Source organism: Shewanella sp. SM23 (assembly GCF_025654295.1).
GTDB lineage: Bacteria > Pseudomonadota > Gammaproteobacteria > Enterobacterales > Shewanellaceae > Shewanella > Shewanella oncorhynchi.
This window is the reverse complement of the sequence record NZ_JAKKRM010000004.1, coordinates 1-360,911: the sequence shown is the minus strand read 5'-3', so window position 1 is coordinate 360,911 and position 360,911 is coordinate 1. Positions and strand designations below refer to the sequence as shown.

The following is a 360,911-nucleotide window of genomic DNA, read 5'->3' as shown; positions in this document are numbered from 1 at the left end:
CATTGGCACATCGAGAACCTGCAACACTGGGTGCTTGACGTCACTTTTAGGGAAGACTGTTCAAGGATTGGTGACCGTGAAAACGCGAAGAAGATGGCGCTATTTCGTCGTATCGTGCTGAACCTTTTAGAGCAACATCCGCTAAAAGCCAGCAAACCAACCAAGATGAGAAAGGCTGCATGGAATGGCGATTTTAGGAGCGAGATTTTCTTTGGTTAAGAGATTTAACAAAGCTTAATCCCGCCCTGGGTTAAGGGACTAGCTGTTGTAAATATAGGCTCATATTAGTGAGTTCGCTGAATAGTTGCACGGATTATGCTCGTTAGAAAGCGCTTAAGCTAAAAATGCACACCATTGTCATCCTGAATCCTTGGCAATGGTGGTGTAATATCATCAGTATACGATTAATGATATTAAATATAATGTGTTTAAAAACAATGCATTGATGCTTTGCGTAGTCATTTTATTATGGGGTTTTATTGGCAACGGTTTAGTCGGCATTGCATTATCTGGGCGAGTTTATTAAGTCTATGTCGTAGGAGATTGTTTGCAGATTTCGACTTCTTTTATCAGTATCACTGCTATGATTTTGATTCAGTAACCTCGTCAAGTTGCGGGATGAGTGCCAATGCAAAAGTGGCTTAGGGTATTAACACGTTTCTACAGTTGGTTATTTTTTACTGCACGTCTGTTTCGTTTAGGGCTTTTTCTAACGCTAAGTTTATTAGCTTTACCTTTATTTGCTGCTCAAACATCTCCCGGATTAACCCAAGTATTAACGCCCACTACGGATTGGAAAAACTCCGCTTATATCACCCAAGCATTTAGTGAAGTCGCCCTAAAAAATGAGTATGACCTTGCTAAACATAGCGTGCGTAAGTGGCGCATACCGGTACGAGTGTTTATTGAGCATCAAGTGGGTGATAAGGCGCTGCACACTCAATTAGTGTTGATGCACTTAACACACTTAGGCCAGATCACCGGCCTCGATATTCAACGGGTGGATACGCTCTCTGAGGCGAATCTGCACTTAGTGTTTACCCGTCAATCCCTATGGGCAGGTGAGGTGATGCGCTTAATGGGACCGAGCTCGGCGAAAAATGTCCATGGCTCTGTGTGTATGGCAAAGTTTGCTCTCAATTCACGGCAAGAGATTGAACGTGCTTGGATTATTATTCCTGTAGATCAAGCCAAAATGCACGGTAAGTTAGTGGCTTGCGTAGTGGAAGAGATTACTCAAGTGCTTGGTTTACCCAATGATTCAGAGAAAGTATTTCCCTCCATCTTTAACGACAAAACCCCGCAGGACTTACTTACCGGACTCGATTTCATTTTGCTTAAATTACTCTATAGCCCAAGTATTAGCGCTGGAATGACGGCCGCAGAGGTCAAGCAGCCTTTGCAGATCTTGCTCGAACAATGGCTGCGCGATGGCACTATTGCTAACGCTGGCAAAACGGTACGTCAAGGTCAGTTGTACCCATTGTTAGGTTATTGATGACTAAGCATTACAGCTAAAGTTGACATTGCTCGCACGTGACTAATTAATCCTTTTTGTTTTAGGAATAAGGGCATAGTCTATCTTTATATGAGATAAACACCTTGGAGGGACACCATGCGAATGACATTGCAGTTTTTAGGGGCGACAGAGGAAGTGACGGGTTCGTGTCATTTGCTCTCGGTTGATCATGAACACTTATTGCTCGACTGTGGTTTGATCCAAGGCGGTAAATCTGATGAGTTGCGTAATCATGATCCCTTCGCATTTGATCCTGAGTCTATTTCTGCTGTCGTGCTTAGCCATGCCCATATCGATCACTCTGGGCGTTTACCACTTTTAGTCAAAGCGGGTTTTGATGGGCCTATCTACACCCATAAAGCCACGGCAGAGCTGTGCGCCATCATGCTCAAAGATGCGGCTATGCTGCAGACCCGCGATACCGAAAGAGTCAATAAAAAGCGTGCTAAACATGATCTTGAACCCCTAGAACCGCTATTCACCGTTGAAGATGCTGAACTCGCGATAACCCAATTTGTACCATTGGAATATGGTCAAGTGACTCGCGTTATTCCCCATGTGGATATTTGCCTCTCAGATGCAGGGCATATTTTAGGTTCCGCCTTAGTCGAGTTGTGGTTAGGTGAGGGCAAATCCCAGAAGAAAATAGTCTTCAGTGGCGATCTTGGCCGTGCAGGTATGCCGATTTTACGTAATCCTACCTTAGTGGATTCGGCAGATTTAGTCTTAATGGAAAGCACCTATGGCAATCGTTTTCACCGCAGTTGGACGGATACCTTAGCCGAATTGAAAGCCATTTTTGCTAAGACAGTCAACGAGAGCCAAGGCAATATATTGCTGCCCGCTTTTTCGGTTGGACGAGCACAGGAGTTATTATATCTATTTCATTTATATGCTAAAGAATGGGATCTCGGCCGTTGGAAAATCTGCCTAGACAGTCCGATGGCAATTGAGGCGACCCGCGTTTACGTTAATAATTATCCGCTGATGGATGAGGACTTTAAACGCTTTACCCGCCAACATCCTGGGCAGCATCCGCTGTTGTCAAATGTCGAATTTATCCAAACGACCGAAGAGTCGATAGCGCTGAACGACGTGCATAAAGGATTGATCATTATTGCGGGGAGTGGCATGTGTAACGGTGGTCGTATTCGTAGCCACTTAGAGCATAATCTATGGCGTCCAGAATGTGATGTGATTATTTGTGGTTATCAAGCGCTTGGAACACCAGGGCGCGCCCTCGTCGATGGCGCTGAAGAACTGTCTATTCATGGTAACAGCATTAAAGTCGCGGCTAAGTTACACACAGTGGGTGGACTTTCAGCCCATGCGGATCAAGCAGAGTTATTACGTTGGTATCACCATTTTGAAGGCCAGCCGCCGTTAATTTTAGTCCATGGAGAACCCGAGGCGCAGCATGGATTAGTCGATGTGATTAACCAAGATCCTCAGACTCAACCAAAGGCTATAGCAATCGCGACTCAGGGTGACCGATTGGATTTAAATGCGCTGCCGCAGTTAGTGTGGAAGCCTTAAAAGATTTGAAAGTGCAAGTTCAAAAGTTGGGTGGAAATGCCATTATCTTCTACACGTGTGGCAAAGCGAGCTCGCGATGAGTTGTATTTTGAATGTAATGGTGAAGGTTTTTCTATCGAAGATTAGCGTTTAGTTTTATAAAAAAGCTCACATAGTTGTGAGCTTTTTTATTTTAAATCAAGCAGGTTACTGTATTAGTCAGAGTTGTTGTCAAATTCAGTATCATCGAGTAACTCAAAGGTCGGGACGACATTCGGTACGTCTTTAAATAAGCGAGTGAAATGGCGCTGTACACCTTTCAAATCGATTCCTGCTAAACCTGATGCAAAACCAAACCAAGCATAAAGGCCACTAAAGTTATCAAACATAGGCGGTAGATATTTAGGCGTAGTCAGAATGCCCTCTTGGCAAGCTTGGTATAACACGGGGATATCTTCGATCGCCAATTTACCGAGGAATAGCATAGGGATGAGTTCAGGAAGGCCTGAGGTGATGGCGCTGCGGATAAAGTTAATGTTTTCCACATAACCACGCACATAGGAAATATCCTTAGTGAAGAAACTGCCGCCTTCCACCATGCCCCCACGGAAAACCCTTTGAGTGACACGGTAACTGTCTGTCGCACTTAGATTCAATCCTCTGAAATAATTGAATACCTCTATAAAGTCAGCACCATTTTCAGCCATATCGACCGCGGCAACACGGTCACTAATTCGCCGAGCCCGTCCTGGATTTGAGCTTAGCGTCAGCATTTCCAGTAAAACGGCTAGACCTTCTTGGGTTGCTGCTACGCGCGGAGAACCGACACTGAGCCAAGTGGCGTGGGGTTGAGCTCGGCCGTTTAGCGTTGTGCCGACATGCACCCAACCTTCGTGAACTTCATATACATTAAGATCCGATTCGCTGAACATTGCTTTGCTATTGAGCTTAACAGTGTCGCCACCGACTGCAGCGTCAGAGACGATACCGTCACTAAGGCGTACACGCATATCATCGCTATGAAAGTACTTTTCTAAACGTTGGCTGAGCACGTTAACCGCTTCTGGCGCGCTAATAATTTTAGGGTGGTGTTTATTCATGTGCCTCGCCGCGGGCAGCGAGAAAATGTAGCTGAGTTTATCGCCTAACTGGCGCAAGGTATGGCGATCGCCATGCAGTTTATGGCTAGCACTGCCGTACAATTCTTGGCTGAGCTTACCAAAGGTTGGCGTGCCTCTGTTCCCCAACATATCGATGACAAGGCGATACTGATCGACGTTTGCCACTAATATTTTGCCGAGTTTGTCTCGTTTACCCAAACGTCTATGGATGTCCTGCTTTAGGGAGGCTAGCTCAGCTTGGGTTTTAACAGGATCAAAAGGTAAAGCAATGTTTTGATAGAACTCTTGCTTGATAGCCGGAAGTACCGTGCCCTTATTGGATAGAAAACGCTCTTCCATTTCCCGCGGCCATTTAATGGCATCTAAGATTTTTATTGGCGTTTGAATGCGAATTAATTCATCGGAAAAACGGCGTAGATCTTGTTGATATTGGGCTAACGACTCAGACATTCCCGTATATCCTGCAGGTAATTTCAGCGAGAGAGATGTGGCTAATCATAGCCTTAAACCTCATTTATTCATATTGATTCGCAGGCTAGCTGAGAAATATACCGATTAAATAAATTAGCTGTTATCGATTTTGTGAATCATTTTGGTGCACTTGTTACAATTCTAGCGCTATGTCTATGGGACATAAATAAGTAACCATCTGTTTAATAATATTTTATTGATATGACATTAAAGCTGCTTTGTTCTTGATATAGAAATAGATTGATTGGAGCAAAGCATGACAGCGATGAGTTATTTGAGTGTGTTAAGGCTGAATGCTTGTTAATCAAAACTCAAGCCGACAAGAGTGGTAAAAATGACTGTGATGACGCGATTTTAAATCTGGAGGTTAGTGAGCTAAAGCAGAGTCACACCCAGCATTATTGGCTGGGTGAGATATTCGATTTTAGTGGGCCAAAACTCAGTGAGTTCGAAACAAATGATCACCGACTGAGATCATCATCCCATCATTTTGACCACTAGATAGCGAGATAGAATTGGCTAGAAAAAATCGTCATCTCCTAATGCACGTTTTAACTCCGCCCGCTCGAGGTAGTCTTCTAAACGCTTTTTGACTTCGCGTCTATGCTGCATTGCCTCGGCGGCTTTGCTGTTTCTTGGTGTGGTCATTGCCTCAAGTTCAGTATCGTTGGGCACGACTTCAGTAATATGAGCCATAACGAATTCCTCTTGTTGTTCCTAACGACTTTCTAACTAAAAAGAGTATGGTAGAAAAGCAAATAATTTTGTGAGTTAGGGTGAAAAATTCTTCCCGTGAGTCGGATGATTCAGCTTACCGCTGTTTTGCGTAGGCACTAGACTGCAATTGAATATTTGATTAATTTAGTTTTTGCTTATTTTGTGATTAAGAGCACGGTATCGTCATAGATATATTCGCGTTAATTCCGAGTTAAATAGTAGGATAAACTTGAATTTAGTCATAATTACAACAACACTTGTACCTGTGTTTGTTGTTAATCGTTTGCTAGGGAATTGGCTTACATGGACAAGGATCAGTTTTCTAAATCACTCCCCCCATCTAATAATATCTACTTTAGCGTGCTGAGCTCTAGCTGGCTGATGATAGTGGCTGCCTTACTTTTCATGGGGATCTCTTGGTATGTGCTTGAGCAATATCTTAGGGATAGAGGTGAAGAGCGTTTCGAAAATAGCGTTCAAGAATTAACAGAAGCCGTGAATCGCAGAATGCTTGCCTATGAGCAAGTCTTACGTGGTGGCGTTGGCTTATTATTATCCTCGAGTAATGTGACACGTCAGGAATGGCAAACTTATGTCATCAATGCTCATTTATCTGAGTATTACCCAGGTTTTCAAGGTTTTGGCTATGCTCAGTTACTTCAACCTGAAGCATTAAGTGCGCACATCCAACAAGTTCAAGCTGAAGGTTTTAAAGACTATAAAGTTTACCCAGAAGGAACGCGTGATCAGTATTGCGTGATTGTGTACTTAGAACCCTTTGATTGGCGTAATCAAAGAGCCTTGGGTTATGACATGTGCTCCGAGTCTAATCGATATAAAGCCATCACTCGCGCTATTACCACTGGACTGCCGACAGTTTCTGGCAAAGTCGTATTAGTTCAAGATACTTCTGATGATGCGAAAGCGGGCTTTTTAATGTATTTACCGCTTTATCAAGGCACCACAACAACAGAGGCTGAGCGTAAACAGCACGTGTTTGGACTTGTGTATGCAGCGTTTAGGATGGATGACCTCATGCAAGGGATTATGGGGGAGCGATTCTCAGGCTTGAAACTTGCCATTTATGAAAGTCCGCAGGCAAGCGCTGACAGTCTAATGTTTACCAGCAGCAAAGTGGCCCCGAATGAGCAGGATGTGTTTTATCACTCACAGACTGACTTAGTTGGAGGGCAGTTGTGGCGCTTAGACATTTCATCACAATCGCGTTTTATCTCGAGAGCGGAACAGACCCAAGGTATGTGGCTCCAATTTATCGGTTGTGGTTTTATTTTGGCATTGTTTTACTCAGTGTTAATTATGGCGCGTAATCGATATAAGGAGTCTTTACTGACTTCAGAGTTAATTGCTAACGAAAAACGCTTTAGATTAGTAATTGAAGCCTCTCCAAGTGCGCTATTTATGGTGGATAAATCTGGATTTATTACTTTAGTGAATACCCATGCTGAACGTTTGTTCGGCTATACCAGAGACGAGTTACTCGGTCGTTCCATCAATATGTTATTGCCCGAAACCCTAAGGGATGCTCATCAGCAGCACATGAGTAACTATTTAGTGCAGCCTATTGCGAAAAATATGTCGATGCGGGATGACCTGTTTGGCTGTTGCAAAGATGGTAGTCGACTCGCAATTGAAGTGGGGTTAACGCCTATTCATTTTAGTAATGGCATTTCTATTCTCGCGACAATTAACAATGTCTCTGAACGTAAACGCATTGAAGTTCAGCGTGCAGAACATATGCTTGAGCTTGAGCGTATCAATCAAGAATTAGACAGGTTCGCCTATATTGCTTCCCATGATTTGAAATCCCCCTTACGTGGTATCGAGCAGCTAACCTCTTGGTTATCAGAGGATTTAGTCGATAACACCAATGAAAATGTACAGAAATACCTAGGGCTTATCCAAAGTCGTATTCATCGAATGGTGTTATTACTCGATGGACTATTGATGTTTTCTCGGATTGGTCGTGTCGATACCGAAACTACTGAAGTGAAAAGTCGGCAACTGGTTGAAGACATGTTTGCGCTCGTCGCGCCGCCACAGGGATTTGAATTAGTCCTAAAAGGTGAATTTCCAAATTTTTATACCGTAAGGCCATTGTTGGAATTAGTTATACGAAATTTAATCAGTAACGCCATAAAACACCATGACTTAGGTACAGGTGTGATTACGGTTTCATGTGAGGCGGTTGATCAGCAGTATCGATTCAGTGTGATAGATGATGGTCCGGGGATATCAAGCTCATATCATGAAAAAGTCTTCGAGATGTTTCAAACACTTAAACCAAGGGATGAAGTTGAAGGCAGTGGTTTAGGCTTATCACTTGTGAGGAAAACGGTTGAAAGTTTAGGTGGAGAGATTCAGCTTAAATCGCAGGGCCGAGGTTGTTGTTTTTGCTTTAGTTGGCCTAAGCAAATAGTGAAAAAGGAGCTTCTATGAGCGCAGCAAATCACTATCAACAGGTCACCATTTTATTGGTTGATGACGATGACGTGGATTACATGGCCGTGCAGCGGGCGATGAGACAATTGAGGTTACTCAATCCCTTAGTGCGTGCTCGAGATGGGATCGAAGCATTAACTATTCTAACGAGTTTAGACACGATCAAAGGTCCGTATCTTATTTTGCTCGATCTTAATATGCCAAGAATGAATGGGTTTGAGTTCCTTGAGCGAATACGTTCAGATCCTTCTCTTTCTTCGTCTGTCGTTTTTATGCTCACCACGTCGAGTACCGATGAAGATAGGATGAAAGCCTATAGCCATCATGTGGCTGGTTACATGGTTAAAACTGATATGAAAGACGGTTTTAACAATATTTTTAATATGCTTGAAGGTTATTGGCGAATAGTGGAGCTCCCATCCGCATAAGGTGAGTATATGGATTTACTACTGATCGATGATGATGAAGTTGATAGAACTGCGATCATCCGAGCACTCAGACAGTCAAAGTTGACTTTTAATGTGGTCGAAGCAAATTGTGCATTTGATGGTTTAAATCTCGCATTAGAACGTCATTTTGACGGTATTCTATTGGATTATTTATTACCCGATGCTAATGGCTTAGAAGTGTTGATCAAGCTCAATGCCATGACGCAAGACCAGACTGTAGTCGTTATGCTGAGTCGCTATGAAGATGAGAAACTGGCTCAGCGCTGTATTGAACTAGGCGCGCAGGACTTCTTGCTTAAAGATGAGGTCAACTCGCGGATACTAACCCGTGCAATTCGTTATGCGAAACAAAGATCTTCAATGGCGTTGGCGTTACGTAATAGTCACCAAAAACTAAAAGAGCTAGCTGAACACGATTCGTTGACTAAGCTGGTTAATCGCTATGGTTTTGAACTTTGTCTTAATCGAGCGATAGCAAGGGCCAAACGTTGTCACGACTATTTAGCCGTTATCTTACTCGATTTAGATGATTTTAAAGCGATCAATGACACTCTAGGCCATCAGACGGGGGATATTCTTTTAGTTAAAGTAGCCGCTCGATTAAGTGAAGTACTACGAGATGGCGACATTATTGCCCGTTTAGGTGGGGACGAATTTGTCGTGCTAGTCACTGATAATGATTATAAATATTTCCCTATGATTGTGGCTAATCGATTGTTAAAAGTGTTTGAGGACGTGTTTTGTCTCGGTGATAACGATGTGCTTATTGGTGCCAGTATCGGCGTGGCTTTTTATAATGAAGCGGCTTCGAATAGTTCTGAGCTGATGAAATGTGTCGATATCGCTATGTATCGCGCTAAAAAAATGGGCCGAAACCAGATTCAGTTTTACTCAGAAGCTTTAGATAAAGAGGTGCGTTACCGTAATCATATCGAGTCGAGTTTGCGTACTGCCTTAAAAAGAAATGAATTTAAGGTTCATTATCAAGCGCAAGTGAATGCGAAAACCCATCAGCTGGTGGGGATGGAAGCCCTTATCCGATGGCAGCATCCTGTAGACGGCATTATCACCCCAGATCAATTTTTACCCATAGCCGAAGAGATCGGATTAATGGAGGACATTGATGACTGGGTACTTGAGCAAGCCTGTACACAGGCATTGAGTTGGCTAACCCAATTACAGCCAACAGGGAAAGAATTCACCATTGCCGTTAACCTGTCTGCATCGCAAATTGGAAATGAGAACCTGTTTGATAAAATAGCGAATACGCTGACTAAGACAGGACTTCCTGCTGTAGCATTAGAGCTTGAAATTACTGAGAATTGCCTTATTGAAGATCCCCATGAACATGCCAAAATGCTCGATAGAATCGCAGAGTTAGGGGTGCGTTTTGCCCTTGATGATTTTGGGACGGGTTTTTCGTCCTTAGAACATATCAAATTGTTTCCCATTAGCGTGCTGAAAATCGATAAAAGCTTTGTCGCTTCCTATGATAAGGATGATAAAGACACTCGTTTGCTCGCTGCATTACTTAACTTCGCCCATGGGTTTAATGTCATATCAGTAGCTGAGGGCGTTGAAACGATTGAGCAGGCTGAGTTTTGCACTTCTCGCCATTGTACTGTATTACAAGGTTATTTGTTTTCTCGTCCCTTAGATGCAACGGAGTTTGAGGCTAAGTATATTCTGCCGCTGTTAACTTAAACCGAGTTCCGAGTGTGATAGGTCTTGAAGTATTTCATTAGCATAATGATTTCGTCTGGTGAGGAATATTTTCTTGCTTTACACTGAGCAATAGACAAATATCAGCCCCTTTTTCTGTCGCTGTGCTTTTGGTGCCGCAGAACGGTTTATTCACTCATGCTTAAGTTGGTCACTCAGCAATGAAAATAGGTATTTTATCCCAATTCCCCCAGTTGTATTCAACACAACGCTTAGTCGCGGCTTGCCAAAGTCGTGGACATGAAGCGGTCGTGATCAATACGCTGAATTGCTACATGAATATTAATTCTATTAAACCTAGCATTCATTATGAAGGTACTGAATTAGTTGGGTTTGATGCCATCATTCCGCGTATTCATGCTAGCGTGACTTTTTATGGTTGTGCCGTTGTACGTCAGTTTGAAATGATGGGTGTATATGCCGCGAATGATTCAATCTCCATTGCGCGTTCGCGGGACAAATTGCGGGCACTGCAACTACTTTCCCGCAAAGGGATTGGCATGCCAGTGACGGGTTTTGCCAATAAGCCAAATGATATCCCAGATCTCATCAATATGGTGGGCGGCGCTCCGTTAGTCATTAAATTACTCGAAGGCACTCAAGGGATTGGTGTCGTACTCGCTGAAACTAAAACGGCTGCTGAGAGCGTGATTGAAGCATTCTTGGGGCTCAAAGCGAATATCTTAGTACAGGAATACATTAAAGAATCCAATGGTAGTGATATTCGTTGTTTTGTTGTCGGTGACAAGGTTGTTGCTTCGATGAAGCGTCAAGGTCCCGAGGGCGATTTCCGCTCTAATCTGCATTTAGGTGGTTGTGGTGAGGTGGTAAAAATCACCTCTGTTGAGCGTAAAATGGCTATTGCCGCTGTGAAGGCGATGGGATTGGTTGTCGCGGGAGTCGATATTTTACGTTCTAACCGTGGCCCACTGATCCTTGAGGTTAATTCGGCGCCAGGCATTGAAGGGATTGAGCAAACAACAGGGATTTCAGTGACTGAGCCCATTGTTGAGTATATCGAGAAAATGGTTGCGGCCCGTAAAACAAACCGGTCAATTATTGCCTAATTGGTGATAGTGATAAAATGACGCCACTTTTTAAGGTGGCGTTTTGTTATGCTTAGAGCCTATAGATCAAAACTGTAGGAATATCCGAGTACTAGTTTGGCATCATCATCGGTGAGATCGGTATCTGAGACCATAAATGACACTGTGCCTATGCTGGTATCTGCACTGAGAGTCACGTTATAGTCGGCATAATTATCTTCGCCAAACCAAGATTGGACGACATCACCGTTTGAGTAACCATAGTGCACTGATAAACTCAGCTTTTCAGTGAGAGGAACGGATACCGTCGCGGCAAGATAACTGAGATCTTTATTATCTAAAGGATCGGCGGCCAGATCGTCACCGGCATTGATGACTTGGGAGTAAGCAAGTTCGAGCCATTTCCACGTGACAGCAGCATGGAGCTCACCAAAATCAATACTGCCTGGTGCGTCTGGATAGGCGTAGTAGAGATAGCCAAAGTCGTAGCTGATGTCTTCGGTAATACTGCCGCCATAACCCGCATATAGATCAAGCTCGTAGCTAGTATCATCACCAAAATCCACATTCGATGCCCAAGTTCCCGCATAAAATCCAGAATCGTGGCTGTAGTCAAGGCCACCTTGGATTGCGACTGCATCTTTAGTTTGGGTCGCACCGCGCCATAGGTAATTAGAGGTACCGCCAATGTTGCCTGATACGGCTGCAAAGGCGTTGCCTGCCAGTAACATTCCCGTCGATAAGGCCAAAACGCTGTACAGTGATTTCTTCATGCTCATCCCCTCGATTGACTTATTTATCGATTCACCATTGGCACACTCAAAGTCAGCTGTGTTCATTAGTGCATCTTGGTTTTTTCTAAGGAAGGATTTGCTAATCACATGCCACTATTACAATGCCATGTAAAACAAGGTATTAGAACTCGCAATGTTAATTAAATGTTTTTATTTGCCAGTTTGTGGGGCAGAGGCGCACTTTTGTTGTGCAAAAAATATTCAGTGCTTCACTGGGATTGGGCAAAAAAAACGCCTCACAATGGAGGCGTTGTATTGAATTTTATAACTTAGTTTACGCTGTCACGTAGGGTTTTACCCGCTTTAAACTTAGGCACTGTCGCTTCAGCAATTTGAATTTCTTTACCCGTTTGTGGGTTACGGCCAGTGCGAGCGGCACGAGTCGCTGTTTCAAAAGAACCGAAACCTACGATGGAGATTTTGTCACCATTTTTCATTGATTCGGTAATAGCTGCTTCAAAAGACTTCAATGCGCGTGCTGCTTCTACTTTCGTTAGATCGGCATTTTCTGCAATTTTGGCGATTAGTTCAGTTTTGTTCATTTTTATTGTCTCTTCTTTCCGTAGATTTATTTGAAATAAGCGTGCCTAACATGCCATAAGGTTTAACACTTGGAAAGCCTTTTGCGTCTAGCGTGCAGCAAGATGTTCAGTAAAGCGCAGAATATTTACTCAGTTCGTGACTTAAGTTTTATTCTGGTTTTATTCTTCTAACAGTTGATAGAGTAATTTTTTAACAAGTTTGGGTTCAAAGGGTTTGTCACATAAGGCATTTACACCCGCTTGGGATACATTGCTGAGGTGGGTATCGTTGGCTTCGGAAGACACCATCAAGATGGGAATGTGTGATTGTTGGCTTTCATTGCGGATAAATTGTGTCAAAGCTAGCCCATCTACACTCGGCATATTGTAATCAGTGATCACTAAGTCGAACATATTGTGTTTCATTAACGCTATGGCTTGCGCGCCATCCTCGGCCTCGGTAATTAGCTTCATCCCTAAGTTACCAATCGTACGTTTAATGACGTTTCTTGCCATACGGCTATCATCGACCACTAATACACGCACATCTTGTACATCGAAATTACTCAGGTCGAGTTCATCGTGGCTGAGTAAATCAATCGTGGCATTCAATGCTGTACCTAAATGGTCGGCACTGAAGGGTTTAGGTAGAATCGCTACTACACCCGATTGGCGGAATATTTCAAGTTGCTCACGGCGGCACTCACTCGAGACCAGCATAAATTGGATATCTTTGCAGTCAGCGTTGGCCCTTAAGTAGCCCAAGAGATCGATGGCAGTGCCATCATCGAAATGCATGGCGCTCGCAATAAGGTCAGGTTTATGGCGAGCAATAATATCTTTAGCCGCTTCTATGTTTTCTGCGGTTTGAATGCTGAGAATGCCTTCTTGTTGTAAGCGCTGAATAATAATTCGACGCTGTGTCTCTGAAGGTTCTACCAAAAGAATGGAAAGTTCGCTGGGCGATAAATGGCTCATAGTCTACTTCAAGTTAAAAGTCGTAAGTATTTTACTGGGTCGCTAAGCTACGCTGTTGATAACAGCTTAGCAACAAAGTCCATTACTGAGTTTGGCGGGTCAAATAGTGTCTCGTGACCTTAGAAAATGCGATCCAATACTGCACGAGTAAAATAACAATAATGCTCACTGTGAGTGGCAACATAGGAATGTTGTGGCCAGAAACAACTACTTTTACATCCTCAGGGGTAATGCGATAGGCAATAATTGCTGTAATCCCCAGTGCCGAGAATCCTAAGGTTTGCATGCCAATATAAATCTTCAACACTAAGCTAGACCACGGCGCCCGTATGAGTATGCCAACGAGCACGGGGAGGACACCTAGGGTGAATACATCAAGGGATTGAGTCATCACAGTACGCCAAAGTGCAGCAATGCTGAAGAGGCAATATAACGTGATCAGTAGTATAAGACGTTTAGGCATAGATTGAAGTGCACACCAGTAGCAAAGAAGATGAGCAAGTGTAGGAAATGCCCTAATCCGAGTCCAGTATAACCGTAATATCGTGTAGAATATGCCTTTTTACTAGAGGCTCTAAATAGGTGACGTTTATGACAGAAGTTGAGTTTTGGGGTTTAGTCACGCGAACGGAAGCGGCGCAATCACAGGAGTCTTTGACTCAAGCACTGAAGCAGAAACTTGCCGAATTGAGTAATGAAGAGTTAAAAGCTTTCGATAAAATCTTTGGTCAGCAGATGCGCCGTAGTTATTTGTGGTCTGTTTGGGGGGCGGCCTACATTATTACGGGCTGTGATTCTGAATATGCTTTTGCCGAGTTTAGGTGTTTTTTGATTTCACTTGGTAAAGAAATTTTCGAAGGTGTGGTTAATCAGCCTGACGCCCTAGCACGTTTAGTCGCTTGGCCAGAGCGAGATGCCTATGCTTACCCTTTTGTAGATGAATACGACCTTATCGCAGGGCAATTATACGAAGATAGAACCGGTGAGGAACTGCCCTTTATGCCATCGGGCAAGGCGACGCCCGTGGGTAAAAAATTTAGCACTAAGCCCAAGGATTTAAAGCTGCAATACCCTGAACTGAGTGCCCGTTTTCCATTTTAATCTTGGCAATACCTTACGAGCGTAAGCAAGCGTTGGTAGTGACATCGAAGGTCATGCCATATTTAGGGCAGATGTCGCTCATAAACTCATGTTCTTGCGTGGTTAATTGTTGACTAAAATCTTGCTTAAGCTGCTCTGTCATTTGATGTTCAGCCGCATTTTGCGCCTGAGCCAATTTACTCAAATGAACAGTAACAGCTTGTTGCTGGCTGATGGTCAATGGTGCAGCTTGGCTTGAAAGGCTGATACTCGTTCCAATTGTCAGCAGTGCCAATAAAGCGAGTTTTCGTGAATATGGATTGAATAGATAAGCCGTTTTTAGGTTCATAGGTAAGCTCCAAGTTAAAAATTACGTTTAACACGTTAGTTCTAAATCGTGCATCCTTAGACGGTAAAGAAAACGAGTTGTACTGTGAGGAGCTGAGTTTATTGTATAAATATTGAACCTATGCTGAATGGTTAGTTAGTGCTCATTCTTCATTTCTTCGCATTGAAATCCTTGCTTACGAGTATCGAACTGGCACATAGATCCACATTCCCAAGGCACATTGTCGTAGAAGGCAGATTGTTCGCGTGCAAAATCGCGGCAGGTATTATAGCTGTCAAAGTTATCGGTTTTTTTATATTTTCCTGAATCATAGCCATGGTTGTAGATAAAGGCTGACCAAGTTTTAGGGCCAGTATTTTTGTCACTCGGGGAGATAAACCAAATCGCACTTACGACGCAGGTAAACAGGATAAGAATGAACACAGGTACAACAGGGAATTTCATTTTTTATTAAGTGGGCAATGTAAACAATAGCGGAAGGATAACGCTTTTTTTGTCGTTATGCGCGTGAAATGTTCACAAATTGATAACCATGCACTTACTTGGTGCAATTCCGATACAAAAAGATACGTATTGGTTGTGGTGGTTAAATAATATTTACTTAATTATACAAAAGCTTACGGAACATTTGCTGTACTTATATCCGTTTTGCGTTAAGCTCTAGTTCAGGTTAGATTTTGTACTGTGGTTCTCAGAAAGTTATCTAGGCCTTGGAGGCAAACATGAAAATTCAGTCCCTTTTACTCGCAGGTGTATTAAGTTGCAGTGCGGCTTGGGCGGCCGATGAAGCGCCTGTGGATCCCGTCACCGAAGATGGTGTGGTTAAAATTGTTTGGCAAAGTCCTAAAGATTATCGCGATATAAAATCATCAGGGGAGCTCCAATCCCGTTATGAGAAGCGCTTATTTGAGACCTTAACTGAAAACATCAATAAAGAAGCCGCGAAGATTTTAAAACCAAATCAAAAGCTTGAAATGACCATTACCGATGTTGATCTTGCGGGTGATATGCGTCCAACATTTGGTGCGACCGCCAATGATTTACGCATTATCAAGGACATTTATCCGCCGCGTATGACTTTTTCTTATCAAGTCATGGAAAACGATAAAGTGATTATCGCGGGTGATGAAAAACTGTCGAATATGGGGTTCATGGATGGGATCCAATCTTTAAATGATAAGCCTTTTATGTATGAAACCAAAATGTTAACCGAGTGGTTAAAGAAGACGATTGCACCACAACTTTAATGACTCATATCGGTCGCTAATGCTGAGGATTTAAGCTGTTTAGCTATGCCGTTAGTGCCTGAGTGTCAATAATTAGATGATTTTCTAACAGGTAAAATCCGTTATTTGCGGATTTTGCCTGTTTTTTTGCCCTAGCACTTAAGGTCGATAGACTATGTTCATGGGCGTTAAAGGTGAGTGCTGGTGGTAAAATGCCTACACACAGACTGATCAATTGATGGTAACAGGCTTCACCTTTTCTATCGTCGGCGAGCATTTCTTGGGCCAGCCAGTGCTCGGCGCTATAAAACAAATGCTTATGGGTTTCAAAATCCGCTAGAATTCGCTGGCAACGGCTGATCATATGCTCACAGGTGCTGATAATGACAAAGTCATCGCCGCCGACATGGCCAACAAAGCAATTGTCGCTTTTATACTTCAGTAACAGATTCGCCACTTCACAAATCACTTCATCGCCACGGCAAAATCCATAAATATCGTTATAGGGCTTAAAGTTACACAGATCAAAATAGGCTAGATAAAAATGTTTCTTTTGGATCTTAAGGCGTTTTAATTCCTCTTGAATGGGCACATTACCCGGCAAGTCTGTAAGAGGATTCGCATGGCGCGCCATCTTAATTCTGTGCTCTGTGATCCTTTGTAGCAAATCCTTGGTATGGCCTATGCCGAGTAGTTTACCACGGCGAAGGATAATGAACTGTTGTGCTACCGTATTAGCACTCTCTGAGGTCAGTAATTGACTTACGGTGGATAACGGTTCGTTGGCCTCAATCTGGATAACTTGCGGGTCCATCACTTCACTCACAGCATGATTTTCATGTAAGGCGCGACCATAGGGTGTGCTGAAGAGTTCAAGTAAGGTCGCGCGGCTGATAATACCGAGTGGCAACAGGTTATCTACCACTACAACCGCCTGTAATGCAGGTTGCGAGATAAAGGTGTCACTTAAAAATTTGAGTTTAAGCGTGGGCGCTACGGTAATGGCGCTCGTGCACAGGCTCTCGGCCGATTCGCTGTATCTAGGTTGAATTTGAGTATTGCTCGGCACTAAGGTTGCTTTCATCGCGCGGCAGGGGAGTACTTCTGGACGACCGAGTAAGTAGCCTTGGCAATAGACGATACCCAGTTGTTTGAGTACGGCTAATTCCTCTTGCGTTTCAATTCCTTCGGCTATCACTTTGCAGGTTAAGCTTTGGCATAACTCCACAATCGAGCGGACAAATTCCTGTTTGACGGGAGTCGAATCAATCTGATGGATAAAGTGACGGTCGATTTTGACATAGTCGGGTGACAATTCTGACCAGAGTCTCAGACCCGAATAACCTGCACCTAAGTCATCGATCGCCGTTAAAAAACCTTGGCTACGATAGTGATTCAAGCAGGATTTGAGTAAATCGATATCATCGGCGGGATATTGCTCTGACAGTTCAATCACAACCTGTGATGGCGCTATGCCAAGTTGTTGCAACAGTTGTAAGGTCATGCCCTTGGGGTGGGCGGGATCTAATAATGCCTTGGGCGAGATATTGATAAACAGCTTGCCTTGAAACTGACGCAACTTAAATTGCTCGAGTGAAATACGGCGACAAAGGGTTTCTAGCTCGCTTAATTTACCTTGATGTTCGGCGGTCTGAAATAGCGGGACTGGGGAGTATAACGGGCTGTGTTCAGGGCCACGGCTTAACGCCTCAAAACCATGAATTTTATGTTCTAATATATTGAAAATTGGCTGAAATAAGGGACTGATTGCCGCTTTAGAGATTATTTTATCGAGCTCTTTAGCCAGATCTAAACTTGTCATTACGTCAGCCCCTTCGTCTATGTGAGCGGAGTCTATGACTTAGAAATGACAAAATGATGACAGTTTTGGGGAAGCTTAGTGCTATCTATCCGTGTTGGTGGGCTTGATTAGATATACCATGGAAAGAGCTGAAATCTAAGGTGAGTTTCAGCTCCTAATCTCGGTTTAGCTTTGCTTCTTAAAGGCCTGCAATGTTTGCAGTAATGCGCCTAACTGACGCACATAGGTTTCGAGTTCTTTAGGATCGAGCGTTTGATGTTCTTCCATGCGAGTTAAGTCATCGACCAACTCTTGCACATAGGGCAGAAAGCGATTACTCGAAGCGATAAAACCTTGTTCTGCCGTGAATATGCTGGTGAAGTTTCCATGGCCAGCTTTCTTTAGCTCATCTAACTTAGCGTCGGCGTCTATGGCTTGGCGATAGGCGATTTGAAGATTTTCTTTCAGTTGCTCTATAACCTTGGTATGTGGCATAACAGCGTCTCATTGCAAAATTTGCAGGAATTATAAGGGGCAAAGGATATGGCAACAAGCCAATGGCGACTAATTGCATCAATCAGTTTTCTGGCGTTAGCGGGTTTGAGCACAAAAGTGGTGGGTGCAGAAACCGATAAACCACCATTTTATGAAGTGCAATGGCAAGGCAAGAGCGCGTATTTACTGGGTTCGATTCATATTGGACGTGCCGACTTTTATCCTTTACCCACCCAAATTGAAACCGCGTTGGGTAAAGCTAAGGGCTTAGTCGTAGAAGTCGATATCAATAAAGTCGATAGCACAGCCTTACTGCAACAATACGGCCGCGCCGATAAAACTAAAGGTTTAGATTGGCAGAGCCGAGATAAGCAAACGGTCGAGAGCATGACGCCCTATTGCGCGGCCACGGCAAATGTTTGTCAGTCGATACAATCTTTTGCACCTTGGCTGCAGGCTACTCAAGTTAACTTATTGCGTTATAACGACTTAGGTTACAGCACGGATTATGGCGTTGATATGCAGTTGATGGCTCGATATGCGACTTTGCCTGTGTATCCGTTGGAAACCGCCGAGTCACAATTTCAATTGTTAGCGTCTTTTAATAGCCAAGAGCAGTGGTCTATGGTGCGTGAGGCGATTAGCGCATCGGATGCGGAGCTTTTATCGTTAATAACGGCTTGGCGTTCAGGTAATGAAACTGAGCTTGATGCCATAATGCAGGAGCAAATGGGCGGCGAGGGCGACACTAAAATGCTAGAGAAAATCCTCTGGCAGCGAAACCATGTGATGGCCGATGGCATTATAAAATTAATGGGCTCGACTGACGTGACTTCACCTTTGTTTGTGGTGGTTGGTGCTGGCCATGTGGTGGGGGATAAAAGCGTGGTGCAATTGCTAGAGCAAGCAGGCGCCAAAGTGAGCGCCTGCTGGAAACAGACTTGTCAGTAATCGTTTAGGCAGCGCGTTTGTAACGACGCGCGTTCACACTGCAAAGCTTTGCCCTAAAAAGTGCACATATCGGCCGAGGGAAATATAGGGTTCGCGTTGCGAGTACTCCAGCTCCATTTGTAGCAGCTTGTGATAGTCGAAATCCGCGGGCTGACTCTTTTTCAAATAGTCGTGGATTACACGCACGCCAGACTGGCTGATGAGCGACATTCGCCACTCGCTAAACCAATCTTTAACTTCTTGAATATAAAGCGGATGAGTGGGAGTTAGTCGCACTTTCTTCTTCACTTTTAAATCAGCGGCGACGTAATCGAAATTGCCCGACACTAAAGCATGAAAGCGCATGGCTTCTTTGTTGTAAAACATCAAAGAGAATAATCCGCCGGGTTTTAGCATAGTAAGTAAATCCGCTACAGTTGGCTTAGCATCCGTTAACCATTCGACGACTGCATGACACAGTATGATATCGAAATAGCCATGGTTATCGACCGATAATGCTTGGATAGGCGCATGGATAAGCTGGATAGCTAATGGTTCAGGTGAGGCATCAATTTGTTCTTTGGCTTGAGCCAGCATCTCAGCAGAGATATCGCAGAGTACAACTTCGTGGCCGAGGCGCGCTAATCTTTGGCTAAAGTAACCAAAACCACCGCCCGCATCTAATACTCTGAGTTTTTTATCCCCCAGTTTTGCCAGCGCGGGGACGAGGTCGCGCCATAGCACAGCGGCACGAATTTCGCCCTTGGGCGTACCATAGATGTTTTTCGCAAATTTTTGCGCGAGCTTATCAAAATTCTTATCTTGCACGTGATAACTAGGTTAAAGAGAGTGGAACGATAGTGTGGCACAGTCGTAAATTTTTCGCACTCTGGAGATGTTATTGCCGAGTTGAGATGGATAAATTTGCATCGTTAATTTTTAATCTATTGATTTTATTAGTAGTAATTATTCCTACTAAACTTAGGGATACACAGAACTCAGTGCTCTGGGTTATAATCACGCCGTTTTCGCCAAACCTGACTCTATATACCCAAGCGACCTGAAGATACGAGTTTCAGAGCGCCTAGGGTGCTTCAATTCAAGGCGCATCAATGACAGAATGTCGGCCACCTTTTGAATTGATGCAACACGGAAGTGAAGTGCCCTAGGCGCTCCGTCCCGGCGGGTTTTAACGCACTTTATGCTGTGTTGGTTATTTTGAACTTAGTCCACTAGGTCCGCAAATAACCGCAATCGCCATGGATGGCGTGAATGCCATTTATGCAGGAGCAATAAAGGGCCTTGCCTAAAGTGCGTTAAATTCCCGCTGAATCCTGCATTTTCAGGTTGTTTGGGTATAGTTGTCCATTCGGAGAGTCAGCATCAGCCCTTATTAAGACGCAGCACTGCCTGTTTTACACTCGTTATCAGCTTGATGGATCAGACGTTACTCGTCTGTGCGGGGTAATTTATGGCAATGTATTTTTGTGCCAAGGGATAGTTAATTAAAAGGTACTCAGACTTGAATAATGCATATTGTGTTGAATTGAACGCGATGCCGTCGCTGTTTTCTCTTTATCGCAAGATCTTCTTTGGCCGTAAGCCTGGTTGGGATCAACAGCCGTTGCCCCAAATCAAGGTGACCGCGCCGCATGTGACTGTGTCTGAAGCTAAAGTAAGCCAATATGCGCAGGTGTGTGGTTTTCAATTTGACGGTAAAGTTTTACCGCCAACCTATCTCTACGTGATGGCGTTTCGCCTGCATGCGGTGATCTTTACCCACGATGGGATCACTTTCCCACTGCTTGGGATGATCCACCTTAAGAACCGCATTCAAGTGTATCGGCCTGTGACGGTGGACGAGACTTTCTCCCTCGAGTGCGCCTTGACCACGAGCCGCGAGACGGATTCTGGCTTAGAGTTTGAATTTGTGTCTAAGGCGTTTGTCGGTGAAGAACTCGTCTGGGAATCGTTATCCACCTATTTATATCGTATCGATGTTGCTGGGCGTCGCGTTCGCCCACCTAAAGCCATTGATATGGCATGGGAAACACCACAAAGCTGGAGTTTGAGTGAAGATTTAGGTCGTCGTTATGCTAAGGCGTCTGGCGACTATAACTTGATCCATCTGCATCCCGTGCTTTCAAAGCGTTTTGGCTTTGATCGAGTGCTCGCCCATGGCATGTGGTCTAAGGCCCGTTGTTTAGCCGAACTGATGCCAAGTATTGGCGATCGTCCATTCACAGTGGACGTGACCTTTAAGCTGCCACTCTTGATGCCTGCCGATGTTGGATTTGGCTATGAGCAGAATGCTAATAATATAGTATTTGAATTACGTGACAGCAAAGGCCGTCGACCTCATTTAAGTGGCGATGTGCAGTTTTAAGCCGCACTCAATAATACATACAACAACGGCGCCTTCTGGCGCCGTTGTTGTTTATGGTTGTTGCTTTTGAGAAACAAAAATCAAGGTACGCTGTGACCCATAGATGCCTGCCAGATACTGAACCATTGCTGGCGATCGAGCTGGATCTCATTTGAGGCAACGGCACTCTTTATCCGCTCGGACGCAGGACAGATTATTTGATGCAGATTAAGGAATTGCTCATTAACCCTTTCGACGGCTATATATCTTAAAGCCAATCACCTAATATCCGCCCTATTCAATGAGTGTTGTTAGTTGAACTCTCATACTAAACCAGAGTGTATCTGAAAGGGAGAAACCGACGCATGCTGACAGATATGGATATTTCGAATCGCGCTAGCCTAAAAGACATTAATGAACTGGGCGTCGACTTAGGTCTATTACCCGAAGAGATGATGCAATTTGGTCACACTAAAGCCAAGGTCGAGCTCAGTGTGTTGCAGCGTTTGGCTGGGCAGCGCAAAGGCAAATTGATTATCGTCACCGCAGTCACGCCTACGCCCCACGGTGAAGGTAAAACAGTGACGAGCATTGGCTTAACGCAATCGTTAAATGCCATAGGCAAAAAGGCCTGTGCCTGTATTCGCCAGCCCAGCATGGGGCCTGTATTTGGGGTAAAAGGTGGCGCTGCGGGTGGCGGTTATGCGCAAGTGGTACCCATGCAGGAGATGAATTTGCATCTCACGGGTGATATTCATGCTGTGAGCAGTGCCCACAATTTAGGGGCTGCGGCGATTGCGGCGCGGCTATTTCATGAAGCGCGCTTAGGTAAGGCGGAATTTGAGGCGCAATCTGGGCAAGCGTTTTTAGATATCGATCCCAATGAGATTCGTTGGCACCGAGTGGTCGATCACAACGATCGCTGTCTTAGGCAAATCCAGGTGGGCTTAGGCGATAATAATGGCCCAGAGTACGCCTCCAGTTTTGATATCACCGCCGCCTCAGAGTTAATGGCGATTTTAGCCTTAAGTCATAATTTGGCGGATATGCGGGCGCGGATCGGTCGTTTAGTGCTGGCGTTAAATACCCAAGGGCAAGTGATTACCGCCGAAGACTTCGGTGTCGCTGGTGCGATGACGGCCATCATGGCGGATGCGATAAAGCCGACGTTAATGCAGACTTTAAATGGTTCACCTTGCCTGATCCATGCGGGACCCTTTGCCAATATTGCCCACGGTAATTCATCCATTATTGCAGATGATATTGCCCTCAGACTGGCGGATTTTGTGGTGACTGAAGCTGGTTTTGGATCAGATATGGGCTTTGAAAAGTTCTGTAATATCAAAGTGCGTCAATCGGGTCAGGTGCCCGCTGCCGCTGTGCTTGTCACTACTTTAAAAGCGCTGAAGGCCAATAGTGGTTTGGTGTCTGAGTCAGATATCAATACCCCAGATCAGGCTCGACTCGCAGCGGGCTTTGCAAATTTAAACTGGCATATCAACAATGTGGCTCGCTATGGCATTCCGGTGGTGGTTGCCATTAACCGTTTCGCCACTGACACTGATGCCGAGTTGCAATGGCTAACTGCGGCTGTTAACGCGAGCAGCGCCTTTGGCTGTGAGGTCAGCGATGCTTTTAGCCAAGGGGAGGCGGGCGCTGTCGCCTTAGCGCAGACTGTGGTTCGCGCCGCTGAAACCGAGAGTCAGTTCAAGCTGTTATATTCAGATGAAGCCTCATTGGAGGCTAAGTTATCCACCTTAGCCGAAGTGGGGTATGGCGCAGCGGGCGTTAGCCTTTCTATCGAGGCCAAACAACAGGCGCAGCAGCTGACCGTATTAGGTTATGAATATTTGCCCCTGTGTATGGCCAAAACGCCGTTATCAATTAGTCACGATCCTAGCTTAAAGGGCGTTCCTCAGGACTTTGAGATCCCAGTGCGGGGTTTAGTCTTGCATGCTGGTGCGGGGTTTATTACCGTCTTGGTGGGGAATGTGATGACTATGCCAGGACTTGGGCTAAAACCGGGTTACTTAAAAATTGATATTGATGCGCAAGGTGAGATAGTCGGCTTAGGCTAACACTTGATGCAGAGATTTATAGGCCAGAAATAAAAATAAGGGCGAGCTCATTGCAACGCCCTTCTTCTCTCGTTTAACGCTGGTTTAAAGCGGTGATTTCGTAGTTTGATAGATATGCACATCACGCTGTGGGAAGGGAATACTGATCCCTTCGGCGTCAAAGCGCATTTTCACTTCGCGGGTAATGTCCCAATACACTTCCCAGTAATCTTCCGGTTTTGCCCAAGGGCGAACGATAAAGTCGACCGAAGATTCGCTCAATAGATGTAGTTTAATCGTCGGTTCTGGCAATGGTTGTACCTTAGGATGCGCTTCGACGATAGACTTGAGAATCGCTTCAGCCTGTTCGATGCTGTCGCTATAACTGATCCCAAAGGTCATATCGACTCGACGTTGATGCTCAGCTGTGATGTTGTTAATTGTGTCACCCCAAATCTTATTATTAGGAATAATAAGACGTTGGTTATCCATGGTTTTAATCGTGGTGGAGACAAGGCTCATGTGACTGACGCGTCCGGTGACGCCTGCGGCGTTGATCAAATCGCCCACATCATAGGGACGGTAAATTAAGATCATCATGCCTGAGGCGAAATTCGACAGGGTATCTTGCAGGGCAAAACCAATAATAACACCCGCGATACCAAAGCCTGCGAGCAGGGGACCAAGTTCGATCCCAAGCTGTGAAAGGGCGATTAACAGCCCGATAGTAAAGACGGCTTTACCTGATAGCGAGGTGAAGAAGTCTTGTAATAACTTACTTAAATTCAACTTAGAATTGCTAACGGTATTTTTCACTATCTGTTTGGCTAACTTGCCAGCGAGACCCGCAATAAACAAGATCAAACAGAAAACAAATAACTTAAACACGACGGTTGGGCCGTGATTAATCGCTTGTTCTTGTGCCGTATTTAGCCACTGCTCAACGAGACTTGATGCCACATCAAAGTTCAACACATCTTGAGTGATATCACCTGAAACACTAAAGAGTGTCTTTTTCAGCGCGGCGGTATCATGGCCTAAGGCGTCGAGTAGGCTGATGTCGATATTTAAGCTCTGACTATTTTGTGCTAAGCGTTCCTTTAGCATCATTACGTGGCTGGTTTGCGCCGAAGTGACATCTTTACCTGCATTGGTTGCGGTATCGATTGCTGCTTGTAGTTGCTGCTGGGTATAAGTCACTAAACTTTCTAGCGTATCGGCACGAGCTACTAAAATTTGCATCAGTGATTTTTGTGCTTCGCTAATATCTTGGCCAACTTGTTCGAGCCAAGTGAGCGTCTCGAGTTGTTGCTTGTAATAGGTGTCTTTTTCTAATTCGCGCTTTGATATTTCCAGCAGAGTCGCATCATCTGTGCTCGAACCTAATTGCTGTTCCAATTTACTAATGTTGTCATCGATATAAGCATCAATTTGTTGGATGTAGTTAAGTTGTCCTTGGATTAATGGTTGCAGAAAAGCGTTGTCGATTGGTGTTGCTTCGAGCAGATCTTTAATCTTATTACGTAACTGTAAGGTTTTGTTTTGAATTCGATATTCAACAATTGTCTTCAATTCGCCTTTGGCATTTTTTAGTTTACGTATATCCGTATCGATAGCCTGTTGCAGCATTGCCAGTTCTGTCTTGAGCGTTACAGGAGTGCTGGATGGGCTTTCGGTTGCAGCGACAGGTTCAGTTTGCGCTTGGGATGAAAGGCTCAGTAGTGGTATTAGCAGGGCAAACACGAGAGCGAGGTAGCGGTGCATAGGAGTGATCTTAAGTAGAAATATGTCTGAGTATGATAGATGTTGCCGGATTTACTGTAAAATATCTGCGAGTGAAATAGCCCTTGGAATTAAACTTTTTGGGAAGGGTTGATTTGAGCTTAACCTTGAGTGCGGTGCTTTATCTGCTTTTTCCGACATTTTGGGTATTTACAGGCCGAACTCTAGTCGGTATCTGGTAAACTTGCGCATCGTTATTTAGGAATCGTGTTTTCATGTTGTGTTCCCATTGTAATCAGTACATCAAGGTCAGTGACATTAGCCAGCAAAGAGGCAAAGGTTTCGACGCTCAAGTGCGTTGCCCCCATTGTGCGGCTTGGTTAGGCCGCAGCCCAACATTGGCTAAACTCAAGTTATTAGGATTTTATTTGAGTGTGTTTACGGCGGGATACAGTTACTTTGATGCCTCTGTGCGGTATTTTGCGATCCCTGTAATGATTTTTTCGTTGATGTTGTTGTTTGTGAGCCATTTTATGGATCAAGTCATTACCATTGAAGCGCCCGAGCAAGTCGATGATAGCGATCAAAGACAGAAGTATCGTTAGGCTAATAAGTGGATTCGTTATGGATAGGAAAATCGGCGGTATAATTTTCCAGAGACGAACATCATTTGAGCGCCTTTAGTCGGCGCTCAAAATGCAACTAAGAGGGTTTAAGGGGTGAACTTCAGCCGCGCTTAATGAGTCTTTGTTTACTGCACGACTTGTTCTTGGCTCGTTAAGGAGTGCTCAACGTAATAAATACCACCAAATATCACCGCGCTGAAGATGACTATCCCTAAGATAAGCCCTAAGTTTTCACGAAAAAATGCTAGCATAATAGTTGCCTTTAGGTGGATAAAACGGAGCCATATCGAGCTTGATTTCGTCATTGTGCTCGCAGACATAAAAACTAAATACACTATAGTTACACTCACTTAAGCTAATCTTAAATGCGTTTTTTTACCTGTGTCCTGGCAAGATCCTACCGCCATTGAAACAAGACGTTATTGGTAAGACTGGGTACCTCAAATATCTTGTAACCTTTTGCAAAGCGATTACCTTATTGCAACTTGCTATGGCACTGACATAGACTTATGCAACTTTTTAACTATGGGGACGACTGAGTGAGACTTAAAAGTCACATTAGACGCACAATTTCGATATGGCTTGCTGCCGTACTGATATTGCTGTCTCTTGCTGCCTCAGCCCATAGTGTGACCCATCTTGATGATGGCGCTAAGACTCACTGTACCCTGTGCTTCCATCAGCACCAACTCAACAAGATTTTATTGACCCATCCGCTGACGCTGAATTTAGCTATACAGCATTTCGATGTGGTCGAATTTATTTTACCTTCCTCTATTTTTGAACACGTCAGTGTTTATCGCAGTCGTGCGCCTCCCTTCGCTCTCTAAATCAACTTAAAATTTTAACTTATTGTATTTCTTGATGACTTAACATCGGTCGTCGAGTGCTAGTTGTATTTTGGAGATATCATGACTGTTTTAAATACCCGAATTTCTTTGGTGGCTTTGGCGTGTGCGCTCGTTTCGCCTAGCTTATTTGCAGAAGACTCGAGCTTGACCAACCCTAATATCAGTGGTGTGCTAAATGGATATTATCAGACGGGAGAACGCCCATTAGCCGAGAGTCCAGATGGCTTTGGTTTAGGTGAAACTGAACTGGCGATGAGTGCCAATATCGATGATATGTTTTACGGTAAAATCACCGCAGTAGTTGAAATGCATGACGGTGAGACGGAACTGAATCTGGAAGAAGCCTTTATTCAAACCATGGCGATGCCAGCGGGGTTTTCTATCCGTGGTGGCCGTTTCTTATCGGACATTGGTTACCTCAATAACCAACACTTACATACTGATTCCTTCACCGACCGTCCTGTGGTTTACCGTGCATTCTTAGGGGGACATTATTTTGATGACGGTATACGTTTTAACTACGTAGCGCCGACGGACTTGTATTGGACAATGGGCGTTGAAGCCTTTAAGGGCGATAGTTTACATGCTGCCGATGAGCATGGTGAGCGTGAGTTTAAGAAGGTCGGCGTTTATACCTTGTACTCAAAAATTGGTGGCGACATAGGCGATAACAGCTCATGGCAAGCGGGGTTGAGTTACTTGCGCAACGAAAATGGCCAAGTGACTGCCCATGAAGAAGGGGAACATGAAGATGAGCATGCCCATGGTGATGAGCACGAAGGTCATAGCCATGCCGCATCTTACACAGGTAAAAATACCTATGGTGCTGATTTTGTTTATAAGTGGGCGCCTAACGGTAACTACAAATATCAAAATCTCACTGTGAGCGGTGAGTACTATCGCGTGAGCGATTTTACACCTATCGATTTACATCCTGAGGATGCTCCGAGCCAAGATTACCATCAGGGTTGGTATTTGAGCAGTGTGTATCAATTCACGCCTAGCTGGTCAGCGGGAGTGCGTTACGGTGAAGCTGATACGCAAGAGCTCCATGGCGATCATTTTCATGGGCAAAAGTTGAAGGAATCTGAGGTGAGTTTGGCTTGGCATTCTAGCCATTTTTCAACGGTTCGTTTCCAGTATACCAATCAAAAGGGTACTAACTTCGATGGAATAGAAGACGATAACATCTTCACTATTCAATACATTATGTCTCTGGGGGCTCACGGTGCGCATCAATTCTAATTTAGCTAAATTGGCCGCAGTGGCCTTATCTGTCACTTATACTGGTTTGGCCCATGCCGAGCTGAATGTGTTTGCCTGTGAACCTGAATACGCGGCATTGACCAAGGAGCTTGCTCCAACGGCTAGCATCTATTCGGCAACGACGGCATTACAAGACCCTCACCAAGTGCAGGCGCGTCCGAGTTTGATCGCTAAAATGCGTCAGGCGGATCTTGTGGTGTGCGCAGGTGCCGATCTTGAAGTAGGTTGGTTGCCTATGCTGCAGATGAAGTCGGCAAACGCAAAAGTGCGCTCGACCGAGCAAGGCTTATTTTTCGCTGCCGATCAAATCGAGACCTTAGATAAACTGGCCAGTGTCGATCGCAGCATGGGGGATGTGCATGCTCAAGGCAATCCACATATTCATTTTGACCCGACGCGACTGTTAAAAGTCGCCACGGCATTGAGTGCGAAGCTGGTTCAGTTAGATCCTGCTGGCGCGGCAGATTATCAACAGTCACTGGCAGATTTTACTACTCGCTGGCAAGCCGCAGTCCCGCGTTGGGAAGCGCAAGCTAAGGGATTACAAGGTAAAAAAGTGATCGCTTACCACTCAAGCTTCAGATACTTATTCAACTGGATTGGTATCGAGCAAGTGGCAGATTTAGAGCCAAAACCGGGTTTAGCCCCCACTAGCGGCCACTTAGCGAGTCTGCTGACGCGCGCCGAGCAGGGGGATATTCTGGCCGTAGTTGTGGCCTCTTATCAGGATGAGCGCGGTGCAAAATGGCTGGGTGAAAAAGCGAACTTGCCCGTGGTAATGCTGCCTATGTCTGTGGGGGGGAATGATAAGAGCCAAGATTTATTTAGCCTGTATGACAGCGTGATTTCCCTCTTAAATGGAGTGAAATAAACCTATGTTTGATCTTGAGCTAATGTCGATTCTGTTACCTGCATTGGCAGCGGGGATCTTAGTGTTGTCGACGCATATTGTACTTGGGAGACAAGTGCTTAAGCGTGGCATCATCTTTATAGATTTAGCGATAGCGCAAGTAGCAGCCTTAGGTGCCATCGTCGCTCACATGGACCACAGATTAGAAGACATGCCGTTTGCTAATGTGTGGATGCCAGCGCTGTTTGCCCTTGCGGGTGCAGGGTTTATCGCTTGGTTAGCTAAGCGTATGGCGGGTGAGTTGGAGGCTATGATTGGCTGCTTTTACGTCTTGTCTGCGGTGGCCGCAATGCTGTTGCTGGCAAACGACCCACATGGCGCCGAGTTGTTAAAGCAATTGATGTCAGGTCAGATCCTGTGGGTGAGTTGGTCACAACTGATTTTGCCGGCCGTAGTGTATTCACTGGTGTTATTAGCGATATTCCTGCGCCCCCAGATGTTGGACGGGGCAGGATTTTATCTGCTATTTGCGCTAGTGATTACCTTATCGGTTGAATTAGTAGGCGTTTATCTGGTGTTCAGTACCTTGATATTGCCAGCTTTAGCGTTGAACAAGTACCGTGGTAAAGGTCGGCTATTTTACGCTTACCTCGTCGGTTTACTGGGCTATGTTTTGGGCTTAGTTCTGTCGGCGACCTTAGATCTCCCTAGTGGTGCGGCAATTGTCGCGACTTTGGCCGTGAGTGCCTTAGTTATCCGCTTTGTGTTAAGTAAAGTCTCACCTCAGGCAACTGAGCCTGAAATCTTACCCAAGCACCACGCTTAGTTCGATATTAATCTTAAAGCCCATCGATACACTGGAGGTTCAGTATATCGATGGGCTTTTTTTGCTTGCTTGTTAGCAAGTCAGCTTACAGATGTAAACAATATATTGAGTCCCAAAGCCATGGTGGCTATACTGTCGCCACTTTTACAGTCGGAGTAAATCGTGCTTTTAATCGTCAGATCAATGTTGTTGGCGGTATCCTTGTTGCTTGCCTTTATTTTTGGTGGCTTAGTGTGTTTATTAAGGCCTCGCCATCGCGACAATGTACATATGTTCGCCAAGATCTTCTCATCGGTTGCGCCAATCCTTGGGATTAAAGTGATTGTTCGCCGGCACGAAGATGTGCAGGATGGCCCGTATATTTTCTTAGCAAATCATCAGAATAACTTTGATCTCTTTACTCATACGACAGCAGTTCCTAAAGGTACAGTGAGTTTAGGCAAGAAGAGTTTGGCGTGGATGCCGCTATTCGGTCAAATCTATTGGTTGTCAGGTAATATTCTTATCGACCGTAAAAACCGTCACAGTGCCTTTGATACTATGGCTAAAACGGTTGAAAAAATTAAGCAGAAGAATCTATCCGTATGGATTTTTCCTGAAGGTACACGTTCGCGTGGTCGTGGTCTGTTACCTTTTAAAGCGGGAGCTTTCCATACTGCAATCGCGGCGGGAGTGCCAGTGGTGCCAGTGGTTGCTTCGTGTCAGAGCCATATTAAGTTAAATCGCTGGAATAACGGTGTCGTCATCATCGATATGATGGCACCTGTGCCGACCGCAGGTTTAGATAAAGCCGATGTGAAAAACTTCTCTGCGCAAATCCATGCCAGCATGTCGGTGAGATTTGCTGAGATAAATCAAGAAGCGGCAGCACTTATGGGTAAAACTCTCGCGAGTGATGACGTATAATGCCAATTTGAGCCAGATTTACCTTAACGGAGACAAATCCATGTCTATTGAAAGTCAGTTAAAAGCCCAACTTGCAGAGAATCGTGACATAGTGCAAGCCCTGCTTGACGATGGCTCAGAGCCTGATGCGGAATATGTTATTGAGCATCACTTTTCATCGACCAATTTTGACCGTCTTGAAAAAGCGGCTGTGGATGCCTTCAAATTAGGTTTTGAGGTGAATGATGCCGAAGAAATGGAACTGGAGGATGGTTCGATTATCTTCTGTTTCGATGCTGTCGCACACCACAAACTGGATGTTGAACTACTGGACAAAGCGGCCGAGCAATTGCTGCAATTAGCGGTAAAGCAGAAAGTGGAATATGACGGTTGGGGCACCTATTTCGTCGGCGATGAAATGGATGACGAAGAAGATGAAGACGAAGAAGATGATGGTTTCCCTCATTAATTCGTTGGTGGATCTCGAGTTTAGTCTCCACTCGTTTTAAATAAAAATGCCCATCATTGATGGGCATTTTTATTGGGTATACTTAGGATTTACTTGTTTTACTCGTATGTAAAACACTGCAGTTACGGCCTTTTTGTTTCGCTTCGTACAGGGCTTTATCGGAGCAGGAGATCCAGCTAGAACTGCTGGTAATATGGGAGCCAATTTCACATACGCCTAAACTTACCGTCACAGTAATCTTAAGGCTTTCATACACTATGACGGATGCGGCGATTTTCTCCCTGAGTCGCTCGGTAAAGTTCATCGCATCTGCGCCGCTGGTTTTAGGCAATACAACCGCAAATTCTTCGCCGCCATAACGCCCTGCACAGTCAGTATCACGTAAGGATTGGCTGAGTAAGTGGGCGATATGCTGAATGACTTTATCACCCGCCACATGACCATAGCTGTCGTTGATATGTTTAAAGTTATCGATATCTATCATGACTAAACTTGCTATACCTGAGTAGCGGGCATACAAGTCGTACTCGTGGTCTAAACACTCTTGCCAATGACGACGGTTGTGCAACTGAGTTAGACCATCGGTTTGGCTAAGGCGTTCGAGTTGTTCGTTGGCAGCTTTAAGTTGCAATTTGTTGATGGCGATATCTGTCACGTCATAAATAATCACACTGATATGGGTCACTTGTCCCGTGAGCGATGCCAGCGGCAGCAGGGTCACGTTCTGGTACATATAGTCTGCACGGCCTGTAATCGGGCGATAGTTTTTAAATTGGAAAACGTACGGACGTTGTTCCCAGCTGATAAAAGCACGGTTTTTAAGCATGAAAACCGATTCCATTTTCTGCTTTAACCAAGTGGCAGGCAGATCGGGGAAGCGGGTAAATAGGTTTTGACCTTTGATTGAATTAGGGGAAACACCGCTGTGATTCTCCATAAAACCGTTCCACAGCTGGATATTGTAATGGCGATCTAATACCACTAATCCCACCTCTATGGTTTGTACCATATCGATGAGCCAGTGTAGTTCGTTCATTGCGCTTTGGTCATTTGACATAGGATAAAATCCAACTGGTTAATCGAGTAAATAGCCGAGTTTATAGCTAAGTGTGGGGATAGAATCCTCGGTGAAGAGCAGTAGCAAATCGCATTGAATATTATGATCTTCAATCCGATAGTTGATCTCCATTGCCAAAGTTCGGTGCCATTTCTCTGAATTATCATGGATCAGATCGTTAACCGTGCAGTGCCGTCCCAGCACGACAGGGTGAGCCTGACTAAATTTCATATCGAGCTGTTCAGAAATGCCGTTAAGGAAAGCGCCTATCAGTACGTTTCCAGTATCAATTAGGACTTCTATCTCAGTATTTTTGTCTTCTGGATTAGCTAATCCCATCAACTTGGCCATGTCTTTAAAGCTGGAATCATGGAACAAAAGCAGGGCTTCTCCCGCAATACCCGCACCGATAAAACCTTGGCAGAGCGCGGATACCGTTGAGCTTTCTTCCGTGGCTTTGAGCGCCATGGTTAACTCACTGACTTCAAGCACGTTCACATTAGGAATAGGTAGTAACACGAATACATCGAGTAACTTAGCTAACAGATCGGCGGCGCGTCCCATGGCAACGTTGGCTATTTCTTGGCAAGCGTCGCGCATGTCGACTTTGATCATCGGGACTTCGTCGGTGAGATCTTTCTGCGTCAGTGTTAAGATGCCGTAATCTTGTAAAATGTTGCTGATGGCATCGGCGCTCACCGGTTTTTGAATAAAATCTAACGCACCCAAGGCTTTAACCCGCTCGTGAGCTTTGATTTGAATATCGCCGGATACCACAATAATCAGCGCGGGTAAGTCCTGTTGCTGCACGGTTTGCAGTACTTCATAACCGTCCATGACAGGCATGTTGAGATCGAGAAACACCACTTCGCCTTTTCCAGCGCGGATGGCATCAAGGCCTTCGGCACCATTGGTCGCATAAGTTATTTCCACATCCCACTCTTTGGGGAGTGTGCGGGCCATTTGCTTACGTGCCATGGCGGAATCGTCACAGATGAGTACAGATATTGACATGCTGACTAGTGATCCTTATTTGCCCATTTATTGAAGATAACACTTATTTTTTAGGTCTGACTGATGAATTGCGTTCTTCGGGCAAGTCTGATTAATATCTTTTATATGTAACTTATAGATCTCATTGATAAATTTATATTTTCTGATGGCATTAAAATTTGAATCATTGTTGAATCAAATCATGCAGAATCTTAAATCGAACTGGCTAATGTTTAGTAAATAACAAGGATATAGTGACTAAAAAAGGACTATAGAATCCATATATTGCTGCCCAATCATCCTTCGCAGTAGGTAGCATTGCGATACTGGTGTCGATTATTAGCAGTTAAATAGCTAGCAGTTAAATAGCTAGCGGTTAAATACGCTTAATTATTGAGCTTGCTAAGGCTATCTAATCGAAAAATACATTAGGATTACTGCACGTAGTGATGACAGCCTAACATAAGTTGCCTTCAATCCATGATGGAATTGGCAATATTTTGACTTAAGTCAAAAAACAGGCTTATGTTATATCTTTTAGTGAATCATGCCAAACGTGTTAACATTTATTCTGGACTGACCAGTAACGGAATATTTCATGAGTGGCCAAAGTGTACAAGTTAAAATCGATGATGGCATCGCCTACGTGTTGCTTAATCGTCCTGAAAAAATGAATGCTATTAACTATTTAATGTTTAGTGAGCTTGACTGTGCGATTAAAAGTATTAAATCCAATCGTGCGGTGCGAGCCGTGATCCTCTCGGGAGCGGGTGGGCATTTTAGCTCTGGGCTCGATGTTAAAAGCGTCATGTCGGCACCGATGCAGGCAGTTAAGTTACTGTTTAAGGGCTTACCGGGGAATGCGAATTTGGCACAGCGGGTGTCACTAGGTTGGCAAACCTTGCCTGTGCCAGTGATTGCCGTGCTTGAGGGCTGTTGCTATGGCGGCGGTATGCAGATCGCTTTAGGCGCAGATGTGCGTATTGCTAGCCACGACAGTAAGTTATCTATCATGGAAGCGAAATGGGGACTCGTGCCAGATATGGCGGGTTTAGTCGCATTAAGGCAAATTATGCCTAAGGATCAAGCCATGTTACTTAGCCTGACGGCAAAAGTGCTTGAGAGTCATGAAGCGCTGGCCTTAGGACTCGTGACACAAGTGAGTGAGACGCCCATGGAAGCCGCTGAGCAATTGGCGCGGCAACTGATGCAAACCTCACCGGATGCAGCTGCGGCCATCAAACTTAGCATTAATCGCAGTTGGACTGCTTCTATCCGTAGCCTGCTGTGCCGCGAGTCTATTAGTCAGATTCGGTTATTGTTAGGCAAAAATAGCAAGATAGCGGCGACGCGTCAGCTGAAAGATCCGCAGAAACCCTATCGGGATCGCCAATCGGGTTGGTAATGCTATTTTGTCTGAATTAGCTTGAATCGCCGTTTTTACTGCGCGCCGCTCATTCGGGCAGAAAAGCCTTTAATCGCATTTAAGCAATTCTGCCATGCGCTCTCGTTATCTAAATTGAGCGCTAGGGTAGTTTGGCGATAGTTAGGGCTTTCTAAGGTCACCGCGAGTTTTTTGCGATTGTCGGCCGTCTCCAATGAGGCTGGGTGACCGTCTGGCGATTGAATATCTAAAATGGGCAGCGTAAGTTTTGCCAGTTGCTCCGCGAGTGCTTGATTACGCTGTTCGTCTTCTCGATAGGGATTGATGACAATCAGCACATCAGGGTCTGCAATCTTCTTCTGGCTTAATAGGCTAATCAATAATCCTGCACTTTGGTCGGCGGTGATCAAAATACGTTTTCCCGCATAATCTGCACCGACGGCATCTAACTGTGACATGCTTTTGACGAGAAAATCTTCCTGCTCTTGCTGGTGCTTGCTGTTATCTTCGGGCTTGATTTTAGGGCTTGGTTTGTTGGACGGTGAGCTTAATTGCGCGGCGCCAGGCGAGGTCACTTCAGTGGCGGCGGTAGCAAAGTTAGCTGCGGGCATTTCAGTTGGCGGAGTTAAACTTAAGCTGGCCCAACCGGCAGGATTGATATTGCGGCGTACAAACGCCATCAATCCAGGCGCGTCTGCGGTACCATTGGTGGCGGGCAGGATTATCGCCGCACCGAGTTTCTTTTTACCTTCCCATGGTCGCACTAACAAATCGTAGGGCTGATTATCAATCGTGATTTGTTTAATTTCATTTGTGGGTAGATAGCTGTTATTCGACTTTTTGGCACTGATTTCGGCTGGCGCAGATGTTGGCGGAGTTGTTGTCGTGTCTGCCGCGTAAGTAGCGATGGTTGTGATGCCGAGAATGAGGCAAAAGAGGAGTGAAAGAATGCGCGGCATAGAATTGATAACCACCTGTGTAGTCTCATAAATTCATCAGTGTTTGAGTATAACCTGAACAATTACCAAAAAGTGAATTTTCCTCGCCAAAGAATTGCACCTGTCATTTAGTATAAAAAGTCACTTGTAATAAAAGGCCACTTTGAATCGAAAGCCACAGGGCATAAAAAAGCCCAACGCTGAGGCTGGGCTAATTGATGGAAACCTGCTGTTCCGCTTGGGTCTATACGTGGCTAACGAGGACCATACGGATCGCATCGAGTTGTAACTGGCTGGCATCCAGATAAGTGTTTAACTCTTGCATCTGATTACGCAGGTATTCCAATTCTTCCTCACGGATATTGGGGTTCACAGCCTTGAGTGACTCTAAACGATCAAGCTCTGTGCTCAGTTGCTGAGTCATTTTCTCTCTGGCTTGGGCGACCATTTCATCCACAACCACTTGAGCATATTCTTCACCTTTGGCAAATAGCGGATGCAAAATAGGCTGAGATGCAGTGACTAACTTGCCGCCGATGTGGCGATTCACCGCGCTCAGTTGTTTATCGAAACTGGCGTAGTCGACCTTAGATGACAAGTCATTACCGTTTTTATCCAGTAACACGCGGATCGGTGTGGGCGGTAAATAACGGTACAACTGGCTCGACTTAGGTGCTGAAGCATCGGCCATGTAGATGAGTTCTAAGAATAAGGTACCTGCTGGCAGGGCTTTATTCTTCAGAATCGCGACGCTGGTGGTGCCAGTTTCAGAACCAGTGATCAGATCGAGTCCCGTTTGCACCAGCGGATGCTCTTGGGTGATCAGCGCAATATCATCGCGTGATAACGCTGTGTCACGATCAAAGGTCACTGTTACGCCATCTTCTGGCAAGCCAGGGTAAGTTGGGAACATCATGTGCTCACTCGGGCGCAGAATAATCGAGTTTTCACCCTTATCTTCTTGATCAACACCGATAATATCCCACAGACGGATCACTGAGCCGATTAAATGAGTATCACCGTCACTTTGGGCAAGGCGGTTGACGATTGCCAGTGCCTTCTCGCCGCCGTGTGAGTTGATTTCCAGCAGCTTATCGCGGCCTTGCTCCATGGCGTGCTTGAGTTCTTTATAACGGCTCTGGGTGTGATTGAGCAGGTTTGTCAGCTCATCGCTGTCATCACCCACAAGCACGTTTAATAGATCCTCGGCAAATTCACTGTAAAGCACATGACCACTCGGACAAGTGAGTTCAAAGGCGTTCAGCCCTTGGTGATACCACTGCATCAAACGTTCTTGGGCAGTATCTTCAAGGTATGGCAAGTGAATTTGAATATCATTTTTCTGGCCGATACGGTCTAAACGACCGATTCGCTGTTCCAATAGATCGGGGTTTAGTGGTAGATCGAACAGCACTAAGTGGCTGGCAAACTGGAAGTTACGGCCTTCAGAGCCAATTTCAGAACAGATCAGCGCCTGTGCGCCGCCTTCCTCTTGGGCAAAGTAAGCGCCGGCTTTATCGCGCTCGATAATCGACATACCTTCGTGGAATACCGTTGCTTGAATCCCTTCGCGGGTACGCAGGGCTTCTTCTAAGCTCAGGGCGGTTTCCGCTTGGCTGGCGATGATCAGCACTTTTTTGCTACGGTGGGATTTTAAGAACTCGATTAACCAATCCACACGGGGATCGAACTTCCACCAACTGGCGCTGTTATCTTCAAATTCTTGATACAGTTTTTCAGGGCTTAGGGCTTGCGCCGCTTTCGCCTCTAATGACTTGTGTCCGCCCATCATGCCGCTGACACGTGCGGCAGTTTGATATTGATCTGGCATGGCATGGGGATAAGCGTTAAAGAAACGCTTTGGAAAGCCTTTTACCGAGGCGCGGCTGTTGCGGTATAAGACGCGGCCAGTACCGTGACGGTCGAGTAATTCTTGCAGTAATTCGCTGCGAGCAGTTTGCTGTACTTCGGCATCAATACCGTCTGCTTGGATTAAACGAATACTTGGGCTGATGTCTTTCTCGCCCAGTAATTCGGTCAAGCTGTTGATGGCGGCATCGGGTAATTTAGCGTTACCAGCCAAGGCTTCGGCGGCAATGGCGACGTCTTTATAGCTGTCTTCTTCGGCTAGGAAGGCATCGTAATCGTAGAAACGATCCGGATCGAGCAGACGCAAACGGGCGAAGTGACTCTCATGGCCGAGTTGATCCGGCGTTGCGGTTAACAGTAAAACGCCTGGGATGACTTCGCTTAATGCTTCAACCACTTGATAGGCGCGGCTTGGCGCTTCTTCGGTCCATTCTAAGTGGTGCGCTTCGTCAACCACTAACAGATCCCAATCGGCATCTAGGGCTTGATCAAGACGTTTTTTCTTACGCAGTAATTCGAGTGAACAAATCACTAACTGTTCTGTGTAGAAAGGATTGTCGTGATCGGCATAGGCTTCTACACAACGGTCTTCATCGAATACCGAAAAGCGCAGATTAAAGCGGCGCAGCATTTCCACTAACCACTGATGGCGCAGAGTATCGGGCACGATAATCAGAATGCGTTCGGCGCGGCCGGTCAGCAGTTGTTGGTGAATAATCAGACCTGCTTCAATGGTTTTACCTAAACCCACTTCATCGGCTAACAGTACACGCGGTGCATAGCGACGGCCGACTTCATGGGCAATCCACATTTGATGCGGAATAAGTCCAACGCGTGGACCTTGCAGACCCAGCAAATCCGATGAGGCCAGTTTGTGGCGCAACATTTGGCATTGATAACGCACACCAAAACGGTCGAGGCGATCGATTTGGCCAGCAAATAAACGGTCTTGGGGTTTGTTGAAACGAATATTGTGGTTCAGCAGGGTTTCACGCAGTGTAGCTTGCTCGCCTGTCTCACTGTGAATGCCGTGATAGATCACTATCCCGTCTTTCTCGGTCAATTCACTGACCGCAAGGCTCCAGCCTTCATGGCTTTCAACCGAATCGCCGGGATTGTATATAACGCGTGTCAGAGGGGCTTCTGCTCGGGAGAACATACGGTTCTCACCCGTGGCAGGGAATAATACAGTGACCATACGGCCTTCTACTTGAACCACAGTTCCTAAACCAAGCTCTGACTCGGTATCACTTATCCAACGTTGACCTAAGGCGAACGGCATCTTAAATTCTCATTTCTAGGCGGACTCTAACAAAGGGCGCGTATGTTATACCAATACTCGTGATATTTAAATCGCCCTCTCACCCGTTAGAGCCTAATTCCCAGAGTGCTAGATTACAAATTGTACAAGCGACAAAATTGTCATGCCAGTACATGAAACTGTCACGCTAATGTCACATCCGCGGTTATACACTGCTTCGAGTCTGTAAGGTAAACAATGGTTGCTGTATTGTTATCTCGTGAGTTTGGTGCCAATATCAACTTAAGGTTTAAGTGCGAGTAAAGTGCTATCAACTTGAACCTTATGATCATTCTTTGCCATAAGCTTTGCCAGTAATAGGAGCCGTGTAACTTTTATTGAGACTCAAAAGTGTGTTTAAACTTTAATGAAGCACTCTGGAGGCGCCATGGAACAAGACGACAGAAAGTTGTTTGTACTGGATACCAATGTGTTACTACATGAACCTTTGGCGATCTATTCGTTTAAAGAGCACGATGTGGTCATTCCGATGACAGTGCTAGAAGAGTTGGACCAGATTAAAGATCGAAAGAGTGATGTGAGTCGTGATGCTCGGGTTGCTATCAGGGCATTGGAAGATACCCTAGGCGGTGAAACTACCCCTGAGCAGATTATCAATGGCGTCCCTTTACCCAGCCGAGAGGGTCATGCCGATGCCGTCGGTTCGCTCTCAATTTTCCCTGATCACCTTGTCGATTTTACCTTAGGCGCACTGCCAGGAGATGGAAACGACAATCGCATTATCAATACCGCGCTACATCTACAAAACCTACATCATCCCCGTACCGTTGTCTTAGTCACCAAAGATATCAATATGCGCCTTAAAGCCAAAGGTGCGGGTATTCAATTGGTTGAGGATTATCGAACTGACCAGTTGATTGATGATATCCGCTTCCTCAGTAAAGGCTTTTACCAGTTTGAAGGTAATTTTTGGGAGCACTTGAACAAGGTCTCCACCGAGCGCCACGGTAGACATACAGTGCATGAAGTACCGCTCAAAGACCTCGAAAATGATAATTTTTATATCAACCAATATCTTATCGACACAGAGTCTGATTTTTGCGGTCGTGTTATCGAGCGCACAGACACCCATTTACATATTTTAGATTTAGGCCGTGAGCGGGTGAAAAACCTCGAGGCATGGGGTGTTAAACCTAAAAACGTCTATCAAGGCATGGCATTGCAGGCGCTGCTCGATCCCGATATCGATCTGGTGATCTTAACCGGTCCAGCGGGTTGCGGTAAAACTTTGCTCGCCATGGCTGCGGCGTTGGAACTGGTGGTCGAGCGTAATCGCTACGACAAAGTGATTGTCACCCGTAACACCCCAGAAATAGCCGAATCTATCGGCTTCTTGCCCGGCACGGAAGAGGAGAAGATGATGCCGTGGCTGGCCGCCATTACTGATACGCTCGAAGTACTGCATAAGAATGATGTGAATCCCACGGGCAGCATGAATTACATCATGGAGAAGGCTAACATTCAGTTTAAGTCGATAAACTTTATGCGCGGGCGGTCGATCCAAAACTCCATAGTGCTATTAGATGAATGCCAAAACCTCACTGCCTCGCAGATCAAAACTATGATCACCCGTATGGGCGAAGGCACAAAACTGATTTGTTGCGGTAACTTAGCGCAAATCGACTCTAACTACTTAACTGCTGTTACCTCAGGTTTAACCTATATTGTCGAACGTTTTAAAGACTTTGAAGGCAGTGCCAACGTGTATCTGAATGGCGTGGTGCGTTCACGCTTAGCGGAATACGCTGAAGAGCATCTGTAAAGCAGGTCGGTTTAATTTTGGGTAATGACTAAGGCCTCTGATATAGAGGCCTTAATTTTATGGAGTAGTAGATTTTTAATCGACTTATCAGTGGTATGAGTAGGCTTTATCTGACAATTATTTTATGTGATTGGCAGTTCCTTCCTGCTACTATATGGAGCTCATAGTTTTTGCCGCCGTAGGCTGAAATTAAGCGCTGCAATCAAGGGTAGTGGATGAAATCGAGTGAGCCGGATCTCCAACTAAAATCGCCGATCCAGAAGAACTACAACCGTGCCGTTTTTTATACGTACATCGGCGTTATCGTCATGTCTTTGTTGACCGCATGGATGTTTTTCGACCGCCAAAAAGCACAGCAGATGGAGCAGCGTGAAGAGCAGGTTCAGCGCCATGTATTGCAAATCGATCTGCTACTTGAGTCGAGCATTAGAGCGGTAAAAAGCTTACGCAACGTTGCTGTGGATCATTTACGTTTGGGCGAACTCGTGCGTAAAGAACGCTTACCCCAATACGGTAAATTCAACGAAAGCGGCCAGTATTTTACCTTAGAACCTAGCTACGCCCAGAGCGGTGAGCCCTTTACCAACATGGGTAGGATTACTGGTGCGGGTTCTCTCGACGGCCGCGATGACAAGTTCTATCAAGAGCTTGAGATGTTGTTTGAGCTGTCACTGTCATTCCCCGTCGCCAAAGAAGCCGCCCCGAAAGCCTCGGCGATTTATTACCTGTCGAAACGTAGGATCATGTCCTATTTCCCTTGGTCGAATGACGATCAACGTTTTAGGGACGAATTACTCAACAAGAAACAGTTCCAATACGCCACCCCAGCAATGAACCCGCAGCGCAGTGTATTTTGGAGTGAAGCCTATGTTGACTCCACGGGCAAAGGCTTATTGACCACTTTAGGCGTGCCCGTTTATTTGGATGATGAGTTCATTGGCTCAATCAACTTAGACATGACGCTTGCCTCGTTAGCGCGGCAAATTCGGGTTTACTTTAAGATGCCGGGCACAGTGATTTTGCTCGACCAACAGAACAATATTTTATCCCACAGCGATTTTGATAGCTCAGATATCAATCGGGTCTATCACATCAGCCAACGTATTCCCTCTGAGCTGCATTCTTTACCTGAGTCGGAATTGTTCGATGCCCACGACGGTATCATACGTAACGGCTATTACATCCATTCGGTTGCCCTGCATAACGCGCCTTGGCGTTTACTGTATTTGCAGGATGAAGACGACCTATTCCAAGACTCGTGGGAAAAACTGCAGCTGACCTTTATTTTAGTGGTTATCGCCCTGTCAGTGTTAGTGACCATAGTGCATTGGCAAACGCGTCGATCTTTTGTGAGTCCAGCCTCGCGACTACTGTCGCACCTTGAGGGCTGCTCCCAAGAGCCGCGTAAGCCACCGGAGAAAATCACCCGCGGCTGGGAACCTTGGTTCTTGCTGGTGAGTCGGATTTTTGAGGAAAACAAACAATATACCCACCATTTAGCGGAGCAGAATAAGCGGCTCGATAAGCTAGTGGCGCGGCGTACTGAACGCTTAAAAGACACCACAGAGCGGCGTGAGCGCGAATATGCGCTACTGCGATCCCTGCTTGACTCGATTCCTGAAGCGATTGTCTTTAAAGATAAAGAAGGCAACTATTTAGGTTGTAACAAGGCGGCTGAACGCATGCTGGGTTACACAGAGAGCGAGATGATAGGTTTATCATCTGAGGATTTGACCTCGCCTGAAATGGGCATACGTATCCGCGCCGAAGACGAACAAGTCTTAAAAGATCGCACGCCGCTGCGTTACCAAGAAAAGGTCGAGCTTGCGGGTAAACCTGTGCTGCTCGATACCCTCAAACTGCCTTTCTACAATCGCCGCGGCGAACTGCAGGGATTGATTGCCGTGTGGCGTGATGTGACGCGGGAATACGAATCCGCCGAACAATTACGCCTGTCCGAAGAGCGTTATCACTTAGCTATGGATGCGGTGGAAGATGGCCTGTGGGACTGGTATTTAGACTCTGAACAGATCATTTGTAACCCAGCCTATTATTCTATGTTGGGTTATAAAACCAATGAATTCCCAGCTTTAGTATCGACAATTGATGAATTATCCCACCCCGACGATCGTATTCGCGTCGAGGAATACCGTGCTCAGTATCTTGCTGATCCCGTCGGTGCTTTCGAAATTGAATTCCGTATGTTAGGTAAAAATGGCGGCTATCACTGGGTGTTATCCCGTGGCCGTGTGGTGGAGTTCACCGCCGAAGGTCAGCCTAAGCGTATGCTCGGTACCCATAAGGATATTACCCGCCATAAGAGTAACGAAGTGGCGTTGCTTGAAGCCAAGCAAGACGCCGAACTCGCTAACCTCTACAAGAGTGAATTCTTGGCCAACATGAGCCATGAGATCCGCACGCCGATGAACGCCATTATCGGTATGTTGCAGTTGGCACAGCGCACTTCGTTAACGGCGCAGCAGAAAGATTACCTCGAAAAAGCCGGTTTCTCGGCGCAATCGCTGCTGAGGATCATCAACGATATTCTCGACTTCTCTAAAATTGAGGCGGGTAAGTTGGAGCTTGAGCGGGTGCCGTTCCCGCTGGATAAAGTGCTCGAGCACGCTCTGGATCTCAATGCGCTTAAGGCACAGGAACAAGGCGTCGAGTTACTCTTATATGCACCAGTGACGGCGGGACTCATTCTTAAGGGCGATCCGCTACGTTTAGGCCAAGTGCTGATTAACCTGTTATCGAATGCGGTGAAATTTACCCAATCTGGCGAGATTGAGCTCGGCTGTGAAGATGTCGGCGAGCGGGATCATCGGATTACCTTGAAGTTCTGGGTGCGCGATACGGGGATCGGCATAGGTAAAGATCAACAGGATAAGTTGTTTGATGCCTTCGCCCAAGCCGACGGTTCGACCACCCGTAAATACGGTGGCACGGGCTTAGGTTTGTCGATCAGTAAGCATCTGGTGTCTATGATGGGCGGCAAGATGCAAGTGCAGAGTGAGCTTGGGGTCGGTAGTACCTTTAGCTTCACCATCAGTTTTGAAATTGCCGAAGCCGCTAAGATTGAACCTTTGGTCGTGCCGGAAAAACTCAATAGTCTACGTACCTTAGTCGTTGACGATAACCCGACGGCACTGCAAATTTATTCGACCTTGATGCGAGATTTCCACTTCGACGTTGATACTGCCGCCAGCGGCGCCGAAGCGCTTTACAAACTGTCGCGGGCACCAATCGATCTGTTATTGCTCGACTGGATGATGCCAGAAATGGACGGTAGCGATGTGGTCAGTGCCATAGATACTATGGTCGCCGAAGGCCGCTTAGCGAAACGGCCGGTGATTATTATGATGACGGCCTATGCGGCAGAGCCCTTGCAGCATGAAGTCGATAGTGCCAATGTGTTTGCCGTACTACAAAAACCGTTTAAGGCATCGAGTCTGTTCGATGAGATCATTGCCGCCTTTGCCGATGAACCGAGATTGAATGTGGTTCAGCCTATGGTTGAAGTTCAAGTTGAGGAAGGGGAGCACACAGGTTTAGTGCTGCTGGTGGAGGATAACTTTATCAACCAGCAAGTGGCCACTGAACTTCTTAAGAGCGCTGGCTACGAAGTGGTGCTGGCCGACAATGGTCAAGTGGCGCTGGATACTATCGACTCGCGGCCGTTTGATGCTGTGTTGATGGATATTCAAATGCCAGTGATGGACGGGTTAACGGCCGCAAGGGCATTGCGTGAGCGTTTTAGTGCCGATGAACTGCCTATCATTGCCATGACAGCCCATGCCATGTCGGGCGACAGGGAAAAGAGTTTAGCGGCGGGGATGAATGCCCACATCACTAAACCCATAGTGCTTAACGAATTATTTGAAACATTAAATCACTGGATCAAACACAAGAACCAGCATCAGAATCGTTAATTTATTTGCTCGGGGCCAGTGATGGCCTCGCATTATTTACTTTAAATCAATCGTTTGAGATAAGCAGTCATCAAAGATGCATATGACATAAATGACTTAATAAGGTAAATAACGCAGCCAGCCGAATCAGGAGGAAAGATGAAACCCCAAAGTGTAGCCTTAGCCTTATTTATAGCGCTGTTAGGATTTCCCACCGTTACGGTCGCGGCAGCCGCGCCTAGCGCCAAGATCATTAAGCAGGGCCAAGAGGCGAAAGGGTTTCTTAATCTCTATTACGAGGAGTCTGAGGGAGAGTTATATCTTGAGGTCAATCGTTTAAATCAACCTTTTATCTTAGTTACTAGCCTGCCACAGGGCGTAGGATCAAACGACATTGGTCTCGATCGCGGCCAACTGGGTCAGACCCGTATGGTGCAGTTTGAGCGCCAAGGTACCTATGTTTTACTCAAGCAACTCAATACTCAATATCGTGCGAATACCTCTGATGCCGCCGAGCAAAGAGCGGTTGAAGAAGCCTTTGCCGATTCTGTGTTATGGCAAGGCAAAGTGATTGAGGGCAAGCCAGATTTGGTAGCGATTAACGATCTGGTGCTCAATGATTTACACGGCGTGTCTTCCGTATTGCAACAAACAGAGCAGGGCAATTATCAGCTCGATTTGAGCCGTTCTGTCATCTTACCCAAAGGGATTAAATCCTTTGAGAAAAACGCCGATGTGGATGTGCAACTGACGTTCAAAGGCGATGTTGCTGGCGCGCAGGTCGCACAGGTAACACCCGATGGCACCTTAATGTCGGTGCGGATGCGTTATTCCTTTGTTGAGCTGCCTGATACCGACTATCAGCCGCGGGCTTATCATCCTATGAGCGGTTATTTGTCCGATGAGTATCGCGATTATGCCACGCCCTTTAACCAACCTTTAGTGCAGCGTTTTATCCTGCGCCACCGTTTACAGAAAGTGCATCCAGGCCCAGCGCCAAGCGAAGTCGTTAAACCTATTACTTATTATCTCGATCCTGGCGTGCCAGAACCTATACGGTCGGCGTTGCTCGATGGCGCGCGCTGGTGGGAGACGGCTTTTACTCGGGCGGGATTTATCAACGGCTTTAAAGTTGAGTTATTACCTGTAGATGCCGATCCGCAGGATATTCGCTACAACATGATCCAATGGGTGCACAGGGCGACGCGGGGTTGGTCCTATGGCGCCGCACTGACCGATCCTCGCACCGGTGAAATCATCAAGGGTCAAGTCACGCTCGGCAGTTTGCGTGTGCGTCAGGATTACTTGATTGCTAAAGGCTTAACCGCAGGCTGGCAGGATAGAGTGGCGGCCGAGAAAGCGGCGACTGCCTTGTCGCTCGCACGTATTCGCCAACTGGCTGCCCATGAAGTTGGCCATACGTTAGGGCTCGATCATAACTTTGCCGCTTCGACTAATCAGGATGCCTCTGTGATGGATTATCCCCATCCGAAAATCCAGCTAAAGGGCAATGATATTGATATTTCAGCACCTTACACTACAGGTGTTGGACCTTGGGATGATTTTACTATCGCCTATGGTTATAGCGATCAAGGCGATGCCCGTACCCAACAAGCGCTGCAAGTCGACTTACTGGCCGATGTAGCCAAACGTGGCTTACGTTATATCGGTGAGGCCGATTCTCGCCAAAAGGATGCGAGTCAGGCCTATGCCAGTTTGTGGGATAGTGGTGACGATCCGATCGATCAGCTGGGTAAGTTAAATAAAATTCGCACTAAGGCGATTGCGGATTTCTCCAGTGCGGCCTTGTTACCCAATGAGCCACTGGGCGAGCTAGCCGATGCCTTTGCGCCAATTTATTTGCTGACGCGTTATCAAATCGATGCGGTCGCTAAGTTTATTGGCGGCACTGACTATAACTATCAATCTATCGGCGAAGGCAGCCGCTGGAGCTATATTGCGCCGCAGTTGCAGTTAACAGGCTTAGACGCGTTACTTAACACGCTCGATGCGGCGAGTTTAACTGTGCCGCAAACCTTGCTCGACAGTTTAGTGCCAAAGGCGGGGAATTATCATGTTACGCGGGAATCCTTCGATTCAGGTCTAGGTGCAATTAACGACCCTCTCGGTATGGCTGAAGTGTTTAGCCGTCATACTGTGAGCTTGCTATTGATGCCTAAACGCTTGAATCGTGTCAGCCAAGCATCCATGGCAGATAGTGAGCAGTTATCGGTGACGACATTATTGGATAAGTTATTTGCGGCGACCTTGTATCAAGAGGATAAGCTCGCGCTGGTCGAAGGCGTATGGATGCGAGTGAACGCTGTGGTGATTGATGAAGTGCTGGCAACGCTGCACGATCCTCAAACCTCACCAGAAGTGAGGGCTGCGATCAACGATCGCGCTCAGTTTGTGATTAAGCAATTGAAAGCGAAGTCGAATCGAGCGAATGTGAGTCTTGCGGCGCACTATACTTGGTTGCAACAGGGTCTTGCTGCAGGTTTGACCGATGCTAAGGTTAAGCTTATTCCTAAGCCGTTAACCTTACCGCCGGGATCACCGATTTAACCCGATGAACATAGGTGCCATTAGGCGCCTATTTCTTTTGGATTTTTCGGATAAAAGTGATCAGCTTTACGCTCTAGATGAGTAAAGCGGCGGGTGTTTTTGTAGGGCAGTTTCATAAAGCCCGATACGCCGTGACCTTGGATTTTTCCGACATGATGCAAGATGCGATCGAGACTTGCGCGAAACGCCGCTTGCTTACGCGGATTGAGCAGCTTCAAGTAACTGTGAATTTTTAAGTGATTCGGCAGCGCCTCAAAAATGATGCAGCCTGTGTGGTGAATTTGGTTGATGCGGGCTAATTCCTCCATGATCTCCACCGGCAATTCGAGGTTCTCATCGGGATCTTTACCGTCTTCAAAATAAGAATGTAACCGCGACTTATCTTCTAAGGTGGGTACGTCACCGACTTCGAAGGGCAACTGCAGTGCGGCACTGGCGACAAAAGGCTCGCTGGTGTCAGCTCGTTCGATATGCAGTGTGTCTTTGGCGTTAAAGAAACAGGCTTTAAATACCCCTATACGTTTAATTCCCCGCGCGAGATCCACCATATTGTTGACTGCAATGATTAACGCACTTTTTTGTTTTGCATCGTAAATCGCAAGATTGGAGTCGATAAACACGCCGGTTTCCTGCCAATGAATAGCCAGACCACCCACGATCGGATATTGCGCTAAACGACCCACTGCGGCGATAAAGCCTTTTTCGGTATCGCCCATGCCAGCGAGGAAGTTACGATAATATTTTTCGAGCTGAATATCATCCATCTTAGCGATGGGATCTTGGGCGTTGTGCTCCTTTAAAAAGGATTTACGCGAACTGTAGCTGACGGTTTCAACATCTTTGTCGCGGGATTGTACCCATACAGGAATTTCCCCCTGTAAATCAGCTTTGGGCAGTTCAGGTAAATGTAGTCTGTGGCTGTGGCGCATACTTTTTAAAAAGTAATCGCCGGCAATGTTGCGCTGCTGCGGATCAGTGCTGAGCATGCCTTCTAAGGTACGGGCTAATTCTATCGGTAAGCCAATGCTGGTGGGCGAGATCACCTGTGCACCGAAGCGGCTTGCTTGCCCAGAGGCGAGGGCATACAGAGTCGCGGCAACTCCTTGCTCGTCAAAGCGCGGGCTGGAGAGTGCTCCATTGAGTTGCTCTTCGCCGATAAAGTACACATCACCCATGCGGGCGTTGGTATGTTGTTGATCGCTAGACATTAACGCCATCACATTGTCTTCGACGGGTTTGTTATGTTCATCCCGCTGCGCAAATACCGCTGAGCCCCAATCGATTAACGATAAGTGTTGTTGTTCAATATCGTAAACCAGATTAGAAGGTTTGATATCGCCGTGCACTAAAGGCTTGCCCGTGCGCAGGTAATACAAGATATCGGCGAGTTGGCGGGCGATGCTCATGACCATAGCGGTAGGTAAGGCGCCCATGCGGCGGCAAAGTTGGTCGAGATCTTCCCCTTTTGCCCGTTCCATCACGAGTATTCCCTGCTTACCTACTCGCTCAAATTTGATCGCCCCCGGCACATTAGGGTGCTTGAGTAAGGAGAGCATAAAGGCTTCTTCTTCGAGCCGATCTTGAATGTGTTGTGGCAGATTAATCCGTGAAAACTTAAACACATGGGCATCGCCAGCTTGATTGATACCCGCAAACACGAAACCGTAGGCGCCTTTGCCGACCAATTCGATATCGGTATAACCTAATTTGCTCAGCTGTTGTTTACAGAGGCGGATCCACGCCTTGTGTTTACGGGCATCATTGGCTTTGAGCAAGTAAATGGATTGCTCTTCAGAAATATAAAAATGCTGCAGCTGAGGTGTTTGCAAATTGTGCTCCTTGTTTTGTTCATTTAACCAGTAAGCGGGGGAGATAATCAAATAGCGGGTGGCTTTATTTTAGTATTTTGAATGGCATTGATGTTCAGCGTCAGGCGCGGCTTACCTATACGATCATTTCGTCACTGACTTTGACTTACATCAAATTAAATCCTCGCGACTATAGGTAATCTTTGGGACATTAGATGGAATCAATTTTTGTTAATTAACCCACAGACAAAGTGCAGCTAAGGAGGGCGTATGCCCACCCAATATAAGGCCTTGTTGATCGAACTTTTGGAATATCCGCGTAAGCGTATTTTACAGTCAATGGAAGTGACCCATTGCCCGCATGCGGTATTTTTTAATGATAGAGACGAGCAATGTTTAACGTGTCATCAGGGCATGGAATGTATCTGGATGAACCAGAATGACGAGTTGGTGGCCGTGAACGAAAAATCGATTGCCGAGTTAAAACAGCAGTTGTTGATCGCCGTGGACTTTATCGACTCATCTTTAAGCCCACATCATTTATCACGCCGTCAATGCCAATGCGATAACTGTGTTTGGCTGCGTAAAGTGCAAGCCACGTTAGATCAGTAAGTGAGTCTTTACATTGCTGAGTTTGCCGAATGGCAGGAGGCTTTGCATCCACTTTAAAATGTCATTAGAGTAAGGACAACATTAGCGAATAGAGATAAACCCATGGAACCCGGTTTTTGGCATGAAAAGTGGCAGCAGCAACAGATAGGTTTTCATCAGCAAGACATCAATCCTTTCCTCGTTAAGTATTGGCAGCAGCTTGCATTACCCGCAGATACCAAGGTTTTTGTGCCCTTATGTGGTAAGTCGCTAGACATGTGTTTCCTCGCAGAACAGGGGCATCAGGTCATAGGGTGTGAGTTGAATGAATCGGCTGTACAGCAATTTTTTAGCGATAACCAACTCGAGATGACGCAAACGGCCGTGGGTGAACACCAGCATTATCAAACCGAACAGATCAGCTTGTATCAGGGTGATATTTTCACCCTACCTAAGGCTATCACTCAAGACGTGACGGCATTTTATGATCGCGCGGCTTTGATCGCATGGCCAGAAAGTATGCGTGCACAATATGCCAAGCAGTTAGCGAGCTTATTACCTAGCGGCAGTGTCGGTTTATTAGTGACTTTAGATTATCCGCAAGAATCCCTTATCGGCCCGCCTTTTGCGGTATCCTCTACTTGGGTAGAGCAGCATCTAAGTGAGGATTTTGATATTGAAGTATTAGCGTCGCAAGATGTGTTGGCCGACAATCCACGTTTTATTAAGAAAGCAGTGCCTTGGCTTAATGAAGCGGCCTATTTGTTGAAACGTAAGTAGGCTTGACTCGGAAGTTGGATCTGTAACCCCATTGAATTATTCGCGGCTTTCGAGCTTGGAGTTCAGTGGGCTTGTCATTAAAACATCATATCTAAAGTCTAAACTGGCAAGATTATTTAAGACGAAGTGGCGGATAGAAGGCTTTGTTGTCGCGGGACTTTTTTGGATTGAGTTTGCTTGAGCTGGATTAAGTTTGCTTGAGTCAGCGTGTATTTAACTTGTCGGAAGTTTGTTGGTGAGTGACTTACCCTTTACCACGCTATTCGCGATGAACTCTATGCGACTTCGTAATAATTAGGCTCAAGCTCTAGTTGGTTTTGAATGATCTGCACTGCCATTCTGGCGCATTTACCACATTGATCGGCAACACCTAAGCGCTTTTTTACGTCAGCAAGCGAGCTATCGCCCTGGCTTACTGCGTTTTTAATTTGCGTATCAGTGATCGCATGGCAAAGACAAACGTACATATATTAGTCTCCAATCGAATTGTGCTAATTCTAAATGAAAACGCTTATCAAATGCAATCATGTTTTTTGGGTGATTTTCATACTTTAATGCTTTTGTTACATGGCGCACATTTTATCGTCTATGCTAGGTGTGTTTTAGCACTAAAAAGCTAGGCAGTTTTAGAAGTAGGTTTAGGAATACAGAGTCAGGGTGATGATGCCTCACGGATGGATAACTCATGGATGAATAACGAAGAATTAATCAAAGATCCATAAGGTTTCATGAGAACAAATCTACCAGTTACACAGCGAGAATATGATTATCCAGCGGATTGGATTTTATTGTCGACTACGGATACTCAAAGTCATATCACTTACGCCAATCAATCTTTCTGTACCGTTGCCGGTTACGACCTCGATGCCATGCTAGGCAAGCCCCACAACATGGTGCGTCATCCAGATATGCCTCCGCAAGCGTTTGAAGATCTGTGGCGATGTATCAAAAAAGGCGAGCCTTGGAAAGGGATAGTGAAAAACCGCTGCGCCAATGGCGATCACTATTGGGTCGATGCCTATGTCTCACCGATTTCAGTTAATGGTAAAGTCGTCGAGTTTCAATCTGTACGCACTAAACCCACACGCGATCAGGTTAAGCGTGCAGAAATAGCCTATGCAGAGTTGAACAAAAAGGGCAGCGTCAGCGCGTTAAAACGTACCTTGGATATGCCAGTCAAATTGCTGTTACTCGCATTGGTTGCCATGCTACCTATGCTTTACCTTGCTCTGTAAATTGGCTTAATGGGCTTTATTGCCCTAGCGATAAGTGTCCTAGTATTGCTGGTGGGCGGTAATCTGGTGCTGAGTCGTTACTATGCTTTAGTGACTAAGGCGAAGCATATCTACGATAACCCCTTGATGGCGCATATTTATAGTGGAAGCAGTGATGATCTTGGCGCGATTGATTTAGCACTGCAAATGCAGAATTCAGAGCTTAAGTCGATTCTTGGGCGTGCATCGGATTCCTGTTATAACGTGTCAGAACAGGCCAAAATATCTGCCGCCAAGGGCAAACAAATCCAGAGTACCAGTCAGGCTCAACTATCTGAAATAGAACAAGTTGCTACAGCGATGCAGGAAATGACCGCCACATTAGGCGATATGTCCTCCAATTGTGCTGATGCAGCCAGTGCCTCGCAAATGGCATCCGCTGAAACTATCAATGGCGATAAAACGGTGTCGAGTACTATTCGCTCGATTCAAGCTATGGCGGAGCAACTGCAACAAACGTCAAAAGTTATTACTGAGTTAGAAGCCCACAGTAAAGATATTGGCACAGTGCTCGATGTGATTCAGAGTATTGCGGGGCAGACGAATTTGCTGGCATTGAATGCAGCAATTGAAGCGGCTCGAGCGGGTGAGCAAGGTCGTGGCTTCGCTGTCGTTGCCGATGAAGTACGGGCGCTGGCACAACGTACTCACGATGCCACAAAAGAAATCCACAGTATGATTAATCTGTTGCAGCAGGGGACGAATAAAGCTGTTATCAGTATGCAGCAAGGAGTGGTTGCCGCTTCCGAATGTATTTCAACGGCGGATTTAGCGGGTACGGCATTACGTACGATTCGTGAGGCCATTTCGACCATTACCGATATGACGCACCATATTGCCAGCGCGGTTGAAGAGCAATCGAGTGTGGCAAATGAGATGAATCGCAGCGTGGTGAATGTGTCGCAATTTACCCATTCTAGTCATCAACTCGGCAGTGAAATGGTCGGCTTGAATGACGAAGTGACCCGCGAGATGGATTCTCACTCGGTATTGGTCGATCAATTCTTAAAGCGCAGCTTTAGGGTTTAACTGCCTAAAATTTAAGATAAAAAGGCAATAGTCTGACTATTGCCTTTTCTTTTACTGATTTCTAACTCAATTTCTTATCTCTGATCTAATAACCTTTACTAAAGTCGACTCGATTCTGCAGTGGCTCACCCATGATGTAGCGGCGATAGTTTTGGCTAAAGATATCGACGATTTGTGCAGGATGGCTTGGCGCCGAAATATGCGGCGTTATCACGGCATTTTCCCGTTCCCAAATAGGATGGCTATTGGGCAAAGGTTCCTGAGCAAATACATCGAGGATCGCTTGCTGACTAGGATTAGCGATAAGCTGGGTATTTAGCACATCGAGATCGAGTGCATCACCGCGGCCAACATTAAACAGCACTGCATCAGCTTTTAACATAGCTAACATGTCAGCATTGAGAAGATTGTACGTTGCAGGAGTGCTTGGCAGTAGATTTGCAACCACATCGGCCTGTGTCAACACTTGGCCTAAATTGGACATAGCTTCTATGGCATCAAAACCTTCTACGGTATTACCACTTCGATTGATCCCTGTGACATGCATGCCAAAGTGCTTTGCCGTCTTCGCGAGATGCTGGGCAATTGAGCCAGTACCGAGTAAGAGTAATCGCATTCCCTGTAGGCTTGAATGGCGCTGCAGGGGTTGAATCAGCCACTGTTTTTGTCCTTGTTGCTGGCGATAAAAACGATGGCCGCGGATATGCGCGAGTAAATAGCCGAATAGATACTCGCTCATCAGCGGGCCGAAAATGCCTTTAATATTGGTGAGTTGATAGTCTTTTCTGCCCCTTGGACTCATCAGAGCATCTATACCAGCAAAGCTTGATTGTAACCATTGCAGATTTTTAGCATGGGGTAATAGGGGCGCGGCGAGTTTAGGTTCGGCTAACCAAATATCTGCATCAATTATGCTCGCTGGATTATCATCGAGTAACGTTAAATCTGGGAGACTCTGCGCCTCAATCAAGTCGCGGTACTGTTGATTTGCCTTTGTTAGCAAGAGTAACTTGTGCCCCATGGCGTCTCCCTTTATGCTTGGTTATTGTTATTTTTCAATACGCTGTCGCGGCCACTCAGATGGATTGCGCTGCATCTTTTTAGGTTAAGTCTATGTTTGATCAATTAGTCGCCATTATTGCCCAGTTAGGCAATATGCTTCGCCCTTGGGCCTTCGATATTGCTACCGCTATGGTGGTGTGTCTTATTTTGGTTTTTTCAGCGGATGTAAATCGTATCTTAAGGCGTCATTTGTTGGGGCATTCTTTTGTGCTGCGAACATTTGTTTTTATTATTGTGAATGCCTTTGGCTATGGACTATTGATCGTGAAAGCCACGCCTTGGGTGGCAAGACATATAGTGGCTATGCCATCCCATTGGATGTTTCTGTTAATTGTGGCCATGTTTATTTTTATCGGTTATTGGGCTCAGCGAAATAGCCAAGCTTAATAGCGTTATTATTTTTGCCGTTACTCAAAGTAGCCAGAGTAATCGGCCATTGCCTTTTGAGTTAAGGCTTGCATGGCGCGATCGGGGTAATTGCTGAACACGCCATCGACGCCTATCTGCTTAAGCGCATGAATATCATCAATATGATCGACAGTATAAACATAAACCTTGGCACCTCGGTTATGGGCGTCATCTACTAGCGCTTGGCTGATAAAACTCACATCTAAATGCAATGAATAGGCATTCAGTTCGCTTACCACGCCAGCCCCATCGAGTGGAATACTGGCAAGCAATGGTGCGACTAACACATCCGGCAACGCCTGTTTAAGTTCATGCAGATAGGGGTGGTTAAAGGAGGAAATCAGTAACTGCTCCTTGGTAAACCCAAGCTGACTCATAGCCTTTGGGTATAAGTCGATTAATGGCGTGACGGTATTAATGCCTTTTAACTCTATATTGACTATGCAGCGCCCCGCAATCAGCTCAAGTACTTGCCATAGCGTCGGAATGGATTCACCTTTCACATTGATGCTTGCTAGGTAGTCCTTGCTCACTAAGTGAATGACGCCCGTGCCCGAGCTTTTATTATCGAGTCGTCTGTCGTGAAACACGACTAACTCACCTTCGACATTATGTACATCGAGTTCGACGGCTTGTGCATCCAATTCTAACGCTTTAGCCATGGCGGCTAAGGTATTTTCGGCCTGATAACCGCTGGCGCCGCGGTGAGCAAAAATAAGCATGGTCTGCGATCCTATTAGCTTCTAATTATGCCTTGTTGCTCGCGATTTTGACCATTCTTAATATGGATTTCCATCTGCGGGTAGGCGAGTTCGAGATTGTTTTCTTTGAGTTTTTTAGTCACTCGTTTATGTAAATCATGGCGCAGTGGCCAGCGTGCCGACATATCTTTTGCATAGGCGCGCACTTCATAATCTTGGGTATGTTTACCAAAGCCGGCAAACCAGACCTCAGGTTCTGGGCTGGCAAGTGCATCTTCACACTCTTGCACCGCTTGATACAGGGTCGCTTCAACTTTGGCAGGGTCTGAATCCCGCGCCACCGACACATAAACAATGACCCGAGTAATAGGATCTGACAAGGACCAGTTGATCAGCTGCTCTGTGATAAAGGCCTTGTTCGGGATGATAATTTCCTTTCTATCCCAGTCAATAATGGTGGTCGCCCGAATTTGGATTTTACTGACTGTCCCTGTTAAATCACGAATTGTCACTGTGTCGCCAATCCGCACGGGTTTCTCAAACAAAATGATCAAACCTGAGATAAAGTTGGCGAAAATTTCTTGCAAACCAAAACCTAAACCGAGCGACAGTGCGGCAATCAGCCATTGTAACTTAGACCACTCCATCCCGAGATTAGAGAAGCCGATTAATAGTCCGAGGAAAACCACCAGATAACGACTGACGGTTGTGATCGCAAAACCCGTTCCAGGCGAGAGATCAAGCCTTTGCAGGATCATTAGCTCAAGTAGGCCGGGCAAATTGGTGGCAATCATTAACGAGAAACCCACCACTATCAGCCCAAACATCAGTGATTTCATGGTAATGGGCAATTGTTGCTCTAAGCCATTCACACTGGTATTGGTTGTCCACAGCGTAATGCCATCGAGGAAAGAAAACAGCGCCGTATGGGTTTGAGTCCACAGACCAATCAAGCTGGCTAAAAAGGCCAATAACAAGAGTGAACGCACTAGGCCAAGGGATTGGCTCGAAATGGTTTCCAGATCGACCACGGGTTCTTCGTAGGTATCGAGTCCATCGACGGAAGGGTGATGTGTTTCGCCTTTTTCCCTTTGTGCTAAGCGCTCTGCACGTTTTGCCTTAGCGCGATCGAAGGCGATACGGCGGCGTTCGATTAACATCCACCGTTTGATCAATTGGTATAAGAGCAAGAAACCCAGACCCAGCACGATCGATAATTGCAGTTGTAACAGCATTTGGAAAGCGGTGAAGTAGTAACCCCTAAAAGCTAACACTGCGCTTAAAAGCGGCACAGAAATCAGCAAGGTCCAGAGCATTTTCTGAATGAGTTTTTTGTTTTTACCGTCTTTTTTTGCATCTGAGTTTTTACGGCTCAGGATTAAAATATCTTTGTATAACAAGAATAAAACGATACAGAAAATAATGAATGCGCCGCGGCCTATGCTATTACGCACCAGTGATGTGTCGAGTACTTCGGTAAAGCCCATCAGACCCAATAATGGGCTAGCAATCAGCACAAAGTGTCTGAGCCGTGATTGTCCCGCTTGGATGAGTTTTGAGGGGCGTTTGAAATGGCCCACGAGTACGCCTTTGTCGAGCGTCAGAATAAAGATGAAGCGATATAAGAGATACACTAAACCAATCGCCAGTATGCCCATACCCACTGCTTGCACAAAATTGCGATCGGAATGATAGAAAATCAATCCCGCCATGATCACTGGGAAAGGTTTTATCAACGCATAGCAGATACTGCAGGCGAGCGCTTTGAGAGTGTAAATGAATTTATCTTGGGTCACATTGCCCACATAAGTGGTGTAATGATTTAGCAAGCGATTGAATTTAGGAGTGATCAAGTCTTGTACGACTAAACACAGTACCAGCAATATGATCCACCAAGACCAATAATCGTTTTGTTCATCCCAGGCTTTTCCCAGTTCATCCCACTGTGCTTGTTGCACAAGCCAAACCGTGCTGCGCTCAAGATCCGTAAGCCATAACTTACTGATACTTGCAGCGTTAGGCACCCAGAATAAATGTTCGTTAAGGGTATTTTTGAGGGTGAGATTCTGTTGGCTCAGTTGTTGGTAATTGACCTTCAGCTTGCCTAATTCACTTAAGTATTGGTCATAGCTTTGCATCAACTGCGAGATCAAACTCTGTTGCGAGTGTAAGAGCTTAATCTGCTGCTCATTGTATAAGCCGGGTTGTTCTAATTCTTGCTCATTGAGGGCTTGTTGCTGCTCTAAATGGTATCTGTCTAAGCGCGCATCGGCGATCAGCGTTTGCAGTTTTTCGTGATTCGGTGGTTTAGGCAGTGATTGCAACATCTGCAAAAAGCGCTCACCAAAGGCGGAGTTCATTTTGACCCAAGTGATCTGCTCTTGGATGTTTGCCAGTTGTTTGGCTTGGGATTGATATTGGGTTTCAGCCTGTTCCTGCTGTTCGACCACATTATTGATCTGCAAAGTTAACGTTTGCAGCTTTTGGCCGTAAATCTGGTTAGTGTCGGCAATATTACGGGTGATAGGATCGATGACTTTTTCGGTATTAACTAAGTTTTTGGCTAGGGTGGCATCCGTTTGTTGCTGACGTTGTTTATTGATTGCCTTGTTGATGGTTTCGATCAAGGCTTCTTGCTGCACCAGTTGTTGGCGGACTAGCTGTAATTGTAATTGCGTCAGTTCAATGCGTTTTTGGCTGCTGGCAAGTTCTGCTTCATCGGTGGCAAGGCTTTGTTCAAAGAAGAGTCGTTGAGTTTGCTGTAACTCTCCCGTAGGGGTATCTAGCGGGGCGAGTTCTGCTTTTTTGTTTTGGGCGACAGTTTGCCTCGCGCTGGCGATAACGGTAGGTAAGTCATTGTGACGTAGCAATAAATCGTTAACTTGCCGGCCAAGGGTGGATTCGCTTTCTTTAAGTTCAGACAAGCGAATATAGGCCATGGAAGCCTGCTGGCTGAGGTCAGTACCTTTTTCTAGTGATAAAGGCTTATAGGCGTCTTTCAGCGCTTGATTAGTGCGCTTCTTATGTTGCTCAAAATCAATCTGCGCTTGTTGGAAACTGGCTGCGTTGGCGGCGAGTTTTTCTATGTTAATTTTTAGTTCGTTAATTTGTTCGTCAATGCTGAGATTTTGTTGCTGATCTTGCTTGTTCATGCCAAGACGTTTGTCCAACTGCAAAGGCGAATTGGCAAGTGCGGAAAATGTGAAAAAAGCAATAATGAACAATAAAATACGTGGCATATAGGCTAAAGACATTTAGGGGCGAAAGACGCTCCATATTAGCCAAATTGCGTTGAGATTGGTATGTTTCAGGCGTTCTTTTTTCGCCGCTGTGATTGGTGCGATTGATGGGTTTCGAAGATGGCGGTAGCGACTATGATAGTGCCACCAATTAAGGTGTTGAGATTGAGCTCTTCACCTAAAATGATCAGCGCTAACATGGCGCCATAAAAGGGTTGTAAGCAAGAGACTAGCCCAACCGTTTTGGCGCTGAGTTGCCTCAGCGCAGAAGTAAATAGCGCATGTGGCGCTGCGGTAAAGACGACGCCGAGTAAAATAATTAATCCCCACACTTCTAATGAGATACTGCCCAGTTCCGTTTGGTGCCACGGCATCAAGAACACCACGGCGACCAAGGTTTGATAGAACATGGCATGGGGGCCGCTGTACTGGGAAAAGTAGCGTTTGTGCAATAAGTTACGGGTGGTGAACAAGATGGCGGACACTATGCCGATGGCAATGCCCAGCGTAGTGTCGTTACCTAAATTGGCCTCAGGGATCAGTAATATCACCCCAATCAGCACTAATACACCGCTGATCATATCGTGTAATTTTATCTTATTACCTGTCAGCAACGGCTCGGCAATCACTGTCATCACCGGATAGGTGAAAAACGCAATCATGCCAATGGCGACCGACGATAATTGCATGGCCGCAAAATAAGTCACCCAATGCAGGCTGACGATAACCCCAAGCCCGATTGCGACTAGATAATCTTGTTTGCTTGCCAGCGTTAAACGTTTGCGGCTGAATTTGACTAGCAAACCTAACACTGTGGCTGCGACGATACAGCGTAGAAAGGTGATGTCGAGGGCACTGAGCGGGATTAATTTAGAAAACAAAGCTGTGCCGCCAAATAGCAGCACAGCCAGATGCAATTCAATTAATCCCGAAGGTTTAGCAGAACTCAAGAAAGCTTAATCCGCTTGCTTAACGTCTTTCAGGTTAGCGAAGGCTTGTCCCATACGAGTCACTGCTTCGGCTTCAACACCTTCAGCAAATGTCGCGATAGCATTTTTAGCAAACAACATCACCACAGTACTGCCTAACTTGAAGCGACCCATTTCCTCACCTTTGTCTAAGGTGATGGCATCTGGGCCTTGGGTTGGATATTCCCAAGTGAAGACTTGCTTACCTGTCGGCGGCGTGACTGTGCCAGCCCAGACGGTTTCAATACTGGCAACAATCGTTGCGCCAACCAATACCATGGCCAATGGACCTAATTCGGTTTCAAAAATCGCCACAACGCGTTCGTTTCGGGCAAACAGACCGGGTACGTGTCTCGCCGTTAACGGATTCACCGAAAACAGTTCGCCAGGTACATAGGTCATTTTTGATAACGTGCCTTTAATCGGCATGTGGATACGGTGATAGTCTTTAGGCGCCAGATAGATAGTCGCAAAATCACCGCCTTCGAAGCGTTTAGCATCTTCGGCTTGATCGCCAAGTAAGGTTAACGAGGAATAGTGATGACCCTTAGCTTGGAAGATGCGACCGTTTTTGATGGGGCCTAACTGACTTACCGCACCATCGACGGGATGCACCATGATATCGGCGTCCATATCTAACGGACGAATACCGGGTTTAAGGGCGCGGGTAAAAAAGGCATTAAAGCTTTTATAGGCTTCAGGCTCACTCTGCGCCGCTTCGCTCATGTCGATTTTATATTGTTTGATAAACCACTTGATAGCGGCAGTGGTCAAGGCGCCAGCTTCGGCTGCAGCGAGTTTACCCACTAAACGAGATAACAAGTGTTTTGGCAGCATGTACTGCAGCGCTATTTTGACTTTATCCAATTTCAATTCCTTTTCTTACTGCTCAATCTTTGCTGAGACTGTTGTTATTTATCAATAAGTCGTTATTCGTCAGTGGCCGCGCGGAAATGGCGGGCATGACGTTGTTCATCTAAGCTGGCGATAATTTTATGGTAATTATTAAAGCGATCTGCGCTGATCTTACCTTGGCTCAGGGCTTCTTGAAGTGCACAGCCGGGATCGTCACCGTGTTTACAATCGCGGAATTTACATGCGCCAAGATACTCGCGAAACTCGATAAAGCACCAGCCGACACGTTGTGCAGGAAGATGCCATAGGGCAAACTCGCGCACGCCTGGGGAGTCAATCAAATCGCCGCCACTAGGCAAGTGCAACAGTTTGGCTGTGGTGGTGGTGTGTTGACCTAAACCTGAGTTATCGGAAACATCACCGATAATAAGCTCTGCATCGGGTAGTAATGCATTGATTATTGATGATTTACCCACACCAGATTGGCCAGCAAACACGCTGACTTTATCTTTGAGTATACCTTTGATGGTATCGATACCATCACCGAGCTTGCTGCTGACCTTATAAACCGGATAGCCAATGTCTTTGTAGCGCTGTAGCGCTTCATCGATTGCCTGCGCTTCATCGGGATTGAGCAAGTCAATTTTATTCAAAATGATGATAGGCGGAATATCGGTATCTTCGGCAGCCACTAAATAACGGTCGATGATCTGGGTGGTAAAGCTGGGTAATACCGAGGAGACAATCAAAATCTGGTCGATATTCGAGGCGATGATTTTCACGCCATCGTATAAATCTGGGCGTGTAAGTGATGAGCGACGTGGATGAACGGCTTCAACAATACCTGCGATGCCGCTATTGGCTTGGCTCTCAATGGCTAAGCGTACGATCACTTTATCGCCAGTCACTAAACTTGTGACGGCACGGCGAATATTACAGCGCACAATTTGGCCGCTTTCAGTTTCTATGTCGGCATGTTGGCCAAAACGTGAAATCACAGTACCGGGCTGTTCTTGCCCCAATGAACTATCCTGTAACTCTGGCGTATTTTTATCGCCACTATCACGATTGAGTCGCTTCTCGTGATTAGCGCGCATACGGCGTAATTGACCTTGGCTTAGGGGTTTCTTTTTACTCACTGATTCGTCTTCGTCAATTAGGTGATTTTTTGTGTTGGAAAAAAGCAGTATGATACACGCTCTTGAATAAAAAAGCCTGAATTTAGGCTAACTGACACGATAAGGCTGATTTATGACGGCAGATGTAAATAATCTCATTTGGATCGATTTGGAAATGACAGGGTTAGAGCCCGACGTCGACAGGATCATTGAAATTGCCACTTTAGTGACAGATCAAGAACTCAATATTATCGGTCAAGGTCCGGTTATCGCGATTCATCAGTCAGATGATGTGCTGGCCGCCATGGACGATTGGAATCAAAAGCATCATGGTGAGTCTGGGTTGATTGATCGCGTTCGTGCTAGCCAAGAAACCGAAGCGCAAGCCGTGGCTAAGACTATTGCCTTCTTAGAACAGTATGTTCCTAAGGGTGCTTCTCCAATGTGTGGTAACAGTATTGGGCAAGATAGACGCTTCTTAAATCGTTATATGCGCGAGTTGGAAGATTATTTCCACTACCGCAACGTGGATGTCAGTACGATTAAGGAGCTAGTGAAGCGTTGGAGTCCAGAAACGATGGATGGTTTTAAGAAGCAAAATACCCACCAAGCCCTGCAGGATATCCAAGAGTCGATCGCTGAATTACAGTATTATCGCAGCAAAGTATTTAAAATTTGACCGATCAGTAGATAAATATGCAAGAAGGGGTTGCAGCCGCATGAATTTTTCATATAATGCGGCCTCAACTTTTTGATGCGAACAGAGATGTACGGTCATTTAGATTGAATGCGACATTAGCTCAGTTGATAAAGGTTAAAGGCGATACCTTTGTTAATGTTGAAGGCAAATGTAGCAGCGATGCAAAAAGCGACATTAGCTCAGTTGGTAGAGCGATACCTTGCCAAGGTATAGGTCATCGGTTCGAACCCGATATGTCGCTCCAAATTAAAAYTTAGTGATTTRCCAAATCATTARTACAGATTATGCGACATTAGCTCAGTTGGTAGAGCGATACCTTGCCAAGGTATAGGTCATCGGTTCGAACCCGATATGTCGCTCCAAATTAAAACTTAGTGATTTACCAAATCATTAGTACAGATTATGCGACATTAGCTCAGTTGGTAGAGCGATACCTTGCCAAGGTATAGGTCATCGGTTCGAACCCGATATGTCGCTCCAATTTCCTAAATATTCCACTATCAGATTACTCAATTGACATTAGATCAGTTGCGGACTTGATATGGCGATACCTTCTTTTTTTGCCAAGGTATAGGTCATCGGTTAGAACCGTTCTTGATCAAAATCATGTCGCTCCAATTTCGTTCTATTTCCTCATTATTGCTTTAACTTTCAATTAGTTCAGTTCCTAATATCGCTATAACTTTCTTAATGCTTAAACAGTTAGCTAGAACATAGGCTCAAATTGTTGTGATTAAAATCATTTCGCTGTACTTCCGTTAACCCCCCCCCCCCAACAGCGACTTTTTCGTGTCATTCCCTCAATTGGCTCATCTATATTTGTCTTGATTCACTGCCATCTACTTCAAGCACTCTATCTCAGATTCACCATGCACAACCAAAGACTTACTAATACCCTTTGGGAAAAGTGCGTTGAGATCTCTTTTGGCTTTTCTCTTTTATACAAAACAGTGTGATAGGATTTAGATGCGTGATCTATAGCGTGTTTCTTCAAGTTTTCCTAAATTAGATAGCTGCGTGAAAGTTAAATTATGACCTTGTTCAAATATTCGTAACGCTTTTACTCACATAATGGAATTAGACAAAATTAATAGCGCCAAGTAGTTGGCCTGACAATGGAGTGCATTATATGCGTATTCAACAATTACGTGATCTACTCGAGTATGTGGCAAATTGCCGCTTAGATATGGCGCAACTCTATGGCCGACTCAACAATCAAGCTGACTCGGCTCGTGTGAAAATGATGTTGGAGTATTTTGAATCACACCAAAAAACCATGGCAGAAAAACTGCGTGATTATATGGATGAAGCACCACATCGTATTCTTGATACTTGGTATAAAGACTTCACTTTTGAAGACTTTACTAAGCGTTGCCAAGATACTATGTTGCCCGCAAACATGAATGAAGATGATGTGCTCAACTTACATTTAGACCTAGAGAATCGTCTGATTGGTTTGTTAGAAAAAACAGTTAACTCGACCACGGCGGAAGATGCGCGCAATGCGTTAGCCAATTTGATCCGAGTAGAGAAAACTCAGCAGCAACGTTTAGTCCATAGTACGATTCGGATGGATGATATCTAAACCGTCCTTTCTTATCGATTCTCAAAGCCAGCCCAGTGCTGGCTTTGGTTTTTATGTCGACTTTGTATCGGCAACTTTTACTCTACTTTGCTCCATTTGGGCGGGTTTCTGCGCCTGAACTGATTTACGTCATAATTTCTCGCTGCTTTTTTTGCTACTTTCTTGATCTATTGGCTGATTTTTATTGGCCTTGCTCAATTCTGCCAAGACTTCTATGGTGAGATTACTCATTGTGAAATGGAGTCATTGGTGTCTAAGGAGATCCTTCATGGCACAAGATCTATCGCAATTTCCCAAAGCTCTATACACCCAAACACAAGTTCGCGAAGCGGAACTGAGTGCAGTGTCTCAGGGAGTATCTAGTCTCTATGAATTGGTCGAGCGTGCTGGCGCGGCGGCTTTTGAGTGTTTAGCGAAACATAGCTCCAAAGTCTTACCTGTGTTAATCCTTGCTGGCAGCGGTAACAATGGTGCCGATGCTTTAGTGTGCGCCCGTCTAGCCCGTGCCAGTGGTATGGACGTTTCTGTGATGATGACGTCAGCGGCAGGCACGCCTGAGTGTCAGCAAGCATTGACCCATTATCTTGCTGAAGGTGGAAAATTACTGCCGTTAGAGGTTGAACCTATTCTCGCAGCGAAAATCATAGTCGATGGTCTGTTAGGTACGGGGGTACGTGATGCTGTACGCGACGATATGGCTAAATATATCCGTGCCATTAATGACAATTCGGCTTGGGTATTGAGTCTTGATTTACCCTCTGGAGTCATTGCCGATACAGGCGCTGTAACAGGTGTTGCTGTGATGGCGGATATCACCTTATGTTTTGGTGGTGTAAAGCAAGGTGTGTTAACGGGTAAGGCGCGGCATTACAGTGGCGAGCTTGAATTTGCAGATTTAGGATTAACGCCTTTCTTTGCTGAAGCGAGCGCACAAAGAGTAGGAAGAGAGACTCTTAAGGACTATTTTGCCGCCCGAGCACGGGATAGCCATAAAGGCCAATCGGGGAAAGTCACTGTCATCGGCGGTGATATGGGCATGGCTGGGGCTGTGAGACTGGCAAGTGAAGCTTGCCTACGTGCAGGCGCGGGATTAGTCACTGTGATCAGTCGACCTGAGCATCAACTGACGGTGAATGTCTCCCGTCCTGAATTGATGTTTTGGGGTTGTGATTTAGTCGATATGGAAGTGTATCTGCGCCTTGGTTGGGCGCAGGTTATCGTGCTTGGCCCTGGTTTAGGTAAGCATGACTGGGGGTATAATTTGTTTAAAGCCGTGGGCTTGAGCGATAAGCCTTGTGTTTTAGATGCCGATGCATTGAATCTGCTCAGTAACGAACCAAGGCGCCAAACGAATTGGGTATTAACACCACATCCGGGTGAGGCGGCGCGTTTACTTGGTTGTACCGTGGTCGATATTGAACAGGACAGATTTGCCGCTGTTCGCGCTATACAGCAAAAGTACGGCGGTGTTGTATTACTAAAGGGCGCAGGAACGGTCATTTTTGATGGTCAGCAAATGGTAGTGGCACCAGTCGGTAACCCTGGGCTTGCCAGTGGTGGGTGTGGCGATGTGTTATCTGGTATTATAGGCGCGCTCATGGCTCAGGGAATGGATAATATGCAGGCAACTGTGCTTGGCGTAGTCGTACATGGTTGCGCTGCCGATCTTGCGGCAATACAGGGAGAACGTGGCATGTTAGCGAGCGATTTAATGCCTTTTATTCGCCAATTAGTGAATAGTGATTTACTCTAGGCGGAATGTGAGACTCAAGCGGGGCTGGACTTTGTTATGTGCCCTGTGCCTTTTTAGGATTGAGTCGCTTCTCCATCAATAATAGCAGTGATATAAGCGGATATGACAGAGTTAACTTTTTTCTTAGACAACGAAGACGACACTATTGCGGTTGGGCAAAAATTAGCCCGCCATGTCCAAGCGCCTTTGACTCTGTATCTTACGGGTGATTTAGGAGCCGGTAAAACGACGCTGAGTCGTGGCTTAATTCAGGGATTGGGCCATAAAGGTGCCGTTAAAAGCCCGACTTACACTTTAGTTGAACCTTATGAGTTAGAAGGTGTCGAAGTTTATCATTTTGATTTGTATCGTTTAAACGATCCAGAAGAACTCGAGTTTATGGGGATCCGTGATTACTTTACGGATAAAAGTCTGTGCATTGTTGAATGGCCAGATAAGGGAGAGGGTTTATTGCCCGCTGCCGATGTCCATATGCATTTAAGTTATCAAAATAGTGGGCGAGAAATACGCATAGAGGCCTTGTCTGAGCCAGGTGAAAAGTTATTAAAAGCGATAAAATAAAAACTAAAATGATAAAAAATAACCCGTATTTTCAAATTATTATTCTTTCTTTATGTTCTTTTTTTTCTGTGGTGGCCCATGCTGCTAATCAGTTAGAAAGCGTACGTATTTGGGCCGCGCCTGAGTCAACTCGAATCGTGTTTGACTTGAGTGGAGTGCCTGATTACACCTATTTCTCTTTAGATGGCCCTAATCGTTTAGTGGTGGATTTAAAAAAGACTACTGCTAAAGTTGTGCTTAAAAATCTTGAAAACAACAGTAAGTTAGTTAAGGGCGTGCGGATCAGTAAGTCACCCACTAAAGGTGATTTGCGCTTAGTGATCGATCTCGTAAAGCCACTGAATGCAAGCTTGTTTTCTTTGCCTGTTACTGCGCCCTATGGCAATCGTCTAGTGGTTGATTTAGAAGATAAAACGTTAACTACTGCAACGGCTATCGTGTCATCTACACCCGTTAAAACTGTCACCCAAGCGGCGCAATCATCCCGCGATATTGTCATTGCTATTGATGCGGGTCATGGTGGCGACGATCCTGGCTCCATTGGTCCTTCTGGTGTTTATGAAAAAAAGGTCGCCCTAGAAATCGCCAGACGTGTTTCCAGCAAAATCAATGACACGCCAGGCATGCGTGCTGTGATGATCCGTACTGGTGATTATTTTGTGAATTTAAATAAACGCTCTGAACTGGCGCGCAACAGTAAGGCTGATCTGCTGATTTCTATCCATGCGGATGCCTTTACCTCGCCCAATCCACGTGGCGCCTCCGTATGGGTGCTATCAATGCGTCGTGCTAATAGTGAAATTGGACGTTGGTTAGAGCAAAAAGAGAAGCATTCTGAGTTACTGGGCGGCGCGGGTGAGATTATCCAAAACACGGATAATGAACAGTATTTGGCTATGACGCTGCTCGATATGTCAATGAACAGTTCGATGGCAATTGGCCATTCTGTAGCGGGGGATATTTTAAAAGATTTAGGTGGCGTGACTCAATTGCATAAAAGTCGCCCTGAGTCCGCGAGTTTAGCCGTGCTGAAGTCACCGGATATTCCTTCAATCTTGGTTGAAACGGGCTTTATTTCAAACCCTAAAGAAGAGCGTTTACTGTCGAGTAGTCGCCATCAAGAGAGCATTGCCAATGCTATTTATAAGGGGGTGAGCCGTTACTATCATAACAATCCGCCAGCGGATACTTTGCTTGCCCAAAGAAGGGGAGGAAGTTCTAGCAGTGCTAAGCCGGCCAAAACCACAGCAAAAGCATCAGCAGAAAGAACGTCAACTGAAAGAACGCCTACAGCCTATGTTGGTGATGCGGTATCGACAAAGGTTAAACATAAGGTCCGTCGTGGAGAATCTTTATCTGCAATCGCGCAACGTTACAGTGTGCCTATGTCCAGCATCAAACAAGCGAATGGAATGAAATCCGATGTGGTGCAGTTAGGGCAAACGCTAGTCATACCCCAGAGTTAAATAGGAAAGCATGATGGGCATTCAGATCCTGCCTCCGCAATTAGCCAACCAAATTGCGGCGGGGGAAGTGGTTGAGAGACCCGCTTCCGTAGTCAAAGAATTGGTCGAGAATAGCCTCGACGCAGGCGCGAGCCGAGTCGATATTGAAATCGATAAAGGCGGCAGCAAGCTGATTAAAATTCGCGATAACGGCTCTGGCATACCTAAAGATGAACTCGCGCTGGCCTTATCGCGTCATGCGACCTCAAAGCTGCACACTTTAGACGATCTTGAAGCGATCCTTAGTTTTGGTTTCCGTGGTGAAGCGCTAGCCAGTATCAGCTCAGTCTCACGTTTAACTTTAACGTCACGCACGGCTGAGCAAACTGAAGCGTGGCAAGCCCATGCTGAAGGTGCCGACATGGCAGTTAAAGTGATGCCCGCCGCGCATCCAGTAGGTTCGACGATTGAAGTGGTGGATTTATTCTTTAATACACCGGCTCGCAGACGCTTTTTAAAGAGTGACAAAACCGAATTTACCCATATAGATGAATGGTTAAAGCGCATTGCATTAGTGCGTGGCGATATTCATTTCACGTTGACGTATAACGGCAAGACAGTACGTAATTATCGTCCCGCCATGAATGAAGCCCAGTATTTGCAACGTTTGACGCAAGTGTGTGGCCGTCCATTTGCCGAGCAAGCGCTTAAGATTGAATGTCAACACGCTGACTTGCGTCTCAGTGGTTATTTGCAGTCACCTTGGTCACCGGTTATCAGCGATACCCATTACTTTTATGTCAATGGACGCCTTATCCGTGATCGCTTAGTCAATCATGCAGTGCGTCAAGCCTTTGCCCAAAAAGCAGAACTTGAGCAACCCAGCTACGTGCTGATGTTGGATATCGATCCCCATCAAGTGGATGTTAACGTGCATCCTGCTAAGCATGAGGTGCGATTCCATCAGAGTCGCTATGTGCATGATTATATTCTGCAAGCATTGCAATCGGCGCTGGAAGAAGCAGGAGAGCTCAACTTTGTTCACTCTAGCTCTTTGGATGAGGTTGAAGATGTGTTTGTGGATGCCCCGATAAGCGCTGAAATCTCAGCCCCTTTTGTACTTGGCGCTTATTCAGCTCTAGTTAATGCGCAAACTGATACACTTGAGTCTGCTCAAGATACAGTTGCCCCTGCCGTTCAAATAAAGTCTCTAGGCGCAGGACGAGAAGGCGCCAGTTTTGGCACTCAAACCAATGCTTTTGGCAGCATGACAACGCCAAGGGACAGCAGCCGTGGCAGTTATTCTGCAGGTGAATCTCGACAACGTACTGAATTACCGTCAAAGGCGGCAATAGCAAGTTATGGTGCTTTACTGCAAACCCCTTCTTACAGTGTAAAAGATCAAGATTATCAGTCTGTGTTACCTATGCCATCGATATTAGATGGGCAATATTGGGTGATGACGTCGGAAGATAAACTCAGTCTATTATCAATAAAATCAGTAGCATTGGCGACGCGATGCCAAGAGATTGAAGCTAAGCTAGCGACGGGGTTAATTGGTCAGCCTTTATTGATGCCAGTGTCTGTCGCGGCTGATGCTGATTGGCAGGCTGTGCTCACTGAACATGACACGCTGATCCGCCAATTAGGTTTAGAACTAACAATTCGTTACCAGCAGTTGATTATTAAAAAAGTGCCCCCATATATCAGAGAGAGCCAGTTAGCCAAAGTGATCCCTGAATGGCTACAATCGCTACGTTTTGAAACACCTGCGCCGAGCGCATTGGCGTTTTGGTTGGCAAAACACAGTTTAACGGGATTCGTTTCGGCACCAGAAGTCTGGGCAGCATTTTCGCAGTTAGCTGAAGAGAAAAAACAGCTTATTGCCAACAAAGCGATATTCTTACCTTGGCAATCGTGGCTAGAAGAGCAAGCAAGTGAATAAAGAATTACAGCCTAAAGTGTTATTTTTGATGGGGCCAACGGCCTCAGGTAAGACAGCTTTAGCATTAGAATTGGCCGAAAAGCATAACTGTGAAATTATTTCGGTCGATTCGGCATTAATTTATCGTGGTATGGACATTGGCAGTGCCAAACCTTCAACAGACGAACTGGCTCGCGGGCCGCACAGATTAATTGATATTCGTGATCCCAGTGAAAGTTATTCGGCAGCCGACTTTAGAGCCGATGCAATAGCCCAGATAGAAGAGATTGTCAGCATGGGGAAAACGCCAGTATTAGTTGGCGGAACCATGATGTATTTCAAAGCGTTACTCGAAGGTTTGTCACCTTTGCCGAGTGCGAATGAGGCCATTAGAGCCGAGATCCAAGCGGAGGCGGATGAAAAGGGATGGGAAGCACTGCATGACCAATTAAGGGAGATAGATCCCGTGTCGGCAGAAAGAATTCATCCTAATGATCCACAAAGACTTTCAAGAGCGCTGGAAGTCTATAGAATAAGCGGCAAGAGCATGACTGAGTTGACTCAGACCAAGTCAGCTCCCTTGCCTTATGACGTAGTGCAGTTTGCTATTGCACCGCGCGAACGCAAAGTGTTACATGACTTAATAGCGCAACGTTTTGCGATTATGCTCAAACAGGGCTTTATTGAGGAAGTCACAGAGCTAAAAGCCCGTGGAGACTTGCATTTAGACTTGCCTTCAATGCGTTGTGTCGGTTATCGACAGTGCTGGCAATACCTAGATGGTGAGTTTGACTATGATACTATGGTCGAAAAAGCGGTTGCTGCTACTAGGCAATTGGCTAAGCGTCAATTAACATGGTTGCGGAGTTGGCCAGAGTTGAATTGGCTTGAAAGTGGTGCTGAGGGGAATTTAGTTATACTTATGCGTCAATGCCGCTAGCTTATTAGCCCTTGCTGTATAATACTAAAACTAAACAAAAAACTATCACTGATATCGATTTATTTTATATAAATTAAAAAGGAAATAATAAAATGGCTAAGGGGCAATCTTTACAAGACCCATTTTTGAACGCATTGCGTCGCGAGCGCGTTCCTGTATCAATTTACTTGGTTAACGGCATTAAACTCCAAGGACAGGTAGAGTCGTTTGATCAATTTGTCATTCTGTTGAAAAATACAGTGAGCCAAATGGTTTATAAACACGCTATTTCTACTGTCGTGCCAGCACGCCCATTCAACGTTACTGGTCACCAAAATGCCCAAGGCGGATATGGTGCTCAAGATGATGCGCCTAGTGGCGAATAAGTATTATCTGAGGAGTTTGCTTCTTGTTTGATCGTTATGAGGCGGGAGAAACTGCGGTTCTTGTCCATATCGACTTTTCCGATGAGGAACGCCGAGAAGATTTAGTCGAGCTGCAGCTATTAGTAGAATCAGCTGGGGCAAGATCAGTCGGGGTGATTACTGGAAGTCGACGTTCACCGGATCGCAAATTTTTTGTGGGTTCTGGTAAAGCCGAAGAGTTAGCTGCATTAGTGGCGGCGACTGAAGCCAATGTGGTGATTTTTAATCATGCATTGAGTCCAGCCCAAGAGCGTAATCTTGAGCAAGTGTGTCAGTGTCGAGTGCTCGACCGTACGACACTTATTCTCGATATTTTTGCCCAAAGAGCGCGAACTCACGAAGGTAAGTTACAGGTGGAGCTAGCGCAATTGCGCCATATGTCGACTCGCCTGATCCGTGGTTGGACGCATCTTGAAAGGCAAAAGGGCGGTATTGGTTTACGTGGTCCAGGGGAAACCCAGCTCGAAACCGATAGACGTTTGCTCAGAGGACGGATTAAAAATATCAACAAACGCTTAGAGCGAGTTGATAAGCAACGTGAACAGAGTCGACGTGCACGTAAGCGTAGTGATTTGTCGACAGTTTCATTAGTCGGCTACACAAACGCGGGTAAATCAACGCTGTTTAATGCCCTAACATCATCTGATGTTTATGCTGCAGATCAGCTATTTGCCACACTCGATCCTACGCTAAGAAAGTTAGATTTACCTGATGGTGCCGTGATATTAGCGGATACTGTCGGGTTCATTCGTCATTTGCCCCATGATCTCGTTGCTGCATTTAAGGCAACCTTACAAGAGACAAGGCAAGCTGAGTTATTACTACACATAGTTGATTGTGCAGATGAAAACATGGCGGATAATTTTGATCAGGTTCAATCTGTACTGAAAGACATCCAAGCCGATGAAGTCATGCAACTCGTGGTCTGTAACAAAATCGATTTACTCGAAGATGTGACGCCAAGAATTGAATATAACGACATAGGCAAACCCGTTCGAGTTTGGGTTTCAGCACAGAAGCGTTTAGGATTTGATTTGCTATTGAAAGCCATCACTGAGCTTATTGGTGAGGTGATTAAAGAGCTAACACTTAGAATTCCGGCAACTGCTGGACATTATCTTGGCCAGTTTTATCGACTGGATGCGATACAGCAGAAAGAGTACGACGATCTGGGGAACTGTATTTTGTCTGTTCGTTTATCGGACGCCGATTGGCGCCGATTAACAAAACAGAGTCAGGGTGAGTTAGAAACCTTCGTCTTCGAAGATTCGATAGATGAAGCTGTTTGTTAATAATCTAATTTATTTCATCCACTTATGGAGTGCTAAATGGCTTGGAACGAGCCCGGTAACAAGGGTAATGATCCTTGGGGAAATAAAGGTGGTAACGACAAAGGACCACCGGACCTTGACGAGGTTTTTCGTAATCTTTCAAAGCGCTTTGGCGGCAAAGGAAATGGCTCAGGCCAGTCTTTTAGTTCGTTTAGCCTAATCATCATTCTTGCTGTTGCTGTAGTTGTTTGGGGACTTTCGGGTTTTTATACAATTAAAGAAGCTGAGCGTGGTGTGGCACTGCGATTTGGTAAACACGCTGGCGAAATTGGCCCTGGACTTCATTGGAAAGCCACATTTATCGACCAAATTTATCCCGTCGACATTCAATCGGTTCGCTCTATTCCTGCGTCTGGTAGCATGCTGACATCCGATGAAAACGTCGTGAAAGTTGAGCTTGATGTTCAGTATCGTATTTTAGATGCTTACTCATATCTATTTAGTGCCGTCGATGCGAACGCCAGTTTGCGTGAAGCGACTGACAGTGCACTGCGTTATGTCATTGGACATAACAAGATGGATGATATTCTGACTACGGGCCGTGATGCTATTCGTCGCGATACGTGGAAAGAGTTAGAGCGCATTCTTGAACCGTACAAATTGGGTCTTGCTGTTGTTGACGTTAACTTCTTACCGGCACGTCCGCCAGAAGAAGTGAAAGACGCCTTCGATGATGCGATTTCTGCCCAAGAAGATGAACAACGTTTTATTCGTGAAGCTGAAGCTTATGCCCGTGAAATTGAACCAAAAGCTCGTGGTGAAGTTGAACGTATGGCGCAACAAGCGAATGCTTATAAAGAGCGTGAAGTCTTAGAAGCTCGCGGTAAAGTGGCTCGTTTTGAGTTGTTATTACCAGAGTATCAAGCTGCGCCTGAAGTGACTCGTAAGCGTTTGTATCTTGATACAATGCAGCAAGTGATGACAGATACGAATAAAGTGCTGATTGATGCTAAGAACAACGGCAACTTAATGTACCTACCGCTAGATAAGTTAATTCAGCAGAAGCCTGCGACAAATGAGCTGGAAGCTAAGCCACAGCAAAATGTTAATTCTTCATCTGTATCAACGACTCGCGCGAATGAGCCTTTGAGTGGACGTCCATCCCGCGATGATCGTACTCGCCAAGGGAGGGAGTAATCCATGGGTAGATTAAGCGTTATTCTTATCGCCGTGCTCTTAGGTATTGGTTTGTCATCTTTAATGGTGGTGAATGAAGGCGAGCGCGCTATTGTGGCGCGTTTCGGTGAAATTTTAAAAGACGACGTTGACGGTAAGCAAGTCACCCGCGTCTACGGCCCAGGCCTGCACATGAAAGTGCCTGTGATCGATAAAGTAAAATTACTCGATGCCCGTATTCAGACACTCGATGGTGCAGCTGATCGTTTTGTGACTTCAGAGAAGAAAGACCTTATGGTCGATTCCTATGTGAAGTGGCGCATTATGGATTTCGAAAAATATTACCTGTCTACAAACGGTGGTATTAAGTCGAATGCAGAATCGCTATTACAACGTAAGATCAACAACGATTTACGCACAGAGTTTGGTCGTCGCACTATCAGAGAGATTGTTTCTGGTAAGCGTGATGAACTGCAAAATGATGCGTTATCCAATGCCTCAGAAAGTGCAAAAGACTTAGGTATTGAAGTTGTTGATGTGCGTGTAAAGCAAATCAATCTACCGGCTAACGTCAGTAACAGTATTTACCAGCGTATGCGTGCAGAGCGTCAAGCTGTTGCAAAAGAGCATAGAGCGCAAGGTAAAGAACAGTCTGAAATTATTCGTGCAACGATAGATGCCAATGTGACGGTGAAGATTGCCGAAGCTGAACGTAAAGCCTTAACCATTCGAGGTGAAGGAGATGCGTTAGCAGCGAAGATATATTCTGATGCTTACAACAAAGATGCTGAGTTCTTCGGTTTTGTTCGTAGCTTAGAGGCTTATCGAGCCAGCTTCTCAGGCAAGTCCGATATTATGGTGTTAGAGCCTGATAGCGAGTTCTTCAAGTATATGAAGAACACTGCACCTAAGAAGTAATACATTAAAAGTATTCATTTAATAGGTCCTGTTACTCAGGGCCTATTTTTTTATCTGACGATTGTTAACTTAGTTTGAAAAGTCTGGGCTAATTTATATTAGCGATGCATGCTTTATGCCGATATCACAGACAAGAAGCTTAAAATATGATCCAAATGAATTAAAATGGGTTAATAGTTGGGTCTTTTTTAGGCTTTTTTTAAAAAACACGCAATCTCCCTAACTTACTTGCGTGTTTTCACTATGATCTGCTTCTAATTTTTAGCTATAATGAGCCCCGCTTCAAACTTCGATTTTTGACCCTAGTGATGACTAAGGGCTGAAAGTCTTTGAAATATAAAAATTCCAACACCCTCTGGGAGATAAGTGGATGAGCAATGCGCCAGTCGATACCGGACGTCGCAGATTCCTGACAGCCGCAACCGCCGTAGTAGGTGGTGCTGGTGCCGTCGCTGTAGCGGTTCCTTTCATCAAGTCATGGAATCCGAGTGCCAAAGCGAAAGCTGCAGGTGCACCGGTCGAAGTAAATATCAGTAAAGTAGAGCCAGGTCAGCTGATCCGTGTTGAGTGGCGTGGAAAACCTGTATGGGTTGTCCGTCGCACAGATGCTGTGATCAATGAACTGCCAACACATGATGATAAGTTAAGAGATCCTGCTTCTGCTGAGATGCAGCAGCCTGATTATGCAACAAATCCTTTGCGCTCAATTAAGCCAGAGTATTTTATTGCTGTCGGTATTTGTACCCACCTCGGATGTTCACCTACTTATTTGCCAGATTCATTTGGTGAGCAAGTTGAAGGTGTCACTTCTGGTTTCTTCTGTCCATGTCATGGCTCTAAGTTCGATATGGCTGGTCGCGTTTTCCAAGGCGTACCAGCTCCATTGAACCTAGTTATCCCTCCACATCAATACGTTGATGATGGCACCGTGATTATCGGTGTAGATAAAGGAGTGGCGTAATGGTTAAGAATTTAATTAATTGGATTGATGCGCGTATCCCAATGACGGCGACTTATAACCGTCACGTGGGCCAATACGCTACGCCAACTAACTTTAACTTTTGGTATTTTTTCGGTTCGCTAGCGATGTTGGTATTGGTTAACCAATTACTGACAGGTATCTGGTTGACGATGAACTATGTACCAACAGCAGAAGGCGCATTTGCCTCTGTTGAATACATAATGCGTGATGTTGAATACGGTTGGTTGCTGCGTTATATGCACTCAACGGGTGCATCAGCCTTCTTCGTTGTGATCTATCTGCACATGTTCCGTGGTTTAATTTACGGTTCATATCAGAAGCCTAGAGAACTACTGTGGCTGTTCGGTATGTTAATTTTCCTCGTGTTGATGGCCGAAGCCTTTATGGGTTATTTGCTGCCATGGGGTCAAATGTCATATTGGGGTGCGCAGGTAATTATCTCTCTGTTCGGTGCGATTCCAGTTATTGGTGACGACTTAACCCTGTGGATCCGTGGTGACTACGTGATCTCTGGCGCAACGCTGAACCGTTTCTTTGCGCTGCACGTTATTGCTCTGCCGCTAGTATTAGTCGTACTCGTGTTTTTACACTTAATTGCGCTGCATGAAGTGGGTTCTAACAACCCTGACGGTATCGAAATCAAGAAGAACAAAGACGAAAATGGCTGGCCAGTTGACGGTATTCCATTCCACCCATATTACACTGTAAAAGACATTATGGGCGTCGCGGGCTTCCTGATAGTGTTCTGCTATGTGTTGTTCTTTATTCCTGAAGGTGGTGGTTACTTCCTTGAAAAGCCAAACTTTGAAGCGGCTAACTCGATGAAGACTCCTGAACACATTGCACCCGTTTGGTACTTCACTCCTTTTTACGCCATTTTACGTGCTGTGCCTGATAAATTGGGTGGCGTGATAATGATGGGTCTGTCGATTGCAGTACTGTTCGTATTGCCTTGGTTAGATCGCTGTAAAGTGAAGTCAGTTCGCTACCGTAGTACGCTACATAAGCTGAATATTGCTCAATTTGCTATATCTTTCATAGTATTGGGTTATTTAGGGGTAGTGCCTGCCACGCCGACGCTGACGATAGTTGCACAGGTGTTTACTTTCACTTACTTTGGTTTCTTTGTGGCGCTGTGGGTATACAGCAAGAATGAAAAAACTAAACCTGTTCCAGCGAGGTTGACACACTAATGAAAAAATTATTGATTGCATTAGTTACCTTGTTGCCGACGTTGGCTATGGCCGCGAGCGGACATAAAATTCATTTAGAAGATGCCAATGTTGATCTGCATGATAAAGCTTCTTTAGAGCGTGGTGTGGACCTGTTCCAACATTACTGTTCTGGTTGCCACAGCACTCAGTATCAACGTTATGAACGTGTAGCGACCGATATCGGTATCTCTGCGGATGATATGCGTAATAAGTATATGTTCACCGATGCTAAAATTGGTGAATTGATGCAAAACGCTATTCCACCTAAAGATGCTGCTAAATGGTTTGGTGCTACACCGCCAGACTTAACTTTAGTTGCTCGCGTGCGTGGTGAAGATTGGGTTTATTCCTATCTGAAAGGCTTCTATAAAGATCCAAGTCGCCCATTTGGTGTGAATAACACAGTATTCCCATCTGTTGGCATGCCACATGTACTCGAAGAGTTACAAGGCACACCAGTTAAACAAGAAGATGGCACTATTGTGGTGACTGGCGGTAAATTGAATGCGGAAGAATACGACCAAGCAGTACGTGATATCACTGGCTTCTTAGTTTATTCGGCTGAACCTGTTAAGCTAGAGCGTCAAGCTATGGGCTGGTGGGTACTCGGATTCCTATTTATATTCTTTATTGTGGCCTACCTCTTGAAGAAAGAGTATTGGAAAGATGTACACTAGGCACCAATAACGGGTAAAATGTAATATCCGCATAGTGTAAACGGGGGGCTTTGCCCCTCGTTTACTTTTGTTTTATTTCGATTCTGGAGGGTATCAATGGCTGTTGCTGCCAACAAACGCTCTATCATGACACTGTTTTCAGGTGCTGATGATCTGTATAGCCATCAAGTACGTATCGTGTTAGCTGAGAAAGGGGTTACTGTTGATGTTTTACAGGTCGACCCTAACGAAATGCCTGAGGATTTGCTCGAAGTAAATCCATATAACTCAGTGCCAACTTTGGTGGACCGTGAACTCGTTTTATACGAATCACGCATTATCATGGAATATTTGGATGAGCGTTTTCCTCATCCGCCTTTGATGCCAGTTTATCCAGTGTCTCGCGGCCAAAGCCGTTTGATGATGCATCGCATCGATACTGACTGGTATTCGCTCGTTGACCGTATCCGTAAAGGTGATCGTGTTGAAGCGGCTCGTAAAGAGTTGACTGAAAGCCTGATCGCAATTGCGCCTATCTTCGGTGAAGTGCCTTACTTCATGAGCGAAGAATTTGGTCTAGCGGATTGCTACCTTGGCCCATTGTTGTGGCGTTTACCTGTATTAGGTATTGAGCTAGATAGCCGTGTAGCTAAAGATATCAAAGCGTATATGACACGTATTTTTGAGCGTGAATCGTTTAAAGCTTCTTTAACTGAAGCCGAACGCGAAATGCGCATGGGTATGTAATGAAACCTTTGACTCCAAATCGTCCTTATTTACTAAGGGCTTACTATGATTGGTTGATGGACAACCAATTGACTCCTCACGTTGTGGTTGATGCCTTTGTTGAAGGCACTCAAGTACCGCAGCAATACGTGAAGGATGGCCAGATAGTGTTGAATATTGCTGCTGGCGCAGTGGGCAATTTGCAAATTAGCAATGAGTGTGTGGAGTTCAATGCGCGTTTTGGTGGTGTTCCTCAGCAGGTGATGTTGCCAATGGCGTCGATTGTTGCTATTTATGCCCGTGAAAACGGTGCTGGCACAGTCTTCGATATCGAAGATGCTTATCTGATGGACGATGAAGTCGATTCATCTTTATCCGTTGTTGAAACAACAGATAAAGCGTTTGAACCGACAGATGAGCCCCCTAAGCGCCGCAGTCATTTAACTGTGGTTAAATAACTGTGGTGAAATGCCCAAGTCGTTAAAAAACTAAGCCAGTCTAATGACTGGCTTTTTTGTCGCTGTATTTTATCGCCGTAATTGGTTAAACCTTAAGTACAAGGTGTGATAGCATTTGCGCCCGCATTCATCCGTTAGATATGCGTTACCTTTACCCATTTAGACCAATGGATCTTGTATGTTGCTAATGATCGATAATTACGACTCTTTCACCTTTAACTTAGTGCAGTATTTTCAGCAGCTAGGGCAAGAGATAGTGGTTAAGCGTAATGACGAAATTAGCCTAGCCGACATCGAGGCGCTTGCGCCTAGTCATCTGGTGATTTCGCCCGGACCTTGCACACCTAATGAGGCGGGGATCTCCCTCGCGGCGATTGAACATTTTGCTGCGCGCATGCCAATCTTAGGTGTCTGTTTAGGGCATCAGGCGATGGCACAGGTTTTTGGCGCCAATGTCGTGCGTGCCGAACGGGTAATGCATGGCAAGGTCAGTGCCATTACGCACACTGGACAGCGGTTATTTAAGGGATTAAATCAGCCTTTAACCGTGACACGTTATCACTCGTTACTGGTTGATGCTGTGCCTGAAGGTTTTGTACTCGATGCTTGGTTTGACGATGCAATTCACGGCCGAGAAATCATGGCCATGAGCCATCAAGACTTACCGCTTTATGGGGTGCAATTTCATCCCGAATCAATTCTCACCGAGCAAGGTCTCGAACTGTTAGCCAATTTTTTAGCGCAACCGGCTGTGCCCGTATAATTTCCTCGCCTTAAAAACTCTCCACACTATCAATTTCTGTTACAAGATTTATCCTTCTTTTAAGCAAGTTTAGCGATTAACTATGCTATAACTGCCGCAAAACTACGCGAATAGGCGAAACCAGCAGATAAGTAGACTGAGTCATTTAGCCATTGCGATAACAATAAAAGGAAGGATAAATGAGAAGCGTAATGCGAAATTTGGGTTTTAGTGCGTTAGCGGTTGCCGTATTGGCAGGGTGCGCAGCGACATCGACTGAAACTGCAACTCCCGTAATAGCTCCGCCAGCATTCCAAGTTCCCTTAGCCCAACCGCCACAAGTTTCACAGGCGCTTACGCTTAATCAAATTATGGCAAATCCTGATTGGATGGGGATCTTTGCCAAAGAGGCTTACTGGAGCGACGATAGCCAAAGCGTGCTGTTTGCCCGCCAAGCGAGTGCTTCACCTCTGCGTAGCTATTATCAGCAAGGCATCAATGACAGTCGCGCCGTAGAGCTAGCTCTCGATAAGTTACATGCCGCAGATCAGCATTTTGGTGTGTTTGATCGCACTAAGTCCCACAAGGCTTACCTATATCAAGGCAACATTTTTGTTAAGCAATTAAGCACGGGTAAAATCAGCCAACTGACTCGCCAGCGCACCGCCATCGATGGTGTGCGTTATCTCAATAATGGCGATATTGCCTATTGGCAGGGCGACAATGTTTTCCAAATTCATCAAGATTCAGGCTTAGTCGAGCAACTTGCTGAAATTAAAATGGCGAAAGCACCAGAAGCGGTAAAAGAGTCGACGTCTTATATTGCGAAACAACAGCACAGATTGATTCAGTATGTAGCGCTGCAGCAAGAAAATGCTAAAGCTAAAGCGCAGTACCAAGATGAATTACAAAAAAACGATCCAACGCTCGCCGCCAGCACTTGGTATTTAGGCGATAGCGAAGTGGTGTCAGAGCTGAGTTTATCACCTGATGGCCGCTATATTTTAGTCGCGCTTACAGATAAAAATTACACAGGTAGCAGCGAACACGACATCATGCCTAATTACTTAGGTAGTGAAGGTTATATCGACCCAGTGCCAGTGCGCGCGCGCGTGGCTGAAGATACGCCACCAGGGCAACGTTTTGTTGTGCTTGATTTAAACCAACATAAAAAAGTCGATATCACAATCGAGGGCCTTACTGGTTTTGATGAAGATGTGCTAGCCAAAGTGAAAGCTGAAAATGCTAAAGCGAAAGGCGAAACTTATCAAAGCACTAAATCGCCACGTAAAATTCAGTTGATGCAGGATTGGGGCTGGACTCAGAGTGCGATTCAATGGCATGAGTCGGAAAATAAATTAGCCCTGATGCTAGAAGCAACTGATAACAAAGATCGCTGGATCGCTAGTGTCGATCTTGCTAAGGGTAAATTTATTACCGAACATCGTTTACATGATGATGCATGGGTGAATTACGACTACAACCAATTCGGTTGGTTACCGGATACGGATACCTTGTATTACTTGTCAGAAGAGTCCGGTTATTCGCAGCTTTATATTAAAGCTCAAGGCGAAAAGCCGAGTGCGTTAACCCAAGGCAAGTTTGTGGTGAGTGATATTACGCTGTCACCGGATGCCAATTACATCTATTACAAAGCGAATCAGAGTCACCCCGGCATTTATAATGTTCACCGCGTGAATCTTGCCACAGGCAAAAATGAGCAATTAACTCAGTTGGATGGCAACTTAGATTACAGCTTAAGCCCCGATGGCACTCAGCTATTACTCAATGCCTCACGCCGCACACAGCCTAATGAACTTTATGTTCAACCCATTGGCGGCGAGTTAAAGCAGCTGACGTCTTATACCAGTGATGCCTTCAAAAATTACCCATGGCAAGCGCCAGAAGTGGTAGCTGTACCTTCAAATCATGGTGCTGGCAATGTGTACGCTCGAGTTTATCTGCCGCAAGGCTATGATAAGTCCCGCGCTGAGAAATATCCTGCGGTTATTTTCAATCACGGCGCAGGTTATCTGCAGAATGCCGATTATGGTTTTAGCGGTTATTTTCGCGAGTTTATGTTCCACAACCTGCTGACTCAACAAGGTTATGTTGTGATGGACATGGATTACCGTGGCTCTAAAGGTTACGGCCGAGATTGGCGCACCGCTATTTATCGCAATATGGGTCATCCAGAAGTGGAAGACTTAAAGGATGGCGTAACGTGGATGGCGACTCATACCCATGTCGATACTAAGCGTGTCGGTACTTATGGTGGCTCTTACGGTGGATTCTTAACGTTTATGTCTTTGTTTACCGCGCCGGACTTGTTCCAAGCTGGAGCTGCATTGCGTCCTGTGGCGGACTGGGCACATTATAATGCGCCTTATACCTCTAATATCTTAAATACGCCTGATGTCGATCCTATCGCCTATGAGCGCAGCTCTCCTATTGAGCATGCTCAAGGATTAACTAAACCACTGCTTATCATGAGTGGCGTAATGGATGACAACGTTTTCTTCCAAGACAGTGTGCGTATGGTACAGCGCCTCATTGAACTGGAAAAACCAACCTTTGAAATGGCGATTTATCCTGTTGAGCCCCATGGTTTCCGTCAACCTTCTAGCTGGTTAGATGAATACCGCCGCATCTATAAGTTATTTGAACAAGAACTCAAATAATTCAGTTCGATTTCTTTTAAAGGTCTCCTAGTCGAGGCCTTTTTATTGGGTAACTGATTAGGAAATATCCGATATAACTCTTTGTTTGCGTTCTGCGACTTTGCATTATTGCTAAGATTAAGTGTATGTGCTGAAATTGTAATGATTTTGAGAGTTTGATTGTGTTGACGTCACTCGGGCATTAGCGATATAGGAAAGATTTATAGTGGCGATTTCGGTTGCGGGCGGTGTAAGACCCGGCAAAATTATAGAGATAGAACATAGACTCTATCAACAATTGATCCTCGGAAAGCAAAAAGCGAGCCCGACTCTTTTGGATGAACTCGACCTTGAATTAGAGGCCGATGCAAATAAGTTAGATGTTGAACGCGAAGCCATTTTGGTGCGTTTGATGAAACAAATTAAAGCTAAAGAAGTGTTTGAAGCCGTATCGAGCCAGTTGCATGAAACTGTCATTAACGCCATCGAGCATCAACTCGCGTCCCCTGAATCTGTTCTGGCTAAGTCAGATATCAATGAGTCGCAAATCCTCTTGCTGGAATTATTGCTGGCAAAAAATCTCGATGCAACGCGATTAAGGCCACTGATCAGTAACTTAAGTTGGTTGTGCCGCGACTTAACCAACATGGTCAACAGCCCATCTTTTCGCGCTCGCCGGTCTCAGAGCTCAGATGTGCGGGTCACTGATATCAAATTAGTGATGAATTACATCGGTATCGAAAACCTTCGCACTATTATCCCTTACTTTTGTTTGCGAAATTGGCTTCCTAGTGGCAATGCTAAGTTGTTATGGACTACCCGTAAATTATGGCGCTACAGCATAGTCAGTGGCATAGCGGCAAATGCTTTAGCTCAGCTTCATAATACTGACTCAGCCTTGGTTTATAGTAGTGCCTTACTTAATCAGTTAGGCACATCCGTTGTATTGAGTTTAAGTGCCCGTTTATTCGACCAAACATGGGGATCTTGGATAAGAGAAGCCAGTAGCAGCCGTGATAAGGAAGTGTATGATGCGGTGATTGCCACTGAGTTTCCTGCTAAGGCCGTATTTGAACAAGTGCTAAGCCATGGTCTTAAACTTAATTGGCAATTATTAGAGTTACTTAAGTTTGAAGCGAGTCCCTTAACTCGGTTGTTAAAGGAGTTAGACCAAACCTTAAGCTATCGAGAATTGTCGCCTCAGTCGGCATTAGTCGCGCGGGCAAACTGTTATGCTAAGGTGGTATTGCTCGAAGAAATGCGTCAAATCGATCCCCAAGAAAAGCGCTTAATGTTTGATTATTATGAGTTAAATGAGCAAGAAGTACTGCGCTTAAAAGCACAAAATTATAGGAAGTTAGATCTGCTGTAATCCTCGGTCTGCTACGTAGCGCCATGATTGCGGCGTTTAAGTAGAGGAAGGGATATGCCAAGCTGGCAAGCATCTGTACTAAATACCATTTTATCCTATGTCGCTAGGCCATCCATCAGTCGTGGACAGGCCAAAATGCCCTTAGCGCAAGTGCGTGAAAAGTTGCTTGAGCTTGATAGACGTTGGCTCCCTTGGCCGGATAAGTTAGTCAGCGCTACCATCCCCTTACAACACTCAAACTTGTTACATTATGTGCTTCTCAACGAACCTTCTCGCCTTGGAAGTCTGTTTTATATCCGTGGCGGAGGCTTCTGTTTTAAAACGCCCCATGCCCATGCAAGATTGGTCGCAGATATCTGCCAGCGTTGTCAATTAGATGCTTATATTCCTGATTATCGTCTCTCTCCTGAGCATCCTTTCCCCGCGCCATTTGATGATGTGCTTGAAGCCTATAGGCGGTTAATTGAGCTGAAAGGCACGGGGAATTTGATCCTCATGGGTGACTCGGCGGGCGGCAATTTAGCCCTGAGCTTGTTGCTGGAATTAAAGCGTTTAGCCCTGCCTTTACCGACCGCCTGTATCTTGCTATCGCCCGCGTTAGACTTAGCACTTACGGGGGATACTGAGTTGATACTCGCAGCCGACGATCCCTTCTTTACCATAGAGGCATTGCTGCGCTTACGTGGCGCTTATCTTGCGGGGGCCGATCCTATGTCGGCAAAAGTGTCCCCCTTACAGGGAAACTTGGCAGACCTGCCGCCTATCTTAGTGATTGCGGGTACGCGGGAGTTATTATTACAGGATTCTGAACGTTTAGTCGCCCAAATAAAAGCCTGTGGTGGTGAGATAACGGGCTGCTTTTACCCTAACATGCCCCATGTGTTTCCTCTGTTCAATTTATTACCCGAAGCCCTTGAAGTGAGGTCGAAAATTGGCCATTTTGTGCTTTCACACTTGATTCGTTAAAATGGTGTAGTTATTCACATTCAGTGAATAGCTAGCAAAATGAGGGGTAAATAACTTTTTTCTGACTAATTATGCTGCAAGCCACGGGCTTAACCGCTTGTATAGTTCTTAAACTGCAATCTTTATGCACTTTGGGTGGAAGTGCGTGGATTGATGTTTGTGAAAAACTGGTATTTTGATCACATTTTCGCTAATAATGGTTATTAATAGACACAAGCAATCCCAGTATCACTAACTCTAGATAAAGATACCTATGGGACTCTGACGGTGCAAGGCGCCGTTACACAAACACAAAGGACGAAGAAGAATGAGCGTTGATATGAAGTTGGACCGTGCCCAGTTTGACGCAGTGATGGTGCCTAATTATGCGCCTGCTGCCGTGATCCCTGTTCGTGGCGAAGGAAGCCGAGTTTGGGACCAAGAGGGCAACGAGTTTATCGATTTTGCTGGCGGTATTGCGGTAAATTGCTTAGGTCACTGTCATCCAGCCCTTGTGAATGCCCTTAAGACACAAGGTGAAAAATTATGGCATCTGTCAAACGTAATGACGAATGAGCCAGCCTTAGCATTAGCGACTAAATTAGTTAATAGCACGTTTGCCGACAAAGTGTATTTTGCCAACTCTGGCGCCGAAGCCAACGAAGCCGCATTAAAACTTGCCCGTCGTTATGCCTTAGAAAAACATGGCGTTGAGAAAGATGAAATCATAGCGTTCGATAAAGCTTTCCACGGCCGTACATTCTTCACCGTCAGTGTCGGTGGACAAGCTGCCTATTCTGATGGTTTTGGTCCTAAGCCGCAGAGCATTACTCACCTGCCATTTAACGATGTTGCCGCCTTAGAAGCCGCAGTGACGGACAAAACCTGCGCCATCATGCTTGAGCCGCTGCAAGGCGAGGGCGGTATTATTGATGCCGATCCTGCATTCTTGAAAGCTGTGCGTGAACTGGCTAACAAGCACAATGCGCTAGTGATTTTTGATGAAGTGCAAACGGGTGTGGGCCGTACTGGTGAACTTTACGCTTACATGGGTACTGAAATCGTGCCTGACATTTTAACCACAGCTAAAGCACTCGGCGGTGGTTTCCCTATCGCAGCTATGCTGACAACCGCTGAGATTGCTGAACATCTAAAAGTGGGCACTCACGGTTCTACCTACGGTGGTAACCCATTAGCCTGCGCTATCGGTAATGCTGTGTTAGACGTAGTGAACACGCCTGAAGTGTTAGACGGCGTTAAACATCGCGAGCAGTTATTGCGCGATGGTTTGAACAAAATCAATGAAAAATATCATGTATTTTCAGAAGTCCGCGGTAAAGGTTTGCTCTTAGGTGCCGTTCTTAATGAACAATACCAAGGCCGTTCACGCGACTTCTTGGTGGCCTCTGTCGCTGAAGGCTTAATGAGCCTGATGGCGGGTGCTAATGTGGTACGTTTTGCTCCTTCTCTGGTGATCCCTGAGGCAGATATTGCTGAAGGTCTAGCTCGTTTTGAACGTGCTGTGGCGAGCATAGCTGCCGCCTAAATGACCAAAGGAGTGCTGAATTTATTCGCACTCCTTTTTTGTCAGGGAATACTTACGTGCATCACTGCCTGTCTTTTTGAAGAGAGGTGCCTTGATGCACGGTAAGCCAAAGTGAGGAGACACTAAGATGTTAATCATACGTCCTATTCAGGCTGGTGATTTTGAGGCCTTATATCAAATTGCCGAAGAGTCTGGTCATGGCTTTACGTCATTACCTGTGAATGCGGATCTGCTCAGACATAAAATTGCTCGAGCAGAAGCCTCATTCGTCAAAGCCGTAGAGACTCCCTTCGATGAAGGTTATCTAATGGTGTTGGAAGATACCGATACCCGTGAAGTGGTGGGAACGTGCGCCATCGAAGCGGCGGTGGGAATGGAAGATGCGTTCTACCATTATCGACTCGGTACCGAAGTCTATCATTCTGAACAAATTGATGTGCGTAACGAGGTCGAAACACTCACCCTTTGCCATGATTACACTGGCGCCGCCGAAATGTGCACCCTGTTTTTGCGTGAAGCGTATCGCAAGGGCAACAATGGCCGCATGTTATCCCGCAGTCGCTTTCTGTTTTTGGCGCAACATGCAAAGCGTTTTGGCGAAACTGTGATTGCCGAAATGCGCGGTGTAAGCGACGCCGAGGGGCATTCACCTTTTTATGGTTGGTTGCAAAAACACTTTTTGGGCATAGATTTTATTCAGGCGGATTATCTTTCTGGCTTAGGTAAAAAGGCATTTATGGCCGAAATGATGCCACGAAATCCTGTCTATGTTTGTCTGTTGCCGGAAGAAGCGCAGAAAGTGATTGGCGAAGTGCATACCAATACCCGTCCGGCATTAAGTCTGCTGCAGGCCGAAGGTTTTAGATGCCGCGGTTACGTGGATATTTTTGATGGTGGTCCAACGGTAGAGTGTCGTTTATCGGACATTCGCGGCGTGCGTGAAAGTCGTTTATTGACCGTCGATATTGGTGACATGGTCGAAGCCGACACTCAATTTATTATCTCAAATACCCAATTAGCCAATTACCGAGCGACGTCTGCTGCACTGGCCGTGGACGACAAATCCGAACACATCATTATCAGCCCTGAGCTGGCAGCGGGTTTGTTACTCGCAAAAGGCGATCAAATCCGTATTTTGGCAATGTAGGAATAACAAATGACACATTATATTCAAGGTCAGTGGCATGCTGGCAAAGGTCATGACGTGACCTCAATTAACCCTGCCAATGCACAATCTATTTGGACTGGTAAAACGGCCACTGCAGAACAAGTTAATGCCGCCGTTGATGCTGCGCGCGCCGCACAGTTTGATTGGTTTATGTTAGGTTTTGATGCGCGTTTAGCCATAGTTGAAGCGTATCGCAGCCAACTCGAAGCCAATAAAGCGGAACTAGCAGAAACGATTGCCCAAGAAACTGGTAAACCTCAGTGGGAAACCGCGACTGAAGTCGGTGCCATGATAGGCAAAATTGCTTTATCGGCTGCGGCTTACAATAAACGTACGGGCACAGAAGCCAACGATACGCCAGCAGGACGTGCGGTTATCCGCCATAAGCCCCACGGTGTTGTGGCGGTGTTCGGTCCTTACAACTTCCCTGGTCATTTGCCGAACGGCCACATAGTCCCTGCGCTGCTGGCGGGGAATACCGTGATTTTCAAACCTTCAGAGCTCACGCCTAAAGTCGCTGAGCTGATGGTTAGCCTATGGGATAAAGCGGGTCTGCCTGCTGGCGTGCTTAACTTAGTTCAAGGTGAGGTGGATACGGGTAAGGCACTGGCTTCTCACCCGCAGCTCGATGGTCTGTTCTTTACTGGCAGCTCACGCACAGGTCATTTTTTACATCAACAATATGCCGGTCATCCGGGCAAGATTTTAGCACTTGAGATGGGGGGTAATAACCCACTGATCATCAAAGGTGTGCAGGATATTAAGGCCGCAGTGCACGATATTTTGCAGTCGGCTTATATTTCATCTGGCCAACGTTGCACTTGTGCGCGCCGTTTATACGTCGAGCAAGGCGAGCAGGGCGATGCGCTGATTGCCATGTTAGTCGATGCGGTTAAACAGATTAAAGTCGGTCCTTGGAATGCGCAGCCACAACCTTTTATGGGCTCAATGATTTCTGAAACTGCCGCTAAGGGTATGGTTGCGGCGCAGGCGAATCTGTTGAACTTAGGCGGCGTGTCTTTGGTCGAGTTGACCCATCTAGAAGCGGGTACAGGCTTAGTGTCTCCTGGCCTTATCGATGTGACAGCGATCGATGCATTGCCGGATGAAGAATACTTCGGACCTCTACTGCAGCTGGTGCGTTACAGTGATTTTGATCAAGCGATCAAATTGGCTAACCAAACGCGTTACGGCTTGTCTGCGGGATTACTTGCCGATAGCCGTGAAGATTATGATTATTTCCTCGCGCGTATTCGTGCTGGCATTGTTAACTGGAACAAACAAATCACTGGCGCATCGGGCGCGGCACCTTTTGGTGGTGTTGGGGCTTCGGGTAACCACAGAGCGAGTGCTTTCTATGCCGCCGATTACTGTGCTTATCCGGTCGCTTCGGTCGAGGCTGATGCCGTGAGTTTACCCGCGACATTAAGCCCAGGTTTGAGCTTGTAAGCGGGTAGGGATTTGACTTTTATGCGGTAAAGAATATGTGGGAAAGAGGAGGAAGGACTAATGTTCTTCCTTTTTAATAACAAGCAGTGACGTTACTTAAGTTTCTACTGTGGGTATGTGTGACGCTGCAACAGTGGCATTTAGGTCGTTACATTTAGTGTTTGCGGCAAAATAACAGCAATAACCGCAGCACAATAAAAGGAGTTTTTATGCATACCGACATCAACGCGTTATTTGCCGCTCTGTGGCAAGACTATATTCAAATGACCCCTTCAGCGGCAAAAGTGCACGCTTTGTTGGGTCATGGTAAGCCGATCATCAACGACCATATTGCCCTGCGTACTTTCAATATCGCTAAGGTGAATTTGGACGTACTGGCTAAGCATTTCACTTCATTAGGTTATGTACCTTGCGGTGATTATAAGTTTGAACAGAAAAAACTGATCGCTAAGCATTTTGAACATCCAGACTCGACTCAGCCTAAAGTGTTTATCTCTGAGCTGTTAGTTGAAGAATTTAGCCCTGCGCTGCAAGACACCATTCGAGGCTTAATCGCCCAAGTGGATGCTGCAGCGACGACCGCTGACAACTTTATTTACTCAGGCCGTCATTGGTCTTTAGATGCTAAAACCTATCAGGACTTATTAACTGAGAGTGAATATGCAGCTTGGGTAGCGGCTTTTGGTTATCGCGCTAACCATTTCACTGTGTCTATCAATCACCTCGACGGTTTTGAGACTTTAGAGTCAGTGAATGATGCTCTGAAGCAAGCGGGCTTTGTGCTCAATAGTTCAGGTGGCGAGATCAAAGGTTCGCCAGAAGTCTTGTTAGAACAATCGTCGACTATGGCCGATAAGATTGGTGTTGAATTTACTGACGCGACAGTGGAAATCCCAAGCTGTTTCTATGAGTTTGCGCTACGTTATCCTATGGCTAATGGCGAGCTCTACACCGGCTTTGTGGCGGCGTCTGCCGACAAGATTTTTGAAAGCACCAATGTGAATAAAGTCTAACGTCCTCAAATTGCTTTCTGCATAAAAAAACGCCATCAATTCGATGGCGTTTTTTATGGATATTTCAAACAAGGCATTTAATACGATTGGCATAACCCGGGGCTAGCTAAAGGTCAGCTCGATCCTCAATCCACCTAAGCGAGTGCTGTGATTAAACTGCAGTTCAATCTCGTATTGCTCGGCAATTTCTTTTACTATTGATAATCCTAAACCGTGACCCATCACAGACTCATCAAGCCTTGTTCCTCTTTGTGTGAGCTTATCTAGCTCATCATCAGCAACCCCTGGACCATCATCATCAATACAAAGGCAGAGACGCTCTTGTTGACGCGATAGCTGAATGCTGACTCGGCTCTGGGCCCATTTAAAGGCGTTGTCTAGCAGGTTGCCTAATAGCTCCATGCCATCTTCCCTGTGAATCGGCAGTCTGAGAATGTTGGGATCGAGTTCGAAATCGCATTCAATGGATTTGTTGCGGTGAACCTTATTTAGCGTGTTGGCTAGGCTATGTAAATCCCTAGGGATCACCAATTGCGCAGCGGGGAGCATGTCGCCAGTGATCCTCGCGGCAGCCAGTTTACGCTCGACCATCTTGTGAATCGAATCAAGTTGCTGCTGCAGGGCAATGGCAGTTTCAGGATCTTTGAGGCCAAGAGCTTCAACCTGTTGCTGCATCACGGCAAGTGGCGTTTTGAGCCCATGGCTCAAATTACCTAAGTTATTGCGGCTACGTTCAATTTGCTTGGCAGTGTACTCAAGTAGTTCATTATAGGTTTTTGCTAATGGTTGTACTTCAGGGGGAATATTATTGAGCTCCAGCGCGTTAATTTCCCCTTGTCTTAGCCGAGAAAGTGCGTGCTGTATGTGCTTAACTGGCTTAAAGGATTGACGTAGGATCAAGAATATCCCCGCGATCATAGCAACTAACATCGCCAGATTGACACCAAGCTTAGTGCCATAAACCTCGCTAAACACACGTCTACCGATACTCAAATCTTGCGCAACGGTTAAGGTGGCGCTGACATTGGCACTGCTGGAATTTAACCCTAATGATAACAACTGCATATCGTTATTTTTTGGCCCTTTAGCTTGCCAGACGCGGGTTTGATTTGGTGCCAGTGGCTCAATATCTAACTGCATATCCCACAGGGAGCGTGAGCGAATCACTTCATTTGGTAGGTTAAGCTGAAAATAACGGCCTGAATAGGCGGGCTTGTAGAAACTGGAAAGCTGGCTTTGATCTATGCTGATCTCCCCATCATGGATATGGGTTGCCAGCATGATATGTTCGAGATCTTCTTCTAAGCGATTGATAATAGAGTCGTGGAAGGCCTGACGTAGCATGGACTCAAACAGTATCAGTCCAATCACAGTACCTAACACGAGTAAGCCAGTTAACCATAAACTGAGCTTAGTGCGGATCGAGATCATTCAATAATGCCGTGGAAGATGTAACCTTGGCCGCGACGGGTTTCGATCGTGGTTTTACCCAGTTTCTTGCGTAGATGGGTGACATAAACCTCGACCACATTACTCTCTTTTTCATCGTCAAACTGATAGAGCTTATCGGTTAGCTGCGTCTTAGATAACAGCTTCTTAGGTGACATGAGGAAGATTTTTAACAGCCTAAATTCCATTGCTGTGAGTTCATACAGCTGCTCGGCCACTTTTACTGTTTGCTCTGCTTCATCTAAAACCACGCCACCATAACTCAATTGTTTACTTGAGGTGTTTAGACGACCATGTGCACGGTGGATTAAAGCTTGGATTCGGGCCAATAATTCCTGGGCGTGGAAAGGTTTACCTAAGTAATCGTCGGCGCCAGCATTAAAACCTTCTACTTTTTCATGCCATTGGCTGCGGGCCGTCAGCATGATGACTGGAGTGCTGATCCCTTGATTTCGCCAGCCTTCGAGCAGTTCGAGGCCGTTGCCATCGGGCAAACCTATGTCTAAGATTACGCAATCGTATTGGGTTTCTTTGATCAGATAATCGGCTTCAAGCGCTTTGTCTGTAATATCGGTTACATAGCCAGCGAGTTTGAGTTGTTTCTCCAGCTCGGTGACTAGCATTGGGTTATCTTCAACGAGTAACAGTTTCATGTTTTCGACATTCGCTCGGTAGTGCTATTGATTGATCGGCTTGACCATTAGTTGCATCAATACTGAGATTAACGATTTGGCCACGCTGAACTTTGATTTGCAAATCATAGCGCCATTTATGATCTTCTTGATAGAGATGAGCATCAATTAGTTCACCTTGGCAAAATTGGTTCACTACGGCGAGTGTACCGTTTAAGGACAATATTTGCCCAGAGTTAACTAACGCCTTGGCTTGATAATGTTCTAATTCAATAGGTTCGGCATGCAAGATTATTGGATGCACCAGCGTGAATAGGCTGAAAAAACAGATTAAAAACAGCCGTTTCATTTGAGCTCCCCAATAAAAAATGGCCTAGAATTTATTCTAGGCCACTTTAATAAGGCAGGCTTAAATCAAGCTGAAGACTAACTTAACGGGTACCGTATACCACGATTGTCTTACCATGAGCTTGGATCAAATTCTGTTCTTCTAACATCTTCAAGATACGACCCACAGTTTCCCGTGAACAGCCAACGATTTGGCCTATCTCTTGACGAGTGATCTTAATCTGCATGCCATCAGGGTGTGTCATAGCATCAGGTTGTTTAGCCAGATGTAATAGAGTTTGAGCAATACGGCCTGCAACGTCTAAGAATGCAAGGTTACCCACTTTCTGGCTGGTACTTTGTAGGCGATAGGCCATTTGCGCAGACAGCTTCATCAGAATTTCAGGGTTAACTTGAATTAACTGTCTGAATTTCTTATATGAAATCTCAGCGATTTCACAAGCTTGCTTAGCACGAACCCAAGCGGTACGTTCGGCTTGTTCTTCAAACAAACCTAGTTCACCGATAAAGTCACCTTGATTCAGATAAGAAAGGATCATCTCCTTACCTTCTTCATCTTTAATCAATACCGCTACAGAACCTTTTACTATGTAATAAAGGGTATCTGAGTCTTCACCAGCATGGATAAGAGTGCTCTTTGCAGGGTACTTATGAATGTGACAGTGTGATAAAAACCATTCCAAAGTTGGATCAGGTTTTGGCTTACCAATCAGAGCCATGTTGGTGTTCCTCGATTGATTAAAACGAAAGTAAGAGTATTCTAAATAAGCATTTTACGTCAATTAAACTCACAAAAACTTGATGGAAGTCTTAGTTTAGAATAAGTGAATAAATGCAATTAACCATCTAAAATTAGAGCTTATTTTGCTACTTTAGTGATTTAAGTCAACTAAATCGATATGAAACTCGCTGGATTCACTTAACTCTGTCGAGTTAATCACATCTTACCAGTCTATTTCAGCAGTTTTATTATAGATTATGAATAAAATATGCCACTAAATTACACAATAACATGTTTCACTTTTTAAATTTGACATTCCATTTGGCTTAACTTCCCCCATTATCCTGAGGTTTGTGTGTATTTAGGCTCGACTTATGGGGTTAATTCTGGCTAACTTTGAGGGCAGTTGTTTTTAAGAGAGGTAAGCAAGTGAAATACAGATTATGGGTTTTAGGTGCAGGTTTAAGCTTAACAATAGGGCTGAGCTCTGCGGCGCACGCATTTTCTATCCCGCAGCCAGCAGCTGAACTTGCGGCCAGTAAGTTTGTGCATATTCAGGTGACGGCAGAGCAAGGTGATGCCGATGCCCAATTTTTGCTGGGATTAATGTATCTCTCCGGACGTTTTGTGTCGCAAGAAGTGCCGACTGGATTGCACTGGATCTCACTTGCCGCCGAACAACAACATGAAAAAGCGCAGCAAACCTTAGCGGATCTGTCATTTGAAGGCCAATTGATCAAGCGTGACTTGTCAGTCGCTGAGCATTGGTATAAAGCGTTGAGTGAGCAGGGCAGTCGTTGGGCTCAATTCCGTTTAGGCTTTATTTATGCGTCTGGCGGTGACGGTGTGCAGCGCAACTGCGGTAAAGCGGTCGAGCAATTTTCCCAAGTGGGTGATGATATTGCCTTAGGTAATGTGGCGTGGATTTTAGCGACTTGCCCCGAAGCTGAGTATCGCGATGGTAATAAAGCGGTCGAGTTGTCCTTAAAATTACTCAAAGTGAATGAAAACGATCCTACAAATCTTGATAATTTAGCCGCGGCTTATGCGGAGTTAGGTGATTTTGGTGCTGCTATTTCGACGCAGCAGAAAGCGATCGAAGCGTTGAAAATGAATGCTGAAATGACTAAGACTGATGAGTTTATGCTGCGGTTACAAACCTACGAGCAAAAGCGTGCCTATCGCGAAACCTTACGTTTACTCGAATAGGTATTTCTTCATCATCGCTCTCTAGTTAACTGCTATTTTTATTTTAGTATTGATTAATGCATTGATTCATAAATTGAAAAATAAAGCCTGAGTGGATACTCGGGCTTTTTGTTTTTGATTAAGGTTAACCGAGTGTCCAAGAATCCAGAATGTGATATTCGACACCCGTGCTTGTGCTTTTTGAATGATATAAATGCAAATTATCGGGCGTTAACGTCAGCGTATTCATACCTTTGAGTTGCAATAAAGCCGACTCATCTAGTGTCCATTGTTTTGCTTTTCTAAATAAACTGATGTGCGGGCAAAAGCTGTGCTCACTCCGATGTAATTGCAGTAGGTCGGCAATTTCTTGCGTCTGTTTAGCTAATTGCGCTAACGGCGGCTCAATATCATCGCCTTTCAAGCAAGATACTTGCGCATTGGGCCATACATCGAGCTGGTTAAGCCGAACGCTAAATCTTGGTTTCACTAAGCGGTCAACCGCATCAAGGAGGGCGATTTTTTGCTCGTTGTTAGCTTGACCCATAAAGCAGAGTGTTAAATGCAGATTGCTGACACTCACCGCTTTCGCCTCTGGATTAAGGTGGCATATCAATTGCTGCTGCAATTCACTTAGATATACCCTTTGACTATCTGTGGGAGCGAAGCCGAGAAATAGCCTTTGTTGCATCGGTTTATCATCCTTTTGGAGCGCTTAATATGGATTATCTCAGCGAACACTTTGACGTTAAGCGCATTTGAGCGTTAATCTAGCTGTTGAATTTATCAGCTAATTTGTGACTCAAGCAGACGTTTAATTTACTGTGAGCCTATACTTAATGCACGTCGATAATACCTTAAATGGATTTTTAGGTAAGGAAGAGACTTTTCATGTCAGTAGGTTTAGCTAATCCACTCCAACAGGCTTTGGTCAGTATTTTTAGTGAATCCCCGCTAGAAACCTTAGAGCAGAATGTTGACAGAGCGCTTGAGACTATTACTTTGCAACTGCATTGTGACGGGGTATTTGTATTAACCGGAAGCCAGTCACTGGATCGTTTACGCACGCGTAATCTGTATTTAAAACCTCAATTTGCCCAAGGCCAACAAACCCGAGTCTGGCCCTTGGCACGAATGCCATTTTTTCGCTCTCTTGTCCGTACTCCGCGTCTATTAAATCTGGCTGATGTGAATACCTTACCTGCCGATGCTCAGGCTGAGCGGGCTTTATTAAGGGATTGGGACGTCAAGAGTCTATTAGTATTGCCGCCAGTCGTGTTTGGCGAAACTCGTATTGCCTTGGGGGCCGTTAATTGCTCCGAATGTTGTGAATGGAGCGAAGAGTTTATAAGTGAGTTTAATCACGCCGCTGTGATGATTGGCTCTGCGATGGAATTGACGCGTATTGCTTTAAGCATGCTTGCCAGTGAACATAAATACTGTGAAGTATTCAACCAGTTGCCCTTAGCCTGCGCCTTGTTAGATAAGCATGATCAATTGACTATGCTGAATAAAGTCGCTCTGCAAACCCTGCCAATTCAACATGGCTATGATTTATTCGACATGGTGCGTGAGGAAGAGCACGCCATGCTAACCGATACCTTACATGTGGTACGAGAAGGCGTGCTCGGCCAAGCTTGGTGTGAATTACCTTTAAAATCAATTCATCAATTAACTTGGTTGAAACTGAGTTTTAGCCAGATTAGCGGCGATAAAGATACTTTAGTCATGATTGCCGAAGATGTCAGTGAAAAGTACCGCTTAGCCGATGAGTTATCCTTCCATGCCAATTATGATGCACTTACGGGTTTACCTAATCGGCTACATTTCGAAGCCCTATTAGAAAACCTACTACATGCCCACGACGATATGCCTATTTGCGTGGCATTTCTCGATTTAGACCAATTCCAAGTCATTAACAATATCAGTGGCCATCAGGCGGGCGATAAGCTGCTTTGCCAAGTCGCATTACGTTTGAAACAGCTCGTACGTAAAGGCGATATTGTTGCCCGTTTAGGGGGCGATGAGTTTGGTATCCTGATGCATTACTGCAATGTGGACTCTGCGAAACAGATTGCTAAGCGGATTTGTACCCAGTTAGCAAATCATGAGTTTATTTGGGAAAGTCGTAGTCACAATGTCAGTGTTAGTATGGGGATTGCTAGGCTAGATAAAAAATCCGCCGATATTTATACCGTCATGAGTCAAGCTGACGCTGCTTGTCGATTAGCGAAGGATCAAGGCCGAAATGGCTGGCATTTATACAGTGCGAGCGATCCTAAAATGAACCGTCTCTACACCGAGATGATGGCCTCTGTTGATATCGTCGGCGCACTCGCGTTAAACCAATTCGAGCTTTATTTTCAAAGCATAGTGCCGTTAAACCGCGAGGAAACTGGCTTACATTTAGAGATCCTACTGCGTATGGTGCAGACTAACGGCACTATAGTGTCTCCAGCTATCTTCTTACCCGCCGCCGAGCGATACAACTTGGCTTCTAAGGTTGATCTTTGGGTGATCGATAATTTGCTCAAGTGGGGTGGTAGTCATTTAGATATTTGGCAGCAATTGGATCTTGTGTCTGTGAATCTGTCGGCAACCTCTTTGGGCGATCATGAGTTTATGAATTGGCTAGAAATGCGTTTGATGGCCGAACCTGAGCTGGTGGATAAGCTTTGCATCGAGATCACAGAAACCGCGGCTGTGAGTCAGCTCGATCAAGCCACAAAGTTACTCGAGATACTTCGTCCGCTCAATTGTAAATTAGCCCTCGATGACTTTGGTGCAGGCTTTTCTAGCTTTGCTTACCTTAAGCGCCTCAATGTGGATTTTGTAAAGGTTGATGGCCAATTTGTCGTCAATATTTGCGAAGACTCTGCGGATCAGGCGATCGTAAAATCCATCTGCCAACTTGGTCAAGATATGGGGTTTGATGTGGTTGCTGAATTTGTCGAATCCCAAGAAATAGGGTGGAAATTGCAAGCCTTAGGCGTCGACTATGCTCAAGGTTACGCCATCAATAAACCGATACGCTTAGCTGAACTACAGTCAGGGCTCAGTCAACCTTGGCTCGAAAAACGTGAGATTTTTGCTCCCTATCCACAGCTGTAATCTTGGGCATGGCAGCCTTGAGCGGTTACGTATGTCAGCACTGACTTGATAATGTTTGCTGCGAAATGGTACTCAAAGCCGATTGTTAGTACACTGACGCCCTGTGTTGGCCGCTGATGTCTTTTTCTTGAACTCTCTACCTATTCATAGCTTATTAGCACCGCTGCGCGCGGCTTTTTCTCGTCACGCTCAAGTGATCCTCGAGGCACCGACAGGTGCGGGTAAATCAACGGCGTTACCTTTGGCTATGTTGGATTGGTCAGAAATCAGCGGACGCATTTTAATGCTCGAACCGCGGCGTGTCGCGGCGCGTAGTGTGGCGCACTATATTGCCAGCTGTCGCCAGCAAAAGGTGGGACAAGAAGTCGGCTATCGCGTCCGCGGTGAAGCTAAAATCAGCGCCAATACCCGTTTAGAAATTGTCACCGAAGGCATACTGACGCGAATGATCCAACAAGATCCCGAGTTAACTGGGATTGGAATGATCATCTTCGATGAAATTCATGAACGTCACCTCACAACAGATTTAGGTCTTGCCCTAGCGCTCGAAGTGCAAGCTTCACTGCGGGATGATTTAAAGATATTAGCTATGTCAGCGACTCTATCTGGTCTTGCCTTAGCTGAACTCATGCCAGAAGCGGTGACCTTGCACAGCGAAGGCCGGAGTTTTCCTGTCGACATCGAATATCGCCCCGTGCCCACGCAGCAGCATTGGATCGATCATCTTGGCCGCTGCGTGCTCGAACTGGTCTCGGCCAGCAGCAGTGCCAGTGTTGATAAAACGGCTGCCAATAATGCCGTGCTCGTGTTTTTACCCGGTAAAGGGGAGATATTACGATTACAGCAGTTTTTGCGCGAGCGCTTAGCGGACGATGCTTTTTTGATTTGCCCTCTTTATGGTGAACTTTCAGGGGCCGAGCAAGATAGCGCGATCGCTGCAACTATAGATGGCCGGCGCAAAATCGTGCTAGCGACTAACGTGGCGGAATCGAGTTTAACTATTGAAGACATAGGGTTTGTCATCGACAGTGGCTATAAACGACAAGCGAGTTTTAACCCTAAAACCGGTGTCACCCGCTTAGGCTTGAAACGTATAAGCCAAGCCTCCGCAACTCAGCGTAGTGGTCGCGCCGGGCGTTTATCAGCGGGTGTGTGCGTTCGCCTGTGGAGCCAAGAAGAACATGGCCGCATGCTCAGGGCCGATGAACCCGAGATCAGCCAAGCGGATCTGGTGGCTATGGCCCACGATTGTGCTTACTGGGGCGCAAAATCCTTTAGCGACTTGATGTTGTTAACGCCGCCACCAAGTGTGCATGAGGCACTGGCGTGGAAACTGTTACAAGATTTAGGCATGGTCGATACTCAAAATAAACTCACTCCCCACGGTAAAGCGGCCTACGAGCTAGGGTGTCACCCAAGGCTTGCTCATATGTTATTGGGCGCAAAAAGTTTGGGCGCAAACAATGGGGGAGTCAATAATGCTAACGAACAAGCAACGCAATTGGGCAGTTTGGCCTGCTTGTTGTCGGGGGTTTTAGAGGCGCGCGGTTTGCCTAAAAAGGGCGCCGATATCATGAATTACCTGCACTTTGCCTGTCATGGACAAGCTGGGCAACAGGCAAAACAGTGGCAGAAAAAGCTAGGATTAGCGGCGGATTTGTCTAAGATAGCGACCCATGCACACCACAGCGATGTGGGGTTATTATTAGCACTTGCTTATCCGGATCGTATCGCTAAAGCCCGCGGTGTTGAGGGCTACCAATTAGCCAATGGTACTGGCGTCGTGCTCACAGCCGATGATGCATTGGCGCAAACGCCGTGGATGGTGGTGGCGGATTTTCAAGAAACTGAAGGCAGAAACGCTGGGCGGATTTACTTAGCGAGTCAGCTTCAGCCAAGCTTGTTCGACGGCGAGCTAAAAGGTTTGCTGGACATTCATGAGATTTGTGGCTGGGATGAAGCTAAAGGTCGAGTGATTGCGCAGCGCCAATACAAGGTCGGACAAATTTTAGTAAAAACCGAGACGATTGCTAAGCCTGAACGTAAGCAAATTGTCGCGGCCTTACTGGGCTATATTCGCCAGCAAGGATTACAAATCCTCAATTGGAACGCTAACTTAGAACAGTTTCAATACAGGCTCAAACTGGCAACTGAGTTTGACGTGGGCAGTGACTGGCCCAAGGTTGATGATGAAGCATTATTAGCGAGCCTAGAAACTTGGCTGGCGCCTTACCTCGAAAATGTGAATAATCTGCCGCAATTAGTTAAGCTCGATTGCTTTGGTTTTGTGGCAAACTGTTTGAGCTGGCAGCAGAAACAGCGACTTGACGAGTTATTGCCAACTTCCTGGCCGTTAGTCACCGGTACCTCTGCGCCAATAGCATACGACGAGTCTGGGCGTGCGCTACTGCGTGTACGTCTGCAAGAAACCTTTGGCATGGCGCAGAGTCCTATGTTGGCGCAGGGTAAACTAAAGGTGACGATGGAATTACTCTCTCCGGCCCAGCGCCCATTGGCTTTGACGGCGGATTTAGCCAGTTTTTGGCAGGGACCTTATGTGGAAGTGAAAAAGGAAATGCGCGGTCGATATCCAAAACATCTGTGGCCAGACGATCCTGTGAATACACTGCCGACAAAATTTACCAAGAAGAAAACCTTGGGTTTAGCTCAGCCCTAGCACCACGCCGATGGTTTTATAACATTTTGTTATGAAACACTTTGATTCGCACCACGTTAGCTTTGTGCCTATGGCTGATGTCTTTAAATGCATGAATGATGAAGTAGATATGACAACTAAGACGACAAAAAAATCACCCGCTTCCCGTCGGGCTAATCATGGCCGCGGTTTATTTCGACGAATTTGGTCTATCAGTTGGAAATTAGGCTTGGCTGGATTAGCTGTAGTGACTTTTTACAGTATTTATCTTGATCAAATTATTGCGCAAAAATTTGAAGGCCAAAAATGGCATTTGCCCGCGCAGGTGTTTAGCCGCTCTATGGCGCTGTACCCCGGTGCGGCAGTCAGCCATCCGCAAATGATGGCTGAGCTTAAGTTGCTCGGCTATCGCAAAGTCGCTAACCCACGCCAAGTGGGAGAGTTTTCGGCATCGAGCACTCGTATTGAATTGTGGCGTCGACCGTTTTTGCATCCTGAAGGCGATCAAGTCGAACAAAGAGTCATGATCAGTTTCGACAGCAATGGCATCAGTTCGGTCACTCGAGTCTCAGACAAGCGTCAACTCGCCGTATTCCACCTTGAGCCAGTATTGCTCGACCGTATTATTACTGGCGATGGTGAAGATAGGCTGTTTGTGCCGACCGAAGAAATGCCAAAGTCGATCGTGCAGGCGTTACTGCTGGTGGAAGATCGTAGTTTTTATGAACACCATGGTGTGAATCCATTCGCGATTGCGCGCGCGGCTTTTGTGAACATCAGCGCCGGTCGCACTGTGCAAGGGGGCTCGACGTTAACTCAGCAGTTAGCGAAAAACTTTTTCCTTTCGAGTGAGCGTTCCTTGCTGCGTAAGGTTCGCGAAGCCTTGATGGCAGTGATTATAGATTTCCGTTACAGCAAAGACGAAATCCTCGAAGCGTATCTTAACGAAGTGTACATGGGGCAGGATAAATCCCGCGCCGTCCATGGTATGGGTTTGGCCTCACGTTTCTATTTCGGCCGTCCTATCAGTGAGTTGACTATTTCCCAGCAGGCATTCTTAGTGGCTGCGATTAAGGGACCGTCTTACTACAATCCATGGAAATATCCGGATCGTATTCAAGAACGCCGTGATCTAGTATTGCGTTTGTTAATGGATGCGGGGGATTTAACCACGGCGGAGTACAAGGTGGCGGTAGAGTCACCCTTAGGGATCCGTAATCTCAATAAACCAGCACATCAAAAATTGCCTTCCTTCTTCGCCTTGGTAAAACAGGAAGTGAACGAGCGTTATGGCGATGCGCTATTGAAGCAATCTGGGGTGAAAATCTATACCACGCTCGATCCTATGGCCCAAGAAGCCGCCGAAATTGCGGTGACTCAAACCCTCAAGAGTTTAGATAAGAGCAATAAATCATTGCAGATTGGTATGGTCGTGACCGACAAATACACTGGCGGTATTGCGGCTATGGTCGGCGATAAAACCCCGGGATTTGATGGCTTTAACCGCGCGGTTGAAATTCGTCGTCCTATTGGTTCGTTAATTAAGCCTTTTGTGTATGCTACGGCTCTGGCACCTAATAGCCAATTTACCTTAGCGACACCTCTTAAAGATCAACCTATTACCTTAAAAAGCGAGCAAGGTAAGACATGGTCACCACAAAACTTTGATAAGAAGTTCAGTGGTCAGGTGCCTTTGTTAACGGCATTGAAAAAGTCGATGAACGTACCGACGGTAAACCTTGGGATTGCTGTGGGTGTGGATGCGGTTGCAACAACATTGGCTAAATCGGGTTGGCAGGAGCCGTTAAACGAGTATCCCTCCATGTTACTCGGCGCCGTCAATGGCTCGCCATTAATGGTAGCGCAAGTGTACCAAACCTTAGCTGATAGCGGTGTTTACCGTAAGTTAACCACAGTGACCGCTGTGCTAGATTCTGATAAGAACCCATTGCCAGTGACGCGATTGCCTAAAGAGCAAGCTATAGCACCTGAGACAGATTTCTTAATTCAATTTGCTATGCAGCAAGTGGTAAATACGGGAACGGCGACGCGTTTAGGTAATGCTTTCCCTGGCGTTGGACTTGCGGGTAAGACTGGCACCAGTAACGACAGCCGCGACTCTTGGTTTGCGGGCTTTGATGAGCGTAATGTCGCCGCCATTTGGGTTGGGCGTGACGATAACGGCAAAACCAGTTTGTATGGTAGCAGTGGCGCCATGGCCGTTTATCTTGCCTTCTTAAAGGAACGTCCACCTATTAGTCTGCGCTCAATCCCTGTGAACGGCGTAGTGAAGGGCTTTTTTGACCGAGATACAGGTGTGGCTAAGGAATCCACTTGCAGCAATGTCGATGCGCTTCCGGCATTAGCTGCGACCTATCGTCCAGTGAATAACTGCGGCGACCCTTTGCAGTGGTGGCAGAAAATTTTCTAGGTTAATAGGGTCGATAATGGGCCAATAACGCACTTATGCGTTGGATATAAAACCTTTTAGTCAGTAGAACCTGTGCCGATGGAAGTGGTGTGATCGAGGGCAAACTCGGGGCGCCAATCTTCCCTTTGCACGGGACGTTAATCCAAAGTGAGAAATGACATGTTTAAAACCGCTGCCGCTGTGCATATTTTAGTGAAACACAAAGAACAGGCTGAGGATATTGTTAAGCAGCTGAATAATGGTGCTAATTTTGCTGTGCTCGCTAAGCGTTTTTCCTCTTGCCCCTCGGCCAAAAAAGGCGGCGATTTAGGCGAGTTCAAAAAAGGCCAAATGGTGCCACAGTTCGATAAGGTTGCATTTTCAGGTGAATTACTGGTGCCACATATAGTGAAAACTAAGTTTGGCTGGCATGTGGTTAAAGTGTTGTATCGCACTTAATACCCCAGTAATAAGCGCATCTTCACCGAACGTTATTTTCGACTAATCAAATAGATTGGAATATTAAGGAGCGATGAGCATGACCTTTAGTTTTAATACCGAAGATGCGAGCCAAGTTTGCGTGGGGGCATTTGCGCTGGCGGTGCCCGTGGCATTTTCAGAGGAAGCTTGGCATCTCGGCGAAACCTTGCCTGTGCTCAATCTCGCCATGCTCTTTAGTTTATCGCTGTTATTTCTAGGGGTTTTTACTTACCACAGTGTGTTCCAGCAAAATATTAGTGCCAGAGTCCCTGTGTTTATTTTCCGCATCGTAGTGGCGTATTTGCTCACCGCGCTGGTGGTTTTCCTCGTCCTGCTGTGCCTCGATAAAGTGCCTTTTTTTGAAGATCCGCTGACCTCGATAAAACGGATTATCGTCATCACTATGCCAGCCTCTATGGGCGCCATTGTGGTGGATAGCTTCGATAAGGAATGATGCACCTTAGCCAAACCTCATGACTTTTGTCACTGGTGGATTAGGGTTATTTTGCGCATACTCATTCCCATACTCTGACTTTGATTGATGTCTAGAGTCGAAATAAGCCTGAGTTTTTAGCCTGATAACAATAACGCCACTAAATAAAGGAAATGACTATGAATACTGGAGCCCTCGCTTTACTTATCCCGATACTCGCCATTGTTGGCGGATATGTGGTCGCGATTATGAAAATCCGCGACAAGCAAGGTGTGTCGAGTCGTGAGCAAGAGGCCGAAAATCAAGCCTTGCGGGCCGAGTTAGCTACCTTGCGTCAGCGTGTCGAAGTGCTAGAGCAGCTAGTCACTGACGATAGTTTTCAATTGAAGCGTGAATTTAAACAAGTCTAACTATTTGTTCCTTGTTCAATGGAAGGCGCTAGCCTGTTAACCTAAGTTAATACCCTTGTAATTTGTTTGGCTTTACAAATGTGGGCAGGGTGTTACTTTGTACATCTTCCGTGGGATCAAGTCATCGGGTGAGTTAAATACCTAATTTAAGGTAGACTCGTGATAATTTTGTTATCCATCCCTGTATTGAGTTATTACAAATAGAGTTTATATGTTTCTAGCGCCTTATTTTTCCGAGCAAAATCAAGCCATTTCCGTTTCAGCACAACAAGCCAGCGACTTCGCGAAGAAAATTGCGCAGGACTTTAATCCCATACACAATGTGGGCGCAAAACGCTTTTGCGTGCCGGGAGATTTACTGTTTGCCCTAGTATTGACTCAATATGGCCTGAGTCAGAGCATGAAATTTAGCTTTGCGGGTATGGTGGGCGCGAGTGTCGAACTGCAATTCCCGGAACAAGTGAGCGAGAGTTTTTCAATTCGCGATGGCCGCGAAAAAACCTATCTTAATGTGAGCCGTCAAGGCGATGTAAGTTGTTGCGATGCGCAGACAGAATCCTTTATTCGTCAATATGTTGCTTTCTCTGGGCATAATTTTATCGATATCCTGATCCCTTTGATGAAACAACATCAAGTGATGATCAACCCAGACCGACCTTTAGTGATTTACGAAAGCATGTCGTTTGATTTAACCACCCTCGATTTTGTGCAAGTGACCTTATCACTCGTTGACCAAGATTTAAAAATCGATGGTAAACGTGGCGATGTGACACTGCACTTTGAATTACACAGTGGCGATACTTTAGTCGGCACAGGTATCAAAACCTTAGTCATGAGTGGCTTACGCCCTTACGACGAGGCGCTGGCGCAGCAAATGTGCGCCACCTATGAAGGTAGTAAAACTGATTATTGATTGACGGAACAATTGCATGGCGTTTTATCGATAGATAAAACGCCATGCAATCCTTGCGTGATGAAATGCGAGGGGATTAATGACCGTTGATTGAAAGTTGAGAGACGATTTGTGAGACGTTTTCTGCCCCGTTGCGTATTTCTCCCATCACCAAAGTTACCTCGGCTAACTGTTGTTTCCCTTCCTGTGCGATACCTTCAACTTCGTTCATCATGTCTGTTGCACTTGTGGTGAGCTGGGTATTTTTAGTGACTACGGCGGCAATTTCACTGGTTGATTTACTGGTTCTGGAAGCGAGCTGCCTCACTTCATCGGCGACAACCGCAAAACCTCGGCCTTGTTCACCCGCACGCGCGGCCTCAATTGCGGCATTTAATGCCAGCAAATTGGTTTGATCGGCAATCGAGCTAATGGTCGCGACTATGGCTTGAATACTTTGGGATTGCTCATTCAGTTGAGTAATCGCCTGAGTCGTTTTATGGGTTTGCTCAGCAATGGCATTGGAGGTATTCACGGTCGCATTAAGCAACTTAACGCCTTGTTCCGCTTGTTCAACGGTACGTTGCGATGTGGTGAGCGCAATATTTGCGGCTTCACGCACAGCGTGGCTTTGCTCGATCCGCTTGCTGATATCACTGGCGAACTTAACAACTTTAACGACCTTTCCATGTTCATCCATAATGGGATTGTAAGCCGCCTCCAGCCAAATTGAGTCGCCATAGGCATTTTTGCGCTCAAATAGCCCTTTGCTATAGCGACCTTGCTTAAGCTCGTCCCAAAAGTGTGGATTTTGTCGATAAAACTCATCAAAACAGAAAATACGATGGTGTTTACCAATAATCTGCTCTTTGCTAAAGCCCATTGTCTTTAAGAAGTTAGTATTGGCTTTCAAAATCGTGCCATCGGTAGTGAATTCAATAATGGCTTGCGAGCGATTCAAGGCATTAAAAATGGCCGCTTGGTCATCAAGTTGGTGCTTATCTTGGGTGATATCAACGGCTGTTTTCATTATTTTAACGACTTTACCTGCCTGTTTTATAGGGAAGTAAGTGGCTCTAAGCCAGATCTCTTGGCCATTTTTATTCACTCGTGCAAAATTGCCTTCCTGTGGATGACCTGCTTTTAGATTACTCCAAAATTGCTGGTAGGTAGCAGAATTACCATAAACCGCTGAGCAAAATAGTTTGTGATGTTGGCCTACAACTTCATTAAGTGAATAACCTACCGTTTTTAAAAACAACGCATTAGCATCGAGAATTATTCCATCAGGCGTAAATTCTACTGTGGCAATACTGTGCTTAATCGAGTCGATGATCGACTCCGCTTCTTGGCGCTTGTTTTCGCTCACTTCTAGGCCTTTACGTAATGAAGAATTGAACACTGAGATACTCCTGATGAGCTTAACTGACTCAAAAACCGCTGGTCTTTATTGAAAGCTCGATATAACGAGCTGGATACACAGATAAATATAGCTGTGATTTTAATGTGTGGTTTATTTCTATGAAACACGCGATCGGGATCTATATACCTAAATTGAGCAAAAGAAGATCACTTTTCTTTGGTTTTAGCTCGACTAGGCTTTGGTTTTAGCCCGACCAGACGTAGCGGATAACGAATTTTAGCATGCGATTAGACTTAATCAGATTGAATTAACGCTAAAGAAAAAGCTGCCAAAGGGCAGCTTCTTAAGTGTCATCTATGCTCGGCGGTTAGCTTAGTTTTTCAATCTTAGCTGGCAGCCCTTGTCTGGCCGAAGCGCCACTTGCCCAATCCACCAGCGGGTAGCGGCCGTGGCGACTCGGATCAAACAGATTCAAGTCGTTCATATTGATGCCGACTCGGATCAGCGGATTGGCGGCGATTTTAAGGTTGTCGATCACTACGTCCCGCGCGCCGAGTTCCTTATGACCATAACCGTGTTCGATAGCGATACAGTCAGGGTGCACTCCGGCAACACATTCCACTAAGGCGATTACACTGCCGTTGGGCGTGCTGATCTTGACCGTGTCACCTGTGCTGATCCCAAGGCGAGTGGCGGTTTTTTCGTTCAGGCGCACCGGATTATTAGGGTGTACTTGGCGTAAACGATCCGAGCCAATACTCATAGAACTCATGGTATGGGATTTGTAGCTGCTGATCAGCAATGGCCACTGTGACTTATCAAACGCCTTATCGAGCGGGGTACCATCGGCCAAGGCGGGTTGATATAAGCGTGGGCAGCCACTCATAAATTCCCCTGTGAGACTGTTACGGCGACTGCCCACTTCGGGATTCCACAGCATCATAGGTTTTGGCCAAACCTTGGTTGGATTCCCCACTTCATCCCGTGCACCGCTCATATTTTCAAAGCGGCCGCCGCGGGCAAATAAGTAGCTGACTTTTTTGACTTCATCTGGCTTGAGTCTGGCGTTGAGCTCACTTTGAATACGACTCACACCGCTAAGATACATGTCCTCAGCGTTAATATCGGCGACGGCTTTACCCAAATAGGCTACATTGGCGGCGCCATAGAGTGAGTAATCCGCTGCGCGCGTTAACGGATGTAAGCTGCCATCTGCTGCCTTAACGGCATTTTCGCCAAAGCCAGGTAGTTGCAGTTTTATCGCCACTTGGCTCAAGAAAGATTCCATGCACACCACATCGCCACTGGCCATTTTTGTGACCCTTGGTTCGACAATCGGCCAGCGACCTGTCGTTTCCTTCGTCAGAGTCCCATGCCAAGAAGGGCTCCAACCCCATGACTCGTAGGTTAAGGTGTCGGGCACGATATAATCCGATAGCGCCGAGGTTTCGTTAATAAAGCTGTCGATACTGATAAACAGTGGTAGCACTTTGGGATCTTTCAGTTGTTCACCAATGGCTTCACCTAGGCCCGCTTGACCATAAATCGGATTGCCCATGTGGTTAATCCATGCTTTGAGTCGATAGGGATAACCGTGCACCGCCGCGGTTAAATGTTCGCCCAATAAGGGCGATGAAATCGGGAACCAAGGCTCCTTAGCAGGATAAGGCGATTCGCCCGCTTCGACTTTACGGCGATACTCTGAGGTTTTCTCGTAGGGGAATTTAGATCGCGATAGGAATATGCCCTTAGGCTCGACCATGCCGTCAAACTCCTGCAGATTATACCTTGGGCCTTTACCAAAGGCGGGAAAGGAACCGCCGGAAGCTAATGCGCCACCTTTTAAATTGATGTTACCTATCATGGCGTTGAGCATCATGATTGCCCACGCGCTATAAAAACCATTGGCGCTCATTGTGCCGCCGTGGGAGATCACTGCGGCTTTAGTGCCATGGCTGGTAAATTTATCCGCAAGGGCGATAATTTGCGCCTCGCTGATATCGCACTCCTTGGCATAGTGTGTTATCTCGAAGCTCTGCGCCGCTTCACTTAACAGTTGGAAACTAGATTTAACCGCAATCATTCCCTTAGGTGTGTCGACGCTTTGGTCAACGTCGAGCTTAGCTTTCTGACTTTGGCTAGCCAAAACTATCTTGCCACTCGCGGCATCGACAACCAACTGCGAGTCTTGCTCGCCATAGGCTTTGCCGTCGAAAGGTAAGCCAAGATCGCTGGCAAAGAGATATTGGCCATATCTTGGATGGGTCGGTTCGCTGACGATCAAGAAACCTGCGTTACTAAAACCACGGTAACCTGATGCTTTTGCGGCATCGACATTGGGCGCACTCAAAAAATCGGCGGCATAGCGCTCGTTATCAATAATCCAGCGCAACATGCCCATGGCGAGGGCCGAGTCGGTGGCGGGGCGGATCGGCAGCCAAGTATTGTTACCCGCGCAAGGTTGATTCGAGGTATTGGGCAGCATGGGCGACACCACCACATAACTGAAATTGGTGTTATTCACCCGCGCGTTAGCCAATTGTCTTGCTTGGCGTTTAAAGGGATTGCCCGATTGTTGCGGTGAAGTGCCGATAAAGAGTAAAAATTCACTATGATCCCAATCGGGTTTTAAGTGGGCGTATTTTTTCAAATCATCCAATAAAGCGCCCGCTCCAGCACGGTAGGTAAATCCACAGTAAGCGCCGTGGTTGGCAAAGTTGCGCGTGCCAAAGCTGTTGAAGGTGAAGCGTTTGATAATGGCATCGCGGCCTTCATCTGATGCGTTTGAGACCAGTAACTGGTTGGCCTTAGGGCCGTATTCTGGATTATTGGTATCGAGCGGCGTGACGATATCACGAATCGCTCTTAAGCCTTCGACTTGGCCCTCACCAAATAAATTACCACCTTCGACGACTTCATTCAGCAATTGCTCAAAGCTAATGCTCTTCCATTGGCCACTGCCGCGCTTACCCACGCGTTTAAGGCATTGGGTAACGCGGTGTGGGCTATCTAATTGTTCTAGCATGGCATTACCGCGGGCGCAGGCGGTGGAACGTCCTTGCAGCCCTTGTTCTTGAAAGGCGCTAAGCCCAACAAAGGCGGTTTTGATAGGCGTATCGAAATCGATATGTTCCCGCGATGACAACGGATGATAAGGATTACCGCTGATACGGATGATTTTATCGGTTTTTTGATCGATACGAGCGCGCACGCCGCATTTGGTCCAGCAACCTAAGCACATAGTATTGGCTATGCGTTGATCGTCATTGCTGATTAACTGGCCTGACTGTAAATCGACTTTGTATTCAGGTGCTAAGGAATTGCCGTGCAGCGGATCTTGGGTTGGTTTTCCTGAGGTACCATTGACGACACCTTTACCTATTTGCGCTAATGTATGGCTATAACCCGCGGCAAATAATCCCACACCACCCGTTACAGCGGCCCCTTTGATAAAACGACGTTTACTCTTATCCATGATGGACTCCTTAATTCTGTAAACTATTTGGGTGCTCAGCGAGCAAGTTTTGCCGCAGGCGTTTGGCGAATAAGTTCGGAGACCAGCGCCATTAATGCTAACCAGAGGCCGAAGGTACCAGCTATTCCTAATAGCCCTTCAGGTCCCCAAGGCAGTTGATAGAGATAAGTCCCCGCGCCGTATTTAGGATCGGTTTGCGCTTGAATTAGCACTATCCAGCGAAATCCCCACGCAAGGTGAATGGCCGTGAGGCTGACGATTAGCATTGCCATATTGGGTAAGTGACGAATGGCGAGCATCAGTGCCAGCACGGCGAGTGTGACCAGTACCCAAATTGCTGCCAGTTGCCAGCTTGGGCTGGTTTCAAGCAATAATGCGGCTTCGGGGGCCGAGCCCTTATCGAATAACGCCCAGCCGATAAGGCATAGGGCGAATAGACCAAAACTCGCTCTTACCCAGAGTAATAGGCTGTCTTGGGTGCGCTGTTGGTAGCCCTTTAATAGTCGATTCAGTATCACCAAAGTGCCGCAGGCGGCGAGCAGGGCACTCATTGCCATCAAAGGTGGCAGCCAATAGGTATGCCATAGTGGCCGCGCCTCAATGGCCATGGTTTCCATGCCAGTGTAGAGGGCGATACTGCAGGCACTCAGGGCCGTGATCAGTGCGATCGGCTTGATGAATTTGTCACTGTTCCAATCACCGAATCTCAGTAATTGGCCTATTTTATTCACCCAATCTGAGTCTTGATTCGTGGTGTGCTTAGGCAGATATTGACGTAATAGCAGCCAAGCAAACACTGCGCTGGTGCCCGAGAATACGGGCAGTAAAAAGGCGCCATACCACATCCAAGAATCGGGGCGAACTTGCGCATAAAAATGCCAAGCCCGCAGCGGTTGGTGTAAATCGGCGAGTAAGGCGATAGGGGCGACTATGCCTGCGGTTAACATTAAACAGGCGCAGAGCTTCAGCAATCTGTCATCGGGTTTGGGTTGGCTAAACAAGTGTATTGTCGCTACCCATACACTGGCGTAGGCGAGCCCCATCATAAAAAAGTATTGCACTGCCCAAGGTAGCCAAGTAATGGCGATATCTGGGGTAAAGATTTCTTTAATGACCATGGTGGATCTCCTCGCCAGTATCGGTAAGTAAGGTTCTAACGGGGGCTTGGCCGCTAATCTTGTCCTCAAAAGCGCTGCTCATGCCGATGTAGAACACCCGTGGCGCAGTGTTGGCCGTCGGTTTGAGCACCTTGATATCGGTTTTGTTGGCGGCAAGCAGTTGGCTTATCTGGCTGTTGGGATTATTCAGATCGCCAATCACACGGGCTTCTCCTACGCAGGTTTCGACACAGGCAGGCAGTAATCCTGCATCTAACCTATGGGCGCAGAAGGTACATTTGTCGGCGGTATTGGTGTCGTGGTTGATAAAGCGTGCATCATAGGGGCAGGCTTGCACGCAATAGCCACAGCCAACACACCATTGATTGTTGACGACCACTATGCCGTCCTTGCGCTGGAAGGTCGCGCCCGTAGGACAAACTGGGATGCAGGGCGGGTTTTCGCAGTGATTACAAAGTCTTGGCAGCATTAAAAACGCAGGCGGAGTGGTATCTTCCTGCTGCGAGACTTCATACTGCTGCACTGTGGTGCGAAATTGCCCGAGGGGCGGTTGATTCTCGATAGTGCAAGCGACGGTACAGGCTTGGCAGCCCACACAGCGGCGCAAGTCAATTACCATACCGTAACGTTTACCCACTTGGCCTTCGCTGGCACTGTGCATTTGAGGGCTGCGCTTATCATCCTGTGCATATACTTGCACGACAGGGATGAGTGCGGCGCCAACACTGACGCAGGCCATTTTGCCGAGAAACTGACGTTTACTCTTGTCCATACAGATTTCCTTCACTACTTGCAGATGGCGAATAAACTGGCTCATAGACCTAGAGTTAAGGTTTATGGCGAGGTTTACAGGCATTCTGTAAAAGGGGAGGCGGCATAACTATAGTGGTTTTCCACATATCGGGTGTGGACTTGATCTAGCGCAACAAATATCCGTTAGAATAGCCTTCAAAATGCTAGGGTTTTATTTTTTGTTACTTGAGTTTGGCCTTTTCTTAGCTTGAGTTGGACTTGATTTTAGTGTGAGTGACTGGGGATAAAGGATTGCACTTCATGTTATTGAGGATGATGAAAACTGTGTTTCGCTTAGCTGTATCGGTCAAGTGGCCGTTATCGATTCTGAGCACTCCACATTCCGTGGCAATACCGAGAAAAAAGCCAAGGAACGCAGTGTTATTCCTATGCTTGCTGGCTTCGGTTAAGATGTTTGCTGCGGAGCCACTAAATCAAAGTGCGCATTTGGGATTAACTGACCCTGAGGTTGTTGCTCAAGTTGCTATCGAAGAGCCCAGTTATCAAGTGGTCGATGTTGGCGTGTTAGCCATCCGCGGTTATAAGGCAACCATCAACCGCTGGCAACCTTTGATGGGGTGGCTCGAAACCCAAATTCCCAACAGTTACTTTAGGTTACATCCTCTCACCCTCGATGAGCTAGCTAAGGGCGTTAAAACCCAAGGGCTCGATTTTGTGATCACAAACCCAGGGCAATCCGTGTTGCTGGCGCGGCAATATTCCCTTACTTGGTTGGCGACCCTGCGCAGTCCGTTAAATCATGGCGCGGCAATGCAAGTGGGTTCGGCGCTGGTGGTGCGCGCCGATTCGCCCTATCACACCTTAAGTGATCTCAAGGGGCGTCGGCTCGGGATCGTATCGAAAAATGCCTTTGGTGGTTACTTGACCTTAGTGTACGAAGCGCAGCTAAAGGGCATAGATTTGCCTCGCTTTGTGGGTGAGATTATTCCGCTGGGGTTCCCGCTAGATAATTTGTTGTATCAGTTAGATGATCAAAAAAGTGGTGATGATGCGGCGAAAGATAATCGACTGGATGCGGCTGTGGTGCCCGTGTGTCAGCTTGAGCAGATGCAAACGGAAGGTCTTATTAACATCGCCCATTATAGAGTGCTCGATAATCAAGCGCCTGCGGGATTTAATTGCCAAGTCTCGACTCACCTTTATCCCAACTGGTCTATGGCAAAGACTAATCGCGCCTCCCAGTCTCTGGCTAAAAGTGTGACTCAAGCTTTGCTAGCGCTGCCTGAAGATCATCTCGCCGCTAAGTCTGCTGATTCTGCGGGCTGGACCACGGCCGTGAGTCAGCTTGCGATCGATCAACTGCTTAAAGATCTCGATATGCATCCTTTGCAGGCACCATGGTGGCAAAGGGCGTGGCAGTGGATCAAGCTACATCAACAATGGGCTTGGCTTGTTTTGGGGATTTTGGTTTTACTCAATGTGTATCATTTTTGGCTTGAATACCGCTTTAGTCGCCGCGGCCGTGAGTTGATTAACACTCAGCGTCAGCTCAATGAAAACCGCGCGTTACTGGAACATGCCCAGCGTATTGCTATCGCGGGCGAGCTTGGCGCGAGTCTCTCCCATGAACTCAATCAACCTTTGGCGGCGATTGGCCATTATTGTCATGGCGCCGAAGTGCGATTACAGCGGGGGACTAGCCCTGAGGAGTTGCAATCTGTATTGGCGCTGATCCAGCAGGAAGTCACGCGCGCCGACAATATTATCAGTCGCTTACGTAATTTATTGAAGAAGCGACCTGTGTCGAAACAACCTTTGTATCTGCATGAGTTGGTCAATGATACTGTGCCGCTGCTCGCCTATGAGTTTGAGCAACATCAAATCAATCTTGCCGTGAATGTGAGCGGCGAGCCCTATTTACAGTCCCTCGATGAAGTTGGCATGCAGCAGTTGTTGCTTAACTTGCTGAAAAACGCCTTTGACGCCTGCGTTCAGCGGTTAGAGCTTGAATCCAGTGGCACCGAACAGAGCATCACGCAAAAGCCATACACACCCACGATCGATATCGATCTTCGCTATCAAGAATGTACGCTCTTGCTGACGGTCACAGATAATGGCACAGGGTTAACCGAAGAGACCAGTCTGCTGATGCAAGCATTTTATTCCACTAAATCAGAGGGGTTAGGTTTAGGCTTAGTGATTTGCCGTGATATTGCCGAGAGCCATGGTGGTACGTTTAGCCTAGAAAGCGCTATGGGTGGCGGTTGCCAAGCGCAGGTGGCTATACCGCGTAAACCTGAACCCAATGGAGCACAATAATGAGTCTTGATCTATCTGTGTATTTAATCGATGACGATGACTCAGTGCGTCGTTCTTTGCGTTTTATGCTTGAAAGTTATGGCCTTAAGATCACCGACTTTGATAGCGCCGAAGCCTTTTTTACCACAGTTGACTTAACACTACCGGGTTGTGCGCTGGTCGATGTGCGTATGCCGGGTTTGAGTGGTCAGCAGTTGCATCTTGAATTAGTGGCAAAAAATAGTCCGCTAGCGGTGATTTATCTCACGGGTCATGGCGATGTGCCAATGGCGGTAGATGCGCTTAAATTAGGTGCGGTGGATTTTTTCCAAAAGCCCGCCGATGGCGCTAAGTTAGCCGAGGCGGTCGTCAAAGCGTTGGAACATACCAAGGCGCATCATCAAGACAATCAGTATCTTGAGACTTATCAAGCGCTCACGCCAAGGGAGCGGGAAATACTCAACCTGATTGCCCAAGGCCTGAAGAACCAAGAGATCGCCGATAGTCTCTGTATTGCCATGCGCACGGTCGAGATCCACCGTGCCAATTTGATGAAAGGCATGCAAGTGGGATCGCTGGCGGAAATGATGCTGATCTACAGTCGGATCGCTGAACGCCTGCGTCTCGAATAAATCCGCTGGAATTTACCTTTTATCGCGCTAATTGCCGCTTTGTTAGCCGCCTATTTTGGTTAAGTTGTCGTATCATTGGCCGTTTGATTTGAGCCTAGCTATAGGGTTATGTTTTTGCTGAGCAATGGGCTGAGATGTGAGCTAAGGCATTAGTGCATCGCCGCTTAATTGCCAATACACTGTGATTGCCTTATTTTAGGGGCACTATTTTAGGCCACGATTTTTAACATCACTTTTTAGTCACTTTTTTAAAGTGTTTATTTACAGTGACGATTTTAATGTCAGTGGCCCTCTTGGATTGTTTTCTCTTATTTGTGTAGAAGCTTCTGCAGCTTAGATAAGACTCTCCTGTTTGCATAAGGAATGAAATGGCAAGCTTGATTCGTATTGTGCTGATTGATACGCACCTTCCGGGCGTGGTGGAACTCGCCCTTAATGGTCATACCAACATTTGTGGTACTAACGCCTCGGGTAAAACGACATTACAACGTCTAGTCCCTGTTTTTTATGGCGAATACCCAAGCCGAGTGGTGCCTTCGACCCGCGACAGTTTCGAGCGTTGGTATTTGCCACACGATTCAAGCTACATCATTTACGAATATCAAAAGGCCGATGGCTTACTGTATCAAGCCGTGTTGGCCTCGGCGGGCGATGGTAAGGGCGTTAACTATCGCTTTATCGCCAAAGGTTTTGAGCTAAGCGATTATATTAAATCGCAAAATGGCGACACTATTCTGTGCCACACCATGGCGGAATTAGGCCGTGATTTAAAACGTGCCGGCATCGCGACCACTAATTTGCTTAATACCCGTGAATATCGCGCCATTATTCAAAACGATCGCACCCTATTAAGCACGGGCAGCAACCGCAGCGAACTACGCGGTTATGCACGCCAATTTGCCCTGTGTGAGGGCGAGCATTCCCTGCGCCACATCGAAAAACTCGCTAAAGCGGTGCACTCCAAAGAAGGCAAGATGGAGACTGTCAAATCCATGATCGCCGCCATTTTAGAGGAGGACGGGGTTAATCCGCCCAGCTCACGTTTGAATCCGCAGCGCGTTGAAGCGTGGATCCGTGAGAGCCAACTTATCCAAGGCTTTGAAGTTATTCGTCCTGAGTTTGAAAAACTCGAACAAGAATTTAACCAACTGCTTAGCGCCGAACTGCGTTTATCGAGTTTATCCCGTGGTTATCGCAACGATGAAACCTTAGAAGCCGATCGCCAAGATATTCAGCAAACCTTATCTAAAGAACTGAATTTAAAGCTAAGATTGCTCGATGATGAATGGAAAGAGCAGCGCGATGAGCTCAATCTCGATTTATCGGCAGCTAAGGGCGATGTGGCAAAGTGCGAGTATGAGCTCGATGCCATTGAAGATCAGCATGCTGCCTTTTTAGATGCCAACATAGAGCAAGCCAAGGCCGATCTTGAGATACTGCCGAACTGGCGCACCGATGTTGAAAACCTAAGTGAACGCCATAAGCTGCAAACCGAGAAGCACCAAGACATTGAGGCGGCGTACAATGCTCGTCGCAGTAAGATTGGCGAGCAGTTAAACCGCGAGCTTGAAGGTTTGCATGCCGACCAAGACAAGCAGCGTGAAGCCCGCGATAAACAACGTGAAGTGGCGCGCACCGATATTGACGCCCTAGAGCTGCAATGGCGCAACCAAATGGATGCGGGCAAGGCTAGCTTTAGCGAGCAGGAATACCAATTCAAACTCACTGCCGCCGAGCTTAAATTGCGTGTTGATGGCGTGACTTACACCGAAGAAGAAAAGCTGAGTCTCGCGATTTTCGACGAACGTATTCACCGCGCCGACGAAGAACAAGAAAGCTGCAATGCCAAGGTTGAACGCTTAAGCAGCGATGAACGCAAGCTCAGAGCCAAACGTGACCAAGCCAACGAAGCCTTGCGTATTGCCACCTTAAGGGTGAATGAGCGTCAAACTGCGCTGGATGAACTGCACCACATGCTGTTCCCGCAATCCCACACCCTATTGGAGTTTCTGCGTAAAGAATCCCAAGGCTGGGAGCAAAGTTTAGGGAAAGTGATCGCGCCTGAACTACTGCATCGCACTGATTTACATCCAAGCTTAGTGACTGAATCGAGCGAAGCTTTCTTTGGCGTGCATTTAGATCTTAAAGCGATCGATGTGCCTGAATATGCCGCCTCCGAACAAGAGCTGCGTATTCGGTTAAGCAAAGCCGAAGAAGCCCACACTAGTGCCCAAGAAATGCAGGCCGAGGCCGAATCTCAGCTGGTGGCCATTAATGGCGAGTTGGATAATCTCAGCCGTGAACTGACCTTTGCCCGCACGGCGTACAAAAATAGCCGTGACGATCTGCGTCGCCTATTTGATGAAAAGCGCAGCGAGCAAGAGAAAATCAACAAAGCATTGAGCGAGCGCAAAGCCCATGCGGGACAAAGACTGACTCAACTCGATGGTGAGCTAAAACAACTTAAACATCAGCACGAACTCTGGCTCGAAGATCAAAAAGAGCAAGCGCTTGAAGCGCGCATGGAAAAGAATGCCTATTGGCAGGAAGTCATCGGCGCGCTCGACAACCAACTCGGCCAAATTAAAGCGACCATTGAAGGGCGCCGTGAAAGTGCCAAAATCGAGCAGAAAGCCTGCGAGACCTGGTACAAAAACGAGCTTAAATCCCGTGGTGTGGATGAGGATAATATCCTCAAACTCAAGCAACAAATTCGTGAGTTAGAAACCAAAATCAGCCGCGCCGAGCAGCGTCGCAGCGACGTACTGCGCTTCGACGATTGGTATCAGCACACTTGGCTTGCGCGCAAACCTAAACTGCAAACTCAGCTTAGCGATGTGAAGCGTGCGGTATCGGAAATCGATCAACAGCTTAAGGCGAAAACTCAGGATGTTAAGGCCCGTCGTCAACAACTTGAAACCGAGCGTAAAGTGTCCGATGCGGCGCAGGTTGAAGCTTCTGAAAACTTAACTAAGTTACGTGCCGTAATGCGTAAACTCGCCGAGCTTAAGTTACCGACCAATAACGAAGAAGCCCAAGGCAGCCTAGGCGAGCGTCTGCGCCAAGGTGAGGATTTGCTGCTAAAACGCGATTACCTGATGGGTTCGGTGAAGCAATATGTAGAGCATTTCGACTCAGTGATCGCCAGCAAGTCAGGTTCTGGCCTTGCGGAAACCTGGGAGCGTGCCCGCGAAGAATCGAGCTTTATCAACGACAAAGGCATTCGTCTGCTGGATTACCGTAAGTTAGTGCCACAGCTTGAGCAATTGCTGAACGTGATCGTGCCGCAATCGATTACTGCGCTGCGTGAGCAGGGGCGGATTTTCGGCGTCGACTTAACCGCTTTCTACGATGTGTTAGCCGATATCGACCGCCGCATCGCATCCCAAAGTGCGCGTATTACCCGCGAAGTGGGCGAAGAGTTATTCCTCGATGGCGTGTCTGAATCGGCGGTACGTATTCGCTCGCGCATCAGCGAGTTAGAGTTCTGGCCTGAGCTTGAACAGTTCGTCAAAGCCTTTAAACATTGGAAAGCCGATGGCTTTAATGGCTTGCCCGATGAGGATTACACCAACAGCATGCGCCGCGCCTTAGACATTATCGGCCGCGCCGCATTAACGGGGGGAATCTCTAAGTTACTGGAAATCGAGCTGCGCCTTAAAGAAGGTAACAGCGACTTAATTATCCGCACCGACAGACAGCTTAACGAATCCTCAAGTCACGGTATGGCGTATCTGATTTTGTGTAAGTTCTTGTTGGCATTCACGCGCTTGCTGCGTGGACGCGCCGATGTGACCATTCACTGGCCAATTGATGAGTTGGGCACTTTGCACCATACCAACGTGAAGAAGATTTTCGACGCCTGCGAAAACAATAATATTTGTGTGCTGGGCGCCTTCCCGAACCCTGAGTCTGAGGTGCTGAACTTGTTCGCCAACCGTTACATTATCAACAAACAAACTAAGAAGTTGCAGGTGGTGAAGCCTAAGGTCAACCCAATTGCCGACATGTTGAATAAGCGTTTGTCGAAGGAGGCCATCTAATGAGTGATGCAACCCAAACCGTATTAGTTGGCACTGGCGCTTTGATTGAGCTGTTACTCAAGGGCGAGTTTATTTGTCGCACCACCAATGAAGAAGGCTGGCGCGCCCTTAAAAATAGCAGCACCCGCGAGCGGGTTGAAGCCTACTTAAACCAGATCAACCGTACCGTGGCGTCTGCCGCCGAAGGTGATGTGTTCTTCTGCGGTTATTTGCAGCTCGGCGATAGCGAGCGCAAAGTGATTTCATCGCAGTTTAAAGATATCTGTCAGGCATTGATCCCGCTGGTGGAATGGTTGGTATTAGTGCAAGAAGCCAGTGGCCAAGATGCGCCGCTGAGCGAAGGTGCGCCCGTGCGTTTAACCGAGCTGCAAAGCCGTATCGAAGACACGCCTGCGTTCCGTGAGCAGTTAGCCAAACTCAGCCAATATCGTCTATTTGGCTCGACTAGTACCAACAGCGATGCGCAAATCAAATTAGTCTTCAAACGCTTAGTCGAACTCGGCTATTTAGTGCGCCCCAATGCGGAGAAGCAAATCTATATCGCCACGGGCAAGCTGGATTATTTGTATGAAGTCATTCGGTTTATCGACGAAACCGAAGGTTTAAGCCTAGAAGCGCAGGCGGAAACAGCGACCCAGCGGGACTTAATCTAATGTTGGCACTGTTAAACCTAGGTAAAAGCTGTGACCAAGGAGGCCATGATGAGCAGTAACTTACATCAGGCGGGTGTGAAACTGCTCAAGCAGTTAGGTCGCCATGCTGACATCATTATGGACACCTATTTGGCGGGCTCTCTTAATGAGGATGCGCACGATCCAAGCGTGGTCGAAAAGCTTAAACAGGCGGGGATTTTATGGCGGCCAGAGCCAGATCAGGAGCTGCGGCTTAAGCGTTCTGTGCGAGCCTTGCTCGAAGAAGGCTTAAGTGACGAGCGCAATCGCCAAATCGACTCTAATGTCGGCTCCGCCTTAGCGACCATTAAAACCTTGGCCGACCATTACAAAGAGGCGCGTCATAGCTCAGATTACAGCGCGGCCGAGGCCTATTTATCAGATTTAAGCGAGCATGTTTATAGTTTCGCCGACAGTCTGCGTTATTCAATCCGGGTGCTCTGGGGCCGCATTAATAACGAGTTCGGTTACGTTGGTACGATCAACGCTAAGATCCGCGAAAACGAATTAGCTCAAAGCCAAGTGTCTGAATTGCTTAATGGCTTAGAGATGTTCCAGTTTAGTGAGCTAGGCGAAATTGCTGGCGATATCCGTGAACTGCGCAAGCTCTTAGTGACGACTTTGCAGGAAACTATGAGCGACTGCGCCCAGGAACTGAGCGTAGTGCAGGGGCGTTTACTCGAACTCTTAGGCCGCTTCAGACAAATCCGTGGCCGTACCCGTTTACTCAAGGGCTGGTTGCTCTACACTGATTTGCATCCGGATTATCGGCCTGCAGACCATGTGTCCCACAAGGAAATCCCGAGTCTATTCAATCGCGCTGAAATCTTGCTCGCGCCTGCTGCGGTAGATGTGCATAACGCCAGCCAAGAACTGGAGTTGATGGGCATAGTCGCGCACATTAAAGCTATCAGCCGTCATCCCGTGATTGCGGCGGTTCGTGAGCATGATGTGTCCGTTTCTATCACCCAAAGTGAAGACTTTGATGTGCCGGATAATCCGCTCAAACAAGCGGTGGATGAGTATTTCGTCGATGTGATTGAGTCTGGCCTGCGCCAATCGGCGCTGGAATATCTGGCGGATAAAGCACTGCCTTGGGACGCTGAAAGCTGGATTTATCAAGTGATTGGTGGCTACGAAGGTCTGCCCGATGAACACAAAGCGTATTTTGAGCTTGAGCCATTGGGCGAACCGCATCCCATCTATAGCGGCAACTTTATCATTCGCGATGTTGAGTTATGGCTCGCCTAGGCCAACAACAATTACAACTGTTGGAGAACGCTTTTATTAAGCGTTCTCCCAAGGTTAAGCTCACGGCTAACTGGCGCGCTATTTACCGCGAGTTAGAAGTGGGTGAGTTAGACGGATCCGAAAAGTATCTGTGTTTTGCGCCCAAAGATTTTGAACTGCTAAGGCAAAGCGTGTTGGCGTTAATGGGGCTTGATTTAAGGCAGCTTGATTTTAATGTCGATCGCATGGCGATGTCCGCCAAAAGTCACGATGAAAAGCTCGCTAAGATCCGCCCCGAAGCCGAATACGTTTTGATGAAGTATCTAGGTTTCGAATCTTCACCAACTGGGATTTCAACTCGCACATCACTGCGTATTCCTTTGGATGAAGCACAAAAGCATTGCCATGAACTCAATGTCGCAGCCATCCTAGTGGTTGAAAATTTAGATGTATTTGATGTTATCCATCAAGCGCGTTTGCCACAGGATTTAACCCATGTGATGGTTATCTACCGTGGTAGCGGTCATCATTCCCCGATTGGCGTGCGGCATTTTTTGCAAGCGATGGCAAATAAATTACCGATCATTGCCTTTACCGACTTAGATCCCGCAGGGTTACAAATCGCCCATACCTTAATGGGCGTGACCCATTGCCTTGTGCCACAACTTGCGCTGACAGCACCTGCTGAGTTATTGGCAATAGCACAAATTAATTCTACTGATGATTTCGACAAGCAAGCGAAACAGGCTAAGTATTTGCAAAATGCCGAGTTAAAGCATTGGCAAAAATTAGCCGTTTGGCTAAATCAACACTGTATTAGTATCAAACAGCAGCACCTGCTGCATCATCGGCTTGAGCTAGTACTACTGGCATACAGTTAACCTTTATCCTTCTCCATATCTCTGTAAAATGCGATATAAGTGGTTTTAAATGCTAATTAAAGTATTTATTCAGTTTTTAAATCTAGAGTTATCCCAATAAAATCCGTTAATCGTGATTTTTTTGTTTTAATTCTGTTATTATTTTGATTTTAAAATAAAGTGGTCAACTGGTTGTTTATTATTCAGTTGTTTTTATTTTATTTAAAATCATATTGATATAAGTTTTTTGTGATGTGTTTTGCTTAATTTGAAATTAAATAAGTAAATTTATTCATTGAATTAACGGCTAGCATGTTTCACTATCCCCGCCTGAGCCAAAAATGGATTGGCAATTGTGCTCATCATGGAAGATGAATAACAAATAAATGACCTTTCTGGGGAAACCACAAGCATGATGAAATCACTTTCGACGCGGATCTTTATTGGTCTGTTTGCCGGCCTTATTTTCGGCACAATAGTGCAATACTTCTTAAACGATATCGGTTTTTTCTCGGGTAATTTAGTCGAGCTTGCCGGTGGCGTTGGCACTATGTTCGTCAATATGATCATGATGTTGGTTGTGCCACTCGTGTTCGTGAGTATCGTTTGCGGTGTCTGTGAGCTGCAAGATCTCAAAAGCTTTGGTCGTTTGGGCGGTAAGACCTTCGGTTTTTATATCATCAATACTGTCGTCGCAATCGCGACCGCATTATTAGTGGTGCTGCTACTCGAACCCGGTAAAGGTGTAGATATGAGCAGCACGGATGGCGTAGCGATTACAGCAACTGAATTGCCAAGCCTGATGGCGCTGGTGATCGACATAGTCCCGCGTAATCCTGTGACGGCTTTTATGTCGGGCAATATGCTGCAAGTGATCTTCATGGCTTTATTGCTGGGCGGCGTCATTAAGTCCCTTGGTGAGCATGTTGCGGGTGCTGTCCAAGGTTTTCAAACCGCCAATATAATCATGATGAAATTGATTTCTGTGGTGATGAGTCTTGCGCCCTATGGTGTATTTGCCTTGATGTTTAAACTCGGCGCGACCTTAGATGCCGGTGTGTTTATGAGTGTAGTTGAGTATATGGTGCTGATCCTCGCGCTGTTGCTACTGTGGATTTTTGTGGTTTATCCTATGGCAGTGGGGATATTTACCCCAATTTCAGCCAAAACCTTCCGCGAGAAGACCCAAGAGCAAGTGCTGTTTTCACTCTCGACCGCAAGCTCAAATGCGACGATTCCCGTGACCATGCGTACTTTAACGGACAAGTTAGGCGTGAACCGCGCTGTTGCTGGTTTTGGCGTACCGCTGGGGGCGACCATGAACATGGGCGGTGTGGCGATTTATATCACTATTGCGATTTTCTTTGTCGCCAACGCCTTTGGCATGCCCATTACCACTGAGCAATTGCCTTCGCTGTTATTTAGTGTCTTCCTATTATCTGTCGGTGCGGGCGGTGTTCCCGGTGGCGGCATGGTGATGATAGGCGTGTTAATCCATCAAATGGGATTACCGATTGAAGCCTTTGCCATAGTGGCAGCGCTGGATCGTATTATTGATATGGTGCTGACGTCCTGTAACGTGGTCGGTGATACTGCGGTGTTGACCATAGTGGATCAAACCGAGAAAGTGCATCAGCTTGAGTCGGTGAAGAGTTAATGTGCCACTAAGTCGTATTCTATAAAAACAAAAGCCATTGAAAACAGTGGCTTTTGTTTAATATTCTCTATGCTGGTATTGATGCGTTGCTAGGCTAGCATCAACTATGTTAGCTAATTACTTAGTGCGAGTAATTTTATCCAGATAGCCCATGGCAAAGGCTGATAATACAAAGGTGATGTGTATTAACAGATACCACATGATTTTGTCGTTATCGATATTCTTCACATCCATAAAGATTTTCAGTAGGTGAATAGACGAAATCGCCACAATCGACGCCGCCACTTTGTTTTTCAGTGAGCCAGAATCTAATTTACCCAGCCAACTTAGCTTCTCACTGTCTTCGCCCACATCCAGCTGCGAGACGAAATTCTCATAGCCAGAAAACATCACCATCACAATCAGGCCGCCGACGAGGGTGATATCAATCAAGGACAGGGTCACCAGCACTAAATCCACTTCAGTCATCTCAAAAATGATCGGCAGAATATGGAAGATCTCTTGGAAGAATTTAATGCCTAAGCCCAATAAAACAAAGCTGAGTCCCAAATAAATTGGCGCCATAATCCAGCGCGATGCATACATTAATTTTTCAAATATTTGTTCCATAATCCATTAAACCCTTTATCTAAAATGCGGTAAAAAATCGAGTCACTAATGACTAAAACAGTAACATAATGCACTTTATGCGTGCTATTACCCAATCACAAGGGCGTGAGTTACATGCTGTTATTGTGTTTTTTTGTAACCTCTGTGGTTATTTAACCCTATTTGGGTGTTAGTAGCACCACATCGTTTAATTTGCTCTGCCTTTGATATGTCTGATCGTCGCTTTTTTCAACCTAATACCAAGCAAATTCAGCCATGGATAATCATTTTTCTCGGCATTTTAGGGCTTTGATGAAGGAAGTGACATTTGTCATCCTAGATTGCTGACAACTCACACTGCCGTGATGGACATTTTACGCAGATACTTAAGTCATCTAAACAAGGAGGCTTAATCATGCAACATAAATCACTGGACCAACAATTAATCGAATACCGTCAACAACGTGCTTTAGCTATGCCCTTATCCGGCATGATTGTGTGGAGCTTATTGTTTGTATTGAGCTTTGTATTACCTCCTTCGCAGTTGGTGATGGCGGTCTTTATCGGTACTGGTTCTATTATCTACCTTGCCATGGGTATTTCGCGGCTGACAGGCGAGAATATCTCGTTTAAGAAAAGCGCTGAGCGTAATTGGTTTGAGACTGTGTTTCTCGCTGCGATGGGGATGAGTTTTTTAACCTTTAGCATCAGTATTCCCTTTTTTATGGAAAATTATCAGGCTTTGCCTTTCGCCCTTGCGGTGCAAACAGGTTTAATGTGGTTAGTCCACGGTGTTTTAGCTGCGCAAAAGGTGGCCATAGTGCATGCGATAGTGCGCACCTTAGCCTGTGTTGCAGCTTTCATGCTCTGGCCCGAGCTGAGCTTTCAAATTCAGCCTCTAATCGTGGTGTTTTGTTATGGTTTTTCAATTCCTGTGATGCAGCGCCGTTGGAAGATTCAGCAAAATCTGTGTGCTAGCAATTAGTGGGTTATCTTTGGGTTATTGTGTAGATTTTGGCTTTGCGGCCTAATGGCCGAGGTGAATCAAAGTCGTGGGGCTTCACCCCACACCCGACCAAGGAGGACTGCTCGTCCTATCCTCCTTGGATTCTCCAAGACGCTCCCAACGGAGTTGAAAGCCCCTTGGGCATTTAGCGTCCTTATGCTATCGCGTCAGACGCTCATCCCTGATTCGACTGACGCTATCTCGGCATCCATGCCTCGCTCACGCAACGAACGCAAATGCCCTGCGGCAACTCCGAGGGGAGGGTGAACTTCTGTGATCTCGGTGTTGGCCGTTAATCCCAAAAGAGTTATGTCCCATCTTTCGTTAGTATGTAAATATATTTACACTTGTTTACTTTAAAACCCTTATTTAAATATTTCTTTAATTTTTGCTAATGAACTGACTGTTTTATCTAAACCTTCATGTGCTGGAGTTTTATCACCGTGTTTCTTATCCAGAGTGTCAGAAGCATTTGAAGCAACTGCATCAATAGCTGCACTCAGTAGTTTATGAAGTAGTTCCTCTTTTCTCTCTTCACCTAAGCTATCGATTTGATTTTTGAAGCTTTGATAAGATTTTGCTAAGGCTTCTTTATGTGCATATTCTTGTTGAAGTCGTTGCGCTTCGCTTCTCCGTTTTGAAGCAAAAAGTGCAAGCCATAATACAGGTAAAATTATGGGTAATTTATGAGTGAAGTTACTCAATAAATTTCTAATGTCCGTAACATCAACAAATTTTATTACTTCGTTTGCAGTCCAGAGACTGTCAATTGTAGAAATAAAAGCTGTTATGGACAGAATTAAGATTGAAAGGTAAAACAATATAGAATATTGCTTTATTGGCTTTGCAAATGATTTCCTCATTGCTCGATATGCAGCCGCTAAGCCTGCACTGGTTGCGCCGGGGAGGAGTTCTTCAATTTGCTCATTGAGTGCTAAATATCTGTCTTCTTGTTTAGTTTTGAAATCGTCTAGGTCTTTCTGTCTTGATGTTATTTCACTTTTCAACCCTCCAATAGAATTGCCATCTTTATCTTTTCTTCCTATGACATCATTATAAAATGTACTTAAATATGAGAGCTGTTTTTCAGCATTATGGAGTAATTCATCAATTTCTTTAGCTTGCTTTTTAACATCTTCTTTTGCTAAAGATACTTGCGATATAATTGAATCGCTGCCGTTTTCCAATAGTTCTGAGTGATATTCAGTTATTTGTTGGTAGTATTTTTCTAGAGTTGATACCATCTCATTTATTTTAGTTTGAATTGCTTCTTCATATTCAGTGCCATCAAAGTATTCTTGCCTTAACTTTTCAATATCTTCATGTGTAGCTTTTAACTCTTTAAACTGATTTTCGAATTTATTTTTTTGTTCTATAAATTCATCTGAGACATCCTTAAATTCTCTATGGTATTCCAAAGCTTGATGCTTAAATGTTTTTAGCCCATCAGAAATGGATTTTTGATAACTACGAAATCCAGCATGAGCAGCTTGCGCTGCTTCTCCTGACTCTACAACATACGGTCTAACATAAGTTAGTAGATTATCTGCATTAGTATTAGCATTGACAATATGTTGAATATTTCTATTGTTATAGTAATTTGCCACTTCCATCACACAAGGTTGACATTGGTTGTAGAAGTTTGTCCATGTTGAAGTTGGTACAAGTTCTTGATCTATTACTTTAATTAATTGATCAAGGTAGTTTACAACCTTTTTTAATCGAGCCACCTCTTCCACATCCGTTGTAATGCTTTCATCGTCAACTTGTATGTCCTCGAGCTTTTCTTTTAATTCAAGCCAAAGTTTTTGAAATGGATGAATGTCAAATTGTTCTTGCCAACGACTCATTATTAAAACTCCTAATTGATTTTAGTTAAATCTTAGCAATTTTTAGCGTTGAAAAAGTTCTTTATTTATTGTCTCATTAATAATTTATCATTTCTAAATAATTCGCTGGTCATGATTGCAATCTTTACATGTTAGAGTGTAAATCTCATTGCGTTTTTTTATTTTGATATTTTTGCTTTGGCACTGTGGGCAGGCTTGTTTCATTGGCGTGTTTTTAGTGCATTGGTTGCATTTGATGTAGTAACCAAACTTACCGTACATTGGGGTGTAGTTTGTTGATTCTCCGCAATGTTTACAGCTAAGAATGCTGTGTGTAGTAGATTGCGTTATTGCTTGGGTTTGAGCTTCAACTGCTTTGTTAACTTCAAAGTGTGCGATAGGCTCTCTGACTTGTTGTGTCTGCGGGAGCGTTATTTCATTGGTTGATTTATGTGGTTCTATATGTCGATCGATTAAGAAATTGGTAATGGAATTGAGTTCTTGTTGATTAAAGTCGGGGCGGGTGTCGCTTACATTTATAATGCGCATGAACTTGCTTTTAAGATTCATGATTTTTTCAAGTTTATCGACTAAAAACTCTGTTTTAACTAACAACTCAGAAATGGCCGTTGGCATAGTATCTCTGTTGATTACCGCATCACTTGAGACCGCGCACACATGGTTCCAGCAACGCATACTAAAACTTTGTTGTCTTATACCAAGTAATTTTCCTAGAATTTCACTTCTATGCTGTTTTAGCATTTCTTTAAGCAGTGCTTGTTGTAGTTCAACTTGCTTGATAGGAGACGGCATACCAAACCATTTACTTCCGTGACTGCGAGTCCATTCACCCTGTTGGTTCACATCCACATGGCCTTTTATGCTTTTAGATTCAATTAAAACAAAGCCATAGGGGTAAATGATTAAGTGATCAATTTGCGCGGTTTCGTCATTAAAGGTGAATCGAAAATCATTGATAACCAACACTTCAGGATGATCTTTGAAGGCGCGGCGCAAATAGTAGGCAACATCCTGTTCTTGTTTTTGACCCGCAATCGTTTGTGGTGTTTGGGAATTTTGAAGTGTTTTAGTTTTTAGAATCATTTATCAACAGCATCCATTCATAACTTGATAATAATCAGCCTCATAATACCCACTTTGCCATTGAAAGATAAAGACAAAAATCGCTAAACGTTAACGTAGCTCAAAGATGGGAAAGTACAAATCTTTGGGGAGTTACAGCCAACACAGAAGTTACAGAAGTTCACCTTCCCCTGCGAAGTTGCTGAAGGGCGTTGAAGAAAATCGCGTGACCCAGACAGGACGTCTGCGTAGCTTTCGGGGGGAAGGGACGCCCCATCGGAAGCGTTAGCGATTTTCGAATAAGCACGAAGCCAGTATTCAATGCATGTAACTTCGCTAGGGGCGTCTTGGAGAATCCAAGGAGGATAGGACGAGCAGTCCTCCTTGGTCGGGTGTGGGTTGAAGAACCACGACTTTGATTCACCTCGGCCGTTAGGCCGTAATTATTAATCGCGATTCACAGCGATAACTTTGTTCGCGAGACACCAAACAAATCATCACAATTGATTGAGGGTGAAGCCCCATGACGTTAAACTTCTCGGCCGTAAGGCCGCAATTACTCCGGCGGTAAAGCCGTATAAAACCCAAATGTCGCATTCTGCGACAAAAAAGCCACTGTGGTCAGTGGCTTTCATCATAAAAATCAAAATCTAAGCGATTCGGCTTACTCTATATTTGGTTCTTCGCTGTAATCGATACCATGATAGCTCAGGCAAGCGTCGACTTCGTTGCTGCTGCCTAGGATGACAGCAACACGTTGGTGAATTTGTGTTGGTTGAATATCCAAAATGGTTTCATAACCCGTTGAGGCTTTACCGCCAGCTTGCTCGACTAAGAAAGCCATTGGATTGGCTTCGTACATCAAGCGCAGTTTGTACGGTTTTTTAGGATCTTTATTGTCGGTTGGGTAAGTGAAAATACCACCGCGAGATAGCACGCGGTGTACATCGCCGACCATGGCCGCAATCCAGCGCATGTTGAATGATTTTTCGCGTGGGCCAATTTTACCGAGCAGTAAATCGGCAATATAGGTCTGCATTGGCGCTTCCCAAAAACGCTGGTTCGACATGTTAATGGCAAATTCGGCTGTGTCTGGGCTAATGCTCATGGCGGCATTCGTCAGTAAAAACTCATTGGTTTCTGGGTGCAAAGTAAAGAGTTGCACGCCTTGGCCTGTGGTTAATGCCAGCATGGTCGATGGACCATAAAGTACATAACCTGCGGCTAATTGCGCACGGCCAGATTGTAAAAAGCTGGTTTCAGTCAGCTCGCCAGCAGGGGCGGGCAGGACGGAGAAAATGGTGCCGACTAATGAGTTAATATCGATATTAGATGAGCCATCAAGTGGATCGAAACACACCAGATATTGACCATTTTGGCTGACTTCAACCACATGATCTTCTTCTTCCGACGCCAAACCGCGCACTGTACCGTCAGCTTTTAAAGCATCTTTAAGCATATCGTTGGTGATGATATCCAGTTTTTTCTGGGTTTCACCTTGGACGTTTTCTTGCTCAGTCGCGCCTAACACGCCCGCAAGTGCACCGTGGCGAACGGCATGGCTAATGGCTTTTGAGGTGTCGGCTAAGGTTAAAATCAAGTGAGAGAGGGAGTCGTTCACTGCCTGTGAGGTCAGGTGCTGGGCCAGAGTCTGCATGTTATGTCCTTTAGAGGTTCAACAATGAGGTCAATTTCGTTATTTGCCGCGAATGATAACTCAGTTAGTCGACAATTTCAGTGATGTTGCTGATGCTTTTAGCGAATATTAGGGCTTTTTGGGATTATTTGGATTGGGCTTGGCGCAAGGGCCTAATTTGTATCGGCATATTGCATGCTATTTCTATTTAGGGTTTGCCTCTGGCACAATGTCGGCTTGTTTTTAATCGCTGACATCTTAGGCGATTATGCTCCCAAGGAATAATAATGATTAAAAATAGGTTAACTTGGTTCCCTGTGTGCTCACTTAAGGTGCGCGCCGTTCCCCTACTGATAGCGAGCCAAATGGCCATGATTTCGACAGCTATGTTTTCAATTACCCCAGCTTTTGCAATGGAAGGCGGCAAACTGCCACTGACGATTGAGCGAATGAATGCCTCGCCCGCATTAGCGGGCACCAGTCCTCGAGGTTTGAAATTGTCACCCGATGGTCAGCGCGTCACTTATCTTGCGGGCCGTAAAGACAATCAAAACTTTTATGATCTCTGGCAGATGGATGTAAAGACGGGCAAATCTAGCCTATTGCTCAATGCCGATAAGTTGGCAAGCAATGAATTATCCGATGAAGAAAAGGCCCGCCGCGAACGCCAACGTATTTATGGCGAAGGCATTATGGAGTACTTCTGGGCCGATGATAGCCAAGCGCTATTAATTCCGGCTGCTGGTAATCTGTATTATTTTTCATTAGTGGATAACAGAGTCAGCCAACTTCCCATTGGCGAAGGGTTTGCCACAGATGCGCGCCTATCACCCAAGGGACATTTTGTGTCTTTCGTGCGGGATCAAAATCTGTATGTGTTAGATCTGGCGACCAAAAAACTCCAAGCTATGACAACCGATGGCGGCGGGGCGATTAAGAATGCCATGGCCGAGTTTGTCGCTCAGGAGGAAATGGATCGCATGACGGGTTATTGGTGGGCGCCCGATGAATCGGCCATCGCATTTACTCGTATTGATGAGTCCGGTGTCGAGCAAGTAACCCGTAACGAAATCTATGCTGACGGTATTAAACTTACTGAGCAGCGCTATCCCTATGCCGGCAAAAACAATGTCGACATCGCCCTCGGTGTGGTCACGTTAAAAGATAAGGCTATCAATTGGGTGAAGTTGCGCGAAGATCATAGCGAAGAGAATAGTGCAGACAAGAGCAAAGATATTTACCTGCCGCGGGTCGATTGGTTGCCCGATAGCAAACATTTGTCGTTCCAGTGGCAGAGCCGCGATCAACATCAGCTAGATTTGCAACTGGTGGCGTTAGATTCACTGGCTAAGCCAAAAACCTTAGTGAAAGAACGCAGTAACGCTTGGGTGAACCTTAATAACGATCTGCACTTTTTAAAACAGCAATCGGCTTTTATTTGGGCATCTGAGCGTGACGGCTTTAATCATCTGTATCTTTTTGACTTAAAAGGCAAACTTAAAACGCAATTGACTCAGGGCGAGTGGGCTGTCGATGCGTTGGAATACATAGATGAAACCGCTGGTTGGGTATATTTCACTGGCCGCAAAGATACGCCAATCGAGAAACAACTTTATCGCGTGCCTTTAGCGGGTGGCAAGGTTGAGCGGGTAAGCAAGCAAGCGGGCATGCACGATCCTGTGTTTGCCGACAATCAAAGTGTGTATCTGGATTATTTCAATAGCTTATCTCAGCCACCGCAAATCAGTTTACACGGTGACAAGGGCCAGCAACTGGCTTGGGTTGAGCAAAATGAAGTCAAGCAAGGCCATCCTTTATATGACTATGCGGGTCTGTGGCAACTCCCTGAATTTGGTGAACTGAAAGCCGAAGATGGCCAAGTGTTACAAACCCGTTTATTCAAACCTGTGCCGTTTGATGCGAGCAAGAAATACCCCGTCGTTGTGCGGGTTTACGGTGGGCCGCACGCCCAGTTAGTGACCAACAGTTGGAGCGAGCAGGACTACTTTACCCAGTATCTTGTGCAACAAGGGTACGTAGTATTCCAATTAGATAACCGCGGCAGCGCCCACAGGGGCACAAAGTTTGAGCAAGTGATTTATCGTCACTTGGGCGAAGTTGAAGTCAAGGATCAAAAAGTGGGAGTGGACTATTTACGGAGTCTGCCATTTGTCGATGCCGATAATGTAGCAATTTACGGCCACAGCTACGGTGGTTACATGGCCTTGATGAGTCTATTTAAGGCGCCAGATTACTTTAAAGCCGCGATTTCTGGCGCACCTGTAACCGACTGGCGCTTGTATGACACCCATTATACTGAGCGTTACTTAGCCCATCCTGAGGGGAATGAAAAAGGTTATGAAGCCAGCAGTGTGTTCCCTTATGTGAAAAACTATCAAGCGGGTTTGTTGATGTATCACGGCATGGCCGATGATAACGTCTTGTTTGAAAACAGCACTCGGGTTTATAAGGCGTTGCAGGATGAGGGCAAACTGTTCCAGATGATCGATTATCCTGGATCTAAACATTCGATGCGTGGCGAGAAAGTGCGTAATCACTTATATCGCTCACTGGCCGATTTCCTCGATAGGCAGTTGAAAAACGCCAAATAGCAGGCATAAAAAAAACCAGATCCTAGGATCTGGTTTTTTGTGAATCGATTCTTATCAAACCAATTAATGCGGATGTCGCTTAGCGGGCGATTAGCCTTCTAAGTTACCGCAAAAACGATAGCCTTCACCGTGAATAGTCGCGATGATTTCTGGCGTATCTGGCAAGCTTTCGAAATGCTTACGGATACGACGGATAGTCACGTCTACAGTACGATCGTGTGGCTTAAGTTCACGGCCAGTCATTTTCATCAGTAGATCGGCACGAGTCAAAATTTTGCCTGGGTTTTCAACAAAGTGCAGCATAGCGCGGAACTCGCTACGTGGCAGTTTGTAAGATTCACCCTGTGGGCTCACTAATGAACGGCTGTTGATCTCTAAGCTCCAATCATTGAAGCGGTAGTATTCTACTGAGCTCTTTTCTTCGACTTCAGCGCCAGCGCTGTTGACACGAGTCAGAAGGTTACGAGCACGAATCGTTAATTCACGTGGGTTGAACGGCTTGGTAATATAATCGTCCGCGCCAATTTCAAGTCCAAGAATTTTGTCGACTTCGTTGTCACGACCTGTCAGGAAGATAAGACCGATGTTGTTGATTTCACGTAGTTCACGTGCCAACAATAGACCATTCTTACCTGGCAAGTTAATGTCCATAACGACCAAGTTAATTTTGTTTTCCTGCATAGCCTTATGCATTTCTGCGCCATCATTGGCCTCAGTTACCACATACCCTTCTGCCTCGAAAATACTTCTCAGCGTGTTACGGGTAACGGCTTCATCTTCAACGATCAGAATGTGCGGATTTTGCATATTATTTACCTAAATTTTAATCAGTTTATACTAACCAATAAGAGCAACTTACTTCGGGCTCTTATATTCATAAAAGCGTTGATACTTCCTTGAACTGCTTTGTGCTCAAAAGGAAAATCTTTACGGTGACATCTATATCTGGATGTAGATTAAGTGCACGTTTAAGTGTAATACGAGAAAACGTAATCAGTACCAACTTCGATAAGCAATAGTTAGAATAAGTTCCTTAACTATTGTTTTTTTAAATGTTTAAAAGACAAATCAAATGTAGAACAGATTTTAAACAGATGCCCGGTCAGTTCACGTTACTTTAAGCGATATATGTAACAAACTGTATTGAACGATAAGCATCTTGCTCAATCTGTTTCAACTCACCAGTACGTACATTGTACTCGTTTTAGTCATTTGTTAACAAATGAAATGTTAACAAATTTTAGGTGAGCAGGGGTTTTTACCATGATATTTACTTTAGCTATTGATTAGTATAACTAATGTATTTCTTATTCCTGTGAGCCAGTTCACGCCTCTTTGGATTTTACAATCACTCTGCTACACTAGCTTGGGTTCATTTTTCGACTAGACTACCAATGGACAATACGACTCAAAATTTGTGGCAATGTTACCAAGCGCCGTTGTTTTTGCTGACTCAAGCATTATCCTGTGATTTTTCCTTTGCTGTTATTACCGCTCATAATCCCGCTTCAAAGCTTCTCTCTCCTAGCCAAAACCGTTTACTCGATCGCCAACTTCTCCGTGAAATTGAATTACTCGGTAGCCCTTATCGTGCTTTAGTGGGCGCAGCACCGGATTTATCCCACATGGAAAAAAGTTGGGCCGTGTTTATCGATAGAACGATGGCATTGCAATTGGGTAAGAAATTTAATCAATATGCGATTTATGTTGTCGAACAAGGGGATGTGAGCTTAGTGCCTTGCACCTTGGATGGACATGATGAAGTGTGTTTAGGTAAATTTAGAGATTATGTGCAGCTGGTATACGAGCTACCCGATTTGAACACTTAGTTGTTTTCAAAAGATTTTATTTAAATTGTTCATTTGTTATGAAATTAGCATTGACTTCATTAGGGGTTTATTGCTACTTTTTTCGTCCCTTTCCTAGGAAAGGAACAGAAGAGGAGCGTTAACTAGGTAGTCGGTCAGAGGAGCACAAACTCCAGCGATGACTGATGAGGGAGATTAACGCCGAGGCATAGATATGGTTGCTGCATGTTTATGTCGGTCGCTCAGGCTGAATCCTGACGATTGTCACCTGTAATTGGTGGAGAGCTTCTGGTGACGATTGCTGTTTCCCTTCTTTTGGGGTGCGTTATCATTGAGCACCAGGCTCTTCGAACGAAGTCAGTTCGGAGTGTGATCATGTTAGTTATTCAATATCTTATTCAATCTGCATTTATTTGTTGCCCTACGTGTTTCACGGAGGTGCGCTAATGTCCCTCGTTGTTGCAAAATTTGGTGGCACCTCAGTCGCCGACTATAACGCTATGAATCGCTGTGCCGATATAGTGTTAGCTAATCCTCATTGTCGTTTAGTCGTGGTCAGCGCTTCGAGCGGCGTGACGAATCTACTAGTGGAATTGACCCAAGAATCGATCAACGACGATGGCCGATTACAGCGATTAAAACAAATTGCCCAAATTCAATATGCGATTTTAGATAAGCTCGGTCGTCCTAACGATGTGGCCGCCGCATTAGATAAATTATTGAGTCGTATGTCGGTATTGAGTGAAGCGCTTGCATCACAACGCAGCAAAGCGACCATGGATGAGTTGTTGTCCCTCGGTGAGCAATGTTCTTCAGCGTTGTTTTCGGCGGTGATCCGTGAGAAAGGTGTCAACTCAAGTGCCTTTGATGTGCGCCGAGTGTTACGTACTGACAGCCACTTTGGCCGCGCCGAACCTCAGGTCGAGCAGATTGCGACTCTAGCTCGTGATTATCTACAGCCACTGTTAGCGGAACAAGTGATTGTCACGCAAGGCTTTATCGGTGCCGATGACGCCGGTCAAACGACCACGTTAGGTCGCGGCGGTAGTGATTATTCTGCTGCGTTGTTAGCCGAAGCGCTACGCGCCTCAGCGGTCGAAATTTGGACCGATGTCGCTGGGATTTATACAACCGATCCGCGCCTTGCGCCCAATGCTTTTCCGATTGCCGAGATCAGTTTCAATGAAGCCGCCGAGATGGCGACCTTTGGTGCCAAGGTATTGCATCCTGCGACTATTCTTCCTGCCGTTCGTCAGCAAATTCAAGTGTTTGTGGGTTCAAGTAAAGAGCCTGAAAAAGGCGGGACTTGGATCCGTCATCAAGTGGAAGATGCGCCCGTATTCCGTGCTGTGGCTTTGCGCCGCGATCAAACCCTGTTAAATCTTCACAGCTTGCAAATGCTGCATGCGCAGGGCTTTTTAGCGGAAACCTTTGCGACATTAGCGCGACATAAGATCAGTGTGGATTTGATTACCACATCAGAAGTGAATGTGTCTCTAACCCTCGATAAAACCGGTTCAGATTCAAGTGGTCAAGGTCTGTTGAGTGAGGCATTGCTGCAAGAATTATCACAGCATTGTCGTGTGCGAGTTGAAGATGGATTGGCCTTAGTGGCGATTATCGGTAATCGTATTGCGACGACGCCGGGTATTTGTCGCCGTGTATTTGAAGTGTTAGAACCACACAATGTTCGGATGATTTGCCAAGGTGCCAGCCCACATAATCTGTGTGTGTTAGTGGCCGAATCGGAAGCGGCGCAAGTGGTTAAATCGCTGCATCAAAATCTGTTCGAAGGCGTTTAGTATGTTGCCGACAACATCGTCTCTGCAAATCGGGGAGCTTGCCGCAGGGCAAGCACTTACTTTGCCTATCTACCATTTCAAACCGAGTGACGATAAGGCGACTGGCCCCAAAGTGTATATTCAGGCCAATGTCCACGGTGCTGAAGTTCAAGGTAATGCGGTGATTTATCAGTTGATGAAGCAGCTTGAACACTGTGACATCCGCGGCGAAATCACCTTAGTGCCATTGGCCAATCCACTCGGGATCAACCAAAAAAGTGGTGAGTTTACCCTTGGCCGATTTGATCCTATTACAGGCGCGAACTGGAATCGTGAGTATTTGAATCATGCAATCGATTTGCCGACTTGGTATGGGGAACATGCCAAGCTGAGTGATAGCGAACTGATCCAAGCCTATCGCAGTACTTTGGTTGAAGCTTGTCAGCAAAAATTGCGTCATGAATGGGGCATTACTACTGGCCATCGGCTCGCGGTTAATCTGCAGATTATGGCCCACAGCGCGGATATAGTGCTCGATCTACATACAGGTCCTAAATCCTGTAAGCACTTGTATTGTCCTGAATATGACTTAGCTGCTGCGCAGTTTTTGTCGATCCCTTATACGCTCATTATCCCCAATGCCTTTGGTGGCGCCATGGATGAGGCGGCGTTTTGTCCTTGGTGGCAATTGAGTGATTTTGCAAAATCTCAAGGGCGCGATTTAGGGGTTGCAGTGTCAGCGTTAACCTTAGAATTGGCGAGTCAAGAGCGTGTCTGTCTTGAGGATGCGTTGGTTGATGCTCAAGGGATTTTGGCGTATTTAAGCCACCGAGGCGTAATAGCTGAAACCGTTGCGCCTGCTAAAATGTCGCGCTTTGGTTGTTACCTTAAAGACTATAAAAAGTATCACGCGCCAAGTTCTGGCTTAGTGGAATACCTTGCACCTGTGGGTGAGCCATTGGCTGCGGGGCAGCCCTTAGTGAATTTGCTGCGAATGGATTTATACGGTACGGCGGATGAGCTAAAAACGGTCAGTTTGCCGCAGGACTGCGTGCCGATTTTGCACTTTGCTTCGGCGTCAGTGCACCAAGGAACTGAGCTTTATAAAGTGATGACCAATGTGTTTGAGTTGCCAACGACATAATCGCCCGCTTAGAGCATAAGCATTAGCTCATAACATTCAGCTTATAAGAATGAACGAAAACAACGCCAATCCTAATTGATTGGCTTTGTTGTGTTAAGGTGGCTATAACCACTTAAATCGATAAAACAGCGCCATTTGCAGGGCGACGAGTGAGATTAATATGCCGCAGAAGGTGGCGAAGGCCCAAGTGTTGTCCGCGCCCGGTATCCCGCCAATATTGACCCCAAGTAAGCCTGTTAAAAAGCCCAACGGTAAGAAGATTGCTGACACTAAGGATAAGAAGTATAAGCGTTTGTTGAGTTGCTCCGACTGCTGACTGAGTAATTCTTCTTGAGTCACATTGGCTCTATCGCGCAGGGCATCGAGATCTTCAATGGTGCGGATAAGTTTATCGTTTGTTTCCCTTAGCTTGAGTCGCTCAGTATCTTTAAATAGGCTGAATTGCTCGGAAATCATTTTCGAGAATGCTTCGCGCTGTGGGGCTAAATAGCGGCGAATGGCTACAGTTTGACGGCGCAGTTCGGCGATATCGGTACGTAAATCTTTCACATTGCCTGAGACGACTAGTTCTTCTAAATCAGAGAGCTGTTCTTCCAATTTATCAATAAACTCGACTTTACGATTGGTCAGTCGCTCGCAGATTGCGACGATAAAGTCCCCCGTAGTTGTAGGCCCATTTCCCTCAAGGATCAACTCGGCGACATCTTTGACCGACTGTAACTCGCGATCGCAGGTGGAAATGATCCGCTGTTTATCGGCATAGATACGCACAGCCACCATGTCTTCGGGAGCAGAATTGGGGTTGAGGTTAACGCCGCGTAATGCGAGTAATATGCCTTCACCTGTAATCACAGCGCGGGGACGAGTGTCTTGGGCGAGTAGGGCATCACTTTCGACCTTAGGCAGACCGCTATTGAGTATCCAGTGGCGTGCCTTTTTATTGCGATAGCGAAGGTGTAACCAGAGTAGGCCATCCTGAGGATCCCATTTTTCGATCTGTTCTAGGCTCAAGGTGGAACCCGCTTGGGCGCCGCTGAGCACTAAACTGTAGATAAACCCTTCGTGCATATCGCATTCCATTTAACTTTCAAAATCATCCAAACAAACTAACTGATTTTGTCATGAAAATGAAGTCAGTACTTATGCTTAACGACATGAGAAAAACGTAAATTGACATAAATTTGATGTGCTGAGGGATGCAAGCAACTTAGCCAAGGATAGGTTAAAATTAGCATTAGTAGGCTTAGATCAAAGAGACAATAAAATGGAATACGAATTTCGGCGTAACAGTTTAACTGGCACTTTTTTGGCTAGCTTTAGCATGGATCATGAAGTGCTTGGGCAATGGTTTACGGAAGAATTAGGGACTGAGTTAGCTAAAATTCAGCAAGTGTTGGGTGTGATAAAAGAAATTCAAGCCGATAAACGAGGTTCATGGCGTCTTGTTGGTAATGATTTTACCTTAGAGTTAGAGCGTGAACAGGCCCGAGTCTTTGCCAATGCCTTAGGTTTTGAGCAAGAATATGAATTGGAAGAGGCTATGTCACTCTATGATGCTGAGTCAGAAGCTTATTGTGGCCTAGAGGATTTTGAGCTGGCGCTATTGAGTTGGCAGCAATTTATTGAGAAAGGTTTGTAATCATTTATTTAATCTCTATTTGATAAAAACATAAAGGCAATCATGGGATTGCCTTTATTGTTTTCGCGATACCAAGCTCATTTTCGTATCTTTAATTATTAAGGTAGCGCACCGCCATTTCGGTTCTCGATTTAGCATTGGCTTTACGCAGTAGGTTTTTCACGTGCACTTTAACTGTGCCCTCACTAATGTGTAAATGCTCTGAAATCATGCGATTACTTAAGCCTTCCGCCAGTTGCTGTAGAATTTGCAGCTCCCTTGGGGTTAGGCTCGAAATCCATTCTTGTTCATCGGTCGCATCTTTAAGTTCGTAAAGGTATTCTTCGACTTCATCGCTGATCACCCTGTGGCCAAGCATGGCATTTTTGAGTTTTTCGAGCAGCAAATCTGGCTCAGTATCTTTGAGCAAATAGCCGTCGGCTCCAGCACGAAGTAAACGGATAACATCCTGTTTTGCATCGGAAACGGTGAGAATTACTATGCGTGAGGTAACACCTTCTTGGCGCATGGCGTTGAGGGTATCTAGGCCTGTCATGCCTTTCATATTCAGATCGAGCAATATGATGTCGGGTTCATCGGTGACCACTGCGGTTAATGCGTCTAAACCACTACCGGCTTCGCCAAATAGGCTGAAGTCAGGATCTGAAGCGATGAGCTGGCAGATGCCTTTGCGCAAGAGGGGATGGTCATCGACCACCAGTACGGAATAAGGTTTACCCATTTGAAGGCTCCTGTTGAGATGGGAAAATAAGCGTCACTCTAGTGCCACTTGACCCTTTGCTGTGGTGCACAAGGTTTAATGGGCTGTTAGGTTTGAGTGCGTCGTCTTGTGCATTGCATCCTTGCTCAGTCGTGGTTGTCATAGCAGGTTTAAATTTCTTTAAATCATTGTCGCTGAACACGACTTTACCTGAAAGCTTACTGGCTCGTTCATGCATTATACCTATGCCAAAATGTTGATCTCGTTCTTTTAAATGTCCAATACCTATGCCGTTATCACAAACATCAATATTGACCATACCCTCGTCATCCTTATAGCAATGGATGTTAATGAGGCTGGCCTCAGCGTGTTTGATGGCGTTTAACGTCGCTTCTCGCGTGATCTGCAGTATGTGGATGTGTTGCTTTGCCTCTAGCCATTGTGGCGCAAGTTTATAGTCTAAGGTTATCTTTATATTCGTCTTTGTCCTGAGTTGCTCAAGCATAGCCTCTAAAGCACTTTTTAGATCGGGTTCTTTAATTGTGAGCCTAAAGGTGGATAGTAACTCCCTGAGCTGCACGTAGGCAGTGCTTACACCTTCGTTGATTTCGGTTAGCTGCGCCTCAACGATTGGACTGCGGCAACTGCAATCTAAGTTTTTGCGTAATAAGCTAATTTGGATTTTTAGGAAAGATAGCACTTGACCTAAAGAGTCGTGCAGCTCTCGGGCAATTACGCCACGTTCCTCCATTAGCGCCAGTTGCTGTCTTTGCTCTGTGGCATTGTGGATCACGATTGAGCGCGTCAGCATAATTGCGAAATTGTTAAACAAGGCGATATTGGGTGTTTGAGCGGCAATTAACTCTAAATAGCCTAAATTAGCCTGCTCAAATTGCAGTGGAAAACGGGTGCTCTCTTGAGTCATATCTGGCCAGCCGCCATCGGCCTCAATCACTTCAAGCTCTTGCTCGGGATACTGGATAATGAGTCTTAGGTAGTCGAGTGATTCATAGCCTTTTAACTGATTCAGCGCCGCCTTGAGCGCCTTATAATCGAGTTTATTCGCGTTTAATGTCAGTAGGTTATCATATAAGAATGCCAGCTCGTTGTTGGCCCTTGTCAGCGCTAAGGTTTTTTCTGCTACCTGCGATTCTAAGTTGCCATAAAGCGTCGCGAGTTCCTTCGCCGTTTTTTGTAGGGCATGGGTCAGCGCTGTAAGTTCAATGTATTCGGTCTCGGGCATTTCAATTTCAAAATTACCTTTAGAAATGGTATTCGCCGACTCCATCAGTTTTTGCAGTGGGATCACCACTTTCTTCTTTGTAAAACGCACGGCCACAAAAGCGATAATGAGCATGACGCCTAAGCCTAATATTTGGCTGGCGGCAAGGAGCCTGAGTTTAAAGGCGGCGTAGTGCTCCATCTCTAGCACCAGTAAATCTATGGTATCAACAAAGTCCTTCAGTGAGGCGACATAATCGCGGGAGTTTTCTTGTTCTATGTAGTGTTTCATCACCAGCCATTTATCGATGACAAGCTGATATTGAGCGGCAATTTCTGGCGGACTAAACCAACTTTCCGAGGGCTTTAACGTGTCGGAATAGAGCGTATTTTCGAATTCGGTGATTTTATCCTGCGCAGCATCGCTGCCTGAGTTGGCGTAAAACATTAACCGATAGCTTTGCATCCTCAGCGACCCTGAGGCATTAATCGCCTTGGCGTCGCCTAAGCTGTAGGACAAATTGATGATAGCAAAAGTCGATAAACTACTAGAGAGCAGAATAAGTACTAACATTAATCCTAAGATTTTTGAGGTTAGACTACCTCGTTTCATTAATCCGCTGTTCATTTTGATGGCCGCTGTTATGGCACTTTGCAGTGGTTTTTACATTAGAAAATAATGTAATACATTAACAAAAGTATAGAAATGTGAACAACAACACCTTTACATTTTGATCTAGCGCAAACTTCAACCTAGATACCCCCTAAGAGGTATATTTTTAGCAGGGTTAAATCACTAAGTTTGACCATGGAGATGTCGTGATTTACAACAATAATGCAACACGGAGATGAGATGATGAAGAAGATGACAGGTAAGTCCTTTGCACTGAGTGCACTGGTTGCCGCCAGCTTCATGGCTGCGGGCGCAATGGCGAGTGATAAAACAGAGCCTCGCAACGAAGTTTATAAAGATAAATTTAAGAATCAATACAGTAGCTGGCATGATACCGCTAAAAGTGAAGAACTAGTGGATGCACTTGCACAAGATCCTAATATGGTGATCTTATGGGCGGGTTATGGTTTTGCTAAAGATTATAATGCACCACGCGGCCACATGTATGCGGTAACTGACGTGCGCAACACGCTACGTACAGGTGCACCCGCTAATGCGGAAGATGGTCCTATGCCGATGGCATGTTGGAGCTGTAAGAGCCCTGACGTACCTCGCTTGATTGAAGAGCAAGGCGAAGATGGTTACTTCAAAGGTAAGTGGTCAAAGGGTGGCCCTGAAGTGACAAATACCATTGGTTGTGGTGATTGCCATGAAAAAAGCTCTCCAAAGTTACGTATTTCACGCCCTTATGCAGACCGTGCTTTTGAAGCTATAGGTACACCTTTTAGCAAAGCGTCTAAACAAGATAAAGAATCAATGGTATGTGCTCAGTGCCACGTTGAGTATTATTTTGAGAAAACTGACGACAAAAAGAATTTTGTTAAATTCCCTTGGGATATGGGTACAACAGTTGAAAAAATGGAAGTCTACTATGACTCAATCCAATTTTCTGATTGGACACACGCCCTTTCTAAGACACCAATGTTAAAAGCCCAGCATCCAGAGTATGAAACTTGGAAAATGGGTATTCACGGCATGAATAATGTAAGTTGCGTTGACTGTCACATGCCAAAAGTGACCAGTGCTGAAGGTAAGAAGTTTACTGATCATAAAGTGGGCAATCCATTCGACCGTTTTGAAGAAACCTGTGCAACTTGCCATAGCCAGACTAAAGAGTTTTTGGTTGGCGTGACTAATGAGCGTAAAGCCAAAGTTAAAGAAATGAAGTTGAAAGCGGAAGAGCAATTAGTCAAAGCACACTTTGAAGCAGAGGCTGCGTGGAAAGCTGGCGCCACTGAAGAAGAAATGAAACCCATACTGACAGATATCCGCCACTCACAATGGCGTTGGGATTTAGCGATTGCTTCCCATGGTGTTGCAGCTCACGCACCGGATGAAGCATTGCGTATTCTGGGAACTTCGGTAAGTAAAGCTGCTGATGCTCGTGTGAAGTTAGCGCAATTACTCGGTAAAAAAGGCATCACAGATCCTGTTGCGATTCCTGATATCTCTACCAAAGCTAAGGCACAAGCAGCATTAGGTATGGACATGGATAAAATGAATGCAGAGAAAGAAGCATTTAAGAAAGACATGTTACCTAAGTGGGATGAAGAAGCGAAAAAACGCGAAGCCACTTATAAGTAGGTTTTAATCAATCGTGGTTGAGTTTTCGATATGAGCTAACCCCTCATGCAAACAAAAGCCCTCGCTGACTCAGCGGGGGCTTTTTTATGGAAAAAATATCGAGTAATGTCAGGCGTTGATCATGCTGGCCGAGTGAATACCACGGGCTAAATCGCTATTTGATCAGTTTTAATAACGCCCTAAATCGCTCGCCTTGGGCTTGATGTTGTAATTCAAATAATAGCGATTCCACGTTAGTTAATAGGGCGCCCCTGGCCGTCATCATTTGGATCCCAAGTTGTTTATTCTCAGCACTGCGTGACGATACGCAATCGGCGACTAAATGCACCGAATATTGCTGCTCGATAAGGTCACAACAGGTTTGGTAAACACACACATGGGTTTCAATACCCGCGACTATGACGTGTTTGCGATTCGTCTTAGTTAATGCCTTTGCAAACGCGTCACAGTGCCAGCCGCTAAAATGCTGCTTAGCAATGGGTGAGCTGGTTTTCGCAAGTAAGGTTTGCAGCTCAGTGCTAGTTGCTCCGAGTTTATCGGGTAGTTGTTCTAACCACAGTATTGGAATTTCAAATAATTGTGCGCCTTGGATTAAGGTCTGTAGTTGTTGATGCAGCTTGTCACTGTTATCCATGATTTGTGCAAGTTTTCCTTGCACATCGACGATAACGAGAACACATTCTTCTGGTTTTAACATCGGGCCTTCCTTCTGCGCTTGATGATTGTCTTAGTGATGATCTTCGCTTTTGTCTAAGAGCTTGTGTTGTGATGCTCAGATTTCATCTCGATTTACGCTTCCCCCAGTAGACCCTAATTTAACCTTGTTACCAATAGGCCTAAGGTCGAATAGCTGTCGCACTTAAACTGCTCACTAAAAGAGTGCATCGCACCAGTCAGTGCTCGATTATGGTGCGTTTTTAACCTTAAAAAATAGTGTTAAACAATTTAAATCATTAATAATCAATAGATTAAATTGTTGGCCTAATGATTGAATTACATTTGATACAAGTTAATAACAATCGCGTTTTTTTGGAGGTCAGAATGAAACTAGTCAGCGCTATCATCAAGCCGTTTAAGTTGGATGATGTCCGTGAAGCTATCGCCGGAATTGGTATTGAGGGCATGACGGTGACCGAAGTGAAAGGTTTTGGCCGTCAGAAAGGGCATACAGAGTTGTATCGCGGCGCCGAGTATCAGGTGGATTTTTTGCCAAAAGTAAAACTAGAAATTGCCACTAAGGCTGAAAATCTCGACATGTTAATTGAGGCCATTACCACTGCGGCCCATACGGGGAAAATTGGTGACGGTAAGATCTTCGTCGTTGATTTAGAACATGCTATCCGTATCCGTACGGGTGAACTTGATACTGAAGCGCTATAAGGGGCTGACAATGGAAGAATTAACGAAATTAGGCGGCACAGTCACTGAACTACGCTTTGCACTCGATACCTTTTACTTTTTGATTTCTGGCGCTTTAGTCATGTGGATGGCGGCGGGATTCGCCATGTTAGAAGCGGGTTTAGTTCGCTCTAAAAATACCACTGAAATTTTAACTAAGAACGTTGTGCTGTACGCGATTGCCTGTGTGATGTATCTGTTGGTTGGCTATAACATCATGTATGTGGATAACACTGAAGGTGGCTGGTTACCGTCAATTGGCACCTTAATTGGTTCACAATCAGCAGATGCGAGCCATGCATTAGAATCTGACTTCTTCTTCCAAGTTGTATTTGTGGCAACGGCGATGTCAATTGTCTCTGGTGCTGTGGCGGAACGGATGAAGTTGTGGGCTTTCTTGTTCTTTTCTGTGGTGATGACAGCGGTTATCTATCCAGTAGAAGGTTATTGGACTTGGGGCCAAGGTTTTATCGCTAAACTGGGCTTTGTAGACTTTGCTGGTAGCGGTATTGTGCATATGACGGGGGCGACCGCGGCGATTGCTGGCGTAATATTGCTCGGTGCGCGTAAGGGGAAATACGGGCCTAATGGTCAAGTGAATCCTATTCCAGGCTCTAACTTGCCAATGGCAACCTTAGGTATGTTTATTCTGTGGATGGGCTGGTTTGGCTTTAACGGCGGATCGCAATTAATGGTGTCGGATGCGGCGAATGCAAGCTCAGTGGCGAAAGTGTTTGTGAATACCAATACTGCAGCGGCTTTTGGTGCTATCTCAGCTCTTATCGTGTGTAAGATGATTTGGGGTAAAGCGGATTTGACCATGATCCTTAACGGTATTTTGGCTGGACTAGTGGCGATTACGGCAGATCCTCTCTCGCCTTCATTGTTAATGGCGGGTGTGATTGGTTTAGTGGCGGGCGGCGTGGTGGTGTTCTCGATTGTGGGCTTAGATCGCATTAAGATCGACGATCCCGTCGGTGCGATTTCAGTACACGGTGTGGCTGGTTTCCTTGGCTTAATGTGTGTGCCATTATCCAATGCCAATGCAACTATTACCGGACAGTTGACGGGCGCAGCGATCATTTTCACTTGGGTGTTCTGCTCGTCATTTGCTGTCTGGTATGTGATTAAGATAACCATGGGGATCCGTGTGACTGAGGAAGAAGAATACAACGGTATGGATGCTTCTGACTGTGGTATTGATGCCTATCCTGAGTTTGTTACGGTCAAAAATGCGGGCTGATTAAACTTGCACATTAATGCGTGATTCACCTTGATGCTTAGCTTGGATCGAGGGATAGTGAAGCAGAGCCTAGGCTCTGCTTTTTTATGGGTAATCACTGTGATTGAAGTTTAAGTACAGGGTCATAAGCTTAATTACTGAGCAATTCTGTTTTCTTGCATAAATTAAGGAGTGTTCTATGAGATTGAATATAAAAACAATAGGTCAATTTTTGCGACTAAGTCTTATCGTCATTTCTGGCTGGATATCGGTTTCAGCCTTTGCAGGAGAAGTGATCGTTAATCGCTCAAGTGAGCCTGTCGATGCCTTTGCCGTGCGTGATCAAGTGCTCAAGGATTTTGAATGGCAGGAGTCGCTTCGTCGCCAGCAGCAAATCCAAATTCTGCAGGCTTTACCCTCAGGTTGCGTTACGGTCATGAAACCCTATCGACATTTTACCTGTGGAGAGCATAACTATCGGCCGTATGATTATCAGCAGCGTGAGTTATACATAGAAGTTGACCGACCTTCGCAATAGTTAATTCGTTAAATTATTTGCAATTATTTTCAATCGATCGCGATTATCATTTTTTGTAACCATTTTATGTCGTCTTTTTCGCCATTTGTAATAAGCTCAAATAGGAGCTAATGGTGTGGGAGGACGTATGTCGAAACTATTCCGAGCCGTATACTTGAGTACGATCTTGAGCGTTGTATTCAGTCAATTGTTTGCTTGTAGCTCGACGACCATTGAGCCTAATCCGTCGGATCTTGAGTCGTTACTTGCCGATTCACTGTTTACCCCTGTGGCCGATATTCCTTCTGTTGCGGATATTTTTTATCTGCCACCCGAGGTCGTGACAGACGTAAAACGTCGTTATGGGATATACACTTTATCACACAATAACAACATGTTAGCCAATGAATGGTTAGCTAGTTATATCAATGCGAGTCAAACCAATAGCACTAACATTGATTTTCGATATCAAGATAATCTGACCCAAATTGCCCGTGAAACCTACGCCCAAAAGGCGGGTAATTGCATGTCTTTAGTGGTCATGACTTCTGCGTTAGCGGACATATTGAATGTGAGTGCTGAGTATCAAGATATTGCGATAGAACCCGTATGGGATAAGCAAGGTGATTTTTATTTAATCAATGGGCATGTGAATTTACGCTTACTTCCACCTGAAAACGCACATTCAGTTTATGTGTCATCTACCGCAGTTTTAGTGGACTTTATGCCAGAGCGAGCTCTACGGGGATACGGTAAAACCCAAGTGGATCGGCAGACCTTAATCAGCATGTTTTACAACAATATGGCGGCAGAGTCTTTGGTGAACGGTGATTTAGACAGGGCCTATGCCTTGATTAAAGTGGGTTTAAAAGTCGGCCAGTTTGTTCCGTCACTCAACACGCTCGCCATTATTTACCGGCATAAAGGTGATGAAAAGCGGGCCGAACAGGTTTATCGCTATGCACTCAAGTTTGATGCGAAAAATCTGACAACGCTTTATAACTTAGCCTTGATTTTAGGGGAGCTGGGGCGGCTTGATGAATGGGCCGAAATTAATAAAGTGCTTGAATTAGCGCGAATACGTAATCCCTATTATTACTATGACATGGGGCAGCAAGCCTATGATGAGCATCAATACGACGAGGCCTTGGCTTGGTATCAAAGGGCGTTGGCAAAAGCGGATTATCGTCATGAGTTCTTCTTCGGTTTATCTAAAACCTACTGGGCGCTGGGGGACGAAAAGCGTGCCAAACTGAATATGGATAAAGCCTTGGCTTTGAGCCGAGATGAGTCAGAGCGTCAACGCTATCAGAGCAAGTTACAAGTCATGTTACAGCATTAGCATTTGTCCGCTTTTTTCTATTGAGAGTTGGCCATCAATTATGCTTATTACGGGTAAACATCTTTGCTTGCTAATATAGGGCACCTAAATACACTTGTAGTAAATATGTTTATTCCTTTTTTATCCGCTATATTCGATTTTGTTCATCAAGGCTGTGAGTTAGCTGGCATATTTGAATTTTGATTTTTTTAAAATATATTAAAACAATAAGTTATATTTGATTTTTTGAAATGGAGACAACTTGGTTGCATTGGCGCCTGAGACTCGATAAATTGAACTCAGTATTGCAGTTGAGATCCCTTATCGCAGCGATAGAAATAGCCTAAAACACCAGCGTTGGAGCAGTAAAATTATGTATTACCAAAATGATGACGTTCGCATTAAAGAAGTAAAAGAGTTACTTCCACCTATCGCGATTCTTGAACGATTTCCTGCTTCCGAAAAAGCCTCTGCGACTGTGTTTAATGCGCGTAATAGTATCCATAATATTCTGGCTAAGTCTGATGATCGTCTATTAGTGGTGATTGGGCCTTGTTCTATCCACGATCCCAAAGCTGCGTTGGAATATGGACAGCGTTTGGTCTCACTGCGTGAACGTTATAAAGATCAACTCGAAATTGTGATGCGAGTGTATTTTGAAAAACCAAGAACCACAGTGGGTTGGAAGGGGCTGATTAACGATCCTTACATGGATAACAGCTTTAAACTCAATGATGGTTTACGCACCGCCCGTAAATTATTAGTGGATTTGAACGACAGCGGTATGCCAACCGCGGGTGAGTTTCTTGACATGATCACCCCACAATATATGGCTGATTTAATGTGCTGGGGAGCCATTGGCGCCCGTACGACAGAATCTCAAGTACACAGAGAGTTAGCCTCGGGTCTTTCTTGTCCGGTCGGCTTTAAAAATGGTACTGATGGCACGATCAAAGTTGCTATTGATGCGATAGGTGCTGCCAATGCACCACACCATTTTTTATCTGTGACTAAGTTGGGCCATTCGGCGATCGTTTCGACTAAGGGCAATCCTGATTGCCACATTATTTTACGGGGTGGCCGCGAGCCCAATTATAGTGCGCCGCATGTCACTGATATTAGCCAGCAATTGTTAAAAGCCAAGCTTGCCGACAACATCATGATCGACTTTAGCCATGCGAATAGTAGTAAAGAGTATCAACGTCAGTTAGTGGTTGCTGAAGATGTCGCTGGTCAAGTGGCGGCGGGAAATACTGCTATTTTTGGTGTTATGGTAGAAAGCCATTTAGTGGAAGGTCGTCAAGATCTTATTGAAGGTCAAGAGTTATGCTATGGGCAGAGTATTACCGATGCGTGTATTGGTTGGGATGATACCGAGCGTCTGTTAGCCATTTTGAACCAAAGCATTATCGAACGCCGTCAGGTTTAATTGTCTGCTCGAGCGAACATAAACCGCAACTATACCTGAGTTAGCCGTTAACGATTGCGGGTTAAGTAAAAACAAAGGCGCTATCCTGGCGCCTTTGTTTTATCTATTTATTGCTTATTTCAACAATGTATTCATTTGCTTTGGCTAAGCTACCAAAGGCGGCAATAAGGTTGTTTCTACCTTTATCTTGTATCTCTGGATTGCCTGATTCGATCATCATCCACACCCAAGTTTGGATCAGTGGTAATGGCGGGTATTGAACTTTAGCGGAATCCAACATAAAGCTTCCTTTGATCTTAATTTAATTTGTTTGTCTTAATGTTCTCGCTAGAACTTGGGCGTATGAATCGCAAAATCTAGCGCGTAGAGGTTAACAAATTCTATTGATTTGTATAACCGCCTCCATGGCATTTTGGGCAAAACGGCAAAAATAATCAACAGCAGCAACTCTGTGCCAAGCCTTCTTCCATTGCACTCTTATCCTCCTACATACGGCTCTGAGGTTAAGTAAAACGGTACATGCCTGAACACAAATCAGTATAAATTCATTTATTGTGAATACGCCAGTACGATGTTTTGACTTTAAATGCAATCAAAATAGCAGCTGAGTATGTCGTGAATAAGTCTATTTGTCTGTCAGGAAAATCTGATTGATTTTATTCAGACTTTGCTAGTTTCGCTTAGCTTATGTCCGGTATGAACTGTTACAATTGGCATAACTCATTCAAGGTTATGTCCTATGCGCCCAACGTTATATTTTGAAGGTCCAGTTGATAAATTAAACTGGCACGTCATGAAACTGCTTTGGCCTTACTTATTGGAATACAAAGGCCGTATTGCGCTGGCGATGTCATGCCTCATCATCGCTAAGCTGACCAGCGTGGCTCTACCTTTTATTCTGAAGCATTTGGTCGACACCTTAGATGCCGATAAAACCGCGCAAGCCCTCAGTGTGCCCGTAGGATTAGTGTTGGCCTATGGCGCGGTACGTCTACTAACGGCGATTACGGGGGAGATCCGCGATACCTTGTTTGGCCGCGTAACAGAGCGGGCGATCCGCCGTTTAGGCTTAGCGGTATTCGACCATTTACACCGACTTGACCTCGATTTTCATCTAGAGCGCAAAACCGGTGGCCTATCCCGCGATATTGAACGCGGCACCAGCGGCGTGAGTTTCCTCATGCGTTTTATGGTGTTCAACATAGTGCCAACCTTGCTCGAAATTGTCATGGTGATTGGCATTTTCTTTTATAACTACGGCATTGCGTTTGCTGCAATCACTTTTGTTGCTGTGCTGGCTTATATTATTTTTTCTGTGGTCGCGACCGAATGGCGTACTGAGTATGTACGTGATGCGGCCAAGGCTGACTCGTTATCGAATACCCGCGCCATCGACAGCTTGCTGAACTATGAAACGGTAAAGTATTTTAATAATGAAAAGTATGAGTCGCAGCGCTATGACCAAGCGCTTGAACAGTGGGAGATCGCTAAGCGTAAGAATCGCTTATCTTTGTTTGCGCTAAATGGCGGACAAGCTGTGATTATCGCTTTGGCGATGACGGCTATGATGGCGCTGGCGGCATACAGAGTTACCTATGGCGATATGACCTTAGGTGATTTTGTGTTGATTAATGCGTTTATGATGCAGCTCTTTTTACCCCTTAACTTCTTAGGTTTTGTGTATCGCGAAATTCGCGGCGCGTTAGCCAATATTGAGCGCATGTTTAGCTTGCTCGATAAACATCCTATGATAGTCGACTTACCCCAAGCACTCGATTTTCAACCCACTAAGGGTGAGTTGATATTTGAAAATGTTAATTTTAGCTACGATGAGCGGCAAATTCTGCGGGACGTGAGTTTTAAGGTTGAAGCCGGTAAAAAGGTGGCTGTTGTAGGTGATAGTGGTGCAGGTAAATCGACCCTGATTAAACTGCTATTTCGATTTTACGATGTGGACCAAGGTGCGATTAAAATCGATGGACAAGATATCCGCCATCTCACGCAAGATGCGCTGCGGCGTGCCATCGCTATCGTGCCGCAGGATACTGTGCTATTTAACGATTCATTAGTCGAAAATATACGTTATGGTCGCCCAAGCGCGACGGATGAAGAGGTGCGTAACGCGATAAAACTGGCGCACTTAGAGCAATTTATTGCATCACTTGCCCTTGGTTGGGACACAAAGGTGGGTGAGCGCGGCTTAAAACTCTCTGGCGGAGAAAAACAGCGGGTCGCGATAGCAAGGGCCATTTTGAAGGGCTCGCCAGTGCTGGTGTTTGATGAGGCGACATCTTCACTCGATAGTCGCTCCGAGCAAGCTATTTTGTCGGCACTGCGGGAAGTCGCTAAGGGGCACACTAGCCTAGTGGTGGCTCATAGGTTATCGACCATAGTCGATGCCGATCAAATAGTCGTATTAAGCCAAGGAGAAATAGTTGAGCAAGGTAATCATCAGACTTTGCTGTTGGCAAATGGTCTCTATGCCAAATTATGGCGGATACAAAATGAGCAACAACATACTCCTCTGAGCAGTTAATAGCGCAATACAGTTCAGTCTTTATTCAGCTTCGGCTCTCTATACTCAATGCCAACACATCAATCGGAAGAGATCTGGCATGGAAAATATTACACTGAGAGCTAATATTGAAGGCAAAGAAGAAAAAGTCGCCACTGATTGGTATGCCATCATGGCGACATTGAAAAAACGTGGTGTTGATTATGATTCATTGCAACGCATTCATGCTGAGTTGAACGCGGGCCTGTTGGTTACAACTCGGCGACTTACCTTGGCTAAAGTCAATCCAGAAATGGTGCTGGCAGGTGTGATCCGCGATATGAACGCGCCGACAAGTGACTTTATGGGTATGCGTTAGGTGTGTTCGCTAGTGCTTTAGTACAGTTTGGGTGAGAACGTCCGAGAATAGAGGTGAGCCTCTATTCTTGATGCTCTAGAGAGACTCCAGAGATAAAATATGGCTGAATTAAGCTACGCCGTTCAGCTTCCCCGCTTTCCAACCTTCACATAAAAGATTCAATTTAGGTACTGACTCATCTATCAAAGTGAGTCGAATGATCTGCCCTTCGCGAAAACACACCAGTTCACCTTCGATCTCGGTCAGGCGATTACAGCTCTTACAGCTAGTGCTTACAGTTTTACTGGCGGGCAGTTGGCTTACGAAGCTAGATTTCAAAGTGTTTCCTTAAGTTCAATTGTGGGTAAGACATTTGAATAATGTCTCACGTCACGGATCTTACCTCTTTTGTGATACGCATTCAAATATACCTTATGTAAACCCTATATAGACGAAAGTTGTATTCGCCATTAACCGCGAGTGTTCGCGGCTACTTATCCATATGTGCATAGTATTTATCGAGTGAAATGGATAAACCGCTATCGAGCACAATTCGGACATGTGAAGGTTTGAGTTGTCTTGGTTCTGTCACTCCGCAAGAGTGCGCAATTAAGGCTAAGTCATGGTGTAAATTATGATTATAGTTAGCAACACGAGCCGATTTATCCCTAGGATCGAGTCCTTGTTGTAGCTTGGGATTGTGCGTTGTGATGCCCGTTGGGCAGGTATCTCTATTGCACTGTAAGGCTTGAATACAACCGAGGGCGAACATATTGCCACGGGCCGATGCGATGAAGTCGGCACCTAATGCCAAAGCCCAAGCGACTCTTGATGGCACAATAAGTTTACCCGAAGCGATGACTTTGATGCGTTTACGCAAGCCTCGTTGGATCAAGACATTAACTAGGATAGGTAAGCTTTCCTTCAGTGGTAATCCGACATAATCCATTAAAGGTTGTGGTGCAGCGCCTGTGCCGCCATCGGCACTGTCTAAGGTAAAGAAGTCGGGGGCAGAGTCTTCGCCACGACGTTCAATTTCATCACATAAATCTTCGAGCCACTGCACGTCACCGAGTACGGCCTTAATGCCCGTTGGTTTACCGGTAACTTCACGTACTCGTTCAACCATATCCAAAATATCGTTCACGGATTTGAATTCAATATGACCATTAGGGCTAATAGAGTCATAACCCTGAGGAATACCGCGAATATGGGCAATTTCAGCTGTGACTTTGATCCCTGGTAAAATGCCGCCTTTGCCCGGTTTAGCTCCTTGACTCATTTTAATTTCAAACATTTTGACTTCGGGATGAATGGCTATCGACTTGAGCTTTTCATCGTCTAAATGTCCGTGCTCATTACGTACACCGTATTTGGCCGTTCCAATTTGAAAGACGATATCGCAGCCACCTTTTAGATGATAAGGGCTCAAGCCGCCTTCACCTGTGTTAAGCCAGCAACCCGCCTGCGCTGCACCGTGGGAAAGGGCGGTAATTGCTGGGCGCGATAGAGCCCCAAAGCTCATGGCTGAAATATGACAAATGGCTTGAGTCGTATAGGGTTGGCGGCAATTGGTGCCAATTGTCAGTGGATGAATGGGTGTGATCTCTTCATCTTGGGTTGGGAAGGCGGTATTCATAAACATAACAGTACCGGCAGTATCCAAGGGGCGAGTCGAACCAAAGGCGATAGTTCTATCGACATTTTTAGCGGCGCGGTACACCCAGCTGCGTTCAGCACGGTTGAAGGGCAGTTCTTCTCTGTCTTGGGCGAAAAAGTATTGTCTGAAAAACTCACCTTGTTTTTCAAACAAATATCGAAAGCGACCAATCACGGGATAGTTATGTCTTACCGCTTGTTTGGTCTGCATTTTATCTGCGATATACATGTAAATAACCGCGAGTACTGCGAGTCCTATTACAATCAAAAACAGCCCTGAAAATAGATCGAGTCCCCACATAAACCAATTGAGTTCACTCATGTTATTTATCCTTATTCTTGTCCGTAACGGGTGGCGATCAAGCTCGCAGGTTGGTCATCATTAAGAGAGAGTAAAAACAGCTGGCTATAGTCATCTTCACTGATCGCTTGGATCTCAGGTCCACCAAGGGCTTTAATGATCTGTGGGACAGTATTTGAATGCCCAACGATGAGTGTATTGCCCTTTACAGCATGCACTTGTTCAACAATGTGTTGGATATGTCCTTCGATAGGTTTGGCAGCTTCTACTATCGTCACAGGTAAATGGCGATCCTCGGCGATGGGCGCGAGTGTTTGCTGGGTTCTTAGGTATTGAGTCGCAATAAGTTGCGACAGCGGCGTGCGGCTCAAGGCAGTGATCAGTGATGCTGCGCGTATTTCTCCCTTGGGTGATAACTGCGGGTTATTGGCTGGCGTGTCGGCTTTCTCGGCATGTCTGACTAAAATAATTAGTCTACTTTCAGCATGAGCTTGGCTAATGGGAGCAAAGCCGAGGCAAGTGAATATGACGAGGCTTGTTAGCAGGCTAAAGCGTTTTATATTGATACCCAGATTATGCTTAAAATAGTGCTTAAGGATTAGTGTAAACCCGTGAAAGCGGAAATGACTCAAACTGCGGCCTGCTGCCATGGTGTAACATCCTTTTCTATTGGCTTATGTCTAAGCTCAGCGATAGTAATGATCTGCATTGCGGTGGGTTGGCGCTTTATGCACCTTATTAAAGAATGAACCCACTTAATTTATGTGGGCCTTATCATGGCCTTGTGGTCAGATGGTACTTCAATTCTAAAAATTACTAAAGCTGGTTAAATTTTGGTCGATAATTAAGTCGACCCGAATTGAATGGATAGTCATCATGGAAATCAATAAACCCCCTCAAGTGCAAAGTACCCCTTTGCCACAGAAAAAATATGCTGAAAACGCGGCGTCTAAGGGCACCGAAGTGAGTGATTCGAAGGACGCGAAAGCCACAGAAGTAACCTCGAAGCAAACTGCGCAGCAAACGAGCAAGCAGCTGATGAATCAAGCGATTTTATCGGCACAGCAAGATGTGAATATCAAGTCAGGCGATCAGTCTATGGCCTTGCTTTATCGCGCAGCGATAGAGTCGATTAATAAAGAGTTAGCGCCCACTATGGGCGAGAACGCGATTCAGACGGCTTATGATAATGGCGTAGATACTTCTCCAGAAGCGACTGCAGATCGTATCGTGAGTTTTGCGACGCAGTTTTTTAGCATTCACCAACAACAAAATTCGGGTATGAGTCTAAGTGATCAACTCGATAGCTTTATGGGGATTATTGGCGGTGCCATTGACAATGGCTTTAAAGAGGCTAAAGATATTCTGTCCGGCCTTAAAGTATTGCAGGGTGATATTGCCGATGGTGTCGATAAAACCTACAGCTTAGTGCAAGAGGGGCTGCAAGCCTTTAGAGATAGCTTTAACAAGAAGACTGATGAGACAGTATCGAGTCCGAGTTAATACCTCAGTATTTTCAGTTCTATATTCAGCGTTATAGTCATAAGCCCCTTATATAAGGGGTTTTTGTTGTGCAGAAAAAAGTCTATGCTGGAAGCCTATTTAACGTTTCGCTTGAGGGCAAGTTATGTGGATTAGGGGACAAGTGATAGAACGTATTGATTGGAGTGATAAGTTATTCTCATTGCGCATTGCTGCCGAGTTAGCTCCATTTATTCCTGGTCAGTTTATCAAGTTAAGTCAAATGCAAGATGATAAGCGTGTGGCTAGAGCCTACTCCTTAGTAAATTCTCCCGATAAACCCTATGCCGAGGTGCTCGCCGTTGCAGTAGAGGATGGCCTGTTATCGCCTCAATTACACAACCTTGCAATAGGCGATGAAATTGAAATTACCTCAACCGCGACCGGTTTTATGACCTTAGCTGAAATTCCTAAGGGTGAACTCCAAGGGAAGCATTTGTGGTTTTTAGCCACAGGAACAGCAGTAGGGCCATTTTTGTCTATGCTCGACACCGATGAACCTTGGGAGCGTTTTGAAAAAGTCGTGCTTGTGTATGGCGTGCGCGAAGCACAGGATTTGGCATATCTTGATAAGCTGCGTAATTTAGAACGCAAATACCCTGAACAATTTACATTAGTCTTGAGTGTGACCCGTAAACCCTTTGCCGATGCTTTGCAGTGTCGCATTCCCGAGGGGATAGTCTCGGGTGAAATCGAAAAAAAGGCAGGATTAACCTTAAACGCAGCTGACTCTCAAGTTATGATCTGCGGCAATCCGGGTATGATTAATGGTGCGCAAGCCGCTTTACTCGATAAAGGGTTAGTGAAGAATTTACGCCGTGCTCCTGGGCAAATTACCGTTGAAAAATACTGGTAATCTCAATTTTACATAGAAGGCGAGAATAAACTTGTTGCCGTTCTTGCCCCTAAAAAGCCATAGCGTTTAATGCAAACAAAAGGAAATTTTTGATGAAGTTGTTAAGTTCTCAAGCTTCGCCCTATGCCCGTTGTGTAAGAGCTTTAATCCAGTATCTAGGGATTAACAATATTGAAGAGCAGTTAGTTAATCCCTTTGAAAACAGCGCAGAATTACTCGATGCTAACCCGTTAGGACAGATCCCATGTCTTATTACCAACGATGGTGTAGCACTATTCGATAGTGAAGTGATCATGCGTTACCTAGATGCAGAGCTTGGCGATCGTAAGATGTTTGGGATCTCAAATAATAACTGGGTGCTGGAGTGTCAGTATTCTTTAGTCAAAGGCTTAATCGATAGCGCGGTGAAATTACGCCAAGAGCAAATGCGTGAAGAAGAAGGCGTGAGGTCAGTATTTTGGACTGCACGTTTTGAACAAGCACTGCTGCGCGGCCTTATGCAGATTGAGCTTCAAACTGTGATCACCCAAACCACGATTCAAGCACCGCAATTAGCCTTGATTTGCTTACTCGATTATGTGGATTTTAGACATCCAGAGCTAGATTGGCGTAAGGTTGCACCTGCGACAGCACTTTGGTTCAGTGAAATGCGTGATTTACCTGCATTTATTCAAACTCGTCCCCAATAATCCGCAGAGGATGCTCAACCGTCGGTTGCGCGTCTTCCTTTTGGCCTATCACGGCGATTTTGTTCACCAAAAGCGCCGAATAACTCACGAGTAACCCCATATTCTACTCTGCGATCATTGCCTAGCTGTCGCCTGTCTTCATGGTGTTGATAGCGGCATTGGCAGTTTGCCTTAGTGCATTCTTCCATCGGAATTTCGGGCGCATCTTTCGATAAAAATCGTTTTCCAGAAAGCGCTTCAATTTGCTCACAGCAACTGCCGTTATTCACAATGCTCACACTGTGAAAACTGTGAAAACTGTGAAAACTGTGAGTCTTATTAATGCTGGGATCAGCAGCTTGAGAAGAGTGTTTATGTCTTTTGGGACGACTATTGAGTTTGAATAAGCCAAATAGCGCAATTGCGGCTACGCCTAGCAGCAAAACAGTTAACATAACGCCTCCTGAAAGCATTTTTATCAAATTAAGGTTCAGTTTAGTTTGATTTGAGATAATCTCAAATTTTCAGATTAATGCCATTAAAAACATAAAGTTAATTAGCTGCTTGCTCTCAAGTTCCGTATCTATTACTCTTGCGAAACTGATAAGCATTATCATTAATGCATTAGTGTTCTAATTTTGCAGAACACGTCATCACTTTGGGGAGAATTCGGTAATGAAATGGGTAACTTGCGCGGCTATTGTTGGGTTAATGTCGGTTGGGCATTCAGCGAATGCAGATGATAAATTAACCGTTTATTCTTATCGTCAAGCTTTCTTGGTGGAGCCTATCCTGACGCGTTTCACCGAAGAAACTGGCATAGGTGTGAATTTGGTATTTGCTAAAGACGGTATTGCCGAGCGTCTCGTCCGTGAAGGCCGTTTATCCCCAGCGGATCTTGTGCTGACGTCTGATTTTTCACGTTTAGTTGAATTAGTGGATAAAGATCTAACCTCTCCAGTCAAAAATCCCCTGCTAGAGAGCAATATTCCTGCGCAGTATCGCGATCCCGATGGCCAGTGGTATGCCCTGACTATGCGGGTGCGAAATCTCTATACAGCCAAGGATCGTTTAGGCCAGCAGCAATTGACCTATGAAGAATTAGCCGATCCCAAATATAAAGGAAAGATTTGTACTCGCAGTGGTAAACATCCATACAACATAGCGTTAGTCGCATCTATGATTGCTCATCACGGTGAAGCTGAGGCAAAAACTTGGTTACAAGGCGTGAAAACTAATTTAGCCCGCAAACCTCAGGGGAACGATAGGGGGCAAATTGCCGCAGTAAAAGAAGGTGTGTGTGAGATCGCCATTGGTAATAGCTACTATTACGGCAATATGTTGCAGGATCCTGAGCAAAAGGCGATCGCCGAAGCTGTGACGCTCAACTTCCCGAACCAAGCTGACCGCGGTGCCCATGTGAATGTGTCTGGCATGGTACTAACTCGCCATGCGCCTAATAAAGCCAATGCGATCAAATTGATGGAGTTCTTATCCGCCGATGTGGCTCAAAAGGCCTATGCCGATGTGAATATGGAATATCCAGTGAAAGCCGATGTGGCACCTTCATCTTTAGTGGCCTCATGGGGTAAGTTTAAGTCAGATCAGTTACCCATTTTTAAGTTGGCAGAATATCACCAAGCGGCGGTTAAGCTATTAGATGAAGTGCAGTTTGATCTCTAGCTCCAGTACTAGCGACAAAATGCAGATTTAGGTTATCAGCGCCAGTGATTGGCGCTGTGACGTTTTAAGGATTGACATGATTTTAGGATTAGCCAGAAGCTGGTCGCTTGCTGGTTATGCCGTGGCCGCCTTGCTGGTATTGCCACTATTTGCGTTGATATTTCAAGCTTTTCAGCCTGACGAAGCCGTGTTTGGGCACTTGATGGCAACGGTTCTGCCGACATATATCATTAATAGTTTATTGCTGATTTTCTGGGTGAGTCTGGGGGCGTTATTACTCGCGTTACCTTGCGCTTGGTTGATGGCTCGTTGTGACTTTGTCGGCAGGCGATATTTGCAATGGGCGCTATTATTGCCCCTCGCTATGCCTGCGTATATTGTTGCCTACGTCTATACCAATTTACTCGATTATGCGGGGCCAGTGCAGCGCGGTCTTCGTTCGATATTTGGCTGGGACTCACCGCAGGATTATTTCTTCCCCGATATTCGTACCTTAGGCGGCGCGGCGTGTATGTTGTCGCTGGTATTGTTTCCCTATATTTATCTCTTGGCGCGTACCGCTTTTATGGAGCAATCCTTAAGTTTGGCGCATGCTTCGCGCATTATGGGCTGTTCACCGTGGCAAAGTTTTTGGCGTTTATCTTTGCCTATGGCAAGGCCTGCGCTCGCCGTTGGGGTGGCTTTAGTGGCGATGGAGACGGCCGCTGATTTTGCAACGGTTAACTATTTTGCCGTGCCCACCTTAACGACAGCCGTGTATGACACTTGGTTGGGTTATGGCAATTTGACCGCCGCCGCTAAGTTATCGGCGATTATCTTGCTGGTGGTATTTAGTCTGATTGGATTTGAGCGTTTTGCCCGTCGTAAACAGCAGTTATTCCAAAAACAATCACGTATACAAGTCACTGACTTGTATCGACTCTCGATGACTCAAACCTTGGTCGCACTCAGCTTTTGCGGCATGCTATTGCTATTAGCCTTTCTGTTACCTTTCGGGATTTTATTATCCTATGCGATTGGTTACTTTGAACAAAGCTGGGATAAGAGTTTTTGGCAATTGAGTCTTAACAGCCTCAGTCTTGCGCTGATCACCAGTTTACTCTGTTGCTTAATCGCCTTACTGCTTATGTTCGTTCGCCGGATAAGCCCAAGACAGAGTGATGCTTTGCCCTCACGGTTAGCTTCGACGGGCTATGCCTTACCAGGCACTGTGCTGGCTATTGGGGTATTAGTGCCTTTAACTATGTTAGATTTTGCGATTAACGATCTGGCGGATCTTGTCGGCATAGCAGGCCCAGGCCTTATCCTAACAGGCAGTGTGATGGCATTGATTTTTGCTTTTTGTGTGCGTTTCGTGGCAATTGCGATTGGCAGTGTTGAAAGCAGTTATAAACGCATCTCGCCATCGCTGGATATGGTGAGCCTGACCATGGGGCAAACTCCTAGGCAACTTTTGCGGCGGGTGCATTTGCCTTTACTTGCTAAGGGATTGTTTGCGGGCGCTTTATTGGTGTTTATCGAAAGCATGAAGGAACTGCCCGCTGCGTTATTACTGCGGCCTATCGGTTTTGAGAATCTTGCAACTTATGTATTCCAGTTTGCGTCCGATGAAAAACTCGAGCACGGCGCATTAGCTGCTATTGTGATTGTACTGGTGGGTTTAGTGCCGCTTATTTATTTAAACCGTTCATTGGAGCATCACAGCTGATGACAAGTACGCTCAAGCTTAAGCAAATTCATAGCGATTATCAGGGCCAGCAAGTACTTAAAGGTTTGAGTTTAACGCTCGCCCAAGGGGAAATCCTGGCGTTGTTAGGCCCAAGCGGTTGTGGCAAGACGACCTTATTGCGTGCAGTTGCTGGATTACAGGCCATAAGCCAAGGTGAAATCCAGATTAATGGCCGCATAGTGAGTGGCGATAGCCAGTTTGTACCTAGCGAGCAGCGCGGCATCGGCATGATTTTTCAAGACTATGCGCTTTTCCCTCATTTGACTGTGGCGGAAAATATCCTCTTTGGGGTGGCTAGATTGTCGGGCGCAGAACGTCAGGCACGTTTGGATGAAATGCTAGCTTTGGTCAAACTTGAAGGGTTGGCACAGCGCTATCCCCATGAATTATCTGGCGGTCAGCAGCAGCGAGTTTCGATTGCGCGGGCACTTGCCTATGAGCCGCAGTTATTGCTGCTCGATGAGCCTTTTTCCAATATTGATGCCCAAGTGCGCTACGAGATGATGGCGGAAATTCGCAGCATCTTAAAACAGCGTAATGTCAGCGCGGTGTTTGTTACTCATAGCAAGGATGAAGCCTTTGTATTTGCAGATACTTTAGCCATCTTTAATCAAGGCATCATAGTGCAGCATGGTAGTGCCGAAGCTTTATATGCCGCCCCAAACAGCCGCTATGTGGCGGACTTTTTAGGTAGCGGTAATTACTTACCTGCAGCAGTGTTTGATGGGCACAGTGTTGTCACTCCCATAGGTCATTTAACCAGCCTCACGCCATTAAATTTGCCGAGCGAGTTCAGCGGAACAGTATTCTTGCGACCACAGCAATTGACGCTCAGCGCCGATGAACAGGGCGTTGGTACTATCACTGAGCGACGTTTCTTAGGCGCCTTTTGTCATTATTGGGTCAAAATTGAGGCCGCTTCCCATGCTTATTATGTGGAGGTGCGTAGCCAAATGATGCAGCTAAGTATTGGTCAAAAGGTTGGGGTAACGACTGAGCCGCATTCGCTCGTGTTGTTTGAATCTTCAGCATATTCAAACTGTGGGGACCCAATCTAAGCGATGAGTATTTATTCAATGCTGATATGACATAGCCAACTAAAGTACGACATTTTTGCTTACGTTAAACTTGGGTCTATGCGGTATTGGTTGGTGATATTTTCGACCATCCTTGCTACTTTTATCCTCCGGTTTTGGAGGAATTATGATAAAAACAATAAATTCAATTTGCACCCTCGTTATTGTAGCAACGGCAATATCGTCTTCAGGAGTGATGGCCATGGATAGGATCACAGGTAAAGCCTTCGCAACGCGATCAGAAGTGTATGCAACCCAAGGGATGGCGGCGACCAGTCAGCCTTTAGCCACGCAAGTCGCTATTGATATACTCAAACAGGGCGGCAGTGCGGTCGATGCAGCGATTGCCGCTAACGCTATGTTAGGATTAGTCGAGCCAACGGGCTCGGGTGTCGGCGGGGACTTATTTGCTATCGTTTGGAGCGCAAAAGATAAACGCCTCTATGGTCTAAATGCATCGGGGCGCAGTCCCAAATCCTTAAGTTTAGAAAAGCTTAAATCCCTCGGATTAGACTATTTACCGCCGCTTGGACCTTTGCCGGTTTCTGTACCGGGCACTGTGGACGGTTGGTATGAGCTGCATAATAAGTTTGGTAAATTAGCTATGGCTGATAACCTCGCGCCTGCCATTCATTACGCCCGTGATGGTTTCCCTGTGTCAGAGTTGATTGCCTATTACCTTGATGCTAGTGGTAAAAAACTGGCTAAATTTCCCGGTTTTAAAGAAACCTATATGCCTAATGGTAAGATGCCTGCCGTAGGGGAAATCTTTAAAAATCCCGCGCTTGCTAACACCTATGAGAAAATTGCCAAGGGCGGCCGCGATGCTTTCTATAAAGGTGATATTGCCAAAAGTATTGATAAGTACATGAAATCCCAAGGTGGTTATTTAAGTTATGATGACTTAGCGAGCCATACTAGCGACTGGATAGATCCCGTTTCGGTGAACTACCGTGGTTACGATGTGTGGGAACTGCCACCTAATGGTCAAGGCATTGCGGCGCTACAAATCTTAAAAACCATGGAACCCTTTAATGTGGCTGCCATGGGCTTTAATAGTCCTGAATATGTCCATTTATTTGTCGAAGCAAAGAAACTCGCCTTTGCTGACAGAGCTAAGTTTTATGCCGACATGGCCTTTAATAAAGTGCCCGTTACCGAGCTTATCTCACAGAAATATAACTATGATCGCGCTAAGTTGATTGACCCTACAAAAGCCGCCAAGAGTGTCGATGCGGGTAATCCAGCGTTGCAACATGGCGATACTGTGTACCTGACTACCGCCGACAAAGATGGCAACATGGTGTCACTCATTCAGAGTAATTACCGTGGTATGGGGTCAGGGATGACACCGCCGGATCTCGGCTTTGTGCTGCAAGACCGTGGGCAAATGTTTGATTTAACGGAAGGGCGTTTTAATACCTACGCACCGGGTAAGCGTCCATTCCATACCATTATTCCGGCTTTTGTGACCAAAGACGGTAAACCTTGGCTGAGCTTTGGGGTGATGGGCGGCGCGACTCAACCACAAATGCACGCGCAGATTGTAATGAATCTGATTGATTTTAAAATGAACTTGCAAGAAGCGGGCGATGCCCCCAGAATTTTGCATATGGGGTCAACCGAGCCCACAGGCGAAGTGATGAAGGATGGCGGCTACGTCAGTCTGGAATCAGGTTTTCCGGTAGAAACCCGTCGTGAGTTGATTAAGAAAGGCCATGTGCTGCGTGATGGACTTGGGGAGTTTGGTGGCTATCAAGCCATTGGATTTAATGCCGAAACCGGCGTATATCGTGCGGCCTCTGAGAGTCGCAAGGATGGTCACGCCGCAGGCTATTAACACTAAGATAAATGCTAAGGTAAGCTCAACACTGAGTGAACCTGACGTCATTGATTCGATTTAACTGATTGGCGAGACTTTAATGGTCTCGTCAATTTTTATGTTTAAGGGTCTGGGGTGGGATAATGCTCCGCTATTGGCATTATCATAAACAGATCAGAGCAAACTGTGCGTTAGTTAATGTCATTTTTAGGTAAAGTTGCGGATAATATTGCCGAAAATGAATTTAGAAAAAGGGTGATAACCAAATGGATATTCAAAATATGCCGCGTGAACAGTTGGGTGTGTGTGCAGAGGGGAACTTACACAGTGTCTATTTGATGTTTAATGCCAATGACAATGTCGAGTCGCAATTACGTCCCTGTCTTGCCAACGTTGCGCAGTATATTTATGAGCTGACAGATCAATATTCCGACAGTGCATTCAATGGTTTTGTTGGTATTGGTGCTAATTATTGGGATAGCCTCTATCCTACTGCTCGCCCAGAACTGCTTAAACCTTTCCCTGCGATGCAAGTGGGCAGTCGTGAAGCACCTGCAATTGAATATGATTTATTCGTGCATATTCGCAGTGATCGTTACGATATTCTGCATTTAGTGGCTAATGAAATCAGCCAAATGTTTGAAGATTTAGTGGAGTTAGTTGAAGAAGAGCGTGGCTTTAGATTTATGGATAGCCGTGATTTGACTGGTTTTGTCGATGGTACCGAAAACCCTAAGGGGCGTCACCGCCAGGAAGTGGCACTTGTGGGTGATGAGGATCCTGAGTTTAAGGGTGGCAGCTATATTCATGTGCAAAAGTATGCCCATAACTTGAGTAAGTGGCATAGATTACCAGTTAAAAAACAAGAGGATATTATCGGCCGTACTAAGCAAGATAATATCGAGTATGAATCTGAAGATAAGCCACTGACCAGCCATATCAAGCGCGTTAATCTTAAAGATGCCGATGGTAAGTCAATGGAGATCCTGCGTCAGAGTATGCCCTATGGTTCGCTGAAGGAGCAGGGATTAATGTTTATCTCTAACTGCCGCACGCCAGAACATTTTGAAAAGATGCTGCATAGCATGATGTTTGGTGATGGCGAAGGCAATCATGATCACTTGATGCATTTTACTAAGGCGATGACAGGTTCATCTTTCTTTGCCCCCGCACTGGATTTTATGCTGCAGTTCGACGAATAAGCTTTCTATAATCAAGCCGGATTAGCATCAATCGAGACGCACTTAAGCTAACGCCTAAGTGCGTTTTTTATGCTAATGCGCGGGAACCCATTTTTTGATATCGAGCTGCCATTGCAGGGCGGTGAAATCGATAAAAGCGCGCACTAGATTTTGCTGATAACTGCGGGACAAATATACCGCCCACAAGGTTTGGCCTGGTGTCGTAAATTCGGGTAGGACTTCTTTGAGTTGACCACTGGCAAGGTATTGGTTAGCTAAGTCACAGGGTAAACGCACTATGCCATGTCCACGTAGCGCCGCACTGACCAACACTCCCATATCGTTAGCCCTAAGATTCCCTGTAACTTTGACGTGCTCGGCTTGCAGTTCTTTTAGAAAAGGCCAGTTTTGTTGCGCTGAGTGTATGAGGCAGTTGTGGGCCAGCAGATCAATGGGTTCGAGGAGTGGCGTTGCGCTATCAAGATAGCTCGGCGCCGCGCAAAGTACTGCATCTATGGTCATCAAACGCCGAGCTATGAGATTCTCATCGGGCTGCTCGGTATAACGTAGCGCCACGTCGACTCTCTCATCTACCAATTGCGCAAAACTGTCCGACATCACCAGTTGAATGTTGACCTTAGGATGAATTTTAATAAAGCGATCGACGACATCAAACAGACTGTGCTGCCCAAGGCCAATAGGCGTAGCGATACGAATACTGCCTACCAGTTCACTGTTATGGCTGTGGGCACGGCTCTCCATGGCCGCAACTTCACTTAAGATCCGCTGGCAAAATTGTAGTGCTTCCTCACCCTGCAAAGTCAAGCTGGCGCTGCGCGTGGTGCGGTGTAATAAGCGTAAACTCAACCACTGCTCCACTTCTTGAATATGACGGGAAACCTGCAGGCGGCTGAGGTCTAAATGTTCGGCAGCTTTGGTAAAGCTGCCACAGTTTGCGACTTCGACGAAACTGCGTATTGCGGCAATTTTATCCACATTAGTATCCTATATTGAAACAATCATGCTCAATTATTGATGTTTATTAGGTGAAAAACTGCAAGTAAACTGGTTCCAATGTAAATCATCTGAGTGAGACAATGAAATGAAAATCGCAATTTTAGGTGCAACGGGTTGGATCGGTGGTGCAATTTTAAAAGAAGCACAGAGTCGTGGACATCAAGTGACAGCGTTAGTGCGTGATCCAAGCAAGTTATCCGTGGCTGATGTGGCAGTACGTGCCGTGGATTTAGAGCAGCCATTGGTCGCCGATACCTTTGCTGGCGTAGATGTCGTGATTGCCGCCGTTGGTGGCCGCGCCCAACAAAATCATGGTCTAGTGGCGAGTACGGTTCAGCATTTACTGGATGTGCTGCCTAACGCTAACGTGCCACGTTTATTGTGGGTCGGTGGTGCTGGGAGTTTAGAAGTGGCGCCGGGTGTGACGCTGGTCTCTAGTCCAGATTTCCCAGCAGCATATAAAGATGAGGCGTTAGCTCAGGGTGAAGCTTTGCAGGTATTCCGTGCGGCGCAAACGGCAATCAATTGGACCTTTGTGAGCCCAGCCGCTGAGATTTATCCCGGTGAGAGTGAAGGTCCATATCGCCTTGGTGGCGACAGCTTCTTTACCGATGCTAATGGTCAAAGCCGTATCTCTGTAACCGATTACGCAAAAGCCATGGTAGATGAAGCCGAAAAGGGCGCTCACCCAAACCAGCGCATCAGTGTGGCTTACTGATATCGTTATAGTTGAGTTAGATATTGTGAGTTAGATATTGTGCTGGAATGTGTAACGTAATCGGGACAATGGCCAAATAACCAGCGCTATATTGCACTTCAAAATGTACAGATAAAATAGAACAGGTCAGCTCACTGACCTGTTTTTTTATTCTGCGTAATTGAATAAAGATTTGATGGTTTCTAAGGTATCGGCGATATCTTGGATGCTCGATGGGCAAATAAAGATAGTGTCATCACCGGCAATCGTACCCAAAATGCCTTCTGGTTTACCGATAGAATCCAACAAGCGGGCAATCAGCTGCGCGGCACCTGGGCTAGTTCGCACGACGATCATAGCTTGGTTGTGATCGACGTCGAGTACCAAATTCTTCAGTGGGCTACCCGCGGTGGGTACGCCTAATTCGGCTGGTAAGCAATACACCATCTCTTGCTTAGCGTTGCGAGTCCGCACTGCGCCGAACTTGCTGAGCATGCGTGACACTTTCGATTGGTTAATATTACCAAAGCCTTCAGCTTGCAAGGCGGTGACGATTTCACTCTGAGAGCCAAAGCGCTCTTCTTTTAAAATCGACTTAAAAATTCTAACAAGGTCATCCTGATTCTTGGTCGTTTGCATAATATTATTATTCGTTATTCAAAAAAACAGGCCCATTTTGAATATTTTTAGAAAAATTGTCAACAAATAACCAGATTGGTTGAATAAAAATTCACTAAGCCCCAGTGGTTAAGCGTTTGTAGGGGGCGTAAAAATCCCAATTTGAGTAATTGTTCTACATTGCTTCTACGTTATTCCGGAATTCTTTTGTCCCACGACTAAGGGATAATTGAAATTGTTGTGACATTCCAGTAATGTGACGCCAACGCAAATTAGATCCATGTCACACATATCCGAGAAATAACGGAGATAACTATGAAAGTTGCTGTACTTGGTGCTGCTGGTGGTATCGGCCAGGCTCTTGCCCTACTGTTAAAAACTCAATTGCCTGCGGGTTCACAATTGTCTCTATATGATATCGCACCGGTAACTCCGGGTGTTGCGGTTGACTTGAGCCACATTCCAACTGCTGTTGAAATCAAAGGTTTTGCTGGTGAAGATCCAACGCCTGCCCTCGTGGGTGCTGACGTTGTTCTAATTTCTGCTGGTGTTGCGCGTAAGCCTGGTATGGATCGTTCTGATCTGTTCAATATCAATGCGGGTATCGTTCGCAACCTGATCGAAAAAGTAGCGGCAACTTGCCCTACGGCTTTGGTTGGCATTATCACTAACCCAGTCAACACGACCGTAGCTATCGCTGCAGAAGTGATGAAAAAAGCGGGTGTTTACGATAAGAACCGTCTGTTCGGTATCACGACATTAGACGTGATCCGCTCTGAAACTTTCATCGCCGAATTAAAAGGCCTGAACGTTGCTGACGTTAAAGTGAATGTGATCGGCGGCCACAGCGGCGTGACTATTCTGCCATTACTGTCTCAAGTTGAAGGCGCGACTTTCACTGACGAAGAAGTGGCAAGTTTGACGACTCGCATCCAAAACGCGGGTACAGAAGTGGTTGAAGCTAAAGCCGGTGGCGGAAGCGCGACTCTGTCTATGGGTCAAGCGGCTTGCCGTTTCGGTCTGTCTCTGGTTCGTGGTCTGCAAGGCGAAGCTAACATCGTTGAATGCGCCTATGTTGACGGCGGCAGCGAGCATGCTGAATTCTTCGCACAACCTGTGCTGTTAGGCAAAAACGGTATTGAAAAAGTACTGCCTTACGGTGAAGTGAGTGCATTCGAAGCTAACGCTCGTGATTCTATGTTAGATACGCTGAAAGGCGATATCAAACTAGGCGTTGATTTCGTTAAATAATCTTTCGGATAATCTTTTTAGATTATGACGAATTAAAAACGGAGCCATTGAGCTCCGTTTTTTTATGCCTGGGTTTTACATTTTACCAGGCGAATTCAGTCGATCAGCGGCGCTTAGTGGGAATTTGGCAGTTATCATCGCAGCGGGCTTTGCCCGTCAGTAAATAAGAGATGCGATATCTGTTTTTTGCGAATCTGAGATAGCACCAATCGGCCACAGTTTTAATCACGGGCAGGCGTAATAGTTGGATCCAAGCGCGTGTTCCTGTCAGTGCCCACGCTTTGCAAGTGACATCTAACCCGAGTAACACTTCGCCCGTTGCGGTTTCGCCATGGAGAATCGTATTAGCGTAGTCTCTATCGATATGGCTGAAGCGCTTACTAAAGTCTGGCGCATTTAAATCCTCAAGCGCAATCAAGTTCTTCGGATCGCGCGCTTTCAGTTGACGCATTTCGGCGCTACATAATGGACAATTTCCATCGTAAAAAATCCGCAGTTCCATCGGTATTACCTCTGATGACTTGATCACAATACTTGAAGTGAGTACTCAAGCTTGGTTTTCTTCTACCCTATACGCAGAATAAAGGGTTTTAGATCGCAGCTGATTAAAATCTAATGTGTGTCTCATTTGGCTTTTTATTAGGTTAAATTCAAACGAGTACAGTAACATCTTGGTTATTCATCAGTTTAACTTGATTACATATATTTCAGTGAACAAGGTAAAACCTGACCAATAACGACTCAAAAGGATAGGTATGACATCTCCCATCATAATCACAGGCGTGGGTAAACGCATAGGTTACGCCTTAGCCAAACATTTTCTCGCCCAAGGTCAGCAGGTGATTGGTACTTATCGCAGCCATTACGACAGTATCGATGAGCTTAACGCCTTAGGCGCAACTCTGTATCCCTGCGATTTTTATGACGATGCCCAAGTGCGCTCCTTAATTGATGAGTTAACTCAACAGCCTCAAGTTCGCGCCATTATTCACAATGCTTCGGACTGGCTGCCTGATCCTGTTCTTACAAAGAATGAGCCTTTAAAGAGTACCACTTTTGCGCCGAGCCAAGTGCTGCAGCGCATGATGCAAGTGCATGTGAGCGTACCCTATCAGTTGAACTTGGCCTTAGAGGCGCAGCTACGTGCGGCTGCTGGCGATGAAATCGGCGGCAGTGATGTGATTCATATTACTGACTATGTGGCAGAGAAGGGCAGTCAGAAGCATATCGCCTATGCCGCCAGTAAAGCCGCGCTGCACAATATGACGCTATCCTTTGCCGCCAAATTTGCGCCCGAGGTCAAAGTGAATTCGATTGCGCCTGCGATGATCCTATTTAATGCAGGAGATGATGTTGCCTATCAGCAAAAAACATTAGCCAAAGCGCTGTTGCCGAAAGAGGCGGGGAATGAGGAAATTATCGACTTAGTGGAATATCTGCTGAATAGCCGCTACGTCACTGGTCGTTGCCATAATGTCGATGGTGGCCGGCATTTAAGGTAGAGAAGGCTCTAGAACGCCACTGCATGGCTGTAGAATCTAGCTTCTAGATCCTTCTTTTTCAAAATGTCAGTACCCGACTTGGGGTGATGATGAACGGTAAAGGCACATCCCAATACTCGCAGGGTAAACTCGTCACTTGCTGACAGTCGTGGGCGTAACCCATAGGCAAAGGTTTACCTTTAAGCTGCCAGTTTGCCAGCGTCCTATCGTAATAGCCGCCGCCCATGCCCATACGATTTCCCATTAAATCAAAAGCCACTAAGGGCGTGATAACCACATCTAACTCTGTCACTGGGATAATGGCGCGCACATCTAATTTAGGTTCTAAGATGCCGAATTGATTCGCCTGCATGGGGGTATCTGCGGTGTAATGCAGGAATAATAATTGTCCGGCATTGAAGGGATGTAACCTAGGCAGATAGGTGTTTATGCCCATTTGCCATAGCACAGCGATCAGCGGTGGCGTGGCGAGTTCGCCATCGTGGGTGAGATATAACGCCACATGTTGCGCTTTGTTGGCCTGCAATGCATCGAGCATTCGCTGGCAGGCGTTTAAACTTGCTTGGGTTTGTTCTATTTCGGAGAGAGATTTACGGGCGGTGCGAATGGTTTTGCGTAACTGATTGCGGCTTTCTTTTGTATGGAGTGCGATATTTGCCGCATAGCTTGCAACATCTACGGCATCAGCGACTTCTACGGCAAGGTGCGCCGTGTCGCTTTTGGCATTCAAATGAGAAAGTTTGGAAGATGTAGACATAGAATTAAGATGCTCCCCAGAATGCCGCTACCGGTGTAGCCCTTGAACCGTAGGTTCAAGGCGGGTAAATGATTACCTCCTAAGGCTTCTCGGTACAAGCCGAGCATGCACAATGTCAGTAAAGCATTCACCCTAATTTCAAAATTATCGGCACAGGGACATTACCAGTTGGCATGCATCCCAGGGAGCAAAACGGTATTGAATCGCTAAAGCATTGGTTTATTTAAATAAGCCAGTTTAGCCATTCACTGTGCGTCAGTTGGTTTAACTCAATGAGTGTTAAATCACTAAGGTGCACAGTTTAAATCTATTTAGTTGAACGCTCAACTAAGGCACTTTCGAGGGTCGACTGCAGCAAGCTGATCCTGTCGTCCATCTGTTGCATGTAGTGCTTATTTTTTTGCTTTTCTTGGAACAACTCGTGTCCAATATTCAGCGCCGCCATGATCGCAATTTCTTCACGGCTTAGGCTATTGGTTCGGGTTTTTAACGCACTGAGTTGTTGTTCAACTCCCAACGCTACCGTACGTAAGGCATCCTCTTGACCTTTCGGGCAAGCGATAGAGTAGGTGCGCCCAAGTAGGGTAATTTCAACAGCACTGTTACTCATGTCGCGGGTGATCCTTTCGTTAGCCTCTTAGGGCGGACTATATAGGGCTGATCTTAAAAGTGCAAGGTAAGCCGCAAATGGATTGGTCTTTGACGGTTTTGTTTGCTGTTTGTGTGAGCAGTTGGATAGTTTTTTATCAGGGCGTGGCCGATTTCGCCATTATTGGGATTCAGTATTGGTTCAAGTCTTTATCTCTGCTAGCATTGCTGCTGGAAAAATCTTATTGGGATCTGATATGGCAACCCCTCCTTCGTTACGTATCGACAGCTTAAAACTCGCCTTAGATGCGGCTGAAATCGGCCAGCATCCGGTAGAAGTTCACGGTGCTTTAGTCGGTTTAATCTGCGGTGGTGTAGAGCAAACTGGCGACACTTGGATCAAGCCTTTATTCGACCTGATGAACGATGGTCAACCTTTGCCAGCGCAGTTGCACCAATTAGTGTGTGATTTGTTTAACGATTCAGTGACGCGTTTAGTGGATTTTGAATTTGGTTTCATGCCGCTGTTGCCCGAAGAAGAAGAGCCGCTCAGCCAACGTGTTGAAGCCTTGTCCCTGTGGACCCAGAGTTTTTTGACTGGCATGGCGATTATTCAGCCGAAACTGAATCAAGCCTCGGCAGAAGTACGTGAAGTGATCAAAGACTTGGCGGAAATTGCCCAAGTGGAATTTGATGTTGCCGACGATGAAGAATCCGAAGCCGCTTACACTGAATTACTCGAGTTTGTACGTATTGCAGCCATCATGTGTTACTCGGAGTTTGGTCCTGAGCTTCCCCATGGCGAGGCTGACGATACTGCGGTTGTGCATTAATTTACCGCAGTTGTTTAATGTTCAATAAGTTAACACAGTAGTGGCTTCATTAGATGTCAAAGGTGGGCAAACCTGCCTTTGAGTCCATAGCACTGGTGTTTTTGAGTGCATAGCATTGATGTTTACATCTTTTATGTTTACATGCCTTAGTGTTATGCCAAAGCTTGAATGAGATCCCCATGACGGCCACAAATCACATGGATACTTCAGTTCAACACGTCGACATCGCAATTGTAGGCGGTGCGATGGCGGGGGCGACCCTAGCGTTAGCTCTCGCGCGTCTTTCTTTATCCGCAGCTCGGCCACTTTCTATTGCCTTAATCGAAGCGCACCTTCCCGATAAGCAACATCCCGGATTCGATGCCCGCTCTATTGCTATCGCCCACGGTTCTATTTTCGAATTATCCCGTTTAGGTTTATGGCAAAAGCTCGCCCATTTGGGCACTGCGATTGAAAATATCCATGTGTCGGATCGCGGCCACTTTGGCATGACAGAACTCAATGCGGCGCAGTTTCATTTAGATGCCCTAGGCCAAGTGGTTGAGCTTGAACGGGTTGGCCAAGTGCTGTTTAACGAGTTGAATAAGAGTAATGTCAAACTCTATTGCCCCGCCAAGCTTGCCCAAGTAGAACCCGCCGTTGAAGGTCACACCTTAGTGCTCGATACGGGCGAGCGAATTCAAGCCAAACTTGTGGTCGCAGCCGATGGTTTGCAATCCAAAGTGCGCAGCAGTTTTAATTTGCCCGTGACCCAAGTGGTCTTTGAGCAAACGGCCATTATTGCCAATATTCAAACTGCCGATTTGCCAACCAATAGGCCTCACAAACATTGGGCCTATGAGCGCTTTACCCAAACAGGTCCCTTAGCGTTGTTGCCTATGGCCGATATTCAAGGTCAACCTCGCTTTTCTCTCGTGTGGGCGCTCGATGATGCGCGGGCTAAACAGATGCAAGACGCGCCTAAGGCTGAGTTTTTAGCGGCGCTGCAACAGGCCTTTGGTTATCGTGCAGGCACGTTTATCGATGTCAGCGCGCGCCATGCGTATCCGCTTAATTTGTCCTATATGCCAAGGCCAATTCATCACAGATGCGTGTTTATCGGCAATGCGGCGCAGACACTGCATCCGATTGCGGGGCAAGGGTTTAACTTAGGGTTGAGGGATGTGGTGAGTTTGCTCGAGGTGATCCAAACGGCGCTAGCACAGGGCGAAGATATCGGCTCCGCCGCTGTGACCCATGCGTACCTTAATGCCCGCGAGCACGACAGAAACAGCACTATCCGCAATATCGAATTTTTAGTCCGTGGCTTTTCAAACCAATATTGGCCTATGGCGCTGGGGCGTAACTTAGGATTACGGCTCTTGTCTTGGTTTCCGCCACTGAAAACCCCCGTCGCTCAAAAGGCAATGGGCTGGAAATAACTCCGCAATTTACTGGTATCGCAACGCGAAAAGGATGTACCCATGTTAAGTTCACAAGCCTATGACATCGCCATTGTGGGTGGCGGCATGGTGGGACTCGCCACCGCGATTGGATTGGCGCAGGCCGATCTGAATGTCGTCGTTATCGATGCGGGCCACACAGAGGCCGTGAGCGGCGAGCCACGTTTACGGGTGAGCGCCATCAATAAGGCGAGCCAGCGCTTGTTAGAAAACTTAGGGGCATGGAGTTATTTAGACACTTCCCGCGCCACGCCTTATCAAAAAATGTCGGTGTGGGATAAAGACGGTTTCGGTAAAATTGCCTTTGATGCCAACAGCATCAGCGAAACCAGTCTCGGCGCGATTATCGAAAACGATGCCATTAGCTTTGCCCTCGCCAAACGCGCCAGTGAGTTTGACAATATCACCCATATTCAAAACCAACGCTTAGAGCGCATTGCTTTTGGTGAGCGCGAAGCTTGGTTGACCCTTGCCAATGGCGTCGATTCTGAAATAGAAAGTGTCAGTGCTGCACTTGTGATAGCCGCCGATGGCGCCAACTCTTGGGTGCGCGAGCAGTGCAAGATCCCGCTGACCTTTTGGGATTACGGCCACCACGCAATCGTCGCAACTATTCGCACCGAAATGCCACACCTTGCCACCGCCCGCCAAGTGTTTTTGCAGGACGGCCCGCTAGCATTTTTACCTCTGTATGAAGACAATCTCTGCTCTATCGTCTGGTCGGTGCCGCCCGAGCGCGCCACTGAATTATTGGCAATGGATAAAGTGCAATTCGAGCGCAACTTAACCGCTGCTTTCGACGGTCGTTTAGGGATTTGCAAGCTGGAAAGCGAGCGCCAAGCCTTTCCATTACGGATGCGCTACGCCCGCCATTTTGCCCGCCACCGTTTAGTGTTAGCAGGTGATGCAGCCCATACTATTCATCCGCTGGCTGGCCAAGGGGTGAACCTCGGCTTTTTAGATGCGGCCAGCATTATCGAAGTGATCAGCGAATTACAGCAAGCGGATAAAGATATCGGCGATTATGCCCAGCTACGTGCGCTGGAACGTTGGCGTAAAGCCGATGCGATGGAGATGATCGCGGCGATGGAAGGCTTTAAACGCCTATTCGAAGGTTCAAACCCAGTCAAAAAGGTGATTCGCGATCTGGGATTAAATCTGGTTGATAATGTCGCTGGGCTGAAAACAGTGTTCATACAACAGGCCATGGGTAATAAGTCGGCACTGCCTAAGTTGTGCCGTTAGCCTAGGTTGCGCTAATGTGATCATAATTGCTGACAATATCAGCAATTTGACTGCAAGCTGCGCAAATCTGGCCTTCGCATGTAAAAAAATTACATGTTGAAGATGAGAAAATCTAATGACAATGGCTTCGGATTAGAAAAATCTCCTGTATACAAATTTGTGACGCAAGGTATAATTTCGCCGCATTTTAGACCCTAGTATCTACACCCTACACTAGGCAGAGACCTGAAAAAGGCCGCAAAAAGGGATAACAATGGCTAACAAAACTATTCTGTTTAACAAGCACTTAGAATCAAACGCTAAGATGGTCGACTTCCACGGTTGGGATATGCCCCTCAACTATGGTTCACAAATCGAAGAACACAACGCTGTGCGTCAAGACGCGGGTATGTTCGACGTATCCCACATGACTGTGGTTGATGTGATAGGTAGCGACGCTGGTGCATTTCTACGTAAGTTGCTGGCGAACGATGTGGCTAGACTTAAAGTGCCAGGTAAAGCCTTATACAGCGGCATGTTAGATGACAATGCCGGTATCATCGACGACCTCATCACTTACTACCTTACTGACACTAACTACCGCGTGGTAGTGAACTCAGCGACCCGCGAAAAAGATCTCGCTTGGATCGCCAAGCAATCCCAAGGTTTTGATGTCACTGTGACTGAGCGTCCTGAGCTGGCGATGATTGCCGTTCAAGGTCCTAACGCAAAAGCTAAAGCCGCTGCCGTGTTCAGTGCCGAGCAAAACGCCGCCATCGAAGGCATGAAACCTTTCTTCGGTAAGCAAGCAGGCTCACTGTTTATTGCGACTACGGGTTACACAGGCGAAGCGGGCTACGAAATTATCGTCCCAGAAGATGAAGCCCAAGCCTTGTGGCAAGCATTGTTAGATCAAGGGGTTAAACCTTGTGGTCTCGGTGCCCGTGACACACTGCGTCTCGAAGCCGGTATGAACCTTTACGGCTTAGACATGGACGAAACCATCAACCCATTGGCCGCCAACATGGGCTGGACTATTGCATGGGAACCAAACGACCGTGACTTCATCGGCCGTAAAGCCCTCGAAACACTTCGCGATGCCGGAACCAGCAAACTTGTTGGTCTAGTGATGGAAGAAAAGGGCGTGTTACGCCATGATATGCCAGTATTTTTCACCGACTCAGCCGGTGTAGAGCAACAAGGCGTGATCACCAGCGGGACTTTCTCGCCAACATTGGGCTATTCTATTGCGATGGCACGTGTTCCTAGCTCGATTGGGGATACTGCGGAAGTCGAAATGCGTAAAAAACGTGTGGCTGTTAGAGTAGTGGCGCCAAACTTTGTGCGCAACGGTAAACAAGCATTTTAAAAAAACGGAACAAGGAACAAGAACAATGAGCAATATTCCGACAGAACTGAAATACGCCTCTTCACACGAATGGATCCGCAAGGAAGAAGACGGTAGCTACACAGTAGGTATCACTGAGCACGCCCAAGAGCTGTTAGGTGACATGGTTTTCGTTGAACTCCCAGAAGTTGGCGACACTGTGACTGCGGGTGAAGACTGTGCTGTAGCTGAATCAGTAAAAGCGGCGTCTGACATTTATGCCCCCATTTCTGGCGAAGTGATTGCCGTGAACGAAGCGCTAGAAGATTCGCCAGAACTCGTTAACAGCAGTGCTTACGGCGAAGGCTGGTTCTTCCGCGTAATGCCTTCTGACGAATCAGAAGTCGACGCTCTGCTGGATGCTGAAGGCTACCAAGCTGTCATCGACGAAGAATAATCGTCGACGCTAACGAAGCCCTAAGGGGCTTCGTTTGTTTTAGCGCAAGATTGACATAACAACAGTCCGTTAATCAGTACCCTACAGTTCTGAATTTCGGCAAATCTGGAACAAGGTTTATCATGACCAAGCAAACCCTCACTCAGTTAGAACAGCACGATTTATTCCTACGTCGTCATATCGGCCCAGATAGCAGCCAACAGCAAGCCATGCTGAACTATGTTGGTGCTGAGTCTCTGGACGATCTGACCGCGCAAATCGTGCCTGAGTCGATCCGTTTAAGCCAAGATCTGAGCATTGGTGATTCCTGCGGCGAAGCCGAAGGCATTGCTTACATTCGTGGTTTAGCGAAACAAAACCAAGTATTTAAGAGCTATATCGGCATGGGTTACTACGGCACTCAAGTGCCAAACGTGATCCTGCGTAACGTATTTGAAAACCCAGGTTGGTACACGGCTTATACGCCATATCAGCCAGAAATCGCCCAAGGCCGTTTAGAAGCCATTCTAAACTTCCAACAAGTGTCGATGGACTTAACGGGTTTAGATTTGGCTTCTGCTTCTTTGTTAGATGAAGCAACTGCTGCTGCCGAAGCGATGGCGCTGGCAAAGCGCGTTTCTAAAGCGAAAAAAGCCAATATCTTCTTCGTTGCCGATGATGTGTTCCCGCAAACCTTAGACGTAGTGAAAACCCGCGCTGAGTGTTTTGGTTTTGAAGTGGTGGTTGGCCCTGCATCTGAGGCCGTTAACCATGAGCTGTTTGGTGCTTTGTTCCAATATACTAACCGTTTCGGTCAAATCACTGACTTCAGCGAATTATTCGCAACTCTGCGTGCGAAGAATGTGGTTGTGACTGTCGCCGCCGACATTATGTCCTTGGTATTACTGAAATCACCGGGCGCTATGGGCGCCGATGTGGTATTTGGTAGTGCGCAGCGTTTTGGCGTGCCAATGGGCTTTGGTGGCCCACACGCGGCCTTCTTCGTTGCCCGTGACGAGCACAAACGTTCTATGCCTGGCCGTATCATTGGTGTGTCAAAAGACGCCCGTGGTAACCGCGCACTGCGTATGGCAATGCAAACTCGTGAGCAACATATCCGCCGCGAAAAAGCCAACTCAAACATTTGTACTGCACAAATTCTGCTAGCGAATATGGCGTCTTTTTACGCCGTATTCCACGGCCCAGATGGCCTGAAAACTATCGCGTCACGCATTCACCGTTTCGCCGATATTTTAGCGGCAGGCTTAAAAGCGAAGGGCGTGAACTTAGTCAACAGCACTTGGTTTGATACTGTTAGCATCAAAGGCTTAGATGTTGCTGCCGTCAATGCACGCGCACTGGCTGCTGAAATGAATCTACGTTTCGATGCCGATGGTATTGTGGGCGTGAGCTTAGACGAAACCACATTACGCACAGATATCGAAGCCCTGTTCGATGTGATCTTAGGTGCCGGCCATGGTTTAGATGTTGCCGCGTTAGACGCGCAAATCGTGAGCCAAGGTAGCCAATCGATTCCGGCGGCACTTGTGCGCCAAGATGCGATTTTAAGCCACCCAACGTTCAATCGCTATCAAAGCGAAACCGAGATGATGCGTTATATCAAACGTCTCGAAAGCAAAGACTTAGCGCTTAACTACTCGATGATTTCACTGGGCTCATGCACCATGAAGTTAAACGCAGCGGTTGAAATGCTCCCTGTGAGCTGGCCTGAATTTGCCAACATGCACCCATTCAGCCCACTGGATCAAGCCAAAGGCTTTACTCAGTTGATTGAAGAGTTGTCGACTTGGTTAGTGAACATTACAGGCTACGACGCTGTGTGTATCCAACCTAACTCTGGCGCTCAAGGTGAATACGCTGGCTTGTTAGCCATCAAGAAATACCATGAGTCACGCGGCGATGCGCACAGAAACATCTGTTTGATCCCGCAATCTGCCCACGGTACTAACCCTGCATCGGCACAATTAGCCGGTATGCAAGTGGTGGTGACGGCGTGTGATAAGCAAGGTAACGTCGATTTAGAAGATCTGAAGACGAAAGCTGCCGAAGTGGCTGAAAACCTGTCTTGCATCATGATCACTTACCCATCGACCCACGGTGTGTATGAAGAATCTATCCGCGAAATCTGCAACATAGTGCATCAGCACGGCGGTCAAGTGTACTTAGACGGCGCTAACATGAACGCGCAGGTCGGCTTAACGTCTCCTGGCTTTATCGGTGCCGACGTATCACACCTTAACCTGCACAAAACCTTCGCGATTCCACACGGCGGTGGTGGTCCAGGTATGGGCCCAATCGGCGTGAAATCACACTTAGCTCCATTCGTTGCGGGTCACGTTGTGGTGAAACCGGGCCGCGTGAGCGACAACAACGGCGCCGTATCAGCCGCACCTTACGGTAGCGCAGGCATTCTGCCGATCAGCTGGATGTACATTAAGCTGCTTGGTTCAAAAGGCCTGAAAAAGTCTACCCAAACTGCACTGTTAAACGCAAATTATGTGATGAAGAAACTGTCTGAACACTACCCAGTATTGTTCCGTGGCCGTAATGATCGCGTGGCGCACGAATGTATTATCGACCTACGTCCACTGAAAGAAGCTTCAGGCGTGACCGAAATGGATATCGCTAAGCGTTTGAATGACTACGGTTTCCATGCGCCAACCATGAGCTTCCCTGTTGCGGGAACCCTGATGATTGAGCCGACGGAATCTGAGTCTAAGGTGGAACTCGATCGTTTCATCGATGCTATGGTGTCAATCCGCGCTGAAATCGCCAAAGTGGAATCGGGCGAATGGCCAGTGGACAACAACCCGCTGCACAACGCACCGCACACTATGGCCGATATCATGGACCCAGAGTTTGATACGCGTCCATACAGCCGTGAAGTGGCCGTGTTCCCAAGTGCAGCAGTACGCACTAACAAGTTCTGGCCAACCGTGAATCGTATCGATGATGTTTACGGCGACCGTAACCTAATGTGTTCGTGTGCACCATTATCAGACTACGAATAATTAATAATGGCTACTTAGGCTAGCTACTGCGGCGTTGAATGAGGCTTTCGCATAGCTCGAAATAGAGAGTTTGACAGGAGTCAACTCCGCGCGAAAGCTTTCAATCCGCCTTGCATTAGCTTCGCCAGCAACGCAATTATGGTGTAGTTGGCTTCAGCGAATTTGAAGCATAAAAAAGCGACCGAAAGGTCGCTTTTTTATTGCCTGCCGCAGGCTTCCGCATTCTTTTATATTCGCTACATCAGTGACTCACCGGCAATAATTTAAATATTAGTCGTCCCTGTAGGCTCTACTAAAAGACCCATGTTTTAAAAGGTCACTGGTGCAATAATGCCTGTTCTGGTGTAACGGTTGAGCACAGAGTTATGCTTGTTCTGATATATCCCAAATACGAGACGCTTGCTGATAAAACGGAGGTGTTACAGGCTTGCCAATAAGCTATTAACAAGCTCGAAACCATACACCTCCATTGAGGTATAGTTATTATACTCAGAGACAGGGATTCGTTTAATTTCTTCCTCTCCCTTATATAGTCCTCCTGCATAATTAAAGATCCTTAACTCGTCTTTATCTTCGGTCAGGTCTGCATGTCCAATTATCTCCCAAGAACCATTTTTTACATTTTGATTTCCAGTAAATATAACTTTCATCTCTTTCCCCATATCCATGATAGGAAGAGGGCGAAGTATGTCATCACTTTTAAAAAATTTATTATCCTGTACAAATAGGACGCAGAAACCTATTACTTGCTTAAACTTCCCTTTTGGGGCAAAAACAATTTGGCAGATGGCAAATTTACCCTCTGTAGGAATAATAAAAATATCACCTTCTTGATATCTCATTTTCACAATCTTTTACCTCTTAGAATAGAAAGAGCACCACCCAGTATCTTATCACCCCAATCACAACTTTCTACTTTAGTTAAATTGTGTCACCGATCTTAAATCGTTAACGAGTAAATCGTGCCACCCACTTCAAATCGCGATTTATTTTCTAAGCAATTTTAGCCAGTGCAGACGTAGGCAAGCAAAAATTAGGTTATGTTATTGATTTATTATGGATGGCCATTATTTTATTTATTTACGGACTACGATTTAATTTAGAAGATTCATATTACTTGTTGAGTATTGATTCAATTTGTCGAAATTTTTCAAGTTCGAAAGCATCAAAGCGTTCAATCCCACCATTTTGTTCACCTCCTTCGTAATATTCAATTATTTTTGAGGGTACACCATAATCGCTAGCTAAACGCCCCTTGTCAGATGTGGCGTTATACTCAAGCTTAAGTAATAGTCTATCAATACCTGATACTTCATCAATTTTTACATTTTTTTTCGAAGCAAGAAAATATTTATACATCAAATTGAAAACACCAAGATATTTTACAAGTTGATATTTAAGAGTGCTAAATATAAACTCTGAAGACTCTCTGATAGCCTCATCAACGGTATAAGGGCGTTTACCATTTTTTGTTGGCTTGGTTTTGTTTTCTAGATTATATTGAACAGAACCTTGAAAACCACTTTCAAGATATGAACTAAGCATAAAAACAATGACGGAATATTGTTTTCCAATGTTAACCCCTTTGGAAATAGTTACCTTATGATCTATTAGTCGCTGAAGCTTATCGCTTTTTACCGTCGGTCTAAAGGTATTTAAGATTACTTGAAAGCCTTCAAAGTCAACATGCATATTACTATTGATAGTCTGAATTAATTTACGTATCGCTTGTAATTTTAATTGGGGTAGTTGGTAAATACTATCATAAACAGTTATTTTGTCGCTATGAGAAATAACCTTGTACATAGCCATTATCTCATTAGGTAGACCTCTTTTTTGTTGTTCTAAAAGTATATTATTTTTGTGCTCGATATCTGCCCTGCTGAGAAACGCATCATCTGTTATGAAATAATCAATTTCATTCTTTTCAACGTCTAGATCATAGTTTTTATGCTTGATTTCATCATCATTACCATCAATAATTTTTTTAAATTCTTTATCTAGAATTAATACTCTTCCACTAAAATGATGTAAAAAACGTCCAGCTCTTCCTGCAATGTTTTTTGCATCGAATGTTTTAAGTGGTTTATTACCCTTTCGAGCATTAGTAACAATTAGGTTTTTTGCAGATGTATTGACACCTTCCGTGATAGTTGTGGTTGAAACCAATAAATCTAGTTCCCCTTTATTAAAGAAGTTGATTATTTCTTTTTGGATATACTTAGGAACTAAACCATGATGTATACCTATTCGACTCTCTAAAGCTGAAATAATTATCCAGACACCATCGAATGAAAAAGCAGATTTCAAATGAAAAATAAAACTCATAAGTTCAGATGAAATATTTTTTGAATTTGATACGTTTTTTAGTATTAACTTTACATTACTTTCTGCTGTACCTGCACCTTTGGTGTAAACAATTGAGTTTTCGTTAATATTTAATATTTCTTGAAAAACCTTACTAACTTTTCTGCCAGAATTCTGGTGCCAACCTGTTAAGTCGATAGTTAACGTAGCATCAATCTCATTCACCTTGCCGTGAAGAACGTTGAAGCTTTTATTTACTATTTCATATTTGTTGTAATCAATTATTTGAAATTTATTGCTATTTAAAAAAGTGTTAAATGATTGGTTTACATTAGCATTTGATTTATCAGGGAATTCTATGTATGGTCCTACAAGCAAGACATCGGGTGTATTTATAAGTATATTTTGTAAAGTCACTCGGTATGCTGTATCTCTTTCATTTTCTTTATTGGCGGTATCGATAAGGTATTCATTGTCAATTTTATAAATTTCATCTACAAAAACAAAATCCATTTTAATTTTAGGATGTTTGTCAATAAATGATAAATATCTTTCTGGGGTGTAGATGAAAATGTTTTTTCCATTTTCATCTATTGTGTCGATATCACTGAGTGTATGAATTTTAAATTCATCGTAAAAATATGAATAGTTAGGATCGGTAAATATTTTTTGATAGTTTTCAGATAACAAAGCAATTGTAGGGAAAATTAGTGCAACATTTTTATATTGGAGTTTTTTTATGATTTCATATATCAAAAATGTTTTACCGAAAGAGGTGGTTGCTGACAAGAAATATCTATTCAATGATTTTTGTTTATACAGCTCTAAAACTTGCTTTTGATATTTATGAATTTTTATATTGTCATCGATATGAAGCGATGCTTCATAAATGAATGAAGACATAGTTTTTAAATCAATAACATCTAACTTTTCTTCGGTGAACTTATTAATTAACATGTCATAATAATGAGGGATGCCTGAAGCATTAGATATATACTTTAAAAACTGGAAGTCAGCAGATGAAAGTGGTGCTAACTTTATTAGGTCGAAGTAAGCACATACTTGCTTGATGAATTCATATTCAGGTAGTTCGCGCTTGTGAAAGTCATTTAAAGACTTTACTAAAGCAGAGGTTTTTTTAATTCTATCCATGAGATCACGTCCTGCTTAATTTTTTTAACTTCACTTAGTGGTAGTAAAATAAAAAATAATTCATAATTTATCGATAAATTGAATTTCTGTTTTGAATATTTATCATTAATAAATTTTACCGATTTCTTTATTTGAATGTCATAATCGTTAGTCTTATCTGGGTAAACGAGTAATATTGGGTATGTCAATGAAATATTGTGTTTTGCAAGTTCTTTTGGGATGTTTATTTCAGGGTTGTCTTGCCAATCCGTGATAACTTTCTCTAGCTTAGAGCCTTTAATATTAAATTGTTCTAAGCGATCCTCGAGATTAATGACGTTAGATGATAAGTAATCATCAGAAATTACTTTATCCAATCCTTTTATAGCACTATGTACACAACTAGAGAGAGAGTCTCTGAATTTAACTTCTCCAAACCAAAGATGAATGCTATTACCACTATCAACTAAGTGATAAGAGTCATATCCCGCAGTTTCTTTTTTATCAACAGGGCTATAGAAATACCCCCTAGCGATAATGGGGTCGGCATAGTAGTAATGTGCTAAAAAGCAATAGAGTAAAACTTCACCAAAAAAACCATAAGAAATTTTAGTGGTGTCAGACGCATCTGGGTTGAAGCGTATTTTTGATTTCAATGCTCTAGCATACATTGATTTATAATCTTTATCGGTTAGATCAAATTGATTAAAAGAATATTCAATTACACTGTTATAAATTATTTCGGCTAAAGCAGTTTCGCACTCACAACTAAAGCAATCATCTTCAACATTGCTCAAGGACATGCCATCAATATCTAACAGTACATTAGGTAATGTATACTTATATATGAGTGTCTTTTTTATTAAATTTTTTAATGAATTTCTCAAGCTAATCCTTGTTTCGGCTTAATTAATATCAATAATTGGCAAAGTAAATTTTCCTAGATTCATCATTTCTTTGCCTCACTTTTGCTCATACATCTTTGTGCGACTTGATAAATAATCTATTCGACTTTCTGTTGACTGAGTGTTTGGCTTTTTATCTATGGAATTGTGCCGACTAGAAATTTGTGACTCAACTCTTTATTACAAATATGTGGGAACGGTGGTTTTGATTGACTCGTGACATACCAGCCGGGGAATACGAGTACTGGGGTGGCGGCGACAGATGTTCCTGTGGCTTTGGTTAACCATTGGCTGACCCACTTACTTTGACGTTCAGCCTGTTCTATCGGTTTGGTTTCAGTCCAGGAGGGGAAGTTTAAGCGCCCGTCTTTGTAAAATACTTGATAGCCTTTTTTACCAGAGACTGGGCCATTTCCATTGGTTTGGAGTAGGTCTTTGTTCCGTTTATGGCGGCCTTTGGTTTCAATGGCGAATACGCCATTTTTGCCTACGGCGAGATGGTCGATGTTAAAGCCGTCGGCTTGGACATCGTGAAACACTTGATAACCCAATGCTTGTAAGCCTATGAGCTCATTGGCTGTGGCGATTTCTGCTGTATGGCCGAGGCGTAATTTGGTGAGCTTTGAAAAGAGTTTCCAGGTTTTAATACCGAAGTAAATTACTCCTATTAAACCTGTTAAGGCGAACAACCAAGGGAATTTTCCGACTGTGATATGCGCTTGGATGCTGCTGGCGGCAAATGGAAGGCAAACAATCAATAGTCCCATCATCATGCAGCCGATTAAATCTAATTGCAGATCATGGATTTGCTCTTGTAAGCCATAGGCGGGGATACGGGTCAGTTGCTCACGATCAACGGGCAACTTGACGGTTGCATCGCGATGTTTGAGCAACACATACATCACACCCACTGTGACAAGAAGGCCAGACAGAAGTATCCCGTAGGATAAAAGAATGCTGCTGAAATCGGTCATTTACGTCCCTGAAGTAATGCGAGTCAATAGTTAACCCGATGACATAACCCGCTAATAAAATGTACTTATTATTTTGGAAAGTGGTGGCAGACTTGTCTGCTTAGAGTTTGGGCGCACATTGCTGATTTGCTTCTTCTTCCCTAAATGGCGTGCTCGATGATTGAGTTCGAGTTTGCCCTGCATTTTCCTGAGTGGTCACACTTTAACCCGCTCTATACGGTTTAATCAATGCGCTTTATCACAAAAACGTATTTTAAATAACAACTTGTATACAAGTTACTCTGGGGAAAAGATCTGATAGGCATCATTTGTCGCGTCGCGTTTTTAGATTCTGATATTTTTACTTACTAAACTTGCAGATTTACACAAGTGTTAAACAAGATTAAACACTTCATGTAAATAACTACCCGTAGTAAGGATATTTTATATTGCCTCATCGGACCAGTTTTAAGTGTCAACATACTAATTATAATATTTTTTTGAGTTTTTTATCATTATTCTCCCATACTTAATATTTATTCTGATATTGGCTGTGAAAAAACTTATTAGTCTGTTGAATGACTAGGTTTCTCAATTTTAACTTTATGGCCAATTTATATGTGTTGATTTTATTTTTGTTAAGGAAATGTATGAATAAGGCTTTATTATTTTTTTCATTAACCCTACCTTTTTCAGCTGCTTGGGCTGCTAATGAAACGTTTAAGGATGATATGGAGAGCCAAACTAGCATATTGGAAACGCTTAGATCTGCGGATATCGATGAGATAGATGATATAGATGAGACAGATGGTCCAGATAACCATTTGGAAGCTGGTCACAGTCATACTTATATTCGTTGTTGGTATAGATTAGATCAAACGCATAATAATCCTGCAACTGAACATAGATGGGCAAAGCAAAAGGACAGTGATGAATATTATTCTATTCAAGGCGCTTGGAGACATAAGCTTTCGGGTAAAAATATGTTTTATACAGAGACGTCACAAGATGAAATCATGCAACGGTGTGTCGATACATTAGGCGTTTCAAGCAACGAAGTCGCAGACATTACCTTCTTTGCTGCTAATGAAAAATTGTCATTTAATCAGACTATCTGGACGCAAGATAAGGCGGATCAAGGGAATAAAATTAACAAAATTATCGCATTTGGTGATAGTTTGTCTGATACGGGAAATCTATTTAATGGTTCTGAGTGGCGATTTCCAAATCCTAACTCTTGGTTTTTAGGGCATTTTTCTAATGGATTTGTATGGCCGGAATATTTAGCTAAATCGCAGAATATTCCTCTGTATAATTGGTCTGTTGGCGGGGCCGCAGGTATTGATGAATATAAGGTTATTCCCGGTTTAGGTCATCAAATACAATCCTATTTTCATTATTTAAAAAAGGCTGAAAATTACCAGCCTGCAAATACGTTATTTACACTTGAAATTGGCCTTAATGATTTTATGAATTATGATCGTGAGGTTAAAGATGTGAGTCAAAACTTAAGTGATGGGTTAAAACGTTTAGTTGATGAAGGCGGAGCTCAGCATATTATTTTATTCACGTTGCCTGATGCTACGCGTGCACCACAGTTCAAGTATTCTACTCAGGAAAACATTGTAAAAATAAAATCAAAAATTGAAGAGTTCAATGGATTTATTAAACAGCAGGCTCTGTTGTATCAAGCAAAAGGTATAGATCTTGTGTTGTTTGATGCTCATTCTATTTTCGATGAAATTATTCAAAATCCTAAAGAGTATGGTTTTGTTAATGTCACAGATGCTTGCTTAGATATCAATAGAGATAGTAGTAAGGATTATTTGTTGTCACACAGCTTAACAAAAGATTGCGCCTACTATGGTTCTGATAAGTATCTGTTTTGGGGGATCACTCATCCAACGACTGCCGTGCATAAAGTTTTTGCGGATAAGATTATTGAAACAGGTTTTTTTAATCGTCATTAACAGGCGAATAGTCGGCGAGTAAGATATTTTGGTTAAATATATCTCTAAATAATCAATAATATGGAGGTAAGCCAGTCAAAGCTGCTTTACCTCCATGAGTCAATTGTAATTTAAGCCAGTAAAGCCACATCTTTTTGCATTTTTTAGCACCGCTTTTAAATTGCCCGAATAATGCTGATACTTTGAACTGTGGTGAAATCATGTTACTTGACGTGTTGCTCGCCGAGTAGAATGAGCTGCTAAGTAGTATTAGCTAGCTTATGCTTTGTTTTATTGAAGAAATTGCTCGCAAGGCCAATCGTGAAGACAAGTATTAAAGGTGCGTTTGGGAAAGGCCGCTTTAAATCTCAAGCGCTGTTAGACGAGTAAGCGCTGCCCGCTTACATGATGTACATGAATTCAAAAAGCAGCATAAGGGTAAAAAATCGAGTCAAGCTTAACATCCTCAAACTCAGGATGTGTAGTGTTCATGGATTTAGTTTATGTTTAGTCCGCGGTCAGTATGAGTGGCGACTCTTCAGCTGCGTGAGTTTTTGCAGGTAAGGCTGCATGTATAGTGCTGCGAATAAGCTCTAGCTGATAGCTGCGTTTGGCATCGAAGCGGATTAATGGCAGTTTGGCGCTTTCGCAGGCTTGCTCGATGAGGAGGTCGCGTTGCTGAGTACGTGTTTGCTTATGGCTTTTATCGTCGAGTTCGATGGCGGCGATAACTTCAAGTGTATTTTTGTCGCAGAGTAAGTAATCGAAGTGCTTGGCTGAAATTTTATTAAAGGCAATTTGCCAGTGTTTGCGGTTCATGCCTTTTTCTGGGGTGATAACGTCGGCGATACGCACTTTGCCTAGAACTCGGTATTGTTCGCCTACAGCTTGATCTAATATCCCGAGAAAGGAGCGTTCAGCACTGGAAAATAGGGCGTCTTGTTTACGGTAGCGATAGTTATTATCTGAAGATGGGATAAGCAGATTAGTGAAAATGCGTAAGAGTAGCGGCACGAAAATGATAATCGCCAAACCCAGCCCGATAAGTATTAATTGATTCGAATTCATCATTACATCCTTGTTTAGTATTGTCATTGTAACTTGCTAAGTACATATCCGTTAGCTGCTAGTACTTTTATGCCAAAAATAATGAGTCTCTGAGTGTAGTGATTACATCTTGTTAGCCACTACATCAACAGTCGTACCGATATTATCAGTACGCATACATCTTAACGATAAAACGCTTCAACTGTGTCTTTTACTGCGAGTAAAAGAGGTTGGCCGCGACGGTATAAGATTCATTATGGATGGCCATTTATTTTAATGTTTTATGCACTTTAGTTTTCGATTTTTTGAGTTATGCTAAATGCAACATATAAATTTGCGGGTATCTCTATGTATTTTAAAAGTATCCTTGTTTCGTTGCCTTCTGTTTACGCAATTTTGTGTGTACTTGGTTGTGGTTTTTTCGCGGGCATCATTGTCGCCGCTGAGCTGCAATCGGCTACTTTTTCTAACGTGTTGCGTGCCGATTTTCGGCATCGTCCTCCTGAGATGGTGCTTGATGAGCGAACTAATACTATGACTAGTCCGTTAAAGGATATTCTTGAGGAAGCGGCGGCTAAGGTCGGTTATCGCGTCGAATGGAGCGCGCGTCCTTTTGCTCGCAGCATTCATGAGTTGCGGGTAGGAACGGTCGACATTGTGCCGCGCACGATACGAGACGAAGAGCGAGAGGCATTTGTACGGTTTCTTGGTCCTATCGGCACTCAGACTCGCGATATTTTGTTTCTCGTAAAAGCCGGCGAGGAGGCAAAGATTAAGTCCTATGAGGATTTGTATCAGCTTACTGTAGGGGTTAAACGGGGCACAGTTTATTTTGAGCGTTTTAATACGGATCCCGCGCTACGTAAAATTGAGTCTACCGATGATGAAAACATGGCTCGCATGTTTATCATGGGGCGTTTTGACACTATGGTAGTGCTCGATCGTGCCGCCATTGAGAATGCCTTCAAGCAGCTCGGTTACGATCGTTTTAGCTATGCCGATTACCGTCAGTCGAATCGGATCGAACATTATTTTGGTATGTCCCGTAACTCTACCCATGCTGCTATTTTCGATGAACTTAATCGGGCGCTGCTTGATATGGCTGCATCGGGCCGTGTAAAACAGATTTACCAGGCCTATGGTTTAGCCGCAGAAGTAGAATAGGCAAACAAAAACGGCCAATCAGATTGGCCGTTTTTATGATCCTGCTCTTTGCGCTAAAGCTTAACGATAAAAGGCTTCAACTGTGCCTTTTACTGTGAGCAAAAGAGGTTGGCCGCGGCGGTCCATGATTTATTGCGGATGACCATTTATTTTTTGTTTAAATTTTTTCAAAGGTAACATTTTTAGGAGGGAAACTATTAGGTAATGATCCTGATCTTATTTTTCTTAACAATAAACCAGTCAATAGAGAGGTTATATTTTCATCAAAATATTCTACATCTGGCGATCTAGATGCGATTATTGCAGTGCCCCATGTCTCACTGTCTTTCAGATCGGAAACAACCCAAAATATGCAATCACCATTATCCGTTACGCCTATTGGTAAAAGGCCATTAATTTCTGGATAGAGGTTATATTTAAAATACTCTGGGTCTTCATTATTAAGGTAATTGAAATCCTCAATGATTGATTTCTTCTGCTCAAAAAAATCAAGGTCACAATTCGTAGTAAATGGATTGAATATCGCTATAAAATCGGCAATTCTTCCTGTGCCATAACGATTAATAAACGCAATGTAATCCCTGGGAAAACTAAGACCTTCATCTATAGAAGGCCAAACGTTACTAATCCCAGATTCATTAGGGAAGTTAGGGGGAGTTAAAATGCTATTTAATACAGATAGGGTCATGATCTACATTCCACGAGGATTAAGAAGAGCAATGCTTTCAAAGAAACCACCACTACCTTGAGCATTCACTGTTATACCTGCCGGTATTTTGGAAGGACCTTTATATATTGGAGTTACCGAGACATCAACTATTTCTCCTCTCTCTAATGCTTTCTCTAGCGAATCCCCAAATAAACTTGATGATATTCAAATAAGTAGGCATGCATAATGCTATTTGATTTAATCCATTTCGCCAAAAACCGACTAGATAGCTGTTCCGAATAGTCGTTCACTGCACTGGTGCCGTTTCAGCAAGTAGTATTGAATTAGTATCATTTGCTGCTGGGCAAACAAAAACGGCCAATTAGATTGGCCGTTGTTATGATCCTGCTCTTTGCGCTAAAGCTTAACGATAAAAGGCTTCAACTGTGCCTTTTACTGGGAGCAAAAGAGGTTGGCCGCGACGGTCTAAGGATTTGCTTGGCACTTTTACCCAACCTTCACTGATGCAATATTCTTCGACATCAAAACGCTCTTTGCCGTTGAGCTTAATACCGATATCGTGCTCGAAAATTTCTGCCACATGGTGTGGGCTGCGTGGGTTAACGGAAAGGCGATCCGGTAAAGCAGGTAATGATGTTGTGTCGGTCATGGTCGTGATCTGTCGTTGTCTATAGTGAAAAAGCGTGCGCTATTGTAGGCAATCCCAGCGCAACGCTCAAGACTTTAACTGTGACTGATTACGCGCCTTGCGTTACAAGGTTCGGTTGTCCTGTTAGGACACTGCTGTTAGGACACTGTGCCGCAGCTGGAAAAGGCTTTCAGCACTCGGCCGTTTTCTCTGCCCATGACTGAGCGCAAATAAACCTTGGCTAATATGTCGGCATTGATTGCACTAAAACCGGGAAAATAGTCCTGATAGCTCGCTAATGACTCGCTTAATACCGTTGGGCTGACAATGTTTATCCGCTGCTGCGCAGGTAATTCACCCGCGACGGCGGTAACAAAATGCTCAAGTGCGCCATTGATTGTGGCGGCACTGATGCCATCTTTTACTGGGACATCGGCAATAATGCCACTGGTCAGTGTAAAACTGCCCCCAGCGTTGAGGTATTGGCTACCTATTTGCACTAACTGTATTTGCCCCAATAACTTACTTTGGAGCCCTGTATACCAGTCTGCTTGAGTCATAGCGTTAAAGGGTTTAAACACGACATCACCCATGGCCGAAATCATTGCATCGACTTTACCGATTTTTTCTAGCCCTTGATGGAGTGAATGTTCATCCCGAATGTCTATCAGGACATCCCCCGTTGTTCGCCCTACCTGAATAACTTCATGCTGAGTTGAATGAAATAAGCGGACTATTGCTTGTCCGATTGTGCCTGATGCACCCACTACGACTATTTTCATGACATGCTCCTAAATTGAATACGAATTGAGGATAGTCTGGTTAATTAAATAGAAAAAGCGCATATAATCACCACATTGTTTCGTTAATGGGTTTAATTGATGAATCTCACTCATCTGCAGTCATTTATGCTGGTTGCCAAAATGCACAGTTTTAGCGCTGCGTCTGAACAACTCGGCGCATCTAAAGGCTTAGTGTCGCGCCATGTTAAATCCCTTGAAGATGAAATGGGTTGTCAATTACTCCACCGAACCACGCGGCGAGTATCAATGACCGAAGCAGGGCAAGCGTTATATGGTAAAGCCTGCGAAATCGAGAGGCTGGCCAATGAAGCTGGACGTTTAGTGCAGGATTTAACGCAGGACTCCTGTGGCACTTTAAAATTCACCGCTCCAACGGAACTGGGCAAAAAATTGCTGAGTCCTATGCTGCTTCAGTTTATTGCTGCGTATCCTCAAGTGAAACTCGAACTGTGTTTTGAGCAGAATGTTCAAGATGTTGAGTTCGGTAAGTTTGATCTCGCCTTAAGAACAAGCATTGCGCACAGCGATAATCTGGTCGCCAGATATCTTGGCAGAATTCGTCATGTCTTAGTGGTTTCACCTGCACATCCCGCAGCCGCAGAAGTTCGTCACCCTGATGATTTACGCCATTATCGTCTATTGTCTTCGGGCGAAAAACAGTGGGTGTTTGAACCGCTCGCGGGGGACAGTCTCACGCTCACTTTTGAGCCTGCACTGTGCAGTTCAAACTATGCCACTACACATCTTCTTACTTTGAGTGGTACAGGTATCGCTAGCCTGCCTTATTATTTGGTAGAGGAGGATATCGTTCAGCACAAACTCACTTTGCTCGTTCCCCAATGGCAATTCTATCCACATGAGTTGTATATGGTTTATGCCAAGCAGAGCCATTACCCAAAGAAGCTGCGTGATTTACAAAATAAGCTACAAACTTGGTGCGAAACTCACTCAAAATATGTTGGTTAATGAGTAAAAGCATAATCGCATCAAATCTTATCCGGCAGAGGGCGGAGCTTTTAGAATAAAGTGAGGCAGAGTACACTGCCGCGCATTGAATTTTTGTATTTGAATGTAAAGTCGAGCAGGCTTTTACCATGCAGGCATAAAAGAGCGGCGATGAACCAAGCGTTATGAACGACGACATTAGTATCTCGCTGCCCTCGCTGATCCATCGAATTGGGCGGGAGGCGGTTAAACAAGCTCAAGCGATTGCAATCCAATATGATTGCGAGCTTAAGCGTGTGCGGCGTTCAAGGAATTGGTGCATTGTTGGCGCGGCGCTCAAGATCCAATCCTGCTGTGCGCATTTACAAAGTGAGCCATTGCTGGCGCAGCAGTTAACAGCTAAAGATGGCCAGTTTGGTTATCTTATCAAAAAGTTGGAGTCAGCCTTGCTGCAACATGCGGACAAACTTGAACCATTAGACGCTAAGCTGATTCGGCTTATCACAGACAACCCTGCGATTACCTTAGGTGAGTTGATGCAATTGACTCAATGCACAGTCACAGAGGCCAGATTGGCACGTTTTCAAGCTGACTCTTGGTAGTTTGTCTGCTGAGTATTTTTGCTTTGAAGGTTTATTTATGGCTTGTTGTTTCTAACACTTTTATTTGATTTTCGATTTGCTCGGCTTCAGCGGTCAGCATTGAGTAGGATCTAATATCGCCTTTTCTCTGGGCATGCATAGCTTGTTCAAGCTTGGCGTTATATTGCTGAGTTAATTTTTTTAAGGGATTTTTCTTAAATATTGAGAACATGGCCATTTCTATTGGATTGGGTATTTGGGCTTATATACGTAGGCAATGGGATTTAAGTTTTACTTTTTGAAATTAAAAAATCCCACAATCTCACAATCTCACAATCCCACAATCCTTCAATTCCACTGCCATCGGCCTCAGCAAGGCTGAGACCTTATCTTACATTTGCAGCAAACTAATGGGTTGCTATGTCTTATCTAGCTTACAACCCATTGAAAATATTTTAAATCTTAAACTGACCGACGAGCTTACCTAAGTTAATTCCTTCCTGCGACACGGTTTGGCTGACTCTGGCAGCATCTTCGCTGGAATGGAGTAACTCATTCACAATCTCTTGGATGGCGAACACATTACGGTTGATTTCTTCGGTCACAGAGCTTTGTTCCGTGGCCGCCGTCGCAATTTGGGTGCTCATGTCGTTAATTGCCGTGACCGCCGATGTCACTGAGCCTAGGCTTTCAGAAATTGCACGGGAAGAGTCTACCGAGCGCACGCAGCTTTGCTGACTTTCTTCCATCGTTTTTACTGCCAATGCGACAAGCTTGTGCAGTTCAGATAGCATCTCATTGATTTCTAAAGTGCTTGATTGCGTTCGGCTCGCTAAGTTACGCACTTCATCGGCCACCACGGCAAAGCCTCGGCCCTGTTCTCCGGCGCGGGCCGCTTCGATGGCTGCATTTAATGCCAATAGGTTAGTTTGCTCAGCAATACCGCCAATCACTGACAGCACGTTGTTGATTTTTTTAGACTGTTCGCTCAAGGATTGAATACTGCCCGCCGCATTGTTGATTTGCGCCATGAGTGCCGAAATTTCTTCTAAAGAAGCATCGACGCAGCGCTGAGCATTGGCTACATCGCCAGTGGCAGCGTGAGTCGCTTCAGCCACTTGCGTGGTATTTTGCGCTACTTCGCTGGCGGTGGCTGACATTTCAGTGATGGCGGTAACCACTTGATCAGTTTCATTGTTATGACTGATGAGTTGGCTCGACATGACTTTGGTTTGATCGTGAATCGCGTTGGCGGCGGTTTTAACTTTAGCCGTCGCGTTTGCCACATCGCCTATGATGGTTTGGAGTTTATCGACAAACAGATTAAAGGATTGACCTAGTTGTGCAATTTCATCTTCACCTTTCACTGTGAGGCGTTTAGTTAAATCGCCTTCGCCTTTAGCGATATCGTTTAAGTTATTCGCCATATTTTTAATGGGCGCGACCATACGTTGGGCAGTGATCAGAATAACAGCGACAGTAATCGCGGCGAGTAACAGCGCAATTAACAGAATGGCATAGGATTTTTCGATCATCTGCTCAGTGACCGTCGCACGATAATCCTCAACGACAGTGTCGATATCATCGATATAGACTCCCGTGCCTAGCATCCAGTCTGTGCCAGGGATCATCATGGAGTAACCGATTTTTTCAATTTGCTCATTGGTATTGGGTTTTTGAAAGTAGAACGAGAAGTTACCGTCCCCTTTTTTAGCGGCATCGAGTAAACCGACAATGATTTTAGTGCCGCGGGGATCTGTCATATCAATTTTATTTTGCCCTTCGAGGTTGGGCATGACGGCATGGAACAGGTTTTTACCTTGGGAGTCGTAAATAAAGAAGTAACCAGAACTGCCAAAACGGATATCACGTAGCGCTTGGTTTACATTGCCATTTTCTTTTAAAGACAATTGATACTGCACTATTCCTGCGGCAATTTCGGTGGCTTCTTTTATTTGTGTTTTACGTTCACCGATGAGCTTAGTTCTAAAGGTCGTCACCTCATCTGCAAGGGCGTCTTTTTCGACATAGTAAGAAACTGTCATGAGTACGAACAAAGTAAAAATTAAAGGGAATAACGACAACAGCAGTAATTTATTACGTAGGCTGAAATTAGACATGCTTGACGACTCCATGATGAACATCTCTTTTATTGCAGGGCAGTATAGCTAATTTCCCGCATTCTTAAGTGTTTAAGTTAACAAAAATGTAATGGAAATCGATAAAATGCGCGCTGTTGATTTATTCCAAAGTCGTTAACTATGCTGTGAATCTAGGCCTTTCTTTTGATCTTTATCAACACTATACGGGCCCAATGAGTTCACTATATTAGCTTAAATTGATGCAAAATTAGCTAGAGTTGGTGCAGGCTGATGTGCTGGTGGAGATAGTGGCGAACAGTAAGGGCAGGGTTGTGACGAATGAAAAGTTGATCCTAACGCTGAAAATCTGCATTACTGTAGGCATTTGTCTTATTGCGTTGGGCATCTACTTACATAACTTTAATGAAACTGTTGAGGCGATGGGCGTGCAAGGGATTATTATCAGCGCTATGTGTGTCGCCTTTGGCATGGCCTTGTCATTACCGACTAAGATGTATTTAACCTTTCTGTTGGTTAAGCGAGAAACTGAAAAACATCCATAATGTGTTTTTGCACAGAGTGTTACTCTGCGACTCATTGGTTTCCTCGCCTTCTTGAGACTCAATCTAAGTACTCGCTTAACCCTGCTATTCAAACCGTCAAGCTCAGCCGTAAATGCCCTGATTATGGTTTTTAACATAATTAACCCAAGACTAATGGGCCAAAAACACCGATAATTCACCCTTAATGACTCATTACCAATGACGCGACTTGGTCGATGGGCTGCTACAGACTCGCATATTTAGTGGAAATCATATTCAATGGAAATCAAAGTTAATTTTCTCGACAATCTTAGACTTGAAGCCAAGTTTGATGATTTTACCGTGACCGCCGATCAGCCAATCCGCTACAAAGGTGATGGTTCTGCCCCTAGTCCGTTTGACTATTTCTTAGCGTCGTCAGCCCTGTGTGCGGCCTATTTCGTGAAGGTATATTGCAAAGCCCGTGATATTCCAACGGATAACATTAGACTGTCGCAGAATAATATTGTTGATCCAGAAGATCGCTACAATCAGATTTTCCAAATTCAAGTTGAGTTACCCGAAGATATTTCGGAGAAAGATCGCGAAGGTATTTTGCGCTCGATTGACCGTTGTACCGTTAAAAAAGTGGTGCAAACTGGCCCAGAATTTAAAATTGAAACCGTTGAGAACCTAGATTCAGACGCCAATGCCATGTTGATGGGCCAGCCTAGTGGGGCATCGAGCACCTTTATTTTGGGTAAAGATCTGCCGCTGGAGCAAACCATTGCCAATATGACGGGCATGCTCGCCGATCTTGGAATGAAGATAGAGATCTCATCATGGCGCAATATCGTGCCGAACGTGTGGTCACTGCACATTCGTGATGCGGCTTCGCCAATGTGTTTCACCAATGGTAAAGGCGCGACCAAAGAAAGCGCGCTGTGCTCGGCACTCGGCGAGTTTATTGAGCGTCTGAATAATAACTTTTTCTATAATGATCAATTCTTTGGGACTGAAATCGCCAATAGCGAATTTGTGCATTATCCCAATGAAAAGTGGTTTGCGTTAGAGGAAGACGATGCGCTGCCAGCGGGTATTCTCGATGACTATTGCTTAGAGATTTATAACCCAGACGACGAGTTGTGCGGTTCGCACTTGATTGATACTAATTCGGGCAATATTAAGCGCGGTATCTGTGCGATTCCTTATACTCGTAAATCTGACGGTGAAACGGTTTACTTCCCGTCGAACCTGATTGAAAACTTGTTCTTAAGCAATGGCATGAGTGCGGGTAATAACCTGCAAGAAGCCCATGTGCAGTGCTTGTCAGAGATTTTTGAGCGCGCTGTAAAACGCCAAATTATTGAGCAAGAAATTGTCCTGCCCGATGTGCCTATGTCTGTACTAGAAAAGTACCCAAGCATCCTCGCGGGCATTAACGGCTTAGAAGAGCAAGGTTTCCCGGTTGTGGTCAAAGATGCCTCACTCGGCGGCCAGTTCCCAGTGATGTGCGTCACCCTGATGAACCCGAAAACTGGCGGAGTATTCGCTTCCTTTGGCGCGCACCCAAGCTTTGAAGTGGCGTTAGAGCGCAGCCTAACTGAATTGCTGCAAGGCCGTAGTTTCGAAGGTTTAAACGATGTGCCAAAACCGACCTTTAACAGCATGGCGGTCAGCGAGCCTGAAAACTTTGTTGAGCACTTTATTGATTCAACAGGAGTGATTTCATGGCGCTTCTTTAGCAGTAAATTTGATTATGAATTCTGCGAATGGGATTTTTCTGGCACCAGCGAAGAAGAAGCCAGCGGCCTGTTTGGGATCTTAGAAGCGTTAGGTAAAGAGGTGTATATCGCCGAGTTTACCGATTTAGGCGCATCGGCGTGCCGTATTTTAGTTCCTGATTATTCGGAGATTTATCCAGTTGATGACTTGATTTGGGATAACACCAACAAGGCACTGGCGTACCGTGAAGATATCTTAAATCTGCATTCGTTAAGCACTAAGCAATTGGCTAATTTGGTCAACCGTTTAGAAGAAAGCCAACTCGATAACTACACGGATATTCGCACCTTAATCGGCATTGTATTCGATGAAAATACTGTGTGGGGAAAACTGACGATTATTGAGCTTAAGATCCTGATTTATTTGGCACTCGGTGCACACGAAGACGCGATTGAGCTGGTCGGTGAGTTCCTACAGTTTAACGACAATACCGTTAAACGTGGCCTGTTCTACCAAGCCATGAATGCTGTGCTGGAAGTGACCTTAGATGAAGAGTTAGAACTTGATGATTTTATCCATAACTTCAACCGTATGTTCGGTAAAGAAGTGATGGACAACGTCGTTGGCTCAGTCACAGGAAAAGTGCGTTTTTATGGCTTAACTAAGACCAGCATGCAGCTCGAAGGCATTGAGCCGCATTTAAGATTGATTGAAAGCTATAAGAAGTTGCATCAAGCCCGTAAAGCTGCGAAAGACCTGAATTAATTCTGTTATTTGGCATTAGCTTAATGTGTTTAAAAGCGAACCTTTTGGTTCGCTTTTTTGTTTGTTGCTCTTTTGATTCGCGCTTCTTATGAGCACTTGTGGCTATCACTTATTAAGGACGCTTGTTATTGCTATGTGTGGTTTGAAATGTTCAGTCCACTCAGGCTGTATTTGATATAACTCGATTTTTGCCGTTACGTTTAGCTTGATACAAGGCGGCATCGGCCCGCTTAAGCGTTTCTTCATAGGACTTATCCAATGGTTCGATAGAGGCGACTCCAATGCTTACGGTGGCAAACAAGCCATTGACCGCATATTTTTGCAGTTCAGTGTAAAAGCAATCGCAGAGGTATTCTGCAAATTCAACCGCTTGCGAATGCTCTACCCCAGGTAGGGCAATCACAAATTCATCGCCACCAAAACGATACGCGCTATCGGTTTTTCTAAATTGAGTTCGGCAGGTTTCGGCAACTGCGATGATGATTTGATCGCCTGCATAGTGACCCAACTGATCATTGATGGACTTTAAGTGGTCTAAATCGAGGATCAAGATTGAGGTGGGAATACGGTGGCGCTGAAATATATCGAATTGGAAGGTTAAATCACGTTCTAAGCGGCGACGGTTATACAGCCCTGTCAGCTGATCGGTATCGCTGAGCTGACGTAGTTGCAGTTCAAGCTCATGCCGCTTGGAAATATTACTGGCGACCCAAAGCACCACTGGCTCATCATCAACCAGAAAGTCTAGTGCTTGAATGCGTCCCTCAAACCAAATGGGTTGTTCAGGGCCTATATCGGGTAAGCCTTTGACATCTTTATTGCTCAATTCATATTCTTCGATCAGTAATTTTCGGCTGGTTAATGCACTTTCGATAACCTGTAAAAAGTAATTGAGTTTGTCAGCCTTTAACACATCGCTAAGATACAAGCCGATTAGGCCACTACCATCGTGGTAATAACGGTCATCTTTACCACCGAAGACGGCAATGTATTTACCACTTTTTGACAGAACAAAAGTAGGATCAGGAAGTGCATCAAGGACTAAAGCCATTTCTTCTATTTTGATCATCGATTAAAATCCCTGTGGAAAATCACCCAACCTTAAGTCCGCGTGTCCAAGTTATCATAGATAAACTACTCTTTGGCGCTTTAGCCGCGAATGCATCCTGCGAACTCATTACAATTTAGCCGCTTTTGTGGGTAACAACAAACCATAACAATATGCCGTACAATTTATTTGTCGTCGCGATTTTACCAAGGCATCAGAGCGTTCGATGGCGCAGAGTTGTATCCCTGTTGAGGCTTAAAACCTAAGCCTTGCGATCGTATCGAGTCAGTCGTGATGTCTTGAACTTTAGCGTTTGTGCTTATATTCAAAAAGCTTCATTGCAGTGCTTAGTGGACAGATGATTTTCGAGTAGAATCTAGGGCCTTAATTGTGGTTTTAATTTTACACAGGGATTTATAATGCATACTGCAGATGATTTTATTGAACATTTAGCGCTAGAGCAGCATGTTGAAGGCGGTTATTACCGCTCATCCTATCGTTCAGAAACGGCATTTGATCAGACTCGGGCATTATGGAGCAGTATCTATTTTTTGCTGCGTACGGGAGAGGTTTCCCATTTCCATCGTCTGACAGCTGATGAAATGTGGTATTTCCATGCGGGGCAATCGCTGACGATTTACATGATTGATCCTGATGGGGGGCTAACGACGGCGCAATTAGGGCTTAATATAGCTGCGGGCGAGCGGCCACAGTTTTTAGTCCCTAAGGGCTGTATCTTTGGTTCAGCCATGAATCAAGATGGTTTTTCATTAGTGGGTTGCATGGTATCGCCCGGTTTTACCTTTGATGATTTTGAGTTGTTTAGCCAACAAACTTTGTTAGCCCAATATCCACAGCATAGTGAAATCATCCAACGTCTGAGCCGTTAGGGGGGGCTAAAGTCAGTTAAATTTAGCCAGTTGATTCGTTAAATGGTAACTTGGCTGACATTGCCTCATTCGGTTAAACCAAGGTCGCTCTGAGTCATTAAATTTGACTCAATAGTAAGATATCCCCACGACAAGGCTTGTCTATTGGCGTTTAACCACGTAAAACATGCTTTTTGGCGTACCTCTATGTACCAAGTGTTATGGAGTAATTGAATTTGGAACACTTAGTGTGGGAGCTCGATCCTGTATTAATCTCGTTTATGGGACTAAAAATACATTGGTATGGAGTCCTGTTTGCTCTTGCTATTACTGCTGGTTTTCAGGTGATGAAGCGGATTTATATCAAGGAAAATCTCGATCTTGAGTCCCTTGATAATTTACTGATTTATTGTGTGGTTGGCATTATTGTGGGCGCGCGTTTGGCCCATTGTATGTTCTACGATCCGACTTATTACTTTGCTCATCCGCTTAAGATCTTGGCGATTTGGGAAGGCGGACTTGCCAGCCACGGTGGTGGTTTAGGCGCGATTCTGGCCTTGTATTATTACCAACGTAAAGTGAAGCTACCCTTCCTGTTTTTGTTGGACAGACTTGCTATCGCCACCGCCATTTTTGGCTTTTTTGTGCGTATGGCAAACTTCGCCAACTCAGAAATTTTAGGCGATCCTACGACTCAACCTTGGGGCATTATATTTGCCCGTGTCGACATGTTGCCAAGACATCCAGCACAGCTCTATGAGGCTTTCGCTTATTTAGCTATCTTTATTGGTCTGTATGCTTTGTATCAATACACGCAGATTAAACAAAGACATGGGGCTATTTTCGGTCTGTTTCTGGTGTCGGTGTTTAGTGCGCGAATTGCGATTGAGTCGATTAAAGTTAGCCAAGCGGCTTACTCTGAAACTTTCTTAAGTGCGGGACAACTTCTGAGCTTACCGTTTTTAGCCGTAGGTATAGTTTTGTTGTTCTTGGCGTATCGAAAGAAAACCGTTTAAATCTGAATATCAAACGATTAAAAAAGGCTTTCTATCTAGATAGAAAGCCTTTTTTATGAATGAATTAATCATCAAGTATGACGTTAGGCTGTCTTCACTATATTGGTCACCTGCACCATGGCATCCCGAGCGGAACGGCTCACGCCCGAGAGTTGGAAGAAACCATGGATGACGCCAAGATAACGACGGCAGTGGGCATTTACGCCAGCCTCTAATAGATTCCTAAATAGCTGTTCACCTTCATCGACGAGTGGATCGAATTCGGCGGTGATGATATGGGTTTCGGGTAAGCCTGCTAAGTCATCACGGCGTAGTGGACTGGCTTCGGCATCGGTTCTGGGGTGCCAATCTAAATACAGATCGAAACCTGTTAGCAAGGTGTCGCGGGTGATGATGTATTTCTCGCCATTGTCGCTATAGCTTTGGCTCTTCGCGGTGGCATCGAGCATAGGATAGATAAGCACTTGTTTCTGTGGCAACCATTGCCCTTTGGCTTTTAAACGCAGGCAAGTGACTAGGGCTAAATGGCCGCCGGCGCTGTCGCCCATTAGGGTGATCTTAGTGTTATCACCGCCCCATTGGTGACAATGTTGATAGATGACTTCTGCGGCATGGCAGGCATCGTCGTGGGCTGCGGGATAAACATGTTCTGGGGCGAGGCGATAGCGAACGGCGATCACCAGTGCGCCAGAATCATTGGCGAGTTTTCGCAGTTGTTGATTGTGTGTTTCAACGCCGCCACTGACAAAACAGCCACCATGGTAGTAAATGACGATAGGTAAATTGTCTGCCGCCGAAGGCTTGAATAGGGTGATCTCTGCCCCCTCGATGGAAATAGATCTAACCTCGAACACCTCTTCAGGCTCACCTGCGAGTACAGTGCTGGCAATATAACCTTGTCTACGTTGCTCAATGCTTTGCTCTCGCACCGATGGGCAACCCGCCGCGATAAACTCGCTAACCAATTGTTTAATTCCCTCTTCTAAATAGAGTTGGCTCATTTAATACTCCCTCAATTTTTAGTGCGCTCGGCTGTTCTGCAATGGGCTGAGTTTATCGGCAGCTTAATTGAATTGGTAGCCTAGATTCACACTCAGCCATGAGCTCTATCATGATTGCGGAAATTAACTTTGGTCTTAACTTAGTAATGAATACGGTTGCAGTCGGCATCTTTTTCACTATTACAGATTGAGTTGTAGGGTATCTTGTAAGAAAATTACCAACTTAATTGACTGTCAGGCTTAATGCGCTTAAATGTCCGCCTGATTGTGTGTTCGATAGCACTTTGATGTCTATTTGTGAAAGTGGGTTTCAGTCTCTTGGCTAAAATATAGGTTGCCAAGATGCCGTTTGAGCGACACATTGAGCCAGCGATCACTCTCGTTATTCGTTCTCTATTTGCAGGAATCTTTCGTGGCAAAAGCACCCAAAACATTGCAACAGCGCATGGGCATAGTTGCCCTGACGTGGCCGATTTTTATCGAGACCTTGTTGCAATCTCTGCTTGGGATCAGCGATATCTTTATGCTGAGCCATTATTCCGATAATGCGGTTGCCGCGGTGGGACTCACGACTCAGCTGATGTTCTTCATGATGGTCATGTCCATGATGGTGAGTACGGGCGCGAGTATTTTGATTAGTCAAAGCAATGGGGCAGGCAAACCACAGCAGGCTGTTGATATCGGGGTGGCGAGTGTCGTATTGAGTTTGGTATTAGCCTTGGTCATGGGCGCATCTATGTTCTTTGGTGCTAAGGGCATTATCGGCTTATTTGCGCTTGAGCACGATGTGGCTGGTTTTGGATATGACTATTTAGTGATTTGCGGCAGCGTGAGCATAGGGCTAGTGATGAACATTGCCTTCGCCGCTATTTTGCGTAGTTACGGTTTTACCCGCTCGGCCATGTTAGTCACCTCGAGCACGGGCTTAATGAACGTGATCGGTAATTATATTGCCCTGTATTCACCCTTTGGTTTACCTGTTTATGGGGTAACAGGGGTGGCGATATCGACAGTGACCAGCCAGATCATTGGCGCTGTGATCATGTTGATGGTGATCCGGCATAAGCAAATTCCGCTGCCACTGCAAAGACTTAAGCTTTTACCGCGCAGCACTTATTGGAGTGTGATGCGTATTGGCCTGCTCAATGCTGGCGAGATGCTGTCTTACAATGTGGCTCAGATGACCATCATCTACTTTATCAGCCAGATGGGCACTTTATCGCTCACGGCCTACACCTATGGCTTGAATATTAGCCGTTTTATCTATTGTTTTGCAGTCGCACTCGGGCAAGCGACGCAAATTCAGACCGGATACTATGTAGGTAAACAATGGTTCGATGAAATCACCACTCGGGTGCAGCGTTACTGTTTGGTGGGCTTTGTCGCTTCACTGACCATAGTATTAGTCTTCTACTGGCAGCGATTCGTTATTGTCGGCTGGTTGAGTGAAAACGAAGAAGTTATCCAACTGACGGCGTTATTACTGGCAGGTTCAATCGCGCTCGAAACGGGGCGGGTGTTTAATCTGGTGATTATTTCGGCCTTAAAAGGCGCGGGTGATGTGGCGTTCCCTGTGCGTATAGGTCTTTTTAGCATGTGGGGTATTGGGGTATTTTTTGCTTGGTTCTTTGGCTTGCATTTAGGTTATGGCGTGCTTGCTGCTTGGCTTGCCGTTGCGGCAGATGAGTGGGTACGTGGATTGATTATGGTGCACCGTTGGCGCTCGGGTCGCTGGCAGCGTTTTACGCGTATTCCGCCAGTAACCCCAGCTTAAACTGTTCTGATATCAAAAGGTCAACGCTTATTGGTTGCCCCATTTGCCCGATTTCAGTAGTTCATTTTTAAATTGTAGATACCTTGGGTGCCCTTCATCGGTTTCGATTTCCATGGTGCTGTAGGGGGCAAAAATAGCCCCTGGAATTTGGCATCCTCTAGTAAGAACGTCTTCTAATGAGGGCATAAAACATTCTTTAATCGGGTCAAAATGGATTTTATAACTGGCATAGCCGCGCGTAACAAATCTATCGGTTATGGTTTTGAATAGCTGTCCAAAAGGTGTGTCGAGCGTCTCCGGCGTGGAGTAATAAAAGCCTTGTCCGTACCAGTAAAGTAATAAGGCGGTACCCGCGTCACACAGTGGATGTTCGATAATCGCCCTGACCATGTTTGGGTCATGATCGTCCCAATTCAAGTTCCCCGCGACAAAATGCAATTCCTCCATACTTTGTAAGTCACTGATACAGGTGATTTGCGCCGCCGCTTTGCCAAAGTAGGCGCTGTATTCATGTAAAGCGTCATAATCGGGATCGGCGAGTAATTTGGCGAGTAGTTGTTGATTGGCAATACAGCCTAATTCTGCGCATTCATAGGCGCGAATAAATTGTTCCTGGGAGAGTAATTTAGCCAAGGGAATCCTTTCTTTTTATAGAAAACACAGTTTATAAAAAATACAGCGTCAGCCTTTGTGTAGCAAAAGGCTGACATGGCAGAAAGGGAGCGTAAAACGTTACGCTTGCTGTTGCAGTAGGGTACGGCACAACTTAATAAAGTCCGATGAAGTGACGATACCGAGTACCTTTTTATCGACATCGACGACGGGCAGGCAACCAAGTTTGTTCTCGATAAAATATTCCACCACCACAGTTAAAGGCTCGTCGGCGGTGAGATGCTGATAGTCTTTATCCATCACAGTTGTGATCGGCGTGTATCGTTCCTTGCGCTCGAGCGCGCCTTGGCCGTACTTGTTCAACATAGTCATCACGCTGGCGATCATCTTTTTATGGGTGAGTACGCCAACGAGGGTGCCATCAATTTCAGAAATCACAGGTAAGTGGCGTACGCCACGGGTTTGCATCAGATGGTGGGCATCTTTCAAACTGGCGCCATCGCTGATGCAGATGACTTGATCACTCATAATATCGCTGACTTTCATTATATAAATTCCTTTTCTTGCCATTCTCTGGCGTGCATTTCACACGCTGCGTTAGCCTGCACCGATGTTAGCAGCTTCTCTGTAAGCTACGCCAGTCCTGCACAAATAAAGTACGCTATCCAGTATAAGTGTTTGAATTGATAGATATCATAAAAGGCTGACAAAGATGTCACAAATATGTAACAGTGATATCTCACAATCGTGGTCTTATTAGACCTCATACCAGTGAAGCCTTTTCTAACAAGGAATAATAATAATGAATCGTACCGTAACTCGTCGTGATTTTTTGGCTATGTCGGCCAAAGGTGTTGGTGTTGCTGTGATCTCTTACGGCTTGATGGGCTGTAGTGATAGTAATGATGATAATTCTGTACCCGCGCAATTTTTACATGGAATTGCCAGTGGCGATCCGGCAGTCGATGCCGTGATCCTCTGGACCCGTGTCACGCCTGAGTCTGAGGGCGATGTAAAAGTGAGTTGGCAAGTGGCAAGCGATGCGGCCTTTAGTCAATTAGTGACCACAGGTGAGACTGTCACTAATGCGAGCCGTGACTACACGGTTAAGATTGATGCCCGTGGTTTACGTGCCGGGCAAACCTACTTTTATCGCTTTATGACGGGTGATAAAACCTCAGTTGTGGGTAAAACCCGCACTCTGCCTGAGGGTGACGTTAGCTCAGTCAAATTAGCCGTGATGTCCTGTGCTAACTTTCCTGCCGGTTATTTTAACGTCTATGAGTTAGCGGCGGCGCAGGATGATTTAGATGCTGTGGTGCATTTAGGCGATTACATCTATGAATATGCCCGCGGTGGTTATGCCAGTGAGCATGCTGCCGAATTGGGGCGTGAAGTGTTACCCGCCAATGAGTTGCTGACGTTGAGTGATTACCGCACTCGCCATGGTCAGTACCATACCGATGCGAGTCTGCAAAAGTTACACGCGAAAGTGCCTTTTATTACAGTGTGGGATGATCATGAAGTGGCCAATGATACTTGGCGTGATAGTGCCGAGAATCACAACGAAGGCGAAGGGGATTTTGCCGTTCGTAAAGAAGCGGCACTACAAGCTTATTTCGAGTGGTTGCCGATTCGCCCATGGCGTGAAGGGAACCATGAAGAGATTTACCGCAGCTTCAGTTACGGCAATCTCGTCGATCTGCATATGCTGGATACTCGCGTATTAGCCCGTGATAAACAGCTCGATTATGCCGATTATATGGATCCTACCACGGGCTCGTTTGCTGGAGAGCGTTTCCTTGCCGATGTCACTTCGACCACTCGCACTATGCTGGGGCTGACGCAATTATTATGGCTACAGGGCACATTGCTACAGTCGACAGGCAAGTGGCAGGTACTGGGACAGCAGGTATTAATGGGTAAGATGTCATTGCCGGCGGCGATTGCCACTCAGCAGATGAGCATTCCCCAATTTGCCATGTTAGGGGCTTTAGCTAAGTTAGCGGCCCGTGCGGCGGCAAATGATCCCACGCTGACTGCCCAAGAGCTGCAATATCTTCAAGCCAATCAAGCTTTACTCACGCCAGAAGTTATCGCACTGCTGCAATTACCTGCAATCCCGTACAACTTAGATGCTTGGGATGGTTATGCCTATGAGCGTGAAGTGATTTTAGGTACGGCTAAATCGAAAAATCTCAATCTAGTTGTGATCGCGGGTGACACCCATAATGCATGGGCAAACGAGCTTAAAGACGTGAATGGCGATACCGTTGGGGTGGAGTTTGCGACCAGCTCAGTATCATCGCCAGGCCTTGAATATTATTTGAATCTCCCTGCGGAACAGATCCCCGCGACCGAGGCGGCAATCGTCGAGTTAGTGCCAGATCTTAAGTACGCTAACTTAAAAGACCGAGGCTTTATGACGCTCACCTTTACCGCTGATGAGGTGCGCAGCGACTGGCATTATGTGGATACCATTTTGTCGAAGGATTTCCAAGTTGCAACGGCCCGTGGTTATAGTGCTAAGACAAAAGTAGGCGAGCATGTGATTACGCCTATCGTTTAATGCGGTATTGTTCGCTTGTTTATCGGCCACCTTAGGGTGGCCTTTTTGTTGCTTTTGGCTTTAAAAGGCAAAATAAATGTCTGTTGTCACGCAAGTTCTTACTATTACTGCAGCACATCGCATTTTTTTGGTATAAAATTCGCTCCCAAAATTCGGCGGCTGCCTACACTTGCTAAGGCAAAGCTGTTCTAGTGTTTTGGGAACCTTTACCCGCCGAACAGACCTTACAGGGGTCATAAGCTTTTGCTTTAACGACCTAAGAATAAAATCAATGTGATGGGGACTGTGTCATGTCAGAAAAGTATTTTGTTACCGCGCAGCAATTGCTGGAAGATTCATTTTTATTAGCTTCGCAAGTGTATGAGAGTGGCTTTCGTCCGCAATTTATCGTGGGTATTTGGCGTGGCGGTGCTCCAATCGGGATCGCGGTACAGGAGTTTTTCGATTTTAAACAAGTTGAAACCGATCACATTGCCGTGCGTACCTCTTCTTATTATGGGATTGGCACCGACAAACAAAGCAAAGAAATCAAAGTGCATGGTCTGCATTACATCGTTGAAAATGCGAACGCGAGTGACGGTTTGTTGATTGTGGATGACGTGTTTGACTCTGGCCGTAGTATTCATGCATTAAAAGAAAAACTCAGCCAACTGATGCGCCTAAATATGCCAACCGATATCCGTATCGCTTGCCCTTATTACAAGCCAAAAAATACCGCAGTGCCTTTAAAACCCGACTATTACATTCATGCCTCTGAAGACTGGTTAGTTTTCCCGCACGAAGTCACAGGGTTAACGCCTGAAGAAATTGCCGAAGGTAAGGGCGATTTAAAGAATATCCAGCACCTGTTTAAATAGCTTGCTTGCGGCGAGATAAAGACTATTTTCACAATAAAAAAAACGCGTTAACGATGAATCGTTAACGCGTTTTTTCTATTTTAAAACTTATAAATCCATACAGTTAGCATAGTAAGTCACTGTGGCGGGCCAGTCGGAGAACACTCCAATCACGCCAACATCTTTCGCCAGTACATCAAGTAATTCAAAGGTATCGCCTTCGTTATCTATCGCTTCGGTAATGCTTTGATAGTAAAAGCCGCCGCCATTTTTTAATAAACCAGATCGCTCCAGCGACCAAGTGATGATCTTAAGCCCTGCGCCTTTGGCGGCCTTAGCGTATTCCGAAGGAATGATCTTTTTGTCCGCATCTAAGGCGACTAATACCCAGAGTGGCGGCGCAATAATTTCGACGCCTTGGGTCTTTAAATCCGCCATTGATGGCGACCAAGTGGCAGAGTTCTGCGGATCAAAGGCGCTGTTATAATCGTATCTGTCATCGAGAAACACGGCTTGCTTCGCAAATTCAGGTGCGTTGGCGACCCAATATTTGATGTCATCCAAAATAAATGACTGGGGGAATACTTGCGAAACATCGACGCCCGCCGCCGTGTATTCATCTAACATTTTTTGCGCGTAATCCTGCTGAGTAAAACCATCGAAGGGCATAGATACGCTCGCCGCTTTTAGCTCAGGCGTCATCTTCACACCGGCTTTTTTAAACATTTCAATACTTTCAGCGTGGGTCATCAAGGTGCCATTGCCAGCATAAAGATCGGTGCGCCAGCTTGGGGTACCATTGATGAATTCGGCCGCAGTGGTCGCTTTCGGATTGCTGCCTTCCATCTTACCCTTGAGAGTTTTAAATTCGGCAAGGGTGATATCGCTAGTGCAACAGGTTGCCGATGCGCTGACGCCATTGGCGGGATCGGCAGGAATGAACGGGCTCGAACATTTATTGGCAAGTTCGGGTATGGCTAAAATGTTGGTCGTGCTGGCAAGATCGCACTGTGAGTGGCGGCAAACTAAAGCTTTATCGGCGGTGAAGGTGACATCACACTCGACTATGCCTGCGCCCGAATCGATAGCCGCTTGGTAGGATTCCTTTGTATGCTCAGGGAATTTCATTGGCGCGCCACGGTGACCTATGGAAAATTCGCTGCGATAAAAACTGTCAGTGGTGCATTGTTCTAAGCGGGTTTTAAGTGTGCTGTCTTGCATTTGACGAACGAGGAATAAGGGTCTTTCTCCCACTTGAGCAGGAACGGGTTTGCTGGTGGGTGGCGTGACTGCGGCGTTATCATCGTCATTATTGCAACCAGCTAATAAAGCGCTCGTGGCAATTAACAGGACAAGTGAGAGCGACGAAATAGGGCGTAGTTTCATCAGATTTACCTATGAGTAATGATGTAAATTATTAATATTAATCAGAAACTCTAAAGTGTTAATGTGACTGAAAAAGCCTACTTTTATGACATAAACAAGAATATATACCGTTTGCACGACGATTATCTAAGGCGTGTGTGTTTGCGCTAGCTCGCGATAAACATCCATAGATAGAGGATGAGCGGGATATATGCGCAGTGTTGTTTTAGACTTGAGAATTGACTCCACTGGGCGAGTCGATGAAACTGGCATGAATATTTTCATCTGGGCGATCTTTCTGGGCCGAAATCAAGTACACTGCGCTCCTTTTGTTTTATGATGAGCGTTTGGTTCGCTTGATAAGACAAACGTGACAAGCATCATTTAGGAAATAGAGCAGAATGAGCAAGGGCAAAAAATACGATTTTCGCGTGACACAGGGCGACAACGGTTGGAAAACTGAAGTCACTCGTCGCATGACATCAACTAAAACAGTTGTGTCTAAGAGCCATGATGGCTTTGCGACTGAAGCCGAAGCGCAAGCTTGGGGCTTAACTGAATTACAAGTGTTTTTAGGCACGTTAACTGAGCGCAATAAACGTCGCTCAGAGAAACAAGCTAAAGCAAAATTAGCCGCAGCATTAGCGGCTGAAGCGGCTACTGATGCCGAAGATCTTGATGAAGATGATTTCGACGAAGAGTAACACTCATTCGTTTAACCTTGTCTTATCAAGCCAGTGTGATCGTAAGGGAGCGCATAACGGGTTCTGAAACGTTACTCTGGCGATGAACAGCAAAAGGCAGATCTTAAGATCTGCCTTTTGTGTTTTTGTCGCTCGCGAAACTGTGCATATCAATTCATTTCATTCTATTTCCTCGTTTATCTTCATACACTCTGTTCGGCTGGACTGATCTACTAATGCTGTCATTAGCTTGTTTTTATCGCATTTAGCCGGGATTACGTACCCTATACCATTAATAATTAACGATAACTATTATCATTTGATTTACTTAGATGCTGCTCTGTGCTCATATGTAAGGAATTCGAACGCACGTTTAACTTTATCAAGGTAAGGGAACTCCTATGAAACTACTTCAATCCAGTTTATTGCTGTGTTTGTCAGCTTCGGCAACCCTGAGTTATGGCCAAGCCTTAGATGGAGATGCGTTACGCTTACTACAAGCGTCGCTAAAGGATTCGACTTTGGATGCACAAGCGCAGTTAACCAATACTAAACGGGCATTGGCGTTAGATTTAAGCCATCAATATGCGCAGCTCGCGCCTATCTTACAGACTGAAATAAACCAGTATCAGTTAGCAGTGAATGCCGATGACATTCTGTCTCAGCGTAGGCTCAATGATCATGTGATCATCAAAGCCGATGCATCAATTCGCCGAGTGAAGGGCTTAAGTGCCCAAGCGGATTCTCTGGTGCAAGTGCGTCTGGCGGATGAAGCCATGTTGACCCCATGGCAGCAAGGTGAGTCTCCTTTATTTGCCTATGAGCCCAATGGTGACGAGCGTCAGTGGGATTATATTGAAGCCTTTGATATTCATGGGCAAGTGCATCAATTAGACGTGTATAACCTGCCGCAGCAGCCAGTGTTTGTAGTCGGTATCGATAGCAAAAAAGCCTTTGTGGCTGGCTTAGAGGTGATGCGGGCGACATTTGCCGAGGCGCAGTCAGCGAAAAAAGAGGGCGCGCTACTGAGCCGTGCGCAAACACAGGCGGTGGCAGATAAGCCGATTTCAACCACAGTGATCAAACAAATATCCTTGAAGGATGATCATGAGCCGTGGATTTCTGGTCGTGCCGAAATTTACGGCATAGTGACTGGGGTTGATCCAAGCCGTGAAGAGCCTGTGCTCGATATCGTCGAAATGCCCTATTTAGATTATGCGGATACGACCTATTATCCGAATCAAATCATCATACATTGGGAGCGTTATCGTTGGGCGGCTGCGGACATGATCTTAATGGAGCATGACGATGGTACTAACTATAAAGTGTTGGCCACTAAGCTGTTAGAAGCGGCGGAGCAGATCTTAAAGTCGATCCCCGATCCTGAAGCTCAGGGTTATGCGCTGATCCCGCAAATCACCAATGGTATTTTAAGTGTGATGCCGGATGCTTGGTTCACCAATGACGATGACTTTGTCGACGTGTATTACACTTTACAGGAAGGGGTTGAATATCCTAACTTGAACGGCGCTAACGGTAATGCGATGACGAGCTTTGCGCCATTAGTCATCCAACCAAGACCATGATGGATTAGTGCGGCTAAATGCAATGGCTGAAATGTAAAAGCGGATCCTAAGATCCGCTTTTTTATTGACTAACTTAAGGTGAGGCTAGGCCATTCCTTTAAGCTTTTAACTTGAAACTGCCTTGCATAATCGCCCAGTGACCTGGGAAACTGCAGAAGAATTGGTAGGCTTCGGTAGCGCTCATACCAGCAGTGCTAAAGGTGATAGACGTTGATTCGCCACCGCCCACTAAATCTGTGTGTGCGATAACGCGCGTATCACCGGCTTTGACATAGGCTGCATCAGGACCGGCACTCATACCTTCGGTCGCTACGGCTGACATATCGGCTGCCTTAGTTAATACCCAGTTATGGCCCATCGCTGCTTTTGGTAAGGTGCCTGAGTGGGTTAAGGTTAAGGTCACTTCTTTACAGCTTGCAGGTACAGACAGCTCTTTAGTGTCAAATTGCATTGCATCAGTGGCGGCAATTTTCAGTTCACATTCGTTGGCACTCGCTTGGCTAGCGAATAATAATCCTAGGCCGATTAGGCTAGTGCTGGTCACGTTACGTAAAGCTGTGCTTTTTGCTTTCATCTGGTACTTCCTTATTTGAACAAGGGTAGCCGAGCCGTTTTGACTCGGACATGCACCTGCTAGCATAAGCAATCTTCATTAAATGGGAATGAAATCAGCGTGTAAATTATGTATATGCAACTTTAGGTTGAAAGCTTGCATCGTTATTGGCGGCAAATTGTTAGCGGTAAACATAGGTGAGTACTTAGTTGGAGTGAACTAAGTACTCAGGAACTATTATTTATGTGTTTGATTTATAAATGATAATTTATTGATTCTAACGCAGGGCGTCTAATTCAGAACGTCTTACGTTTTAGTACGAAAGCTCCTGTCGATAGGGAATCGCACGTTGCGCACCAGGGCGAGTGACAGTAATGGCACTGGCTGCATTGGCAAATCCCACGGCTGCAGCAATTGACATGCCCTCGCTTAAGCCCACAACTAAGGCGCCATTGAAGGTATCTCCTGCGGCGACTGTGTCTATGGCCTGCACTTCAAATGCAGGTATTAGCCCATTAAAACCTGGGCTGCTGATAAATGCGCCACGGCTACCTAAGGTAATGACCACAATCTTTACTCCCTGCTGGTGGAGAAGTTGCGCTGCCATGTGTGCATCATCAATATGGTTGATCTCAACTCCCGTTAAGGCTTCTGCTTCGGTTTCATTGGGGGTAATAATATCTACCCACTTGAGTACATCTTGGCCAAGTGCCGTCGCTGGAGCAGGATTTAGTACAGTCGTCACGCCAAGATTCTTGGCTATTTGCAGCGCCTTTGCCACTGTGGCAGCGGGCGTTTCCAATTGTGTTAACAAGTACTCCGCATTAGCAAACAGAGCGTAATGAGCTTCTAAGTCATCGGGTGAAAGGCTGGCGTTGGCACCTGCGGCAACGCCAATCGTATTCTCACCGTTATCACCGATAAAAATCATGGCAGTGCCTGTGCTCAGTCCGGCTATTTGGCGGATCCCTTCTGCACTGATGCCATCTTTCATCCAGCTTTGACGCATATCATCGCCGATACTGTCTTGGCCGAGATGGCAGATAAAATCAGTGCGTGAACCTGATTTGGCTAAGCGCGCGCAGGCGACGGCTTGATTGGCCCCTTTGCCGCCCTGTTCGAGGCGGTAATCTCGGCTCATTAAGGTTTGCCCAGCAGCGGGCAGGTACTCAAATTTCATCACATGGTCGGCATTTGCACTGCCGATAACGAGTATCTGGCTCATAGAAGACTCACTGTTATTTTTATCTGCGATTGAGATAAGTTGCATCATAGATACGTAAACTGTCTACCAGTAAATCGACAAAGCCTTGCCTATCGAGCCCAAACAGCACAGTCGCATTGGCGGCTTTACCTGTTAGCTGATAGCGATCGACCACTGTCATGCCTAAGGTCAACTCACTTTGGGTTTCAATGCTTACCCAGCAATCTTGCGCCTCAAATAGTTCAGGTTTAAGCAACCAAGCGATAGTGCAGGGGTCGTGCAATGGCGCACCAATAAAGCCCCATTTAGGATCTCTGTGGTAAATCATAAAGAAATCCAATAATTCGGCGACGCACTGAGCAATTGGATTTTGAATCGCGCGAATGCGTTCTATGTCTTCATCCATGATTTGCGCCTGATGAGTCACATCGAGCCCACACATAGTGATGGGAATACCGGATTTAAAGACAATATCGGCCGCTTCTGGGTCGACAAAAATATTAAACTCGGCGGCTGGTGTCCAATTGCCGACACCGGCTGCACCGCCCATTAGCACTATGCGTTCGATCTTGGCGTGTAATTCGTGGTGGCTGGCGAGCAAAAGCGCGATATTGGTGAGTGGTCCTGTGGGAATTAAGGTTACTGGCTGATGACTTTGGCGAATTTGCTGCGCCATTAATTCAACTGCGGTAATGGCTTGAGGACTAAAACTTGGATTAGGCAATGCAGGGCCGTCGAGTCCGGTTTCACCATGGACATTGTCGGCAATGATTAATTCGCGAGCTAATGGCTTGACGGCGCCGCCAGCGACAGGAATATCACTGCGATTTAATAAGGTTAAGATCCGCAGGGTATTATTGAGCGTTTTATCCGGCGTTTGGTTACCGGCGCTGGTGGTGACGGCCAGTGGAACCAGCTCTGGATGGGCGAGAGCTAAAATGAGCGCAATAGCGTCGTCATGGCCGGGATCGCAATCCAGAATAATAGGGCGAGTCATACTGTTACTCCTTTAAACAGCGGTGATGGGGGCTTAGAATAGCATGCCATCAGTTAGGCGCTAGCCTGTGTAGGGGACTTGCAGAGTAAACTGTGAGCATTTTCGTCTTTTTATCAACAAGCTGCTAGAATTCTGCCCATTTTTGACATTAGGCGATGTTAGGTAAATCCATTCTCGCTCTGTCCGCTGCACAACATTGAATGACATCTCCAAGCAAATATAAGGAAATAAGTAATGCTCACTCATCGAATCACTTGGCCTAAGGTTTTACTCGTGGGCATGGTTGCCATGCAGATCTCTGGCTGTAGCGATCCTCAACCTATGGCCGTTGTGGAAAGTAATAACGAGTCATTGCTACAGTTTGATAACGGTAAACTCATCCAATTTAAGGAAAATCCGAGTCCACAGTATCGCCATATTCCCTGTGATTTACCCGCAGTCGAGACTGTGGTCACCAACAGTTCGGCCTTTGCGGCGTTAACACAATCTGGTGAGGTGATCACTTGGGGTGGCAGTTATGCTGGCGGTGATAGCAGGGAGGTGACGGAGCAGCTTAAGCAAGTTAAGCAAATCGTCCCAGTTAAGGACGGGTTTGCCGCGCTACGTCAAGATGGCACTGTGGTTTACTGGGGTAATGTAGGGAAATTGAGCCTCGACAAAGCCCTGCAAAACCGCATGACCAATATTACCAAGTTGTTCGCTAATCAAGAGGCCATTGCGGCCCTTGATGCTAATGGCAAGGTACACACTTGGGGTTATGGCCCCTACGGCGGCAATAGCTTACATGTGCAGGATCAATTAGTTGATGTTGTCGATATCTTTGCCAGAGGACGCAGTTTTGTCGCCCTCAAAAAAGAAGGTAGCGCGGTGATTTGGGGGCAGGTTGAAGAGTCGACCAATATGAAAAAGTTACTCCCGCAGCTTACGGATGTGGCGAAGATCGAATATTTTCAACACACCTATGCCGCCTTGAAAAAGGACGGCACTGTGGTGAGTTGGGGTTGGCGCAGTGATGCTTACTCGATCCGCAGCGCCTTAAAGGATGTGGCGAGTATGACGGCAAACAATTGTGCCTTTGCGATTTTAAGTCCTACGGGGGATGCGCATTTTTGGGGCGATGGGATTAACTGTGGTGTCGATTGGATTAAAAAAACCAATATCACAGGGGTAAAAGAGATTATCAGCATTGGCTCAGGCTTTTTATTACTGCGGGATAAGGCCGTGCCGCAAATAGTGGCCGACGATACTGATTACGCTCATATGTTTGGGTTTCACTATGCCCAAGAGATTCTTGATAAATATTGGCAGGAAGGCAGCATCATTACCCAAGGGCCTGCCTCCTTTGTGTTTACGCGTCCCGATGGCAAAGTGGTGCCTGTTGGTTATCGCGCCAACCGTGAAAATGTGGAGAAGTTGATTGCACGTATTCCGCGCCTTACTTGGTTAGATGGCGCAAATGACGGTTATGTTGGCATCAGCGAAAAGGGGGAGCTGGTCTCTTGGTCGATGAATTTGCCAATGTTCGACAAGTCGCCAGTGCAACCTGCTGACTCGTTAGTGATTAAACCGCTGGATTTTACTCCCGTTGCCCAATGCGAAACCCCTGAGCAGCGTCAGGCGATTTTGAGCAAAGACAGACCAAAACCTGCGGCAAAAAACTGGGATGGTGTTTTCTAGCTCATGTGAGTTTTCTCGCTAACTTGAGATTAATGGACTTTCATCCGTATAGACGTCTATAATGCGCGCGCTCAGGTCTGATATGCTCTGAGCCTTGTTGGGCGTTAACAGATTGTACGCCCTTTGAACCTAATTTTGAGTCAACCTTCTGTGGTGCTTACGATGATAGTGTCGTGAGATAATCGGGAAGCCAGTGAAATTCTGGCACTGCCCCCGCAACGGTAAAAGGTGAGAGAAGACCGCGTTTGATTGGTGTGTTCAAGAGTGAACCCGAAAGTCAGAATGTGAAAGGTCAGTCTCGCGTTAATCTAACTTTAATGGATTAACATAGCCTAAGTCCGGAGACCGGCCCTAAAGGTGTTTTTGAGATTTCGGTGGGCAGATCTCAAAATGCGATAATCACCGTCAGTATTTACGACTGAATTAACGGTATCGTGGCGTCAATGCCCCGTTTTCCTTGCAGGAGTTAAAGGTAAAATGGGAACAAATCCAACAAAAATCGCGCTGCTGATTGGCAGCCTTTGCAGTTTTTCAATTATCGCGCCCGTTATGGCGGCTGACGATACCAGCACAGCTAAAGTTGACGAGCATCTTGTCGTGATCGGCCGCTCTGATAAGACCCCCTTAAATATTGCCGCCAATGTGAATGTGATTGATGCAGCCGCGATTGAAATGAGTGGCGCGACTAATTTGACCGACGTCTTACGCGGTCAAAGCGGTATTCAAATTTCGGATAACAATATTGGAACTAGCTTTGCGATGCGTGGTTTTAGCGCCAGCACTGCCGTTAATAACACGCTGATTTTACTTGATGGTCGTCGTCTCAATAATATCGATATCGCCGCACCTAGCCTTAATGCCATTCCGCTTAATCAAGTGGATCGTATTGAAATTTTATCGGGTAGTGCAGGTGTACTTTATGGCGATCAAGCCGTGGGCGGGGTGATTAATATTGTCACTAAGTCCCCTGAAAATACTGGCGGCAGCGTGCAGTTATCCGGCGGCAGTTTTGATACCTATGAAGGTCGTGGTGATGTGTCTGGCGCGATCAACAAAGATTGGCGTTACTTTTTCACCGGTAGTTACAACCAAGGTGACAACTATCGCCAGCATAATGCCAACGAAACCGGCTCTATTCTTGGCCGCATTCAATATAAAACAGCCACAGACTCGTTCTTTGTTGAAACCAGCTACTACGATAACGATCGTGAAAATCCGGGCTCGCTTACTGAAAAGCAATTTAAAGACGATCCCCGTGCTTCATCAAATAAGGTAGAGTATGCCCACGAGATGACCACTGCGGCGCGAACGGGTTACCAGCATCAGCTTAATCAAAACTGGGCGCTGGCGGCGGATTTAGATTACAGCGATACCTTAGTGTCTTCTCTTAATTGGGGGGCGAACAGCCATAACACACGCTCACTGTTAATGTTTAGCCCTAAAGCGTTAGCGAATTACAGTACGCGTCAAGGCGAGCTAAACCTAGTCACAGGTTTAGACATCAGCCGTGGCAAGGCTGATTTTGACACTATGGCGCGCAGTAATGTGCAGCAAATGCAAAGCGCCTATCTACAAGCTACAGTGCCTTTAAGCCATACTTTAAGTTACGTTGTGGGTGGTCGTTATTCGCGTGTGACCGACGAGTTAGTCGATGGCAATGTCTATCCTAATGGCATGGATTTAGATGAAAATGCCCATGCATTCGAACTGGGTTTAAATTACCGACCAACTGCGGAGCACAGACTCTATGTGCGCGCTGATGATAACTTCCGTTTTGCTAAAGTGGATGAGCAAGCTTATACATCGCCGGGCGTATTTGGCTTAAAGCCGCAAACAGGCCGTTCCTATGAGGCGGGTTGGGATTGGGCTGTCGCTAGTCAAACCCTACGAGTCAGCCTATATCGTCTCGATTTAGAGGATGAAATTGTTTATGACTCGAGTGCAGTTAAACCCATAGGTGGAAATTTCAACGGTGCAAACGTCAATGCCGACGCTTCTCGTCGTTATGGCGCGGGTGCCGATTGGGATTGGCAGATCACTAAAGCGCTGCAGTTAGGGCTGGAATATAACTATACCGACGCCGAATTTACCGATGGTGCTAACGATGGCAAAGAGCTGTCTTGGGTGGCAAAACACACGGGACGCGGTTATGTCAGCATGGATTTTGCTGAGCATTTCCAAGTATTTGCCGAAGCTATCTACACGGGTGATCGTTTTATCGAAGGCGATAACGCTAATCAAGGTGATAAGCTAGCAAGTTACGTGCTTGGTAATTTAGCCTTGAATTATAATCGTGATGCTTGGCTTGCCAGTCTGCGTATCGATAATGTATTCGATAAAGATTATGTTAGCGCAGGCTATTATGGTGGTGGAACATATAATGGTTATTACTCAGGTCGAGGCCGTGATATTCGTTTCACTGTGGGCTACCGCTTCTAAATATTAATGAGCTATCTAATAACAAAGCCAGACTCAGTCTGGCTTTTTAGTTTTTACGCTGAGTTCAAAGAATAAATCTTAAAATAGGTATAGTCTTGAATATCGTTTTAGTAGAGTGGTTTAATTGTCGTTATCTATAGTGTTAGCGGGCAGTCATCACTAAATAGGAGTAATTTATATTTTACTCTGCTGTTTATGGCTGAAATTCTTAGTATTTTAGGTATGATGTGGGCTGTAACCGAATCATCTTATTGTTAATAAACAGGTGTAAAGTGTCTTATGACTGATCTTGAGCAACAGGTTTTTACTCAAGTTAGAGCTATCATAGCGAACGAAGAGCAAGTGATTGGCCGCCGAGGGATTCTAATTCCACTCAAAAAAGCGATCCTTGCTGAAGGCGACATTCGTAATGTGATTGACATTATCTCGAGCGATCCCGCATTGGCAGCGCACATGCTTATGCGCAGTAATTCCGCACAGGCTGCTGTAGTGGAAAATCACAAAACTCGTTCGTTGAAAGAAGCTTTGATCCGCTTAGGTCAAGTTAATATCTATCGCTACGCCTTTACGTTCTATTTAAAAGAACGCCTCGATGAACTGCCACAGCCCTATAAAAAGTTGGTCCAAGGTTATTGGAAGTTGACTGAAGATATTGCAACGGATGCGGTAGATAGCTTAGCGGATATGGAAGGTGTGGAGGTTGATGCTGACGAAGTACAAACCTTAGCTCTGTTCAGTGTGTTCGGCCAAATTATCGCACTGACCGCATTTGCCTATTTAAATGCTAATGCCGAACAGTCATTTCCTTTAAGTGTGATTAAGTCATTGATTGATAATCAACAACAGACCTTAACCATCGAAGCGTTCGAGGCGTTAGATCTCGATCAGGATCTGCGTCAAGAATTTATGATCGCCCATAATTTGCGTCAGACCCGTAATCCTAATTCATCAGGGTTGATACTGCGCCGTGTCTTGTCTATGCGTGGATTGTTGATGAATCCGCTGTAATTTGTCGATGCTATGAAATAGTCATTTGACTCAATAAACAAGCCTGCATTCGCAGGCTTTTTACTCTATGTCACCCGCATTAATTCGTCTTCTGCTGGCGGGATAAACCTTCCCTCGCCACCAGTTGTAACCAATTTTGGATCAATGCAGAGTTAGCACTGTGGCGGCGATAGGCACCAAATAGCGGTCGTTTCAGACCTTCTTGGCCGAGTTTTACCGTAGCGAGACTCAGTCCATGTCCTTCATTAATCGACCAGCTTGGCAGTGCGGCTATGCCGTCTTTACAGGCGATGCGTTGCAATAACATCATGGTTAAATCACAGGTTTTTTGCTCGCCTGCCTCTATGCCCGCAGGCTCTAAAAAGTGGCGATAAATATCTAAACGTGTCAACGGCACTGGATAACTGATAATAGGCAAGTGTGCTAATTGCTTAGGGGTGACATAGGCTTCTTTCGCTAAAGGATGATCCTTAGCAACTACTAACTTCACTTCAAAATCAAACAAATGCTGGTAGGCGAGTGAATGCCCAGGCACAGGATCTGAGGTTAATACAATATCCAGTTCACCCATTTCTAAGGCATTGAGCGAGTCGAATAGGTGACGGCTCGACAAGTCTAATTCGGCTGTCGGATGATCTTGTCTAAATTGCTCCATCACAGGCATTAACCAGCGAAAACAGCTATGGCACTCAATGCCGACTCGCAACTGATTGGTTTCGGTTTCCAGCCCATTCTTCAAATCTGTCTCGGTTTCTAACACCTTAGGCAAAATCTCTTCGGCCAGATGCAACAGGCGTGCACCTTCTTGGGTGAATGACAGTGGCTTACTCTTACGCACAAAAATGGGCGAGTTAATCCTTTGCTCCAACTCCTTAATCTGGTGGGAGAGGGCGGATTGAGTGACAAAACGTTTTTTGGCTGCGCCCGCCAAACTGCCGCTTTCTTTCAGGGCCATTAAGGTTCGCAGGTGTCTTAGTTCGATCATGTTCACTCCAAGTGAATTTCGCTCATGTTGTGCTTGAAATCAATTCGGTTGCTGGAATAGAGACTAACACAATAAACTTCTAGACGTCCAGACGCCCGTTGTTATTTATCAAGGCTGAAGTGCTGAAAAGTGCTAAGAGAAAACAATCTGGTGGGTGCAAGTGCCGAATGTGGCTTATCTCAAATAAAGGAAGATAGAGTATGCAATTAAATAGTCTTGGGTTTCCCCATATTGGGCGTCGTCGTGAATTGAAATTTGCCTTAGAAAAATACTGGCGTGGCGAGAGCACTCAGGCGGAATTACGTGAAGTGGCGAGTGAACTTCGCCGCACCCATTGGCAGTGGCAAGCTGCTGCGGGCATTGAGCAAGTTCCCGTAGGTGATTTTGCCTTTTATGATCAAGTGCTGACCTTAAGCGCGACTTTAAATGCCATTCCTGAGCGTCATCGTGGTGAAGGGGCAATCGATCTCGATACTTTATTCCGCGTTGCCCGCGGCAGAGCGCCAACGGGCCAAGATGCGTCAGCCTCTGAAATGACCAAGTATTTCAATACTAACTATCACTATCTGGTACCTGAGCTCAGCCAAAACCAAGAGTTTTCGATTGCCTATGAGCAGTTCTTTGATGAAGTCAGCGAAGCGCAGTCCTTAGGTTATAAAGCAAAACCTGTGCTACTCGGCCCTGTTAGCTACTTGTTCCTTGCTAAAACCGTGGGCCAAGAGTTTGATAAGTTGAGCTTATTACCCAATTTATTAACTGCTTATGCTGACATTTTGGCGCGTTTTGCTGCTCAGAGAGTGCAATGGGTACAGCTCGATGAGCCCATTCTCGCATTGGAATTGGATGGCGAATGGCAAGCGGCGATCACTGAGGCGTATCAAGCCCTCAGCACTGCGAAGGTGAAGATCCTTCTTACCAGTTATTACGGCGGTATCGCACACCATCAAGCACTGGTATCGGCTTTGCCTGTTGCGGGGTTGCATGTCGATTTAGTCACAGCGCCGGATCAATTGGCAGTCTTTGCCAATGCGCTTGGTCAAGATCAAATTTTGTCGACGGGTGTGGTCAATGGTCGCAACGTGTGGGCGGCAGAGGCGGATTTGATTGCCGAACGCATAGGCGCGGTTGCCCGTGATCTAGGAGATCGCTTGTGGATTGGTACCTCTTGCTCACTCCTGCACAGCCCTGTGGATTTAGAGGTGGAAGCCACGCTTGAGCCCGCGCTGCGTCAACAACTCGCGTTTGCGAAGCAAAAATTACTCGAACTGGCCAATGTGCGCCAATTGCTACTGGCACCTGAATCTATCGCGGCAAAAGAGATTGTGCAAACCTGTTTGGCACGCCGTGAGGCGAAAGCGCAGGCCGCCGACAGTCAAGTGATTGCCCGCGTTGCCGCGTTGACATCTGCCGATTATGAGCGCGTCAGTGATTTCAGCGTACGCCAAGCTGTGCAGCAGCAGAAATACCGTTTACCTCTGTTGCCGACCACCACCATTGGCTCCTTCCCACAAACACCGGCAATCCGTGGACTACGCAGTCGTTGGCGCAAGGGCGATCTGAGTGATGCACAATATACAGAGCAATTGCAGCAAGTCACCCGCGATACTATCGACCGCCAGCTTAAACTCGGTATCGATGTACTGGTTCATGGTGAGGCCGAGCGCAACGATATGGTGGAATACTTTGGTGAGCAGCTTGCGGGCGTTGGCTTTACCAAAAATGGTTGGGTGCAAAGTTATGGTTCACGCTGTGTTAAGCCACCGTTGATCTATGGTGATGTTAGTCGTCCAAGGGCGATGACGGTTGATTGGGCCGAGTTTGCCCAAAGTCTCACCGACAAGCCTGTAAAAGGCATGCTGACTGGCCCTGTGACGATTCTGCATTGGTCATTTGCCCGTGAAGATATCGGCCGCGATGTGATTGCGACTCAGCTGGCGCTGGCGATCCGTGATGAAGTGGTGGACTTACAAAATGCCGGTATTGGCATTATACAAATCGATGAGCCCGCCTTCCGTGAAGGTCTGCCATTGAAACAAAGTGAGTGGCAAACCTATTTAGATTGGGCGGTTAATGCCTTTAAACTCAGCGCTGCTGGCGTGACTGATGAGACTCAAATCCACACCCACATGTGTTACAGCGAGTTTAATGACACCATTGCCGCGATTGCCGCCATGGATGCCGATGTGATTACTATCGAGACTTCGCGTTCACGGATGGAGTTACTCAATGCCTTCGAAGATTTTGAATATCCAAATGAAATTGGCCCCGGTGTGTATGACATTCATTCGCCAAACACTCCAAGTGTGGAGGCCATGGTGTACTTAATCGAGAAAGCGGCGCAAAAAGTGCCCGTACGTCAGCTATGGGTTAATCCAGATTGCGGCCTAAAAACCCGTACTTGGGATGAAGTTGAACCCGCACTGAAAAACATGGTCGATGCCACGCGAGAACTACGTCGCCGCCTTGGTTAATATTATGCTTGAGTGAAATATTTTTTTACTGAGTTTATTGAGTTAGTAACAGCGGATGCTTATGCATCCGTTGTTGTTTATTGCTTGCCGACTAACTTAAGCATCTCGCGGTAAGCCTTTTTCGATAATGCGCACCATGCGCTCGGTTTTGCGGCGGGCTTTTTGTTGTTCAGTTGCTGCGCTTTCAGCAAGGCGCGATTGCTGGGCATTAAGCGCCCATTCAATATGCTCACGCACTATCTCATCGATATCTTCGCTGTGATTGCGGGCGTTAAGTGCGGCAATAATGCTTGGGCTCGCGGGAGCGTTACCCAGTGCTACTGCAATATTACGTAGCCAACGTTTATGTCCAATGCGACGAATGGCGCTGCCTTCAGTTTGTTTAAGAAACTCGGCCTCGCTCCAAGCAAAAAGGCTGAGAAGGTCAGGTTGCTTTAACTGCGGACGAATATGAAAGTCAGTTTCTTCAGTCAGCGGCGCTTGGCGATTGATGGGACACGCGAGTTGGCAATCATCGCAGCCATAGATGCGATTGCCCATGAGTGGCCTAAATTCTTCGGGAATAGCGCCCTGCAACTCAATGGTGAGATAGGAAATACAGCGTCTGCCATCGACCACATAAGGTTCTACGATTGCACCCGTTGGACAGGAGGTAATGCAGGCGACACAAGTGTTACAGCCTTCTTGAATGGGAATATCCACAGGTAGAGGCAAATTGATCAGTAGCTCACCTAAAAAGAACCAACTGCCAGCCTCATGGTTGAGTATGAGTGAGTGTTTACCTGTCCAGCCTATACCGGCTTTTTCGGCTAGGGGGCGCTCAAGTACAGGGGCTGAGTCAACAAAGGGGCGAAAGTCAGCGGCATCGAAACCGAGAGCAACTAACTCTGCACTGATTTGATCTCCGAGCTTTTTAAGTCGAGCGCGGATCAACTTGTGATAGTCGCGACCTCCGGCATAACGGGAAATATAACCTAAGTTGGGATCGGTGAGATTCGTTGCAAAGCCAGCTTCGGGTGGCAAATAGTCCATCCGTACGGAGATCACCCGCACTGTGCCCGGATGCAGTTCTTGCGGGCGAGCGCGCATCATGCCATGGGTAGCCATATAGGCCATTTCGCCATGAAAACCTTTGTCTAGCCATGCTTGGAGTTTGGCTTCTTCAGCGGTTAAATCCGTATCGCAAATGCCAACCTGCGCAAATCCGAGTGCTTTTCCCCACGTTTTAATTTGCAGAGCGAGCCGCGACAGCATGCTGGCATAGGATTGGCTTGGGGTTTGATTGACTAAAGTTGACATGAATTGATTGCAGCGAGGCTCTTGGCTAGGTGGCAATATGATAGCAGTTTTCACTTATTGAGGACGAGTTTACTCAGAAGGGGGCGTGAGGCGATATTTTCTTTGGGGTATTTGTTTATTTGCTGTTGGGATTGAGTCTATGATTAGGTCTAATGTTTATCGTTTGGTATTCGTATGCTGAGTGCGTTTCCCCTTAGGGCGTGTTTTCTTGCGATGAGCTTATTAGGCCTGATGCCTAATCTTGTTTTTGCGGCGCCTGACAAGTTGAAATTGGTGACCGAAGCTTGGCCTCCCATGAGTTACGAGCAAAATGGTGTGCCGCAAGGTTTTGCGGTGGACTTAGTCAATACCTTGCAATCAAGACTGGGTCAGAGTGAAAAAATCGATGTGTTACCTTGGGCTCGGGCGTATTCGATTGCCAATACCTCAGCGAACGTTTTACTTTTTGCTACGTCAATTAATGATGAGCGAGCTGAGCAGTTCGATTTTATCGGTCCTATTGCGACCAGCAAAATTGCATTGTACGCAAGGGCGGCAGATCCCATCGCTCTCGATCAACTTGCTGAACTTCAATCGACAGATATTGTGGGGGTTTATCGGGAATCGGCGGGTGCGCAGTTGCTACAACAAGCGGGCGTGGATAATTTGCTGGTGGCGAGTTTTCCGCAGCAATCGGCGAAGCAGTTGCTGTTTTCTCGAATTCGTTTTTGGTGCCAAGCGGATCTTGCGGTTAAGCAGATACTTGAAGAAGTGGGCGCAAGTGAGGCAGATATACGCCAAGTGTATGTCTTATCTGAGATTAATCTGTATTTAGCCTTTTCTAAAGGGACGTCGGCGGCTACGGTCACGAGTTGGCAAACAGAGCTTGAGAAAATGAAAGACTCAGGGGAGTTTAGTCGTTTATATCAGACATGGTTTGGTGCTTTACCGCCGCCCTTACAGCATCAAGTGTTTTGGCATAAGGCCGTTTAATTCTCTCTTAAAGCCTCATTTTTGGCAGCTTTAACACAATTCCTTCCCGCATTTTTAGCCTCATAAAGGGCGTCGTCAGCCCGCTTTAGTAGGCTGGCAAAGTCTTTGTCTTGATAGGTATTTTCAGTATTTGTTTGTGGCGCTAAGGTTGCGACTCCTGCGCTAACGGTCAATTTGAGTTCAGCGGGTAAATCCTCTGCGCCTAGGCGGCTAATATGAGCTTGCAACTGATGGGCAAGTTCACAAGCACGTTTAGCATCCGTGTTGGGTAAGAGAATTAAAAACTCTTCACCACCGATACGGCCAATAAGATCTTTATTACCCGTTAGGGCTTTACCTGCGCTTGCGATCGTCAGTAAGGCGCGATCGCCCAGTTCATGGCCGAAGTTATCGTTAATTTTCTTGAAGTGGTCCGCATCAAAGATAATTACCGAAAAAGGGCATTGTTGTTTTAAGGCTTGCTGAAAATATTGCGCGGCTTGGGCATAAATATGCCGACGATTAGGGAGTTTGGTTAGGTAATCAGTGAGGGCAATGACCTGCAGTTGGCGATTTCTCTGTACTTGTTTATACGCAAATATAGACACTATTGTTAGGATAAAGCCCGTCAGTAATAAAATGATGTGTTGTAATGATTTGTTTTTCTCGAGTAGCGCGAGTTCTTGTTCTTTAAGGTTTTGGTTTTCAATCAAACGTTGATTTTCAGATTCAATCCTAGTGGTATCAAACTTCACTTTTAATTCTGTGGTTTGATGTGAGAAGGAGTTGTCATCGATCTTTTTGGTGAGGGCGACAAATTCCTGTAGTGCGCCATAGGCCGCAGGTAAATTATTCATGGTCGCATAGACGTCACTTTTAAGCTGTAATAGTTGGGTGAGTCCCCGATCATTTTGTAGGGTTCGAAAGGCTTTTTCCCCTTGCTCAAGTTCGGTAAGCGCCTCTTTATAGCGAGCTTGTTGAAACTTTATATCGGCCATAAAAAGCTTCATGAAGCTGTAATCGGTCAGATCTTTTTCATTAATAACAGTATCGGCTTCGATTAAATACTTTTCGGCTTCGGTCAGACGATTGAGTTTGATTAAGCTGTAGGCAATATTCGTTGCCATAGTTGCTGCCACTTTTTCCTGCTGATGTTCCTTGAAGTATTGATAACTTACTAAGAAATTATCTACGGCCTGTTGATGTTCACCGAGTTCATCTAAGGCAAGGCCAATGTCCGAGTTGACATACATTGCCTGTTCTTGGTTATTGTTTTTTAGATAGAGAGCTTTGAGTTTGGTGTAATAGCGGATTGCACTTTGGGGATCGCCATAACGTCTAAAACTGGTAGCAACATCGGCAAGGTTAATGTTAGCCCAACCGCTTAAATTGAGTGATTCATAGAGATCTTGCGCAGTGACGAGATCGTCTAATGCTGCAGAAAAATCGCCAATATAAGAGTAAAGTGCGCCGCGAATGCTGCGCGAGTCGGCTATTAGCTTAAGGTCTTCATGCTCATAGGCACGTTTAACACTGAGATTATAGCCTTCCATCGCGCCATCCATATCACCACTTAATTGCAGAAACCAAGAGTGGCAGAGCGTGAGGTCGGTAATGAAATGGGGAGAGGCGGTTGGCGGAATATTGCTCAGTGCTTGGTTAGTATTTTTAAGTGCCAGTGCAATAGCGGTGTCGTTTTCTGTATTCTGATCCCAGCATTTAAGCAGTTGCAGCTTTTCATGACGGGTGACATCGTCAGTCGAAATTAGTTTGCTTAATAACACTAGATTGCTTTCGATTTCTTCACGGGTCATAGGGACGCCGCTTTCAAATCTTGCAAATATTTTATCAACCTGAGTCTTTTCTTCTGCCATAGCGTTGCTGAGCGGCAGTAGAAGCAGCAATAAGGAGAATGATAAATACCTAAGTTGATGTAGCAAAAAAGATTCCTGTTCGCATTAAAATCAATAGCTAATTATTAGCTTAGCATAACTTGTTTGTTCATTTTTAATATAGATGTATAGCAATTTTGCATTCGGTTAATGATCAAGGTATAAACTCCGCCTTGGTTATTATCCCACAAAGGAATCACCCTTGAAGAAATTACTCTGTGCTGCATTATTCATGATGAGTGGCACTAGCTGGGCAGGCTCAGATTTAGAAACCTCTGGCGATGTATTACATTTATTATTACCCGCTACTGCGATGGGTGCGACCTTGTTTTATGAAGAGGGTTATGATGGTAGTTGGCAGTTAATTCAGGCAGCGGTGTCGAGTCGGTTAATTGTTGAAGGTCTTAAGTATGGTGTGAGTAAAGACAGGCCAGACGATAGTGGCGATGATTCGTTTCCATCGGGTCATACCTCAGACAGCTTTATGGCGGCGACGTTTATTCAGCAGCGCTATGGTTGGCAATATGGTTTACCTGCCTATGTTGCCGCATCTTATGTGGGTTACACACGAGTGGCGAGCGACCAGCATTACCTCGAGGATGTGTTAGCTGGCGCGGCGATTGGCGCGCTGGCGGGTTGGTATTTTACTCAACCCTATGAGGGGATTACAGTTACGCCGATTGCGGGTAACGGCGTTTATGGTTTATATGTGAGTGGCCAGTTTTAAGACTATTTTTGGGATGCGAATCGAGATTTTTATGAGCGAATTATCAGCTGTTTACCGCGAAACTGCCGAGCAGATTTCTTACAATGTTGCGAATAAAGTGTTACCAATGGCGAAATTACCGGGTGACTTATTAGCAGCGTACCAAGGTTTGTGTGCCGAACTGTTGGAAGACAGGGAAGGTAAATTTAGCCAAGCTTGGGCATCTTTACCTGCCAGCGCACGTAATCTAATGGAACAAGCCGCATTCCACGGTTTCTATATCGCGAATGCTTGGTTGCAATTGAGTCGTGTCGCCCAAGAAATTTCTGAGCAAGCCGATACCGATAGTGCAATCCAAGAGCAAGAATATAATGGCATTTTTACGCGCTTAGCCGATGAATCGCTCAAAGAAAGCCTACGTAAGTTGAAGAAAGCGCGTACCGATCGTGCTTTGCTCAATAGCTTTAAACAGGTGATGGCGCCTTAGTTTTTATTGAAATCAGCACAGAGTCAGAAAATTAAAAAGCCCGTTACTGCAAAGTAACGGGCTTTTTGCTGGCTAGCACAAACGCTCAACTAAGCTGCTTTACTGCGACTTGGGTCGCGGCAACGCTATGCTTAGAACGAAGTGCGTTTGTAGCGGCGATATTCTGGACTCCAGAAATTGCCTTCAATCGACTGCTGTAAGATCTCATCGCTCATTGGCAGCGTTAACCCTTGTTCAACTGCGACTTTACCTACGGCGAAAGCAATATGCTTACTCACCGTATGGATATCTTCGAGTTTAGGCAGTAGTGGACCTGTACCATCGATTGCCAGTGGCGAACATTCGGCAAGTGCGCGACTTGAAGCCATCAGCATGGCATCGGATACATGACGTGCGCCAGACGCTAATACGCCTAAGCCAATACCTGGGAAGATAAAGCTGTTGTTGCACTGGGCAATTTCATAGGTTTCACCATCGACAACCACTGGCTCGAACGGGCTGCCCGTAGCGACGAGTGCTTGACCTGAGGTCCAATGCAAAATGTCCTTCGGTGTCGCTTCTACGCGACTGGTCGGGTTCGACATAGGGAAAATAATCGGCCGAGCACAATGGCTGTGCATAGCACGGATGATTTCTTCGGTGAAGAGTCCTGGAACGCCAGATACCCCAATCAGCACTGTCGGCTTGGCGTTGTTAACCACATCGAGCAGTGAAATATTGTCGCTGAAATTGCTCCAATTTTGGATGTTGGTGCATTTCTGCGCCAATTTTTGCTGGAATGGCAACAGGTTAGGCATGTTGTCGAGCAATAAGCCCCAACGGTCAACCATACACACTTGAGTGCGAGCTTGCTCGTCGCTGATCCCTTCAGACACCATTTGTGCCACGATAGCTTCGGCAATACCGCAACCGGCACTACCAGCACCAAGGAAGGCGATACGTTGTTGATTCAATTCAGTGCCCGCAGCCTTACACGCGGCGAGCAAGCAACCAACGGCAACCGCAGCAGTACCTTGAATATCATCGTTAAAGCAGCAATAGCGATCCTTATAACGCTCTAGGATCGGCATGGCATTCTTTTGGGCAAAGTCTTCGAACTGGATCAAAGTATCCGGCCAACGCACGTGGACGGCTTGCATAAAGGCTTCGATAAACTCGGCATATTCTTCGCCACCGATGCGTGGATGGCGCCAACCCATATACATAGGATCTTCTAATAACTGCGGATTATCTGTGCCTACATCTAAGGTAATAGGCAGGGTATAAGCCGGACTGATACCGCCACAGCTAGTGTAGAGTGACAGCTTACCGATAGGGATCCCCATGCCGCCAATACCTTGATCGCCAAGGCCTAAAATACGTTCACCATCAGTGACTACGATGATTTTAACTTTTTGACGAGTCGAGTTATTGAGGATGTCATCGATCCTATCTTTGTTCGGATAGGAGATAAACAAACCACGGTTGCGGCGATAGTTTTTCGAGAAACGTTCACAAGCTAAACCTACCGTCGGCGTATAGATGATGGGCATCATCTCGCTGATGTTATTTTGCACTAAACGATAAAATAAGGTCTCGTTTGTGTCTTGGATATTACGTAGGTAAATATGCTTGTCTAAGTCGTTATTGAAACTTCTAAATTGATCGTAGGCGCGAGAAGCCTGCTCCTCAATTGTTTCAATGGCATAGGGGACTAAGCCTTCGAGGTTAAAGAAAATACGCTCTTCTTCAGAAAATGCACTGCCCTTGTTAATCAGTGGGGCTTCAAGAATGGCAGGTCCTGCAAACGGAAGATAGAGGGGGCGTTTATTATCGTCCATGGGTAACCTTTTGAGTTATTGTTTAAGTGGTCAATACGTGCTGTAAGTCACGTAAGGTTATCATGAAATGTGATCTTTGTTGTCCGTGGAACGAGGTATTTGTGGTTTTTTTTGCAGCAGTAAAAAAGTCAGCTGTTTTAAACAGGATTTCTGAGGTTGTTGAGATGGAATTGTTAAGGTCTTGTTTATATCCAAACAAGCTCAGGTGTAGATAAAAACGGATATAAAAAAACGCAGCCTAAGCTGCGTTTTATGTCATAAGTTTAGCGTTATACGCCGCGATACTTAAGTGATAAGCCGCGGATAAAGTTACGCAGTATTTGATCGCCACACTCTTTAAAATTCTTGTGGTCTGGATTGCGGAACAGGGCGCTTAGCTCTGATTTTGACATTTGCACTTCGGCTAAAGCCAAAGCTGCTACTATGTCTTCTTCACGCATTTCGAGGGCAACTCTCAGCTTTTTAAAGATGAGGTTGTTGTTTAAACGTGAAACGGGCGCTGGAATTTCTGCACCTTCACGTAGACCGCGCTTCTCTATGATAAGACCATCTAAAAACTGACATAAGGTCGTGTCGTTACAAGCTTTATAACCTTCTTCCTCTTCTTTACGTAGAAGATCAATCATCTCTTCGACAGGCACTTCTCTTCCAGCTTTAGCAAAAATTTTAATCATTTTTGCATTGCTAAAATCAAACACGAAGCGCAAACGGCGCAAAATATCATTATTAATCATGGTCATCTCTTGGCGCGGCTGCGCTATCTGGTTTAAGAGCCCGCATTATATACCCAAACCACCTTAATTGCAGAATTCAGCGGGAATTTAATGGCAGTTAGTTAAGGCCATTTATTGCTCCGGCATAAACATTCTGGCAATTAACCTTTAATGATGTTGTACCAATAGATAAACAGTGCTGCGAAAATCAGTAGATAAATCAGGCCAAACCAAGAGAGGAGTTTCATCTTAGCGCCATATCTGTCTGTCTCGGGGAGCTGTTTGCTGGTCATTAAGCGGTAATTTAACCAAGCAAAAATGACTGTGGTCATGAAGGCCAAGATCATCACAAACTCGAGTAACGGTAAGAGTGCACCTTTAAAGAAGAGGATCAGTAATAAGCCAAAGGCACTGATGGCGAGCATGATCCCTGTGAGGCGTTTGTCTGAACTGGTCTTTGAGGTGAGTAACTGCCAGCCCATATCTAAGGTACGGCTATAGCCATCAATCACTGTAACTGTTGTGCTGAAAATACACAGAAATGCCACAATACCAATAAGATAACGACTCTCGCCGCCCATCACTTGGCTGTAAAGATTAATCAATTGATTAGCAAACTGCGCGCCGGAATCTGAAAAGTGTTCGCCACTGCCATGCATCACTAAAGCGCCCAAGGACAAAAACACGATCGCGAGGATCGCAGTGATGATATAGCCTAAGTTAAAGTCGAGCAGCGCCTGCGCTTTCGTCACTGTCTGGCTTTTTTGTTTTTCGAGCAACCAGAGAGAATTCCAAGCGCTGACTTCAATCGGGGCTGGCATCCAACCCATCATGGCGACCAGAAATCCCACATGGGCCCATTGCCAAGGTGAAGGAGAGGCAAAATTGCTCGCTAATGGTTGAGCGTGATCCCAAGCTAAGGCCACGGCAATTAAGGTGGTTAAGGTTAGGGCGAACATGATGATCTTAGTGAGTCTATCAAGGAGTTGATAATGGCCTAAAATCAGTAAAGCCAATGAACTTAGCAATACCAGCAGGGCTAACCAATCGATGGGCAGCGGAATAAATTGGGTCAACATAGCGGCGGTTAACATGCATACCCCTGCAGTACTGGCAATGGCGGCGATCACATTGAGCCCAGTAAACAGCAGTAAGTAACCTCGGCCCTGTTTTTGGTAGCCGTGCAGTAGACTCTCCCCTGTGGCAGCTGTGTAGCGTGCGCCAGCTGCAAAGAAGGGATACTTAAGTAAATTCACCCCAAGAATAACCCAAGCTAGTTGCCAACCAAATTCGGCGCCCGCCCGAGTCGAGGCGACTAAATGGGATGCGCCAATCGCCGCGGCGGCCATAAGAACACCTGGGCCCATGGCTTTAATGCCGAGAGTTAGGTGTGTCATCCAAGAGGATGAAGGAGAAGTTACTGAAGATTCTGTCATGTCGTTATTAAAAATGCCTGTTGAAAATTAATCTGGGGAATCGAACACTCCCTCATGTTAAGGCTGCGCTCATGTTAAAGCCGCGCTAACGCTAAGTGAGTGGCTCAACATTAAAGGTAAAGTGATTGAACTAAAAGTCGTTTTATTCAATTTATCTGTTTAATTTTTGACTGAGTAAAGTTTCAATGCGTTTTAAGCTTGCAGCCATTTCGACTACGATTTGTAACAGCGTATTATCTGGCTGTGCCGATGGGCTTATTGGGTGCAAGGGCTGGGTAAGCCGTTCTTTTTGTTCTAATACGCGGGCTCTAAATCGAGGCGCATCGACTATGCCGACTAAGCTTATCAATGCGCCTGCGCCCGATTGCCCTGCGGTTTCTACCGTGAGTTTATGCAGACCAAATAGGCGCATAATTGGGCCTTGGATCAATGCCATATCGGTAATTTTGTCCAAAGGCACAGTGTTTTCAGTACGAGTTAATATGCCCCTCCTGACAATAAGTTTATTGCTGGTGAGCTCGGCACTCATATTGTTAATATAGCGGCGAGTCCCCCATAGCCCTATTGGAAACCAAAGTAATAACAATGGAATACCTATTATGCTTAGACTGAAATAGGCGGCCCCTGAAAGCAACCAATACAGACCTAAATGGGGTTCAAACTCTGCTTGATAAATAATCTTGTCTTCCATCTTTCTTCCTTAAATTCTGATATTCAAATACCACTCGCTCTTGAGTTGGTTGCTTTGCTGGGCATTTTCTATCTTGGAGCATCGCTTAGGTGAAATACATTGTTTTAATATATTAGGATGTAATTTTATAGCGATTGTTTGAGTTTTATTTGGTGCAGTCTAGTGTATCTTCGGGACTTCGCTTACCTACAATCACTAAAAGGACGTTGCAATGATCACTTTATATGGCACACCGCGCAGTCGCGCATTAAGAGTTGCTTGGGTGTTGGAAGAGTTGGGTGTTGATTGGGATTTTTCCTTTGTGGATATGACTAAAGGTGCGCATCGCAGCGCGGCATTTTTAGCGATAAATCCCTGCGGTAAAGTGCCGGTGTTAACTGATGAAGAGTTAGTGTTATCCGAATCTGCGGCGATTTGCCTTTATCTAGCAGAAAAGTATGGCGAGGGTAAGTTGTTGCCACCCGCGGGGAGTAACGCATCGGGTTTGCACCATCAATGGGTGAGCTTCATCATTACTGAGCTTGAGCAGCCGCTTTGGACTTTGGGTAAGCATAAGTTTGCTTTACCGGAGGAGCAGCGTCATCCGCAGATCATGCCTTGTGCGGTATGGGAGTTTGATAAGGCGGCTGCATTGGCCGAAGCCATGTTGCCTGAAAGTGATTTTTTGCTCGGTGATGACGTTTCGGTGGCGGATATTTTACTGGCCCATACCTTAACGTGGGGCACATTGTTTGAACAAGCCATTCCACCTAAACTCGCCGCTTATCGCGATAGGTTGTCTGCGCTGCCGTCGCGTCAATCGGCTTTGCAGAAGATGGATGCTGTGGTGGCTGCTAAGGGTTAATCTGGCAGAGTAGCTGATTATTTAGCCTTGAATGATTCAGGTGCATTCCCACCATTACCTGAAAATCATTATGAGTATAAAAAGGGCAGATAGTGATATCTGCCCTTTTTATTAATGCGAGTACTAAGCTTCTGGATTTACACGCTTATAACTGCGTCGCTGCCCACTTTGCGCGACTTTCGCGGCTTTCACTCATTTTGGTCGGTTCACGGAAGGCTTTGTAGGCCTCCACGTCGAGGGCCACTAGGCTGACGTCGACTTCTAGGACCAGTTTGCACTCTTTCTTGATGCGCCAAGCGGCCGTGTTGTACAGCTCAGTAAAAGGCAGTGAACTTAAGAATTCGGGGTTGTATTGTGTGTAAACCGCTTGAGTGGGGTAGACCACGAAGGCTAAGTGACGCTTAGGTTCTTTCTTAAATAGTTCTTCGATACCATCGCAGGTGTTGAGCACTTGCATCTCAATGATGTCATCAATATCAAGCAGTTTCTTTTGTGCCAGCTCAGGTGCCAGTTGTTCACCGCTTTCCCAGGCGAGTACATCGGCTTCGCTATGGTTAGTCAGAGCACCAACTTGAGCCGTGCTTAAGCTGAGTGACTGGCGTAAGTAGCTCATTTCGATGGCATTCAAGCCAATGTTCTTAGACATAATCGTGTTCTCAATGCAATAAAAGTAAAATTAGTATTTGATCTTTAACCAGATTTCTTCAACCCATTCCCAAAACGACTCCCAATAGATATCGGTAAAGTCGCCGTTTTTCCAGAAATGTACTTGACCATCTTGGTCGATACAGTAAAAAGCATCACCTTGCTGACATATGGCAATCATGTCCCTTGGCATACCGATGGACCACGCATAGCAAGTCACTTCGGGCAGGTAGGTGTGCGAGTAGGGATCCGATGCTGTTACTGGCTCTATCGTGCCGTAAATCACATCACTGGCATACAACAGGTATTCTTTTAGCTCCCTTGGCAATGAAATCAGGATTTGCTCTTCGACTTCGACGAGCTGCTCAAATGTGGGTAATTCGAGTGGTACAGGAACAGTTTCGCTGCGTTCTTGGAGTTGCTCAATAATGTCGTGCATGGCATTTCCTGCTGATAGGGCTATGGCGCGGGATTATATACTTAAAAAGACGTTCGATGCGAGAGAGTGCATTTTTCAGCTTATTTTTAATATGTTTTTTCAGGCACTGTAAAATATAAAAAAAGGCGCTGGCACCTTTACAGATAGCCAGCGCAAGAGTGGAAGCTTTTTAGTTAAGCGACCGAGGCTCTTAATAAACTGGCTTCATCAACCCGTTTATAGTTAAGCCATGCCTTGTGGTACAACTTATGTGATTCTTGACGTAATTGGGCAATCTGCGCGAGTTCAAACTCACTTAGTGAACGTTGTTGTTTACGAGCATTGGCCTCAATCCTTTGTACTTTTTCATATACCTTGTGTTCAGGACCATTTTTGATATCAGCGATATCCTGTAGGTGTAACTGCACTTCAGCAATCATGCCTGATTGGGGTAAGCGTACCAGTAGATTGAGATCGCGATAGCCAGAGGCTTTAGGTTCAGCAAAGCGGTTTTTTTGTTTCACAACTTGGGTGTGCTCATTCAAAGTTTGGTAGGCATGCATCAGATCTTGAATGCTGTCGGTCACAATACTTGCCCTTGCAAGGTCGGTAATTTGGCTGGCATCACCGTTAAATTTTGTCGCCACTTTATCGGCAGCTCTTTGGTAACTCTTTACTGGCGGAACAATCACTTGTGCCTGTGAATAATGGGCAATATTGGTGAGTAATTGGGCGAGTTCAGCTTGTGCATCATAGGCTTGGTGATGGAGCACGGATAAGTCATTCGAGGGTTGATGAGGCGCATCGAAGGTCTGACTGCTGAGTGCATATAGACCATGTAGGTCATGGCTTGATGCCTGTCTTGCACTGTAATTACCACGTTCTGCTTTACTGTCACTGATGTCGAGAGGATTTGTTACACCAGCGCGGCTCGATAATAAGAGTAGAAAAATAAAAAAAGTACGAAATAACTTAGTCATGCGGCCTACTTCCTTATGGGTGAGTTATTCAGGTCACGCACCCACCATAGGCTTCTATTGCTTAATTAAAGCTGAACCAACCATGAAGACTTGTTCATCTTGCGCATGGGGCTCAGTGGTTTAAGGAAATAAAAATGGCGCCACCTTTAACAGTGAGCGCCATTGTTGGCCAGCTTATGCCGCTGAACAGTGATTTAAATTTGGCTTACCAAATTTTTACGCGTTTCTCTGGTGCGATATACATGGCATCGCCAGGTTTTACATCATATGTAGTGTAGAACTCAGGCATGTTAGATAGGGCACCCAGAGCGCGGAATTCCGCAGGTGAGTGTGGATCGGTCGCTACGCGGTTACGCATGGCTTCTTCTTTAGCTTTTGCGCGCCAAATTTGCGTGAAGCCTATGAAGAAACGTTGATCGCCCGTTAAGCCATCGATAACGGGTGCATCTTTACCGTTAAGCGATTTCTTATAAGCACGATAAGCGATAGTCACACCTGACAAGTCACCAATGTTCTCGCCTAAGGTTAAGCTGCCGTTGACATGCAGATCATCAAACACTGCGTAACCATCGTACTGTGCGATTAGCGCTTTGCCGCGAGCAGAGAACTCTTTCAAGTCTTGCTCTGTCCACCAATCACGCATGTTGCCTTCGCCATCGAATTTAGCGCCTTGGTCGTCAAAACCGTGGCCCATTTCATGGCCGATCACCGCACCAATACCACCGTAGTTGACTGCATCGTCAGCCGCCAAATTGAAGAAGGGTGGTTGCAGAATGGCAGCAGGGAACACGATTTCATTCATGGTTGGGTTGTAGTAAGCGTTAACCGTTTGTGGCGTCATGTGCCATTCGTCTTTATCGATTGGCGCGCCCAGTTTGGCTAGTGATTTAGCATGTTCAACTTCGCTGGCACGCATAGCGTTACCGACTAAGTCGTCTGCCTTGATGGTCAGCTTACTGTAATCTTCCCATTTGTTCGGGTAACCGATTTTCGGGTTGAATTTTGCTAATTTATCCGCCGCAGCCACTTTAGTGCTGTCGCTCATCCAAGTTAATTCTTTGATGCTGTCGCCGTAAGCACCACGCAGGTTTTCAACCAGTGCTTGCATACGGTCTTTGGCTTCTGGAGTGAAGTGACGTTTGACATACACTTTACCCACAACTTCACCAAGAACGCCATTGACGGCTGCAACGCCACGCTTCCAACGAGGTTCTTGTTCTTCTTGACCATTTAAGGTTTTAGAGAAGAAAGCGAAGTTTTCATTGTCTAACGCTTCACTTAGATTGCTCGCCGCGTGCGTCAGCACTTGCCATTGCATATAGGTTTTCCAAGTGGCTAACTCAGTCGTTTTTAAAACTTCGTTTAATCCTTGGATATAGCTAGGTTGGTTAACTATGATATCGGTTTGCTTGTCAGCGCCAAGAGCGGCTAAGTAGCCTGCCCAATCGATATCCGGTGCCAGTGTTGGCAGATCTTTGACTTGATATAGATTGTAGGTCTTAGTGCTGTCGCGGTTTTCAACCACATCCCAGTGCTTGGCAGCAATGGCCGTTTCTAAGGCTAAAATAGCTTCAGCACTGGCTTTAGGGTTAGCAAGACCCGCAAGGGTAAACATTTTTTCGATATGGGCGACATATGCCTTACGGATATTAACGAAGCGTTCTGATTCGTTAAAGTAGTAGTCTTTCTCTGGCAGGCTTAGGCCATATTGATAGAGATGCGTTGCGTAACGGCTAGAGTTTTTCGCATCGATATCGATATAAAATGCTATTGGGGTACCCGCGCCAGCGATTTGGCTGTGGGCGAAGTACTTCACTAATTCATTCTTATCTTTTAAGGCATTAATAGCATCAAATTCGCCTTGGATTGGTGTGACTCCCAGCTTATTGAGTGTCTCTGTATCCATAAATGAACGATATAAATCGGCCACTTTTTGCTCGTCTGTACCAGCGGCGAGATTGGGCGTTGCAGCCACTTCTTCGATAATGGCTTTTACGTCGTCACGTGATTTTTCACGTAAATCGTAGAAAGCGCCAATGCTAGTGCGATCGGATGGGATCTCAGTGTTTTTTAGCCAAGTGCCGTTAACGTATTTATAGAAATCGTCTTGTGGACGAATCGCTTTATCAAAATTAGCAAATTCAATTCCAGAACCTAGTGCTTGAGTCACTGCCGCTGCGGTGGCTGTTTTAGCAGTTTCAGGTGCTTTAACTTCGGCAGCTTTGTCATTACAGGCAGTCAGGCCTGCGATAAGTGAGGCACACAGTCCCCCAATGAGTACTTTTCTCATGTTGTTTCCTTCGAGTTTATTATTGTGCCCATTATTGGGGCTGTTATTTTGGCAAAATGGGATTGCTTCAGGCGCAATGAACTATGTTAATGCCTTACTAGGAATCGAAACAAGGTCATTACAGTGTTTATCGTGGATTTATCTTGAGTGATATGTAACTAAAGGTTACCAGTGAGCATATTTAAGTCAGTAGCTGCAAAGTTACCGTATGCAGGCCTTTTCAGGTAAGCGAGCACTTCGCTTTCTCATTTTAAAATAGGGTTAATTCAGTTGCCTAATTAGTTTTGCAGGGTTACCTGCAACCACTGTTTTGGCTGCGACATTTTTAGTTACTACGGCGCCAGCACCGATGACGGCATCATCACCAATATTGATTCCTGGCATTATGATTGCGCCGCCGCCAATCCATACCCGTTTACCGATGTGAATCGCTTTAGCGGTTTCCAAACCTGAGCAACGTAGCTCGGCATCAAGTGGGTGACTTGAGGTATAAAACTGTACATTGGGGCCGACCATAGTCTGTTCATCAATAAAAATGGGGGCATTATCCTGCAAGGTGACATTGACATTGATGAACACTCTGTCAGCAAGAGTGAGATTGATGCCATAACTGATAAAAATCGGCGTGGAGATAGTTGCGACTGGCGATTTAAGGGGCAGAAGTTGTTGGCAGAGTTGGGTGTACTCAGTGCTATTTTGAGCAATCGTTTGATTTAATTGTCGATTCAGTCGCTGCTGTTGTGTTCTTAAACTTAAGAGTTCGCTGTCAAGACAATCATATTCTTGGCCTGTGATCATCTTTTGGAATTCAGTCATAGCATCTTTCCCTATGGTGATTACTGTCAATGCGTAAGGGCTAATATAGAAACACAGGTCGCGTTGAGCAGCAATTCTTTGCCCTTTGAACTGGTCGGCTTCATAATACGGCAGTTTTCTTTATTGAAGTTGAGTATTAACGTGCGTTTAGACAAATTTATCTGTGAGAGTACCTCACTGACTCGCTCATTAGCGAAAAAAGCCCTGCATCGCGGTGATATTACTTGTGATGGCTTAGTCGTTAAAGACTCGGGTTTTAAAGTGACTGAAGGTATGTGTGTTTGCCTTGAAGGCGAGCCGATTGTCTTAGTGGGCGAGCATTATTTAATGCTTAACAAACCGGTAGACACTATTTGCTCGACGATAGATGAAACCTACCCTTCGGTATTGAGTTTAGTGGATGTGCCTAAGCCAGAAACTTTACACATTGCTGGTCGTTTAGATGCCGATACTACAGGGCTCGTGTTGATTACCAGTGATGGTCAATGGTCGCATAAGATCACCTCACCGAAGAAAGAATGCGGCAAACGCTATTTAGTGAAACTCGCTGAGCCTGTGGATGATCGTTTGATTGCGGTATTTGCCGCTGGCGTTGAATTGCGCGGTGAAGATGGTCTAACTAAGCCGGCGTTACTGGAGATTATTGATCCACAATTAGTGCGATTAACCATCACCGAAGGTAAGTATCATCAAGTGAAGCGTATGTTTGCCGCTGTGGGCAATCATGTGCAAGGGTTGCATCGTGAAAGTGTAGGGCAAATTGAATTAGACCCCACCTTAGCGCTGGGTGAATGGCGATATTTGACGGCTGAAGAGATAGCTTCAGTCTAACGAGTTTGATATAAAAAATGCCGCCCGAGTTTTACTTTGGCGGCATTTTTATTTGTGCTAAATAGCTTTTATTATTACTGTTTCTTTAAAATCAGATTACCGCTGATGGTATTCATCTTCACGTTGGCTGCACCAGAGCCTGTTTGGAATGATAACTCTGTGCTTGGTACATATTTTTGTTTTTGCGGTACATCTTGGGTTAAACCGTTGTTGATTTTTCCACCAGGACCACCATCTAAGTTGAAGCTTGCATCGGGAACATCATTAAAGATCACGGTAATATCGCCACTCACACTTTCTAAATTCGCTTTGTTGAAGTTTTTAGCGAGTGACACTTGTGAATCTCCGCTGACGGTTCTGAGCTCGATTTCCTTGGTGACACTAAAGTTAGCATTCACTTCACCTGAGACTTGTTCAATCGTGACTTTTTCTGCTTGAGTGTGGCTTTTTAAGTCACCGCTAACGAGGCGATAATTCATTTCTCCTTTACTGTCAGTGTCCTGAATCGTGCCGGATACGGTTTCTAATTTGATTTTTCCATCAAGAGCTTTGGTCGTGATATCACCAGAGACTGTATGTAACTCAGGTTTACCACTTAAGTTGTTGGCGTTGATATTGCCGCTTACCGTATTCAAATCTAGTTCACCTTGAGTTTCGGCAACTTGCAGATTGGCAGATATGGTATCTGCACTGAGTTTAACCGTTTTTGGGACTTTAATGGTGAGCTGTGATCCTTTGTCATTATTGCCATTATAGTGGCGAGGCATCTTGTCTTCGATATTGAGACTATTTCCCTGTTGCTCAAACACAAAGCCTTCGCTCAATTCATCTAATGTGCCAGTGACACTCACTTCACTCTTATCCCATGTTTGAATGGTCACATCACCGCGTTGGACTTTGATCTGCAGTTGAGTGTCGCTGCTGACACTTAACTGTTTATCAACGCTTTGTGCTGCTAACACATTGCCCATTAAGCCTAAACAGAGTGTCGAAACCAATAGGCTAGCTTTAGTGAGATTGAGGTTACTCATAGGGTGTTTCCTTGTGTCGAGTTTCTAATGGGTAATTTTTGGCCCTGTTGTAATAGGTCGAGCTCACGCTGCTGCACCCAAAGCCACAGTTGCCAAAGTTGTTTATCGGTTGGATTCGCTTGTAAAGCTTGGTAAATCTGTGTTGCCGCGAGCCTTAGCTCAGTTAAACCTTGCTCAACGGGTGCGCTGAAGCTGCTCGTTTGCCACATTAGCGCATTTGGCGCCTGTTCTAGGTTGTCCACTTGCGCTTGGTGTGATGTTGCAATTTGGGTGAGTAATAAATGTAAGGCCACATCCTCTGGTTGCTCTGGCATAGCTTGGTTCTGGGCAAGCTCTGTCTGCTGCATTATGAATGAGTTGAAATAGGGCAATTGGGTATATCCCAATGCCGCTAGAATAATAAACGAAGCCGCTATCGCCCAAGCGTGACTCTTCTGGGATTTGTACGTTTGGGGTATCAGCGTTTTATCCATGCGTTTTTCAATGCCTTGCCACAGATCATGTGTAGGCGACATCTCTTTGGGCGCGCTATTAATCAATTGCTCAAGCTGTTGTTCACGGGAACGCGGCGTTAACGTCATTACAGCATCTCCTGTAGTAGTTGCTTAGCTCTATGGTATTGGGTCTTACTGGTGCCGACGGCAATGCCAAGTAAGTCAGCGATTTCATCATGTTGATAACCTTCGATTGCACAGAGTACGAAAACCATGCGAGCGCGTTCTGGCAGTTTGAAAATTAACTTATCTAATCCGCTATAGCTGCTATCAGAGCTTAAGGGTTCAGTTTCATGTTCCAGCGGAATAAATCGTGACCAAAAGGACTTTTGTTTACGAATGCTGCTCAATGCCTGATTGACACAAATACTGTGTAACCAAGTGGAAAACTGACTCTCACCTCGAAATTGTGGCAACTTCTGCCACACTAAAATAAAACACTCTTGGGTAATTTCTTCAGCCATAGCGCTATGGCCGCAAAGGCGCAGTGATAGGGCGTAAATACGTTTGTAATGGCTTTGATAAAGCAACTTGAAGGCAGTTCTGTCTCCTTGGCTCGCTAAGGTGACCAGTTCAAAGTCAGACATTGAGCCATTGAGTGGGAGGATCCCTGCTGTCACTGTAATTTCCTGCCATAATGATTGAGTGTTGTAGTTTTGACGCAGTGGGCGCTACAAAAGGTTTGGAACCTTAAAAAATATATTTTATTTAGATCAATTATCCAGCGTAACATTTTTGTGATTTGTAGTAGAATCCGCCCGGAAAAGTACTGCTAAGCTAATGAAGTAATTCATTTTATATCAATTGATATTATGACACTTACATCTGCTTTGAGACGGTATATTTAACGTAATTAAAACGAAATACTTTGTAGTAACGGTAGGGTATCACCCTGAAGAACTAAGTTAAAAATAATGCGCTACTCACAGTATGGGAGCTTAAATCGACAAGCTATCAAAGTATTTGATGTGAACTTTTAATGTATTGCTATGTTTGCGCTGTTAAAGGCTTAATTTCCAGCTATCTTTTTAAGATAGATTACATATTCGGGGACTTTCTATGTTTATCCGCTCAAAGTTGTTACTCAGTGCTGCAGTGTCTATTTCGGCACTAATTGCCATGTTTGGATTACAACTCTATTCAAATTCGGTGAAATCGGAACTTTCTAACGCGGCTCAAAGTGTGCTTGATTTAGAGCGCGACGTCTTAATTTTGCGTAAAAATGAAAAGGACTTTTTCGCTCGCAAGGATTTGAAATATGTCGAGCTGCATAAGCAAAGCCACATGGCAATCGACAGTATTGTCCCTGAGTTAGAGAAAGTCTTTAAAGAATATGGGGTGTCGACTGCCTCACTTGAAAGTTTTGACCGTAATTTAAATCAGTATCAAGCCGCTTTTTCTGAAGTGGTGCAGCTACAACAAGAGATTGGCTTAACACCTAAAACAGGTTTGTACGGTACGTTACGAGCTGCGGTGCATAACGTTGAAACGCTACTCAAGGAATTTGATCAGCCCGCACTCGAAGCCGCAATGCTGCAACTTAGGCGTAACGAAAAGGATTTTATGCTGCGTCGTGAGCTAAGTTATGTCGAAACCTTCGATATTAATATTGGTAAGTTTAATGACAAGCTTCATGCCTCGAGTATCGATATTGATACTCAACGAAAAATTGAAGAGCTTATTACTCAGTATCATAAAGATTTTAAAAGCTTAATTAATAAAGAGCAGCAACTCGGTTTGACAGAGAAGGATGGCACTATGGCGCGAGTTTTAGCTGCAAACCAGCAAACTGAGAGCAGTACGAGTGACTTGAAAAACTTGGCTCTTAAGGCGATTGATGATGCTGAGAGTCGTAGCGTTAATGTCGGTATTACTGTGTTTATCTTTATTGCGTTACTACTATCAATCATTACCTACTTGATTATCCGCAGTATTATCGCGCCTGTTGAGCGTATCACGCAGATCATTTCTCGCATCGAGGTGAGTAAAGATCTGACATTGAGGTGCGATGCCTCCACCCAAGATGAACTTGGTGAAATTGCACAGCATTTCAATAGCATGGTGAGTAGCTTCCAACAGCTGATTGAGCAAGTGATTGAGTCGGTCGCAACGATTAACACTTCCTATAAACGTGTTTCAGAAAATGCCATGCTCGCCTCCGAAGGTGTGGGCCAACAACTTAATGAGACCGACATGGTCGCAACAGCAATCACTGAGATGGGCGCAACGATTGAGGAAATCGCTAAAACAACCGAATTGGCGGCATCAAAAGCGGGTCAGACCCACGATAATGCCCAAAGTGGTCAATTAGAGGTTGAGCAAACGATACATAAAATCCAGTCACTTGCTGAGCAGTTGAATAGCTCAGCAGCGGTCGTTAATGAATTGGAACGTGACAGCGAGACTATCGGTAGCGTGTTAGATGTGATCCGCGGCATTGCTGAGCAGACCAATCTTTTAGCCTTGAACGCCGCGATTGAAGCGGCGCGTGCGGGTGAGCAGGGCCGTGGTTTTGCTGTGGTTGCCGATGAAGTACGTAACTTAGCGATGCGGACGCAATCGTCAACCCAAGAGATTGCTAACATCATTCAAACCCTGCAGACGCGTACCCGATCGATTGTGCAATTGATGGAATCTAGCCAAAAACAAGGCGTTGAAAGCGCTGAACAAGCGGCAAGTGCTGGCGCTTTATTGAAGCTTATCAATAACGACGTGCGTAATATTATGGACATGAGCACTCAAATTGCGGCGGCTATTGAAGAGCAAAGTATGGTGGCGGCTGAAGTGAACAAGAACGTGGTGGTGATCCGCGATATCGCTGAGGAGTCATCCCATGCGGCAGATGCAAATGCGTCGGCATCGGATGAGCTGAAAGCGCAGGCTGAATTCTTATTCCGTGCGGTGAGTAATTTTAAAATCTAATGCGTAGAAGCCAGTTTACATCTGATGATCAGAAGCTGGCTTAAAAAATACACTAACAAAAACGCACTCCGAGGAGTGCGTTTTTATGTCTGAGTGATGAGCTCTGCAAGCTTAGTGATTCGTTAAAACAGTAAGCTGTGCATTGGAACCGCTCAGATTAGTCAGAACGTTCAGTGACTATGATGAGTGACCGAACTATTAGTGACGGAACATGGCAGAAATAGACTCTTCGTTGCTTACGCGACGAATTGCCTCAGCCAGTACCGCAGACATAGTTAACTGAGTCACTTTAGCCACTTTCAACATTTCTGGGCTTAAAGGAACTGTGTCAGTCACAATCACTTCATCAATCACAGAGTTAGCGATATTTTCAGCCGCTTTGCCAGAGAAGACTGGGTGAGTTGCGTAAGCAAATACGCGGTTCGCACCATGTTCTTTTAAGGCTTCAGCCGCTTTACACAGAGTGCCGCCTGTGTCGATCATATCGTCAACGATAATGCAGTCACGACCTTGAACATCACCAATGATGTGCATAACTTGCGCAACGTTCGCTTGTGGGCGACGTTTATCAATGATCGCTAAATCAGAATCATCCAACAGTTTTGCTACTGCGCGAGCGCGAACAACACCACCGATGTCTGGAGAAACAACGACTGGATTATCTAAGTTCTTCGCTAACATATCTTCTAGCAGCACTGGGCTACCAAATACGTTATCAACAGGAACGTCGAAGAAACCTTGGATTTGCTCAGCGTGCAGGTCACAGGTCAGAACGCGGTCAACACCCACGCTAGACAGGAAATCGGCAACCACTTTTGCAGTAATAGGTACACGGGCGCTACGAACGCGACGGTCTTGACGAGCATAACCAAAGTAAGGAATAACCGCTGTGATACGGCCAGCAGATGCACGGCGCAGCGCGTCAACCATCACGATGAGTTCCATCAGGTTGTCGTTTGTCGGCGCACAAGTGGATTGGATGATGAACACATCGGCTCCACGTACATTTTCGTTAATTTGGACACTGATTTCACCATCGCTGAAACGACCAACCACTGCGTCTCCGAGTTTGCAAAATAGACGATCGGCTATCTTTTTAGCGAGACTGGGGGTGGCGTTCCCAGCAAAGAGCTTGATGTCGGGCACTGTATGAACCTCAGGCGTTTGCTTTATATTTTAGTGGCTAGAGTAACGACGATGTAGGGACGGGAGGAACCCGAGGCGTTATCGTTAAGTGGTTACTCTAGAAGAAAGTAGTTTAAGGGTGACTGAGTCGCGTGATGAGCGGCGAAAGATTCATCCCTTGTGCAACAAATCCTTGCATTTCAGACGGTAATTTCGCCAAGGCTGCGAGAGCTTGTTGCTTTTGTGTGAATTCCCCGAACACGCATGCGCCTGTTCCTGTCATTCTCGACGGCGCATATTCTAGCAGCCAGCCTAATGCCTTGGCAACTTGAGGGTATTTAGAAACGACTAGTTTTTGACAATCATTTGCCCAAGGTTGGTTCATTAAGGTATCTATGGCCAGTTTCGGGGTATCACGTGGTAAAAGTGGATCTTGGAATACTTCAGCGGTGGATACATGGGCATCGGGTGCGATGATTAAGTACCAAGGCTCACTCGGATTTACCGCTTGTAAGCGTTCACCTACACCTTCGGCAAAAGCGGCGAAACCATGAATAAAAACAGGAATATCGGCACCAAGTTTAAGGCCGATTTTAGCCAGTTCTTCGGTCGATAATTGGGTGTTCCATAATGTGTTCAGTGCCACTAAGGTGGTGGCAGCATCTGACGAGCCGCCACCTAAACCTCCGCCCATGGGTAGACGTTTATCCAACCAGATTTCGGCGCCGCCACTAAAGCCTGTGGTTTGTTGTAATGATTTTGCGGCTCGCAGAATTAAGTTATCGCTATCGGCGACAACATTAGAGATATTGGAGTGCAAAATCAGTTCTGCGGTTTCAGTGACCTTAAAATCGAGCATGTCACAGTAATCAATAAACTGAAACAAGGTTTGCAGTTCATGATAACCATCTGCGCGGCGACCATTCACGTGTAAGAATAAGTTAAGCTTTGCTGGTGCTGGCCAATGGCGTGAAATTGCTGCGGGCATGCTAAGGTTTCTCTTCGAGTATGATTGCAGGCTTGCCGAGGGCTTGCCATTGATTCAATTGCAATTTGAGTTGTAAGTCACCACGCTCAAGCTTTAATTGATGGGGCACGTTGGCGCCGCTCTGGGATTGCCAACTTAAAAATGTGACCTGCCAAGGCGGTGGGGTTTGAGTGTTCGTGAGCTGTTTGGGTTTGCCTTGGCTATCGCTTTCCAGTACTTGGTCATTCGGGCCAACTTGGCCGGTGATCCATAAAGGTAAATCGGCCAAGGGGATGGACCAACCGCTGACGCGCTCGAGTAAACGCTGGGCATTATCGTCGCGAAAATCTTTGCCATCGATATGTAAATGGGCAGAGTTTGAGGTTGAATTAAGCGTCAACACCGTTGTACCTAGCATAGTCGTGAGTGTGAGTTCATCGCGATCTTCACTGTGGCGCCAGTAGATATTGGCACTGAGTTTATCGTCGGGAGTTTTTATCGCTAGTTTTCCCTGTAATTCCCAAGCTTTGGCTTGGCGCGCATCATTGACTGTGATTGGGCTTAAGTCAGTCATCGGCGGCAAAGTTTCACACCCCGCCAGTAAGAGTAGGGCGCTTAAGGTAAAACAAGAGAAAATGGTTTTTGTGAGGCGCTTCAAATTATTCATCTATGACTGATATACCAAAGTCCTTATGATACGAGGGCTTGGAAAGAATACCAATGCCAAACGTAAAATTTCCATCGGCGGTCACTTAGATTTGCTCCCTTGGGGCAAATTTTGCCTTACCTATTATTGATAGAAAATTTAGGTAAGAAGTTAGACCTTTATTCGGTTTTGTTAAGCGTATTCTGTTTTTAGTTGGGCCAATTCAGTAGAATGCCCTTATTAAGAGAGTCGCCAAGAATCTAGAAAGAGTCAGATGAGCCTTGTAGCAATCGGTATTAACCATAAAACAGCCACGGTAGACCTGCGTGAGAAAGTCGCCTTCTCTCCGGACAAAATTCATGACGCTATGAAGAGTCTGGCCAGTCGTACACGCTCGGGTGAAGCCGTTATTGTCTCGACCTGTAATCGCACTGAGTTGTATTGCAACAACGGCGATGAGGCCGACATTATTGCGTGGCTTGAAGAGTATCACGGCCTAGATCATGAGGATGTAGCACCTTGTCTCTATAACTATCATGGTCAAGATGCCGTCAGGCATTTGATGCGCGTAGCCTCTGGGCTCGATTCTTTGATCCTTGGTGAGCCGCAGATTCTCGGTCAAGTAAAGCAAGCGTTCGTTAAGGCCAAAGAGGCTGGTACGGTTGCGCTAACCATAGATAGACTCTTTCAGAATACTTTTTCAGTCGCTAAGAAAGTCCGCACTGACACTGAAATTGGCGCCGCCGCAGTTTCAGTGGCATTTGCCGCAGTAAGCATGGCGAAACATATTTTCTCATCGATATCGACCACTAAAGTACTGTTGATTGGCGCAGGTGAAACCATAGAACTGGTTGCGAAGCATCTTAAAGATAACGGCGTGGCTTCAATGGTCGTAGCAAATCGGACGTTAGAACGTGCCCAAGGCATGTGCGAGGAGTTTGGCGCAACAGCAATTACACTGGCGCAGATACCAGATTATCTCCCAAAAGCCGATATCGTGATATCCTCTACCGCCAGCCCTCTGCCTATCCTAGGTAAAGGCATGGTCGAAAAAGCGCTAAAGCAGCGTCGCCATCAACCTATGTTATTGGTTGATATAGCAGTTCCCCGGGATATTGAGCCGGAAGTCGCCGATTTGGATGACGCGTTTCTGTATACAGTGGACGACCTGCATAGCATTATTGAACAGAATATGGCTTCTCGAAAAGAAGCCGCCGAGCAAGCTGAAGTAATTACTGAAGAACAATCTTTCCTATTTATGGATTGGATCCGTTCTTTAGAGTCGGTCGACAGTATTCGCGAGTATCGCAGCCAGAGCATGGCGGTAAAAGATGAGTTAGTGGAACGCGCCTTGAATAAATTAGCCCAGGGCTCAGACACTGAGCAGGTATTGATTGAACTAGCCAATCGCCTGACCAACAAACTTATCCACGCACCGACACAGGCCCTCACGGCAGCGAGTCGTCAGGGCGATTTGAATACTCTCGGTCAGTTAAGATCAGCGCTTGGATTAGATAAAAACTAAGGTTAGCGAGTTAAATGAAGGAATCCGTTATCCGCAAGCTGGAAGGCTTGCTCGAGCGCAATGAAGAAGTCATGGCTTTGCTGGGTGATGCTAGCGTCATTTCCGATCAAGACAGGTTTCGTGCGTTATCGAAAGAATATGCCCAGTTAGAAGACGTTGTTGCTGGCTTTAAAGCCTATCAGCAAGCGCAGGCCGATCTCGATTCTGCCAAAGAAATGCTGGAAGAAGACGATGCTGAAATGCGTGAAATGGCGCAGGAAGAGATGAAAGCCGCTAAGGCCAAACTCGAGCAGCTCGAAGACGAATTGCAAATTCTATTATTGCCAAAAGATCCTGACGACGATAAAAACGCCTTCGTTGAGATCCGCGCTGGTGCAGGCGGCGATGAAGCGGCTATTTTTGCCGGTGACTTATTCCGCATGTACAGCCGTTATGCTGAAGCGAATCGCTGGCAGATCGAAATCATGAGCTGCAACGAAGGAGAACATGGTGGCTTTAAAGAAGTGATCATGAAGGTCAGCGGTGAAGGCGTATACGGCAAACTTAAGTTTGAATCCGGCGGTCACCGTGTACAGCGTGTGCCAGAAACCGAATCCCAAGGACGTGTGCATACTTCAGCGGTTACTGTAGTGGTACTTCACGAAGTGCCTGAAGCGGAAGCGATTTCAATCAACCCAGCCGATCTGAAAGTCGATACTTATCGTTCATCAGGTGCGGGTGGTCAGCACGTTAACAAAACTGACTCAGCTATTCGAATCACCCATATTCCTACTGGGATCGTGGTGGAATGCCAAGATCAACGTTCGCAGCATAAGAACCGTGCCCAAGCCATGAGTGTACTGGCCGCACGTATTCAAGCTGTTGAAGACGAAAAACGCCGTAGCGCCGAAGAATCGACCCGTCGTAGTCTGGTTGCCAGTGGCGATCGCTCCGAACGTGTGCGTACTTATAACTTCCCGCAAGGCCGCGTGAGCGAACACCGCATCAACTTGACCTTATATCGCTTGAACGAAGTAATGGAAGGCGATCTCGATGCTATTTTATTGCCTCTGATGCAAGAGCATCAAGCCGATCAGTTAGCCGCACTGGCTGACGAGCAGGGGTAATTTTGTCAGATCAATCTAGCATAGCCGAAGCCCTGCAATGGGCTTATGTGCAGTTAGCATCAACCTCTGAATCCGCTCATTTGGATGCAGAGGTTTTGTTGTTATATTGCCTCAATAAAAGCCGCAGCTATTTGTATACTTGGCCTGAAAAATCCCTAACGGTTGAACAGTGGAAACGCTTCCAGCAAATGGTACAGAAACGCCAAAAAGGCGTACCTGTGGCACATATTGTCGGTGAGCGCGAATTTTGGTCGTTGCCTTTTATCGTGAACGACACCACTTTGATCCCGCGTCCTGATACGGAAATTCTGGTTGAAACCGCCTTGAACATGCCGCTTTCCACCTACGCCAAAGTGCTCGATTTAGGCACAGGCACTGGGGCGATTGCGCTGGCGTTGGCGTCTGAGCGTGAGTCATGGCAAATCACCGCGGTCGATAAAGTCGATGATGCCGTGGCTTTGGCTATCGCGAACCGCGAGAACTTAAAGCTGCCACAGGTCGAAATTCTCCAGAGTGACTGGTTCAGTGCCGTAAAGTCGCGGGACTTTGATTTAATCGTTTCAAATCCGCCCTATATTGATGAAGCTGACGAACACTTGCACCAAGGTGACGTGCGTTTCGAGCCCCAAAGCGCGTTAACCGCCGCCGAGGAAGGCTTTGCCGATCTTTATTATATTGCCAACACAGCTCGAGATTACTTAAAGCCTAACGGCTATATCCTGCTCGAACATGGTTTTGAGCAGGCTGTGAAACTCAGAGCTAAGCTTATCGAACTGGGCTACGAGAATGTCGCCACAGTGCGAGACTTTGGCAGTAATGACAGATGCACTATGGGTAAATGGGCGGAGTAATAACTCTGCTTTAAGTGAAGATATTTATCCAGTTATGCCGATTTATCGAACGCCATTGGTTATTGCCAATGGCGTTTTTGTTTTCTATAGGGCGACCTTAAGTTGGTGTAAGGTGAAGATCCCAAACCTTAAACATCACAACACTTTTACCATAAAAAATTTACTGCCGGTTTCTGGGTAGGTTTGTTGTACCCATTGTACGCGATAGTCGTGGCGCTCATAAAAAGGCTTAGCTTGAAAATCTAAGGTATCGAGTAGGGCAAATTGGCAGCCGCGCTCCTTTGCTTGGCTTTCTGCGGCTAATAATAAGCGCGTGCCGATACTTTGGTATCTTAAAGAATCATCGACCCACAGATAATCGATTAACAACCAATTGCCGAAGGTTTTACCGCTGATCCCTGCTAACAGTTTACCTTCGGAGTCCTGTAGTTTGAGTCCGAGATTTTTACGGCTAAGCCCCTGCCATTTGACTTGGTTGAACTCGACAATTTTTTGTTTTACAGCGTCGGCGAACTCGGTTGATTCATCGTTAATTAAGCTTAAATTCATCGTCACTTCTCGTTTGATTTTTTATGATGTTAGCTCTGAATATCTAGGCTGATAGGCATTGGTATGCCGTCAAGGATTAGGGTAAACTAGCGCCTTTGTCACTGGCCATAAGTATCGTAATGGAAACTTTTTACAGTCTATATCCTGCGGTTAAACATCTGCATTTTACCTTTATCGCGTTGAGCGTGTTGCTGCTTACCGTGCGCTTTGTTCTGCATCTGCGCCAATCGGCTCTGATGGAGAAGAAACTGCTCAAGATAGCGCCCCATGTTATCGACACTTTCCTACTGCTGTCGGGCTTAACTTTGTGTTTTATGATCCAGCAATTTCCTTTTGTTGATCCTTGGATGACCGAAAAAATCGGTGCTGTAGTTGCTTACATTGTCCTAGGTGCCATTGCCATAAAAGCGAACAGAAACAAATTGTTCAAAGTGTTTGCTTACTTAGGCGCGATAGGTTGGTTGGTTTATGCTGCTAAATTGGCTCATTTTAAACAAGCGGTATTATTGGGTTAATGGGTAACTACACTCTGCAAGATGGCATTTCATTGCCCGAGTCGGCATTGGATGTAGGTGCGCACCTTGGATTTTCTAAACTTGAAGCCGCTAAATGGGCTTGGTTTGAAATGGCGGGAGCCGTATTAAGTCATTACTTGGTTGATCAACAACAGCGTTTTAATGCGCTGTTGCATTGGTTTTACGAGGATTTAGGTTTTTGTGTTCGTGAGAACTACTTCAGTACAGAGGCGGCAGATTTAGGTACTTGCTTAATTAGTCGCCAAGGTAATAGTACAACGCTGGCGACGGTATTGATGTTGCTGGCGAAGCAGTTAGATCTTGAACTCGAACCCATATTGTTACCTGGCAATACGGTGCTGCGTTGTAAGATTGGCGGTGAAGTGAGTTATTTGAATCCTTTAACGGGCAAGGAACTCACCCGTCACCAGTTGCACGTGTTAGTGCGCGGCGAGTTAGGTAATGCTGCTGAACTTAAGGCAAGTTACTTAAAGCCTGCAACGGTGAAAAAACTGCTGACGCGTATGCTGCATGAGCTTAAGGCGGGTTGCATAGTGTCGCATCAATTTGAGGCAGCGATGGAGTGTTGCAGCCTGCTGTTGCAATGGCATGTTGACGATGTACATTTGAATCGTGAGCGGGCATTTATTGCACAGCAGTTGGGTTGTATTAATGTGGCCGCCGCCGATCTGCAGCATTTTGTTGATAATAGTCCTCACGATCCCGTGATCGAGATAGTGAAGATGCAGCTCAAAGAATTAAACGAACACGCCGAGGTTTATCACTAAAGCAGAGCCTTTCGGGGCTCTTCTTATTTATTCAACTTTTATTAACGAATTCAATCCGCAAAAATAATAACACTGGGCAGATGGAAGTTTGACCCAGGGACTTAAAAGTTAAGTCTCTAATAAAAATAATAACTGTATCGACAGGGAGAAATTAGCATGACAAGCACGGCTTTAGTGACGAACGATGCCACGGCGTTAGGAATACTCGCGACAATTTTAGGTTTTGTATTTTATACCAGTAGCAGTAGTCATCCTTTTTGGCAGAAGTTTTATCGTTTTATTCCCGCCCTTTTATTGTGCTATTTCTTGCCATCGTTATTGAATACCTTTGGGGTAATCGATGGTAATACCTCACAACTGTATTTTGTGGCATCCCGTTATTTGCTGCCAGCTTGTTTAGTCTTATTGATTTTAAGCGTTGATTTAAAAGCTATTTTAAGTTTAGGGCCGAAAGCTTTGATCATGTTTTTAACCGGCACTGTCGGTATCGTTATCGGCGGCCCTATCGCCTTGTTGCTGGTGTCGGTTATTGAACCTTCTTTAATTGGGGTCGATGGCCCCGATGCGGTATGGCGTGGTATGACGACCTTAGCGGGGAGCTGGATTGGTGGGGGCGCAAACCAAGCTGCAATGAAAGAGATTTATGACGTGGGCGGTAATATTTTCTCTGTGATGGTGACAGTCGATGTGATAGTCGCCAATATTTGGATGGCAGTACTGCTGTTTCTGGCCTCAAAAGCGAAAGAGATCGATGCTAAAACCGGTGCGGATACTTCTGCTATTGAAGCGTTAAAAGATAAAGTTGAAAAGTATCACGCTGAAAATGCGCGTATTCCTAATCTGCGCGATCTTATGCTGATTGTCGCTGTAGGCTTTGGTATCACAGGTATCGCTCATATCGCCGCTGATTTTCTGGGGCCATTTTTTGAAGTGAACTATCCTTGGACCGCAGATTACAGTTTAACCTCTAAATTCTTCTGGCTGGTGGTGATAGTTACAACGATTGGTTTGGCGATGTCATTCAGCCCAGTGCGTCATTTAGAGGCGGCGGGGGCATCAAAAGTGGCTTCAGCCTTCCTTTACATCTTAGTTGCGACCATTGGTCTACATATGGATGTGAGTAAGGTGCTTGATACGCCATTGTACTTTTTAATTGGTATTGTGTGGATGATCGTTCACGCAAGCTTTATGTTATTGGTGGCTAAGCTGATTAAAGCCCCGTTATTTTATATGGCCGTAGGCAGCCAAGCGAATGTGGGCGGTGCTGCGTCGGCCCCTGTAGTTGCGGCGGCATTTCACCCCGCATTAGCACCCGTGGGCGTACTGTTAGCCGTATTAGGTTATGCGTTAGGAACCTATATGGCATGGATTTGTGGTCAAATTTTACAGTTAGTTGCGGTATAACCGCCTTAGCTCCTATTCACCGCTGGGAAAGGTTCCAGCATTTTAGAGAGAAGTTGCGATGAGTAATAAAATCATAAACCTAGGTTCAATCGAGATTGCCAACGATAAACCTTTCGTGTTGTTTGGTGGCATGAACGTGCTTGAGTCTCGCGATCTCGCTATGTCGATTGCTGAAACCTACGCCGAAGTGACTCAAAAGTTGGGGATCCCTTATATATTTAAGGCGTCTTTTGATAAGGCGAATCGTTCTTCGATTAACTCTTACCGCGGTCCAGGTATGGAGGAAGGCTTAAAGATTTTTGAAGAGATTAAAAAGACCTTTAATTTACCTTTGATCACCGACGTGCATGAAGTGCATCAGTGTGCGCCAGTGGCAGAAGTAGTTGATATTATTCAGTTACCTGCATTTCTAGCACGCCAGACTGATTTGGTTGTCGCGATGGCAAAAACTGGCGCTATCATCAATGTGAAAAAGCCACAGTTTTTAGCACCACATGAAATGCGCCATATCATCACTAAGTTTAACGAAGCGGGTAATGACGAGATCATCCTGTGTGAACGTGGTTCAAGCTTTGGATATAACAACTTAGTCGTTGATATGTTGGGTATGGACGAGATGAAGCAATCTGGCTATCCGGTGATTTTCGATGCGACCCATGCGCTGCAACGCCCTGGTGGTCGTGCAGATTCAGCGGGTGGACGTCGCGCACAGGCAACCGAGTTAGCGCGCAGTGGTATGGCGCTGGGTTTAGCGGGTCTATTTATTGAGGCGCACCCCGATCCTGATAACGCTAAGTGTGATGGCCCATGTGCGCTGCCTTTGCATCAGTTAGAAAATTATCTGAAGCAAATGAAAGCAATTGACGATTTGGTGAAATCCTTCGAGCCAATCGATACCAGTAAGTAATCGCAAGCTAAGACTTAATGAATTAGTGACTTAATCCCAAAGCCTCGACTCGTTCGGGTTTTTTGTTTTTCAGTCGAGGAATGTGATTGGTATAGCCCCGTAGCTATCTGAAACATTAATGTTTTATGATGGGCTTTGCCTAACGATCTTGTTTTTATAGCCGACCAGATTCTTTACGGAATACCTTTATGTGGATCTTACTCACTTTGCTGGCGGCATTTATGCAGGCTTGGCGTAATGCGTTTCAAAGCCAGCTGAGTAAAGAAGTGAGTGTTGCGGGCGTGACCTTAGCGCGTTTTATTTGGGCTGGGCCGATTGCCGCCGTGTATCTGGCGAGCTTATATCTTTGGCAGGATGTCGGAATCCCCGATTTTAGCGACCGTTTTATCGGTTTTATTCTTGGAGCATCGGCGATGCAAATCCTCGCGACGGGCTTGATGGTGAAACTGTTCAAGCAACAGAACTTTGCCGTTGGTGCTGGGCTAGCCAAGAGTGAAGCTGTGGTCGCGGCGATCTTAGGCACAGTGTTTTTTGGGACGCATTTATCCCTTTTAGGTTGGTCGGGAGTGTTGTTGGGTGGTGTGGCAATTTTTCTCATGAGTGCCAAGCAAGGCCTGCGAAGCTTGTCGCTCAATACGGTATTGATTGGTTTGGCTTGCGGTACTTCGTTTGCGCTGACATCGCTTTGGGTACGAGAAGCGAGTTTATGTTTGAATGTGGGTTTCCCCCATAGCGCAGCTTGGGTGTTGCTATTTGTGATAGGCCTACAAACTTTGCTGTTAGTCAGTTATTTGTTGCTTAAGGATAAATTTACGCTGATAGCATTATGGCAACGACCTAAGTTGACTTTACTGACAAGCATCGCCAGTTGTTTAGGTTCTATCGGTTGGTTTAGTGCTATGTCGTTGCAGGCTGTGCCCTATGTTAAAACTTTAGGTCAAGTTGAAGTTTTCTTTATGATCTTGATTGCCACCTTTTGGCTGAAGGAAAAAGTAAAGATAAAAGATATGCTAGGGTTAGTCTTAATCGCTATCGCCGCCATTTTGGTGATGTGGGAATAGACTAAATTAATAGAAGGTATGCTGGTTTTTTAGACTAAAATAGAACTCGATTCAGTGTGTTTATATCAAGCAAACATTCGCTGAGATACAAATATACACACGTCTTGCTCCATAGATTTTGATACCATTTTTAACCGAGCGCTGTGCGAGTTAAGGATATATGCGAAAAAAGTTAGCAAAATTAAATCTGTCATTATGGCAATGGCTGGCAGTCATATTGTTTCCAATTGGAATTGCTGCTGCCGCAAGTTATCTCTCTGCACAGTATTTTGTTGAAGATAAAGTCAAAGGTGTGGGGGCTATTTATGTGAGTCATATTGATACTTTGGTGTCCCATGCTAATGAAATCAGCCATTATGCATTGGCATTGAAGGATTCTGAGTGTCAAGAGTTATACAACTATATGTTGTTCCAACCTTACTTTCGCTCGGCTTTAATATATGATTCACAACATGTTTATTGCTCATCTAAAACTGGTGATATTGATACTCCCCTGAGCATTGTTAGTGCTACCGAAAATCTTGAAATATCTAACCAGTTTATTATTACGGGCACGCCTTTTATGCCTGAGGTGCCCGCGATAGTGTCATCTAAATGGGACCCTAAATCTAAACACGGCGCTGCTGTCATTATAGAAGGACAATATTTATTAGATTCCTTTGTACAGCCCGATGTGTTTCCTAGCGCAGTTATCAATGTCGCTTTATCCATCAATGGTAAAACGATTCCTGAATCACTCGAGTTTATCAAAAATGAGGTAATGACTTTAGATTCTGAGGATCATCGTTTTTCGGTGTTACTAGAAATGTCACCTGCTTTTTTTAGGCATTTTTTTTGGATATTTTTTGCCATCTCATTACCCTTTAGCATTATTTTGATTACGGGTTCTATCTTGTTTGTGCTCTATTCACGGTTATCTCGTCACTCCCTTGCTGATGATATTCGTAGCGGGATAGAGAACGAAGAGTTCTTTTTGGTTTATCAACCTGTGATCTGTGCTGAGGACGGCAAGGCCAAAGGAGTCGAGGCATTAGTGCGTTGGCAGCACCCACAAATGGGCTTAGTACGGCCTGATTTGTTTATTCCTATCGCCGAAGAGAGCAAGCTGATTGTTCCATTGACCAATTATATCTTCGAAAAGGCATTAAAAGATTTTGCTAATATGAAGGTTGAATCGGGCTTTAGAGTCGCGTTCAACGTGGCGCCAGAGCATTTTACCCAAAATGATATCGAGTCGAAATTTATTCATCTGCGGGATTCTTTGGATCGTATTGGCGTTAAGCCTTTAATCGAAATCACCGAACGGCAATTATTAACGCCGGATATTTGCCAGCGCATTGAAAGCTTACGCCAGTTGGGGATTTTAGTGGCTATCGATGACTTTGGTACTGGGCAAACAACCTTATCTTTGTTACAAACCATGCCATTGGATTACTTGAAAATCGATAAATGCTTCATCGATACCATAGGGCAGGACTCCGTGACTTCCCACGTGCTCGATACCATTATTGAGCTCTCCCATAAGATGAATTATGTGGTGGTGGCTGAAGGGGTTGAAACGCAGGAGCAGGCAGATTATTTGACCAGTCGCCAAGTCCATTTTTTACAAGGTTATCTCTTTGCTAAGCCCATGAAGCTGGTGGATTTAAAGTTATGGTTGGTCGAGCATTTTAAAAAGTAGCATCATGATGTAAGTCAGCCATCAGGGCGCCTTGGTGCCCTTATGGCTATTGAACTGTCTTAAAACTAAAGGTTCTGGCTCGAGGTTCTGATTAAAGGCTATAACCCGTTTCTTCGTGTTCCGATAAATCTAAGCCGTTAACTTCTTGTTCTGTGCTGACGCGAAGGCCGCCAAGTAGCTTACGGATGATCACAAACAGCAACCAAGTGACCACCGCAGTATAAGTGAATGTCGCCGCAACCCCGATAATCTGTACCCCAAGTTGGTCTATCATAGTGTCGTTCACTGCCGCAAAACCGTAGCCGCTAAAGACGCCTAATTGGGTCGAGCTAAATACTCTTGCCAAAAGGGTACCGAGAATACCGCCGACACCGTGCACGGGGAAAACGTCTAAGGAGTCATCGATTTTAAGTTTCTGTTTGATATAAACCGTTGAGTAAAAACACACGATTCCACCGAGTAAACCTATGACTAAGGCGCCTGCTGGGCCAACATAACCTGAGGCGGGAGTGATAGTGCCTAAGCCTGCTACCATGCCGGTGACTATGCCAAGGGCGCTGGGTTTGCCAAACTTAATCCACTCAATTGCCGCCCATGTCATCGCGCCCATAGAAGCGGCGAGATGAGTGGCTAGAATCGCCATGGCTGCGGTGCCGTTAGCGCCTAGCGCACTGCCGCCGTTAAAACCGAACCAACCCACCCACAGCATGCCCGCACCTGTGACAGTCATCGTCAGGTTATGCGGCATAATCGCCGAGTTTAAAAATCCTTTGCGTGGACCTAGCACTTTAGCGGCCACGAGCGCAGCAACCCCTGCGGTGATATGCACCACGGTTCCGCCCGCGAAATCATACAGTCCTAGCTGTGCTAACCAGCCACCGCCCCACACCCAGTGGGTGATCGGCGCATAAACCATTAATAACCAAGCACCTGAAAAGATAAGCACAGCTGAAAACTTCATTCGCTCGGCAAAACCACCGATGATTAAAGCTGGCGTTATGATGGCAAAGGTCATTTGAAATAGCATAAACAGCGGCTCGGGAATATCCCCGCTAAGACTATCGCGACCAATACCTGACAGTAGCGCTTTGTCTAAGCCACCGATGAAACTGTTACCTGTGTCGAATGCGAGTGAGTAACCTAGCCCGAACCATAAAACTGACACTAGGGCGGCAATAGAGAAGCATTGCATCAATATTGAAAGCACGTTTTTACTGCGAACTAAACCGCCGTAAAACAAGGCTAATCCTGGCAGGGTCATCAACAACACTAATGCGGATGAGCTTAAGATCCACGCTGTATTTGCAGCGCTAAATTGACCATCATCGGCGACGGCGTTCATCGTCAATATACTGAATAATATCAATAGGTATTTAATACTGAGTCTGAAGCTCACTTGCATCATAAGGCATCAACTCCTTCTTCCGAAGTGCGAATGCGCACCACTTGTTCTAACGAAGTCACAAAGATTTTGCCATCACCCACTTTGCCCGTATGGGCTGCAGCAATAATGGCATCAATAACGGCATCTTCTTGATCGGAATGAATGGCAACTTCGAGTTTAATCTTAGGTAAAAAGTCCACTGCATATTCAGCTCCACGATACAATTCCGTATGGCCCTTTTGGCGGCCAAAACCGCGTACTTCAGTGACTGTCATGCCATGGACGCTGAGCTGAGTTAAGGCTTCACGTACATCGTCTAATTTGAACGGTTTAATGATTGCGGTGACCAGTTTCAATTTTCTCTCCAACAAGCTGCAGACTCAATTTATTGGAGTAAAGCAGGAATTAGGCCATATAGACAAAGCATTTATTATCATTGCGTTAACATTAAAATGCACCGAAATAGCTTAAAATTTTGGTGCAAAACAGTGCAAGGCAAAGTTAATCTGCCCTGATTTGGTGCGTATTGTTGGTGCAAGGTAAATTTGCTTGACTAGCATGAGTGCGGCAAAAGCCGAGTGAGTATGGCACTAGGGGAATTCGCGTTTTAATACGGTAAATAAAAAGTGGGGATTTAGCAAAAAATTAAAAATTATATAAATTAAACATAATGTTATATTTAGTTTTGTGATGTGAGTTTTCTTGCTTAAGCTTCTAGCTGTTTGACGCGCGCCCAGAGGTCAGCATTAACTGGTGCACTTAAACCGTGCGCTTGTGCACGCTCACAGATATAACCATTAATTTGATCTATTTCAGTTCGTCTTTGGTGTGCAATATCTTGGTGCATCGATGAGAAATTCCTCGCAGTGAGTCGGATCACCTGATAGACCCTGTCGTGTAACAATTGTTTATCTAGAGGCACACCCTCGAGTGTGGCAACCGTGACTAACTCGTCGAGAATGCCTTTAATCATGTCACTAAAATCTGGCTCGGCGAGTGTGCCATTAGGACATTGATATAGTGCTGTAAGCGGATTAATTGCGGCATTAACGGCGAGTTTCTGCCATAGACAAGGCACAATGGCATCCACCCATTCACTGTTGGGGATAGCCGTCAGTAAAGCATTGCGATAATGCTCAGTGAGCTCTGTACCTGTAAAATGCCCAAATTGAGTTAGCCCTTGTCCCGTTTGCCTAATTTGCCAACTGGCTTGACGTAACACCCCTTGGGAAGTTGTCCCTAGGCTTAGCCCTCTGCCATCAGCTTGCGCATCAATTAGCGGCGCTAGGGCTAAATGAGGTCCCATGCCATTGTGTAACAACAAAATGTGGCATTGTCTGGGCAGTTGGTTAAGTAAGGGCAAAAGTGCATCGAGCACTTGATAGGCTTTGACGCAGACAATCACGAGGCGAATATTATCGAGCGCATTGGCCGCTAAGATAGGCACAGAATACTGGAGTGCTTGTGTTTTCTGTTGATTATCATTGGCCGGCGCTAATGGAGTGACGCTAAGTGTCTGCTGTATAGATGCAATTGAATCGCGGCCGATAAGACCAACACTCATGCCTGCTGTAGTCAGTTGGTGGCAAATAAGCTGCCCAACGGCACCAGCACCTAAAATCGCAATATCCACCACGCGATTTATGTTCACAGCATGAGTCATATCTGTAGCCTTAAGGTATCGGTCATCAGTACCAGTTTGAAGCACCTGAGTTAATCTTCTCGCAATTGCGCTGCGCGGAAGTATTTGCCATAGGCCCAATTGCAAAAGTAAAACAGTGCAATACCCGAAAAGTCGGCAATAACGTCACCCACAGAAGCGCTACGGTAGGGCAAACGTGATTGCACCAACTCAATTAAAATGGCGTAGCTTGCCAGTGTGAGAGATAACCAATACCACTTAGGTTTGAAAGCAAGATAGGTGAGATAGGAGAGGCAAAAAAAGCTCCCAAGATGGCCTACCTTGTCGATATTCGGAATACTTTGCGAATAGGTTGGTCTGGAAAATACCAGATAACTGATCACGACAAAGGCTACGGCTAAAGCCAGCTTAAATAGGGTATTTTTAGTTATCACAAATATGTTTGTATTAGCTTAGAGTGGGGCAATGATAGGAAAATGTGTGGCTAAAGTCACCCATGATTACGCTTTTATTCTAGGCTTTACCTTCAACTTAGGCCTGTGTGTGGGTAAACTAGCTGCATATTAATTTGATATGGGACATAAAAACTATGCCTTCAATGGATATTGTGTCAGAAGTGAATGAAGTTGAACTGCGTAATGCGGTTGATAATACTAAGCGTGAGCTGGCGACACGTTTCGATTTTCGCGGTAAAACGGCTGACGTGGAATATAAGGACCATGTGGTCACGTTAACCGCTGAAGATGACTTCCAATGCCAACAATTAGTGGACATTTTACGTATGCAACTGAGCAAACGTAATGTGGATCCGTCTTCGATGGAAGTCGATGAGAAAGCCATCCACAGCGGTAAAACCTTCTCCCTAAAAGTGAAGTTTAAAGAAGGTATAGAAACCTTAATTGCTAAAAAACTGGTCAAGCTAATTAAAGACAGCAAACTTAAAGTGCAAGCGTCTATTCAGGGCGAGAAAGTACGAGTTACAGGTAAAAAACGTGACGATTTACAAGCTGTCATGGCGTTGGCACGTGAGTCTGAGTTAGGCCAGCCTTTCCAATTTGATAACTTTAAAGATTAATCGAGCAGAATTGGTTTAACGTGATGCAGTATCGCGTTTGCCATTTCGTCTTTAAATGTAAAAGCCCTCACACTAAGGTGTGAGGGCTTTTTTATATTGATGACATAAGTGCTATGAGACCTTAATCCGATTTTGTTGGTGCACTTTTTGACGAATCATCCATTAATGATGTGCTTGGATGCGGGGCATACTTGTTGACTAAGACAACCAAAAACAACACTGGAAAGCCAATAACACTGGCGGCGACAAAGAAGTTCACATAACCAAATGCGTCGACATAAGCGCCCGAGAAGCCCGCGATAAATTTAGGGAAAAGCAACATAATCGAAGACAGTAAGGCATATTGCGTTGCACTGTAGCCGTTGCTAGTGAGACTCGAGAGATAGGCAATAAATGCCGCCGTGGCTATCCCAGCGCTGAAGTTATCCACGGAAATAGCAAAGGTTAAAAAGGGTACGTTGTAGCCAATCACTGCCTGCCACGCGAATAGCAGATTGGTTACAGCAACCAGCAAAGCGCCAAGGAAAAGGATCTTCATAGTTCCGAAGCGGGCTAACAGAACGCCGCCAAAGGCTGCGCCGACTAAGGTCATGATCAGGCCATAGATTTTACTTAAATAGGCAATTTCTTCCTTAGTGAATCCCATGTCCACATAAAAGACGTTCGCCATAATCCCCATCACAATATCCGAGATCCGGTAGCAAGAAATCAGTAATAAGATGAGGATAGCGCTGCGGCCATAGCGTTTGAAAAAGTCGATAAAGGGTAAAATACTGGCCGTATATACCCAAGATATGCCCGCTGCGATAATTCTAGGATAACGTGCACTTAAGCGTTGTTTTAGCGCTAATTCAGTGGCATCGGCGGCGCGGGTATCGACTTCGGGTTCGCGGCTAAAAAGCGTCGTCAAAATCCCAACAGACATCAATCCTGCCATAATCAGGTAAGAAGTTTGCCATGCCACTAAGTTGTATGCCGTGTTACCGGGTTCAACCCAAGCCGCTATGGTGAGAGCACCTGCGGTGGCGATAATCATGGCGCTCCGATAACCCACTTGATAGGCCGCTGCTAATGCGGCTTGCATCTTTTCTGGGGCTGATTCAATCCGAAAGGCATCAATAACAATATCTTGGGTGGCAGAGGCAAAGGCGACCATTAACGCGAACAGTGCCAAGCGCTCGAGATCTTTGAGAGGGTCACTAAAAGACATGCCTAAGATGGCACCAACCAATAACAACTGAGCGAACAGCATCCAGCTACGGCGGCGGCCTAGAAATCGAGTTAGCAGCGGCAATGAAAGCCGATCGACTAAGGGTGACCAAGCCCATTTAAACGCATAGGCTAAGGCTATCCAGCTGAAATAACCGATTGAAGTGCGATCAACACCAGCTTCACGCAACCAAAAGGATAACGTTGAAAATACCAGCATTAATGGTAGACCAGCAGAAAAACCCAGTAATAACAGGATCAAAACCCGCTTGTGATAATAGACACTGAGGGCATCGAGTGAACGTTGAATAAAACCTGTTGCGGACATAGGCATGAGTCTAAGTGTTTAATCCGCTTAGCTTACGGGTAAGGTGCCATAGGGTTCAAGGGCTAATGGTATTCCTTTTACTTTGGAGTCCCGTTTAGCACTATAAGATGGTTGAATATGGCTCGAGAGTTAACTGCTTGTAGCTAAAAGTTTACCGCTTATCTTTATCGCTAGCATAGATCTTGATAGTAAGGAGAGCGTAATAATGTACACACGAGGAATTGGTTTACGAAATAAAAAAGGCCCTATTACAGGGCCATTTTTATTTCGATAGGAATGCTGAACTTAAGGTCTTATCCCGATGCATCCCTGCGGCACTCGGCCTCCTAAACTCAGGTAGTCACAGCAATCATTTACTTGCTTACGCAGATATTGATTACCGCGGATCACACAGTCAGGCCACCTGTTAAAGCTGTGGAGCAAGTGCCAAAACACTTTTTCAGTTTCAGTTTGCGCTTCGCCAGTCGAATTCAGTTGCTGCCATTCTTCTAACGTGTCCCATAAGTAAAGTTGCACTTCATGGAAGTCGAGTTCTTCACTCAAAAACGCTTTTCCATAGAAGGCGAGTTGGGGCGCTTTATTATCGATGAACTCAGTTGCCGTCATCGTTTGCCTCCTTTTTGTTTACTATCACAGTATAGATGCAAAATTAGCGCTTTTGCTCGAAATTATATTTTGATTACTGTTTTGGTAATAATTTGGCTTTTTTCAATATGATAGGGGTAACAGGAACATCGGGCCAATTGAGCTTAGTGTTAGTTCCTGTCTCAACGACAGCCATAGCTTCGAGGACGGTTTTACCTTCAATCACTTCACCAAATACGGCATAACCCCAACGACGTTTAGAGGGATCGAGTTTAGTGTTGTCGGCTACGTTAAAGTAGAACTGACGAGTGGCTGAGTGCGGCTCGTTTTCACGTGCCATGGCGATAGTGCCCATGCTATTTGTTAGGCCATTTCCTGATTCGTTGACTATCGGCTTACCCTCGGGGAGCTCTTCATACTTGGGGGTGAGTCCGCCGCCTTGCACCACAAAGTCACTGATCACGCGGTGAAATATTGTGTTGTCGTATTCGCCTTTAACGACATGAGTTAAAAAGTTATCGACAGTGATTGGTGCACGAGTTCTATCTAGCTCGACCACTATTTTGCCTAAGCTAGTATCAAATTCGACTCTGGGATACAAGGTATCGGCCTGAATGTCGAGTGCGAGGCTATGATGACTCATAAAGATGAGTAAGAGGGCTGATATCCAACGGAGCATATTGATTTCCTTATAATAAACTGACGCTGTTATTTTTGTAGAAACTGATTAAGCTCAGGATCGTTTAGAATCTCGCCGGTAAGTTGGCCGAGCAATTTGTTCATATCCAGTTCTAAGGTTGCAAAATCGGGCGTTAAAGGACCTTTTAAAGTGCCTTTGGCTTTATAGCGTTTTACCAGCTCTTGGGTGGAATTTTTGGCTTGAACTGCGATTAACACACTGTGTTTTGCCTCATAGCCAAAGGTCTTTTTAGTGATATCCATTTGCAATTCTTCTAATTGAATTTGCACTGAATTAGTTGCGCTTGGGTCGATTTGGTAGCCCGCTTGAGCAAAACCTGCGCGGAATACTTCATCGAGTAACAGTTTAGGCGGTTCGCTCGGGCCAACTAAACGTGTTTTTGTCCCTTCTTCAATAAAACGAGCAACATAATCGACTGTGCGTGTATCTACCGTTTCAAGAGCGATAGGTACAAGTTGCGCCGTTTGTTGGCTGATATTGGGCACTTGAGGGCTGAAAGCCATATGAGTCGGATTTTGGCTGGCACAGCCCGCGAACAGCAGGGGGAAAGTCAAGGTCAGTAATAGCCGTTTCATGGGATCTCTCGTACAAGTAAAAGTGGCTACAGCATACCAGAAATCACTTTTGATGCCACAGAACACCGTGATTCAGTTGAGGTACAGCTTTTATTGCTAATATCTTGTGCTCATTATTCACATCCGTGTTTTCTGTGCATTCACATCATTTATTCGCATAGTTACAAGGCATGGAAGGCAGGTTAAATATGGAAAAAATATCATTCACTTCGTTATTTGTTGGCCTGATGCTGGCGTCAGGCCTGATGAGCTCCAATGCGCTCGCGGGCGATTCTGCCCATATACTGGGTGGTAGTTTAGGTTACGGTACCCAAGAATTTGAAACTAAGAACGGTAAATATGATGCGGGTGACACCTTAACCAGCGACTTATATTACCGCTATATGCTCAACGAGCATTTTGGGTTTGAGGCGGGTTATTTAGCGGGTTCAGGTGGGGTGGCGAGTGCGCTTGTTAGCGTCATCAGTGAGATAAAAGATTTACGTTACCAAGGTGTTAGAACTGCCGCTTACGCTGAATATGCTTTGTCTCGTGGTAACCGCCTGTATGCCAAATTAGGCGCTGCTTACACTCAAGTCAGCTATGAGATAGATAAACAAGATATGGACTCGGATGATGTCGGTTTTTATGGCGCTGCAGGCTGGCAATATCGATTTAAGTCAGGATTCGGTTTGAATTTGGAATACCAATATATCCCGATGAAAGAGCTTGAATTACAGGGGATCAACTTTGGTATTAGCTACCGATTCTAATCTTTCCTTATCCAACGATTAAAGCGCCTTTAGGCGCTTTAATCGTTTTACAAACAAGGAATTTAAAACATTAAACCGAATACTGACTGGCAACAAAATGACAACATTTTGTCCTTGCACTCTTTTAATGCAATGGGGGACAGGTTAGAGTAAAAATTCGATGTTTAGAATGAGAGAGCATAGATGCTCCCGCGTCTTTTTTGTAAGGCTTAGTCATGTTAACGATAGCAACGCAAATCGCCCCAGATAACCTGATCAATCCGAAGGGGTTACCCCATTTCGGTCATTTCGATGGCATAGTCAAAACCTTAGGTTTAGCGGACTTTGCCTATTTTGATACCATGGATAAACCTGCTTCAGCGTGGGCTAAGCATTTCGATTATAAACAATTTCAGTTTGTCTCTTTGGTCACGCCGCGTTATGTCCTAGGCATCGCGCTTGCCGATATTGCCTACGTCGGCAGTGCTTTTTGTTATTTATACGACATAAAAACCAACACACTCACCCAGCTTGATTGGTTAAAACCTTTGAGGTTTGGCTATCAGATGACGCCATCGCCCGCCGAGGGCCGAAGTAGTATTGGCCGTAAAGGGGCGCAGTTAAGCTTTGAGATTGTAGAGGGCGGTTGGCGGTTAGTGATTGATACTAAAAATATTCAAGCCGATGTGACTTTACACTCAGCCCCCTTAAGTTTGCCTATGGCTATGTGTAGTCCTACTGGATACAACGGCTGGACTTACACACAAAAGCATAATGGTTTGACCGTTAAAGGTAGTTTGACTGTGGGTCATGAGCCGCAGCCGCTGAATCAAGCTTTAGCAGGCTATGACTTTTCAGCGGGTTACATGCGCCGTGATACCAGTTGGCGCTGGGCGTCGATCAACGCGCGGATCCATGAGGGCATAATGGGGCTTAATTTAGCGGCGGGTGTCAATGAAACCGGCGCTACTGAAAATGTCTTCTGGATTAATGGCGAGCGTCATTTACTCGGACCAGTGCAATTTGAGTTTGATCGCCATGCCACGCTCGGCGCCGAGGTTTGGCGAGTCCACAGTCAAAATGGCCAAGTGGATTTGCAGTTTGCGGCGCGCAATTGTCGCAGTGAAAAGCGTAATTTGCTCTTGCTTAAGAGTAATTTCCGCCAATTCATCGGTCATTTCAGTGGCACGATTACCGATAATCAAGGGCACAGTTACCAGTTAAATAATGTTCTAGGACTCGCCGAAGATCATTATGCCCGTTGGTAGCTAACGGCGACTAACGGACCGCAGCTGCCTGCGTTGTGGCGTTGAATGCGGTTTATAGAATGCAGTCAGAATTTTTATAAAAGTAACAATAAAAATAACCATAAAATAAAAATAGAACAGGATGATCTTATATGGATATCGCCTCGCTGATCCAGCACCCAGAATTGTTACTGCTGGTGCTTGCACCTTTGTTTTTCGTGTGTATTTTGCTGGAATGGTACTTTGGCGATAAAAGACAAAAGCTACCGTTAAGTGCACGTTATCGCGGCCAAGAAGTGCTGTGTAATTTCAGCCTCGCGGCCATGCACCAAGGTGCCGATCTGCTCACTGGTTTGCTGATCGCTAAGCTATATTTGGCGATGTTTGGTTGGAAGTTATTCGATATTGAAATGGGCCCATTGAGCTTTATTGCCTTGATGGTTGCGCAGGACTTTTGTTATTACTGGTTCCACAGGGCGAGCCATAGAGTCCGCTGGATGTGGGCGGCTCACGTGGTGCACCATAGCTCTGAGAATATGAATTTTAGCACTGCGTTTCGTCAGAGTTTAATGTATCCCTTTGCAGGCATGTGGGTATTTTGGTTACCGCTGGTGGTCATAGGTTTCGATCCAAACTGGGTGGTGTTTGTGGTATTACTCAATCTGGGATTGCAATTTTTTGTGCATACTCAAGCGATTAAATCACTCGGACCGCTGGAATGGGTTTTCAACACCCCGTCTCACCACAGGGTGCACCACGGTCGTAATCCCCAATATATAGATAAAAACTATGCTGGCGTGCTGATTATTTGGGACAAGCTGTTTGGTACCTTTGAGCCCGAAGTGGAGACTGTGATTTACGGCATCACTAAGCCAGTGAATAGTTTTAATCCCTTTAAAGTGACTTTTAGTGAATGGCGAGACATGTTTGCAGAGGTCACAGCGACAGGTTTGAGTGTTAAACAACGACTACGTATCTTGTTTGCTCCGCCTTCCAGCAGTTTAAAAAGCGAGGAATAACAATCCACTGCATTTTCCAAGTTAAATAGCGCAAATGGCTAATAGAGTCTTGAATTTAGCCTTGCTAGCCTATATTCCGTTTTTTGCCACTGTTTTGGTGTAAAAATGTACAATCCCATACTTTGGTGGTACTTTTTGGGGTAAGGAATTTAACTCGGGAGGACTTATCATGATGGATGAACCTCGATTATCCGCGGAGGAGCTTGCTTGTTTTAGCGAACTTTTTTCGCCGACTCGTGTGGGCACTGCCTTGACTAACGATCCCCTGATCAATCATGTGCTCACAGTCACAACTGAAGTGCCGCAAGTTATCGCCTCGATTCTCGGCAAGGCAAAACTCACTTTATTGGCCGAAGTCGGACCCTATAAACTCTGGTTTCCGCTACTGATGAAAGTGGATGACTTTGGACAGTTTCAACCCACTTTAGGTGTACCTGAAGTGCTAGATGCCTCGGGAGTGGAGCGCAGTTGGCGGTTAACTCAAGCCGATGATGTGTGGATATTCGACCACGATCAAGGTGAGCAATGGTCTGTTGCCTCGCTATCTAGTTCTGGCATGGCTATTCGTGCTAAATCACAGCAGCAATTTAAACAATTGTTAGGCAGTAAAGACTTGCAATTACAATTGCCCAATGGCGAGACTATGCGCGTCGATATCGAGCCTATTCGTAGCGAGAAAGGTCTGGCTTTCGTTAAGTTTCAGGCCGAAACCGAAGAGCGTGAAGCGTTACGTCAATTCTTATTTAGTCGTCACCGTAGCCAGCACGCTCAGCTCTACCGAGACTTACGCTATACCCAAGCAACCTGAAGATACGAGTTTCAGAGCGCCTAGGGTGCTTCAATTCAAGGCGCATCAATGACAGAATGTCGGCCACCTTTTGAATTGATGCAACACGGAAGTGAAGTGCCCTAGGCGCTCCGTTCCGGCGGGTTTTAACGCACTTTATGCTGCGTTGGTTATTTTTAACTTAGCCCGCTAGGTCTGCAAATAACCGCCTTGCCTAAAGTGCGTTAAACTCCCGCTGAATCCTGCATCTTCAGGTTGTTTGGGTATAGTACCCTGCATTGCGACAGTTTTCGGCCTTGTGTTAGTTGACCTGTTATCTAAAAATCTCAGTTCTGCAGCTCAAATGTGAAATCTACTGATTTAGAAACTGTCATTTGTGATTGCTGTGCTTTTCCCAGATTGTTACCTGCCAATCTGTCGCTCGATGGATTAGAATGGCGGTGAATTCAACACATCAGAGCGAGCGGTATGCACGTACATATTTTAGGAATTTGTGGAACCTTCATGGGTGGTCTAGCGTTATTGGCTAGGGCAAAAGGGCACAGAGTGACGGGCTCGGATGCCAATGTCTATCCTCCAATGAGCACGCAACTAGAGGACCAAGGCATTGAGCTTATTCAAGGTTTTGATCCTAGCCAGCTGGGTGAAGCAGGGCACTATCCTGACTTAGTTGTCATTGGTAATGCCATGAGCCGGGGTAATCCTTGCGTGGAAGCCGTGTTGAACATTGGCATCCCTTATACCTCTGGCCCGCAGTTTTTAGCCGATCATATTTTGCCTGAGCGTTGGGTGCTGGCAGTGTCTGGCACTCACGGTAAAACCTCGACATCTAGCATGTTAGCTTGGATTTTAGATGATTGCGGTTATGAGCCTGGGTTCTTAATCGGTGGCGTACCGCAAAACTTTGGTGTGTCGGCACGTTTAGGCAAGACCGCTTTCTTTGTCGTTGAGGCCGACGAATACGACAGTGCCTTCTTCGATAAACGTTCGAAATTCGTGCATTATCATCCGCGTACCTTAGTGATCAACAATCTTGAGTTCGATCATGCCGATATTTTTGCTGATCTGGCTGCGATTCAAAAACAGTTTAACCACTTAATTCGCACCGTTCCTGGTGAAGGCAAGATCATTTGGCCCGCCGATTCCCATGCCGTTAAGCAAACGATTGATATGGGTTGTTGGAGTGAGCAAGAAACCTACCATTTAGCCGAATCGACCAGCGGTTGGTATGGCAAAGCGTTAAGTGATGATTGCCATCGCTTTGAAGTGTTTTTTGATGGCGAGTCCCAAGGTGTTCTCGAATGGGATTTGATTGGTCAGCACAATATTGAAAACGCCATGATGGCCATTGCTGCCGCACGCCACGTGGGCGTTAAGCCGAGTGCTGCAATTGAAGCTTTAGCTAAGTTTATGCCACCTAAGCGTCGACTCGAATTACTCGGAACCGTTAATGGTGTGAGCGTATACGACGACTTTGCCCACCATCCGACGGCCATTGCGACCACGTTAAAAGGCATGCGGGCTAAGGTTGGGCAGAGCAAAATTACTGTGGTACTCGAGCCGCGCTCAAATACCATGAAGAGCGGTGTCCATAAAGACACTTTAGCTTTTTCTATGATGCAAGCCGACGAAGCCTTTTTATATCAAGCCGATACCATCGACTGGAATATGAAAGAAGCCATGGAAGCGGCGGTGATCCCTGTGACTGTGTTACATCAAATTGATGATGTGGTCGCCAAAGTCGCAGCAACCGCCAAAGCAGGCGACACCATAGTGGTGATGAGTAACGGTGGTTTTGGTGGGTTACATAAGAAGCTGTTGGCCGCATTAGAACAGGCTTCAACTGTAGAGCAGGTTAGCTAAGATGGCCTACGCAAAGTCGACTAAGGCGATTAGCTTAGCTTGGACAGGTGCCTCGGGTGCTCCCTATGGGCTTAAGTTACTCGAGTGTCTGTTGGTATCGGGATATCAAGTGTTTTTGATGATCTCCAGTGCAGCTCGAGTGGTATTGGCGACGGAACACGGCTTACAGTTAAGCGCCAACAGTGACAAAGCCCATGCCCAGCTGTTGGCTTTGCTGCACGAAAAAGGCGTGATTATTGCTGGCGAGTTAGTGGTATTAGGCAAAGATGAGTGGTTTTCGCCGCCTGCATCGGGTAGCGCTGCACCTAAACAAATGGTGATTTGTCCTTGCTCTACGGGGACGTTAGCGGCAGTTGCTACCGGAATGAGTAATAATTTACTCGAACGCGCCGCCGATGTGGTGATTAAAGAGCGCGGCCAACTTATCCTAGTACTTAGGGAAACTCCTTTTAGTGCCATACACTTAGAGCATATGTTAAGCCTTTCTCGCCTCGGCGCGACCATTATGCCCGCTGCACCCGGCTTTTATCACAATCCCAAATCGGTAGAAGATCTGGTAGACTTCATGGTCGCTCGAATTCTCGATCATTTGGGCGTTGACCATGCATTAACGAGTCGCTGGGGTTATGACAAACAGTCTAACCGCGACCTCGACAATTGAGACTTATATGAAACACACCACCGAAGTGATGATCTCTGCTGAAGAGATAAGCCAGAAATTGGATCAAATGGCCGAGCTAATCAATGCCCATTATGCCCACAGTGAACGTCTGCTGATGGTAGGCTTGTTAAAAGGCTCAGTGGTCTTTATGGCTGACCTATGTCGCCGCATCAAAGGCCATGTTGAAATCGATTTTATGTCGGTTTCCAGTTATGGCAATACTATGACCAGCTCACGGGATGTGAAAGTGCTGAAAGATGTGCAATCAGATATCGCCGGTCGCGATGTATTGATCGTGGAAGACTTGATTGACTCAGGTAACACCTTAAGCAAAGTGCGCGAGATGTTGTTACTGCGGGAGCCTAAGAGTCTTGCACTGTGCACCCTGTTGGATAAACCTGAGCGTCGTGAAGTGGATGTGAAGGTCGATTTTATCGGTTTTACTATCCCTGATGAGTTTATCGTAGGTTATGGTATTGATTATGCTGAGCAGTATCGCAATCTACCTTATATCGCCAAAGTCGTACCACTCGATTAAGTGTCCGATACAGTTTAAAACTCCCGCAACAGGCGGGAGTTTTGCTTTTTGCGGCAATATAAAAAGCATTAATGATTGAATCATTAAATTTTTTCTTTTCAATCAATTAGCTAATTTTTTGCTTTAGTTCTGCAACCCATCATTGTAATTGTGTTTTTTAGCACCATCTTATTACTTTCTAATGTGTAAGGATCGGTACAAATATGGCGAATATTACCCATGCTCTGGTACTCGAAGGGCTTAAAAAAACCTATAAAGGCGGCGTAGAAGCGGTCAAAGGCATCAGCCTTACCGTCAATCAAGGGGATTTCTTTGCCTTGCTCGGCCCCAATGGTGCGGGTAAATCCACCACGATTGGTATTATTAGCTCCTTAGTGCAGAAGAGTTCAGGTACGGTCAAAGTCTTTGATTATGATATTGATAAGCAGCTAGAACACGCCAAGCTCTGCATTGGTTTAGTACCACAAGAGTTTAACTTCAACCAGTTCGAAACCGTGCTGCAAATTGTGGTGAATCAAGCGGGTTACTATGGTGTGCCAAAACCTATCGCCCTTGAGCGTGCCAAAAAATACTTAAGCCAACTGGATCTGTGGGAAAAGCGCAATAGCCCTTCGCGGGAATTATCTGGCGGCATGAAGCGACGGTTAATGATCGCCCGCGCCCTGATGCACGAACCTAAATTATTGATTTTAGATGAACCTACCGCAGGTGTGGATATTGAACTGCGCCGCTCTATGTGGGAGTTTCTCAAACAAATAAACCAGCAGGGTGTGACGATCATCCTGACCACTCATTACCTTGAAGAAGCGGAAATGCTTTGCCGTAATATCGGCATTATCGATAAAGGTATTTTAGTGGAATGCACTAGCATGAAGGCGTTGCTGAGTAAGCTGAATATGGAGACTTTTATTCTCGATCTTCGTCGCGATACTGAAATGGCTCCCGTGCTCGATGGCATGGCTTGTCGCTTAACCGACTCTCATACCTTAGAGGTGGATGTAGCGAAAGAGCATAATCTTAACGATGTCTTTAGCCAATTGAGCGCAGCTAATATTGAAGTGCTATCGATGCGTAACAAGTCTAATCGGTTAGAAGAACTCTTCGTCGAACTCGTGAAGAAAACTCAGGGAGCCTCAGCATGAATCAGCTCTACTTTATTGCCTTTAAAAGTATTTTAAGTAAAGAGATCAATCGTTTTACGCGAATTTGGATCCAGACCTTAGTCCCGCCAGCGATTACCATGACCTTGTATTTTTTGATTTTTGGTAACTTAGTCGGCAGCCGGATTGGAGAAATGGGCGGCGTATCTTATATGGAGTTTATCGCCCCTGGTTTGATCATGATGTCGGTGATCACTAACTCTTACTCGAATGTTGCTAGCTCATTTTACAGTGCCAAGTTTCAACGTAATTTAGAAGAGCTGATGGTGGCTCCTGTGCCCCATTATGTGCTGATTGCTGGCTACGTAGGTGGCGGCGTGGCGCGCGGTTTGTGTGTTGGCCTGATAGTGACGTTAGTGGCCATGTTCTTTGTCGACATTAGCTTACATCACGCAGGTTTAGTGGTGATGACGGTATTTTTAACCTCAGTGCTATTCTCATTGGGTGGCTTAATTAACGCTGTTTTTGCCAAAAGCTTCGACGATATCAGTATCATCCCCACCTTTGTGCTTACCCCATTAACTTACCTTGGCGGCGTATTTTATTCCCTGTCACTCTTGCCCCCATTTTGGCAAGGCGTGTCGGCACTTAACCCTGTGGTCTATATGATCAACGTGTTCCGCTACGGCTTTTTAGGCTTTGCCGATATCAGCGTGCCATTATCCATCGCCATTATGATCGGTTTCTGTGTCGCCCTGTGGACCTTAGCGTATTACTTAGTCTCGCGCGGAATAGGTCTGCGTTCTTAAACATATTTCTTTAGAGCGTAATAGTAAAAGGGAGCCATTAAGGCTCCTTGTTTATGTCCGAGGACTTAATAGTGCATATGCTGAGGTAGTAATAGGATATTTTTAGTTGTTGCTGAGGAAAATGAATCAATTCAGTATTGGAATATCTTTTCTGTTATTAGTCTTAAGGGGGATTTCCTGTTTAAGGCTTAACCGCTCTGACGATTGGGTTTTGTAGGCTGATTAAGGTTTCTGTCGACTGGATTTCATCGATAGATTGAATGCGATTGATGAGCACGTGTTGCAAGCCGTCGATGGATTGGCACATGACCTTTACGAAAATGCTGTAGTTGCCTGTGGTGTAATAGGCTTCGACGACTTCTTCGAGAGCGTTGAGTTTGGCGATAGCGGCGGGGTAATCGCCAGCGCTTTTAAGGTTGATACCGATAAAACAGCAAACGTCATAACCTAGGGCTTTAGGATTTACTGTGATCTGCGCGCCTGTGATTATCCCCGCTTGCTTCATTTTTTCTACCCGAACATGGATAGTGCCGGCGCTAACGCTAAAGCGTTTAGCGAGTTCGGCAAAGGGTGTGCGGGCATCCTGCATTAGGGCTTCGAGGATATGATTATCGAGTTGATCGCGCTGAAATGCGGTATCCATAAATAAACTCTCTATAACGTAGTGAATTGTCATAAAGTTACGTTTTTTTATGGGGAATTGCTACCGATTTTGCCCGTATTATTTGATTTTAGTGATCATTGTTCACCCAAAGGCTCACAAAAAGGGACTTTTGCGCTAAAAGTCATACTGACACCTGAGTAGGGATGTTTGATGGTGAGCTCTGCTGCATGTAGTAATAGTCGAGGCGCTAAGGATTTTGCCAGTGAGTCGGCATAAAAACCATCGCCTAAGATCGGATGACCTAGCGCCATCATATGCACCCGTAATTGGTGTGAGCGGCCTGTGATTGGCGTCAGTTTAACCAGCGTTGAGCGTTTGGCGCGGCTCATTACTTGGTAGTGAGTCAAAGACGGTTTGCCAACAAGATGATCGACTTTCTGTTTAGGGCGATTTGGCCAGTCGCAGATCAGTGGATAATCAACGCTGCCAGTGTCATTTTTGACATGGCCTGCAACCCTTGCATAATAGGTTTTGCTGGTTTCTCTATCGTGGAACTGACGTTTTAATTCCCGCTCGGCGCTACGAATAAGGGCGACAACGATCACGCCAGAGGTCGCCATATCGAGGCGATGGACGATTTGACAATGGGGATGCTCTGCTTTTACCCGGGCATAGACACTGTCGTAATGGGCGGGGTCGCGACCGGGCACAGACAACAATCCTGAAGGTTTGTTGATGACGATAATGTCTTTATCTTGATAAAGAATATCGAGCAAAGGAGTGGTCGGTGGTTGGTAAATAAAATCAGTCATAAATAGTGCCTATTCGTCAATGCGGGGCAAAGATACTCTGCTCGGCTTGAGGGTGCAAGTGTGAGGCCCAAAGATCGGCTGTGCCATTATCCTCGCTGACAAAAGTAAAGCGGATTAGTTGATGATTTGCTGATAGAGCTGTATTTGAGTTTTTGTTATACTCCCGTCCTTTTCGTTAATGATCATTTTGAGTCTGTGAAGCCATGAGCCAGCCAGAGATATACACTCCCGAGAATCTTTCTCACGTCCACAACCGTCTTGAGTTATTGGCGCCTGCAAAAAATGCTGACTACGGTATCGAAGCCATACGCCATGGTGCCGATGCGGTATACATAGGTGGTCCTGCATTTGGTGCGCGGGCAACGGCGGGTAACAGTGTTGAAGATATCGCGCGCCTGTGCACTTATGCTCATCAATACCATGCTCAGGTATTTGTCGCCCTCAATACCATTTTGATGGATAACGAACTGGCCGACGCCGAAAAACTCATTTGGCAATTGTACGAAGCGGGAGCTGACGCGCTGATTGTGCAGGACATGGGCGTATTACAACTCAATTTGCCGCCGATTGCCCTGCATGCCAGTACCCAAATGGATAACCGCAGTCCAGAAAAAGTGGCGTTTTTAGAGCAAGTTGGTTTTTCTCAGGTGGTGCTTGCCCGTGAATTGGGCTTAAGCCAAATCCGTGATGTCGCCGCGCATACCAATATGCAACTCGAATTCTTTATCCACGGTGCTTTGTGTGTGGCTTACAGTGGTTTGTGTAACTTGAGTCATTCCTTTAGTAACCGCAGTGCTAACCGCGGTGAATGCTCGCAAATGTGCCGCCTGCCGGGGAATCTTAAAACACGTCAAGGGGATGTATTAGCGCAGAATGAACACTTATTGTCTTTAAAAGACAATAACCAAACTGAAAACCTCGAAGCGCTCATTGATGCGGGCATTCGCTCGTTTAAGATTGAAGGTCGCTTAAAGGATTTAAGTTACGTTAAAAACGTCACCGCGCATTATCGCCAAAAGCTGGATGCGATTATGGCGCGTCGCCCTGAGTTTAAGGCTTCATCCCACGGCCGCTGCGAACATAGTTTTACCCCTGATCCTGAAAAGACCTTTAACCGTGGCAGTACAGATTACTTTGTTAACGAACGTAGCCAAGGAATTAAAGATTTTCGCTCGCCCAAATACATAGGCGAAGAAGTCGGTAAAGTGGTCAGCATAGGTAAAGACTTTATCCAAGTGAGTTCGACCCATGAGTTTAATAACGGCGATGGCTTAGCGTTTTTCCCCGCGAATTTTGCTATGGCAAAACAATCCGATGACAAGCTGCAAGGCCTGCGGGTTAACCGCGCCGAAGGGTTAAAACTGCATATATTGCAGGTGCCAAAGGATTTAAAGGTCGGCATGACTTTGTACCGTAACCATAACCAAGCCTTCGAAGCCCTGTTATCGAAAGAATCTTCTAAGCGGATTATCGGCGTCGATTTACGGTTGAGCGACACCCAAGAAGGACTGGCACTGACATTGACGGATATCTATGGCCTTACAGCCACAGTGAATTTAGTGGTAGAGAAGACGCCTGCGACTGATGTCGATAAGACCTTACAAAATACTCGCACTCAGCTGGGTAAGCTCGGCAGTACCGACTTTGTTGCCCGTAGCATTAGTATCGATACGGCCCAAGCTTGGTTCTTGCCTGCATCTGTGCTCAATGGTCTGCGCCGTGATGGTGTGGCCGCTCTAGAGGCTGCTCGTGTGCAAGGTTATGTGCGTCCATTGCCGTGGAAGCATAATCAAGATGCAGTCTATCCCGTCAAGCATTTGAGTTACTTAGGTAATGTTGCCAACGAAAAGGCTAAGGATTTTTATCAACGCCACGGCGTAATTGAGATCCAAGACACCTATGAGAAAAATGGCGTCACCGAAGACGTGCCATTGATGATCACTAAGCATTGTCTGCGCTTTAACTTTAATTTGTGTCCGAAGGAAGTACCAGGCATCAAGGCCGATCCTATGGTGCTTGAAATCGGCAATGATGTGCTCAAGTTGGTATTCGACTGCCCTAAATGCGAAATGATGGTGGTCGGTGAAAACCGTCAAGTGCGAGGCCAGAAGCACCTTTAATATTTGTCATTAGGAGCATTGCCCGAGTGCAATGCTCCTAGCACCTATTCAGCTACATCCACGCACCTACACCAGCCTACCTCTCATTGATGTTGCTCTCACCAGCGTCACTCTCATATTTTCATCAAAGCCTTATATTGCACATGCGGTAATGAGCAGATATCTTATTGAAAATAATATCAATAATAAGGGATGTTAAAATGGGATTGTTAGACGGTTTACTCGGTAATGCTGCTGAGGTTGATTTACAGGAATTAGCCGAGGAATTAAGGCCTATCATGGGCATTCAAGAAGAATTAAAACTCGCCTACAAAGTGATCCGTGATTTGTTTATTTTCACCAATAAACGCCTGATCTTAATTGATAAGCAGGGACTTACAGGCAAGAAGGTTACTTACCATTCAATACCTTATAAATCTATTACCCATTTTGAAGTGGAAACGACAGGGCATTTTGATATGGATGCAGAGCTTAAAATTTGGATCTCAGGCCAGAGTGAACCTTTAGTCAAAGAACTCAAGCGTGGCACGGATGTCGTGGGTATTCAAAAGACTATTGCCACTTTTGCACTTTAGTCTTAGTGCTGCGACTTAGATTCATTTAGTGCTATCAAGCTTGGAATTGTTATCGCAAGCTGACGGTTAATGTGAGTAAGGTAAGCCAAGTTTTATCTGGGCTTACCTATCCTCGCTATCGAGTGTGATTCAAATCTGCTTGATTAATTTAACACTATCCTACTTGTGCTAGTGGAGTGCTCTATCGGTTCGCCCGCCATAGTATAGGTTTCGGAAAGCTTGAGTTTGCCTTGCTCATCGTATTGATTGTGGATGCCGACCCAGAATTGCTCCTGTCCTTGAATTTGTAAATTACCTTCTTCTGCAATCTGGCGATTGGGATGATAGCGTTTCATTGCATAAAGCTTGCTTTCATCATCAAATTTTAAGTGATAAGCCAATATGGGTTCTTCGGTGTGAGTGGCGACATCTGCTATTGTTTTATCTTCTCGCTGTTTTGTCGCGGTATTGCCATTGGGTGCGTGATACTTCTGACGAGATAAATATGCGTTATTTCTACTATTGCTAGCATGATGTTCGCTGTCATCCGTACGGTTATTTGGTCCGTTACTTTGCCCATCAGCATCGTCTTCATCATAGTCATAACTAGGATTTTCTGGGCTATCCCATTCAGGTTCTTCATCTTCCTGAGTTGCTATATTTTCATGAAAATCAAAGTAGTGACGGCTTTCTATCAGTTGTCCTTGTTCATCTAGCCAGGCTTCGCGGTACACTTTTCCTTGGGGCGTAAAACGTTGCCAATGGCCGATATCGAGGTAACGACCATTAGTAATTTGGATTGTGCCAGTTTCTAAAATTAAACCTTGAGGGGACAAGGATTTAGAGCTAAATAAATCCTCTTGCGTACGGGTGAGTAACCAGCGAATGGCGCCATCTTCATAGTATTCGATGCGAGTATCGGCAATACCTTCTTGATAGTATTCCCTTTGATTATTATCAAGATTATAGCCGCAGCGGGTATTCGAGTGACTCTGATAGGATTCGAGGATCCCTTTGTTATTATAAAAGCTGGACTCTTTGAGGTAGCCTTGGCCATCACGAACTTCATATTCAGAAATTGTACGTATCGTGCCATCTTCATAAAACCAGCGAGCTGTGCCATCACGGTTGCCCTGTGTGTGCGGTAAGTACATCTGAATTTGCTGGTTTTCGTGGTATTCAATAAAAGGGGCTACCGAGAGATTATTTTTATATTGGCCTTCGGCCGAAAGCACGCCACTTTTATAATAGCTTCTAAATAGACCTTCCCTGAGTCCCTTTTCAAGATAGATCTCAAGGGCGAGTTGACCATTGTCATGATACCAAAGGGCCATGCCTTGTTCTTTGCCATCCTCAAAATAGATTTTTTCTTCAATTTGGCCATTGGGATACCATTTTACATGTTCGCCATGTAATTGGCCTTCGGTATTGAAGGGTTCACGCCATGCAGGCTTACCTGAGTCGTAAAACTCTTCAATGACTTTACCCGTCACATCGTTACACACTTTTTGTTTAATTGCTCCATTGGGATGATACCAAACGGCTTCATATTCATAGCCTTGGTTGTAATATCTTTCAGCTTCTAGTGAACCATCAGGGTAATATTGTTTTTCAATTCCGTGGATAACATCTTGCACTAAGGGCCGGATCAGCTGTATTTGTCCAGATTCATAGTAGCGAGTTAACGTATTGATATAATAGCCATTGCTATCTTGTTCGGCGGTTTCTTTAAGCTGACCATTGCCATAAAAGTATTGAATAAATTGACCTTGGGGATGACGATCTTCTATTTGATTGATCTTGCCCTCATGGTCATACCACGTTTGTGTTCCAAGTTGCTGATCATTAATAAAGTTGCCTTCAAATAACAGGGTACCTAGGGCATTGAATTGGCGGGTCACACCATTACGTTCGCCAAAATAGTTTGAATCGACGGCTTGGGTAAGCCCTGGGCTTTGGGTGATGATTCTAAGTATACCCGCACCATCTTCAGCAGTGAGTTGGTGAAAAGTGCGGTGCAGTTGGCCTGTTAGGCTGGCGTAATCTTGAATATCGCCTTGCACTATATTGTCAGCATCGAGGGTAAAGTGGCTTATCAATAATGTATCGAGATTGTTAAGCTCAACTTGCCACAACGCCTTTATTTGGCTGTTCTTTTTTGGGGTGATACTGCACACTTTTACCTTGTCGAGCCAAAAGTGCTGCTCGGGGAAAGGGAATTGATTGCTGATTTCGAGGCGGTCGAATTCGGTATGGTGGAATTCGCAGCATTCATTGGCGTTTTCCCAGCCCAAGAGTTCTATGACTTGGGGCGTATCGTAGTGATAGAGAGTTAAGCCGTGGTCGGCATTTTCTTCGCAAGAAGCTGCGTCTGCCTTTGTCGCATGGATTTTTAAGCTGAAGTAGCGCTGGAATAGCGGTGCAGCGACTGACGGCTCCTGCGTTAAATCTTGTTCTTGGCTGAGTGTTTGTGATTCAGTTTGAAGATGAATGTCTTTTGGATCGCGGCTAGTTTGGTTTGAGGGAAATAACTTGGCTTTGAGTGCGCGAAACAACGACATTGGGGGAAATCTCCATATCCATATGTAAAACGATAGGTTTATCTGAGGGATACTCATGGCAACTGAGTATTTCTGTGCGCATATCATAGCGGTTTATGGATTCGTTTCTCAATGCTTGATTGCTCAAAATACCGTTTAATCAGAGTGGCACATTAATAAAAGCAGAGGAATAAAGACAAAATGCTTGATAACTTTTTTGCAAAATTACCCACAGATTTATCGGCCGAAGTGTTTGAAAAACTGGCGGGCAATAACACTGTGACCATTGAGCGCATCGTTTCCAATGGGCAATATACCCAAGCTACCTGAAGATACGAGTTTCAGAGCGCTTAGGGTGCTTCAATTCAAGGCGCATCAATGACAGAATGTCGGCCACCTTCTGAATTGATGCAACACGGAAGTGGAGTGCCCTAAGCGCTCCGTCCCGGCGGGTTTTAACGCACTCTATGCCGTGTTGGCTATTTTTAACTTAGTCCACTAGGTCTGCAAATAGCCGCCTTGCCTAAAGTGCGTTAAATTCCCGCTGAATCCTGCATCTTCAGGTGGTTTGGGTATCTACCCGAAGCTCAATGGTACGATCAAACTCAGCATGAATGGGTGATTTTACTTAAAGGCGAGGCGACACTCGAATTTGAACAAGGTGAACCCGTTACGCTAACTCCAGGTGACTATTTAACTATTTCGCCACATCAAAAACATCGAGTCGCTTCGACTTCTATAAGTTCAGAAACCCTATGGCTTGCGGTATTTTACGATTGATTAGGGTTAAGGCTACAGGTTAACGATTCTGCCATAGCCAACTGGGCGTATTGAGTAAGTCTTGGCCTTGGATCTGCGTTTGGCCTAAGGTTTTGTCTAAGGCCAAGGTATTGCAGTGTTCAAATTGACTTAAGGCATTAATAAGCCGATTAGCATGGGAAACCACCCACAACTGGCACTCTTCCGATACCTTAGCGATTAAGCGTGCAAGCGCAGGTAATAAGTCGGGATGTAGGCTAGTTTCTGGCTCATTTAACACCATAAGCTCTGGCGGTCTTGGGGTCAGTAGGGCGGCGATTAACAGCAAATAGCGCAGGGTGCCATCCGACAATTCACTGGCATTGAGTGGCCTTAATAAGCCATTTTGATGAAATGCGAGCACTAAAATGCCGCCCTCTTGAGGTTCGATTCGAACCTCAGCACCGGGAAACGCATCGCTGACCGCATGATCAAAAGCCGTTTTATCACCTATCTCAAAAATGGTTTGAATTGCTGATGCAAGGTCGCGCCCATCGTGGTGCAATACTGGCGTGGCTGTACCTAATTGTGGACGACGGGCTGGCGCTTCTGCATCGGTTCTGAAGTGATCGTAAAAACGCCATGCGCGGATACTGTCGCGAAGCTTGAGCACTTCAGGGCTGCGCTCTGGATCGGCAAGTTCGGTAAAAATACTGTCGCCGGTTTGCAGGTGTGCGCCTAAGGTTATCCAGCCTTGTCCGTCAGCACTGCGACTCTTCACCATAGGACCACGGCGCTCAACCAATACAGTTGAGGGGCGATACTTAGGCCCGTTCCAAATGGCTTCGCGCTTGATTTGTGGATCTAAGCCAAACAGCGTAGTGGCGTCGGGTTTGGGTAAACCGAGTTCAATAAGATAGCTAAAATCTTCGCCAGCAAATCCAAGCTTTAGGCGTTTTGGCGCTTGCCTGACGGTGGCTTCAATGGCGGTGTCGCCCGCTAGCATACTTTTGGTGGGGTTTTCTGGTCCCGCCCAAAAGCTGGAGTCGAGTCCGCCTTCTTGGGCTAAAGCATTGACAACGCCGCCTTGCGCCGTTTGTGCGAGTAAACGTAGTGCCTTGTATAGATTCGATTTACCACTGCCATTCGCCCCAGTGATCAAATTGAGTTGCCCTAGGGGTAAGACGATTTCACGCAGAGAGCGATAATTGAAAATAGCGAGTGTGGTCAGCATAGAATATCCAAGACTGAAACAAGCTGATAAGCCAGTAAATTTATCGACAAAGTAAATTAAACATGACGATAAAACAATGGCATTTACAGTAGCACTTTGTTGAGCACTCTTTGCCAGTTACCACCCATAAAACGGTCGCGGTCAGTAGATTTAAAGCGCGCCTTGGCTAAGGCATCGTCGATACGGCTCATGCGATCGATATGATTCAGCTCGGGGATTACTACATGTCTGGGCTCTGCATCAAAACCTAGCACGCCTTTCGCCCTCAGGCTGTACCACCATTCTTGATATTCTTTAATGCCTTTGGCGTTGTCATTACCCAGTGCCAGTAGGTTTTCTTGGCCTCGGAGCGGGAAGTCATTAGCGATTGCCACGCAGTCCACTCCACCAACACGCATAACGTATTCCAGTTGTCGAATATAATCATCAATCGTGGGCACGGCATTATTGGTAAGCCAGAAACTCATCATAAATACGCCGAATACGCCGCCGCTATCGCCGATGGCGCGGATCACTTCATCGGGGGAACAACGGGCATGGTTTACTATGCCGCGCGCCGCGCCGTGGCTTTGCACTATGGGTGATTTAGTGATTTTTGCGACATCTAAAGCGGTTTGAGCGCTGGAGTGACTCACATCGATCAAGATATTGGCGTGATTGAGTTTGGCGATAAGTTCGTGTCCGTGGGCCGTGAGTGGTTTATTGAGTCCGCCACTGGCATCATTATCTAAGGCGCCGCCGGCAAAGGTATTGCCGTAATGGTGGGTGAGTTGCAGTACGCGTAGCCCTTGTTGATGAAACTCATCTACCCGCGCCCACTGGTTAGCTTCGCTGTCTTCTTCGACACAATCTGCGCCTTGGATTTGAAAGTATACCGCAGTGCGCTGGCTGTCGCGGGCACGTTGAATATCTCGTCCCCTCAGACCTTGCAGTAAAATATCGGGATGATCGCTCACCCGTTTAGCGGCCTGCTTAATGCTTTCCATACAAGCTTTATAGGTGCGTTTGTAGTTTTGAGTGCCATCGGCTTGTTCTATGGTCTCAATAGCCGAAATATCGCAAAGATAGGCATCGAGCTTAGCGGCAGTTACATCACTTAAGTCATCGGGAAGGAAAGATAAACCATCGACATATATCCGCCTCTGTGCGGCGGCAAAGCTAGGTAAACTGGCGAGTGGACTTAACAGAGTTGCTGCGCCAAGACCTTTAAGGAGTGTACGACGGTAGTGATTGACTGCCTTGATGGGCATGCTCGGTTCCTATCAATAACGCAAATGTAACTTCTTTATACCTTTTTAGGGCGTAGAAGTCTTTGATTAAATCCCTTTTTTGGCCTTTGTCCCTGAGCTAGAGTTGTGATTATTTGTTGTTGCCGAGTGGTTTCAATTATCGCTTGTCGCAGTAAATGAAAACCCTCGGGTTATGATTATCGAGTGGCTTCAACCATTGCTTTTGCCAGTGAGTTAAGGCCGTTGGTGCGCGATGGGCTGAGCTGACCTTCTAGGCCCAATTGTTTGAAGTAAGCTGTAGGATCAAATGCTTGGATTTCAGCGCGGCTTTTGCCATGGCAGGCACCAAGCAATAATCCGATCAATCCCTTAACGATGCGGGCATCGCTGTCGGCTAAATAATAGTGCCTGCCAGCCTGTTCTAGATGATAAATCCACGCATCACTTTCGCAGCCTTTTACTTGAGCGGCCTCGATGCGAAGCTCAGGGCTTAAGCTTGGTAAGTCTTTCCCTAACAACATAATTTGGCGATATCTTTCCTGCCAGTTAGGGGCATTGGTAAAACGCGCCAGTAAGGTTTCGGCATCTTGCACTAAATAGTGAAAATCGGCCTCATTTGGCATAGGCATGATTGAATCTGTCATAGGGCTAAATCCTGTCTCATTTATCTTGAGCATCGTATGAGTGGCGTAGATCAGTCGTTAAATGCTGGATTACAGCAGCAAGTCTTTTACCGAGGCTAACGCGGCAATAAAGCGGTCGATATCGTCTTTATTGGTGTAGATACCGATCGAGGCGCGGCAACAGCCCTTAAGATTCAGGCTCTGCATTAATGGCATGGCACAATGATGGCCACAACGAACGGCAACTCCTTGTTGGTCCAGCAAAATGCCTACATCTTGGTGATGTTCACCGGCAAGATTAAAGGCGACGACGCCGATATTGTCATCAAAGGCGCCGTATAAATGCACTTCACCGAGCGCGCGCAATTGGCTTTGTAAATAGTTAACTAGTTCAGCTTCATAAGCTTGAACCTGCGGCATGAGTTCGGTTTGTAAAAATGTAATGGCCGCACCCAAACCTATGACTTCAGCAATCGGCGGCGTGCCCGCTTCTAAGCGATTCGGCAGGTTGCCAAATTCTGTCGCCTCAAAACTCACGCGTTTAATCATCTCGCCGCCAGTCAATAGTGGCGCGAGATTATCTAACGCGTCGAAACGGCCGTAAAGCACGCCAACACCAGTGGGACCATACATTTTATGCCCTGAGAAGACGTAAAAATCACAATCGATTTCAGTCACATCCAACGTTAAATGCGCCACTGCCTGTGCGCCATCAACTAAGGTGATAGCACCTTGTTTTTTCGCTAACTGCACTAGCTGAGCCACGGGATTGACTGTACCTAGGGCGTTGGAAACATGGCACAGGGCGACGATTTTAGGCTTTAACTCGAGCAAGGTTTTATAGGCGTTGATATCTAAGCGGCAATCCTGACAGAGCGGGATTGGTTTAATGATTGCCCCTGTGCGTTTCGCCAGTTCCTGCCAAGGCACGATATTGGCGTGGTGAGCGGCGGCGTCGATTAATATCACATCGCCAGCATTTAATTGGGTAGTCAGCCCAAAGGCGACTAAGTTGATTGATTCTGTGGTGCCGTGGGTAAAAATGATTTCTTCGCGGCGTTTTGCCTTCAAAAATTGCTGCAACTGATCGCGCACTTTCTCATAGCTTAAGGTCGAACGCGCTGATAACTGATGCGCTGCACGGTGCACATTGGCATTGTCGTTGGTGTAAAACTGTGCCATGGCATCTAACACCATTTGCGGCTTCTGGCTGGTGGCTGCTGTGTCGAGATAACATAGGGGATAACCATCAAGCATTTGATTTAACGCTGGGAATTGCGACCGAATCTGAGCATTTTGCTGATATGCTTCAGATGAGCCAAGTGTCACTGTGGTATCAGGCATAGCATTCGCCGAGGCATGGGATGTTTCAATGTCAGCCATTGTATTCGTCGCTGTGTTAGTCACAGTATTTGGCGTAGGCGATGCAGGTTGAGTCATGGGCGAGGCTAAGGGCAATGAAAAAGGCCAAGGGATCTTCTGTGATCTGCCATGTGAATGCAAGTTTTAGCGGTTTGTTGAGGCGTTGGTATTGGACAGTGGTATTGAACGCCTAATTTCACTAAGGTCTGTTCAAACTGTTGCCTAATAGATATTTCGCACGCCTTAAACGGTTTTAGATTCTAACGCATCATTGAGCTTAGCTATGATGCGATTTTTCTAATGTTTAAGTTTTTCTTTTAAATTCAGCTAATACTTTACGCTTAATTCATCCACCGAAAGTTAAAACTCCGACTATTCTAAATTGGACGTCCTTCGTTGTCAGTGTTTGCTGGAGAGTAGTTTTATGGTGAAGCTTTTAAAAGACTTACGGATTAAACATAAGATGATCGCCCTCGTTGGGGTGATGTTAGTGCTGATCTTGATTTTGTCTGGATTTAGTCTGTTGAAGATGCAGCGTGTATCGGAGGAGATTCATGGCATTGCAGAAGAGAATATTCCATTAGTCAGGCTATCGACTGACATCACCATTAAGCAGCTTGAAAGCTCTGTCATTCTAGAAAAAGCGTTTCGTGCCGCGGACATTGAAACCGCATCGAGCCAGCAAATTTTAGTGGCTTTTATTGCGGATGTTATCAAGCACAATGAAGACATTAGCAAGAAGTTGCTCTCGACTCAAACCATGCTTGGAGAGGCATTAAAAAACGCTAAAACTCCTCAAGTACGTGAGAAAACACAGCAGCTAAATCAAGATATTGACACGATCATTCAACATTTTGCAGATTATAAAGTCCTGCTTGGTACCGTTATTTCGGGAATTCAGCAAAAAGAAGACCATACCGCTTTAGCTAAGCGGGTTGAATCTTTAGAGGAAGCGCAAAATGTGTTTAATGCTGAGCTAAGTCAATTCGTAGAACGTTTAGCACTGATGACTCAAACTGCGGTTTCTGTAACAGAGGAAGAAGAACTTAGGGCCATTTATGGCTTAACGATTATTTCGATAGTGTCTTTAGTCATAGGCTTATTGATTGGCATCGCTTGCAGTCAATACATGGTCAAATCTATCAATCGGTTACGTAATTCTGCCGCCATGATGGAAAAGGGCAACTTTAACCAAGAGCTGCGCGTCGATTCCAAGGATGAATTAGGTGAACTTACCGTCAGTATGAATCAAATGGCGTGGACCTTAAGTAAAACTGTTGGCCAAGTGATTGCTCGAAGTGAAGAAATTGCCTCTATGGTGACTGAGCTTAATGCGGTGGCCGAGAATAATCGTGAGGCTATGTTGAGGCAGCAGGATAACACAGACCAAGTCGCCGCCTCTATGACCCAAATGGCAGCAACGATCACTGAAGTGGCGAGTAGTGCAGAAACCGCTTCGTATTCAGCGGGACAAGCTGAGCATAAAGTGAAAGAAAGTTGTGAGGTTGTCGATGCGAGCGAAAAAATATCGAAGCAGTTGGTTGCCAGCGCCCAGTATTCGAATCAACTTATTCAACAGGTTCAGGCGAGTACGGGAAAAATCCTCAACTTTGTTTCTGTGGTCGATGCGATAGCTGGGCAGACGAACTTATTAGCTTTGAATGCATCGATTGAAGCGGCGCGGGCGGGAGATCAAGGTCGTGGTTTTGCTGTCGTTGCCGAAGAAGTGCGGGCATTGGCAACGCGCAGTCAAACGGCCACGCAGGAGATCAGCGATCTTATCCAAACACTTGTGAAAGACGCCAAATCCTCAGTCGAATCCTTCGCCGATAACGATAAGCAAATCAGTGAGTCATCACTGCTCGTTAATCAAGTCAAGCAGCACTTATTTGAGATTTTAGATGCGTTGACTGAACTGACTCAGGCTAATACTCAAGTCGCGACCGCCAGTGAGGAGCAAGCCGTGACCGCCGAAGATATTAGTGAGCGCATTAATGCGATTCGTGATTCGGGTGAGTTGGTACTCAGCAGCGCTAACGAAACCGCGAAAGCCAGTGAGTCACTGTCTAAGCAGGCTAATTCATTGAGGGAAACGATGCAGCAGTTTAAGGTGCGAGTTGTTTAAATGTATTAGCCCATAATTCAGTGTGCTAACGACGACAGCGGTTAACTTAACTGCGCCACTTCATCTTAGCTTGAGCCTCATTTGTGCCTTAACTCAATGTGAGGTGAGCATATCCTCAAACAATTTGAAGATGCAGGATTCAAGTTGTTTGGGATATAGGTCTATCTTGTTATCCGACACACAATTGCCGTAAAAATGATACTGGTTGTGCAGTGACTTGCAACAAACTGTTGTAATATGTAGCGCTAAATAACGACTAAAAATGTGAATTAAATGGGCATGCGTATTCTTTGGCTTCTTGTGTTAACGCTGAGCATTCTTCCTAGAACCGCTGCAGCATCAGATATTGCGAGCAGTGTTACTGGAGGAACTAATCGCCTTGCTGACGGCGGTGATTTTGAGCTGGGCATGAGTGTTTACGGGATTAATCAAGTCGATGTTCGGCAAACGGATTCAGGTTCTGCACAGTTGTCGCTGTTAGTCAGTGGCATGTACCAGTACAAAGGGCTGTTTGTTGAGATGATCCATCAATCTCAAGATGGCATTAATTTGGGATTTAATCTTTGGAGCTCAGAGGATTGGTCATTAGAACTGCTATTGGCTAACTTGCAAGGTTCATGGTCCCGTCCTGATGTGGATCCCAGTACGCTGGATGAAGCTGGCCGCAATGCTTATCTACTATCGGAAGATTCTCTCTATGTTGGTGCCGGTTTTCGTGCCACGCGTTATTGGGGCGATAACTATGTTTTTCAGTATAGGTTAGTATCTGATTATTATGATAATCAAGGTATTCAAAGTTCTGCCAGATTGGGTAAGTCCTGGCAGGTTCGTAATTGGAATTTTCACGTATTGGGGAGCGTAGGTTACTCATCTGCCACCTTGAATCGCTATCTTTTTGGGATCAGTAAGGAAGAAGCCACTGAACGCTTTCCTGAGTATCGGCCGGATAGCTCTTTCAGTTACGGCATGGAGTTAGGGGTTGCCTATCCGCTGAGTGAAAATTTTGTCTTTCGGGCCATGTATCGCTTCAATGTATTATCCCAAGAAGTGACCGACAGTCCCTTCAATCAAGCGAGTTATACATCGTATTTTAATGCTTCTCTTAGCTATGTGTTTTAGGAGGAGGGCATGAATCGATTTTATCATTTGTTAGCGGTAGTGATGCTGAGCACGCCTTTTTTGGCTTGGAGTCAGGATGATGCCGTTATTTTTACCGCGACCCCAGAACGCTGCATTGCACTGCATAAAGGGCAAACTTGCTATCAAGATGTATTGTTCCGATGGCAGACACCCGCGAGCGGCGAGTACTGCCTCATACTGACTGACCGTCAGCACCAGTTAACCTGTTGGACTGGCAAAGCTTTGCAAGAATATCAATATAGTTTTGAAGGGGATAAAACGGCGACTTTTAGTCTTATCCGTAATGATGATGTGCAACCGCTCGCGCAAGTTAAAGTGGTCGTGACATGGGTTTATAAGGCCCCTAAACAGAGTCAGTCCGGTTGGAGGTTATTCTAATATGTCAGTTGCAAAGCATATCTTAGTCGTAGAGGACGATACCTCACTGGCAGAGTGGATCAGTGATTATTTACTGGATCACGGTTACGGAGTCACAGTGGCTAGCCAAGGTGATTTTGCCTTAGAGATGATAGCCGATGAGATGCCTGACTTAGTGCTACTCGACGTGATGATGCCCGTTAAGAATGGCTTCGATGTGTGTAAGGAGGCCAGGGCATTTTATACTGGGCCCATTTTATTTATGACGGCTTGCGTTGAGGACGGCGATGAAATCCGCGGGTTAGATGCTGGGGCTGATGATTACCTCACTAAGCCGATTCGACCACAGGTGCTGTTAGCGCGGATAAAGGCCCTGTTACGCCGAGTGAGTGATGAGGAGCAAAAGCAGCAATTAGTGTTTGATTCTTTAGTGTTAAATGCGACGGCAAAGTCAGTCACCATTGATAAACAGCCGCTGGATTTGAATGCCAATGAGTTTGATGTTTTGTGGCTGCTGGCATTGAAGGCGGGCACGATAGTGAGTCGCAATGAATTGGTGGCCCAACTGCGGGGCATTGAATACGATGGCCTAGACCGCTCGGTGGATATTCGCATATCGCGCTTACGCAAGAAGTTGCAGGAAGCGTTGAGTCAGCCCTATAAAGTCAAAACCATTCGTGGCAAGGGATATTTGTTTTGCCGCGATGAGGCCGAGCAAGCTTTATGAAGAAGTTAATGACTTCTCTGGTGCTGGTCGTGCTGGTGGCCATTGCCAGCCTAGGCTGGTCGATAAGTGAGTTTGCAACACTTATTGATCCTGATAATGAAACGCCTAGCCCAGCAACTCACCTCGCGGCATTAAAACTGCTGGGCGGTTCACTGGCGCAAACGTTAGATAACGATCCCGCCCCAAATAATGCGTTTATAGACAACTGGAATCAGCGAAATGCAGATCAATTGTCTTTGGTGAATGAAGCAGATTTTGTCTTACCCTCAGCCCTAAAGACAGAGTTTTATTCAGGGGAATCATTACTGCTGGAGTCCGATGACGGCATCTCTTTGCACTATTTATTGCCTAAAACGGGTCAGGTGCTGAATATCAATATCCAGATAGTGACGCCAGCCGATGTGAGTTTTAACGCGAACAAGCTGTATACCATGCTTTTTTATGGCGGTGTGGTGGTGATTTTGTTGGTGTGGGTGTCTCCTTTAATCCGCCAACTGGTTAATCTCAGTAAGGTGACTCAAGCATTTGGTATGGGAGAATTACAGCAGCGAATTGTGGTCAGTAAAGCGTCCTACATAGGCACAATAGAAAGCGAATTCAATCGCATGGCAGATCGCATCCAGCAATTGATCGATGACAATAAATTGCTTAGTCGGGCAGTTTCCCATGATTTAAAAACTCCGATTGCGCGGCTGCGATTTGGTATTGCGGCGTTAGAAGAAACCCAAAGCGAACAACTTAGGGTGAAGTATTTTCAGCGATTGAACCGCGATCTGGACACTATGGAAGACTTGGTGATGACACTGCTCAGCTATGCCCGCCTCGATGAGGCGAATATCCAACCTGATTGGCAACCTATTGAGCTTAATACTTGGTTGCTGGAAAAGTATCAAGGCCAAGTATACTCAGGGTTTTCAATGGAACTCATCACCTGCCCAATACCGTTGAACATCAAAACAGATCCTAAGTACTTGTCAATGCAGGTGAATAACTTGCTCAGTAATGCGCTGCGTTTTGGCCGTGCCAATATCCGGCTGATGTTGGCATTGGAAGATGGGATTGCGTGGTTACACGTTGACGATGATGGCCCTGGCATAGATGAACAGGAATCTGCTCAAGTGATTAAACCTTTTGTGCGTGGTCAGCATAGCCGCGGAAATTCCGGTCATGGCATGGGTCTGGCGATTGTCGATAGAATTGGTTGTTGGATGGGTTCGCCATTACGTATTGGCCGTGCTCCTGACTTGGGTGGGGCTCGCATGTCACTAAAATTCAAGGCTGAAGTTTAAAGTTGGGGTTTAATACGATTGGTGTAATGCGAGGTTTGAGTCGTTTTTGTCTGTTTCTTTAACATGAGCTGAAGCGAGCAATGCGGCTAAATCTGCGTCATCTAATCTGCTGTGTTGATTTAGAGACAGAGGCGGAATGACTCAATTCACTATACGAATGAGTGCCTAACGAATTGGTGCTAAACAGGGGGGATTTATAAATAAAACGCACCAGCCTTGATACCTAACGAGAATCTAGACTGGTGCATTTTTGATGAGCAATTAACTTTTCACATTGACATTGTTAAGTATGTAATCTGTTTCATAGATGCGGGAACTCGCATTTTCTGGCTTGCTATGTAAACCTGTGACTTCGACCATGACAGAGGTTTCTTGATTCATCGTCGAACTCCCCCACAAGATATCCTTACTCGCGCTCGCTCCTACTCCAAACTGGCCAATTGCATCACGATCGGTTTGTTCGTGAGTAAAAGTGAAGTAGTTATAACCCGCTTGTTTGCATAACTCTGCTGACTTACGCATGACGTACTTTCGGGCCAATGCGCGGTCAGTGTTGGTATTGCCAACAAAGCTTATCTGCCAGCTATCGGGTGCAATCTGTGCGGTTTCAAATCCTTTACCGAAAGACCAAAATTGCTTTTCGGTATCGTAGGAAGTGGCACAAGCTGAAAGCATCAGAGCTAATCCAGCACATAAAAATGTTTTTCTGATAAGTGTCATGGTCTTGTCTCGTCAGGTTGTTTAGAAGCTATAGTTCACGCCAAGGGTAGTAACCCACTGGTTGTTACTGTCTATGAGCGGAGAGTCAGCCATGTTGGCACCTATGTGCGAGTAACCTGTGGCTTGAGTAATATCTAAATGCTTAGTGACTGGAATAACCAAAGCGTAGCCTAGCTTATATGCAAAGGTGCCGTCGGCTTGATAGGCAGGGCGCTGCGCCGTAGCTTCAGATGACGTCACACCTGTGTAGTAGTTTGCGAAGTCTTTACTGAAGTAGTGCACACCCGCATAAGGCACCAGATCACCGAAGCCTACATTTATTGGATGGTAATAGGTGATATCAGCCTGAAAACCATCATAAATATTGGTGACATCGTGTTGGAATTTGGTTGATAGCGTGCCATTTCCTAAATGAATGTCGGCGTTTAAACCCAGATCACCACTGAATTTGCGATCCTTCATGCCCGTTAAAATATCCGCATCATCGGCATCAAAGCCTGGATTGGCAACGGCAAAGATACTGAAATTAACGGCACTATCGTTCGTGCCTAAAAAGCGGTAGTTGATGCCGGACAGATCGGCGTTGAAGTCTTCACCGTGGTAGCCGCCATTGAGGTAGGCACCTGTCTGGTGATCTTGACCCTTATAAAACTGACTACCAGTAGCAACACCTGCGCCAGCAAAGAACTGATCTTGATGACTATAGATATTACCGTTACGAATGTAGGTATTGCTTTCAGCAAGAGCGTGGCTTGACATCAAAACACTTGTAATTACAAAGCAAAGTTTTTTCATTTTTTTATCCTTAAGACATCTGTCTAGTGACTGTGATGCCACTATATTTCACTTCTTAAAAGGACTCTGTATCCGAATGTAACCTAGACCATGTATTGCAGCCTTCTCGCATAGCCTGGCGCTGGTGAGCTCGTGGAGCTGAAGACGATGACCTTTTGCTAAGCCACAGGGATAAGATAAAGAAGACTAGGTAATAGGTAGCTTTTGATTGAATGGAGGAGAGAGCGCATTGATGAGGTGATATAAAGGTAAAAAGTTTTGCCTCTAAAGCTATTTGAAATCAATAGCATCAGGGGGATTTGACCAGATGCTATTGGTCAGTCATTCAAACAACTCGCCGACTAAGCCTAGGGGCTAAGGACAAGGTAATCTAAATTGATCGGACAGTTGGTTTAATCGCACTAATAGCTCTGGTGATAAGGTGACTTTTAAACTGTCGATGTTTTCTTTCAGTTGATATAAGTCGGTGGCGCCTATGATATTGGAGCCGACAAACTTACGTGAGTTAACAAAAGCTAACGCCATTTGTGCGGGCGTGAGTTTGAACTCGCGGGCCAAATCGACATAGGCTTTTGTAGCCTCCAGAGCCATTTGCGAACCTGTATAGCGGGCGAAACGCTTAAACAAGGTCAGGCGCGCGCCTTCAGGCCATTGGTCGTTGCAATATTTTCCCGTCAAGGCGCCAAAGGCCAGTGGCGAATAGGCCAGTAATGGCAAGTTTTCGCGGTGACTGATTTCGCTCATGCCGACTTCGAAACTGCGATTAAGCAAGTTATAGGGGTTTTGCACACTCACAATACGCGGCAAGCCATGTTTTTCGGCGAGTTGCAGGTATTTCATCAAGCCCCAAGGCGTTTCGTTCGACACCCCGATATAGCGCACTTTACCTTGGCGGATCACTTCGGCGAGCGCTTCTAGGGTTTCAAGTATCGGTGTTTGATGTTCATGCTCTTGTTGATCGTAAAACAGTTCACCAAAGAAATTGGTATTACGGTCAGGCCAATGGATTTGATAAAGGTCGATAGTGTCTATTTGGAGGCGTGCTAAAGACGCATCGACCGCTTGGTGGATGTTGTTCCAGTCCAGCGCCATATTTTTGCGAATGTAATCACTTTTACCCCCAGGTGCGGCAATTTTAGTGGCGATCACTAAGTCGTCTCGGTTACCGCGGGCCTTAATATATTGCCCTAGGATACGCTCGGTTTCCCCTTGGGTCTCCGGCTTAGGTGGTACGGGATACATTTCCGCCGTATCGATAAAGTTGATGCCATTGCCTATGGCGTAGTCCAGCTGTGCAAACGCTTCGGCTTGGGTATTTTGTTCGCCCCAAGTCATAGTGCCCAAACAAATTTTACTGACCTCAAGATTAGAATGCGGTATGCGTCTGTATTCCATCTATTTCTCCTACGGAAACTCTCTTAGTTTGAGGCTACCAAGCTTTTGCTGTAAAGCAAAGGTTAAACCATAGGTTGAAATGTTAGTGCGCTAAAAATAGCCAGCAAGTTTAGCCATCCTGCCCCATTTTGAGGCATGCCATTGGTTGAAGTTTGTTCGCTGAGTTGCTCTTTTAACGGTTTTAGCGCTTTACTGCACTGAAATGGAGATTCTGGCTTATTTTTGTAAACCTTAGGTACTACTAAATCAGTAATGACGTATTTATGAATAAATTGTTATAAAACTACATTTGCAGATTACAGTAAGTAAGAATGTGAATCTGTGTCACAAAATTGCGTAAATTTACGTATCTAACTTACGAATTTGCAGCGGAATGTGACGCCAATATCGGAATCTGCGTTAACAAATCTCTACCCTAAATTTATCTAAAAATTTTTCATGGTTGATATTTGTGATGGCAGATTTTTCAAACCAAATTGTAACGATCAAAAAAGGCCTCGACTTGCCGATTGTTGGTGAGCCGCGACAGGTCATTGAACTCGGTGCTAAGCCATCCCAAGTGGCTGTTCTGGGAGAAGAGTTCGTTGGGCTTAAGCCGACGATGTTGGTCGAAGAGGGTGATTTTGTTCAAAAGGGCCAAGCCCTATTTGAAGATAAAAAAACGCCTGGTGTGTTGTTCACTGCACCCGCTAGTGGCCAAGTCGTAGCGATTAACCGCGGCGAGCGTCGAATTCTACAATCAGTCGTCATTCGTTGTGATGACGGTAAAAACCTCGATGGGCAGATTTCTTTCGATATCCATCAAGACATTGCCGCTCTCCCTCGACCAACCGTTCAAGACCAGTTGGTGAAGAGTGGTCTATGGACGGCCCTGCGTACTAGGCCTTTCTCGCGCGTGCCTGCGCTCGATAGCACGCCAGCAGGTATTTTCGTCACCGCTATCGATACTAATCCACTGGCCGCTGATCCCCGTTTGATTATCGCCGAGCAAACTGAGGCTTTTAAAGCTGGCTTGCTGGTGTTGAGCCGTTTAACCGAAGGCAAGGTTTACCTGTGCCAGGATAAGGGCGAAGCGATTGTTAAAGAAGCATTACCACAACTTGAGGTGCGCCGTTTTGATGGTGTTCATCCTGCGGGTTTAGTGGGCACTCATATTCACTTTACTTTGCCAGTGAGTTTAGAACGTCAGGTTTGGCATATCGGTTATCAAGATGTGATTGCCTACGGCAAGTTATTCCAAACCGGTGAGTTGTATACCGACCGCATCGTCGCCTTAGGTGGCCCGAGCGTGCTGAACCCGCGTTTACTGCGCACTCAATTGGGCGCTGAGCTAAGTGCCTTAGTGAGTGATGAAATCAAACCTGGCCATAACCGCGTGGTATCGGGATCTGTGTTATCTGGCCATACCGCGGCGGGCGTACATGACTTTTTAGGCCGATTCCACAACCAAGTATCAGTGTTGAGCGAAGATTCGCAGCACCATGTTCTCCCTTGGGTGCGCGGTGGTTCTGACAAATTCTCCATCACTCGTGCCGTAACATCACGTCTGTTTGGTGCGACTAAATTGTTCGAGTTTACGACGCATCAGGGCGGTTCAGCTCGCGCCATGATGGCTTTTGGTCAGTTAGATCGCGTGATGCCACTGGATATTTTACCCACCTTGCTCGTTCGAGACTTAGTGGTGCGTGATACCGATGAGGCGCAGGCCTTAGGTGCATTGGAGTTAGATGAAGAAGATCTGGCGCTGTGTACCTTCGTATGTCCCGGCAAATATGACTTTGGTAAAGAATTACGTGCCTGTCTAGATGTTATTGAGAGGGAAGGTTAATGACCAAACAAGTGAAAAAAACTGATTTACAGGACGCCTCTGATTTACAAGAAGAGTACTACGCAACGGGTAAGTCGATGAAGGGCTTTTTGCGCTCACTCGTCATTGCCAATGGTCGTAGCACTAAGGGCCAAGTGCATGTGCGTGACGCGATTGACGTGAAACGTACCATGACGCTAGTCGGTTTGTGTTTACTGCCCGCCATTTTATTCGGTCTATATAACATTGGCCTACAGGCACAGCTTGCGCTCGCGGGCGGATTATCGACCCCAGATATTTGGAAGTTAGAAATCTTTAATACCCTGTTTGGCAGCCTTAGCCAAGACACTGGGATATTAGGTTTATTCCTCTATGGTCTTAGTTTTTATCTGCCGATTTACCTGACAGCACTGCTCACCAGTTTGTTTTGGGAAGTGGTGTTTGCGCGGGTTCGTGGTCAAGAGTTGCACGAAGGCTTCTTCGTGACGGCCCTGCTGTTTACCTTAATCTTGCCAGTATCGACACCGTTGTGGCTGGTGGCCATGGGGATTTCCTTTGGTGTGGTCGTGGCTAAAGAGCTGTTTGGCGGCATGGGATATAACTTCCTTAACCCTGCGCTGGCAGGCTTGGCTTTTATCTACTTCGCCTATCCATCTGAAGTTTCAACCATTAAACAGCTCGTTGCCGTTGATGGTTTCTCTGGTGCAACGGGGCTGGCACAAACCGCAGCGGGCAAGTTGAGTTTTGCCGATTACTCTTGGTTTAGCGCCTTTAGCGATCCTAACTGGTGGAACAACTTTTTTGGCTTTACCGTGGGCGCGATTGGCGAAACCAGCACCTTAGCGATTTTGATCGGCGGTTCATTATTGCTGATCAGCCGCTTAGCGGATTGGCGCATTGTGCTCGGTGTGTTGCTGGGCATGATAGCGACAGCAACGCTGTGTAATTACATCGGTTCTAGCAGCAATCAAATGATGGCAATGCCGTGGACTTGGCATCTTGTCACTGGCGGTTTTGCGCTAGCAATGATGTTTATGGCCACCGATCCTGTAACCACTTCGTACACTCGCCAAGGCAAGTTTGCCTACGGTGCTTTGATTGGTTTTATGACTGTGCTTATCCGTGTCGCTAACCCCAAAATGCCTGAGGGTGTGATGTTAGCCATTCTGTTCGCCAACCTTTGGGCGCCGCTGTTCGATTATCTGGTGGCCCGCGCCAACATCAAACGGAGATTAAAACGTCATGGTCTTTAAGAAAGATACTGTGGTGGGGACCATGATCTTCACCATCACGCTCTGCCTCCTGTGCTCGTTTATGATCACAGGCACAGCAGGCATATTGAAAGAACGTAAAGTCGCCAAAAAACGTGACGAAGTGCAGCGCTATGTGTTGATGGCCGCCGATGTGAACTTAGGTCAGGGCAATGAGTTTAGAGAGATTTTTGCTAAATCTGTTAAGCCATTATTGATCAACCTAGACACAGGTAAGGTGGACTCAGACGCTAACGTCCTCGATTTCGATGAGCGTATGGCGGCAATTAATCCTGAGACTTCAAGTGCGCCGAAAAAAGATATCGCCAAGATTAAAACCCGTGCGAACGATGCCCGCGTGTTTAAAGTGCTCGATGCCAACGGCAAGTTAGACAGCGTGGTTGTGCCTTTCTATGGCAAAGGTCTATGGTCGATGATCTACGGTTATGTGGCGGTTGAACCCGATTTCAACACCATTAAAGGGCTAGTCGTGTACGAGCACGGTGAAACCCCTGGTATCGGCGACTTTGTGACCGATCCCCATTGGTTATCGCTGTGGAAGGGCAAGCAATTATTTGATGAAAAAGGCAAATTTGCGATACGTCTTGTAAAGGGTGGCGTTAAAGAAGGCGATCTTCACGGTGTGGATGCGGTAAGTGGCGCGACCATGACGGGCCGCGGCGTGCAGCGCGCAATGGAGTTTTGGTTTGGCGTTGAAGGTTTTCAAACCTTCTTCAACCAGCTTAAAGCGTCGGCAGCGCAGGGTGAATTGCAAGGTGAGTTGGGAGAGGCAAAATGAGCAACACTTTATCCATGCGTGACATGTTAACGGGGCCAGTGTTTGCCAATAACCCCGTCGCGATGCAAGTGCTGGGCGTATGTTCGGCACTGGCGGTCAGTAACTCAATGCAAACCGCTGTGGTGATGACGCTCGCAGTGACCTTTGTGTTGGTGTTTTCTAACTTGATTATCTCTGCCATTCGTAACTTTATCCCGACCAGTGTGCGGATTATCGCGCAGATGACGGTTATCGCCTCCTTGGTGATTATCGTCGACATGGTTCTGCAGGATGTAGCCTATGAGTTATCTAAGCAACTTTCTGTATTCGTTGGGTTAATTATCACCAACTGTATCATCATGGGCCGTGCAGAAGCCTTCGCCATGAAGTATCCACCGCATTTAGCGGTCGTCGATGCGCTTGGTAATGCGACAGGTTATGGCTTGATTTTGATCAGCGTTGCCTTTGTACGCGAGCTGTTAGGGACGGGTAATTTATTCGGTCACCCTGTGTTCACCACCATCGAAAATGGCGGCTGGTACTTGCCAAACGAGATGTTCAAGTTACCACCGAGCGCCTTCTTCCTGATTGGTGTGTTGATCTGGACTATCAATGTGATCCAGCGGAAACGGGGTTAAGGAGCAGATATGGAACACTATATAAATCTATTTTTGCAGGCCACTTTTATCGACAACATGGCGCTGTCGTTCTTCTTGGGCATGTGTACTTTCTTGGCCGTGTCTAAAAAGGTGTCAACCGCCTTTGGTCTAGGTGTCGCTGTGATTGTGGTGATGACCTTAGCCGTGCCGTTAAACCAGCTGATTTACGTCAAAGTGCTCGCACCTGGCGCACTGTCTTGGGCGGGATTACCCGGTATCGATTTAAGTTACCTGCAATTGATCACTTTCATTGGTGTGATTGCGGCGTTAGTGCAAATCCTTGAAATGTTTTTGGATAAGTACATTCCTAGTCTGTATGACTCCCTTGGGATCTTCTTACCTTTGCTCACAGTGAACTGCGCGATTTTTGCAGGGGTGATCTTTATGGCGAACCGTGATTACAACTTCGGTGAGTCAGTGGTGTTTGCGATGGGCTCGGGTCTTGGTTGGGCAGTGGCGATTGTACTGCTGGCGGGACTGCGCGAAAGAATGAAATTCAACGCGATTCCCGAAGGCTTACAAGGTATTGGTATCACCTTTATTACTACAGGCTTGATGGCGCTGGGCTTTATGTCTTTCTCAGGGATCTCGCTGTAACGCTACAGTAGGCGAGCCAAGAATTGAGAAAGTGAAACCAGATTCTTTTTAGAAAAGAGCTAGAAAAGGGTAATACGATGGAAATGGCAATTGGCATAGGCATGTTCACGCTAGTGGTCTGTCTATTGGTGATAGTGATTCTAATCGCCAAAAAGAAATTAGTGGCTACGGGTGAAGTGACGATCAGCATCAACGAAGATGCCGAAAAAAGCATTCAAGTTGCCGCGGGTGATAAGTTACTCGGCGCTTTGGCGAGTCAGAGTATTTTTATTCCGTCTGCCTGTGGTGGTGGCGGAACCTGTGGTCAGTGCCGAGTGAAAATCAAATCTGGCGGCGGTGACATTCTGCCGACTGAAATGGGCCATATCACTAAGAAAGAGGCTAAAGAAGGTTGTCGTCTCGCCTGCCAAGTCTCAGTGAAAACCGATATGGAACTTGAGCTCGACGAAGAAATCTTTGGGGTGAAGAAGTGGCAATGTCAGGTGATCTCTAATGATAACAAGGCGACTTTTATCAAGGAGTTATTGCTTGAGTTACCCGAAGGTGAAGATGTTCGCTTTAAAGCGGGGGGTTATATTCAAATTGAAGCGCCAGCCCATGTGGTGAAATACGCTGACTTTGATATTCCTGAAAAATACCGTGGCGATTGGGACAAATACGGCCTGTTTGACATTGTCTCTACCGTCAACGAAGAAGTGTTGCGCGCTTACTCTATGGCCAACTATCCCGATGAAAAGGGTCGTATTATGCTGAACGTGCGGATTGCGACGCCGCCATCGGCCAATGTGCCAGCGGGCAAGATGTCATCTTACATCTTCAACCTGAAAGCGGGCGATACAGTGACCATTTCTGGGCCATTCGGTGAGTTTTTTGTGAAGGAAACCGATGCGGAAATGGTGTTTATCGGCGGCGGTGCGGGCATGGCACCTATGCGTTCACACATTTTCGATCAGCTTAAGAGTAAGAAAACCACACGTAAAATGAGCTTCTGGTACGGCGCCCGTTCAACCCGTGAAGTGTTTTACCAAGCGGATTTCGATGCCCTAGCGGCCGAGAATGACAACTTCGTCTGGCATGTGGCGTTATCTGAGCCATTGCCTGAGGATAATTGGACTGGCTACACTGGCTTTATTCATAATGTGATTTATGAGAATTATCTTAAAAATCATAAGGCACCAGAAGACTGCGAGTACTACATGTGTGGTCCTCCAATCATGAACTCTTCAGTGATTAAGATGCTTGAAAGCCTAGGCGTTGAACCAGAAAACATCCTACTCGATGACTTTGGTGATTAGCCGTTAAACTTAAGCTAGAGCTTAATCTGAGCTTAATCAGAGCTTCAATTAGCGGTTAAAGCTTGAAACTCATAACTCGCGTTAAGGCAACTTAACGCGAGTTTTGTTTATTGCTTGTTAGCGTTTTTAAGTTCAAAGCCTCTAACAATGACATATGCGATAAGGGCAAATATGAATACGATGAGGTACATCCATGCGATACTTTGCAAAGTTTCAATAATTGTTCGATATATCTCAATAGTCCAACGTTCTAGAGTTAGCTGTAGAATTTCAACATCTTTATGTCGAGCGGTAATGTAGCGTTCTAAATCATAAATTCTAACTCCACCAGAAATACCCACAACGTATGTGGCAAAAATAATATATTTTTGCCAAGCGGCACTGATTGAATCTTGAATTATTCGAGAAAATATTTCTCCTAGTGGTCTTTTGAAAATCGAAACAACCAGAAATGAAACGGTTATAGATAGTGCAAATGTAATAATCAGTAATGTAAAGAACATGCTCTCTCCTTAGAACAGATAATCAAATCGACAATTTTACCAGTCATTTAAAATCAACAACATAATCTGCTTTCGGCTTACGTTCAAGTGAATAGTGATTGAGATCGCTTTAAGGATAGGTGCCGAGTGGGTGTCAACATTCGTGAATGATTTTGCTATCTGGGTAGTGCTATTCAGTGGGTATAATTTTTGAGTTGTTAAAGTTAAAGTCGTGGGGCTTCACCCCACACCCGAACAAGGAAGACTGCTCGTCCTATCCTCCTTGGATGCTCCAAGACGCCCCTAGCAAAGTTACATCCATTGAATACTGGCTTCGTGCATATTCGAAAATCGCTAACGCTTCCGATGGGGCGTCCATTCCCCCCGAAAACTACGCAGACGTCCTGTCTGCGTCACGCGATTTTCTTCAACACCCTTCAGCAACTTCGTAGGGGAAGGTGAACTTCTGCTGTCTAGGTGTCGGCAGTTAATCCTGAAAGAGTTATGCTTATCCCATCTTTTGGTTTGATAAATTCTTTTTTATGTTACTGGGTACATCTATTCAAAAAACTAATCCATATGAAAAATCTTTCATCTGGAGCCTTAATCGTCTCATACTGTTCGTTGTCGTTTACTTGTCTTGCAATGATAACTTGTCCTAAATTCTTGATAAGTTTAATGTTATATATGTCACTGAATTCATCACTATTTTTTCATCTAATCCAGGAAACACAATATTATCAGGAAGGCGATAAAAGAAACGATCTGTTGCAGCAAGGAATAACTCGACAACATCTATGAAATCATTGACTTCAGTTTCAGTTGGTATGGCATAATTGTGCTCGACTTCGTTTCTTATTTTGTTTAACTTGTTTAATACTCGAGGGCTGACTATTCCGCATTTTTTGCAGTATTCAAGCTTAGCTGGAAACGCATTTTTGTTGGTGTGACTTTTGTAACCGTATGTATCGACTAAAAGATCAACTTGATAATGCAATGCTCTCTTTGCATTTAACAGCGCATTAATCGAAGAGTGATTGTCTAGAGTTCCCTCAAGATCCTTAATTGCAAAAATGAAGTAGTCACGTGGCTTTAGATCTCCAGTAATATCAATACCTTGCCACTCTGGGTCATAATCGTACTTCACGAGATCAAGATACTTTTCTAATTCTTTCATATTACTCCTTTGTTAAAAGGTTAGGTTTCTCTACTAATAGGGATCGCGGTATATCATACGTCCTATTATTTTGGTTTATTACGTTAATTCTTCAAGCCCTATAATAGAATGCAAAATAATCCCAACAGCTTACCCTAATGCTCCTGTTAATTAAGGATACACATCGATTATATTGTAGTTCTCCTTTGATAGCTTTATCGATATATTACTTAGGGAAAATCTGACTGGTATAAGTTTAATTCCTTAATAATTTACCAATAACACCTGAGTTCAAGGGATGCACAATCCCCTCGGAGTTACCGCAGGGCGAATAGAACTCTTGATTTAATAAAGAGTGCGTGAGTCTTGGCATATAATCCAACTCTCGGTTAAAGTCTAAGTTATTTCTGGCACTCTAAACCTTAAACATAACAACACTTAACACGACCTTGTGATAAGCTTGCCGCTTTCTAAAAGGCAGCATTATTTGTTAATTACGTTAAGGATAACCAATGCGTTTGAGTGTTATCAGTACCCTGTTGACTGGTTTTTTATTATTCCCAAGTGCCAATAGTTTTGGTCTGTTATTAGAAACAGGTGCTGAACAAGAGCAAATCGGGCAAGGCAGTAACTCTATTGCCGTTGAAAGCCAAACCGCATCTTCAGTATCGAAGGTGGCGGAGATCAAGACTTTAATCCAAACCGCGATAAAGGATTCGCCGCAGCCATTTAGTGGCAGTGTTATCCTGCTTGAGCAGGGCAAGCCGCAGCTTGAACTGCAAAAGGGCGAAGGCATTAGTCAAGATTCGCGCTTTGTGATGGCATCGCTCTCTAAGCAGATTACTGCAACCTTGATATTGCAGGCCGTCGATGCGGGGAAACTCGACTTAAACCTATCGCTTAATCATTATCTTTTTGGTGATGCTGAAGGGAATAATAAGGCGCTAAAAGGCATGGATGCAGGTGTAAATCCAAGTGCGGATGCACTTAATCCCAGTCGATATGATGAGCGGATTACGCTACACCAACTGCTGACGCATACATCGGGTGTCGATAAACTGGGTAAGGCCAATCGATTCGAGCCGGGAAGCCAATTTGAATACTCCAACTTCGGTTATTCACTTTTAGGGCAAGTGCTTGAGAAGGTCAATCACCAATCCTTTGCCGAGCAAGTGGCGCAGTTTGCAACGCGATACCAGCTTAATGGCCTGAGTGCTGAGCTTGGCAGTATTGAGGCGATTCACGTCAAAGTGCCTTCACTCGCCGTAGGTTTACAGGAAAGCGAGGTGATTGCCCCTGCTGACTTAGTGCTTGATGAAGCTTTGTTGCCCGCAGGGGGATTAATTGCTTCAGCGCCAGCTTATGCCGCCTTTCAGCATCTATTACATTCTGGCAAGTTGATGAGCGCAGAGAGTTATCAACGTATGACTATGGCGTATACCGAGATCCAATTCTTATGGCCGAATATGCGCTATGGCTATGGGGTGAGGATCAATAAGGACGATGGTCTCGTCGAATACAGTCATACGGGCTATTTATCTGGCTATATGTCGATGACACTGCATTATTCCGAATTTAATTTGGATCTGGTGATGCTGGAAAATCTATCGCTAAATCTTAATGATCGCGCTCGAGTATTTGAACTGCATAATCAGATACGTCAAATCATTCGTAGCCAGTTACTGCTTGCTAAAGCGTCTAATGTTAAGCCTTAAGTCTCTCCATTATGTTGGCTAATAGGCGGCTAAGTCAGATGGTGTGAGTCTCGAAAGCATAAAGCCCCAAAGTTAGGGCTTTATGCTTGGTACTCGTTGGCAGTTAAGGTGCTAATCGTTACCAAAAGCGCTTTCTAAGTGCGGTCTCGATATCAATCTCAACCCTAAAGTACTGCAAAATCGTCCAAACTGAATCGACTAAGGCTTCGGTAAGCGCTGGATAATCATCCTCGATAATTCCGTTAATTTCTTCGACGGTTTCATCGATATATTCCTGAACACCTTCCTCAAATTCGGCCTTTGTCGCTTGATTGCGGAAAAAGCTAAAGTTGTCGAGCTTTTCAATCAATTGATCAATAAGGACTCTCACCGAATTGAGTTGCTCAACTGTGATCGTCGGATCGGTGGCGATCAGTTTAAAAAAGCTCTGCACTTTGGTTTTGAGATCGAATAGCGTTGGGATTTGATCTCGATTTGCCGCCGCATTACTCACCTCTAATTTGGTTTGCTTGACGGGCGCTGGTGTCACATTCACCTCAGATGCTTGCGGATTGGTCGTCATAGAAGCTGTTGCTGGTATTGCGCGATTGTGGGCTATGGTTGTGGGGGCTGGCGGTATCTCGCGCCCCAGTGTTTGTAGCAGGCGGCGCTGGAAATAGCTTTGCGGCAGGGCTTTGCTGAGTGCTTGCTCAAGCTGAGTTTCACTGTAGGAGGCTATCTGCAGCAGCGCTTCGAAAATCTCTTTATATTCTTGCTCAATAGCCGCTATTAGCGGGCTATTGCCTAAGCTATTGGTCACGGTTAAGTTGGCGCCATATTGCTGCAAAAGTCTTAAGATCCGCACCGCTGTTGATTCAAAGCGGGGGAACTCGATTGAACTGCCACCTATCACAGCGCAAAGGGCAGGAGTGGTGTCTTCGGCATTGATGGCATTGGGGTTGGCGCCATGTTCGAGTAACGCCTCTACGCAGGACTGTGCGCCGTAGTAACTGGCGCACATTAATGGCGTAAATTGCTCATCTACTGAGAATTCTTCTAACTTTGCTCCATGGCGCAGTAAGAGTTCTACGGTTTTTCGCCGCATAGGGCCGGTAATTTCATCCCACCAGTAGGTCGAAATCGCCTTGTGTAGAATGGGCGAATTATCGTGGCCGCAATGGGTAAAAATATCCCCGCCTTGGTGAATGAGCCATTCAAGTAGTTGGGTTCGACAGGAGATAGCCGCCGCGGACACATAGTTAGTGTTGTAGATATTGGTGAGGCTTAAATCCAGCCCCTTGGTGAGCAGATATTCCATCACTTGGATAAGCGTTGCTTGATCTTCTTTCCCTGAACCACGCTGGCAGAGAGTGAGTAAGGTTGGTTCATCCACCGCCCCAAATTTTTTATTGATATCCATACCATATTGCAGGAACAGATCGAAAAACTCGGGCAGAAAGGTTTTCTTTTCGACCATTGGATAAACCAATAGTCGTAAATTCGACCAGACTAACATCTCATAGGGTTTACCCGTATTCACAAATTCGGCATTTGGATTAGCGCCATATTTGAGCAACAGTTCAAGGGCTTGGTAGATGTAGCTCCGTTTATTCGGATCGGTAAATTGGGCATTATTAATATATTGGTTGAGTAAAGGTGAATGGTCGGCATCAGGCGGTGTCATCCTATAGATGCGATTGATATCGACGGTGGCCTTAATCAGTTTTTCGATAATCCTAAGGTCAAATTCTGAGGTCAATGCTGCATAGACCAAACTTTTAGCGTGGGAGTCGGCTTTGAGCTGCGGATAATGGTCTAACAGGTATTCAGTGTAGTCTTGCGCTTTGGCGTAAACGCATAGTTCGAGTAAATTGGCATCATCCCAGAAGCTGCTATCGTTGGCCATAATATAGCGTGACTTTTTAAATGCAGGGAAGCGTTTAACTAAGGGAGAAAATGTTTCTACTCCCCAAAATTCGCTCGAAGAAATAATGTTTTCAATTAGGCTTAATTTGCCAATGTCTAATGGAATATCTTTATTAATGATATGCAGGAACAGATCTTTATTGCGTTCATCATATAATATTTCTAGTGGGTGATTTAATTCACCATTAGTCCAAAAGCTCACCGGTTTATTGATATCTAAGTTAGCTGCAAGTAGAAGGTCGATCATGTCTCTACGTTGATGGTCTTGATAGATATATTGCGGATTAGGATGAAATAGATAGTTGAGCCAGCAATTATTATATTGATTTTGAAAGTAAAGATTGGCACTGGAGTCTAGGTATAGGGTAACGAGTTCTGAGTTGTTATATTCAATAGCCGAATGCAAGGCACTGAAACCATTACATTCGATTTTAGCACCTTTGCTGAGCAAGTATTTTATAAGCACTAAATCGGACTGAGGACTGCAAGATAGGGGAACTAATATATTGCAGGGCGAAACATTGAGATCAATAAAGTTGAGATCTCCACTATCGGCAAGAAATTGATCAACTTTCTTTATTTTAGCCGAGGTCGAAAGCGTGTTATCTAGGCATATTTCCCGAAGTGTGAGTTTCTTATCACTAAAAATCCAACTGAGCATAATGTTCCCTATTTAATGCCGTTAACAAAATGGTATCAAACGCCTTTCAATTTATTAAAAATTGAGTGAGGTAAAATTGCCATATATTAATGCATTTAAGTTAAGAAAAACTATGCCCTAAGACTGATAATTAAAATGATCCTGTTTGAATAACATTTTGTGATACAAATTGATAATGCCAAACAAGTTGCATGATGACATGTTTGGCATTGTTACTTTGATTGGAATTCTGCTTCATATCCTATTGATTAAGATCTAGCAGCATCGGCATTTCGCAGGCGTCGTGGCCTGTGTTCCCTAGGGGAGCCGACAGATGTACAAAGCCTAATTTCTCATAGAGTTTTACGGCTTCATTTAGTACAGCGGTGGTTTCTAAATAGCAGCTTTGATAACCCGTTTCGCGGGCGAAATCGAGTGCCATTAACGCTACGCGTTTTGCGAGTCCTTTGCCGCGGATTTCTGGCATAAAGTACATTTTTTGCAGTTCGCAGACGCCATCATTGTTAGCTAAAGGCGCAATACCGGCGCCGCCTAAAATGCGGCCCTCTAATTCAATAATCCAATAGTTGGCGCCCGCTTGGGAGTAAATCTGGCTTAGGCAATCTAAGGTCGGGTCCGCCACGCTATAGCCTTTATCCGCGGTTAAGCCGTATTCGGCCGAAACATCGCGGATGACTTTGGCAATTGCGGCATCATCTTGGGCTGTGGCTTGGCGAATGTGGCAACCACTTTGCTGCTTGGCGTTATGTACGGCTTGGTTATATAACACGAGGGCCTCTTCGATTTGTGAAGTTTGCAATGGAGTCAGTTGGGCTAAGATCCCTTGGAATAATTGATTCTGCTGAGTATCCAATTTAACGAGTAACTTCTTACCCGCAGGTGTCAGTTGCACAACTAAGCAGCGACTGTCCCGTGGATGTACCTGACTCTGGGCAAGATGTTTATCGATCAAATGCTTGATAGCGCGGCTCGCATTGGACTTATCTATGCTGAGTTTGCTTGCAAGCTCTTTGATGGTCAGGGGCTGCTTGCCTATCTCAAACAGGGCATGGGCTTGCACGGGCGAAAGGGGTAAATCCCCAAAGGCGGCGTTGAGCATGCCTAAATTTCTCACCAGATAGCGAGACAAATGCCTGAGTTGGGCGGATGAGCCTGACTCAGTCGTTTGCTTAGTTTGAGTCACAGGCTTCGCGGGATCTTGAGCCAATGGTGCGTCTGTTTGAGCCATAGTCGAATAGGTTTGGTTGCATGTCACAACTAAGTTAGCGGGCTTTAATTCCTCTTGCAACATATTACTAACAATCTACTGTGTAAATATCAGGATTCAATAATGGCGCCATGGCGAGAATAATCGCTTGGGTGTAATTACTTTCACGGGTCGCATGGCCGTGGGTGAGTAAACCTATGGCACCGCCTTTTTGCTTAATATTGATTGTATTGAACAACCTATCCATGACATCCCCGAGTTCTTCCCCCGCTTCTAATGCTCGATAAACTTGCATTGGTAAAGGTAAAATCGCACTGCGGCCAATGGCAAGCTGGTCTTTATGGCCAATCGCGATATAGGCGAATGTGGCAGGGCCAAAGTCGAAACAATCGACACCGCCTTCCATCGCAAAATAGTAGTCGGCTTTAGTCTCTTGCGGGTCCTGCTGTTGACAATAGCGCACCCGATTGATCGCCCCTTGTCGAGTGTCGAGATCTGTCATTGGCTGCGCCGCAACACCAGAAGGGGCCTCCATACCGCTGGCTTCTATGATGCTCTCAGGGAACAGCTGTGCCATGGCGTTAGTTGCCGCGTTGATTTTTACCGGGTTTTTAGAACCCACTTTTATCTTAATAATGTTTTGTTGCATATAAGTTATTTATTTTGGATTTTAATGTGGACGCTCGTTTGAATCATTGCTTAAATGGTCTGAGGTGTCTAAGCGTTTGGGTTTTCTATTCTGCCACAGTCGTCGGCGAAGCTCAGTAAAAAAGCCAACAGTAGGGGAGGCAATAGCCAGCCTTAGGGACTAGGAAGCGACATGCAACTATTGCTCCTTCAGTAATTTGGGCTGGAATAGGCAGTAAGGTTATGTCATTGAAGGAACCAAAACCAAGAGATAATAATAATGAAATTCAACAAACTCGTGATTGCTATGGGAATGGCCTGCGGTGTAATACTGACCGGCTGTAACGATAGCGAAGATAGCACTACGCCTACCGAACCTGAAACTCAACTGCAAGCTTTTGCCCCCAATGGTTTACTCAAAGCCAGTATTCGTCGTACGACCTACGGCGTGCCGCATATCCAAGCCGACAACTTAGAAAGTTTAGGTTTTGGTAGTGGTTATGCGCAGGCACAGGACAACTTATGTGTATTAGCCGATGGTTTTATCAAGGCGAACTCACAGCGTTCTATGTACTTTGGCCCCCATGCGTCGATTGACTTCACTACGGGTCAACCTACGGCGGAAGATAACGGTAACCTTATCTCAGATTTTGCCTATAAAGCGTTAAAGATCAGAGCGCAAGCCGAAGAAAAATGGCCGAAATTTAGTGAAAACTCTCGGGCACTTATCCAAGGTTTTGCCTCTGGTTATAACCAATATCTTGCTGATGTCGAAGCGGGCACACAAACGGCAGAACCTTTCTGTGGTGGTCAGCCTTGGGTGAAACCCATAGTGCCAGAAGATGTGGTGACTTATTTGTTTTCTATCGCCTTATTACCGGGCGCAGCTAACTTTCTCGATCTGATTTTTTACGCGAACCCAGGAGATGCACAGGAATACATGCCGCGTATCGTTGGGCCCGCGCCTAGCCAAGACCAAACTGCGTTTGTGGCCGATATGCAGTCTAAGTTGATTGCCCGCGCGGCTCGTATCACGACACCAGAAACCAATCCCCGCGATTTAGGTTCAAATGGTTGGGGTTTAGGCAAGGATAAAACCGAAAATGGTAAGGGCATGGTGCTAGGTAATCCGCATTTCCCGCATACGGGTAACCTGCGTTTTTGGCAATCCCATATTACGATCCCAGGGCATTTAGATATGATGGGCGGCTCGTTAGTGGGTATGCCAGGACCGATTAATATTGGTTTCAATAAAGATCTCGCTTGGACTCATACCTTCTCTACTGCTGAGCATTTTGTGATGTATAACCTTGAGTTAGTCTCGGGTGATCGGATGCAGTATTTGTTTGATGGTAAACCTATGCCGATCACCAAAGAGACAGTGTCGGTTCTAGTGAATGCAGGTCCTGCGGGCATGCTGGTCGCCGAGAAAGATATTTATACTACGGCCAAAGGCCCTATGGTCGAAGCTCCTCCCGCTTTAGCGCCTTTTGGTTGGGATGATGGCAGTGCCTTTATGATCCAAGATGCCAATATGGGGACTATGGACCCTGTTGACCATTGGTTAGCCATGAACATGGCGACGAACAAAGAAGAGTTCCAACAGGCATTTAAGGACTACGATGGCGTCATCTTCAATAACACTATGTACGCCGATAAAGAGGGCAATGCTTTTTATATCGACGACTCAACTGTGCCAGGATTATCTGAATCGGCAGTTGTGTTGTTAAAAACCTCACCGGATATTAAAGCGGCTAAGGCAAAAGCCGGATTTACGATTTTACCCGGTAACACTTCGTTGTTTAGCTTCGATGGTCCTACGCCCTATGAGCGTGCGCCCAAGCTTGAGCGCAGCGACTTTGTGCAAAACTCCAATGACTCCTTTTGGTCGACCAACTTGAATGAACCGCTGACTTACTTCTCGCCTATGTACGGCGCAGAGGCTGGACAGCTATCACTACGTACACGGATGGGCTTGAGTTTAATGCAGGACGCCGCGGGGGCTGATGGCAAGTTCAGCTTGGAAGAACTCGAAGCGGCGGTGCTGTCGAATCGCAGTTATCTCGCCGAGTTAGTGCTGCCTGACTTGATTGCCCAGTGTGATGCCCAAGGCAGTACACCTGTGGTGGTGTCGGCGAGTTTATCTAAGGATGTCTCTTCGGCTTGTGCGGCATTAAAGGAGTGGAACGGTAAGCAAGATAACGACAGTAAAGGTGGTGCTTTACTACGTGAATTTGCCCATCTATTCAGCCAAACAACTATGTTGACCCAAGGATTCGATCCCACAAATGCGGCAACGACACCTAAAACCTTGACTACGGATGGTAGTGCCTTAAAGGCCTTGGCGCACAGTGCGCTTAACCTTGAGGCCGCAGGCTTTGCCATAGATGCGCCATTGGGGGATGTGCAATTTGTGGAGAAATCGCTGCCAGATGGAACGCCAAGCGGGTCGCGTTTACCTTGGCCGGGTAGTCATAATGCTGAAGGTGGATTCAACGTGTTTTCAACCAGTTTGTCGGGTGATGACACTTTGATCCCGCAGCACAAATACGCTGCTGTGATGGATGTGGTCACTGGCAAGGCGATGAGTTCTGGCTTAACGGCGAAAGGATACCAAGTGCGTTACGGGTCGAGTTGGATGATGGCGGTGAACTTTACCGATGAGGGGCCTGTGGCGCGGGGGATTTTAACTTACTCTGAGTCGAGTAATATCTTAACGCCTGCGTTTGCTGATCAAAGTATCTTGTACTCGAGTGCTAAAAGCTTCCGTCCTTTGTTGTTCAAAGAGGCTGACATAGCACCTGCTGTAGTGTCGACGACTGAGCTGACACTACAAAAACCATAAGTCAGATTTTGCGCTTTAATCGTTAGCGGCTCACTTCGGAGTTGAATCTGGATGAGCCGTTTTTTATGCGTGTTTGCGACTGATAGCGATTTGTAAAAATTTAACATTAACGACTGTGATCTCGATCTACCTTAGGTGTGAGTATGCGGCGGCTAGTCTCGTTTTGTTGATTTTTGTGACATATGCCCGGTTAGCTGTTTTTCTCGGCGCTTATGCAATGTCACTGGATTTCGCTTGAGGTGAATACCTTGTATTTTTAAGTGGCTTTTTATGTATATGTTTTGATGCTGTATTGAAAACTTATTACATTAAATCAGCGATCTAGATCTCAATATCAGTTTATTATGAAATTCCCTTACATAAAGCCGTGTCAGATCAACTTTTATGGGCTTTTTTTGGTTATCCTTAGCGCGAATTTATTATGCTAGTCACACCGTAAGGTAACTTTTATATGCAAAAAGATGCGACCAGTGTTCTTGGAACACCTCAAAGCACACAGAATCTAGATTCAACGAAACACTTACCTTGGACTCGCCAAGACACGACTTGGATGTTGAGTTTGTTCGGCACTGCCGTTGGCGCTGGAATTTTATTTTTACCTATCAATGCGGGCATGGGCGGCTTTTGGCCTCTTGTGTTAATGGCAGTGATCATCGGTCCTATGACCTATCTTGCCCACCGTGGTTTATCTCGTTTTGTTTGTTCATCAAGCATTCCAGGTAGCGACATTACTCAAGTAGTTGAAGAGCATTTTGGTGTTGGCGCGGGTAAAGCCATTACCGTACTGTATTTCTTTGCTATCTACCCGATTGTATTAATTTACGGTGTGGGTATTACCAACACTGTTGATAGCTTTATCGTCAATCAGTTAGGCATGGCATCGCCACCACGCTTCATTCTATCGGGTGTATTGATCCTCGGTATGATGGCTGTAATGGTCGCAGGTGAGAAATTCATGCTCAAAGTGACACAATTGCTGGTGTATCCGCTGGTGGGTATTTTGGCCTTTATGTCTATCTACCTGATCCCTGAATGGAAAATGGATGCTTTACTCGTCGTACCAGAAGCGGGTGCATTTTTAGGCACAGTTTGGTTAACGATTCCAGTTTTAGTGTTTGCCTTTAACCATTCTCCAGCGATTTCACAGTTTTCTGTGTCATTGAAACGTGACCATGGCGCGAATGCTTCTCGCAAAGCTGATGTTATTTTACGTAATACTTCCATGATGTTAGTGGGCTTTGTGATGTTGTTTGTGTTCTCTTGTGTGCTGTCATTATCGCCAGCACAATTGGCCGAAGCGAAAGCTCAGAATCTACCGATTTTGTCTTATCTCGCCAACGTGCATTCAAGTGGTTTTGTGAGCTACTTTGGTCCATTAATTGCCTTTATCGCGATTGTGTCTTCTTTCTTTGGCCATTACATGGGCGCGACAGAAGGCATGAAGGGGATTATTGTTAAGCAGTTAGACACGAATAAAAAAGGCATTTCAGAGCAAAAAATCAACAAATTTATTCTGGTGTTTATGTTTGTGACGATTTGGGCCGTGGCAATCAAAAACCCAAGTATTTTGAATATGATTGAAGCTTTAGGTGGCCCAATTATCGCGGCTATCCTGTACTTGATGCCTATGTATGCTGTATACAAAGTGCCAGCATTAAAAGCGCACCGTGGTCGCATCAGCAATATCTTCGTGGTTATAGCGGGTTTATTGGCAATGACGGCTATTCTGTTTGGTTTCTTTCGTTAAGTTTTAATCTAGTAGGAACGCGGTTTGAATGTGAATCGTGAGTCGTAAAAAGAAAAGGATCGTGCCATTGGCCCGATCCTTTTTTATTACGTATAACATTTGAATCGCTTATTTTTCTTCGTACATTAAGTAGTAACTCTGCTTCATCCCTAACGCTTGATAGGTCTGCTGTGCGGCGAGATTTTCTTGCTCGACATATAAACGGAAGCTTGCGGCACCACCATTGGCTTCGGCCAGTTGTTTGACTTCGCTGTAGAGTTTGGCATAGATGCCTTGGCGACGATTTTTCGGGCGAATATACACACTCTGGATCCAGTAATAATCCTTCGCACGCCAATCGCTCCATTCAAATGTCACCATGAGCGAGCCGACTAGCTCACCTGCGATTTCAGCGACCAGGTAAAACCCTTTTTGCGGGCTCTCAAGTAGCGTGCCCACACCTCGAGTCAGTGTCGCTTCATCTAAGGCTAGGCCTTCGGTTTCTTGGGCCATGGCCTGATTAAACTGCACTAAGGCGATGAGGTCTTGAGCCTTAGCTTTACGAATCAACATACTACAACTCCTAGGCGGTTATTTGACAATACCGCTCTTGTTTAGTAAACAACATTTTGTGATTCACTTTAGCATGGAACGACGAGGGATAACGAGTTTGGCAGTGGCAGGTTAGGCACTGATATTATTTATTGCTGTGGATATTTGTACGACTAAAGTCTTATCTGCTAGGCTTGTCTCTAGTGTCCTTTCGCTGAACTAAGTGAGTTAATGATGGGATTTATTAAGTCTACTCGCCGCTATAAACTTAAGATTTTACCCGTCTATGATATTGCTGCTGATGAACAGATAAATCATCGTCTGCATTTTATTTTAACGCTGTTGAGCTTTGGTTTATGGGGTTTAGTTTGGTGGTGGTTAGTCTTAAAAGCTAACGGTAAGTCCGACTTTATTTTCAGTGGTTTTGATGACGATTATTGGAGTTATTTGATTGAGCGTGAGCAACCGCCTGCGTCGCTTTATCGTCAGCAAATAGCACCAAAAAAAGTCACAGAATATTTTGATGCTTAAGCAGGAAAACTAACATTTCAGCGGCCAATTTAACAAAGTTGGTTTGGTTAATATTACTGATTTTAAGGCGGTTTAGCTCAACGTGACCCAGATCATCCCTCGATTAAAACCCCTCTGCTAGACTCGGCGATTGCCCCATTTAGACTGAGAAACTAGCGTGCTAGTTTTGGTCTTTGCCCCATCATAGTTTTGAATTCAAGGTTATCAATATGACAAAACAAAAGTCGTCAGCATTAGGCCGTGTTTGGTCTCGCTGGATGTCAGTGCCGCTGTGGCTGCAAATTGTTATCGGTATGGTGCTAGGTATTTTAGTGGGCATCATCTTCGGCGAGCAAGCGACTCACTTAAAGCCGATAGGCACCTTGTTTGTTAATTCCATTAAGATGCTGATTGTGCCATTGGTGTTTTGCTCACTGATTGTGGGCGTCACTTCGATGCAGGATACGAACAAGATGGGGCGTATTGGTTTTAAATCTTTTGCGTTTTATCTCTTTACCACGGCTATCGCGATCACTATCGGTTTAATTGTCGGTTATGTTCTTCAACCCGGTGCTGGTTTAGGTTTGTCATTGGCAGAAGGCGCGACTCAAACTGCCAAAGAAATACCTTCTTTAATCGATACTTTGATCGACATAGTACCGACGAATCCTATTGCGGCTTTAGCAAGCGGGCAAATTTTGCAAGTTATAGTATTTGCGATTGTTTTAGGTATCGCCTTAGTGCTGATTGGCGAGCATGGAAAACCTGCAATTAAAGTGTTCGAAAGTTTAGCTGAGGCCATGTATAAAATGGCCGACATGGTGATGAAGCTCGCACCCTACGGTGTATTTGGGCTAATGGCTTGGGTAGCGGGGGAGTATGGGATTGATATGCTCTGGCCACTGATCAAAGTCATTATTGCTGTGTACCTTGGCTGTATTATTCATGTGATTGGATTCTATAGTTTTTTATTGCGCGGATTTGCTAAATTGAGCCCGCTGCAGTTTTTTAAAGGGATTAGCAATGCCATGTTAGTGGCGTTTACCACGTCGAGCTCTGCGGGCACGCTTCCTGTGAGTATGAAGTGTGCGAGTGAAAATTTGGGGGTTCATAAGAAGATCTCTAGCTTCGTATTACCGCTAGGCACCACAATCAATATGGATGGCACAGCATTATACCAAGGGGTCACAGTGCTGTTTGTGGCACAGGCGTTTGGTATCGACCTGACTTTAGTTGATTATCTCACCATTATTTTAACGGCGACGTTGGCCTCTATTGGTACTGCGGGTGTGCCCGGTGCGGGTTTAGTGATGTTGACTTTAGTACTCACAACCGTAGGGCTTCCCTTAGAAGGGGTGGCATTGATTGCGGGAATTGACCGTATTTTAGATATGGTGCGTACTGTGGTAAACGTCTCCGGTGACTTAGTGGCGACGACTGTCATTGCAAAGTCTGAAGATGAGTTGGATATGGCGCATTATAATGCCGACATAGATCAAAGCGCCGTAATAGCCGAACAGAATATCGCCCTCGAAATTGCAGCGGCTAAGAGTGTCAAAGCATAGGGACTTTTTATTGCTGGTTCGTTAACTAAAAAACCGCCATTGGCGGTTTTTTTATGCTGACAAGTTTTATGGTTACTTCATTTGGCTTAACACTAACACTGGCTTGTCGTCGCTGTTAAGTAAGGTAAGTCGGCCTTGCACTAATTTTGCTTTGGTAACTAATGGCATAGCTTGCATCACTTTGTGCTCTTGCTGCATTAGGGCATCCACACAGGCTTTCATTGTGCTACCGGCAGGAGATAGCTTAAGCTCTTCGCCTTGCTGAGTATATTGACCGAAAAAGTTATTGCAGCTGTTGTTGCCATGTAATTTACCTTCGGCCTCAAAGGTGATTTGCGCTGGGCTGTAATCGATAGTCGGTTGGCCTTGGACCATTTCAATGTGCCAGCGGCCTTCTAATGGAATGGTATCATTTGGGGCTATATCGGCACTTTGGCAGGCGGTGATGCCTAAGAGTAGTGCACCTAAGATGAATGTTTGTTTTAACATCGTTGCGGTTCCTTTTTCCATGATTATGGCCATAGTGTGACAAGTTTTTCGTAAGATCTAAAGGGGTTTATATGACAGGCTCATTTAAAAGCACTCTGAATTTGTTGAAGTTTTTACATTGGTTAGGTGTATTGATGCTAGTTTGTGGACTTGGGTTTTATATGTTGACGCAATGGAGTCTAGAGATAAGCGGCATGTTATTGATCTCAAGTCTGATTGGTTTAGGGTTGGTCTTAATGTCGCCCTATCCTGTGGTGCTGTTTATCCAATGGGCGAAGCGCCAAGATGAGCATTCCAAGTAATTTTGTACTGCCTAATTAAGCCTAAATTTCATTAAATCAAAGCTCTGCCGAATCTGCGGCGGGATTATCGTACAAGCTTGAGTCAATGGCGGGTTCTACTGGCGTGTCTGCGGCTTGTGGTACAGGTGGGCGCATTGAATCGAGTTTGCCCCGCGCGAGTTCCATCATAGGTGCAAGCTTAGCGCTGGATTCTGGAGTGAAGAAACTGTAACTCGCATCGAGTTTAAGCTGGTGGTTTTGCTGTTCTAACTGTTTTTCTACCCGCTTCATAATATGTTGAATATCTCGTTCACCATCCACAAAGGCCAGTACCACAAATTGAGTGCTGTTGTAGTGGGCGGCAACGTCGGCGGTCCGTATCGTATCTTGGATTAACTTACCTAACAGTCTGTGGTGATTATCTTCGAGGGGGATGGGCGTGTTATCCGGACTCAGTAATTCAAAGAAGATGATACCTGCATGGGCACCAAAGCGGCGGCCTAAATTGAGCTGCCTTGGTGCCATCATCAAGAAGCCGTAATGGTTGAGCATGCCCGTTTCTTGATCGCGCATCGAAAGGGATTCAATTCTATGGTTCTGACACAGAAGGGATAATTCCTGTTGCAGTAAAATCTGAAATGGTTCGAGCATAGCGGCATTGACTAGCGGGTCTGCCATATGTGGGTTGAGTACGCACAGGGCGCCAAATTGGCTACCATCCGGCCAAACGATAGGACGTGAGAGAATATGCTGAATACCATCAAAATCCCTTGGTAAATCCTCTAACATAAAGCTGCCGAGGTTTTGATATAAACCATCAGGTTGGCTGTTTTGTATCTGTTTGAAGAGTTCGAGTGCTGGTGGATATAAAGTGCCTGCGGTAAATTGCGGTGTTTCAGTGATTGAACTGACGATGATCTCAAACCCTGCACTGATTTTTTGGAATATGAAAACCGTGTTGGCGTTGTAATAGCTTTTGATGAGCTCACATTGGTGCATCCAGCGTGTGAGATTGACTTGTTGATTATCGGTATCAAGTAAACTCAAGTTGGGATTAATTGTTTCTGGCAACATACAAACGCCTAACTATGGCTAAATATCCATTAAGTTTGGGAAATAAAAGGATATTTAGCAAATCAAAGCCCTAAATATTGCCTTGTTCTTGCTGTGCCTATTAACCCAACCGAGTATACTGGCGGGCTGAAATTGGGCCCAAAGCCGAAATAATGCTGTGAGAACATTGTGAAAATTAGACTAGCCTTACCTCAAGATGTTGATTTATTAGCGATGCTAGAGAAAAAACATCTTAATGATGAATTAGCTTCCGCCAGTATGGGGTTACAAGGGCAAGCTTTTTCCCACGGTGAATTGAGCGAATTAGTGCAGCACCATTGGGTCGTGGTGGCGCAGGTTGAGCAGCAGATCGTCGGTTATGTGATTGCAGGCCGTTGGGGATTTTTCGAACATTGGCCCATTTACCGCACTTTGTTGAATCGTTTGGGGCAACTCGATTGGGATGGACCTAAATTAACTAAGGTCAATTCTTGCCAATACGGGCCGATATGGGTGCAGCAAGCCTACCGTGGGCAAGGGATTTTCGAGGCATTAGTCCATGAAATTCGTCGCCAAGTTGCTCCGCATTTTAGCTATATGTTGACCTTTATTGCTGAAGATAATGAACGTTCCTTTGCCGCTCACTCGGGTAAAGCGCACATGCAGGTTGTGGATTTTTTCACCGTTTCGGCAAGAGATTATTATTTAATGGCGGCAAAGACCCAAGCTTAGTTGTTCGATGATAGAAATTAAGGATTCAATCTCTACTGTGTAAATAACCCGAGTTCAGGTTAAATAACGGAGATAAATACATGAATGTACAATTTGTTGAGTCACTATTAACGGCCTATGCCGAAGTCAATTTATCGGCTTGGGACAACTTGAGATTGGTCCTATCTGAGTGCGCTCACCATGAATGTGAGGCGAGGGGATTTGAAGTCGAGTTTATCTCCGATTCAGGGCAAGTGCAGCATTATTGGGTACAAGTGGGGAATATTTGGCTCGATTGTGGTCGAACCAATGCCTATTCGACGGTGATTACGCGACTGACCGATAAGGAACTTAGCCGTGTAAACTCCAAGAGCGCGTTAGAATGCGCTATTTTATCCCAAGAGCAGATTGGTCTACTCTGCATGCAAAACGCCCATTTCGATCATTGCTGAGTGTGTTAATTCAGTCCGTTTCTCAATCGCTTTTTTGATCAATACTTCTTCATCAGAAAGATGCGCTGAGGGTCAGTGGTGACAGTGCCTATGATCTCAAACCCTTGTTTTTCATAAAACACAGGTGCTTGAATCGATAAGGTATCCACTTGAGCTACCAAGCAACCCCGCTGTTTCGCCTCTGCTTCTGCAAGTGCCATCAGTTTACGCCCAAGCCCTGTGCCTCTGGTTTGGTCATCAACCCAGACGACATTGATTAAGAAGTTTTTATAGATAGTTCGGCCACCCACACCACCAATCAACTTGCCAGCTTCATCACGTGCAATGACAGTCAAAGGTACTGATTTCTCGGGTCCTAAGAGCCCAGCATTATATTGCCGAACGCCGTCTACCAGCGCATCCACAATCGCGATATTTTCTTCACTAATAACTTCAAAGTTCATATCAAAAACTCTTTCTGGAATGTGATTACTTTATAAAACGTAAATGTTATTTCTGTTGTATTCAACTTTTGATTGATCTCACTAATGTTAATCATTATCATTCGCGAAATCATTTGTGGGTTACATTTGTAAACTAAGTTTACTAAACAGGAGAGGTTTATGTTATTTCGTCAAACTTGCTTGGCAGTTGCCATTACCGCTGTATTTGCGGGTAATTTTGTCCAAGCCGAAGAGGCTCCCGACAGAAAAATGGAAGTTATGGTGGTTACTGCCTCTGGATATGAACAGAAATTGGTTGATGCACCAGCCAGTATTTCTGTTATCACCCAAGAAGATTTGATGATAAAACCTTATACCACTCTCCTAGATGCAGTGCGTGACTTGGAAGGGGTTGATATTGGTGAAACCCGTGATAAAACAGGGCAAGGTACCATCAGTCTACGCGGTATGGGATCTGACTATACCTTAATCCTTGTCGATGGTAAGCGTCAGAATAACCATGGTGATATTTATCCAAACAGTTTTGGTGGCAATCAATTTGGTCATGTACCACCACTTGATGCTATTGATCGAATTGAAGTTATTCGTGGGCCAGCATCAACGTTATACGGTGCAGATGCTTTAGGTGGTGTGGTGAACATCATCACTAAAAAAGTGGGCGACGAATGGTCTGGCTCTATCACTCACAGCCGAACTCATCAAACCAATGATGCCTATGGCGAAGATATCACTACCGATTTCAGCGTGATGGGTCCCCTCATTAAAGGCGTTCTTGGGTTATCGATTCATGGCAGTATTTATGATCGAATGGGGTCTACACCAGAGTACGCACCAGTAGATTATCCTAATGGAGAAGTACGCACTCGTTCACTCGGTTTTGGTGGTGGCGGTAAAACCGTCGATAACGAAAATCATATGTTAGGTGGGAGTTTAAGTTGGACACTAAATGAACATCACAAAATTTGGTTTGATTTAGATTCCTCATCTCAAGATTATGATAATACGCCACTGATCAATGATAACGGTGAACGAGAGTATCCGCTTGGTACTGTTGATAATATCGATAGTCTCTGGATTGCCAGTAACTTCTGCAAAGGCGGTGTAGGTTCCCGTGAGGCTGCTTGTCTAGCCAGCGGTGGTGAATGGGCAAGACGATCAAATCCGCGAGCGGGTTACAGCGAGACTCAAAAATTTACCCGTGATGCTTGGGCGTTAACCCATGAAGGTGCTTGGGATTTTGGTACAAGCTTTGTGTCACTATCCTATGTAGACACACAAAATAATGGCCGCACACTGCCATTTACCACTGCTGAACGAGTATTACTACTGCAGATGATTGATGGTAAAGGGGATTACACCGGCATGACTGAAGCCGAACGTAAAGCGATTGCTGAATCCACTTTCCTGCCTAGACCTAAACGCGAAATGGCAAGTAATCAATATACGCTTGATATGAAACTCGATATTCCATTTGAAGCTGCAGGAAATCATGTCGCAGTGACGGGGGCGCAGGTGATTCGTGGTGAGTTGAAAGACGGTGTATTTGGTATGGAAGAAGGTACGCCTGGCGCAGTACAAGAACACAATATGTGGTCTGTTTTTGCTGAAGATACATGGAGCATGACTTCTGATTTATCTGTTACTGCGGGTTTACGTCATGATGATCATGAAATATTTGGCAACCAACTCAGCCCACGTCTATACGGCGTTTACACCATTAATAATGAGTGGACTGTAAAGGGTGGGGTGAGCACAGGCTTTAAAACACCTAAAACCACACAATTGTATGATGGTGTCGTTGGCTTTGGTGGCCAAGGAACCTCACCGCAATTTGGTAACCCAGATCTCGAAGCTGAAACCAGTGTGTCCAGCGAAGTCGCCCTGTATTGGTCTCATCCAGATGGCCATAATTTTAACGTCACTATCTTTAAAAATGATTTTGACGATAAGATTGCTTCACAACCCTGTGGTAAAGGTACGAGCATAGAATGTTCCGATGCGGGTGAATATGCTGATTTAGGTTATGCAGTCAGTAGCAAAACAGTCAACATAGATAAAGTTACTATTCAAGGTGCTGAGCTCGCGGGACGTTGGGAAATTCTAGATGCCTTAACGTTAAATGCTAATTATACTTACACAGATAGCGAGCAGAAAAGCGGTGCAGAGCAAGGCCGTCCACTCGGCAACAGTGCCAAGCATATGGCAAACGCGACATTAAAATGGGAGTTGACCGACTCATTTAACGTATTCTTGACCTCAGAATACCGTGCTAAACGTTATCGCTCTTGGGATATCATTAATGATGCTGCACTCTACTATAAAGGTTATAACGTGTTCCATCTTGGTGGTTCTTATCAGGCGAGTGAGTTTGTCACCTTCAACATGCGAGTAAATAACTTGTTTGATAAAGATTTTACTTCATACGATATTGTCTTCACCGAATGTAGTGACACTAGCACCACTTGTGTCTCTGACGATAATGGCCAAAACGGATACACAGCATCTTACGTTGATGATTTTAATAACAAAGATAAGGCCCGTAACTTCTGGGTTGGTATGAATGTACGTTTCTAAACGAATACCCTGTGCATTAGCCATTATTTGATATTCATGGGCGATAGATAAAACTGAGAGTTACCCGTTTGATAAAGGTATCCACTATCAATTAAACAATAGGGTAACTCTCATTACTCATTACTCATTACTCATTACTCAGTGCACCTGCACTGTGCTGGTGAGTCCGCACTATCGAGCCATCAATAAAGACCCATTCCGTGTCGGCCATTTTTACTAAAGCTTTGAGTAAATAGGCCTGAATGTCTTTTTAGATCATAAATGAAACCCTCTAAAAACCGTACTCCAATGGCCCAACTCTTTGGGTCAATCTTGCTAAGGGGGGCCTACTAGAAGGCGGTAAAGAATGCCTTCAAATGTTTATCTATGTTCAGGTTTATCATAAACACGGCCTGTGCTGTTCATTAAATGAAATAGCGTTTCCCTGCGTGCATTGGTTAGTATCAATCTTGGCATGCTCTCTAAAAATCATTCTCGAAAGCTCAATAGACCCTAGATGAAGTCAGAAAAATTAAAGGTGCTAGCGTATAAGCCTACAGAATCAGCCATTGTCCGTTTGGATAAGTACCAATATAACCAAAGGGTATTCTTCCACAGAGATACCAAGATAGGCGTTCACTCGTAAAGGCTGAAAGTTTAACGTCAGCTAGGAGCAGTGTTGCGAGCGTATTAGCGTCATCGGATGTCAGCGCGCATATTTCTGCAACGGGAATAATTTTCCAAGTGGAGAGGTAAGCTGACTTAGAAATTTCATCGACTTCGCTGTCAGAAATCCAAGCATGCACATCATTTACTACTGCCTTTGTTTTTAACGAATTTGCCATGTCATGGTCTGTTACACACAGGCTTTCATAGTGGATTTCGTAAGGTGTTTCAAAAAAGGCTTCAGGATCGGATTCAAGAAAAGCGGCGATCTCCTCTAATGTACCGTATGTCTTTGCTGTTTCCTCTGGCAGACCTACGTTGGCTGCCCATGCACAAGATTGAAGTTGCTGTAATAAGATGGCGTTATCGGTCATGGGGTCTGTGCACTCTAATGGTCTGTGTATATGCTGTTTTTTATCTTGCCATATTTGTCTTAGCACTATTAATCTAACCAAATGTCAGACATAAAAAAACCGCTGGATAGCGGTTTTTTTATGGGTCTTAAGTGTAAAAATTGAAATGAATTAAGACTATAGACCTGCGTCAGCGCGCAATATTTCGGCTTTATCAGTAGCTTCCCATGGGAATTCGCTGCGACCAAAGTGGCCATAAGCGGCGGTCGCTTGATAAATTGGACGTGCTAAATCTAGCATGGCCGTTAAACCGTATGGGCGAAGTTCAAAGTGTTGACGGACTAACTTGATCAGCACTTCTTCAGACACCTTACCAGTACCGAAGGTCTCGATGCTGATAGAGGTCGGCTCTGCCACACCAATAGCGTAAGACACTTGGATTTCACAGCGATCAGCAAGACCTGCTGCAACGATGTTTTTTGCTACATAACGGGCAGCATATGCCGCGCTACGATCCACTTTTGATGGATCTTTACCAGAGAATGCGCCACCACCATGACGGGCCATGCCGCCGTAGGTGTCAACGATGATCTTACGACCGGTTAAGCCGCAATCACCTACTGGACCACCGATAACAAAACGGCCAGTTGGGTTGATAAAGAACTTAGTATCTTTGTTTAACCATTGAGCCGGTAATACAGGCTTGATAATGGTTTCCATCACGCCTTCAATTAAATCGGCTTGTGAAACGTCATCTCTGTGTTGAGTCGACAACACAACTGCATCGATACCGACAATTTTGCCATCATCATAGGCAAAAGTGACTTGGCTTTTCGCATCTGGGCGTAACCAAGGTAGCGTGCCATTTTTACGCACTTCAGACTGACGTTTCACTAATGCGTGAGCATAGGTGATAGGTGCAGGCATCAGAATGTCGGTTTCGTTGTTAGCATAGCCAAACATTAACCCTTGATCGCCAGCCCCTTGCTCTGCAGGGTCTGCGCGGTCTACACCTTGATTAATGTCGGGTGATTGCTTACCAATGGCGTTTAATACTGCGCACGAGTCTGCATCAAACCCCATATCTGAATGGGTATAACCAATTTCACGCACCGTTTTACGGGTGATTTCTTCAATATCAACCCAGGCAGAGGTAGTGACTTCACCACCCACTAATACCATGCCGGTTTTGACATAAGTTTCACACGCTACGCGTGCTTTTGGATCTTGAGCCAGAATTGCATCTAGCACAGCATCAGAAATCTGATCTGCAATCTTATCGGGATGACCTTCTGAGACCGACTCAGAAGTAAACAAGTGCTTTGCCATAGTAGGAAAATCTCGTCGTTAGCATTCAAACGTGTAGAAGCATCTACATCTAGACGGCTATTTTAGTTTAAATCCGATTGCCGATCACCCCCGATAATAAAAAATCCTCTCAGATTGTGACCTGAAAACGACTACGCTCTGTCATAAATAGGTTATTTTACTTATATTTCATAGCATTAAGTTTACTATGTTTTTGAGAAATTTATTTCTCCATTACAAGTGATCCTTGCTATGCCCTCTCAAGTAAACGCCAGCAAAGTGACTGGCTTGTTTCTGCGACTTGTATACCCAAGCGACCTGAATCCTGCATCTTCAGGTTGTTTGGGTACATATTCGCCCATCTTTTGCTGAGTGAATGGTAATTTTAGTTTGCGTCACACTGGCATGTAGGGGAAAATATGCATCCAAATTGCCCGCTAGACCCCACAAACAAGCAGGAGAGAGCATGTCTTCCCGTAAAGTACTCGCAAACGCAATCCGTGCGTTAAGTATGGATGCAGTTCAAAAAGCAAATTCAGGCCATCCCGGCGCCCCAATGGGTATGGCAGATATTGCTGAAGTGCTGTGGAATGATTTCCTTAAGCACAACCCGAACAATCCGAAATGGGTAGATAGAGATCGTTTTATCCTCTCTAACGGTCACGGTTCAATGCTGATTTACTCTTTACTTCACCTGACTGGTTATGAATTACCAATTGAAGAGCTAAAACAGTTCCGTCAATTGCATTCTAAAACACCGGGTCACCCAGAATACGGTTACACACCAGGTGTTGAAACCACAACGGGTCCACTCGGTGCGGGCATCAGCAACGCTGTCGGTATGGCGATTGCTGAGAAAACCTTAGCGGCACAGTTTAACCGTGATGGTCACGATATCGTTGATCACTATACTTACTGCTTCCTCGGCGATGGCTGTTTGATGGAAGGTATTTCCCACGAAGCCTGTTCATTAGCCGGTACTTTAGGTTTAGGTAAACTGGTCGCATTTTGGGATGATAACGGTATTTCTATCGATGGCCATGTTGAAGGCTGGTTTACCGATGATACGCCAAAACGTTTTGAAGCTTACGGCTGGCATGTGATTACCGGTGTTGACGGTCACGATAGCGCGGCAATCCGTGCTGCTATCGAAGCGGCGAAAGCGGTGACTGATAAACCAACAATGATTTGCTGCAAAACCATTATCGGTTTTGGTTCCCCCAACAAATCTGGCAGCCACGATTGTCACGGCGCGCCACTAGGCGATGCAGAAATCGCAGCCGCCCGTGAATTCCTTGGCTGGCCACATGCACCATTTGAAATCCCTGCTGACGTTTATGCCGGTTGGGATGCCAAAGAAGCCGGTGCGGCCCGTGAAGCAGCGTGGAACGAGAAGTTTGCAGCATATCGCGCTGCTCACCCAGAACTGGCTGCTGAATATGAGCGTCGCGTTCTAAAAGGTGAATTACCGGCTGATTTCGAAGAAAAAGCGCAGGCATTCGTACAAGCATCACAAGACAAAGCCGAAGGCATTGCGAGCCGTAAAGCCTCACAAAATGCTATTGGTGCATTTGGCGCTATGTTGCCTGAACTGTTAGGCGGCTCTGCTGATTTAGCGGGTTCTAACTTGACACTGTGGTCAGGTTCTAAAGGTATTCAAGACGACCCAGCTGGTAACTACATTTACTACGGCGTGCGTGAATTCGGCATGAGTGGCATTATGAACGGTGCTTCGCTGCATGGTGGTTTCATCAACTACGGCGCAACGTTCATGATGTTCATGGAATATGCTCGTAACGCAGTGCGTATGTCGGCGCTGATGGGTATTCAAAACATCTTCGTTTATACCCATGACTCTATCGGTCAAGGTGAAGATGGCCCAACGCATCAACCAGTTGAGCAATTAGCTAACCTGCGTATGACGCCAAATATGGCCGTATGGCGTCCATGTGATGCGGCAGAAACGGCAGTTTCTTGGAAAGCTGCGATTGAGCGCCGTAATGCACCTACGTCACTGATCTTCAGCCGTCAAAACCTGAAAGCGCAAGCGCGTACCGCTGAGCAATTAGCTAATGTGGCTAAAGGTGCTTATGTACTGCAAGACTGTGCGGGTACACCAGAACTGATCCTGATCGCAACTGGTAGCGAAGTACAATTGGCAATGGATGCAGCTGCTGCACTGACTGAGCAAGGTAAACACGTTCGCGTCGTCTCTATGCCATCGACAACTGAGTTCGATAAGCAAGATGCCGCGTATAAAGAATCTGTATTACCACGTGCTGTGACTAAACGTGTGGCTATCGAAGCGGCGCATACCGATTTCTGGTACAAGTACGTCGGGTTTGAAGGCACAGTTGTGGGCATGACCACATTTGGTGAGTCTGCGCCGGGTAACGTGCTATTGAATCACTTCGGTTTCACCGTTGAAAATGTGCTGAATGCTGCAAAATCATTGGGCTAATGGCTCAAGGGATTAGATTCAATACAAAAGGTTAAACTTTTTAAGTGTTAATCTGTATAATGCGGCCTGCAATCGTTTGCAGGCCGTTTTTGTATTAAGAGGAAATTGAGACCTCAATGATCCGAGTCGCTATCAATGGTTATGGCCGTATCGGCCGCTCTATTCTCCGAGCTTTATATGAGTCTGGAAAACGGCAGCAAATGCAGATTGTCGCGATTAATGAATTAGCTAAACCTGAAGCCATTATTCATCTGACCCAGTACGACACCACCCACGGTCGGTTTGCGCACAAAGTGAAGCTCGTCGATGATCACATGCTGATTGGCGACGATGCGATAAAAATTCTCCACGAGCCCGATCCGGCAAAACTCCCTTGGCACGAGATGGACATAGATATTGTCTATGAAGCCACAGGCGTATTGCTCGATCGTCAAAGCTGCGAAGCCCATATTCATGCTGGCGCTAAACAAGTGCTGATAAGCCATCCGTCCTCAGCCGATGTCGACGGCACAATTGTTTATGGTGTAAACCACGATTTACTCCGCGCCGAACACACAGTGGTGTCCAACGCTTCTTGTACAACTAACTGTATCGTACCTGTGATCGACGTACTCGATCGCCACTTCGGCGTTAAAAGCGGTGCCATTACCACTATCCATTCTGCAATGAACGATCAGCAAGTGATTGATGCTTACCATGATGATTTGCGTCGAACCCGCGCTGCTGGTCAATCGATTATTCCTGTGGACACTAAGCTTGCCCGCGGTATTGAGCGGATCTTGCCGCACATGAAAAATAAGTTTGAAGCGATTTCGGTGCGCGTGCCCACCATCAACGTGACCGCCATCGATTTGTCCGTGACCTTAGAAAAAACCGTCGATATTGCCACAGTCAATCAGGTGCTGGAATCAGCCGCCAATGGGCGATTTAACGGCATCTTAGGCTATACTGATGAGCCCTTAGTCTCATGTGATTTCAACCATGATCCGCGCTCCAGTATTGTTGATGGTACCCAGACCCGCGTGAGCGCCGGTCAGTTGGTGAAGTTACTCCTGTGGTGCGATAACGAGTGGGGTTTTGCCAATCGTATGTTAGATACGAGTTTGGCGATGATCGCGGCCAAGCGAGGCTGATAAAAGTAGATTATTCACTTGTGGGTCACTGAATTTATGCCAATTCGACGGGATGTCGAGCGCCGAGCGGCAGTCAATTCATACCGGCTATAGTGTGAAACAGTTTGTTTTTTGATTATAAAAGGAAGCGTTACCATGGCAATTATCAATATGTCAGATCTGGATCTACAAGGTAAGCGCGTGCTTATCCGCGAAGATCTTAATGTCCCTGTCAGCAATGGCGTCGTCACCAGTGATGCACGTCTGCGCGCCTCTCTACCGACTATCGAGTTGGCCCTTGAAAAAGGTGCGGCTGTGATGGTGATGTCGCATTTAGGTCGTCCGACCGAAGGCGAATACAATGCTGAATATTCTATGCAACCTGTGGTCGATTATTTGGCAAAAGCCCTGTCTTGTCCTGTGCGTTTAGCGACCGACTATTTAGATGGCGTTGACGTTGCCGTGGGTGAAGTGGTTGTGTTCGAAAACGTGCGTTTCAACGTGGGTGAAGGCAAGAACAACGAAGCCTTATCGAAAAAAATGGCGGCGCTGTGTGATGTCTATGTGATGGACGCCTTCGGTACAGCACATCGTGCCCAAGCATCGACCCATGGCGTGGGCATGTTTGCCCCAATCGCCTGTGCCGGTCCATTACTGGCACAAGAATTAGATGCCTTAGGCAAGGCATTAGATAATCCTGCGCGTCCTATGGTGGCGATTGTCGGTGGCTCTAAAGTGTCGACTAAGCTGACCGTGCTAGAAAGTCTTTCAGGCATAGTCGATCAGTTAGTGGTTGGCGGCGGTATTGCCAATACTTTCATTGCGGCGGCGGGCTACAATGTCGGTAAATCGCTGTATGAAGCGGATTTGATCGACGAAGCTAAGCGTTTAGTGGCTAATGCTAAGAGCCGTGGCGCCGATATTCCTGTGCCGACCGATGTGGTCGTTGCGGGCGAGTTTAGCCCAACAGCAGCGGCAACGTTAAAATCGGTTAGCGAAGTCGCTGATGGTGAAATGATTTTCGATATTGGTCCAGATAGCGCTGAAGCACTGGCTAAAATCATCGAATCTGCTGGCACTATCGTGTGGAACGGCCCTGTGGGCGTGTTCGAATTCGACCAATTCGGTGAAGGTACTAAGCGTATCGCCCAAGCGATTGCTGATTCAAAAGCGTTCTCTATCGCTGGTGGTGGTGACACTTTGGCTGCGGTTGATAAGTACGGTATTGCCGATAAAGTGTCTTACATTTCGACTGGCGGCGGTGCTTTCCTCGAGTTCCTCGAAGGTAAAGAATTACCGGCTGTGGCTATGTTAGAAAAGCGCGGCGCTTAATCATTAAGTTTTAAAAAACGCGGCGCATAAGACGCCGCGATAAGCTCTGATAACATCAAAGCTTTGATAAAAAGTAAAAAATTATAAAAAAACCGCCCGTATTCATCTAAGGTACTTAATTTAAGTTGTTTATTTAAGGTACAGAGTTGAATGCGGGTATAAAAATCCATCCAAACGATAGCGACCTCGGTGATAGATATCACCCTATTATTGGAGTTAAAAAATGGCGTTAATTTCCCTACGACAACTACTTGATCACGCAGCAGAACATGGATACGGTGTGCCTGCGTTTAACGTTAACAACTTAGAGCAGATGCGTGCCATCATGCAGGCCGCTGAAGCAACAGACAGCCCTGTGATAGTGCAAGCTTCTGCTGGCGCGCGTAAATACGCTCGCCCACAGTTCTTAAAATATTTGATGGCAGCGGCTCTTGAGCAGTACCCAGATATTCCTGTGTGTATTCACCAAGACCACGGTACCGATCCTGATATTTGTCAGCGTTCTATCCAATTAGGCATGTCATCAGTCATGATGGACGGCTCTTTGATGGCTGACGGCAAAACGCCTGCATCGTACGAGTACAACGTTGATGTTACCCGTCGTACAGTGGCATTTGCCCATGCGTGTGGTGTGTCAGTTGAAGGTGAAATCGGCTGTTTAGGCAGCTTAGAAACTGGCCAAGCTGGCGAAGAAGATGGTGTTGGTGCATCAGGTATTTTAAGTCACGATCAAATGTTGACTAGCCCTGAAGAAGCGGCGCGTTTCGTTGCCGATACCCATGTTGATGCACTCGCGATTGCTATCGGTACTAGCCATGGTGCATATAAGTTCAGTCGTAAACCGACGGGCGATGTACTGCGTATCGACCGCATCAAAGAAATTCATGCGCGTATTCCTAACACTCACTTAGTGATGCACGGTTCATCTTCTGTGCCACAAGAGTGGCTAAAGATCATCAACCAATATGGTGGTCAGATCCCAGAAACCTACGGTGTGCCATTAGAAGAAATCGTAGAAGGTATCAAACACGGTGTACGTAAAGTCAACATTGATACCGACTTACGTTTAGCATCAACGGGTGCCGTTCGTAAATTCCTAGCTGAACACCCAAGTGAATTTGATCCACGTAAATTCCTGAAAGCATCAATGGAAGCCATGGCCGATATCTGTACGGTTCGCTATGAAGCTTTCGGCTGTGCAGGTCAAGCATCTAAGATTAAGCCATTGTCTTTACAAGCAATGTATAAAGCGTATCAGTCTGGCGCGTTAGATCCTAAGATCAATATGTAAGCGTTATCACTGAGATAAAAACCCGCTAAAGCGGGTTTTTTTATACTTAAAATAGCTGCAATTTTCATTTTTTAATCGTAAATGTTAATATCGCGCAGATTTTCAGGGGAAAATACTAACCCTTATTAATATGTGCTTATTCAGCATCGCTGGGACGAACAGATATTTATAGGGATTGGATTTAACGGAACAGGAACGGATAAACATGAAGAAAGTACTGACCGCAGCACTATTAATGGCTGCACCTTTTATGGCGATAGCTGGGGCCGATTTTGTAAAAGGCGATGAGACATTCGCAGGTGAAGCTGAGCTTGGTGCAACCTTAACCACAGGTAACACTGAAACCTCATCATTCAAAGGACGTTTAAATCTTAAGCATGAGCTTGGCGATTGGGAGAATCAGTACTTACTCGAAGGTTTATATAAAGAGGATACAGGTTCTGTTACCGCGAAACGCTATTTAGCGGGCGCACAAGGTAACTACAAGATGACAGATCGTAGCTACTTGTTTGCTAACGGTAATTATGAAGTTGATCCGTTCACAGGTTATGATTACACACTATCTGGTGCAGCGGGTTATGGTTATAGATTCTATGATACTAGTAAGACCTTTTTAGATGTCGAAGTCGGTCCAGGTTATATCTATCAGCGTCTTGATACAGAGCAAGCACTTATCGAAGGCCATGACACCAATGACAGCGTCGTCGCTCACGGCGTGATCAACTTTGAAACCGAAATCACTGACACCTCTAAATTCCAACAACGTTTCGTTGCAGATTACGGTGATAAGCTCGATGCCCGCTCTGAAACTTCGTTAACGGCGAATATTATCGGCGCATTAGCAATGAAGTTTGCCATTATTGTGCGCTACAACAGCGAGCCGTTGGATAATAAGAAAAGTACAGATACAGAAACCAATATGACCTTGTTATATTCCTTCTAATACTGTGACACTGATTTAGAAACTAAAAAGCACCTTTGAGGTGCTTTTTTATTGGCTCTTTTTAGACTAAGTTAAATGTTTCTTTATTAGTTATCGCTGTAGTTATACAAAAATTAATGTTTTAAACGCCTTTGGTTATAGGGTAATGCATAGAAAGTTGCGTTTTATCAACATTTACTATGCCGAAGCTATGGTAATTTTCGACTAATTTCCTACGTAGAGATGAACTTTAATGAAATTACAGCGGTTGTTTAAAGGCAGTGGAATGGCGTTATGGAGTCTATTCTGCGTTGCAATATTGAGCGGATTCTCACCTGCAGCATGGGCTATGACAGAAGGGATAGAACGGCTTAATTTAACCGCCTCGAGTGTGGGTTATGTTGCCGTCTTTGTGTTTGTACTTGCATACATAATGGTGATGGCTGAGGAGTCGTTACATTTACGCAAGTCGAAACCTGTGCTGGTCGCGGCAGGGATTATCTGGGGCATGATAGGTTTTGTGTATGTACAAAATGGTATGTCTGAAGTGTCGGAAGCGGCATTCAAACATAACTTGCTTGAATATGCGGAGCTTCTACTCTTCTTACTCGTGGCGATGACTTATATCAATGCTATGGAAGAGCGAAATTTGTTTGATGCCATTCGTGGTTGGCTTGTCGGCCGTGGGTTTAGTCTAAGAACCGTATTTTGGTTGACGGGGTTTATGGCGTTCTTTATCTCACCCGTGGCAGATAATTTAACGACTGCGCTATTGATGTGTGCCGTGGTGATGAAGGTGGGGGCAGGGCAACGCAAGTTTATCACCCTAGCCTGTATCAACATTGTTGTTGCGGCTAATGCGGGTGGCGCGTTTAGCCCGTTTGGTGATATCACGACCTTAATGGTGTGGCAAAAAGGATTAGTGCACTTTAGCGATTTCTTCCATCTGTTTATTCCTGCTTTAGTGAACTTTGCATTACCCGCTGCCATTATGAGTGTGTTTATCCCACATTTCGTGCCAGAGCCAGAAAAAGAGCATGTTTATACTAAGCCGGGTGCTAAGCGAATTGTTGCGTTGTTTTTACTCACAATCGCTACGGCAGTGTGTGCTCATTCCTTCTTAGGTATGCCACCTGTATTGGGTATGATGACGGGATTAGGTTTCTTACAATTCTTTGGTTTTTATCTGCGTAAAACCTTCAATCGTTCCGTTGCCCGCGAACGTGCAAAGGCTGAATTGCGTCAGGACGAGCAGCGTCTTCAGCAGCTTGGTAGTGTGGTGCCCTTCGATGTGTTTAGCAGGATCTCCCGCGCTGAATGGGATACCCTGTTGTTCTTTTATGGTGTAGTGCTATGTGTGGGTGGCCTTGGCTTTATGGGGTACTTGAGCTTAGTATCTGAGGCTTTGTATTCCAATTGGGATACGACCTATGCCAACGTGGCTATCGGTCTGTTGTCTTCGGTTGTTGATAATATTCCGGTGATGTTTGCTGTGTTGACGATGAACCCTGAGATGGCCTTAGGCCAATGGTTACTGGTAACGTTAACCGCAGGAGTTGGGGGCAGTTTATTGTCAATTGGCAGTGCTGCAGGGGTCGCGTTAATGGGACAAGCTAGGGGGATTTACACCTTTGGTGCCCATTTGCGTTGGACACCTGTCATTGCGCTGGGTTATATCGCGAGCATTTTAGTACATATGTGGCTCAATGCTGCGATGTTCTAAATAAAAGTACTGATCATTCATCTTTTGGGCTGTATTGACGTTTGTGAGTCGTTTTGTAGCGAATTATTTAGCGAACAACATCGATCTAACAAAATTCAATCGCATAACGTCTAGATATCAATGAATAAAATAGAGGCATCCGATGGATGCCTCTATTTGTTTGGATATGTCATTGGAAGGATTATTGCGGTAGCACTTGAATTAAATCCAGCTCGTTATTGGCTTTTGCGCCGTAGATCTGAATCGCGACTTTAATTTGTGCCACTGAACCACTTGGATCCTGCTGAGCCCAATCTAAGCCTGCTATCTCAAATTGGTATTGACCGCTTGTGACTTCGGTTAATTTACCGCTGCATTCTCCAAGACTTTGGCAACGATAATTTTGGGTAACATGCCAGTGTTTCCATGCCTTCGGATTCGAGGATTCCTTGGCTTTGTCGGGGAACCCAAAATAGTAAATATCATAGGTTTTCGCCGCAGTGATCGCTTCTTGTTGCGCATCCGTCAGTGAAAATTGAATTGTCCCTGTACTCGAGTCAAATTGCTCAAGCTTGAGATTTATTTGCGTTGCTTCATCAATGTTTACTGCATTTTCGACGGGAGGTGGCTGCGGCGTTTCAGGCTCAGTGTTATTGCTGTCACTGCCACATCCTACGAGCATTAATGTCGCGAGGGTCAATGTGAGTAATGGGTATTTCATCACAGTCTCCTTAATTGAAATGCCCTGTATGGCAAGTGGTGCATTCCATGTCTGTTTTTACACTTGCCGCTGAGCCTAGTGTGCTAGTACTACCGTGACAAGTTTGGCAATCTTGTGCATCTGGTGTTGGTTTACTACCAACAAGGGCGCCGATATTCTCCCCTTGATAGGCACGATTTAATACATCGACTAAGTAATAAGCCATAGACGCGGATAAGCGGTAACAGCGTTCACCTTTTTTCGCGAATGGTAAGCCAGAAGCCTTTGACCAGTTACTGATAGATGAGTGGCATAACACGCTCTTGGCTTTTGATGAACTGCCCACAAGAGCCGTTTTTTCTGCTGTCGAGCCAATACCAGTAACAAATTCAGGTGAAGATAAAGGGAGCGTTGTATTTTCGTAGTAGCGGAAGGTATTGGCTATTACGGCGTTATTGTGACCATTAATGTCATCTAAAATATTCACTAACATGCCTATCGCATTAAGATTACCGCAGAGTGTGCCTTGACCCGTTACCCCTGCAAAACCATAGGCGGCTAATGCCGTTGGAATTGTTTTGAACTTGTCTGCATCGGCACTATTAGATTGGGCTAGCATAGTCACAACGGCATGAAAAACTTGGTGCATACAACCACCACCCGTTTCATAGGCCAGTTTTGCTGTTGCCATTGCATCAAGTGGAACGTATTTAAGTTTTTCACCTATCGCTAATTGATATTGACCATCGGCATTCGTTGCCGCGAGAACCGATGTCCCCATGAGTGTTGCACCTGCAGCAGCGGTGCTAAAACCAATAATACGGGTTAATGCTTGACGTCTATTTATGCTCATTATGTATTTCCTCTATGTAGGATTACTTCTATTTATCAAATGCTCAAGATAAATTGATGGCGTAAATTCTAAGCATGCTTGAGATAAATATTGTGATTTATGCCGGAGGATATTTGCCTTTTACATGAGCGGTAAATAGCGTCACTAAAATAGAATTAACCGACTTAAATTCTGCATTTTAATTAACTAAACAGATTGCAAGGTGCTCATCGTCCCGATATTTATTATATTTATGTAAATTTATGCCGAATTTCCCATGTGCTAAATGGCATTTATTCCTGTGAGTTAACGCATGTTTTTGCCTAATAGCGCTGAACTTGGGGGTCGTCTCACGAAAATTAACTATTTGCTGACTTGGGTTAGCAAGATCACATTAATCATTAGTTAGTTTGCATAGACTTAACTTTGTGTTTTTATGGAGTTGAGTGGATGTTGATGCAATTGGGAGACTGCAGGTTTGATCGGGAACGAGGCATACTGATTGAGTTGTCTCGCGATGAATCTTGGCATCTTCCTCGAGCCGAGTTACAAGTGCTTAATTTGCTTGTTGAGCATCAAGGTAAGTTGGTTTCTAAGCATATGCTGAAAACGGGGGATGGAAAGCATCCGCCGCTAACGGATACCTCTGTGGCCCGTGCTGTCTTTATGCTTCGCAGCTTTCTTGGACCTCAATATGAGGGCTTGATTGAAACCGTGAAAGGCCAAGGTTATTTACTTCAACCATCTAATGGGACTGAGTTTAGAGGTGTTAATTACCTCAGATTGCATACAGTGCCTTTGTGGAGTGCCTTAGTATTATTCGGGTTTATGTTAGCGTTTTCGGTGTTTTATTTGAATCATACGGATCACAGCAAGCCAACCCAAGCACTTATGACCTCAATATTACCTTTGGCTTCTGGCCAGCAAGTACGATTACACTTATTTGCTGATTCCAATACTAATAACACTTTACTCTTCGAATTAGGTGAGCGCTTAAGTGCAGGATTAATCGCCTGCGGTCAAAGTGATTGGGCTGATGTTTATGCTTCTTTGTCCCATGATAAACAAGTGCTTAATATTACTTTTCGAGGCGAAAAACTCGGTCAGTCAGTGATCCGTAATATTAAAATCAGTGATTTCACTCGACCGAAAACCTTCATCGATGCTGCTTGGCTGCAGGAGGTTAACATCTGTGGCTAAATGGCTAAAGTGGACGATTAATATTGTTATCTTGTCGGCATTGATTATGGCCTGCGGTGTGATATACAAACAGTCGGCTACCAATCAGACGATGATTTTAAATTGCAGCTCTGAATTATTCGACCGCCATTCTAGTGCCAATCCTAGCGGCAGCTCGAGTGTTAGCAGTGACGGTAAATTTTACCTACTCGTGGATGTTTTGATTGCCGCTGACAATACGCAGATCAATTATCGTTACTTTAATATTGACGGTACGAGTGCGGGCAATATTTTAATGCAAGGCAAAGTCGACAGTATTGAGGCCAATAGCATGACCTACAAAGTTACCGTTAAAACGAAAACGGAATCTGAAATTGAAAAGCAAAAAAATTGGCCAGAACATATGAAATATCTATCCTATATCAGCAGCTTACATTTTAATGACTCGGAAATGCACAATCTCAGTATCGAGGTGTTAGATATGGATGACACCAAAGATTATGCAGTGGTCCTTTTTCAGCCGAGCAATACCATTTGTGGATGCAGAATCGTAAATAGTCGAATTTAATCAGTGAATTTGAGTTTATTTCAGTTAAGATTAGTGCTCATTGATTTGTGATTACTGTGGTGAGTCTCCTGTGAGGGAGTCATGAAAAGGGTGTTGTGTCTAAGATACGTGTAAAGCAAGAAGAATCCCTGTCGATTAAGTTCAGCCATCAGATGGAAAAGGGCGATAATCGTCAGCTCGATCTCTATTTCTTTTTACCTAAGGAAATGGGCATAGGCTCGCGCACGCTCAATGAAGAAGAATACTACTACAGCTCAATAGTTGGACGTCGCTCATACTATTCAGAAGGCTTGCACTTACCTCTGGTGCAGGGGCGTTTTGCCAGTTTAAATCGACGTACTGTTGAAGAGTTCAGGTTGTACCTAAATCTCTTCGCCTATCAGTTTGCGGTTGCGGTTGAAAACGATGTTAAAGAACTCAATCAAATCACAGATGTAACCCATTTTTATTTTGCCCTCGACGAATTACGCGAACAAATTGCCCAGTTGCTGAAAAAGTTTCGTCGTAACGAACCAGGTGATCCCAAATGGAAATCTTACTTTGAAAATGCTGATAACTACTTGTCTTGGTTTTGTGAGCAGCAGTTACTCAAAGTGCTCGCTTATGCCACTCGTACCAGTGATTTCAACGATATTTTAGAGCGGGTACTCACACTCTGCCGTAATGAATGTGCCTATCGTGATGAGCATAAGTACAACTCAGCGCAAACTAAGCAAGATCCTAACCGTATCTCTAACAAGATGTTGTTGTTGCGCCGTTTAATCCAACAAGGTGTGGTACTCAAAGAAGAGTTAAAGCCTTTAGGAATTGGCCTTAAAAAGTTTACGACAGGACTGGCGACCGCATTAGTGATGTTGGTGGTGTCTGCGTTGATAATTCAAGCGCAGGGCGCCTTTAGTGGTTTTACTATTGCGCTAGTGCTGACCTTGGCCGTGATCTACGGTTTCAGGGAAATCTTTAAGGACGATGTGCGCAATGCCATGTGGCGATTTATTCAGCGGGGTCGACCACGTTGGAGCCGCATTTTACGGGATACTACGAGTCAGGCGGTTATCGCTAAGCAGTTGGTATGGCTTGAGTTTATGCGTCAGCAAGATCTACCTGAAAAAGTCAGTGACATTCTAAAGCACAGACATAGCCAAAATAAGGTCGATGCGGAAATTCTGCACTATAAAATCGCCACTAAGGTGAATCAGAGTGAATTCCAAGCGGGATATTCGACTATTCAAGAGCAAGTGAGCTTTAGCTTAGTGCCTTTTGCCCGTTATTTAGAACGGGGTAAAGCGAAGATTTATAAGGAAGTTGAGGGCAAAATTAGTTATGAATCGGTTGAGCGGCGCTATCAAGTCAACCTGATTTTAGTGTTGCGTGATGGGCGCGAAGCCCCGCAGTATATCCGCTATAAAATCACCATGAACCGCTCGGCAATCATAGAAATTACCCAGAGTCAGTTGCCTGACTCAGTTAATGCACCCGAATCTACGATTGATGACGAGTAAAGGCTTGACCGATATTTTGATCGTTATTTTGCTTCGCCCGTTTTAGGGCGACTTCGGCATTATTCAAATATTGCTCTAATGTCTGGCCTTCTTGATAACCCGCAATACCAATACTAATACCTTCCCCTAAGCCATTACCATTGAGCTTTTCCATCATATTGAGGGCAAAGTTGTGCGCATGGGTGGCGTCTGTGTCAGGTAACATCACAATGAGCTTCCCTAGCTGCCAATGCAGAATTTGATAATTAGCTGGAATTTCAAGCAATAATTGCACTTCTATTTCTTGCTGACGATTTGCCAGTTGGTCGATATCACTCATGTGGCTTAGCATGCCCTCTGGATTGATATCCATTAACAGTAAGCTTGAACTGAGACGGCTTGGTGGCGGCAGAGAGTTAAAGTAACGTTCTAAATCTGCCAAATTCAGCAGAATAGTACTGCGATGGGGCACAAGGTTACGCTTCTCTGTGCCTCGACCACGCTCGGCGGCTTGCTCTAAAGTGCAGACGATATAATCAATCTCACCATCGGCGGCCACATGGCCCTTCAATGTGGCTTGCAAACAATTGGAATGCGCCTGTTTAGGTGAGCATAGAATTTGCCCTTGCCACTGACCTTGCATGGCTATCTGAGCGCTGATCCTCTGCCATTGATTGCCTAAATCATTCGCGAGTAATGACGCTAAATCTTGATTTAAATCGCCATTGAGTTGCATTAACGCATCGAATACAGGATTGATTTTAATCAGTTTACCGTTAGCATCTGTGAGGGCTGTCGCGACTGTGTTATCGCATAAAAGCTCACTGAGAAAAGCATTTTGTTTGCTGCTGATTAACTCACTGATGTCCTCAAGGGTGATTAATAGATGTGGTGAGCCTCGGCTCGCCCTTGGTGCTTGGCGGATATGAACCCGCAGCGTGGGGCCATCGATACTCTCTAGACTGATTTCACCAGACCATTGACCGGTTTTATGTACCTGCTCCATTAACTCCGTGTAGGTTTTATCATCGAGGCATAAGGTACGTTGTAGGCTTCGGTCTGTCAGTTCATCTAATGGTACTAAGGTCGCTTGTGCCGCTTTAGTATTGGCGCTGATGACTCTGGCATTTTCGTTTACCATCATAAAGCCGATGTCACTATTAAATAAGCCATTAGCAACATCAATACTGTATTGGCGTGAACGCTGTTGTAAGCGATACATGTGGCTGAGTAGTACAACCCAAGCGGCTAAAACCGTTAATATTAACGATGCCACAATGACAATGTTTTGCCATTGTGAGAAACGAGCTGCTATGTCTGAGTTGCGCACATAGGAGAGTAAAAAATATTCTCTGTGAGTCTCAGGTTGGGCTGTGAGTTCGATTTTAAGGTAAACAAAAGTGGCTTCTTCACCGTGGAATTGTCCAAAGTTGCTCATGGACATATCGCGCCACAGGGCCGGATAGCTCTGTCTTAAACTTGCTCCTAAGGTCTCTGGCATATTGCTTAGAGGGGCGAGATCGCTCGCGCCAGCATAGAGTAATCCCTGAGTATCCAGCACTAACATAGGGGACTTATTGCTCGAAAAGGCTGGTTTTATGGCCTCCAGCATTTTTACCATAGAGTTGTACGTCACCAGATAACCGATAGAACTCTGATCGGGCTTCTCGAGCCACGCCATTTGATACATATAAGGTTCAAGCATGCCGTCTATCGGAACAAATTCCAGTGGCGAGGTATAAACTTCTTTGCCACCCATGCTCCGACTCGCTCCAAGTAAGGTCGGTGGTAAGGCATCTTTATTGAAATTAGGGGGAGTTGAGAATTTATAGTTACCTTGGGGATCGTACAGTGCAATGCCGAGTAACTCAGGAATATGTTTTACTAGATCTTGCCAGTTTTCCTGCAATTTAAGTTGTTGCTTGGCGGTAGGATTGCTTAAGTATTGTTTTAGCAGTTCCCCATTGGCGAAAATTTGGGTTCGAAATTGCTGAAAAGACACTTTATCTGCGATCAATGAGCCTATGGTTTGCAGTTCACTGTATCTTTGCGTTGCCCACTCTTCTTGCAGGCGTCGTTCACCTAACGTAATGATTAAGTGAGTTAAAATAATCATGCCAATCACCAGCATAGAAAGCTGGCTTGCAATAGCGAGTAAGCGTTGATGCGACCAATAGATCCCTTGAGTTAAAGAGAGCAGTGGCGCAAGGGGATACGTGCTTGGGTTATTCTTCAGCATGAACCGATTATGAGTGGGTGAACTGTTAATTTCGCTATGTTAACACGAAAGAATTGTTACGACAGTGCCAAGTTACTCAGCAAGATTCCTTGAGTAAAAGTTAAGACGATTCACACATGTACCACTCACGTAATCGACAGTGTTATCTGCTTGGGTGTTTGAGTCGATTTTGGCTGTATTAGAATGCCGTTTAGCCTAAGGCACCTAATATGCGATGCTTGAATTCGCAGCCGTAGGACTCAACTTGTTCACGACAGATGTCGATATCAACCCCCGCTAATCCTTCGATGGCCGAAACTTGTACCGTTTCAATATAGTGTGGCGCTAATGCGATGAAGGCATGTACGGCGGCATAGGAACCAGCGAGTTTGGGGCGACAATGTTCCATATAGGCGGCTTCATTATCCGCATTAAGGGAAATGGATAAACTATCAACGCAGTTAGCCAGTTCTGGCAAAATATTGCGCCTATGGACTAAATTACCTAAACCATCGGTATTAATGCGTACTCGCCCGCCTCTTTGTTTAATTTCTTTCGCCACCGCAAGCAAAGTTGGAAGATTTAAGGTCGGTTCGCCATAGCCACAAAACACATATTCTTCGAAGTCTTTAACATCGCCAAGCAGTGGAATAATTTCTTCGGGCTTAGGTTGGTGACACAATGCCAGTTGATATTCGTGGATCTGTTTACTGCCATTATGTTTTGGACAAAACGCGCAGCGCAGGGTGCAGCGACCCGTAATATTAAGGTAGCGACTGCGACGAATATCATAGACAAGCGTTTCAGTCGCACAGGTTTCATTTGTGCAAACTTCATCTGTTATGTGACCGTTCGCTAGGGTTTCTGTGGTGACAACTTGTGGTTTATCAATATTTTGCTTGTGCAGATGCTCAGACATAATGATGGGTTTCATTTTAACGATAGCTGACGACTTAAACACAGTGTAGCGAAAGCCTGATGCGATAACTGTCAACTAGATCGCAACTTGAAAGCTCAAGCCACTCGCAGCAGACTCAAAATGGCATAGATGATTGAGAGGTTATTGACTCGCACAGAGGATTAAAAAGAGAGCCTAAGCTCTCTTTTTAAGGTTCAAGACATTGATTAACTGCTTCTAGTTAACTTCCTATAGATAGTCTTTTTTATAGCCAGTGGGGACCGGCGGCTCTAAATGCTCAGGTGTAAAGTCCACTTCATGGTCTTTTTTAGGCTGCCACCACCAATGGAAGAAGCGGCTGCTAGTGCGCTTAATGTCGTCGAGTATGATGTACAGCAAGGGCACTAAAATTAGCGTCACAAGGGTCGAGAACAGGATACCGAAGGCGAGGGATGTCGCCATAGGGATCACTATTTGCGCCTGTAAGCTACGCTCGAGAATAATAGGCACTAAGCCGACGAAGGTGGTGAGTGACGTCAGGATGATCGCCCTAAAACGATAACAGCCTGAATCGACCGCCGCCTGTCTGACCGACTGCCCCTGCTCCCGCGCACGGTTCACAAAGTCCACCAAAATCAAGGAGTCGTTCACCACCACTCCCGCTAATGCCACTATGCCGCAGAGACTTAACACGCTCATCGCGAGTCCCTGAATTAAGTGACCAAACAGAGCGCCGATAATCCCGAAGGGGATCACAGACATGATGATTAACGGCTGACTGTAGGATTTAAGTGGCACGGCCATTAGGGCATAAATGGTGAACAGTGCAAAGAAGAAGCCTTGCATTAAACCGACCATGGCATTCTGTTCATCCAAACTGCCACCGTCCAGTGCAGTTTGGATTTTAGGGTACTTGGCCTGCAATTGTGGCAGGTAATCTTTTTGGATTTCTTGCACTACTTTTGAAGGTTCAACGATGTTTTTGTTGGCATTTGCCGTGATGGTAATCGCTCGCTTGCCGTCAACACGGGTAATTGAGGCGTAGGATTCACCTTTTTCAATTTGTGCCACAGTCGAGAAGGGAACCGAAGTGCCCGTTGGCGTGCGGATCAGCATATTTTCCAGATAACCCACAGTACGACGTTGCTCTAATGGGTAGCGCACCATCACCTTGATTTCTTCTTTATTACGTAAAATACGTTGGGCTTCGTAACCGTAGAAACCATAACGTACTTGGCGAGCTAAATCGGAAAGGGTCAGGCCAAGGGCTTCAGCCTCTGGACGTATCTTCAGGCGAATTTCATGACTGCCCGAGGAGAAGTTGTCGGCAATATCGTACACGCCTTCATAGCTGGCGAGTTTTTGCTTCAACTCTTTAGAGGCTGCGGACAGCTCATCGAGGTCACTCGAGGTCAATCTGAAGGAAATATCGCCGCCGGCATCGTTGGTGCTCGCGTTAAAGCTGAGTTTTTTAACCGACAAAAGCTCAGGCAATTGTTCACGCCACGCGGCAGCAATCGTCACGCCATCGACTTCACGGTCTTCACCTTTCGTCAGTTCGGCAAAAATAAAGGCAGAGGTACGGGAGCTCATATTGATAAAGCTGTGCTTCACCACTTGATAACCGTTATCTTTCTCCATTTTTTCGTTCATCTTGTACAGGGCTTCTTCTATGCTCTGTACTACTTTTAAGGTGTTTCCTTCGGAGCTGCCTTCATCCATCTCAAGTTCAACTTGAATAAAGTCTGAGGGAATGTCTGGGAAAAATACCCAGCGCACTTTGCCACTGGCGACTAAGGCAATAGACAGAATTAATACACCGATAAAGGCCGCGACCACGTTGTATCTGTGTTTGATACAGCGCTCGAGGAAGTTGCGATAACTGTGGTGAATAAAGTATTGCACTCTGTCGTTAAAATTGGCTTTTAGGTGGCCAAAGAATCCCTTTGGTGCGCCAGGTTTTTTAAACTTCATGTGCGCTAAATGCGCTGGCAGAATGAATTTAGACTCTACCAGTGAGAAGGCTAAACAGAGGATGACCACCATACTGATGGATTTCCAGATAATCCCCATAGGGCCAGAAACCATTAACATGGGAATAAAGGCTGCAATTGTGGTTAAGACCCCGAAGGTTGCGGGCATCGCCACTTTTTGCGCACCGCGGATCACGTTCTCAACCGAGTGACCGTGGCGTTCGACCTCTGTGTAGGCACTCTCGCCGATGACAATGGCATCATCCACCACTATTCCGAGCACTAAGATAAAAGCGAATAGGGTCAACATGTTGATCGTCATGGAGAAAGGTTCGAGCGGCATGACCAACATAGTGCCGAGGAAACACACGGGTATTCCCATCATGACCCAAAATGCTAACTTCAGATCGAGGAACATAGCTAAGATGATAAACACCAACAAGGCACCGTAAAACATGTTCGACATCATCATGTCTAAGCGGCCCTGGAGATAGTGGGTCATATCACCCCAAGTATCGAGTTGAGCGTTAGCTGGCAGTGTGGCGCGGCGCTGCTCGACGTACTGTTTGACTTGGTCTGCAATGTCTAAGGCGTTTTGATCATCAATGCTGGTGACTTCAATAATCGCAGCGGGCTTGCCGTTAAAGCGGGTATATTCCAAACGTTCTTCAAAATCATCTTTGATGGTCGCCACTTGCGGCAGCATCACGCGGCTACCGTCTGCGCGAGTTGTGACGACTATATTGGCAAAGTCATCGCCCGTGTAGGCTTGGCCTTTGGTGCGCAATAGAATATCGCCATCTTGAGCACGAATAGAGCCACCTGGTAAGTCTAAGGAGGAGTTTTGCACTGCTAATGCGACTTGTGAGAAGGTCAAGCCGTACTCTCGTAACTTATTCTCAGAAACTTCAATACCGATTTCATAATCGCGCACCCCTGTGACTTTCGCACGGGTTACAGCGGGGAGTTGGGTTAAATCGTCACGAACCGATTTAGCCAATTCTTTCATATCGTGGAGTGTCATATCGCCATAAACAGAAACCCAAATGACGTTATTCTCAGGTTTGATTTGTGAGATATTCGGTTTTTCGATGTTCACTGGGAAGGTTGAAATTGCATCTAACCGCAGTTTGGCTTCATCGAGAATGGTCTGCACTTCGTAACCGTCTTCAACTTCAACGGTAATCGAGCCAACGCCTTCGCTAGCCACAGAAGTCACTTTCTTGATGCCGTTGATATCTTGGATGGCTTCTTCAATCTTGATATTGATGCCTTCTTCGATTTCCTGTGGCGCCGCACCTGGATAGGCGACGGAAATATTTAATAAATTGAGTTCGAAAGAAGGAAAAACCTCTTTATTAATCAAAATACTGCTGAACAGGCCGCCGATGAGCAAAACACACATTAATAAGTTCGCGGCCACACTGTTGCGGGCGAACCAAGCTAAGATCCCTTTTTGAGTGTCCATTATTTGACTCCAGCGGCCGCAAGACTCGATTCAGGAGTCTTTTCTTTTGGTGTCTCAGTGGGCAATGCCGCTTCACCTAAGATTTTAACCATTTGCCCATTTGCCATACTGTTGAAGTGGGTCGTAGCGACGCGTTCGCCCGTTTTTAGACTGTCTTTGATGAACACATTCTCTAAATCACTACGAACCACATTTACTTGGCGCATTTCAATGATATTTTTGTCGTTGACTAGGGCGACTTGGTCGTTACGAACCACATGGCGGGGCAATTTGACTATGCCATCGACAGTGCGGCCCTTGATGACTGCATTGACGAAGCTGCCGTATTTAAGCGGTAAGCTACCTGGCTCTTTATTCGCGCGCAGATAGGGATCTTTGATTTCTGCGACTAAATACACCATGCGATTTTCGGCATCGATAACACCTTCACTGCGGATAATATTGCCTTCCCAAGTATTTTCTTTGCCCGCCAAAGAGGCGCTAAGCGTGACTTGGGTATCGGGATTATCGACGGACTCTAGATAGGCTAAATCATCATTAGAAATGGGTAAGCGGATTTCGGCAACGCGAGTGTCGTAGAGCTCACCTAGATTAGTGCCTAAGCTAACGTATTGACCTAAATCGACATTTCTAACTTTGATTATGCCATCAAAGGGCGCGCGAATAACCGTGCGCTCAAGGTTACGTTGGGCTCGCGCCAGTGCTGCCTGCGCATATTTTACGTTAGCTTGTTCTTTTTTGAGTTGCGGGATACGTAGACCTAACTCAGGGGGCAAGCCCTTGTCGTAGCCTTTGAATTCGATTTTAGCGACTTCACCACGGGCTATTTCTTCGTTCAGTGCGGCGGTGGCTTGGGCCAGCGTCGCTTCGGCTTGCATTAAGTCAGCCTCGTAATCTGAGGGCTCGATTTGTGCTAATTGGTCGCCTTTCTTGACTATGCCACCTGCAACAAAATGAGGGGAGATAGTGAGCATTCTGCCTTGAACTTCGGTCACGAGTTGGGTTTTATACTTTGGGGTAACCACGCCGTAGGAAGGTAAGTTTAGCGATACTGTTTGCTGAGTCACTTGCGTGACATCAACGATAGGAATGGGCATCTCTTCAGGTTTTTGTTCTGGCGCCTCCTTCGTTTGCATTAATAAGGCTGCGCCAAAGACAAACAGCAGCAGAATAAGAAAAGGAGACAGTCTCCTCAGTAGGGTCTTCATCATATAATGGTTAAATCCATGCTAATCGCGTAATGGGGTTAAAGTAGCAGAGTCGGCCACGCCAATAAATTTATTTTTGTAAATTAAATGTTTCTAAAAGTGATGCCGTGACAGATATGCGCATCGTGCATCGATATTTGGGCGAAAATTAGAGCAGAAAGGTGATGAAAGGTTCAGTTAGGTGATTGGAATATATTGAAATAAGAATGAATACGCATTGGGGTTAACCGCTCTAAATCCGCCGCATTTCATTCTATATAATTAAGCGTAACATGATATTTTTAGTAAAATCACCCACGTAAGTTATATTTTGGTAATAAAAAAGCCGCATATAGCGGCTTTAGTTTGGTGAATTTAAGCGGGTGTTACTTTTTCTTACGGGCGATTTTACTCGCTTTCTTTGCCGCTTCTTTCTTGCTCGTTTTCTTCGCAGCTTCTTTCGCTTTCACTTTGGCTTTTTTCTTACCCGGTGTGCGCGCTTCTTTATTCTTTGGACGCAGCTCTTCGATCACGCGGCGTTTCAACGGTTGCTCGATATAACGCTCGATTTTACCGACGATACGCATGTCGTGGGCTTCGGCAAGCGAAATCGCGGTACCTTTTGCGCCAGCGCGGCCAGTACGGCCAATGCGGTGGATATAAGTGTCGGCAGAACGTGGCATATCGAAGTTGATCACATGGGTGATATCGTCGATATCGATACCGCGTGCAGCCACATCGGTCGCCAACAAGACATTGACTTCACCTTTAGTAAAGCGACTCAAGGCTTGGAAGCGTTTCTTCTGTTCCATATCGCCACGCATAAAGGCGCAGGGAATACCGACTTTAAGTAACTGGCCTTCTAGGCTAGAAACGATGTCGCGGGTTTTCACAAATACGATAGTCCGTTTGACATCCTCTTGGCGTAGCAGATGACACAACAGCGCAAATTTATGCTCTTTATCATCGGCTAAGTGGATCCATTGGTGGATCTTGGCTTTTTCACTGCGAGGGGCTTCAACATCGATTTCAATCGGGTCGTTTAACACTTCACGGGCAAAACGTTGTACACCGCCGCCTTCTAAGGTGGCAGAAAACAGCATGTTCTGTTTGCGGCCTTGGGCCTCAATAGCAATGGCTTGCACCACAGAAGAGAAGCCCATGTCTAACATGCGATCGGCTTCGTCGATAATTAAGATATCGACTTCTTGGGCGTTGAAATTGCCTTTGTCTAAATATTCCATCAGGCGGCCTGGGGTCGCGACCAGAATATCGACGTTGCCTGCTAAGGCCTCTTCCTGTGGTCCATAAGGAACGCCACCAGTAACGATAGCAATATCTAAACCTTGGCCCGTGGCTAGGTGACTCGCATAACGGTGGATTTGGCTAGCTAACTCACGGGTTGGGGTGAGGATTAGCACCCTTGCTTGTCCCGCAAAACGACGGGGGAAGTCGATCAAATGTTGTAGCGATGGCAGTAAAAAGCTCGCTGTTTTACCTGTTCCTGTCGGGGCGCGCGCAAGAATATCTCTTTGCTCTAAGGCGTAAGGAATCGTTTCTTGCTGAATCGTAGTGGGTGAATGATGCCCCATGGCATTAAGCGACTCTAATAAGCTAGGGTCAAGCTGGAAATCTTCAAATTGCATGCGCAGCGTCTCGACGGATAATAGCGAAGCATTATAAAGGTTATGGCGGTTAACTTAAATAACTTATCTAGATCTCCTGTGTTTATCTTCTGTGTCAGTAAAGTTTTATGGTAATTGGCATAAGTTAATTACTTTTAGGTCAATGTATTAGCATTTAATTTGTGAGAAATTGGACCTTTCGTTAAATTTGCCAAACTTAGCGAGCTTTACTTAATGTGTCAGGATTGGACTCGATATCAGTATTTAAGGTAAAAATCTCGAACCAATTGCACCATGGTTTGTGTGTATTGGCCTGAACTTTCACGAATAGTGATATCACTGAGCTTTGGAGCCATTTGTGGATGAGTCTTGTGGGCGAGTACGCAGAGTACTCGATTAGCGCTTTTCCCTACAATGCTGATAAGGTTGGTTATTTCAATCAAATTGAGCTGAGAGTGCGTTAATATTTCGTCGAAACGCACCATACTCTGCATTGGTAATATGAGACTTGCCTTTCCTTGCGGTGCTAGGCACACATGAATGGCATCGAGTAGTGCGGTAAAGCTTAAGCTATCTGTGTGGCGGGCCATAGCGCGCTGGGATTGTATCGCTTGCGTGCCTTGCTCAAAATAGGGGGGATTACAAATTATATGATCAAAATACCCTTGATACTCAGTTTGTTGGCAAAAATCTTGGATGCTGCTATTGACTAAGGTCAGTCGATTAGCCCAAGGACTATTGTGGAAGTTATGTTGGCAAGCGTGGGCGGCATTGGTGTCTAATTCGACACTGGTGATATGTGCTTGACTGCGCTGAGCGGCCATTAAACTGAGTAAGCCGCTGCCTGCGCCTATATCTAAGATTGATTTCGCGGTGGTCAGTTGTGCCCATGCCCCAAGGACGACGCTGTCTGTGCCTACGGCCATGCCGCAATTCATGTCATCGATATGAAATTGTTTAAAAGTGAATGCCATGGGGAGTTAATTTTGCCGTTCTAAAGTGATTTAGGCCCAATATTGGGCGCGCAATATTCTAATTCTAGCCCTCGTTTTTAGCTAATGTTTTTAAACAGTCGCATCTGTCCTAGCTGTATGAATTTGTGTCGCCAAATCATTTACTATTTTACGTGGTAATACTGATTTCACTTAATTAACGCTTTAATTTATTGCCTTAGAAACCTTTTATTAGCAGTTAATTAGCATTATTTAGCTTTTTTTGCCTGAACGGACTTGTTGTCTTGTATTGATGCTTTAAGTCTGGTATTAGTTTCGCCCCCATTTTTAATCACTTTTAAGATTAACGGATAGGTAAACGAGTTTGTTGGTGAATTAGTCGTCAGTTAGGCTACATAAACGTTCGCCATCGTTTATAAACTCGGCAGATATCGAACATATTTACCACGGAATTGTGTAAACATAGATTTGCACTCCGGATGGGCTTTGTTTTAGCTATGGCTAATCGACACATAATCACTTAAGTTTGTAAAAAAACAATAAGACAAGATGGGGCTTCCAGTGCAAGACAATCAGATGAGTATCGGAGATACATTGGGCTTAGGTTTTATGACCTTTGCGTTCTTTTTAGGTGCGGGAAACCTAATTTTTCCACCATTCGCGGGTATGTTAGCGGGCGAAAATATGCCCCTCGCCATGTTGGGTTTTTTGATTACCGCCGTAGGTTTACCTTTAGTTGGACTGATTGCTGTCGCTAAGGCTCAAGGTAAGGTTATGGCTATGCTGCCAGTATTTGCAGCAACGACATTGGCCGTCGCGATTTACATTATTATCGGCCCTGCTTTTGCTGCGCCGCGTACGGGATTAGTGGCTTACGAGATTGGCGCTAAGCCATTTATCGATGACACCACGGCAACGTTTTTGCTGGGCAGTTTAGAATTAAACCTGACGCAACTGCTATACACATTAGGTTTCTTCGCTGTCACTATGTTGCTGGCGCTTTTCCCTGGTAAGTTGCTCGATAGCGTAGGTAAAGTATTAACGCCTATTTTATTGATTTTGTTGGTCGGATTAGCCGTTTCAGTGCTGTTTTTACCTGCATCCGAAGTAGGCCAAGCTGTGGGGGATTACCAACAGCATCCGCTGACCAAAGGTATTTTGGAAGGCTATAACACTATGGATACGTTAGCATCCTTGATGTTTGGTATGTTGATTATTGATATCCTGCGTAAAAAGGGCATTGACCAACCCAGCGATCAAACTAAGTATCTCATTCGTGCAGCCTTTATCGCCGCCGCTGGTTTAACTTTTGTGTATGTGTCCTTGTTCTTTTTAGGTGCAACCGCCGGCGACATCGCTATCGGCACTAAAAATGGCGGCGAAATATTAACAAATTACGTGACCCGCGAGTTTGGGGAACTAGGCTCAGTCTTGTTGTCATCAGTCGTGACTTTAGCTTGTTTGACCACTGCGGTTGGACTGGTGAGTGCGTGTTCTGAGTTCTTTAATGAGCTAATGCCTAAACTGTCTTACCGTTTCCTCGTGATCTTTTTAAGCTTGATATGCGCTGTGATTGCGAACGTGGGCCTAAGTCAGTTGATTGCTATTAGTATTCCCGTATTAATGACGATTTATCCTGTGGCTATTGCTCTTGTGGTTGTGACTTTCCTGACCGCTTATTTTGCGAATCCACAGTTTGCACATCGTGCAGTACTGAGCGTGGCACTGTTTTTCGGCATCTTCGATGGTCTTAAAGTGGCAGCGAAAAGTTTGACTGACGCTGATGGTCAAGCCATGAATGGCTTAGCACAGGTTTTTATCCATATAGTGAATGTTATGTCTCCAGTGTTATCTAAGCTGCCACTCTATGAAGAAGGTATGGCTTGGTTATTGCCGACCATTGCGACGATTGCACTGTGTTTAGTATTCGGTCGTGGCCGTGGTCAAACGGCTGCAGCCTAGGCTTTGCATTTGAGTTCTCGTCTTTATGCTTAACTCAGTTAAGCTTATGCAGGCTTAGACATATTTAAATTAATATCAACGGCGTATCATTTGATTACGCCGTTTTTTTATGGAGTATTTGTGCCTAAAACTTATATGCCAGATCCACTTATCGATGCTTTTCTTGATGATCTTTGGTCAAGCAAGGGATTGAGTGATAACACGCTATCGGCCTATCGTACCGATTTACGCCATTTTGATCGTTATCAAGGTCAGCAAGGAGTGACGTTACTCGCGGTTTCTCAGACCGATGTTAGGGCATATCTGGCCTTTAGAGTTGAGCAGAATTTTGCGCGTACCAGTAGCGCTCGACTGCTCAGCAGTTTACGGCGTTTTTATACTTATCTGGTGCAGACCAAGCAGATTTCAGCTGATCCTATGGCCTTAGTAGAGTCACCTAAGTTAACGCGCCATTTGCCGGATTCTCTGAGTGAGTCGCAGGTTGACCGTTTACTGTCTGAGCCCAATGTGGATGATGCCGTCGAATGCCGTGACAAGGCAATGCTAGAGCTTTTGTATGCAACTGGCCTCAGGGTGAGTGAACTTGTCGGCTTGACCATGGAGCAAATGAGTTTGCGCCAAGGCTTAGTACGTATTGTGGGCAAGGGTGGCAAAGAGCGTCTTGTGCCGCTGGGGGAATTGGCTATTACCGAAGTGGAGGGCTACATGAAATTTGCTCGCCAAGAGTTGCTCGGTAATAAACAATCTGATGTGGTATTTCCGTCGAAACGCGGACAGATGATGACGCGGCAAACTTTTTGGCATCGGATTAAACTTTATGCTCTGCGTGCGGGGATTGAAACTGCATTATCACCGCACACTTTACGCCATGCTTTTGCCACTCATTTGCTCAATCACGGTGCCGATCTGCGGGTTGTCCAACTGTTATTAGGTCACAGCGACTTATCGACGACACAGATTTATACCCATGTAGCACGGGCAAGATTGCAGGAATTGCATCAACAGCATCATCCTAGAGGCTAAAAAAGGATTTAGTTACAGCATAAATTTGCTTTCCGCGCGGCTTGTCTGTAACTTTTTGCCCCTATACAGGGTCTATTGAATATCTCGAGTTAGAACGGCCCCAATATCTCGTTGTAGCGACACAATTTATAGGATGTCCCATGAAGTTGACCCCAGCATTATCCTTAGTTTTTGCCCTCCTAGTTGCACCACTTGCCAGCGCTGCCACTGCGACGTCTCCCGATACCGCTGCGATTAAGCAAAAACTCGGTGAGATGTTAGATGTTGAAGTCATTTCTATGCAGGACTCACCAATTGAGGGCTTGTATCAAGCCATGACCAACCGCGGCGTGCTCTATATTAGCCGTGATGGTTCAAAACTATTCCACGGTAGTGTGTATGATATCGATAAGGGCATGAAAAACTTAACCGAAGCCGCATTAGCGGGTCCGCGTTTAGAAATGATGAAGCCGCTTGAAGAGAATATGCTTGTCTATAAAGCGAAAAACGAAAAACACGTGGTCACTGTATTTACCGATGTTAGCTGTGGTTATTGCCGTAAATTGCATAGCCAAATGTCTGACTACAATAAACTTGGTATTACAGTGCGTTACTTAGCCTTCCCGCGCGCGGGTGTGCCGTCAGCTAATGCCGATGAGATGCAAGCTATCTGGTGTGCTAAAGATCCATTAAAAGCCATGACTGATGCTAAAGCGGGCAGCAAAGTTGCCGCGGCAACATGTGATGCTAAAATTGCTGAGCAATATGCTTTAGGTACAACCTTTGGTGTTAATGGTACGCCTGCAATCGTATTAGAAGATGGCAATATGATCCCTGGTTATCAACCGCCTGAAGACTTATTACGCACCTTAGAGGCACGTCAGTAACAGCCTAAAATGTAAAATTTATCCCACGAAAGGTGAGCTTAAGGCTCACCTTTTTGTTATCTTATTGCCACGATTTCATGAGAGTTTGAGTCCCTTGATCCATAAGATAGTCCGTCGCCCAACCGTTGATGATAGCCATTTACCCGCTCATCTTTCGCCGCTATTGAAACAGCTTTACGCTCGCCGTGGTGCGCTAACCCACGAATGCGAGCTTGTCCTTAAGGGTCTATTAAGACCTGAAACCATGAAAGGGTTGCCCGAAGCCGCGGCGCTTATCGCCGATGCAATGCAGGCTAATAAGTCGATTTTGATCGTGGGTGACTTTGACGCAGACGGCGCCACATCGACCAGTGTGTGTATGTTGGCGCTGCGGATGATGGGCTCGGTGAGAGTGGATTATTTGATCCCCAATCGCTTCGATTACGGCTACGGCTTAAGCCCTGAAATTGTTGCAGTTGCGGCTTCCAAACAGGCTGAGCTACTCATCACAGTTGATAATGGTATTTCATCAATTGACGGTGTTGCGGCGGCCAAAGCCTTTGGTATGCAAGTGGTGATTACCGACCATCATTTACCCGGCCATGAGTTACCCGCTGCCGATGCGATAGTGAACCCTAACCAACCGGGCTGTCCATTTGCCAGTAAATCGATAGCGGGTGTCGGCGTGGCCTTTTATTTGATGACCGCATTAAGGGCTGAATTACGGACGCGAAACTGGTATCAAACCCATGGTATTTCTGAGCCTAATTTAGGCACATTACTCGATATCGTTGCCCTTGGCACCGTTGCCGATGTGGTGTCACTCGATGCCAATAATCGTATTTTGGTTGAAGCAGGTTTACAGCGCGTGCGAGCCGGGCGTTGCCGTGTAGGGATTACTGCGTTGCTTGAAGTGGCGAAGCGAAATCCGGCGCGCATTGTCGCATCTGACTTTGGTTTTGCCGTCGGCCCAAGACTGAATGCCGCAGGGCGACTAGATGAAATGGCACTTGGGGTTGAAACCTTACTCTGCGAAGACATGATGTATGCGCGGCGCATGGCGGCAGAGCTTGACGGATTGAATCAAGAACGCCGTGAGCTGGAAGTCGGCATGCAGCAGGAAGCCTTAAAAAGCCTAGAGCACTTAAAGCTTAACGAAGCCGAGTTACCTTGGGGGATTGCTTTATTTCAAGAGGATTGGCATCAAGGCGTGATCGGGATTTTGGCCTCGCGCATTAAAGACAAATACCATAGACCCGTGATTGCCTTTGCCGATGCGGGCAATGGTGAAATTAAAGGCTCGGCGCGTTCGATCAAAGGCTTGCATATGCGCGACTTATTGGAGTTAGTGAACACTCGCCATCCGGGACTGATTATCAAATTTGGTGGTCATGCAATGGCGGCGGGTTTATCGCTCAAAGCGGGCAGTTTTGCGACATTTGCCAAAGCCTATGATGATGCGGTGCGTGAGCAGCTTAAACCTGAGTTGTTAACGGGTGAGCTTTGGTCCGATGGCGAACTCACTCCCGCAGAGTTGAATCTTGAAATGGCTCAGTTACTGCGCAATGCGGGGCCTTGGGGACAAGCTTTCGAAGAGCCGTTATTCGATGGTTACTTTACGATAGTGCAACAACGTCTTGTCGGTGAGCGCCACCTTAAGCTCGTACTCGAAACCCAATGCGGCACTGTGATGCTCGATGCCATTGCCTTTAATGTGGATTTGCACACTTGGCCAGATGCGACGATTAATCATGCCCGTATTGTGTATAAACTCGATGTGAATGAGTATCGCGGCAATTTTTCGCTGCAACTTATGATTGAGCAAATCGAAGCTATGTAAGCTTCTGATGACAAGGAGTGAAGTTGAAATCATTATCCGATAAAAAAATTCGCCAGCTACTTAAGCGTTTTGCTTGGATATATGTTGTCTGCTTAAGTGTACCGTTTATCTCAACCTTACTCACTACTAAGGCTCAGGGGCAAATGCTGCTTATGGGGATTTGGCCAGCAGCCTCCTTGTTTTACTTTCTCGCTTACCGTTATTTAGCTAAATCCTTTAAGTATGAAATCAATCGCCACTTAGCCTTTAGTTATAATGGCGGTGGCACTTTAGCGGGGGCTTTGTATTCGTTAGCTAAAGTGGTGTTATTAGCGATGGCATTTATGATATTCATGAGTGCCAATAACACCTGAACTGACGTTAACGAAAAATTTCGGAGAAAGGAAAATGCAGCAGGAAACAGGATACAGAGTCAGTACAGATCAGGCTGAAATGAATCTTGAGGTTATCCATGGCTTTATTAGTAATAGCTATTGGGCGCAGGGCATGCCAAAGGTGCTGCTACAAAAAGCGTTAGCCAATAGCCTGTGTTTTGGGGTATTTGATAAGGATAATCAACAAGTGGCTTTTGGCCGCTTAATTACAGATAAAGCCACTTTTGCCTATCTTGCCGATGTGTTTGTACTTGAGTCGCACCGCGGCTTAGGTTTAAGCAAGTTGATGATAACAGCGATTCTTGAACATCCTGAATTACAAGGTTTAAGACGGATAATGTTAGCCACCCGCGATGCCCATGGACTCTACGCCCAGTTTGGATTTAAAGCGGTCGATACCCCTGAAATGCTCATGCAAATTAGGCCTGCTAAGCCTTATCAATGCCTTAGTTAACATCAAAAAAAATAGCCAGCAAATGCTGGCTATTTTTTTGCGTTAGCTTTGATGTCTGTTGATGAGTTAAGCCTTAAGCGGCTTTGGTCGCGGCGGTCTCTTCATCGCTGTGGCGAATTAAGTAATCAAATGCGCCCAGTGATGCGGTCGCGCCGCTGCCCATGGCAATGATAATTTGCTTGAAGGGTGAGTTAGTGACATCACCTGCGGCAAAAATACCTGGGACTGAGGTTTGTCCGCGCTCATCGACTATGATCTCGCCCCTTGGGGTTAAATCGATCGTGCCCTTCAACCATTCCGCATTCGGTACTAGCCCAATCTGCACAAAGATACCTGCAAGTGCGACATGGTGACTCTCGCCAGTGGCTCTGTCAGTGTAGTTCAGGCCATTAACCCGAGTACCATCGCCAGTCACTTCAGTGGTCATGGCTTGGGTAATGATTTTAATGTTACCCATAGAAGCCGCTTTACGTTGCAGTACATCGTCGGCGCGCAGGGTTTTATCAAATTCCAGCACAGTCACATGTTCTACTATGTTCGCAAGATCTATAGCCGCTTCGATACCTGAGTTACCGCCGCCGATCACCGCCACACGCTTGCCCTTAAATAACGGGCCATCACAATGTGGGCAGTATGCGACGCCTTTGCCGCGGTATTCTTTCTCGCCGGGGACGTTCATTTCACGCCAGCGGGCACCTGTGGCTAACAATACGGTACGGCTACGTAATTTCGCGCCGCTTGCCAGTTCAAGCTCGAACAAGCCATCGGTGCCTAACGACACAGCTTTTTGGTTGTCCATGATGTCGACTTCGTAGTCTCTTACATGGGCTTCAAGGTTTGCTACTAGTTTTGGACCTTCGGTCGCTTTGACCGAAATAAAGTTCTCGATACCGACGGTTTCAGCGACTTGTCCGCCAAACTTGTCGGCAACAATACCGGTGCGAAGTCCTTTACGTGCTGCATAAATAGCGGCTGCTGCGCCGGCTGGGCCGCCGCCGACGACTAAGACTTCGAATGGCGCTTTTTCATTAATTTCATCGGCCTTACGGCTTGCGGCATTGGTATCCAACTTATTTAAAATCTCGCCAATGCTGATACGGCCAGCTGCAAACACTTCGCCATTTAAGTAGACAGAAGGCACAGCCATAATGTTTTTGCTGGTTACTTCTTCTTGGAACAGGGCACCGTCGATCATCACGTTGGTGATATTCGGGTTAATGGCCGCCATCATGTTCAGTGCCTGTACTACGTCTGGGCAGTTTTGGCAGGTCAGTGAGACGTAAGTTTCAAAGGCATATTTGCCTGGCAGATTGCGGATCTGCTCAATAATATCATCGCTGAGTTTGATTGGGTGTCCACCCGTGTGCAGTAATGCCAGCACGAGTGAGGTAAATTCGTGACCCATAGGCAGACCAGCAAAGCTGATTTGCGTATTAAGCTCTGGGTTAATCACTGTCATCGCCGGGATGCGTTCGCCCTGAACTTCTTTCAGGCTCACCAGAGAAGATAGGCTGACAATGTCTTGCGCTAAGCTTTTTAATTCTTGAGACTTTCTACTTTCATCTGCAGACACGACAAGTTCAACTGGTCTCTTGAGGTTTTGCAGATAGGTTTGCAGTTGATTTTTTAAATTCGCATCTAACATGTGATGACTCCAAAATCGCTTAAAAGGGAGAAGGTAAGGGGGCCAGTCTAGGCCCTTGCAGGGGCGGGCTTAATCCTTTGCTGCGTGGCGCTACAACTGTGTCGGCTGTAACGCCAATCAGCTTGGGACGCTAGACTGGCGGGGTTGACGCTTTGCAGACTAAATTAGATTTTGCCAACGAGGTCTAAAGACGGTGCTAATGTTTCGTCACCTGGTTGCCATTTAGCTGGGCAAACTTCACCATCGTGAGTAGCAACATATTGAGCTGCTTGAATTTTACGAACTAGCTCTTGAGCGCTACGGCCGATGCCTAAATCGTGAACTTCGCTGACCTTGATTTGGCCTTCTGGGTTAATCACGAAAGTACCACGCAGTGCTAAACCGTCTTCTTCAATCATCACGCCGAAGTTACGGCTGATGGTGCCTGTTGGGTCAGCCAGCATTGGGAAGTTGATCTTCTTGATGGTGTCTGACGTGTCATGCCATGCTTTGTGAGTGAAGTGAGTGTCAGTTGATACTGAGTAAACTTCAACACCCATTCCTTGCAGTTTTTCGTAGTGATCAGCCATGTCGCCTAATTCAGTTGGGCAAACAAAGGTAAAATCTGCTGGGTAGAAGAATACGACTGACCACTTACCTAACAGGTCTTGTTCAGTTACTGGAACGAACTCACCATTGTGGAATGCAGTGGCTTTGAATGGTTTGATTGTGCTGTTGATAATTGATTGAGTCATTTTATGCTTCCATTGAGTTGATGATGGCTTAAGTTCATAACGAGGACATTTGCTTGCGTCCTGTCGATGTGAAGCATATTACCGACTCGATTAAAATTAAGATAACGGATAAAAACTATTATCTTAATCGGTTTAGTCGAATTACGATGCGATTAGGTCGGGCTCAATCGGTTTTTCTGCGACGGCTGCGGGTTTGGCGTGACTGGGTGTAGTTTGGGTTTAGCCTGCTGGTCTTTGGTCTTTGGTGATTGAGATAAGATAAATTTCGAGCATAAAAAAGGGATATCAATGATATCCCTTAAAGTGTAAATACAATTAAAACAAGATACTGAGGTTCTAGGTTCTAGGTTCTAGGTTCTAGGTTCTAGTTCTGTGCTTTGGGTTGAGTTAACCAAGTGCTGAGTAAGCGCACGCCGTAACCTGTTGCACCCGCAGGCACAACAGCGGTATCAGTGGCGGTTAAGGCATTGCCCGCGATATCCAAATGTGCCCAAGGCTGTTCGCCCGCAAAGCGTTTTAAGAACATGGCCGCAGAGGAAGCACCCGCGCTGCCTTCTTTACCTGTGTTTGTGAGATCCGCGATAGTGGATTTAAGCTCATCCGCATAGGCTTGATCTAACGGTAAGCGCCAGACTTTTTCGCCAACCTGTTGACCTGCATAAGTTAGCTGCTGCACTAAAGGCTCAGAATCGGTAAACAAGCCTGCGTAAACATTGCCTAATGCACTCACTTTTGAGCCTGTCAGTGTCGCAACATCGATAATCACAGATGGCTTATAATTTTCTCTGGCATACCAGAGGCCATCGGCCAGCACTAGGCGACCTTCGGCATCGGTGTTGAGCACTTCAACGGTGAGACCTTGGGCGGTTTTAATCACATCACCTGGGATCATTGCATGACCCGATACCATGTTCTCCGCCATTGGCATAATCGCCACTACGTTGACAGGCGCTTTTTGAATCGCCATAGCTTTTATAGTGCCAAGCACTGTGGCTGCACCTGCCATATCTGACTTCATCCGCGCGATTGAAGTACCTGTCGCCTTAATATTGTAACCACCCGAGTCGAAGGTGATGCCTTTACCGACCAGTGCGATTGGCGCGTCTTTGCTACCAGGCCAATGGGCGACCACTAACTTAGGTGGGCGCTTGCTGCCTTTACCTACAGCAGCTAAGGCGCCCAGTTGTAGACGTTCGATATCTTTGGCTTCTAATACCGTGACTTTAACGCCGAGGGATTTGAGTTTTCTGGCTTCGTTAGCAAAGCTGTCGGGATACATAATGTCTGCAGGTGCGTTTGTCAGATCGCGCGCTAAAAACACACCCGCTTCAACCGCTTGCAGATTTTTATGGTGTTTTTGGTTGCGACTTAAATCATCGACAGCGATTTGGTAATTCTTCTCGGCACGGGGGCTCGCTTTGAACTGAGTGTAGCGATAACTGCGTAGTTCAATTCCGTGTGCAAGCTCAGAGGCAAATAGCGGCGCGGCAGTTAAGCCTTGGGTGAGTACACGCACTGTGGCTTGGGGAACCGTATCGAGTTTAGCCGCAACATTGCCACCGATTGTATTTATGTCGCCGGGCGTTAAGTTTTTTGCATCGCCAATGCCGACCAGTAAGACCCGTTTAGCATCAATTTCGCTGGGTACCAAAATCTCGAGGATTTCCCCCCGTTTGCCGGAAAAAATATTATCCGCCGTTGCTAGGTTTAATTGATCTTGGGTCGACTGAGGTAAAAAGTCGATCCCATAGGTAGTAGAATCAGCGCTTTGGAATAGCACTAATGTATCTGAATTCAGTGAGCTACGAGTGTCAAAACTAAAACTTTCGGCGTTAGCATTGAGAGAGTTAAGGCACGCCAGAGCCATAACGCTTAACATAAATTTATTATTATTTTTCATGGTGACAGCTCATATCATGGAAGTGTGAGAAGAATATCAAAGCTCAGCCTTAGGGTTAACTAATTTACGCTATTTTGCTGATATTAGTATTAAATCCAAGGCCCAAAGCGTGTCAATGATCGATCAAGGGCAAAACCCAATTGTTGCGATAAAGATTGAGCACTACTTTTAAGGGCCGAGGTGCCTAAAAGCTGTGGCGATTGGCTCGCAAAAATCACCCAATTCCCGCCGCCTGTGAGACAAGCGTTCACATGGGCAAAGTGTTGTTGTAAGTCGGCTAACAACTCGCGATTTTGGCTATGTTCTTTCCAGCAGTTCAGCACTAAATACCCATTGGGTTTGATGAGGTTAGTGCACTGCTCAAGGAATATTGGCGAAAGCTGCCCTGTTTCAACGCCTTTGGCTGTATAAATATCGGCAAAAATTATATCCACTTTTTTATGATCGCCAGCAGCTAAAAAGGCAATAGCATCATCATTGATAAGATTGAGCTTTTTACCTATCGGCAGCTGAAAATAGCGCTTAGCTAACTCAATCACCGCGGGGCGTAATTCCACCGCTGTTAACTTTATTGCCGCGTCGAAATTGCGCAGTGAGTGAATAATCGAGCCGCCGCCTAAACCTAAAACAATAGCGCTCTTGGGCTTACAAAACAGTAAAACCAACAACATGGCTTGCACATAAGTGTGCTGGGGAATATGGGGCGCCGCCTTGAGGATCTTACTCTGCTCATCGTTATCCCCAAAGGACAGGATCCGTGAGTCGTCGTAATCGATTACACGAATCGGGCCTAGTGCGTCTTGGGTTTCATGTAAGAGGGTAGAATCGGCCATATTGGATTAATTACTCGGTTTAGCTGTTTGGCTTGTTTGCACGGGCTATAACTGCTCGCGCAAAAAAGTTAGAATTCAGACAGTTTTAGTTAATTGAGCCGCTATTATGACAAATCAAATCCTGCTTGCCTGTATTTATCTTGCAGTGTTTATCTTTTTACAGCGCGCCTTAACCCATTGGGTTAGAAAACTCGCGCAAATGAAGCAAGTGAGTGTTGCACGGACCAGTTTAGTGACCCGTTTTATTTCCTATGTGATGTTTTTTATTACTCTGTCCTTGATGGCGGTCTCGCTCGGACTGGGCTATCAGGATGTGTCGCTATTTGTGTCATCCGCCTTTGCAGTAATGGGCGTAGCATTGGTTGCTCAATGGTCGATATTGAGTAATTTAACCGCTGGCGTGCTGATCTTTTTCGTGTTTCCTTACCGTATCGGCGAGCGCATTCGGGTGGTCGATAAGGATGAAGATATTAGCGGCGTGATCATCGAAATCGCTTTATTCCATGTGCTTATTCACCGCGACAATGGCGATACCATTACTTATCCCAATAACCTCATGCTGCAAAAGGCAGTGTTAAAGCTCGCCGATCAAACTCCCTTAGCCGAACGTCAGGCCTTACTCGAAGGCAAAAAGAAGTTTGATCCTGAGTAGTTTGGATAGTTGCGCAGCGCTATATTGATTATCAAACTGTGCTGAGCGTTCGTGGGCGTGTCTGAGTCGTTTGGCAGGCTTATAGGGTCTATTAACCCATCGCGGCGTACGATGAGATGAATGAAATAGCTCTTGCCGTTCTAGCCATTCAACTCAGACTTAACCGATAGCGCTTGAGTACAAGATTATCAATAACCCAATACAGGCCAGATAGGGATAACAACAAGGTCAGTATCCCCAGCAGCCAGCTAAAGGGGTTGTTAAAAGTACCTTGATTGAGGTAATCCATAAAGTGCAATTTAAACATCAAGTCGGCGATGTCTGTGTGGTCATTTTTATGGCCAATTAATTCGCCATTAACTGTATTGATATAAATTCGCGTCGACAGGTCATCATCCATATCTATTTGCCAAAGTGAATTGCACTGGGTTGGCCACTCGCTAATGGGGGCTGATATTTGCTTAACTTGGGTAATTTTCCCTGGCCCGGTATAACTTTCAAGCGCCAGTTGTTGCGCGCTTTGTTTATTAATGAGTAAGGTATTTCCCGTATAGGCATCAATCAAGGTTTGCTGTTGGCACTGGTGTGCATAGCGCTGCACCTTTGCATCGAGTACATAAACGGGCTTACCCGCGAGCGCCATTAATGTCAGGCTTTCTACCTGAGTATGCTTAGCCAGTAAGGGAGCGATATCCACGAGCTTTTGTGGATCAAACTCTTGCTTTTGCGGTGCAGGACTATGGCTAAGCTGGTACTCCATTCCCTTGAGTTCATCATGGGGCGTTAAATTGAAATAGATCCCAGTAACAAGCCAAAGTAGCAGTTGAATGCTTACTATGGCACCGAGCCAATAGTGGGCGATTTTGACCCAGCGTTTGAAGTGTTTACTTTGAGGCTTAGGTTTAGGCTTAAGTTTAAGATTCGGCATCATCTCAGATACCTCCTTCTTCGCTGCCACAGTAAGACGAAGCCAGCTAACACAGCCACAATGGAGACTAGAGCCGTGCTCAGCAGTAGAAGATTGTCGATGGCTTCACCCTCGTCGTAATCCATAATGTGCCATTTCCAAAAGAGATCGAACAAACGCCAATAGTCATGTCTGCGCGTGACTAACTCTCCCGTTGTTGCTGATAGGTAAAGGCTTGTAGCAGCGCTATCGTTAAAATCCATTCTCCAAACTGGTAGGTATTGCGGCGCTAGTTCAGCTGGGGCGATATCGGTGAGCAGAGTTGCACTAACAAGCTTAGCCTCTAAGGGTAAAGACCCGTTATGCTGATAGTTTGAAGCTATCATTCGGGCTTGTTTCTCCGTTATCGAAGGCAATAACTCACCCGAATCTGCGTCCACGAGAATGGACTTATCGTTCAGTTTAATCCGGTAATAGAGGGTATCAGTGATTGAGGTTAACGCGATTGCTTGAGCCTTAGGGAAACGCGCATAAACCGCTGCGATTGGGTACTGGATCTGGCTGGGATTGATATGCTGGGTGTCTTGCACTTTAATATAATCGCCACGGATAAACCCAAGATCCATTAAGACGAAATAGCTGCCGGTGACTGACCAGATCCCAATCGGCAGCACCAGCAATAGCATCAACCATCGGTGTAGAAAGTGTGCTGATGAGACTCGTTTTAGTGTGTTAACCCGCTTCAAGTTGATGACTCACTTTTTATTTAATTAATTTAGCCAGCTTGCTTAGGGGGATTACCCCCTTAAGCCCAAAGCATTACAGAGCCCATTTCATTCCGACATAGTAACGACGTCCCATTAGGTCGTACGTCATAGTGTTGGTATTACCATCGGTAAAGCTTTGATGATATGGCGCTGGTTTATCGAACAGGTTATCGATACCTGCCGTTAAGGCTATATTGTTGTCCATTTGATAATGAACCTGTGCGTTATGGTAAGTGACCGCATCAACGGAGTCACCTATATCTCCGGCATTGGCATATTGATCATCCGCCGCGCCGATATATTGAATGTTGTAGCTAAAGCGCCAATTGTCATTCGTGATATCAAAATAGAGGTTTGAGCGCCATTTGGTGTAGCTACCATCATAACCAATGGTGCCAGCTCGTGATTCAACGGGGGCGCCAGCGTAGGTTTGTAGATCGTATTGATCTAAATAGCTCAGCTCCCAAGTCGTATTAGTCACAACGCTGCCCATCTCTTTCTGGTAAAACATCGCCATATCAACACCTGAAACCACTTCGTTGGCGGCGTTGCCCAGTTGTGTCTGTAAGTAGGTGATGTTGCCTGTCATCGCGTCTCGCACAAAGTGCTCGTCGCTACAGAAAGGATGCGTCATCCCTTTACTGTCGTAACAGGCGGCTAATTTGCTCGAACCATTGACTGAGTTAATGGCGTTATTAATCTCTATTTTGTAGTAATCGAGCGTGATATTGAGCCCTTCAATAAATCCCAGATCCCAAACAATACCGGCAGTAAAGGTATTGGCCTCTTCTGGTTCTAGCTCGGCATTGCCGCCACGGTCGGTTAAAATAGTGCCTTCTTGCTTATAATTCGTTGGCACGTTTGATGCCAAACAATTAGCGTATCGATTCGATCTAGGGTCGAGCTTAGCCCACTCGCTACAAGGATCCGTGGTATTCATGGAACCTTGATCGATACCGCCAAACAACTCAGGAATATTCGGTACTCTGAATGCCGTGGATTGTGTGGCTCGCAGAGTCACTGCGTCATTTACGACCCACAGTAGCCCAATTTTATAATTGGTATCGCCACCGAAGGTATCAAAATAGGAATATCGCAACGCCGCAGTTAATTCGACCGACTTGGCAAAGGGCAGGCCGCTTAAAATAGGTAATAAGGTTTCAAGATAGATTTCGTCAGCAGTGTAATTACCATCAATCGGTTCTTGCTGGGCAGTGTTTGCTTCACCACTGATTTTAAGTGGGTCAGGATCATTCCATCCTTTCTCGTTTCTGTGCTCTAGTCCTGCGGCAAAACTCATCATGCCCGCGGGTAACTGCCATAGATCGCCTGTGATATTCGTTGTGTGGCTAAACTGCTCATTACCGCCGCTATCACGCATGTTAAACAGAAAATAGTCCAGCATTGCAGGTGTGAGTGAGCCAGCTCCCCAAAAGTTTGCGCAAGGTACATTGGGATCAATATTACAATTGCTATAGTCTGTCGCGTCGGCAAGACGAACCTTATTAATGACATTGGTCACTTCATAGGAACCACGATTACTGCCGAAGTTAACGGCAGCATCCCATTGCCAACCGTTGTCTAAATCACCTCTAAAACCTGTCACTAAGCGCCAAGTATCCGCTTGAATATTAAATTGTCGGGGAGCTTCTGCCAGTCTGCGACTCTGGAGAAGGAAGTCTGCATCGGTCGGATTTGATTCATGCCAAGCAGGGATCACGATACCTGACACCGATTGCGGAGTAGCGGGTAATTGTGAGCTACGGTGAGTGTACATAGCCTCAGCAAACACTTGGCTGCTCGCCGTTAAGTCATATTCACCGTAGGCAAACAGATTGACTCGCTCGTTAGGTTGAACCGCATTAAAATACTGATAAGTATTATCCTTATGGCTACTGGTGTAAGGGGCACTTCCTGTTGGCAATAGCATTAATTCATTGCCGATTTGATTGCCATTTGCATCAATGAAATGGCCTCTGCCTCCCGGCAGCGCCGAGCTACCGCCACACACTAGCTCACCATTCACTTCCTCAAGCGGACAAGGTGCGCGACTCAGCATATCGACGGCTTGGGTTTTATCGTAACTCATCGCCACATATGCACTGCCATGCTCACCGATATGACCGAGGGCAAGGTCGAACTTGTACTGTTCACCATCACTTTGCTCGGTTATGCCAGTTCGCGCTTGAAACTCAACTCCATCGATTTGTTGCCGAGTGATAATATTGACTACGCCTGCAACTGCATCTGCACCATAAATGGCGGATGCACCATCTTTTAATACCTCGATTCGTTCAACCACGCTAACGGGAATAGTATTAAGATCTACAGAGGAGTTCGCCCCAGTGCCACTGTTCACCATACGTCGACCATTGAGCAGTACGAGTGTGCGATTTACCCCTAATCCGCGTAGGTTAACTTGGGTTGAACCATAGCCACCCTCAGTCCAATAGGCATTCGTTTGATTACCCGCAAACCCCGCAGAGGCCGTCATTCTTTGCAGCAATACTTCAACTGAGGTGGCACCAGTTTTCTCGATATCTTGTGCGGTAAAAACGGTCATCGGCGCGGTGGAAGCCATCTCTTCCCTTTGAATTCGGCTCCCTGTAATGGCAATCCTTTCGATAGCGCTTGGTGTCGATAATTGAGGTTTAATTGCAGATGCTGGAAACATTGCTTCAGTTTCGGCTTCGGCTGCTATCCCTGAAAAAGTGGCCATACTTGTTAGGGATATTGCAATTGAAGTCATTACTGCAGAGCGGGACATAATAAGCCTATGAAAGGTTTGTTTAAATAATGAGATGTTTTATAAAGGATTAAGCTGATATCTCAATAAAAACTCAACTACCTGCGACACCAGGGCGGGATCATACTTTGTTAACTAACGGAAACTTTTAGGCTTAAACAGGATCAGAGCAAGCATGTTATGCTAACGACCTATTCCTAATGTCACTGTTTGAACACTTGAAACTCATCGAAGACCCTCGCTCTCACATCAACCTAGACCATGATTTAGTTGATATTATTTTTCTTGTTTTAGCCGCTATCGCTTCAGGTTGCGATGGCTGGCAAGCTATCGAAGAATTCGGCCAAGAGAACCTATCTT

The 360,911-nt window shown here is 45.6% G+C and carries 311 protein-coding genes, 3 tRNA genes, 1 other RNA gene, 6 pseudogenes and 2 riboswitches; of the genes and pseudogenes, 183 read left to right on the top strand and 138 right to left on the bottom strand.

The window, feature by feature from the left end; all coding sequences use genetic code 11:
• The 3 genes and pseudogenes from L5L98_RS08060 to L5L98_RS08050 form a co-directional block, all read left to right on the top strand.
• Nucleotides 1-219: pseudogene (locus L5L98_RS08060) on the top strand (ISAs1 family transposase); the annotation flags it as partial.
• A 409-nt stretch (nt 220-628) separates the two neighbouring features.
• The gene (locus L5L98_RS08055; RefSeq protein WP_198571979.1) at nt 629-1,498 is read left to right on the top strand and encodes a DUF2927 domain-containing protein; all 870 of its coding nucleotides are present in this window, start codon (nt 629-631) and stop codon (nt 1,496-1,498) included.
• Between the two features lie 117 nt (nt 1,499-1,615).
• Nucleotides 1,616-3,055 (top strand): MBL fold metallo-hydrolase RNA specificity domain-containing protein, encoded by a 1,440-nt coding sequence (locus L5L98_RS08050; protein WP_263139877.1) that lies wholly within the window; start codon nt 1,616-1,618, stop codon nt 3,053-3,055.
• Nucleotides 3,056-3,249: 194 nt separating this feature from the next.
• On the opposite strand, the gene L5L98_RS08045 is transcribed toward L5L98_RS08050, so the two are convergent.
• Nucleotides 3,250-4,605, bottom strand: coding sequence for a flavohemoglobin expression-modulating QEGLA motif protein (locus L5L98_RS08045; protein ID WP_105250320.1), 1,356 nt, complete (start codon nt 4,603-4,605; stop codon nt 3,250-3,252).
• 540 nt (nt 4,606-5,145) lie between these two features.
• Entirely contained in the window at nt 5,146-5,322 is a 177-nt protein-coding gene (locus tag L5L98_RS08040) for a PA3496 family putative envelope integrity protein (RefSeq protein WP_006079984.1), read from the bottom strand.
• A 324-nt stretch (nt 5,323-5,646) separates the two neighbouring features.
• Here L5L98_RS08040 and L5L98_RS08035 point away from each other — a divergent pair, with 324 nt between their 5' ends.
• From L5L98_RS08035 to rimK, 4 genes are all read left to right on the top strand, one after another.
• Nucleotides 5,647-7,800: a CHASE domain-containing protein gene (locus L5L98_RS08035; protein WP_173496253.1), complete on the top strand. Its 2,154-nt coding sequence runs from the start codon at nt 5,647-5,649 to the stop codon at nt 7,798-7,800.
• A complete protein-coding gene (locus L5L98_RS08030; protein ID WP_105250317.1) occupies nt 7,797-8,231 on the top strand; it encodes a response regulator in 435 nt (144 codons plus the stop codon). The genes L5L98_RS08035 and L5L98_RS08030 overlap by 4 nt, the downstream gene beginning before the upstream one ends.
• A gap of 9 nt (nt 8,232-8,240) precedes the next feature.
• Nucleotides 8,241-9,956 carry a putative bifunctional diguanylate cyclase/phosphodiesterase gene (locus tag L5L98_RS08025; protein ID WP_263139869.1) on the top strand — a complete coding sequence of 572 codons (1,716 nt, stop codon included), beginning with the start codon at nt 8,241-8,243 and terminating at the stop codon, nt 9,954-9,956.
• A 179-nt stretch (nt 9,957-10,135) separates the two neighbouring features.
• Entirely contained in the window at nt 10,136-11,041 is a 906-nt protein-coding gene (rimK, locus tag L5L98_RS08020; protein WP_113939182.1) for a 30S ribosomal protein S6--L-glutamate ligase, read from the top strand.
• Between the two features lie 59 nt (nt 11,042-11,100).
• Here the strand turns inward: rimK and L5L98_RS08015 are convergent, their stop codons facing one another.
• From L5L98_RS08015 to L5L98_RS08000, 4 genes are all read right to left on the bottom strand, one after another.
• Nucleotides 11,101-11,793, bottom strand: a complete 693-nt coding sequence (locus L5L98_RS08015) for a TorF family putative porin (RefSeq protein WP_105250314.1) — start codon at nt 11,791-11,793, stop codon at nt 11,101-11,103.
• Nucleotides 11,794-12,083: 290 nt separating this feature from the next.
• Nucleotides 12,084-12,356 (bottom strand): HU family DNA-binding protein, encoded by a 273-nt coding sequence (locus L5L98_RS08010; protein ID WP_006079990.1) that lies wholly within the window; start codon nt 12,354-12,356, stop codon nt 12,084-12,086.
• 159 nt (nt 12,357-12,515) lie between these two features.
• The gene (locus L5L98_RS08005) at nt 12,516-13,313 is read right to left on the bottom strand and encodes a response regulator (protein WP_105250312.1); all 798 of its coding nucleotides are present in this window, start codon (nt 13,311-13,313) and stop codon (nt 12,516-12,518) included.
• Between the two features lie 82 nt (nt 13,314-13,395).
• A complete protein-coding gene (locus tag L5L98_RS08000) occupies nt 13,396-13,776 on the bottom strand; it encodes a hypothetical protein (protein ID WP_105250311.1) in 381 nt (126 codons plus the stop codon).
• A gap of 128 nt (nt 13,777-13,904) precedes the next feature.
• On the opposite strand from L5L98_RS08000, the gene L5L98_RS07995 reads away from it, so the two are divergent.
• On the top strand, nt 13,905-14,414 hold the full coding sequence (locus tag L5L98_RS07995) for a DUF4240 domain-containing protein (protein ID WP_263139852.1): 510 nt from the start codon (nt 13,905-13,907) through the stop codon (nt 14,412-14,414).
• A gap of 13 nt (nt 14,415-14,427) precedes the next feature.
• Here the strand turns inward: L5L98_RS07995 and L5L98_RS07990 are convergent, their stop codons facing one another.
• Both L5L98_RS07990 and L5L98_RS07985 read right to left on the bottom strand, forming a co-directional pair.
• Nucleotides 14,428-14,742 (bottom strand): hypothetical protein, encoded by a 315-nt coding sequence (locus L5L98_RS07990; protein ID WP_263139850.1) that lies wholly within the window; start codon nt 14,740-14,742, stop codon nt 14,428-14,430.
• Nucleotides 14,743-14,877: 135 nt separating this feature from the next.
• Nucleotides 14,878-15,186, bottom strand: a complete 309-nt coding sequence (locus L5L98_RS07985; RefSeq protein ID WP_105250308.1) for a hypothetical protein — start codon at nt 15,184-15,186, stop codon at nt 14,878-14,880.
• 278 nt (nt 15,187-15,464) lie between these two features.
• Here L5L98_RS07985 and L5L98_RS07980 point away from each other — a divergent pair, with 278 nt between their 5' ends.
• On the top strand, nt 15,465-15,989 hold the full coding sequence (locus L5L98_RS07980) for a DUF3016 domain-containing protein (RefSeq protein ID WP_131523944.1): 525 nt from the start codon (nt 15,465-15,467) through the stop codon (nt 15,987-15,989).
• Nucleotides 15,990-16,032: 43 nt separating this feature from the next.
• Here the strand turns inward: L5L98_RS07980 and L5L98_RS07975 are convergent, their stop codons facing one another.
• Together L5L98_RS07975 and L5L98_RS07970 are read right to left on the bottom strand one after the other, a co-directional pair.
• Complete coding sequence (locus L5L98_RS07975) at nt 16,033-17,790, bottom strand: GGDEF domain-containing protein (RefSeq protein ID WP_263139846.1); 1,758 nt, start codon at nt 17,788-17,790, stop codon at nt 16,033-16,035.
• A gap of 165 nt (nt 17,791-17,955) precedes the next feature.
• Nucleotides 17,956-18,264, bottom strand: a complete 309-nt coding sequence (locus tag L5L98_RS07970) for a prephenate dehydrogenase (protein WP_105250305.1) — start codon at nt 18,262-18,264, stop codon at nt 17,956-17,958.
• Nucleotides 18,265-18,312: 48 nt separating this feature from the next.
• Here L5L98_RS07970 and L5L98_RS07965 point away from each other — a divergent pair, with 48 nt between their 5' ends.
• Entirely contained in the window at nt 18,313-19,215 is a 903-nt protein-coding gene (locus L5L98_RS07965; protein WP_263139843.1) for a TraB/GumN family protein, read from the top strand.
• Between the two features lie 33 nt (nt 19,216-19,248).
• Here the strand turns inward: L5L98_RS07965 and L5L98_RS07960 are convergent, their stop codons facing one another.
• Nucleotides 19,249-20,022, bottom strand: a complete 774-nt coding sequence (locus L5L98_RS07960; protein ID WP_263139841.1) for a methyltransferase domain-containing protein — start codon at nt 20,020-20,022, stop codon at nt 19,249-19,251.
• A gap of 727 nt (nt 20,023-20,749) precedes the next feature.
• Between L5L98_RS07960 and L5L98_RS07955 the strand changes: the two genes are divergently transcribed.
• Nucleotides 20,750-21,580 carry a MaoC/PaaZ C-terminal domain-containing protein gene (locus L5L98_RS07955; protein WP_263139887.1) on the top strand — a complete coding sequence of 277 codons (831 nt, stop codon included), beginning with the start codon at nt 20,750-20,752 and terminating at the stop codon, nt 21,578-21,580.
• An 80-nt stretch (nt 21,581-21,660) separates the two neighbouring features.
• On the opposite strand, the pseudogene L5L98_RS22445 reads toward L5L98_RS07955, so the two are convergent.
• Nucleotides 21,661-21,759: pseudogene (locus tag L5L98_RS22445) on the bottom strand (oxidoreductase); the annotation flags it as partial.
• A gap of 165 nt (nt 21,760-21,924) precedes the next feature.
• Here L5L98_RS22445 and L5L98_RS07950 point away from each other — a divergent pair.
• The gene (locus L5L98_RS07950; RefSeq protein WP_263139839.1) at nt 21,925-23,637 is read left to right on the top strand and encodes a formate--tetrahydrofolate ligase; all 1,713 of its coding nucleotides are present in this window, start codon (nt 21,925-21,927) and stop codon (nt 23,635-23,637) included.
• 84 nt (nt 23,638-23,721) lie between these two features.
• Here L5L98_RS07950 and L5L98_RS07945 read toward each other — a convergent pair whose 3' ends face one another.
• Nucleotides 23,722-25,380: a mechanosensitive ion channel family protein gene (locus L5L98_RS07945; RefSeq protein ID WP_263139836.1), complete on the bottom strand. Its 1,659-nt coding sequence runs from the start codon at nt 25,378-25,380 to the stop codon at nt 23,722-23,724.
• Nucleotides 25,381-25,613: 233 nt separating this feature from the next.
• On the opposite strand from L5L98_RS07945, the gene L5L98_RS07940 reads away from it, so the two are divergent.
• On the top strand, nt 25,614-25,943 hold the full coding sequence (locus tag L5L98_RS07940; protein ID WP_113939169.1) for a hypothetical protein: 330 nt from the start codon (nt 25,614-25,616) through the stop codon (nt 25,941-25,943).
• 146 nt (nt 25,944-26,089) lie between these two features.
• On the opposite strand, the gene L5L98_RS07935 is transcribed toward L5L98_RS07940, so the two are convergent.
• Complete coding sequence (locus tag L5L98_RS07935; protein ID WP_105250299.1) at nt 26,090-26,215, bottom strand: hypothetical protein; 126 nt, start codon at nt 26,213-26,215, stop codon at nt 26,090-26,092.
• A 288-nt stretch (nt 26,216-26,503) separates the two neighbouring features.
• On the opposite strand from L5L98_RS07935, the gene L5L98_RS07930 reads away from it, so the two are divergent.
• The 6 genes from L5L98_RS07930 to rraB all read left to right on the top strand — a co-directional run bounded on the left by L5L98_RS07930 (nt 26,504) and on the right by rraB (nt 31,111).
• Nucleotides 26,504-26,794 (top strand): ABC-type zinc uptake system zinc chaperone, encoded by a 291-nt coding sequence (locus L5L98_RS07930; RefSeq protein WP_168827349.1) that lies wholly within the window; start codon nt 26,504-26,506, stop codon nt 26,792-26,794.
• Nucleotides 26,795-26,875: 81 nt separating this feature from the next.
• Nucleotides 26,876-28,060 (top strand): hypothetical protein, encoded by a 1,185-nt coding sequence (locus L5L98_RS07925; RefSeq protein WP_131523951.1) that lies wholly within the window; start codon nt 26,876-26,878, stop codon nt 28,058-28,060.
• On the top strand, nt 28,044-28,952 hold the full coding sequence (locus L5L98_RS07920) for a metal ABC transporter solute-binding protein, Zn/Mn family (RefSeq protein ID WP_263139830.1): 909 nt from the start codon (nt 28,044-28,046) through the stop codon (nt 28,950-28,952). Before L5L98_RS07925 ends, L5L98_RS07920 begins: the two co-directional genes overlap by 17 nt.
• Before the next feature lie 4 nt (nt 28,953-28,956).
• Nucleotides 28,957-29,757, top strand: a complete 801-nt coding sequence (locus L5L98_RS07915; RefSeq protein ID WP_263139828.1) for a metal ABC transporter permease — start codon at nt 28,957-28,959, stop codon at nt 29,755-29,757.
• 162 nt (nt 29,758-29,919) lie between these two features.
• The gene (locus L5L98_RS07910; RefSeq protein WP_263139826.1) at nt 29,920-30,663 is read left to right on the top strand and encodes a 1-acylglycerol-3-phosphate O-acyltransferase; all 744 of its coding nucleotides are present in this window, start codon (nt 29,920-29,922) and stop codon (nt 30,661-30,663) included.
• 40 nt (nt 30,664-30,703) lie between these two features.
• Nucleotides 30,704-31,111, top strand: a complete 408-nt coding sequence (rraB, locus tag L5L98_RS07905; RefSeq protein ID WP_113939164.1) for a ribonuclease E inhibitor RraB — start codon at nt 30,704-30,706, stop codon at nt 31,109-31,111.
• A gap of 82 nt (nt 31,112-31,193) precedes the next feature.
• On the opposite strand, the gene L5L98_RS07900 is transcribed toward rraB, so the two are convergent.
• Together L5L98_RS07900 and L5L98_RS07895 are read right to left on the bottom strand one after the other, a co-directional pair.
• Nucleotides 31,194-32,168 (bottom strand): sensor domain-containing diguanylate cyclase, encoded by a 975-nt coding sequence (locus tag L5L98_RS07900; protein WP_131523954.1) that lies wholly within the window; start codon nt 32,166-32,168, stop codon nt 31,194-31,196.
• Between the two features lie 18 nt (nt 32,169-32,186).
• Nucleotides 32,187-33,182 carry a response regulator gene (locus tag L5L98_RS07895; protein WP_028759518.1) on the bottom strand — a complete coding sequence of 332 codons (996 nt, stop codon included), beginning with the start codon at nt 33,180-33,182 and terminating at the stop codon, nt 32,187-32,189.
• Between the two features lie 577 nt (nt 33,183-33,759).
• Here L5L98_RS07895 and L5L98_RS07890 point away from each other — a divergent pair.
• Entirely contained in the window at nt 33,760-34,566 is an 807-nt protein-coding gene (locus L5L98_RS07890; protein WP_131523955.1) for a crotonase/enoyl-CoA hydratase family protein, read from the top strand.
• A 35-nt stretch (nt 34,567-34,601) separates the two neighbouring features.
• Here L5L98_RS07890 and L5L98_RS07885 read toward each other — a convergent pair whose 3' ends face one another.
• Both L5L98_RS07885 and rapA read right to left on the bottom strand, forming a co-directional pair.
• Nucleotides 34,602-35,504 (bottom strand): alpha/beta hydrolase family protein, encoded by a 903-nt coding sequence (locus L5L98_RS07885; RefSeq protein WP_263139822.1) that lies wholly within the window; start codon nt 35,502-35,504, stop codon nt 34,602-34,604.
• A 223-nt stretch (nt 35,505-35,727) separates the two neighbouring features.
• Entirely contained in the window at nt 35,728-38,634 is a 2,907-nt protein-coding gene (rapA, locus tag L5L98_RS07880; protein WP_263139794.1) for an RNA polymerase-associated protein RapA, read from the bottom strand.
• 406 nt (nt 38,635-39,040) lie between these two features.
• On the opposite strand from rapA, the gene L5L98_RS07875 reads away from it, so the two are divergent.
• The 3 genes from L5L98_RS07875 (at nt 39,041) to L5L98_RS07865 (ending at nt 46,914) form a co-directional block, all read left to right on the top strand.
• Nucleotides 39,041-40,435 (top strand): PhoH family protein, encoded by a 1,395-nt coding sequence (locus L5L98_RS07875; protein WP_105250289.1) that lies wholly within the window; start codon nt 39,041-39,043, stop codon nt 40,433-40,435.
• A 215-nt stretch (nt 40,436-40,650) separates the two neighbouring features.
• Nucleotides 40,651-44,367 carry a response regulator gene (locus L5L98_RS07870; protein ID WP_263139791.1) on the top strand — a complete coding sequence of 1,239 codons (3,717 nt, stop codon included), beginning with the start codon at nt 40,651-40,653 and terminating at the stop codon, nt 44,365-44,367.
• Between the two features lie 138 nt (nt 44,368-44,505).
• Complete coding sequence (locus tag L5L98_RS07865) at nt 44,506-46,914, top strand: zinc-dependent metalloprotease (RefSeq protein WP_263139789.1); 2,409 nt, start codon at nt 44,506-44,508, stop codon at nt 46,912-46,914.
• Between the two features lie 20 nt (nt 46,915-46,934).
• On the opposite strand, the gene L5L98_RS07860 is transcribed toward L5L98_RS07865, so the two are convergent.
• Nucleotides 46,935-48,743: a protein kinase domain-containing protein gene (locus tag L5L98_RS07860; protein WP_173247579.1), complete on the bottom strand. Its 1,809-nt coding sequence runs from the start codon at nt 48,741-48,743 to the stop codon at nt 46,935-46,937.
• 249 nt (nt 48,744-48,992) lie between these two features.
• Here L5L98_RS07860 and L5L98_RS07855 point away from each other — a divergent pair, with 249 nt between their 5' ends.
• Both L5L98_RS07855 and L5L98_RS07850 read left to right on the top strand, forming a co-directional pair.
• Nucleotides 48,993-49,334 (top strand): hypothetical protein, encoded by a 342-nt coding sequence (locus tag L5L98_RS07855; RefSeq protein ID WP_105250285.1) that lies wholly within the window; start codon nt 48,993-48,995, stop codon nt 49,332-49,334.
• A 102-nt stretch (nt 49,335-49,436) separates the two neighbouring features.
• Complete coding sequence (locus L5L98_RS07850; protein WP_263139787.1) at nt 49,437-50,093, top strand: thiopurine S-methyltransferase; 657 nt, start codon at nt 49,437-49,439, stop codon at nt 50,091-50,093.
• Nucleotides 50,094-50,368: 275 nt separating this feature from the next.
• Here the strand turns inward: L5L98_RS07850 and L5L98_RS07845 are convergent, their stop codons facing one another.
• Complete coding sequence (locus tag L5L98_RS07845; RefSeq protein ID WP_076498521.1) at nt 50,369-50,560, bottom strand: bacterioferritin-associated ferredoxin; 192 nt, start codon at nt 50,558-50,560, stop codon at nt 50,369-50,371.
• Nucleotides 50,561-50,821: 261 nt separating this feature from the next.
• Between L5L98_RS07845 and L5L98_RS07840 the strand changes: the two are divergent.
• A pseudogene (locus L5L98_RS07840) lies at nt 50,822-52,396 on the top strand (PAS domain-containing methyl-accepting chemotaxis protein).
• A gap of 85 nt (nt 52,397-52,481) precedes the next feature.
• On the opposite strand, the gene L5L98_RS07835 reads toward L5L98_RS07840, so the two are convergent.
• Nucleotides 52,482-53,417, bottom strand: coding sequence for a D-2-hydroxyacid dehydrogenase (locus tag L5L98_RS07835; RefSeq protein WP_263139786.1), 936 nt, complete (start codon nt 53,415-53,417; stop codon nt 52,482-52,484).
• A 92-nt stretch (nt 53,418-53,509) separates the two neighbouring features.
• On the opposite strand from L5L98_RS07835, the gene L5L98_RS07830 reads away from it, so the two are divergent.
• On the top strand, nt 53,510-53,845 hold the full coding sequence (locus L5L98_RS07830; protein ID WP_113939153.1) for a DUF3392 domain-containing protein: 336 nt from the start codon (nt 53,510-53,512) through the stop codon (nt 53,843-53,845).
• A gap of 20 nt (nt 53,846-53,865) precedes the next feature.
• Here L5L98_RS07830 and L5L98_RS07825 read toward each other — a convergent pair whose 3' ends face one another.
• From L5L98_RS07825 to rsgA, 5 genes are all read right to left on the bottom strand, one after another.
• On the bottom strand, nt 53,866-54,588 hold the full coding sequence (locus L5L98_RS07825) for a glycerophosphodiester phosphodiesterase (protein ID WP_263139785.1): 723 nt from the start codon (nt 54,586-54,588) through the stop codon (nt 53,866-53,868).
• Between the two features lie 14 nt (nt 54,589-54,602).
• Nucleotides 54,603-57,806, bottom strand: a complete 3,204-nt coding sequence (locus tag L5L98_RS07820) for a mechanosensitive ion channel domain-containing protein (RefSeq protein ID WP_263139885.1) — start codon at nt 57,804-57,806, stop codon at nt 54,603-54,605.
• Between the two features lie 68 nt (nt 57,807-57,874).
• On the bottom strand, nt 57,875-58,756 hold the full coding sequence (locus tag L5L98_RS07815) for a DMT family transporter (protein WP_219251047.1): 882 nt from the start codon (nt 58,754-58,756) through the stop codon (nt 57,875-57,877).
• Nucleotides 58,757-58,762: 6 nt separating this feature from the next.
• Nucleotides 58,763-59,641 (bottom strand): archaetidylserine decarboxylase, encoded by an 879-nt coding sequence (gene asd / locus L5L98_RS07810; protein WP_263139783.1) that lies wholly within the window; start codon nt 59,639-59,641, stop codon nt 58,763-58,765.
• 62 nt (nt 59,642-59,703) lie between these two features.
• Complete coding sequence (rsgA, locus tag L5L98_RS07805) at nt 59,704-60,768, bottom strand: small ribosomal subunit biogenesis GTPase RsgA (RefSeq protein ID WP_105250279.1); 1,065 nt, start codon at nt 60,766-60,768, stop codon at nt 59,704-59,706.
• Between the two features lie 112 nt (nt 60,769-60,880).
• Between rsgA and orn the strand changes: the two genes are divergently transcribed.
• The 27 genes from orn to L5L98_RS07670 all read left to right on the top strand — a co-directional run bounded on the left by orn (nt 60,881) and on the right by L5L98_RS07670 (nt 88,355).
• Entirely contained in the window at nt 60,881-61,426 is a 546-nt protein-coding gene (gene orn, locus L5L98_RS07800) for an oligoribonuclease (RefSeq protein WP_131523968.1), read from the top strand.
• Between the two features lie 189 nt (nt 61,427-61,615).
• Nucleotides 61,616-61,691: transfer RNA gene (locus L5L98_RS07795), tRNA-Gly, on the top strand.
• 42 nt (nt 61,692-61,733) lie between these two features.
• Nucleotides 61,734-61,809, top strand: a tRNA-Gly gene (locus tag L5L98_RS07790).
• 42 nt (nt 61,810-61,851) lie between these two features.
• A tRNA-Gly gene (locus L5L98_RS07785) sits at nt 61,852-61,927 on the top strand.
• A gap of 649 nt (nt 61,928-62,576) precedes the next feature.
• Nucleotides 62,577-63,032 carry a hypothetical protein gene (locus L5L98_RS07780; RefSeq protein ID WP_028761762.1) on the top strand — a complete coding sequence of 152 codons (456 nt, stop codon included), beginning with the start codon at nt 62,577-62,579 and terminating at the stop codon, nt 63,030-63,032.
• A 268-nt stretch (nt 63,033-63,300) separates the two neighbouring features.
• Nucleotides 63,301-64,785, top strand: a complete 1,485-nt coding sequence (locus tag L5L98_RS07775; protein WP_263139781.1) for an NAD(P)H-hydrate dehydratase — start codon at nt 63,301-63,303, stop codon at nt 64,783-64,785.
• Between the two features lie 102 nt (nt 64,786-64,887).
• Nucleotides 64,888-65,346: a tRNA (adenosine(37)-N6)-threonylcarbamoyltransferase complex ATPase subunit type 1 TsaE gene (tsaE, locus tag L5L98_RS07770; RefSeq protein WP_028761764.1), complete on the top strand. Its 459-nt coding sequence runs from the start codon at nt 64,888-64,890 to the stop codon at nt 65,344-65,346.
• A gap of 8 nt (nt 65,347-65,354) precedes the next feature.
• On the top strand, nt 65,355-66,812 hold the full coding sequence (locus L5L98_RS07765; RefSeq protein WP_212599647.1) for an N-acetylmuramoyl-L-alanine amidase: 1,458 nt from the start codon (nt 65,355-65,357) through the stop codon (nt 66,810-66,812).
• 13 nt (nt 66,813-66,825) lie between these two features.
• Nucleotides 66,826-68,736, top strand: a complete 1,911-nt coding sequence (gene mutL, locus L5L98_RS07760; protein ID WP_411569207.1) for a DNA mismatch repair endonuclease MutL — start codon at nt 66,826-66,828, stop codon at nt 68,734-68,736.
• Nucleotides 68,729-69,655: a tRNA (adenosine(37)-N6)-dimethylallyltransferase MiaA gene (miaA, locus tag L5L98_RS07755; protein WP_263139779.1), complete on the top strand. Its 927-nt coding sequence runs from the start codon at nt 68,729-68,731 to the stop codon at nt 69,653-69,655. Before mutL ends, miaA begins: the two co-directional genes overlap by 8 nt.
• Before the next feature lie 92 nt (nt 69,656-69,747).
• The gene (gene hfq, locus L5L98_RS07750; RefSeq protein WP_006084207.1) at nt 69,748-70,020 is read left to right on the top strand and encodes an RNA chaperone Hfq; all 273 of its coding nucleotides are present in this window, start codon (nt 69,748-69,750) and stop codon (nt 70,018-70,020) included.
• Nucleotides 70,021-70,043: 23 nt separating this feature from the next.
• A complete protein-coding gene (gene hflX / locus L5L98_RS07745; RefSeq protein WP_263139778.1) occupies nt 70,044-71,351 on the top strand; it encodes a ribosome rescue GTPase HflX in 1,308 nt (435 codons plus the stop codon).
• Between the two features lie 36 nt (nt 71,352-71,387).
• Entirely contained in the window at nt 71,388-72,527 is a 1,140-nt protein-coding gene (gene hflK, locus L5L98_RS07740; protein ID WP_028761770.1) for an FtsH protease activity modulator HflK, read from the top strand.
• A gap of 3 nt (nt 72,528-72,530) precedes the next feature.
• Complete coding sequence (hflC, locus tag L5L98_RS07735; RefSeq protein ID WP_263139777.1) at nt 72,531-73,424, top strand: protease modulator HflC; 894 nt, start codon at nt 72,531-72,533, stop codon at nt 73,422-73,424.
• A gap of 370 nt (nt 73,425-73,794) precedes the next feature.
• Entirely contained in the window at nt 73,795-74,385 is a 591-nt protein-coding gene (gene petA / locus L5L98_RS07730) for a ubiquinol-cytochrome c reductase iron-sulfur subunit (RefSeq protein ID WP_006080059.1), read from the top strand.
• Nucleotides 74,385-75,599 carry a cytochrome b gene (locus L5L98_RS07725; protein ID WP_105250274.1) on the top strand — a complete coding sequence of 405 codons (1,215 nt, stop codon included), beginning with the start codon at nt 74,385-74,387 and terminating at the stop codon, nt 75,597-75,599. Before petA ends, L5L98_RS07725 begins: the two co-directional genes overlap by 1 nt.
• Entirely contained in the window at nt 75,599-76,297 is a 699-nt protein-coding gene (locus L5L98_RS07720; RefSeq protein ID WP_105250273.1) for a cytochrome c1, read from the top strand. Before L5L98_RS07725 ends, L5L98_RS07720 begins: the two co-directional genes overlap by 1 nt.
• Before the next feature lie 96 nt (nt 76,298-76,393).
• Nucleotides 76,394-77,023, top strand: coding sequence for a stringent starvation protein SspA (gene sspA, locus L5L98_RS07715; RefSeq protein WP_006080065.1), 630 nt, complete (start codon nt 76,394-76,396; stop codon nt 77,021-77,023).
• Nucleotides 77,023-77,460, top strand: coding sequence for a ClpXP protease specificity-enhancing factor (locus L5L98_RS07710; protein ID WP_105250272.1), 438 nt, complete (start codon nt 77,023-77,025; stop codon nt 77,458-77,460). The genes sspA and L5L98_RS07710 overlap by 1 nt, the downstream gene beginning before the upstream one ends.
• Nucleotides 77,461-77,638: 178 nt before the next feature.
• A complete protein-coding gene (locus L5L98_RS07705) occupies nt 77,639-78,223 on the top strand; it encodes an anthranilate synthase component II (RefSeq protein ID WP_263139776.1) in 585 nt (194 codons plus the stop codon).
• Between the two features lie 179 nt (nt 78,224-78,402).
• Nucleotides 78,403-80,883: a prolyl oligopeptidase family serine peptidase gene (locus L5L98_RS07700; protein ID WP_263139775.1), complete on the top strand. Its 2,481-nt coding sequence runs from the start codon at nt 78,403-78,405 to the stop codon at nt 80,881-80,883.
• Nucleotides 80,884-81,088: 205 nt separating this feature from the next.
• Entirely contained in the window at nt 81,089-82,234 is a 1,146-nt protein-coding gene (locus L5L98_RS07695) for an HDOD domain-containing protein (RefSeq protein WP_263139774.1), read from the top strand.
• Between the two features lie 54 nt (nt 82,235-82,288).
• On the top strand, nt 82,289-83,200 hold the full coding sequence (locus tag L5L98_RS07690) for an alpha/beta hydrolase (RefSeq protein ID WP_263139772.1): 912 nt from the start codon (nt 82,289-82,291) through the stop codon (nt 83,198-83,200).
• Between the two features lie 307 nt (nt 83,201-83,507).
• On the top strand, nt 83,508-84,725 hold the full coding sequence (locus L5L98_RS07685; protein WP_105250267.1) for an aspartate aminotransferase family protein: 1,218 nt from the start codon (nt 83,508-83,510) through the stop codon (nt 84,723-84,725).
• 127 nt (nt 84,726-84,852) lie between these two features.
• Nucleotides 84,853-85,872, top strand: a complete 1,020-nt coding sequence (gene astA, locus L5L98_RS07680) for an arginine N-succinyltransferase (RefSeq protein ID WP_105250266.1) — start codon at nt 84,853-84,855, stop codon at nt 85,870-85,872.
• Nucleotides 85,873-85,881: 9 nt separating this feature from the next.
• Nucleotides 85,882-87,342, top strand: coding sequence for a succinylglutamate-semialdehyde dehydrogenase (astD, locus tag L5L98_RS07675; protein ID WP_173247537.1), 1,461 nt, complete (start codon nt 85,882-85,884; stop codon nt 87,340-87,342).
• A gap of 209 nt (nt 87,343-87,551) precedes the next feature.
• Entirely contained in the window at nt 87,552-88,355 is an 804-nt protein-coding gene (locus tag L5L98_RS07670) for a DUF1338 domain-containing protein (RefSeq protein WP_173496276.1), read from the top strand.
• 102 nt (nt 88,356-88,457) lie between these two features.
• Here L5L98_RS07670 and L5L98_RS07665 read toward each other — a convergent pair whose 3' ends face one another.
• From L5L98_RS07665 to crp, 4 genes are all read right to left on the bottom strand, one after another.
• Nucleotides 88,458-89,786, bottom strand: a complete 1,329-nt coding sequence (locus L5L98_RS07665) for an ATP-binding protein (RefSeq protein ID WP_131523982.1) — start codon at nt 89,784-89,786, stop codon at nt 88,458-88,460.
• The gene (locus L5L98_RS07660) at nt 89,783-90,457 is read right to left on the bottom strand and encodes a response regulator transcription factor (protein WP_131523983.1); all 675 of its coding nucleotides are present in this window, start codon (nt 90,455-90,457) and stop codon (nt 89,783-89,785) included. Before L5L98_RS07660 ends, L5L98_RS07665 begins: the two co-directional genes overlap by 4 nt.
• Nucleotides 90,438-90,785 (bottom strand): PepSY domain-containing protein, encoded by a 348-nt coding sequence (locus tag L5L98_RS07655; RefSeq protein WP_105250261.1) that lies wholly within the window; start codon nt 90,783-90,785, stop codon nt 90,438-90,440. Before L5L98_RS07655 ends, L5L98_RS07660 begins: the two co-directional genes overlap by 20 nt.
• 82 nt (nt 90,786-90,867) lie before the next feature.
• Nucleotides 90,868-91,503: a cAMP-activated global transcriptional regulator CRP gene (crp, locus tag L5L98_RS07650; protein ID WP_006080082.1), complete on the bottom strand. Its 636-nt coding sequence runs from the start codon at nt 91,501-91,503 to the stop codon at nt 90,868-90,870.
• 431 nt (nt 91,504-91,934) lie between these two features.
• On the opposite strand from crp, the gene L5L98_RS07645 reads away from it, so the two are divergent.
• The gene (locus tag L5L98_RS07645; protein WP_168827664.1) at nt 91,935-92,714 is read left to right on the top strand and encodes a tetratricopeptide repeat protein; all 780 of its coding nucleotides are present in this window, start codon (nt 91,935-91,937) and stop codon (nt 92,712-92,714) included.
• 124 nt (nt 92,715-92,838) lie between these two features.
• Here the strand turns inward: L5L98_RS07645 and thpR are convergent, their stop codons facing one another.
• Nucleotides 92,839-93,384, bottom strand: a complete 546-nt coding sequence (gene thpR / locus L5L98_RS07640; protein ID WP_198571946.1) for an RNA 2',3'-cyclic phosphodiesterase — start codon at nt 93,382-93,384, stop codon at nt 92,839-92,841.
• A 200-nt stretch (nt 93,385-93,584) separates the two neighbouring features.
• Between thpR and L5L98_RS07635 the strand changes: the two genes are divergently transcribed.
• The 7 genes from L5L98_RS07635 (at nt 93,585) to L5L98_RS07605 (ending at nt 103,106) form a co-directional block, all read left to right on the top strand.
• Complete coding sequence (locus L5L98_RS07635; protein ID WP_198571945.1) at nt 93,585-95,804, top strand: putative bifunctional diguanylate cyclase/phosphodiesterase; 2,220 nt, start codon at nt 93,585-93,587, stop codon at nt 95,802-95,804.
• 103 nt (nt 95,805-95,907) lie between these two features.
• A complete protein-coding gene (gene hrpB, locus L5L98_RS07630) occupies nt 95,908-98,481 on the top strand; it encodes an ATP-dependent helicase HrpB (RefSeq protein WP_263139762.1) in 2,574 nt (857 codons plus the stop codon).
• A 91-nt stretch (nt 98,482-98,572) separates the two neighbouring features.
• Entirely contained in the window at nt 98,573-100,891 is a 2,319-nt protein-coding gene (gene mrcB, locus L5L98_RS07625) for a penicillin-binding protein 1B (RefSeq protein WP_168827694.1), read from the top strand.
• Between the two features lie 159 nt (nt 100,892-101,050).
• Nucleotides 101,051-101,329 (top strand): peptidylprolyl isomerase, encoded by a 279-nt coding sequence (locus L5L98_RS07620; protein ID WP_006084190.1) that lies wholly within the window; start codon nt 101,051-101,053, stop codon nt 101,327-101,329.
• Between the two features lie 79 nt (nt 101,330-101,408).
• Nucleotides 101,409-101,804 (top strand): DUF2391 family protein, encoded by a 396-nt coding sequence (locus L5L98_RS07615; protein ID WP_006080091.1) that lies wholly within the window; start codon nt 101,409-101,411, stop codon nt 101,802-101,804.
• Nucleotides 101,805-101,962: 158 nt separating this feature from the next.
• Nucleotides 101,963-102,193: a hypothetical protein gene (locus tag L5L98_RS07610; RefSeq protein ID WP_006080092.1), complete on the top strand. Its 231-nt coding sequence runs from the start codon at nt 101,963-101,965 to the stop codon at nt 102,191-102,193.
• Between the two features lie 211 nt (nt 102,194-102,404).
• Entirely contained in the window at nt 102,405-103,106 is a 702-nt protein-coding gene (locus L5L98_RS07605; protein ID WP_263139755.1) for a DUF3581 domain-containing protein, read from the top strand.
• A 76-nt stretch (nt 103,107-103,182) separates the two neighbouring features.
• On the opposite strand, the gene L5L98_RS07600 is transcribed toward L5L98_RS07605, so the two are convergent.
• From L5L98_RS07600 to dsrO, 4 genes are all read right to left on the bottom strand, one after another.
• Nucleotides 103,183-104,487 (bottom strand): PAS domain-containing methyl-accepting chemotaxis protein, encoded by a 1,305-nt coding sequence (locus tag L5L98_RS07600; RefSeq protein WP_263139752.1) that lies wholly within the window; start codon nt 104,485-104,487, stop codon nt 103,183-103,185.
• A gap of 328 nt (nt 104,488-104,815) precedes the next feature.
• The gene (locus L5L98_RS07595; protein WP_263139750.1) at nt 104,816-107,923 is read right to left on the bottom strand and encodes a tetrathionate reductase subunit A; all 3,108 of its coding nucleotides are present in this window, start codon (nt 107,921-107,923) and stop codon (nt 104,816-104,818) included.
• Between the two features lie 35 nt (nt 107,924-107,958).
• Nucleotides 107,959-109,041 (bottom strand): NrfD/PsrC family molybdoenzyme membrane anchor subunit, encoded by a 1,083-nt coding sequence (gene nrfD, locus L5L98_RS07590; RefSeq protein WP_263139748.1) that lies wholly within the window; start codon nt 109,039-109,041, stop codon nt 107,959-107,961.
• Nucleotides 109,031-109,813 (bottom strand): sulfate reduction electron transfer complex DsrMKJOP subunit DsrO, encoded by a 783-nt coding sequence (gene dsrO / locus L5L98_RS07585; protein ID WP_263139745.1) that lies wholly within the window; start codon nt 109,811-109,813, stop codon nt 109,031-109,033. The genes nrfD and dsrO overlap by 11 nt, the downstream gene beginning before the upstream one ends.
• A 281-nt stretch (nt 109,814-110,094) precedes the next feature.
• On the opposite strand from dsrO, the gene L5L98_RS07580 reads away from it, so the two are divergent.
• The 7 genes from L5L98_RS07580 to L5L98_RS07550 all read left to right on the top strand — a co-directional run bounded on the left by L5L98_RS07580 (nt 110,095) and on the right by L5L98_RS07550 (nt 121,185).
• Nucleotides 110,095-112,113 carry a sensor histidine kinase gene (locus L5L98_RS07580; RefSeq protein ID WP_263139743.1) on the top strand — a complete coding sequence of 673 codons (2,019 nt, stop codon included), beginning with the start codon at nt 110,095-110,097 and terminating at the stop codon, nt 112,111-112,113.
• Nucleotides 112,113-112,724 (top strand): response regulator transcription factor, encoded by a 612-nt coding sequence (locus L5L98_RS07575; RefSeq protein ID WP_263139742.1) that lies wholly within the window; start codon nt 112,113-112,115, stop codon nt 112,722-112,724. The genes L5L98_RS07580 and L5L98_RS07575 overlap by 1 nt, the downstream gene beginning before the upstream one ends.
• 368 nt (nt 112,725-113,092) lie before the next feature.
• Nucleotides 113,093-116,767 (top strand): ATP-binding protein, encoded by a 3,675-nt coding sequence (locus L5L98_RS07570; protein ID WP_263139741.1) that lies wholly within the window; start codon nt 113,093-113,095, stop codon nt 116,765-116,767.
• Entirely contained in the window at nt 116,767-117,420 is a 654-nt protein-coding gene (locus L5L98_RS07565; RefSeq protein ID WP_006080105.1) for a hypothetical protein, read from the top strand. Before L5L98_RS07570 ends, L5L98_RS07565 begins: the two co-directional genes overlap by 1 nt.
• 48 nt (nt 117,421-117,468) lie before the next feature.
• On the top strand, nt 117,469-118,689 hold the full coding sequence (locus L5L98_RS07560) for a phosphoenolpyruvate carboxylase (protein ID WP_131525493.1): 1,221 nt from the start codon (nt 117,469-117,471) through the stop codon (nt 118,687-118,689).
• Nucleotides 118,677-119,549 (top strand): Wadjet anti-phage system protein JetD domain-containing protein, encoded by an 873-nt coding sequence (locus L5L98_RS07555; protein WP_263139736.1) that lies wholly within the window; start codon nt 118,677-118,679, stop codon nt 119,547-119,549. The genes L5L98_RS07560 and L5L98_RS07555 overlap by 13 nt, the downstream gene beginning before the upstream one ends.
• Before the next feature lie 391 nt (nt 119,550-119,940).
• Nucleotides 119,941-121,185: a dicarboxylate/amino acid:cation symporter gene (locus L5L98_RS07550; RefSeq protein WP_263139733.1), complete on the top strand. Its 1,245-nt coding sequence runs from the start codon at nt 119,941-119,943 to the stop codon at nt 121,183-121,185.
• Nucleotides 121,186-121,302: 117 nt separating this feature from the next.
• Here L5L98_RS07550 and L5L98_RS07545 read toward each other — a convergent pair whose 3' ends face one another.
• Nucleotides 121,303-121,794, bottom strand: coding sequence for a TIGR00645 family protein (locus L5L98_RS07545; protein ID WP_105250244.1), 492 nt, complete (start codon nt 121,792-121,794; stop codon nt 121,303-121,305).
• A gap of 394 nt (nt 121,795-122,188) precedes the next feature.
• Between L5L98_RS07545 and L5L98_RS07540 the strand changes: the two genes are divergently transcribed.
• Nucleotides 122,189-122,758, top strand: a complete 570-nt coding sequence (locus L5L98_RS07540) for a DUF7010 family protein (RefSeq protein WP_263139730.1) — start codon at nt 122,189-122,191, stop codon at nt 122,756-122,758.
• Between the two features lie 386 nt (nt 122,759-123,144).
• On the opposite strand, the gene L5L98_RS07535 is transcribed toward L5L98_RS07540, so the two are convergent.
• The 3 genes from L5L98_RS07535 to L5L98_RS07525 form a co-directional block, all read right to left on the bottom strand.
• The gene (locus L5L98_RS07535) at nt 123,145-124,629 is read right to left on the bottom strand and encodes a hypothetical protein (protein ID WP_263139728.1); all 1,485 of its coding nucleotides are present in this window, start codon (nt 124,627-124,629) and stop codon (nt 123,145-123,147) included.
• A 93-nt stretch (nt 124,630-124,722) separates the two neighbouring features.
• Nucleotides 124,723-125,712, bottom strand: coding sequence for a nuclease-related domain-containing protein (locus L5L98_RS07530; RefSeq protein ID WP_263139727.1), 990 nt, complete (start codon nt 125,710-125,712; stop codon nt 124,723-124,725).
• Between the two features lie 643 nt (nt 125,713-126,355).
• On the bottom strand, nt 126,356-127,348 hold the full coding sequence (locus tag L5L98_RS07525) for a class 1 fructose-bisphosphatase (RefSeq protein WP_263139725.1): 993 nt from the start codon (nt 127,346-127,348) through the stop codon (nt 126,356-126,358).
• 266 nt (nt 127,349-127,614) lie between these two features.
• Between L5L98_RS07525 and L5L98_RS07520 the strand changes: the two genes are divergently transcribed.
• Nucleotides 127,615-129,939, top strand: coding sequence for a S9 family peptidase (locus tag L5L98_RS07520; protein ID WP_263139723.1), 2,325 nt, complete (start codon nt 127,615-127,617; stop codon nt 129,937-129,939).
• Between the two features lie 90 nt (nt 129,940-130,029).
• Here the strand turns inward: L5L98_RS07520 and arcA are convergent, their stop codons facing one another.
• The gene (arcA, locus tag L5L98_RS07515) at nt 130,030-130,746 is read right to left on the bottom strand and encodes a two-component system response regulator ArcA (protein ID WP_006080127.1); all 717 of its coding nucleotides are present in this window, start codon (nt 130,744-130,746) and stop codon (nt 130,030-130,032) included.
• Between the two features lie 587 nt (nt 130,747-131,333).
• On the opposite strand from arcA, the gene L5L98_RS07510 reads away from it, so the two are divergent.
• The 3 genes from L5L98_RS07510 to L5L98_RS07500 all read left to right on the top strand — a co-directional run bounded on the left by L5L98_RS07510 (nt 131,334) and on the right by L5L98_RS07500 (nt 134,672).
• Nucleotides 131,334-131,768, top strand: coding sequence for a DUF3293 domain-containing protein (locus tag L5L98_RS07510; RefSeq protein WP_168824631.1), 435 nt, complete (start codon nt 131,334-131,336; stop codon nt 131,766-131,768).
• 100 nt (nt 131,769-131,868) lie between these two features.
• Nucleotides 131,869-132,043, top strand: a riboswitch (Lysine riboswitch).
• Nucleotides 132,044-132,193: 150 nt separating this feature from the next.
• Nucleotides 132,194-133,549, top strand: a complete 1,356-nt coding sequence (gene lysC / locus L5L98_RS07505; RefSeq protein ID WP_263139718.1) for a lysine-sensitive aspartokinase 3 — start codon at nt 132,194-132,196, stop codon at nt 133,547-133,549.
• 1 nt (nt 133,550) lies between these two features.
• The gene (locus tag L5L98_RS07500) at nt 133,551-134,672 is read left to right on the top strand and encodes a succinylglutamate desuccinylase/aspartoacylase family protein (protein ID WP_263139716.1); all 1,122 of its coding nucleotides are present in this window, start codon (nt 133,551-133,553) and stop codon (nt 134,670-134,672) included.
• Between the two features lie 102 nt (nt 134,673-134,774).
• On the opposite strand, the gene L5L98_RS07495 is transcribed toward L5L98_RS07500, so the two are convergent.
• A complete protein-coding gene (locus tag L5L98_RS07495; protein ID WP_131525184.1) occupies nt 134,775-135,740 on the bottom strand; it encodes a zinc transporter ZntB in 966 nt (321 codons plus the stop codon).
• 196 nt (nt 135,741-135,936) lie between these two features.
• Between L5L98_RS07495 and L5L98_RS07490 the strand changes: the two genes are divergently transcribed.
• Nucleotides 135,937-136,311, top strand: coding sequence for a YacL family protein (locus L5L98_RS07490; RefSeq protein WP_263139714.1), 375 nt, complete (start codon nt 135,937-135,939; stop codon nt 136,309-136,311).
• 91 nt (nt 136,312-136,402) lie between these two features.
• Here L5L98_RS07490 and L5L98_RS07485 read toward each other — a convergent pair whose 3' ends face one another.
• On the bottom strand, nt 136,403-137,032 hold the full coding sequence (locus L5L98_RS07485; protein ID WP_105250232.1) for a response regulator: 630 nt from the start codon (nt 137,030-137,032) through the stop codon (nt 136,403-136,405).
• On the bottom strand, nt 137,025-138,860 hold the full coding sequence (narQ, locus tag L5L98_RS07480) for a nitrate/nitrite two-component system sensor histidine kinase NarQ (RefSeq protein ID WP_263139712.1): 1,836 nt from the start codon (nt 138,858-138,860) through the stop codon (nt 137,025-137,027). The genes L5L98_RS07485 and narQ overlap by 8 nt, the downstream gene beginning before the upstream one ends.
• Nucleotides 138,861-139,085: 225 nt before the next feature.
• On the opposite strand from narQ, the gene nrfA reads away from it, so the two are divergent.
• The gene (gene nrfA, locus L5L98_RS07475) at nt 139,086-140,489 is read left to right on the top strand and encodes an ammonia-forming nitrite reductase cytochrome c552 subunit (RefSeq protein ID WP_263139711.1); all 1,404 of its coding nucleotides are present in this window, start codon (nt 139,086-139,088) and stop codon (nt 140,487-140,489) included.
• Between the two features lie 154 nt (nt 140,490-140,643).
• On the opposite strand, the gene L5L98_RS07470 is transcribed toward nrfA, so the two are convergent.
• Nucleotides 140,644-141,186, bottom strand: coding sequence for a hydrolase (locus L5L98_RS07470; protein WP_263139709.1), 543 nt, complete (start codon nt 141,184-141,186; stop codon nt 140,644-140,646).
• Between the two features lie 344 nt (nt 141,187-141,530).
• Here L5L98_RS07470 and L5L98_RS07465 point away from each other — a divergent pair, with 344 nt between their 5' ends.
• The 5 genes from L5L98_RS07465 (at nt 141,531) to aroG (ending at nt 146,376) form a co-directional block, all read left to right on the top strand.
• Nucleotides 141,531-141,869: a P-II family nitrogen regulator gene (locus tag L5L98_RS07465; RefSeq protein WP_028761800.1), complete on the top strand. Its 339-nt coding sequence runs from the start codon at nt 141,531-141,533 to the stop codon at nt 141,867-141,869.
• A gap of 10 nt (nt 141,870-141,879) precedes the next feature.
• Nucleotides 141,880-143,130, top strand: coding sequence for an ammonium transporter (locus tag L5L98_RS07460; protein ID WP_028761801.1), 1,251 nt, complete (start codon nt 141,880-141,882; stop codon nt 143,128-143,130).
• 178 nt (nt 143,131-143,308) lie between these two features.
• Nucleotides 143,309-143,647 carry a hypothetical protein gene (locus tag L5L98_RS07455; RefSeq protein ID WP_131525189.1) on the top strand — a complete coding sequence of 113 codons (339 nt, stop codon included), beginning with the start codon at nt 143,309-143,311 and terminating at the stop codon, nt 143,645-143,647.
• A gap of 127 nt (nt 143,648-143,774) precedes the next feature.
• Nucleotides 143,775-144,968, top strand: coding sequence for a tetratricopeptide repeat protein (locus L5L98_RS07450; RefSeq protein WP_263139704.1), 1,194 nt, complete (start codon nt 143,775-143,777; stop codon nt 144,966-144,968).
• Nucleotides 144,969-145,320: 352 nt separating this feature from the next.
• Nucleotides 145,321-146,376, top strand: a complete 1,056-nt coding sequence (gene aroG / locus L5L98_RS07445) for a 3-deoxy-7-phosphoheptulonate synthase AroG (protein ID WP_113939108.1) — start codon at nt 145,321-145,323, stop codon at nt 146,374-146,376.
• A 103-nt stretch (nt 146,377-146,479) separates the two neighbouring features.
• On the opposite strand, the gene L5L98_RS07440 is transcribed toward aroG, so the two are convergent.
• Nucleotides 146,480-146,656, bottom strand: coding sequence for a hypothetical protein (locus L5L98_RS07440; RefSeq protein ID WP_105250227.1), 177 nt, complete (start codon nt 146,654-146,656; stop codon nt 146,480-146,482).
• A 459-nt stretch (nt 146,657-147,115) separates the two neighbouring features.
• On the opposite strand from L5L98_RS07440, the gene L5L98_RS07435 reads away from it, so the two are divergent.
• Together L5L98_RS07435 and L5L98_RS07430 are read left to right on the top strand one after the other, a co-directional pair.
• On the top strand, nt 147,116-148,912 hold the full coding sequence (locus L5L98_RS07435; protein ID WP_113939107.1) for an ABCB family ABC transporter ATP-binding protein/permease: 1,797 nt from the start codon (nt 147,116-147,118) through the stop codon (nt 148,910-148,912).
• Between the two features lie 79 nt (nt 148,913-148,991).
• Nucleotides 148,992-149,249, top strand: a complete 258-nt coding sequence (locus L5L98_RS07430; protein ID WP_105250225.1) for a hypothetical protein — start codon at nt 148,992-148,994, stop codon at nt 149,247-149,249.
• A 108-nt stretch (nt 149,250-149,357) separates the two neighbouring features.
• Here L5L98_RS07430 and L5L98_RS07425 read toward each other — a convergent pair whose 3' ends face one another.
• From L5L98_RS07425 to L5L98_RS07415, 3 genes are all read right to left on the bottom strand, one after another.
• A complete protein-coding gene (locus L5L98_RS07425; protein WP_105250224.1) occupies nt 149,358-149,567 on the bottom strand; it encodes a hypothetical protein in 210 nt (69 codons plus the stop codon).
• Nucleotides 149,568-149,718: 151 nt separating this feature from the next.
• A complete protein-coding gene (locus tag L5L98_RS07420; protein ID WP_173496712.1) occupies nt 149,719-151,209 on the bottom strand; it encodes an FMN-binding glutamate synthase family protein in 1,491 nt (496 codons plus the stop codon).
• Between the two features lie 11 nt (nt 151,210-151,220).
• The gene (locus L5L98_RS07415; protein WP_173496713.1) at nt 151,221-151,838 is read right to left on the bottom strand and encodes a SixA phosphatase family protein; all 618 of its coding nucleotides are present in this window, start codon (nt 151,836-151,838) and stop codon (nt 151,221-151,223) included.
• A 226-nt stretch (nt 151,839-152,064) separates the two neighbouring features.
• Between L5L98_RS07415 and L5L98_RS07410 the strand changes: the two genes are divergently transcribed.
• The 3 genes from L5L98_RS07410 (at nt 152,065) to L5L98_RS07400 (ending at nt 154,254) form a co-directional block, all read left to right on the top strand.
• On the top strand, nt 152,065-152,691 hold the full coding sequence (locus L5L98_RS07410; protein ID WP_105250221.1) for a DUF5610 domain-containing protein: 627 nt from the start codon (nt 152,065-152,067) through the stop codon (nt 152,689-152,691).
• A gap of 124 nt (nt 152,692-152,815) precedes the next feature.
• Nucleotides 152,816-153,565, top strand: a complete 750-nt coding sequence (locus L5L98_RS07405; protein ID WP_105250220.1) for a ferredoxin--NADP reductase — start codon at nt 152,816-152,818, stop codon at nt 153,563-153,565.
• A 92-nt stretch (nt 153,566-153,657) separates the two neighbouring features.
• Complete coding sequence (locus L5L98_RS07400) at nt 153,658-154,254, top strand: glutathione S-transferase N-terminal domain-containing protein (protein WP_131525196.1); 597 nt, start codon at nt 153,658-153,660, stop codon at nt 154,252-154,254.
• Between the two features lie 14 nt (nt 154,255-154,268).
• Here L5L98_RS07400 and L5L98_RS07395 read toward each other — a convergent pair whose 3' ends face one another.
• Nucleotides 154,269-154,688, bottom strand: a complete 420-nt coding sequence (locus L5L98_RS07395) for a hypothetical protein (RefSeq protein WP_263139690.1) — start codon at nt 154,686-154,688, stop codon at nt 154,269-154,271.
• A 220-nt stretch (nt 154,689-154,908) separates the two neighbouring features.
• On the opposite strand from L5L98_RS07395, the gene L5L98_RS07390 reads away from it, so the two are divergent.
• The 5 genes from L5L98_RS07390 to L5L98_RS07370 all read left to right on the top strand — a co-directional run bounded on the left by L5L98_RS07390 (nt 154,909) and on the right by L5L98_RS07370 (nt 161,745).
• A complete protein-coding gene (locus L5L98_RS07390; RefSeq protein WP_263139687.1) occupies nt 154,909-155,916 on the top strand; it encodes a Fe(3+) ABC transporter substrate-binding protein in 1,008 nt (335 codons plus the stop codon).
• A 76-nt stretch (nt 155,917-155,992) separates the two neighbouring features.
• A complete protein-coding gene (locus tag L5L98_RS07385; protein ID WP_263139686.1) occupies nt 155,993-157,624 on the top strand; it encodes an ABC transporter permease in 1,632 nt (543 codons plus the stop codon).
• A complete protein-coding gene (locus tag L5L98_RS07380) occupies nt 157,624-158,703 on the top strand; it encodes an ABC transporter ATP-binding protein (RefSeq protein WP_028759403.1) in 1,080 nt (359 codons plus the stop codon). Before L5L98_RS07385 ends, L5L98_RS07380 begins: the two co-directional genes overlap by 1 nt.
• A 145-nt stretch (nt 158,704-158,848) precedes the next feature.
• On the top strand, nt 158,849-160,561 hold the full coding sequence (ggt, locus tag L5L98_RS07375) for a gamma-glutamyltransferase (RefSeq protein ID WP_263139684.1): 1,713 nt from the start codon (nt 158,849-158,851) through the stop codon (nt 160,559-160,561).
• A gap of 248 nt (nt 160,562-160,809) precedes the next feature.
• Nucleotides 160,810-161,745, top strand: a complete 936-nt coding sequence (locus tag L5L98_RS07370; RefSeq protein ID WP_113939098.1) for a Dyp-type peroxidase — start codon at nt 160,810-160,812, stop codon at nt 161,743-161,745.
• A gap of 72 nt (nt 161,746-161,817) precedes the next feature.
• On the opposite strand, the gene L5L98_RS07365 is transcribed toward L5L98_RS07370, so the two are convergent.
• Nucleotides 161,818-162,720: a LysR family transcriptional regulator gene (locus L5L98_RS07365; RefSeq protein ID WP_113939097.1), complete on the bottom strand. Its 903-nt coding sequence runs from the start codon at nt 162,718-162,720 to the stop codon at nt 161,818-161,820.
• A 106-nt stretch (nt 162,721-162,826) separates the two neighbouring features.
• Here L5L98_RS07365 and L5L98_RS07360 point away from each other — a divergent pair, with 106 nt between their 5' ends.
• Nucleotides 162,827-163,459 (top strand): NAD(P)-dependent oxidoreductase, encoded by a 633-nt coding sequence (locus L5L98_RS07360; RefSeq protein ID WP_263139682.1) that lies wholly within the window; start codon nt 162,827-162,829, stop codon nt 163,457-163,459.
• 147 nt (nt 163,460-163,606) lie between these two features.
• Here L5L98_RS07360 and argR read toward each other — a convergent pair whose 3' ends face one another.
• Nucleotides 163,607-164,077, bottom strand: a complete 471-nt coding sequence (gene argR, locus L5L98_RS07355; protein ID WP_006080175.1) for a transcriptional regulator ArgR — start codon at nt 164,075-164,077, stop codon at nt 163,607-163,609.
• 294 nt (nt 164,078-164,371) lie between these two features.
• Between argR and mdh the strand changes: the two genes are divergently transcribed.
• Nucleotides 164,372-165,307, top strand: coding sequence for a malate dehydrogenase (mdh, locus tag L5L98_RS07350; protein WP_105250210.1), 936 nt, complete (start codon nt 164,372-164,374; stop codon nt 165,305-165,307).
• A gap of 103 nt (nt 165,308-165,410) precedes the next feature.
• Here mdh and L5L98_RS07345 read toward each other — a convergent pair whose 3' ends face one another.
• Nucleotides 165,411-165,809 (bottom strand): thiol-disulfide oxidoreductase DCC family protein, encoded by a 399-nt coding sequence (locus L5L98_RS07345; RefSeq protein WP_263139676.1) that lies wholly within the window; start codon nt 165,807-165,809, stop codon nt 165,411-165,413.
• 253 nt (nt 165,810-166,062) lie between these two features.
• Here L5L98_RS07345 and folM point away from each other — a divergent pair, with 253 nt between their 5' ends.
• A complete protein-coding gene (gene folM / locus L5L98_RS07340) occupies nt 166,063-166,809 on the top strand; it encodes a dihydromonapterin reductase (protein ID WP_263139674.1) in 747 nt (248 codons plus the stop codon).
• A gap of 58 nt (nt 166,810-166,867) precedes the next feature.
• On the opposite strand, the gene L5L98_RS07335 is transcribed toward folM, so the two are convergent.
• The 3 genes from L5L98_RS07335 to L5L98_RS07325 all read right to left on the bottom strand — a co-directional run bounded on the left by L5L98_RS07335 (nt 166,868) and on the right by L5L98_RS07325 (nt 168,176).
• A complete protein-coding gene (locus tag L5L98_RS07335) occupies nt 166,868-167,566 on the bottom strand; it encodes a 5-formyltetrahydrofolate cyclo-ligase (RefSeq protein ID WP_263139672.1) in 699 nt (232 codons plus the stop codon).
• A 9-nt stretch (nt 167,567-167,575) separates the two neighbouring features.
• A non-coding RNA gene (ssrS, locus tag L5L98_RS07330) (6S RNA) lies at nt 167,576-167,756 on the bottom strand.
• A 117-nt stretch (nt 167,757-167,873) separates the two neighbouring features.
• Entirely contained in the window at nt 167,874-168,176 is a 303-nt protein-coding gene (locus tag L5L98_RS07325) for a cell division protein ZapA (protein WP_105250206.1), read from the bottom strand.
• Nucleotides 168,177-168,411: 235 nt separating this feature from the next.
• On the opposite strand from L5L98_RS07325, the gene L5L98_RS07320 reads away from it, so the two are divergent.
• From L5L98_RS07320 to gcvP, 6 genes are all read left to right on the top strand, one after another.
• Nucleotides 168,412-168,987 (top strand): UPF0149 family protein, encoded by a 576-nt coding sequence (locus L5L98_RS07320; protein WP_105252998.1) that lies wholly within the window; start codon nt 168,412-168,414, stop codon nt 168,985-168,987.
• A gap of 179 nt (nt 168,988-169,166) precedes the next feature.
• A complete protein-coding gene (ubiH, locus tag L5L98_RS07315) occupies nt 169,167-170,408 on the top strand; it encodes a 2-octaprenyl-6-methoxyphenyl hydroxylase (protein WP_263139668.1) in 1,242 nt (413 codons plus the stop codon).
• 42 nt (nt 170,409-170,450) lie between these two features.
• Entirely contained in the window at nt 170,451-171,674 is a 1,224-nt protein-coding gene (locus L5L98_RS07310) for an FAD-dependent monooxygenase (RefSeq protein ID WP_263139666.1), read from the top strand.
• Between the two features lie 253 nt (nt 171,675-171,927).
• The gene (gene gcvT, locus L5L98_RS07305) at nt 171,928-173,022 is read left to right on the top strand and encodes a glycine cleavage system aminomethyltransferase GcvT (protein ID WP_212599688.1); all 1,095 of its coding nucleotides are present in this window, start codon (nt 171,928-171,930) and stop codon (nt 173,020-173,022) included.
• 25 nt (nt 173,023-173,047) lie between these two features.
• The gene (gene gcvH / locus L5L98_RS07300) at nt 173,048-173,437 is read left to right on the top strand and encodes a glycine cleavage system protein GcvH (RefSeq protein WP_011845766.1); all 390 of its coding nucleotides are present in this window, start codon (nt 173,048-173,050) and stop codon (nt 173,435-173,437) included.
• A 122-nt stretch (nt 173,438-173,559) separates the two neighbouring features.
• Nucleotides 173,560-176,448 carry an aminomethyl-transferring glycine dehydrogenase gene (gcvP, locus tag L5L98_RS07295; RefSeq protein WP_263139663.1) on the top strand — a complete coding sequence of 963 codons (2,889 nt, stop codon included), beginning with the start codon at nt 173,560-173,562 and terminating at the stop codon, nt 176,446-176,448.
• Between the two features lie 419 nt (nt 176,449-176,867).
• On the opposite strand, the gene L5L98_RS07290 is transcribed toward gcvP, so the two are convergent.
• The 4 genes and pseudogenes from L5L98_RS07290 to L5L98_RS07275 form a co-directional block, all read right to left on the bottom strand.
• Nucleotides 176,868-177,290 carry an immunity 26/phosphotriesterase HocA family protein gene (locus L5L98_RS07290; RefSeq protein ID WP_263139661.1) on the bottom strand — a complete coding sequence of 141 codons (423 nt, stop codon included), beginning with the start codon at nt 177,288-177,290 and terminating at the stop codon, nt 176,868-176,870.
• 271 nt (nt 177,291-177,561) lie between these two features.
• The gene (locus L5L98_RS07285) at nt 177,562-179,907 is read right to left on the bottom strand and encodes a helicase-related protein (protein WP_263139660.1); all 2,346 of its coding nucleotides are present in this window, start codon (nt 179,905-179,907) and stop codon (nt 177,562-177,564) included.
• A complete protein-coding gene (locus L5L98_RS07280; RefSeq protein WP_263139658.1) occupies nt 179,877-180,773 on the bottom strand; it encodes a DUF1837 domain-containing protein in 897 nt (298 codons plus the stop codon). The genes L5L98_RS07285 and L5L98_RS07280 overlap by 31 nt, the downstream gene beginning before the upstream one ends.
• Nucleotides 180,774-180,889: 116 nt before the next feature.
• Nucleotides 180,890-181,765, bottom strand: a pseudogene (locus tag L5L98_RS07275) (nuclease-related domain-containing protein).
• Nucleotides 181,766-182,394: 629 nt separating this feature from the next.
• Here L5L98_RS07275 and L5L98_RS07270 point away from each other — a divergent pair.
• Nucleotides 182,395-183,714, top strand: coding sequence for an SGNH/GDSL hydrolase family protein (locus tag L5L98_RS07270; RefSeq protein WP_263139656.1), 1,320 nt, complete (start codon nt 182,395-182,397; stop codon nt 183,712-183,714).
• 486 nt (nt 183,715-184,200) lie between these two features.
• Here the strand turns inward: L5L98_RS07270 and L5L98_RS07265 are convergent, their stop codons facing one another.
• On the bottom strand, nt 184,201-184,761 hold the full coding sequence (locus L5L98_RS07265) for a DUF2726 domain-containing protein (RefSeq protein ID WP_263139655.1): 561 nt from the start codon (nt 184,759-184,761) through the stop codon (nt 184,201-184,203).
• 327 nt (nt 184,762-185,088) lie between these two features.
• Between L5L98_RS07265 and L5L98_RS07260 the strand changes: the two genes are divergently transcribed.
• Nucleotides 185,089-185,904: a substrate-binding periplasmic protein gene (locus L5L98_RS07260; RefSeq protein WP_263139654.1), complete on the top strand. Its 816-nt coding sequence runs from the start codon at nt 185,089-185,091 to the stop codon at nt 185,902-185,904.
• A 60-nt stretch (nt 185,905-185,964) separates the two neighbouring features.
• On the opposite strand, the pseudogene L5L98_RS07255 reads toward L5L98_RS07260, so the two are convergent.
• From L5L98_RS07255 to L5L98_RS07240, 4 genes and pseudogenes are all read right to left on the bottom strand, one after another.
• Nucleotides 185,965-186,030: pseudogene (locus L5L98_RS07255) on the bottom strand (DUF3297 domain-containing protein); the annotation flags it as partial.
• Nucleotides 186,031-186,061: 31 nt separating this feature from the next.
• Entirely contained in the window at nt 186,062-186,592 is a 531-nt protein-coding gene (locus L5L98_RS07250) for an SMI1/KNR4 family protein (RefSeq protein WP_263139651.1), read from the bottom strand.
• A 385-nt stretch (nt 186,593-186,977) separates the two neighbouring features.
• A complete protein-coding gene (locus L5L98_RS07245) occupies nt 186,978-187,223 on the bottom strand; it encodes a DUF3297 family protein (protein ID WP_263139646.1) in 246 nt (81 codons plus the stop codon).
• Nucleotides 187,224-187,360: 137 nt separating this feature from the next.
• Nucleotides 187,361-187,984 carry a short chain dehydrogenase gene (locus L5L98_RS07240; protein ID WP_212599698.1) on the bottom strand — a complete coding sequence of 208 codons (624 nt, stop codon included), beginning with the start codon at nt 187,982-187,984 and terminating at the stop codon, nt 187,361-187,363.
• A gap of 99 nt (nt 187,985-188,083) precedes the next feature.
• On the opposite strand from L5L98_RS07240, the gene L5L98_RS07235 reads away from it, so the two are divergent.
• Together L5L98_RS07235 and L5L98_RS07230 are read left to right on the top strand one after the other, a co-directional pair.
• On the top strand, nt 188,084-188,971 hold the full coding sequence (locus L5L98_RS07235; protein WP_263139642.1) for a LysR family transcriptional regulator: 888 nt from the start codon (nt 188,084-188,086) through the stop codon (nt 188,969-188,971).
• A 164-nt stretch (nt 188,972-189,135) separates the two neighbouring features.
• Nucleotides 189,136-189,552 (top strand): ribosome recycling factor family protein, encoded by a 417-nt coding sequence (locus L5L98_RS07230; RefSeq protein ID WP_263139639.1) that lies wholly within the window; start codon nt 189,136-189,138, stop codon nt 189,550-189,552.
• A 31-nt stretch (nt 189,553-189,583) separates the two neighbouring features.
• Here the strand turns inward: L5L98_RS07230 and L5L98_RS07225 are convergent, their stop codons facing one another.
• Both L5L98_RS07225 and L5L98_RS07220 read right to left on the bottom strand, forming a co-directional pair.
• Nucleotides 189,584-189,763: a DUF6435 family protein gene (locus L5L98_RS07225; RefSeq protein WP_028759324.1), complete on the bottom strand. Its 180-nt coding sequence runs from the start codon at nt 189,761-189,763 to the stop codon at nt 189,584-189,586.
• Nucleotides 189,764-189,986: 223 nt separating this feature from the next.
• Complete coding sequence (locus tag L5L98_RS07220) at nt 189,987-191,651, bottom strand: methyl-accepting chemotaxis protein (RefSeq protein WP_263139635.1); 1,665 nt, start codon at nt 191,649-191,651, stop codon at nt 189,987-189,989.
• Between the two features lie 293 nt (nt 191,652-191,944).
• Here L5L98_RS07220 and L5L98_RS07215 point away from each other — a divergent pair, with 293 nt between their 5' ends.
• Complete coding sequence (locus tag L5L98_RS07215) at nt 191,945-192,175, top strand: hypothetical protein (RefSeq protein ID WP_113939077.1); 231 nt, start codon at nt 191,945-191,947, stop codon at nt 192,173-192,175.
• 258 nt (nt 192,176-192,433) lie between these two features.
• Nucleotides 192,434-194,623: an OsmC domain/YcaO domain-containing protein gene (locus tag L5L98_RS07210; RefSeq protein ID WP_263139633.1), complete on the top strand. Its 2,190-nt coding sequence runs from the start codon at nt 192,434-192,436 to the stop codon at nt 194,621-194,623.
• A 160-nt stretch (nt 194,624-194,783) separates the two neighbouring features.
• On the opposite strand, the gene L5L98_RS07205 is transcribed toward L5L98_RS07210, so the two are convergent.
• Nucleotides 194,784-195,692, bottom strand: coding sequence for a GGDEF domain-containing protein (locus tag L5L98_RS07205; RefSeq protein ID WP_131523762.1), 909 nt, complete (start codon nt 195,690-195,692; stop codon nt 194,784-194,786).
• A 398-nt stretch (nt 195,693-196,090) separates the two neighbouring features.
• On the opposite strand from L5L98_RS07205, the gene L5L98_RS07200 reads away from it, so the two are divergent.
• Both L5L98_RS07200 and lgt read left to right on the top strand, forming a co-directional pair.
• Nucleotides 196,091-196,561: a cupin domain-containing protein gene (locus L5L98_RS07200; RefSeq protein ID WP_263139631.1), complete on the top strand. Its 471-nt coding sequence runs from the start codon at nt 196,091-196,093 to the stop codon at nt 196,559-196,561.
• A gap of 215 nt (nt 196,562-196,776) precedes the next feature.
• On the top strand, nt 196,777-197,556 hold the full coding sequence (gene lgt / locus L5L98_RS07195; RefSeq protein ID WP_105250184.1) for a prolipoprotein diacylglyceryl transferase: 780 nt from the start codon (nt 196,777-196,779) through the stop codon (nt 197,554-197,556).
• A gap of 83 nt (nt 197,557-197,639) precedes the next feature.
• On the opposite strand, the gene L5L98_RS07190 is transcribed toward lgt, so the two are convergent.
• Nucleotides 197,640-198,557, bottom strand: a complete 918-nt coding sequence (locus tag L5L98_RS07190) for an alpha/beta hydrolase (protein ID WP_263139629.1) — start codon at nt 198,555-198,557, stop codon at nt 197,640-197,642.
• Between the two features lie 412 nt (nt 198,558-198,969).
• Here L5L98_RS07190 and L5L98_RS07185 point away from each other — a divergent pair, with 412 nt between their 5' ends.
• Complete coding sequence (locus tag L5L98_RS07185) at nt 198,970-200,331, top strand: MATE family efflux transporter (protein ID WP_263139627.1); 1,362 nt, start codon at nt 198,970-198,972, stop codon at nt 200,329-200,331.
• 27 nt (nt 200,332-200,358) lie between these two features.
• On the opposite strand, the gene L5L98_RS07180 is transcribed toward L5L98_RS07185, so the two are convergent.
• Together L5L98_RS07180 and L5L98_RS07175 are read right to left on the bottom strand one after the other, a co-directional pair.
• Entirely contained in the window at nt 200,359-200,964 is a 606-nt protein-coding gene (locus L5L98_RS07180; RefSeq protein WP_263139626.1) for a DUF4274 domain-containing protein, read from the bottom strand.
• A 99-nt stretch (nt 200,965-201,063) separates the two neighbouring features.
• On the bottom strand, nt 201,064-201,489 hold the full coding sequence (locus tag L5L98_RS07175; protein WP_219253916.1) for an HPP family protein: 426 nt from the start codon (nt 201,487-201,489) through the stop codon (nt 201,064-201,066).
• Nucleotides 201,490-201,745: 256 nt separating this feature from the next.
• Here L5L98_RS07175 and L5L98_RS07170 point away from each other — a divergent pair, with 256 nt between their 5' ends.
• A complete protein-coding gene (locus tag L5L98_RS07170) occupies nt 201,746-203,512 on the top strand; it encodes an alkaline phosphatase D family protein (protein WP_263139624.1) in 1,767 nt (588 codons plus the stop codon).
• 290 nt (nt 203,513-203,802) lie between these two features.
• Entirely contained in the window at nt 203,803-204,369 is a 567-nt protein-coding gene (locus L5L98_RS07165) for a phosphoribosyltransferase (RefSeq protein ID WP_028759331.1), read from the top strand.
• 87 nt (nt 204,370-204,456) lie between these two features.
• On the opposite strand, the gene L5L98_RS07160 is transcribed toward L5L98_RS07165, so the two are convergent.
• Nucleotides 204,457-205,734: a glycerophosphodiester phosphodiesterase family protein gene (locus L5L98_RS07160; protein ID WP_263139622.1), complete on the bottom strand. Its 1,278-nt coding sequence runs from the start codon at nt 205,732-205,734 to the stop codon at nt 204,457-204,459.
• A 380-nt stretch (nt 205,735-206,114) separates the two neighbouring features.
• On the opposite strand from L5L98_RS07160, the gene L5L98_RS07155 reads away from it, so the two are divergent.
• Together L5L98_RS07155 and L5L98_RS07150 are read left to right on the top strand one after the other, a co-directional pair.
• Nucleotides 206,115-206,417 carry a DUF3622 domain-containing protein gene (locus tag L5L98_RS07155; RefSeq protein WP_263139621.1) on the top strand — a complete coding sequence of 101 codons (303 nt, stop codon included), beginning with the start codon at nt 206,115-206,117 and terminating at the stop codon, nt 206,415-206,417.
• A gap of 380 nt (nt 206,418-206,797) precedes the next feature.
• Complete coding sequence (locus L5L98_RS07150) at nt 206,798-207,982, top strand: DUF3103 domain-containing protein (RefSeq protein WP_263139620.1); 1,185 nt, start codon at nt 206,798-206,800, stop codon at nt 207,980-207,982.
• A gap of 97 nt (nt 207,983-208,079) precedes the next feature.
• Here the strand turns inward: L5L98_RS07150 and azu are convergent, their stop codons facing one another.
• The 3 genes from azu to rihA form a co-directional block, all read right to left on the bottom strand.
• A complete protein-coding gene (gene azu / locus L5L98_RS07145) occupies nt 208,080-208,556 on the bottom strand; it encodes an azurin (protein WP_028759449.1) in 477 nt (158 codons plus the stop codon).
• Nucleotides 208,557-208,848: 292 nt separating this feature from the next.
• Nucleotides 208,849-209,760 (bottom strand): ribokinase, encoded by a 912-nt coding sequence (gene rbsK / locus L5L98_RS07140; RefSeq protein ID WP_071940046.1) that lies wholly within the window; start codon nt 209,758-209,760, stop codon nt 208,849-208,851.
• 19 nt (nt 209,761-209,779) lie between these two features.
• The gene (gene rihA / locus L5L98_RS07135; RefSeq protein WP_263139616.1) at nt 209,780-210,736 is read right to left on the bottom strand and encodes a pyrimidine-specific ribonucleoside hydrolase RihA; all 957 of its coding nucleotides are present in this window, start codon (nt 210,734-210,736) and stop codon (nt 209,780-209,782) included.
• Nucleotides 210,737-210,970: 234 nt separating this feature from the next.
• On the opposite strand from rihA, the gene L5L98_RS07130 reads away from it, so the two are divergent.
• The 3 genes from L5L98_RS07130 to L5L98_RS07120 all read left to right on the top strand — a co-directional run bounded on the left by L5L98_RS07130 (nt 210,971) and on the right by L5L98_RS07120 (nt 215,860).
• Complete coding sequence (locus tag L5L98_RS07130) at nt 210,971-212,413, top strand: hypothetical protein (RefSeq protein ID WP_263139614.1); 1,443 nt, start codon at nt 210,971-210,973, stop codon at nt 212,411-212,413.
• A gap of 134 nt (nt 212,414-212,547) precedes the next feature.
• Nucleotides 212,548-212,782: riboswitch (cobalamin riboswitch) on the top strand.
• A 108-nt stretch (nt 212,783-212,890) separates the two neighbouring features.
• Complete coding sequence (locus tag L5L98_RS07125; RefSeq protein WP_263139612.1) at nt 212,891-214,852, top strand: TonB-dependent receptor; 1,962 nt, start codon at nt 212,891-212,893, stop codon at nt 214,850-214,852.
• A 279-nt stretch (nt 214,853-215,131) separates the two neighbouring features.
• Nucleotides 215,132-215,860, top strand: coding sequence for an HDOD domain-containing protein (locus tag L5L98_RS07120; protein ID WP_105250172.1), 729 nt, complete (start codon nt 215,132-215,134; stop codon nt 215,858-215,860).
• Between the two features lie 79 nt (nt 215,861-215,939).
• On the opposite strand, the gene L5L98_RS07115 is transcribed toward L5L98_RS07120, so the two are convergent.
• Nucleotides 215,940-216,845: a LysR family transcriptional regulator gene (locus L5L98_RS07115; RefSeq protein WP_028761667.1), complete on the bottom strand. Its 906-nt coding sequence runs from the start codon at nt 216,843-216,845 to the stop codon at nt 215,940-215,942.
• Nucleotides 216,846-217,045: 200 nt separating this feature from the next.
• On the opposite strand from L5L98_RS07115, the gene metE reads away from it, so the two are divergent.
• The gene (gene metE / locus L5L98_RS07110; RefSeq protein WP_263139609.1) at nt 217,046-219,316 is read left to right on the top strand and encodes a 5-methyltetrahydropteroyltriglutamate--homocysteine S-methyltransferase; all 2,271 of its coding nucleotides are present in this window, start codon (nt 217,046-217,048) and stop codon (nt 219,314-219,316) included.
• 96 nt (nt 219,317-219,412) lie between these two features.
• On the opposite strand, the gene queG is transcribed toward metE, so the two are convergent.
• A complete protein-coding gene (gene queG / locus L5L98_RS07105; RefSeq protein ID WP_173242868.1) occupies nt 219,413-220,615 on the bottom strand; it encodes a tRNA epoxyqueuosine(34) reductase QueG in 1,203 nt (400 codons plus the stop codon).
• Nucleotides 220,616-220,789: 174 nt separating this feature from the next.
• Here queG and L5L98_RS07100 point away from each other — a divergent pair, with 174 nt between their 5' ends.
• A complete protein-coding gene (locus L5L98_RS07100; protein ID WP_263139607.1) occupies nt 220,790-221,587 on the top strand; it encodes a substrate-binding periplasmic protein in 798 nt (265 codons plus the stop codon).
• Here the strand turns inward: L5L98_RS07100 and L5L98_RS07095 are convergent.
• Nucleotides 221,584-223,440, bottom strand: coding sequence for a diguanylate cyclase (locus L5L98_RS07095; RefSeq protein WP_411569206.1), 1,857 nt, complete (start codon nt 223,438-223,440; stop codon nt 221,584-221,586). The genes L5L98_RS07100 and L5L98_RS07095 overlap by 4 nt on opposite strands.
• A 220-nt stretch (nt 223,441-223,660) precedes the next feature.
• Between L5L98_RS07095 and L5L98_RS07090 the strand changes: the two genes are divergently transcribed.
• Both L5L98_RS07090 and L5L98_RS07085 read left to right on the top strand, forming a co-directional pair.
• Complete coding sequence (locus L5L98_RS07090) at nt 223,661-224,185, top strand: phosphatase PAP2 family protein (RefSeq protein WP_113939058.1); 525 nt, start codon at nt 223,661-223,663, stop codon at nt 224,183-224,185.
• A 31-nt stretch (nt 224,186-224,216) separates the two neighbouring features.
• Nucleotides 224,217-224,651, top strand: coding sequence for a DUF3069 domain-containing protein (locus L5L98_RS07085; RefSeq protein WP_105250165.1), 435 nt, complete (start codon nt 224,217-224,219; stop codon nt 224,649-224,651).
• 131 nt (nt 224,652-224,782) lie between these two features.
• Here the strand turns inward: L5L98_RS07085 and L5L98_RS07080 are convergent, their stop codons facing one another.
• The 4 genes from L5L98_RS07080 to L5L98_RS07065 all read right to left on the bottom strand — a co-directional run bounded on the left by L5L98_RS07080 (nt 224,783) and on the right by L5L98_RS07065 (nt 229,311).
• Nucleotides 224,783-226,471: an NAD-dependent malic enzyme gene (locus L5L98_RS07080; RefSeq protein WP_263139603.1), complete on the bottom strand. Its 1,689-nt coding sequence runs from the start codon at nt 226,469-226,471 to the stop codon at nt 224,783-224,785.
• A gap of 269 nt (nt 226,472-226,740) precedes the next feature.
• A complete protein-coding gene (locus L5L98_RS07075) occupies nt 226,741-227,205 on the bottom strand; it encodes a DUF1456 family protein (protein ID WP_168824742.1) in 465 nt (154 codons plus the stop codon).
• A gap of 140 nt (nt 227,206-227,345) precedes the next feature.
• A complete protein-coding gene (locus L5L98_RS07070) occupies nt 227,346-228,620 on the bottom strand; it encodes an Nramp family divalent metal transporter (protein ID WP_173242876.1) in 1,275 nt (424 codons plus the stop codon).
• A gap of 151 nt (nt 228,621-228,771) precedes the next feature.
• Nucleotides 228,772-229,311 (bottom strand): PH domain-containing protein, encoded by a 540-nt coding sequence (locus tag L5L98_RS07065; protein WP_263139602.1) that lies wholly within the window; start codon nt 229,309-229,311, stop codon nt 228,772-228,774.
• 211 nt (nt 229,312-229,522) lie between these two features.
• On the opposite strand from L5L98_RS07065, the gene L5L98_RS07060 reads away from it, so the two are divergent.
• Nucleotides 229,523-230,155: a glutathione S-transferase family protein gene (locus L5L98_RS07060; protein WP_263139601.1), complete on the top strand. Its 633-nt coding sequence runs from the start codon at nt 229,523-229,525 to the stop codon at nt 230,153-230,155.
• 145 nt (nt 230,156-230,300) lie between these two features.
• Here the strand turns inward: L5L98_RS07060 and L5L98_RS07055 are convergent, their stop codons facing one another.
• The 5 genes from L5L98_RS07055 to L5L98_RS07035 all read right to left on the bottom strand — a co-directional run bounded on the left by L5L98_RS07055 (nt 230,301) and on the right by L5L98_RS07035 (nt 235,304).
• Nucleotides 230,301-230,801, bottom strand: coding sequence for a DUF4447 family protein (locus L5L98_RS07055; RefSeq protein ID WP_173242879.1), 501 nt, complete (start codon nt 230,799-230,801; stop codon nt 230,301-230,303).
• A gap of 30 nt (nt 230,802-230,831) precedes the next feature.
• A complete protein-coding gene (locus tag L5L98_RS07050) occupies nt 230,832-231,239 on the bottom strand; it encodes an SMI1/KNR4 family protein (RefSeq protein ID WP_113939053.1) in 408 nt (135 codons plus the stop codon).
• A 173-nt stretch (nt 231,240-231,412) separates the two neighbouring features.
• On the bottom strand, nt 231,413-232,198 hold the full coding sequence (locus L5L98_RS07045; RefSeq protein ID WP_173242882.1) for a RelA/SpoT domain-containing protein: 786 nt from the start codon (nt 232,196-232,198) through the stop codon (nt 231,413-231,415).
• Nucleotides 232,199-232,403: 205 nt separating this feature from the next.
• On the bottom strand, nt 232,404-234,488 hold the full coding sequence (locus L5L98_RS07040; RefSeq protein WP_168824750.1) for a M13 family metallopeptidase: 2,085 nt from the start codon (nt 234,486-234,488) through the stop codon (nt 232,404-232,406).
• Between the two features lie 261 nt (nt 234,489-234,749).
• Nucleotides 234,750-235,304: a sugar O-acetyltransferase gene (locus L5L98_RS07035; RefSeq protein WP_198571876.1), complete on the bottom strand. Its 555-nt coding sequence runs from the start codon at nt 235,302-235,304 to the stop codon at nt 234,750-234,752.
• A 78-nt stretch (nt 235,305-235,382) separates the two neighbouring features.
• Between L5L98_RS07035 and rsuA the strand changes: the two genes are divergently transcribed.
• Complete coding sequence (gene rsuA / locus L5L98_RS07030) at nt 235,383-236,135, top strand: 16S rRNA pseudouridine(516) synthase RsuA (RefSeq protein ID WP_263139598.1); 753 nt, start codon at nt 235,383-235,385, stop codon at nt 236,133-236,135.
• Between the two features lie 74 nt (nt 236,136-236,209).
• Here rsuA and L5L98_RS07025 read toward each other — a convergent pair whose 3' ends face one another.
• The 3 genes from L5L98_RS07025 to L5L98_RS07015 are packed head-to-tail and all read right to left on the bottom strand — an operon-like array spanning nt 236,210 to nt 238,280.
• Nucleotides 236,210-237,166 carry a DUF4097 family beta strand repeat-containing protein gene (locus tag L5L98_RS07025; RefSeq protein WP_263139596.1) on the bottom strand — a complete coding sequence of 319 codons (957 nt, stop codon included), beginning with the start codon at nt 237,164-237,166 and terminating at the stop codon, nt 236,210-236,212.
• A complete protein-coding gene (locus L5L98_RS07020) occupies nt 237,163-237,747 on the bottom strand; it encodes an anti-sigma factor (RefSeq protein ID WP_263139594.1) in 585 nt (194 codons plus the stop codon). The genes L5L98_RS07025 and L5L98_RS07020 overlap by 4 nt, the downstream gene beginning before the upstream one ends.
• Nucleotides 237,747-238,280, bottom strand: coding sequence for an RNA polymerase sigma factor (locus L5L98_RS07015; protein ID WP_219253939.1), 534 nt, complete (start codon nt 238,278-238,280; stop codon nt 237,747-237,749). The genes L5L98_RS07020 and L5L98_RS07015 overlap by 1 nt, the downstream gene beginning before the upstream one ends.
• 439 nt (nt 238,281-238,719) lie before the next feature.
• On the opposite strand from L5L98_RS07015, the gene L5L98_RS07010 reads away from it, so the two are divergent.
• A complete protein-coding gene (locus L5L98_RS07010) occupies nt 238,720-240,582 on the top strand; it encodes a methyl-accepting chemotaxis protein (RefSeq protein ID WP_263139590.1) in 1,863 nt (620 codons plus the stop codon).
• 198 nt (nt 240,583-240,780) lie between these two features.
• Here L5L98_RS07010 and L5L98_RS07005 read toward each other — a convergent pair whose 3' ends face one another.
• The 3 genes from L5L98_RS07005 to lolB form a co-directional block, all read right to left on the bottom strand.
• On the bottom strand, nt 240,781-241,728 hold the full coding sequence (locus tag L5L98_RS07005; RefSeq protein ID WP_006080255.1) for a ribose-phosphate pyrophosphokinase: 948 nt from the start codon (nt 241,726-241,728) through the stop codon (nt 240,781-240,783).
• 112 nt (nt 241,729-241,840) lie between these two features.
• Nucleotides 241,841-242,695 carry a 4-(cytidine 5'-diphospho)-2-C-methyl-D-erythritol kinase gene (ispE, locus tag L5L98_RS07000; protein WP_198571871.1) on the bottom strand — a complete coding sequence of 285 codons (855 nt, stop codon included), beginning with the start codon at nt 242,693-242,695 and terminating at the stop codon, nt 241,841-241,843.
• Nucleotide 242,696: 1 nt separating this feature from the next.
• A complete protein-coding gene (gene lolB / locus L5L98_RS06995; RefSeq protein ID WP_113939046.1) occupies nt 242,697-243,341 on the bottom strand; it encodes a lipoprotein insertase outer membrane protein LolB in 645 nt (214 codons plus the stop codon).
• Nucleotides 243,342-243,594: 253 nt separating this feature from the next.
• Between lolB and hemA the strand changes: the two genes are divergently transcribed.
• The 3 genes from hemA to prmC are packed head-to-tail and all read left to right on the top strand — an operon-like array spanning nt 243,595 to nt 246,802.
• Nucleotides 243,595-244,845, top strand: a complete 1,251-nt coding sequence (gene hemA / locus L5L98_RS06990) for a glutamyl-tRNA reductase (protein WP_028761678.1) — start codon at nt 243,595-243,597, stop codon at nt 244,843-244,845.
• A 14-nt stretch (nt 244,846-244,859) separates the two neighbouring features.
• Nucleotides 244,860-245,951, top strand: a complete 1,092-nt coding sequence (gene prfA / locus L5L98_RS06985; RefSeq protein ID WP_113939045.1) for a peptide chain release factor 1 — start codon at nt 244,860-244,862, stop codon at nt 245,949-245,951.
• 2 nt (nt 245,952-245,953) lie between these two features.
• Nucleotides 245,954-246,802, top strand: a complete 849-nt coding sequence (gene prmC / locus L5L98_RS06980) for a peptide chain release factor N(5)-glutamine methyltransferase (RefSeq protein WP_113939044.1) — start codon at nt 245,954-245,956, stop codon at nt 246,800-246,802.
• Between the two features lie 135 nt (nt 246,803-246,937).
• Here the strand turns inward: prmC and L5L98_RS06975 are convergent, their stop codons facing one another.
• Complete coding sequence (locus tag L5L98_RS06975; RefSeq protein WP_263139580.1) at nt 246,938-247,351, bottom strand: GNAT family N-acetyltransferase; 414 nt, start codon at nt 247,349-247,351, stop codon at nt 246,938-246,940.
• Between the two features lie 119 nt (nt 247,352-247,470).
• Between L5L98_RS06975 and L5L98_RS06970 the strand changes: the two genes are divergently transcribed.
• From L5L98_RS06970 to L5L98_RS06945, 6 genes are all read left to right on the top strand, one after another.
• Entirely contained in the window at nt 247,471-247,866 is a 396-nt protein-coding gene (locus L5L98_RS06970; protein ID WP_006080263.1) for a SirB2 family protein, read from the top strand.
• Nucleotides 247,866-248,654, top strand: coding sequence for a SirB1 family protein (locus tag L5L98_RS06965; RefSeq protein WP_263139578.1), 789 nt, complete (start codon nt 247,866-247,868; stop codon nt 248,652-248,654). The genes L5L98_RS06970 and L5L98_RS06965 overlap by 1 nt, the downstream gene beginning before the upstream one ends.
• A gap of 156 nt (nt 248,655-248,810) precedes the next feature.
• Nucleotides 248,811-250,058, top strand: a complete 1,248-nt coding sequence (locus L5L98_RS06960; RefSeq protein ID WP_105250145.1) for a DUF819 domain-containing protein — start codon at nt 248,811-248,813, stop codon at nt 250,056-250,058.
• Nucleotides 250,059-250,116: 58 nt separating this feature from the next.
• A complete protein-coding gene (kdsA, locus tag L5L98_RS06955; protein ID WP_105250144.1) occupies nt 250,117-250,965 on the top strand; it encodes a 3-deoxy-8-phosphooctulonate synthase in 849 nt (282 codons plus the stop codon).
• Between the two features lie 188 nt (nt 250,966-251,153).
• On the top strand, nt 251,154-252,026 hold the full coding sequence (locus tag L5L98_RS06950; protein WP_263139577.1) for a DMT family transporter: 873 nt from the start codon (nt 251,154-251,156) through the stop codon (nt 252,024-252,026).
• A 160-nt stretch (nt 252,027-252,186) separates the two neighbouring features.
• On the top strand, nt 252,187-253,707 hold the full coding sequence (locus L5L98_RS06945; protein ID WP_263139575.1) for an EAL domain-containing protein: 1,521 nt from the start codon (nt 252,187-252,189) through the stop codon (nt 253,705-253,707).
• 91 nt (nt 253,708-253,798) lie between these two features.
• On the opposite strand, the gene L5L98_RS06940 is transcribed toward L5L98_RS06945, so the two are convergent.
• The 4 genes from L5L98_RS06940 to L5L98_RS06925 form a co-directional block, all read right to left on the bottom strand.
• Nucleotides 253,799-255,112, bottom strand: coding sequence for an ammonium transporter (locus tag L5L98_RS06940; RefSeq protein WP_263139573.1), 1,314 nt, complete (start codon nt 255,110-255,112; stop codon nt 253,799-253,801).
• Nucleotides 255,109-255,447 (bottom strand): P-II family nitrogen regulator, encoded by a 339-nt coding sequence (locus L5L98_RS06935; RefSeq protein ID WP_105250140.1) that lies wholly within the window; start codon nt 255,445-255,447, stop codon nt 255,109-255,111. Before L5L98_RS06935 ends, L5L98_RS06940 begins: the two co-directional genes overlap by 4 nt.
• Nucleotides 255,448-255,797: 350 nt before the next feature.
• On the bottom strand, nt 255,798-256,754 hold the full coding sequence (locus tag L5L98_RS06930; protein ID WP_263139571.1) for a ketopantoate reductase family protein: 957 nt from the start codon (nt 256,752-256,754) through the stop codon (nt 255,798-255,800).
• A gap of 50 nt (nt 256,755-256,804) precedes the next feature.
• Complete coding sequence (locus L5L98_RS06925; protein WP_105250138.1) at nt 256,805-257,167, bottom strand: VanZ family protein; 363 nt, start codon at nt 257,165-257,167, stop codon at nt 256,805-256,807.
• 155 nt (nt 257,168-257,322) lie between these two features.
• On the opposite strand from L5L98_RS06925, the gene L5L98_RS06920 reads away from it, so the two are divergent.
• On the top strand, nt 257,323-257,808 hold the full coding sequence (locus L5L98_RS06920) for a YajQ family cyclic di-GMP-binding protein (protein ID WP_006080274.1): 486 nt from the start codon (nt 257,323-257,325) through the stop codon (nt 257,806-257,808).
• A 121-nt stretch (nt 257,809-257,929) separates the two neighbouring features.
• Here the strand turns inward: L5L98_RS06920 and L5L98_RS06915 are convergent, their stop codons facing one another.
• From L5L98_RS06915 to L5L98_RS06900, 4 genes are all read right to left on the bottom strand, one after another.
• Nucleotides 257,930-259,345 (bottom strand): AmpG family muropeptide MFS transporter, encoded by a 1,416-nt coding sequence (locus tag L5L98_RS06915; protein ID WP_263139567.1) that lies wholly within the window; start codon nt 259,343-259,345, stop codon nt 257,930-257,932.
• 285 nt (nt 259,346-259,630) lie between these two features.
• Entirely contained in the window at nt 259,631-259,951 is a 321-nt protein-coding gene (locus L5L98_RS06910; protein ID WP_028761869.1) for a hypothetical protein, read from the bottom strand.
• Nucleotides 259,952-260,024: 73 nt separating this feature from the next.
• Nucleotides 260,025-260,609, bottom strand: coding sequence for a peptidylprolyl isomerase (locus L5L98_RS06905; protein WP_028761870.1), 585 nt, complete (start codon nt 260,607-260,609; stop codon nt 260,025-260,027).
• Between the two features lie 29 nt (nt 260,610-260,638).
• Entirely contained in the window at nt 260,639-261,205 is a 567-nt protein-coding gene (locus tag L5L98_RS06900; protein WP_105250136.1) for a YajG family lipoprotein, read from the bottom strand.
• Nucleotides 261,206-261,432: 227 nt separating this feature from the next.
• Here L5L98_RS06900 and L5L98_RS06895 point away from each other — a divergent pair, with 227 nt between their 5' ends.
• The 9 genes from L5L98_RS06895 to L5L98_RS06855 all read left to right on the top strand — a co-directional run bounded on the left by L5L98_RS06895 (nt 261,433) and on the right by L5L98_RS06855 (nt 269,960).
• Complete coding sequence (locus L5L98_RS06895; protein ID WP_411569205.1) at nt 261,433-261,957, top strand: porin family protein; 525 nt, start codon at nt 261,433-261,435, stop codon at nt 261,955-261,957.
• A gap of 215 nt (nt 261,958-262,172) precedes the next feature.
• The gene (locus tag L5L98_RS06890; RefSeq protein WP_198572860.1) at nt 262,173-263,204 is read left to right on the top strand and encodes a DUF2804 domain-containing protein; all 1,032 of its coding nucleotides are present in this window, start codon (nt 262,173-262,175) and stop codon (nt 263,202-263,204) included.
• A 131-nt stretch (nt 263,205-263,335) separates the two neighbouring features.
• Nucleotides 263,336-264,202, top strand: coding sequence for a sterol desaturase family protein (locus L5L98_RS06885; RefSeq protein WP_113939771.1), 867 nt, complete (start codon nt 263,336-263,338; stop codon nt 264,200-264,202).
• A 169-nt stretch (nt 264,203-264,371) separates the two neighbouring features.
• A complete protein-coding gene (locus tag L5L98_RS06880) occupies nt 264,372-265,010 on the top strand; it encodes a hypothetical protein (protein ID WP_263139557.1) in 639 nt (212 codons plus the stop codon).
• 447 nt (nt 265,011-265,457) lie between these two features.
• On the top strand, nt 265,458-266,852 hold the full coding sequence (gene mpl, locus L5L98_RS06875; RefSeq protein ID WP_219254474.1) for a UDP-N-acetylmuramate:L-alanyl-gamma-D-glutamyl-meso-diaminopimelate ligase: 1,395 nt from the start codon (nt 265,458-265,460) through the stop codon (nt 266,850-266,852).
• Nucleotide 266,853: 1 nt separating this feature from the next.
• Nucleotides 266,854-267,513, top strand: coding sequence for a flavin prenyltransferase UbiX (locus tag L5L98_RS06870; protein ID WP_173246676.1), 660 nt, complete (start codon nt 266,854-266,856; stop codon nt 267,511-267,513).
• Between the two features lie 7 nt (nt 267,514-267,520).
• Nucleotides 267,521-268,051, top strand: a complete 531-nt coding sequence (gene hpt / locus L5L98_RS06865) for a hypoxanthine phosphoribosyltransferase (protein WP_028761726.1) — start codon at nt 267,521-267,523, stop codon at nt 268,049-268,051.
• Nucleotides 268,052-268,254: 203 nt separating this feature from the next.
• Entirely contained in the window at nt 268,255-269,193 is a 939-nt protein-coding gene (locus tag L5L98_RS06860; protein ID WP_173497293.1) for an ABC transporter ATP-binding protein, read from the top strand.
• Nucleotides 269,190-269,960 (top strand): ABC transporter permease, encoded by a 771-nt coding sequence (locus L5L98_RS06855; RefSeq protein ID WP_006080287.1) that lies wholly within the window; start codon nt 269,190-269,192, stop codon nt 269,958-269,960. Before L5L98_RS06860 ends, L5L98_RS06855 begins: the two co-directional genes overlap by 4 nt.
• 181 nt (nt 269,961-270,141) lie before the next feature.
• Here the strand turns inward: L5L98_RS06855 and asnC are convergent, their stop codons facing one another.
• On the bottom strand, nt 270,142-270,603 hold the full coding sequence (gene asnC / locus L5L98_RS06850) for a transcriptional regulator AsnC (protein ID WP_006080290.1): 462 nt from the start codon (nt 270,601-270,603) through the stop codon (nt 270,142-270,144).
• Between the two features lie 95 nt (nt 270,604-270,698).
• Nucleotides 270,699-271,376: a bifunctional tRNA pseudouridine(32) synthase/23S rRNA pseudouridine(746) synthase RluA gene (gene rluA / locus L5L98_RS06845; RefSeq protein ID WP_263139546.1), complete on the bottom strand. Its 678-nt coding sequence runs from the start codon at nt 271,374-271,376 to the stop codon at nt 270,699-270,701.
• Between the two features lie 203 nt (nt 271,377-271,579).
• Between rluA and L5L98_RS06840 the strand changes: the two genes are divergently transcribed.
• Both L5L98_RS06840 and L5L98_RS06835 read left to right on the top strand, forming a co-directional pair.
• Nucleotides 271,580-273,496 (top strand): peptidase U32 family protein, encoded by a 1,917-nt coding sequence (locus L5L98_RS06840; RefSeq protein WP_168824801.1) that lies wholly within the window; start codon nt 271,580-271,582, stop codon nt 273,494-273,496.
• A 200-nt stretch (nt 273,497-273,696) separates the two neighbouring features.
• Nucleotides 273,697-274,071, top strand: coding sequence for a PH domain-containing protein (locus tag L5L98_RS06835; protein WP_105250128.1), 375 nt, complete (start codon nt 273,697-273,699; stop codon nt 274,069-274,071).
• 143 nt (nt 274,072-274,214) lie between these two features.
• Here L5L98_RS06835 and L5L98_RS06830 read toward each other — a convergent pair whose 3' ends face one another.
• On the bottom strand, nt 274,215-276,611 hold the full coding sequence (locus tag L5L98_RS06830; protein ID WP_263139545.1) for a toxin-antitoxin system YwqK family antitoxin: 2,397 nt from the start codon (nt 276,609-276,611) through the stop codon (nt 274,215-274,217).
• Between the two features lie 180 nt (nt 276,612-276,791).
• Between L5L98_RS06830 and L5L98_RS06825 the strand changes: the two genes are divergently transcribed.
• Together L5L98_RS06825 and L5L98_RS06820 are read left to right on the top strand one after the other, a co-directional pair.
• Entirely contained in the window at nt 276,792-276,920 is a 129-nt protein-coding gene (locus L5L98_RS06825; RefSeq protein WP_263139544.1) for a cupin, read from the top strand.
• A 207-nt stretch (nt 276,921-277,127) separates the two neighbouring features.
• The gene (locus L5L98_RS06820) at nt 277,128-277,370 is read left to right on the top strand and encodes a cupin domain-containing protein (protein WP_317633951.1); all 243 of its coding nucleotides are present in this window, start codon (nt 277,128-277,130) and stop codon (nt 277,368-277,370) included.
• 19 nt (nt 277,371-277,389) lie between these two features.
• Here the strand turns inward: L5L98_RS06820 and L5L98_RS06815 are convergent, their stop codons facing one another.
• The 4 genes from L5L98_RS06815 to L5L98_RS06800 all read right to left on the bottom strand — a co-directional run bounded on the left by L5L98_RS06815 (nt 277,390) and on the right by L5L98_RS06800 (nt 281,854).
• Nucleotides 277,390-278,562, bottom strand: a complete 1,173-nt coding sequence (locus L5L98_RS06815; RefSeq protein ID WP_263139543.1) for an AAA family ATPase — start codon at nt 278,560-278,562, stop codon at nt 277,390-277,392.
• An 83-nt stretch (nt 278,563-278,645) separates the two neighbouring features.
• On the bottom strand, nt 278,646-279,812 hold the full coding sequence (locus tag L5L98_RS06810) for a membrane dipeptidase (protein ID WP_212599740.1): 1,167 nt from the start codon (nt 279,810-279,812) through the stop codon (nt 278,646-278,648).
• A 176-nt stretch (nt 279,813-279,988) separates the two neighbouring features.
• Entirely contained in the window at nt 279,989-280,435 is a 447-nt protein-coding gene (locus L5L98_RS06805) for a SufE family protein (RefSeq protein WP_173246655.1), read from the bottom strand.
• 69 nt (nt 280,436-280,504) lie between these two features.
• Nucleotides 280,505-281,854, bottom strand: coding sequence for a cysteine desulfurase (locus tag L5L98_RS06800; protein WP_212599742.1), 1,350 nt, complete (start codon nt 281,852-281,854; stop codon nt 280,505-280,507).
• 346 nt (nt 281,855-282,200) lie between these two features.
• Between L5L98_RS06800 and L5L98_RS06795 the strand changes: the two genes are divergently transcribed.
• From L5L98_RS06795 to L5L98_RS06775, 5 genes are all read left to right on the top strand, one after another.
• Complete coding sequence (locus L5L98_RS06795) at nt 282,201-283,901, top strand: methyl-accepting chemotaxis protein (RefSeq protein WP_263139541.1); 1,701 nt, start codon at nt 282,201-282,203, stop codon at nt 283,899-283,901.
• Between the two features lie 279 nt (nt 283,902-284,180).
• The gene (locus L5L98_RS06790; RefSeq protein WP_317633950.1) at nt 284,181-285,020 is read left to right on the top strand and encodes a MipA/OmpV family protein; all 840 of its coding nucleotides are present in this window, start codon (nt 284,181-284,183) and stop codon (nt 285,018-285,020) included.
• Between the two features lie 9 nt (nt 285,021-285,029).
• The gene (locus L5L98_RS06785) at nt 285,030-285,419 is read left to right on the top strand and encodes a DUF3019 domain-containing protein (RefSeq protein WP_263139538.1); all 390 of its coding nucleotides are present in this window, start codon (nt 285,030-285,032) and stop codon (nt 285,417-285,419) included.
• A 1-nt stretch (nt 285,420) separates the two neighbouring features.
• Nucleotides 285,421-286,125, top strand: a complete 705-nt coding sequence (locus tag L5L98_RS06780; RefSeq protein WP_105250123.1) for a response regulator transcription factor — start codon at nt 285,421-285,423, stop codon at nt 286,123-286,125.
• Nucleotides 286,122-287,414, top strand: coding sequence for an ATP-binding protein (locus tag L5L98_RS06775; RefSeq protein WP_263139537.1), 1,293 nt, complete (start codon nt 286,122-286,124; stop codon nt 287,412-287,414). The genes L5L98_RS06780 and L5L98_RS06775 overlap by 4 nt, the downstream gene beginning before the upstream one ends.
• Before the next feature lie 261 nt (nt 287,415-287,675).
• Here the strand turns inward: L5L98_RS06775 and L5L98_RS06770 are convergent, their stop codons facing one another.
• From L5L98_RS06770 to L5L98_RS06760, 3 genes are all read right to left on the bottom strand, one after another.
• The gene (locus L5L98_RS06770; protein ID WP_028761861.1) at nt 287,676-288,134 is read right to left on the bottom strand and encodes a CC0125/CC1285 family lipoprotein; all 459 of its coding nucleotides are present in this window, start codon (nt 288,132-288,134) and stop codon (nt 287,676-287,678) included.
• Between the two features lie 21 nt (nt 288,135-288,155).
• Complete coding sequence (gene ompV / locus L5L98_RS06765; RefSeq protein ID WP_168824821.1) at nt 288,156-288,929, bottom strand: outer membrane protein OmpV; 774 nt, start codon at nt 288,927-288,929, stop codon at nt 288,156-288,158.
• 354 nt (nt 288,930-289,283) lie between these two features.
• Nucleotides 289,284-290,324 (bottom strand): NADP(H)-dependent aldo-keto reductase, encoded by a 1,041-nt coding sequence (locus L5L98_RS06760; RefSeq protein WP_105250120.1) that lies wholly within the window; start codon nt 290,322-290,324, stop codon nt 289,284-289,286.
• Between the two features lie 454 nt (nt 290,325-290,778).
• On the opposite strand from L5L98_RS06760, the gene L5L98_RS06755 reads away from it, so the two are divergent.
• The 6 genes from L5L98_RS06755 (at nt 290,779) to nqrF (ending at nt 296,710) form a co-directional block, all read left to right on the top strand.
• A complete protein-coding gene (locus L5L98_RS06755) occupies nt 290,779-292,152 on the top strand; it encodes a Na(+)-translocating NADH-quinone reductase subunit A (RefSeq protein ID WP_263139534.1) in 1,374 nt (457 codons plus the stop codon).
• Entirely contained in the window at nt 292,152-293,384 is a 1,233-nt protein-coding gene (locus L5L98_RS06750; protein ID WP_263139532.1) for an NADH:ubiquinone reductase (Na(+)-transporting) subunit B, read from the top strand. Before L5L98_RS06755 ends, L5L98_RS06750 begins: the two co-directional genes overlap by 1 nt.
• Nucleotides 293,374-294,180: a Na(+)-translocating NADH-quinone reductase subunit C gene (locus L5L98_RS06745; RefSeq protein ID WP_131523704.1), complete on the top strand. Its 807-nt coding sequence runs from the start codon at nt 293,374-293,376 to the stop codon at nt 294,178-294,180. The genes L5L98_RS06750 and L5L98_RS06745 overlap by 11 nt, the downstream gene beginning before the upstream one ends.
• A complete protein-coding gene (locus L5L98_RS06740) occupies nt 294,177-294,797 on the top strand; it encodes an NADH:ubiquinone reductase (Na(+)-transporting) subunit D (RefSeq protein ID WP_028761892.1) in 621 nt (206 codons plus the stop codon). The genes L5L98_RS06745 and L5L98_RS06740 overlap by 4 nt, the downstream gene beginning before the upstream one ends.
• A gap of 9 nt (nt 294,798-294,806) precedes the next feature.
• On the top strand, nt 294,807-295,415 hold the full coding sequence (gene nqrE, locus L5L98_RS06735; RefSeq protein ID WP_105250116.1) for an NADH:ubiquinone reductase (Na(+)-transporting) subunit E: 609 nt from the start codon (nt 294,807-294,809) through the stop codon (nt 295,413-295,415).
• A 77-nt stretch (nt 295,416-295,492) separates the two neighbouring features.
• Entirely contained in the window at nt 295,493-296,710 is a 1,218-nt protein-coding gene (gene nqrF / locus L5L98_RS06730) for an NADH:ubiquinone reductase (Na(+)-transporting) subunit F (protein ID WP_105250115.1), read from the top strand.
• 107 nt (nt 296,711-296,817) lie between these two features.
• Here the strand turns inward: nqrF and L5L98_RS06725 are convergent, their stop codons facing one another.
• Nucleotides 296,818-297,213, bottom strand: coding sequence for a hypothetical protein (locus L5L98_RS06725; RefSeq protein ID WP_168824826.1), 396 nt, complete (start codon nt 297,211-297,213; stop codon nt 296,818-296,820).
• A 637-nt stretch (nt 297,214-297,850) separates the two neighbouring features.
• Nucleotides 297,851-298,369, bottom strand: coding sequence for a hypothetical protein (locus L5L98_RS06720; RefSeq protein ID WP_263139526.1), 519 nt, complete (start codon nt 298,367-298,369; stop codon nt 297,851-297,853).
• Between the two features lie 491 nt (nt 298,370-298,860).
• On the opposite strand from L5L98_RS06720, the gene L5L98_RS06715 reads away from it, so the two are divergent.
• Nucleotides 298,861-300,063 (top strand): serine hydrolase domain-containing protein, encoded by a 1,203-nt coding sequence (locus L5L98_RS06715; RefSeq protein ID WP_263139523.1) that lies wholly within the window; start codon nt 298,861-298,863, stop codon nt 300,061-300,063.
• 118 nt (nt 300,064-300,181) lie between these two features.
• Here L5L98_RS06715 and L5L98_RS06710 read toward each other — a convergent pair whose 3' ends face one another.
• The 3 genes from L5L98_RS06710 to yjjX form a co-directional block, all read right to left on the bottom strand.
• Nucleotides 300,182-302,629, bottom strand: coding sequence for an ankyrin repeat domain-containing protein (locus L5L98_RS06710; RefSeq protein WP_263139519.1), 2,448 nt, complete (start codon nt 302,627-302,629; stop codon nt 300,182-300,184).
• Nucleotides 302,630-302,870: 241 nt separating this feature from the next.
• Nucleotides 302,871-303,920, bottom strand: coding sequence for a bifunctional helix-turn-helix transcriptional regulator/GNAT family N-acetyltransferase (locus L5L98_RS06705; RefSeq protein WP_263139518.1), 1,050 nt, complete (start codon nt 303,918-303,920; stop codon nt 302,871-302,873).
• Between the two features lie 4 nt (nt 303,921-303,924).
• The gene (yjjX, locus tag L5L98_RS06700; protein ID WP_263139516.1) at nt 303,925-304,485 is read right to left on the bottom strand and encodes an inosine/xanthosine triphosphatase; all 561 of its coding nucleotides are present in this window, start codon (nt 304,483-304,485) and stop codon (nt 303,925-303,927) included.
• Between the two features lie 258 nt (nt 304,486-304,743).
• Here yjjX and L5L98_RS06695 point away from each other — a divergent pair, with 258 nt between their 5' ends.
• Both L5L98_RS06695 and L5L98_RS06690 read left to right on the top strand, forming a co-directional pair.
• Nucleotides 304,744-307,308, top strand: a complete 2,565-nt coding sequence (locus tag L5L98_RS06695) for an acylase (protein WP_263139514.1) — start codon at nt 304,744-304,746, stop codon at nt 307,306-307,308.
• Between the two features lie 451 nt (nt 307,309-307,759).
• Nucleotides 307,760-309,055, top strand: a complete 1,296-nt coding sequence (locus tag L5L98_RS06690) for an aromatic amino acid transport family protein (protein ID WP_028761640.1) — start codon at nt 307,760-307,762, stop codon at nt 309,053-309,055.
• A gap of 108 nt (nt 309,056-309,163) precedes the next feature.
• On the opposite strand, the gene L5L98_RS06685 is transcribed toward L5L98_RS06690, so the two are convergent.
• Nucleotides 309,164-309,607 carry a GNAT family N-acetyltransferase gene (locus tag L5L98_RS06685; RefSeq protein ID WP_105250107.1) on the bottom strand — a complete coding sequence of 148 codons (444 nt, stop codon included), beginning with the start codon at nt 309,605-309,607 and terminating at the stop codon, nt 309,164-309,166.
• 213 nt (nt 309,608-309,820) lie between these two features.
• On the opposite strand from L5L98_RS06685, the gene L5L98_RS06680 reads away from it, so the two are divergent.
• Together L5L98_RS06680 and L5L98_RS06675 are read left to right on the top strand one after the other, a co-directional pair.
• Nucleotides 309,821-310,117, top strand: coding sequence for a hypothetical protein (locus L5L98_RS06680; protein ID WP_113939800.1), 297 nt, complete (start codon nt 309,821-309,823; stop codon nt 310,115-310,117).
• A gap of 209 nt (nt 310,118-310,326) precedes the next feature.
• Complete coding sequence (locus L5L98_RS06675) at nt 310,327-311,661, top strand: dicarboxylate/amino acid:cation symporter (RefSeq protein ID WP_263139509.1); 1,335 nt, start codon at nt 310,327-310,329, stop codon at nt 311,659-311,661.
• 72 nt (nt 311,662-311,733) lie between these two features.
• Here L5L98_RS06675 and L5L98_RS06670 read toward each other — a convergent pair whose 3' ends face one another.
• On the bottom strand, nt 311,734-312,150 hold the full coding sequence (locus tag L5L98_RS06670) for an META domain-containing protein (RefSeq protein ID WP_113939802.1): 417 nt from the start codon (nt 312,148-312,150) through the stop codon (nt 311,734-311,736).
• 71 nt (nt 312,151-312,221) lie between these two features.
• On the opposite strand from L5L98_RS06670, the gene L5L98_RS06665 reads away from it, so the two are divergent.
• Nucleotides 312,222-312,452, top strand: coding sequence for a hypothetical protein (locus tag L5L98_RS06665; protein WP_028759411.1), 231 nt, complete (start codon nt 312,222-312,224; stop codon nt 312,450-312,452).
• 36 nt (nt 312,453-312,488) lie between these two features.
• Here the strand turns inward: L5L98_RS06665 and L5L98_RS06660 are convergent, their stop codons facing one another.
• Nucleotides 312,489-313,505, bottom strand: a complete 1,017-nt coding sequence (locus L5L98_RS06660) for a GGDEF domain-containing protein (protein ID WP_263139506.1) — start codon at nt 313,503-313,505, stop codon at nt 312,489-312,491.
• Between the two features lie 168 nt (nt 313,506-313,673).
• Between L5L98_RS06660 and L5L98_RS06655 the strand changes: the two genes are divergently transcribed.
• Together L5L98_RS06655 and L5L98_RS06650 are read left to right on the top strand one after the other, a co-directional pair.
• The gene (locus tag L5L98_RS06655) at nt 313,674-314,216 is read left to right on the top strand and encodes a GNAT family N-acetyltransferase (RefSeq protein ID WP_263139504.1); all 543 of its coding nucleotides are present in this window, start codon (nt 313,674-313,676) and stop codon (nt 314,214-314,216) included.
• An 80-nt stretch (nt 314,217-314,296) separates the two neighbouring features.
• On the top strand, nt 314,297-314,647 hold the full coding sequence (locus tag L5L98_RS06650) for a hypothetical protein (RefSeq protein WP_131525100.1): 351 nt from the start codon (nt 314,297-314,299) through the stop codon (nt 314,645-314,647).
• A 38-nt stretch (nt 314,648-314,685) separates the two neighbouring features.
• Here the strand turns inward: L5L98_RS06650 and L5L98_RS06645 are convergent, their stop codons facing one another.
• On the bottom strand, nt 314,686-315,090 hold the full coding sequence (locus tag L5L98_RS06645) for a GNAT family N-acetyltransferase (protein ID WP_263139502.1): 405 nt from the start codon (nt 315,088-315,090) through the stop codon (nt 314,686-314,688).
• A gap of 159 nt (nt 315,091-315,249) precedes the next feature.
• Here L5L98_RS06645 and L5L98_RS06640 point away from each other — a divergent pair, with 159 nt between their 5' ends.
• Nucleotides 315,250-317,664: a TonB-dependent receptor domain-containing protein gene (locus L5L98_RS06640; RefSeq protein ID WP_212599759.1), complete on the top strand. Its 2,415-nt coding sequence runs from the start codon at nt 315,250-315,252 to the stop codon at nt 317,662-317,664.
• A gap of 130 nt (nt 317,665-317,794) precedes the next feature.
• Here L5L98_RS06640 and L5L98_RS06635 read toward each other — a convergent pair.
• From L5L98_RS06635 to metK, 3 genes and pseudogenes are all read right to left on the bottom strand, one after another.
• Nucleotides 317,795-318,120 (bottom strand): annotated as a pseudogene (locus tag L5L98_RS06635) (IS5/IS1182 family transposase); the annotation flags it as partial.
• Nucleotides 318,121-318,197: 77 nt separating this feature from the next.
• Nucleotides 318,198-318,683 carry a hypothetical protein gene (locus L5L98_RS06630; protein ID WP_263139500.1) on the bottom strand — a complete coding sequence of 162 codons (486 nt, stop codon included), beginning with the start codon at nt 318,681-318,683 and terminating at the stop codon, nt 318,198-318,200.
• Nucleotides 318,684-318,839: 156 nt separating this feature from the next.
• A complete protein-coding gene (metK, locus tag L5L98_RS06625) occupies nt 318,840-319,991 on the bottom strand; it encodes a methionine adenosyltransferase (RefSeq protein WP_028761631.1) in 1,152 nt (383 codons plus the stop codon).
• 445 nt (nt 319,992-320,436) lie between these two features.
• On the opposite strand from metK, the gene tkt reads away from it, so the two are divergent.
• The 6 genes from tkt (at nt 320,437) to nhaD (ending at nt 328,811) form a co-directional block, all read left to right on the top strand.
• Complete coding sequence (gene tkt / locus L5L98_RS06620) at nt 320,437-322,431, top strand: transketolase (RefSeq protein ID WP_263139495.1); 1,995 nt, start codon at nt 320,437-320,439, stop codon at nt 322,429-322,431.
• A 116-nt stretch (nt 322,432-322,547) separates the two neighbouring features.
• Nucleotides 322,548-323,564: an erythrose-4-phosphate dehydrogenase gene (gene epd, locus L5L98_RS06615; RefSeq protein ID WP_263139493.1), complete on the top strand. Its 1,017-nt coding sequence runs from the start codon at nt 322,548-322,550 to the stop codon at nt 323,562-323,564.
• Between the two features lie 135 nt (nt 323,565-323,699).
• Nucleotides 323,700-324,875, top strand: coding sequence for a phosphoglycerate kinase (locus L5L98_RS06610; RefSeq protein WP_168824858.1), 1,176 nt, complete (start codon nt 323,700-323,702; stop codon nt 324,873-324,875).
• A gap of 223 nt (nt 324,876-325,098) precedes the next feature.
• Entirely contained in the window at nt 325,099-326,166 is a 1,068-nt protein-coding gene (gene fba, locus L5L98_RS06605) for a class II fructose-bisphosphate aldolase (RefSeq protein WP_028761627.1), read from the top strand.
• Between the two features lie 205 nt (nt 326,167-326,371).
• Nucleotides 326,372-327,109 (top strand): YdiY family protein, encoded by a 738-nt coding sequence (locus L5L98_RS06600; RefSeq protein ID WP_212599762.1) that lies wholly within the window; start codon nt 326,372-326,374, stop codon nt 327,107-327,109.
• A gap of 232 nt (nt 327,110-327,341) precedes the next feature.
• Nucleotides 327,342-328,811, top strand: coding sequence for a sodium:proton antiporter NhaD (gene nhaD, locus L5L98_RS06595; protein ID WP_173246601.1), 1,470 nt, complete (start codon nt 327,342-327,344; stop codon nt 328,809-328,811).
• A gap of 181 nt (nt 328,812-328,992) precedes the next feature.
• Here nhaD and L5L98_RS06590 read toward each other — a convergent pair whose 3' ends face one another.
• The gene (locus L5L98_RS06590) at nt 328,993-329,511 is read right to left on the bottom strand and encodes a hypothetical protein (protein ID WP_105250094.1); all 519 of its coding nucleotides are present in this window, start codon (nt 329,509-329,511) and stop codon (nt 328,993-328,995) included.
• 10 nt (nt 329,512-329,521) lie between these two features.
• Nucleotides 329,522-330,343: a cytochrome c3 family protein gene (locus L5L98_RS06585; RefSeq protein ID WP_263139484.1), complete on the bottom strand. Its 822-nt coding sequence runs from the start codon at nt 330,341-330,343 to the stop codon at nt 329,522-329,524.
• Between the two features lie 429 nt (nt 330,344-330,772).
• Between L5L98_RS06585 and L5L98_RS06580 the strand changes: the two genes are divergently transcribed.
• The 3 genes from L5L98_RS06580 (at nt 330,773) to L5L98_RS06570 (ending at nt 333,568) form a co-directional block, all read left to right on the top strand.
• Nucleotides 330,773-331,522 carry a transcriptional regulator gene (locus tag L5L98_RS06580; RefSeq protein WP_105250092.1) on the top strand — a complete coding sequence of 250 codons (750 nt, stop codon included), beginning with the start codon at nt 330,773-330,775 and terminating at the stop codon, nt 331,520-331,522.
• Entirely contained in the window at nt 331,515-332,069 is a 555-nt protein-coding gene (locus L5L98_RS06575; protein WP_113939813.1) for a hypothetical protein, read from the top strand. Before L5L98_RS06580 ends, L5L98_RS06575 begins: the two co-directional genes overlap by 8 nt.
• A gap of 95 nt (nt 332,070-332,164) precedes the next feature.
• Nucleotides 332,165-333,568 carry a hypothetical protein gene (locus tag L5L98_RS06570; protein WP_028761621.1) on the top strand — a complete coding sequence of 468 codons (1,404 nt, stop codon included), beginning with the start codon at nt 332,165-332,167 and terminating at the stop codon, nt 333,566-333,568.
• Here the strand turns inward: L5L98_RS06570 and L5L98_RS06565 are convergent.
• The 6 genes from L5L98_RS06565 to L5L98_RS06540 form a co-directional block, all read right to left on the bottom strand.
• Entirely contained in the window at nt 333,549-335,786 is a 2,238-nt protein-coding gene (locus tag L5L98_RS06565) for a PAS domain-containing protein (protein WP_263139476.1), read from the bottom strand. The genes L5L98_RS06570 and L5L98_RS06565 overlap by 20 nt on opposite strands.
• 190 nt (nt 335,787-335,976) lie before the next feature.
• The gene (locus L5L98_RS06560) at nt 335,977-336,684 is read right to left on the bottom strand and encodes a TatD family nuclease-associated radical SAM protein (RefSeq protein ID WP_105250090.1); all 708 of its coding nucleotides are present in this window, start codon (nt 336,682-336,684) and stop codon (nt 335,977-335,979) included.
• Nucleotides 336,685-336,912: 228 nt separating this feature from the next.
• Nucleotides 336,913-340,104 (bottom strand): efflux RND transporter permease subunit, encoded by a 3,192-nt coding sequence (locus L5L98_RS06555; RefSeq protein WP_263139474.1) that lies wholly within the window; start codon nt 340,102-340,104, stop codon nt 336,913-336,915.
• Nucleotides 340,104-341,315 (bottom strand): efflux RND transporter periplasmic adaptor subunit, encoded by a 1,212-nt coding sequence (locus L5L98_RS06550; RefSeq protein ID WP_219250350.1) that lies wholly within the window; start codon nt 341,313-341,315, stop codon nt 340,104-340,106. The genes L5L98_RS06555 and L5L98_RS06550 overlap by 1 nt, the downstream gene beginning before the upstream one ends.
• 362 nt (nt 341,316-341,677) lie before the next feature.
• On the bottom strand, nt 341,678-342,937 hold the full coding sequence (srmB, locus tag L5L98_RS06545) for an ATP-dependent RNA helicase SrmB (protein WP_105250089.1): 1,260 nt from the start codon (nt 342,935-342,937) through the stop codon (nt 341,678-341,680).
• Nucleotides 342,938-343,173: 236 nt separating this feature from the next.
• Nucleotides 343,174-343,890, bottom strand: coding sequence for a tRNA1(Val) (adenine(37)-N6)-methyltransferase (locus L5L98_RS06540; RefSeq protein WP_263139470.1), 717 nt, complete (start codon nt 343,888-343,890; stop codon nt 343,174-343,176).
• A gap of 528 nt (nt 343,891-344,418) precedes the next feature.
• Between L5L98_RS06540 and brnQ the strand changes: the two genes are divergently transcribed.
• The 6 genes from brnQ (at nt 344,419) to L5L98_RS06510 (ending at nt 350,367) form a co-directional block, all read left to right on the top strand.
• The gene (gene brnQ, locus L5L98_RS06535) at nt 344,419-345,831 is read left to right on the top strand and encodes a branched-chain amino acid transport system II carrier protein (RefSeq protein ID WP_168824874.1); all 1,413 of its coding nucleotides are present in this window, start codon (nt 344,419-344,421) and stop codon (nt 345,829-345,831) included.
• 120 nt (nt 345,832-345,951) lie between these two features.
• Entirely contained in the window at nt 345,952-346,854 is a 903-nt protein-coding gene (gene xerD / locus L5L98_RS06530) for a site-specific tyrosine recombinase XerD (RefSeq protein ID WP_173497326.1), read from the top strand.
• A 140-nt stretch (nt 346,855-346,994) separates the two neighbouring features.
• On the top strand, nt 346,995-347,720 hold the full coding sequence (dsbC, locus tag L5L98_RS06525; RefSeq protein ID WP_105250085.1) for a bifunctional protein-disulfide isomerase/oxidoreductase DsbC: 726 nt from the start codon (nt 346,995-346,997) through the stop codon (nt 347,718-347,720).
• 94 nt (nt 347,721-347,814) lie between these two features.
• On the top strand, nt 347,815-349,539 hold the full coding sequence (gene recJ, locus L5L98_RS06520; protein WP_198572827.1) for a single-stranded-DNA-specific exonuclease RecJ: 1,725 nt from the start codon (nt 347,815-347,817) through the stop codon (nt 349,537-349,539).
• 23 nt (nt 349,540-349,562) lie between these two features.
• Nucleotides 349,563-349,892, top strand: a complete 330-nt coding sequence (locus L5L98_RS06515; protein WP_263139467.1) for a hypothetical protein — start codon at nt 349,563-349,565, stop codon at nt 349,890-349,892.
• 34 nt (nt 349,893-349,926) lie between these two features.
• Nucleotides 349,927-350,367, top strand: a complete 441-nt coding sequence (locus tag L5L98_RS06510; RefSeq protein ID WP_263139465.1) for a GNAT family N-acetyltransferase — start codon at nt 349,927-349,929, stop codon at nt 350,365-350,367.
• A 73-nt stretch (nt 350,368-350,440) separates the two neighbouring features.
• Here L5L98_RS06510 and ahpF read toward each other — a convergent pair whose 3' ends face one another.
• The 4 genes from ahpF to L5L98_RS06490 form a co-directional block, all read right to left on the bottom strand.
• Entirely contained in the window at nt 350,441-352,012 is a 1,572-nt protein-coding gene (gene ahpF, locus L5L98_RS06505; protein WP_173246578.1) for an alkyl hydroperoxide reductase subunit F, read from the bottom strand.
• A 164-nt stretch (nt 352,013-352,176) separates the two neighbouring features.
• Nucleotides 352,177-352,746 carry an alkyl hydroperoxide reductase subunit C gene (gene ahpC / locus L5L98_RS06500; RefSeq protein ID WP_105250080.1) on the bottom strand — a complete coding sequence of 190 codons (570 nt, stop codon included), beginning with the start codon at nt 352,744-352,746 and terminating at the stop codon, nt 352,177-352,179.
• Nucleotides 352,747-353,110: 364 nt separating this feature from the next.
• On the bottom strand, nt 353,111-354,646 hold the full coding sequence (locus tag L5L98_RS06495) for a leucyl aminopeptidase (protein WP_263139461.1): 1,536 nt from the start codon (nt 354,644-354,646) through the stop codon (nt 353,111-353,113).
• Nucleotides 354,647-354,735: 89 nt separating this feature from the next.
• Nucleotides 354,736-355,479, bottom strand: a complete 744-nt coding sequence (locus L5L98_RS06490; protein ID WP_263139459.1) for a spermidine synthase — start codon at nt 355,477-355,479, stop codon at nt 354,736-354,738.
• A 106-nt stretch (nt 355,480-355,585) separates the two neighbouring features.
• Here L5L98_RS06490 and L5L98_RS06485 point away from each other — a divergent pair, with 106 nt between their 5' ends.
• Entirely contained in the window at nt 355,586-356,131 is a 546-nt protein-coding gene (locus tag L5L98_RS06485; protein WP_106651494.1) for a mechanosensitive ion channel family protein, read from the top strand.
• 148 nt (nt 356,132-356,279) lie between these two features.
• Here the strand turns inward: L5L98_RS06485 and L5L98_RS06480 are convergent, their stop codons facing one another.
• The 3 genes from L5L98_RS06480 to L5L98_RS06470 all read right to left on the bottom strand — a co-directional run bounded on the left by L5L98_RS06480 (nt 356,280) and on the right by L5L98_RS06470 (nt 360,572).
• Nucleotides 356,280-357,062, bottom strand: coding sequence for a PepSY domain-containing protein (locus L5L98_RS06480; RefSeq protein ID WP_263139454.1), 783 nt, complete (start codon nt 357,060-357,062; stop codon nt 356,280-356,282).
• Nucleotides 357,059-357,724 (bottom strand): peptidase, encoded by a 666-nt coding sequence (locus L5L98_RS06475; RefSeq protein ID WP_212599775.1) that lies wholly within the window; start codon nt 357,722-357,724, stop codon nt 357,059-357,061. Before L5L98_RS06475 ends, L5L98_RS06480 begins: the two co-directional genes overlap by 4 nt.
• Nucleotides 357,725-357,857: 133 nt before the next feature.
• A complete protein-coding gene (locus L5L98_RS06470; RefSeq protein WP_263139450.1) occupies nt 357,858-360,572 on the bottom strand; it encodes a TonB-dependent receptor in 2,715 nt (904 codons plus the stop codon).
• Between the two features lie 179 nt (nt 360,573-360,751).
• Here L5L98_RS06470 and L5L98_RS06465 point away from each other — a divergent pair.
• On the top strand, nt 360,752-360,911 hold a 160-nt coding region (locus tag L5L98_RS06465), incomplete at its 3' end, for a transposase family protein (protein WP_263139880.1).

Bases quoted from the DNA above. Each gene is read 5' to 3' on its own strand.
- L5L98_RS08055 (WP_198571979.1), top strand. From the start codon at position 629: ATGCAAAAGTGGCTTAGGGTATTAACACGTTTCTACAGTTGGTTATTT.
- L5L98_RS08050 (WP_263139877.1), top strand. From the start codon at position 1,616: ATGCGAATGACATTGCAGTTTTTAGGGGCGACAGAGGAAGTGACGGGT.
- L5L98_RS08045 (WP_105250320.1), bottom strand. From the start codon at position 4,605: ATGTCTGAGTCGTTAGCCCAATATCAACAAGATCTACGCCGTTTTTCC.
- L5L98_RS08040 (WP_006079984.1), bottom strand. From the start codon at position 5,322: ATGGCTCATATTACTGAAGTCGTGCCCAACGATACTGAACTTGAGGCA.
- L5L98_RS08035 (WP_173496253.1), top strand. From the start codon at position 5,647: ATGGACAAGGATCAGTTTTCTAAATCACTCCCCCCATCTAATAATATC.
- L5L98_RS08030 (WP_105250317.1), top strand. From the start codon at position 7,797: ATGAGCGCAGCAAATCACTATCAACAGGTCACCATTTTATTGGTTGAT.
- L5L98_RS08025 (WP_263139869.1), top strand. From the start codon at position 8,241: ATGGATTTACTACTGATCGATGATGATGAAGTTGATAGAACTGCGATC.
- rimK (WP_113939182.1), top strand. From the start codon at position 10,136: ATGAAAATAGGTATTTTATCCCAATTCCCCCAGTTGTATTCAACACAA.
- L5L98_RS08015 (WP_105250314.1), bottom strand. From the start codon at position 11,793: ATGAAGAAATCACTGTACAGCGTTTTGGCCTTATCGACGGGAATGTTA.
- L5L98_RS08010 (WP_006079990.1), bottom strand. From the start codon at position 12,356: ATGAACAAAACTGAACTAATCGCCAAAATTGCAGAAAATGCCGATCTA.
- L5L98_RS08005 (WP_105250312.1), bottom strand. From the start codon at position 13,313: ATGAGCCATTTATCGCCCAGCGAACTTTCCATTCTTTTGGTAGAACCT.
- L5L98_RS08000 (WP_105250311.1), bottom strand. From the start codon at position 13,776: ATGCCTAAACGTCTTATACTACTGATCACGTTATATTGCCTCTTCAGC.
- L5L98_RS07995 (WP_263139852.1), top strand. From the start codon at position 13,905: ATGACAGAAGTTGAGTTTTGGGGTTTAGTCACGCGAACGGAAGCGGCG.
- L5L98_RS07990 (WP_263139850.1), bottom strand. From the start codon at position 14,742: ATGAACCTAAAAACGGCTTATCTATTCAATCCATATTCACGAAAACTC.
- L5L98_RS07985 (WP_105250308.1), bottom strand. From the start codon at position 15,186: ATGAAATTCCCTGTTGTACCTGTGTTCATTCTTATCCTGTTTACCTGC.
- L5L98_RS07980 (WP_131523944.1), top strand. From the start codon at position 15,465: ATGAAAATTCAGTCCCTTTTACTCGCAGGTGTATTAAGTTGCAGTGCG.
- L5L98_RS07975 (WP_263139846.1), bottom strand. From the start codon at position 17,790: ATGACAAGTTTAGATCTGGCTAAAGAGCTCGATAAAATAATCTCTAAA.
- L5L98_RS07970 (WP_105250305.1), bottom strand. From the start codon at position 18,264: ATGCCACATACCAAGGTTATAGAGCAACTGAAAGAAAATCTTCAAATC.
- L5L98_RS07965 (WP_263139843.1), top strand. From the start codon at position 18,313: ATGGCAACAAGCCAATGGCGACTAATTGCATCAATCAGTTTTCTGGCG.
- L5L98_RS07955 (WP_263139887.1), top strand. From the start codon at position 20,750: ATGCCGTCGCTGTTTTCTCTTTATCGCAAGATCTTCTTTGGCCGTAAG.
- L5L98_RS07950 (WP_263139839.1), top strand. From the start codon at position 21,925: ATGCTGACAGATATGGATATTTCGAATCGCGCTAGCCTAAAAGACATT.
- L5L98_RS07945 (WP_263139836.1), bottom strand. From the start codon at position 25,380: ATGCACCGCTACCTCGCTCTCGTGTTTGCCCTGCTAATACCACTACTG.
- L5L98_RS07940 (WP_113939169.1), top strand. From the start codon at position 25,614: ATGTTGTGTTCCCATTGTAATCAGTACATCAAGGTCAGTGACATTAGC.
- L5L98_RS07935 (WP_105250299.1), bottom strand. From the start codon at position 26,215: ATGCTAGCATTTTTTCGTGAAAACTTAGGGCTTATCTTAGGGATAGTC.
- L5L98_RS07925 (WP_131523951.1), top strand. From the start codon at position 26,876: ATGACTGTTTTAAATACCCGAATTTCTTTGGTGGCTTTGGCGTGTGCG.
- L5L98_RS07915 (WP_263139828.1), top strand. From the start codon at position 28,957: ATGTTTGATCTTGAGCTAATGTCGATTCTGTTACCTGCATTGGCAGCG.
- rraB (WP_113939164.1), top strand. From the start codon at position 30,704: ATGTCTATTGAAAGTCAGTTAAAAGCCCAACTTGCAGAGAATCGTGAC.
- L5L98_RS07900 (WP_131523954.1), bottom strand. From the start codon at position 32,168: ATGTCAAATGACCAAAGCGCAATGAACGAACTACACTGGCTCATCGAT.
- L5L98_RS07895 (WP_028759518.1), bottom strand. From the start codon at position 33,182: ATGTCAATATCTGTACTCATCTGTGACGATTCCGCCATGGCACGTAAG.
- L5L98_RS07890 (WP_131523955.1), top strand. From the start codon at position 33,760: ATGAGTGGCCAAAGTGTACAAGTTAAAATCGATGATGGCATCGCCTAC.
- L5L98_RS07885 (WP_263139822.1), bottom strand. From the start codon at position 35,504: ATGCCGCGCATTCTTTCACTCCTCTTTTGCCTCATTCTCGGCATCACA.
- rapA (WP_263139794.1), bottom strand. From the start codon at position 38,634: ATGCCGTTCGCCTTAGGTCAACGTTGGATAAGTGATACCGAGTCAGAG.
- L5L98_RS07875 (WP_105250289.1), top strand. From the start codon at position 39,041: ATGGAACAAGACGACAGAAAGTTGTTTGTACTGGATACCAATGTGTTA.
- L5L98_RS07870 (WP_263139791.1), top strand. From the start codon at position 40,651: ATGAAATCGAGTGAGCCGGATCTCCAACTAAAATCGCCGATCCAGAAG.
- L5L98_RS07865 (WP_263139789.1), top strand. From the start codon at position 44,506: ATGAAACCCCAAAGTGTAGCCTTAGCCTTATTTATAGCGCTGTTAGGA.
- L5L98_RS07855 (WP_105250285.1), top strand. From the start codon at position 48,993: ATGCCCACCCAATATAAGGCCTTGTTGATCGAACTTTTGGAATATCCG.
- L5L98_RS07850 (WP_263139787.1), top strand. From the start codon at position 49,437: ATGGAACCCGGTTTTTGGCATGAAAAGTGGCAGCAGCAACAGATAGGT.
- L5L98_RS07845 (WP_076498521.1), bottom strand. From the start codon at position 50,560: ATGTACGTTTGTCTTTGCCATGCGATCACTGATACGCAAATTAAAAAC.
- L5L98_RS07835 (WP_263139786.1), bottom strand. From the start codon at position 53,417: ATGGGGCACAAGTTACTCTTGCTAACAAAGGCAAATCAACAGTACCGC.
- L5L98_RS07830 (WP_113939153.1), top strand. From the start codon at position 53,510: ATGTTTGATCAATTAGTCGCCATTATTGCCCAGTTAGGCAATATGCTT.
- L5L98_RS07825 (WP_263139785.1), bottom strand. From the start codon at position 54,588: ATGCTTATTTTTGCTCACCGCGGCGCCAGCGGTTATCAGGCCGAAAAT.
- L5L98_RS07820 (WP_263139885.1), bottom strand. From the start codon at position 57,806: ATGCCACGTATTTTATTGTTCATTATTGCTTTTTTCACATTTTCCGCA.
- orn (WP_131523968.1), top strand. From the start codon at position 60,881: ATGACGGCAGATGTAAATAATCTCATTTGGATCGATTTGGAAATGACA.
- L5L98_RS07780 (WP_028761762.1), top strand. From the start codon at position 62,577: ATGCGTATTCAACAATTACGTGATCTACTCGAGTATGTGGCAAATTGC.
- L5L98_RS07775 (WP_263139781.1), top strand. From the start codon at position 63,301: ATGGCACAAGATCTATCGCAATTTCCCAAAGCTCTATACACCCAAACA.
- tsaE (WP_028761764.1), top strand. From the start codon at position 64,888: ATGACAGAGTTAACTTTTTTCTTAGACAACGAAGACGACACTATTGCG.
- L5L98_RS07765 (WP_212599647.1), top strand. From the start codon at position 65,355: ATGATAAAAAATAACCCGTATTTTCAAATTATTATTCTTTCTTTATGT.
- mutL (WP_411569207.1), top strand. From the start codon at position 66,826: ATGGGCATTCAGATCCTGCCTCCGCAATTAGCCAACCAAATTGCGGCG.
- hfq (WP_006084207.1), top strand. From the start codon at position 69,748: ATGGCTAAGGGGCAATCTTTACAAGACCCATTTTTGAACGCATTGCGT.
- hflK (WP_028761770.1), top strand. From the start codon at position 71,388: ATGGCTTGGAACGAGCCCGGTAACAAGGGTAATGATCCTTGGGGAAAT.
- hflC (WP_263139777.1), top strand. From the start codon at position 72,531: ATGGGTAGATTAAGCGTTATTCTTATCGCCGTGCTCTTAGGTATTGGT.
- petA (WP_006080059.1), top strand. From the start codon at position 73,795: ATGAGCAATGCGCCAGTCGATACCGGACGTCGCAGATTCCTGACAGCC.
- L5L98_RS07725 (WP_105250274.1), top strand. From the start codon at position 74,385: ATGGTTAAGAATTTAATTAATTGGATTGATGCGCGTATCCCAATGACG.
- L5L98_RS07720 (WP_105250273.1), top strand. From the start codon at position 75,599: ATGAAAAAATTATTGATTGCATTAGTTACCTTGTTGCCGACGTTGGCT.
- sspA (WP_006080065.1), top strand. From the start codon at position 76,394: ATGGCTGTTGCTGCCAACAAACGCTCTATCATGACACTGTTTTCAGGT.
- L5L98_RS07710 (WP_105250272.1), top strand. From the start codon at position 77,023: ATGAAACCTTTGACTCCAAATCGTCCTTATTTACTAAGGGCTTACTAT.
- L5L98_RS07705 (WP_263139776.1), top strand. From the start codon at position 77,639: ATGTTGCTAATGATCGATAATTACGACTCTTTCACCTTTAACTTAGTG.
- L5L98_RS07700 (WP_263139775.1), top strand. From the start codon at position 78,403: ATGAGAAGCGTAATGCGAAATTTGGGTTTTAGTGCGTTAGCGGTTGCC.
- L5L98_RS07690 (WP_263139772.1), top strand. From the start codon at position 82,289: ATGCCAAGCTGGCAAGCATCTGTACTAAATACCATTTTATCCTATGTC.
- L5L98_RS07685 (WP_105250267.1), top strand. From the start codon at position 83,508: ATGAGCGTTGATATGAAGTTGGACCGTGCCCAGTTTGACGCAGTGATG.
- astA (WP_105250266.1), top strand. From the start codon at position 84,853: ATGTTAATCATACGTCCTATTCAGGCTGGTGATTTTGAGGCCTTATAT.
- astD (WP_173247537.1), top strand. From the start codon at position 85,882: ATGACACATTATATTCAAGGTCAGTGGCATGCTGGCAAAGGTCATGAC.
- L5L98_RS07670 (WP_173496276.1), top strand. From the start codon at position 87,552: ATGCATACCGACATCAACGCGTTATTTGCCGCTCTGTGGCAAGACTAT.
- L5L98_RS07665 (WP_131523982.1), bottom strand. From the start codon at position 89,786: ATGATCTCGATCCGCACTAAGCTCAGTTTATGGTTAACTGGCTTACTC.
- L5L98_RS07660 (WP_131523983.1), bottom strand. From the start codon at position 90,457: ATGAAACTGTTACTCGTTGAAGATAACCCAATGCTAGTCACCGAGCTG.
- L5L98_RS07655 (WP_105250261.1), bottom strand. From the start codon at position 90,785: ATGAAACGGCTGTTTTTAATCTGTTTTTTCAGCCTATTCACGCTGGTG.
- crp (WP_006080082.1), bottom strand. From the start codon at position 91,503: ATGGCTCTGATTGGTAAGCCAAAACCTGATCCAACTTTGGAATGGTTT.
- thpR (WP_198571946.1), bottom strand. From the start codon at position 93,384: ATGCAACAAAGGCTATTTCTCGGCTTCGCTCCCACAGATAGTCAAAGG.
- L5L98_RS07635 (WP_198571945.1), top strand. From the start codon at position 93,585: ATGTCAGTAGGTTTAGCTAATCCACTCCAACAGGCTTTGGTCAGTATT.
- mrcB (WP_168827694.1), top strand. From the start codon at position 98,573: ATGAATGATGAAGTAGATATGACAACTAAGACGACAAAAAAATCACCC.
- L5L98_RS07620 (WP_006084190.1), top strand. From the start codon at position 101,051: ATGTTTAAAACCGCTGCCGCTGTGCATATTTTAGTGAAACACAAAGAA.
- L5L98_RS07615 (WP_006080091.1), top strand. From the start codon at position 101,409: ATGACCTTTAGTTTTAATACCGAAGATGCGAGCCAAGTTTGCGTGGGG.
- L5L98_RS07610 (WP_006080092.1), top strand. From the start codon at position 101,963: ATGAATACTGGAGCCCTCGCTTTACTTATCCCGATACTCGCCATTGTT.
- L5L98_RS07605 (WP_263139755.1), top strand. From the start codon at position 102,405: ATGTTTCTAGCGCCTTATTTTTCCGAGCAAAATCAAGCCATTTCCGTT.
- L5L98_RS07595 (WP_263139750.1), bottom strand. From the start codon at position 107,923: ATGGATAAGAGTAAACGTCGTTTTATCAAAGGGGCCGCTGTAACGGGT.
- nrfD (WP_263139748.1), bottom strand. From the start codon at position 109,041: ATGGTCATTAAAGAAATCTTTACCCCAGATATCGCCATTACTTGGCTA.
- dsrO (WP_263139745.1), bottom strand. From the start codon at position 109,813: ATGGACAAGAGTAAACGTCAGTTTCTCGGCAAAATGGCCTGCGTCAGT.
- L5L98_RS07580 (WP_263139743.1), top strand. From the start codon at position 110,095: ATGTTATTGAGGATGATGAAAACTGTGTTTCGCTTAGCTGTATCGGTC.
- L5L98_RS07575 (WP_263139742.1), top strand. From the start codon at position 112,113: ATGAGTCTTGATCTATCTGTGTATTTAATCGATGACGATGACTCAGTG.
- L5L98_RS07570 (WP_263139741.1), top strand. From the start codon at position 113,093: ATGGCAAGCTTGATTCGTATTGTGCTGATTGATACGCACCTTCCGGGC.
- L5L98_RS07565 (WP_006080105.1), top strand. From the start codon at position 116,767: ATGAGTGATGCAACCCAAACCGTATTAGTTGGCACTGGCGCTTTGATT.
- L5L98_RS07560 (WP_131525493.1), top strand. From the start codon at position 117,469: ATGAGCAGTAACTTACATCAGGCGGGTGTGAAACTGCTCAAGCAGTTA.
- L5L98_RS07555 (WP_263139736.1), top strand. From the start codon at position 118,677: ATGGCTCGCCTAGGCCAACAACAATTACAACTGTTGGAGAACGCTTTT.
- L5L98_RS07550 (WP_263139733.1), top strand. From the start codon at position 119,941: ATGATGAAATCACTTTCGACGCGGATCTTTATTGGTCTGTTTGCCGGC.
- L5L98_RS07545 (WP_105250244.1), bottom strand. From the start codon at position 121,794: ATGGAACAAATATTTGAAAAATTAATGTATGCATCGCGCTGGATTATG.
- L5L98_RS07540 (WP_263139730.1), top strand. From the start codon at position 122,189: ATGCAACATAAATCACTGGACCAACAATTAATCGAATACCGTCAACAA.
- L5L98_RS07535 (WP_263139728.1), bottom strand. From the start codon at position 124,629: ATGAGTCGTTGGCAAGAACAATTTGACATTCATCCATTTCAAAAACTT.
- L5L98_RS07530 (WP_263139727.1), bottom strand. From the start codon at position 125,712: ATGATTCTAAAAACTAAAACACTTCAAAATTCCCAAACACCACAAACG.
- L5L98_RS07525 (WP_263139725.1), bottom strand. From the start codon at position 127,348: ATGCAGACTCTGGCCCAGCACCTGACCTCACAGGCAGTGAACGACTCC.
- L5L98_RS07520 (WP_263139723.1), top strand. From the start codon at position 127,615: ATGATTAAAAATAGGTTAACTTGGTTCCCTGTGTGCTCACTTAAGGTG.
- arcA (WP_006080127.1), bottom strand. From the start codon at position 130,746: ATGCAAAATCCGCACATTCTGATCGTTGAAGATGAAGCCGTTACCCGT.
- L5L98_RS07510 (WP_168824631.1), top strand. From the start codon at position 131,334: ATGGACAATACGACTCAAAATTTGTGGCAATGTTACCAAGCGCCGTTG.
- lysC (WP_263139718.1), top strand. From the start codon at position 132,194: ATGTCCCTCGTTGTTGCAAAATTTGGTGGCACCTCAGTCGCCGACTAT.
- L5L98_RS07500 (WP_263139716.1), top strand. From the start codon at position 133,551: ATGTTGCCGACAACATCGTCTCTGCAAATCGGGGAGCTTGCCGCAGGG.
- L5L98_RS07495 (WP_131525184.1), bottom strand. From the start codon at position 135,740: ATGCACGAAGGGTTTATCTACAGTTTAGTGCTCAGCGGCGCCCAAGCG.
- L5L98_RS07490 (WP_263139714.1), top strand. From the start codon at position 135,937: ATGGAATACGAATTTCGGCGTAACAGTTTAACTGGCACTTTTTTGGCT.
- L5L98_RS07485 (WP_105250232.1), bottom strand. From the start codon at position 137,032: ATGGGTAAACCTTATTCCGTACTGGTGGTCGATGACCATCCCCTCTTG.
- narQ (WP_263139712.1), bottom strand. From the start codon at position 138,860: ATGAACAGCGGATTAATGAAACGAGGTAGTCTAACCTCAAAAATCTTA.
- nrfA (WP_263139711.1), top strand. From the start codon at position 139,086: ATGATGAAGAAGATGACAGGTAAGTCCTTTGCACTGAGTGCACTGGTT.
- L5L98_RS07470 (WP_263139709.1), bottom strand. From the start codon at position 141,186: ATGTTAAAACCAGAAGAATGTGTTCTCGTTATCGTCGATGTGCAAGGA.
- L5L98_RS07465 (WP_028761800.1), top strand. From the start codon at position 141,531: ATGAAACTAGTCAGCGCTATCATCAAGCCGTTTAAGTTGGATGATGTC.
- L5L98_RS07460 (WP_028761801.1), top strand. From the start codon at position 141,880: ATGGAAGAATTAACGAAATTAGGCGGCACAGTCACTGAACTACGCTTT.
- L5L98_RS07455 (WP_131525189.1), top strand. From the start codon at position 143,309: ATGAGATTGAATATAAAAACAATAGGTCAATTTTTGCGACTAAGTCTT.
- L5L98_RS07450 (WP_263139704.1), top strand. From the start codon at position 143,775: ATGTCGAAACTATTCCGAGCCGTATACTTGAGTACGATCTTGAGCGTT.
- aroG (WP_113939108.1), top strand. From the start codon at position 145,321: ATGTATTACCAAAATGATGACGTTCGCATTAAAGAAGTAAAAGAGTTA.
- L5L98_RS07440 (WP_105250227.1), bottom strand. From the start codon at position 146,656: ATGTTGGATTCCGCTAAAGTTCAATACCCGCCATTACCACTGATCCAA.
- L5L98_RS07435 (WP_113939107.1), top strand. From the start codon at position 147,116: ATGCGCCCAACGTTATATTTTGAAGGTCCAGTTGATAAATTAAACTGG.
- L5L98_RS07430 (WP_105250225.1), top strand. From the start codon at position 148,992: ATGGAAAATATTACACTGAGAGCTAATATTGAAGGCAAAGAAGAAAAA.
- L5L98_RS07420 (WP_173496712.1), bottom strand. From the start codon at position 151,209: ATGAGTGAACTCAATTGGTTTATGTGGGGACTCGATCTATTTTCAGGG.
- L5L98_RS07415 (WP_173496713.1), bottom strand. From the start codon at position 151,838: ATGGCAGCAGGCCGCAGTTTGAGTCATTTCCGCTTTCACGGGTTTACA.
- L5L98_RS07410 (WP_105250221.1), top strand. From the start codon at position 152,065: ATGGAAATCAATAAACCCCCTCAAGTGCAAAGTACCCCTTTGCCACAG.
- L5L98_RS07405 (WP_105250220.1), top strand. From the start codon at position 152,816: ATGTGGATTAGGGGACAAGTGATAGAACGTATTGATTGGAGTGATAAG.
- L5L98_RS07400 (WP_131525196.1), top strand. From the start codon at position 153,658: ATGAAGTTGTTAAGTTCTCAAGCTTCGCCCTATGCCCGTTGTGTAAGA.
- L5L98_RS07395 (WP_263139690.1), bottom strand. From the start codon at position 154,688: ATGTTAACTGTTTTGCTGCTAGGCGTAGCCGCAATTGCGCTATTTGGC.
- L5L98_RS07390 (WP_263139687.1), top strand. From the start codon at position 154,909: ATGAAATGGGTAACTTGCGCGGCTATTGTTGGGTTAATGTCGGTTGGG.
- L5L98_RS07385 (WP_263139686.1), top strand. From the start codon at position 155,993: ATGATTTTAGGATTAGCCAGAAGCTGGTCGCTTGCTGGTTATGCCGTG.
- L5L98_RS07380 (WP_028759403.1), top strand. From the start codon at position 157,624: ATGACAAGTACGCTCAAGCTTAAGCAAATTCATAGCGATTATCAGGGC.
- ggt (WP_263139684.1), top strand. From the start codon at position 158,849: ATGATAAAAACAATAAATTCAATTTGCACCCTCGTTATTGTAGCAACG.
- L5L98_RS07370 (WP_113939098.1), top strand. From the start codon at position 160,810: ATGGATATTCAAAATATGCCGCGTGAACAGTTGGGTGTGTGTGCAGAG.
- L5L98_RS07360 (WP_263139682.1), top strand. From the start codon at position 162,827: ATGAAAATCGCAATTTTAGGTGCAACGGGTTGGATCGGTGGTGCAATT.
- argR (WP_006080175.1), bottom strand. From the start codon at position 164,077: ATGCAAACGACCAAGAATCAGGATGACCTTGTTAGAATTTTTAAGTCG.
- mdh (WP_105250210.1), top strand. From the start codon at position 164,372: ATGAAAGTTGCTGTACTTGGTGCTGCTGGTGGTATCGGCCAGGCTCTT.
- L5L98_RS07345 (WP_263139676.1), bottom strand. From the start codon at position 165,809: ATGGAACTGCGGATTTTTTACGATGGAAATTGTCCATTATGTAGCGCC.
- folM (WP_263139674.1), top strand. From the start codon at position 166,063: ATGACATCTCCCATCATAATCACAGGCGTGGGTAAACGCATAGGTTAC.
- L5L98_RS07335 (WP_263139672.1), bottom strand. From the start codon at position 167,566: ATGTCTACATCTTCCAAACTTTCTCATTTGAATGCCAAAAGCGACACG.
- L5L98_RS07325 (WP_105250206.1), bottom strand. From the start codon at position 168,176: ATGAGTAACAGTGCTGTTGAAATTACCCTACTTGGGCGCACCTACTCT.
- L5L98_RS07320 (WP_105252998.1), top strand. From the start codon at position 168,412: ATGGCAACCCCTCCTTCGTTACGTATCGACAGCTTAAAACTCGCCTTA.
- ubiH (WP_263139668.1), top strand. From the start codon at position 169,167: ATGACGGCCACAAATCACATGGATACTTCAGTTCAACACGTCGACATC.
- L5L98_RS07310 (WP_263139666.1), top strand. From the start codon at position 170,451: ATGTTAAGTTCACAAGCCTATGACATCGCCATTGTGGGTGGCGGCATG.
- gcvT (WP_212599688.1), top strand. From the start codon at position 171,928: ATGGCTAACAAAACTATTCTGTTTAACAAGCACTTAGAATCAAACGCT.
- gcvH (WP_011845766.1), top strand. From the start codon at position 173,048: ATGAGCAATATTCCGACAGAACTGAAATACGCCTCTTCACACGAATGG.
- gcvP (WP_263139663.1), top strand. From the start codon at position 173,560: ATGACCAAGCAAACCCTCACTCAGTTAGAACAGCACGATTTATTCCTA.
- L5L98_RS07290 (WP_263139661.1), bottom strand. From the start codon at position 177,290: ATGAGATATCAAGAAGGTGATATTTTTATTATTCCTACAGAGGGTAAA.
- L5L98_RS07285 (WP_263139660.1), bottom strand. From the start codon at position 179,907: ATGGATAGAATTAAAAAAACCTCTGCTTTAGTAAAGTCTTTAAATGAC.
- L5L98_RS07270 (WP_263139656.1), top strand. From the start codon at position 182,395: ATGAATAAGGCTTTATTATTTTTTTCATTAACCCTACCTTTTTCAGCT.
- L5L98_RS07265 (WP_263139655.1), bottom strand. From the start codon at position 184,761: ATGAATTCGAATCAATTAATACTTATCGGGCTGGGTTTGGCGATTATC.
- L5L98_RS07260 (WP_263139654.1), top strand. From the start codon at position 185,089: ATGTATTTTAAAAGTATCCTTGTTTCGTTGCCTTCTGTTTACGCAATT.
- L5L98_RS07250 (WP_263139651.1), bottom strand. From the start codon at position 186,592: ATGACCCTATCTGTATTAAATAGCATTTTAACTCCCCCTAACTTCCCT.
- L5L98_RS07245 (WP_263139646.1), bottom strand. From the start codon at position 187,223: ATGACCGACACAACATCATTACCTGCTTTACCGGATCGCCTTTCCGTT.
- L5L98_RS07240 (WP_212599698.1), bottom strand. From the start codon at position 187,984: ATGAAAATAGTCGTAGTGGGTGCATCAGGCACAATCGGACAAGCAATA.
- L5L98_RS07235 (WP_263139642.1), top strand. From the start codon at position 188,084: ATGAATCTCACTCATCTGCAGTCATTTATGCTGGTTGCCAAAATGCAC.
- L5L98_RS07230 (WP_263139639.1), top strand. From the start codon at position 189,136: ATGAACGACGACATTAGTATCTCGCTGCCCTCGCTGATCCATCGAATT.
- L5L98_RS07225 (WP_028759324.1), bottom strand. From the start codon at position 189,763: ATGTTCTCAATATTTAAGAAAAATCCCTTAAAAAAATTAACTCAGCAA.
- L5L98_RS07220 (WP_263139635.1), bottom strand. From the start codon at position 191,651: ATGTCTAATTTCAGCCTACGTAATAAATTACTGCTGTTGTCGTTATTC.
- L5L98_RS07210 (WP_263139633.1), top strand. From the start codon at position 192,434: ATGGAAATCAAAGTTAATTTTCTCGACAATCTTAGACTTGAAGCCAAG.
- L5L98_RS07205 (WP_131523762.1), bottom strand. From the start codon at position 195,692: ATGATCAAAATAGAAGAAATGGCTTTAGTCCTTGATGCACTTCCTGAT.
- L5L98_RS07200 (WP_263139631.1), top strand. From the start codon at position 196,091: ATGCATACTGCAGATGATTTTATTGAACATTTAGCGCTAGAGCAGCAT.
- L5L98_RS07190 (WP_263139629.1), bottom strand. From the start codon at position 198,557: ATGAGCCAACTCTATTTAGAAGAGGGAATTAAACAATTGGTTAGCGAG.
- L5L98_RS07175 (WP_219253916.1), bottom strand. From the start codon at position 201,489: ATGAAAGTCAGCGATATTATGAGTGATCAAGTCATCTGCATCAGCGAT.
- L5L98_RS07170 (WP_263139624.1), top strand. From the start codon at position 201,746: ATGAATCGTACCGTAACTCGTCGTGATTTTTTGGCTATGTCGGCCAAA.
- L5L98_RS07165 (WP_028759331.1), top strand. From the start codon at position 203,803: ATGTCAGAAAAGTATTTTGTTACCGCGCAGCAATTGCTGGAAGATTCA.
- L5L98_RS07160 (WP_263139622.1), bottom strand. From the start codon at position 205,734: ATGAAACTACGCCCTATTTCGTCGCTCTCACTTGTCCTGTTAATTGCC.
- L5L98_RS07155 (WP_263139621.1), top strand. From the start codon at position 206,115: ATGAGCAAGGGCAAAAAATACGATTTTCGCGTGACACAGGGCGACAAC.
- L5L98_RS07150 (WP_263139620.1), top strand. From the start codon at position 206,798: ATGAAACTACTTCAATCCAGTTTATTGCTGTGTTTGTCAGCTTCGGCA.
- azu (WP_028759449.1), bottom strand. From the start codon at position 208,556: ATGAAAGCAAAAAGCACAGCTTTACGTAACGTGACCAGCACTAGCCTA.
- rbsK (WP_071940046.1), bottom strand. From the start codon at position 209,760: ATGAGCCAGATACTCGTTATCGGCAGTGCAAATGCCGACCATGTGATG.
- rihA (WP_263139616.1), bottom strand. From the start codon at position 210,736: ATGACTCGCCCTATTATTCTGGATTGCGATCCCGGCCATGACGACGCT.
- L5L98_RS07130 (WP_263139614.1), top strand. From the start codon at position 210,971: ATGCTCACTCATCGAATCACTTGGCCTAAGGTTTTACTCGTGGGCATG.
- L5L98_RS07125 (WP_263139612.1), top strand. From the start codon at position 212,891: ATGGGAACAAATCCAACAAAAATCGCGCTGCTGATTGGCAGCCTTTGC.
- L5L98_RS07120 (WP_105250172.1), top strand. From the start codon at position 215,132: ATGACTGATCTTGAGCAACAGGTTTTTACTCAAGTTAGAGCTATCATA.
- L5L98_RS07115 (WP_028761667.1), bottom strand. From the start codon at position 216,845: ATGATCGAACTAAGACACCTGCGAACCTTAATGGCCCTGAAAGAAAGC.
- metE (WP_263139609.1), top strand. From the start codon at position 217,046: ATGCAATTAAATAGTCTTGGGTTTCCCCATATTGGGCGTCGTCGTGAA.
- queG (WP_173242868.1), bottom strand. From the start codon at position 220,615: ATGTCAACTTTAGTCAATCAAACCCCAAGCCAATCCTATGCCAGCATG.
- L5L98_RS07100 (WP_263139607.1), top strand. From the start codon at position 220,790: ATGCTGAGTGCGTTTCCCCTTAGGGCGTGTTTTCTTGCGATGAGCTTA.
- L5L98_RS07095 (WP_411569206.1), bottom strand. From the start codon at position 223,440: ATGGCAGAAGAAAAGACTCAGGTTGATAAAATATTTGCAAGATTTGAA.
- L5L98_RS07085 (WP_105250165.1), top strand. From the start codon at position 224,217: ATGAGCGAATTATCAGCTGTTTACCGCGAAACTGCCGAGCAGATTTCT.
- L5L98_RS07080 (WP_263139603.1), bottom strand. From the start codon at position 226,471: ATGGACGATAATAAACGCCCCCTCTATCTTCCGTTTGCAGGACCTGCC.
- L5L98_RS07075 (WP_168824742.1), bottom strand. From the start codon at position 227,205: ATGATTAATAATGATATTTTGCGCCGTTTGCGCTTCGTGTTTGATTTT.
- L5L98_RS07070 (WP_173242876.1), bottom strand. From the start codon at position 228,620: ATGACAGAATCTTCAGTAACTTCTCCTTCATCCTCTTGGATGACACAC.
- L5L98_RS07065 (WP_263139602.1), bottom strand. From the start codon at position 229,311: ATGGAAGACAAGATTATTTATCAAGCAGAGTTTGAACCCCATTTAGGT.
- L5L98_RS07060 (WP_263139601.1), top strand. From the start codon at position 229,523: ATGATCACTTTATATGGCACACCGCGCAGTCGCGCATTAAGAGTTGCT.
- L5L98_RS07055 (WP_173242879.1), bottom strand. From the start codon at position 230,801: ATGTCTAAGAACATTGGCTTGAATGCCATCGAAATGAGCTACTTACGC.
- L5L98_RS07050 (WP_113939053.1), bottom strand. From the start codon at position 231,239: ATGCACGACATTATTGAGCAACTCCAAGAACGCAGCGAAACTGTTCCT.
- L5L98_RS07045 (WP_173242882.1), bottom strand. From the start codon at position 232,198: ATGACTAAGTTATTTCGTACTTTTTTTATTTTTCTACTCTTATTATCG.
- L5L98_RS07040 (WP_168824750.1), bottom strand. From the start codon at position 234,488: ATGAGAAAAGTACTCATTGGGGGACTGTGTGCCTCACTTATCGCAGGC.
- L5L98_RS07035 (WP_198571876.1), bottom strand. From the start codon at position 235,304: ATGACTGAATTCCAAAAGATGATCACAGGCCAAGAATATGATTGTCTT.
- L5L98_RS07025 (WP_263139596.1), bottom strand. From the start codon at position 237,166: ATGAGTAACCTCAATCTCACTAAAGCTAGCCTATTGGTTTCGACACTC.
- L5L98_RS07020 (WP_263139594.1), bottom strand. From the start codon at position 237,747: ATGACGTTAACGCCGCGTTCCCGTGAACAACAGCTTGAGCAATTGATT.
- L5L98_RS07010 (WP_263139590.1), top strand. From the start codon at position 238,720: ATGTTTATCCGCTCAAAGTTGTTACTCAGTGCTGCAGTGTCTATTTCG.
- ispE (WP_198571871.1), bottom strand. From the start codon at position 242,695: ATGCCCGCAGCAATTTCACGCCATTGGCCAGCACCAGCAAAGCTTAAC.
- lolB (WP_113939046.1), bottom strand. From the start codon at position 243,341: ATGAATAATTTGAAGCGCCTCACAAAAACCATTTTCTCTTGTTTTACC.
- hemA (WP_028761678.1), top strand. From the start codon at position 243,595: ATGAGCCTTGTAGCAATCGGTATTAACCATAAAACAGCCACGGTAGAC.
- prfA (WP_113939045.1), top strand. From the start codon at position 244,860: ATGAAGGAATCCGTTATCCGCAAGCTGGAAGGCTTGCTCGAGCGCAAT.
- L5L98_RS06975 (WP_263139580.1), bottom strand. From the start codon at position 247,351: ATGAATTTAAGCTTAATTAACGATGAATCAACCGAGTTCGCCGACGCT.
- L5L98_RS06970 (WP_006080263.1), top strand. From the start codon at position 247,471: ATGGAAACTTTTTACAGTCTATATCCTGCGGTTAAACATCTGCATTTT.
- L5L98_RS06965 (WP_263139578.1), top strand. From the start codon at position 247,866: ATGGGTAACTACACTCTGCAAGATGGCATTTCATTGCCCGAGTCGGCA.
- L5L98_RS06960 (WP_105250145.1), top strand. From the start codon at position 248,811: ATGACAAGCACGGCTTTAGTGACGAACGATGCCACGGCGTTAGGAATA.
- kdsA (WP_105250144.1), top strand. From the start codon at position 250,117: ATGAGTAATAAAATCATAAACCTAGGTTCAATCGAGATTGCCAACGAT.
- L5L98_RS06950 (WP_263139577.1), top strand. From the start codon at position 251,154: ATGTGGATCTTACTCACTTTGCTGGCGGCATTTATGCAGGCTTGGCGT.
- L5L98_RS06945 (WP_263139575.1), top strand. From the start codon at position 252,187: ATGCGAAAAAAGTTAGCAAAATTAAATCTGTCATTATGGCAATGGCTG.
- L5L98_RS06940 (WP_263139573.1), bottom strand. From the start codon at position 255,112: ATGATGCAAGTGAGCTTCAGACTCAGTATTAAATACCTATTGATATTA.
- L5L98_RS06930 (WP_263139571.1), bottom strand. From the start codon at position 256,754: ATGACTCATGCTGTGAACATAAATCGCGTGGTGGATATTGCGATTTTA.
- L5L98_RS06920 (WP_006080274.1), top strand. From the start codon at position 257,323: ATGCCTTCAATGGATATTGTGTCAGAAGTGAATGAAGTTGAACTGCGT.
- L5L98_RS06915 (WP_263139567.1), bottom strand. From the start codon at position 259,345: ATGTCCGCAACAGGTTTTATTCAACGTTCACTCGATGCCCTCAGTGTC.
- L5L98_RS06910 (WP_028761869.1), bottom strand. From the start codon at position 259,951: ATGACGGCAACTGAGTTCATCGATAATAAAGCGCCCCAACTCGCCTTC.
- L5L98_RS06905 (WP_028761870.1), bottom strand. From the start codon at position 260,609: ATGCTCCGTTGGATATCAGCCCTCTTACTCATCTTTATGAGTCATCAT.
- L5L98_RS06900 (WP_105250136.1), bottom strand. From the start codon at position 261,205: ATGAAACGGCTATTACTGACCTTGACTTTCCCCCTGCTGTTCGCGGGC.
- L5L98_RS06895 (WP_411569205.1), top strand. From the start codon at position 261,433: ATGCTGGCGTCAGGCCTGATGAGCTCCAATGCGCTCGCGGGCGATTCT.
- L5L98_RS06890 (WP_198572860.1), top strand. From the start codon at position 262,173: ATGTTAACGATAGCAACGCAAATCGCCCCAGATAACCTGATCAATCCG.
- L5L98_RS06885 (WP_113939771.1), top strand. From the start codon at position 263,336: ATGGATATCGCCTCGCTGATCCAGCACCCAGAATTGTTACTGCTGGTG.
- L5L98_RS06880 (WP_263139557.1), top strand. From the start codon at position 264,372: ATGATGGATGAACCTCGATTATCCGCGGAGGAGCTTGCTTGTTTTAGC.
- mpl (WP_219254474.1), top strand. From the start codon at position 265,458: ATGCACGTACATATTTTAGGAATTTGTGGAACCTTCATGGGTGGTCTA.
- L5L98_RS06870 (WP_173246676.1), top strand. From the start codon at position 266,854: ATGGCCTACGCAAAGTCGACTAAGGCGATTAGCTTAGCTTGGACAGGT.
- hpt (WP_028761726.1), top strand. From the start codon at position 267,521: ATGAAACACACCACCGAAGTGATGATCTCTGCTGAAGAGATAAGCCAG.
- L5L98_RS06860 (WP_173497293.1), top strand. From the start codon at position 268,255: ATGGCGAATATTACCCATGCTCTGGTACTCGAAGGGCTTAAAAAAACC.
- L5L98_RS06855 (WP_006080287.1), top strand. From the start codon at position 269,190: ATGAATCAGCTCTACTTTATTGCCTTTAAAAGTATTTTAAGTAAAGAG.
- asnC (WP_006080290.1), bottom strand. From the start codon at position 270,603: ATGGATACCGCATTTCAGCGCGATCAACTCGATAATCATATCCTCGAA.
- rluA (WP_263139546.1), bottom strand. From the start codon at position 271,376: ATGACTGATTTTATTTACCAACCACCGACCACTCCTTTGCTCGATATT.
- L5L98_RS06840 (WP_168824801.1), top strand. From the start codon at position 271,580: ATGAGCCAGCCAGAGATATACACTCCCGAGAATCTTTCTCACGTCCAC.
- L5L98_RS06835 (WP_105250128.1), top strand. From the start codon at position 273,697: ATGGGATTGTTAGACGGTTTACTCGGTAATGCTGCTGAGGTTGATTTA.
- L5L98_RS06830 (WP_263139545.1), bottom strand. From the start codon at position 276,611: ATGTCGTTGTTTCGCGCACTCAAAGCCAAGTTATTTCCCTCAAACCAA.
- L5L98_RS06825 (WP_263139544.1), top strand. From the start codon at position 276,792: ATGCTTGATAACTTTTTTGCAAAATTACCCACAGATTTATCGGCCGAA.
- L5L98_RS06815 (WP_263139543.1), bottom strand. From the start codon at position 278,562: ATGCTGACCACACTCGCTATTTTCAATTATCGCTCTCTGCGTGAAATC.
- L5L98_RS06810 (WP_212599740.1), bottom strand. From the start codon at position 279,812: ATGCCCATCAAGGCAGTCAATCACTACCGTCGTACACTCCTTAAAGGT.
- L5L98_RS06805 (WP_173246655.1), bottom strand. From the start codon at position 280,435: ATGACAGATTCAATCATGCCTATGCCAAATGAGGCCGATTTTCACTAT.
- L5L98_RS06800 (WP_212599742.1), bottom strand. From the start codon at position 281,854: ATGACTCAACCTGCATCGCCTACGCCAAATACTGTGACTAACACAGCG.
- L5L98_RS06795 (WP_263139541.1), top strand. From the start codon at position 282,201: ATGGTGAAGCTTTTAAAAGACTTACGGATTAAACATAAGATGATCGCC.
- L5L98_RS06790 (WP_317633950.1), top strand. From the start codon at position 284,181: ATGCGTATTCTTTGGCTTCTTGTGTTAACGCTGAGCATTCTTCCTAGA.
- L5L98_RS06785 (WP_263139538.1), top strand. From the start codon at position 285,030: ATGAATCGATTTTATCATTTGTTAGCGGTAGTGATGCTGAGCACGCCT.
- L5L98_RS06780 (WP_105250123.1), top strand. From the start codon at position 285,421: ATGTCAGTTGCAAAGCATATCTTAGTCGTAGAGGACGATACCTCACTG.
- L5L98_RS06775 (WP_263139537.1), top strand. From the start codon at position 286,122: ATGAAGAAGTTAATGACTTCTCTGGTGCTGGTCGTGCTGGTGGCCATT.
- L5L98_RS06770 (WP_028761861.1), bottom strand. From the start codon at position 288,134: ATGACACTTATCAGAAAAACATTTTTATGTGCTGGATTAGCTCTGATG.
- ompV (WP_168824821.1), bottom strand. From the start codon at position 288,929: ATGAAAAAACTTTGCTTTGTAATTACAAGTGTTTTGATGTCAAGCCAC.
- L5L98_RS06760 (WP_105250120.1), bottom strand. From the start codon at position 290,324: ATGGAATACAGACGCATACCGCATTCTAATCTTGAGGTCAGTAAAATT.
- L5L98_RS06755 (WP_263139534.1), top strand. From the start codon at position 290,779: ATGGCAGATTTTTCAAACCAAATTGTAACGATCAAAAAAGGCCTCGAC.
- L5L98_RS06750 (WP_263139532.1), top strand. From the start codon at position 292,152: ATGACCAAACAAGTGAAAAAAACTGATTTACAGGACGCCTCTGATTTA.
- L5L98_RS06745 (WP_131523704.1), top strand. From the start codon at position 293,374: ATGGTCTTTAAGAAAGATACTGTGGTGGGGACCATGATCTTCACCATC.
- L5L98_RS06740 (WP_028761892.1), top strand. From the start codon at position 294,177: ATGAGCAACACTTTATCCATGCGTGACATGTTAACGGGGCCAGTGTTT.
- nqrE (WP_105250116.1), top strand. From the start codon at position 294,807: ATGGAACACTATATAAATCTATTTTTGCAGGCCACTTTTATCGACAAC.
- nqrF (WP_105250115.1), top strand. From the start codon at position 295,493: ATGGAAATGGCAATTGGCATAGGCATGTTCACGCTAGTGGTCTGTCTA.
- L5L98_RS06725 (WP_168824826.1), bottom strand. From the start codon at position 297,213: ATGTTCTTTACATTACTGATTATTACATTTGCACTATCTATAACCGTT.
- L5L98_RS06720 (WP_263139526.1), bottom strand. From the start codon at position 298,369: ATGAAAGAATTAGAAAAGTATCTTGATCTCGTGAAGTACGATTATGAC.
- L5L98_RS06715 (WP_263139523.1), top strand. From the start codon at position 298,861: ATGCGTTTGAGTGTTATCAGTACCCTGTTGACTGGTTTTTTATTATTC.
- L5L98_RS06710 (WP_263139519.1), bottom strand. From the start codon at position 302,629: ATGCTCAGTTGGATTTTTAGTGATAAGAAACTCACACTTCGGGAAATA.
- L5L98_RS06705 (WP_263139518.1), bottom strand. From the start codon at position 303,920: ATGTTGCAAGAGGAATTAAAGCCCGCTAACTTAGTTGTGACATGCAAC.
- yjjX (WP_263139516.1), bottom strand. From the start codon at position 304,485: ATGCAACAAAACATTATTAAGATAAAAGTGGGTTCTAAAAACCCGGTA.
- L5L98_RS06695 (WP_263139514.1), top strand. From the start codon at position 304,744: ATGAAATTCAACAAACTCGTGATTGCTATGGGAATGGCCTGCGGTGTA.
- L5L98_RS06690 (WP_028761640.1), top strand. From the start codon at position 307,760: ATGCAAAAAGATGCGACCAGTGTTCTTGGAACACCTCAAAGCACACAG.
- L5L98_RS06685 (WP_105250107.1), bottom strand. From the start codon at position 309,607: ATGTTGATTCGTAAAGCTAAGGCTCAAGACCTCATCGCCTTAGTGCAG.
- L5L98_RS06680 (WP_113939800.1), top strand. From the start codon at position 309,821: ATGGGATTTATTAAGTCTACTCGCCGCTATAAACTTAAGATTTTACCC.
- L5L98_RS06675 (WP_263139509.1), top strand. From the start codon at position 310,327: ATGACAAAACAAAAGTCGTCAGCATTAGGCCGTGTTTGGTCTCGCTGG.
- L5L98_RS06670 (WP_113939802.1), bottom strand. From the start codon at position 312,150: ATGTTAAAACAAACATTCATCTTAGGTGCACTACTCTTAGGCATCACC.
- L5L98_RS06665 (WP_028759411.1), top strand. From the start codon at position 312,222: ATGACAGGCTCATTTAAAAGCACTCTGAATTTGTTGAAGTTTTTACAT.
- L5L98_RS06660 (WP_263139506.1), bottom strand. From the start codon at position 313,505: ATGTTGCCAGAAACAATTAATCCCAACTTGAGTTTACTTGATACCGAT.
- L5L98_RS06650 (WP_131525100.1), top strand. From the start codon at position 314,297: ATGAATGTACAATTTGTTGAGTCACTATTAACGGCCTATGCCGAAGTC.
- L5L98_RS06645 (WP_263139502.1), bottom strand. From the start codon at position 315,090: ATGAACTTTGAAGTTATTAGTGAAGAAAATATCGCGATTGTGGATGCG.
- L5L98_RS06640 (WP_212599759.1), top strand. From the start codon at position 315,250: ATGTTATTTCGTCAAACTTGCTTGGCAGTTGCCATTACCGCTGTATTT.
- L5L98_RS06630 (WP_263139500.1), bottom strand. From the start codon at position 318,683: ATGACCGATAACGCCATCTTATTACAGCAACTTCAATCTTGTGCATGG.
- metK (WP_028761631.1), bottom strand. From the start codon at position 319,991: ATGGCAAAGCACTTGTTTACTTCTGAGTCGGTCTCAGAAGGTCATCCC.
- tkt (WP_263139495.1), top strand. From the start codon at position 320,437: ATGTCTTCCCGTAAAGTACTCGCAAACGCAATCCGTGCGTTAAGTATG.
- epd (WP_263139493.1), top strand. From the start codon at position 322,548: ATGATCCGAGTCGCTATCAATGGTTATGGCCGTATCGGCCGCTCTATT.
- L5L98_RS06610 (WP_168824858.1), top strand. From the start codon at position 323,700: ATGGCAATTATCAATATGTCAGATCTGGATCTACAAGGTAAGCGCGTG.
- fba (WP_028761627.1), top strand. From the start codon at position 325,099: ATGGCGTTAATTTCCCTACGACAACTACTTGATCACGCAGCAGAACAT.
- L5L98_RS06600 (WP_212599762.1), top strand. From the start codon at position 326,372: ATGAAGAAAGTACTGACCGCAGCACTATTAATGGCTGCACCTTTTATG.
- nhaD (WP_173246601.1), top strand. From the start codon at position 327,342: ATGAAATTACAGCGGTTGTTTAAAGGCAGTGGAATGGCGTTATGGAGT.
- L5L98_RS06590 (WP_105250094.1), bottom strand. From the start codon at position 329,511: ATGAAATACCCATTACTCACATTGACCCTCGCGACATTAATGCTCGTA.
- L5L98_RS06585 (WP_263139484.1), bottom strand. From the start codon at position 330,343: ATGAGCATAAATAGACGTCAAGCATTAACCCGTATTATTGGTTTTAGC.
- L5L98_RS06580 (WP_105250092.1), top strand. From the start codon at position 330,773: ATGTTGATGCAATTGGGAGACTGCAGGTTTGATCGGGAACGAGGCATA.
- L5L98_RS06565 (WP_263139476.1), bottom strand. From the start codon at position 335,786: ATGCTGAAGAATAACCCAAGCACGTATCCCCTTGCGCCACTGCTCTCT.
- L5L98_RS06560 (WP_105250090.1), bottom strand. From the start codon at position 336,684: ATGTCTGAGCATCTGCACAAGCAAAATATTGATAAACCACAAGTTGTC.
- L5L98_RS06555 (WP_263139474.1), bottom strand. From the start codon at position 340,104: ATGGACACTCAAAAAGGGATCTTAGCTTGGTTCGCCCGCAACAGTGTG.
- L5L98_RS06550 (WP_219250350.1), bottom strand. From the start codon at position 341,315: ATGATGAAGACCCTACTGAGGAGACTGTCTCCTTTTCTTATTCTGCTG.
- srmB (WP_105250089.1), bottom strand. From the start codon at position 342,937: ATGCAATTTGAAGATTTCCAGCTTGACCCTAGCTTATTAGAGTCGCTT.
- L5L98_RS06540 (WP_263139470.1), bottom strand. From the start codon at position 343,890: ATGGCATTCACTTTTAAACAATTTCATATCGATGACATGAATTGCGGC.
- brnQ (WP_168824874.1), top strand. From the start codon at position 344,419: ATGGGGCTTCCAGTGCAAGACAATCAGATGAGTATCGGAGATACATTG.
- dsbC (WP_105250085.1), top strand. From the start codon at position 346,995: ATGAAGTTGACCCCAGCATTATCCTTAGTTTTTGCCCTCCTAGTTGCA.
- L5L98_RS06510 (WP_263139465.1), top strand. From the start codon at position 349,927: ATGCAGCAGGAAACAGGATACAGAGTCAGTACAGATCAGGCTGAAATG.
- ahpF (WP_173246578.1), bottom strand. From the start codon at position 352,012: ATGTTAGATGCGAATTTAAAAAATCAACTGCAAACCTATCTGCAAAAC.
- ahpC (WP_105250080.1), bottom strand. From the start codon at position 352,746: ATGACTCAATCAATTATCAACAGCACAATCAAACCATTCAAAGCCACT.
- L5L98_RS06495 (WP_263139461.1), bottom strand. From the start codon at position 354,646: ATGAAAAATAATAATAAATTTATGTTAAGCGTTATGGCTCTGGCGTGC.
- L5L98_RS06490 (WP_263139459.1), bottom strand. From the start codon at position 355,479: ATGGCCGATTCTACCCTCTTACATGAAACCCAAGACGCACTAGGCCCG.
- L5L98_RS06485 (WP_106651494.1), top strand. From the start codon at position 355,586: ATGACAAATCAAATCCTGCTTGCCTGTATTTATCTTGCAGTGTTTATC.
- L5L98_RS06480 (WP_263139454.1), bottom strand. From the start codon at position 357,062: ATGATGCCGAATCTTAAACTTAAGCCTAAACCTAAGCCTCAAAGTAAA.
- L5L98_RS06475 (WP_212599775.1), bottom strand. From the start codon at position 357,724: ATGCTATTGCTGGTGCTGCCGATTGGGATCTGGTCAGTCACCGGCAGC.
- L5L98_RS06470 (WP_263139450.1), bottom strand. From the start codon at position 360,572: ATGTCCCGCTCTGCAGTAATGACTTCAATTGCAATATCCCTAACAAGT.